The sequence below is a fragment of the Hephaestia caeni genome, from assembly GCF_003550065.1.
GTDB lineage: Bacteria > Pseudomonadota > Alphaproteobacteria > Sphingomonadales > Sphingomonadaceae > Sphingomonas > Sphingomonas caeni_A.
The window spans coordinates 229,311-677,186 of the sequence record NZ_QXDC01000004.1; the positions used below are offsets into that span (position 1 = coordinate 229,311).

Consider the following 447,876-nt stretch of genomic DNA (forward strand, 5'->3'; position numbering starts at 1 on the left):
ACGACCGATGACAATAAATGGATGGATACAGATCCTAGTCTTTCTCGGGATCGTCATCGCGCTGGTGAAGCCGCTCGGCGGCTACATCACGCGTGTCATGAACGGCGAGAGGACCTTCCTTTCGCCGGTTCTGGGACCCGTGGAACGCGGCCTCTATGGCATGGCCGGAACCAGTGAGAAGGAAGAGCAGCACTGGACGACCTACCTGGGCGCCATGCTGCTGTTCAACCTGGCCGGTTTCGCACTGCTTTATCTCTTGCAGCGCATCCAGGGCGGTTTGCCCTTCAATCCCGCCGGAATGGGCGCTGTAAGCGCGGATTCGTCGTTCAACACGGCGGTCAGCTTCATGACCAACACCAACTGGCAGGGCTATGGCGGCGAAACCACCATGAGCTATCTGACACAGATGGCCGGCATCACGGTGCAGAACTTCGTGTCGGCGGCTGTGGGCGTGGCCGGGGCCATGGCGATCATTCGCGGCTTCTCTCGCGCGTCCGCCAAGACCGTCGGCAATTTCTGGGTCGATCTGACGCGGGCGACGCTCTACATCCTGATGCCGATCTGCATCGTCGGCAGCCTGGTGCTGGTGTGGCAAGGCGTTCCGCAGAACCTGAACCCCTACACCGTCGCCACGACGGTTGAAGGCGCTCAGCAGACTATCGCGCAGGGCCCTGTCGCTTCGCAGATGATCATCAAGCATCTGGGAACGAATGGCGGCGGCTTCTTCAACGCCAACTCTTCCCATCCGTTCGAGAATCCGACGGCACTGACCAACTTGATCCACATTCTGGCGATCTACTCGATCTCCTTTGCGATGCTGAACGTGTTCGGCCGTATGATCGGTAACCAGAAGCAGGGTTGGGCACTGCTTGGCGCGGTCCTCACCATCGTTGTCGCCGGCATCAGCGTCATCTATTGGGCTGAATCCGCTGGAAACCCGCTGCTCCATGCGCTCGGCCTCGAGGGCGGCAACATGGAAGGCAAGGAGACGCGGTTCGGCATTGCGCTTTCCTCGCTCTTCGCCGTCGTAACGACGTCGGCCTCGACGGGCGCCGTCAACACTATGCATGACAGCCTCATGCCGCTTGGCGGCCTTGTGCCCCTGTTCAACATGCAGATCCCGCCGCTCGGTGGCATCGGCGCCGGTGTATACGGCACCTTGATCTTCGCGATCCTCGCCGTCTTCATCGCCGGTCTGATGGTCGGTCGCACGCCGGAATATATCGGCAAGAAGATCGAGGCCAAGGAAGTGAAGATGAGCATCCTCGCGATGCTTGGACCGTCGCTCGCCATCTTGGCCCTGACCGCGATCGCCGTCGTTCTTCCTGTTGGCTTGTCCAGCATCCAGGACGCTGGCCCGCATGGATTGAGCGAGGTGTTGTACGCCTTCACGTCCGGCGCCAACAACAACGGCAGCGCCTTTGCCGGTCTGAGCGCGAATACGCCCTTCTACAACATCACTATCGGTCTCGCGATGCTGATGGGGCGCTTCCTGCTCATCGTGCCGGTCCTGGCGATCGCGGGCTCGCTCGCGGCCAAGAAGAGCGTGCCGGCATCGACGGGAACACTGCCCACGACGGGACCGCTGTTCATCGGCCTTGTCGTTGGCGTGACGCTGATCGTCGGCGGCCTGACGTTCTTCCCGGTCCTGGCGCTGGGTCCGATCGTCGAGCACTTCGCCATGCTGGCGGGCCAGACGTTCTGAGGATCGCGATGACGGCCAAATGGCTGAGATCGATCCGATTTGTCGTGAACCCTCGCTCCTGGTTTCAGAAGCGAGGGGCGGCCAGACCGCCCAGGGCATCGACGATCATTCTCGGCATGACACTGACTTTGGGGGGCGTGGTGCTCCTCGCCAAACTTATCACTGAATTGCTCGCGGCGGCGTGACCGAGTGGTTGGCCCCCAAGAACAAACTCGCTGGAGTTTCTTATGAACCAGTCCAAATCCGCGAGCATGCTGGACGCTCGCATACTTGTACCGGCCATTGGCGATGCCTTCCGGAAACTGAATCCGAAGAGCCTCGCCAAAAACCCCGTAATGTTCGTCGTCGCGGTCGTCTCGGTGCTGACGACGGTGCTGCTGTTGAAGGACATCGCGACCGGGGCCGAAAATGTCGGCTTCTCGCTGCAGATCGTGCTGTGGCTCTGGTTCACAGTGCTTTTCGCCAACTTTGCCGAAGCCGTCGCCGAAGGGCGCGGCAAGGCGCAGGCGGAATCGCTTCGGCGCACGCGCAGCGAGACCCAGGCCAAGCTGCTTTCGAACGGCGGCTCCGACTACAAAATGGTGCCCGGGGCCACGCTGAAGGTTGGTGACGTTGTTCTCGTCGAGCCCGGCGACATCATCCCCTCTGACGGCGAAGTCATCGAGGGCGTCGCGTCGGTGAACGAAGCGGCTATCACCGGCGAATCGGCCCCTGTCATCCGCGAGTCTGGTGGCGACCGCTCCGCCGTCACTGGCGGCACGCAAGTGCTCTCCGACTGGATCAAGGTCCGGATCACGGCCGCGGCTGGCTCGACTTTCATCGACAAGATGATCGCTCTCGTTGAAGGCGCCGAGCGCCAGAAAACGCCGAACGAAATCGCGCTCAATATCCTGCTTGCGGGCATGACGCTGATCTTCGTTCTGGCGGTCGTGACCATTCCGAGCTTCGCGACCTATTCGGGCGGGTATGTTCCCATCATCGTTCTGGTCGCCCTGTTCGTCACGCTGATTCCGACCACCATTGGCGCACTGCTCTCGGCCATCGGCATTGCCGGTATGGACCGGCTGGTCCGCTTCAATGTTCTGGCCATGTCCGGCCGTGCCGTTGAAGCCGCTGGCGACGTCGACACGCTGCTGCTCGACAAGACCGGCACGATCACGCTCGGCAACCGTCAGGCGAGCGAGTTCCGGCCGATCCGGGGCGTCACCGAAAAGGAACTCGCCGATGCAGCGCAGCTTGCTTCGCTGGCCGACGAGACCCCCGAAGGCCGCTCGATCGTAGTGCTCGCCAAGGAAAAATACGGCATCCGCGCGCGCGACATGGCGAGCCTCAACGCCACCTTCGTCCCCTTCACGGCGCAGACCCGGATGAGCGGCGTCGACCTGGACGGTTCGACCATCCGCAAGGGCGCGGTCGATGCGGTTCTGAAGCACGTGGATCTCTCCACGGTCGCGACCGGCAGCCCGCGCGCGTCCGCCGAAAGCGTTCGTGAGCTTCAGGGCATCGCCGACCAGATCGCCAAGGCAGGCGGCACGCCGCTCGCCGTGGTGAAGGATGGCCGCCTGCTCGGCGTCATCTACCTCAAGGACATCGTCAAGGGCGGCATCAAGGAACGGTTCGCCGAGCTGCGCCGCATGGGTATCCGCACGGTGATGATCACCGGCGACAACCCGATGACCGCGGCGGCCATCGCCGCCGAAGCTGGCGTCGATGACTTCCTGGCGCAGGCGACGCCGGAGAACAAGCTGGCGCTGATCCGTGAGGAGCAGGCCAAGGGCAAGCTGGTCGCCATGTGTGGTGACGGCACCAATGACGCCCCGGCGCTCGCCCAGGCGGATGTCGGCGTCGCCATGAACACCGGCACGGTCGCCGCCCGCGAGGCCGGCAACATGGTGGATCTCGACAGCGACCCGACCAAGCTGATCGAGATCGTGGAAATCGGCAAGCAGTTGCTGATGACGCGCGGCGCGCTGACGACGTTCTCGATCGCCAACGATATCGCGAAGTATTTCGCGATCATCCCGGCGATGTTCCTCGTCTTCTATCCGCAGCTCGGCGCGCTCAACATCATGGGCCTCGCTTCGCCCGAGAGCGCGATCCTGTCGGCGATCATCTTCAACGCCCTCATCATCGTGGCGCTGATCCCGCTGTCGCTGAAAGGCGTCAAGTATCGCGCCATCGGAGCGGGTTCGCTGTTGTCCCGTAACCTCCTGATCTACGGCCTGGGCGGCATTCTCGTGCCCTTCGCCGGCATCAAACTCATCGACATGGCGATCACCGCCGTCGGTCTCGCCTAAGGCGGGACCGACGACCACGAAATCATTCCGCGTCCTTGCTGTTGTTCAGCGGCGGATCATTCGGGACAAACAAAGATGCTTAAGCAAATCCGACCTGCGATTTTCATGATCGTAGCCTTCACCATCATCACCGGGTTTCTCTATCCGCTCGGTATCACCGGGATCGCGCAGGCGATCCTTCCCTTCCAGGCCAATGGCAGCCTGATCGAGCGCAACGGCACGGTCGTCGGCTCCGAGCTGATCGGCCAGCGGTTCACCGGCGAGCGCTACTTCCACCCCCGCCCGTCGGCGGCCGGCTCCGACGGCTATGACGCGGGCGCTTCGGGTGGCTCCAACCTTGGCCCTACCAGCCAGGCGCTTCGCGACCGCGTCGCCGCCGATACAGAGGCTCTGCGCGCGGCGAACGGTGGCGATGCGACCGTTCCGATGAACCTCGTGACCGCCTCGGGCAGCGGACTTGACCCGCACATCACGCCCGAAGCCGCCTACTTCCAGGTGGGGCGTGTCGCCAAAGCGCGCGGTATCGACGAGGCTGTGGTGCGCGCATTGGTCGATCAGTATGTCGAGCCGCGCATGCTCGGCTTCATGGGTGAGCCCGTGGTCAACGTTCTCAAGCTGAACCTGGCGCTCGACGACGCCAATAGAAGCTGAATGAAGCTGTCAGGACGGCTATAATAGCCGTCCTGAACGTTGATCCGGAGTCAACTAAGTGTCTGACGACTCAATACGAGAGCAGAGCCGGCCATCGCCTGATGCATTGCTGGAAAGTGCGCAGCGGGAGACGCGGGGCCACCTCAAGATCTTTCTTGGGGCGGCGCCGGGTGTGGGCAAGACGTATGAGATGCTCATGTCGGGCCGGGCTCAGCGGGCCGATGGCGTCGACGTGGTCATCGGGGTGGTCGAGACCCACGGGCGGGCCGAGACCGAGGCTCTGGTCGACGGGTTCGAGATCGTTCCGCGCCGCACTGTGCCGTATCGAGGGCATGTGCTCGATGAGATGGATATCGACGCAATTCTGGCGCGCAAGCCGGCGCTGGTCCTGGTGGACGAGCTCGCCCATACCAACGCGCCGGGCAGTCGCCATCCGAAGCGCTATCTCGACGTCGAGGAACTGCTCGCCAACGGCATAGACGTCTACAGCACCCTTAACATCCAGCACGTCGAAAGCCTCAACGACGTGGTAGCGCAGATCACACGGATCCGGGTGCGCGAGACCGTTCCGGATTCGATCATTGACCGCGCCGACGATATCGAAATCATCGACATCACGCCGGGCGACCTGATCAAGCGCTTGAACGAGGGCAAGGTCTATCTGCCCAAAACAGCCAAGCGCGCGACGCAGAATTATTTTTCGCCCAGCAACCTGACAGCCCTTCGTGAGTTGGCGCTGCGGCGCACAGCGCAGCGGGTCGATGACCAGTTGGTCACGCATATGCAGGCGCATGCCATCGCCGGCCCCTGGTCGGCCGGCGAGCGCGTCCTGGTGTGCATCAACGAACGGCCCGGAGCGATGGCGCTTGTCCGCTACGGCCGCCGTCAGGCCGACCGGCTTCGTGCGCCATGGGCCGCGGTTCACGTCGAGACGAGCAAGGATGCCCGACTCTCAGAGCAGCAGAAGGACAAGATCGCCAGTGCATTGCGTCTTGCCGAGCAGCTCGGCGCCGAGGCTGTTACCCTTCCAGGCGAGAACGTTGCGCAAGAGATCCTGGCCTACGCATCGACCAACAACTATGCGCACGTCATCGTCGGCATGCCGACCTCGCCCAGGTGGCGGGAGATATTCGCGGGCTCCGTTTCGCATGATCTGATCCGCGCCAAGACGGATGTGAGCGTGCATGTCATCTCGCCGGGCAACGGCGAGGAAACGCGATCTCCAGCGACCGTCAGCGCGCGGCCCAAACGACGAATCGACTTCGGCCACTATCTGTGGAGTTCGCTCTACGTCGCCATGGCGCTAGGCATCGGAACGGCGCTCTCGCGCTTTCTGGACGTCCGCAACATCGCCCTCGTCTTTCTGATGGCCGTGCTGGCCTCGGCTATGGGCGGCGGCCTCTGGCCGGCGCTGTTCGCTTCCGTATTGGGCGCGCTAGTCTTCAACTTCTTTTTCCTCGAACCGCGCTACACGCTGGATATCGGCGATCCCGAGAGCGTCGTCGCCTTCGCGTTCTTTCTCGGCGTTGCGGTGATCGCCAGCAATCTTGCCGGGCGTGTTCAACGCCAGGCTGTGACAGCACGTCAGCGGGCCAAAACGACCGAGGGCCTTTATCTGTTCAGCAAGAAGCTCGCCGGCGCCGGGACCTTGGGCGACGTTCTTTGGGCGACGGTCTATCAGATCGCCTCGATGCTTCAGGTCAGGGTCGTCGCTCTACTGCCGGAGAATGGCCGCATCGCGGTCCAGGCGGGTTTCCCGCCCGACGATACGCTCGATGACGCCGACATTGCGGCGGCCCAATGGGCCTGGGAGCATGACAAGCCTGCAGGGCGTGGAGCGGACACGCTGCCGGGTGCGAAGCGCCTCTACCTTCCCCTGAAAACCGGTAGGACACGGGTGGGCGTCATTGGTCTGGACAATGACAAGCAAGGGCCGGTTCTGACGCCCTTGGAACAGCGGCTGTTCGACTCACTGGCAGATCAGGCCGCTCTGGCGATCGAGCGCATCCAGCTGGTCGCCGATGTCGACAATGCGCGTCTGGCCGCCGAGGCGGACAAGCTGCGCTCCGCGCTTTTGACGTCACTATCGCATGACCTCAAGACGCCTTTGGCGTCGATCCTCGGATCTGCGGGAGCGCTCAGAGACTATTCGACATCCCTGACCGATTCCGGTCGGGTCGAGTTGCTGACGACAATTGTCGAAGAGGCCGAGCGGCTGAACCGGTTCATCGCGAACCTTCTCGACATGACACGGCTGGAATCCGGCGCTGCGGCGGTGTCGCTGACGCCGCTGTTCATCGGCGACAGCGTCGGCAGCGCCCTGCGCCGTGCCCAGAAGATATTGGCTCTCCACAGGGTAGACCTTGCAGTGCCGCCCGATCTGCCGATGGTTCGGCTCGATCCGGTCCTGTTCGAACAGGTGCTGTTCAATCTGCTCGACAATGCCCGCAAATACGCACCGTCAGGGTCGCAGATCGCGCTTCGGGCGTGGGCGGACGAGAGCCACGTCACATTGCAGGTCGTCGATGAAGGGCCCGGCATTCCGCCCGACGATCTCACCAGGATTTTCGACAGTTTCTATCGCGTCCGGAAGAAGGACCACGTCCAGGCTGGAACCGGGCTTGGACTTTCCATCTGCAAGGGATTTGTCGAGGCGATGGGCGGAACGATTTTCGCGACCAACGGGGCCGACAGACCCGGCGCCATTTTCACGCTGCGGTTTCCGATCGGACCGGAGCCCTCGACTTTGGAAGGAAGGATATGAGTACGTCCGTAGTCAAGATTCTCGTCGTCGATGACGAACCGCCGATCAGGAAGCTCCTGCGTGTCGGGCTGACAGCAGAGGGCTATGCCATGGTCGAGGCTGCAAACGGCGAGGAGGCCGTCGCGCTCCTTACAGAGGAGAAGCCCGATCTCATTCTGCTCGATCTTGGGCTGCCCGATATCTCCGGCCATGAGCTGCTCGAAAGGTGGCGGGCCGAGCTTGTCGAGCTGCCGATCGTGATCCTCTCCAGCCGGACCGATGAAACGGGCATCGTCAAGGCGCTGGAACTGGGCGCCGACGATTATCTGACCAAACCATTCGGGATGCGCGAGCTAGCGGCGCGCATTCGGGTGGCGCTCAGGCACAAGCTCCAGCAGCAGGGCGAACGCCCGATATTCCAGGTCGGCGATCTCTCGGTCGACCTGGTGAAGCGGATCGTCAAGGTCGCAGACAAGGAGGTGAAGCTCTCACCCAAGGAATATGAAATCCTGCGCGTTCTCGTGCAGCACGCGGGCAAGGTCATTACGCACCAGCACATCCTCAAGCATGTGTGGGGCGGCGCGACCGATGTCCAATATCTGCGGGTCTATGTCCGCCAGTTGCGGCAGAAGATCGAGGCCACGCCCGATCAACCGCAATATATCCTGACTGAAACAGGTGTCGGTTACCGCCTCCGTGAGCCGGAGCAGTGACCGCGCGCGCTCGTCCACGGGCGGGCGACTTAACGTGAGTACTCTTATGAACCTGTCATCTGCAATTGCACCAGAGGACGTGATCCTTGATCTATCCATCTCGACAAAAGCCGTCCTGATCAAGAAGCTGGCCGCGCATGCGGCCGCCCGCACGGGGCTGACCGAGGAAGCGATCCACACAGCTTTGCTGGGCCGCGAACGTCTGGGTTCGACCGGCATCGGTCATGGCGTCGCCATGCCTCATGCACCGGTCCCCGGGCTGCAGACATCATTTGCGGCGCTGATGGTGCTGAAGAAGCCAATCGATTTCGAGTCGGTGGACGACCTTCCCGTCGATGTTGTCTTTCTGCTGCTGTCGTCCCCCGAAGGCAGCAACGAATACCTGAAGATTCTCGCGGCGGTCGCCCGTCGGACGCGCGATGAGCAGGTCATGAAAATGCTGCGCGGCGCGAAGACCGCGCCTGCCGCGTATTCTGTCCTGGTAGAACAGCCGGTATGAGGAGGTTCCGACGGCCGGATCGACAAGAGGTCGTCGAGGTCACCGGCGTCGCCCGAACGGCGGTGCCGGGGCTGACCGTGGTCGTCTTTTCCAAATGGGATTGTTGCTCAAGGCCGTTGGTCCTGAGGCATTTATCGCTTCCTCCGCCGATTGATTGAAGGGCGACCGGATGGAGGAGGAAAACCAGGACTCAGAGGGGCCTTCTTTTCCTCCCGTGTCCACGAAGATCCCGTTTGACCTGAGTTCGCTTCAGTATGTCGTGGCGGCGGCGGACTATCGCAGCTTTCGGCGCGCTGCGGAGGCGTTGGGGCAATATCCGGCGACGGTGAGCCGGGGCGTGCAACGCATTGAGGATGTGGTGGGCGTTTCTTTCTTCGAGCGATGCCCCTCCGGGATTCGCCTGACGCATGCCGGAGAGCAATTTGTCGCCGCCGTCCGTCCAGCGATTGAGCAGATCATGCGAGCGACCCAAACCGCCGGCGCGGCGGGCCGCGGCGAAAACGGAAGCCTTAGCATCGGCGTTCTGACGTCGCTTGCGGGCGGGTTTCTGAGGGAGCTCATCGAACAATATGCCTTGTTGCACCCGGAGGTATCCATCGAGATCAGGGATGGAGGAAGGGCCGAACACATAGCCGCACTGCGGTCCCGGCAACTGGATATCGCTTTCTTTACCGGGAATGGCGCGATCGCCGATTGTGAAACCGCCGAGCTCTGGCAAGAGCGGGTGCATGTTGCCTTCTCGGCGGATCATCATCTAGCCGAGCGTGAATCGATTGAATGGTCGTGGCTCCGCGACCAGAAATTCCTGGCGACGAAATGCGCGCCCGGACTTGAGGTCCACGATTACATCGTTCGTCGGTTGGCGGATTACAGCAACTATCCCGCCATCAAAATCATGCCATGCAACCAGGAGACCTTGATGAACATGGTCGCTATCGGCAGAGGCATAACTGTGGTGTCGGCCGGCTGGAGCTTTGTTTCCGTCCCCCGGCTCGTACTGCGACCTCTGGTCGAGGACGAAGACATAGTCCCGTTCAGCGCAGTCTGGGCGCCTGGCCGGGATAACCCGTCACTTCGGCGTTTTCTTTCGCTAGCCTCGAAACTAGCGTCCAAAGACTCTGGAGAGCGCCTGAGGCGGCTTATCTGATCTTGCCGGATCGGGGTCCGGGTCGCGATCACTCGCGATGTCGGCGCGCTTTGGCGAACCCCCGGTCCGTCGCCATAAACCGCTCAAGCATCGGAACAATGAGCTTTTTGGGGTCGATGACGGGTTGGCCGGATTCACGGCCAAGCGCGTCCGCATAGGCACTGAGGTCGCGGTGAAGAGCGCCGGGGAGATCCAGGGTTATCTTCACCGGCTTGTCCTCGGCGATCGGGCCGAGCTTCAGTTTGGTCATTGCGCTGCTCCATAGGGTTCGAGCACCAGGTCGCGGGTGACGATCACGCGGACCGGGAATCCCGGCCGGATTGTCAGGGTGGGCGCGACCTGCAACTGGCGGCGGATGATCTGCTGGCCAGCGTCATTGATGGTGTCCTGGGCGCCGTCGCGAATGGCGCGGATCAGACGGTCCTCATCGTCGACGGCGATCTCGGCGCCCACGGCGAGAAGGGTCGACAACCCGGCGGCTTTCGCAAGGTCCCACCAATGGTAGTCGACGCCGTCCTCAAGGCCGGCATAACCTTGCGTGTCGGCGCCGGGCTGGCGTTCCAGGACGATAGAGCGCCCGTTCGGCAAGATCAGCCGGTTCCAGACCAAGAGCACGCGGCGCTGTCCGAAACCGACATCGTTGCTGTATTCGCCGATGATACGGGTGCCCTGGGGGACGAGCAGGATGCGGCCGGTGGGACTGTCATAGATGTGCTCGGTCACCTGCGCGGTGATCTGGCCGGGAAGGTCGGAGCGGATGCCGGTTATGAGGGCGGCGGATATCACCGCGCCGGCCTGAAGCACATAGGGCGATGCCGGGGCCATGACGCGATCTGGCGAGACCGTGCGCCGATCGACAGCAGCGTTCAGGAAAGCGCTCTGCCGCTCCTGGGCTGTTGGTGTTCCCATCTGACCCGGCAGGCCGAGGCCCGCCAGCGACGGACTGCTCATGGCTGGGGTTGCAGGCGGTGCGCCCGTTCCAGGTCCTGTTTGGAAGAACACCCGGCTCGTTCGGGCTGCTTCCTCCTCGGCGAGACGGCGTTGCTCCTCGGGATCGACCTGGGGTGTCGCCATTGCTGGCGGCACGACGGGCTGGCCGCGGTTCTGGGCGTCGAGGATCGGACCGCCGAGATCGCCTGGCAAAGGTGGGCCGAGGACCGGTCCGGTATAGTCGCGCGGCAGTCCCGCAAGACCATCGGCAGTGGTTCTGTTCTCCGTGGAATAGAGCTCCTCGTTGCCCGGCCCGCCTTGGCGCGTCTGCAACGCATAAATCAGCGCGCTGCCGATGCCGATGCTGGCGATGAGGCCGACACCAGCCAATACCTTGCGGGACAGCCGGGTGACGCGCGGAGGCTCAGCGCGCAGCCGCATGGTCGAGGTTGACGCGACAGTGGGACCGGCGGGCGCCAGGCCGTCATCGCGGTTATCTTCCTTGTTGCTCATGACGCTGGCCTCCCGTCGGTGCGGACAATCCTGACGGTTTGCTGGCGGTCGCCGCTGCCGAGTCTCAGCTCGGCCGCGCCGAAGAGGCGATCGACGATCAGGATGTGCTGGAAAATGCGGCTGTTGACGATTTGCGCTTCGCCATCGGAGCCAATGACGAACAGCGGCGGCATCTCGCCTTGGACGATGCCGCGCGGGAACTCCACATAGACCCGCCGCCCGTCATCATAGACCGACACGGGCCGCCAGGGCGGTGAATCACCGGTCAAGCCGTAGCGATAGTTGCGCGCCGAGGCGACGGGGATGACGGGGGTCGCCGGGACGCTCTGCCTCTGACCTGCGGGCGGCTGCGGGTAGGCCCAAGCGACGGCGGGCATATAGGGCGCTTCCCCGGAGCGCAGTTCGATCATGTAAACCCGCCGATCGGTCGTGATAACGAGGTTGGTCGTGATGTCAGTGCGACTTGGTTTGACGAGGATATGGACGCGACGGGTCGCGCCGCTGCCGCTTTCGGTATCGCCGATGATCCATCGTGCCGTGTCGCCAGCGGCGATGGGGCCGGCTCCGGTCAGGCTCTCCCCTGGCTCCAGCGCGATATTGGTGATTTGGCCGGGCGCGGCATAGACCTGATAGAGCGCGCCTTCGCTCCAGGGATAGATCTGGATCGAGTTGAAATAGCCTTCGCGGCGAGGCTGAACGCGGGCGGCCGAGTTGGCGTTCTGGACGCGCCCCTCCGGGGTGTTGGCGGCTGTCCCCCCTCTTGCCGGCGTCCATGCCGGAGGGACATGCAATGGCCTCGGCGGCGCGTCCGTGACGACTGCCGGCACGGCGGGCAGCGGCGGCACGTCCGAATCGTAACTGATTTGCGGCGGCCGATTGGTCGCGCAACCGGCAAGCACGGTCGCGGAAAGCAGAACGATCGCGAGGCCAGATCTGGAAAAACCCTGAAACGCGGATTTGCTCATCGGAGGGCGGCTCATTGGCTCATCTCCCGCGACCAGTTGATGGCATTGACGTAGATGCCCAGAGGATTGGCGCGGAGGCGTTCTGCGTCGCGCGGCGTCTGGATGACGATGGTCAGGATGGCGGTCCAGCGTTCCGTTCGGGCGAGCTGGCCGTTTTCATAGTGACGCTCTGTCCAGGCGACACGGAAGCTATCGGGGGAAGCCCGGATCACACTTGAGACTTCTACGGCGACTTGCTGGCGGCCGACCCGTGTGAACGGGTCGTTGGAGCGGGCGTAGTCGTTCAGCGCTGCGGCGCCGCGATCAGTGGTCCATTCATAAGCGCGAAGCCAGTTCTGGCGCACGATGATGGCGTCAGACGGAATCGCGCGGGTCTGTTCGATGAAGCGAGCAAGGTGGAAAGCGATCTGAGGGTCGTTGGGCCGATAGTCCGCGGAGGCTGGCGCGACGGTTTGCGCCTGGCCGAGATTATCGACCTGCACGACCCAAGGCACGACGGTCCCGCGAGCTGACTGCCAGACCAGGGCTGCGGCAAACCCCGCTGTGAGAATCAGGCTGCCGAACGCCATGTAGCGCCAGTTCTTCGCCTGCACGCGGGCCGAGCCGATGCGTTCGTCCCAGACCTGAGCAGCCTTCTGATAGGGCGTTTCAGGCTCGGGTGTCTTGCCATAGTGGGTTGCGGGTCGTTTGAAGAGGCTCATGAGCGATCACTTTCAGAAAGGTTGACGGAAGAGCCGCCGCCATGGCTGTCGCCGGAGCGCACGGCGTGACCGGCCGCTGAGACGCCGTGGCTGAGGGCCTGGCTGCGTTTCATGCGCTTCGCCCAGTCAGGGGCTCCATCTCGCGGGGGGCTGGCGGAAGCGGCGGCAGCGTCGGCGCCGCCGATGGTCCCCATGGTCGAGGACCCGCCGGTGGCTCCGAAACCGGCCTTCGCGCCGTCGGCGAAGCTGGACTTGACGCTTTCGCCAGCTTTCGTTGCGGCGCGCTTGAGCGGCGATGCGGCAGCCGAACCTGCTGCGCGTGCGACGCCTCCGAGGCCCGAGGCCACGCCCGACGCGCCAGTCTGACCAAGAGAACCGAGACTGTAGGCCGAAGATGCGGCGCCGGCAGCGGCAGCGCCACCACGCACGGCGGCGGCTCCACCGGATATGGCGGCGGCGCCGCCTTTGACGGCCAGACCCGCTGCACCACCTGCGGCCAGCGCCGCGCCGCCGACGGCAAGCCCCGTGCCCACAGCGGCGCCGGCGCCGAGCTGCGGACCGCCTGAGACGAGGCCGCTGGCGATGCCAGGACCGAAGATTCCCAGGCCGAGCAGCGAAAGCGCAGCGAGGACCACTGCCATGGCCTCGTCAATCGTAGGGGTCTCGCCGCCGAAGCCAGCGGTAAACTGGGAGAAGAGGGTCGATCCGATGCCGATGATGACGGCAAGCACCAGAACCTTGATGCCGGATGACACGACATTGCCCAGCACGCGTTCGGCCATGAAGGCGGTCTTGCCGAACAGCCCGAAGGGTATCAGCACAAAGCCCGCAAGCGTCGTCAGCTTGAACTCGATCAGCGTTACGAAGAGCTGCACGGCCAGGATGAAGAAGGCGAGAAGCACCAGAGCCCATGCGAACAGCAGGCAGGCGATCTGGATGAAGTTCTCGAAGAAGGCGATCCACCCCATCAGATCGGAAATGGATTCGAGCAATGGACGGGCGGCATCGAGGCCGGTCTGCGCCACCTTGCCGGGGCGCAAAAGATCCTGAACGGTGAAGCTGGTGCCCGAACCCTTCAGACCGAGGCCGGCGAAACTGTCGAAGACGATGTTCGCCAGATTGTTCCAGTTGCCGATGATGTAGGCGAAGACGCCGACGAAAAGTGTCTTCTTTACAAGGCGCGCGATGATGTCGTCGTCGGCTCCCCAGGACCAGAAGAGCGCGGCCAGCGTCACGTCGATGACGATGAGGGTTGTGGCGATGAAGGCGACCTCGCCGCCTAGCAGGCCGAAGCCGGAATCGATGTAGCGGGTGAAGGTGCCCAGGAATGTGTCGATGACGCCGGTGCCGCCCATGGATCACTGTCCTTGATTCTGAGATGGGGCTGTGGGCGCCGGCGCACGGCCGAGGAAGCGGTCGCGGGTTTCGGCCCAGACGCGCATGCAGTCCGCATCGCTTGCGGCGCTCTGACCAAGCTGCTGGCACCGGCGTTGAGCCTCGCGCAGGGGATCTCGAACGGGCTCTGCGAGACGCGCGGGCTCCTCTGCGGGAGCTCCCTCCTTCCGGGTCATCTCGATCGCCGTCGCAGTGATCGCGATGGCGACGAAGACGACCGCGCCGAGCCGGGCCAGCAGCTTGCCATCCATGCTTGCGCCCTCAGTTGCCGTTGTTGAACATCTGGGCGTTGCCGGGCTGATAGCCGGAGCCAGGCGTCAGGAACCGGCGGCGTTGTTCGCGCCCCTGTTCGGCTGCGGCAGCCCTTTCTGCTTCGGTCAGCGCCCCGGCACGTCCATCGGCCGCGAGCAATGCGACAAGATCGGAGAGCTGCTGCGACTGGAGAGCGAGAAGCTGGTTGCCGGCCTGGGTCGCCTGGAGCGCGCCTGTCGCCCCCTGGCTTTGGCCGACCAGCGTCGAAACTTCGGCGCGGTTCGTGTCGATGTTGCCGACCACGCCGGCCTGGACGCGCATTGCGTCCTGCAGTCCGCCCACGGTGTTCTGCCAGCGTGAGCGTGCATCGGCGACGAGCTGTTGATCCGTCGTCGACAGTGAGACATTGCCGTATTGTTGCTGAAAGGCCCGATCGATGCTCTGAACATCGAACGCGATGTTCTGAGCCTGGCTCAAAAGCTGTTGCGTGCGCTGAAAGCCCTGTTGAAGCTGCTGGAGCGAGGAATGCGGCAGGCTCGCGAGATTGCGCGCCTGATTGATGAGCATCTGCGCTTCATTCTGGAGCTGTGTGATCTGGTTGTTGATCTGCTCCAGCGTGCGCGCGGCAGTGAGCACGTTCTGCGCGTAATTGGACGGATCATAGACGATCCGTCCGAAGCCAAATTGAGCATGCGCCGGAGAGATGAAGATCGGCGACAGGGCGACGGGCATCGCCAGCATTGTCGCGGCCGTGAATAGTGCGCGCGAGCGGGAACGATGGATGGTCATGACGTAGTCTCCTTGGGGGCTGGGGGAACGAGATTGGCGAGATCGGGGATAAGGTCGGCGGCCCAGTCGACGCCGCGCAGGCGCAGCCATGCGGGGAGGAACCCGTCTGGCCCATGCTCGGCGAAGATCCTGGCGATAGCCGTCTGATCGGTTTTGGAAGAAGCCGCAGTGAGCGCGAGGCCCACTTCGGAGAGGCCCAGGTCGAACAAGCGATTGCCGCGTCGCGACTGGCAGTAGTAGTCCCGCTTCGGGGTGGCCCGCGCGAGGATCTCGATCTGCCGATCATTCAATCCGAAGCGACGATAGATTGCGGTGATCTGGGGCTCGATCGCCCGCTCGTTAGGCAGCAGCAGCCGCGTCGGGCAGCTTTCGATGATGGCCGGGGCGATCGCCGAGCCATCAATGTCGCTGAGCGATTGGGTGGCGAAGATGACCGATGCGTTCTTCTTGCGAAGGGTCTTCAGCCATTCGCGGAGCTGACCTGCGAAGCCTTCGTCATCGAGGGCGAGCCAGCCTTCGTCGATGATCAGCAGTGTGGGCGATCCGTCGAGGCGGTCGCCGATGCGGTGAAAGAGATAGGCGAGAACGGCGGGCGCTGAGCCTGTGCCGACAAGGCCCTCGATCTCGAACGCCTGCACCGCTGCATGCCCGAGATGCTCGTTCTCGGCATCAAGAAGCCGACCATAAGGCCCGCCGACGCAATAGGACCGCAAGGCTTGCTTGAGATCGATCGATTGCAGCAGCACGCACAGGCCGGTGATGGTCCGTTCTTGGACAGGGGCGGAGGCGAGCGACGTTAAGGCGGACCAGAGGTGTTCCTTCACCTCTGGCGTGATCTGGATGCCTTCGCGCATGAGGATGGCGATGAGCCAGTCAGCGGCCCAGGCGCGTTCGGGCACGTCATGGACGCGCGCGAGAGGCTGAAGTGATACGGAAGACTCGGCGCCGTCCGTCAGATCACCGCCAAGGTCGTGCCAATCGCCGCCCATAGCCAATGCCGCGGCCCGAATGGAGCCGCCGAAGTCGAAGGCGAAAACCTGAGAATTTTCGTAGCGGCGGAATTGGAGCGCCATCAGCGCCAGCAGCACGGACTTGCCCGCACCAGTCGGACCGACGACGAGCGTATGGCCGACATCTCCGACATGAAGGGAAAACCGGAACGGGGTGCTTCCTTCGGTCTTGCCGAACAGCAAGGGGGGCGACCCGAAGTGCTCGTCCCGTTCCGGCCCCGCCCACACCGCTGAAAGCGGGATCATGTGGGCGAGATTGAGCGTGGAAATCGGCGGCTGCCGAACATTGGCGTAGACATTGCCCGGCAGCGAGCCGAGCCATGCGTCTACGGCGTTGATGGTCTCGGGCATTGCGGTGAAGTCGCGGCCCTGGACCACCTTCTCGACCAAACGCAGCTTTTCGTCAGCGATCCGCGGGTCTTTGTCCCAGACGGTGATGGTCGCCGTGACATAAGCCTGGCCGGCATAGTCGGCCCCTAGTTCCTGAAGTGCGAGATCGGCGTCTGCGGCCTTATTGGCTGCGTCGGTGTCAACGAGGGCGGACGCCTCGTTGGTCATGACCTCTTTCAGGATTGCGGCGATGGATTTGCGCTTGGCGAACCATTGCCGCCGGATCTTTGTCAGCAGCTTGGTGGCGTCGGTCTTGTCGAGCAGGATTGCCCGTGTCGACCAGCGATAGGGGAATGCAAGACGGTTCAGCTCGTCCAGGATTCCGGGTGTCGTCGCAGTGGGAAAGCCGACGATAGTGAGGATGCGCAGATCGGAATGTCCCAGACGCGGCTCAAGCCCGCCGGTAAGCGGCTGATCGGCGAGCAGCGCATCCAGATAGATCGGCGTTTCGGGGACCCGCACCCGATGATGGTTGGTTGAAACGCAGGAATGCAGATAGGTCAGTGTCTCGGCGTCATCGAGCCAGCCGCATTCCGGCATAAAGCCATCGAGCAGCGACAGCACCCGGTCGGTGCGATCGATGAAGCCGCGCAGAACCTCATGCGGATCGACGCCGCTTCGGTCGCGTCCCTCATAGAGCCATGCTTCAGTCCGCGCCGCATCTTCGGCCGGCGGGAGATAGGTGAAGGTGAGGAAGTAGCCGGAAATGAAATGGGCGCCGGCTTCCTCGAAGTCCGCCTTGCGCTCGGCATCGACCAAGGCCGACGCCGGATCGGGAAAACGGCTCTCGGGATAGGTCGAGGATTCGTGCCGTTGCGCTTCAACGAAGATCGCCCAGCCAGAGCCGAGCCGACGGAAGGCGTTGTTGAGGCGTCCCGCGACTGCAACCAATTCGGCCGCAACGGCACTGTCGAGGTCGGGGCCGCGGAAGCGTGCGGTACGCTGGAACGAACCGTCCTTGTTGAGGACGGCGCCCTGGCCCACCAGAGCCGCCCAAGGCAGGAAATCCGCCAGGCGGCTGGAAGTGCGGCGATATTCAGCGAGGTTCATCATGAGCGCTGCTCCTTCAGACCGACAGGTGGCCGGGGATGCGCAGATGCCTCCGGCCGACCTCGACGAAGAGCGGGTCGCGCTTGGCGGCCCAGACGGCGGCGAAGTGGCCGACAACCCAGATGGCCAGGCCGACAAGCCAGAGGCGCAGACCGAGGCCAACGGCTCCGGCCAAAGTGCCGTTCATGATGGCGATGGAGCGCGGTGCGCCGCCGAGTAGGATGTGCTCGGTTAGCGCCCGGTGGACCTGCACGGTGAAGCCCGGCACCTCGTCGAGCTGTTCCAGCCTCCCCGCCATCACACGAGCGCCCCGCCGCCGAACGAGAAGAAGGAGAGAAAGAAGCTGGATGCGGCGAACGCGATCGACAGACCGAACACGATCTGAATCAGACGGCGGAACCCGCCGGACGAGTCGCCGAAGGCCAGTGTGAGGCCGGTGACGATGATGATGATGACCGCGACGATCTTGGCGACCGGGCCCTCGATCGATTGCAGGATCGATTGAAGCGGCGCTTCCCAGGGCATGGACGAACCGGAAGCGTGAGCGGCGGGGGCGAGGATCAGGGTCGCATAGGTGACGGCTGCTACTGCCGTGACATGGCGGCGGATGCGCCGGGCGTGACGGATCATGAGGGATCTCCTGTTGGGCTTGAGGCTGAGGTTGCGGGAGTGACGCGGTAGTCGCCGTCCGGGCCGAGGCCATCGACGCACGCGAGTTCGGCGAGCCGGCGTTGCGAGCCGCGACCAGCGAGAACAGCGACGAGGTCGATGGTCTCCGCGATCAGCGCTCTTGGGACGGTGACGACGGCTTCCTGGATGAGTTGCTCGAGGCGGCGCAGCGCACCGATCCCTGTGCCGGCATGGATGGTGCCGATGCCGCCCGGATGACCCGTTCCCCAGGCCTTGAGCAGGTCGAGAGCTTCGGAGCCGCGGACCTCTCCGATCGGAATGCGGTCTGGTCGCAATCGCAGCGAGGACCGCACCAGATCCGACAAGGTGGCGACACCGTCTTTGGTGCGCATGGCGACGAGGTTGGGTGCGGAGCATTGCAGCTCGCGCGTGTCCTCGATGATGACGACGCGATCCGTGGTCTTGGAGACCTCGGCGAGCAACGCATTGGTGAGTGTGGTCTTGCCGGTCGAGGTGCCGCCGGCGACAAGGATGTTGGCCCGGGCGGCGACCGCCTCGCGCAGAGCCTCGGCCTGGTCCGCCGACATGATTCCGGCGGCCACATAGTCGTCGAGCGTGAAGACTGCGACGGCAGGTTTGCGGATCGCGAAAGCCGGCGCCGCAACAACTGGGGGCAACAGGCCCTCAAACCGCTCCCCCGTCTCGGGCAGTTCGGCCGACACCCGCGGATTGCCGGGATGGACCTCGGCGCCGACATGGTGCGCGACGAGTCGCACGATCCGTTCGCCATCTGCGGGCGCTAGCTGCTCGCCTGTGTCAGACAGGCCTTCGGACAGCCGGTCGATCCAGAGCCGGCCGTCAGGATTGAGCATCACCTCGACGATCGACGGGTCTTCCAGAAAGCGGGCGATCGCCGGCCCAAGGGCCGTGCGCAGCATGCGCGCGCCGCGCGTAATCGCTTCTGTTTTCTGGTGAGATGCCGCCATGTCGTCCCCTTGCGGCCAGGGACCGTTCAGCCGGCCCTGGATCGGGGACGATTAAAAGAGCCCGAAATTGGGCCAGTTCAACAAGTCTTTGTCGTAGTAGGGCTGTGGCGTGCAAATACAGGAAAACGGCGGCGGAACCTGGTCAGCAACACAATCTGATGGCCGGCGGTCGAAGGCGAAATTTCAAAAAACCGGACAACTGCTCCGGTTTTGCTCGCCATGCCAAGCGGCCTGAGTATGATAAGCGAATCATGGCGTGTGCTGCGTGCGCCAGGGTCTCACCCTAATACGGAGAAAAGAACAACTCTGTCCCAGAGGATGCAGCCCTATGGCCTCAACTCAGCCCGTCAGCCCTAATCAGGGCCGAATCAATTCCACGCTCCGGCAATTCCTCGACAATGAAGCCTCTGGCGGCATCCTTCTCATGGCCGTTGCAGTGCTCGCCATCCTCACAGCAAATTCGCCTGTCGCCGGGAGCTACTTCTCGGCGCTACATGCCTATATCGGCCCATTGAGCGTCCAACACTGGATAAATGACGCGCTAATGGCCTTGTTCTTTCTGTTGGTCGGGCTTGAGATCAAGCGCGAGATGTTGGACGGGCAATTGTCGAGCTGGAGTCGTCGGTTGCTACCGGGGGCCGCCGCTGCTGGCGGCATGGCCGTTCCGGCAGTGATCTACATAGCATTTAATCTCGGCGATCCTGCCGCCCTGCGTGGATGGGCAATTCCGTCAGCGACCGACATCGCCTTTGCGCTCGGTGTCCTGTCTTTGCTCGGGCCAAAAGTGCCGGCGTCGTTGAAAATCTTCCTCGCAGCACTGGCGATCATTGATGATCTGGGCGCGGTCATCGTGATCGCATTATTCTATACGACCGATTTGAACTTCGTTGCTCTCGGTGGCGCGGCTCTGGTTATTAGCGCTCTGGTCGTCCTGAACAGGTCGGGTGTCATGCGCCTTTGGCTCTATCTGGTTCTCGGAGCTGTGCTTTGGGTTCTGGTGTTGCGCTCCGGCGTTCATGCCACACTGGCCGGAGTCATTCTGGCGTTGACCATTCCTATTCGCCTCACGCCCGGAACGCCGGAAGCATCGCCCTCAGTTTCGCCGTTGCATCAGCTCGAACATGCCCTCCAAAAGCCTGTCGCCTTCCTAATTGTTCCTATTTTTGGCTTTGCCAATGCTGGCGTTTCCTTTTCAGGCGTTACCCCTGCTGTCTTGATCGAGCCACTGACGCTCGGTGTGGCGGCCGGTCTCGTAGTCGGTAAGCTGGTCGGCGTGTTCGGCACCGTAGCCGCTCTGGTGCGGCTAGGACTTGCCGATCTTCCCGCCGCAGCAAGCTGGGGGCAGACACTCGGCGTTGCGCTGCTGTGCGGAATTGGCTTCACAATGAGCCTGTTTATTGGCCTGCTGGCGTTTGACGAACCTGCGATGCAGGATCGAGTCAAGTTCGGGATTTTAGCCGGATCCCTAATCGCAGGGCTGGCTGGTTATACCGTCCTTCGTGTAACAGACCGTCGGAAGGCGGCGTCGACGATAGTTTCGTAAAGGGAATATAGCCACCGTCGGGAGCGCCTCGAGTTTAGCGCTGTGATAGTTAGGGCTTGCAATCTGTCATGGCGCTCACCGATCCGGACGAAAAACTTCATCTGACGATGTTGGCGATCGCCCGTCATCAACATCGTCAGGTATTTCGCGCAGGAAGCTTTGGCCTTGCTGCAGGCGCCGCCCGACGGTTTCGATGAATCCTTCGTACCGTTCGCGGCCCTTGGCCTGTGCAGCGGCATGAGCATCGCCGGTCAGTGGCGGCGTGACGGACAGCCAGAAGCGAACGAACAGAGCAAGCGTCTCGGCTGTGATGCCGAGGTCGCGCTCGATCCGCTGGATCTGCCTCGTCATTCGGTCGAGACGACGGGTCAGCGCAGCCTCGCGTTTGTCCGCTCCATCAGGTGAGAGAAAGGAGGCGACGGCAGCCTCTACGATCGCCGAGCGCGAGATTTTCTTGCGGTCGGCAAGATCGGCGATCTGGCGCAGCATGTCGGGCGGGAAATACACATTCATCCGGTCGCGCATGGCTCAAAGCTCCATATTGTCGTTGGGGTCCATCGAGACCTGACGGGCGATGCCGCTCATCCGGCGGCGAAGGGCCTGGCGCTGACGTGCAGCGTCCTCTGGCTCATCGTCGAGCAGCACAGAGAATTCCTCGGCCGGGTTCGGGTCGGTCGTTTCCTTGACGATGGCGACGTGGTCGGGAAGTTCTGGCTCGCGACGCAGGCCGCTATTGGCGGCGTCCTGTTCTGCCTTATGGATCTCAGCCAGCAAGACAGCGTCCGGGACCTGGGGCGCCAGTTCGGTCCAGGCGTCCTTCCGCTTGGTCAGGCTCGTCTGCGTGGGATTGGGCGGAGGCAGTACGCGCTCGACGAAGCGCTTGTCCTCGAAATAGCGCGCCTTGTTGGCCCGGATCGGCGGGGTAGCGGCCAGCATGACGATTTCGTCATTTGGCGGGAGCTGCATGATCTCGCCGGGCGTCAGCAGCGGTCGCGCGGTCTCGGAGCGCGAGACCATCAGATGGCCGAGCCAGGGCGAGAGACGATGTCCGGCATAGTTCTTCATCGCCTTCATCTCGGTGGCGGTGCCGAGCGCGTCGGAGACACGTTTGGCGGTGCGCTCGTCGTTCGTGGCGAAGCTCACCCGCACATGGCAATTGTCGAGGATGGAGTTGTTGGCGCCGTAGGCCTTCTCGATCTGGTTGAGCGACTGGGCGATGAGGAAGGCCTTCATGCCGTAGCCGGCCATGAAAGCGAGCGCGCTTTCGAAGAAGTCGAGACGGCCGAGCGCGGGAAACTCGTCGAGCATCATCAGCACGCGATGTCGACGCGCCTTGGTGTGCAGATCCTCTGTAAGGCGCCGGCCGATCTGGTTGAGCACAAGCCGGATCAGCGGCTTGGTGCGCGAAATGTCCGAAGGCGGCACGACGAGGTAGAGCGTCGCCGGTTGCTGGTCCTCAATCAGGTCGGCGATGCGCCAGTCGCAGCGCCGGGTCACCTCGGCGACGACGGGATCGCGATAGAGACCGAGGAACGACATGGCGGTCGAGAGCACGCCGGAGCGCTCGTTGTCTGATTTGTTCAAGAGCTCGCGCGCGGTCGATGCGATGACCGGATGAGGACCGGCTTCGCCCAGATGCGGCGTGGTCATCATCGCCGCCAGTGTCGTCTCGATCGGGCGCTTCGGATCGGACAGGAACCCGGCGACACCGGCGAGCGTCTTGTCTTTCTCCGCATAGAGGACGTGCAGGATCGCGCCGACCAGCAGGGAATGGCTGGTCTTCTCCCAGTGATTGCGCTTCTCCAACGAACCTTCGGGATCGACGAGCACATCGGCGACGTTCTGGACGTCGCGCACTTCCCATTCGCCGCGCCGTACCTCGAGCAGCGGATTGTAGGCGGCGGAGTTCCGGTTGGTCGGATCGAAGAGCAGCACGCGGCCGTGCTTCGAGCGGAAGCCTGCGGTGAGCTGCCAGTTCTCGCCCTTGATATCGTGAACGACGACGGAGCCGGGCCAGGTCAACAATGTCGGAACGACGAGCCCAACGCCCTTGCCGGATCGGGTCGGCGCAAAGCAGAGCACATGCTCCGGCCCATCGTGGCGAAGATAGTCCTGGTCGAGCTTGCCGAGCACCACGCCATCGGGATTGAGCAGGCCCGCGGCCTTGACCTCCTGTGGCTTTGCCCAGCGGGCTGACCCATAGGTCGCGATGTTCTTCGCTTCACGAGCTCGCCAGACCGACATGCCGATGGCGACGGCAATGGCGATGAAGCCGCCGGACGCTGCGATCATGCCGCCCTTGGCGAAGATCCCCGGCGCATAGGCGTCGAAGAAGTACCACCACCAGAAGATGGCTGGGGGATAGTAGATCGGCATGCCGCCAAGCACGAACCAAGGTGTGCCGAGCTGCGCCTGAAAGCCGAGGCTCCAGGCAACATACTGGGTCGCGCCCCATGTCGTGAACAGCACGATCAGGAAGACAACCAGGATTTGGCCCCAGAGGATTTTGGTCGCGGACATTAGCGGGGTCCTTTCTTGTTGCTTGTGGTGGTCACAGGCCGAGCCCCCGCTGTCGGCCGAGGCTCCATTCGATGCCGCCGTTACCCTTGGCGACGCCGGCAATGTGCTGGCCGAGTTTCTTTTCGAGCGGCGGGGACCAGGGCACGAGTTGGAAGCCGAGGCCGTTGTCGATCATGGCGAAGCGGCCAGAGGCCAGCGAGACGCGCTGGCGGTAGAGACCGGCGACGTGCTCGCCGGCCTGAGCCTTCTGGAAGGGCAAACCAGTCTCTGCCTGAAGCTTTGCGCCGACGGCATCGAGTTCGCGCTGTCGCAGGGTGTTGAGAAGATCGCGCTGCAGGATGATGCGCTGGCCCTGCCGCCGCGCGAGACCTTCTTCAGCCAGATGTTCGGCGCGCGCCTTCATGGCGTCACGCACCTCTGCGCCGAAGCCGCCGGTCGACATGGGCATGGCTTCACGCTCGACCAGACGATGATCGAGCCATGTCGCGCCGGGTGCCGTGACCTGCCGGTTGAGATCGAAGTCGGACCGGTTGGCGAGCACGAGTGTCGGGCGCTTGTCGTCCTCACCGCCGAACCGCCGCACCTCGACGATGCCGCCGATCGGCGGGGAATGCTCGAAGGTCTCTATCCCACGGAAGCGGACATGGTGGGCACGGCCGTCCGTGCCGTCGATCACGGCATAGGCTTCGCCGGTCAGTTCGTCGTGCAGGCCGCGATCGACAAGACGGCCGATGATGGGAGAGCCTGCGCCGCCGACATCGATCACATAGTCGGAGAAGCCGCGATCCTGTCCGCGTTCTGTGAAGGCGCGGTGCATGGTCTTGATGATGTCGCCGCGCGTGCCGAGATCGCGTAGCGTGCGTTCGGCCTGGAGCCCGACGGTCCATTTGCCGGGAGCGCCTTGTGCAGCCAGCTCCATTTTTTCGAGATGCTGGAGGCGGCCAACCATCAGGCGGCGGAGTGACGGATCGGACTTGCCGTTCGCCTCGGGCCGCAGGTCGATGAAGCCGGTTTCATCGGCGGCGATGCGGATCTCGACATCAAGGCGCGTCCAGCGTTCGGCCGTGACCTCCCTCTCCAGCGCGTTGCGGATTTCATGTTCGGGTTTGGGGCCGAGTTCGAGCGAGACCAGATCCTCGGCGCGGGAGCGCAGGCCTCGGCTGATGTAGTCGCGGGAGATCACCAGATCGGCACCGGTCTGATCAACGCCGCGCACCAGCAGATGAACATGGGGATTGTCGGTGTTCCAATGATCGACGGCCACCCAATCGAGCTTCGTGTCGAGATCCGATTCCATCTGACTGACAAGGTCGCGGGTGAATTCGCGCAGGTCGGTCATGTCGCCGGCGTCTTCGGGCGAGACGATGAAGCGGAAGTGGTGCCGATCGTCCTTGCAGTGATCGGAGAAGGCGAGATCGTCGGCGCGCTCGTTCGTGGCGTCGAACATCACGCCCTTCTCTCCATCCCGGCTGACACCCTCGCGCTTGAGATAGGAGAGATGGGCCGAGAGCGGCGCTGAGCGGAACGACTTGCCCTGGTGGCGGACGACACGCGCCTTGACCACGACGCGGCGCGAGGCGCTGAAGATGCGCGAGCGGCTGAAACTGACGCGGCCGCGGCCGAAGGTCGAGTGACCACGGCTGGCGCCGCCGCGCTTGGCGGTTCGCACCTCGCCGGAGCTATGCCCTGCCTTTTTCGAGGCCCGCAGCACCTGGTTGATGAAGCTCTTCGGCTTGGGGGCGCGGGTGGATTTGATGCGGCCAGGGCGGACGCGGAATTCGCTGTCGCCCTCGCTCATCGAACTGCCCTTTCCGAAGGGGCTAACGGGCACAGTGCCGGAAACACCATTGAAATCGCTGCATAAAGTAGCAATCGCGGCACGCGACCCGACCGACCGGCACGCCAAAAGCCAAGCCATGTCAATGGTTTGTGCGAATTTGGCGAGGCCCTTTTATCTCGCCGTCCTGCTGTCGTTGCTCTCTGCCCCTCCCACCCTTCCGCACAACGCTCTCTGGAACACGCCAAGGTGCGCCATGATGCGAACCGGCTCATTGCGGGTCTCCATCGTCGGCACGGGCAACGAAAATGCTGCCGCTTTGCACAGAATTGGTGGGACCTTCGCCCGATGACGGCGCAGTCCGGGCGTCGTTTTCTTGCGGTTCGGATATCGTTTTGCGCGCATCCAGACCGTGGGCTGACGGCGTGACGAAGAGCGGAGCTCGCCGCCAAGCGTGCGGATCGGCGGCGGCAACAGTGACGGTCCCCGGTGCGGGTGGCGACAGGTTAGCCCCGCCGATCAATGGCGCGAGCGTGGCGACATAGGCGCGGGTTTCTGCCGGAAGGGGGCGGCCCGCGAGGTATTCCTCATAGCGTCCGGGTCCAGCGTTATAGGCTGCAAGAAAGCCCGGCGATCCGAAGCGATCGTACATTTCGCGCAGATAGGCCGTACCAGCGATGATGTTGTCGCGCGGGTCGAACGGATCGCGTCCAAGGCCATAACGGACGCGCAATTCCGCCCAGGTGGCGGGCATGACCTGCATCAGGCCCATTGCGCCCGCCGATGAGACGGCGCCCACGTCATCGGCGCTTTCGACGCGGCGCACCGACCTGATCCAGTGTTCGGGAATGCCGAAACTCTGCGAGGCTTCGGTCACGAAGGCGGCGTGAGGATCGTGGATTGGCTGCGCGATCGACTGAGCGCTCTGCGCCAGAACAGCGAGCGGCGGCGCGGCGGAAACAGACAGGCCGGAAAGGAGGAAGAGGATGATGCACCGGGCAGCGCGAGGCCGCCCGGTTGACATCGGCGATGCGGGGTTCGTGCGAGCGATCCGCATGCGCTATTCCCGTTCGCCGCGCTTCTGAGGGCGGCTCCAGTGCAAAGACCAGGAGGTCGTATCAGCCCCGTTCTGGAACAGGCGGGCACGGATCGGCTGCGCAAAGCTGGGGTCGTCGATCAGCAGTGACAGATATTCGCCAGCCTTTTCGCTGGACTCCGTCCAGGCCGCGCCGATCTCCGGTGCGTTATCGTCCGCGCCGTGATGGACGCGGTGGCTCGGCGCGTTCTCGACGTCCGAAGGATCGACGGGAACGATGGTGATCTCGCGAAACAGGGTGAGCGTATGAATGCGGCCGGTGAAGCCAGATTCCTCGCGGGTGAATTCGCCGATTTGCGGCATGGCGGTTTCCTTTCAAGATGCGGTGGAGAAGGATTGGGCGAGCACCACGCCCGCCTCAGGCTGGGCGATCACCGCGTTGGCGCCCGCCATTCGAAGCGGCCGTGGCCGTCCTCGTCGGTCCACAAGGGAACCGCGCGGCCGATGACGGCGCTGGCCGGGATCGGGCCGAAATAGCGGCCGTCCAGACTGTCGGGAACGTCCCAGTTCATGAGGAAGATCTCGCCGTCCGCGACGATGCGGCAGCCCTGCCAATCGGGGAGCGGTCGGTCGATGCGGTCGCGTTGGAGTGCCGTTCCCATCGCGACGCCGTCGACACTAATCAGGACGCCGGAGCGGCAGACGGTCTGCCCGGGAAGGCCAAGGACCCGTTTCAGGAGCGGCGTGTCGCCCGGCAGGTATCCGCCATCGGCGAGGAAGCTCGCAATCGGTTCCGGCGCAGCAACGGCGACCAGATCGGTGACTTCGAGCCGCTTTGCAGGTTCGACCGAATAGAAACCGATCGGGGTGCTGGCCGAGGCATTCCAGATGAGTTTGGTGGGGGCGTCGATCCACGTCGTCACGGCGATCGCGCTGGACGCTACGAACGTCGCCATGGCCCATTTGAGGTCGGTCATGGCGCGATCCTCCGACGCTTAAGCCACGCCTGGTGCTGATCGCGCGAGTAGCGGCGTGCGTCCTGGCCGGCGCTCAGTCGGTTGTGTACATGCCGCCAATAGTCTGGCGCGGCTTCGGCCGGATCGAGCGAAAGGGCCTCGATCGCGTCGATGAGCTGCAGCACGCGTTCGACCTTCGGCCAGCTTTCGATCTTGAGCAGGATGTCGCCGCCGGGGCGTACAAAGGGCAGCGTCTGATAGGCTTCGCCGGGCGTGATGGCGCGCACGATATCGATGCGCGAGATGATCGTGCCGAAGTCGTTGGACGCCCATCGTACGAAGGCGAAAGTCGTGCCGGGCCTGAAGGAGAGGACGCGGCGGCGGCGATCAAGGATCGTCTCCTGCACGTCTTGACCGAACCTGATCCAGTATTCGATCTGCTTTTCCACCCATGTCAGCTCGACGTGGGTGAGACGGTCGGTTTGGAAAGACGACGGCATCGAGCCGCCGCGCATGCGGGGGGCCGCGATGCCGGTCATGACGGGTCTCCTGGCGATTGGGGGAATTCGCGCGCGAGCAATTCGCGAAGCATGTCGGCGACGGTGACGCCGCGTTGAAAGGCGGCGATCTTGATGCGACCGCGCACCTCCGGCGTGACGTCGATGGTCAGCCTTGCGGTGAAGCCCGTGCTGGAAGCTGGACCGGGCGACCCCGGTTCAGTGGACTTGATCCAGTCGTCTGGATTGGAAGGCCGGGCGACGAAGCCGCGCCGGGCGCTGGCTTTGGTCATGGCGCCAACCTCCCGACTTCCGCAGTCAGGGCGGCGATCTCGCGCGCGGCCGCGCTATTGTCGTCGGCCTCAAAAACGAGGCGTCCGGACTGCGCCAGGTCGGCGAAGGCGACACGCTGGCCGATCGTCGCCGACATCAGGGGCGGATCGTGATCGGCCAGTGTCTCGGCGGTCTCGCGGGCGATGACGGTGCGTGCAGCGCAGCGGTTGAGTACGAAGCGGGCGAGGAGTTGCGGCCGATAGATTCGGGCCTCTGCGAGCAGCGCCAGCATTTCGGCCGAGGCCCAGCCATCGAGAGGTGACGGCTGCACAGGGATCAGGACAAGATCGGCGGCGAGCAGCGCCGAACGCATACGACCTGCAACGCGCGGTGGTCCGTCGATGACGATGTGATCGGCGTCACGCGCGAGTTCGGGCGCCTCGCGATGAAGTGTGTCGCGCGCCAAGCCGATGACGCCGAACAGGCGAGGCAGGCCCTCGCGGGTGCGTTGCTGCGACCAGTCGAGCGCCGATCCCTGCGGGTCGGCATCGATCAGGGTGATGCGCTTGCCTTCACGCGCCCATTGACCGGAAAGATGCAGCGCGAGCGTCGTTTTGCCGACGCCGCCTTTCTGATTGAGAAGTGCGACGATCATTTCGCGCCTCCAGGCTCGTCGCCGAAGGTGAGATGCGCGTGGCCGGAAGAGCGGTCCGTACAGGCGGAGCTACGAAGAGCCTGATCGGTTACATGCGCTTGAAGTGATGGCTTTTTGGCCTGGTTCGGCCGCCTTCCGGCGATGTTTTCCACATCGCGCGCGCGCTCTTCAAAGTTAGATTCTTGGTTAGACTCTAAGTTAAGGGCGCGATTTCGCTTTTTGTTTCCAGAGCTTACACCCTGTTTCGGTTCCCGATAGCACGAGCCTCCGGTTCCCGATAGCACGATAGGTCGGGTTCCTGATAGCACGAGGCCGTCCACAGGTTGTCCACAGGCCGCCGATGGTTCAAAAGCAAGCAGCAACCGGCCGCCGACTTCGACCTCAAGGAACAGCGAGTAGCCGGGCAATGGCTGGCGGCGAATGATGTCGCGCAGCTCGAACGCGAAGCGCTTGAATGGCGAAAGACTGCCGGATTTCTGATGCAGGTGGCGGAAGTCGAAGCGCCAGCCATTGCGTTGTTTGCCGCCATGCTTGCGCACAATGCGGTAGAGCCAGCGGTCGAGGCCTCCAGTGAGACCGAAATAGTCCCGGTCGATGGTCAGGACGAGCGCATCGTCGAGAACGGCGCGGTAGAACCAGTCCGGCACGATCAGCTCGATGCCGGCGGGACGCCCCTGGCGATCGGTGCGCTCCTGCCATTCATTGATCCAGGAGAAACGGTGGCGGCGGCCTTCGGCCGCTTGCCGTATCGAGGTTGCGACCGTGGTCGACTGCAGCCGGTCGAGGGCAGCCTTGAGGCGCTGATAATCGCGCATCGATACGCCGCGGCCGATGAAATTGAGGATCTCGTAGGGGGTGGCGGCCATCAGGCGCGAAGTGCGAAGACCTTTGTCGCGCGCTTCGACGATCTGGCTCGCCGCCCAGATGAGGATGTCGGCATCCCAGATTGTGGCCATGCCATGATCGGGAACCGCCTCGACGCGGATGCTCACGTCGCCGGCGACGAAATCGATCGGCGCGGTGCGGTGTGACTTGGAGAGGGAGAAGAACGGATAGGCCATGAGGTCCTGCGCGTCGCGGGGCGCGAAATCGCCAGGGAGCGCGTGGAACAGATCGAGTTGTCCGCGCTCCGGAGATGGGCGATGCCGCGTCGTCATTGAAAAGACCGCGCGGATCAGCGGGCGTGACGGCCGGCATGGGATGCCGGTGCGGGCTCATGGCGTTTCGCGGGCAGCACGCTGCCCCGCGGATCGGAGGTGGACGTCACGGCGCCGCGTTCAGCCCATGCCTCAAGCTCATTGACGGAATAGACGACGCGCCCGCCAAGCTTGCGATAGGCCGGCCCGGTGCCGTAGGTCCGGTGCTTTTCGAGGGTACGGGCCGAGAGACTGAGGAATTCGGCGGCTTCCTTGGTGCGGAGGAAGCGCGGCGGCAGGGTCGCGAGATTGGCGTTCATGGTGGCCTCCGTGGCTTTCGCGGGAGCCGCTGGCGTTCAGCGGCGAACGAAGGCCACGGTGGCGAAGAAGAATAGCGAAGGGGGAGTGCGAACTTGGGGGGGCCTAATTCGCACACCTTGCCCTAGTAGCGCAGGTTACGAACGACGGCGGTGGCGAAGAAGCTTGCGGTAACCGCCGTCGATCATCGCGAAGCCGTCCTTGACCAGATCGAGGACAGCGTCCCGGAGCGCGGACGTTTTCCAGGGGTCGCTGGCAACGCGTTCAACGCCGAAAATCGCTTCGGCGATCTCGCGATAGTCGGCGTTGTGCAAACGGCCGTCAGCGGCGCGCAGCATGTTTTTGAGACGACGGCGCTGCTGCGCCGTCATCCGACTGTCCTGTGGCACAGGCAGGCCGTGAAGGCTTCGCCAGAGTCTGATCAGTGACTGGACACGATCCAGGCTGTGGGCGTCGAGCGGAATGATGGCGGCGATGGACTGCGTCGGCTCGAGACCCGCTCTCGCGACAAGGTGCAGGCGACCGCTTCCGGTGAGAACCGATATATGCAGTCCTTCCTCTGAACTGCGGCTGATTTCCGAGCGAATATCCTCGAAAATGCGAGGGCTGACCTGCTCAATTTCCGGGGCGGGTCCGATATGGACTACGCTGGTGTCAGCTTCCGGCGTCCAGAAAACAGGTTGTTCGAGTGCATTCAGGCTGGGCCTGGCGGGGAAATCGGAGACCCCAGCGATCGCCGATCGCTTCGGTCTCAGGCCCGAGTTCGGAGGCCATGCGGATGGAGTTTGCGTAGTCGCGCTGGTAATCGAGATTGCGCCGAAGGCACTCCCACGCCAGTGCATCTACATCTGCCCGATCGAGATAGTCGTATGTAGTTGATGATCGCCATTCTCTTGTATCGGGCGTCATTTAATCCTCCCCGTTCAGCGAATACGCGTACAGAGCGAATTGATTCCGGGGATTCTATTTCTTGGGAAGGTTGCAAGGCGCAACAGGCGTTGCACTTGAGACAACACGGGATCTAATGAGGCCGGCCGCGCCTGAGCTGCCGGTAGCCATGCTTGGTCATCCAGTGTGCGCGAGCCAGATGGCTGTCGTGGACGCGGCGAGCGCGGTCCGGCTCAGTCGTTGGACAGATGCCGAAAAGAACCTCGGCCGCTTCGCGCCAGTCTGCTCCATCTGCCTCTGCGTCCAGCAGACGAGCATAGAGCTTGATGTGCTGTCGGTCATACTCGGTGAGCGACAGCATGGAAGGGGCTTCGTCGAGGAAATCAATTGTGGTCATTAGTCGGCACGTGACACTCTGGGATGGCGGTTGCTATTCTTAAGCACCATTACAGCGCGACGATGACAAGCGGGAGGCGGTAGAAGGGTGGGAATTACCGGACTCTGCTGCGTTCGGCTGCTTCGTGCACATCGACAAGCATAACCCCTTCGTTGCGGCCCGATCTGATGAAGGCGATTCCTTCGGCCTCAAGCGCTCTGCGGACTTGGTCGCTGGTGCTTTCATACACACGCAGTTCAGCGGCCGACTCCATGCGCTTGAGCGCCGTCAGCGAAACCTTGGCCTTGTCAGCGAGCATCTCCTGTGTCCAACCCAGTAATGCGCGCGCGGCCCGTGTTTGTCGGGAAGTGATCATGCATGATCACCTCCCACCGTGCGTCAACGTCACGCCAGAACTACGGCTATTATAGACGGATTTGGAGTGGAAAGCGACCCAGAATCGGTGTTCCTAGAGATTTGACGTCTGGTCAGTGGCGGGGGCGATTCGGGCAGTGCTGGGTTCTCTCTCCAAGCCAAGGCGAGCAGGAGAGATTGTTCGAGGCTTATCGTGCTGCCGGAAGACGACGACTCATGCCAGGAACGCCAGATAATTAGGAAATCCCGGCGGCTTGCGCCGCCGGGCTCCCGGTATCCCGCTCAGAACGGGATGTCATCGTCGTCGATGAACTTGCCGTCTTCGTTCTGGGTCTGCTTTGCCCGGCTGAGGAAGTCCACCGTCTCGGCGATGATCTCGCAGCCGTAGCGCTCAACGCCCTGCTGATCGGTCCACTTGGTGTAGTGGATGCGGCCGCGAACCAGAACCTTCATGCCCTTCTCGCAATGCTGCTGGATCGTCTTACCGAGGCCGTTGAAGGCGGTGATCCGGTGCCATTCGGTGTCCTGGACGCGATAGCCGTCCTTGTCTCGGACAACCTTGCCTTCCGAGTAGCGGGGGCGCGAGGTGGCCAGCGTGAAGTGGGTGATCGAGGTGCCGCTCTGGGTGTTGCGGGTTTCGGGGTCCTGGCCGATGTTGCCGGCAAGAATGACGATGTTCTGCATTGTAAGTCTCCGTTGCTTCTCGAAGGGACCATCCCTCCGACGAGACCCGGCCAAGGCCGTCGGGAGACGCCAGCAAGTGCCGCCTTGGCGGCACCTCGCCCTTAAGGCCCGGAGTGGAGCGGGCAGCCGCGCTTGCGCGGCAACACGGTCCGGAGCCGCGGGGGTTGCGGTCGGAAACCGAACGGACTTAGGGGATCAGTCAGTCGGAGGGATTGGCGCCTCGGAAAGCTGACACCGGGGACGCACAGCAGAACCGTTCGTCCTTCCCGGCAACGAGGGCGCTACAGGCCCCGATATGAAACCCGCATCAGAGCGGGGTGCGCGCCGCCGGGATCGCCGTCACGAGCCGCAGCACGCCGCCAGTCGGAAGGCGAGCCGGGACCAGGACGAAACGGCTATTGGGCTCCAGGATGTATGGCGTTGTTCCACCCCGTCGGCCGAAGGTGCGATCCAGTGAATTGCAGGGCTGGAGAGCATGAAGGTGTTCGCGGACGCCACGACACGGAGGGGAACGAAGCAGAGAGTGGCGACCTTGCTAAGGCTGGGAGGGTATCAGCCGATGACCGACTTCCACAGCGGGGCCAATCGGAGCGAAGACCTTGGCCCTTACAGCGCCGGTGGCGCCATTCCTCAGAGCAGGATGCCGGAAGCCCAACAGTGCAAACCGGCGCAGATTTTTTGTGACGAGCGGCGATTCGCGATCGCATCAGCGAGACAGGACGCCTGTACCGAGCGCATTGAGATTGAGCATCGCCGCTATGCCGATGAAGAGACCGCCGGCGCCGCCGAGCAGGTTCAGCATAATCGTCGCGTCGACGAAATTCTTCGTGACGCCATGCACGAGCGCATAACCGGCGATCATCGCCGGCACCGCGAATACGGCGAGGGCGATAAGCCGCAAGGCCGGGTTCTTGGCAAAGCCTACGACGGCGATGACCAGCGCCACGGATAGCAGCGCCGACAGCAGGAAGCCGGCCTCCATTCCATAGACATATTGAAAGGCCGTCAGCCCGACCATGAACGGCAAGGCGTAGATGGCAAAGTTGTAGGCGATGACGCAAAGCGCGATCGTCAGGGAGATGGCAAGCAGGATGAGGGTCACGGCAGCCTCCGCATGAACGATTGAGGATCACCACAGGCTGCCGGATAATACGCTCCGCCTGCGACTATGCCAGTTCGCCGTTGCTGCAAATATTCTTCAAGAAAGCCATCAACCTCGTGTTCAGTCAAGTAGAGGCGGCTGGCAGGCCGCCGAGCGGCGGCGCTTTACGCGCCGCCGTCGAACTTCATGACTGGAATGCCGAGCTTGCGCGCCTTATCCGCAAGGTTCTCCTGAATCCCGGTGCCGGGGAAGACCAGGACGCCGACCGGCAGGACATCGAGCATGGCGTCGTTGCGCTTGAAGGGCGCGGCCTTGGCGTGCTTCGTCCAGTCGGGCTTGAAGGCGACCTGCGGCACCTTGCGACTGTCAGCCCAGCGGGAGGCGATCAGTTCGGCGCCCTTCGGCGAGCCGCCGTGCAGGAGCACCATGTCCGTGTGCTTGGCATGAACCTGATCGAGCTTCGTCCAGATCAGGTTGTGATCGTTGAAGTCCGCACCGCCCGTGATGGCGACTCTGGGACCGGCGGGCAGCAGCACATCGGTCTCGGCCCGGCGCTTAGCGGCGAGGAAATCGCGGCTGTCGATCATTGCCGAGGTGAGGTTGCGATGGTTGACCATCGAACCGCTGCGCGGCCGCCAGGGCGTGCCGGTGTGGTGCTCGAAGGCGTCCGCCGAGAGGTCGCGGAAGAGTTCCATGCTGTTGCGCCGTTCGACCAGGGTCTGTCCCTCCGCCGTGAGGCGTTCGAGTTCGACGCTCTTGACCTCGCTGCCATCCTGTTCCCGCTGAAGGCGGAGCTGCCCCTGCTCGTTGTCGTCGAGTTCGCGTTCGACCCGGTCGGCGGCGCGATGGAAGAGATTGACCGTCGACCAGAGGAGATCGTCGAGATCGGGTTCGAGGCGGGTGTCGCCGAGCGTCGAGACGAGGGCGTCGAAGATGTCTGCGACGGCTGCGGCGACGGTGTTGCCCTCCGGTAGCGGACGCGGATCGGGTTCGTCCTGGAAAGGGCGGTAGCCATAGAGCTGGAGTTCGGTGAGGACGTGATCGGTGGGGGATGAGGTGTGGAACGGCTCGAAGCCTGCGTCATCGTCTTCGTTCATCATCGGGAGCATCCTTCGTCTGGAGACCGCGCCCATCGCGGCCTTCGCAGGCGTCGAAGCTCACGGGCGGGACGGCCTGGCAGCCCTCGTGCTCCCGCGAGGGCCTTGATGGCCAAGCCGGCTATTTTGCTTCGCGATGCAAAGGCGGGGCTTGCCCCGCCGGCGGAAAATAGCCGAGAGCGCAGCGCCATTGCCCGGCTGGCCCGTTTGTGAGCCGATCGCCCCCTCAGAAGGCCGTGGGCGCCCTCTCCGACGCGGGAAGGGTGTTCCCGATGATGAGCGGAGACGGCAGGCGGAGCCATTCAGAGCTTTGCCCCATCCCCCCGCCGATCCTCTCACCCCTCCATGAACCGGCTGACGTCCACGGGATGAAGCTGATCCTTCAGGGCCGCCCGGAGGGCATCGACGCCGCGCCAGCGCAGATCCTCGTTGAAGTCCTCGCGCGCTGGCGACATCGCAACCGCTTCGATCCCGACGCTCGCAGCTCGGGCGATCAGGCTGTCTCTCGCGCCGTCCCCAGCCGGATCACGATCGCGAAGGACATAGAGCCTGCGTAGCGTCGCCGGGAACAGGATGGCGGCGAGGTGTGCGGCCGAGAGCGCCGCCAGCATCGGCATGTGCGGCAGAACCTGACGGGGCGACAGCACGGTCTCGATGCCCTCCCCGGCGACCAGCACATCGCCGGCAACGCCAAAGCGGACGCCGTGTCCGAGAAGGTCGCCCATCGCCCGCCTCGGCGTTTCGACAGGCGCCTTGCCCGAGCCGTCCGGGGCGAGCCAGGTGCGGTGCGCGCCGGTCTGTCGCCCGTCAAGGTCGGTGACGGACGCGATCATCGCCGGCCAGATCTCCGTGGGCGAATGCTCGTCGGGCCGGTAATAGCACCGGGGATGGTAGCGCAGTGCGGTGCCGCCGATGAGCGACGTGATTGCCCGCCCGCTGAGGTAGGTCGCCGCGAGCGTGCCGGGGATCGGCTGCGACATGGCGAACAGCCGCCGCGACGCTTCGGGCGAACCGACGGCAATGCTCGATGTCCTGCCGGTCGGTGTCCCTGTCTGTTCCGGCGAGGGATGCGGGAGACTGAGGAAACGGCGCGCTTCCTCGGCCACATCCTTGAAATCGACGAGGCCAAGCGCCTCGCGGATGATGTCGAGCAGATCGCCATGGTCGCCGGTGGCGGCGTCGGTCCATTTCCCGGCCGGACCTTTGGGGGTGTCCCTGAGCCGGACATAGAGGGAGCGGCCGGGGCTGTTCTGCGCGTCCCCGACCTGCCAGTAATTGCCTGCCCTCCGACCGGAGGACAGGTATTCGCGGCAGACCGCCTCGGCCTCGCGGCCGAGGCGATGCGCCAGTTCTGAGGCGTGACGCGAAGCCATTTATGCGGCCTCCCGTTCGCCGATGCGTTCGACCGGCCAGCGGTCGAAGAGCTTGCCGATGATTACCGGCCCCTGAGCATCCACCGGCACGAAGAAGCGCAGCTTCCACGAGATGATCTCGTGATAGAGGCCATAGGCCGTGAGGCGCTGGCGCATCGTGTCGGTGAAGCCGGTGAGTTCGATGCGCAGCGCGCCCATGACGCGGACCCGGCGAAGCTGAAGGCCCTCGGCGAGATCGAGGATCGTCTTTCCGTCCATAAGGGCGGTGAAGGCATCCTCCGGCGTGATCGACGTGACGCCGGTCGCGGTCGCGTGGGCGACCCAGGCAGGCGAAACGCGGCGGCCGATGATCCGCTCGCCAGCATCGGTCTGGAGCCGATAGACGCGGGTGGATTCGTTCGGCAACCGCTTCCAGATAGGCAACAGGAGACCTGTCACCATATGCAGGGTGCTGTCGGAAAACTCCGGCACCTCGGCAATCTCGGCATTCCAGGCAGAGGCGAAGGCGTCCCGGTCGGCTTCGACCCAATGGGTCTCGGGCATGGTCTTGACCGGGATGTTGTGCGCTTCCATCGGCCGGATCAGCCGGACACGGCGCTCGATCTCGCCATCGTCCAGCATGACGCTGGTGGTCGGAACCTGCACGGCGGCGCGGCCCGACCGCTCGTTGACCAACAGGACCGCGCGCGGATCGTCCAGGTTGCCTATGGCCTCCGCCAGCGTGACCGGATGGTTGCGCTTGCGCTCGGTGATGGTCAGCAGGCGGGTCTGGGCGCCGGTGCGCGGGTGCGTATAGATCGTCTGGCGGTCGGTGACGACAAAGCTCTCCGCTCGCAGCGTCTCCAGCCCGGCGTCATAGGTGCCCGACGCGATGGCGCCCTCGATGCGCGCCGTCAGAAGTTGCTCGAAGGCGGTAAACAGCACGCCCTGAAGCTCAATCGTCAAGGCCAGCAGCCGGTTCAGGAAGGTCGTGATGGCTGGGAGGTCATCCTTGATGCCGTTGGAGTCCATCAGTTTCAAGCCGGTGGCGCTCTCAAAGCGGTCGAGCGAGCATCCCTCGACCTTGCCGCGGACCAGCAGCAGGTAGAGCTGGCGCAGCGCGTCGCGGGCGTAATGCGATTCCAGATTGTCCTCGGGCCAAAACAGGCCCTGACCGCCGGTCTGGCGCTGGCCGCGCGTGATCGCGCCCAGGGTGTCGAGACGGCGGGCGATGGTCGAGAGGAAGCGCTTTTCGGCTTTGACGTTCGTGGTGATCGGCCGGAACAGGGGTGCTTGCTTCTGGTTGGTCCGGTGCGTTCGGCCAAGCCCCTGGATCGCAGTATCGGCCTTCCATCCGGCTTCGAGCAGGTAATGGACGCGCAGCCTCGTGTTCCGTGCCGACAGTTCGGCATGATAGCTGCGGCCGGTGCCGCCGGCGTCGGAGAACACCAGAACCTGCTTGCCGTCGTCCATGAACGCCTGGGTTTCGGCCAGGTTGGCCGAAGCTGCGCGGTTCTCGACGACAAGGCGATCAACAGTGACGCCCTTGCCAGCCTTGCGGATGATGCGCCGCGACCGGCCCGTCACTTCAGCCACGGTATCGGTGCCGAAATGCTGAATGAGCTGGTCCAGCGCACCGGGGACCGGCGGCAGGCTGGCGAGCTTTGCGATCAGCTCGTCGCGGCGGGCGACCGCTTCGCGGCTTTCGACGGGCTGGCCGTCGCGCATGACGGGCCGCGACGACATATTGCCCTCCGAGTCGGTGAACGGCTCGTAGAGCTGCACCGGGAAGGAATGGGCAAGGTAGTCCAGGACATATTCCCTCGGGGTGATGTCCACGCGGACGTCGTTCCATTCCTCGGTCGGCAGCTCGCCCAGCCGGCGTTCCATAAGCGCCTCGCCGGTCGAGACGATCTGGATCACGGCCGAATGGCCCGCCTCCAGATCGGATGCGATGGAGCGGAGCAGCGTCGGGGTTTTCATGCTGGTCAGGAGGTGGCCGAAAAACCGCTGCTTGGCCGACTCGAAGGCCGAGCGCGCGGCGGATTTCGCCTGCCGATTCAGGGTGCCCGTGCTGCCGGTAATATTGGCCGCTTCCATCGCAGCATCCAGATTGTTGTGAATGATGGCGAAGGCCCCGGCATAGGCATCGTAGATGCGGGTCTGTTCGGGGGTCAGCTCATGCTCGACCAGCTCGTATTCGACGCCGGCGAAGGACAGCGACCGGGCGGTGTAGAGGCCGAGGGCGCGCATGTCCCGGGCCAGAACCTCCATCGCCGCGACGCCGCCGCCCTCGATAGCCTCGACGAATTCGGCCCGCGTGGCGAAGGGGAAATCCTCGCCCCCCCAAAGGCCAAGGCGCTGGGCATAGGCGAGGTTGTGGACCGTAGTGGCGCCGGTCGCGGAGACATAGACGATGCGGGCATCCGGCAGGGCGTGCTGGAGGCGAAGCCCGGCTCGGCCCTGCTGGCTGGCAGCGACATCGCCCCGTTCTCCCTTGCCGCCTGCGGCGTTCTGCATCGAATGCGCCTCGTCGAAGACGATCACTCCATCGAAATCCTCGCCCAACCATTCGACGATCTGTTTGACGCGTGAAACCCTATCGCCGCGGTCGTCTGAGCGTAGCGTGGCATAGGTCGTGAAAAGGATGCCTTCGGGCAGCGTCACGGGCTTGCCCTGCGGGAAGCGCGACAGCGGCGTAACCAGGAGGCGCTCCATGCCGAGCGCCGACCAGTCACGCTGTGCGTCTTCCAGCAATTTGTCGGATTTGGAGATCCAGACGGCCTTGCGGCGGCCCTGCATCCAGTTGTCGAGGATGATGGCGGCGGATTCCCGCCCCTTGCCGACGCCGGTGCCGTCACCGACGAAGAAGCCTTGCCGGAAGCGGACGGCGTTCTTGGCGTCCTCGGCCGCCGCGCTGACCACATCGCAGGTCTCGTCGACGGTCCAGGCCCCGGCGAGATGGTCGGCATGGGCCTGGCCGGCATAGATGACGGTCTCAAGCTGCGCGTCGGACAGAAGACCGAGAATGGTCTTTGGCAGATGCGGCCGGTAGCTGGGCTTCGGCGGGGCGACGCTCGCCATCGCCGCCGACTGGACGAGCTGGGTTGGATGAGGCTGGGCGCCGGGAATACGGATGACCTGAAGCCCGTATTCCTCATAGATGGCGTCGGTGATGTGGCCTCCCTCGGCTGGCTGCCAATCGACGATCTCATAGTCGAGCGGTGCGGCTTCCGGTTCGGTCTGCGGCGCCGGGCGGGCGGCTTTCGCGGTGGCGGCGATATAGCCGCGCACGGTGCGAGGCGCAGGCGCTGCGGCAACCGGAACAACGACTGAAGGATCGACAGGCTGCCGCGCGGGCAGGCTCGCGCCGATCCAGGCCATCAGGGTGGCGGCATCCGGTGCGGCGCCGGGAGAGGTTGGGAAGACTGCCGGATCGTCGGCGGGCAGCTTGTCGATGACGGTGATCCGGGTATCGATCGTCGTGCCATGCTTGGCATAGACAGAACCATCGACTGCGGCAGAGAAGACCACGCGACCGCGCTCCTGCAGCCGGACGAAGGCCGGGGTCCAGGCAGGATTATCGGGGGCGAAGCTCGCGCCGGTGATCGTCACCAGCCGCCCGCCGGGCGCAAGGCGCGCAAGCGCCGAAGCGACGTGGCGGAAGGCGGCATCGGCGACGCGGCCCTGGACATTCGCCAGCGCCGAGAACGGCGGGTTCATCAGCACCACGGACGGGACCAGGGCAGGATCGAGGTGATCGTCGATCTGCGCCGCGTCGAAACGCGTGACGGACAAGGCGGGAAAGAGGGAGGAAAGTAGACCGGCGCGCATCTCGGCCAGCTCGTTGAGGACGAGGGCGCCGCCGGCGATCTCGGCCAGGATGGCGAGCAATCCGGTCCCGGCCGAGGGTTCCAGAACCCGGTCGGCGGGCGTGATGGCGGCGGCGGTCGCCGCTGCCAGCCCCAGTGGGATCGGGGTGGAGAATTGCTGGAAGGTCTGCGCCTCCTCCGAGCGGCGTGTATGGGTCGGCAGCAGCCCGGCGATCCGCGTCAGCAGCGGCAGGCTATCGGCTGGCGAACCGGCTTTACGGAAAAGCGCCTTTCCGTACTTGCGCAGGAACAGGACGATCGCGGCCTCGCAGGCGTCATAGGCGGTTTTCCAGTCCCAGGCGCCAGCGGTATCGGACGCGCCGAAGGCGGTTTCCATCGCGCTGCGAAGCGTGGCGGCGTCGATGCGCTGGCCGCGCTCGAGGTGGGGCAGAAGAAGAGCTGCCGCCGAAAAGACGGACGTGGCGGCATGGCTGTCGGGGACAAGCGGAAGCGGCCCGGCGACCGATGCCGCCGCAGATGCGGAAATCATGTTCATGGAGGAGACCTCGGGAGAGCAGGACAGGATCGAGCCGCGCAGCGCTCTCTCTCGACCGCACAGGCTCAAACCCGTCCCCGGCCTCCTCTGACTCTCGAAAGGTGGGCCGTGGCTGGCATGCAAAAAGCGCCCTGCCGAATGGCAGGACGCTTGCCGGGTTCAGCCGAAGCGACGGCCGGTTGCCGTGAACGTGTATTCGTTGGCGGTGATCGCCTCGTCGACGGCCTCGTCCGAGGTGAGACACTCGTATTCGCGTTCGAGCTGCCGATAGAGCCAACGGGCCAGGTCGCGCAGCGCCTCGGCCACGGTGTCTTCCGCATCGGCCGTCATATCCTGATAGGTTGGACTGTCGCGCTCTACCGAGATCGTCATGCAGTATTCGTGGTAGTAGTGACCGCGATGGTTCGCCTCGGCGCTAAGCTGGTAGAAATTACGCCGCTGGACCGCCTGAAGTGCATCGGCGATGCAGTGCAGTTCGGCGTCTTGCGGCGCGTGTTCCCTGATGCGGCGCGGGGCGTTTTTCCGGTAGGAATAGAAGGTCTCGAAGCAGGCGCCGTCGCCCTGGCTCCAGAACCCCCGAAACCAGATGCAGGGCTTCTGCCAGGAGCCGACGCCGTTGAGCCGCATGCTGCGGGTTTTCAGCCGAAGGCCGAGGATTTCCGCGATCTGTTGGAAATCCTCGTAAACGGCATCATACCAGTCGTAGTCGAAGCCGCCTTCGCGATACCAATCGCGGGCCTTCTCCTTGGCGGCGTCAGCAAGCTCGTCGAGCTGATAGACCGTGGTTTCGATGACCTTACTCATCTGAGCCGCCTCCATCGAGAACCTGGGCGAGCCAGCCATCGGTGTAGGTCCATGCCACCGTCTCGCCGGTGGCGAGGTCGAGGACATGAGCGCCGCCGCCGAAACCGTCGAGGCGCCGCCGCGAGCAGGTGTTGGCGTATTGGAAGCCCCAGAGACCACTGAGGCGGAACTCGGTCGCGCAGATCTTCACGAACTGGAGCAGACGCTCGGGATCGCCTGTCTGGTCATCGCGCATCCAGAGCCGGCCACCCCCGTGCTCCGGCTGGATCGATAGGAGAAACCCCTCGGACGGCGGTTCTTCGGAAGCGCCTTCCTCCGAAAGCTTGTTGTAGAGGTCGAGCGCTCGGGCGGCATTATCGGGCGTGCCGACGTCAAGAAGGCACGAGAAATGGGTAAAGTAGTTGGCCATGTCAGGCTCCTGAAACGAGAAAGCCCGGCGCGATGGCCGGGCGAGGTTCAAGGGATGGACGCGGTGCGGAAGCGTCAGAGGCGGAACTGCGCCACAAGCCGCTGGGCATCGGCATGGTGGCGCAGCATGTCGCGATAGAACCGCTTTCGCGCGCCCCGCAGTGCGGGATCGCGCCGGGCCGATAAAGCCAGCTTGCAGCGCGCGGCGCGGATTACGGCGCGCTCGCTGTCCCAGACCAGGATGTCGAGGCGCAGGTAGGTCTCATACATCGCCACCACCTAGACGTTGATGCGTTCGCACAGAGCGTCGATACGAGTCGGATCGAGGCCGGTATGCGCGCCGTCATTGGTGACGATGTTTTCGAGCGCAGGTTCGAGATCGCCGCGCCCCAGGGCGAGCTGGAGGAGGCGCAGCCCCGCCAGCAAGGCGTCGCGCTCTTGGGCGGTGACGCCGATGGTCAGGAAGGCCTCTACGGCTTCACCGTCTTCGAGGAGGCGAACGCCGCTATGCTCGTCGATCTCGTAATCGTCGAACTCCTGCACATAGCCGGTGGGGAGCCATGCGCCTTCGTAATGAACGCTCCGGACGAGACTTCGCGCCTCTTCGGGCGTGTCGGCCTCTAGGACGGTTTCGTAATAGACGAAGGCGTCGTGGCCTTTGCTGACTACGAATTTCGGCATGGGAAAACTCCATAGGTGAGAACCCGGCGAAGCGAAGCGCCGGGTCGGATGGGTGGAAATCGGGGGATGGGATCAGGCGGCCTGTGGCAGCCGGAGCAGATCGGCGGCGGCCTCGCGCCAGAAGGGGTCGACCAGGCGTGCTTCGAGCAGGCCGGCCTGGTGGCGATGATTGCGGGCCGCACGCTGCTCGCCCCGGCCGGAGGCGGCGAAAGCCAGTCCGCGCAGGCGGCTGGCTTCGGTCACGATCCGGCGGGCCTCGCCGTCGCTGGCGACGGGCTGTTGCCAGAGAATGATCCCGGCGCGGATTTCGCCGGCCAGAACCAGATTCTGATCGTTGTCCTGGATGACGGCGAAGCGTGGATGAAAGCGCAGCGTCTTATCTTGGCTCACGCCAATGCCGCCGCGCCTGACCGAAACGGCCGCGAAGCTGGTGGCGTTCTCCAGCGACGGGCGGTCGCCGAGAAAGACGCTGCGGTCGAAGCTGTCGGCCTCGTCGGTGCCGACATAGCGGGCCGTGCCGATGCAGGTGATGCGCAGCGGCAGCTTCGCGGCAAGGCGCAGCCGGGGCACGATCTGATGCGCGAGGATGTCGCCGATCGGGGCGAAGGTGGTTTGAGGTGCAAGGGCCATCGCAGGATGCTCCAGGACGGGCGCCGGGAGCTCTCTCTCCGGCAACCAACCCGTCACGGAAAACCCGTCCGCACTCTCACTCTCCCTTGCCGGGGCATGAGCCGGTGCCGCTGCCGGCGATGAGCGGTAGCGCAGCGCTGAAGGCCCGGACGCGATCTTGCGCTCCGAGCCGTCGGGGTGAGGCGCTGTCGCGCCTCAGCCGAAGGGATCAAGTTCCAGCCTGACCATTTCTTCGTCGCCATCGAATTCGTTGGCGGGCATGGCGCCGTGAGTGCCGTCCCCGGCCTGGAAGACGATGATCGAAACCATCAGCGTGGTGGCTAGGCTTGCGGCGAAAGCGGTGGCATCTGCATAGGACATGGTTCCGGCTCCTGTCTTGGGAGGCGGGGGACCATCCCCCGCGCGACAGGCGCCCGAAGTGTCTGACCGGCTCTGCAATCACCCTCGGGCGTTCGGACCTTTTCCGAATCCCCGAGGGCGGCACGCGCGCGTAAGCCGACCCCTTGCGGGTTGATTGATAAGGAGACGGATCGGACCAAGGTTTGCGAATGGAAGCGGGATGGTGTCCGGCATCAGACAGCAGCCGGATCATCAATCTAAAGGGATGCCATTGCCCCGCACTTCCCGCCTAATGGTGAAGCGAAGATGTTTGAGGGTCTGAGCTGTCCGGGCACGAGCTTGGCCCGCTATGGCGTTGCATGGCGCCGAGGTCCACCGGTCGAATTGATGAGAATACTATGAGCGGCCGGTTGCGTCAGGATGGAATTCATACGCGCTCGAAGCTTTGATGCGGCCTCTTGTTGAGGTGAAACCATGAGCAGAAATGCACTTTTGCGGGCAACGATGAAGACGAAAGAGAGCAGCCGATCATCCTGGCGTATGGCGATGACGGTTATCGGAGCGGCCTTCGGGATTTGGACGAAGCCCGACACACCGAACCAACAAGGCGATCGACGCTCATGATGAGTGGCTATTTGACGGGTAAGTCCGCCAATATCGGTGGCGAGCGACGGCGTTATACGGTCATTGAGAAGCCCGATGGGTGGTGCGTAAGCCTGAACGGGATGACAACAGGGGCGTTTCCGAACCGGGCCGCGGCTGCAACGGTGGCGAGGAGCCTCCAGCACCAAGCCGATAACCTCAATCACGTCTATGAGCGGAAATCCCACTGAGAGGGGAACCGGCTACCGCCATTTGACGGCCGGCTGGTAGATAAATGTCGGAGGTGGGAGCTCCCTGAAAATGAAAAAAGGCCCGACGACGGATCGCCGGGCCTTGAAGCTGAAAATGAAGACGGCGGGGCGGCTTCGACCGCCCGCCGGGGTTTGGCGTCATTCCGCGGCGATCATCGCTGGCGCCTCGGCTTCCGGGTCTTCGGGGGTTTCCTCGTCCTCGTCCTCACCGGCAAGGAAGGCTGGGAGCGCCGTCTCGGCCTCGCCTTCCGAGGTATCGGACGTGGTCGGCTCGTCATGGTCGATCAGGCGCAGCGGCTCCGGTAGCCAGCCACTGTCGGCCAGCAGGCGTTCGGCCTCCTTGGCCATGTCGCCCTTCTTCAAGTGGTCGATGAGCTGGGCCGCGCGTTCGCCCGCGCCTTCGCGGACGGCCGCAAGAATGCGGGGCTTGGTGACGCGGCCGAGATAGTTCTCGACCGTGGGTCGGAAGCCGACGTCCACCATTTCGAGGCCGGTGGCGCGGGCCAGTCGATCGGCCTCTGCCATACGCCGGTCGAGACCCGACTGCGACACGCCGCTGCCGCTGTAGGGGTTGGGCCGTTCATAGAGGGCGTTGATCCCATAGCTGACGCAATGCGCGAGCAGCGCCATGCGGCTGGCGTCGTCGAGCACGGCGAGCCAGTCCCACAGCGCATCCTCATCGGCTGGTAGGTCAGCCTTCCAGTCCTCATGCCGCTGGATGACGGACTTGGCATAGGCCGTCTCGGCGAGATCCTTGCCCTGTTCGCGGAAGAATACGTGATTGACGGACGCCTGCAGGCTGGCGCCGGAGGTGGCCGTCCGCTGGAAGGTGTCGCGCACGAGCTTGTGCAGCAAGGCGGTAAACGCGACCTGGGGATTGGCGCCCACGGCATCGCGGAGCGCCAGGGTGCGGTGCGCAGTCAGCTCGGTAACGAGCCGTTCGGGCAGCGGCTTGATGACGTCTTCCTCGTCGTCATCCTCCGGTTCGGCCGACTGGCCGCCGATGGTGATGACGGCGCGCTGAACGGTGCCGGATGCCGCGACTTCGGTACCGGTGGCTTCGGCCTCGCCGTCGGGGTCCTCGACGCCGACCGGCGTCTCGTCCTCCGGGCGCACATAGCCGCGATCGACGACGGGCTCGCCATTGCGGTCGACGCTGATGAAGACGCCGCCACGCGCGATGTCGGCCGGATCGTAGATGACCGGGCGCTTCTCGAAGGCTTCGAGCGCCGTCTCGATCTCGCCGAGACGCTGGTCGATCTCGTCCGGCAGCTCATCGGCTTCCGAGTATTCAGCCTCGATCCGTTCGTATTCCTCACGCAGGGCTTCTCGGGCCGCGCGCTCGTCATCGTTCAGATCGACGAGGGTGAAGTCGAGCGCCCGCAGCCCCTGATCGTAGCCATAGGGCAGATCGGTATCGACGGTGATCCACTTCCAGCCCTCGGCGGCGATTTCCTCGGCGAGGGTCTTGAGCTTCTCCGCGCCCAGGCGGTCGAGAAGCGCGGGGTCCTGAAGCCAGCCGCCTCCATCGGTCTGGAAGAGATCGCGCAGCACGCTGCCGCCCGCCTGCTCATAGGTTTCGATGCCGATGAACAGGGCGCGCTTGTCGGTGGCCGGCACCGTGGTTTCAGTGAGCAACTGGCGGATATACCAGGGCTGGCGATTGTGGGAGGTCTGGACCGCCCCCCAGACCTGCTCCTGGCGGGCATGGTCGGGATTGACGGTGAAGGCCATCAGCTCTTCGAGCTTCATGCCGTCCTCGGCATAGATGTCGAGGAGCGTGGGCGAGACAGAGGCCAGACGCAGGCGCTGCTTCACCACCTGCGCGGTCGTGAAGAAGGCCGCAGCGATCTCCTCCTCGCTCATGCCCTTGCGGCGCATGTCATAGAAGGCCCGGAACTGATCGAGAGGATGCAGCGGCACGCGCTGGGTGTTTTCGGCGAGGCTGTCGTCCTCGGCGAGAATCGACGTGGAGGGATCACGCACGACGCAGGGCACAGGCGCGTTCCTCGCGAGACGCTTCTGCTTCACGAGGATGGCGAGCGCCTGATAGCGGCGACCGCCGGCGGGAACTTCATACATGTCGGTCTCATCGCCCCTGGCGTCGAGGACCGGGCGGACATTGAGGCTCTGGAGGAGCGTGCCTCGGCGGGCGATGTCCTCGGCCAGTTCCTCGACCGAGACGCCGGCCTTGACGCGTCGGACATTCGATTGGCTGAGCACGAGCTTGTTGAAGGGGATGTCGCGGGAAGGCGACAGGATGATTTTCTGGGCGGCAGTAGCCATCGTGGTAGTCTCCGCGACGGGCGCCGAGAGCCTCTCTCTCGACCCGAACCCGTCACGAAAATCCCCACCTCCCTCTCACTCTGCTGGTCGGACCCTGTCGCCTGGCCAGGGGCGAGAACGGAACGGCGATGTTCAGGACTGTCTTCCTGTGCCATAGGGATTGCATCGCCTGCGGCTTGAACACCGCATCGATCGCATCAAGCGTTTGAACACTGGGTCACCGACTATGTCGGGCGGCCCACGGAATAGAATACCCATCGGCGTCGGGCTTGCCCGGCGTGGGAAATACGTGGGGCGCGGTTCCCAGTGTTCACGCGTGTTCAACCGTCCCGGCGCCAGTCGGGGCGGCGGGGAATTGTCTATGGACGCTATGATTTCTGGCTGGAGAAATCCGCCCTGGGCGGACTTGGCGCGTGTTCTGCGCCGATGGCTGGGGGCGTCGCCAGCCCGCCATGTCCGCTTTTCCGAGGCGGACCGGGCCGTCATCACCGCACAAGGCAAGGCACTGATGCTGTTGGCGACAATGCTTCACGCACGGGGCGTGATGGATATGGAGGAGTTCGCCGGCACGCTCGCCGTGTTCAGCGTGGTTGTCGCTGAGGACAACGCGGCCGAAGGCGATATTCTCGCTGTCTGGGCAGGGTTGATGAAGGACGGCCGGTAGGCTGAGCGTCGTGGCGCAAGGCTGCAAGCTGACGAACCGGAAACGCGGGAAAACGCAGAAGCGGACACCCGGAAAGCCGGAGAAGCGGCTTTGCGCCTTTGCGGCTTTCAGGGAATCAGACCCCGCACATGCCCTCGCACTCGTTCGGCCAGAGATCGAGCTGGCCGCGGTCGGCGGCCGTCGATAGGTCGGCATGGTCGAGCGGCACGGCGGAGCGGTGCAGATAGACTTCGGCGCGGATGCCGCGGAAACCGGTGCGGATGGCGGCGTCGACCGACACGGCGTCCGCCCAGGCTTCGGGATCATGGTCGCGCATCTGTCGCCAGTGATCGTCGGAATGAAACGGGCACCCGAGGCAGGCGCTTTTGGGCGGCAGAGGATAATCGTGCCGTTCCAGCCAGCGCAGGCAGTCCTGTCGGGTCAGGCCCCGCTCGATCAGGGGCCAGCGGTTGACCTGCCAGCTCTCGTAAGAGGGTTTCATGCGAAGCGCCTCGTCGAGCGAAATCCCGATCCATTGCTCGGTGACCGGCGACGTGGGCGAGCGCCGCCCGGCGATGCCGAGCAGCTCGCGCACTTTCCGCCTGATCGGCACGATCTTGTAGTCTCCGGTGCATTGGCGGCGGATCATGCCGATGCTGGCCCGCTCGGTAGCCACGATGCGAGAGCCGACAACGACGAGATCGCCGTTTTCGTCCTCGTCATAGACGGGAAGCTCGCTCCCGGCAGGCGTCACGGTGCGGGTGAAGGCTGGAATGGAGGCCCAGCGCTCGCCCTGTGCGCCGGCGATGAGGTCGGCGCGCAGATCCCCGGCCGAGACGATATGGACGGGAAACGGCAGGACATTGGGCGACCGCAGCCAGGCGAGATGGTCATAGACGGCCTGCGGCTCCCACCCGGTATCGGCGAAGATGGCGCAATCGGGCATGGGGCCGACTTCGCCATGCGCCGCCATCAGCGCCAGCGTCGTGGACTGGACGCCGGCGCCGAGGCTGAGGACGCGCAGGCGGATGTCGGCCGACTGCGCGGGGTCGGGTACGAAACCCGGAAAGGCGAGCGCGTTCATCACGCCGCCTCCCGCTCGTCGTCGTTCTGGTCGATGCTGCCGGAATCCGGCAGGAAGCTGAGAAGCCAGTCGGCCGCCTTGCTGGCTTGGGAGGCGGCTCGGACGATGGCGCGATTGTCCTCGCGCAGGACGTCGAGCCAGGAGCCGATATAGTCGGCATGGCGGACGGTCGGAGCGATGCCGAGCGAGGCGCAGCAGAAGGCCGCGTTGATCTCGGCGATCAGCTCTTCGAAGGCGTATTTCTTGGTGCCGAAGGAGCCGGAGAAATCACGGCCGAGGCGCAAGGGATGGCCCGTCGCGTGTCCGAGCTCATGCAGGGCCGTACGGTGCCAGTTGATTGGCTCGAAATACGCCTGCGGCGGCGGAACGACGACATAGTCATGCGCCGGGACATAGAAGGCGCGGTCTCCGCCGATGCGGAAGTCGATGCCGGTCGCCCGGATCAGGGCCTCGACGCGCGGCTCGATCAGGCCCGGTTCGGGCGGCGGTGCGACGACGGCGATTTCTTCAGGCAGGCCGTCGCATTGAGCGGCGTTGAAGACCGTGAAGCGCTTCAGGAACGGAATCGCCTGAGCGTCCTCGCCGGCCTCGCGGGCGCGGCGCTTTTCGTCCTCGGGGGTGAAACGATCGGCATAGACGACGGTGGTGCCGCGCTCGCCCTTCCTGACATTGCCGCCGAGGGAAAGCGCCTGGCGGAAGGTGAGCCAGCTCTGGCCGGGGAAACCATGCTCGATGACGGCGCCCCAGAGGATGAGGACGTTTATCCCCGAATAGCGCCGGCCTGTGGCGGCGTTCTGCGGCATGGCGAGCGGCGCCTTGACCGCGGCCGAGCCCCAGGGCTGAACCCAAGGGAAGCGGCCGGCCTCCAGTTCGCCGATGATCTTGTTTGTGATATCGTCGTAAAGGCTCGCCCGATCCGAGCCGGGGCGCGCGCTGCGATCCTGTCTGGACATCGCGGTTCTCCGCGACGGGCGCCGGAGACCTCTTCTCCAGCCCTCAACCCGTCACGGCAAACCCGGTCCGCACTCTCACTCTAAAGGGGGCGTTGCGGGGTCTCCCCGCAGAAGGGGGTGCGCCGGCAACGAAGTGCCGGCCAGGGGGAAGGCTTTCCCCCGCCAAAAATGCAGACAGTCGTGGAAATGATGGTTGCGAGCCCTGCCGGGCAAACCCGATCAACCGTCCTGATGCCGTGAGGCTGTTGGAGGCGACCGCGCCGCCATAGTGCCGTCAGCCGTCGTACTGCGCGAAATTGAGATCATAGAGGAGGCTGTCGATGGTGATGCCCGTCTTTTCGCAGAACTCCAGCATCTCTATCCAGGGATTGCCGCCGGGATCGCGGTCCCACAGCCGCACGAAATATTGCTGGTAGCCATGCCCTTCGGTGATATCGCCAAGCAGGTGATGCTCCAGCAAAGTCATATGCTGACACAGCCTGGTTTTTCCAAGGTTGAACGCGCCGACCACGTCTTCGGCCGGCAGGTCATCGACGTCCCGACGTCTCATGCGTTCGGCCAGCTTGATGGCGAATGCCCGCTCTTCGAGGGGAAGCTCCTTCAGCCTGTCGATGAAGGTGGTCAGCCCGGCGACTTCCTCGTCGAGATTCATCGAGTCGGTGACATCGAAGACCTCTCCGAACCGCTTCAGCGTTTCCGGATAGGTGGGCAGCCTGGCCTGGGTCGTGTCCGTGATCTGCGCGATGAGCTGTAGCTCCGCCCGTTTGAAACGATCTTCGTGATCGGCCTTGTATTTGCGCAGCACCTCGACCGTGTAGGTCGTCACATTGGGCTGATGGTCGATGATGTCATGGTGCTTGCCGCAAACCAGAAGCAGGTTTTCAAAGGCGCGGCGGTCTTCGTGGCTCATGTCAACGTCGAAGCGCGGCCCGCCTTTCTCGGCGGCGCAGATATGGGCGACCTTGCCCAGCATGGCGCCGCTTACGTCGACAAGCTGCTCCTGACAATCGGGGACGGCACACTGGTTTCCGCTATAGGCGAAGAGCTTCTTTACGGTAGAGGGTGTCGGATTAAGTCTTTCGACCGTTTTCTTGGCCATGTTCGCGGAAACATCCCTCTGAAATGAACTACAATTATATTCTATTACGATGCTGTTGCCTGCCCACCTGGTGAGCGCAAGGGGCACTGAGGAACAGCCTCGCATCGTAAATCCGTAAACCCGCAGAGCTGGAGAACCGGGTTTCAGCAAACCCGGAAAGCCGCCCTAGAGGTCGCTGACGTGGTTCTCGATCTGCGCCGCGAGCTTGACCAGCCTCTGGTCGCGCAGGATGCCGACGAAATCGGCGGCCGACACGCGCGTCCGGCTGAGATTGCTGCGCGCATTCGCCAGCGAGGCGAGCAGCATATCGGGAGCCTGCTCGTAGAGGCTGACGAGAAAGGCGTCCGGCGATTGCCGCGCCAGACCATGCTTCCTCAACTCGGCGACGGGGAAGTCACGCAGGTTCCAGGTGACGATCATCGACGCGCCAGCCTCGATCGCCGCCGCCGCGACGTGGCGGTCATCGGGATCGGGCAGGCTCACGGTGTGGATATGCCGATCATAGCCGGTAATGGTCGCCTCCGGCACGGCGACGTTCATGAGCTGCTTGGTGGCTTGCAGGTGCTCGGGCGGAAGACCCGGCGTATTGGCCAGTAGGTTGCGTATCCACTCGTCATGGATCGCCTCCGTCCAGTGCGCATCGACCAGACCGTCGACCGCCGCCTGCACAACGACATTCCTCAGATGGAAGGGGTAGAGGATGCAGGCATAGTAGATGGCGACGGCGGACTTAAACGCCATAGCGAAGATGGAGATCCTCGGCGTCGGCGGCGAGGTCCTGCATGGCCTTGCGCCGGACGTCGAGCTTGGCCTTCAGCGTCAGCACGTCCTTGAGCGAGGCGCGGCGGTGTTTGCCGACATAACGGAAGGGCAGATCGCCCCGGTCCATGCGCAGCACGACGAGCGGGCGCGAGATGCCGAGGATTTCGGACGCCTCGGTGGGGCTCAGCTCCTGATCCTCGGAAAGAACCGCCACGCGCTCGCCGCTGAGCAAGTGCGTGATCAGGGCCTCGACGGCGCTCGCCGCCGCGGGCGGCAGGGCCAGGGTCTCATCGTGACCGTCGCGGCGCCGGACGCGCAGCTCGACGCGGTCGCCCTCCGCCAGCTTGGGCAGAGGCGAGACCTTCTTGCGGTCGCGGTCCGAGAGACCGGCGAATTTGACGACTTGGCTGGCCATGATGGGTTCTCCTGACCAGCCAATATAGTCGTTGCGGGCTCCAACTGCAATAACTGAAACCCCCTGATGGTGTCGGTTACGCCGCAAGAGGCAGCTCCTCCTGCTCGTTGGCGGCCGCCGATTGGAGGAAACGCGCCAGCGCCGCCTTCCGGGAATCCCGATCGAGGGCATAGGCGGTCTGCTTGAAGGCGACGCCATCGAGAAGGCCCTTGATGTAGCCGGAGATGGTGTCTGCGGCCATGATGAGCGCAGTGTCGAGGCTATGGATGTATTTGCTCGTCACTGACCCCTTGGAGTGGCCGACCAGCGCCGCGATTGTGACCTCGGTGAAGCCGAGATCGTTGCCGATGCTGGCGAAGCTGTGGCGCAGGACGTGCGGCGTGACATCGGCCAGCGACGTGTCCTTGAAGATCTGCTCCCAGTGGTTCGGGAAGCTGCCGAAGGCGTTGTCCTCGCCCTGGCCGGGGAAGACATAGGTGCCGGTCAGGTCCTTGCAGCGTTCCTCGAGATATTCGACGACGGGAAGCCCGATGGGGCGGACGGAGGCGCCTTCCTTGCTGTCGACGAGGCGCAGGCAACTGCCCGCCGCGTCCACCTCGGTCCGCATGAGCCGGATCATCTCGGTGCGGCGGCAGCCGGTCATGGCGATCTGGCGGATGATGTCGACGGTCATCGCGTATTTCTCGGTCTCGGCCGCGTTTCGCAGAATGTCGCCCAGGATGTGATACTCGGCCTCCGTCAGACGGCGGTTGCGCACATTGTCCTTCGGTTTCTTCAAGCCGTGGGCGGGATTGCGGTCGATGATGCCGGCCTCGACGGCATAGGTGAGGATGCCGCCGAGCAGGCCGACAGTGCGGGTCGCCGTGCCCGCGCCGCCGCGCACGATGGCCTTGCCGCGCAGCTTCTTCGTCTTGACAGAGACTCGCGTCTTGCCGGCCATGATGTCCTTGAGGACTTTGTTGATGTCGGCCTTGACAAGATCCTTCACCCGCCGCGTGCCGATCAGCGGGATGATGTGCCGCTCAATGCGGCCGGCGTCGGTGACGATGGTCGACGGCTTCTTGGGACGACCGCCCTTGCCGAGGATCAGTCCCGCATTCAGGTCGGCGACATAGAGGGCGCATAGCTCCTTGACGGTGATGGCCTGATGGTCGAGCTGGCGTTCCTCGGACGGGTTCTCGCCCTTGGCGACGCGACCAAGCTGAACCTTAGCCTCCTGCCGGGCGGTCTCTGCCGTCCAGATACCATGCAGGCCGATGGTGAAGCGTCGCGTCCGGCCGGCCGCGCGATACTGGATGAGGTAGCTACGCTTGCCCGAGGCGAAAACGCGAAGGCCGAAGCCGGGCAGCTCGTCGTCCCAGATGAAGTAGTCCTTTTCACGGACGTCGGCGGCGTCCACTATGCGCTTGGTCAGTTTTGCCATGTGGCTTCTCCTCTGCTGGAGAGGGACTGTTTCCGCGGAAGCACTACGGAAGCAGCCGGATGAAGATCGGAGCGAAATTTTGGATAGACATTTCGGCGTAGAAAACCCCATAGTCCAGTGTTTTCAATGGGTTATCGTAGCCTAGCGTGCTCTATCGTGCATTTCGGATAGGCAGCCTAAATTGCTCCGAAGGCAGGGGTCACAGGTTCGAATCCTGTCGGGTGCACCAAAATCTCCAACAAAATCAAGCAGTTCAGACAAGCCGGCGGCCCCTCTTCGAGCAGTGATGTTGAGAAAACTCACCAGGGAATCACCAGATTCGGCGCAATCGCCTGAAATTCCTTCAGAAATTAGATGCTGCGTTCTCACCAGCCCATTGCAGGTGGTCGCGATCGGTAGTGCATGGCGTTTTCAGGGTGCTTTGGGCCATCCCGGCAGTCGGCGGCTATGCTGGGGGAAAGCCTTCCCCCTGACGCCCAGCCCTGTGAGTCTGGCCTATGAAAACCCGACCGGTCCCCCAGGGCGCGCGGCTGATCGGGGAATATGATCCCGAGGTGTCGTTCGTGCAGAACCGCGTCCTGCTCGCCTGGGACGGCTGATCCTACCGGGCGGCCGCTCGATCGTTCTCGAGCGCCAGCCCGGCGCCGTTGCAGCAGGTATCGCCGGCTTGCAGGGACAGAGCCGGCGAAGGCCGCGCTGATCTCGACCATGCTCGGGTTTGGTGCCGAGCTGGGCGCGGATGACGACGACGAGCTGACCCGCGCGCTGCGTCGGGCATTCAGGCCACCGTCAACCAGACCGGCCAGCAGATCGTGCGGCGGCAGTTGAACGTGCAGCCAACGCTCACCCCTCGGCCGGGCTATCCGCTTCGCGTCATCGTCATCCGCGATCTCGTGCTCGAACCACAGGGAGGCTCGCAATGAGCAAATTTCGCCTGCGACCAATCGTGGAGGACAAGCCGGTCAAGCTGACGGTGGAACTACCGGGAACATTGCTCAGGCATCTCGGGGACTATGCCAAGGCCATGCGAGCTAGAATGGTCTCACCCAGCCACTCCCCTTTGACCACCCATGCTGGCGCGGTTCATGGCAGCCGACAGGGGCTTTACGCGACATCGCCGCGCGCATGAAGATTGAAGGGGGTGCATTCCAGCCTTCAGTCGCCCGTGAATTTCTTGAATCGCTCCCTGCCGTCCGCTTCCTGAACAGCAGCGTCGGCGTTGGCGCATTCGTCTCCGCGCACCGAACCGTCCCGGCATTGCGCCACGATCTGTCGTGCTTCATCGAGATGCGCTGCGAAATACTGCGTGCCTCGCGGCTCGGCCTTCTCCGCCGGCCGGTCCGGGCTCGCGGCCACCACCGTTTGCCCGGCAGGCGCCATGATCGGGCGCAGGATGAAGCCCACTCCGAACCCTATTACCAGCGCGACAATTCCAACAATAACAACCATGCCCCTCGTCATGTGACGTCTCCTTATCAGTCGGTCCCGAAGGACAGGGAATAGCGACTACGCACGAAGGCGAGAAATCGGCGAAGGGCCAGCGGCGCCTTGCTGGAAGGTTTTGCCATAAGACGCCACTCGATCGCGACCATGGCAAGGCCGATGCCGGACCCGAGATAGAGCAGTCCGGCGAGCAGCCATGGATTGACGCCCTCGCCGAACAGCGCCGCTAAGGCGATGGCGAGTGGGGCGCCGGGCCACGTGACCCAGGACCGAATGGACATGATCAACCTCCTGTCACGGCGGGCTCGGCCTTTGGGGCACGCGCCGCTCGTCCATGCACGAGCCGATAGAGCGCCGGCAGCACCAACAGTGTCAACAAGGTCGAGGAGATGATCCCGCCGATAACCACCGTGGCAAGCGGCCGCTGAACCTCCGCGCCCGCACCGACATTGAACGCCATCGGCACGAACCCGAGGCTCGCCACCAGCGCGGTCATCAGCACCGGCCGCAATCGGGTCAGCGCGCCTTCGCGGATAGCGTCGTCGAGCGGGCGTCCTTCGGCGAGGAGCGACCGGATGAAGCTGACCATCACGACGCCGTTCAGCACCGCCACGCCGGACAGGGCGATGAACCCGACACCCGCCGAGATCGACAGCGGTAGGCCGCGGAGCAGCAGTGCCGCGACCCCGCCGGTCAATGCCAGCGGCACGCCTGAGAACACGATGGTAGCGTCCCTGACCGATCGGAACAGCCAGAACAACAGACCGAAGATCAACAGCAGCGTCGCGGGCACGACCAGCCGCAGCCGTTCCGCCGCCGAGATAAGTTGCTCGAATGTGCCGCCATAACTGATCCAATAGCCGGCCGGCACTTCGACCTCCGCGCCGACCTTCTCGCGCAGCTCAGTGACGAACGAGCCAAGATCGCGATCACGGACATTGGCGGTGACTACCACCCGGCGCTTGCCGTCCTCCCGGCTGATCTGGTTGGGGCCTATGGCGACCTCTACCTTCGCCACGTCTTCCAGCGGAACGAAGCCCCGTGGACCTTCGCCCGACGCGGGGAGCGGTATCCGCAGGCGGCCGATCTCGTCGACATTGCGCCGGATCTCTTCCGGCAGGCGCACGACGATGGCGAACCGCCGGTCGCCCTCGAAGATCTGCCCAACCTGTCGACCTCCGATCGACACCGCGAGAACATCCTGCACGTCACTGATATTGAGCCCGAGCCTGGCGAGCGCAGCGCGATTTGGGGTGATCTGAAGCACCGGGAGTCCCGTCACTTGCTCGACGCTGACATCGGCCGCACCGGGGATGCCGTTCGCGACACCCTCGATCGCCTTGCCCACCGTCAGTAATTCGTCGAGATCGTCGCCAAACACCTTGATGGCGACATCGGCGCGGACACCCGATAGCAGTTCGTTGAACCGCATCTGGATCGGCTGGGTGAACTCGTAGTTGTTGCCGGGGATGGTGAGCGCCGCCGCGTGCATCTCGGCGACGAGCTGGGTGCGCGGTTTTCGCGGATCGGGCCAGTCCTTGCGATCCTTGAGCATGATGAAGGTATCGGCGACCGAGGGCGGCATCGGATCGGTAGCCACCTCGGCGGTGCCGATCTTGGAAACGATCCGCTCGACCTCCGGGAAGCGCTTCAATCGGGCTTCGAGCGCCTTTTGCATCTGCACCGCCTGACTGAGGCTGGTGCCGGGGATGCGCAGCGCATGAAGCGCGATGTCGCCCTCGTCGAGATTGGGCACGAACTCCGATCCCATGCGGGTCGCGGCAAAGCCGGCGATGACAACCAGCACCACAGCCCCTGCGACAAATGCGACACGCAGCCGCAATGCCGCATTGAGCGCGGGCTCGTAGAGCTTGCGCGCCCAGGCCATCAGGCGGCTTTCCTTCTCCTCGACCTTACCCGAGACAAACAAGGCGACTGCCGCCGGCACAAAGGAGAGCGACAGGATCAGCGCGAAGGTCAGCGCCATGACAACCGTGATCGCCATCGGGTGAAACATCTTTCCCTCGACGCCCGTGAGCGCGAAGATCGGCACATAGACCAGCGCGATGATGAGCATGCCGAACATCGATGGACGGATCACTTCGGAGGTCGCCGAAGCAGCCAGCGCGAACCGTTCGTCCCGATCGAGCAGACGCCCAAGCCGGTGCTGCGCCTCGCCGAAGCGGCGCAGGCAGTTTTCGACGATGATGACCGCGCCATCCACGATCAAGCCGAAGTCGAGAGCGCCAAGGCTCATCAGATTGCCCGAAACGCCCGCCTGTACCATACCGGTGATAGTCATGAGCATGGTGATCGGAATGACCGCCGCCGTGATGAGCGCCGCGCGGATATTGCCGAGCAGCAGGAACAGCACGACGATCACGAGCAGCGCACCTTCGGCGAGGTTCTTCTCGACCGTCCAGATCGCCCGTTCGACGAGATCGGTGCGGTCGTAGATCGGCACTGCCTTCACGCCCGCCGGAAGCGCCTTTGCGGCTTCTTCAAGCCGCTCGGCTGCTGCCCGCGCGACGATCCGGCTATTCTCACCCGCGAGCATGAACACGGTGCCGAGCACCACTTCCTGCCCGTTTTCGGTCGCGGCACCGGTGCGCAGTTCCTCACCCATGCCGACATCAGCGACATCGGCGATGCGGATCGGCACCCCGCCGCGATTGGTGACGATGATGGATTTGAGATCGTCGATACCCGCCGCCTGGCCCGGCACGCGGACCAGATATTGCTCGCCATAGCGTTCGACATAGCCGGCGCCGACATTGGCGTTGTTGCGGTCGAGTGCCGACACCACATCGTTGAGGGTAAGGCCATAGGCCGAAAGCCGGTCGGGAAGCGGCGTCACATGATATTGCCGCTCATAGCCGCCGATACTGTTGACCTCGGTGACGCCCGGTGTGTTGCGGAGTTGCGGCCGGATCACCCAGTCCTGAAGCGTTCGCAGGTCTTCGGCCGTATAGGGCTTGCCGTCTGGCTTGCGCGCGCGCGGCTGGGCCTCCAGCGTATACATGAAAATCTCGCCGAGGCCGGTGGAGATCGGCCCCATTTCAGGCGCAACGCCTTCGGGAAGCTGGTTGCGCGCGGTCTGGAGCCGTTCGTTGATGAGCTGCCGGGCGAAATAGATGTTGGTGCCGTCGGCGAACACCGCCGTCACCTGAGACAGCCCATAGCGCGAGATGGAGCGGGTATATTGCAGTCCCGGCAGGCCCGCTATGGCGGTTTCCACGGGGAAGGTCACACGCTGTTCGGCTTCAAGCGGCGAGAAGCCCGCCGCTTCGCTGTTGATCTGCACCTGGACGTTGGTGATGTCGGGGGTGGCGTCGATCGGCAGGTGCTGGAAGGCCCAGACGCCGATCGCGCACAGCAGCGCAACAATGGTCAGCACCGCCCAGCGAAACCGGATGGCGCCGGCGACGATCCTTTCCAGTATAGGTGGGCGTTCGAGCAGCGCCGGGCGCGGAGGAGCGGATGTCTCAGTGGTCATGGCTGGCTCCCGATTTGTCGATGTCGGCACGGATCAGGAACGCGCCATCGGTCACATATTCGGTGCCGGCTTCGAGGCCACCGAGCACTTCGGTCCATTCGGGTGTGCGGCGGCCGATCTCCAGCATTCGCACCTCATAGCTATTGCCGACCTTGGCATAGACCACCTCGAAATCACGGAACCGCTGGATCGCCTTCGTCCTGACCGCTAGCGGCACATTGGCGGATGCAACCGCGAACGAGCCTTCGACGCCCATGCCGGGCCGGAACGTCCGCGCGGCGGATTCAGGCAGATGGACATGCGCCATCAATGTCTGACTGGCGACATCGGCTGTCGGCAGGATCGCCTCGACCTCCGCGTCCAGCCTGGCATCGCTCGACAGGCTGCGCAGCGCAACGCGCTGGCCGACGCGCACGCGCTCGACGTCCCGCGGATAGACAAAGAACTCGGCATGGAGCTTCGTCGGATCGGCAATCACGAACAGCGCGCGATCGCCGGTGTTGTCACCCACGTTGGCGTTCTTCTCCACGATGATGCCGCTGATCGGCGCCGTCACCGTATAGGTTTGGAGCGAGTGGCTGGATTCGACGCGGAGCAGCGCCTGCCCCTTGCGCATGGTCTGGCCAAGCTGGCCAGTCATCCAGACGATCTGCCCTGGCAGGCGAGCACGCACGTCGGCCTTACCCTCCGGCGTGATCTCGATGCGGCCAGCCATGTCGATCAGTTCGGCCACAGTCCCAGGACCGGCACGCTCAAAGCGCACTCCACCAATCTGGGCGGCCTGGGCCGAGATAATGGTCCGGCCCTCGTAGGAAGCGTAAGTCCAGTTGTGCGTGCGTCCGCTCTCGACCGCACGCACCTTCACGTCGAAGGAGTGCGGTTCGATGACCACGCCGCCGCCACGCAGATAATCCTCCTGCGGCGTAAAGGCGAAACGATCGACCTTACCGCCGAGGCGCGACAGCTCGATGGCAAGCTGCACTTCACCTGGCGCCACCGGCTTGTCGTTCCGGTAGGCATAGACATGGAACTCGGGGTCCGCGCCGTCCTCGAAGATGGTGATCTCGACAGCGAAATCACCATCGCGCAGCATCCGGCCGCGATGTGGGCCGCGTTCATAGTCGCCGGTAGCGGCAGCCGCCTCGGGCTCACCGGCTTCGGTGTCGGCGGTCGGGGACCCGCCGCATCCGGCGAGCAGGACAAGAGCGAGCACCGAGCCCGCAGACAATAGGAATCGTGTCATCGGCGGTTCTCCGCGCTGGAAAGATATGGGACGTGGCGGCCGGTCAGCCGGTCGAGCCGGGCGCCTGCGAGATGGAAGCGGCGCAGCAGCTCGACCCGGCGGGACCGCGCATCGACCTCAGCTTGCTGAGCCTGGTTGACTTCGAGGAAGGTGAAGGCGGTCCCACCACGCGCGAAGCCGTCGCGGACAAGCGTTACCGCGCGCGCCGCGCTTGGCAGCACTTCGCGTGCGATCCGGTCGATCTCGGTGGCAAGCGCCGCGCGTTCGGCAACGATCCGGTCGATTTCGCGCCCGATCTGTGCCCGCGCAACGGCAATTTCGGCTTCGGCCACCTGTGCTTCCGCATTGGCGCGCGCGACATTGCCACGGTTGGCGGCACGGTTGCCGAGCGGGATCGAACCTCCGACCATGATCGCCACGTCATTGCCTTGCCCGAAATGGCGTAGGCCCACCCGCGCGCTGGGGTCGCCGACATTGCTTGTCTCTGCAAGCCGGACCTTTGCCCCGGCGGCGTCCCGCTCGGCGGTGAGCAGCGCGAGTTCGGGGCCAACATCCGCCGGAGGCCGGGATCGTTCAACAATAGTGAAAGGCGTTGTGTCGAGGCTGTAATCGCCGCCCGTCGCTCCCCAATAAGAGGCGAGCGTGGTGCGGGCGATGCGGGCATTTTCGCGCGCCTGATCGAGCGCAATCCGGGCCTGCGTCGTGGTAGTCCGCGCCCGTTCGGCTGCGAATAGCGGATCGAGCGCGCGGCCCACGCGGCGGCCCACTTCGCCTTCCACCTGCTGGGCAGCGGCAAGGCGCTGTTCAGCTATGGAAATGACGGCCTCGGCCGCAAGCGCCTCAACCCACGTCGCTTGCACTTGCGCGAGCAGATCGAGCATCCGCAGGCGATTGCGCTCCGCAGTCACGCCAAGCTCGAAACGGGCCGCGCCGACACGCGCTTCACGCTTGCCGCCGCGCTCCCAGGTTCGTTCATACCAGGCGGTAGCCTGCGAACGTCCAAGGGAAGAATATGGGCCGGTGCCGGTGAAATCCTCTACATCGACGCCCACGACATCGCGTGGCCGCACATCGGCTTGAATGACGGCGGCATCAGCAGCCTGAAGCCGCGCAGCATTGACCGCCACTGATGGATCACCGGTGGCGACCCTGGAAAGCGCGTCGGATAGACTCAGGTCTTGCGCCGCCCCGACGGACGGAGCGGATAGAGCGGCGATGGCCGCGCCTATCGCAAGCGCGCGCCGCAAGCGCACCGGCTGGTGCGCAACGAAAATTGAAAACATGACAAATCGGCCTCACGAACAGGCGTGGCTACAGCCGCGCCTAATTCGACGCGACGGCTCTAGGTGCGATTTGCGATGGTCTTGGGGGGACGTTCAGGTCCGTGGGTCAGGAAGCCAGACATGCGATTATCGGCCGCCGGTCGGCCAGTTGAGGCCCTCAAGAAGATTCCCGGTGATCCACGTGACAGAGGAGCGAGCATCCCCGAGCCACTATCACCATGGTGGTGGTGCCCGGTTTCCGGCTGATGATCGGGAGCATCCCCCTTATCATCCAGAGCCGACGTATGAGGCTCGTGTTGATGGTCGCTGATTTCGGAAACGATTTTGCTGAACGGTAGATGGTTATGATCGCCCGATGCGTCTGATTGATGCTGAATGCGATCGACCACACTAGCCATGCTAGCGCTCGCGAAGACAAGCGTCAGCCCGATGCACAGCATCGAGAAAAATCGAAAAAACGATGGTCGCGACACCCTAATCACGACCATGAAACATAAGTTGCCGGCACGATAACGCAAGTGTCATGCGCGATGCTCACCCAGGCCGTTGTTATCCATTTCTCGTGATGATCCTCAATCATCCAAAGACCGTCGAAGAATAGATTGTCGTGCTCAACTGCCCTACCAGGCCAAGCCTGTGTGTCATCGACCACATTGACGACAGCACTAACGCACGGCCTCGCCGGTATTCCGCGATCGGCCAATCGTAGCGATCCCATCATTGGTCCGGCCTAATCGGCTTCGCCATCGGAGTGAGCTTGGCAAGGCGTCGTGGGAGGTCCGACTCGATCCGGCGTTGCTGATGCGGCTGGCTCTTCTTCCAGGCGCGAATTTCGTCCTTCGTTCGGCCGCAGCCCTTGCACCAGCCGGTTCGTCCATCGAAAACGCAGATGTCGATGCAGGGCGACTTCATGGCGACTGCATCTCGATGGTGAGATGGCGAAGCTCGTGGACCGGCTTGAGGCGCTTTTGCACCGTCGCGCGATCCACTGCACCGCCCGCCACTACGCTAACGATGCCGGCATGGGCGTCGGGTCCGACGCGCCAGACATGCAGGTCCGCGATCCGGGCGTCGCCGGGCGCTTCGACCAGTTCGCGGATTTCCTCGGCGACATGCTCATCGGTGCGGTCAAGCAGCACCCAGGCGGTCTCGCGCATCAGCGACCATGACCAGCGGGCGATCACGATGGCGCCGACCACCCCCATGACCGGATCGAGCCATACCCAGCCGAGGAAGCGTCCCGACAAGAGCGCGACGATCGCCAGCACCGACGTCAGCGCGTCGGCGAGGACATGGACATAGGCGGCGCGAAGGTTGTTGTCTTGGCTGCGCAGCCCAGCCACGGGATGGGCGTGGTCGTCATCATGCGCGTGTTCTTCGTGTCCGCGGCCATGTGGCTGCGCATGATGGCCGTGGGAATGGTCAGGCCCATGATCGTGCGAATGACTTCCCGCCAGCAGGAAGGCGCTGACAATGTTCACGGCGAGACCGATAGCGGCGACGATCGTCGCCTCGGTGAACGCCACCGTGGTTGGCTGGAACAGGCGGACTACCGATTCGACGCCGATGCCGATCGCAACCACTGCGAGCACTAGCGCGGAGGCGAACCCTGCCAGGTCGCCGACCTTGCCCGTCCCAAAGCTGAACCTTTGGTCCGAAGCATGCCGCTTGGCGTAGGAATAGGCGATCGCCGCGACACTGAGTGCTCCGGCATGCGTGGCCATGTGAAAGCCGTCCGCCAGAAGCGCCATCGATCCGGTCAGATAGCCGGCAATGATTTCGCCGACCATCATCGTCGCCGTCAGTGCCACCACCCACAGTGTGCGGCGCGCGTTCGCGTCGTGCGACGCCCCGAGGAAGACGTGATCGTGGGTGAAGCGATCGATGTGAGAAGCCGCGGTCATCATCGATCTTATTTCGAATAGCGACGAATAACGGTCTTCAATGCCTCTGACGCTCGGGAACGCTCGGCATCATCCAGGCCCGGCTTCGCAACATGCTGGTCCAGATGGTCCACGATGATTTCGTCGAGCAGACCGTTCACTGCGCCACGAACTGCCGCCACAAGGTGCAGAACTTCGTCACACGAAGCGCCGCGCTCCAGGCCGCGCTCGATAGCGCTGACCTGTCCTGCAATGCGCCGCACTCGTGCAATCAGTTCAGCGCTGTTCTCTTGGGTGTGAGCCATAGCATACCCCCCTAGCCTATACGGGCGCACAACGCCAGACCGCATTATTACGACGCGGCCGATATCGACGACCTCAGCCTAGATGCGCCAGCGCGCCGCCGATTATGGTGTAGCGCCGCAGCGCGCGTTACGACATTGAGGAGCGGGACGATGCGGTGACGGGCGATCCTGGAGTAGTAGGAACAGCGACACATATTCGTTATGTTTATCCGGCGCGGGGCACCCAATCCACCGTGCCTACTACGCTAGGCTACGCCAAATCCGTCCTGGGTCGCACAGAGCCGCCCGCTAAAAATAGCGGTTTCGTAGGCACGGCGGCGTGTCGCGGCAAAAGTTCGAATCGCTTCGGGTGATAGCCCATTGATCGACTGCTTCAGCCAACCTACTCTGCCGTAGTCGTGAAACGCATGTTCCCTTTCCTGCTCCTCCTTGGAGCCCTGATCGGCCTGTCCGGTCAGGAGATGGCGTTTGCCCGCGGACCGAGCATGATGAAGACGGTCGCGACCGATCACCAGATGGCCGACATGGAAGGCATGGACTGCGCCGAGATGATGGCACAGCCGCAGCCCCCGCAGGATAAGGGCTCAAAGCCCTGCAAGGGAATGACGCTCGACTGCATTGCCCAGATGGGCTGCGCGCTCCCCATCTTCGTGAAAGACGGTCCCGCGCCAGAGGCCGTCGCTCCGACTGTGCCGCTACCCTCCTTCTGGCCGTCCACGCCGCGTCTGGTCGGCCGCTCCTACGGCCCGGAACCCGAGCCACCCGCACGCCTGAGCTAATCGTCCACCGCGCGATAGCGTGCGCCGCAGCCTCAATGGGCTGACGCACCCGCTTTTCGCGCCCGATAGATTTCAGCTCAGGATAGTCATCATGAAGATGTTCACGCTTGCCGCCGCGACGATCACGGCCGCCACTGCCATGTTCGCGTCTCCCGCGTTCGCGCAGCATAGCCACTCCGCCAGTTGTGACTGCGCGATGATGCGCGGCGCAGCCAGCTAGGCGCGGACCCTGGCTGGTCCAGCGCATCTTGGTGACCAGGTCTGAGGAGCCGGCGGGGCGGTTATCCCGTCCCAACCGGTATCGCAGCACCGCTGTCGCAGGGACGAAGACCGGCCTGATCCTTTCCGATCAGGAGCTTTCCGATGAGGATATACATATTTGCGCCGCTACTGCTCGCGATCCCCGGCGTTGCCGTCGCCGACCCGTTGAGCTTCGATGATGCGATCGAACGTGCGCTCGCCGACGCACCTGGCATTCGCGCAACCGCGCTGGGCGTCGATGCCGCGCGTTCCGCCGCGCGCTCGGCCGATGCCTTGCCCGATCCGAAGCTGGCGCTCGGCCTCGACAATTTCCCGATCTCCGGCCCGCCGGCGGGGAGCTTCACGCGCGACGAGATGACGATGGCCCGGATCGGCGTGCAGCAGGACATGCCGAACCTCGCCAAGCGCCATGCCCGGCTTGGCCGGGCGCAGGCCGACATCACCGCAGCCGAGGCCGATGCACTGGTGCGGGCGCGCGACGTGCGGCTCGGCGCCGCGCTCGCTTGGACAGACCTCGCCTATGCCGGACGCCGGCTGAAGGCGATCGATAACCTGCTGGGGAGCCTGCGACCGCTGCTCGGAACCGCACCCGCCGGTGTCGCATCGGGCGCGAGCCGCCCCGCCGAGGCGCTGGAGAGCGAGCAGGCACTTGCGGCGCTGGAGGATCGGCGCAGCGAGATCATGGCCGATATCGGCAGGGCACGCGCCGAACTCAGCCGCTGGACCGGCGATCCCTCACCAGAGGCTGTGGGCGAGTTGCCCAGCTTCGCGGTCGATCCTGTCGCCCTTCGCACCGGCCTGGAGCAGAATCCAACCCTGACCGCCGCGCTGGCGCGAAGCGGTCAGGCCGATGCCGATGTCAGACTCGCACGCGCCGAAAAGCGGCCCGACTGGAGCTGGGACGTTGCCTATCAGCGCCGCGATTCGCGCTATGGCGACATGGTCTCGGCGGGCGTGACGATCAGCCTGCCGCTGTTCGCGAGCCGCCGCCAGGACCCGATGATTGCAGCACGGGCGGCGGAGGCCGGGAAGGCACGCGCCGAACAGGAGGATGCACGCCGCGGTCTTGCCGTCGAACTCGATACCGGCCTTGCCGATCATGTCATGCACCATGAACAATGGATGCGGGCCAACGCCACGCTTCTGCCGCTGGCCGAGCAGCAAGTGAGCCTGGAGCGCGCGAGCTATGCCGCCGGGCGTGCTGGTCTCAAGGACGTGCTCAGAGCGCATGTGGCTCTTGCCGATGTTCGGCTCATGACGCTCGACCGCGAGGCTGCGGTGGCCCGCGACGCCGCCCGCCTCAACCTCCTGTTCGGGAGTGACGATCAATGACTCACACCGCATCACCAAAAGCGCGCCTGGCCGCAGTCGGCGCGCTCATCGCCCTCATCGCCGGCATTGGTGGTTACGGCGTTGCGCAGCTAACCGGCAATTCAACCGAGACGCCACCTGCCGCTCAGGACGGGCGCAAGGTGCTTTACTGGTACGACCCGATGGCGCCCGCCCAGCATTTCGACAGGCCGGGCAAGTCGCCGTTCATGGATATGCAGCTCGTCCCCAAATATGCCGACGAGGCTGGCGGCGAGGCGCCCGGTGTCCGGATTGATCCCGCGGCCGCGCAAAGCCTCGGCCTACGCACCGTCGCGGTTCGCAGGGGCGAGCTGACAAGCAGTCTTACCGCCACGGGCTCGATCGACTTCAACCAGCGCGATGTCGCGATCGTCCAGGCGCGCGCGGCAGGTTTCGTGCAACGGGTTTATGGTCGGGCACCGGGCGACGTGGTCGGCCCGGGCGCGCCGCTTGCCGACATCCTCGTGCCCGAATGGGCCGGGGCGCAGGCCGAGTATCTTGCCGTGCGTCGCACCGGCAACGCGGCGTTGGCGCAGGCGGCCCGGCAGCGGCTCGCTTTGCTCGGTATGCCCGCCAGCACGATCGCGTCGGTTGAGCGCGGCGGACGGCCGCATGACGTGATTACCATCTCCACTCCGACGGGAGGTGTCATCAAAACGCTCGGTGTCCGTGCGGGCATGAGCGTGACGGCCGGCCAGACCCTGGCCGAGATCAACGGCCTTGGCACGGTCTGGCTCAACGCCGCCGTGCCCGAGGCCGTCGCCGGCCAGCTCAAGATCGGTCAATCGGCCCAAGCGACACTGGCGGCCTTCCCCGGCGAGACGCTCTTCGGGCGGGTGTCGGCGATCCTGCCAGAAACGCAAACCGACAGCCGAACACTGACCGTCAGGATCGAGTTGCTCAACAGGGGCGGCCGCCTGCGGCCGGGCATGTTCGCGTCCGTGTCATTCGGCGGCGGCGCGCAACCGGCCCTACTCGTGCCGTCCGAGGCCCTGATCCGCACAGGCAAGCGCACGCTTGTCATGCTCGCGCTCGACAAGGGCCGCTACCGGCCTGCCGAGGTGCAGACCGGGCGTGAATCCGGCGCGGACACCGAGATCCTCGCAGGCTTGAGCGAAGGCGAGAAGGTTGTCGCGTCGGGCCAGTTCCTGATCGATTCCGAGGCGAGCCTGTCGGGAGTGGATGCTCGCCCGATCGGTGGCGCCACGCCGACGGTAGCCGCCAAGCCATCATCAACCGAATCTCTCCATGAGACGACGGGCAAGATTGAGGAGATCACCACCAACACCGTGACGCTCAGCCACGAGCCGGTGCCGGCCATCGGCTGGCCCGCGATGACGATGACTTTCCAGCTCGGCAACCCTGCACTGGCGCGTGGCTTGAAGAAAGGCGATCGCGTTCGCTTCTCCTTCGATCAGCCGCCGGCCGGCCCGACGGTGCGGCGCATGGTGAAGGTGGCGGGTCAATGATCGCGGCCCTCATCCGCTGGTCGGTCCGCAACCGCTTCTTCGTCCTGCTCGGCGTGCTAGCGTTGGCGGCGGCCGGACTGTGGGCGGTGCGCTCGACCGCGATCGACGCGCTGCCGGATCTCTCCGACACGCAGGTCATCATCCGCACGAGCTATCCCGGCCAGGCACCGCAGATCGTCGAGAACCAGGTCACTTATCCGCTCACCACCACGATGCTGTCCGTGCCCGGCGCGAAGACGGTGCGCGGCTATTCCTTCTTCGGCGACAGCTTCGTCTATGTGATCTTCGAGGACGGCACCGACCTATATTGGGCGCGCAGCCGCGTGCTCGAATATCTCAATCAGGTGCAAGGCCGATTGCCGGAAACCGCCCGCAGCGCGCTCGGCCCGGATGCAACCGGGGTCGGCTGGGTCTATGAATATGCGCTGGTCGATCGCAGCGGTCGGCACGATCTGTCGCAGCTTCGATCCTTGCAGGACTGGTTCCTCCGCTACGAGCTGAAGACCGTGACCGGCGTCGCCGAGGTCGCGAGCATCGGCGGGATGGTGAAGCAGTATCAGGTCGTGCTCGATCCCGTGAAGCTCACCGCCTACGGTATTACCCACCAACAGGCCGTCGAGGCGATCCGCAACGCCAATCAGGAAGTCGGCGGATCGGTGCTGGAGCTGGCTGAGGCCGAATATATGGTTCGGGCGTCAGGCTATCTGAAGACGCTCGACGACTTCCGCGCCATTCCGCTCCGTACCGCAGCGGGCGGTGTGCCGGTGACGCTTGGCGAGGTCGCCACGATCCAGATCGGCCCCGAGATGCGGCGCGGCATCGCCGAGCTGAACGGCGAAGGCGAAGTGGCGGGCGGCGTGGCTATCCTGCGCTCGGGGAAGAACGCCCGCGAGACGATCGCGGCGGTCAAGGACAAGATCGCCACCTTGAAAGCGAGCCTGCCGCCCGGCGTCGAGATCGTCACCACCTATGATCGCTCCCAGCTCATCGACCGTGCAGTGGAGAATTTGACGCACAAGCTGATCGAGGAGTTCATCGTCGTAGCATTGGTCTGCGCATTGTTCCTCTGGCACGTTCGCTCGGCGCTGGTCGCGATCCTGACCTTGCCACTGGGCGTGCTCGCGGCGTTCGTCGTCATGCGGTTCCAGGGGGTTAATGCCAACATCATGTCGCTCGGCGGCATCGCCATCGCCATCGGCGCGATGGTCGACGCGGCGGTGGTGATGATCGAGAACGCGCACAAGAAGATCGAGCGCTGGGAGCATGATCATCCCGGCGAGACGCTGGCTGGCGAGACACGCTGGACGGTCATCACCGACGCCGCCGCCGAAGTTGGCCCGGCCCTGTTCTTCAGCCTCGTCATCATCACGCTCTCCTTCATCCCCGTGTTCACGCTGGAAGCGCAGGAGGGCCGGTTGTTCGCGCCGCTCGCCTTCACAAAGACCTATGCGATGGCGGGCGCGGCGATCCTGTCGGTGACTTTGGTGCCGGTGCTGATGGGCTGGCTGATCCGCGGCCGTATCCCGGCCGAGCAGGCAAATCCGATCAACCGCGCGCTCACCGCCCTCTATCGTCCCGCGCTCGATTGGACGATGCGGCGGCCAAAGACGGTGCTGCTGATCGCCGCTTTAGTCTTCACTACCACCGCCTTTCCGCTGTCGCGATTGGGGGGCGAATTCATGCCTAATCTTGACGAAGGCGACCTGCTCTACATGCCGTCGGCATTGCCGGGCCTCTCAGCGGCGAAGGCGTCCGAGCTGCTCCAGCAGACCGACCGGCTCATCAAGACCGTACCCGAGGTACAGAGCGTGTTCGGCAAGGCCGGCCGCGCGGAGAGCGCGACCGATCCGGCACCGCTGGAGATGTTCGAGACCACCATCCAGTTCAAGCCCCGCGACCAGTGGCGACCGGGCATGACCCCCGACAGGCTCGTCGAGGAGTTGGACCGCACGGTAAAGCTGCCCGGCCTCGTCAATGTCTGGGTGCCGCCGATCCGCAACCGCATCGATATGCTCGCGACCGGGATCAAGAGCCCGATCGGGGTCAAGGTCTCGGGCGCCGATCTCGCCCAGCTCGACCGCATCGCCCATGATGTCGAGACAGCGGCAAAAACGGTGCCGGGCGTCAGCTCGGCGCTGGCCGAGCGGCTGACCGGCGGACGCTATGTCGACGTCGACATCGATCGTGCAGTCGCTGCGCGTTACGGGCTCAACATCGCCGACGTGCAGGCGATCGTCTCGGGTGCGATCGGTGGCGAGACCATCGGCGAGACGGTTGAGGGCCTGGCGCGCTATCCGATCAGCGTGCGCTATCCGCGCGAGCTGCGCGACAGTCTCGAAGGGCTGCGCGCGCTACCGGTACTTACCCCTTCGGGCCAGCAGATCACTCTCGGCACTGTGGCGAACGTCTCGATCACCGAAGGGCCGCCGATGCTCAAGACCGAGAACGCCCGGCCCTCGACCTGGGTCTATGTCGATGTGCGCGACCGTGATTTGGCATCGGTCGTCGGCGATCTTCAGCGCGCCGTGGCGAAACAGGTGAGGCTCTCGCCGGGCGTCAGCATCGCTTACTCCGGCCAGTTCGAGTACCTCGAACGCGCGGTTGCCAAGCTGAAGCTGGTCGTTCCCGCGACACTGCTGATCATTTTCGTGCTGCTGTACTTGATCTTCCGGCGCTTCGATGAGGCGGCGTTGATCATGGGCACGCTGCCGTTCGCGCTGACCGGCGGCATCTGGACGCTTTGGCTGCTCGGCTTCAATCAATCGGTCGCGACCGGGGTTGGGTTCATCGCGCTCGCCGGGGTCTCAGCCGAGTTCGGCGTGGTGATGCTGATCTACCTCAAGCACGCCTATGAAGATCGCGGCCCGGACCCGGATGCGGCTCAGGTCGAAACAGCGGTGCGCGAGGGTGCGCTTCTGCGGGTCCGGCCCAAGGCGATGACGGTGGCGGTCATCCTTGCCGGCCTGCTGCCGATCCTCTTCGGATCGGGCGCGGGCTCGGAAGTGATGAGCCGGATCGCTGCCCCGATGATCGGCGGCATGCTGACCGCGCCGCTGCTCTCGATGTTCGTCCTTCCCGCCGCCTATCTGCTGCTGCGCCGGCCGAAGACCAAACCCATCCACCAGCCCGTTTAACCTGCAAGGAGAAGACCATGAAGTCTGTGCAATTGGCTATTGCCCTGGGACTCACCACCCTGACCGCCGCTTGCGGCCAGAAGGCCGAATCGCCGCCGTCACCGGAGGCGAACCAGTCATCCGCCATGAATGAGAGCGCAGCCAGCATGGGCAACATGGCGATGCCCACTGAGGCGAAAACCGCCAAGGGCAGCGGCACCGTGACCGCGATCGATAAGGCAGCGGGCAAGATCACGCTCGAGCATCAGGCTATTCCCGAAGCCGGCTGGCCGGCGATGACGATGGCGTTTGATGCCAAGCCTGCCGTCATCGACGGCGTCACGGTCGGCGACAAGGTGACGTTCGATCTGGCGCTCAAGGACGGCGGTGGCGAGGTGACGACGATCAGCAAGCAATAGGATCGGCCGGCCCCAGTGCTTCGATGATGCGGCACTGGGCGACGGTCCCGCCATCGCAGGACAAGATGACCGCGCTCAGCTCGCGCCTAAGCGCGGTCAAGCCGGCAATCTTGCGATCGACCTCGCGCAGATGCTCGGTCGCGATCCGATCGACCGTCGCGCAATCGCGCGTGCGATCATCGGACAGGTCAAGCAAGGCGCGAACCTGCTCGATCGGGAAGCCGAGATCGCGCGCGCGTCGGATGAAGGACAGCCGTGCTAGGTCGCCGGGCAAGTAGGCCCGGTAATTACCACCCGTGCGTGCAGGCGGCGCTATCAGCCCGACCTTCTCATACCAGCGAATCGTCTCGACCTTAGTGCCCGTTGCTTCCGCGAGCTTTCCGATCGTCAGTTTCTCGACCACGGCCCTTGACCCTCTAGCGACTACAGGGTGCATATAGGCTGTCATGTTGATTCGGTCGAGGTGACGATCATGGCCTGCACGAGCTGCCCATCGGACAAGGGCGGCACTCTCAACGACCCCAAGTGGCGGCGCGCGCTATGGATCGCGCTGGCGGTCAACGGGAGCATGTTCGCAATCGAGATGGTGGCGGGCATCGCCGGCGGATCGAAGGCGCTGCAAGCCGACGCGCTCGACTTTTTCGGTGATGCCGCCAACTACGCGATTAGCTTGGGCGTCGCTGGCATGGCGCTCGCATGGCGTGCGCGGGCCGCGTTGCTCAAGGGCGCGACGCTTGCCGTGCTCGGGCTCTACGTGCTTCTCGCCACAGCTTGGGGGATGTTGCACGGTGCCGCACCCCAGTCCGAAATCATGGGCGTGATCGGCGTCGCGGCACTGCTCGCGAACGGCGGGGTAGCGTTGATGCTTTACCGATTCCGAACGGGCGACGCGAACATGCGCTCGGTCTGGATTTGCTCGCGCAACGATGCGATCGGCAACGTCGCCGTTGTGCTTGCAGCGGCGGGCGTGTTCGGGACCGGCACGGCATGGCCCGACCTGATCGTGGCGGCGTTGATGGCATTTCTCGGATTGTGGGGCGGGTTTCAAATCATCGCTCAGGCCCGCGCGGAACTCCGCGCGACCGGCACGCCGCGGACGTCTGCCCTACAACCGTTACAGCAAAGTCGATAGCTGCTAGGAGGCTCGCGATGCACCGATTGTCCGCCCTGTTCCTCTGCCTGATGCTCGCCCTATCATTGGGGCTGGGATCGGCCGCGCGCGCCACGGAAGGCGACGCGTGCATTGAGGTCACGGCGGCGGCGGAGCTGGGACATGTTGCCGACGATGCCGATCAGGTTCCGGCGGACAGCGAAAAGGGCTACCCGCACCATCACGCGGGTTGCCACGGCCACTGTGTCGGATTGCCGATGACGACGGAGTCCGCTGCTTCTCATGCCGCGGCGAGCATGCCCCGTGAAGGCTTCGATGAAAGCCCCTTGGCGTGCGGCTTGGCTCACCCCGCGCTCCGACCACCAATAGCCTGACCGAGTCCTAGCACCCGCCGACATCACCGCGCGGGGTTCGAGGTTCGTCAGGAGTATTCCACCCATGCATCGTATCATTGCGGCCTTTTTGGCCGCTGCGTCGTGCGCGTCGCTCGCGCAGGCGCAGACGGCACCCATTGCCAGTCCGGTCGCGCAGCTCACTTTGGAGCGCGCACTGGAGCTGGCGGGGGCCGTCGCCCCATCCATAGAGGCCGCATCCGCCAGCGTGCGTGCGGCCGAGGCGGCGCGTACCGTCGCCGGCTATCGGCCGAACCCCACGATCGTTGCCGAAACCGAGAATGTCGTCGGCTCCGGTCAGTATCGGGGCTTACGCAGCGCCGAGACGACGGCCGGCCTAGAGCTCCCGATTGAACTCGGGGGCAAGCGCTCCGCCCGCGTGGCAGTCGCTGACGCAGTGAGCGACCGCGCCCGGATCGGCGCGGCGCTGGCGACGGCCGATCTACGACTTGCGATCACCCAAGCCTATATCGAGGCGGTCGCGGCCGAGCGGCGCGTTGTAACGGCGCGCGAGCAGGCCGAAATTGCCCGCGAGGCGTTACGCGCTGCGACGGTTCGCGTGCGGGCGGGCCGAGCCTCCCCAATCGAGCAGCAGCGCGCGGACGTGCTCCGCATCAATGCGGAAGCCACGGAGGAACGCGCCGAGCGGCTGACGATTGTCGCGCGCGACAATCTCGCGCGCCGCATCGGTCAGCCTGTATCGGGACCCCTCGACCTCGCATGGTTCGACCGGGTGGAGGGCTATGGCCCGGCGCTTCGCGTTGCGCCTGCTGGTACGCTCGCACTTGCCGCGGCGCAGGCCGACGTGGCGACTGCTACCGCCCAGGTGCGGCTCGCTCGCGCGCAGCGCGTCCCCGACGTGACGGTAAGCGCGAGCGCGCGCCGGCTGGAGGAGACCAACGACGTTGCCGCGGTATTTGGGGTCTCCGTGCCGTTCCCCGTGTTCAATCGGGGGGGCGCGGCCGTGACCCAGGCGAATGCCGAGCGCGACCAGGCCGAGGCGTTGCGCCGCGCGGCCGAGCTGGACACGGCGCAGGCGCTCGCGAACGCCGAGGCCGAAGTAGCGAACGCCGCCACGACCGCCCGCGCCGCAAGCGGCCCCGCGCTGGCGGCGGCGCAGGAGGCCGCGCGTATCGCGCGCATCGGCTATCGCGAGGGCAAGTTCGGCCAGCTCGACCTACTCGATGCTGAGCGCACGCTTTCCGAAACCCGCACGGCCGCGATCGACGCGCTCGCCGCCTACCGCGACGCCCAGGCTCATCGGAACCGTCTAGCGACGGCCGCGCCCGACCTTTCGAGGAACTGATTCCATGATGACCACTGCCAAGCGGGCGACATTGCCCGTCACCCTAGCCCTGTTGCTTACCGCGTGCGGCGGGGGCCAGGAGACCGGCAACGAGATTGCCGCCAACACAACCGAGGAAGTCGGCCACAACGAAGCAGAGGGCGCGCATGAGGGCGAGGCGGCGGCTCCCGAGGGTACGATCACGTTGACCTCCCGACAGATCGTCGCGGCCGGCATCCAGATCGAGCGGCCGAGCGTGGCGGGCGGCGGCGGGGTGCTGACGCTCCCCGCGACGATAGAGGGCGACCCGCAGGGGACGCAGGCCGTATCCGCCGCCATTGGCGGGCGGATCGTGTCGCTCACCCGCAACCTTGGACAGTCGATCGGCCGCGGTCAGACACTCGCCATCATCGAGAGCCGCGAGGCGGCATCCTTGAAGGCCGAAGTGGAGGCGGCGCGCGCGCGATCGGCGCTCGCGCAGTCCAACCTTCGCCGCGAGCAGCGACTGTTCGCCGAGCGCGTCTCCCCCGAGCAGGATCTGATCGCGGCGCGCACGGCCGCCACCGAGGCGAACATCGCGCTCCGTCTCGCGCAGCAGCAGGTAGCGGCGGCGGGCGGCGGCGGCGGCGCGCTCAATCGCATCGGCATCGCGTCGCCGATCGGCGGCCAGGTGATCGCGCGCCGCGTCGTGCTGGGGCAGACGGTCGCGGCCGACGCCGAGCTGTTCCGGGTCGCGAACCTGTCCCAGGTGGCGGTGACGGTCTCCCTATCCCCCGCCGATGCCGGCCTGGTCCGGCCGGGATCGCCAGTAGCGATCACCGCCGGGGGGCGTCGCTCGACCGCCCGCGTCAGCTTCGTATCGCCGGTGCTGGACGAAACCACGCGCCAGGTGCCCGTCATCGCGTTAGTCGACAACCGCGCAGGCCAATGGCGCGTCGGCGAGCCGGTTACGGCCGCGATCCAACTCCCCGGTGCCGGCAGCGGCACCGTGACCGTGCCGGCCGCGGCCGTGCAGTCGATCGAGAACCGATCGGTGGTCTTCGTGCGGACGCCCACGGGCTTCAAGGCGACCCCCGTCGTGGTCGGGCAGGCCAGCGGATCGAATGTCGTCATCACGTCCGGACTGACCGGCCGCGAGGAGATCGCAGGCACGGGCACCTTCACCCTCAAGGCCGAACTCGGAAAAGGTGAAGCGGAGCACGAGGACTAAGCCATGATCGACCGTATCGTCACCTTCTCAGTCGAGCGGCGCTGGTTCGTCCTGCTCGTCACAGCCATCGCCGCGATCATTGGGGGATGGGCACTCGCCCGCCTGCCCATCGACGCGGTTCCCGACATCACCAACAATCAGGTGCAGATCAACGTCCGCGCGCCTTCCCTCTCCCCCGAGCTGGTGGAGAAGCAGGTTGCGTTCCCGATCGAAACAGCGCTCGCCGGCGTGCCCGGCCTTGAGAATACCCGGTCGCTCAGCCGCAACGGTTTCGCCCAGGTGACGGCCGTGTTCAGCGAGGGCACCGATATCTACTTCGCCCGTCAGCAGGTAGCCGAGCGGCTACGCACCGCCGAGGAGAACTTGCCCTCCGGCGCGGTCCCCGAAATGGGGCCGATCGCGACCGGCTTGGGCGAGGTCTATATGTGGACCGTCCGCCTTGCGCATAGACCGGAGGACAAGCACAGGGCCGGGCAGCCCGGCATCCAGCCGGACGGCAGCTATATCACCCCCGAGGGCGAACGGCTGACCACCCAGGCCGAGCAGGCAACCTATCTCCGAACGGTTCAGGACTGGATCGTCACTCCGCTCCTGAAGAACACGGAAGGGCTCGCCGGCATCGATACGATTGGCGGCTATGTGAAGCAATATCAGGTCGTCCCCGACATGCAGCGGCTGGCGGCCCTCCGCTTGAGCTTGGACAACCTCGCGAACGCCTTGGAGCAGAACAACACGGGCGTCGGCGCCGGTGTCGTGGACCGCAACGGCGAGGGGCTGGCGGTGCGCTCGGATGCCCGCATCGCGGACGCGAGCGAACTGGCGCGCACCGTCGTTGCGACCCGCGAGGGCGTGCCCATCCTCTTGAATCAGGTCGCGACCGTGAAGATCGGTCAGGCGATCCGGATGGGTTCCGCTTCCGAGAACGGCCGCGAGGTGGTCGTCGGCACCGCGGTCATGCGGATCGGCGAGAATAGCCGCGCCGTGGCTTCGGCCGTCGCCGACCGCCTGGAGGAGATCAACGCCTCGCTTCCCACCGACGTGATCGTGCAGCCGGTCCTTGATCGTACCGCCCTCGTCAACTCGACGATCAAAACGGTTGCGAAGAACCTCTCCGAAGGCGCGCTCCTCGTCATTGTCGTGCTGTTCCTGTTACTCGGTAACTTCCGCGCGGCGATGATCGCGGCCTTGGTCATCCCAATCACCATGCTGCTGACCAGCTTCGGGATGCTTCGGGGCGGCGTGTCGGCGAACCTGATGAGCTTGGGCGCACTCGACTTCGGCCTGATCGTCGACGGCGCGGTCATCATTGTGGAGAACGCGCTACGGCGCATCGGCGAGCGCCAGCACCATAAGGGTCGGCTGCTCGACTTGGACGAGCGCCTGTCGGTGATTGCGAGCGCGGCGCGCGAGATGATCCGCCCGTCCGTGTACGGCCAGGCTATCATCATTCTCGTCTATGTGCCGCTGCTCACGCTTTCCGGGGTGGAGGGTAAGACGTTCACGCCGATGGCGCTGACCGTCATCATCGCGCTCGCCTTCGCGTTCGTCCTGTCGCTGACCTTCGTGCCCGCCATGCTCGCAATCTGGCTCAGCAAGCCGGTCGATGAAAAGGAAGGCCGGATCATGACGTGGCTAAAAGCGCGCTACGAGCCCGGCCTTACCCAAGCGATGCGCCGACCGACGATGACGGTGGGTGTCGCGATTGGCGCGTTCCTGCTCGCGATCGGGGCCTATAGCAGCTTGGGCCAGGAGTTCCTGCCGCAGCTCGATGAAGGCGACGTACTCGTCCAGGCGCTCCGCATTCCCGGCACGTCGGTTGAACAGGCTCAGACGATGCAGTTCCAGGTGGAAAAGGCCGTAGCAGCCGTGCCCGAGGTCCGGTTTGTGTTCTCGAAAACGGGCACGGCCGAGTTGGCGTCGGACCCCATGCCGCCCAACGTGTCGGACACCTTCATCATCATGAAGCCGCGTGACGCGTGGCCCGACCCGAAACTTGCCAAGGTCGAGCTGGTGGAGAAGATCGAGGCGGCGTTGTCGGTGCTTCCCGGCAATGCCTACGAGATCACCCAGCCGATCCAGATGCGGTTCAACGAGCTGATCGCGGGCGTCCGCAGCGATGTAGCGGTCAAGGTGTTCGGCGATGACTTCGCGCAGATGACCGCGACCGCCAATCAGATCGCGGGCATCCTCCGAGACGTGGAGGGAGCCGCCGACGTGAAGGTGGAGCAGACCGAAGGACTCCCCATGCTCGACATTCGGCCGAACCGAGACGCGATGGCGCGGTTGGGGATCACCGCGCGCGCGATGCAGGACACGGTCGCCGCCGCAATTGGCGGGCGCGACGCTGGCATGATCTTCGAGGGCGACCGGCGGTTCGCGGTGACGATCCGGTTGGGCGACGCGCAGCGGGCGAATTTCGAGACGCTAGGCCAAGTGCCGGTGCCGACCCCCGACGGCGCGTTCGTGCCGCTGGCGAGCGTCGCCGACATTGTGGTGACGGAAGGCCCGAACCAGATCAGCCGCGAGAACGGCAAGCGCCGCGTCGTGGTGCAGGCGAACGTGCGCGGACGCGACGTGACGAGCGTTGTCGCCGACGCGCAGGCGAAGATTAGCCAACAGGTCCGTTTGCCGGCCGGCACCTATCTCGAATGGGGCGGCGCGTTCGAAAACCTGGCGTCCGCGCGCGCGCGGCTGGCGCTGGTCGTGCCGGCCTGCTTCGCGCTTATCCTGCTCTTGCTCTACGGGGCGCTCGGCAGCGTCCGCGAGGCGGCGATCGTCTTCACGGGCGTGCCCTTGGCGCTGGTGGGCGGCGCGCTCGCGTTATTCCTGAGGGGGATGCCATTCTCCATATCGGCGGCGGTGGGGTTCATCGCCCTGTCGGGCATCGCGGTCCTGAACGGACTTGTGATGGTCACGTCGATTCAGGACTTGATGGCGCGGGGCATGGCGCGCGCCCAGGCGGCGCATGAAGGCGCGATCGCCCGGCTCAGGCCCGTGGTGATGACCGCGCTCGTCGCCTCGCTCGGCTTCGTACCGATGGCGCTTGCTACCGGCGCGGGAGCTGAAGTCCAGAAACCGCTCGCCACGGTGGTGATCGGCGGACTCATATCCGCCACCCTGCTCACCCTGTTCGTGCTGCCGACCCTCTATGCCCGGTTCGGCAGGCGCGAAGCTCCCGTACCCTCGGCCGACTACTCCTCTCCTTCCGCGTCTTTGGCATCGGAGTGACGGCATGAGCGAGGAAAGTTTCAAGCTCGACACGGCCGACAAGCGCCGGACGCTCTGGATCGTCCTTCTGCTCAATCTCGCCCTCGCGGCGGGGTTTGGCGTGACGGGCGTGCTAGCTGATTCGAGCGCGTTGATCGCCAACGGCCTCGACAACGCTTCCGATGCCATCGTCTATGTCATCAGCTTGCTCGCGCTGGCCCGTTCGCCCAAATGGAAGCGGGGAGCGGCGATCACGTCGGGAGTGCTGCTCCTGGTGTTCGCCGCGGGCGTGCTGTTCGACGCGGGCCGGCGCTACTTCACCGGCAGCGAGCCAATCGGCCCCACCATGATCGGCATGGCGATCGTCGCGGCAATCGTGAACGGTCTGTGCCTGTGGTTGTTGAAGCGGTTGCGCGAGCCGGACGTGAACCTTCGTGCGGCAACTACCTTCAGCTTCAACGATTTCATATCGAACGGGGGCATTGTGGTCGCCGGTGGGATCGTGATTTGGACGGGTCAAAACTGGCCGGATCTGGTGCTCGGCGTCGCGGTCGCCTGTATCGCTATCAAGGGCGGCATCACAATTCTGAAGGACGCCCGCTCCGATGCGATCGAAAGTAAGGAGCGCGCTCGGTTAACAAGTTGAGTTCATAGAGTTGCGATGGCGTAGCAAAGCTGACGAATATCGAACGACACAAAGACGACCTCAATCCGTATGCTCATGCCGGTGATGCAGGTCAGGATAGTGCGGATGGCCTTGGATCAGCCGGGCGGCATGGTGGTGGACGTGCAAATCGCCGGGTGGATCGTCCGTGCCTCCCTCCCTTTCTGGCTTCAATAACGTGCGAAGATTTTCTGTCCGCTCGGCCCAAAAGCAACAACGCTGTAGGGCTGGCCTTTCATTCCCGGCACTTCCATGCCCGGCGAGCCGATCGGCATCCCGCCAACAGCGAGACCTTTGACACCCGCCGGACGCGTCGCGAGCGCCCGTTTCATATCGGCAATGGGTACATGCCCCTCGAACGCCATGCCGTCGATGATTGCGGTGTGGCAGGATGACAGCGCGGCTGGGACGCCAAGTCGGGTCTTCAGCCGAGCGCGGTTCGAATCGTCGACCATTCGCAAGTCGCGTTTGAATTGCACTTTCACCTGCTTGGCCCATTCTTCGCAGCAGCCGCAGCCGGGATCGCGATGAACCACAATGGGTTCAGTCGCCATCGCCACTGCGGGCAGCGCAAGCGCCAACGCGGTAGCGACCATGCGGATTGTTCTCATCGGGCTTCTCCCATTTGAATTAAGCGCGAATTATCGGCGCGACAGCATTGCTTCCATCTGCGCGATTTCTTCGCGCTGCGACGTGATGATCTCATCGCATAACGAGATCAGGGTGGGGTCGGTGAGCGAGGCCTGCTCGCACATCAGGATCGCGCCCGAATGGTGCGGAATCATCGAGCGCAGGAACGCGGTATCATCGATCGTCGTCTGGGTGCGGATCAGCGCAAAGCTGCCGAAGAATGCGACGGCGGACCCGACAAGTAGCAGCGCATTGATTCGCTTCGACGGAAACATGTCGCGCATCGCGAGGGTCATGAGCACCACCATCGGCGCGACCATCATCAGCGTCATGTAGAACATGTTGAGGTTGTTGTAGAAGCTCGACAGCCGGTCGATCATCACGAACATCACCAGATACATGATGACCCCGCTGATCACGGTTTGCAGTGCGAGGCTGCGATAGGAACTCTTCATGGACACTCTCCTTGCCGTTCTCCCGGCTCGGACGCTTAGAACCAGGCTCTGATCCCCACGACGAAGCTGGTCGTCGATGGGTCCTCGCCCGCCGCGCGGGCGAAGTCGGCGGTGCGGCCGAACTTCGAGGAATGCGAGACGCCGATATAGGGCGCGAACTCGCGTGCGATTTCGTAGCGCAGGCGTAGACCGAACTCGGCATCGGAAAGCCCCGCGCCGACCCCGCTTTCGATCACATCCTGCGCCGCCAGGTTGAACTCGACGCGCGGCTGCAGGATCAGGCGCTGGGTGATGCGCTGATCGTAGCTTGCCGCGAGCCGCCCGAGCACATCGCCCTTGGTCGATACGAAGGCATGTGCCTCGACTTCGAACCAATAGGGCGCCAATCCCTCGATGCCGAAGGCGGCATAGGTGCGCGCCTTTGGTTCGAAATCATGGCGGATACCGCCCTGAAGATTGAAATACGGCCCGATCGCGCGGCTGTAGAGCGCCTGGGCCTCCGCATCCTCGACCGACTCGCCGAAACTGCCTTCGCCCTCGGTCTTTACGACCAGCCGATTGATGTCGCCGCCAAACCAGCCTTCTCCCTCCCAGCGATAGCCCTCGCGTCCCTGGCGAATCTGGAGTTCGGCGACATCGATCATCACCTGGCTGAAGGTGCCGCCGCCATGCCCGCGGCGCAGGTCGGCGCGCGCTCCGATCATTGCGTCGCGACCCCAAACCCGGTCGGCATAGCTCGGCTCGGGGGCTGCGGGGGCGGGAGCGTTCCCCGCGGACAGCGCGGTGCCGCCGGTCCCCATGTCGTGCGCCTCCGTCGTCATGCCGGGCATTGCCGACATGTCATGGCCGGCATGCGGATCGGCGCTGGTGGGCGGTGTCGCAGTCGAAGTCGCTGTCGAAGGGGTACAGTGCCCCATTTCGGCGTGTTCGGGGGGACAATCCGGATCGCCCGTTGTTGTTTGCGTCGCCGGCTTGGCAGAAACCGGGGCAGGATTGGTAGCAGGTCGCGCAGCCGGCTTTTCTGCCGGACGTGGCCTTGCCGCCGGCTTGGGCTTGGGGGCGGGCTTCGCCGGCATCTTCATGCCGGGCATGTTCGAATGGTCCATCGTCTGTGCGGCGGCGGGTGCCGCCAGCGCGATCGCGGAGGCGGCGGCGAGGAGCAGAAGCGTCTTCATGCGTCGTCTCCTCCGCGTGGCCGGACGGTGACGACCTGCATCATCCCCGCATGCATGTGGTAAAGCATATGGCAGTGGAAGGCCCAGTCGCCGACCGCGTCGGTGGTCACGTCAAATGTTACCGTCCCGCCTGGCTGGACCTGCACCGTGTGCTTTCGCGGTGCATATTCGCCGTGGCCGGTGACAAGCTCGAAGAAATGGCCGTGAAGATGGATCGGGTGGCCCATCATCGTGTCGTTGACGAGCGTTACGCGCACCCGTTCGTCCTTGAGAAACGGGATCGGCTCCTTGACCTCGTTCAATTTCTCGCCGTCGAACGCCCACATATAGCGTTCCATGTTGCCGGTGAGGTGGATCTGCATCGCCCGGTCGGGCGCGCGGAGATCCGGATTGCGGTCCACCGCCATCAAGTCGCGGTAGACCAACACCTTGTGCCCGACGTCCGCCAGCCCCTGACCGGGCTCGCCGGTCCGGTCCATCGGCATTGGCGAAATAGTCTGAACGGTCGGCGTCTTCTTGACCTCGGGGGCGACCGAGAAATCGCGCATCGAATGATTCATGCCGGCCATCGCACCGCCGGCAGCGTCTTGTACCGCGCTGGAATGATCCATACCGGCCATCGACCCCGCCGAGTTCGTGACAGGCGCAGGCGTGCAGTGCCCCATCGCGGCATGCTCGGGTGCGCAACCGCCGCTGGTCGCGGCGGCGCCCGCGCCACCGCCAGCCATCGCGCCGTGATCCATGCCGGACATGTCGCCCATTCCCATGTCCTTCATGTCGGCGAGCGGACGCGGCCTCAGCGGCGGCACCTCGGCGGCCATCCCCTCGCGCGGGGCAAGCGTCGCCCGGGCCATGCCCGATCGATCGACGCTCTCACCGACGAGCGTGTAGGCGCGGTCGTCGGCGGGTTCGACGATCACGTCATAGGTTTCGGCGACCGCGATCTGGAATTCATCGACCGTGACGGGCCGCACATTGAGCCCGTCAGACTGAACGACGGTGAGCTTCAACCCCGGAATGCGGACGTTGAAGGTCGTCATCGCCGACGCGTTGATCACCCGCAGCCGCACCCGTTCGCCGGGCGTGAACAGGCCGGTCCAATTGTCGCGCGGGCCATGGCCATTGACGAGAAAGGAATAGGTCGAGCCAGTCACGTCGGAAACGTCGGTCGGGTCCATCCGCATCTTGCCCCATTCGAGGCGTTCCTTGGCCGACTGGCCTTCACCGCGCAGCAGATCGGCCAGAGTCTGCTTTTGAAAATTGAAATAGCCGCCCTGCTGCTTGAGCTTCCTGAAGATGATGTGCGGGTGCATTTCGCTGTGATCGGACAGCACGATGACATGTTCACGGTCCGACCGGATCGGGTCTTCGCCTGCCGGGTCGATCACGATCGGGCCGTAATGGCCGAGTTGCTCCTGCAAGCCCGAATGGCTGTGATACCAGTAGGTGCCGGCCTGCTGGATCGGGAATTCATAGGTGAAGGTCGATCGCGGCTTGATGCCCGGAAAGCTGATGCCCGGCACGCCGTCCATGTGAAATGGCAGGATCAGACCATGCCAGTGGATCGAGCTGTCTTCATCGAGTGCGTTCTCGACGTGCAGCCGGACATTCTGTCCCTCGCGCAGGCGGACAAGCGGGGCAGGCACGGTCCCATTGATGCCGATCGCATGGCTTGTCCGCCCATCGATCGTCATCATCTGGTGCGCGATGCGCAGACGGATATCTTCCCCCGATACGATCGGCAACGGTCGCACGATACCGGCAGACACCGGCTGCGCCCAAGCCGGGAACCAAGGGGCCAGAGCGGCAGTGCCGCCCAAGGCGGCGGTGCCGCGCAAGAGCGCCCGGCGATCGATCAATGCGGTCATGTTACATCCCGAAGTGGCAGTCATGAGAGATACGCGCAGGATCGCCCCACCCCTCAATGACCCCGAATTTTCTCAGGAGGCGCAAATGGGGTCTGACACAGTGTCAAAGTCAAGCCTCACTTGCGCGCAGCCGTTCCGCCAGTTTTTGCCGGGCTCGATAGAGCCGGGTCTCGACCGCCTTCTCGCTGATTCCAAGCGTTTCTCCGGTTTCTGCCTGGCTCAGCCCTTCGATCGTCCGCAGCACCAAAGTCTCGCGCAGATTGCCCGGCAGCAGCGCGATGGCGGCCGCCACGCGCCGCAGCTCCTGCCGATCAGCGGTCAATGTCTCGATCGACGGCGTCACATCCGCAGCATCGGCGACATGGTCGATCGGGAGAACTACGGCGATCAGGCGGCGCACCGCCCGCCGCCGCCGCCAGTCTCGCGCCTTATTGATCGCGATGCGTGACAGCCATGCGCGCATTGGGCGTGCCATATCGTAGCTGCGTAGCGCCCGATGCGCCGCAACAAAGGTTTCCTGGACGATATCGAGCGCCTCGTCGTCGTCGCCGGTGATTCGGGCGACCAGCCGGTGCAGCGGTTCCTTGTGCCGACGCACGATCTCAGCAAACGCAAGCTGGTGTCCCGCAAGCGTCAATGCGGCAAGCTCGCCGTCCGTCCTGTCGGCAAGCGCGCCGGTCACCGCGCGTCTTCGGTCAGCGCCTTGGTCACAGCGGCGTCGAACTTCGCCGCCTGGTCGGGCCGCAGCAGCGACCGCATCGCAAAGATGTGGGTGAGTGTTTCCTTCTGGAGCTCGCCCATCGTGCGGTGCGACGCATCGACTGCGGCTGCGACGCGCGGGCCGTTGCCGTGTTCAGCGGTGATCGCTTCGGCCAGTCGGGCATTCTCCGCACGCATTTCGAGTTCGAGCGCGCGGCGGCGAACCGCAAACGCTTCCTCCAGCGTATGCAGCCGCTGCTCCTGGGCCGCGTCGAGTCTCAACTGGTCGTGAAGGACGGCATGCAGCTCGGCGCCCGGCTGGGGTGCGGGTTCGACAAAGTGCCGTCCGACGACGACGCCGATCATGGCGGCAAGGAAGGCCAGGACCGTGACGAGCGCGATGCGCCGTGCGGTCATCGCGTCCCGCCCAGCAGCGTCGATGGCGCAAGCGGACTCGGCGCGCCGAACGGTGACAGGGTCGGAGCGGCCTGCGCTTCCGTTGATGGAACGACATTACTGAAAACGCCGAGGGCCAACGCCAGCCCTACGGCCGCCAGCGTCGTTCCGGCGCCGATCGTGACGGCGGGCTGGTGCGCAATCGCCCCTAGGACGCGATCCTCCAGACCCGTAAGCCCCCGATGTGGGGATTGCGTTGCCAGGCGTGCGAGTGCGTCGTCAATGTTCGTGTGCATGACATGTCTCACTATGTGGCTGATCCTGATACGCATGAACGAGGATGATCCCTCACCGGTGCTAGTTGAGGGATAGACACCTTTGCTGCGTATCTCGGTATATTCCACAGGAGATCGAGATGAAGTTCAATCCGACCGCAGCGATCATCGCCACGCTGGCGACACTGCTAACACCGGCTGCCGCGTTCGCGCATCCCAAGCTCGTTGCCGCGATCCCCGCCGCCAATGCGACCGTTGCGCGCACGAATACCGTCCGGCTGACCTTCAGCGAGGGGCTGATGCCCAAGCTCTCGACCGCCACCCTGGTCATGACCGGCATGCCGGGGACGGCCAACCACCCCGAGATGAAAATGACCGGCGTCACCAGCGTGGTTGCCGCCGATGGCAAATCGATCGTGCTCACCTCGGCGAATCCGCTGCCGGCAGGCAGCTACCGCGCGGACTGGGTCATTGTCGGCGCGGACACGCATCGCATTACCGGTAAACACAGCTTCAGCGTCCGCTGATCATGGACGCCTGGGTGGTGATCGGGCTGCGTTTCGCTGCCTATGCCGATCTTATGCTGCTGGCTGGCCTGGCCTTGGGCGGCGGCCTCGGTCGTTACGCGCCTGTAATCGGTCGGCGCGTGATCGGCTGGGCGGCTGCGCTCGGCGTGGTCATCACCCTTGCGCAGTTTGGCGCGACCTGCCTGGCGATGACGGGCAATGACGTGTCGGCGCTCGACCGCGAGATACTCACATTCATGGCGTTCGAAACGCCCATGGGCATATCGCATATCGTTCGCGCGGCGGCGCTCGGCCTGGTGGCGGTGCTTTGGAGCACCGGGCGCGCGGGGCGACTGGTCATCGCCGCGCTGGCGGTGGTCGCGCTGGGTTCGCTTGCCTGGAGCGGGCACGCGGCTGCGTCCGAAGCCGCGCTCGGCTGGGTGCATCGCTCCAGCGACATCGGTCATCTTGTCGCCGGTGCGATCTGGATCGCGGCGCTGGTGATGTTCGCGCGCATCCTGCTGTTCGACTTCAAGACGCCGGAAGCGGTGGCGCCTGCACTCTCAGCGCTGGAGCGCTTTTCAGGCATTGGCGCGATCATCGTTGGCGTGATCGTCGTCACGGGATCTATAAATCTGCTCGCCATTGTTGGCGTCGATGGGCTCGCGGCGACGTTTGCGACCGCCTATGGGCGGCTGCTCCTGCTCAAGCTCGCCCTGTTCGGCGCGATGCTTGGTCTGGCGGGGCTCAACCGATGGCGGTTTGTGCCGGGTATCAGAGCGACACTTCACGGCGGGGAGCATGTGATCGCCGTGCGTCGGTTGCGGCGGGCGATCATCACCGAGACCACGCTGGCATTTCTCGTCCTCGCGGTCGTGGCGATCCTCGGCACATTGTCTCCGGTCGATTGATGGGCGAGGCCGACGCCGACTTCATGCGCCAGCTGAAGGGTCACCACGGGTCCGCGATGGCGGAGACTGAGCTTCGTCGCGGCGACGAACCGCGATAGCGCTAAGCGACCGCCCCCTGACAGGGACCGGGTTTACCTACCTCAAATTTGGTCTGCCTTGCCAGCACTCTCGTTCAGTTCCTTCGGATCGAAGCGAGACTGTCTCATTTGACACTGTGTTAAGGTCAGACGGCTATTGACTCTGACATGATGTCAAACTCCAGATTGCTCTCTGATTTAAGGAGACGGTTGATGACCGAGTCGAAACATAGTGCGCATTCCGGGAACCATGGGTGTTGCGGAAGCCATGGGGAGCACGGCAAGGAAGATTCTGCGGCCATGATTGTCGATCCGGTTTGCGGCATGACCGTCGATCCGCAACAGACAGCGCATCATGCAACCCATGCCGGTCATGAGCATCATTTTTGCAGCGCCGGCTGCCGCGACAAATTCGTCGCCGATCCGGAATATTATCTGATCCCAGCGGCCGACCGGGTGGTGGATGCCGCGCCGGGGGCGATCTGGACCTGCCCGATGCACCCCGAGATCCGGCAGGACCATCCCGGCGCATGCCCGATCTGCGGCATGGGGCTCGAGCCGGAACTGGTGACCGCCGACGCCGGACCGAGCGCTGAACTGATCGACATGTCGCGCCGCTTCTGGATCGCACTGGCGCTGGCTCTTCCGGTGTTCATCCTTGAAATGGGCAGTCACCTGTTTCCGGCGCTGCATCATCTCGTGCCGATGAAGCTGTCGACCTGGATTCAGTTCGCGCTGGCGACGCCGGTTGTGCTCTGGGCGGGCTGGCCCTTCTTCGAACGTGGCTGGGCCTCGCTGAAGACGCGCAACCTCAACATGTTCACGCTGATCGCGATGGGAACAGGCGTCGCCTGGGGCTATAGCGTCGTCGCGACACTGGCGCCCGATGTGTTTCCGGCGGCCTTCCGTGCGGCCGACGGGTCGGTCGCTATCTATTTCGAAGCGGCGGCTGTGATCACCGTGCTGGTGCTGCTCGGGCAGGTTCTCGAACTGCGCGCGCGCGAGCGGACCTCCGGCGCGATCAAGGCGCTGCTTAACCTGGCGCCGAAAACCGCGCGGCGTATCGCCGAGGATGGCAGCGAAGAGGAAGTCTCGCTCGACCTGATCGCGGTGGGCGACCGGCTGCGGGTGCGGCCGGGCGAAAAGGTTCCGGTCGATGGCGTGGTAGAGGAAGGCCGCTCGGCGCTCGATGAATCGATGGTGACGGGCGAATCCATGCCGGTCACCAAGACCGTCGCCGACACGGTGATCGGCGGGACGATGAACCAGAGCGGCGCGCTGGTGATCCGCGCCGACAAGATCGGACGGGACACCATGCTGGCGCGCATTGTCCAGATGGTCGCCGACGCGCAGCGCTCCCGCGCCCCGATCCAGCGCATGGCCGATCAGGTCGCCGGCTGGTTCGTGCCTGCCGTGCTGGCGGTCGCGGTTGTCGCCTTCGCCGCCTGGGGCATCTGGGGGCCGGAACCACGCCTGGCACACGGACTGGTCGCGGCGGTGGCGGTGCTGATCATCGCCTGTCCCTGTGCGCTGGGACTGGCGACGCCGATGTCGATCATGGTCGGCGTTGGCCGCGGCGCGGGACTTGGCGTTCTCATCAAGAACGCCGAGGCGCTGGAGCATATGGAAAAGGTCGACACGCTGGTTGTCGACAAGACCGGGACGCTGACCGAGGGGAAACCCGCCGTCACCCGGATTATCGCAGCGGACGGTTTCGAGGAGACGGAATTGCTGCGGATTGCCGCGGGTGTCGAACGTGCGTCGGAACATCCTCTGGCGCTGGCGATCGTCAACGCGGCGATGGACCGTGACATCGACATCCCACCCGTCAGCGACTTTGATTCGCCAACCGGCAAGGGCGCGTTGGGTGTGGTCGAAGGCAGGCGCGTTACGCTTGGCAATGCCCGTTTCCTGGGTGAGGCCGGGATCGACACCTCCTCCCTCGCCACACAGGCTGACCAGCTTCGCGAGGATGGCGCGACGGCGATTTTCATGGGGCTGGATAGCAAGGTTGCGGGCGTGTTCGCCATCGCCGATCCGATCAAGCAGACGACGGCCGAAGCGCTCGCCGCCTTGCGCGCCGATGGCATAAAGGTCGTGATGCTGACCGGCGACAATCGCACGACGGCGGAAGCGGTTGCGCGTCAGCTTGGTATCGATGCCGTCGAGGCCGACGTTTTGCCCGATCAGAAAGCCGCTGTCGTCGCGCGGCTGAAACAGGAAGGGCGGGTCGTCGCCATGGCGGGCGACGGGGTCAATGATGCGCCGGCGCTGGCGACAGCCGATGTCGGCATCGCGATGGGGCATGGCACCGACGTCGCCATGGAAAGCGCGGGCATAACCCTGTTGAAGGGTGATCTCAACGGGATCGTCCGCGCCCGCCAACTCAGCCAGGCGACGATGTCCAATATCCGGCAGAACCTGTTCTTCGCCTTCATCTACAATGCCGCTGGCGTGCCGATCGCGGCGGGGGTGCTTTATCCGGTCTTCGGCATCCTGCTCTCGCCGATGATCGCGGCGGCGGCGATGGCGCTGTCGTCGGTCAGCGTCGTCGCCAATGCGCTGCGTCTCAATCGGGTGAGCCTCAATGCGGTGAAAGCGTGAATATCGGCGCGGCCTCGAAGGCGAGCGGCGTCTCGCAGCGGATGATCCGCCATTATGAGAAGATTGGCCTGATCCCGGTGCCGCTACGCCGGGACAGCGGCTATCGTGATTATGCCGCCGCCGATGTCCACCGCCTGCGGTTCATCGCCAATGCCCGCGACCTTGGCTTCCCGATCGAGGAAATCAGGACGCTGTTGGGGTTGTGGAGCGATGACGCACGGTCATCTGCCGACGTAAAGTCGCTGGCGACCGCGCGCGCCGACGAACTGCACTGCAAGGCTGTAGCGCTCGAGGAAATGCGCCGTGCACTGCTTGACTTGGCAGCGCGTTGTCACGGAGACGATCGGCCCGACTGCCCGATCCTCGACACGCTCGAGCGACAGACCTGACTGTGCGGTCTGCCGTTACTTCACGTTGGCCGCGACCAGTGGATGTGTGCGATCCGCCATGCGCCGAATAAAATCAAGAAGTTCAGACGGTCTTGCGGACCCCCTTCGAACAGCGTCCTTTAAGAATACCCACCAGACAATCACCAGATTGTGCGTAATCGCCTGAAATTCCCTCAGAAATCAGATGCCGCATTCTCACCAGTCCTTTGCGACTGGTAGTGCCCCGCATTGCATGACGCATTCAGGACGTTTTAGACCTTTCCGGGAGTCGGCGGTTAAGCCGACGCTCATCTGGAATGGGGGGAAGGCTTTCCCCTGACGCCCCGCCCCCTTGGGTCTGGCCGTACCCCATCAGCGGGGACACCCCGCAACGCCCCGAGAGGGAGAGTGCGGCCGGATTGGCCGTGACGGGTTGAAAGGCAGAGGGAGTGGCTCGCTGCCGACCCGTCGCGGAGACTCGCGATGACACGTACCAACACCACCTCTCGCACCGACAGCGATCGGACAGACCTCTACCAGTCCATAACCGACAAGATCATCACCGAGCTGGAGGCCGGCCGCGTTCCCTGGGTCCAGCCGTGGGCCACGTCGAAGGCGTCGCTCGACATGCCGCGCAACGGCAAAACCGGCGACCGTTATTCCGGGATCAACATTCTGATTCTGTGGGACGCCGTGGTCGCCAACGGCTTCTCGACCAACAGCTTCCTCACTTTCCGGCAGGCGCTCGCGCTGGGCGGCAATGTGCGCAAGGGCGAGCGCGGGACGACCGTCGTCTATGCCCATCGCTTTACGCCGGACAGCGAACGCCGGCGCGCCAGCGAGGACGGCCGTGAACCGGGTTCGATCCCCTTCCTCAAACGCTACACCGTCTTCTCGACCAACCAGTGCGAAGGATTGCCTGAACGCATCGCGGCCCCGCCGCCGCCCGTACCCGAAGGGCTTATTCTGCCTGAAGCCGAGGCGCTGATCGTCGCGACCGGCGCCGACTTCCGCATCGGCGGCGACCGCGCCTTCTATGCTCCAGGTCAGGACTATGTGCAGGTGCCGCGACCGGACGCCTATTTCGATCCCATAAACTGGCACAGGACGGCATTTCACGAGCTATCGCACTGGGTCGGCGGCCGGAGCCGGCTCGACCGCGATCAGACCGGCGCGTTCGGTTCGAAAGAATATGGACGCGAGGAGCTGGTTGCCGAGATGGCCGGCGCCTTCGTCTGCGCCGCGCTCGGCATCGTGCCGACCGTCCGGCACGCCGATTACCTCGGCTCCTGGCTGGACATCATCCGCGAGGATAATCGCGCCATCGTCCGCGCCGCGAGCGCCGCCTCGAAAGCCGCAAACTTCCTGCTCGATTTCCGAGGCGAGGCCGCCACGGATCAGCCCGATACAGGCGATCCAGCGACGTGGCGGGCGGCGGCATGATGCGCTTGTCCCTCCAGCGCTGTTGCCTGGGGCCAGGCCGCAGGGAGAGTGAGGGGATGGCCTTCGGCTTTGTGACGGGCTTGCAGCCGAGAGAGAGTCTCCCGGCGGCCCGTCATGGAGTAACCGACATGGCAAAAACTGCCCCCAAGATCATCCTCAGCGGCGCGCGGGACATCCCGCTCGATCTGATCGACCTGTCCCAGTCCAATGTCCGGCGCGTGAAGGCCGGCGTCTCGATCGAGGCGCTTGCCGACGACATCGCCCGACGTGGCCTCCTGCAAAGCCTGAACCTGCGGCCGACCCTCGATGGCGAAGGCCAGGAGACCGGCCGGTTCCATCTGCCGGCCGGCGGCCGGCGCTTTCGCGCGCTGGAACTGTTGGTGAAGCGCAAGCGGCTGGCGAAGAACGCCCCGGTGCCCTGCATCGTCAAGGATGCCCACGATCCGATCTCGGAGGAGGAGGATTCGCTCGCCGAGAATACGCATCGCGAGCAGCTGCATCCGCTCGATCAGTTTCGCGGCATGAAGCGGCTCATCGACCAGGGCGACGATATCGAAACGATCGCCGCCACCTTCATGACCACGCCCGCCGTAGTGCGCCAGCGCCTGAAGCTGGCGTCGGTGTCGCCCGCGCTGCACGAGATCTATGCCGAGGACGGCATGACCCTCGATCAGCTCATGGCCTTCTCGGTCAGTGAGGACCATGCCCGCCAGGAACAGGTGTGGGAGTTGCTCGCCCATAGCTGGAACAAGGAACCCTCGTTCATCCGGTCCAAACTGACCGAGAACACGGTGCGCGTCTCCGACAAGCGGGCGCTGTTCGTGGGGATCGACGCCTATACCGAGGCGGGCGGGTGCGTGCTGCGTGACCTGTTCACGGCCGACGATGGCGGCTGGCTCCAGGACGCCGCGCTGCTCGACACGCTGGTCGCCGCGAAGCTTCAGGCCGAGGCCGAACGGATCGGCGGCGAAGGCTGGAAGTGGGTCACGGCGGCCGTGGACCTGCCTTATGGTCATCTCAACAGCCTGCGCGAGATCGACAGCGATCCGGCGGCGCTCACCGATGCGGAATCGGCGCGGGCCGAAGCGCTAACGGCCGAGGGCAACGCCATCGAGGCGGAATATGAGGACGTCGAGGAACTGCCGGAGGAAGTGGCGGCGCGGATCGAAGCGATCGATGTTGAACTGGCGGGCCTGATCGAGCGGCCGAGAACCTATGATCCACGGGAAATGGGCATCGCCGGCGCCTTCGTCAGCCTCGACACCGACGGGTCGCTCTATATCGAACGCGGCTGGGTCCGCGCCGAGGACGAACCACAGGTCGAGGCCGAACCGGGCCATGATGGGGCCGAAGGCGATCAGTCCGCCGATCCGATCGGTCCGCAGCAGCCGGCCGCATCGGCGCGATCCATCGTCGTCACCGTGGCTGGCGGCGCGGCGGACGAACCGGATGACGATGACGAACAGATCATCAAGCCGCTGCCCGATCGTTTGGTGTCGGAACTGACCGCGCATCGCACGCTTGCCTTGCAGGATGCGTTCGCCGCCAGTCCGTCGACGGCCTTCGCCGCCGTGCTGCACGCTATGGTGTTGTCCGCCTTCTATTCCGGGCGCACCGAATCCTGTCTCGGCGTCTCGGTGCAGCGCACCAGCTTCCCGAACCAGGCGCCAGGCATGAAGGACAGCCCTTCGGCCCGGTCGATCGCGGCGCGGCATGAGGCCTGGGAGAAGCGGCTGCCCGATTCCGACAAGGCCTTGTGGGACGCGCTGATGCTGCTCGACGGCGGCGATCAGGCGGCGCTGTTCGCGCATTGCGCCTCGTTCGGGGTCAACGCCCTATGGGAGCCAACCAGCCGCTATGACGGGCGCGTCTCGGCGCATGGCGTCGAACGGCGGCTTGCGCACAGTCATGTGCTGGCGCGTGCGGTCAGGCTCGACATGGTGGCGGCGGGCTGGAAGCCGACGGTCGAGAATTATCTCGGCCGGGTCGCCAAGCCGCGCATCCTGATGGCGGTCGCCGAAGCGAAGGACGACCAGACGGCGGGCCTGATCGACCATCTGAAGAAGGGTGACATGGCCCGCGAAGCCGAGCGCCTGTTGGCCGATGCGGACTGGCTGCCAGAGCCGCTTCGCACCCCGGCGATCGAGGATGCGTTCGATCCGGCGGCGGTCGATCAGGACGAAAGCGCCGAGGCCGATGCCGAGGCGCTGCCCGCGTTCCTCGGCGGGGACGACGACGAGGTGACGGCCGAGGACGATCTGTCCGACGCCTATGCGATCGCGGCGGAATAGCCGTCCGCGCCGGCGGGGCGGCCCCGGTCGCTCCGCCACCTTTTCCAACACCATTACCAGAAGCCCGGCCACGCGCCGGGCTTCTGCGTTTTTACGGAGATACGCAAAATGTCCGACGAAAGCTCCAAGCCTGTCATCGACCTCGACGCCGTTTTCACCGAATGGAACGCCTATGAAGCGCGCCGGGCGGAACTGCATCCGGCGAACAAGGCCAGCCTGTTCGCCGCGCTCGGCGCTGCCGGCATCACCCGCGTCGTCCTGACGTTCAACGGCGGCGGCGACTCGGGGCAGACCGAGAATATCGAAGCCTTTGCCGGCGACGATCTTCGCGACCTGCCAGATGTGGTCGTCGAACTGCGTGACCTCTTGTTCCGGGAGGGCGAACCCAGAGCACTCAACCAGCCGCTCGCCGACGCGATCGAGACGCTGGCCTATGCCTGTCTCGAACAGAAGCATTGCGGCTGGGAGAATAATGAAGGCGGCTACGGCGAGTTCGTGTTCGACGTCGCCAGGGGCACGATCGCGCTCGATTATAACGAGCGGATCGAGACCTCCCAAAACTACACTCATGCGTTTTGAGGAGGGCGCGATGGGACATTGCTATCATCACGCCCTGTCGTCGGTGAAGAAATGGGGCGGCTCGCCCGACGACTATCTGGCGCTGCACCAATGGTTCGACGAACCGTCGAAGCTGATCATCGCCGATTTCCGTCACCGGGCGCTCAGGCATCACGCCGAGGGTGTGTTTATGCTGGAACGCTTCTTCGGCCCAACCATCACGATCTCGACCGGACGAGCGGTGCCGGTCCGGCTGATCGGCGAGCAGCATATCGTCGAGGACCTGGGGTTCATCCCGAGCTTCGCCGATTGGGTGCGCTGCATTCGCCCCGAACCCTGGATGGGCCGCGCCCAGCCTATCCACAAACTGGTCGATCCGTTCGCGGCCGTTCCCGCCTGATCGACGCCATTACCCCATCAATCCCTTGAAGGCCCGGCCGTCGCGCCGGGCCTTCGCGTATCTGGAGACATCCCATGCCTGCAAAACGCATAGTCGGCGCCACCGCGCTGAGCGATTTCATCCGTACCGCGCCGCTCGGCGCGCTCCTGCGCTATTCCGACGGCCAGCCCAGACCGCCGGCCCGGTTCAACAAGAAGCTCGCCGCCTGGGAGCGGACCAATGGCGTCGGCCGTCTGATCAAGAAGACGCCGACGGTCGTGCGGCCGTCCTATACGATGCCCGAAGGCTTCACGCTCCATCATGGTGATTTCGGCAGCAGCGGCATCATCGTGACGGTGGTGACGATGACCTATCACGTCACCAGCCCGCTGCATTTCGAGATCGTCGAACAGCCTGCGCCGGGAATGGTGCGCGTGCTCACCCAGTGGGAGGGCGTGGACGAGCTTCGCCACCTCGCGCCCGACATGGCGACGGCGCAAAGCTGGTTCGCCAGCCATCGCTATTCGAACGCCCGGTTCGAGGTCGTTGGCGATGAGGCGAACCCCATCCTGCCAGAACTCGGGAGGGCGGCATGAGCGCGGATGATGTCATCGCCGCCGTCTTTGGACGCTCGGCCGACGGCCATCTCGCCGCTCGCGTCGAGGATATCGCCTTCATCGCCATCCCGGTGAAGGACGGGTTCAAGATCGCGACCGGCTGGCGCCTGACCAGGCCGATCGACCAATGGACCGCCGCAGACGCCTTTGGCGCCTCAGCGATTGTCGCCGATGAAGGGGGCTTTCGCGCTCATGTCGAGGAGAACGCCGAACATCGCCGCCAGCTTCGAACGCTTGGGCGCCGTGAGGTTCGCCAGCGGCTTTCCACGCCCTGGGGCATGGCACAGTCGAGCGAGATCTATGCCGATGGCGTGGTCTTCCATTCAACCGCCGGCCACGGCGGGATCAAACTCGACCGGGCGCGCAACGCGGCGATGCCCGTCGTGCTGCGCGTTGCGGGCGGGTGGTATGAGGAAGATTGCGAATGGGCCAAGGTCGCGGTCGGCTTTCCCGACCTGTTCACCGACTATGAGCGCCGCCACGCCGATCGCACGCTTCGCGATTATTATCCCGAATGCTGGGAGGCGGTGCATGGCCGCGCCCTGGAACCAGGAGAATCCTTCGCCAATGATCGGCGCCTGTTCCGCGAGGCCCACGCCCAGGATTGGGTGGTGATCTCGGCGATCACCTCTAAGGAGCGGCCGGGGTTCGTGGATTGTGTCGCGACCCTCGGGGGTGACGGCACGTCGTCGTCGCGTCGCCGGTTTCTCGTGCCCGACACCGAGTACCGTGCGGGGCCGCATGGGTTCGTGATGGATGAACGACGGCACCAGGCCTGGGATGGTCCCATCGCCAGCGCCGCCTGACCGTCAGCCAACAACCGGGCGATCCCCAGTGCGGGATCGCCCGGTTTTCTGTGTCAGGCGGCTTCGCCTTCATCGGCGTCGTCATCGTCTTCGGTTTCGACGATGTCCTCGCCGGCATCCTCATCGGCAGGGTCTTCCGGACCGTCTTCGACCTGCGTGGTCAGGTTCAGATCCTCGTTCTGCTGTTCGTCAATCTCGGGCATGGCGGTCTCCGCGGGCGAATCGACCGCGAAAGTGGGGATTGCACCCATGACGGCCGGCACCGGCTGACGCCGGGTCCAGAGTGAGAGGCAGGCCGGAAGGGAGCGAGCCGGGCGGATCGAGAGAGAGCGTCCGCTGGCTTGCTCCCTTCCGTCCTGCTCTCCTCGGACATTTCCCATGACCCCATCCGCATCCGCTGCCCGTTCGGCGGCGCCGCTTCCTGTCGCGCCCGGTTTCGCCGCGACCGGCCAGGCGATCCTCGTCGCCGCCCACCTCATCCTGCCTGACCTCGAACGCGGCCGCGCCATCGACGCCCGTGCGCTGCGCAGCGCGATGGAAACCGCATTCGGCGGCTCCGATGCGGGCGGCGCCTGGAACTGGAAGACCGCCTATGACGCCTGCGAGGCGGCGCAGGTCCTGTTCCTGCGTAAATACGGTTCTACGATTCTCCGTAAATCCGCTTCTCCGGTCGCCGCGCTGGCGATGATCGAGAAGATCGGCGCCTTGCTGCCGACCCATACCCGCCGATCCCAAACCTCCCAGGCGTTGCAGCAATTCTCGACGCCTGCCGGGCTCGGCGTCGTCGCCGCGATCGCCGCCGCCATCCGGCCCGGCGATGTGGTGCTGGAGCCATCGGCCGGCACCGGACTGCTCGCCGTCCATGCCGAGAACCGGGGCGCGCGCTTGCTCCTCAATGAACTGGCCGAGATCCGCGCCGAGGTGCTGGCCGGGCTGTTCGGCGACTGCGCCGTCACCCGCCACGACGCCGCGCACATCCATGACCATCTCGACGTGGGTCTGGTCCCCAGCGTGGTGCTGATGAACCCGCCATTCTCGGCGGTCGCCCATGTCGACCGGACGATGAAGGATGCGGCGCTGCGCCATATCGGCTCAGCGCTGGCGCGTCTGGCGCCTGGTGGCCGCCTGGTGACGATCACCGGCGCAAACTGCGCGCCCGACAATCCGGCCTGGAGGGAAGCCTTCGCCCGCTTGCAGGAGCGCGGCCGCGTCGTCTTCTCGGCGGCGATCGATGGCCGGGTCTATGCGAAACACGGCACCACCATCGACACGCGCCTGACCGTGATCGATCGCGTGCCCGCCGATGATCCCAATGCCTTTCCAGTCTCGCCGGGCATTGCCCCCGATACCGCGACACTGCTGGCCTGGGTGCTCGACCTGGTGCCGCCGCGCGCACCTTCGCCCGAAATGCCGCCGCCCGTCACACCGATCGCCATGCAGGCGATAGCCGCAAAGCCCGCCCGTCAGCGCGCCGCGCCGATCCTGGCCCCGGTTCCAGCGGTCGTGCCCGATGCGGTGGAACTGGCCTATGAAACCATCGACTGGACCCCGGCCGAGACCGGGCGCCTGACCGATGCGATCTACGAGCCCTATGCGCTCCAGTCGATCCGCATCCCCGGCGCGAAGCCGCATCCGACCCCGCTGGTCCAGTCGGCGGCGATGGCCTCGGTCGCGCCGCCCCGGCCGTCCTATCGCCCGATCCTGCCGGCCCGGCTGATCGCTGACGCCATCCTGTCCGACGCCCAGCTTGAATCCGTCATTCTCGCGGGCGAGGCCCATAGCGACCATCTCGCCGGTTCGTGGAGCGTCGATCCGACCTGGGACATCGTCAAGGCGGCCGCCGATGAGGCGGACGACGCTGTCCGGTTCCGACGCGGCTGGTTCCTCGGCGATGGCACGGGCGCCGGCAAGGGCCGCCAGGTCGCGGGCGTCATCCTCGACAACTGGCTCAAAGGCCGCCGCCGCGCGGTCTGGGTGAGCCGGTCAGACACTCTCCATCACGACGCGATGCGCGACTGGGCGGCGTTGGGGCAGGAACGGTTGCTGGTGACGCCGCTCTCCCGGTTCCGGCAGGGCACGCCGATCAAGCTCGATGCGGGCGTGTTGTTCACCACCTACGCGACGCTGCGTTCGCAGGAGCGCGGCGAGAAGGTCAGCCGCGTCCAGCAGATCGTCGATTGGCTGGGTCCGGACTTCGACGGCGTGATCATCTTCGACGAGGCGCACGCGATGGCCAACGCCGCCGGCGGCAAGGGCGAGCGCGGCGAGCAGGCGCCCTCGCAACAGGGCCGCGCCGGTCTGCGACTCCAGCACGCCTTGCCCGATGCCCGCATCGTCTATGTCTCGGCGACCGGCGCAACCACGGTGCAGAACCTAGCTTACGCCCAACGTCTCGGTCTGTGGGGCGGCGAGGATTTCCCGTTCTCGACGCGCTCGGAGTTCATCGCCGCGATCGAGGATGGCGGGGTCGCGGCCATGGAGGTGCTGGCGCGCGACCTGAAGGCGCTCGGCCTCTATGCGGCGCGGTCGCTGTCGTTCGACGGTGTCGAATATGAGATGCTCGAACATAGGCTGACGCCCGGACAGATCGGCATCTACGATGCCTATGCCGGCGCCTTCCAGATCATCCATAATAATCTCGACGCGGCGATGCAGGCCGCCAACATCACCGGCGCGACCGGCACCTTGAACGCCCAGGCCAAGTCGGCGGCGCGCAGTGCTTTCGAGTCCGCGAAGCAGCGCTTCTTCAACCATCTGATCACCGCCATGCAGACGCCGTCGCTGGTCGCCAGCATCGCGCGCGACCTGGAGGCCGGCCATGCGTGCGTCGTCCAGATCGTCTCAACCGGCGAGGCGCTGATGGAGCGTCGGCTCGCCGACATTCCGACCGACGAGTGGGATGACGTTCGGGTGGACGTGACCCCGCGCGAATATGTGCTGTCCTACCTTGAGCACAGCTTTCCGGTGCAGCTCTATGAGCCCTTCACCGACAGCGAGGGCAATCTCTCCTCCCGGCCGGTCTATCATGACGGCCAGCCCGTCCTATCCCGCGATGCCGTCGATCGTCGCGACCGACTGATCGAACATCTGGCGTCGCTGGCGCCGGTTCCCGCCGCGCTCGACCAGATCCTCCACCACTTCGGAACCGATCTGGTCGCCGAGGTGACGGGACGCTCTCGGCGTATCGTCCGCAAGCGCGGTTCCGACGGGATCGACCGCTATGTTGTAGAGACGCGACCCGGTTCGGCCAATCTCGGCGAGACCGATGCGTTCCAGGCTGATGCCAAGCGCGTGCTTGTCTTCTCGGACGCGGGCGGGACCGGTCGGAGCTACCATGCCGATCTCGGGGCCAGGAACCAGCGGCTGCGCGTCCATTATCTGCTGGAGGCCGGATGGAAGGCCGACAGCGCCATCCAGGGGTTCGGGCGGACGAACCGCACCAACCAGAAGCAGCCGCCGCTGTTCCGCCCGGTGACGACCGACGTGAAGGCGCAGAAGCGCTTCATCTCGACCATCGCGCGGCGCCTCGACACGCTGGGCGCGATCACCCGCGGCCAACGACAGACCGGCGGCCAGGGCCTGTTCCGGCCCGAGGACAACCTGGAATCCCACTATGCGCGCGACGCGCTGCGCCAGCTCTACCGCCTGCTTTACGGCGGCAAGATCGAGGGTTGTTCGCTCGGGGCTTTCGAGGCGGCGACGGGATTGTCGCTCGCCGACAGCAACGGCCTCAAGGACGAACTGCCGCCGATCACCACCTTCCTCAACCGGATGCTGGCGCTGACCATCGACCTCCAGAACATCCTGTTCACGGCGTTCGAGGATTTGCTGAGCGCGCGGATCGAGGGGGCGATCGCATCGGGAAGCTATGAGCTGGGGCTGGAGACGCTCCAGGCCGAGAGCTTCACCATCGTCGCTCGAACCACCATCTATACCCATCCGGGAACCACGGCGGAGACACGGTTGCTGACGATCGAACGCAAGGACCGCAACCAGCCGCTGACGCTGGACGGCGCGCGCGCCCATCTCGGCGATGGCGATGCGGCGTTGCTGGTCAACGCGCAGTCGGGCCGCGCCGCCGTGCAGATCCCGACGCGCGGCCTGCTGCTCGACGACGGCAGCGTCGAGCGCCGCGTGCGGCTCGTCCGGCCGATGGAATCGACACCGATGCCGCTGGCGGCGATGGGCGAGACACAATGGCGCGAAGCGGATCGTACTACCTTCGCCCGCGCCTGGGAGGCGGAGCTGGCCGAGGTGCCTCAGTTCGCGACCAGCACGATGCACATCGTCACCGGCCTGTTGTTGCCGATCTGGAAGCGGCTTCCCCAGGAATCCAGCCGCGTCTATCGGCTCCAGGCCGATGACGGCGAACGCATCGTCGGCCGCCGGGTCTCGCCCGCCTGGGTCGCGATGGCGACCGCTAACGACAATGGGCCGCACCTCGACCCGCAGGCGGCGTTCACCGCCCTGATGGACGGGCGCACGATTCTCGATCTGGCCGAAGGTCTCCAGCTTCGCCGCGCGCGCGTCATGGGGGTGAACCGGATCGAGCTATCGGGATTCACCGACGCCATGCGCGAGCGATTGACCGCCTATGGTCTGTTCCATGAGATCATCTCGTGGAAGCTACGGATGTTCGTCCCCGTCGATGCCAGCGGCGTCGCCGTGCTCGACCGGGTGCTGAAGCGCTGGCCGATCCAGCGCGTCGGCGACCGGGCGGCGGCATAATGGGACGTTTATCGGATCAGGCAGGTGAACTGGCGCAGCGTCTCGGTGATCAGGCCGAGGCGGTGTGCCGTCACTATCTGTCGAAGGGGCATCGTGAGGGCCGTTACTGGCTGGTCGGCGATGCCCGCAACACGCCGGGGCGCAGTCTCTATGTGCGACTTTCCGGCTCGGACGACGGACGCGGCGCGGCGGGCAAATGGACCGACGCATCCACTGGCGAACATGGCGACCTGCTCGACATCATCGCGATTTCCTGTGGCCATCACCGTCTGCGTGACTCGCTCGACGAGGCCCGGAGTTTCCTCAGCCTGCCACGCCCCGAGCCTGTCGACGAAGGTCCGCGATATCGCCGTGAGCCGAAGGCGCCGACCGGCACCCCGCAAGCCGCGCGGCGCCTGCTGGCGGCCTCGAAGCCGTTTCTGGCGACAGTCGTGGAAGCGTATTTACGGCAACGTGCGATTACGGATTTACGCAATGGCGATCCGCTCCGTTTCCATCCGCATTGCTATTACCGGCCATCGCAGGATGATCCGCCGGGGACACGTCCGGCCTGGCCCGCGATGATCGCCGCCGTCACCGATCTCGATGGCGGCGTGACCGGCGTTCATCGCACCTGGCTTACTTCTGGGCTCGACCCGGCCGCGATCGACAAAGCGCCTATATCCTCACCGAGACGCGCCATGGGACATCTTCTCGGGCACGGCGTCCGCTTCGGGGTCGCGGATAGCGTGATGGCGGCGGGCGAAGGGATCGAGACCCTCTTGTCGGTGCGACAGATCATGCCCGCCATGCCCATGATCGCCGCTCTATCCTCGCCCCACCTCGGCGCCATCCTGTTCCCGGCGGCGCTGCGACGCCTCTATGTCGTGCGCGACGACGATCCGGCCGGCGATGTGGCGGTGACGACGTTGAGCGAGCGAGCTTCCAGCGCCGGGATCGAGGTCGTGCCGTTGTCGCCGATGCTCGGCGATCACAACGAGGATCTGCGCCTGGTCGGGCCGGAGCGGATGCGGGCGGGGTTGCGCGTGCAACTCGTGCCCGCCGATGTCGGCCGGTTCCTGATGCCGTCCCGGTGAAGCCGGGAAGGCAGTGGGTTTGTGACGGGTCCGGTGCCGGGGAAGACCGCCGGGTGTCAGGGTGACGCAGAGATCGGAAAGGCCAGCGCCCTCGGCCTTCTCTAGAGGGCGATCGGAACGGCAAACGCCCCGGTCCGGCAACGGCGGGCTTCAACTTTCTTCCCCTGGCGGCAGAGCCGCCATTCCTCGCGAGACAAGAAAGCCTTGCCCGCCGTCCTCCGCTTCGCTGCGGCCCTTTCGCTATCGCTTGGGGTGCAGGCCCGGTTCGCCCGCCGTCTTTCGTCGCCTGCGAAGGCCGCGAAGGGCGCGGCCAACCGAAGAGGCGTCACCATGAAAACCGAAAGCCAGCTTCCTGAGCACGAACCCGAACACGCAGAATCCCCCACCGCCTATCTTCTCCAGGAAATGGCACTCTACGGATACCGGCCATACTCCGACGAACCCGATGACCGGCCGCTCCCTGATGCCCGCATCGCCGGCGGCGCCATCGTCGACATCTTCGACGCGATGGTCGTGACCTTCATCGACACCCGTCTCGAGCCCGACCTTGAAGACCTGCTCTGGAACCTCACCAACGTCTTCCACCGCGCCGGCGAACGGATCGAGCGCGAGCTTGACGACAATGAGGTCGCCCAGAAGCGCAGCCAGAAGGAACAGGACGGCTCCGAGGTGAAGTCGGTCGAGCTGGAAACACTTCTGCGCGAGGGCACGACGATGCTCGAGCGCCGCGACGCGATGGAGTTCTTCCGCGATGGCTGCGCCGACCAGTTCCGCATCCACATCCGCAAACCCTGGACGCCGCGCTCTGGCTCGAAGGTCAACCGCAAAGCGCTGACCTCGGCGGTCGTCTCCAGCCGGGATTTCGTCAATGCGCGGCAGCGGGCGGAAAAGCAGGTGCTGATCCCCGCCGGCACGCTGATCGCCTTCAGCTCAGGGCCGACCTTCAACGATCATCGGTTCATCTGGGACCTGCTCGACCGTGTCCACGCCAAACATCCCGAGATGGTCCTGGCGCACGGGGCAACGCCGACGGGCGGCGAGAAGATCGCCGCCCTCTGGGCCGATCATCGCAAGGTTCCGCAGATCCCCTTCAAGCCCGACTGGAACCGGCACAAGAAGGCCGCGCCGTTCAAGCGCAACGATGCGCTGCTGGAAGCCTTGCCCGCCGGCGTTATCATCCTGCCGGGCACCGGCATCCAGGACAATCTGCACGACAAGGCCAAAGCGATGGGCATCAAGCGCTGGGACTTCCGGCATCAGGGCGGCGCGTGAGCGCCGCCCGCCATACGAATCATGGTTGGCCGAGAACAATATATCTACTAGTCTGGATATATGGAAAACGAATCAGCCATCCTTGCGCTGGGCGCGCTGGCGCAGTCCACGCGGCTCGACACCTTTCGCCTGCTGGTGCGGCACGAACCGGACGGCCTCGCCGCCGGGGACATCGCCCGCGCGCTCGACGTGCCGCAGAACACCATGTCGGCGCACCTGGCGACGCTGGCGCGCGCCGGGCTGGTGACGTCGGAGCGGCATAGCCGCTCGATCGTCTACCGCGCCGATCTCGACACGCTGAAGGCGCTCACCCTGTTTCTGGTCAAGGATTGCTGCGGCGGGCGCGCGGAACTGTGCGAACCGCTGATCGCCGAACTGACGCCCTGCTGCTGAACGGACCCGACATGATCGCACCTAATATCACCATCTGGCACAACCCCGACTGCGGCACCTCGCGCAACACGCTGGCGATGATCCGCAACGCCGGGATCGAGCCGCGCATCGTCGAATATCTCAAGACGCCGCCGACGCGGGAAAAGCTGGCTGCGCTGATCACCGCAGCGGGTCTCGCGCCGCGCGACGTGCTGCGCGCCAAGGGCACACGCTACGAGGGACTGTCTCAGGACGATCCGGCCTTGGCCGATGAAGCCCTGCTCGATGCGATGATGACGCATCCGATCCTCATCAACCGGCCTTTGGTGGAAACGCCGCTCGGCGTGCGGCTGTGCCGCCCGTCCGAGGGGGTGCTGGACATCCTGCCCGCAGCCCAGCGCGGCGCCTTCGCCAAGGAAGATGGCGAACAGGTCATCGACGCGTCCGGCAAGCGGATCAGCTGAACCAATGGCCACTACTACATCGGCCGCGCCCCCGGCGATCGGCATCTTCGAACGCTATCTGTCGATCTGGGTCGCTCTGTGCATCGTCGCCGGTATCGGGCTGGGCTTTGCGCTGCCCGGCCTGTTCGCCGTAATCGCCGAGGCAGAAGTGGCCAACGTCAACCTCGTCGTCGCGGTGCTGATCTGGCTGATGATCGTGCCGATGCTGCTCAAGATCGATTTCGGCGCGCTCGGGAGCGTGCGCCAGCATTGGAAGGGTGTCGGCGTCACCCTGTTCATCAACTGGGCGGTCAAGCCCTTCTCGATGGCGCTGCTCGGCACCTTTTTCCTTGGATATCTGTTCGCGCCGCTGCTGCCTGAAGGCGAAATTTCTTCCTATATCGCCGGGCTTATTCTGCTGGCGGCGGCGCCCTGCACGGCGATGGTGTTCGTCTGGTCCAACCTGTGCGACGGTGACCCCGCCTATACGCTGAGCCAGGTCGCCTTGAACGACCTCATCATGGTGTTTGCGTTCGCGCCGCTGGTGGCGCTGCTGCTGGGCGTCGCCGCGATCACCGTGCCTTGGGACACGCTGCTGATCTCGGTCGCGCTCTATATCGTCGCCCCGGTAATCGCCGCGCAGATACTCCGCCGTGCGGTGCTGGCCTCGGGCGGGCAATCGGCACTCAATCGGCTGCTGTCCCGGCTCGGTCCGGTCTCGATGATCGCGCTGCTGGCGACGCTGGTGCTGCTGTTCGGGTTCCAGGGCAAGGCGATCATCGCCCAGCCGCTGGTGATCGCATTGCTCGCGGTGCCGATCCTGATCCAGGTCTATTTCAACGCCGGGCTCGCTTATTGGCTGAGCCGCCGTTTCGGCGTGGCGTGGTGCGTCGCCGCGCCATCGGCGTTGATCGGCGCTTCCAACTTCTTCGAGCTGGCGGTGGCCGCCGCGATCTCGCTGTTTGGGCTCACGTCCGGGGCGGCACTGGCGACCGTGGTCGGCGTATTGGTCGAGGTGCCGGTGATGCTGTCGGTGGTGGCGATCGTGAAGCGGTCGCGCGGCTGGTATGAGCGGGGTGCCGCCGCATGAGCCGTTTGCGAACCCTGTCCGATCCCGATCATCTGCCTGCGCTCGACCCGCGCTATGTCCATGCGCGGGCCGCGCTCGGCCTTGGCGCGGACGCTCCCCCACCCCGCATCCTGCTGCTCTACGGCAGTTTGCGCGAACGATCCTTCTCGCGCCTCGCGGTCGAGGAAGCGGCGCGGTTGCTGCAATTCTTCGGTGCGGAAACCCGCATCTTCGACCCGTCCGACCTGCCGCTGCCCGACCAGCACGCCGGCGACGATCATCCCGCCGTCCACGAGTTGCGCGAACTCTCGATGTGGTCGGAAGGGCATGTCTGGTGCAGCCCCGAACGCCACGGCCAGATCAGCGGCATCATGAAAACGCAGATCGACCATCTGCCGTTGGAGATGGGCGGGATGCGCCCAACACAGGGCCGCACGCTGGCGGTGATGCAGGTGTCAGGCGGCTCGCAGTCGTTCAACGCGGTCAACACCCTGCGCCTGCTTGGCCGCTGGATGCGGATGGTGACGATCCCCAACCAGTCGAGCGTGGCGACGGCCTACAAGGAGTTCGACGAGGACGGGCGCATGAAGCCGTCTAGCTATTATGACCGGATCGTCGATGTGATGGAGGAACTGGTGCGGTTCACGGTGTTGCTCCGACCTCATGCCGGCCAGCTCGTCGACCGCTATTCGGAGCGTAAGGCGGCGGGCGTGTCGGTCGATCCGGCGACGGACCTGTCGACGATCGCGATCGGGCAGACCGCTACGCCCGTTCAGCAGGCATAACGGGGATTTACGCTTCTAAGGATTTACGCCTTTACGCTTTTGCTGTTCGCCTCCTTTTGCCAGTGGAAAGAACCGACCTAGCGGGGACCAAGCTGCTCGTTGCGATCCTGGCTTCGGGCTACAGATTGAACCTCTCCAACAGCACGCGCCGTTGCGACACCGGATGCGCGTCGATCTCCAGAGCCACGAACCGACCCCGGTATTCGACGACCATGTCCGGGCAGTAGCGATTCCAGGCCTGCGCCATCATCGTCAGGCCGATGCGCTAACTCGGCCGTCAGGCATTTCCCATGGGTCGCGGTGCGTCAGACCGCCTGGACCGTGACGCCAGAATCGAGGGCGCGACGGCGCCAGTCACCGTCAGCCCGGTCAGATTGGAGGGGCCACAAACGTCGTTCCCCCAACGGCTGCTTTAGACCAACCCCTATTCATGCCGCCCTTGTAGGCAACCGCCCGCCTAGTGCCGCCAACCCCGCAAGGGGGTTCCCCTGCGCTTTGCTCCGGTGACGGCGGCGTTCGCCCGCCTCCTTCAGCGTCATCGGGGATGGTCCCCGAGCAACCGAAGGAACAGACATCATGGCCACCATCGCAAACCTCACCCAGAAGCAGGACGGCAGCCTGGAAGGCACGCTCGCCACCCTCAACGTCACCGCCCAGATCGCGGTGATCCAGAACACCCGCAAGACCAAGGAAAACGAGCCTGACTTCCGGATCATCAGCCGCAAGAACGGCTTCGAGCTGGGCGCCGGCTGGAACCGCTTCTCCCAGAACACGGGGGCGGAATACATCTCAGTCTCGCTCTCGGCTCCCGAGTTCGGAACCATCTACGGCAACGTCGCTCCGGCCCCCGGCGACGACCCTCTGAAGAAGGTCATCATCTGGAACCCGCCGAGCTGATCGCCACCCCGAGCCGGCCTCGCCCCCGCGAGGCCGGCTCTTTCCTTACCACTGGCAAAAGGGGCGATCATGAGCCGCCACGTCATCACCGTCAGCACCGAGACCGCGACCGACGATAACGCCGTCGTGGGCTACGACCCGCCGCTTCGCACCCACTTCATCCAAGGGTTCGAATATCCGAAGACTGAGCAGCCAGTCCTCTGGCTCGGCACGCGCCTTGAGCAATATCCGACCTTGCTGATGCTGCTCGCCGATCTCGATGCCCGCGGCTACCAGATCGACGGCCTCACCGTCGACACCATGGCCGACATGGGCGCGGAGGCGTCCCGCCCTTCGTCGCCAAGCCTTGTCGAGCGATACGGCTGGCCGCTCCGATAAGCCCGAACAGCGGCGGCGCCGATGCGTCGCCGCTGACTTCCCTGTGCGAACCGTCTCCTCCTCACGTCCCGTAGTTCGGCCTCTGGTCGACAACCGGGGTCGCCGCCCCATTCGGCAGCCGACGCATCAAACCTGAAAATGTCGGCTCAACGCTGGTTGGGAGCGCTCGCGCGTGCCCGAGAGGCCAGGGTCCGGCAACGGCGGTCAGGTGCGGCAGGTCAAGCAGCTCCTGACCGCCGGGGAGCCACCCCGCTCTTTGAGGCTCATTCCTTGGTCCGGCGCATGGCCTGACGCCATCAACCCGTAAAGGGTCCGCTTACGCTGCGCGTGCGGCCTTCAGGCTGCGCCTGTGCGGTGATCGCGGCCATGCGCCCGACACTTCGGGAGCCTGTCGAGCGGGGATGGTCCCCGCCTCTGAGACAGGAGCCGAAAATGTCCAACTCCCTGAAAACCGCCCAAGCCTATGCCTGGAGCCTCGCGCGCAGTCTCATGGTCTGCATTATCGTATTTCGCGCCGAGAACGGCATGTTCGGCGCCATGCCGGCTACCGAATGGGACGGCGATCCCGAGAGCGTCATCCGCGAGGTCGATCCTTTCGTCTGATGCGACAAATAATCTGCCTGGAGCTCAGTCGGCAAGGTTGGCGCCTCTGTCGGCGCCCGCTGCGATATTGGCCGATGTTCACGCCTGAAAGTTACAGCTAACCTTCCTCGATCTCGGCGACCAGATCGACAGGCTTTGCGCCAAGCGCCGACGCCAGATGAAAGAGCGTGACCACGGTTGGATTGCGCAGTCCGCGCTCCAGATCGCTCACATATTGCTGGGTGACGCCCGAAATCTCGGCATAACGCTCCTGGGTGAAACCTTTCTCCCGTCTCAGTCTCGCAAAGTTCAGGCCCACAAGCCGACGCATATCCATGCGTGCCACGCTGGACGATACACACTATCGGGTTTATCCCCTATAAGATGTATTCCGCGAGAGCGACGCGCAGCGTTTCACGATCGAACGCTAGGGAGCCGAGTCGTATTGTTGAGCGTATTGACTTTGGGGCTAGGGAGATGCCCATGAAAACACCACCGCTCGACCCCGATGTCATGGATACGGCCCCTGATTCCGCCGTTCTCACCCCCTATGACGAAGATCATCTCATCACCTATCTTCGCCTGCTGGATGCCGAGAGTGATGACGCGGACTGGACCGAAGTTGCTCGCGTCATCCTGCACATCGATCCCGACAAGGAGCCGGATCGCGCGCGCGCAGCATGGACCACGCATCTCGCACGCGCGCACTGGTTGGCCAAATCCGGCTACAAACACTTGCTGCGCGGGGGGCCGCCGAACTGAACCGGCTACCATTGCGCCGGTTCCGCCATCTCCTTTGGTGATAGCGTCATGACCGCTGCCCGGCTGGTCAAATACACGTCACACGCGAAGCTTCCGCCCTTGTGCCGCGACGCATGAAGCGCGGCCCTTTTGGGAGGTGGCGCAATGCACAAGACAGACTGGCGCTCTCCGGCGGAATATCGGCCCCTGCAACACTATGACCGCGCCGGTTTCGCCTGGGAGATTGTTCGACGTAATCAGGACTATTGCCGTGAATACCGGCGCATCCAGCGCATGAAACCGCCAGATCCCGTTGTGATCGAGCGGTTCGTCAAACGCTGGGGGTTACGATTTCGGTGCTGACCCGAAAATAGACTTCAAACGACAATTCATTTTCTGGACCCCGGAGGTTCTACCGACCGTATTGCATATCCAGGCTGTCCGGCCGGAGATGACGGTCTATCCGCTCGATCCGGACGAGCTGCTGGCTGCGGGGATCGTTCATCGCGGTGTGGCAAGTCAGGACGCCAGCATCATCGGGCCGAATGCGCTCCACCGGCTATGGCTCGACGGCTACGACACCGGCACGATGGCCGTGACCCTGCCGCTCGATCTTGTTTATGACGACCGGGCTGCCGCCGCGATGCGTCTCTGGCGGACCCTGAAGGGGCTGAAGCCTGGCTCGGAACCCATGCCGCTCAGCGACTATGCGCGCGGCCAGCTCATCCTCGCGATACGGCTGCTCGACGCCGAACATAGCGGCGCCACCGAGCGTGAGATGGCGCAGGCCATCCTTAAAACCAGCGCCCGTGATCGGCGGACATGGCTGGCGACCGAGCACCGCTCCAGACTGCGGCGTCTGCTCGCCAAGGCACGCGCATTGCTGGCTGGAGGCTATTTCCAGTTGTTGTCGCCGCCGCCGCGCCGGCCTCGGCGAAAGCCGTAATAATTATACCCCCTTAAAGTCGACACTCCCCTCACGCTGTCGCGCTTCGCCAACCTGTCCTCCGACCCGCTGACGGCCACCGCCGTCCGCCAAGATGCTCGGAAGGCTTGTTCATGCACCCGAATACCGACTTCGCCGCGCTCCCCCCATCGCAGTTTCTGCGCACGCCGGATGCCGGGAGGTTTCTCGGACTTTCGCCGCGCACCCTCGAAAAGCACCGGACCTACGGGACCGGCCCGACCTATCGCAAACTTGGCGGCCGCATCGTCTACCGTGTCGATGATCTGCGCAAATGGGCCGATCGCGGCCTGCGCAGCTCAACCTCTGATCCGGGCACCGGGACAGTCTTCGCCGCACGCCCCCTCACGCCCGAGGAAATGTCCTCGGCCAGCGGACGCTGACCCTCGACATGGCCGGTAATCGCCGCCCGCTGGGAATGAGTGAACGCGCGCGGCTCGATCCGTTCGAGGCGCTGGGTGAGAGTGTCCCGCCGCGCGACCAGCGCGACCTCATGGAGCGCCCCTTCTTCTCGCTCGCCAAGGCCCGCCGCATCGCGCCAATCCTCTACAAATCCGGCGAGACGGAGGTGCAGGTCTATGCCGTCCCCGAACATGGTCTGGCGACCATCTGGGACGCCGACATCCTGATCTGGGCGGCGAGCCAGCTTCTTGCCGCCGACGATCGCGGGGTGCCGACATCGCGCTTCTTCCGATTCACGCCCTATCAGCTCCTCATCGCAATCGGGCGCGGCACCGGCGCGCGTAATTATCTGCTGCTGAAAGGTGCGCTGAGCCGCCTGCAATCGACCGTTGTTCGCACCACCATCCGCCACGGCGAGCATTGGCGACGCCAGCAATTCTCCTGGATCAACGAGTGGGAGGAACTGACCACACGCACCGGGCGGATCGAAGGCATGGAATTCGTGCTGCCCGACTGGTTCTATCAGGGCGTTCTCGATCGCCGCCTCGTTCTCGCGATCGACCCCGGCTATTTCCGCCTGAGCGGCGGTATCGAACGCTGGCTCTACAGGATCGCGCGCAAACATGCCGGCCGCCAGCCCAATGGCTGGCGCTTCGAGCTGCGCCACCTCCACGCCAAGAGCGCCAGCCAGTCGCGCTTCTCCGATTTCGCACTTCATATTCGCGGCATCGTCCGGCGTCAGCCGCTCCCCGGCTACATCCTCGAACTGGAACCGGGGAGCGGTTCCAACGTGCTGCTGGTGATGCGTCCCAGCGTCATCGAGATCGGTTGGCGGCCTGTGGATAACTCGCCGCGCCGGAATTCTCGTATCGGTACTTCGGACGCAACCGCTATCGGCACTTCGAACGCAATATTATCGGTACTTCGAACGCACGGATCGCAGTTAAACCTTTGGTCTGGTTCCGAAATCCGTGACTCTAAAGACTCTAAATCAGAATCTAAAGATAAGGTAGAGGCGCGCGGCGCCGGGGATAAGTCAGCTTTTCGCTCGGTAGATCGTGGACCGGCGACGGGACCGCGAAACGGGCCGGAGCGCCGCTCATGATCGTCGCGCTCCTCAACCAGAAGGGCGGCGTCGGCAAGACGACGCTCGCGCTGCACCTCGCCGGACAATGGGCGAGCCAAGGGCGCCGCGTCCTGCTGATCGACGCCGACTCCCAAGGTTCTGCGCTCGACTGGTCGCAGCAACGCGCCGCCGAAGGGCTGCCCCGGCTGTTCGGCGTGATCGGCCTTGCCCGCGACACCCTGCACATCGAGGCGGCCGAGCTGGCGCGCGGCATGGATCATGTCGTTATCGACGGGCCGCCGCGTGTCGCCACCTTGCTGCGTTCGGCGCTGTTCGCCTGCGATCTCGCGCTGATCCCGGTGCAGCCATCGCCGCTCGACGGCTGGGCGTCGGCCGAGATGCTGAAGCTGATCGACCAGGCGCGCATCTTCAAGCCCGAGATTGACGCGCGCTTCCTGCTCAACCGCTACCCGGCGCGCACGCTGATCGCCCGCGCCACCGCCAACAGCCTCGCCGACCATGATCCGCCGCTGCTCACCCGTCATGTCGGCCAGCGCGTCGTCTTCGCCGACGCCATGCAGACCGGGCGGCTTGTGTCGGAGATCGATCCCGACAGCGCCGCAGCGCGTGAGATCGCCGCGCTGGCGGCCGAAATCGAGGCGATCAAATCATGACGGCGCGCACGCCCAGGACAGGCTTCGCGTCCCGGCCCGCTGCGGCCGAGGCGTGGATTGCGGGGCCAGAGGACGCCACACCACCAACCACCCCGTCGCCGCCCGTCAACAGCGCCAGACTGACGATCGACGTGACGCCCCATTTGCGGCGACGCCTCAAACTCGCGGCGCTCCAGCGCGGCGTTTCGGTCGCCGACATGCTGCGCGAATTGCTCCACCGCGAATATCCCGATGACAGGGAAACCACGTCATGAGCGCCGCCAACCGTGACGACCGCACGCGCGTCGATCTGCTGTGGATCGAGCGGCGCATCGAACGCTGGATACGTTTCGGCTGCCTAGTCGAGGATCAGATTCTCGACCGCCGGCGCCGCCGCATCGCCTTCGCGCCGGACAGCGTGTTCGCCTACGTCCGTTGGGCGTCCAACGACTTCGGCACGCTGGTGTCGCGCATCGACATCCTGCGCGCCGTCTCTCCGGGCGAACCCTATCAGACCGTGCCGGGCGTCACCCCCGGGGGCGAGGTTCTGTTGCGCGTCAATGGCTGGCCCAAGGTCCAGCGCGTGTTCGAGGCGATCGACGCCGTGGACGCGCTGGACATCGATCCCGCCGACGCCGCGCCCGACCATTGGCGACACGTCCACAATCGTCTCGCGGCGCAGGAAAGCCCGCGCCCCTACACGCTGGAGCGTCATCACGCCTGGCTCGCCCGCAAGGAAGCATTGCAATGAGATTGCGCTGGGGAACGCTGGTGACGATGGTCGTGGCCGTCAACGTCGTCGCGATATCGATGTGGATCAATCCGCCGCCGAAGCTGATCTGGAACGCCTCGGCCAGCGTGCCGATCGGCTTCTACACCGTCCGGCCGGCCCATGATCTGCGCGTCCGCGATCTCGCCGTCGTGACGCCGCCGGACGACGTCGCCAGGCTCCTGGCGGCGGGCGGTTATCTGCCGCTCGGCGTGCCGCTGATCAAGCCGGTCGCGGCGCTGCCGGGCCAGAATGTATGCCGCAGCGGCGTCGCCATCACCATCGACGGAAAGCCGTTCGGAACTGCGCGGGAACGGGATCGGCTGCATCGACCGCTGCCCGTCTGGGAAGGGTGCCGTGTCGTCGCGCTCGACGAGATTTTCTTCATGAACGCGGACCGCAGCGACAGCCTGGACGGCCGCTATTTCGGGCCGCTGCCCGCATCGTCCGTGATCGGTCGCGCGACGCCGCTGCGCACGCGGGCACCTTCCTGATCGCTTTCCCCCTGCCAGCACAAAGGAGATTGGCAATGTACGCAGGCACCTTCAAACCCACCGCGAACGGCTATTCGGGCCGCATTCGGATGTTCGGTATCGACGAAGCCGTTATCATCGTTCCCGCCGAACCGAACGACGCCGAGAACGCCCCAGACTACCGTGTCCATCTCGACGAAGAAGCCGGCCCGGAGATCGGCGCGGGATGGAAGCGAGTCGGCGAGAAGGCCGGCGACTATGTGTCGATCGAGATCGACAGTGCGATCTTCGCAGGCCCGCCTTTGCGCGCCAATCTGTTCCGCGCCGATAACGACGGCACGACATTCAATCTGTCGTGGAACCGCCCTCGACCGCGCGAAGACCGGAGCTGATCGGTTGCGCCCGCGTCGCCGTTCCATGCGCGGCCGGGCGCTGTCGCTGGCGTGGCTCGCCATCATAGCGAGCGCGCCGGCGATGGTCTTTCCCGATCCCGCCGCTGCGCAAACCAGCACTTCAGAATCCGTCGATCCTGTCGCCCGCCATGTCGCCGAGGCGTCACGGCGTTTCGGCATTCCGCAGGCGTGGATATGGGCGGTGATGCGCGCCGAAAGTGCGGGCGACGTGCGCGCCGTCTCCCGTGCCGGCGCGATGGGCCTGATGCAGATCATGCCCGACACCTGGACCTATCTGCGCGCCCGGCATGGTCTCGGCGACGACCCCTATTATGTCCGCGACAACATCATCGCGGGCACGGCCTACCTTCGCGAGCTACATGACCGCTTCGGCTCGCCCGGATTTCTCGCCGCCTATAATGCGGGACCGGGGCGCTATGAACAGCATCTCGCAACCGGCCGACCGCTCCCCCGAGAGACCCGCGCCTACCTCGCGATGCTCGCCCCGATGGTCGGCGGATCGCAGCCTGGGCGCGCAAATATCGCACCCTCCGATCCACTGGAGTGGACGCGCGCGCCGCTATTCGCCATGCGCGCGGCGGATACCCATGGCGCACCGCGAGCCACAACCGAGACGCCGCCGGATGACGAAACGGCCGCACAGGCTGTTGCGCCCGAAGAGCATCCCGACCGCTTGTTCATCCCTCTTTCCGGACGGGAACCGTCATGACGCGGGCTGGCGTGCCCTGTCGCATCATAGGGTGCAAACGGATACAGGCGGTCGGAAGCCGTTGGAATTTGGGGAGAAGCAGGGAGGCATGGCCAGATAAAAGGACCGCCGTCTACCGGGGTCCATGTGGTTGGTTCTGCGTGCTTTTCTTGTCGGCTCCCAAAATGAGCCTGCCAGCCGCGCTTTCAGAAAACGACCTAAAATCAATCCGCGCGCGTATGGCAGCCGCCATTCGACCCGGAATCCGCGTCCGATGAGCGCCCGCGACGACGATTTCAGGGTCCGCCCAGGACGGCCAGGCGACGGCGCCAGCCAAGGCAAGCAGGCCAAGTCGTTCGTCGGTCAGGTGATGCGCGCCGCCAAGAAGGCCGGACACACCGGACGCGGCTTTGGATCGGCCCGGAAAGGCGGCGGAGGATCGCGCTTCGGTCGCGGCAATGCCGCAGGGTCCAGTCGCGCCCGACGGCCCGACATGCGCCGCGTCATCGTCAAGATGCGCGTCGTGCGTCACGCCGGGACGAAGTTCCGGGCCGCGCCGATCGCCCGGCATGTGGCTTATCTGGAGCGCGAGGGCGTCACCTGCGATGGCGCGCCTGCCCAGATGTTTGATGCCGGCACTGACCGGGTCGATGGCGAAGCCTTCGCCGCGCGCTGCGAAGACGACCGGCACCATTTCCGGTTCATCGTCTCGCCCGAGGACGCCGGCGAAATGCAGGACCTGCGCGCCTTCACCCGCGAACTGATGACCGACGCCCAGCGCGATCTCGGCACATCGCTCGACTGGGTGGCCGTCGATCACTGGAACACCGACAATCCGCATATCCATGTGCTGGTGCGCGGCCGCGCCGATGACGGCGGTGATCTTGTCATCAGCCGCAACTATGTGCGCGAGGGATTCCGGGGGCGAGCCGAGGATCGCGTCACGCTCGAACTCGGCCCGCGCAGCGAGCGTGAGATCCAGGCGGCGTTGCGCAAGGACGTGGATGCGGAACGATGGACCGGCCTGGATCGGACCTTGCGCGGCATCGCCGACCATCATGGCGGCATCGTCGATCTTCGTCCCGAAAGCGGTTTGCACGATCCGGAAGAACGACGCCTGCTGGTTGGCCGGGTGCAGAAGCTCGAACGGCTCGGTCTCGCCGATCCTATCGGCCCCGCGTCATGGACGCTGAAGCCCGGCGGCGAAGAAACCTTGCGGGCACTGTCGATCCGTGGCGACATCATCAAGACCATGCACACGGCAATGTCGCGCGGCGTCGGCGCGCCCGATATCGCGTCCTTCGCCATCCATGACGAACAGGTCGCTGATCCCGTGCTGGGCCGCCTGGTCGAACGCGGCCTGCATGACGAACTGGCGGGCACGGCCTACGCCGTCGTCGAAGGCGTGGACGGGCGCACCCATCATCTGCGGTACAGCGATATCGATATGACGGGGGACGCGCGGCCCGGTGCGATCGTCGAACTGCGGTCCTGGGCGGACAACAAGGGCCAGCAACGGCATTCGCTCGCCACCCGCTCCGACCTCCCGCTGGATCGGCAGGTCACGGCCGAGGGCGCGACCTGGCTCGACCGCCATTTGATCGCGCGCGATCCGCCCCCGCTGGGCGGCGGGTTTGGTGCATCGGTGGCGACCGCACTCGCTGCCCGCGCCGATCATCTCGTTGATGAAGGATTGGCGCGGCGCCAGGGCCAGCGCTTCATCTTCGCTCGTAATCTGATCGACACGCTGAAGCAGCGCGAACTGGACGGCGCCACCGCCCGGATCGCCGCCGAGACCGGCCTTCCACACAGGCCGTCGGTTCCCGGCGATCATGTGACCGGCATCTACCGCCAGCGCCTCACGCTGGCGTCGGGCCGGTTTGCGATGATGGATGATGGGCTCGGCTTCCAGCTCGTGCCGTGGCGGCCGGCGCTCGATCCGCAGCTGGGCAAACACATCTCCGGAACGATGACGCCGAGCGGCGGGGTGGACTGGAGTTTTGGGAAACAGCGTGGGTTGGGGCTTTGATTGCCGACGATCAGACCCTTGCATGGCGATGCGGTCAAAATGCAGTGTTGGTGAATGCCAATGGGGTTGGTAACGACCCATTGTACGAATTCGCGTTACACGGCGAATCGCCGACGCTAGATTCTCGAAAAGTTCTCCGAACCTGAGGCTGGGATATTGAACTGACCTATGACGACCGCGCGCCACATCGTTGCACTGCTGCAAAGCCATATAGATGGAGACGAAGATCGCTTCCTCTCCGTGGCAACGCAGCTTGCCGCGCATGAGGCGAGGCAGGGTCATGGGAAGCTTGCCCAGGAGCTGCGCGAACTGGTCGACGCCGCCAAGGGCAAAAGCTCGACGGTGGCCCGGCGCGGGGCCGGCCCGGTGCCGATGGCGCAGCCGAAGGGCGAGCTCGTCGGCCTTCTCGAAGCCCGCTATTCCGACATCCGCCTGTCCAGTATGGTGCTTAAGCCCGAGTTACAGGATCGACTGGCCCGCGTGCTGCGCGAGCAGCGCCAGCAGGAGCGGCTGCGCGCGCGTGGCCTCTCTCCCCGCCGCAAGCTGTTGCTTGTGGGTCCGCCTGGCGCGGGCAAGACCATGACTGCGGCGGCCTTGGCGGGCGAGTTGAAGCTGCCCCTTTTCACCGTCCTCTATGACGGGTTGATCGGCAAACTCATGGGCGAGACCGCCACGCGGCTGCGTCTCGTCTTTGACGCCGTCGCGATGCAGCGCGGCGTCTATTTCTTCGATGAGTTCGACGCGATCGGCGCCCAACGCGCCGGGCCGAACGACGTGGGCGAAATCCGCCGGGTGCTCAATTCATTCCTCCAGTTTCTGGAGAATGATGATGGTCCGAGCCTGATCATCGCGGCCACCAACCACCCCGAGCTGCTCGATAAGGCGCTCTACCGCCGGTTCGACGATGTCATCACTTATGACTTGCCTGATCCGTCCGTTGTGCAGGGGATTATCGAAGCCCGGCTTGCGACGTTTGATCTCAAGTCGATTGAATGGACTTCCGTGCTCGATTCTGCCGCGCATCTCTCCCAGGCCGAAGTCGCCAGGGCGGCCGACGAGGCGGCCAAGGTCGCCGTTCTGGACGACCATGACGGTGTGACGACCGCAACGCTGCTGACCGCCCTGACGGAGCGGCGCGCGGCGATCCTCTAAGCATAGAGTCCCAATGGCTGTACCTCCCCGCGATCGCCCCCATTTCCATGTCGAAGGCGGCGGCCAAAACGAGGCTTACACGTCACCCCGTCTGGTGATTAGCGGCCTTCCCCCGGCGCGGGTCCGCGCCGCACACGCTGCACGTCTTGAACTCGCGATCGGAACGGCGCTCGCCGCTGGTCGTCAGCGTATCGCCGAACGGGAAGACGGCGTCGCCGAAGGCAAGCCGGGCTTCTATCTGGAATTCGATATCCCGATCGCGGAGCGCGGCGCGGTCGAAGCCCTGGAAAACAAACCCAAGGCCATCGAGCTTGTCGCCGTGCGGCCCACGGTCGAAGGCGACGAAATGGTCTCGGCTACGGTGTTCGTCCCCGAAACCGCTGCCGATTTCTTCGTCAAGAAGATCGAGGCCTATCGCGACGAGCAGACGCGGACCGGCAAGCCCAAGAACGAGGCCCTAATCGCGCGGATCGACGACATCCGGGTCGCCGTCGCCCGCTCCTTGTTCACCGATGACGCTCAGTATTTTCCCGCCGATGGTCGCCCAGTCTGGTGGGAAGTCTGGCTGCGGGATGGCGGCCTCGATATCTTCCAGTCCGTCGCCGCCAAGCTCGAAGTCGCGATCAAGGAGCACGTCATCAGTTTCCCAGAGCGCGATGTCGCGCTCGCCCTCGCGGATGAAGTGACGATGGATCGGCTGCTCCGCAATTCCGATGCCGTCGCCGAACTGCGCCTGGCCAAGGACACGCCATCGCTTTTTCTAGAAATGCGCACGGTCGATCAGGCCGATTGGGCGAACGATCTGGTTGACCGGATCACGCAACCGTCGCCCTTGGCGCCGGCGGTCTGCATTCTCGACAGCGGAGCGACGCAGGCCCACCCCCTCATCGCACCGGGGCTCGATGCGGCCGATCAACATAGCTACGAGAACGCTTGGGGTGTCGGCGACAGCGTCTATTGGAACGGCCACGGTACGTCGATGGCCGGCATCGCGCTCTATGGCGATCTTGAAACTGCCCTTTCCCACGGCGAGCCAGTGGCGCTCGGCCATCGCCTCGAAACGGTGAAAATCCTGCCGCCGACGGGACAGAACGAGCCTAGACTTTACGGCGCGATCACCGCGACCGGCATCGCCCGCGCAGAAGATCATGCCCCGCGTCGCCGCCGGGTATTCTGCATGGCCGTCACCAGCAACGTCGGCTTGGGCCGCGGACGGCCATCATCCTGGTCCTCGTCGGTGGACCAGCTTTGCTATGGCGGCGGTGACAGACGGCGGCTGATGGTCCTTGCTGCGGGCAACGTGCGCGGCGATATCCATCCGGCCGAGTATCCCGACCGCAACGACCTCGAAGAGGTAGAGAGCCCGGCGCAAGCCTGGAATCCGCTCGTGGTCGGAGCCAGCACCGACAAGATCACCATTACCCATCCCGACTATGACGGATGGACGCCTGTCGCTCCGGCCGGCGACCTCTCACCGGCGAGCCGGACATCTGCCATCTGGGATCGGCAATGGCCGATCCGCCCGGATGTCGTCTTCGAGGGCGGCAACTTCGCGCATGACGGCGCCAACCCGGCCTCGGCGATCGACGACCTTCAGCTCCTCACCACCCACTATCGCCCGAACATGCGCCTGTTTGAGGCGTTCGGCGACACCAGCGGCGCGGCTGCGCTCGGCGCAAACCTCGCCGCTGGCGTCATGACCGCGCGGCCGACGCTCTGGCCGGAGACGGTACGCGCGCTGATCGTGCATTCCGCCGAATGGACGCCCGCGATGCGCCAGCGGTTCGACGCGGCCGGCTCGCAGGCCCAAAAATTGGCGATGCTGCGCCGTTATGGTTGGGGCGTGCCCGATCTCGACCGGGCGCTGATGAGCGCGGCGAACGACGCGACGCTGATGGTCGAGGACGCCCTGTTGCCGTTCCGCAAGGACGGTTCGGCGATCAAGACGCGCGACATGAACCTGCATCGGCTTCCCTGGCCGCGCGCCGAACTGGCCGCGCTCGGCGATCTGGACGTCGAGCTGCGGATCACCCTGTCTTACTTCGTCGAGCCCAATCCCGGTGAGCGCGGCTGGACGCGGCGGCATCGCTACGCTTCGCACAATCTCCGCTTCGCGGTGAAACGATCGCTCGAAGGCTTGGAGGCGTTCCGGCAGCGCATCAACAAGGCCGCTCAGGACGAAGAGTCCGGCGCTGTTGGGGGCGGAGCCGGCGGCGACTCATGGGTGTTGGGTACGATCCGCGACCGCGGCTCGATCCATAGCGACATCTGGCGCGGTAGCGCCGCGGCCCTGGCGGAACGCGACGCGATCGGCGTCTTTCCGGTGAGCGGTTGGTGGAAGGAGAAACCCGCGCTCCAGCGGTGGGACCGATCAGCACGCTATGCGCTGTGCGTGTCGATCCGCGCACCCGAGGCCAACATCGACCTCTATACCGCCATCGCCAATCAGATTGCTGTCCCGATCCCAGCAGCCTAGCTGTTTCAGACTGCCGGGACTGACTACAGACCGCTCCGCCACTCCCTGTCTTTGCACGCCATAGCCGCCGTTCCTGCGACGCGTGCCCGAGACCCCTTGTAGAACCGGCCACCGGCTCCCGACCTTGAAGGCATTTGCCGGGAAGGAAGGGCCGTGTCCGCCACCAAAATCCTCTGGGGCCAGATCCTCGTGGTGTTCGCAATCGTGCTGGCGTCGGTCTGGTCCGCGACCCAATGGACCGCAGTGGCGCTGGGGCACCAACCCCAGCTCGGCCCGCCCTGGTTCACGGCGTTCGACGTGCCGATCTATCCACCGCTCGCCTTCTTCTGGTGGTGGTTCTCCTTCGACGCCTACGCGCCGGATATCTTCCAGCGCGGCGCCTATATCGCGGTATCGGGCGGCTTCCTGTCGATCATCGTCGCCATCGGCATGTCGGTGTGGCGCGCGAGAGAGATCCGCAACGCCGAGACCTTCGGCACCGCGCGCTGGGCGACCGTCAAGGAAATCCGCGGCGCCGGCCTGCTCGGCGATGACGGCGTGGTGCTGGGCCGGTTCGCGCGTGAATATCTGCGCCATGACGGTCCCGAACATGTGCTCTGCTTCGCGCCAACCCGCAGCGGCAAGGGCGTCGGCCTGGTGGTGCCCTCGCTGCTGACCTGGCCGGGATCGGCCATCGTTCACGACATCAAGGGCGAGAACTGGGGCCTGACCGCGGGCTTTCGCGCCCGGTTCGGCAAGGTGCTGCTGTTCGATCCGACCAATGCGGCTTCGGCCGCCTACAACCCGCTGCTCGAAGTCCGGCGCGGCGAATGGGAAGTGCGCGACGTCCAAAATGTCGCCGACGTCCTGGTCGACCCCGAAGGCAGCCTTGAGAAACGCAACCATTGGGAAAAAACCAGCCACGCGCTGTTGGTCGGCACGATCCTGCACGTCCTCTACGCCGAACCCGACAAGACGCTGGCCGGCGTCGCCAACTTCCTGTCGGACCCCAAGCGGCCGATGGAGACGACGCTGAAGGCGATGATGCTGACCCCGCATCTTGGCGAGGCCGGCGTCCATCCCGTTGTCGCCTCAGCCGCGCGCGAGCTGCTCAATAAATCGGAGAATGAACGGTCGGGCGTGCTATCGACCGCCATGTCCTTCCTTGGCCTCTATCGCGATCCCGTCGTCGCGGCCGTCACCCGGCAATGCGACTGGCGCATCGCCGATCTGGTCGACGGCGCCCATCCGGTCTCGCTCTATCTGGTGGTGCCGCCCAGCGACATCAGCCGAACCAAGCCGCTGATCCGCCTGATCCTCAACCAGATCGGCCGCAGGCTGACCGAAGACTTGAAGGCGAAGGACGGGCGGCACCGCATGCTACTGATGCTCGACGAGTTTCCGGCGCTGGGACGGCTCGACTTCTTCGAGAGCGCGCTGGCGTTCATGGCGGGCTACGGAATGAAGGCGTTCCTGATCGCCCAATCGCTCAACCAGATCGAGAAGGCCTACGGGCCGAACAACGCCATTCTCGACAATTGCCATGTGCGGGTGTCGTTCGCGACCAATGACGAACGCACCGCCAAACGGGTGTCCGACGCGCTGGGAACGGCCACCGAGATGCGGGCGATGAAGAACTATGCCGGGCACCGGCTTTCGCCCTGGCTCGGCCATCTGATGGTGTCGCGTTCGGAAACCGCTCGCCAGCTCATGACGCCGGGCGAGATCATGCAGCTTCCGCCCGACGATGAAATCGTCATGATCGCCGGCTTGCCGCCGGTGCGCGCAAAGAAGGCGCGCTACTTCACCGACCGGCGCTTCACCGCACGCCTGTTGCCCGCGCCCAAAACCCAGCGATCCACGACCGCACCCCGCCCGGACGATTGGACGGCATTGGCAGCGCCGCCCCGCCCCGTTCTCGCGGACCCGGCATCCGCCGACGGATCGAGCCGCAACCCCGGTAAACCGGCCAAGCCTACAGCCGCGAGCCAGAGCGACACCGCCAACGCCAATATCCGGCGCGAGCCAGGCCTGCCCGATCATGAGGAAGTGGTGCGCGAAAGCCCCGCGCCCACGCCGGAGTTCGCGTTCGACGATACGGAGGCGACCGACAACGACGCCGCGATCCAGCGCCGGATGCAGCGCCTCGCGCGGCAGGCCAGCCTCGACCCCGGCGACGGCATCCAGCTCTGAGACGAAGGAACCGCCATGCGCATCAAACACACATTTCGTCTGCCCGCCGATCTGTCCGGTCGGCTGGCCGATTATGCGGCGAGGAAGCGCGTTGCCCAGACCCAGATCGTAGAGGCGGCGCTGCTGTCGTTCCTCTCGCCCGATGGGTCCGAACGGCTGGAGGCAGCGATTGGCCGTCGTCTTGATCGGCTGTCGCGCCAGGCCGACCGGCTCGAACATCATGTCGGGATCTCGAACGAGGCGATGGCGCTGTTCGTCCGCTTCTGGCTGACCACGACCCCGCCCTTGCCGGATACCGCGTTCGCCGCCGCCCAGGCCAGCGGCCGGGAACGCTATCGCGGGTTCGTCGAGTCGCTCGGCCGGCGCATGGAGACCGGCGCGAGCCTGGCCCGTGAACTGTCCGAAGATATGAAAGCTACGCCAGAGCACGTTACTGAGAATTTCGACAAATAAGCCAAACCCGCCGATCGTTTCTATTTGCACGCCATCGCACGACGCCTTGATTTTAGTGTTGCGATTGCCGGCTTTGTGTCTCTCTTACTCGTCCCCGATCGCTGCGCGCGTCGCCCGGCGGTCTTTGCAGGGGACAAGTCGTGCAGCATCAACAGGTGGGATCGGAGGCGGATTCTCGCGGCGCGCGTATGCTGCGCACCGCGCTCGGCCCGTCGATCGCCGCCTGGCTCGCCGACCCGGCCATCGTCGAAGTCATGCTCAATCCCGACGGGCGCCTCTGGGTCGACCGGCTCGGTGAAGGCCTTGCCGACACGGGCGAGCGACTGTCTCCTGCCGACGGCGAGCGCATCATCCGTCTGGTCGCGCATCATGTCGGCGTCGACGTCCATGCGCGCAGCCCGCGCGTGTCGGCCGAACTGCCCGAGACCGGCGAGCGGTTCGAAGGACTGATCCCACCCGTCGTCGCTGCGCCCGCCTTTGCGATCCGCAAGCCCGCCGTCGCGATCTTCACCCTCGACGATTATGCTGAAGCGGGGATTATGTCCCGCCTCCAAGCGGCGGTGCTGCGCAAGGGCGTGGTCGATCGCTGCAATATCCTGGTGGCGGGCGGTACTTCGACCGGCAAGACCACGCTCACCAATGCGCTGCTGGCCGAAGTCGCCAAGACTTCGGATCGCGTCGTTCTGATCGAAGACACCCGCGAGCTGCAATGCGCCTCGCCCAATCTCGTGGCGCTCAGGACCAAAGACGGCGTCGCCTCGCTTTCGGATCTGGTGCGGTCCTCGCTGCGCCTGCGCCCCGACCGCATCCCCATCGGCGAGGTGCGCGGTGCCGAGGCGCTCGATCTCCTCAAAGCCTGGGGCACTGGCCATCCCGGCGGCGTCGGCACCATCCACGCTGGCTCCGCGCTGGGCGCGCTGCGCCGCATGGAACAGCTCATCCAAGAAGCGGTCGTGACCGTACCGCGTGCGCTGATTGGCGAGACGATCGACATGGTGGCGGTGCTGGCGGGACGCGGATCGGAACGCCGCCTGGCCGAACTGGCTCGCGTCGATGGCCTCGGTCCGAGCGGCGACTACGCGCTCACCCAGCTCCCATGCCCTTTGCCCGTTTCCGTGCCGGCCGTTCCGGTCGCATTCTCAGCAGGAGAAGCCTCATGATCGTTCCTATCCCGAGCTTGCGGCGGCCGATCGCCGCCGTCTCGCATATGCGCCAGCAGGTCGCCGCTGGCGCATTGGCGTGCGTCGTGGCTGTGACCCTGTCGGCCCCGGCGCGCGCCTCCGGTTCGTCGATGCCCTGGGAAGCCCCTCTCCAGTCCATCCTCGAATCGATCGAAGGGCCGGTGGCGAAGATCATCGCCGTGATTGTGATCATCGTCACCGGCCTGACGCTCGCCTTTGGCGATTCCGGCGGCGGCTTTCGCAAGCTGATCCAGATCGTGTTCGGTCTGTCGATCGCCTTCGCGGCGTCGAGCTTCTTCCTGTCGTTCTTCAGCTTCGGCGGCGGGGCGCTGATCTGATGCTGGAGGATGGCGAAGTCGCGGGCTTCTACGCCCCGGTGCACCGGGCGCTGACCGAGCCGATCCTGCTCGGCGGCGCCCCGCGCGCCGTCGCTATCGCCAACGGCACATTGGCCGCCGCGATCGGCGTCGGCCTCCAGCTCTGGATCGCCGGCGGCGTGCTGTGGCTGATCGGCCATCTGGCGGCGGTGTGGGCGGCCAAGCGCGACGCGCAGTTCCCCGACGTCGCCCGCCGCCACCTCCGCTATCCCGCCTATCTGCGCGTCTGAGGCTCGCCCCCATGATGAACCTCACCGAATATCGCAATCGCGCCAGCCATCTGGCCGACTTCCTGCCCTGGGCCGCGCTGGTCGCCGAAGGGATCGTCCTGAACAAGGACGGTAGTTTCCAACGGACGGCGAAGTTTCGCGGTCCCGATCTGGACTCGGCGACGCCCGCCGAACTGGTCGCCGTCACCTCGCGGCTGAACAACGCCCTGCGCCGGCTCGGATCGGGCTGGGCGATCTTCGTCGAGGCGCAGCGCGTGCCGGCGGGCGGCTATCCCGAGAGTGATTTTCCCGACGTCGCCTCCGCGCTCGTCGATCGCGAACGGCGCGCGCAGTTCGAGGAACAGGGCAGCCACTATGAGAGCGGCTATTACCTGACCCTGCTGTGGATGCCGCCCGCCGAAGACGCCGCGCGTGCGGAAAGTTGGCTCTACGAGGGCCGCGCCAAGAATGGCGTCGACCCCTGGGAGCTGGTCGGCGGCTTCGCCGATCGCACCGACCGGGTGCTGCAACTGGTCGACGGGTTCGTACCCGAGGTTCGCTGGCTCCAGTCGGACGAAACCCTGACCTATCTGCACTCGACGATCTCGACCCGCCGTCAGCGCGTCCGTGTGCCCGAGACCCCGATGCACCTCGACGCGCTGCTGGCCGATGAACCGCTGACCGGCGGTCTCGAACCACGCCTGGGCGATCATCATTTACGCACGCTGACCATCACCGGCTTTCCGTCGATGACCTGGCCGGGCCTGCTCGACGAACTGAACCGGCTGGCCTTTCCCTATCGCTGGGCGACGCGCGCGGTGATGCTCGACAAGACCGACGCCACCAAGCTGTTGACGAAGATCAGGCGGCAATGGTTCTCCAAGAGGAAGAGCGTCGCCGCGATCCTGCGCGAGGTGATGACCAATGAGGCATCGACGCTGCTGGACTCCGATGCGTCGAACAAGGCCGCCGATGCGGACGCGGCGTTGCAGGAACTGGGCGCTGACGATGTCGGACAAGCCTATGTCACCGCCACCGTGACCGTCTGGGATACCGATCCCGGCATTGCCGCCGAGAAGCTCCGGCTGGTCGAGAAGGTCATCCAGGGCCGGGATTTCACCTGCATCGCCGAGGGCGTCAACGCGATTGAAGCCTGGATGGGCAGCTTGCCCGGCCATGTTTACGCCAATGTCCGGCAGCCGCCGATCAGCACCTTGAACCTGGCGCATATGATCCCGCTGTCGGCAGTCTGGGCCGGGCCGGAGCACGATGAGCATTTCGACGCGCCGCCCCTGCTCTTCGCCAAGACCGAAGGATCGACGCCATTCCGGTTTTCGCTCCATGTCGGCGACGTCGGACACACCCTGATCGTCGGGCCGACCGGCGCCGGAAAATCGGTGCTGCTGGCCCTGATCGCCATGCAGTTCCGCCGCTATCAATCCGGCCAGGTGTTCGCCTTCGACTTTGGCGGTTCGATCCGCGTGGCGTCGCTGGCGATGGGCGGCGACTGGCAGGATCTCGGGGGAAGCTTGTTCGATGGGGCGGCGGGCAGTGTGTTCCTGCAACCGCTTGCCCGCATCGACGACCCTGCCGAACGTAACTGGGCGTCAGAATGGCTTGCCGCCATCCTGACCGCCGAGGGTGTGACGGTCGATCCCCAGGTGAAAGAGTATCTCTGGTCGGCGCTCGGATCGCTCGCCAGTGCGCCCGTTTCCGAACGCACGCTGACGGGCCTCGCCGTCCTCCTCCAGCAGCAGCAGTTGAAACAGGCGCTCGGCCCATACTGTGTCGGCGGGCCTTATGGCCAGTTGCTCGATGCGGAATCCGAACATCTGGGCGACGCCGATGTCCAGGCGTTCGAGACCGAAGGGCTGACCGGCACCGGCGCCGCGCCCGCCGTGCTCTCTTATCTGTTCCACCGGATCGAAGGCCGGCTCGACGGATCGCCGACCCTGATCATCATCGACGAAGGCTGGTTGGTGTTGGACTCGCCCGCCTTCGCCCAGCAGCTCAAGGAATGGCTGAAGACGCTCAGGAAGAAGAACGCCAGCGTCATCTTCGCCACCCAGAGCCTCGCCGATATCGAGACCAGCACGATCGCGCCGGCCATCGTCGAATCCTGCCCTACGCGCATCTTCCTGCCCAATGAACGCGCGGTCGAACCGCAGATCACCGGCATCTACCGGCGTTTCGGGCTGAACGACCGCCAGATCGAAATCCTCAGCCGCGCCACCCCCAAGCGGGATTATTACTGCCAGTCGCGGCGCGGCAACCGGCTGTTCGACCTGGGGCTGGGCGATGTGGCGCTCGCCTTCACCGCCGCCTCGTCGAAGACCGATCAGGCGCGCATCGCCGAACTGCTCGCCGAACATGGCCGCGACGGCTTCGCCGCCGCCTGGCTGCGCACCCGCGGCCTGGACTGGGCCGCCGATCTTCTTTCCCCCGCAGACCAGGAGAGTGAGCCATGACCCGTTTCCAATTGCGCCATGCGATGATCGCCGGCGTCGCCATGATCGCCATCGCCGGCGCATCGGCCCCTGCCAACGCCCAGTTCTTCGGCGGGATCGTCTATGATCCCACCAACTACGCCCAGAATGTGCTGACCGCCGCCCGCTCGCTCCAGCAGATCAACAACCAGATCCAGTCCCTCCAGAACGAGGCGTCGTCTCTGGTCAACGAGGCGAAAAACCTCGCCAGCCTGCCATTCTCCTCGCTCCAGCAACTACAGGCGCAGGTCGCCCAGACCCAGCAGCTTCTCGGCCAGGCGCAGCGCATCGCCTATGACGTCCAACAGATCGAACAGGCGTTCTCGACCCGCTATCGCAACATCGACCTCAATGCGTCCGACCAGGCGCTGATCGACGGCGCGCAGGACCGCTGGGAAACCAGCGTCGCCGGGTTCGAGGATGCGTTGAAGGTCCAGGCTGGCGTGGTCGGCAATATCGACGGCACGCGCACCGCCATGTCGAACATCGTCGGCGCCAGTCAATCGGCATCCGGGGCGTTGCAGGCGGCGCAGGCCGGCAACCAGCTTCTCGCCCTGCAATCCCAGCAGATCGCGGACCTCACGGCGCTTCTCGCGGCGCAGGGACGTGCCCAGTCGCTCGAATCCGCCCGCGACGCCGCCACCGAAGCGCAAGGGCGCGAGCAGTTCCGCCGCTTCATGACGCGCAGCGGCAACTGATCGGACGCGGCCAGGCATCGGCCGGAAAGGGAGAATGGGAATGAGCCGCAGCGCGAAGATCGCAGGCGTGGCGCTGGCCGCGGGCATATTGCTGGCCACCGCCATCGTCATCGCCGTCGATGACCGGCCGGCGGAGAAGGCCCCGCCGCGGATCGAGGCGATCGGCGCCGATCCGCTGCGCGCCGAGCTGGACCGCTGCCGCACCCTGACCATGCCCGACGCCGGTTGCGAGGCGGCGTGGGAAGATCATCGCCGCCGTTTCCTCGGCCGCGACCCTGCCGACCGACAGACCGATACCGCAACAGCCATGAGTGCGCCGGACAACGGGCTTGATGCCGAGCCTTCCAGCGAGCCGGTCACGGACCCCTTGACCGAAATACCCGCCATTGCCGCCGACAAGGCGGCCACGTCTGCATCCGAGTTGGGCCGCTGACATGAACGACGTCGGCGTCATCAACCGCTTCCTCGACACCTTCAACAGCTACATCGACAGCGGGTTCGGACTGCTTGGCGGCGAGATCGCCTTCCTCACCACCACCCTGATCGTCATCGACATCACGCTCGCCGGCCTGTTCTGGGCCTGGGGCGCCGACGAGGACGTCATGCACCGGCTGGTCAAGAAGGTGCTTTATGTCGGCTTCTTCGCCTTCGTCATCGGCAATTTCTCCGCGCTCGCCGGGATCGTGTTCGACAGCTTCGCCGGGCTGGGCCTGAAGGCCAGCGGCGCCAGCATCAGCCTCGCCGATTTCATGAAGCCCGGCAGCGTCGCCGCCACCGGGTTCGATGCGGGCGAACCGCTGCTCGACGCCATCGGCGATCTGATGGGGTTCCGCAGCTTCTTCGCCAACTTCATCCAGATCGCGGTGCTGCTGATCGCCTGGGTGATCATTCTCATCGCCTTCTTCATCCTGTCGGTGCAGCTCTTCGTCACCCTGATCGAGTTCAAGCTGGTGACGCTGGCCGGCTTCGTGCTGCTGCCGTTCGCCCTGTTCAACAAGACCGCCTTCCTCGCCGAAAAGGTGCTGGGCAATGTCGTGGCGTCCGGCGTCAAGGTTCTGGTGCTCGCGGTCATTGTCGGCATCGGCACCGGCCTGTTCGCCGAGTTCACGACCGCGTTCAGCGGAACACCCACCGCCGAGGAAGCCATGTCCGTCACGCTCGCGGCCCTGGCGTTGCTCGGTCTTGGCATCTTCGGCCCCGGCATCGCCACCGGGCTGGTTTCCGGCGCGCCCCAGCTCGGCGCGGGCGCGGCGGTTGGGACCGCACTCGCGGTCGGCGGCGCGGCGATGGCGGGCGGCATGGGCGCGCGTATGGCGATGGGCGGCGCGGCCTCCACCATCGGCGGCGGCGTCAAGGCCGGTGCGGCCGCCGCACGCGGTGGCGCTCATGCCTCGGGCGCGGCCGCCAGCGCCTACAGTCTCGGCTCGCTCGGCAAGAGCGGCGGCAGCGCGGTCGCGGGCGGTATGTCCGCCGTAGGCCAAGCGGCGGTCGGCGGGGCGGTCAATGCGGCCGCATCCCCGTTGAAGAAGGTCGCCGCCAAGGCCGGCGGCGCCATGAAATCCAGTTTCACGTCAGGCGCGCGCGCCGGGTTCACCGCGACCGGCGGCACGATCACCGGAGGGGCCGCGCCCGCGTCCGCTGATGCGAGCCTGGCCGCCGCAGGATCATCCGCTGCTGGCGGCCCGCCGGCCTGGGCGAAGGCGATGAAGCGTAGCCAAGCCATGAAGGCGGGCGTCTCGGCCACGACCCATGCCGTGCGCTCCGGCGACCGCGGCGGCGGCGGCGCCTCGGTCGATCTTAGCCAGAAGGATTAGCCCCATGTTCCGACGCCCCTCGACCCGCTATGGCAAGACCCCCGAACCCGAGACGCCCTACCAGCGCGCAGCCCAAGCCTGGGATGACCGTATAGGCTCGGCGCGCGTGCAAGCGAAGAACTGGCGGCTCGCCTTTTTGGGCACGCTCGTCCTCTCGGGCGGTCTCGCCGCCGGTCTGATCGTTCAGGGCGCGCGCGGCACGATCGTCCCCTGGGTTGTCGAGGTCGACAAACTTGGCGAAGCCCAGACCGTAGCGCCCGCCGAGGCCGGCTACCGGCCCAGCGACCCGCAAATCGCCTTCCATCTCGCGCGTTTCGTCGAGCAGGTCCGCAGTGTCCCGGCCGACCCGGTCGTCGTCCGTCAGAACTGGCTGCGCGCGTATGACTTCACCACGGATCGCGGCGCGCTGGCGCTCAACGACTATGCCCGCACCAACGACCCGTTCGCCAATGTCGGCAGGGTCCAGGTCGCGATCGACGTCTCCAGCGTGATCCGCGCGTCTCCGAACAGTTTCCGCATCGCCTGGACCGAGCGTCGCTATCAGGACGGCCAACTGGCCGGCACCGAACGCTGGTCGGCCATCCTCACCATCGCCATTCAGCCGCCGCGCAATCCCGAGCGGCTGCGCAAGAATCCGCTGGGCGTGTTCGTCACGGCGATCAACTGGTCGAAGGAGCTGGGCCAATGAACATGATCCAAAGGGCGTATTTCCGTAAATCCGTAATTCCGGCTTTGCTGATCTCCGCATCCACGCTGGCGGGCTGCGCCACTACATCGGCGAAGCCCTCCGCGATCAGCTATGATGATGCGCCAGCCATCGCGGCGACACTCACACCCGAGGCGCCGGCCTCGGTCGAGATCGTCACCCTAGCCGAACCGCTGCCGCTGCCCGGCCAGTTGATGCCGGTCGAGGAACGCCGCAGTCCGCCTGAACCGGCCGATCCCTCCGCCCGTGTCAGTCAGGCCAACGCCGCCGCGCGTGTGCAGCCGGTGCGCGACGGGTTCATCAACGCCATCCAGCTTTACCCCTGGACCGAGGGGGCGCTCTATCAGGTCTATACCGCCCCCGGACAGGTGACGGACATCGCCCTTCAGGAAGGCGAGCAACTCGTCGGTCCGGGTCCGGTCGCAGCCGGCGACACCGTGCGCTGGATCATCGGCGACACGATAAGTGGCGCAGGCGCGAGCAGCCGGGTGCATATCCTGGTCAAGCCGACCCGGCCCGACCTCACCACAAATCTCGTCATCAACACCGACCGGCGCACCTATCATCTTGAGCTACGCGGCACGCAGCGCACGTGGATGGCGTCGGTGTCGTGGCATTATCCGCAGGACCGGCTGATCGCATTGCGCGGCCAGAATACGACAGCGGCGGGATCGGCGCCGGTCGCCACCGGGGTTGATGTCGCGCGGCTCAACTTCCGCTACCGCATCGAAGGCGATAATGCGCCGTGGCGCCCGGTCCGCGCGTTCGACGACAGCGCCCAGGTGTTCATCGAGTTTCCGGCCGGGATCGGCCAGGGCGAAATGCCGCCCTTGTTCGTGATCGGTCCCAATGGCGGCGGCGAGCTGGTCAACTATCGGGTGCGCGAGCGCTATATCGTGGTCGACCGGCTGTTCGCCGCCGCCGAACTGCGTCTGGGTGAGCATCCCCAGCAGACCGTGCGCATCGTCCGCGACGATGCCCGTCAACGGGGTGGGAACCGGCGATGAGCGTGGAACCCGAAGCACCGGAACAGGGGCGCCCGTCCCTCGCGGCGTCGACACCCGCCGAACCAGCACCGCTTGCACCCGCAGATCCCGCCGGGTTTCGCCTGCGCGGCGAGGTGCCGCGCGTGATGCGCCTGTCGCGCAAAGTCATCACCGGCATCGGCGCGGTCGGCGCGCTCGCGGTCGGCGGCGCGCTGACGTTCGCGCTCCAGGGCCGCGACGGCGATGCGCCCGCCGAACTCTACAACACCGACAATCGCGCCGTGACCGAACGCGTGACGAGCGGACCGCAGGACTATGCCGCGCTTCCGGGCATCCCCCCTTTGGGCGCACCGCTCCCTGGCGACCTGGGGGGCCCGATCCTGTCGGCCCAGCAACGCGGGAAGAACGTGCCGATTCCCCCGGTCGGCGGAGGCGCTGGACAGCCGACCACCGGCCCGACACCTGAAGAACAGGCCCGCCAGCGCGCCGTGCAGGAACGCGAGGTGGCCATGGCGAGCCGGCTGTTCCTTGGCGGCCAGAGTGGCGCGGCGCCTGCTGGGCAGGGTTCGGCTGAGCCCGCACTTGCCGGCCTCAACCTCGCCGCGCTCAATGCCGCCGCCGTTCCGCCAGCGCCGGTCCCACCCGACGGCCCGAACATGCAGAGGTCCAAACAGGAGTTTGTCGAACGCGGGCCGGAGAGCCGCACGCTCAATGCCGGGCGTCTGACCGACCCGGTCTCGCCCCATGTCGTCCAGGCCGGCAACATCATCGCGGCCGCCCTCATCACCGGCATCAGTTCCGACCTGCCGGGGCAGGTCACGGCCCAGGTGACCCAGAATGTCTATGACAGCCCGACCGGACGGATATTGCTAATCCCGCAGGGATCTCGACTAATCGGCGACTATGACAGCCAGGTCGCCCATGGCCAGCGCCGCGTGCTGCTGGCCTGGAGCCGGCTAATCCTGCCCGATGGCCGCTCGATCACGCTCGACCGTCTGCCGGCGGGTGACGCAGCGGGCTATGCTGGCCTTGAAGACCGGGTGAACCAGCATTGGGGCGGGATCGCGCGCGCCGCCGCGCTCTCGACCCTGCTCAGCATCGGTGCGGAAATGGGATCGGACTCTGACGACGACATCGCCCGCGCCATCCGCGACGGTGGGCAGGATACGTTCAACCAGGCCGGGCAGGAGATTGTCCGCCGCCAGCTCAACATCCAGCCTACGCTCACCATCCGGCCCGGCTATCCGGTCCGTGTGCTCGTGTCTCGCGATTTGGTGCTCGCGCCGTGGAGGACAGCACGATGACGAAACTCAAGCTGGGCCTGCTGACCGAAGATCGTCCAGTGAAGATCACGGTCGAACTGCCCGCCGCCACCTTCAGGGATCTCACGCGATATGCCGAGATACTGGCGCACGAGAACGGGGAAAGCGCCGGATCGATCGAACCCGCAAAACTGGTGGCGCCGATGATCGCCCGGTTCATGGCCACAGACCGTGCGTTCCTCAAATTAAGGCGGGCGGCGGCTGAGTCGTAAAGGGAGAGCGAAGCCATCAGACCGATGAAATAGCGCGCCGCAGTAGTGTGTGCAGTGACGTCATACACGTCCGACAGTTCAAGAGGGCGCTTTCGGGGTCGCGTTAACCTCGTCCCCTGGCCCAAGACTGCCAATGCTTGCCCAATCTGATGTTCCGCGGCGCGCGCGACCCGCCATCACATGGGCCGCGCTGATAAAGCGCCGCAGCACCGGATTGTCGTTGCCCGGCGACCAGATTGCACTGAACGGCACAACATCGGCCTCCTCAGCGAGCGGCCGCATGACAACGCCGGGAATGCCAAGTGCTACCCACCCCTCTGACACCAGGCTGATCCCAAATCCCATGCCGACCATGCTCATCAGCATTTCCTGCTGAACACCGCGTCGCTCGATCACCGGATAATGGCTGTAATCAGCAATGCGCATCACGACATAGTCATGGATTTCCGGCCCAGGAGGGTATTCCGAAACCATGAACTGTTCATCGCGAATGTCTGACCAATGCAGTTCCAGACGCTCGGCAAGCGGATGATCCTGCGGCAACGCGACATGCACTCGTTCCTGCCAAAGCTCAGCAGTGTCGCAACCGATCACTTCGGCATTCCCGGTCGCTATCACCACATCGAGGGAATGGCGGCGAACCTCGCTGATATGCACACGGCGATCACCCTCGCGAACATCGATGCGCACCAGCGGATGAGCGTTTCGGAACTCAAGCACCAGATCGCGCAGAAAGCCGCCAGCCAATGAGGTGAACACGCCTATGCGCAACGTTCCCTGTTCGCCCCGTCCAGCCTGACGCGCAGAAGCAATTGCGCTATCAAATTGGAGCATCACACACCGGGCATGCATGAGAAAAGACTCGCCGGCGAGTGTCGTGCGCACGCCACGCGCACCACGCTCAAACAAGGTTACTCCAAGGTTTTCTTCCAGCAACCTGATGCGCTTGCTGACACCCGATTGCCGAACCCCGAGCGCGCTCGCCGCCGCGCTGAAGCTGAGATACTCCGCCACGACAAGCGCCTGGACGACCGAAACCAGATCTATTCCACGGGACAACAGCCGGCTGGCGAAGGCAAGATTTTCCTTATCCGCCAATGTTATGTGCCTGTCGGCCATTTCCAGTCATAACCTGGGAATCACCTGCCGGCATCTTAGCCTTGCCCGAGCGAGGACGTCGGAGTCAGCGCGAGAGCGGCAATCGGAAGAACAAAAGGCTTCATCATTTTCTCCGTCTTCCCTGCACAATGGCTATACGCACAGCGCGTGTGCATCCCTCACGATGAAACTTCCAAGGGGGTGTGAGCGCTCACGCAATGCCGTTCGTGCGGCAACTGGAAGAGCGCCGACGTCGGGGTCAGCAAACGGATCGAGGCCAAGGTCAAGGTGGGCGCGGCCAAGAAGCCCGCCGAGGGGATGGGCGAAGGTTGAACAACCGCGGCCACGGTGCTTGCAACGTCTTCGTGGCCGCAGAAAAGGAAAGCGCCAGATTTCGATAATTTCGATCTCAGGTTTCCGCCCTCGACCATACATGTTGTCGAGGGCGGGATGAGTTGCGGAACGACTATGAGTTATGCTGCAAGGCGCTCCTTGCCGACTTCCTTTTCCGGGACATCGGACCGGGGCGCAAGGAACCGGGCCAGCGCCGCCTTCCTGGAGCCGCGATCAAGGGCGTAGTGCGTGTGGGACAGTTCTGCCCCGTCCATCAGGGCCTGGATGTATCCCGAGACAGTGTCTGCCGCCATGACCAGTGCCGCATCGAGCGTATGCACGTATCGGCTGGTGATCGACCCCGATGCGTGGCCCAAAAGCGCGGCGATCGTGATCTCGGTAAATCCGAGGTCATTGGCTATGCTGGCGAAGCTATGGCGAAGGACATGGGCCGTGACGTCCTTCAGTTCGGTGTCCTGGAAGATCTTCTCCCAATGGCGGGGAAAGCTCCCGAATGCCTTCTCATCATCCCGGCCCGGAAACGCATAGAGGCTTTCACCCTCGGTGCCCTCTGACCGCCGTTCATCAAAATATTCCAGGACGGGGAGCCCGATTGGTCGGACAGACTGCCCTTCCTTGGTGTCGTCCAGCCGGAACGCGCTGCCTGCGCTATCAATTTCCGACCATCGGACCTCGATGATTTCGGCACGGCGGCAGCCTGTCAGGGCCAGCAACTGGATGATCTCCGTGGTCCGCGTATATCTATCATCGAGGGCCGCATCTTTCAGAATGCGTCCCAGCGCCCGATACTCATCCTCGTTCAGCCGGCGTGTCCTCACGGCATCCTTGGGCTTGCGCACCCCATGGGCCGGATTGATTTCGATGATCCCAAGTTCATCGCGCGCATAGCTGAGAATGCCACCCAGCAGCCCGACGGTGCGGCTCGCCGCGCCATATCCCCCACGAACGACGGACCTGCCGCGCAGCTTCGTGGTCTTTTCGCTGAGGCGCGTCTTCCCCGCCATGATGTCCTTCATCATGGCGGTCACATCCGCCTTGGTCAGGTGGGTAACCTGCACCTTGCCTATCAGCGGAATTATATGCCGGTTGATGCGACCGAGGTCAGTGACTTTGGTGCTGGCCTTCTTCGGACGGCCACCCTTACCGAGAATCCGGCCCTCCTCAAGTTCCTTGATATAATGCTCGCAAAGCTCCTTCACCGTTATCGCCTTGCGGGCGCTGTTGCGGTTCTCCAGCGGGTCGTTGCCTTTGGCGACTTCCGCCAACGCCTGGATTGCAAGCGTGCGGGCCTGTTCAGCGGTCACCGTGCCGTGACGACCGAGTTTCATGCGCCGGCGGACATTGTTGGCGTTTCGGTAGTCCACGAAGTATGTTCGCGTGCCCGACGGCAGGATGAAGGCGCCGAAGCCCTTCAGCTCACTGCACCAGATGGTGTATTGGCTTTCGCGCGGCAGCGACTTGTCGACGACGGATTTTGTTAGCTTTGGCATATTCACCTCGCCAGAGAGGTCCAAAAAAACTCACCAAAAACTCACCAACAAATCGAAAAGGTTGGCGTCCATTGGGGTATCTTGGCGGACCCTCGTTGTCAAGAAAACCGATAAGATACAACATCTTATCGGGCTTTGGCGAGGGTTGGCGCAGTCTGGAGTAGCGTTGCGTTTCTAGCTCCGAAGGCAGAGGCCACAGGTTCGAATCCTGTCGGGTGCGCCAAATTCTCTACTAAAATCAGTTCTTTGAAGCGATGCTGGCTTCCCCATTTCTGGCCTGGCCGATCGCGAAACTCACCAGCTCCGACAGTGACGCCCTGCTATTCCCCTGGATTTCTGCAGAAAATTCGTAGCGCGAATCTCACCAGCGACTGAACTCGGAGTGATCGGACATCCAACGAGGAAGCGCGATCAGCCGGCTCAAAGCGGTGCCGATCAAACAAGCGGCTCGCGCGATTCGGCCGTGCGTTCCGCAGGCAAAAAAGCCCCCCCAAGGTCGGATATTCAGCTCAGGATCGCCGGACGCAGGACCTGCTCGCAAAACGTCCGAAAGCTCGTCACACCCCGCTCGATGGCGGCATGCGATGCGGCATCGTCGATGCCTTCCTCCTTGGCCCGATACATATCGACATAGCCTTGCGCCAGGGATTCGCTCGCGCCGCGGTCGAGAAACTGCTGCCGGAACTGCGCGTAGCTGATCTGCCGGTAGCGAACCTCGCGGCCGAGCACGTCCGACATGATCGCCGCCTGGTCATTGAAGGACAATTCCTCCGGCCCAAGCACCGGGACATCCTCCTGTCCCGTCCAGTTCTCGTCGCCGAGCAGACGGGCGGCGACCGCGGCCATGTCACGGGTCGCGGTGAACGGCAACTTCTTGTCGGGATCGATAGGCCCGAAGAACAGGCCACTGTCTCTGATCGCACTGGCCTGCCGCGCGGTATTCTCCATGAACGACGGCATGGCGAGGCCGCGGAAGGCGGCGCCGCTCGCCATCAGCATGTCGTCGGCCCGGATCGATGCACTCACCGGGCCGGCCTTTTCCTGCCAGGGCGTCCCGCGCCCCAGCGCGGTGATGGAAACGACCCGCGGCACGGCGTGCCACCGCAATGCTTCCGCCGCGGGTCGCGTGAAGCCGAGCCAGGCTTCGTCAAGGCTCCTGGTCATATCGGGCGGGACGAGCCAGAACACGGCATCGGCGCGGCTGAAGGCCCGGTCCACGATCGCGGCGTCGCCATGCGACCCTTCGACGATTTCGGTTCGCTCGCGCACGTCGGCGGGCAGTCTGCCGGCATCGCGCACGATGAGACGCAAGCGGGCGCCGGCGGTGAGGAGATGGCTGACGACCTTGCTGCCGATCTGGCTGGTGGGGGCGGTAACGACGATCATGGTGTTTCCCTGTGACTCGGGGCTGTTCAAAGGCGGATCGTGAGTTCGATGTCCTCCGCGAACGGCACGGACCGATAGCCGCTATCCGGTGCGCGGACGCGTTCCACATAGGGCGGGCAGAAGTCGGCATTGTCCGCGACGATCAAAGCTCCCGACCGCAGGCGCGATGCGACAAGATCTAGGACATCCGGATAGAGCGCCTTCGCGCCGTCGAGCAGCAGCAGGTCCACGCTCTCGGGCAGATCGCTTGCGAGCGTTTCCAGCGCGTCGCCTTCCCGGAACTCGACGAGGTCGGCAAGACCCGCCTCGGCAAGATTGGCTTTGGCGCGGACGACCTTCGACGGTTCGAACTCGCTCGTGATGAGCCGTCCCCCGCCATTATCGCGCAGCGCGGCGGCGAGGCAGATCGTCGACAGGCCGAAGGAGGTGCCGAACTCGACGACGGATGTCGCCCGCATCGAGCGTGCCAGCATGTAGAGCAGGTCGCCCGTCTGGCGCGAGACGGCTAGCGGCACATCCTTCATCCGGCTGTAGAGGTCTCTGTAATCGGTGCGGCTGCGCACCAGCCGCGCCTTGTCCTCGGCGGTTAGGCCGTTCCAATAATCCGCGATCGAGGGCGTGGTCGCAGGATCGGAAGCATCGGCTTCGGTGAAGAGCCGGTCGAGCAATGGGGCAACCGGGCTCGCGGTCAGAGTGGTCATGGAAAGCTCCTTGAAAAAGCGTCTTGCGATGCATCGAAAAATACGAATAGTTCGTCAGGTTCGCTATTCGCATCCCGGAGGACGACCATCGCGCAGCGCCCAAGGCCGCAGCTTTCCTCGCGAAAACAACCCAGGCAGGCCCGCGCGAATGACCTCGTCGCGGCCGTGCTGGACGCGGCTGTTCAGGTTCTGCGCGCCGAAGGGGCGGCCCGATTCACCACGGCCCGCGTCGCGGAGCGGGCGGGTGTGAGTGTGGGATCGCTGTACCAGTATTTCCCGAACAAGGCGGCGATCCTGTTCCGGCTCCAGAGCGACGAGTGGCACCAGACGAGCGAATTGCTGCGCGAGATATTGGAGGACAGGCGCCAACCGCCCCTCGAGCGGCTGCGAACGCTTGTCCATGCGTTCCTTCGCTCGGAATGTGACGAGGCCGAAGTACGGATGGCGCTTGGCGACGCGGCGCCGCTCTACCGTGATGCGCCCGAAGCCGACGCCGCGCGCGAGGCTGGATCGCTCATCATCCTCGATTTCATGCGAGAAGCCCTGCCGGGACTCCCACAGGAGACGATCGCGCGCACCGCCGATCTCATCGAAACGACGCTGACGCAGGTCGGTAGCCGCTTCTCGGAAACGCAGAGAGCGGAGCAGGAGATCGCGGCCTATGCCGACGCCATGGCGGACATGTTCGGCGCATTCCTCACTCAGTTGGCAGGCAAAGTCGGATAGCCGCAGATATTGTGCAGCCGGCGGATTCGCCTGCTTCTCCAGGCATACGGGCTACTGTCCGCCACGCCGGGCCTTGGAGGCCAAATAATCCGCAAGCCGTCATCGAAGCGCAATGCTCAGGCGATTCCGAATTGCGCGATCAGCATATCGGTAAGCAGATCGGCCTGCCGGATGAGTTCAGCGCCCGCGGTTCCCTCGTCCGTCGTCCGCTCGGCGAAGCTCGTGGTTAGGAGCACGATGAACCGAACGATGAAGTCGAGGTCATTCGACGTACTGCTCTTGAGGGCCTCCGCAACGAAGCGCTGCGTCATCTCCTCACCCGCCGAGAGGAGCGCCCGAAATTCCTCGGTTTCCCGCAGGTCCACCGACGCTGCACGCAACGCGCGGCGCAGATCGACCTCCGCTGCTTCGATCAGAAAGAACTCGCGAACGAAATCGCGCAGCTTGACGCCATGTTCGTCGCCGGGACGCGTCAGGATGGGGGAAAGCCGCGCAAGTTGCCGATCCCATGTTTGCCGCACGATGTGGAAGACCAGCGCCTCCTTGTTCGGAAAATACTGGTAGAAGGAGGCAATATTCACGCCTGCCTTGTCGGCCACCTTGTTGGCCGTGAACCCGCCGAGTCCCTCGCGGGTCAGAATATAAGTAGCTGCCTCCACCAATGCCTCGACCGTCGCAATGGCACGGCGCTGCCTGGGCAGCTTCTTCGGGGCTATATCGATGCGGCGGGCCAATGGGGCGGCTTTCCAGCGGAATGTGATTAGTTAACGCAATCATTTACTTATATTTTGTCTGCCGAGACATCAAGCCGATGGAAGGCAGACTCATGCAGAATCGAGAAGAAGCCCCGATCGTCATCATCGGTGCGGGCGTTGCGGGACTAACCCTGGCGACGTTCCTACATACGGCCGGCATACGATGCGTCGTGCTGGAACGGCGGGACCGCGCCTATGTCGAGACGCGGCAGCGCGCGGGCGTGGTGGATGCGCAGAATGTGCGGATGTTTGAACGCTGGGACCTGGCGGATCGGCTGCTATCGGGGCCAGTGGCACAGACGATCGAATATCGCGTCAACGGCGTCGGCCGCGTGTTCGAAATCCTGGGTGACGAGGCGAGCGAGGGCCGGTTCTGCACACAGCAGATGCTGGTCACTAACCTGCTGCGCGTGCTGATCGACGAAATCGGCGGCGACGTGCGCTTCGGCGTAAGCGAGATCACCATCCGCAACGAGGACGCTGTTCGCCCGCAAGTGGGCTATCGCGATGCCGGCGGCGCGCACGCCATCGATTGCGACTATATCGCGGGTTGCGATGCCGACCGGGGCGTCAGCCGTGCCTCGATTCCCGATGGCGTACTGACCACGATCACGCACGAATTTGGTTATGCCTGGCTCGCCGCGCTGGTCGAGGCGCCGGTGACCGGCCACCCGATCATGGGTATCAGCGACCACGGTTTCGTCGCCCAACTCCCGCGCGGACCAAAGCGCAGCCGCTATTATCTCCAGTGCGCTCTCACAGACGGGCCGGAGGATTGGCCCGACGAGCGCATTTGGGACGAGATTCGTCTGCGGACCGGCGACAGCGCTCTCGAGAATGTGGAGATCCACGACAAGGACTTCGTGCCGCTGCGCTCCGTCATGCGTTTCCCGATGCAGCACAACCGCCTGTTTCTGGCTGGCGATGCAGCGCATCTCGTTCCGCCGACGGGTGCCAAGGGCATGAACCTTGCGCTGTTCGACGTGGATATGCTGGCCCAGGCGTTGGTCAGCGCCCTGTGCGATGGCGAGGTCGCTGCGCTGGCTGGCTACTCGGACACGGTGCTGCCACGGCTGTGGCGCTATCAGGAGTTCAGCGCCTGGATGACCGACACCATGCACGACGCCGGCAATCCGGCGCTCCATGGTCCATTCCGGCAAATGACGGCGCGTGCCCGGCTCGACGAACTGTTCAGCTCGCCGGTAGCGGGACGCCTCCACAGCGATTTCCAACGCGGTGTCGCCTAAAGTCATCGGTATCGTCGCACTGGCGACGATCGCCTTGGGACTCCGCAACGCCGCTATCCGTCAACGCGAAGTACAATAGCGCAATGCTCACCCCTCCTCGGGGCTCGCCGCGGCCAAGCTCAAGCGACCCTCACGGCTGATGGCTGTGCTGCTCGATGAACTCGCTGTAGCAAAGGTCGAAGACCTGCATCTTCCGATGCCCACCGACCCGCGCCTTCGCAAGACCATCGACCTGATGATGGCCTCGCCCGCAGATCGGGGAACGCTCGATGCCTGGGCCGACAAAGCGGGCCTGAGCGCGCGGACGTTGGGGCGCCTGATGAGCCGGGAGACGGGCATGAGCTTCGGGCGCTGGCGCCAGCAGCTCGGCGTGATCCTCGCAGTGGAACGGCTCACGGGCGGGGCCTCGATCCAGCAGGTCGCCACTAATCTCGGCTATGAGAGCGTGCCAAGCTTCGTGACCATGTTTCGCAATGAGCAGCGACAGCCGGCAGCAGGCCATCGGTCCGGATGCCGGAGGTGGGCTACGCCCTGGCGACGGCATCTTCGAGCGTGTGCCGGAAATAAACGCGCGGCGGCTTCATGCCGTGAACGAGAAGGGTGCGGCGGACGGTCGGCTTTGCGCCCGCGATATAGACGGCCGCACCGCGCTGGCTGGCCTTGCGCACAAAGCCCTCGATCGTCGCGGCGCCCGTCGAATCCAGCATCGAAACGGCCGACAGGTCGAAAATATACGCCTTTGGTCGATCGCCGATCCGATCCAGCGCCGCGCCGACGGCGGCCGCAGCGCCGAAGAAGAACGCACCGGAGACGCGCACGACAGCGACATCCGGATCGGTCGCAAGGCCCGCCTCATAAGGATGGCGTCCGTTCCCATTGACGGTGTCGGCCCTGTCTTCTTCGGCAATCGACACGACGTTTTCGACTTCGGCTGCCTGCGCCATGCGGTGCAGGAACAGCAGCGAGCTGAGCGCGAAGCCGACCAGGATCCCTTGCGTCAGATCGCGGAAGATCACGAGCAGGAACGTCACGAGCAGGACGACGGCGTCGCCCCGCGAGGCGCGGATCAGCGTCGCGAATTCATGCTTCTCTGCCATGTTCCAGGCGACCACGGCGAGCACGCCCGCCAATGCCGCCAGCGGAATGTAGGACGCGAGCGGCGCGGCGATCAGGATGAAAAGCAGCAGAAAGACCGAATGCAGCATCCCGGACACCGGGCCGTGCGCGCCGGCGCGCACGTTGGTCGCGGTGCGGGCGATATTGCCGGTGACGCAGATACCGCCGAAAAGCGGAGAGGCGATGTTGGCGATCCCCTGAGCCAGCAACTCGCAATTCGATCGGTGCCGGCGTCCGGTCATGGAATCGGCGACGACCGCCGAGAGCAGGCTCTCGATGCAGCCGAGTAGCGCGAACGACAGGGCGTTGGGCAACACCGCGATCACGCGTGCATAGCTGATGTCCGGCAGATGCGGCATCGGCAGCGCCTGCGGGATACCGCCGAAACGGGTGCCGATCGTCTCGACCGGCATGCCGCTCAATGCGGCAACGGCAGCGGCGATCGCCACCGCGATGATAAAGGACGGCCAATGCGGCCGAAAGCGCCGGACGCCCACGATGATCGCGATCGTGCCCAAGGCAACCAGCACCGCCGCCGGATTGATCGTCGGCAGCGCACCGCCGATCGCCACCAGCTTCGGCAGCAGCGGCCCCGGCTCTTTGGCCAGGCTCAGGCCCAGCAGGTCCCGGATCTGGCTTGCGAAGATGATCATGGCGATGCCGGCGGTGAAACCGACGGTGACCGGATAGGGAATATATTTGATGAAGGTGCCGAGCCGCAGCAGCCCGATCGCCGCCAGCATCAGCCCGGACAGGAACGCCGCCAGCAACAGGCCCTCGACACCGTGCTGCGCGACGGTCGCGGAAACCAGCACGATGAATGCGCCGGCCGGCCCGCCGATCTGAAAACGGCTGCCGCCGAACGCCGAGACGATGAAACCGCCGATGATGGAGGTGTAGAGCCCCCGATCCGGCGTCACGCCCGATGCGATTGCGATCGCCATCGAGAGCGGCAGCGCGACGATCGCGACCGTCAGGCCCGAAATCGTATCGGCCTTCAGGTTCGCCAGCCCATAGCCTTCCTTCAGGACCGTGAACAGCTTGGGCGTATAAAGGTCCAGAAAACTCGGCTTCGCTATCGTGGCGGCCATGACGATCCTTTCTTCTGCCACCTGTCGGGCGGGATCGTCGGCCGGATGATCGTGGTCGGCGCCGCGCGTTTGTTCGTTCGGAGGGCGAGGATCAGGAGGGTGATGCCTTCAACCGCACGCCGCGCCCGCCGCCCGCGCTCACGGCATTGTCGCCGATCAATTCGATCCCGGCCTTGTCGAGGGCCTCGATCAGCTTGATCAGCGTATCGATCACGCCGCGGACATTGCCCTCGCTCGCTTCCATGCGCTGGATGGTCGGCACCGACAGGCCGGCCATTTCCGCCAACTGGCGCTGGTCGATCCCAAGGAGCGCGCGCGCCGCGCGCATCTGTGCTGCCGTGATCATTATAGACTCATGCCTTAGAATGCTAAGTACATATATGAAACATGATCCCTGATGTCGAGCATATCAGCGCCGTGAGCGCGGACGGCGTGGCGAAAGCGGCAGAAACGGCGATTGGGCGTCCTCAAGGCACGTGAGCACCGGAAGCGCGAAAAGCCGCCGTTTTCAGGCCGCCAGAACGGAATATCGATCGACCCTAATATTCCGCGCCGGCGGCCCCTATCTTCGGCAGGTCCGTGCGCCCCCGCCGGGCGTCGTCGTCGAGGAGAGTCGCATGTCCACCAAAGCTTACGGCGCCCACGCCGCCGATCGCCCGCTCGAGCCGCTAACGATCACTCGCCGCGAGCCCGGCCCCCACGATGTCGTTATCCAGATCGCCTATTGCGGCGTCTGCCATTCGGACCTTCATCAGGTCCGCAGCGAGTGGGGCGGCACGCATTACCCGTGCGTCCCCGGCCATGAGATCGTCGGCCACGTCCGCGCGGTGGGCGACGAGGTGACCGATTTCGCGGTGGGGGAGACGGTCGGCGTCGGCTGCATGGTCGATAGCTGCCAGGCGTGCCCATCCTGCGAGGAGGGGCTCGAGCAATATTGCACCGGATCGGGCTTTGTCGGCACCTACAACGCCCCGACCCCCGACGCGCCCGGCCACACGCTGGGCGGCTATTCGCAAGCGATCGTGGTCCGCGATAAGTTCGTGCTCAAGATCCGCCACCCTGAGGAACAACTTGCCGCGGTGGCGCCGCTGCTGTGTGCGGGGATCACCACCTATTCGCCGCTCAGGCATTGGAAGGCGGGGCCGGGCAAGAAGATCGGGGTCGTCGGGATCGGCGGGCTCGGCCATATGGGGATCAAGATCGCACACGCGATGGGCGCGCATGTCGTCGCCTTCACCACCTCCGAGAGCAAGCGTGACAGCGCCCGCGCGCTCGGCGCCGACGAGGTCGTCAACTCGCGCACCGCCGAGGAGATGGCAGCGCACGCGGGCAGCTTCGACATGATCCTCGATACCGTCGCCGCCAACCACGATCTCGATGCCTTCGCCAAGTTGCTCACCCGTGACGGCACGCTCGTGCTGGTCGGCGTGCCCGAACATCCGCACCCCGCCCCCAATGTCGCATCGCTGATCTTCAAGCGCCGCGCGATCGCCGGGTCGCTGATCGGCGGCATCGCCGAGACGCAGGAAATGCTCGATTTCTGCGCCGAGCACGGCGTCGTCTCCGATATCGAGATGATCCGCATCGAACAGATCGACGAGGCTTATGATCGGATGCAGCGCAGCGACGTGAAATACCGCTTCGTCATCGACAATGCGACGCTGGCCGCCTGATGCGGGAACCTCTGGCGGCACCGCGCATCTGATCGTGCAGGGCAAGCGCTCGCGAGGACGGGCGCCAGACCCTATATGCTGATCTGACGCGGGGCCGCCGGCCACCAGGGCCGCCAACGACACTTGCCCGCGCCGCGCGCACGAGCAAGGAGACAGGCAATGGGGCAGGATTCTTCGCCACCGACCGGACCAGATTTCACGCAAGGCATCCCCCTCGCCGGGATCGCCGACGACGGCGTGCTGGCGGGCCATGTCGGCGACGAGGCCGCGCTGCTGGTGGCGCGGGACGGCGACTTGTTCGCGGTCGCTGCCACGTGCACGCATTATGGCGGGCCGCTGGCCGAAGGGCTGGTGGTCGGCGAGACGATCCGCTGCCCGTGGCACCACGCCTGTTTCAACCTGCGCACCGGCCGGCCCCATGCGCCGGCGCTCAACGACCTCAAACGCTGGCGGGTGGAGGTGCGCGACGGCCGCGCCTTCGCCCGCGAAGAATTGCCCGAACATCGCGCGCCCGAACTGGCGGCTCCCGCCCTGCCCGCTTCGATCGTCGTCGTCGGCGGCGGCGCGGCGGGCAATGCCGCCATCGAAACGCTGCGGCGCGAAGGCTATCAGGGACCGATCACCCTGATCAGCGCCGATGCCGCCTTGCCTTGCGATCGGCCCAATCTGTCGAAGGATTATCTCGCGGGGTCAGCGCCGCCCGAATGGATTCCGCTGCGCTCGGCCGATTTCTATGTCGATCGGCGGATCGACGTGCGGCTGCGCACCCGCGTCACCGTGATCGATCCGGCGCGGAAATCGCTCACGCTCGACGACGGCAGCCAGCTCGAATACGGCGCGCTGCTTCTCGCGACCGGGGCCAGCCCCGTCCGGCTCGCGATCCCCGGCACCGATCAGCCGCATGTCCACGTCCTGCGGACGCTGGCGGACGCCGACGCGCTGATCGCGCGGCTCGATACGGCGAAGCGCTGCGTCATCGTCGGCGCGAGTTTCATCGGCCTCGAAGCCGCGGCATCGCTCAGCACGCGCGGGATCGAGGTGCACGTCGTCGCCCCCGACAAGCGGCCGATGGAACGCGTGCTGGGCGCGGCAATCGGCGACGCGGTGAAGGCGCTCCATGAAGCGCATGGGGTGATCTTCCATCTCGAAACCACGCTCACCGCGATTCACCCCGATCGCGTGACCTTATCGACCGGCGCCGACCTGGCCGCCGACCTGGTTGTCACCGGAATCGGTGTCCGCCCCGATATCGCGCTTGCCGAGGCCGCCGGGCTCGCCACCGACCGCGGCGTGCTGGTCGACGCTTGCTTCGAAACGAGCGCGCCCGGCATCTTCGCGGCGGGCGATATCGCGCGCTGGCCCGACGCGCGGTCCGGCGACAATATCCGCGTCGAACATTGGGCAGTCGCCGAGCGACAGGGCACGGCGGCGGCACGCAACATGCTCGGCCGGCGGGAGCGCTTCGCCGCGATCCCGTTCTTCTGGAGCCAGCATTACGACGTCGTGATCAACTATGTCGGCCATGCCGAACGATGGGACCGGATCGAGATCGACGGCGATCCCGCCGCGCACGATTGCACCGTGACCTATTGGCGGCAGGATACGCGGCTTGCAGTGGCGACGATCGGGCGCGACCGCGCATCGCTCGACGCCGAGGCCGCGTTCGAAAGCGCGCTATCGGCATGATCCGCCTCAAACTCAAGCGTGCGTACGAACCCGCCACCCCCGAGGATGGCGTCCGCATCCTGATCGATCGACTGTGGCCACGCGGGGTGAGCAAGGCCAGCGCCGCGCTCGACGACTGGATGAAAGAGATCGCGCCGAGCACCGAATTGCGCAAATGGTTCGGCCACGATCCGGCGCGCTGGGACGAATTCCAACGCCGCTACCGCGCCGAACTCGCCACGCATCCCGCCGAACTCGAACGCCTGCGCGCGCTGGCCGAAAAGCACGTCGTCACCCTGGTCTATAGCGCGCATGACGAGGCGCATAATGATGCCGTCGTCCTGCACGAGGTTCTGACCGGCGGGGGCTGAGGCGCCAGCGTCCGATGATGCTACGCTGATCCGTTCGCCCCCGACTTCACGGTCTCGCTGACGCGAGACGGAGACAAAACGCGCCGTCTCTCTCCGCGTCTCCGCACCGCCGCGCGAACCATTCTTCACGCGCCACTGCGGTGATGCCCTCCTTCTCCCGCACCCAAGTTCTCCCGCGAAAGCGGGAGTCCAGGGTCATACCCGACCGACTCGAAAAAGAATGATTCACCCGGAGGCGCGGAGACGCGGAGATATATCGTTCGCGGCACCGTCGCCCGCGCCAGCGGCCCAATCACGTCCCGGCAGACACGGGCATCAAGGTCTCGCTGACGCGAGACGGAAGCAAAAGCACGCCGACTCTCCGCGCCTCCGCGCCTCCGCGCGAACCAATTCTTCTTTTTCGTGCCTTCGCCGGGGCAGGCTCTACCCCATCCCGCCGAGCGCATTCACCGCGAACGCCACGATGCCCATGTTGAACACGAACGCCGCCATCGACTGGATCAGTACGACGCGGCGAATGCGCGCGCCGGTAACTGCGATGTCCGAGGTCTGGAAGGTCATCCCCAGCGTGAAGCTGAAATAGAGGAAATCCCAATAATCGGGGGTCGGTGTTTTGGGCACCTCCAGCCCGCGACGATCACCGCCGCCCTCGGCCTCGAGATAATAAAGATGCGCATAGTGCAGCATGAACACGGTGTTGGCGAACAGCCAGGCCAGCGCCAGCGTGACCACGATCAGCGCGATCGCGGGCCAATCGAGCGTGGACTTGCCGGCAATGAGCGTGCCGACCGCGACCAGGATCACCAGCGAGAGCATCACCGTAAGCACGAGCAACCCGCCGCGCCGGGCGTCGTTGGCAGCAGCCGTGCGTCGCATCGTCGCGGCATCGTCGTTGAGCAACGGCGTCAGCGCGGCGAGAAAGACGATCGCGGCCAGATCGAACCCGATCAGCAACGCGATCCGCGGCGGCACCCCGATCATGACCGCCGCGACCGCCGCGACCACGAATACCGCCCCGAACACGAAGAATCGCGCAGGCGCGATCCGCTTGGCGATCACGATTTCCGATGCGGTGTCCGACGGCGCGGTCATCGCCTGCGCCTAGGCCGCTGTGACGAGGACCGGGATCGCCTTGGCGGCGGGCGTCCCGCTGGTCGGATCATAATGATCGAGCGGCAGCAGCGGGTTGAGTTCGGGGAAATATCCGGCAAGCGACCCGCGCGGCATCGGATAGTCGATCACCGTGAGCCCTTCGACGCGCCGCGAGACGCCGTCGCCGCTAATCGTTTCGACGGCTACCCGCGCCTGTGGCGCCAGCCCCCGCTCGGCACGGTCGTCGGCGTTCATGAACAGCACCATGCGATCGTTATACACCCCGCGATAGCGATCGCTGTAGCTGTAGATCGTGGTGTTGAACTGATCGTGCGAGCGCACCGTTGCCAGCCGAAGCATCGCGCGGTCGTCGACCGGCGGGTTCACTTCCAGCCCCGGCAAAACGAGGAAATTCGCCTTGCCGTTGGGGGTCGGCCAGACGCGGCGGCGCGGCGGAATATCGAGGTGGAACCCGCGCGGCGCTTTGATCCGTTCAGAAAAATCGCTGTATATCGCGGGATAGACCTCGGCGATCTGATCGCGGATCAAATCGTAATCGTCGATATAGCTTTCCCACCGCACGTTGCTGTCGGGCAAGGTCGCGCGCGCCATCCGGCAGACGATCTCGACCTCGGGCAGCAGATCGGGGCTGGCGGGCTCCAGCACCCCGCGCGAGGCCGACACGTTCGAGAACGAATCCTCGATCGTGATGAACTGTTCGCCCGCTGTGGTGCGGATTTCCTCGGAGCGCGCGATCACCGGCAGGATCAGCGCGTCGCGGCCGTGGACGACGTGCCCGCGGTTGAGCTTGGTGGTGATCGCCACCGTCAGCGCGAGCCCGCGCATCGCCGCATAGGCACGCTCGGTATCGGGCACCGCACGGACGAAATTGCCGCCGAGGCCAATGAAGACCTTCGCGGTCCCGTCGAGCATCGCCGCCACCGATTCCACCGTGTGATGGCCGTGCTCGCGCGGCGGCTCGAACCCGAACACGTCGCGCACGCGATCGAGATAGGCCGGGGTCGGCTTTTCATCGATGCCGACGGTGCGATCGCCCTGCACGTTCGAATGCCCACGGATCGGCGATATGCCCGCACCGGGCTTGCCGAAATTTCCTTTAAGCAACAGCAGATTGGCGATCTGCTGCACCAGTTGCGAGCTTTTGCGGTGCTGGGTGATCCCCATGCCGTAGCAGATCATCGTCGCGCGCGAGGCGTTATAGATATCCGCACAGCGGCGGATCTGGCCCTCGTCGACGCCCGATGCCACGACGATCTCGGCCCAACTCACGCCCATCACATCGGCGCGCAGCGCATCCAGCCCGGCGGTATGCTCGGCGATGAAATCGTGGTCGAGCACCTCCTCGCCCCCAGCCTCGCGCTCGAACAGCGCGCGCATCATGCCCTTGAGAAACGCGAGATCGCCGCCGATCCCGATATGGACGAATTCGCTCGCGATCGCGGTCGATCCGAAGATGGCCATCTGGACGACGTCCTGCGGCTCGGTGAAGCGCATCAGCGCGCGCTCGGGCATCGGGTTGACGACGACGATCGGCACGCCGCGTTTGCGTGCCTCGACCAGGTTGGTCATCATCCGCGGCGCGTTGGTGCCGGTGTTCTGGCCGATCACGAAGATCGCCTCGGCGTGCTCGAAATCCTCCATGACCACGGTGCCCTTGCCGACACCGATCGCATGGGGCAGCCCCCGGCTGGTCGGCTCGTGGCACATGTTCGAGCAATCGGGGAAGTTGTTGGTCCCGAATTCGCGCACGAAAATCGAATAGAGAAACGCCGCCTCGTTCGGGGTGCGGCCCGACGTATAAAATTCGGCCTGATGGGGGCTGTCGAGCGCGCGCAGATGTTTGGCGATCAGCGCGAACGCGCTATCCCAATCGCACGGCACATAACGGTCGGTCGCCGCATCATAGCGCATCGGCTCGGTCAGCCGACCCTGCATCTCCAGCCAGTAATCGGACTGTGCCATCAGCTCCGAGACGGTGTGCTGCGCGAAGAATTCGCGCGTGACGCGGAATTTGGTCGCCTCGTGCGCCAGCGCCTTGGCGCCGTTCTCGCAGAAATCGAGCGTCTTCTTGCAATCCGAATCGGGATAGGCGCAGCTCGGGCATTTGAAGCCGCCCGGCTGGTTCATCGACACCAGTGCGCGCGAGCCCTTGGTGACGACGCTTTGCTGGAGCAGCACCTTCGCCGTCGCCGCCGCCGCGCCCCAGCCGCCCGCTGGGCGATCATAGGTCTTATAGCGGGGCCGGTCCTCAGCCATGATTCAGACTCCGAAGCACTTGGCGACGTCGATGCCGGTAAAGCACGTTCCGCCGCGGTTGGCGACCCGCATCGGTCCGCGGCGCTACAGCCCGAGCGCGCGGAGTGTGGCGCGGACGCTCGGCAGCAATTCGGCCTCGAACCACGGATTCTTGGCGAACCACGGCTGGTTGCGCGGCGACGGATGCGGCAGCGGCAGGAAGCCCAGCGGCAGATACTCGCGCCACGCGGTCACCGTTTGGGTCAGCGTCGGCTTGCGCCGCGCGCCCAGATAATAGCTTTGCGCATATTGGCCGATGAGCAGCGACAGCGCGATATCGGGCAGTTGGGCAAGCAGCTTCGCATGCCAGAGCGGCGCACATTCGGGGCGCGGCGGATTGTCCCCCGACGCTGCCTTGCCGGGATAGCAAAACCCCATCGGCACGATCGCGACCTTGGCCGGATCGTAGAATTGCGTCGCGCTCAGCCCCAGCCAGCCGCGCAGCCGATCGCCCGACGCGTCGTTCCACGGCACCCCGGTTTCGTGCACCTTGCGCCCCGGCGCCTGGCTGATGATGCATAGCCGCGCGGTGCGCCCCGCCTGCACCACCGGCCGCGGGCCGTACGGTAATTGGGCGGCGCAAACGCGGCACGCGCGAATGTCGTCGAGCAATTGCGCCAGCGGATCGTGCATGGTCCGCGATTACGACCCGATGCCTGGAGAACGCAAGCAGAGGGTGGGCTTATCTCACCCGAGCGGATGGTCCGCCGCATAAGCACGCGACGACACCTCGTCGAGATGGTGCAGCAGATCAGCCGGATCGTCATAGACGCGCAGTGCCCAGCTCCGTTCGAGTTCCTCGCGGCCGTAACCGCCCGAGAGCAGCCCCACCCCAAGCGCACGGCACCGCGCCGCCGCCAGCATGTCCCACACGCTGTCGCCAACGACGATCGCATGATCGATCGGCACCCCGAGCCGCCGCGCCGCCTCGACGAACAGGTCGGGATCGGGCTTGGCGAACCGCACCTGATCGCGCGTCACCACCACATTCTGGTCGGGATCGACCCCAAGCGCACGCAGATTGACCCCCGCAGTCTCGATCCGCCCGCTGGTCGCGATCGCCCAGGGCACGCCCATCGTCGTCAGCGTCTCGAGCAGTTCGCGCGCGCCCGGCAGCGGAACGACATCATCGGCCAGTCGGTGATAAGCCTCGGCATGGCGCGCGCGCAGCCGCTGGATCATCGTCGCGTCGATCGGCCGGTCGATCTCGCGCAGCAATTGATCGGCGAACAGCCCGCCGCTCATCCCGATCTTGCGGTGGATGCGCCAGATCGAAAGCGCGATATCCTCCGATCGCAGCGCCTCGTGCCACGCGAGCACATGCTGGTACACGCTGTCGACCAGCGTCCCGTCGAGATCGAACAGGAACGAATTGCGTACCATCACATCGGCCCTCGTCACGCCACCCTTCGCATGCGTCGCGGTTGCTCAGCCGAGGTTGGCGACGAAATCCTTCGCCTGTCGGGCGACGGTGTCAACGCCGTCGCCGGCGCGGTAGAGCGCGGAGCCGAGGCCGAAGCCGTTGGCGCCCGCCTCGCGCCACGGCCGCATCGTGGTGGGCGTGACGCCGCCGACCGCGAGCATTGGCGTCTCCTTCGGCAGCACCGCGCGATGCGCCTTGAGCACCGCAGGCGATGCGCCCTCGGCGGGGAACAGCTTGAGCGCGGTGGCGCCGGCCTCGAGCGCGGCAAACGCTTCGCTGGGGGTGAAATAGCCCGGCAGCGAGGCCATGTCGGCGGCCACCGTCGCGCGGATCACCTGCGGGTTGGTGTTGGGCGAAACCACCATCCGCCCGCCCGCCGCCGCCACGCCGGCGACCGCATCGGTCGTCAGCACCGTGCCCGCGCCGATCATCGCGCGATCGCCGACCGTCCGCACCAGCCGCGCGATGCTCTCCAGCGGATCGGGCGAGTTTAGCGGCACCTCGATCAGCGTGAACCCGGCGTCGACCAGCGCCGCGCCGATCGGCTCGACCTCGTCGGGCCGCACCCCGCGCAGGATCGCGACCAGCGGGCAGCGCGCAAACGCGGCGGCGAAATCAACAACGGCGGTCATCCAAGCAACTCCTCGATTCGGGTAACGCCCGCGACGAACGCCGCATGGCTGTCGATCCTCTGCGTCGACGCGCCGACCATGCCGATCGCGCGGGCATAGAGAGCCCCCAGCGCCTCGTCGGCAAGCAGGTAAACCGTCTCACCCGGGCGCACATGCGCGCGCACGTCGGTGCCGATCAGCAGCCCGCTGACATAGGAAGCGGCCGTGCCTGCCACACGCAGCCCGAGCACGCTCGCCGCGCGCACCCCGAACAGCGCACCGAGCAGATCGTCCCGGCCGGCATCGGCAACGCCCTCGCCGAACGCGGTGTCATCGGCGACGGCGCCGGTCATCTCCTGCCCGATCAGTGCATGTGCCTTGAGCAGCGCGAACAATTCGCCCGTCATCGCGGTAACGAAATCGGCGAGCGCACCATCCTTCATCCACGCCCATTTGCAATGCGTGCCGGGTTGGCACAGCAGGCTGTCGGGCGGCACCATCCCCGCCGCCGCGGCACCCAGCAATTGCACTTCCTCACCGCGCATCACATCGCCGCGCCCGGCCACCGATCGGCTGACACCTGGCACGATCGCGACGCCGTCGATCGGCCGTACCGCCTTCGCCGCGAGGGCATCGATCGTCGCCGGCGCGGCCACATAGCCCGCATCGATCCAGCCGCGGTTCGATCCCACCATCCCGGCGAGCACGATCGGCACGTCGCTGTAGCGCGCGCGCAGCGAAGCGACCTCGGCGTCGAAGCCTCCGGGCTCGACGGCCAGGATGCCGCGGTCGTCGCGGGTCGTCGCGACGACCGCGCCGTCCTCGACCAGATAGGCGCGTCGATTGGTCGTGCCCCAGTCAACGGCGAGGAAGCGGCTCACCAGAAGGTCGCGTAGAGCGCGATGAGGATCGCGCAAACGATGAGCGCGGCGATGTTGAACCCGGTGGTCGTGCGGAAGGTCACGCCCTCCATGACGATCCGGTTGCTGCCGACCCGCGCCGGCCGCGCCAGCGAGACGATCACCGCCAGCGCCAGGCTGAGGAAGAAGACGATCGTCATCCGGTTGAGGAACGGCACCGCGTTGAGCGAGGCGATGCCGCCCCAATCGGCCGGGAACCAGAAGACGAAGCTGAGCACCACCGATGCGATGGCGCCGACCAGCGCCCCCGCCTCGGTCGCGCGCGGCCAGAACAGGCCGAGCAGGAAGATGATCGTGATCCCCGGCGTGACGAAGCCGGAGAATTCCTGGATGTACTGGAACGCCTGATCGAGACTGCCCAGCAGCGGGCGGGCGGTGAGGATCGCGAGGATGATCGCCACCACGGCGGCGCTGCGCCCGATCAGAACCAGCCTTTTCTCCTGCCCTTCCTCGCCCGCGGAGTCCTCGGCGCGCGTTTTGACGTGCTTGAACTTGGCATAGATATCGAGCGTGAAGATCGTCGCGATCGAATTGATCTTGGAGGCGGTCGAGGCGATGATCGCGGCGATCAGCGCGGCGAAGACGAGCCCGAGCAACCCGGTCGGCAGCAGCGCCATCATCGACGGATACGCTTCGTCGGGCCGGGAGAGGTCGGGCGCGAGAATGACCGCCGCGATGCCCGGCAGCACGATGATCACCGGCATCAGCAGCTTGAGGAAACCCGCGAACACCACCCCGCGCTGCGCCTCGGCCAGGCTCTTGGCGGCCAGTGCGCGCTGGATGATATATTGGTTGAACCCCCAATAAGAGAGGTTCGCGATCCACATGCCGCCGATCAGCACCGCGAGGCCAGGCAGTTCCTTGTAATGCGGATTATCGGGGGAAAGGATCATCTCGAAATGATCGGGCACGCGCCGCGTGAGTTCGGCGAAGCCCCCGATAACGCCGGCATCGCCACCGATCTTGCCCAGCGTCAGCCAGGCGATGACGAGCCCGCCGAACACCAGCAGCGTGACCTGGACGATATCGGTCAGCGCCACCGCCTTGAGTCCGCCCTTGAGCTGATAGAGCAGCGCGAAGGCGCCGAGCCCGATCAGCGCCACATCCTGATTGACCCCCGCGACCTGCGTCACCGCGATCGACCCGAGCCAGATGATCGATGTCAGGTTCACGAAGACGTAGAGCAGCAGCCAGAACACCGCCATCACGGTGCGGATGGTGGGGCCGAACCGCTGTTCGAGGAACTGCGGCATCGTGTAGATTTCGTTCTTCAGGAAGATCGGCAGGAAGAACTTGCCGACGATCAGCAGCGTCAGCGCCGCCATCCATTCGTACGAGGCGATCGCCAGGCCGATCGCATAGCCCGATCCCGACATGCCGACGATCTGTTCGGCCGAGATATTGGCCGCGATCAGCGACGCGCCGATCGCCCACCAAGGCAGGTTCTTCGAGGCGAGGAAATAATCGGATGTGTTCTTCTGGTGCCCCGCCTTTTCGCGCGACACCCATTGCGCTAGGCCGAAAATCGCAATCGCATAGACCACGACCACCACGATATCGATCGTTCCGAGTCCCATTCGGCCCATCCCATCCATCAACCTTGAGCGTCTTTTATATGATCGATCGCACTTGTCGAGACGCTTCTTATCTGCGAAACAATCCTTCTGGTCTGGGTGGGAGAGGCACGGTGGCAAGTTCGGTTCCGAATCCGCAGGGCGCGGGGCTGGCGCGCAATCAGCTCGGGCGGAACCTGACCTATGGCCTGCTCGAGGCGCTGGGGCGGGCGATCGTGGTCGGCGATTACAAGACCCGCCCCTTCCCCACCGAGGCGGAGCTTGCCAAGACGCACGACGTCAGCCGCTCGGTGACGCGCGAGGCGGTCAAGATGCTCACCGCCAAGGGGCTGCTCGGCGCGCGCCCCAAGCAGGGCACCTTCGTCCAGCCCGAAAGCAACTGGAACCTGTTCGACACCGACGTGCTGCGCTGGCTGCTCGAACGGCGCTCGTCGATCAGCCTGCTGCGCCAGTTCAACGAATTGCGCATCGCGGTCGAGCCGCAGGCCGCCAAGCTCGCCGCCACTCGCGCCACCCCGCCCGATGTCGCCGCGATCGGCGCCGGGCTGCACCGCATGCGCGAAGCCGAGGTTGGGCGCGACGACACGCTCGACGCCGACATCGCGTTCCACGTCGCGGTGCTCTACGCCTCGGGCAATCCGTTCTACGCGCAGTTCCGCGACGTGGTGGATACCGCGCTGCGCACCTCGATCCGCTTCACCAACCGCATCGCCGGCCGCTCGGCGAGCATCGACGATCACGCCGCCGTTCACGAAGCGATCGCCGCCGGCAAGCCCGACCAGGCCGAACATGCGATGCGCAACCTGATCGACGACGTCCTCGTCCTGATCGAACAGGTCGTCGCCGACGATCCCGCCTAGCCTCAACGACAGGAACCCAGATGTCTTCGACCCCCGTTCCGATCGCCATCGTCGGCATCGGCAAGATCGCCCGTGATCAACACATTCCGACCATCGCCGCCGATCCGAACTTCCGGCTTGCCGCGGTCGTCACGCGCAACCACCCGGTCGAGGGCGTCCCGGCGTTCGCGACGATCACCGACATGGCCACGGCGATGCCCGAGGTGAAGGCGATCTCGATCTGCACGCCGCCGCGCGGCCGGCTCGATCTCGTCCGCGAAGCGATCGCGGCGGGGCTCGACATCATGCTCGAAAAGCCCCCGGCGGCGACGATCGGCGAGGCCGAGGCGATCGCCGAGGCGGCGGCGGCGAGCGATGTCGTGCTCCACGCCACCTGGCACTCGCGCGAGGCCGCCGCGGTCGAGCCGGCGCTCGCCTGGCTCGCCGATCGCACGATCCGCAACGTCGCGATCGCGTGGAAGGAGGACGTGCGCGTCTGGCATCCGGGCCAGGAATGGATTTGGGAAAGCGGCATCGGGGTGTTCGATCCCGGCATCAATGCGCTGTCGGTGCTGACCAGGCTGATCGGCGACACCGTGCTGCTCGAGACCGCCGCGCTGCGTTTCCCGAGCAACCGCACCGCCCCGATCGCCGCCGACCTGACGCTATCCGCGGGCGCGATCCCGATCGAGGTCGCGTTCGATTTCGATCAGCGCGGGCCGCAAACATGGGATATCGTGATCGAGACCGACGGCGGCACGCTGACGCTGAGCGCGGGCGCCTCGAAGATGGCGGTCGACGGCACCCCCGTCCCCGTCGCCGACGACCCGGAATATGCGCGGCTCTACCGCCGTTTCCACCACCTCGTCACCACGCGGACGAGCGACGTCGACTTCTCGCCGTTCCGCCTCGTTGCCGACGCCTTCATGCTCGGCCGGCGCGAGACAGTGGATGCGTTCGACTGGGCATCGTGATCCAGCCAGACAGCAGCACTCACGCTCCTAGTCGTCCATGCTGATCGGTTCGATCGCCCCGTCTGCCGCGTAGCTGATCTTCTGGATCGCGATGCGGCGATGGCCGCGATACGGGCCGGGGCCATCCTGGCCTTCCCAGCGATGATAGGCGATCCGCCAGCCGCCGTCGCGCGGATCGCGGAAGAACGAATGGTGGCCCGGGCCTTTATACGCCGCGTCGGTCTTCAGGATCACGCCGCGATAGGTCCACGGACCGGTCGGGCTCGGCGCGGTCGCATAATGCACCGAATAGGTCGCGTCGTTCCAGCGCCCGTGGCTGTACGACAGGTAATAAATCCCGTCGCGCTCGTGCATGAACGCGCCCTCGGTGAAATGCGGCGGCTGCGCCACCGTCACCTCGTGGTCGATCCTCATCAGATCAGGCGTCAGCACGAAGACGCGCAACGTCGATCCCGCGCTACCGCCGGCATAGAGATAGGTCTTGCCCGATCTGGCGTCGGCGAACACCATCGGGTCGATCGCCTCGAACCCGTCGCCGCCGGTGAGGAGCGGTCGGCCGCTGTCGGTGCACGGCCCCGCCGGGCCCTCGCAGGTCGCGACGCCCAGCCGGCTCGGCGTCGGGTGCTGCGGGCCGACCGAATAATAGAAATAATAGCGCCCGTTCGCCGCGAGCATGTCGGGTGCCCAGAGACCGTGGCTCGGTGCGCCGTCGTCGTCGATCCACGTGATGTCGCTTTTGCGCAGCAGCGGGCCGTGGTTCCGCCAATGGACGAGATCGGTCGACGACCAGCCTTCCAGGCCCTTGCCTCCTGTGGGATAGATCCACACCGTATCGCCGTCGACGAGAACGAACGGATCGCCCCCGTCGAACACGGATTGAACGCGCTCCGCCCCTGCCCCGGCGGCGAGACAGAGCGCACCCGCCGCCAGCATAATCCCGATCGTCCGTCGCATCACGCCCGGGCTCAATAAGTGGGCGGCGGCACCACGCCCTTGGGCGCCGCGGTCAGCCGCTTGATCAGGTCGGTCTCCGCCTTGCGATAGGGGGTGCCGTCGGCGCGCAGCACTTCGTGGAACCAGATCGTCGGCTCGTCCATCGTGTACGGCTTCTTCCAGCTATCCCACGGCAGCCGCGTCTGCGACTTGCCGTCGACGAAACCCCAGTTGATCATCGCGATGTTCAGTTTCTTGCCGATCGGCAGTGATCCGTCGAAGGTCGATCCGTTACCGCGCGCCATATATTCGGTGCACAGCACCGGCCGGCCATAGCTCAGCATCTGGCGCGCCCGCTCGGCGAATTTTTCCGGCCAGTTGTAATCGTGGAAGCTCATCACGTCGGAACGCGCGACCTGGATGCGTTCGACCGCGTCGAGCGTCTCGGGCTTGTCCCAATGGTCGCCGATCCACAGGCCGCTCGTCAGCGGCTGTTCGGGATCGACCGATTGCGCCCAATCGAACACCTGCGTCAGCAGCCCGGCGACGAGTTCCTTCTTGTGCGGAGTCGGCGTGTAATTGCCGCCGCCACCGTTGTTGGGCTCGTTCCACACGTCCCAGCCGAGCACGCGCTTGTCATGCGCGAAGCTGCCGACCACGTCCTTCACATAGCCCTCGAGCTTGCCGTACTGGCTCTTGTCTGCAAGTCGCGCCGCGCCCGGTGCCTGCACCCAGCCCGAATTGTGGACACCGGGGATCGGCGGATGCTGGGGGCCGAGCTTCGGGTCCGGATCCCAGCAACTGTCGAACAACACGAACAGCGGCTTGATATGGTGCTTGGCGGCGATGTCGAGGAAGACGTTCATCCGCTTCTTGAGGCCCTCGGCGTCGTCCTCCCACAGCAGATTGTGCAGGTAGACGCGCATCGTCGTCATGCCGAGCTGTTCGGCCCAGCCGAGTTCCTTATCGATTCGGGCCGGGTCGAACGTGGCGGCCTGCCACATTTCGAGTTGGTTGATCGCGGTCGCGGGATTGTAGTTCGATCCCACCAGCCACGGCTGGGCGTCATACCATTGCTTGGCCTGGGCCTTGGTCCACTGGTCGCGGGCCTCGGCGGGCGTGCCGGCGAGCGCCGCACACGCGACCGCGGCGGCGAGAAGAACGCGCAATTTCATGTTGAGCCTCCGCTTATTTGGCGGCCTGACCGGTCGTCAGGCGGTAGGTCATCACGTTGTGATAGGTCTGGCCCGGCGCGAGCCGCGCCGAACCGAACGCGCTCTGGTTGGGCGTATCGGGGAATATCTGCGGTTCCATCACGATCGCGTCGCCCTCACGGTAGATGCGGTTCGACTTGCCGTGGCTGGTGCCGTCGAGGAAGTTGCCCGAATAGAATTGCAGACCGGGCTGGTTCGACCACAGCTCGAACCCGCGGCCCGAGACGGGATCGCTGACCTTGGCCATCAGATGCTCGTCCTTGGTCACCTTGCGGCCGATCACCCAATTGTGATCGTAGCCGCGGCCGAACACGATCTGCTGGTCGCTCGCATCGCGGACGCGCTCGCCGACCGCATGCGGCGTGCGGAAATCGAACACCGTGCCGGCGACCGGCTTGAATTCGCCGGTGGGGATCGCGGTCGCGTCGGTCGGCAGATAGGTCTCGGCGGGGATGGTGACCATGTGCCCCATCGCGCCCCCGGCCGATCCTTCGCCGCCCAGGTTCCAATAGGCATGGTTGGTGATGTTGGCGAGCGTCGGTGCGGTCGTCGTCGCGCGATAGTCGATCGTCAGGTTGTTCTTTTCATCGAGCGAATAGGTGGCGTCGACCGTCATTTTGCCGGGATAGCCCTGATCGCCGTCGGGGCTGACGTAGCGCAGCGTTACCGCCGCGGTCGGCCCGGACGAAACCTTGGTGACCGTCCACAGCACCTTGTCGAAACCCTGCTTGCCGCCGTGGAGCGAATTGGGGCCGTCGTTGACGGGCACCTGATACGCCTTGCCGTCGAGCGTGAACTGGCCCTTGGCGATGCGGTTGGCGAAGCGGCCCACCGTGCCGCCGAAATATTGCGGCTTGTCGAGATATTGCTGAAGGTTGTCATAGCCGAGCGCGACATCGGCCTTGTTGCCGTCCTTGTCGGGCAGGATCACCGATTGCAGCGTCGCGCCATAAGCGATCACGGTCGCCGAGACGCCGTTGGCGTTGCTCAGCGTCACCGCCGGCACCGCGCGGCCGTCGGGCAGGGTTCCAAAGGTCGATTGTGTCGCGTCGCTCGCCTGCGCCGGCGTCGCCGCGCTCGCCAGCAGCATCGCCACGCCGATCGGCGCCATCTTCCTGATCATTCCCCTGTTCCTCCTGCACCATGAGGGGGGGGCGATCGGGCGGCAGGCCGCGCGGTCATCCTCCCCCGATATCATTCGCCCTTCCGGGACGCGTCTTTCCTATCGGACGATCGGCCGGATTGGAAAGCGTTGCACGTTTTTAGTCAAGATAAATATGATATGTTCGCAGTGGACTTGCCCCTAATGCTGCCCTAGCGATCCTTGGAGTTTGATCCACTGGCGTGGAAGCGGTGCCGGCCCACTCCCCCACCCGGCCACCCAACGACAGTATGCTATGGGTGGCCGGGTGGGGGAGTGGGCCGGTGCCGCACCCGATTCAGCTCCGCTGAATCCGACTATGAGCGAGCAGGACGACTATCGGATGACGACGACCAGACCCGGCATGATCCTGATCCCCGGCGGAACCTTCCGGACGGGATCGGACAATTTCTACCCCGAGGAGCGTCCGCGCCGGAAAGCGCGTGTCGATGCGTTCTGGATCGACGATACCGCGGTCACCAACCGCGCCTTTGCGGCATTCGTCGCCGCGACGGGGCATGTCACGGTCGCCGAAATGCCCCCCGATCCCCGGCTCTATCCCGATCTTGATCCCGAATTCGCCGTGCCCGCGTCGCTCGTCTTCCAGCGCACCGCCACGCCGGTGCCGCTGGACGATTTCCGTCAATGGTGGGCGCTGGTGCCCGGCGCCGACTGGCGGCACCCGACCGGCCCGGGCAGCGGCATCGACGATCTGATGGATCACCCTGTCGTCCACATCGGCTTCGACGACGCACAGGCTTATGCCGAATGGGCGGGCAAGATGCTGCCCACCGAGGCGCAGTGGGAATTCGCCGCACGCGGCGGGCATGACGATCGCGACTATCAATGGGGCGACGAGTTGGAGCCCGAGGGCCGGATCATGGCCAATTATTGGCGCGGTCTCTTTCCCTTCGCGAGCCAGAAGCCCGACGGCAATTACCGCACCAGCGCCGTCGGCAGCTATCCGCCTAACGATTACGGCCTCTACGACATGGTCGGCAATGTCTGGGAATGGACGCGCGACTGGTATGCGATGCCCAAAGCGGCGGACAAGAGGCACAGCGGCGCCTGCTGCACGATCGACAATCCCCGCGGCGGCAAGATCGGCGAGAGTTACGAGACGCCGCACGGGCCGAAGATCGGCCGCAAGGTGCTGAAAGGCGGCTCGCATCTGTGCGCGGTCAATTATTGCCAGCGCTACCGCCCCGCCTCGCGTTCGCCCCAAGCGGTGGACAGCCCGACGAGCCATGTCGGCTTCCGCTGCATCGCGCCGGTGTGACCCGACCAACGTGCGGCGCGATCACTCTATTAGGGCCGGATGCAGCTACGCTGCGGCACCGGCCCACTCCCCCACCCGGCCACCCAATGCGATTATCCTATGGGTGGCCGGGTGGGGGTGTGGGCCGGTGCCGCTTCCACGCAAGTGGATCAAACTCTAGGCGCCGTTCTCCCGCGACAGCGGGAGTCCAGACTCCCAAGCGCTGCGCTACGCGACTCTGGGCTCCTGCTTCCGCAGGAGCACCGGTCGCCCCTAATGGCTGTCCCTTGGCAGTCCCTTGGTTTCGGCGATGCGCTGATATTTGACCGCGGGCTCGAGGGTGGCGCCGGTATCGAACTGGCCGGTGATGCCGCGCTGGATTTCCTGCCAGGGGGTTTGCGATTCGGGGGTGATGCGCTCCTCGATCTCGGCAAGGCCGGCACGGCGGCGGGCAAGCTCGGCCTCGTCGAGCAGCACGTCGGCACGGCGGCGCTTGAGGTCGATCCGTACCCGGTCGCCGGTCTCGAGCAGCGCCAGCCCGCCGCCCATCGCCGCCTCGGGCGCGGCATTGAGGATCGACGGCGAATAGCTCGTCCCCGATTGCCGCCCGTCGCCGATGCACGGCAGGTTATGCACGCCCGCGCGGATCAGCGCCGCCGGCGGACGCATGTTGACCACCTCCGCCCCGCCCGGATACCCCACCGGCCCGGCGCCGCGGATCACCAGGATCGTGCGCTCGTCGATACCCAGCGCCGGATCCTCGATCCGCGCGTGATAATCCTCCGGCCCGTCGAACACGACCACGCGGCCTTCGAACGCATCGGGATCGTCGGGGTCCGACAGGAACCGCGCCCGGAACGCCTCCGAGATCACCGACAGCTTCATCACCGCGCCGTCGAACAGATTGCCGCTCAGCACCGTCAGCCCGGCGTGCGGCCGGAGCGGCCGGGCGAACGGCCGGATGACGTCCTCGTCCTCGCTGCGCGCCTCGCCGACATTCTCGGCCACGCTGCGCCCGTTGGCGGTCAGCGCGCTGCCGTCGAGCAACCCGGCGCGCAGCAATTCGCCCATCACCGCCGGCACACCCCCGGCACGGTAATAATCCTCGCCCAGATATTCGCCCGCCGGTTGCAGGTTGACCAGCAGCGGCACGTCGGCGCCATGCTCCTCCCAGTCGGCCAGCGTCAGCTCGACCCCGATGTGGCGCGCCATCGCGTTCAGGTGGATCGGCGCGTTGGTCGACCCCCCGATCGCCGAGTTGACCCGGATCGCGTTCAGGAACGCCGCGCGCGTCATGATGTCCGACGGCCGCCGGTTGGCGCGCACCATCTCGACGATCCGCTTGCCCGTCTCCCACGCGCATTCCTGCCGGTCGCGATACGGCGCCGGGATCGCGGCCGAGCCCGGCAACGACATCCCCAGCGCCTCGGCCAGCGAGTTCATCGTCGTCGCCGTGCCCATCGTATTACAATACCCCGTCGACGGCGCCGACGACGCCACCAGACGGATGAATCCCTGATAGTCGATCTCGCCCGCCGCCAGCAGTTCGCGCGCCTTCCACACGATCGTCCCCGAGCCCGTCCGCGCGCCCTTGAACCAGCCGTTGAGCATCGGCCCCACCGACAAGGCGATCGCCGGTATGTCCACCGTCGCTGCCGCCATCAGCGCCGCCGGCGTCGTCTTGTCGCACCCGATCGTCAGCACCACCCCGTCGAGCGGATAGCCGTACAGCACCTCGACCAGCGCCATATACGCCAGGTTGCGGTCGAGCCCCGCGGTCGGCCGCTTGCCCGTCTCCTGGATCGGATGCGTCGGAAACTCGATCGCGATCCCGCCCGCGTCGCGGATCCCTTCGCGCACCCGGTCCGCCAGCACCAGATGATGCCGGTTGCACGGCACCAGGTCGCTCCCCGATTGCGCAATCCCGATGATCGGCCGGTCGCTCTGCAACTCCTCCAGGCTCAGCCCGTAATTGAGATACCGCTCGATATACAGCGCCGTCATGTCCGGATTGCCCGGATTGTCAAACCACCCCCGCGACCGCAGGCGCCGGTGATTCGTCCCGACGGGATTGGCGTCGGCTACGCGCGATTGCCCATCTTCACTATGATCCAATGTCGCCAAATCCCGCCCATGAACGCGGCATCGACGCCGACACCGCTTCTTTTATCGTATAAATCAAGCCCAAGTGGATCAAGGATGATTCCGCCCGTCTCTGTGCAACGCCTTCAATACGCCTCTTTCCGTATGATAAATATCTTTATATAAGTCACGAGCAAAATTCACACCCAGGGGAGGATCGACATGCAAGGCGTCCAGCGCAAACGACGGCAAGCGCGCATCGGCGCGGCGGCATTGGGGCTGGCATTCGCGGCGCTGCCCGCGCTCGCATCGTCGCCGGCGGCGCCTGCCGCTGCCCCCGTTCGATCTCCCGCGTCTGCGGAGCAAAGCCGGCCGAACTTCCTCGTCATCATGGGCGACGATATCGGTTATTCGGATATCGGCGCCTACGGCGGCAATATCGACACCCCCAATCTCGACGCGCTGGCGCAGCGTTCGATCCGCTTTTCCAACTTCTACAACATGTCGCGCTGCTGCCCGTCACGCGCGGCGCTGCTCACGGGGCGCTATCCGCATCGCGTGAACATGGCCGGCAACGGCACCAGCCTGTCGCTCGAAGTACCAACCGTCGCCGAGGAACTGCGCGACGCCGGCTATGCGACATCGATGGTGGGCAAATGGCACCTCACCGCCGCGGTGCCGATCAAGGATTCGGCCGAGCATCTCAAATGGCTCAACCACCAAGCCTATTTCGATCGCGATTTCGGCGACAAGCGCACCTACCCGGCGGCGCGCGGATTCGATTATCACTGGGGGATCATCTGGGGGATCGCCGATTATTACGACCCCTTCTCGCTGGTCGACAATTTCACGCCGGTGAAATCGGTCCCCAAGGGCTTCTACCTCACCGACGCGATCAGCGACCACGCGGTCGATCAGGTCCGGCAGCTCGGCAAGGGCAAGAAGCCCTTCATGATGTATCTCGCCTATACCGCGGCGCACTGGCCGCTGATGGCGCCCGAGGAGACGATCCAGAAATACATCCCGCGCTTCAGCAAGGGCTGGGACGCGCTGCGCAAGGAGCGCTACAAAAGACAAGTCGAACTCGGGCTGATCGCGCCCGGACCCGAACTGCCCGATCTGACCACGGGCTATGCCGGCAACGCCGACATCGCCTGGGACAAGCTGACCCCCGAACAGCGCACGATCCAGATCCGGAAGATGGCCACCCACGCCGCGATGATCGAGATCATGGACAAGGGCATCGGCCGCGTCATCCAGGCGCTCAAGGATAGCGGCCAGTACGAGAACACCGTCATCATCTATCTCAACGACAACGGCGCCTCGCCCGAGATCATGACCCAGCCCGGGTATGACCGCCCAAGCGAGACGCGCGATGGCCGCACAATCGAATATGGCGAGTACCCGCAAGGCATCGGCACCGAGACGACGATGGCCGGGATCGGCACGCACTGGGCGAGCGCGGCCAACACGCCGTGGCGCTGGTGGAAGCGCGAGCAATATCAGGGCGGCACGCACACGCCGTTCCTGATCAGTTGGCCCGGCCATATGGGCAACCGCGCGGGGACGATGAACACCGATGTCGCCGACATCGTCGACGTGACGCCGACGCTGCTCGATCTCGCGCACGTCACACCCGACACCAGCAAGCAGCCGATCGACGGCATCTCGATCGCCGGCGTGTTCAAGGGGCAGAAGATCGCGCGCGCCGCGCCGCTCTTCTTCGAGCATTACGGCGCGCGCGGCATCCTCGACGGGCGCTGGAAGCTCGTCTCGCTCGCGCCCGAGGGGCCGGAGCAAAAACGCAAGACCTATCGCCCGTGGCATCTCTATGACATCGCCGCCGACCGTACCGAGATGCACGATCTGGCCGACGCGCATCCCGAGATCGTCGCGCGGCTCGATCGCGAATGGAAAGACTGGGCAAAAGACGTCGGCGCGCCGCATTACGACGAACCCGCCGAGAGCTGACGGACAAAAAATGGGCGGTCGCTCGCGAGGGGCGGCCGCCCAGGCAATCAAGCCGCTGAGGAGAACATCGATTGCGGCTTGGGGGCTGGAATTCAGTCGTCGGCGGATTTTTCTCCGACGTGAAACGCGATCTGCTGCCGCAGTGAGGGCGTGATCTCGTCCATCGCCTCGGGGTGTTCGGGGATATTGCCGAAGCCCCAGTTCTGGCGCGGATTCTTGCCCAGATAGACGTCATAGGCCTCGACCCACGGATCGACGTAGCTCTTGGCGGCCCAATTATCCCACTCAGCCGCCATCTCGCGGACGCGCGCCGGGTTCGCCGCGGCGAGATCGCGGGTTTCGGATCGATCGCGCGACATATCGAAAAGCTGCCAGGGTCGGCTGTACCGGGCGACCAGTTTCCACTTGCCGTCGCGCACCGCGCGGTTGCCTTCATGCTCCCAGAAGATCGGCTTGTCGCGATGCAGCGCCTGCCCGCGAAAGGCGGGCGCGAAGCTGCGCCCCTGCATCGGAACGATCGCGTGGCCGTGGAAGGTCTTGGGATAGGTGGCCCCGCTGATCTCTACCAGCGTCGGCATCACGTCGATCAGATGGCCCGGCGCGCGCACGAAGCCGCCGTCGAGCTTCGGGTCGATCCCCTTGGGCCAATAGGCGATCAGCGGCGTCGAGATGCCGCCTTCCTCGGTATAGTGTTTGAAATACTGGAACGGCGTGTTCTGTAGCGTCGCCCAGTTCATGCCCACGAAAGTGGTCGATTTGGGGCCGCCCAGCACGCCTGCGTCCTTCAGCCGCCCGTCGGGGCCGCTCTCGGCATTGCCGCCATTGTCCGACATGAACAGGATGAGCGTGTTGTCGAGATCGCCCGACGCCTTCAGCCGGTCGATCAGCGTGCCGACCGCCTTGTCCATGCCGGTGATGTCGGCAGCATAGGTCGCCATGATCTTGTCGAAGCGATCGCGCTGCTCGGGCGTGAGCTTGTCCCAATTATAGGTGTTGGGAAGCCGTCCGGGCAGCGTCTCGTCCGGGCCGACGATCCCCATCTTCTTCTGCCGCTCGAACCGGGCCTTGCGCAGTGCGTCCCAGCCTTGCGCATATTTGCCGCGGAATCGCGCGATCTCATCCTTCGGCGCCATCACCGGGAAGTGGACGTTGACGAAGGGCAGATAGACGAAGAACGGCTTCTTCGCGTCGTCGGCCTGCTTGATGAACTTCGTCGTCCAATCGACGAACAGGTTGGAAGAATACCACTGCCCGGTGCCGACCTCGGGCGAATTGGCGCGCACCTTCTTGCCGTCGATGAAAAGATATTGGGCATTCTTCTGCACTTGGTTGGGCCAATAGATCTCCCCAACCGGCGAGGTGAGCGACCGGTCGAATCCGCGCTGCCACGGCCCCACGCCGTGCGACATGCCGAGGTGCCACTTGCCCGCCATCGCGGTAAAATAGCCCGCGCTGTGCATCACCTCGGGCAGCGTGACGACGCGATCGAGCAGCTTGCCGCGGATACCCATCGAGCCCGGCACCGAGATCGCCTCGAGATGGCCGAGCCCCGCCTGATGCGGATAGGTGCCGGTCAGCAGCGACGCGCGCGAACAGCTACAGCGTGCGGTGTTGTAGAATTGGGTGAAGCGCAGCCCGCCCGCGGCGAGCCGATCGAGGTTGGGCGTCGGGATTTCACTCCCGAAGCTCGAAATGTCCGAAAACCCCATGTCGTCGACGAGGATCACGATGACATTGGGGCGCGCCGGCGCGGTTGCCGGAGCGGGGGCGGGCCGCGGCGTGCGCGCGGTCGCCGGTACCTGTGGCACCGTCAGCGCGGTCGCGCAGGCGAGTGCGGCCAGCCGCGTGGCTCGCTTGATCATCGATGCCGCCATACGCCCCTCCCGATGCGCTCGCCGTGCGAGCGATGCTCATCCACGGTCCTTTGTCATTGCGATACGCCACGTATCGTCGAGGGTCAATGTTTATCATACAAATAGGATACATTGAGGCCGAGCTGATACCGCCTCGCAAATCCCTTCTACGATTGCCCAAACAGTCGCTAACGCCACTCGGAATAGAAATGCGTGCCGTAATGCGCGTCGTCTGGCATCGGCACGTCGGTCAGCTTTTCGCCTTGCGCGATCCGCCACTCATCGATCCGGTCGCTCAGCGTCTTGCGGATGGCGGCATAAGCGGGATCGTCGGCAAGGTTGTGCGCTTCGTAAGGGTCGGCCTCCAGATCGTAGAGTTCGACCGGCGGGCGATGCTGGTATCGGCGGACCAGTTCGGCCGCGCGCGCGTCGGTCTTCGCGCGCTCGACCCATGACGACCAGAAGCCGCGCTCGTCCCTGCCGTTGTTGGTCATCGCGTTGACGTACATCTGCGACGCGTTGAGATTGACGATCAGCTTCCAACGGTCGGTGCGGATCGCGCGCATCGGCGAGCGGTTGAAGTTCTTGTCGCCGGTATGTGATGCGAACACGACATCGCGGAAACTGTCCCGATCGCCCGTCAGCACGGGCAGGAAGCTCTTGCCGTCGATCCCCTGCGGGCTCGGTGCACCCGCGGCATCGAGCACGGTCGGCAGGAGGTCGGTCAGCGAGATCATCGCGTCGGTCGTGCGCCCTGCCGACACTCGCCCCGGCCACGCGGCGATGAACGGCACATGGATTCCCGGATCGTTGAGCGTCCATTTCGCGAACGGCAGTTGGGCACCGTGATCGACGGTGAAGACGAACAACGTGTCGTCCGCCTTGCCGTTGGTCGCGATCGAACGGCGCACCACTCCCACCTCGCGATCGAGGTCGCTCACATCGGTCAGATACGCCGCAAAGGCCGCGCGCATCTCGGGCGTATCGACGAAATTGGCGGGTAGCGTCAGCGTGGCCGGATCGTAGCTCGGCTCCTTCGCCCAGGGCACATGCGGCTGATACGACGCGACGAACAGCGCCAGCGGCACCTCGGGATCGCGCGTCGCGAACAGCGTCTCGACCGCCTCGAGATGGAGCCGGCTGAGGAGCGCCGCCTTCTTCTTGTCGGGATGGAAGGTCGACCCCGCCAGATATTCGAACGGGAAGTCGCGCGGCGGCCCGAAATCGGTCTTGCCCGCAACGACGACGCGATAGCCTTGCGCCTTCAGATAGGCGGGCAGCGTGCCGATATTGTCGAAGATACTGCTATGGTTGGAATGGGCGCCGTTGTGCATCGGGTAATCCCCGGTCAGCAGCGCCGAACGTGACGGCGTGCATGTGGGCGACGCGGCGAACGCACGCGTGAAGCGCGTGCCGTCGCTGGCGAGCCGATCGAGATGCGGCGTGCGCGCATCCTTGCTGCCGTTGGGGGCGATATCGGTCCAGCTCAGATCATCGGCGATGAAGATGACGATATCGGGCCGGTCGGCGCGCGCCGCTGTTCCGATCCCGGCCGCCACGGCGATGTCCGGAAGCATCCCGCCCGCATAGGCAACCGCTGCGCCCGCGCCGAGCAGCGCCTTGCGCAGCATCGCCCTGCGGGTATCGCCTGCGCTCGTCATCCCCGTCTCCCAATCGCCCGCGCGCCATCGCGGTGCACCGGCTACCGGCATAAGCCCGGCTCGCCGAGGTGAAAAGAGATTTATCATATAACACTGATGCGCACCCGACGTGCGATGCCCGCATCCGGCGGGGATTCTTCCAAAAGGGCGCGTTTCCGCTCAGCCGCCGCGCAGCATCTGCATCACGAAGGCGCGGATACGGCCGTAATTGCCCTTGGCGAGCGGCCCGAGGATACCGTGCCGCTCCTCGGGCAGATGCGCGAGCGGATGGCCGTCGGGGCGGAATACGTAATGATCGAAAAAGGCGCGCCACGCGGCGCGTTCGGCGGGCGGGCGCTCGGCGATCGCGATCATCGTCAGCATCATCGTCGTCGCGGGCGCGTCTGGGCCGCTCGCAAACGCGTCCCACCAATAATTGACGAGCACGTTGACGGCATCGCGCGCCTCGACCTGATGCCACCACAATTTGGGCAGGTAGAGCGCGTCGCCTGGATCGAGATCGATCGTCACTGCGCGACCCTGCGCCGCCTCGAAGCGGGGATAGCGCGGATCGCCGGCGTCCGCGCCCGGCGCCAGCGCCACCGGCTGCCCCGCCATCGTATGGTCGATCGGGCCGACATAGAGGTCGCCGATCGCATCGGGCGGGTAGAGCGTGAAGCGCCGCCGTCCCGCCACCACGCAGGCGACATTATCATAGGTGTCGTAATGGCAGGCAATCCGCGAGGCGGTCCCGAGCCAGATGCGCGGGCGGACCGCGGGTGGCAGAAAGCGAAGCCGGTTCTCGTCGGCAAATCCCGGCAGCAGCGTGTCGGTCGGCACCGAGCCCATATAGATCGACCGCCCCTCGGGATCGTCGCCCGCGTCTTCGATACGCGACAGCAAGCCGCCGAGCCCCAGCGTCTCGCGCGCGAAATTGAAGCCGTCCGCCCCCTCCCCGTAATGATAGCGGCCGGCGATACCGCGTTCGCCGACGAACGCCTGCCCGGTGGCGCCGCTATCGAAGCGCCGGAGATACGCGAACAACAAGGCCGTCGCGCCCTCCCCCGCACGCCGTGCGGGCCAGTCGCGGCAAGCCCCGCGCAGCACCACCGGTACGCAGGGTTCGGCGATCCGCGTTCTGAAGTCTCCCGCATCCGCGATTGTATCGGCAGCGATTTCGCGCAGCGCCTCAGCCATTGGACGGTCCGGCGGTCAGGCGCCGATTGCGGCGCTCGGCAAGCACCGGGATCTGCTTGAGCGACCCGATCATCGTATAGGCCAGTTGCAGGTGCCCCTGCCGAAACAGATCGAGCACCGCCGCGTCATCGAGATCGTGCAGCGCATCAAGCCCGATCGAATAGAGTCCCTCCAGTCGCAACGTCTCGCCATCGTCGAACCGCAGCGAAATATCGATCGGTTCGATCAGCTTGTGGGCGAGCAACGCCGCGATGAACGCGTCGCTCTCCTCGACACCCACCGTCAATTGCCCGAGCACGCGCTGGATATGTCGCAGCAATCGGGCGGGCTGGCCGTCGTCGTCGAACAGTGCCTCGCCCTCGTCGCCGAAGCGGGAATGATGTGAATTGATTGCGATACCATTTTGAGAAACGAAGAAACCCTGCCGCGCGAGATCAAGCGGCTCGAACCGATCGATCGCACCCGACTCGATCGCAACGTTTTCGCCCGGCCTGAAGCCGCTCATCGCCCCTGCATAGAAGCGTCCCGTCGCCTGGTCCTTAGTCAGAACGACGGGGCGTGAGGCCGCCGCCGCCGCAAATTCGGACGGAACGATCTGCACGAAATGCGGCGTCGAAAGCCTTTTTCCCGCGCGCAATCGCCCATGATCGCGCGGATTGAGCAATTCGAGATCGGCCATTCGCTTCCCCTCCTGCGCGCCCATCGATCGCGGCGCCTCTTCATTCGGCGCGGCGACGCCGCCGCACCCCGCCCGGCATAAGGGGTTCGGACGCGCGCGCCAAGCACCCTGCCGGGGCCGGATAACAGTGTCTACAAGTAGCCCTTGATAGCGCTACCGAAAATAGATACGGTCACCAAACTGGATTCGCGCCAGATGAATCGGGGAGGATGGCTGATGCCGTGTCGCGCCAGCGAAGGCCGCTCCATCATCGCCGCACGAATACCGCGCCGCCGAGGTGCGCAAAAATGCTGGCCGGCCCCGCCGGATCAGCGGTGATTTAAAAAGGGGTGGAGAGGATATGACCAACACCAATATCGACGGAGCCGTCGGCATCCGCCGGAAGATGCGCACGAAGCAGGTCATGCTGGCGGGCGCATCGAGCCTGCTCGCGCTTGCTTTTGCCGGTCAGGCAGCGGCGAAAGAACACCGCGCGCCGGCCCCCGCGGCCGACCAGCCCGCGCCCGCAACCCCCGTCGCCGCGTCGCCGCAAGACCAGGCGGCGCCGGACGCATCGCAGGAGACGATCGTCGTCACCGGCATCCGCGGTTCGCTGCAACGCAATCTCGACATCAAGCGCGACGCCGCCGGCGTCGTCGACGCGATCTCTTCGGAGGACATCGGCAAGTTCCCCGATTCGAACGTCGCCGCATCGCTGCAACGCCTGCCGGGCGTGTCGATCCAGCGCTCGGGATCGCGAGGCGAACCACAGGGCATCACCGTGCGCGGCTTCGGCGGCGATTTCAACGAGACGCTCTACGACGGCCGCCGTATCTCGACCGCGACGGGTGGCCGCTCGGTCGATTTCAGCACCGTCGGCGCCGATTTCGTCGGCACGCTCAGCGTGCTCAAGACCCCCGACGTGTCGCTGTCGGCAAGCTCGATCGGCGCGACCGTCAACGTCGAATTTCCCAAACCCTTCGATCATCCGGGAATGCGCGTCGCGGTCACCGGGTCGGGCTCGTTGCAGGACGGCGCGGACAAGATCGCGCCGTCGATCGGCGCCTTGTTCAGCGACACCTTCGCCAACGATACGGTCGGCATCCTCGTCGACGCCATCTACACGCGCCACGATACGCAGACCAACCGCGTCTATGTGAGCGGCTGGCCCGGCGGCTATTATGCGCCGTGCCAGATGACGCCGTCGTGCACCGACGCGGAGCTGGCGGATAAATCGATCCCCGGCTTCTTCGAACAGCAATATGGCGCGACGCAGATCTACACCAAGGATGAGCGCATTGACGGCCGCATCGCGCTGCAATGGCATCCGTCCGAAGACGTGATGCTGACGCTCGACGACAATTATTCGCGCCAGAAGATCCGGTCGGATAATTTCGGCTACGGTATCTGGTTCAATCAGGGCAGCCTGCGCAACGTCGATCTTGACGAGAACGGCACCGTGCTCGATTTCACCCAGGACGGCAGCCAGACCGATTTCACCGCTGGCACCGATCGCTCGTATCTCGAAACCAACCAGACCGGCCTCAACCTCAAATGGGATGCGACCGCGAACCTCAAGATCGAGGCCGATGCGAGCTACGCCAAGAGCTGGCTCAACCCCGATGGCCAACTCACCAGCGACAATGCCGATGTCGGCTATGGCTTCGGCATCGGCCCGGCGCTGGGCATCGCGATCAACGGCGACAGCTCCGACACGATTCCCGAATTGCACAATTACGGCGCCGGGGGTGACCCGGCGCGCTGGGCCGATACGTCGGTCATCGGATCGCACGTCACCGTTCGCCAGGCGCAGAAGAACACCGATGTCGTCAAGCAGGGTCGCCTGTCGGCCGAATGGAAACAGGACGATTTCGGCATCAAGTTCGGCGGCAGCTATCTGGAAGACCACTACAAGTTCCAGCAGCGCAACACCTTCGCCAACAATTTCTGGCAGGCTTATGCGGGCTATGGCCCCGCGTCGGGCAGCGCGACCGGCGTCCCGATCCCGCCCGATCTGTTCACCGATACGGTCAGCACCAACGATTTCATCCCCGGTTTCTCGGGCGCGCTGCCACCGGTGCTGCTCAAGTTCGACGCGCGCGCCTATCAGCAATATCTCGAAAGCCTCGGCAACCCGCAGACGCAGAATATTCCGGGCTTCAATTACACCGCGCCCGGTGTCGGCACGGCCTACACCGGCAGCTTCGATCTCGCGCTCGACAACGGTTCGATCCGCGACATCACCGAAAAGACCTGGGCCTTGTTCGTCCGCGCGAATTTCGAGACCGAGATCGCGGGCATGCCGTTCCACTTCAACGCCGGCCTGCGCGAGGAGAACACGCACCTCACCTCGGCCGGGTTCGGGCAGGTGCCGATCAACATCATCCAGAATGCCGGCGATCCGACGCTGCTGACGGTGGTGTTGAGCGATCCGCAATCGGTATCGACCAAAAGCAACTATTCGTATCTGTTGCCCAGCGTCGATATGAAGCTCGAGCTGACCGACAAGCTGCACCTGCGCTTCGATGCCTCGCGCACGCTCACCCGGCCGGGGCTCAACCTGCTGACACCGGTGGCGTCGGTGGGCACGGGCCAGCGCGTGGGGGCGCTGACCGCGAGCGGCGGCAGCCCGGCGCTCAAGCCCTATCTTTCGGACAATTTCGATATCGCGGCCGAATGGTATTACCAGCCGAACTCCTATGCCTCGATCGACTTTTTCCTGAAGAACGTCTCCAACTTCATCGTCGGCGGCACCCAGCGGCAGACGATCAACGGCGTGATCGATCCGACCACCGGCCAGCCGGCGGTGTTCAGCGTGACCCAGCAGGTCAATGGTCCCGAGGCGACCGTGCGCGGCGTCGAACTCGCCTGGCAGCATGTATTCGGCAACAGCGGCTTCGGCTTCAACGCCAACGCCACCTTCGTCGAAACCAACAAGCCGTTCGATCCGGAGAACATCTCGACCAGCGGCTTCGCGGTGACCGGCCTCGCCAATTCGGCCAACCTCGTCGCCTTCTACGACAAGAACGGCTTCGAGGCGCGTGTCGCGCTCAATCACCGCGAGGAATATCTGCGCCAGTTCGGGCAGAACCAGAATACCGGCGCGTTCGGTTCCGAACCGACCTTCGAGAACCCCAACCTGCAAATCGACTTCAGCACGAGCTATCAGCTCACCAGGCAGGTCAACGTGTTCTTCGAGGCGCTGAACCTGACCAATGAGGTCCAGAGCACGCACGGGCGATACAGCAACCAATTGCTCGACGTGTTCGCCTACGGGCGGCGCTTCACCGCCGGCGCGCGTTTCCGCTTCTGATCGTTTCCTTCTGCCGGGGGTGTTGCATTGACATCCCCGGCACCTTGTTATTGCCTTGGTCCATGACACACCCGGTCAAGAAAATCGTAATCGTCGGCGGCGGCACCGCCGGGTGGCTGACAGCGGGCGTCATCGCCGCGAAACATCGCAGCCGGATGCCCGGCGGCTTTTCGATCACGCTCGTCGAATCGCCCAATATTCCCACCGCCGGCGTCGGCGAGGGCACCTGGCCGACGCTGCGCGCGACGCTGGCGCGGATGGGTGTTTCGGAAACCGAGCTGTTCCGCACCGCCGACGCGGCGTTCAAGCAAGGCGCGCAATTCGCCCGCTGGACGACCGGCGCCGACGACGACGCTTATTACCACCCGCTGATGCTCCCGCAGAGCTTTTCGCAGCTCAATCTGGTGCCGCACTGGCTGACATCCGGCGAGGGTGAAAGTTTTTGCGATGCGGTCTGCCCGCAGGGGCGGTTGTGCGAGGACGGGCTCGCGCCCAAGACGATCGCGACGCCCGAATATGAAGCGCTGGCGAACTATGCCTATCACCTCGACGCGGGCAAGTTCGCCCCCTTCCTCCAGCGGCATTGCTGCGACGTTCTGGGCGTGCGCCATGTGCTCGCCGACGTCCGCCGCGTGGCGATGGCCGAGAACGGCGACATCCGCGCCATCGTCACCGAACAGGCCGGCGAGATCGAGGGTGATCTGTTCGTCGATTGCACGGGCTTTCGCTCGATCCTGCTCGGCGAGGCACTGGGCGTCGCGTTCAAGGACTGCAACGACGTCCTGTTCTGCGATCGCGCGCTGGCGGTGCAGATCCCCTACGCCAGCGAGATCAGCCCGATTGCGTCGCACACCATCTCCACCGCGCAATCGTGCGGCTGGATCTGGGATATCGGCCTGCCCGAGCGGCGCGGCACCGGCCACGCTTATTCGAGCAGCCACATTTCGGACGACGCGGCAGAGGCCGAACTGCGCGCCTATATCGGGCCGGCAGCCGACGGCCTGACGGTGCGGCGCATCAAATTCCGTTCGGGCCACCGCGAGACCTTCTGGAAGCGCAATTGTGTCGCGGTCGGGCTGGCGGCGGGCTTTCTCGAACCGCTCGAATCGTCGGCGATCGTGCTCACCGAATTGTCCGCCAAGATGATCGCCGAGCAATTGCCCGTCTGCCGCGAGGTGATGGACGTGATCGCCGCGCGCTTCAACGCCACGACGCACTATCGCTGGGGACGGATCATCGATTTCCTCAAGCTGCATTATGTCCTCACCCGGCGCGAGGACACCGCCTTCTGGCGCGACAATGTGCGCCCCGAGACGATCCCCGATCGGCTCAAGGAACTGCTGCTGCTGTGGCGCTATCAATCGCCCTGGTTCCACGACGAATTCGATCGTGTCGAAGAGGTGTTTCCCGCCGCGAGCTATCAATATGTCCTCTACGGCATGGGATACGGGACCGAGGTCGAACCCGACGCGGTTGCCGGCGATGCGCGCATGGCGGAACGCGCGATGCGTGAGAACATGCGCCAGACCGAGCGGTTGCGCGCCGGACTTCCCCGCCACCGCGACCTCATCCGAAAGATCCACGAACACGGCCTGCAACCGGTCTGAGAGTTTGATTCGAATTCGGTGCGCATAAGGGGGAAACGATGCGGCTGATGAGCACTCACTGGGCGATCGCGCTCGCTTGCCTCGCAGCATCGCCGGCCTTCGCCTCGCCGACGCTCGACGGCATCGTCGGCGATCACGCCGTGCTCCAGCGCGGCGAGCCGATCGTGCTCGCCGGCGCCGCCGCACCGGGCGAGGAAATCACGATCAGTCTCGCGGGCGAAACCGTCACCACCACCGCCGATGGGCGGGGCCGCTTCGCCGCCACGCTCGGCGCGTTGCCCGCGGGCGGCCCGTACGACCTGATCGTCGCTGCGAAGAGCGGCCTCGTCACTGTGCGCGACGTGCTGATCGGCGATGTCTATCTGTGCTCCGGCCAGAGCAATATGGAGATGTCGGTCGAACGCTCGCAGAACAGCGGCCAGGCGCTGGGCGCGGCGGACGACAAGCTCCGCCTGCTGACCGTGGGCAAAGCGACCGCGCTCACCCCGCAAGCCGCGTTCGCGACCAAGCCCGCGTGGACAGCCGCCGCCCCGGAAAGCGTCGCCCCCTTTTCGGCCGCCTGCTTTTATATGGTCCAGGCGCTGCGCGAGACCAGCAAGGTGCCGATCGGCGCGATCCATGCGAGTTGGGGCGGCTCGCGCATCTCGGCCTGGCTCACCCCCGAAGGCTTGCGCGAGGCCGGCATGGGCAAGGAACTGGAGACGCTGCGCCTCTACGCGCATGATACCACCGCCGCGACCGCGGCCGCGAGCAAGGCGTGGGAGCAATGGTGGCGCGGGCATTCGGGCGATGCCGTGGGGCACGAGCCCTGGCAGACGAATACCGCGATCGACTGGAAACCCGTGCCCAGAATCGCGCCGTTCAACGATTGGGGCGTCCCCGAACTCGTCGACTATATCGGCATGGTGTGGTTCCGTAAGGACGTGACGGTAAGCGCCGCCCAGGCGCGCCAGCAGGCGGTGCTCGCGATCGGCCCGGTCGACGATGCCGATCGCACCTGGGTCAACGGCGTCGCGGTGGGCGGCAACGGCAACCCCGGCGAACCGCGCACCTATTTCGTGCCCGCGGGAACGCTCGTCGCGGGGGCCAACACGATCACCGTCAACGCCGACAACGTCTATGCCAAGGGCGGGATGAGCGGCCCGGCAGCAGCGATGCGGCTGCTCTTCGCCGACGGCAGCATCGTCCCCCTCGGCAAGGGGTGGCGCTATGCGATCGGCGGGCGTCCGATGACCAACACCCCGCGCTCGCCCTGGGATGCGATCAACGGCGCCGGCACGCTCTACAATGCGATGATCGCGCCGCTGGGGCCGATCGGGCTCGCCGGCGTCGCGTGGTATCAAGGCGAATCGGATACCGGCCTGCCAGGCTATGGCGATCGGCTGCGCGCGCTGATGCAGGGATGGCGGCATCAGGCGGGGCGCCCCGCCCTGCCCTTCGCAATCGCCCAGATCTCGGCCTATGGCGCCACCGCCGCGCACCCCGTCGAGAGCGACTGGGCCAAGCTGCGCGACATTCAACGCCAAGCGGCTGAAGCCGACGGGCACGTCGCAATTGCGGTAACGATCGATCTCGGCGATCCGCTCGACATCCATCCGGGCGAGAAGCACGAGGTCGGGCAACGGCTCGCACGGGCAATGCGCGCGTTGGCATTGGGGGACGGCGACGCCCCTTCTGGCCCGCGCGTCACAACGGCGCACCGGGCGCCGGACGGCAATGTCATCCTCGGCTTCACCGACGTCACGGGCGCACTCGAAGCGCGCGGCAGCGACCGTCCGATCGGTTTCGAGCTATGCGGTAACATCCCGGGAAGCTGCCGCTATGCCACCGCTTCACTGACGGCAGCCCACGTAACCCTCGCAGCCGACGGCAGGCCGGCCACGCGCGTGCGCTACGCATGGGCGGACAGCCCGACGATCAACCTGTTCGATAAGGCGGGCCTCCCCGCCGGCCCGTTCGAGGTCGCTATCCAATAGGGATCGGCATTCGGTGGCCGCATCCGTCGAAGATGCGGCCACCGAATGCCGCTTGACAGACACGCGCAAACATAAGAATTCCGCCGCATTGCGGGTGTAGCTCAATGGTAGAGCAGAAGCTTCCCAAGCATGGTACGCCGCGCGATCTCTGCGGGTTACGCTGCAAAACGCACTGATTTTTTATCGTTTCTCGTCAAAGGCATAGGAAACGGGTGCAAAACAAATTCCCCCTCGATCATGCCGCCGTGGCGAGAGATCGCGAGCCGTCTCGATCAGCTTCGATCGGGCTCTACGTCGAGGCCGGGCTGATCGTGGGGCTGATGCTATTCGGCGCTTATTCGGCGCTCTGATCGACAATCACGATGATCCCCGGCCGCCGCCGCTTGGTCAAAGCCGGTCCATGCGCGAAACGCGCGGGCAATGCGGGATTGCTGTTTAAGGTCCATAATCAAGCCATAACCGCATCTTTTTTGCGGTTCAACCGCATTTTCTCTTGCAATGTCCGAAATACGGACATATACAGGTTTCATCGGCGGGCGATGATGCAAGCCGATCTCTGATGGAGACACGAAATGGCCAGGTTTCAAAAACTCAACGATGCACTCGCCCGCATGGAAGCCCGCCTCGACGAACTGGAGGCGCAAGGCGTTGACATCACGAAACTCCCAAAAACGAACAGCCCTCTCGCGCGTAAGATCAAAGCCGCCAGCCGCCGCGAGCGCGAACGCTTTGTTGTAAGGCAGGAGCGTGGCGTGGCTGCCGCGGCGACTGCGGCGACGGCGTTTTTCATCGGGCAGGCCGTCCGGTGCCGCCGCGGCGAAGGCAAGGTGGTCGAGGTCGCGCCGAACGCTATCAGCATCGATCTCAACGGCTCGGTCATCTGGATCACGCCGACGATGGTTCAGGCACTTTGAGGGAGGTCTGCACAATGATCGACTTCGCCAAAACCTATGATCTGCTTGCCGCGCATCGCAACAACATCGATGAAATGGACGTTCGCTTCGCCACCGCTGACCTTATGGCCGCGATCGCGCGCGATGTCCGCGATGGCGAGCTTCCTCACTTTTCGGAAGATGACCAAGACGATTTCAGCACCTCGTTCACCGGCTATGCGCGGCATCGCGGCCTGCTGGCCCTCGCCTGAATGAAGGGCAGCATCAACAGAACGCAGAACACCCGCCTCGGGGTCAAGCTCGCGGCGGGTGGAACCGGTTGGGCGCTTATCCTGCGTGAACGCCCACGGCGTGTCAGCACGAAAAATGGTGATCCGCTCGACCTGGCCAGAGCGGCGGCGATAGCCTGGAATGCGCGAGAGGACGGACCATTCACGATGTGGAGCTATCTCAACGACGACGCCTTCGCGCAATCAATCGCGGCGCGCGATGGAATGACCCGCGAAGCGCACATCGTCCAGGTCAACCGCATCGCCGCGCAGCTCGCCGGCGAAGGCTTTCACGTCACGATTTGCGAGGTAGAATGATGACGCCCGCCGAATTCGATACCCGCCGCCGCGCGCTCGGTCTCTCCATAGAGGAAGCGCGATTCGTCTGCGCGCACAACGGCAAGCCGGTCGATGTTCGGCAGGTGCGGCGTTGGGCGAATGGCGAATCGCCCGTGGCGCAAAACGCCATCGACGGCCTCAACGCGCTCGAATGGCGGATGGAGGCGATGGTCAACCAGCTCGTCGAGACGGTGACCAAGCGAACGATGGCCGGGCCGGTGCCGCTGCGGCGCTATCGCGATCAGGATGATCTCGATCGCAGCCCCGAGGGCGGCGACCTGCCGCTCGGCGCGCACGCGATCTATGTCGGCTGGGCCGCCGATGCGCTGGCGGCCGAAGGCGTCGGGGTCAACATCGTCTGGGCCGACGCGGTCGACTAGCCACGCTTGGGGTTACCCTTGCCAGCGGCTTTCAAGCCCCAATAGAACGCCTCGCCGGCCCGCCGCTGCTGTTCCTCGATCGTCGGCGTGGGCTCGGGCCACATCTCGCGCGGCAGGCCGATGGGGATGCCGTAGGGTTCATCGTCGTTGTCTGGCATGGCGGAACATCACCAGAACATCGCCAACACGTCAAGGGGTGAGGCACGTATCCAAAGCCGCTTCCGCCCTGTCCGCGTACATGCCGCTGCCCGCATATTCGATCAGCTTGGACAGGAGCACGGCGGCGAGCGCGTTGGCATCGGCCGGCAGTGGCCGGGCGAGCGGTGCGGGGCGCTCGGGACGCGTGGCCGGGCAAGGTTTCTGAACCTCCACCACCCGGTCGACCCACCTTATTTCCACGCCGGGCGGGGGCGTCTTGGTGGTCGAACAGGCCGCGAGCGCGGAAACCGCAACGAGTGCCAAAATTGCACGAGTTCGCATCACAGCCCCTCCGCTTGTTCGATAAGCCCGGCCGCCACGGGGCAATCACCGGCTGCCTCGGCATGCTGCCGGATGCCCTCAAGGATCTGGATGCGCCGGTCGCTGCCCTTGGCCAGCGCGTCGAGCTTGGCGATGGTCGATGCGTCGCGGGCTTTGGCGTCAGCATAGGCTTTCGCGCGCGCGTCCGCCTCCCCGTTCAACCGGCCGATCTCTTTGGTCGCGTCGTCGAGGCTCTTTCGGTTCGTTCGCGCCGCCGTGGCGAGGTACTGCACATCGGCAGCGATCCGTGATTTGGTGACCGGCTTGAACCCGGCCGTCTCAAGTTCGTGGACGACGGCGTCGACCGTTTCCTTGTGCTCAGCACGCAGATGGTTGACGCGTGTTGCCCATACGGCGGTAAACACCAGCGCAAACGCCATCGCTCCGCCGATGATGCCGGTGATCTTTTGCGAGAGGCCGAACATCAGGTGGTTTCCTTTCGAGGCGTGATGCTGATGTCGAGTTGCAGATTGAAGCTCGCGACCATCATAACGGCGGTTCGGCCATGCGGTTTTGGTGTGAACTCGCCAGCGCTGGGCAGATGACCCCACCCGGTTTGCGCCTTGGTTGCGTCGGCGATCGCGGCAATTAGAGCATCGGGCGATCCCGCCTCGTCAGTCCACGGCACGGCAATCAAATCGAGATCGCGGGCCAGCGAACCGTGAACGGCAAGGGCATAACCGAGGCTGCGGGCGGCTTCCCGGAGCGACGGCAACACGCGCTCGATAAACACCGCGATCTCCGCGCGCATCGCCTCGATGGCATAACCCTTGGCTGCGGCGGTGTAGTGCTCGGGGTGGTGCCATTCGCCCATCAGCACCTCCCCAAATCGACATTGCCGATGCGGTTGGCCGCCCAGCCGACCATGAAATCCTCGAAGCGCGAATTGCCGTGAGCGAGGCTGAGGTAATAGGCGCCCTGCTGAGCATCCATGAGCCGCACCACCAGGCGGCACGCGGTTGCATCGCCCCGGAGCCGCGCGAGGCTCTGATACGCGCGCACCGTGGCAGGCCCGACACGACCGTCGATGGCGATATCGGCATAATCGCGCTGGCGGCGGTTGAGACTGTTGAGCGCGGTCTGTAGCCAGCGCGAGGGATGCGCCGGGCCGGTGTTGACGCCGCTGTCGATCGCCTCGCGCGCCACCGGCTCCGAAACCCCGATCAGCCGATCGAAGCCGGGGCCAGCAATATAGTCCTGATAATAGACCGCCTGCGCGAAACCCTTCGGCAGCGCGCGCATGGCGCCCTCATAACCGTGCATGCGCGCCACCTTCTCGGTGATCCCATGCTTGGTTGCGCCGCCCGGATCGCTCGGGTGATCGACGTACCCGCCCTCAACGTTGAACAACGCCGCGATGATCGCGAGCGCGGCAACGGAGATGGCCCCGGCCGCACCGGCCTTCTGCTTATTGCTCGCCATCTTTCGCCCCCTGCTTGGTCAACCGCCCGAGCACGAACGACCCGAAAAGCACCCCTGAGACGGAAAGGTTGATCGCGGGCGGAATGCGCTCGCCCAAGGCGATCGGCAGCATGTTCCACGCGGCCAGCGCACCCGCCGCCCACATCGACCAGAACCGCCACGCAGCGCGCGCGTCGTCGATCAGTTCGAGCTTCATTCCCGCTCCTCCCGGTGATCGAGGTGGATTTCCGAGGTGACCGCCTGCATCGCCTGACGAAGCTGTTGCGGCCCGTGGAGCATCAGCATCACCTCAAGCTGCTCGATGCGACGTTGCAGCGCGTCGTTCTGGCCCTTCAATTCCTTGATCCGTGGCTCGAAAAACAGCCGCCAGATAAGGGCGCCCATCCCAAGCCACATGGCCGTCGCGATGGACCAACCCGCCGCGAACGCCATGCCGAGAAGGCCGCCCTGCGATCCGGTGTAATCAAGCTCTGGAGTCGCCATCACACTGCTCCGCTCACCGGTGAAACCGCCCGTAAATGCAATGCGCCATCTCATGGCCCAGCCATTGCGGCTCGTAGCGGACATGCGGATCGACGATGTGGATCGTGCACGCCGGTGAGGTTGCCGACAGCGTGGAGAATGCGGCAAGCTCGCGCCCTGAGCCGGGATCAGCCCCCGCATCGCCACCGGCGCGCTGGAGATCGGCGAGCGACGGGTGCGTCACGATCGTGACGCTGAGATGCGTGCGATTGAACTCCTGGCGCTCGAAGGCGTAGCCGTCATCGCCGCGCTGGTTGCAGGCGGTGAGCAGGATGACGGCGACGAGGATGACCGCGAGGCGGCGCATCACGACACTGCCAGACCTACACCGGTGACCAGGCACCTCAATTTGCCGTTGAAGCTCTCGGCCGCGTACCGATCGTCGAGCGCCTCTACGGCGGTCTTGACGGTTGCGAACGCGTCCGACGTGAGGATGTCGGTCAACGGCGCCAGAAAGGTCGCGCGCTCCGCTGCGGCGGCATCCGCCAGTGCCGACTGATATGCGCCGACCAGCGTCTGCCACTCGCCGATCGCGTCGGCGATCGCCGCGAGCTGCTCGGCGTCGAGCGCCACGATCTGGTCCGTCGTCATGCCGCCGACCTGCGCGCCGCTCAGTTCGCCGAGATCGGCCGCGGAGTAGGCCGCCAGCTCGGCGGGGGTGAGCGCCGCGATCTCCGCCGCTGTCATCGTCTTGATATCGTCCATCGTGTTTACTCCTAGGCAAGTCGTTCGAGGGTGGCGGTCAGCGTGCCGCTCAGGCTGAGGCCGGTCTGGCCCGATCGCGTCACGGTGATCTCGAATGTCGCCGATCCGCTGCCCGGATTGTTGATGACGCTCGCCGCCGCCGAGGCGAGAGCAGACAAGTCGACGGCGCCGTCGAGATTGGCGGTGATCTGCCCGCTCCAGATCGTCGTCGTCGTGCCGCCAAAGGTGATTTTGGCGCCCACCTGCATCACGACGAGATTGCCGGTGCCGCCCGTCGCGAACTCCGAGCCGCCGAGCGTCAGCCGCAACTTGCCGCCTGATGCGACGCTCGAAAGTGAGCCGCTGAGGACTGTGGAGGTGCTGGTGCCCGACGAGGCGACCGCCGCCGTGCCCGAGCCACTGTAGAGCAGCTTGTTCCCGCCGCCCGCGGTGGCATCCAGATCGGTGCCGCCGTAATAGACCTTGCCATCGGTCGCGATCGCCCACTTGCTGTTGGCGATGGTCTCGGCGCCGACCGCGACCGACTTGAGCCCGTACCACTGCACGAGATTGGCGGCCGACCCGAACTTAGGCCCCCATGCGAGCCGATACGATCCGGCAACCACCCGCCAGACACCGCCCGAAAAGCTGGTCCCATCGCCCGCGCCACCGTCGATTTCGAAGACGTCGGTCAGATAGGTGATTTTCGACGCCACCCCGTCATTGGTCGAAACTCTGCCGGAGACCTTGCCGTTGACGTCGAGCTTGAGGCCGACGACCGCTTTGGCGATGCCGTTCGCCTCGGCTGCAACGGCGTCGGTGGCGGTAATATTCGCCTCGGCCGTCCCCATTCGCGCGTTGAGCGCTGTGACGGTGGAGGCGTTGGCCTTGCCGGTCGTGAGCGACGAGATCGCCCCGGTGTTGGTCGCAACACTGGCCGACAGATCATCGATCTGCCCGGTCTTGATCTCCGCATCTGACGCGGGGCGAACATCGCACCGGAACCACGTGAGACGGTTCGCCACCGCCGTCGAACCGAGCGCGGACAAATGGCTCATCGGATACGCGCGCACCCTGCTCATCCCGGCAGGTGCGACGAACAGCACCATCTTGCGGAACCGATAGACCTTGCCGACCACGCCGGCACCGATCGCAGCGCCGGTGTTGTTTGCCGGGTCGGTCGCGAACGGAACGGAGAAGGACGCCGACGCGGTCAGGTCGTCATTATAGCCGCTCACCCTTGCGCCCGCGCCAGCGAGCGTACCGGCCTCAAGGCGGAAATCGGCTTCGATGACGTAATAGCCCAACTGAGCCGAACCGATGTCGGTCGTGATGTACGAATAGGCATCACCGCCTGCGGGGCCGGGCAGGGTCCAGCCCCAGCCGACCCCGTTTTCGCCGGCGGCGCGATAGCCAGCGCTCGTATTCGCCCCGCTGTTCCAACCGGTGGGGCGGGCGCCCACCGCCGCGCTGGGATAGTCGGCAAACACCGGATTGGCCGTGATCGCGCCGGTGCTGACATTCGCGGCGACCACAGCGCTCTGTTGCGCCGCCACCATCGCCCCGAGGGAGCCGTCGTGCAGAATGACGGTCTCGTCGCGCAGGCTCTGCGCCTGCCCACGCGCCGTCTGCGCGTCGAGCTTCGCCTGGTTGGACGCGGTCGCGGACACACCAGCCGCATCTTTCGACACCCCGGCGAGCATCTCACTCGTCGCTGCCGCGCTCGCGGAGCCCGCCGCCTTGCTGCTCTCGGTGATGTCCTCGGGGCGCCCGAGCACCCACCGGATCGAGTTGGCCGCGTTGTTATTGTTGAGCCTCAAGACGAGCCGCAGATAGACCGCGCCGTTCGCCATCGCCGTGTCGGCGGCCACGTCAACCGTCAGTTCGTACCAGGTGCCGGCGGTCGTCATGACAACCGTCGCCGAGGTCAGCGCGTCGACGACATAATTGTAATTGGCGTCGAGCCCCACCGCGAGCAGCGTCAGGCGTGGCGACGCGGCCGGTGTCGCGGTCGGCGCCCCTTGCGACGTAAACCTGTATTTGCGGCCCGCCTCCAGCCGGATCACGCCGATCTGGCCCACGTCGATAAACGATGTCGCCGCCGTTGAGGCGATGTCCAGCGACCTGCCCCGGCTCGACGTGCCGAACGAAAAGACGCCGCCGGCCACAATCGGCACCCGCGTCTTCGGGGCGCCCTCATAGCCGGCGAACCAATAGGCGCCGTCAGCGGTAAAGTCGCTCGGCAGCGTCGTCAGCGCCCCCAGCCGGGCCGTCACCGAGTCGCGCTGCGCCGCCACCGAATAAACAAGCGTCTCGTCGCGATATCCCTCAGCGACCGACGCGCTCCCCGAAGCGGCGCCTGCGTCATTGGCGGCGTCGCCGGCCGCTGCCTCGGCGTCTTCCTTGTACCCCAGCGCCAGCGCGGCGCTCGCCGCCGAACTGAGCGTATCGCCATAGGTCGTGATCAGACCCGCGATATCGCTCTGAGCGGTGTCGAGGCCGTCGAGCACATCGATCGCGGGGCGGCCGGCCACGTTGGTGGTGTCGTTCGCCGTGTTTTCGCTAGTCACGTCAGCGTTATCCGCCGGCTTGGTCCCGGTCGGGTCGGTCACCCCGTCCCACGGCACCGCCGCATCGCCGGAGGTGACCGGCCCGAGCACAAGCCGCGCGCCCGTCACGCCGCGCACCTGGTAGCTGACGGCGCCCTCGTAGGACACGCCGGGCGCCACGCTCGCCACCACCTTGCGCGTTGTGGCGGGCGGTTCGATACCGGCCGCGATCCAGTCGCCGCCGCCGTCCTCGGGCCGATATTCGAACACAACCGCGCTCGCGTTCGGATCCGCCACGACACCATCGAACACGATCGCAGGCACCGACCCGCCGTCCGACGCCACCGTCTCGCCCGCCAGTGTCCAATCGGTCGCCAATGGTGCGGGTACATCGCCCAGATCGGGCACGGAGAGCGAAGGCGTCGGCGGGGGCGTCCCCGTCCGCCCGAGCGCGTAATCGTGCTTGCCCGGCGTCTCGCTTTTCAGTTCGAGCGTCACCACGCCCGTCGCCGGATCGAGCGAGCGCCGCGTGATGATCGCCGGTTGGCTCGACAGGCCAAGCTCCGGGATATCGAGCGTCAGGCAGTCACCGGGGCGGTAGCCCATCCACCGCGTTTTGAGCGGCAGGGTGATCGGCCCGAACTCACGCGCATTGACGATATCATACGCCGCCAGCTCCGCTGCCTGATCGGCCTGCTGCACGAGCTGGTAATCGATCTCACGCGTACGGCGGCCCTTGTCGGCGGTGACGTACTCTTCGACCCGCACCGCATCGAGCGGCACCACTTCCCAGCCGTGGCTTTCCAGCCGGATGCGCGGCACCACGCCATTGATCCGCTCGCGCCGCGATTGGGTGGCGACAACCGATCCCTTGCCGACCAAGTCCTTGGAGGTGATCGTCGCAAGGCTGACGCGCGGCGCCGAGATCATTGCGGAGAGTTTCGCGCCCTGCCGGATCGGCTCGCCGCCGCCCGCCTGCGCGAGCATCTTGAGCACGTCCCATTTCGCGTCCGCCGAGGTGACGACGCCGCCCGCCTTCCAGCCATTGGCATCCGCGATGTTCGCGGCCTCGACGATCTGCGGCACGCTGATCGACGCCAGCGCCATGCCGACGCCGAACACGCGCACGCCGTTCTGCCAGCGGCCCAGCGCGACCGTCAGCAGGTGCAGCCACGGGTTCTCCGAATAGACATAAGTCGATTCGACACCGGCCCGACATGGCCCCGACCCACCCGGATAGGTGCTGTCGAGCCGCGGGTCATACGTTTTGACGCCCTTCAGGATCGCCTGTGGCGCCGGAAGGCCACCGGCGAACTTCTTCCCCTTCTTGTCGAATTTCAGCGTCCACAGCCCCGCCGCGAGGCCCGACAGCTTGTACGACGCGCCCCATTGCGGTGGCGTTGGGCTGAACGACAGCGCATTGCTCTCGGGGCACGCACCGAGCTGCTTGTCCAGCCACATGTAGCCCGCGTAGCTGCCGGTCGCAGCGGTGCCCGAAAACGGCACCGTGACGCGATCGACCTGGAATGCCTCGATCCCCTCGATCGGCCCGAGGCCCCAGACGATGCCGAAGCTCTGGTAGGGGTTGTGAACATCATCCAGCGTCGCGCCGAACGCCGCGCGGTGGACGATATAGCCGCCCGATGCGGTGCGGCCGATCGGATACGGCACCGGCGCCTGCGGATCGAGCTTGAAGTCCTCGGGGTTGCCGACCGCGAGCGCGCCGGGCGGCTTTGAGGTGAGTAGGGTCGCTCCTGCGCTAAGCGCTACCGCAGCGACGCCGGCGATTGTTCCGATGGCCGTGAAGGTCGCGGCCGAAATCCCCGCGACGGTCGTAACGCCGCCGACAGTAGCGCCGATTAGGCCGGCGCCCGCCGCGGCGCCGATTCCGGTCGCGACGAGGGCGACGGCGCCAACAACAATCGCGGCCGTTCTCAGCATTTTGGCCATGAATTTCCTCGGAACTTGTGCCAAAACACCCCGGCGCGAGATCAACACTCGCGCTGTGGGGGTTCTGATGAAGATGATCTGGCTTACGTGCGTCGCGCTGGCGGGATGCGCCGGGACCGTCTCCGACGTTCGATCGCATCCGGTATTTTTCGAGGCCGCCTCGGCCAAGAGCCTTGGCGCGCTGTCTCAGTGCCTCGCTGACAAATGGTCGAAGGGAGAGGTCAATTCAGTGCCGCGCGAGCGCGGTGTGACGATCACCGTCGGGTGGCATTTCCATAGCAGTCCCGTGACGGAGGCCGTTGTCGACATTGACGATTTGGGCGAGACTAGGCGCGTTACCTTGCGCGTCCGAAAGGAGCATAAGTCGTTGCGTGAGGACGTGAAAAGCTGCCTCTAAATCACACGCTTTATCAGCGCGTCTTGATTTCTAAAGGGCGGCGCAGGAGCAGCCGGAGACCGTAGGATGCTTGTTCGTTTCCGTCGCGGAAGCCTCCAACAATCTGCCCCTTGCAGATTGCGCCGTGACAATCTGGCGGGATGAGCGCCGCCAGTTCCTCCAACAAGGCATCTTTTTCGGCGCGCGGAATGAACCCACAACCGCGGCCATCGATCGTCAGCCCGATCGCCGATGGGTCCGTGGGGACATCGACAATGCCGATGCGAACCACGACGTCCCAATAAACACCTTCCTCGAATCGCCCTTCGACCTGATCAGCGAGCACGTTCTGATAGTGACTCTCTCCGACCACATCAGTGAATGGTGCGCGATCTGAGGCTGGCTTGAGCGCAACGAAGCCGTCAATTTTCCACCAGTCTCGCGGCAGACGGTTGCGCCCGTATCCAGGCTGGAAGGGATCGCCACTCAGTGCCCTTAACAGCTCCCTGAAAAATCCCATGGCCACCCCCGCAGGGAGGCTATCTCCAATTTCCTATGGTGGCGAATCCGGTGACGAACCAGACACGACCGGCACCCGCCACGCGGCCTCATATTCGACCGGCTGCGCTACGCAGGCGCCAAGCGCGTCCGGGTGAAAGCCAATGACCCTCCCGTTGCCAAGGTACACTGACAGAGCGCCAAGCTCTTCTCCGGGGACGGCGATAACGTCCCCCGGAAGCGCCGCGGCAGGCGGGATGCGCTCGAAATTTGCATCCATCAGTTCGATCAGGTTCGTGTGGCCGAGTTTCGCCAGCGCCTTCTTCGCGCCGAGCAGCGAATAATAGCGCGGGAGGCGCGCTGCCGGTTTGAACGGACAGCCGATCTTGCGGAGATGCCATTTAGCAAGCTGGCCGCAGTCTCGTTCTCCCCATTTGAACGGCTTGCCGTAAAACCGATCGCGCGTCGCCTGCGCGGCGGCAACGCGGCGTTGCATCACCGACGCCATCAGTAATCGAGCCTCGGCAGATAGTCGCTGCCGCCGGGCGCGTAGGGCGACTTCCCACCGTATCCACCGCCGCCGGAATAGACGATCGCCCCCGCTGGCGCCTCGACGCCCCAATAGACCGTCTTGATGATGCCCGAGACGTTGGCGAGCCCCAATTCGCCGGGCCATACCGATTGGTGCCAGCTATCGGCGAGCCGCAACCCTTCCTCGTTATCGAACAGCCGCTCGAACCCCGAGACGCATTCGAACTCCAATTCGCGCGAACCCTTGTCGACCGTCAGCGTCGGTTGATCCAGTTCGCCAGCGAACAGCAGCAGCGGGTCAGGAATCACCGCCCCCGTGGCGCGATCGACCGCCGCGAGCCACAGGCTCACCACCGATCCCTGCATGTCCGCGCCCGCCAACTCGGCCGCCGTCGCATCGCTCGCGGGGAGCAGCGTGAAATTCAGCGCGGGCGCCTCGTCGCCAACGCCATCCTCGATCGCCTCCACCGCCGCGAGCGATCCGAACACCGGATCGCGCCCCGTGTAGGTCTCGCCGTCGAACACGAGCTGGCCCGATCCGTCGAGCAGGCGGATCGTGGCGTCAGGCAATTCGATCTTAAGCAGGCCGACAACAAGCGGCGTTTCGGCCGCTAGCGCCGTTTCCATCGCGGGCGTGAATTGGGACATCTATTCCGCCTCCACGATCGAGAATGACAGGCCGACGATATGCGCGACGTCGATAGTCCAGGCGAACTCATCGCCCGAAAGCGCGCCTTCAATCATCGGGGTCGCCACCTCGGCAACCGCGCCGGCGGCGGGCACGCGCAGCATCGGCGAGACGCCGACCGTCGTGCCCGCCGCATTCGCCGAATAGAGATATCGTCGCCCGCTGATGATGAGCGAAAAGAACTGCCCTTCGACCAGCGCCTTGCCGATCCCGGTGAATGCCAGCGTTGACCCCGAACCGGTAGCGGTGCCGTTGGTGTAGCCCGTCAGGTCGAACCCCGGTTGCAAGAACGGCATCAACACGCGGTCCGTCTTCCCGCGCTTCAGTCGCTGTATCCACGCCAAGGCGCTCGGATAATCCATCGGCGGCATCTGCACGTCGACCGCGTGCCGCGAGCCCATCCGCGTGATCCGCTGCATCGGGCCGCCGAGCACCGGCGTCTGATCGGCGCCCCAATCGAGCAGGCGCGGCGTCATCGCGACCGGCGCGACATCGGTGGGAAGCGCGACAGCCATTATGCCAGCGCCCGCCGCCGCGCGCGGCGACCTTGCTGCCCTGCCAGCGCCGCCCCGCCCGTCGCGCCCCGGATCGCCGCGCCATCGGCCATCTGGCTCATCTGCCGGAGCAAGTCTTCGGTCATCACCGCGCCGCGCAGATCGAACACAAGCGGGCGGCCGCCGCCGATCTGGTTATTCGGAACGATCGATCCGCCGCGCCCACCCATCTGAAGGATTTCCGGCCCGCGCTCGCCGACCAGGTAATTTCCGTTCGGCATCACCGACCCGCCCGCAGCGCGCGCGCCATCGAGCGAGAAGGTCCGCACCGCGGGCGTGCCCGTGCCCTTGAGGATGCCGGCAACCTGCCCGACGATATCGAGCACCGATTGCAGCGCGCCCAGCCAATCGCCGGACTTGATGTTGTTCACCAGCCCGCGCAGCGATCCGGCAACGTCGCGCGCCATGTCGGCGAAACTCTTGATCATATTATCGTTCGCCGCCCGCACCTTCGACCAGCGATCGATCACCGCGTCGGCGGCCTCGCCCGCCTCTTTGGCGATGCCGGTTCCATTCGATCCGATATCGGGAATATCGTCGAACGGCGTCTTCGCCGGGCCGGGAAGCGACTTGAAATAATCGGTGCGCGCCTTGGTAATCGCCGCGTCGAGTTCCTGCGGCGACCATCCCGCCTTCTTTGCGTACGCGGTCAAGTCGTCGATATCGCGCTTGAGCTGGTTGAACGCCGCCTGTTTCGGGAACAAGTTGGCGAGGATGCCCGATACGCGCTGCTGGAGCGCCTCGAACGCCTGCGCCGTCTTGCTCGTCGCCGCCTGCGCTGGCGCCACCATCAGCGCATCGAGGCGCGCCATGTGCTGCCCGATCGCGTTCACCATGTCGGGGATATAGCTATGCCCGACCACGCGGTCCCAAAGGTTGTGGAACCAGTCGCCGACCGCATCGACCTTCGCTTTCACCGAATCCCACACAGCGTTCAGCTTGTCGAGCAGCCAGGTCTTGATCGCGCCATAAACGCGTTTCGCGATCGCGCTGATCTCGTCCCAATGACGCACGGCAAGCACGATCCCGACGATCGCCGCCGCCACCGCCGCCGCCGGCAGAAGGATCGGCGACATCGCCACCACGAACGCCACCAGTGCCGGAATCGCCGTGCCGGTGATAACAGCCGCCAGCGCGGCAAGCACCGGCAGCGCCGCGCCGATTCCCGACACGATCCCGCCCAGTCCGAGGATCACCGGCCCAAGCGCCGCCGCGATCGCCACCACGGCGATCGTCGTGTTCTGGACGGGCACCGGCAACTGCGTAAACCAGTTGAGCGCGCTCGCGATCTTTTCGATCAGCGGCGTGATCACCGGCAGCAATTTCGTGCCGACCATCACCCGCAGTTCTTCGAACGCCGCGTTCATCGCGCGGATTTGATTTTCCGTGCCGCTCGACGTCCGCGCGACATCGCCTTGCGCGTTTTTTGTGCTGTCGAGGATCACTGCATATCGAGCGAGAATCTTCTGCTGTTCAGTGAGCTTTCCACCCACGCCGACCAGCCCCATTTCCAGCCCCTTGGCGTCGACCGCCGCGCTGGAGAGGAACACGCCAAAGTCACGCAGCGGCTCAGCCTCTCCCGTCAGGCCGGAGCGCAGCTTGTCGATCGCGGTCTGCGTGTCGACGTTGTAGAAGCTGCCGAGGTCTTGCGCGAGGCCCGCAAACGTCTGTGACATTTCCGCCGCTTTATCCTGCGGCACCGCGGTATTGAAGAAAATGCCGAACGTGTTCGCCGCTTTCTGCATCTCCTGCGTCGATCGGCCCATCGCGTTGCCGGTGTCTTCGGCCCATTTATTCATCACCGCAGACATGTCGCCGAACGTCTGGTCAAACGCGCTCTGCAACTCAGCCGCGTCGCTCGCGGCACCGAACGACGCGACGCCGAAGGCCACTACCGGCGCGGTGATCCCGACCGACATGATCGCCCCGATCTTCCGCAGCCGCGCACCGACCTTCGCGAACGTCTTCTGAGTACTCTTCAACTCATTCTGCGCAGCCTTGATCCCGCTCATGAACGAGGCCGATTCCAGCGTCATGCTGGCGAACAGATTACCGAATGAGGGCATTCGTCAGTCCTCCAGAGCCGGGCCACCATTGTGGCCGATGCGTTTTTGCTGGCGCGCCACCCGCCGCGCGGCGGCAGCGGTGCGTTTTCGCAAGGTGTCGAGCATGGTATTGAGCAACTGCATCTGCATGCGCTCGAAGGTCGGACCAGCCCAGGGGCGCGGCGGCTGACGCACGGTCCCGCGCTCGCGGAACAACGCCCAGAACGCATTGCCAAAATGCACGACGTAGCGGATCGTATAAGACTTCCGCGCCTTTTCGCGTTTGGTGCGGATATTGTCCTTCAAATGGCCGAGATCGGTTCGCGTAACGGTGCCGCCCTTGCTCGTGCGAACCTTCGGTTTCCCCGGCCCGACCGGCGCCGTGCGTTTGAGTTCGTCCCTCAACTGGCGCGCTGCCGCCGACACGGCCGAACGGCCCGCCTTGTTCGCAAGCTCCTCACCCAATTCGCCCAGCGCGCGCTCCATTTCGGCGGCGCCTTCCAGCTTGAGCGTGGTCTTCATTGCTTACGCGTCCGATCCGATATCGCCTTAAGTCGGTCCAGCATCGTGACCTTCTTTCTTCCGCGCGGCCTCAGATAATGATCCAGCCGCTCCAGCTTCTTCGCACGGCTGAACGAGGCGATCGTGTGCGCGAGCGCGATATCGTTTTCGCCATCGATCCGCGCCCGTATCACCGCGCCCTGCATCGCCGATTGGAACGAGCGCGGCGTCTGTCGCCAAAAGGCGTCAGGATCAAAGCCCGCCGCGCACCATTGTTCGTGCAATACCCAGCAGCCTATTTCTTCTGCTGGGCCTTCGGAGGGCGGGCGGCACTCTTGCCCTTCTCGTCAGCCCCGGCAGCGGTGGCGAACTCCTCGGCCAGCGCCTTCATCGCCGTGCCAACCTGATCGGCATGGCGGACGGCGATCGCGAACGCCTCCTCCTCGGTCAGGTCGGGATGCGCAGGCGCCGCGAAGGCGCGCACGATCGTCGCCAGGTCGAACGCATCGAGTTCGTCGCTCGGCTTCATCCTGAAGAAGTCGAACCCTGCCTTCTTCGCGAGCGCGAGCGTGCGAAAATTCATCGCCAATTCGATAGTCTCGCCGGCTGCATCCAGCGAGACTTTGGCGTCGATCGGCGCCACCATTACGAGCCCGTCCGCTTCGTCAGCGTCATCGCCGAGGTCCACTTGGCGGTGATCGTGAACTGGCGCACATCGGCGCCGGGGTTCGACCGCCGCAAATTGTAGAAAAGCGCAGTGCCGATGGCATCGTAAACGTCAGCGCCCTGCTTGAGCACAATATTGTACGGCACCGACGCCGTCGAATCGTCGAGGGCCTCCAGCGTCGTCTCATTCGCCGATCCGAGTTCGTAATTGCCGGTGACATCGGTTTCGGTGCCTTCGCGGCGCGCGTTCTTCTTGAACTCCTTGAAGTCCCCCGAGCCCATATGCGTGGTCTCATAGGTCGTCTGATCGCCGCTGGGCAGATCGGTCAAGCCGTCGTCGTCGTCGAGTTCGGCGACCTCGGTCCAGGTCGTCCCGTCGAGCGAAACGTAGAATTTGGTGCCATCGCCGCTCGTCGCGGCCGATAGCGTGGCCGTGTCGGGCACGGTCGTGGTCGGCGTGTCAACCATTGTCGGTCTCCTGCATGTGGGGGATGATCGCGTCGATTTGATCGCGATGGATGAATTGCGTGTCGGCCTGTTCGGAAAGGTCGGTGATCGAGACATCGCGCGCCGGCCAGAAACGGGCATCGGCCGCCACGGCCTCGACGCCGATCAGCGCGAGGATGGCATCGCGCAGCGCGGCCTTCACCGGCGCGCTGGCCGCCATCACGTCGATATAGACGCGCGTCGGTATCCAGCCCTGCCAGCCGGTCATCGTCCGCCCGCGCGGATCATAGGCGACCGTCAACACGATCGCGGACGTGAACGCACCTTGCGGGCGCACGCTCCAATCGACACTCGACGCCGCCGAAACCACCTCCGGCAGCGCCTTGACCCGCGCCCGCAGCGCCGTCTCGAAACTCACGTCGGCCCCGCATCGGATGCAACGGCCACGATCTCAATCCCTTCGCGCCGACCGATCTCGTTCGTCTTCTTGATGTCGAACACGCGTCCGTCATCCTTGGCCGGGAAGCGCAGCCGGTAATCAGCCGGGCCGTTGTCGATCATGTCGGCAAGCGCCGACTGCCACCTGATGCGGAACGTCGCGGGCGTCGTCGCGGCGCGCCCGATCGCTTCGCGGGCCTCTTTTCCGCCGCCGGGGATGAACTGCGTCCACACTGTCGTCAGCGCCGCCCAGGTCTCGACCTCGTTATAACCGTCGTCGACCAGCGTTCGCTTTTCGATCCGCACGCGCCGATCGAGCTTCCCGGCCTGCAACACACCCATCAGAGCACCGGCATCCGATAACGGTCGCACAGCGCCGTAAAGCCGAGCGACAGCTCGCCCGAGGCTCCATTCGTCATCACTGCCTCGCGGTTGCTGTAGAGGTGCGCCAGAAACATCATCGCCGCCGCGATCAGCGCCGGCGGGCACCCGCCCTCGGGATAGCCGGCATCGAACGTCACCTCCACGTCCCTGCCCCCCACCGGCCACGCTGCGCCCGCCGCGGGGGTCAGCCCGCCCGCGCTATCGACCCGCCATGCGCCCGCCGTCATTGTCTGGGCGCCGCCCGCCGCGTCGATATAGGCGATCGCCGTCGCCGACAGCATCGCCGCCGGCCCGACGCCCACCCGCATCCGATCCCCGAACGCCGCGAACCGCGCCTTCATGCCCGCGACGGGCGCAAGCCGCACATTCGTATACTGCTCGACCATATCGATCGAAGCATCGCGCAGCGCGCTTATCAGAGCGTCCTCATCGTCCCCATCGACGCGCAGATGCGCCTTCACCGTCGCGATCGGCAGCAGCGCTTCGCCATACCCTTCGGCCCAGGCTGAAGGGAGCAGGGTGAAGAGCATGACGAAGCGCCCGCCGCCAGATCAGGCCTGGTCGGCTTCGGGCTGGCTATAGCCGTGCCCGAGGATCGCCAGCGCCGCGATCGGGGTGCCCGTTCCGTGCGTCCCGCTGAACTTGGCGAGCAGCTTCAGATACCGGCGCCCCCCCTTATAGCCGAACCGATGGACGGTCGGGTCCGCATGCGCACTGGTCAGCGCCTTGATGACCCCGCCTTCGCCGACGTCCACCGCACCGAGCACGTCCGACGCATCGACCGCGACATACGTGTCGTCGTCATCGCTGTGCGTCAACACGAACTCGATCTTGTTCGTGCCCGAAAACGTGATCCCGCCCGCCCCGACCGCAAGCACGATCTCGGCCGCGTTATAGCCTTGCAGGTCGATCGCTGCGGGCGTTGTGGAGGCCGAAACCACCGCCGCGCCGATGACGCTGACGAGCGCCATGCCCGAATGGATGTCCTTCATCTCAAATTCCTTCATTTCCAAATAGAAAGGGCGGCGAGGTCGCCCCCGCCGCCCCGTCAGGCCGCTATGCCGCGCCGATCAGGCCGCGCACTTGAGCAGCTTGAGCGCCTCGAAGTTGGTGATCCCACCGCCCACGCGCTTCGTCGTGTAGAAATGCACGAACGGCTTGTTGGTGTACGGATCGCGCAGCACCCGCGTACCGATCCGATCGAGCACCGTGTAGGCGCGCTGGAAATCGGCAAAGGCGACCGGGAACTTGCCCGCCTCCAACTTGTCCATATTGTCGTCCGTGTGGACCGGTTTACCCAGGATCGTGCCAACCGTGGCGCTCCCCGAGGGCGGCGACCACAGGTAATTGCCGTCCCCGTCCTTCCACTTGCGCATCGTCCCCATCACCGGGTCAGAAGTCAGAAATACCGCGCCGTTGCGATATCCCTGCTTGAGCCCGTAATAGAGGTCGATCAGCGCATCCGCCGGGTCGGCGGATGCGAAGCCCGCCGCACCGCCGGATTTGACGAACCCGATCTTGCCCCAGGCATACGAAGCATTCGCCACCGTATCATAGGCCAGGATGCCGCGCGGCTTGCCCACGCCACTGCCACGAATGAAGGCGGCGCCTTCCTGCTCGGCGAACTCGATCGCCACTTCGCCGGCAAGCCAGGCCGCAATATCGACCATCGCATCGTCGAGCAGCGTCTGCGTCGCCGCCGGGTTGGCATAGAGTTCCGCCGTCGTCAGCGCGATCTCGCGCAGCTTGGGTGTCTCGGTTTCCGGGCGCGCCTGCTCTTCGCTCACCCAGCCCGAGGTTGCCCCACCGACGCCGACGAGCTTCTTGTACGTATCGGTCCCGATCGAAACGACCCGCGAAAGGCCGCGCATCGCAGAGACGGTGCCCAGCACGCGATCGATCCCCTTTTCCATCTCCTCCGGCACCAGATAGCCGCCGTCCGGGTCCGATTGCGTCGTGAGCCCGGCTTTGACCTCAAGCTCGCGAACATCGGCGTCGATCGCGCGGTCACCCTTGCGGAACCAGGTGTTGAACACCTCGGCATGCTCCGCCGCTTCCGGGCTCACCCCCCCGGCGCCGCCCCCCAGCCGCAGCGCCGCGATCGTCGCCGCCTGAGCTTCATAGGACTTGGTCAGTTCGGTGATCGTGGCGTTGATGCGGTCGACATGCTCGGTCAGCACCGTGTCATCGACCTTCGCATTGAGCGACTCGTCGTGCTTGGCCTTGAACGTCTCGAACGAGGTGTTGATCTCGGCGAGGATTTCCTCGGGCGTCGAGGCCTTGGCTGCGGGCATCGCCGCCACCGAACGAGGCCGGGCCGCGCGCAGCGCATCCAGATCGATCGTCGGCGCGATAAGCGTCATGGTCGGGGCGGCCTTCCTGGCGAAGGGCGCGACAAGAACCCACGCTGCCGAAAGCAGCGCGCTCATGGACATCTTCTTCATTTTTTGTCTCCGTCAGACTTTCAGCGTGTCGAGCAGACCGGCAAGAGCGCCCGTCCACTTGGGATCGGCAGCGCCGGGCGTGCCGATCGGGGCAGCGCCGGGCGTGCCCTTGATCTTGTTGATGCGAGCCCGCGCATCGCGGCGGCTATGGCCGGCGCGCACAAGCGTCAGTTCCAGCGCGCGCAGTTCGTTTACCTCGCGGTCGCTCGCCTGCGTTTCTTCGTCGCGGACCATCTGATCAGCGGGCAGCAGCGCATCGGCAAAGCCGCGCTCGATCGCCGTCGATCCTGACATCCACGCTTCATCGTCCATCCACTTCGCGATCTGCGCTGCATCGGCACCGGTACGCAGCGCATACAGGTCCACCATCGCCTGATCGAACGGCGCCAGCCATTCGGCGACCTCCGCCATGTCATGCCGGTTTCCGATCGCCATCACCCAGCAATTGTGGATCATGATAAAGCTGGAAACGCCGATCTCAACGCGATCGCCCGCCATCGCGACCAGCGACGCGGCAGACGCCGCCATCCCCATCACCTTGACCGTGATATCCTGCGGATGCTCGCGCAGCACGTTGTAGATCGCGATCCCTTCGAACATATCGCCACCCGGCGAATTGATCTGCACCTCCACGGGCCGATCACCGATCGCGCGCAGTTGCGCCGCCACCTTCTTCGCGGTGATACCGCCACCGGTCCAGAAATCCTCGCCAATATCCTCGAACATCGTGATCACGTTGTCGCCGCGCTCCAGCGCGCGCACGCCCGCCGCATCCTCGCCCCACCGGTCATAGACGCTCGCCGGCGCGAACGCCGACACGCGACGATCCGCCGGCATCGGCAGCGCACCGGGGCGCGCCTTCGCCATCACGCGTGGAGGCATGCTAAGCATCGTCATCGTCCTCTTTTCCGGTGCCGCCACCGATTTTGACAGCGGCGTTCGAATTGAGCGGCGCGTCGTAATCGTCGCCACCCTCGATCGGGTTCATGTCCTCAAGTCCGCGAATGTCGTTCTTCGAAAGCCACCCGCCGTTGCGGCCGATCTGATAGGCGGTATAGCGGGTCTTGATGTCGCCCTTGATCAGCGCCCCGCGCTTGATCCGCATGTAAAGGCCGTCGTCGGCGGGGGCGTCGAGACAATCGACGGTGACGCCCTCTTCCCACATCGTGAAATCATCTTCGACGCCGAAGGTCACGAACCCCTGCGTTTGTTGCTCGATCCCCGTGCCCCAGCTCGTCGACTTCTCGGTGTCGCCGTACATATGCGGCGGCACACCATAGACCATGCCGATGTCACTTCGCGACAGCTTGCGTGCCTCGATCCACTGCGCGTCGACGGCGGTCATTCCCATGCGAACCCAGTCCATCCCCTCTTCGAGGATGATGGTTTCGCCATCGCGGGCGCCGCCGGTGCGGAACTCCTGCATGTCGGCGCGCAGCCGTGCATGCGCTTCTTCCGTCAGCTTTTTCGGGTGCTTCAGCGCCGAAGACACATTCGCGCCGTTTTTGAAGACGGTCGCCCCATGCCGTTCCATCGTCAGCGATGCGCCGATCGATTCCCGCGCATAGGTGATCGGCGTCACGCCACGGAACCCGTCGAACGTCAGCTTGAACAAGTGCAGGATGTCTTCCTGCGCGAATGCCGTCTGCCGCCCGTCCTTGCGCGTCCAGGTATAACGGAGGCTCAGATCGTCGAGCTGCTCCACCCGAACTCGATCGGGATGCAGCGGAATCAGCGCCATCACCCGGCCACGCACGTCACGCACCTTCAGCGCGTAGGCATTCCCGCGCAGCAAGACATGCGCCTGCATCATGCGCTTGAACTGCGCCGGCTTCTGCCAGCGGTTCGGCCGCCGATTGAGCACGCTCCACATCGGAACGTCAGTCGCATTCACGCGCGTCCGATCGTCCACCCGCCGTTTGATCTGCATCGGCAGCGTCGCGGCGACGCCCGAGATCAACGACACGCACCGAAAGACGACAGCGACCCGCATTGCCGTTTCAGGTGTCACCGCCGCGCCGCTCGCCGACAGATTGCCGTCCCGCAGCGCCGCTTCCAGGTCGGCGGGCGATGTGATCAACACACCCTCCCCCGGCGTCGCCGCCATTGCGCGCGGCGACGCGCTCGGCGGTGCGCCGAGAAGGAACGACATCAAACCCATCCGGCTCAGACCTTCTTCAGCCCGCGGTCGCCGCTATAGGCGGAAACGCCCGCGGCCTCGGGGTTGAGGCTCATCAGCATCGCGCCCGAAAACATCGCCGCCACCGGATCGATCTTTGCGCTCGGGGATTGCTTGGTGATCGCCACGCCGCTTGCTCCCCTTGGTTCCTGTTTCACATTACCGACACACCACGCCATCAGCGCGGTGCCGCCGTGCCGCACCGTCCGCGCGGCCGTCTTTCTCGCCAGTCCCTTGATGGCGCTGCTCAGGCGCCATCCCTGCGGGATCGCCTTCAGCGCATCATCCTCGAAATCACGCTGCGCCAGCTCGTCGACGAGCGCCGCGACGCCCGCGGGATCGAGCCCGATTGCTTCGGTTGCGGGGAACAGCCCCGCATCGCGCACCTTCACCAGCACATCGACAACGCCGCGGATATCCTCCGTCAGGTCCGATTCCGCATCACCATCGTCATCACCATCGGTCGCCGCCGCCAGCGCCTCGGGATCGTCATCATCGGGCAGTTCGCACCGCGTCAGCGTGCCTTCGGCGATGCACTCGTCCAGCTTGGTCACGATGTCCTGTCGCCGCTTCCACACGATCGACCATGCCCACGCATGCGCCCAGATCAGCCAGCGTTTCGATCCCTTCTCGCGCCCGATCAGGCACAGCCCCAACAGATCGTCGAGCCCGCCGCCATCGATCCCGGCAACGATCACCTCGCTGCGCCGGATCAGATCGTCCAGCGTCAGGCTCTTGTCCGCCGCGCGATCCCAGAACGCCGCCCCCGTCCACCGATCCCGCGACAACCGCGTCCCGATCTCGACATTCAGATGCTTCGCGAGAAATATCTGGAGCACGCCCGATTCGTCGCGCTCGGCCTCGATCAGCTTTTCAGCCAGCCATTCCGCATCAACCGATCGGCCGATGTTCGGGTTCGTCACGTAGAAATTAGCCGGGTTTCGATAAGCCCGACTGTCAATCATGGGCTGGGGATACTCGTAGAGCATCCCGAACTTGCGCTTGTCGACGATCGCGCCGTCGCGGATCGCCCGAAACAAATCGAGCTTGCTTTTCATCACGCCGCGCGGCGCTTCGTCACTATGCGTCGTCAGATAAACGCCGAACCCTTCGGGTCGGCTGATCATCCCGCCCATCGCCTCCATCAGCATCGCCGCGGCCTTCGGGTTTTTACCGAACAGCCAAAGCTCTTCGACCAGAATAAATCCGGCCTTCTTGCCACCGACGATCTCGCTGTCGGCCGCGACAACCTTCAACTCGGCGTTGGTCACCAGGTGCTTGATCGTGCGCAGATGCTCGATCGGCTTCATCAACAGTACCAGTTCGGGGTCCGCCCGAACCATCCCCATTGCGGGCACGAAGACGTTGTTCGCGATCTCCTTCGTCGGCGCCAACACCAGCAGCTCGTTGGCGTGCCGCGAATTGAGTACCGTCGCCGTCACCATGATCCCGGCGGCGATCGTCGATTTCGCGTTCTTCTTGCTGATCAACAACATGAACTCGTTGATCAACTGGCGACCCGCTTCGGGATCGTATGCCCCGAAGATCGCCGCGACGAAGTCGAACACGAACTGTTCGCACGCCTCGCCGAACGTCGGCTGCCCCGGCACATCGACGATACGCAGCCCTTTGAATATCTCCAGCGCGCGCGCCGCCTCGGCCGGAAACAGCGGCGCAAAAGGCACGAGGCTCTGGCGCGCCACAATCCGCTCCTGCCAGTCGGGGCAGGCAGTCGACCATTCAGGCGCGCCGCTCATTGGATCGTCGGCGTTGCCCGCGGGCTATACTTTCCGGCGATTTCGTGCGCGGCTACCTTGGCGGCCTCCTTCTTGCCGAGCTTTGGTGCCTTCTCGGCTTTGGTGCCGCGATCCCTCACCCGCTCGGACAGTTCGGCGAGCCCGGCCTTGTCGAGCCGCTTCGCCAGTTCCTTGTTCGCAGCCACGTTGCCCTTGTCGATCTCGCGCACGAGCCCGACGAGCAGCTTCCCTTCGACCTTCAGCTTCGCCGCGGCATGGTCGCGCAGCTCGCGGGAATAATGCTTGCGCAGCGTCTTCGCGGTGATCGACAGCGCCGCCGCGATCTCATCGGGCGACTTCCCCACCGCCGCAAGAAGCACGCATTTCTGCCGGCTTTCGATCGTCGGCTCGTGCGGCGGTCGCCCCCGCCCCCGATGCCCCTCAGGCACCGGATCGCCGAACAAGTCAAAATCCCAACCCGACAAGAAAAAAATCCCCACATGAGGACAGCAGCGGTCCGCGCCGCGCCGCCCTTCTGAACTTTCGACCACCCCCCCCTCAGCAGTCCGCGCGCTCCTCGCGCTGCTTCGCGCCTGAGTGGCACGAGGCGCAAAGCGTCCACAGATTGCTTTCATCCCAGAACAGCGCGGCATCGCCGCGATGCGGCGTGCGGTGATCCGCCACGAGCTTCGACGTGTCGCCCTCGATCCGCTGGCAGCGCTGGCAAGTGAAGTGATCGCGCACGAGCACGCTCCACCTGAGCGCCCGCCACCGCGCCGTCTTGTACCACTTGCGCCAGACGCGCCCGCCGCGCACCCGATCGACCGCCGCGCGATCGACAGGCGCCGACGCCAGCTTCGGCCGCACCGTCGTCAGCCGTGATCGGATCGACGTGAGCCTGGCCATGAGTTCTCAAAACGCGAACGACCGGCGAAGCCAGAGCCGCGCCGGTCGTTCGAGGGTAGGGAGAGATACAATGCAGAGCCGCACCCACAGGCCCAACTCAGCGTGACAAGAAATAGCCCCAAAACACCCCATTCGCGAACAGGTAAAATTTCACAAATCGCAAATTTCAGGGGTTGACACGCTCGCCAGTGGATTTCCGCCACTCAGCGCCACGCAAATCCGGTTGATCGCGCGCCCATACCGCATCCGCAACCCGTCCGCCCCACGTTTCACCCCCATCGGCGCCAGCAGATCGCGCCACGCCACCGCCCGCTCGCCCCGCGCGAGCCGCCCGATCGCGAGCCCCACCAGCTTGCGGTCGCGGTCGGGCACGAAGCGCATCCAGCCCAACGCCTCTTCCATCTCGCCGATCTCCTCGCGCGTCGCGGGCGGCACACGCGGCACGGCATCGGGGTCGGTGTCCGCATAGTCGCCAAAATGATTGTGCCGCCAGATATCGGGCCACAGCGACCGCACCCGCTGCCACCCGCGTTCGCGGTCAGGCATCCGCCACAGCATGATCATCGCCTCGATCAGCCGATCCTGCACCATATCGAACGTCCAGATGGCCGGAAGGAGGGCTCCTTCCAATGGAACCACGCTGCCATCCCCCTGTCCTTCCACTTTCGTCATCGCCGCACCTCGCATTTTTGGCGCTTTTCCGCCGTTCTTGTCGTTAGTGATCTGATCGAAAGATCAGTTTGGAAGGAGTGGAAGGATAATTGAGGGTATCTATCGTGCGCGCGCATGCGCGCGCACATGGCGGGGGTGGGTCGCAAACGGCTTCCAGTCCTTCCAATAGCGCAGGAAACAGCCATATTCGTCCTTCCAATCGTCCTTCCACGCGGAACCCGCCCTCCTTCCAAATCGGCATCATCAGGGCGGCAGATCGTCATAATCGGGTCCGGGATCGTCACGCGGCCCCGATCGCGATCGCCCATCGCCCTCCTCGTCGAAGTCGCTCGCGGCCCTGGTCATCGCGATATCGAGCCACTGCATCCCGTTCGACGCCTTCTTCTCGAACCCACGATCCTCCATCGCCTTGGAGAAGCCCTGCGGTTGCCACTCCGCCGCCCCCGTGGCCTTGCACCACGCCGTGAACAGCGCGAACAGCAGCGACGATTTCGATCGCGCGCCCGCCTCGGGGCGCGTGCAGGCGGCAAGGAACCGCCCGAGCTGATCGCTCTGCTCGCGGTACTTCGCGGTCGCCGCGATCACCTCGTCGGGCGCGATCAACCCGTTCATCTTCCAGTCGAGCAGCCCCGCCAGCAACCGGTTGAGCACGCCCGACGCTTCCTTGCGCAGCTTTTCGGGCAGCTTGGCGTCCACCGCGCTTTCCTCGATCTGCACCGCCCACGGCACCAGCATCATGCGCCGCCAGATGCCGTCGTCATGCCCGGTGATCTTGGGTTTGTGGTTTCCCTGGACCGACAATTTGAACGACGGCAGGAAGGTGAAGAACGATTTGTTGAGGTGGCGCGCGTCGATCGGCTCGCCGCCGGTGACGAGCTTGATCAGCGCCTCCGCCAGCTTCGCGCCCTTCTCGGGCTCGGAGGTGCGCAGGAACCGAACGCCGGGCAGGCGTGCCAGATCGGGCGTCGCCTCCCCGCCCTTACGCCCGCGCCCCTGGTCCAGAAACGTCTCGATCGCGACGCTCGCGCCGTAATCGCCAGCGATCGTCGCCCACAGGTCGTTCAGCGTCGACTTGCCGTTCCGCCCGCCGCCGTGATGGAACACCAGCTTCTGCTCGCCGATATCGCCCGTCAGGCTCAGCCCGCCCCACTGGTGGAGGAACCGCCGCATCGTCTCGGCCGGCTGCACCGTGGCAAGGAAATCGTCATAGGCCGGCGCCGCCGCGTCGGGATCATAGGCCACAGCGGCGATCTTGCTGATCAGGTCGTCCGGCCGATGCGCGTCCAGCCGGATCACCGGCTTGTTGCCGTCGAGCCCGATCCTGATCGTGCCGTTGAGCACGTTGATCGCCATCCGGTCCCGATCCATCGCATCGGCGGCGATCGCGATATCGGTGAAGGCCTTGGCCAGATTGGCGATGCACCCGATCCGGCTCGCCCCCTCGCTCGATTTGGCGTGCGCTGCCAGCTCCTCGCTATAATAGACCGGCACCTTGTTATCGCCCGCGCCCTTCCACCGCGTCACGAAATCCATCCGCGCCGGGTCGTCCTTATCATCCTCGCGCAGCCCGCTTGTCGCGACCAGTTTGGCCTCGTTGCGGATCGCGCGCACCGTCTCGAACACCGCCAGGCTCACTTGCCCCGGCACCTTGTCCTTTTCCTCGCTCAGCAGCGCCCACCGCCGCCTATCCCAAACGAACCATCCCAGTTCGTTGCAGAAACGGAACCGCCACCCGTGCCGCGCGCGGAACCGTTCGGCATTGCCGAGATCGGTCAGCGGAAACAGCGCGCAGCGCCGGTCCATCTCGGCATCGGGCTCGGCGACGATCCGCCCCCCGCGCGCCCCGACAACGAAAGCGCCGCTTTCCATTCCGTTCTGGAAGGAGGCGTCATCCACCCTGTCGGGTGCGGGTGCGGGGCCAGCCTGCGCCGCCAGATCGTCGGCATAAGCCTCGGTCGGCGGCGCGATCGCCGAAGGACCGGCAGAGCGGACGCTATCGCGTCCGCGCGCCATAGGACCGCCTACGGCGGTCAGGTCGCGGGGCTTCGCGATACCGTTGTTGAGTCCGTTTTCGATCGCCCCCTTGTGCGTCTCGAACGCCGCCGGATCGAACCCGCGCACCACGTCGAGCAGCGCCGCCCGCACGATCGATTCGGAAAGCGCGCCCGCGCCCACCAACTGGCCCAGGTTGAACGCCGCCCAATAGGCGCCCTGGTTGCGCCCGCCGTGCCGCCCGCCCCCGCGCGGCGTCCCCGCCAGCTCGCGCACCTCGGCATCGAGCGCATTGAGCGCATATTTGCGGTGCGCCTCGTCCAGATCGACCGTGACGCCCGCCGGCCGGGGCGGCGGCGCAGCCGCACGCGCGGCGTCGGCCGATCCCTTGCGCGGCGGCGGCGCGCGCAGCGCCTCGATCAGCGGCGCCGGCATCGCGCTGATCCCCGCCTCGGCATCGCCGCGCAGCCAGCGATACGGCCCCGCCGCGTTCCGGGCGTCGCCGTCGCACACGCTCGGCGGCACGATCACATAGCCGCCAAGTCCGCGCACATCGACATGTTCCGGCAGCGTGCCCTTGTTGCCGATCGGCGCGCCCTCGGGCTGCTGGAAATAGCAATGCACCCCGCCCGATGGCGTCCGCACCGCAAGGCTGGTCGGCAGCGCGCACCCGATCTGTGCTTCGACATCGACCTTCAGCCGGTCGAGCGTATAGGTCTCGGTCGTCACCTCGCCCGTCTCGGGATCGACGATCTCGTCGACGCGCGGATCGAAATCGACCACCAGCATCCCCGCGCGCCCCACCGACACGCCGATCATCGCGCGCGGCCAGCGCCGCCACCACGCGGCGATCAGATCCTCATCAATTGTCGCCTTGGTCACCCCGCCGCTGTTCGGAATCGGCTTGCCCGCCGCATCCTTGTCCCTGGGCAGCAGCGGACGTTTGTTTTTTGGGCTGCACGGAAACACCGGCCAGCCCCGGCGCGCATAAGCGAGCGCCGCATCGAGCAGCGCGGCGGGTTGGTCGGTCACAGGCAAGGATCATCCCCGGTAAATACGCAAAGCGGGTCGGCGCCAACCTGCACGGTCGGCCGGCGAACAGCGGCTAGAACGGCACGTCGTCATCCAGATCGTCACGGGCGCCCGCATCAGCCGCCGCCTCTGGCCCGCTGCCGGCATCGCCGCCGCCGCCCGCGCCGGGCGTGTCGCCATAACCCGAATAATCGTTCCGGCCGGGGCCGCCCTGCGCCTTGTCGAGCAGCACCAGCGATGCGTTGAACCCGCCCAGCACCACCTCGGTCGCGTAGCAATCCTGCCCCGCCTGATCCTGCCATTTGCGCGTGCGAAGCTGGCCTTCGAGATAGACCTTGCTGCCCTTGCGCAAATAGCGCTCGGCAACGGTCACCAGCCCCTCGCTCATGATGACGACGCGGTGCCATTCGGTGCGCTCGCGCTGCTCGCCCGACGTCCGATCCTTCCACCGCTCCGATGTCGCGAGCGACAGCGTCACCATCTTGCCGCCGGTCTGGAAGGTCCGGCTTTCGGGGTCGCGCCCCAGATTGCCGACCAGAATCACCTTGTTGACACTGCCACTCATCTATTGACCCTCCACCGCGGCGCCGTCCTTGCCAACGGTCACCCAAATTCCGCCCCGCGCCTCGGCGAACGGCGCGGCATCGATTTCGCCCGCGCCCATCGCCTCCTCATCCTCGGTCAGCATCCGCGCCTCGACGATCCAGAAGCACTCGCCGCGCTTGTATTCGAGCAAACCCTGCGCGATCGCCGCCTCGCGCGAGGCGCAGGCGCACATCTCGTCGTCATCCTCGTCCATGCCGAGATACCAGGTCCAATCGCCGAATTTGGTCACGACACCGCCTCCCCGCTCATGATCCGATCGTCGCGCCAGCATTCCAGCCCCATCTCGATCAGCGCGGTGACGAAGGTCGGCAGGTCGCGTCCGTCGATCCTGGCCGCGCGGATCACCGCCGCCGAAACGCGCGGTTTGCCCCCTGCTGCGGGTTCGGGCGGTGGCGGCGACGGTGGAGGGGCCGGCGCCGCCAGGCTCGGGTGCGACGGATAGCCGAGCCGGATCATCAGCGATCGGTGCCGCTCGGCCGTCCACGGCGCCCGCACCTGCGCCTCGCGCTTCAGCTTCGCCGCCAGCACCGCCGGCAACGCGGCGCGTGTCGGAAACGCCGCCATGAACGCGCGCACCCGCTCGGCCGTCGCCGCCTTCAGCGTCCCGCGCTTGCGCAGCAGCGGCACGAACCCGCCGTGGTTGAGCACCATCTGCCCCAATTGGCCCGACGTCGATCCCGACGCTTTGGTCCACGCGATAATCTCGCGCAACAGCGCTTCGGCGTCAGGAGTCCCCGCTGCCATCACGCCATCCCCATCGCTGTCAGGTAGAGATCGAGGATCGCCTGCTCTTCCTGATAGGCGTCCTTGTCCTTCTTGCGGATCGCGATGATCGCGCGGATCGCCTTGGCGTCGTATCCGCGCGATTTGGCCTCGGCCATCACGTCCTTGATGTCGTCGGCGATGCCCTTCTTCTCTTCCTCAAGCCGCTCGGCGCGCTCGATCAGCAGCCGCAGCTCGTCCGCAGCGATATTGCCGCCCGCACGGTCGCGCCGCGCCAACGGGTCGCTCGCGATCTGCGGCGCGCGATAAAGAATCGTGTCGTCGGCCCGTTTCAACGGGCGCCACCCAAGCCCCTTCAGCGCCCCGACGATCGCGCGCTTCGACGGCTGCGCATCGCGGATATGCGCCGGCATCCGCTCGATCAGCGCGAACAGCGTCAACGCCACCTCGCCCTCGATCGCCGCCGCCACCGCATCGGGCACCTGCTCGGCAAGGCTCTTCTTGGTCATCCGCCGGCCCCCACCATCTCGGCGGCCGTATCCTCGGCCAGCCGGCACAGCGTCGTCATCAGCGTACCGCCAGCGCCCGGCGCGATCATCTTGAGGTCGATCAGCGCCGCAACCATCGTCCCAAGCTGCATCGCCGCGCCCATCGTCGCCGCCATCACATCGGCCTCCTCGGGGTGACGGTCGCCATGATCCCGGCTCGCCGCCGTCATCGCCATCGCGTGGCGCCGCGCCGTCTCCGCCATGCCCCGATGATCACAGGTCACGCTGCATCCTCCCCGAACAATTCGGGCGGCCGGTCGTCGAGCGAGGTCAGGTTGCGCACTGCCTGCGCGAAATAGCTTGGCTTCAGCTCGATTCCGAGCCCGCGCCGTTTATGCTCGGCGGCGACATAGATCTCGCTGCCGATCCCCGCGAACGGGCTCAGCACCACGTCGCCGGGGTTGCTCCACAGGTCGACGCAACGCCGGATCACCTGGAGCTGGAGCGGCGCGATATGCCGCTCGTCGGCCCCGTCCCGGCCGCCGCGATATTGCAGCGTGTCACCGCTGGCGATGTCGTCCCACACCGGCGACGCGTAGCGCTGCCAGATCGCGATCGACCGCACGTCGATCGGGTTGGCGCGCGGGTTCGTCGAACCTGCCGCGGCATCGGCATCGACCGCCGCCGCACCCTCGCCATGATAATCGGTGAGCGGCCCCGCCACCGGCTCAGGGTTCACGCCGTCCTTGCGCAGCGTGACGACATAATCGGCGAACCCCTGCCGACTCATCGCACTGTCTTTCTTCACCTGCTTATGGAGCAGCCCCAGCGCCTTGGTCCGCTGCATCGCGGTCACCGGGTCTTTCCAGATGCACACCCGCGAATGGAATACGAAGCCGACAGCCTCCGCCGCGCGGATCAGGTCGCCGGGGAAATCCCACGCGCCGATCACGCCGTTGCGCGCCTTTGATCGCGGCATGTCCATGCAGTGCATCGACACCAGCCGCCCCGGCTTCAGCAATCGGAACAGCTCCGCCAGCACGAAGCCGAAATGCACGAAAAACTCGGCGTCGGTGCGGCAATTGCCGAGATCGCGATCGCTGTTCGAATAGGTGTAGAGCGAACTGAACGGCGGCGAGAATACCGAATAGCCGACGCTCTCGTCGGGCAATTGGCGCATCACCTCGATGCAATCGCCGTTATACAGCGCCCAGCCCTCGCCCTCGCGATAATCCAGCGCTTCGATCATGCCGCCACCAGAAAGCTCGGGGCCGCGACGGCCCGTGGATGATAGGGCGCGCGCTCGCGTGCCAGCGGCCGCGCATGAACGTCGGAAAAGCCCGCCATCGCGTCGACCATCGCCGCCATCATCGTCGCGGCCTGCGCTTCCTTGCGCCTGAGGTTCGCGACGACGGCGCCCTCGGCCTGCGCGGCGATCAGATGCGCATCGACGGCGCTCATCTGCCCGAACCGCCAGAACCGCCGGAGCGCCTGATAGAGCTGCTCGAAACTGTCGTTGAGCCCGACGAAGACGGTATCGTGGCAATGCTGCCAGTTCATCCCGAAACCGCAGATCGATGGCTTGGTCACCAGCACGCGCAGCCGCCCTTCGGCGAAATCGGCCAGCACCTCTTCCTTGCGCCCCTCGGGGTCGCTGCCGCGCACCTCGATCGCGCCGGGGATCGCCCGCGCCAGCGCGCTGCTTTCGTCGTTCAGGTTGCACCAGGCCACGCACGGCCGATCGTGCGCCACCGCCAGCGCCGCGCCAGCTTCGACGCGCGCACCGATCGACGCGCGCCGCGCCGCCAGCCGCTCCTGCATCGTCCGCGCCTCCAGCGGAAACAGCATCCCGCGCGCGCTATCGGCCGCAAACGGGCTGGCGACCGTCACCTGATGCGTCCTGAGCGGCGGCAGCACATAGCCCTCGTCCGAAAAGCCGAGGTCGGCGGGCGAGTTGAGCATCACCGCCCAGCTCGCCACCCACCGCCAGAAATCGCGCTCGGCATGGCGCTTCAGCCGCCATTTCGAGGTATCGCCGCCGTCGTGGATGAAGAACGTCGCCAGCATCTCGGCGTGCGTCATCACGCCGAGGAACTCGGCGTGATTGCCCAGCTCCATGAAGTCGTTGGGTGCCGGCGTCGCCGATGCCGCCAGTCTGAACGGCACCTGGGCACAACGCTCGATCAGCGCATTGCGCGTTTTGCCGTCGAATGCCTTCAGGATCGAACTCTCGTCGAGCCCGACGCCGCCGAACGCATCGATCTCGAACCGGTCGAGCTTGTCGTAATTGGTGACGTAAACGCCCGCACCGCCGATATCGTCGGCCGACGCGGCCCGCCGCACCTCAAGCCCGAACTTGTCGGCCTCCCTCACGAACTGCGGCGCCACTGCCAGCGGCGTCAGCAGCAGGACAGGGCGGTTCAGATGGCGCGCGACGGCATCCGCCCAGGCGATCTCCATCAGCGTCTTGCCCAGCCCCGTCCCCGCGAACAGCGCCGCGCGTCCACGCCGCAGCGCCCACGGCACGATCGCGCCCTGAAAATCAGCCAGCGATGATGGCAGGCCGGAAGGTTCGGCGATCCCCGTCATCGGGTCCAGCGCGGCTTTAGCCGCCAGAAAATCGGTATAGGAGGGCTGCGCGCTCACGACAGCGCCCGCTCGGCCGCGGGCAGGTCGCCATCCTCGAACACCCGCGCGAACATCGCCCGCGCCAGCCCCAGATCGCCCGCGCGAACATATCGGATGCCATCCTCGATCGCGCGCTCATTTGCGCCGTCGACCTTGCATTCCTCGGCGGCTTTGATGATCGCCTCATCACCTAACGCGTCGATCACCTCATCTTCGTCGACGACACAATCGAGCGCGATCTCATCATCCGCGCTATCGAAAATGCCGCTCTTGCCTGCCGCGATATTCTCCAGCCACGCGCGGCCGGAGAAACCTGCATCCATCAACGCCTTGGCCAGTTCGTCGGGCGAAAAGCTTTGTTCGAATGTAATCGTGCGCATCATCCTTCTCCCTCAAGCCCGCATCGGCATGATGACGGCGAGCACGTCGGGGTCTTTGTCCGACACGATCCGAACCGCCGCGCCCGGCCCGTCGATCGCCGCGCTCAGCACCGCCCCCTCGGCGAACACGCCGCACACCTGCGTCAAAAGCTGCGAATTCATGCCGAAGCGGATCGGCTCGCCCACATAGGTCGCGGCGAACGGCTCGCTCGCGCTCGATCCCGCCTGATCGCGCGCCGAAAGCTCGTGCTCTTCACCGGGCGCGAGATCGAACGCGATGCCGCGATGCTTGATCCTGTCGCCCTCGGCATTGACGACCGCCGTCACCGCCGCGGCGGCGTCCACCAGCGCATCGCGCACCACCGACAGCCGGTTTTTGCCCTCGGCGGGGATCACCCGCGTGTAATCGGGGAAGGCGCCGTCGACGAGCTTGCTCCACACCGCGATCCCCGGCAGGTCGATCGTCAGCAGCCCCTCGGCCACCGCGATCGCCACATCGGCCTCGACCTTGGCGAGCAGCTTGCACAGGTGCGTCACCGTCTTGGCGGGCACGATGATATCCGCCATCTTGCTCGCGCCCTTCGGCGCGGCACATTCGGCGCGGATCAGCCGCAGACCATCGGTCGCCGCCGCGCGCAGCTTGCGGTCGGCGATATGGAGGAGCACGCCGACCAGATAATACCGCGTTTCCTCGTTCGACATCGCGATCCGCGTCGTCTCGAACAGCCGCAACAGCCCCTTCGCAGGCATGGTGAAGCGCAACGCCGTCTCCGGCGCCGTCCGCTTGGGGAAATCGTCGGCGGGCAGCGTCGTGATCGTCCGCACGCCGCGCCCCTGCCTGATCGTCAGCGCCGACCGCCCGTCGACCGGCGCGATCGTCAGCGCGCCGGGCCTGAAGCTCGCCACCGCCGCCAGCACCTTGTCCTTCGGCGCCGTGGTGCGGATCGCGCCCGTCGCGGGCAGCGTGGCGCTCACTTCCACGTCCAGATCGGTGCCCGTCACCGTCATCACGCCGTCCTCGACGGCAAGCAGCAGGTTCGCCAGCACCGGGATCGTGTTGCGCGCCTCAACGACATCGCCCACCGCGCGCAGCGCCGCCAACAGCGCGTCGCGATCCACCTCGACGCTCACCGCATCCGGCGCGCCGTCCGCTTTCTTCTTCGCTGTCATCGGTCCTCCCTCACCAGCCCCGTCCGATGGCCGGTGGCGACGATCGTCACCTGGCGCAGCGTCGGCGCCTTCACCCGCTCGATCCGGATCCAGTTCATTTCCACCATCGCCGCCAGCACGCGCGCGATCTCGTCCACCGGCACGCGGGCACGGCTCGCGAGTTGCACGTCGGTCGGGCACGGCCGCCCCCAGCGCGCCGCGCGGCGCAGCGCCGGCATCACCGCGTTCATCACCGCCGCTTCACCGTCGATCGGCGCCTTGTCGGAAACCGGGGTCCGCGTGCCGCGCGTCGCCGCATCGATCGCGCGGCTCGATCGCTCCATCACGTAATTGCGCTGCGCCGTCCCGGCGATCGGCCGTTGCTTGAGGTGTACCAGCCCCATTTCGGCGAGCGAGCGCGCGCATGCCGCACCGGCCGCGCCCGGCGGCAGCCACGCCCGCGAGGCATAGATGAATTCATCGCCCGCGCGCGCCACCGCCAGCCACGTATCGATCATCCCGGCCGTCGCGATAACGCCCGCCGCCTCGTCGACCACCTCGGCCAGCGGCCCGATCGCATAGCGCGGCCGTTCGGCCTTTTCGCGAACACGCGCCATCATGCCGCCCGCCGCCCACATCGAGCAGAACCGTCGCGCGGCGCGACCGGATCGAACCAGCCGCCCGCCGCCGGCCGCCGCCAGTCGCGCCGGTCGATAAAATCGCTCGTCACCGCGCCGATCCGCTGCGCCAGATGCGCCGCCGGCACGATCTCGCCCGCCAAAATCCGGTCGACGAAGCTCACATGGCTGCCCATCGCCGCCGCAAACGCGTCATAGGCATCGGGGCCAAGCTGTCCGATCCACCACGCCAGCCGCCGCGCGCCCTCGTTGGGCACCGTCGCGATCAGGTGCATCCGGCTCATGCCTCCGCCTCGGCGATCGCTTCGAGCATCGCCTGCAACTGCACGCTCGCCTCGATCGCCTCGCGCGCTTCGCGCAGCAGATCGTGTTTCGAAATCTTGGCGGCGGTGATTTGCCCATTGCCCATCGCGTCGAACAGCCGCGCCGTCACTTCGCTCGCCTCCTTGGCGTGCCGCGCCGCGCAGGCGTTCAGATCGTCGCCGAGCCCCTGCGGGTCGGGCAGCGCGACGAACGCGCCGCCGTTGTTGCGGCACATCAGCCGCGTGATATGCGGCCACCCCGCGCGCTCGCGCGTCAGCGGCTCCAGGTCGAGCACCACGTCGAGCGCGACGAAGCTGTCGTCGTGGTTGACCGATTGGTTGTCGCCGAGCGTCGATTTGCCGACCCGGCACAGCCCCGCCGACGCCTCCAGCCCGCCGACGCCCTTGATCATCTCGGCGGTCGCCCGCTTGATGGCGAGCTTCTCGGGCGTCACGCCGCCACCTCGCTGGCGGAAACATGATCCGCCTTTCCGGCTGACGGCGGCACCGACTCGGCGGTATCGCTGTCGGCATGAAGAACATCGTCCGCCACGTCCGGCCGCCCGAGCGGAAAGACGACATCTTCGGCCGTAACGTCGAGGCCCAGCTCCTGCGCCTTTTCAAGCACGGCAGGCTGTCGCCCCGCCGGAACACGCCCGGAGGTCTTCCAGCTTTGCACGGTCGAAGGGGCCTCGCGTAGATGCTCGGCCATCGGCCTCACCCCACCAAATTTGTCGAACAGCGTCATCATGGGGTGAGCTTGTGCGATACATTCGCACAAGATGCAACGATTAATTCGCACATACAGCGTGCGAGTTTTTCGCCTAATGGGCAAATGACCGATCTAGGCCCCGTCACCGCCCGCCTGAAGGCATTGCGTGAACACGCGAAAATGACCGTGCGCGCCACCGCCGAAGCGTTGGACATGCCGTCATCCACCTATGCGGCATATGAAGACCCGAAAAAGTTCAAAAAGTCGCTGTTGCCCCTCCATCTCGCCGAGCGTCTCGCCGACATCTTCGAGCCACATGGCACCCCGCGCGATCTCATCATGGGACTTGCGGGGGTAACGGCCTCGGGAGCGCTCAAGGCTGCGCCCGAGGATTTGGCTGACCGCCTCGATGCCGTCCTGCTGCCCGAAATCGAGGTCGGCTATTCGATGGGCGGCGGCGCTGATATCAGTGATTACCCGGTTACGCAGATGGTGCCGTTCAGCCGGGCCTGGTTGAGCAACTTGACCCACTCGCCCGCATCGATGCTGTTCGTCGCACGCGGCGACGGCGACTCGATGATGCCAACCCTGCTCGATCAGGACATTGTGATCATCGATCGCTCGCAGCAGGTGATGAAGCAGCAGGATCGCATCTGGGCCGTCAGCTATGCCGGTTTCGGAATGATCAAGCGCCTGCGCCAACTCCCAGATGGCACGCTCCAGATCAACAGTGACAATCCTGCCGTGTCGCCCATCATCGCGAGCGACGGAGAAGCGTTTCTGATCGGCCGCGTCGTGGGCGTCATCAGGCGCATCTAGCGCGCAACCGCTTGTGCGATATTTTCGTTTGACTTTGTGCGACAGTTTCGCACATACGCGGTTCCGAAAGGAGCCGCACGCATGGCCACGCTTCCCAACCAAACCATCGATCCAGCCGACGATCATTCGATGCGCACCGCATGGGTCGATGACGATGGCACCTTCCACGCCGCGCCGGATTTCGACGCCACCCCGCTGACCAGCCCGGCGATCCTCGCCTCGCTCGATACGGCGGCGACCGAGGCCGCTTTCGATCCCGCGCTGCGCGACACGATCCGCGCCGACAGCCTCCCCGCCTATACCAACGACGCCGCCATCCCGACGCGCGCGCACCCGATGATGCGGCCTGCGCCCGACGACTGGCTGACAGACATCACCCGCTGGACGCTCGCCAATGGCGATCGCGTCAACCGCTGGATCGAAATCGCCGTTGTCGCCCTCGCGATCGCGATGATCGTCATGATGGCGTCCCGCGCGATCCCGGCCCTGCTGGCGGGGGCACTGTAATGAACGCCCCCTACGCCACCCTGCCCGAACTCCAGACATGGGCCACCGCGCAAATGCAACGGCGCCCCGATCTCATCATCGGCAAGCCGACGTATCTACGCCGCTGGTGGATCGTCCCGCGCAACGAGCAGCAGAACGTCTATCTGCATCAGGGCTTGCGCGACGATGACGATCGCGCGCTGCACGATCATCCGTGGGACAACGCGTCGTTCCTGCTGGTCGGCCGATACCGCGAGATCACGCCGCACGGCACCTTCGTGCGCGAGGCCGGTTCGCTGATCCATCGCAAGGCAACCGACGCGCACCGCCTCGAACTCGTCGATGGCCAGCCCTTCGTCTCGCTGTTCTTCACCGGCCCCAAGGTCCGCGAATGGGGTTTCCTGTGCCCGAAGGGCTGGGTCCACTGGCAGGATTTCACCGCGGGCGAGCACGGCGAACTGGTCGGTGCGGGGTGCGGCGAATGACCCCCCTCATCGTCGACAATTTCGCCGGTGGTGGTGGCGCATCGACCGGTATCGAGGCCGCGCTCGGTCGCGCCGTCGATATCGCCATCAACCACGACGAACAGGCGATCAGGATGCACGAGGTCAATCACCCCGGCACCCGCCATATCCGCAACAACATCTGGCAGATCGACCCGCGCGACGTGTGCGAGGGCCGATCTGTGCAACTCGCGTGGTTCTCGCCCGACTGCAAACATTTCAGCAAGGCGAAGGGTGGCAAGCCGCGCGAAAAGAGCATCCGCGATCTGGCATGGGTCGTCGTGCTGTGGGCCAAGCGCGTTAGGCCGACCGTCATCCTGCTCGAAAACGTCGAGGAATTCCGCACCTGGGGGCCGCTCGACGACGAAGGCCGGCCGATCAAGGCGCGCAGCGGCGAGACATTCGAGAAATGGTGCCGCGAACTGCGCAAAGCCGGATACAAGCTCCAGTTCCGTGAACTACGCGCCTGCGATTACGGCGCGCCGACGATCCGCAAGCGCTTCTTCATGATCGCGCGCGTCGACGGTCTGCCGATCGCTTGGCCCGCCCCGACGCACGGCAAGCCCGATTCCCCCGAGGTGCTGAGCGGCAAGCGCAAGCCGTGGCGCACGGCGGCCGAGATCATCGATTGGTCGATCCCATGCCCGTCCATCTTCGAGCGCAAAAAGCCCCTCGCGGACAAGACGCTGCGACGCATCGCGCACGGCATCATGAAGTTCGTGGTGAACAACCCGAAGCCCTTCATCGTGCCGCTGACACACCATCAACCCGGCGCACGCGGCGCCTCGATCGACGATCCAATGGCGACCGTCACCGGAGCAAACCGCGGCGAACACGCGGTTATCGTACCGCACGTCACCAAGTTCCGCACCAACGCGATCGGGCAGTCGGTCGAAGATCCTCTCGCGACGGTAACCGCCAATAGCTTCGTAAAGCGCCCCGGTGGTGCGGCACCGCTTGGGGTGGTTGAGGCGACGCTCAAGCATGCCGATTTCATCTGCGCCGCATGCGGTGACGAAAATGCCGGCACATGGTGGCCGACCTGCGAATGGTGTGGTCATGAGCAGGGTGAGGAGCTTGCCGCCACCTTCGTCTCCTATGCGCAGCAGGGCGGCGCGAACCGCTCAGCCGACGATCCGCTTCACACCGTCACCGCGTCTAAGAAGGACCACAACACGGCGGTCGCTGCGTTTCTCGCGCCTTACTACGGCGAGAAAGCTGACGGTCGCGTACGCGCTGGCAACCCGGCCGATGAACCACTTCGGACATCAACTGCCGAGAACCGCTTTGGCGTCGTCTGTGCGCACATCGAGCAGGCGAACGGCGGCCCGAACAACGATCACCTTGCCGGGCGGCCAGCCGATGCGCCCCTGTCGACCATCGCGACCAGCGGCAGTCAGCAGCGGGTGGTGACATCGAACCTGCTCAAGCTGCGCGGCACCTGCCGCGACGGCCAGCCGACCGACAAGCCGCTGCACACGATCAGCGCGGGCGGCACCCACATGGCCGAGGTCCGCGCATTCCTGATCAAATATTACGGCAACGAGAACGACGGCCACGGCCTCGACAGGCCGATCGGCACCGTCACGGTGCAGGATCGCTTCGGCCTCGTCACGGTGACGATCGAAGGCGAGGAATACGTTATCGTCGATATCGGGATGCGCATGCTCACCCCGCGCGAATTGTTCGCCGCGCAGGGCTTCCCGCCTGATTACATCATCGATCGCGATTCCGCCGGCCTGCCGATCACGAAGACGGCACAGGTCGCCAAATGCGGCAACAGCGTCTGCCCACCGATCGCCCAGGCGCTCGTCGCTGCGCAATTCCCGGTCGAGCGGCGCGACGCCGCGAGGAAAGTGGCATGAAAGCTCGCGCCATCACACTAGCCGCCGCGCTCTATGCGTGCATCGCGATCGTCACGTTCGGGCACGCCGCCGCCAACCACGCCTGCGATAGATCGCCCTATGCCCCCAACTGCGCGGGTCAGGCATCGATCAACGCGTTCGTGGCCGCGGCGGTATGGCCGCTCTATTGGTCGTGGGAGGCGTGGTCATGAACCGCGCCGATGCCCCACGCCTCGCCCACGAGATCGACGCGCTCGCCGATGCCGCGCGCTACCTGCTCCGCCAGCGCGAGGCGCAATATCCGCGCCTGATCGAGGCGGGCAAGCTCAAGCAGGCCGACGCCGTCGAAAAGCTCGAACGCGCCCGCGCGCTGGTCGCACAGTGGAATTGGGCCGCCGATCGCACCGCCGGCCCGATCGATTGGGAGGCGCACGATCCCAACCGCGGCGCCTTCGGCCCGTGGAATTACGAACTGCTCGACGAAATCACCACCGCCGCCGCGCGTCAGCGTATTGCCGCCGATCGTGTGCCCAACGATGCCGGCGCCGCCCGGCTCGCCGATCTCTATGCCGCGCTCGCTTGGTGGCAGGCCGAGTGCGCGGGCGTCGCCCGCATCGTCATGGAAACCGACGTGCGCCGCCGCGGCGCGCTACGCCAGCCCGATCGCCTGCGCGAGGCCGCGTGATGGGCGTGCAGGAAAGGATTAAACCGGCCTACGCCAACAAGGCGAAGATCAGAAACCTGGTCGAGACCGCGCGCGAGCTCGGCCTTGACGTGGCGGGGATCGAAGTCTCTCCTGACGGCTCTATCCGAGTCGTCGAGGCGCGCGCGATCCCGCGGCCGACCAGCCTCTTCGATCAGCTCGAGGATCAGCTTTGACCATGACCGACTGGCGACCAATTGATTCCGCGCCGCTCGACGGCAGCGAGGTCCACGTCAAGCGCGTGCACAGGGGGCGCCTGGTCGCCGAGGGCAAAGCCGTGTGGAATACGCCAGTTGCGGCCGCGCCGATGCTTGAACCAATTGGCCCTGATCCGTTGAACCGTCCAGTAGACTACGGTCGCGAACTGCGCGAGATCGAAGCAGCGGAGGTCACGCCACGCTGGATGAAGTCAGACCGCATGCACGCGTTTCCTAGTCCGACGCACTGGCGCCCATAAACCGATGGCCGTCCAGTTCATCAAAAGCGCCCGCCGCGGCAAGCCCGTCACCTGGTACATCTACGCCTTCCGCGGCGGCCCCCTCATCCGCAAGGTCGAGCAACCCCGCAAGCCGACGCTGACGAAGGCGGATCACACCGCAATCGCCGCCGCACTGGCCGATGATCGGTCGGTCAACCCGCAAACCTTTTGCTCGATCATCCGCAAGTGGTGCCCGGCCAACCCGCAGGACGATGACAACGAGGCCAAGGCGAGCCCCGAATGGCGCGCGCTCGCCCGGTCGACCCGCAGAAACTGGCGCGGCCATATCGATCTGATCGAGAATCGGTGGGGCAAGTTTCCAACGGCGATCTGGAACGACCCCAGGATGGTCGCCAAGGTGGTGAAGTGGCGGGATGAGCGCGCCAAGACGCCGCGATCCGCCGATGTCGGCGTGACGGTGCTGTCCGTCCTGCTCGAATTTGCGCGGCTGCGGGGCTATATCGCGATCAACGTCGCCCGCGAGATACCCAACCTCTACAAGGGCGGCGATCGCGGCGAGATCGTCTGGACCGCCGACGATATCGCCAAATTCGAGGCCAAGGCGCACTATCTCAAGCGGCCGCATCTGATCGATGCGCTCCGGCTTGCTGCGGTCACCGGCTTGCGCCGCGAGGATCTGGTGTCGCTCACCTGGGATCAGATCGGCGAGTTCGCCATCGTCAAAAAGGCACTCAAGCGCAGTCGGGGCAAGCGCCGCCGCGCCGTCATCCCGCTGACCCCGCAGCTCGAAACGGTGCTGGCGGACCTGCGCACCCGGCCACGCGCATCCGGCGTCAGCACGGTGCTGGTCAACACCCGCGGTCGACCGTGGACCGGCGACGGGCTTGGCGGCAGCTTCAACCGCATCCGCGACGCAGCCGACATCGTTCACATCGACGAGGATGGCAACCGCCGCCTCAAACATCTGCACGATGTTCGCGGCACATTCTGCACTATGTTGCTGACCGAATGGGAGCTAACCGATCAGGAAGCGGCCGACGTTATGAGCTGGTCGCCCGAACGCGTTGCGTCGATCCGCAAAGTCTATGTTGACCACAAGCGGGTGGTTGTGGCACTCGCCGAGCGCATCGCTGCAAAACAAGTTGCAAAACAGTCTGGCGCCACAGGCAGAAAATAAAGCGATTTCAATCCGATGCGGGTGTAGCTCAATGGCAGAGCAGAAGCTTCCCAAGCTTACGACGAGGGTTCGATTCCCTTCACCCGCTCCAAACCGGCCGATGCCCCGTTCGCCGCGGTGGCGGTCTTGATCGCAACATGCGGCGCCCCATCCGGCAATTCGATCCACCCGCGCTTGACACCGCACCGACCTTCCTTCGCAATGTGGCGTGGAGGAGAGGTCGATGGCGCAGTTCGGCGATTACCAGAATGAGATCTACGCCGCCGGGTTGCGCGGCGTGCTCCCCAAACTCCCGGTCGATGCCGCGACGCTCGAAGCGCGGGCCGAGGCGGCGATGCCGCCGCATGTGCTCAACTACGTCCAGGGCGGCTGCGGCGACGAGGCGACCCAGCGCCGCAACAGCACCGCCTTCGCCGATTGGGGGATGGTGCCGCGGATGATGGTCGACACGCGCGTCCGCGATCTGTCGATCGAGCTGTTCGGCCTCACGCTGCCGACCCCGATCTTCCTGAGCCCGATCGGCGTCACCGGCATCTGCACCGCTGACGGGCACGGTGATCTCGCCGCCGCGCGCGCCTCTGCGGCGACGGGCGTGCCGATGATGGTCTCGACGCTCGCCAACGATCCGCTCGAACGCGTGGCCGAGGCGCTGGGCGACACGCCGGGCTTTTTCCAGCTTTATACCCCCAGGCATGAGGGGCTGACCGAAAGTCTCGTCGCCCGCGCCGAGGCGGCGGGCTACAAGGGGATCGTCGTCACGCTCGATACCTGGGTGACCGGCTGGCGACCGCGCGATCTCAACACCGGCAATTTCCCGCAATTGCGCGGGGCTGTGCTGGCCAATTATTTCAGCGATCCGGTGTTCCGATCCCTGCTCGCACGGCCGCCCGAGGACGATCCCGCCGCCGCGGTGATGACCTGGGCGGCGACCTTCGGGCGCGTGCTGACGTGGGACGACATGGCGTGGCTGCGCTCGCTGACGTCGCTGCCGATCATCCTCAAGGGGCTCTGCCACCCCGACGACGCGCGCCGCGCGATCGATGCGGGCGCCGACGCGATCTTCTGTTCGAACCACGGCGGGCGGCAGGCCAACGGCGGGATCGCGGCGATCGACATGCTGCCCGATGTCGTCGCAGCGGCGGGCGATGTGCCGGTGCTGTTCGATTCGGGCGTGCGATCGGGGAGCGATGTCGTGAAGGCGCTCGCGCTCGGCGCCCGCGCGGTCGGGATCGGGCGGCCGTTCGTCTACGGCCTCGCGCTAGACGGCGCCGAGGGCGCGGCGCATGTCATCAAATGCCTGCTCGCCGAGGCCGATCTGCTGATGGCGGTCAACGGCTATCCGACGCTTGCCGACGTCCGCGCGGCAGGCGCGACCCGGCAGCGAAGGTGATGGAAAGGTGAGTCCAAACACTCCCGGACTGCGGGGATCATTTCTGTAACGTAACAATCATCACGCGATGATCGTCGTCGCGATCCCGGCAGTGCGTAGCGCGGTGCGGTAGATCATCTGATCGAGCGGTTCGAGGAACACGCAGCCCGAGGCATATTGATCGCTCCACACGACGCGCGCGAGCTGCGGCTCGCTGTCGGCAAGCTTAAGCCACACCGAGCTGCCCGGCGCCAGCCGTTCGGCGGCGACGCGGAAGCCGTAGCGCGAAATATCGAGCAGCCGCGTCTCGACGCGCTGCTTGCCGAGCGCGCGCACGCCGACGCGCGCGCCGGTCGTCCGCCGTCGCGCGCGGCGCTTTTCGGAAACCTCGATGATCGGCGCTTCGAGACCCATTCGCTTTCCCCGCGAGCATGTATGCCCGGACGACGCTAGATCGCTATAGCTAACGCGACGTTAAGAGCCTGATTCGAAATTCGGCGCCGGCCCGCTCCCCAAACCCGTTCGTCCCCGGACTTGATCCGGGGTTGTCGAAGCACCGTCCTTCGTGCCGCAAGTGATTAACGAGCCCATCGCAGAACGGCCCCCTTCGACTGCCTGCCAAGGCAGGCGCTCAGGACAGGCTTCGACAAGCTCAGGGCGAACGGTTCAACGTAAAGGCATCGCACTCTAGGCGCGTCAGATGCCGCCGTCGACCGGGGTGTACCCCGCTGTGACCAGCCGCGCGGCAAGATCGGCGAGGCAGGTATCGACCAGCGCGGCATCGGTCGCGCGGACGACGAAGTTGGCGCCGCCGGTGCCGTCGCGAAAGAAAGGATAGCTGCCGATCACGACGCCCGCATGATCATGCTCGGTCGAGCGCAGCAGATCGGCGACCTCGCTTTCGGCTACCCAGCAGCCGATCGTCCGGCTGATCAGCGGTGTCCCGCCCTCGAGCGTGCCGGTCAGCGCGTCGAGCATCCCGGCGGTGATGTGCGGCACCCCCGCCATCACGAAGATGTTGCCGATCCTGATCCCCGGCGCGCCCGACATGCGGTTCTCGATCAGCGCGGCGCCTTCGGGCACGCGCGCCATGCGCTTGCGCGCCTCGGTCAATTGCTCGCCGCGACGCGCATAATGGCGCTCGAGGATCGCCAGCGCTTGCGGATGATGGACGACCGGCACGCCAAGCGCGGCGGCGATCGCATCGACGGTGATGTCGTCGTGCGTCGGCCCGATCCCGCCGGTGGTGAAAACATAATCGTTGCGCGCGCGCAGATCGTTGACCGCCTCGACGATCGCCGCCGTCTGGTCGCCCACGATCCGCACCTCGACGAGGCGGATGCCCTGAACGTTCAGCCAGGCGGCGATCTGGGCGACGTTCCTGTCTTGCGTGCGGCCCGAGAGAATCTCGTCGCCGATCACCGCCAGGGCGGCGGTCCAGATACGCATGGGTGCCATCGCCCGCCCGCATAGCCGAACCCGCCCCCCTCGCAAAGCGCCGCCGTTGCCGCTATATCGCCGCTCATGACAGATTATGTGACCATCACCGCCGATGCCCCGATGGGCCGCACCGGCGCCATCAAGCTGTTCGACGAGCCCTCGTTCGAAGGCATGCGCCGCGCCGGGCGGCTCGCCGCCGAGGTGCTCGACATGCTCGTGCCGCACGTCGTGCCCGGCGTCGAGACGCAGGCGCTCGACGAGATGATCCGCAATCATATCGTCCGCGCGGGCGGCGTGCCCGCGACGCTCGGCTATCGCGGCTACACGCATTCGAGCTGCATCTCGATCAACCATGTCGTGTGCCACGGCATTCCGGGCAGCAAGACGCTCAAGAAGGGTGACATCGTCAATGTCGACGTGACGCCGATCCTCGACGGCTGGCACGGCGATTCGAGCCGGATGTATCTGGTCGGCGATGTCGGGGTGAAGGCGAAGCGGCTGGTCGACGTCACCTATGAATGCCTCATGATCGGCATCGATCAGGCGAAGCCCGGCAATCACCTCGGCGATATCGGCCACGCCATCCAGCAACATGCCGAGGCGCATCGTTACGGCGTGGTGCGCGATTTCTGCGGCCACGGCGTCGGCCGGCTGTTCCACGACGCACCCGAGGTCGTCCACGCCGGCCGCCCCGGCACCGGCCCCGAGTTGAAGCCCGGCATGATCTTCACGATCGAGCCGATGATCAACATCGGCCGCCCCGACGTGAAGATTCTCGACGACGGCTGGACCGCGGTGACCCGCGATCGTTCGCTCTCGGCGCAGTTCGAACATTCGATCGGCATCACCGAGACCGGCTGCGAAATCTTCACCACCAGCCCCAAGGGCCTCGACAAGCCGCCCTACGCCTGACGGGCGAAGGGCGGCGAGCACGGCAGTGCCAGCAGCCCCCGCCGCAAGCAAATCAGGCGATGCGCTTGAAGTGGAAGGTGCGCACGAACGGCGCGCCGTCCCCGTCGGTGTCCGCCGCGGATTCGGTCATCTCCTTGCCGTCCGCCGAGATCGTGTAGACGCGGACCGACGCCAAGCCCTTGTCCTTGGCCAGGCTCATGACCAAAACATCGGGCGCCGGCGAACTGAACGCGGCGCTGTCGGCTTCCGCCGTATCGCCCTCGGCCCGCACCGCCTTGCCGTCGCGCCGATATTCCGAGGCGGCCTGCCGGACGCTGCCGTTCGGCGCGGTGATCTCGATCACGGTCCGCCACCGGCCCGCGCCGACATCCTCGAACGCGAAGGTCACCCGCTTGGGGGCCGGGCCGTAGGTATCGGGCATCCGCGCGAGATCGAGTTCCCATTTGCCGAGGAAAGGCGATTGCCCGGCCGCCGCCGACGGCGCGAGCCCCTCCAATCGCGGGCCGGACGCCATCTCGTGGGCGGCGGCATAGCCCGATTGGGCGAGAGCGAGGCCCGCGATCAGGGCCGCGACGGCGATACGCCGGCTTGCTGCTTTGGGTTCTGGACGTTTGTGCATCATGAGACATCTCCAGTGGGTCGACGGTTGATTTGTGCGTCCGGCGCGCGCGAGTCCCCGCCGCGACACGGGCGGGCGTGCGCGAGAGGCAGGCGTTCGGGATGTTGCTCCGAAGAGAGGGGGCGCGGGAAAGCTGGTCGCTTACCCGGGATGTTCGTCCACGGCCGCGGGGAAAAGCTGGGCATGCCACCGGACAACGACCGCGATCGTGGCCAGCTCGATCGCCAGCACGCCGCCCTGCAACAGCGCTTGCGAACTATCGAGAAACAGCACGCCCATGAAGATGACGAGCGTCGCCGAGGCCGCCAGCGTGAGCGTCCCGATCCGCCTGACCCGGTCCCATTCGCGTTGCAGCATCGCTTGCGCGATCCCCAGATGCCCCACGCCAAGCAGCAGAAGGAGGAAGGCGAGCGGGGTAACGGCGGTCTGATAGACGCCGCGGATAAGCGCTTCGTGCTCGGCCCCCACCAGCAGCGCGCCGGAAAGCCCTTCGCGTCCGGGATACAGATAGGGCAGGCCGAACAGCGCGCACCCGATCTGAAGTGCAGCCATCGGAATCATCACGCCGAGCGCCAGCGCGTAATTGGTCAGCGTGTAGCGGCCCTCCTCACGCGTCAGCATCTCGCGCCAGGCCGCAACAAGGCATCCTGTCGCGAATGACAGCGATCTGCCTTCCGGGATCGCGGTGTCGAATTCCGCCCGCATCGCGGCCGACCATTCGTGGCGGCTCTCGTCCATGCAGCACATGGCCAGCGCCATGACGGCCCGAGACAGCGCGGCTTTCATGCGATCGCCGTCCTTGGATCGAGGCGTCCCCGATCCTCCGACTGTTCGAGCGCGAGCGCGAAGCCGGCGGCGGTCAACCGGTAGGCGTGCCGCGCGGGCCGCCCCGGCTGCGCCGGTTCGCGCCACTCGGCCTCGACGAGCCCCTGATCGGTCATGCGCATCAGCAAGGGGTAAAGCGTCCCCGATGACAGGCCCGTCTCTTTCATGAGATCATACCCGTGCCGCCATTCCCGGCGTCGCGCGGACAGCGCCTCAAGAAGGAGTCGCATCTGCTTCGACGGTTGTCGTTTGCGTGCCATGGCAGAAGTACAACATATGTAGATTTAAGAGTCAAGCGGTCGTTTGACGGGGGACGCTGCCTCATTTTCGGGCAGCAATCGCGGCGCTGCGCACGAATTGGGCAGGCGGCGGTGCGATTCGCCCATGACGGGCACGTTTTCTTGCCGATCACCGGCTGGCACGGTTATTGAAACCGCAGGCCGTGGGCGGGAGTAGAAGCACGCATGAAAAAGATCGAAGCGATCATCAAGCCGTTCAAGCTCGATGAGGTGAAGGAAGCGCTGCACGAAGTAGGCGTATCGGGGATCACCGTGACCGAGGCGAAGGGCTTCGGGCGCCAGAAGGGCCATACCGAACTCTATCGCGGCGCCGAATATGTCGTCGATTTCCTGCCCAAGGTGAAGCTCGAGGTCGTCGTTGAGGACGGCCTCGCGCCGCGCGTCGTCGAGGCGATCGCGGCGGCGGCGCAGACGGGCCGGATCGGCGACGGCAAGATCTTCGTCACCGCGATCGAGACCGCGCTGCGCATCCGCACCGGCGAGCGCGACGAGGAAGCGATCTGACCCCCCACACGCCCTCCCCTAACCCCTCCCGCGAGCGGGAGGGGAATTACGAAGGAAAGACGAGCATCATGGCGAACACGGCCGCGGACATTCTCGCGAAGATCAAGGACGAGGAGATCGAATGGGTCGATCTCCGTTTCACCGATCCCAAGGGCAAGTGGCAGCATCTGACGATGGTGGCCGGGCTGATCGGCGAGGATGAACTCACCGACGGTCTGATGTTCGACGGCTCGTCGATCGCCGGCTGGAAGGCGATCAACGAGAGCGACATGATCCTCATGCCCGATCTCGACGCGGTCTATACCGATCCGTTCTCGGCGACGCCGATGCTGATCGTGTTCTGCGACGTCGTCGAGCCCGCGACCGGCGAGGGCTATTCGCGCGATCCGCGCACCACCGCCAAGCGCGCCGAGGCGTATCTGGGCGCAACCGGGATCGGCGACACCGTCTATGTCGGCCCCGAGGCCGAATTCTTCATGTTCGACGACGTGCGCTTCGAGAACAGCTATTCGACCAGCTATTACAAGATCGACGATATCGAGCTGCCGGGCAATTCGGGCCGCGAATATGACGGCGGCAACATGGGCCACCGCCCGCGCGCCAAGGGCGGCTATTTCCCCGTCGCGCCGGTCGATTCGGCGGTCGACATCCGCGGCGAGATGGTCGCGACGATGATCGAGATGGGGCTGCCGTGCGACAAGCACCACCATGAGGTCGCCGCCGCGCAGCACGAACTGGGCCTCACCTTCGGCACGCTGACGCAGACCGCGGACCGGATGCAGGTCCACAAATATGTCGTCCACCAGGTCGCGCACGCCTACGGCAAGACCGCGACCTTCATGCCCAAGCCAATCAAGGACGACAACGGCTCCGGCATGCACACCCATTTCTCGATTTGGGAAAAGGGCCAGCCGCTGTTCGCGGGCAACGGCTATGCCGGGCTGAGCGACATGTGCCTCTATTTCATCGGCGGCGTCATCAAGCACGCCCGCGCGCTCAACGCCTTCACCAACCCGACCACCAACAGCTACAAGCGGCTGGTGCCGGGCTTCGAGGCACCGGTGCTGCTCGCCTATTCGAGCCGCAACCGTTCGGCATCGTGCCGCATCCCTTACGGCACCGGCGCCAAATCGAAGCGCGTCGAGTTCCGCTTCCCCGACGCGATGGCGAACCCGTATCTGTGCTACGCCGCGATCCTGATGGCGGGGCTCGACGGCATCCAGAACAAGATCCACCCCGGCGAGGCGATCGACAAGAACCTCTACGATCTGCCGCCGGCCGAACTGGTCAACGTGCCGACCGTTTCGGGGTCGCTCCGCGAGGCGCTGGTCGCGCTCCAGGAGGATCACGACTTCCTGCTGAAGGGCGACGTTTTCACCAAGGACCAGATCGATTCCTATGCGGACCTCAAGTGGGAGGAAGTGATCCGCTTCGAGACCACGCCGAGCCCGGTGGAATATGATATGTACTACAGCGCCTGAGGCCGGCGACGTCCGGCCGGTGCGCACCAGCGCACAGGCGCTGTCGGCCGGCCTCGCGCACGCGAGGACCGACGGCGCGGCTTCGCCGCGGCGGCATTGAAGATCATGAGGGGCGCCCGAAACGATCCGGGCGCCCCTTTTCGTTTCCGTCGAGCCGGACTGGTTCCGATCCAGAGAGCCGCGGATGCTGGCGCTGGTGGAGGGTTGGATGCCGGAACACGTCCGGCATGACGGTTGCGATGGGAGCGATCGGTCGATTTCAATGGCTTGCCCGCGACTCCCCACAAGGTGCGCCGCCTCGAGAATCGGCCGCCTTCCGGGTGACGCCCCGCCGGCTCCCCGATTGCGCCCTATTCTTGACACCTGCCCGCGCCACGCCATCCGCATGATGCTGCGTCTGTTCTGCTGCTCGCTCCTGCTCGGTCTCGCCGCCGCCCCTGCGCCCGCGCGCGCGGCCTCGTCGCCGTTCGATCTCGCCGGGCCGGGGCTTCAGGTCGCGGTGAGGCACGGCGGGCGGACGCTGCCGATCGCGCGCGTCCCCAATCTGGCCGAGAGCGACCGCATCTCGATCAAGCTCGACCTTCCCGAACGGCAGGGCGCGCGGATGCTGCTCGTCGCCGCCTTCTTGCGCGGCGCGACCAACCCGCCGCCCAAGGACTGGTTCTTCAAATCCAAGACCTGGAAGAAGGGCGGCACCGAATTGTCGCTCACGGTCCCCGCAGGCGCGCGGCAGCTCGTCCTGTTCCTCGCGCCCGACGACAACAGCGATTACGACGCGATCGTCGAGGCGGTACGCGACCGCCCCGGCACCTTCGTGCGCGCGTCGCAGGAACTCAACCAGGCATCGCTCGACCGCGGCCGGCTCGATACTTTCCTGCGCCATATCCACAGGCTCGAAGGCTCCGACCCCGATCGGATCGCGACGATCTCGCCGGTGCTGACGCAAAGCCTCTCGGTCAAGCTCAAGACCGAATGCCTCGATCAGCCCACCGATCTTCAGGCGGCGTGTCTGACGCAGGATCGCGAGGCGCTGCTGCTCGCCGACACGCACACCTCGGCGCTCGCCGAGACGCTGGCGGGCGCGCCGACCGATCTCGCCTATCGGATCAGTTCGACGCGCCAGGCCGGCTATGGCTATTACAGCCCCTATATCGGCGTGGTGCGCGATATCGCGCGGCTGTTCGGCGCGTTCCAATCGACCCAGCTCCAATATATCCCCGCGCTGTCGCGGATCGACGACGATCGCGTCACGCTGCTGCTCAACGCCGCGCCCAGTTTCGGCCGGCCGGCCTCGGTGATGGTGGTCGCGCTGCCCGCGATCGAGCCGCCGCGGGTGCCGCCGCTGCGCCATTCGGCGACGCAGGGCGCGCTGTGCGCGGCGCCGGGCACGGTGCTGCCCATCGAAGGCGCGCCGCTCGTCTACGCGACGCGCTATGCGCAGAACATGCGGCTGCGCGTGGTGCGCGAGAGCGGCGCGAGCCTCGATCTGCCCGTCACCGCCGATCCGACGCGCGGCGGTTACGTCCTCGCCGCGCCCGCCGCCACCTGGCGCGGTCTCGGCGATACCATCACCGGCACGCTCCACGGCGATTGGGGCTTCGTGCCGTTCGACGGCCCGACCTTCAGCCTCGCCAATCCCGAAGCGGCCGCGTGGCACACCGTCTCGCGCGACGCCGCCGTCCTGCCCGTCGGCCGCGATAACGCGCTCGACCTCGTCGGCGGCGCGCCCGCCTGCGTCGATCGCATCACGCTTGCCGACGGCCGGGTGCTGACGTGGAAACCGACGGGCGGCGATCGCCTCACCGTCACCGTGCCGGTACCCCCCGCCGCGCCCGATGCGCTGACGCTGCTCGTCCATCCCAAGGGCGGCGGCGAGGCCGTCAGCGTCGCGCTCGCCACCACCACCGAGCAACTACGCCTCGATCGACTGACGCTCCGCGCGCGCGACAGCGAGGCCGACCTCACCGGCATCGGGCTCGACAAGGTGACCGCGGTCACGCTCGGCGGCCTCGCCTTGCGCCCCGGCGCGATCGTGCGCGCCGACGGCACCGACCGCCTGACGCTGACCGCCGCCGATCCCGAAAAGCTGGCAGCGCTCGACCCCGGCCATCGCGAGACCGCCACCGTCACGCTCGCCGACGGGCGCAAGCGGCCCTTGCCGGTGGTCGTCGCCGCGCCGCGCCCGGCGGCGACGCTGCTGGGGCTCACCGCGACCCCCGCCGTCACCCAGCACCAATTGCAGATCGCGATCGCCGACAAGAAGGTGGTGCCGCTTGGCGCAGCGCTGACCTTCTCGTTCCGCGCCGCGCCCACGACCCGCCTCACCGGTCGCGAGACGATCGAGATCGCAACCGCCGACGGTCGCCTGTCGGCCCGGATCGCACCGGGCGCGGGCTATGCCGTCCAGAACGACACGATCGGCGTGGTCAAGGCCGATCTCGCCGCCACGCTCGGCGCGTCGGCCTATGGCCCGATCCGCTTCCGCATCCTCCAGGATGGCGTCGCCGGCGCCTGGGCGCCGCTCGCCACATTGGTCCGCCTGCCGACGCTCGACGCCCTCCAATGCGACGATCAGGCCTGCCACCTGACGGGAAGCGACCTCTATCTGCTCGCCGCGGTGGCCACGACTGCCGACTTTGCGGGTGCGGTTGCGGTGCCCGACGGCTTTACCGGCACGATGATCGCGGTGCCCAGGCCGGCGGACGGCCGCCTCTTCCTGCGGCTGCGCGACGATGCGGGCGCGATCGCGACCGTCACGATCCGGTAACGGCCCGCAATATCGCTTGACTTTTTGCAGCGCAGCATCCACATGGCCGCCATCGAGGCGTCATGCAGCGTGATTGAATCCCCTTGGGATTAAGGCTCCGCCTCGGTCGATTTTTCGGGCTTCCCATATCACGCGGGGTGTCATTTCTTCCCCCGCCTCTCGTGTGCCATCGGCGCGCGAGCCCGGCGATTATTGAAAGTTTTCCATGTCTTTTTCCACACTCGGCCTCGCCGAACCGCTCGTTCGCGCGATCGAGGCCAAGGGCTATGATACGCCCACGCCGATCCAGCAGCAGGCGATCCCGACGCTGCTCGAGGGTCGCGATCTGCTCGGCATCGCGCAGACCGGTACCGGCAAGACCGCGGCGTTCGTGCTGCCCTCGCTCCAGCGCCTCGACGAAGCCGGCAAGCGCCCGCTGCCCTATCATTGCCGGATGCTCGTGCTCACCCCGACGCGCGAACTGGCGACGCAGATCGCCGACAATGCGCGCGATTACGCCAAATTCTCGCGGCTTTCGGTCGCGACCGTGTTCGGCGGCACCAGCATCAACAAGAACCGACAGGATATGAGCCGCGGCGTCGATTTGCTCGTCGCCACGCCGGGCCGCCTGATCGATCTGATCGAGCAGCGCTACGTCAACCTCTCGATGCTCGAAATCCTCGTGCTCGACGAGGCCGATCAGATGCTCGATCTGGGCTTCATCCACGCGCTGCGCCGGATCGTGACGCTGCTGCCGAAACAGCGCCAGTCGCTGTTCTTTTCGGCGACGATGCCCAAGACGATCCGCACGCTCGCCGATCAGTTCCTCCGCGACCCCGCGACCGTCGCGATCAAGCCCGCAGCGACCACCGCCGAGCGTGTCGATCAGTTCGTCACCTTCGTCGGCCAGAAGGAAAAGCAGGCGCTGCTGACGATCAAGCTCGGCGATCCGGGAATCGAACGCGCGCTCGTCTTTACCCGCACCAAGCACGGTGCCGATCGGGTGGTGAAGCTGCTCGGCGGCAACGGCTTCGCCGCGCACGCGATCCACGGCAACAAGAGCCAGCCGCAGCGCGAGCGCGCGCTCGCCGCGTTCAAATCGGGGCAGGTGCGCATCCTCGTCGCGACCGATATCGCCGCGCGCGGCATCGACGTGTCGGGGGTCAGCCACGTCTTCAATTTCGAACTGCCCAACGTCGCCGAGCAATATGTCCACCGCATCGGCCGCACCGCGCGCGCCGGGGCAAGCGGCGTCGCGATCAGTTTCTGCGCCGATGACGAGCGCCCCTATCTGCGCGATATCGAGCGGGTGACCCGCCAGAAGGTGACGATCGAACCGCTGCCGGCCGATTTCGTCGCCCAGTCGCACGAGATTCAGGCGACCCGCAAAAAGGCGATCGGCGCCGATCCTGCCCCGCGCGAGGATCGCCAGCGCGGCCCGCGCCGCCCGCGCGCGACGCACAAGGCCATTCCCGCAGGGGGCGCACGCCGCCCGGGTGGCGGCAACCGTCAAGGCGAGGGACGCCGGCACGATGGCGAGCAGCAGCGCGGCGAGCGTCGCGAGGCGCAGGGCGATCGTCGCCCACACCGCGGCGGCGGCGATGCTCGCCCGAACCGCAACGGCGATGCCCGCGCCACGCATGATGGCCAGCGCACGCCGCAGCGTGCCGAGGGGCGCCCGGCCGGCACGCGAGAGGGGCAGCACAAGCCGCATCGCGGTGGCGACAACCGCCCACAGGGTAGCCAGCCCGCCGGCGACCGCCGCCGCCCCGGCGCGAACCACCATCGCCGCGGCCAGCGGCGCCCGCAGACGGTGTAGTTAGAGCATCGTGCGAAAAAGTGGGAACCGGTTTTTCGCGAACAACGGTGCGACAACAAAGATTTAGAGCAAGCGACCTGCATCAGGTCTTATGCAGCTCGCTCTAGAATCGAGCTTTGGCCGGATAGCGGCACCGGGTTATTCCTTGTCGGGAATGAGCCGGTGCCGTTTCCGTTTCAGGCCGCCACCAGCGCCGGGGTGCGCCGGCTCATCGTCACCGATACCAGCAGTACCGCCATCCCGCCGAGCGCAAGCCCGCAGCCGACCAGCCCCGTCGACGTCCAGCCCAGCCCCGCCGCGATCGCCATCCCGCCGATCCACGGCCCCAGCGCATTGGCAATATTGAACGCCGAGTGATTGAGCGCCGCGGCCAGCGCCTGCGCGTCTCCCGCCACGTCCATCAGCCGCGTCTGCAACACCGTACCGAGCGCACCGCCGATCCCGATCGCGCCGATATCGGCCAGCATCGTCCACCAATTGTGCGCGGCAAGCGGGAACAGCGCGAGCGCAACCGCGCTCCACGCCAGCAACGCGGCGGCGGTCGGCATCAGCGCGCGATCGGCGAAGCGCGGCGCGATCAGATTGCCCGCGGTCATGCCGATCCCGAACACCATCAGCGCGATCGGGATCATCATCGGCGTCACCCCGGTCACATTGAGCAGCGTATCGGCAAGATAGGTGTAGACCGCGAACAGCCCGCCAAAGCCGATCGCACCGATGCCGAGCGTCAACCACACCTGCCCGCGTCTGAGCGCACCCAGTTCGCGCAACGGGCTCGCGCCCTCGTGCGGCCGATCGCGCGGCGCGACCAGCGCGACCATCGTCGCCGCCATCGTCGCGAGCAATGCCACGATCCCGAACCCCCAGCGCCAGCCGAGCGTCTGCCCCAGCCAATTGGCGAGCGGCACCCCCGCGACGGTCGCCACCGTCAGCCCCAACAGCACGCGCGCCACCGCCCGCGTGCGCTGGCCCTGCGGCACGAGCGAGGCGGCGACCAGCGTCGCGATCCCGAAATAGGCCCCGTGTGGCAATCCACTCAGGAAGCGGAAGGCGAGCATCCAGCCATAGGTTGCCGCCAGCCCCGACAGGGCATTGGCAAGCGCGAACACCGCCATCAGCCCGATCAACAGCGTCCGCCGCGACAATTTCGCCGACAGCACGGCGATCGCGGGCGCCCCCACCACGACGCCAAGCGCATAGGCGCTGATCACATGCCCCGCGGTCGGCGCGTCGATGCCCAGATCAGCCGCCAGATCGGGCAGCAGGCTCATCGTCGCGAATTCGGTGGTGCCGATCGCGAACCCGCCCATCGCCAGCGCGAGATGGGTGAGCCCGACGTGCCTGTGTGGGCCGGCGGCGGATCGGGGAAGCGGTTCGGTCATCGCGCAGAGCTGGCGATGCTGCACCGCAGCGTCAATTGCGCAAAATGCTTCCGCAGTTGCGAAATGTGGATGCGCAACGTGGCGGCGCGGAGCCGCGCGCGCGCTCGCACGTTGATCGCGCAGGAGAAAGATGATGGACATCAGCACCCAGCCCGCCGCCGAACGGATCGCGCGCGTCCTCGCCGGCCAGCGGATCAGCGCCAATGCCGAAGGCGACGCGGAATCGGCGTCACGCGAGGTCGAGGAACGCTGGAGAGATTACCTGCCCGATGCCGCCGCTGTCCTGCGCACGCTGCGCGAGCCCGATTCCGCGATGGCCGACGCAGGCGATCCGGCGGTGTGGGAACGGATGATCCTCGCCGCGATCGAGCAAACCAAGCCGCAGACCGTGGTGCTGTAGGGTTGTTTTGTTTGCGTGGATTGCGGCACCGGCCCGCTCCCCCACCCCCCTCCCATTCAGTATACTGCCGTTGGGAGGTGGGGTGGGGGTAACCCCACAAAGTAATACTTAGTGGGGACCCCGTGGGGGAGCGGGCCGGTGCCGCCTCTGTTTCAGCATAACTGAAACAGTCCAAAAGCTATTCGACCGGCGGCACGCCCAGCCGCGGGATCTCGATCGCCGGGCAGCGATCCATCACCACCTTGAGCCCCGCCGCCTCGGCGCGCGCGGCGGCGGCGTCGTTGATCACGCCCAATTGCATCCACACCGCCTTCGCGCCCGCCGCGATCGCCTGATCGACAGCCTCACCCGCTGCCTGCGGCCGACGGAAGATATCGACCAGATCGATCGGTTCCCCGATCTGCGACAGCTCGCGCCAGACGAACTCGCCGTGGATATGCTCGCCGGTGATCTGCGGGTTGACCGGCAGCACGCGGTAACCGTGCTGCTGGAGGAACGCCATGACGTGGTTCGAATCGCGATCCGGGCGGTCCGAGGCGCCGATCATCGCGATCGTCCGCGTGCCCGCCAGCAACGCGCGGATGTCGTCGTCGTTGGTGATCGGCATCAGCGTTTCTCCTTCAGCCAGGCATCGATCGCATCGGCGATCCGGATGAACGCGGCGGCCTCGTCGCCGGTCCCCGTGACGGGGGGCGTGCCCGCATCGGAGGCCGCGCGGATCGCAAGATCGAGCGGCACCCGGCCGAGGAACGACACGCCCAGCTCGGCGGCGGCGGCCTCGGCGCCGCCGCGCCCGAACGGATCGGATATCTCGCCGCAATGCGGGCAGGCATAGCCCGCCATATTCTCGACCATCCCGATGATCGGCACGTCGGTGCGGCGGAACAGGTCGATCGCGCGCCGCGCATCGATCAGCGCGAGATCCTGCGGCGTCGAGACGATCACCGCACCCGCGGGCTTGTGCTTCTGGACCATCGATAATTGCACGTCGCCGGTTCCCGGCGGCAGATCGAGCACCAGCGTATCGGCATCGCCCCAATTGGCGTCGACGAGCTGGCCGAGCGCGCCGCTCACCATCGGCCCGCGCCACGCGATCGCCTTGTCGGCGTCGACGAGCTGCCCCATCGACAGCAGCGGCACGCCGTACGGGGTCGCCACCGGCTGGAGGACTTTGTCGCGCGCCTGCGGGCGGCTGCCCTCGACGCCCAGCAGCTTGGGCTGCGACGGGCCGTAGATATCGGCATCGACCAACCCCACCGCGCGTCCGGCCCGGTGGAGCGCGATCGCCAGATTGGCGGCGACGGTCGATTTGCCGACCCCGCCCTTGCCGCTCGCGATCGCGATTAGGCGGCGCGCGGTGCGTTCGACGGTCAGCGCGACGCGCACCTCGGTCACCCCCGGCACCGCCGCCGCGGCCGCGCGCACGTCTTGTTCGAAGGCGTCGTGCGTGCTCTTCGGCAACCCGGTGACGTTGAGAATGATGCTCGCGGTGCCGTTCGCTAGCCGCGCGGTCGCGCGGCCTGCGGCGACCGGCGCGAGCGCGGCGCTAAGGGCTTCGTTATCGGACATACTGGGCGAGATAGGCGCCTCATGCGCTCTTGCCACTGTTTTTCTCAGTTCGCCCACCTATAAAGGCGGGATGACGATCCTGACACGGTGGTGGCGGCGCCTTCCCATTCTGGCGAACGAGAGCAAGGGCCCCTGGGGCTCTGGCGGCAATGACGGCGGTGGCGATCGCGGCCCGCGTAATCCGTGGACGGTGCCGCCGGGCGCCCCGCGCGGCCGGTCCGCCCGGCCGACCGTGCTCGACGAATTTTTGAAGCGCGCGCGCGGCGGCGGCGGCGGCCCGGGCAGCGGCGGCGGTGGCGGCGGGCTTCCCGGCGGCGCCAACGGCCGCAGCCTCGCGATCATCGGCATCGTGCTGCTGCTCGGCGTGTGGGTGGTGTTCACCAGCTTCCACGTCATCGGCCCGCAGCAGCGCGGCGTCGTGACCTTGTTCGGCCGCTACACCAAGACGCTCGATCCCGGCTACAAGGTGACGCTGCCGGCGCCCTTCAATTCGGTGCAGAAGGTCGACGTCCAGGCGATCCGCACCGACGATTTCCCGGAAGGCGACGCCACCAACCTGATGCTGACCGGCGACCAGAATCTGATCGACCTCAATTATCAGGTGCGCTGGAACGTCAAGAATCCGCAGAATTACGTGTTCGAGATCAAGGATCCCGCCGCAACGCTGCGCGCGACCGCCGAAAGCGCGATGCGCGCGGTGATCGCGACCTCGACGCTCAACGACGCGATCGGCCCCGGCCAGAGCCGGATCACCCAGCGGGTGCAGGAATTGATGCAGCAGATTCTCGACAGCTACGGCTCGGGCCTCCAGGTGCAGGGCGTGGCGCTGCGCCGGGTCGATCCGCCCGCCGCGGTGATCGACGAATTCAAGGCGGTCTCCGCTGCGCAGCAGAGCGCGCAATCGGATATCAACCAGGCGCACACCTATGCCGAACAGATCATCGCGCGCGCGCAGGGCGAGGCGGCGCAGTTCGACAAGGTCTACGAACAATACAAGCTCGCGCCGGAGGTGACGCGGCGACGGATGTATTATGAGACGATGGAGAATGTGCTGGGCAAGGCGCACAAGACGGTGATCGAGGATACGCGCAGCGGCGTCGTGCCCTATCTGCCGCTCAACAACGCCGCCGGCGCGCGGCCGGCGCCTGCGGCACCCGCCGCCACGCCTGCCCCCGCGCAGGGAGGCGGCCAATGAGCCGGTCGCTGCGCAACCCCGTCGTCATCGGCATCGTCGCGCTGGTCGTGGTGATCCTGCTCGCGAGCACTTTCGCGATCGTTCCCGAGACGCGCCAGGCGGTGATCCTGCGGCTCGAAAAGCCGGTCGGGCTGGTCAACGCGTGGAAACCGGGCCAGCAATTCGGCAATACCGGCGCCGGGCTGGTCGCGCGCTGGCCGTTCATCGACAAGCTCGTCTGGGTCGACAAGCGCGTGCTCGACGTCGATCTCGACAACCAGCAGGTGCTGTCGACCGATCAGCTCCGGCTCGAGGTCGACGCTTATGCGCGGTTCCGCATCGTCGATCCGCTCAAGGCGGTGGTCGCGACCGGCAGTTCGTCGGCGACCGAGCAGCGCGTCGCCGAGCAGCTCCAGCCGATCCTCGGCTCGGCGCTGAGGAGCGAGTTGGGCAAGCGGCCGTTCGTGGCGCTGCTCAGCCCCGAACGCGGCGAGGTGATGGACAATATCCAGGCCGGGCTCCAGCGCGTCGCCAACCAATATGGCGTCGAGATCGTCGACGTGCGCATCCGCCACGCCGACCTGCCCGACGGCACGCCGCTCACCAGCGCGCTCCAGCGCATGGCGACCGCGCGCCAGCAGGAAGCCGCGACGATCCGCGCGCAGGGCCAGAAACAGGCGCAGATCATCCGCGCCGAGGCCGACGCGCAGGCGTCGCACGTCTATGCCGAGAGTTTCAGCAAGGATGCGTCCTTCTACGATTTCTATCGCGCTATGCAGTCGTACGAGCGGACCTTCGTCGATGACGGCGATCCCTCGACGCCCACCGATCAGACCGACATCATCCTCTCCCCCGACAGCGAGTATCTCCGCCAGTTCTCGGGCCGGGGACGCTGACGATCCGTTCATATTCAATCGAGGTTCAGCAAATAATCGGCAAAAGCCGCGCGACGCCTGAACCGAACAGAGAAGAGGAAATCCCTACGTGCGCTACGCCTTTGCGATAACCGGTGCCCTGTTGCTCGGCGGCGCGGCCGCCACGATGACCCTCCAGCAGCCGCTCGGCGCGCAGCAGGCGCAGAACGAGCCCGGCGCGATCAACGCCGTCGCCCCCAAGGCGGGCGCGCCGATGAGCTTCGCGGACATGGTGGCGAAACTCCAGCCGGCGGTGGTCAACATCTCGACCACGCAGCACATCAAGGTCCAGCAGCAGAATCCCTTCGCCGGCACGCCGTTCGAGGATTTCTTCCAGCAATTCGGCGGCGGTGGCGGCGGTGGCCCGATCACGCGCGAAGGCGAGTCGCTCGGCTCGGGCTTCCTGATCTCGCCCGACGGCTATGTCGTCACCAACAACCACGTCATCGCGCCCGGTGCGCAGGGCGCGACCGTCGATACGATCACGGTGACGCTTACCGATCGCAAAGAATACAAGGCCCGCGTCGTCGGCCGCGACGCCAAGTCCGACCTCGCGGTGCTCAAGATCGACGCCACCGACCTGCCCTACGTCAAGTTCGGCGACTCGGGGAATGCGCGCGTCGGCGACTGGGTGATCGCGATCGGCAACCCGTTCGGGATCGGCTCGTCGGTGACGGCGGGGATCATCTCGGCGGTCCACCGCACCACCGATCCCGGCGGCTACGATCACTTCATCCAGACCGACGCCTCGATCAACCGCGGCAATTCGGGCGGCCCGATGTTCGACATGCACGGCAATGTGATCGGCATCAATTCGCAGATCCTGTCGCCCACCGGCGGCAATGTCGGCATCGGTTTCGCGATTCCGGCCGAGGAAGCCAAGCCGATCGTCAACACGCTGATGAAGGGCGGCAAGATCGAGCGCGGCTATCTCGGCGTCGGCATCCAGCCGGTCACCGACGACATCGCCGCGGCGCTCGGCCTGCCCAAGAACCGCGGCGAGATCGTCGCCCGCGTCGAACCCGATGGTCCTGCTTCCAAGGCCGGGCTCAAGCAGGGCGACGTCATCGTCCGCGTCAACGGGCAGGAGGTCACTCCCGATCAGTCGCTCAGCTATCTGGTCGCCAACCTGTCGCCGGGCACGCGCGTGCCGATCGAACTGATCCGCGGCGGCAAGCACCAGACCGTCACCGCGACGATGGCGACGCGTCCCTCGGAGGAGGAACTCGCCGGCTTCAACCCCGACGGATCGTCACCCGCCCCCGACGAGGGCGACGAGACGACCAGCGAGTCGACCACCGAAGCGATCGGGCTCACCACCACGCCGCTGACGCCGACGATCGCGCGGCAGGTGGGTGTCGACGCTGCGACCCGCGGGCTCGTCATCACCGCGGTCGATCCGTCGAGCAATGCCGCGCAGAGCCTGCGCCGCGGCGACGTGATCGTCTCGGCGAACGGCGCGCAGGTCTCGACGCCGAAGGAACTGTCGGACGCCGTCGCCGCCGCCAAGCGCGGTGGCCGCGATCAGGTGCTGCTGTTCGTCCAGCGCGGGCGCGGCGGCAGCGGGTTCATCCCGGTCAAGATCAAGAACTGAGGCGCGCCGCGCCGTTACGTTTTTGGTTAGAGGCGGCGCCGGCCCGCTCCCCCTCCCCGCCTCCCATTCAGTATACTGCCGTTGGGAGGCGGGGAGGGGGAGCGGGCCAGCGCCGCCCGTCCACGCAAGTGGAACAAACTCCGGGCTTCCGTCGCGCGCCGCTTCGCGCGATAGCGGGGCGGTAACGGTCGGGAGAAACGCACATGGCGGACAGCATCTTTATCGGCACGACGGCAGCAGGTGAGCGGCAGGAGCTTCAGCTCAAGCGCGCCAACCGCCACGGCCTGATCGCGGGCGCCACCGGCACCGGCAAGACGGTGACGCTCCAGGGCATCATCGAAGGCCTGTCGGCCGAAGGCGTGCCGTGCTTCGTCGCCGACGTGAAGGGCGATCTCTCGGGCCTCGCGATGGCCGGCGCACCCACCGCCAAGACGCACGAGCCCTTCGCCAAGCGCGCCGCCGAGATCGGCTATTCGGATTGGTCCTATGCCGACAACCCCGTCCAGTTCTGGGATCTGTTCGGCGAACAGGGCCACCCCATCCGCACCACCATTTCCGAAATGGGGCCGCTGCTGCTCGCGCGGCTGATGGATTTGAACGAAGTGCAGGAAGGCGTGCTGACGATCGCCTTCACCGTCGCCGACAAGGAGGGGCTGTTGCTCCTCGATCTCGACGACCTGCAAGCGATGCTGGTCGCGTGCGGCGCGCGCGCTGACGAACTGACGACGACCTACGGCAACGTCTCGAAGCAATCGGTGGGCGCGATCCAGCGCTCGCTGCTCCAGCTTCGCAGCCAGGGCGGCGACCATTTCTTCGGCGAGCCCGCGCTGGCGATGAGCGACTTCATCGGACACGACGACGCAGGCCGCGGCATCGTCAACATCCTCGCCGCCGACAAATTGATGGCGAGCCCCAAGCTCTACGCAACCTTCCTGCTGTGGCTGCTGAGCGAATTGTTCGAACAGCTCCCCGAGGTCGGCGATCCCGACAAGCCCGTGCTCGCCTTCTTCTTCGATGAGGCGCACCTGCTGTTCGATGACGCGCCCGGCGCGTTGCTCGACAAGATCGAACAGGTCGTCCGGCTGATCCGGTCGAAAGGCGTCGGCGTCTATTTCATCACCCAGAACCCGATCGACGTGCCCGACAAGGTGGCGGGGCAGCTCGGCAACCGCGTCCAGCACGCGTTGCGCGCGTTCACGCCGCGCGATCAGGCGGCGGTCAAATCGGCGGCGCAGACCTTCCGCGCCAACCCCGATATCGACGTCGCCACCGCGATCACCGAATTGAAGGTCGGCGAGGCGCTGGTGTCGCTGCTCCAGCCTGACGGCGCGCCCGCGCCGGTGACGCGCACGCTGATCAAGCCGCCGCGCAGCCGGGTCGGCCCGGTGACGAAGGTCGAGCGCGGCGTGCTGATCCAGACCGACGCGATCGGCAGCAAATACGACACCGTCATCGATCGCGAATCGGCCGAGGAGCTGCTCAAGGCTAAAGCCGACGAGGCGAGCGCGGCGGCGGCCGAGGCCAAGGCGCAGGACGAGGCCGCAAAAGCCGCCGCCGCCAAGGCGAAGGAAGATGCCCGCGCCGCCAAGGAGGCCGAACGCGCGCGTATCGCCGCCGAGCGTGAGGCGAAGAATTCGCCGTGGAACCGCGCGGTCACCTCGGCGACGCGATCGGCCTCGTCGGCGGTCGGGCGGCAGGTCGCGACGCAGGTTTCCAAGGCGGTGTTCGGCAGCTCGCGCGGCGTCGGCGCCAGCATCGTGCGCGGTATCCTCGGCGGGCTGTTCCGGGGGCGGTAGGAAGCGATCCGTGGCCGACGCCGGCACCGGGCAGCCGCGCGCCGTCTGGCGGCCGATGGCCGTGCGCGACCTGCCGGCGGTGAACGCGATCGCCGCCACGAGCTATCCCGACCATATCGAAGATCCCGCAATCTTCCGCGAGCGCCTCGCGCTGTTCCCCGGCGGCTGCTTCGTTCTCGGCGACGGCGGCGCCGCGATCATGGGCTATATCATCAGCCATCCGGCGGTGTTCGGGCAGCCGCCGACGCTCAACCGCCTGCTCGGCGCCATCCCGGAGCAAGCGGATTGCTATTATATCCACGATCTCGCGCTCGCGCCGGCCGCGCGGGGCAGCGGCGCCACGCGGGATATCGTCGCCCGCATCGGCACGGTCGCGGCGCGGTTGGGCTATGCGCGCATCGGCCTCGTCGCGGTCAACGAATCGACGCCGTTCTGGGCACGCCGTGGCTTCACCCCCGAGCATTCACCCGATATCATCGCCCGGCTCGCGTCCTATGGGGCGGGCAGCGTTTATCTGAGCGCCCCGTCGGCGGCGTAAGACAGCGCCTTACTCCAGCGTGACGCTGGCGAGCAGGAGCATGCCGAGGCCACCGAGCACCGCCAGCGACAGCAGCACCGCCGCCGTGACGCGCGGCCCCGCAGCGCGCACGCTGCGCACATCGACGCCGAGCCCCAGCCCCGCCATCGCGACGATCGTCAACGGCCCCGCCCCCGCCGCGAGGCTCGATGCGAGATGCGCCGGCACCCAACCCAGCGCCCGCAGCGCGGCGAGCGCCAGGAATCCGAGAATGAACCACGGCACGAGGTGCGCGATCGGCGGCACACCCCGCCCCTGCGTCGTCGCCGTCCAGCCGAGCCGCCGCGCGACCACCGCCAGCACCGCGCAGACCGGCCCCAGCATCAGCACGCGCGTCAGCTTGACCAATGTACCCATCTGCACCGCCGCGGGCCCCATCGGCGCCGCGGCGGCGAGCACCTGGGGCACCGCATAAACCGTCAGCCCCGCCAGCGCGCCTGCCTTGGCGCCGCTAAAACCCGCCAGCGCCGCGATCCCCGGCATCGCCAGCACCACGACGACGCCGAGCACCGCGGTGAAGCCGATCGCGGCCGCGACATCGTCGGATTCGGCGTCGATCGCCGGCGCCACCGCCGCGATCGCCGAATTGCCGCAGATCGCGTTGCCGCACGCGATCAACATCGCCATCTTCGCGGGCAGCCCCAGCGCGCGCCCGATCGCCACCCCGGCGCCGATCGCCAGCGCCACCGTCGCCGCGATCGCCGCGACGAGCACCGGCCCCGATGCGAGCATCGCGTGGACGTCGAGCGAAGCACCGAGCAGCACGATCGCGACTTCGAGCACCGGCTTGGCGGCGACGTCGATCCCGCGATGCGCGCGCGCCGGCACCAGCCCCGCCGAGCGCGCGCCGGCGCCGAGCACGATCGCGATCACCAGCGCTTCGATCCATGCCTTGCCGGTCAGCGCGCGCTCGATCTCCTCAAGCGAATGCGCCGCGAGCGCGATCAGGATCGCGAGGCAAAGGCCGGGCACGACGGCGGCGGCGGTTTCCGACAAAGGCAAGCGAGGGGCGGCGAGTATTTTGGACATGCCGATTCCATGCGCGTGTGCGATCAATCATTCGAACGAAACATTCTTGTGGTTTCGTTCGATTTACCCGATTGATTGAGCATGACCCTCGACCAGCTTCGCATCTTCGTCGCCGTCGCCGAGCGCGAGCATGTGACCCAGGCGGCGCGCGCGCTGAACCTCACCCAGTCGGCGGTCTCGGCCGCCATCGCGACGCTCGAGGATCGGCACGGCGCGCACCTGTTCGATCGCGTCGGCCGGGGGATCGCGCTGACCGAGGCGGGCCGCGTTTTCCTTCCCGAGGCGCGCGCGGTGCTCGCCCGTGTCGAGACCGCGAGCACGGTGCTCGCCGACCTGTCCGGGCTCACGCACGGCAGCCTGCGGATCGCGGCGAGCCAGACGGTGGGCGGCTATTGGCTTCCCGTCCGCCTCGCCCGTTTCCACGCCGCCTATCCGGGGATCGGCTTGCAGGTGAGCATCGCGAACACCCAGGATGTCGCCGCCGCGGTCGTCGAAGGCGCCGCCGATCTGGGCGTGGTCGAAGGCGCGGTCGACGATCCCGCGCTCGCCGCGTGGCAGGTCGGTGAGGATCGGATGCGGATCGTCCGGGCCGCCGACGCGCCCGAGGTCTCCGGGGCGGCGGCGCTCGCCGATGCGCGCTGGGTGATGCGCGAGGCCGGATCGGGAACGCGCGCCGTGCTCGAAGCGGCGTTGCGCGCGCGCGGCCTCGATCCGGCGGCGCTCGGAATCGCACTCGAACTGCCCTCGAACGAAGCGGTGCGCTCGGCGGTGGCGGCGGGGGCGGGCGTCAGCGGGCTGTCGTCGCTCGTCGTCGAGGCGATGATCGACGCCGGCCGCCTCGTCGCGTTGCCGATCGATCTGGCGCCTCGCCCATTCCTCGCGCTACGCCACAAGGAACGCTATCGCAGCCGCGCCGCCGACGCCTTCACCGCGATGCTGGATCAAGATACGCACCTGCGAAATCGAGGAACGTCGGCCAGTTCGCCGCCTGGGTATGGCCGTAATGATGCTGGCGAAAGCCGATCCGCCCGCCGGTGATCGCAGTGCCGGTCGGTGGGTAGGTCTTCGACGACAGCCCCGTCGCCCCCAGCAATTCATACGCCGCGCTCGCGCCCGCCGCGGCCTCGAAGCTGCCGCGCGAATCGACCCAGCCGTCACCCGCCGCCTGCGTGCCCGCGCTGATGAACACCGGGCGCGGCGCGCATAAGGCGATCAGCGCGTCGGCATCGACCGGCAGATCATAGACGCTCAACGGATCGGCGCCGTAGCGCATGAAATTCCCGGCGAACCAGTAATATTCGTCGCTCGTCAGATTCTCGAGCTGCTCGCCGTAATCGCGCGTCAGCAGCTTGGCCCCGCCCGCCCCCGACGAACTGATATAGCCGATCGCGAACCGCGGATCGAACGCCTGCGCGACCAGCGCCGCCTTGCCGTAGCGCGAATGCCCGGCGACCCCCACGCGGTCACCCGCGACACGGGGATCGCGGTCGAGGTAATCGAGCACCCGGCTCGCGCCCCAGGCCCAGGCGCGCAGCACGCCCCAATCGTCCATCGACCGCGGCTGCCCCTTGTTGGCGAGCCCGATAATGCCCTGCGTCAGCCCGACGCCGTTATCGGGCTGGACGCTCAAGGGATCGTAGACGACATAGCCCCAGCCGCGCGCCAGGATCCGCGCCTTCCAGTCGGGGCCGGGCGGTTCGGGCGGCGGCGTGAACCCCTTGGGCAGCCGCGGCGGCATGATCCAGCTCAGATTGATCATCACCGGCACCTTGCCGCGACCCTGCGCCGGCAGCGTCAGCCGCGCGTCGATATCGACGCTGATCCCCGGCGCGGCGCGATTGTCGACATGGCCGATCAGATGCCGCGTCTCGGCCGCGACCCCGCCGATCGTCTCATGCTCGACCGAGGCGACACGCCACGTCACCGCCGGCAAATGCGCGGGCACGCGCCCGTACATCTCCTTCTCGAAGGTCGCCACCAGCGCGGGGCGGCGCGCATTCCACCACGCATCGGCGGTCGCGGCCCCGGCGAGCACATCGGAGGCGATCGGCCGCGGCTCGGCCCTGGCCTCGTCGTAATTGACTGCGTTGGGCGCGCTCATGTCCATGCCGTTGCGTCCCGGCCGCAGCGCGGTGATCCCCAGCAGCCCCATCTCGCGTCGTCGCTCGACGGCAGTGGCGTCGTTTACCACCGCGCGCTCGGCCGGCGTCAGCGCGAAGATCGACTTGCGCGCGAGCGCGTCGACATCGTCCCCCGCCTGCATGCCGCCGAGCAGCAGCGCGAAGACAATGCCCGCCTTCACTTGTCCGCCTTCACTGGCCCGCCAGCGCGAAGCGCGCCGATTGCGTCGCAGTCGAATCATCGCCGACCCACAGCTTGAAGCCGCCCGGTTCGGTCCCCCATGTCATGTCGCGGCGCACGAAGGCGAGGTCGTCGGGGGTCAGCGTGAAGGTCACGTCGCGCGCCTCGCCGGGCGCGAGATCGATCCGCCGGAACCCCTTCAACTGCCGCATCGGCCGGCTGACACTCGCCAGCTCGTCATGCACGTAGAGCTGCGGCACCGCCGCGCCCGCACGCGTACCCTCGTTGCGCACCGTCACCGTGATGGTGATCCTCCCCCCTTGCGTCAGCGTCGTCCGGTCGAGTCGCGGCGCGCCATAGCTGAAATGCGTATAACTCAGCCCATAGCCGAACGGAAACAGCGGCGTGTTCTCCTCGTCGACATAGCGGCTGGTATAGACGCCCGCCTTGGGCCGCCCGGTCGGCAGCGCGTCGTAGGAAAGCGGCACCTGCCCCAGCGATCGCGGCACCGTGATCGGCAGACGGCCGGAAAAATTCGCATCTCCGAACAGCAGGTCGCCCAGCGCGTTGCCCGCCTGATCGCCCGCCAGCCACGCAAAGACCAGCGCGTCGGCATGGGTTGCAAGCCACGGCACCGCCAGCGGCCGCCCGCTCACCACCACCGCGACCACGGGCGTGCCCGTCGCCGCCACCGCCTTGGCAAGGTCGAGCTGGCGCCCCGGCAGGTCGATCGAGGCGCGGCTGTTGCCCTCGCCGATCATGTCGATCGAATCGCCGAGCACCAGCACCGCGACGTCCGCCGCCTTCGCTGCCGCCACCGCCGCCGAGATCCCCGCTTCGTCGGTCTCGGCGCCCTTGACGCTGACGCCCGGCGCATAGCTGACCTGCGCCTTGCCGCCCGCGACGCCCCGGACACCCGCGAGCATCGTCACCACCTCGCCGGGCACGCCGAGCGCGGGCATCGGCCCCTGCACATCGCGCTGGAGATCGGCCATCGGCCCGATCACCGCGATCCGGCCCGCCTTCTTCAAGGGCAATACGCCGGTGTTCCTGAGCAACACCATCGCCTGCCGCGCTGCCTGCCGGGCCAATGCGCGATGTTCCTCCAGCACCGCCCCGGCCATGCCCGATCGGTCGCCGTAGCGATACGGATCGTCGAACAGCCCCAGTTTGTATTTGGCCTCGAGCACGCGCCGCACCGCCGCATCCACCTCGGCGATCGGCACCTTGCCGTCGCGCACCAGCGTCGGAAGCTGTTCCAGATACGTGCCGCTGTGCAGATCGATATCGATTCCCGCGCGCAGCGCCATCCGCGCCGCCTCGGCGGCATCGGCGGCGACCCCGTGGACGGACAGTTCCTTCACCGCGTCGTAATCCGACACGATCAGCCCATCCCATCCCCAGTCGTCACGCAATGTGCCGGTGAGCAAGGCGCGGCTCGAGGTCGCGGGCACGCCGTCGAGCGTGTTGAACGCCGCCATCACCGAGCCGATGCCGGCATCCGCGACCGCCTTGAACGGCGGCAGGTAGACGTCGCGGAACAATCGCGGCGGCAAGTCGACCGCATTGTAATCGCGCCCCGCCGTCACCGCGCCGTAACCCGCGAAATGCTTGGCGGTCGCGAGCATCGTGTCTTTCGCGGCAAGGTCGTCGCCCTGGAAACCCTTCATCTGCGCCACCGCCATCGCGCTGCCCAGATACGGGTCTTCGCCCGCGCCTTCGACGACGCGCCCCCAGCGCGGATCGCGCGCGATGTCGAGCATCGGGCTGAACGTCCAGTCGACCCCGTCCGAAGTCGCCTCGATCGCCGCCGCGCGATGGACGCGCTCGACCAGCGCGGTATCCCATGTCGCCGCCAGCGCCAGCGGCACCGGCATCACGATGCGATAGCCGTGCGCGACGTCGCCCATGAACCACACCGGGATCTTGAGCCGCGATTGCATCGCCATGTCCTGGATATGGCGCGTATAGGCGGCGACGTCGTGCCCCGGCATCACCCCGTTGGTGCCGCCCAGCAGCCCGCGCCGCGCGAGATCGTCCACGTCGCCGTAATCGCCGCCGAGGATCGAAAGCTGCCCCGCTTTCTCCTCCAGCGTCATCCGCGCGATCAACCGATCGACCGTGGCGCGCATCGCGGCATCGGGCGAAACAGCCTGCGCCAGCGCCGGCGCCCCGGCAAGCGGCAGCGGCGCGAACGACAGCGTGGCAAGCGATAGTGCGGCCGCGGCCGCGAACAGCATCCTCTTCATGAAGTAACCGGTTACATGGACGGCCGCGCAATTTCCAGTAGCGCTCGCGTGGATGTGGGCTAGGCTATGCCCCTCACTGCGGGCGGGCAGGCAGGAGAGACGCATGATCGACTTCACACGACGCGACATGATCGCCGCCGCCGGTGGAATCGCCGCGCTGGCGCTGCCCGGCGCCACCGCTTGCGCGCGCGCCGACAGTCGCACGCTCGGCTATGCCGTCGTCGGCCTCGGCGGCTACGGCCTCGGCCGCATCGTCCCCGAATTCGCGAACTGCGCCCACAGCCGCCTCACCGGCCTCGTCAGCGGCGATCGCGCCAAGGCCGAGCGCGTCGCGGCCGAGCACGGCGTCCCCACCCGCAACATCTACGATTACGCGAATTTCGATTCGATCGCCGACAATCCGAACATCGATATCGTCTACGTCTGCCTGCCCAATTCGATGCACGCCGAATACACGATCCGCGCCGCCAAGGCCGGCAAGCACGTGATGTGCGAAAAGCCGATGGCGATCTCGTCGGCCGAGTGCGAGGCGATGATCGCGGCGTGCAAGGCGGCCGACCGCAAGCTGATGATCGGCTATCGCTGCCATTTCGAGGCGACCAACCTCGAGGCGATGCGCCGCGCGCGCGCCGGCGAGATCGGCACGCCGCGTTATTTCCGGTCGGAGCACGGCTTCGTCCAGGGCGATCCCACCAAATGGCGCCTCAAGAAAGCGCTCGCGGGCGGCGGTTCGCTGATGGATATCGGCATCTACGCGCTCAACGCCGCCCGCTACATGACGGGCGAGGAACCGATCGCGGTCTACGCCCACGAACAGACCGACCGCAGCGATCCGCGCTTCCACGAAGTCGAGGACATGATCGAATTTCAGCTCGAATTCCCCTCGGGCGTGATCGGATCGTGCATGTCGATGTACAGCGCGAACCAGAGCCACATCCTGCTGATGGGCGACAAGGGCCGGATCGAACTGGAGCCCGCGACCGGCTATTCGGGCCACCGCCTGTGGGTAGGCCGCGGCCGCGAGACCGAGATCACCCCGCCCCCCGGCCCCGGCAAGACGCAATGGGCCGGCCAGCTCGACCACCTCGTCCAGTGCATCGTCGAGGACCGCGAACCGATCGTCAGCGGCACGGAAGGGCTGCGTGACTTGCGGATCATCGAGGCGATCTATCGCTCGGCGAAGGAGCGGGCGCGGGTGGGGCTGGCGTAGCCCGGACCAACCGGAAGCGCCCCATTGCGAGCCACCGGCGCGACATGGCAGCGCCCGCCCCCAACTTCCCGCTGTCCTACATACGTCGCTTTGTGCCACAACCGCGCTATGCACCTGCGCGCCCCTTTCGTGATCGTCCGCTGCCCGCGGGCGCGGCGGAAACGGAACTGCGCCACACTCTCCACTTCATCCACTTCGGGGGCCTCGCTTTGACCGACACCGCCACGCCGCGCGCCGCGCGCCCGCTCGCCGAACTCACGCTGCGCGGTATCCTGCTCGGCGGGATCATCACGCTGCTGTTCACCGCCGCCAACGTCTATCTCGGGCTCAAGGTCGGACTCACTTTCGCCACCTCGATTCCGGCCGCGGTCATCTCGATGGCGATCCTGCGCGGGTTCAAGGATTCGACGATCCTCGAAAACAACATCGTCCAGACCGTCGCCTCGGCGGCGGGGACGCTGGCGGCGATCATCTTCGTGCTGCCGGGCCTGATCATGATCGGCTGGTGGCAGGGCTTCCCCTATTGGACGACCGCCGCGATCACCGGCACCGGCGGTATCCTCGGCGTGCTGTTCTCGGTGCCGCTCCGCCGCGCGCTCGTCGTCGATACCCCACTGCCCTATCCCGAAGGCCGTGCGGCCGCCGAGGTGCTGCGCGTCGGCTCGGGCTCGCGCGAGGGCGCCGAGGAAAGCAGCAAGGGACTTACCATCCTGATCTGGAACGGCGTCGCCTCGACGCTGTTCGCGATTCTCACGCAGACGCGGCTGCTCGTCGGCGAGGCGTCGGTGTGGTTCCGCGCCGGGCCGGGCGCGACCGGGATCGCGGGCAGCCTGTCGCTCGCGCTGATGGGGGTCGGCCATCTGGTCGGCATTTCGGTGGGCGCGGCGATGTTCCTCGGGCTCGTCGTCGGCTGGTGGGTGCTGCTCCCGTTCCTGACCGCCGCGCATCCGATCGCCGGCGGTGCCGAGACCTGGGCGAGCACGATCTTCTCGGCCGACGTGCGCTTTTTCGGCGCGGGCGTGATCGGGGTCGCGGCGGTGTGGACGTTGGTCAAGATCGCCGGCCCCGTCATCGGCGGCGTCCGTTCGGCGATGGCCGCCAGCCGCGCGCGCGAGCACGGCGATACGCTCGCGCTCGAGGAACGCGATCTGCCGATCGGGATTGTGTTCGGCGGCTCGCTGTTCATGATGCTGCCGATCGGCTGGCTGCTGTGGACGGTGCTCCAGGGCGGCACGCTGACCGGGTCGGCCGCGGCGCTGATCGGCGGCGCGCTGCTGTTCGTGCTCGTGATCGGGCTGCTGATCGCGGCGGTGTGCGGCTATATGGCCGGGCTGATCGGCGCGTCGAACAGCCCCGTCTCGGGGATCGGCATCCTCTCGGTCGTCGCTGCCGCGCTGCTGCTGGTCGGGCTGTTCGGGCGCGACAACGACGTTTCGACGACGCAGGAACTGGTCGCCTATGCGCTGATCGTCACCGGCATCGTGTTCGGCGTCGCGACGATCTCGAACGACAACCTTCAGGATCTCAAGACCGGCCAGCTCGTCGGTGCGACGCCGTGGAAGCAACAGGTCGCGCTCGTCATCGGCGTGATCTTCGGGTCGCTGATCATCCCGCCGGTGCTCGATCTGCTCAACACCGCCTTTGGGTTCGCGGGCGTGCCCGGTGCGGGGCCGAATGCGCTGCCCGCCCCGCAGGCGGCGCTGATCTCGGCGCTTGCCAAGGGGGTGCTCGGCGGCAGCCTCAACGCCGCGATGATCGGCTGGGGCGCGCTTGCGGGCGTCGGCTTCATCATCCTCGACGAAGTGCTGGGGCTGCTCAAGAAGCTGCGCCTGCCGCCGCTCGCGGTGGGGATGGGCATCTATCTGCCGATGAGTCTGATCCTGCCGACGGTGATCGGCGCCGTCGTCGGGCGGTTTTATGAACGCTGGGCGGACAAGCGCCCCAACCCCGATTTCGCGCGGCGGATGGGCGTGCTCACCGCGACCGGGCTGATCGTCGGCGAGTCTTTATGGGGCGTGGTGTTCGCCGGGATCGTCGCGGGTTCGGGCAGCGACGCGCCGCTCGCGCTGGTGGGCGAAGGCTTCGCGCCGATCGCGCTCGTCGCCGGGGTATTGCTCTATTTCGCGCTGGCGTGGTTCCTTTACCGCCGCACGCGCGCGGCCGTCACATCGTCGCCAGCAACGCACTGACGGCGACGAAGGCGAACGCGATCGAGCTGTCGGCGACGCCGTAGGGGATGAAGATATTGTCCCCCTGGAGCAGCGCGCCACAGCTATAGACGACGTTGGGCACATAGCCCTCGCGATCCTCGTCGGCGGCGGCAAGGATCGGCTCGCGCGTGCGGCCGATCACCTTTGAGGGATCATGCTTGTCGAGCAGCACCGCGCCGATCGAATATTTGCGCATCGCGCCGACGCCGTGGGTCAGCAGCAGCCAGCCCTCGTCAAGCTCGATCGGCGGCCCGCAATTGCCGATCTGGACGAGTTCCCACGGATATTCGGGCTTGAGCAGCAAGCTGCCTTCGTCCCAATGCGTCAATTGATCGGAGGTGATCAGGAACAGATTCTCGCCGTCCTGCCGCCCGATCATCATATACTGGCCGCCGATCTTGCGCGGGAACAGCGCCATGCCCTTGTTGCGCGCCGCGCTGCCCGTCATCGGCACGAGATCGAACGCCCGGAAATCGCGCGTCCGCATCAGTTCGGACTGGATCACCGAGCCGTTATACGCGGTGTAGGTGCCGAGCCATTCGAAGCTGCCGTCGTCATGTTCGAAGCGCACCAGCCGCAGATCCTCCAGCCCTTTCGATTGCGCGTGGGTGATCGGGAAGATCACCGTGCCCGACAATGTCGAATCGCGGTGACGGTGGACGGTGACCGCCCCTTGCGGAAGTTCGCCTTCGTGGTCGGCGACGTCGGTCGCAGTGGCGAAGGGCGGCTCGGGCGCGAGCTTGAGCTTGCGATCGCCGGTGATGATACCCTCACGGAACGCGATCGACGAGATGTGCCCCTCACCCACCGCGCGCATCGACATCAGGATGCGCAGGCTGCCCGGCGGCATCCCCGACTGATCGAAATGCGGCACCGCGCTCGGGTTCATCAGCGCAGCGGCGGCATAGCTGTATTCGTGGCAGAAATAAGCGCCGATCAATTGGCGCTTCTCGTCGCCGATCGCGGCGCCGTCGAGGTCGAGCAACGCCTCGATCTCGTCGTAACGGGTCATGAACACGCGCCGCGTCTGCCAGTGGCGCGCCTCGAAATCCTTGAGCACCGCCTCAAGCTGCGCGCGCGCGTCCTCCGGCCGCATCGTCAGCACTGCGGAGACCATCCGCTCGACCCGCGCCGAGGCCGCCCCGTTTGCGCCCCAACCGATATGGAACGGCCGCACGACAACGCGCGATGGATCGGCGTGCAGGCGCAGCGCGTGGTTGAACAACTCGAGCAAAGGTGGCGCCCCCGCGACTGGCTTCGGTACGTACGGCGACGCGAACCAGCGTTACGCGACGGCGCGTTCCGGCTTTGCCACGGGTCCGGCTGCTTTTGAAAGAGCCGAAATCGCACATGAGGCGAGTTGAAGCGCGAGGATCGACTCGGCGCCCTGGTTGCGATTGACCCCACCGGGCATCAGTCCGTCGAAGCAGCCGCCGTCGCGCGGTGAGGCGAGCGGCGCGTCGAGATCGTTCGCGCCCAGGAACCAGTGATAGGCGCGCGTCGCCTCGTCGAGCCAGCGCCGATCGTCGGTCGCGGCATAAGCGACCGCACAGGCATCGATCGTCGCCTGCGCTTCGAGCGGCTGCTGGTCGAACGGCATCGGCTCGGCATATTCGCGGCCGAAGCTTTCGGTGCCGATGGCGCGGAAACGGCCGTCGGGCGAGGTCTGGCGCGCGATGATCCAGGCGAGCGTGTCGAGCCCGCACGCGACCAGATCGTCACGGCCGAGCGCCAGCCCTGCGCGCAGCATCGCCTCGGGCAGGCGGGCATTGTCGTACGCGAGCACGATCTCGAACCACTGCCATTCGGGTCGCCGCGCGCTGCCAAGCAGCGCCAGGAAACCGTTACCGAACTGCGCGAGCGTTCGCCTGGCGATCGCATGATCGGGGGAGATGTCGAGCATCGCGGCGGCACCGAGCATCGCAAACGCTTCGGCGCGCGGGCTGCCGAGATCGAACGCGAGTGCCGCGGTCTGATCGTAGAGCGCGCGCGCCCAATCGCGATGCTTGGCCATCTGCGCGTCGCGCGCGACGACGCCGAGCGCCCATAAGGTGCGGCCGTTCGAATCCTCCGATCCCGCGTCTTCACACCACGAGCGATCGAAATTCATGAAATTGCGAAACCGGCGCGCCTCCTCGTTCCACGCATGCTGGACGAACGACGCGTAGATCGTCGTCCAGCGATCGCGGACATCGTCGGCGAGATCCTCGATCTGCGTCATCAGGATCAGCGCGCGCGCATTATCGTCGATGCAATAGCCGTGGCGGCGATCGGGCACCGAATAGAGCGCATGCTGGAGCATCCCGGTCGCGTCGCTCATCCGCGCGACTGCTTCCAGGCTGGGGGCGAGCGGCGTCAGCGCATGGCGCGCCGGGGCGAGCCGGCGCGGCTTCGCAGCGATCGCGGCGTCGATCTGATCGAGCGCCGCCTCGGCGGCGCGCGGCCAGATCATCGTGCGTCCGCGCGCATAGGCACGCTCGGAAAGACGGCGGCGGTCGCCATCGTTCGACAACAGACGAACGATCTCGCGGGCGAACCCCGCACTGTCACCGAAGTCGACGAGCAGGCCGTGGCCGTCGGCGAGGATTTCGGTCGCGTGGATATAGGGCGTAGAGATCACCGCCTTGCCGACGCCGACCGCATAAGAGAGCGTGCCCGAGGTGATCTGCGCCGGGTTGGGATAGGGCGTGACGTAGAGATCGGCCGCCTGGAGATACTCGATCAGATCGCCCTGCTCGACGAACGCATCGATGAAGGCGATGTTGTTGCCGACCCCGAGATCGTGCGCCAGCGCCTTCAGCCGGTCGCGATACGCCTCGCCTTCGTGCGCGACGAGATTGGGGTGCGTGGCGCCGAGCACGACGTAGAGCAGATCGGGCACCTCGGCGACCGCGGCGGGCAGCGCCTCGATCATCGTCTCGATGCCCTTGCTCGGCCCGAGCAATCCGAAGGTCAGCACCACCTTGCGGCCATCCCAGCCGAAGCGCGCCTTGAAATCATCGGGATCGGCGAAGGGGCGATTGGGCACGCCGTGCGGGATCATCGCGATCGTCTTGGGCTCGGCATCGTAGACGCGCTCCAGGATCTCACGTCCGCGCTCGGCCATCACGATCACCCGCGACGCGCGACGCAGCAGCGCCTCCATCACCCGGCGCTCATCCTCGCCGGGATGGTCGAGCACGGTATGGAGCGTGACGACCAGCGGCAGCGAAACGCGTTCGAGCAGCGCCAGCAGATAATCGCCGGCGACACCCCCATAGATGCCGTATTCGTGCTGAACCCATAACACCTGCGCGCCGCTATCCTCGATCGCGCGCGCGGCTTCCGAATAGGCGAGCCGGTCGTCCTGGGGAATCGTGCGGGTAACCTCGGGCGGGAAATCATATGTCCCGCGATCATCCATCGCGTAGACATCAACCCGAACATCTGGAAAGCGATCGCGCAGCGCGTTGAACGTATCGGTGGTGAAGGTCGCGAGACCGCATTTGCGCGGCAGGAAATTGCCGATGAGCGCGATGTGATCGGCGCGCCGTTCATCATTCACAACCACCTGCATCGCCAATCCTTTCGCCTGCGCAACATGGGCCTTACGCCCGCACGATCACCTCATGCTCAACGGTTTCCGTTCAGCATGGTTGCATATATTGTGCAGTGCAGCAAGAAGATTCGCGTCGATCGGGACGGGAAATACGCCCGGCCGGTCACCCGCGCCCGCGATATCCCGGCACATCCTGCGCCGGAATCCAGACGTCGGCAGGCGGCGCCGCCGTCTGCCAGAACACGTCGATCGGGATGCCCCCGCGCGGATACCAATAACCGCCGATCCGGAGCCAATGCGGCTTCATCTCCGCAACCAGCCGCTCGGCGATGCCGACGGTGCAATCCTCGTGGAAGGCCGCGTGGTTGCGGAAGCTGGCGAGAAAGAGTTTGAGCGACTTCGATTCGACGATCGTTTCGTCAGGCACGTAATCGATCACCAGATGCGCGAAGTCGGGCTGCGCCGTGACGGGGCAAAGCGACGTGAATTCGGGCACGGTGAAGCGCACCAGATAGCGCTTGCCGGGGCGCGGGTTGGGCACATAATCGAGCCGGGCCGCCTCGGGCGAGGCGGGCATCGGGGTGGGCTTGCCGAGGTGGGTGGTTTCCATGATCGCCATATAGGCCGCCACCGCGCCGGTGAAAACGCCTCCGGCTCGACGCCCGTGTCGCGTCACGATAGGAGAAGCCAATGGACGCGCTTGTTTCCACCGAATGGCTCCAGGCCGAACTGGGCGCGCCCGATCTGCGTGTCGTCGACGCCTCTTATTTTCTTCCCGATCATCACCGCGACGCCCGCGCCGAATTCGAGGCCGCGCACATCCCCGGCGCGACGTTTCTCGACCTTGCGACGCTCGCCGATCCCGACAGCCCGCTGCCCTCTACCGTGCCCCCCACCATGCTCTTTGCGGCGCGGATGGGCGCGATGGGAATCGGCGACGCCAGCCGTGTCGTGCTTTATGACGATTCGCCGCTCCGCAGCGCGGCCCGCGCGTGGTGGCTAATACGCTTGTTCGGCAAACGCGAGGTCGCGATTCTCGACGGCGGGCTCGCCAAATGGCGCGCCGAGGAGCGCCCCCTCGACGCGGGCCGTTCACCGGTGGGCGATACGCGCTTCGTTCCGCGCGGGGACCGCGCCGACCTGCGCACGATCGATGCCATGCGCGCCAATCTCGATCACCCGGCAGAGCAGGTGATCGACGCGCGCGCGCCCAGCCGCTTCCGCGGCGACGAGCCCGAACATCGCCCCGGCGTCGAGCCGGGCCATATTCCGGGCTCGCGCAACCTCCCTTATGCCCGACTCTTTCATGACGTCGGCACCTGGAAGCGCGGCCCCGCGCTCGCGGCCGAATTCCGGGCCGCCGGGATCGATCTCGATCGGCCGATGACCGCGACCTGCGGCTCGGGCATCACCGCCGCCGTGCTTGTGTTCGGCGCGTATCTGCTCGGGCGCCGGGCGGCGCTCTACGACGGATCATGGACCGAATGGGGCGGTGATCCCACCACCCCGAAAGCGAAGGGAGACGCGTGAGCAAGCGCGACGGCATCGGGGCAGGCACGCGGCTCGTCGCTGCGGGGCGGCGCGAGGAATGGACTCAAGGCATCGTCAATCCGCCGGTGTGGCGGGCGTCGACGATCCTCTACGATTCGATCGCCGACATGCGCGCGACCGGGGGCGATACCCACCATCGGCTCTATTACGGCCGCCGCGGCACGCCGACGCAATGGGCGCTCGCCGACGCGCTGACCGAACTCGAACCGGGCGCCGAAGGCACGTTCCTCTATTGCTCGGGCGTCGCGGCGATCGCGGCCGCGCTGCTGTCGGTGCTCTCGCCGGGCGACGAACTGCTGCTCGTCGACAGCGCCTATGAGCCGACGCGCGCAATGGCCAGGGGGTTGCTCGCGCGCTTCGGCATCACGACGCGCTTCTACGATCCGCTGGTGGGCGCCGGCATCGCCGAGCTGATCGGCGACAAAACGCGCGCGATCCTGATGGAATCGCCGGGCAGCCTGACCTTCGAGGTGCAGGACGTGCCCGCGATCGTCGACGCGGCCAAGGCGCGCGGGGTGACGACGCTGATCGACAATACCTGGGCGACGCCGCTGTTCTTCCCCGCCATCGCCGCCGGGGTCGATCTCTCGATCCTCGCCTGCACCAAATATGTCGTCGGCCATTCGGACGTGATGATGGGCTCGGTCACCGCCGGGCCGGGCCATTTCGCGAAACTGCGCCAGACCAGCTTCGAGCTAGGCCAGGTCGCCGCGCCCGACGATTGCTGGCTGGGCTCGCGGGGCCTCAGGACGATGGCGGTGCGGCTCAAGCATCACGAACAGAGCGCGCTCGAGATTGCACGCTGGCTCGCCGACCGCAACGAGGTCGGCGCGGTGCTCCATCCCGCATTGCCGTCATGCCCCGGACACAAGATTTTCGTGCGCGATTTCAAGGGATCGTCGGGGCTGTTCGCCTTCGTTCTCAATGGCGCCGACGAGGCGAGCCGCGCCGCGTTCATCGACGCGCTCGATCTGTTCGGGATCGGCTATAGCTGGGGCGGCTTCGAAAGCCTGGCGACCCCCGCCGACCCGCATCGCGCGCTCGACACGCCCGATCATGGCGGTGCCATCGTGCGCCTCCAGATCGGGCTCGAGGATACCGCCGACCTGATCGCCGATATCGAACAGGCGCTGGACGCGTTCCGGGCCGTACGGGGATGAACGGGATCGACCGCTGGCTCGGCGCGAACGGCATCACCCTTCCCACGGGCGCGGTGCTGATCGAGGCAGCGGTTGCGCTCGGGCTCGCGCTCGCCTGCCTCGCCGCGGGCTATGCTGCGGGGCACCTGTTGGGGCCACGCACCGCCCGGTTCTGGACACGTCGGATCGGTGGCCATGTCGAAGGGCTCGGCCCGCGCATGGGGGTGATCATCCGTTACCTGTCCGCGTTCGTCCTCGTCTCGATCGTCTTCAGATCGCCGCACGCCTGGTATACCCCCGCGAGCATCGTGTTCGGCCTCGTGCTGGGGGGCACCGCCGCGCTCCTCGCCGTTCAGGTGCTGCGCGGGCTCAATCTCCCGCGCTGGATGGCGTGGCTGGTCGCGGCGGTGTTCTTCGTCGCGTTGCTGAGCAATGCCGTCGGCGGGCTCGACAAGATCACCGAGACGCTCGACATGATCGGGTTCAACCTCGGCAAGCATCGCTTCTCGCTGATGGCGCTGGTCACGATCCTGGTGACGTTCGTCGCGCTCTTCGCCGGTTTCCGCCTCGTCAACCGCGTGCTCAGCCATTCGATCGGCCAGTCGCATTCGCTCGACCCGACGCAGCGGCTGCTCGCGCAGAAGCTCGCCGCGATCGCGGTGATCGTCGTCGCCTTCTTCTTCGGGATCGACCTGCTCGGCATCGATCTCACCACCTTCGCGGTGTTTTCGGGGGCGTTCGGCCTCGCGGTGGGCTTCGGGTTGCAGAAGACGATCGGCAATCTGATCGCGGGCATCATCCTGCTGATGGATCGATCGATCAAACCCGGCGACGTGATCGTCGTCGGCGACAGTTTCGGCTGGGTCAACAAGATCGGCGTGCGTGCGGTCTCGGTGCTGACGCGCGACGGCAAGGAGCATCTGATCCCGAACGAGAATCTGATGACGCAGGAGGTCGAGAACTGGTCTTATTCGGATCGCAACGTCCGCGTGCGCATCCCGGTGCGGGTCTCGTACAAATCCGATCTGGAGCGCGCGCAGGCGCTGATGATGCGCGCCGCGGTCGAAAGCCCACGCACGCTCGACAGCCCCAAGCCCAATGTCCGCCTCACCGCCTTCGGCGACAGCGCCGTCGAGCACGAAATCCTGGTGTGGATATCCGATCCCGAAGGCGGCGTCGGCAGCGTGCAATCCGACGTGCTCATCCGGCTGTGGCAATTGTTCAAGCAGAATGGGATCGAAATCCCGCTCGCGCAGCGCGACATCCATCTTCATCGCGCGGACCCTGCTCTGGACGGCACCGCCTGATCCCGTGTTGCGTGCGCGCCACAGGCGCACGCCGAACCGACCGCCGGCGCAGGATTGCCTGTTGTGCGATGCAGCAAGATCAGGCAGATTCTCCGTTCCGGTCGAACGGGGCGCGATACGACGCCGCATCGGCGGGCGCAGGCGGAACATCGGCTTTCTTCAACCAAGGACAGAAAAACGATGCGCTTCACCATCTTCAGCTTCGGCGCGTTCGCGCTGCTCGCGGCGGTACCCGCGGCCGCGCAGGATACCGCCCCGCCGCCACCGGTCCGCGTTACGGGCAACGTCACGCTCGTGTCAGACTATCGCTTCCGCGGCCTCACGCAATCGGATGAGGCCGGCGCCGTCCAGGCGACGGTCAACCTCAATTCGGCCGCCGGATTCTATGTAGGGAGCTTCGTCTCGACGATCGACGACAAGGTATCATTGCCCGGTTATGGCGGCGCCGAGGTCGATCTCTACGGCGGCTACGCCAAGACGCTGTCGAACGGCATCGGGTTCGATGTCGGGATGCTTTATTATTACTATCCCGACGCGGTAAGCGGCCTCGATACCGACTTTTTCGAGCCTTATGCCTCGGTCAGCTACACGATCGGGCCAGTGTCGGCGAAACTCGGCGGCAACTATGCCTGGGGCGGCCAGAAGGGCCTGGATTTCACCACCGGCAACGACGACAACCTCTACCTCTATGGCGAGGCGGCGCTCGGTATCCCATCGACGCCGGTCACCCTCAAGGGGCATGTCGGCCACACCAACGGCGCGCTCGGGCTCTACAACCCGATTCCAGGCGACGACAAATATTGGGACTGGTCGGTTACCGCCTCGGCGACGGGCGGCCCGCTGACGGTCGGGGTGACCTATCTCGACACCGACATTTCCAACACCGGCGGCTTCGCGCAGCGGCTTGGCCGCGGATCGACGGTACTCGGCTCGGTCGGCTTCGCTTTCTGAGAGATCGATCCGTTCGTCGCCGGATCACGTCCGGGGACGAACGGATCAGTTAAAGACCGTCGTCAGGGCGTGGTCGCGCGCGCGCTCTGGCCGTCGCCTTCGGGCGCGGCGACGATGTCGCGCGTCGTGCTGCCCTTGTCGACAACGTTGGTCCCGGCGTCGCCCACCGCCGAGCGGATGCCCGGATCGGCCTGGTCGCGCCCGGCTTCGGTGAGCGTCGCGGTCTCGGAGGCGCTGCGCGCTGCCGGCCCGCCGAACATCGCGTCGAGCGCCTGCTGGCTGGGATTGTTGTCCTGCGGGCGCGGCGCGCCGGGTTGCGGCGGCACGAGCGAGAAACTGGGTGGAATGACGAGCGGCGCCTGGCGCGCGACCGCGAATTCGTTGGGCCCGCCGCCCAGACGGCGGCCGCCGCCGCAACTCGCGAGCAGCCCGGCCACCGCAAACGCGGCGGCAATCGGCACGATCTTACGCATTCACATTCTCCACAGAAGCTGGCGTTTTCGGCTTTTCGCGGACCAGGAGCGCCCGGACCAAGAGGATCAATACGCCTATCGTAATCGCCGCGTCGGCGACATTGAAGACCAAAAACGGGCTCCACTCGCCGAAGTGCAGATCGGCGAAATCGGTGACATAGCCCAGCCGCACGCGATCGAGGATGTTGCCGAGCGCGCCGCCCAGCACCATGCCGAGCGCGATCAGATCGGCGCGGTTGCGTTCTCGCAGCATCCACACCGCGACCCCGATCGCGATTCCGACCGTCAGGACGACCAGCGCCCAGCGCGCCGCCTCGCTGTTCGCGGGCAGCAGCCCCAGCGACACGCCGACATTGGGCACGAAACGCAGCCTGAAGATCGGCAGCACGTCCATCATGTCGCCGAGTTGGCGGATACCCAACCCCTGCGTGACGATGAGTTTGACCACCTGATCGATCACGAACACGATCGCCGCGACGATCGGCCCCCACCAGCGGATATTCTTCACGACACCACCTCCGCGCAGCGATCGCACAGCGCGCCGTCTTCAGCGACCTCGGGCAGCAGCCGCCAGCAGCGGCCGCATTTGTGATAATCGGTATGCGCCACCACCACATCATCGCCCTGCCGCACTGTCGCGACGATGAACACCTCGGCCAGGCTTTGGGCATCGAGCGGTAGATCGGGCACCGTCACTTTGGCTTCGAGGCTCGATCGGATCACCTTCTCGCGCCGCATCGGTTCGATCGCCTCGGTCACCTGCTCGCGCAAGGCCCGCACATCCTCCCAATTGGTGCCGATCGCATCGTCGCCCGGAAGCGCGGGCAATTCTGGCCATTCGAGGAAATGGACCGAACCGTCGTCGCTCGGAAAGCGCGCCTGCCACACTTCCTCGGCCGTAAAGACGAGGATCGGCGCGGCGTAGCGCACCAACGCATGGAACAGCACGTCGAACACCGTGCGCGCCCCCCGACGCTTCGGATCGTCGGCGGCGTCGCAATAGAGGCTGTCCTTGCGAATATCGAAATAGAAGGCCGACAGATCGTCCTGCGCGAAATCGGTGAGCAGGCGCAGATAGCGGTTGAACTCGTATTTCTCCGCCGCATCGCGCAGATCGGCGTCGAGCCGCCCGAGCAGATCGAGCACGTAACGCTCGAGTTCGGGCATCTGGCGCACGTCGATTTTCTCGGCATCGGTGTAGCCGTCGAGCGCGCCGAGCAGGTAGCGGAAGGTGTTGCGCAGCTTGCGATACGCGTCCGACGTGGTGCCGAGCACCTCCTTGCCGATCCGCACGTCCTCGAAATAATCGGTCTGCGCGACCCACATGCGCAGGATATCCGCCCCCGATTCGCCGATCACCTTCAGCGGGTCAACGACATTGCCGAGGCTCTTGGACATCTTGCGGCCCTGCCCATCGAGCGCGAAGCCGTGGGTGAGAACCGCATCATAAGGCGCGCGGCCGCGGGTGCCGCAGCTTTCGAGCAGGCTCGACTGGAACCAGCCGCGATGCTGATCCGAGCCTTCGAGATAGAGGTCCGCGCGCGTGCCTTCACCATAGCGCGCCTCGATGACGAAGGCGTGCGTGCTGCCCGAATCGAACCACACGTCGAGGATGTCGTTCTGCGGTTCGTAATCGGCGAGGTCGTATTCGGCGCCGAGCAGCGCCTGATGATCGCCGGTGAACCACGCATCGGCCCCGCCCTCACGAAAGGCCGCGACGATGCGGGCATTTACGGCTGGATCGTTCAGATACTCGCCGGTGGCACGATTAACGTAGAGCGCGATCGGCACGCCCCAGGCACGCTGGCGCGAGATCACCCAATCGGGCCGCCCCTCGACCATCGCGCGGATGCGGTTCTGCGAGCGCGCGGGAACCCACTGCGTCCGCTCGATCGCATCGAGCGCGGTGTCGCGGAGGGTGGGGCCGTTGGCCGACGGCTCGCTGCGCACAGCCCCGGGCTGTTCGCTGGGCGCGCTACGGTCCATCGGGATGAACCATTGCGGCGTGGCGCGGAAGATCACCTTGGCCTTCGAGCGCCACGAATGCGGATACGAATGCGCGAAATCGTCGGTCGCCGCGAGCAGCGCCCCGGCCGCGCGAAGGTCCGAACAGATCGGCCCGTCGGCAGCGACGAACTTCTTGTTGATGACGCTGCCCTGCCCGCCGAGCCACGCCCAATCCGCGCGGTACATGCCGCCCGCATCGACCGCGAACACCGGATCGATACCATGCGCCTTGCACAGCAGGAAATCGTCCTCGCCATGATCGGGCGCCATGTGGACGAGCCCGGTGCCCGCGTCGGTGGTGACGAAATCGCCGGGGAGGAACGGGCGCGGCTTGGCGAAGAAGGCGAGCGCAGCGTCCCCCTCCCCGTCATTCCCGCGAAGGCGGGAATCCAGATTGGCTGACGTTGAAGCTTCTGGATTCCCGCCTTCGCGGGAATGACGAAGGGCGTTGTAGATTGGGTGCCGAGCCTTGGCGCCGGCAAGCTGCGAGCCCTTAAAGCGACCGCGCTCGTGCAGAGTTCGGCCAATTCTCTCTTCAAATTGGTCCACCAGAGGAGCCGCTACAATGTAGAGTCCGCGCTCACGAATGAGCGGCATTTCTGATCGATCAGGCCCGATGAAGCCAGCTTCGCCCTCAAAGAGCAAGCCGACAATATACTCAATGTCTTCACCATAACTCAGCGCCTGGTTCACCGGGATCGTCCACGGCGTCGTCGTCCAGATCACCGCGTGGGCGCCGACTAACTCGGGCGCGTTGGGCGCCTCGACAATCTCGAACGCCACGTCGATCTGGGTCGAGACGATATCCTCATACTCGACCTCGGCCTCGGCCAGCGCGGTCTTTTCGACCGGGGACCACATCACCGGCTTGGCGCCGCGGTAGAGCTGGCCGCTCTCGGCGAACTTGAGGAGTTCCGAAACGATCGTCGCCTCGGCCTCGTAGTTCATCGTGAGGTACGGATCGTCCCAATCGCCCATCACGCCCAAGCGCTCGAACTGGGCGCGCTGCACGGCGACCCATTTTTCGGCATAAGCGCGGCATTCGGCGCGGAACTGCGCGACCGGCACCTCGTCCTTGTTCTGCTTCTTCGCGCGATAGGCTTCCTCGACCTTCCATTCGATCGGCAGGCCGTGGCAATCCCAACCGGGGACATAGGGCGCGTCGCGGCCCATCAGCGAGCGGCTGCGAACGATGATGTCCTTCAGCACCTTGTTCATCGCGTGGCCCATGTGGATGTCGCCATTGGCGTAGGGCGGGCCGTCGTGGAGGATGAAGCGCTTGGCGTTCGCGCGTTGCTCGCGCAGCCGCTGATAGACGCCGATCTTCTGCCAGCGCTCCAGAATCCCCGGCTCCTTGGCGGCGAGGCCAGCCTTCATCGGGAAATCGGTCTTCGGCAGGAAGACGGTGTCGCGCCAGTCGCGGGTGGTGGTGTCGGATGCGTCGGTCATGGAGTCGCGGCACTTAAGGCGCGGCGCGCCTCGGCGCAATCGGCCTCGATCTGGCGGACCAAGGCATCGAGATCGTCGAATTTCGCTTCGGGGCGGAGGAAGTCGATCAGCTCGACGTCGATCGTCTGGCCGTAGAGATCGCCCGAAAAGTCGAAGAAATAGGGTTCGAGCAATTCGCGGGGCGGATCGAAGGTCGGGCGGATACCGAGGTTCGCCGCGCCGCCCAGCACGCGGCCGTCGGGCAGTCGCCCGCGCACCGCGTAGATGCCATAGGCGGGGCGCACGTAATTGGCGAGCCCGAGGTTGGCGGTGGGATAGCCGAGATCACGCCCGCGCTTGTCGCCGTGTTCGACCACGCCCCGGATCGTGAACGGCCGCGTCAACAACCGCGCCGCGCCGCGCGGATCGCCGGCCTTGAGCAGCGCGCGGATGCGGCTGGAGGAAACCACCTCGCCATCCATCGTCACCGGCGCCACGGTATCGACCGAGAAGCCGTCGCGACGCCCCAGGTCGGCGAGTTGCGCCACGCTACCCGAGCGCCCCTTGCCGAAGGTGAAATCGTCGCCGGTGACGACGCCGCCGACGCCGATCTCGCCGAGCAGCCGCTCGGTCACGAACGCCTCGGCGCTCAGCCCGGCGAGCGCGGCGTCGAAGGTGAACACCAGCATCTCGTCGGCGCCCGCCGCCTTCACCAGCGCCTCGCGCTGATCGAGCGACGTCAGGCGGAACCATGCGCTTTCCGGACGAAAAAAGCGCATCGGATGCGGATCGAAGGTCGCGACCAGCGCCGGCCGCCCCTCGACGCGGGCACGCGCCACCGCGCGGCCCACCACCGCCTGGTGGCCGCTGTGAAACCCATCGAAATTGCCGAGCGCGACGATCCCGCCCCGCAAATGAGCGGGCACCGCCGAGCCGCCGTCCAGCCGCTCCATCGGCCGCGCTATAGGGGGGTGCGCCCGTCCATGCCAGCCCAGCGACAGCACTCAGCCGCGAACCAGCGTCACGAAGCTGTACGTAGGCCGGTCACCCTCGGCATCGTGGTCCTCGCGCATCGCCTCGCGCCAGTCGTCGCCGAAAGGCGGCACGACCGCATCGCCGTCGGGCGCGGCATGGACCTCGGTCAGCTCGATCCGTTCGGCGCGATCGAGGAACAGCGCGAACACCTGCGCGCCGCCGATCACCACCGCGTCGCCCCCCGTCAGCCGCAGCGCCTGCCCCGGCGTGTGCGCCGGCTCGGCGCCCGGCGCCGACCAATCGGGATCGCGCGTCAGGACGATGTGGCGGCGGCCGGGCAGCGGCGCGGGGAAGCTTTCGAAGGTCTTGCGGCCCATGATCATCGGCCGCCCCATCGTCAGCGCCTTGAAGCGCTTGAGATCGGCGGGCAGGTGCCACGGCAGCGTCCCATCGCGGCCGATCACGCCATTTACCGCGCGCGCAAGCACCAGCGTGATCATATCGCGACCGGCGCCTTGATATGCGCCTGCGCCTCATAGCCGACGAGACGGAAATCCTCGTAGTCATAGGCGTCGATCGCATCCGGACGACGCAGGATTTCCAGCCGCGGAAGCGGGCCGGGCGTGCGCGCCAGTTGCTCGCGCGCCTGCTCGACATGGTTCGAATAGAGGTGGCAATCGCCGCCGGTCCAGATGAATTCGCCGACCTCCAGATCGCATTGCTGCGCGAGCATGTGGGTGAGCAGCGCGTAGCTCGCGATGTTGAACGGCACGCCGAGGAAAATATCGGCCGAGCGCTGGTAGAGTTGCAAACTGAGCTTGCCGTTCGCGACATGCGTCTGGAACAGGCAATGGCACGGCGCGAGCGCCATCGCGTGGAGATCGCCCGGGTTCCACGCGCTGACGATCTGGCGGCGCGAGGCGGGGTTGGTGCGGATCTGCTGGATCAGCTCGGCGATCTGATCGAGGTGGCGGCCGTCGGCGGTCGCCCAATCGCGCCATTGCTTGCCGTAGACCGGGCCGAGATCACCGCTCTCGTCGGCCCATTCGTCCCAGATAGCCACCTTGCGATCCTGCAACCAGCGGACATTGGTGTCGCCGCGCAGGAACCAGAGCAATTCGACGATGATCGACCTGAGGTGCAGCTTCTTGGTGGTGAGAACGGGGAAACCCGCGGCAAGATCGAAGCGCATCTGCGCGCCGAACACCGACAGCGTACCGACCCCGGTGCGGTCGTCCTGCCGCGTGCCGGTATCGAGGATTCGCTGCATCAGATCGAGATATTGGCGCATCCGAAACGCCTAGCGGCTTGCCGCGCCCCCGCCAAGCCGGACGCTGACGATGCGCGAGGATCAACGAAAGAAGAAGGCCCTTCGACAAGCTCAGGGCGAACGGTTCGGGTTAAAGGCTCGTCGTTCCAGAGACGACCCGCATGCCGCATCGGCGACGCCTCTGCGCCTCCGCGTCTCTGCGCGAATCCGTGTTCTTCGTGCCCGACTGATCGCCCCAGCCCCCGATCACCCCGCACTCAGCTCGGCTGGCGATCGCCAGGTTCCAGCCGGCAGGGCTTGATCGCATCGGGCTCGGGACGTGGGCCGACGGCGCGGAAGGCGGCGAGATAACCACCCGCCGAAGGCATCTCGCGCATCTCGACCAGCTTGTAGCCGACCGCGGCGAATTCGCATTCGAGCAGCTTGGGCGGCATACCGTGGTTCTGTGGCACGCGATCGGCATCGACGACGATGACCTCGCCCGTCGCGGCCAGCGACGGCCGCAAACGCCAGAGGAATTCGTAGGGCTGCTGGATCTCGTGGTACATATGGACCATCAGTACGCGATCGAAGCTGTTGGGGGGCAGCTTGGGATCGGCGGGCTCGCCGAGCCGGACGCTGACATTGTCGAGCCGCTCGCGCGCGACGCGTTCGGCGAGCGCATCGCGGACCTGCGGCATGATGTCTTCGGCGAGCACGCGCCCCTCGGCGCCGACACGGTTCGCGAGGCGGACAGTGTAATAGCCCTGCCCCGCGCCGATATCGGCGACGGTCATGCCCGGCGCAATCCCGGCCTTGTCCATCACATCGGCCGCCTCGTTGAGCCGATCGCGCGCTTCCTCGGTCGACCAGCGGCTCGAGATGATCGTGGCGACGGGACGATCGGCATCGGGGAAAGTGCCGACATCCTCTTTCTGGTCATGCTTGATCAGCGGCGTCGAGCCGTCGCACGCCGACAGCACGAGCGCCAGGCCGGTCACCGCGGCCAGCCCTATTCCCGGCCTTCCCGGCCTCATTCGACGTCCTCGACCTCGACCGTCTCGCCCGTCACGCGCTGCGACAGCGCCGCGGCCATGAAGTCGTCGAGATCGCCGTCGAGCACGTCGGACGGCGTCGGCGAGGTGACGCCGGTGCGCAGATCCTTCACCATCTGGTACGGCTGGAGGACGTAGGACCGGATCTGGTGGCCCCAGCCGATATCGGTCTTGCTCGCGTTCTCCGCATTGGCCGCGGCCTCGCGCTCGGCAAGCTCGCGTTCGTAGAGCCGCGCGCGGAGCTGGTTGTACGCCTCGGCCTTGTTCTTGTGCTGCGAGCGCTGGTTCTGGCACTGGACGACGATGCCGGTGGGCAGATGCGTGATCCGCACCGCCGAATCGGTGGTGTTGATGTGCTGCCCGCCCGCGCCGGACGCGCGATAGGTGTCGATGCGCAGCTCGCTTTCGTTGATCTCGACCTCGATATTGTCGTCGATCACGGGATAGACCCAGACGCTGGCGAAGCTGGTGTGGCGGCGCGCGGCGCTGTCGTACGGGCTGATGCGGACGAGGCGATGGACGCCGCTTTCGGTCTTGGCATAGCCGTACGCATTCTCGCCCTTGAGCAACAGCGTCGCGGATTTGATCCCCGCCTGCTCGCCCGAATGCTGGTCGATCAGTTCGACCTTCATGCCGTGGCGCTCGGCCCAGCGCGTATACATGCGCTGGAGCATCCCGGCCCAATCCTGGCTCTCGGTGCCGCCGGCGCCGGCATTGACCTCGACATAGGTGTCGTTGGCGTCGGCCTCACCCGAGAGCAGCGCCTTGACCTTGCTTTCGTCGGCACGGCGCGCGAGCGCGGCGAGATTCTCGGTGCCTTCGGCCGCCATCTCCTCGTCGCCTTCGGCCTCGGCAAGCTCGATCAGCTCGGCGGTGTCGGCAAGTTCGGTCTCGATCGCGCGGGTCGCGGTGATCGCCTCGTCGAGCCGCTGGCGCTCGCGCATCACCGACTGGGCGAGCTTGGGATCGTCCCACAGCGACTGATCCTCGACGCGCGCGTTGAGTTCATCGAGACGGCGGAGCGCGCGATCCCAATCGAGGAAGCGGCGAAGCAACGCTAGCGCCTCGTTGATCGTATCGACATGGGCCTGCGCTTCGGCGCGCATGGGTAATTCCAATCAGTGCGTCATTCCGGCGAGCGCCGGAATCTCATTGTGGTGGCTCGGGCGCCGTCGCGCCAGACGGCAGGGATAGTCGGGCGCCGCGGCGCCGACTAGGGCCGATCGACATTCAGTTCTGAATGTCGATCGGCCCTAGTAAATCCCGCCCTCCCTTTGCAAGAAGTCGCTGTCGCGCGGCTGATCGACGGGCGCGGCCTCCTTGGGCTTTTCCGCCACGGTCTCGTCGCGCTTGATCGCCCGGCGCGGCTCGCTTTCGGGCTTGAACGCTTCCCAGATCACCGGCGACAGCGGATCGTTCGACGGCCATGTGCCGAACACGGGCTTGCCGCTGCGACGGTCGATGCGGACCATGCGGATGCCCGGCGGGGCGCGGAACGGCTCGATCGGCAGGCCCTTGTATGCCTTTTCCGCAAATTGCTTGAAGATCGGCGCCGCGATCGTGCCGCCCTGGGCGTAGCCGCCCAGCTTGCGCGGATTGTCATAGCCCAGATAGAGGCCGCCGATCATCTGCGGGGTGCCGCCGATGAACCACACGTCGGTGGGGCCGGTGGTGGTGCCCGTCTTGCCCATCATCGGCCGGCCGAGATCGCGCAGCGTCCGCGCGGTGCCCCGTTCGACGACGCCTTCGGTGATGAGGACCATCTGATAGGCGGTCAGCGGATCGACCGCCTGGCGCGTGCGAATCTGCGGCCGCGGCATCGGCTGGCCGTTCCAGTCGGGGGCGTTGCAGCCCGCGCAGGCGCGCCAGTTGGCCGGCCAGATGACCTTGCCGTGGCGATCCTGGACAAAATCGATCAGCGTCGGATCGTGCCACTTGCCCTGGTTGGCGAGCACCGAAAAGGCGTTGACCATGCGCTCTACCGTGGTTTCGCCCGCGCCCAGCGCCATCGAGAGATAGGGCGGATAATCGCCCACGCCCATCCGCTTGGCGAGATCAACGACATGCGTCATCCCCGTCTGCGCGGCCGCGCGCACCGTCATCAGGTTGCGCGACTGTTCGATCCCCCAGCGCATCGTGTGCGGGCCGGAGCCGCTGCCGCCGCCGAAATTGCGGAAGCATTTCTGCCCCAGCCGCGCGCCCTGATAGACGCAGAACGGCCCGTCGACGATGATCGAGGCGGGCGTCATCCCCTGTTCGAGCGCGGCCGAATAGACGATCGGCTTGATCGTCGATCCCGGCTGGCGCATCGCCTGCGTCGCGCGGTTGAACGACTGGATACGCGAATCGAAGCCGCCCTGCATCGCGATGATGCGCCCCGTATCGGGCTGCTCGACAATCATGCCGCCCGATACCGCGGGGATGCTGCGCAGCGACCAGGCCGATCCCGACGGGGCGACCGCGATGATGTCCCCGGGCTTCAACGCGGCGAACGCGGTGCCGCCCTTGCCGCGCACGGGCATCGTCGCATTGCCGCGCGGCAGATCACCGGTCTTGCCGCTGGCGAAGACGAGGCGCGCGGTGCCGCCGTCAACCCCCGCCACGATCGCCGCCTGCCAATCCTCGTAATCGAGGCCGATATTGCTCATCAGCAGCGCCGACTGCCAGCCGTCGCCGTCGACATCGACGTGGCGGATCGGCCCCGACCAGCCGCGCCCGCGATCGTAGCGGATCAGCCCGTCGCGCAGCGCCTTCTGCGCATATTCCTGGATCTGCGGATCGAGCGAGGTGCGCACCCACAGGCCGCCGGCATAGACGCTGTGCGGGCCGTCCTCGGGCTTTTCGCCGAAACGGTCGATCAGCTCGCGCCGTACGGCTTCGATGAAATAGCCGCCGACGCGATCGAACTTGCGCAGCCGCTGGCGCACCGTGCCGAGCGGCTCGGCATCGGCGGCGGCATATTGCGCCTGATCGATGAAGCTGTTGTCGAGCATCGCCTTGAGCACGTAATGCCGCCGCGCCAGCGCCGCATCCTTGTCGCGCACGGGATCGTAATTGGCCGGCCCCTTGGGCAGAATCGCGAGATAGGCGAATTGCGCGAGATCGAGCTGATCGAGCGGCTTGCCGTAATAAGCGTGCGCCGCGGCCTCGACCCCGTACGCGTTGCGGCCGAGGAAAATCTGATTGAGGTAAAGCTCGAGGATCTGCTGCTTGGTCAGCGCCTGTTCGATCTTCCAGGCGAGGATCGCTTCCTTGGCCTTGCGCGTGTAGCTGACCTCGTTACCCACGAGCAGGTTCTTGGCGACCTGCTGGGTGATCGTCGAGGCGCCGATCGGGCGGCCCGAATGGGTGAGGTTGGTCCACGCCGCGTTGGCGATGCCCGCGAGATCGACGCCGTGATGCTGGAAGAAGGTGCGATCCTCGGCCGCGAGGATCGCCTTCACCATCAGCGGCGGAAATTCGTCGTACGACAGTTCGACACGGCGCTCGCGCGCGTACGAATGGACCGGCTCGCCGTTGATGCCGCGCACATAGGTGGGCAGTGGCGGTTCATAGGCGCGCAGCTTGTCGACCGACGGCAGCCCGCGCGCGAACAGCAGCCAGATCAGGAAAATACCGAGCAGGCCCAGGCCGGCGAGAACCACGATCGCCTTGCCCCACCAGCGGCTCCAGACGCGCCTGAAGAAACCGCCGACGCCCGCGACCTCGCGGCGCAGCTTCAGCCGCATGTTCGTTTCGGTAGCTTCGGAACCCGCCATCGCGGTGGTGCTGTAGCAACTTTATCGACGCTTGCCAGCATAGATGCGGCGAGGCACCACTCCTCGCTGTCGCCCCCATCACCCCGGACCCGTTCCGGCGTGACGGAGGGGATTTCATTCACCGTGCCGCGAGTTGCTTGGCAAAATAGATGTTGATCGCGCGGCTCATCGCTTCGGCGATACGGTGGCGCCCGTTGGTCGAATTGAGGAAGGCCGCATCCGCCGTGTTCGAGATATAGCCGGTCTCGAACAGCACCGAGGGCATGTCGGGCGCCTTGAGCACCATCAGCGACGCCATGCGATGGAAGCTCGGCTTGAGCGGCACCAACGGCTGCGCCTCGCGGCCCAGCAGGCGGGCGAAATCGGCCGAGCTGTTCATCGCATCACGCTGCGACAGATCGATCAGGATCGACGAGATGTCGCTCGACGTCGCGGCGAGATTGACCCCGCCGAGGATATCGGCGCGGTTCTCGCGCGCGGCGAGCCGTGCGGCTTCCTTGTCCGAGGCGACTTCGGACAGGGTGTAGACGGTGGCGCCGGTCGCGTCGGGATTGTCGGCACTGTCGCAATGGACCGAGATGAACAGATCGGCCTTCAGCCGCCGCGCGATCTGGAAGCGCTCGCGCAGCACCAGATAGCGATCGTCGCTGCGCGTCAGCGCGACGCGTACGCGCCCCGATTTAACCAGCTCATCGCGGATCGCCTTGGCGATCTTGAGCGTGACGTCCTTTTCCTGCAACCCCGTATCGGGCGAGATCGCGCCGGGATCGTGTCCACCATGCCCGGCGTCGATCACCACCAGCGGGCGGCTTTCGTCGCCGCGCACGCGGGGCAGATCGAGCCGCCCGGCCGCGGCCGGCACCGGCATCGAGACGCTATAGCGTTTGGGGCTTTTCGTCGCCGCGCGCGCGAAATCGTCGCTGTCTACCGAGGCGATCGCAAGCGTGAGCGTGCGGCCGCCGTCCCCCAGCGTGCCGCCGGTGACGATCGCCGGGCGCACCAGATCGAACACGATCCGCGCGCCCGTGCCGTCGCGCACGCCCTGGCGGACGCGGCCGACGGCGCCCGCGGTTGCCACCGCGCCGCCCGGCGTCGCACCATCGATATCGACCGCGATCCGCCGCGGGCCATCGAGCACGAAGCTCGACGCCAACGACACGCCGCCGTCGAAATGGATCAGGATGCGGTCGCGCCCGACATCGATGCGATCGACGGTCGCCGCGAAGCCCGGCGCGCCAGCGATCCAACAGGCGAGAAGCGCAAGAACGAAGGACACGAACCGATACTGCCGCGCCCGGTACGCACCGGTCCAGCGAAAATACATGGGAGGGGGGTTCCCGCTGTTAACTCCATACTGCTCCCCCAGGTAGATGAGTGTGCCTCAAATCACGGTAAAAATAAAGGCTTAATCTGTCGTTCAGCATGAATCGGCCGTTCCGCCGCTTTGATGGAGCGCGACCGCCATTCAGGTTGCCGTGCCGCAAACGCGGTGCTAGGCACCTCGGTCTACCGGTCGGCATGGTTCGCCTGCCGGTCTATCCCGCCGCCCCGGCCTTACATTCGGGGCGCAGCTTCACCAGGTTGACACACTCGCATGGCGCATTTCCCCTCCCCCTCGATCCGTACGGCCGATGCCGGCGGAGATGCGGGTACGGGAGTCCCGAGCCTCTGGGCCGGACGTGCGCGGCGAGATCAGGAACAATCAACAACAGCCCGCGTGACCGGCGCCGGCGGCCTTCGCGCCGCCCTGCCGGCAACGCCCGTTCATCGCGCGCAGCCACGGCATTCCGTGCCACCGCCGCGCGCCCGGAGACACTTCAATGACCATGCGTATGCTGATCGACGCACGGCACCGGGAAGAAACCCGCGTCGCCGTCGTCAAAGGAACCCGAATCGAGGAGTTTGATTTCGAATCCGCCGAGCGCAAGCAGCTCAAAGGCAATATCTATCTCGCCAAGGTGACGCGCGTCGAGCCGTCGCTCCAGGCGGCGTTCGTCGATTACGGCGGCAATCGCCACGGATTCCTGGCGTTCAGCGAAATCCATCCCGATTATTATCAGATCCCCAAGGCGGATCGTGACGCGCTGCTGCGCGAGGAGGCCGAGCACGCCGCCGAGGAAGCCGCGTTGCGCGCCGAGAGCGACGATGATGCGGACGTGCTCGACGCCGACGAGGACGTGCTCGACCGGTTCGACGACGATGCCGCAGAGATCGACGATTCCGATGCCGGAGACGATACCGACGGGGACGACGACGGTGATTCTGGCGCCGAGGCCGACGAAGAAGACGGCGGCCGCCGACGCCGTGGCCGGCGCCGCGGGAGCAAGACCGACGCCGCCGCGGACGACCTGCGCGAACGCCGCCTCGCGTTGCGCCGCCGCTACAAGATCCAGGACGTCATCCGCCGGCGGCAGGTGCTGCTGGTGCAGGTCGTCAAGGAGGAGCGCGGCAACAAGGGCGCGGCGCTGACCACCTATCTCAGCCTCGCGGGCCGTTATTGCGTGCTGATGCCCAACACGTCGCACGGTGGCGGAATCAGCCGCAAGATCAACAACGCCAGCGATCGCAAGCGACTGAAGTCGATCATGGCGGATCTCAAACTGCCCTCGACGATGGGCTGCATCGTCCGCACCGCCGGGCTGTCGCGCACCAAGACCGAGATCAAGCGCGACTTCGATTATCTCGCGCGGCTGTGGGACGAGATCCGCGAGACCACGCTCGGCTCGTCGGCGCCCGCGCCGATCTACGGCGACAGCGACCTGATCAAGCGCGCGATCCGCGACATCTACAATCGCGACATCGACGAGGTGATCGTCGAGGGTGAGGAAGGCTATCGCCAGGCCAAGGACTTCATGAAGCTCCTGATGCCGAGCCATGCGAGGCGCGTGAAACATTATTCGGACGCGGTACCGCTGTTCCAGCGCCACCATGTCGAGGATCAGCTCGCGGCGATGTATCACCCGGTCGTCCAGCTCAAATCGGGCGGCTATCTGGTGATCAACCCGACCGAGGCGCTGGTGTCGATCGACATCAACTCCGGCCGGTCGACGCGCGAGCACAATATCGAGCAGACCGCGACCGCGACCAACCTCGAGGCCGCGCACGAGATCGCCCGCCAGCTTCGCCTGCGCGACATGGCCGGGCTGGTCGTCATCGACTTCATCGACATGGACCACGGCTCGAACGTGCGGAAGGTCGAGAAGGCGGTGAAGGAGGCGCTCAAGAACGATCGCGCGCGCATCCAGGTCGGCCGCATCTCGTCGTTCGGGCTGATGGAGATGAGCCGCCAGCGTCTGCGCACCGGCGTGCTCGAAGCTTCGACGCGGCAATGCCCGCATTGCGAGGGCACCGGGCTGGTGCGCACCGCCTCCTCGGCCGGGCTTTCCGCGCTGCGCATGATCGAGGACGAGGCCGCGCGCGGCCGCGGTTCGATCCTGACGCTACGCGCGAGCCAGGAAGCCGCCTTCTATGTGCTCAACAAGAAGCGCGGCGAACTCGCCGAGATCGAGGATCGCTACGGCGTCCATATCGACGTCGAGGCCGACGGCGAGCAGGAAGGCGCGCGCATGGCGGTCGAAGCGTCGGGCGGCCCGCCCGCGCACGCACCACGCTTCGAACCGGCGGTCGTCGAGGACGACCCCGAGATCGAGGAAGAGATTCTCGACGAGGACGAGGCCGAAACCGAGGAAGGCACCCGCGCGGGCGAGCAGGACGAGGATCGCGGCGATCGCAAGCGCCGCCGTCGCCGTCGCGGCCGTCGTGGCCGGGGCCGTGACGAGCAGGACGCGTCGTCCGAAACCGAGGATGGCGAGGCATCGGAGCAGGCGGAGGACGATCACGACGAGGCCGAGGACACCGCCGCCGTCGCCGCCACGAACGAGGACGGCGAGCCGCGTCGCCGCCGTGGCCGGCGCGGGCGTCGTGGCGGCCGTGGCCGCGGTGGCGCGGGCGACGAGCGCACGCCGCAGGCCGACGCGACCGACGCCGACGCCGCGGCGCCCGACGTCGCGGCTGCCGAGCCCGTCGAGCCTGCGGTGACGGACGAGGCTCCCGCCGCGCCGGCCAAGCGGACCCGTCGCCGCCCCCGCGCGCGCGCCGAGGAAGCCGTCGAGACGGCCGTGACGACCGCCGAAGAACCGGTCGAAGAACCGGCCGCCGAGCCTGTCATCGAGGCCAAGCCCGCCCGAAGCCGCCGCCGCAAGACGGCCGCCCCGGTCGCGGAAGCGGCACCGGCCGACGCGGCTCCTGTCACCGAGGCCGAGGAAGCGCCGGCCAAGCCCAAGCGCGCGCCGCGCCGCAAGAAGGCCGAGCCCGCGGTCGAGGCCGAACCCGCGCCGGTCGCGGCCGCCCCGGCCGATGCGGCGTCGGAACCGGAACCGGTCGCCGACGCGCCCAAGCCCAAGCGCGCACCGCGCCGCAAGAAGGCCGAGCCCGCCGCGGCCAATGACGCCGTCGCGGCCGAAACCGCGCCGCCGGCGGCGAGCAACGATGCCGCATCCGCCGGGGTAGCGGCCACCGATACGGCCGCCGGCGACGCCGAGGCGAACGATGGCGAACCACGTCGCGGCGGTTGGTGGCAGCGCACCTTCGGGGCCTGAGGCGACCTCTTCGGGCATATAGCTTACGCCCCCGACGACGGCCGGGGTCCAGTATCGGGATCGCTCGTAACTGGACCCCGGCCTTCGCCGGCAAAGCCTGAAAGGTGATTGAACGATCGCGCACGCCCCGGCGAGCGGCGGGCTTGTCGGCAGACGCGTACTTCACCCGAGGTTCAGCCCCCGCAACCTATCGGCGTCGCCATGACGTTGAAGCGCGCCGCGATGTGGGCGATAGGGGAAGCATGAAGCGGTTGCTCGCCCTCCTCGTGCTTGCCTTACTGCTCGTCGGCCGTCCGGCGGCGGCGCAGGAATTGCTCCGCGACGCCGAGACCGAGGCGATGTTCGCGCGCATGGCCGAGCCGCTGGTCCGCGCCGCCGGGCTGTCGCCCGCCAACGTCAAGATCCGCCTGATCCACGACGACAGCATCAACGCCTTCGTCGTCGGCGGGCAGACCGTCTACGTCCACTCGGGGCTGATCGCGGCGGCCGACAACGTCAACCAGGTGCAGGGCGTCGTCGCGCACGAACTCGGCCATATCGCCGACGCGCATGTCGTGACCTTCGACAACGGCGCCAAGCCGGCGATGGGCATCTCGTTGCTCAGCCTGGTGCTCGGCGTCGCCGCGATGGCGGCGGGCGCGGGCGAGGCCGGCGCGGGCATCCTTTCCGCCGGGCAGACCGCGGCGATGGGCAAGTTCCTCGCCTTCACGCGCGTCCAGGAAGCGACCGCCGACGCCACCGGCGCCAAGTTCCTCCAGACCGCGGGCATCAGCGGCAAGGGGATGCTTGCCTTCTTCAAGAAGCTCCAGAGCCAGGAGTTCCGCTACGGCTATACCGATGTCGATCCGTTCGCGCAGAGCCACCCGCTGAGCGGGCAGCGCGTCGCGACGCTGACGCATACGCTGCAAAGCTCGCCCGCCTGGGATGCGCCGACCGATCCCGCGCTCGAAGAAGCGTTCGAGCGCGTCAAGGCGAAGCTCGAAGGTTATGTCGACGATCCGCGCCAGACACTCATCGCCTATCCACTGAGCGACAAGAGCATCTACGGCCATTATGCGCGCGCCTATGCCTATCACAAGGGCGGTTACCCCGATAAGGCGAACGCGGAAGTCGCGGCGCTGATCGCGGCCGATCCGCACGATCCCTATTTCCTCGAGTTGAAGGGCCAGATCCTGCTCGAAGGAGGCAATCCGGCCGAGGCAATCGCGCCGCTGCGCGAGGCGACCACCAGAACCAATTACCAGCCGCTGATCGCCACCACCTTCGGCCACGCGCTGATCGCCACCGACGACAAGGCCAATTATCCCGAGGCGATCAAGGTGCTGCGTCAGGCAGTGGCGCGCGATGACGAGAACCCGTTCGCCTGGTACGAACTCGGCACCGTCTACGAACGGACCGGCGATTACGCGCGCGCCGCGCTCGCCACCGCCGAACGTTCGGTGATGACGGGGGAGACTGCGCTCGCGGTCCAGAGCGCGCGCACCGCGATGGCGGGCCTGCCGCCCAATACGACCGACTGGATTCATGCACAGGACATCGCCTTGACCGCCCAGAACGAACTCGACGACCAGCGCCGCCGCCGATGATCACGCGTCTCTCGCAAAGCCGCCTCGCGCTGACGGGGCTGTTCGTGCTTGCCGCGCTGATCGGCGCCGGCATCCTGTTCGCGATGCAGACGTGGCTGCCCGGTGCCTCAGGCGGCGACCGCGCCCGGATCGAGGCGGTGGTGCACGATTACGTGCTCGATCATCCCGAGTTGATCCCGCAGGCGATCCAGCGCTTGCAGGATCGCGAGACCGGGCGCGTGATCGCCGCGAACAAGGCGGCGATCCTCACCCCCGTCGCCAGCGCGTGGATGGGCAATCCCAAGGGCGACGTCACCGTGGTCGAATATTTCGACTATAATTGCGGTTTCTGCCGCGCGAGCCTGCCGACGATCGCCGCGCTGGTGAAGGCCGACCCCAACGTCAGAATCGTGTTCCGCGAACTGCCGGTGCTGAGCGAGGAAAGCGGCGTCGCCGCGCGCTGGAGCCTGGCGGCGGCCAAGGCGGGCAAGTTCAACGCCTTCCACGAAGCGCTCTACGCGGGCGGGCCGATCACCGAGGCGTCGATGGCGGCGGCGGCGCGCGTCGCGGGGCTCGATCCGGCGGCGATCGCCAAGGCGGCGCAGGCGCCCGCCATCGATGCCGAAATCCGCACCAATCTGGCGATGGCGGGGCAACTCGGCGTCAACGGCACCCCCGCCTGGGTGATCGGCAACCGGGTACTTTCGGGCGCGATGACGCTCGACCAGATGAGGGATGCGGTTGCCGACGCGCGCAAACAGAGCTGAACCTATGCCGTCATGCCGGACTTGTTCCGGCATCCAATCCTCCAGGAGTGCCGGCGTTGGAGGCACGTTGGACCCCGGAACAAGTCCGGGGTGACGAAACAGCCTTTGACAACTCGACGGACACCACTCATCCAGATTGAAAGTGTCGCGCGCCGCCCTACGTTGGCTCCCTTCCAAACAAGGGGGGCATATGGACCCGATCCTCTCGATCGCGGGCGTCAGCAAGACCTATGACGGCGGCTTCCGCGCGCTGGAGCCTGTCGATCTCGATATCGAACGCGGCGAGATTTTCGCGCTGCTCGGGCCCAACGGCGCGGGCAAGACGACGCTGATCAGCATCGTCTGCGGCATCGTGACGCCGTCATCGGGCACGATCACCGTCGACGGGCACGATGCGATCCGCGATTATCGCACCGCGCGCCGCCGCATCGGACTGGTGCCGCAGGAAGTGTCGGTCGATGCCTTCACCTCGGTGCTCGCCAGCGTCCGCTTCAGCCGCCGGCTGTTCGGCAAGGCGCCCGACGATGCCTATCTGGAGGAAGTGCTCCGGGACTTATCGCTCTGGGACAAGCGCAAGAGCCGGATCATGGAGCTTTCAGGCGGCATGAAGCGGCGCGTGCTGATCGCCAAGGCGCTCAGCCACGAACCCGATATCCTGTTCCTCGACGAACCCACCGCAGGCGTCGATGTCGAGCTGCGCCGCGACATGTGGAAGCTCGTCCACAAGCTGCGCGCCAAGGGCACCACGATCATCCTGACCACGCATTATATCGAGGAAGCCGAGGAGATGGCGGATCGCGTCGGTGTCATCAACAAGGGCCGGATCATCATCGTCGACGAGAAGGCGGCGCTGATGGCGAAGCTCGGCAAGCGCGAGATGACTATCCTGCTCCAGGAACCGATGGCGGCGATCCCGCCCGCGCTCGGCGAATGGGATCTGACGCTCGACGACGACGGCAAGAGGCTCGTCTACGTGTTCGACGCCAAGGCAGAACATACCGGCATTCCCTCGCTGCTCAGGAAGCTCGGCGATCTCGGGATCGGCTTCAACGATCTCGAAACCTCGAAAAGTTCGCTCGAAGACATTTTCGTCGATCTCGTCCACGAGCCCCAGGAGCAAGCCGCATGAGCGCCGCACCCGCGATCAACTGGCACGGCATCTGGGCGATCTATCGCTACGAGATGGCGCGAGCGCTGCGCACGCTGTGGCAATCGGTGGCGACGCCGGTGATCACCACCAGCCTTTATTTCGTCGTCTTCGGCGGCGCGATCGGCAGCCGGATGCAGAATGTCGGCGGGGTCGATTACGGCAGCTTCATCGTGCCCGGGCTCGTGATGCTCTCGTTGCTCACGCAGAGCATTTCGAACGCATCGATCGGCATCTACTTCCCCAAGTTCGTCGGCACCGTCTACGAACTGCTGTCGGCGCCGGTCTCGTCGATCGAGATGGTGGTGGGCTTCGTCGGCGCGGCGGCGACCAAATCGGTCGTGCTCGGACTGATCATCCTCGCCACCGCGACTTTGTTCGTGCCGCTGCATGTCGCGCATCCGGTGGCGATGGTCGCCTTCCTGCTGCTGACCGCGATCGCGTTCAGCCTGTTCGGCTTCATCATCGGCATCTGGGCCAAGGGATTCGAGCAATTGAGCCTGGTGCCTGCGCTGCTCGTCACCCCGCTCACCTTCCTCGGTGGCGCCTTTTATTCGATCGACATGCTGCCCCAGCCGTGGCGCACGGTGAGCCTGTTCAACCCGGTGGTGTATCTGATCAGCGGTTTCCGCTGGAGCTTCTTCGACAAGGGCGACGTGAGCATCGGCGTCAGCCTCGCCGCGATCGCGGGCTTCCTCATCCTGTGCCTCGCGCTGATCACCTGGATATTCAAGACCGGTTGGCGGTTGAAGAATTGAGCCTACGCGGGCCTAAACAAGCTCGGCCTTGACGACCTGCCTGCCCGGCGCCGAAATAAGGGTATGAACGTGGAACCCGTCTTATTGCTGGCGTCGAACCTGATCGGCGCCTTCGCGGGCGCGACGATTTATCAGCTAAGAGGCAGGAGCCGGGTTGCGGGTTTCGCAATTGCGTTCATCGGCGGACCGATTGGGCTCCTCATCGCGATCACCATGCCGCCCGCCGATCAAGAAACGGCGACTTCCGAATAGCCTCTTCTCGTCGCAAGACGCTGACGGACGATCAGCGCTCCACCGTCAGCCAGTGCAGCAGGATATTGCCGTCGGTGTAGCGCAGCAATTGGGCGCGCTGGTCGGTCGCATTCGGAACGGTGATCATATGGCCGCGTCCCTTATCGATCGAGGCGGATGATGCGCGCAGGGGCGCCTGCGCGCAAGGGAATCACACGCGTGGCAGCATCCCCCCGAGCCACGGCCGCAGCAACACGCCATTGAGGTCGACCAGCACATGGACGAGGATCGCGAGCCACAAGGCCCCGCTCGCGAGGTAGACGAAGGCGAGCACCGCGCCGACCGCGCTCGTGGCGAGAACGCCCCGCCAGCGCTGATAGCGGTGCGCGAGTCCGAACAGCAGCGTCGCGGCCACGAAGCCGATCAGCGCATTGCCGGTCACCAGCGCGATCGCGAGCGGCAGCAGCAGGCGGAAATAGAGTTCCTCGGTGATCCCGGCCGCCAACGCCGAGGCCGCGGCGTGGAGCATCTCGCCCCGCGCGCGCGGCAGCAGCAGCGAGAAATCGCCGAGCATCGCGGGCGCCTTGCCGCGCCGCCGCCGCCACAGCGCCCAGCCGCCGCCGAGCAAGGCGCCGACAAGGAGCCCCGCCAGCACTTCGAGCACGAGCCAGCCGATCGGCAGCGGATAGCCCGCCGCGACGGCGAGCGTTTCGAACTCTTCCGGCAGCATAGCGAGCGCATCGAGCCGCCCGAGCAGCGCCAGCCCGAGCAAGGCCGGCCCGGCGAACAGCACGAATGCCTTGGCGATCCAGAGCCGGTAACGCCGGCGCCGCCAGCCCGGCGGCCTCGCCGCGGTCAGCTCACGCAGCCGCCCGAAATTGCCCTTGAAGAAATAGACATAGGCCCCGAGCGCGAGCGCAAGGACGATCAGCGCCACGCGGCAATCCTCAGAGGCGGTGCTCGCCCTTGACCCAGCGTACCGTGCCCGAACTGGCGCGCATCACCACGCTTTCGGTCGTCATCCGTCCGCGCATCCGCTTGACGCCTTCGAGCAACGAGCCATCGGTGACGCCGGTGGCCGCGAAGATGCAATCGCCCGTGGCAAGATCGTGGAGCTGATAGATCTTGTCGAGATCCTCAATCCCCCATTTGCGTGCGCGCGCGCGCTCGTCGTCGTTGCGGAACACCAGCCGGCCCTGGAACTGCCCGCCGACGCAGCGCAGCGCCGCCGCGGCGAGCACGCCCTCAGGCGCGCCGCCCTGCCCCATATAGATGTCGATCGTGGTGTCGGGGTTGCTGGTCGCGATCACCCCCGCGACGTCGCCGTCGGGGATCAGCATGATCCCGCAGCCGATGCCGCGCAGTTCGGCGATCAGTTTTTCGTGGCGCGGCCGATCGAGCACGCAGGCGATGATCTCGGCGGGCTTGACGCCCTTGGCCTTGGCCAGCGCCTCGACATTCTCGGTCGCGCTTTTGGTCAGGTCGATCGTGCCGGCGGGATAGCCCGGCCCGATCGCGATCTTTTCCATATAGACGTCGGGCGCGTTGAGCAGCCCGCCCTTCTCCGCGATCGCCAGCACCGCAAGCGCGTTGGGGCCGGCCTTGGCGGTGATCGTGGTGCCTTCGAGCGGATCGAGCGCGATATCGATCTTCGGTCCCTTGCCCGGCGCCGAGCCGACCTTTTCGCCGATATAGAGCATCGGCGCCTCGTCGCGCTCGCCCTCGCCGATCACGACGGTGCCGTCCATGTAGAGCCCGTTGAACGCCTCGCGCATCGCCTGGACGGCGGCGGCGTCGGCGGCCTTTTCGTCGCCGCGCCCGACCAGCGCCGAGGCGGCGATCGCAGCCGCTTCGGTGACGCGCACCATCTCGAGCACGAGGACACGATCGAGCACATGGCTTGCTGTCGTCATTTTGGCGAAACTCTCCTGGATGGGGTGCGAGACCGATAGGCATCCGCGCGCGCGATGTCGAGCCGATCGCGGCGCCTTGCTGCGACAGGGCGCACGAGCGCGATACCTCCGATACGGAGCGATATTTTTCGGGCGGTCAGGACTTTGGTAACTTCGAATTCCTACGGCCACCGGCGAGCGCACCAAAAGAGAAGAGCTTGACCTCCACGTCGCATTCCACCGATCGCCGTCGACACGATCCGCTCGTCCGGCTGTTCGACTGGCTGACGACGCTGCCGCCCGACGAAGCCGCACGGCATCGCGGCGACATTCTGGCGACGGCGATGCTCAGCCCGTTCGCGCTGCTTACGTCGAGCCTCGGCATCCTGATGATGAGCCTGCTGGCGATGCTGTTCACCCAGGCCCCCTGGGCGACGGCGTGGTTCGTCGCCGACGTGCTGCTGCTCGGCGCCCGGTTCGCGCTGGCGTGGCGATACCAGATCCGCGGCGGTGCGATTCCCGACGCGATCGCGCGCCGGACGATCTGCCTCACCTGCCTCGTCTTCGTGCTGTTCAGCGCCGGGTGCAGCGCGAGCCTGATGACGGCGACCCCGCCGCTGCCGATGGTGGCGACGGCATCGATGATGGGGCTCGTCGCCGGCCTTGCGACGCGCTGGGCGGCGCTGCCGAGGCTCGCGTTGTTCACGATCGTGCTCTACACCATCCCCTTTTGCATCGCCGGCATGATCGCCGACGGCGGCAGCTTCGTCGCGGGCGCGATGCAATTCCTGATCGTCACCACCGGCACCGCCGCGCTGACGCTCCAGAACCACCGCACGCTGGTCGCGATGCTGCGCGCCGAGCGCAAGGCGCGCGCGCTGGCCGAAACCGACGTGTTGACCGGTCTTCCCAACCGCGCGGGGCTGCTGTCGCGGCTGCACCGCCGCGCCGAGCGGCCGCCCGAAGCGAATATATCGACGATCGCGCTGCTGTTCGTCGATCTCGATCGGTTCAAGGCCATCAACGACGCGCACGGCCATAGCGCGGGCGACGCGGTGCTGACGACGCTGGGCCAGCGGATCGCCCGCACCGCGGCGCCGCATTTCACCTGCCGGCTGGGCGGCGACGAGTTCGTGGTGATGGTCGAGGGCGGCGACGTTGCGCTCGCGCCGTCGATCGCGCGGCGGGTCGCCGATGCGCTCGCCGAGCCGATGCCTGACATCGCCGCGGATCCGATCATCGCCGGCGGCAGCGTCGGCATCGCCTTCGGCACACCGGGTCGCTTCGACGGCGAGCAATTGCTCGCCGAGGCCGACGCCGCACTCTACGTCGCCAAGCGCGCGGGCGACGGCAGCGAGGTCGCGGTCGCCCCCACGGGGATGGCGTCGGCGGCGTAGCGCCCGTTCACCCTAATCATCTGGACTGAAATTCGCCACCTGAACACCGTCATGCTGAACTTGGTTCAGCATCCATCGCGCCTCTGGGTGGGGCGGCGCATGAGAAGAAATGGACCCTGAAACAAGTTCAGGGTGACGGTTTCTGATATTACGAACTTCGGTATCACCAACTACGCCACTTCTGTGAATTGCAGGCTGGCAAGCCGCGCGTAGAGACCGCCACCGTCGCTGAGCGTTGCGTGGGTGCCCGATTCGACGATCCGTCCGCCGTCCATCACGATGATCCGTCCCGCCGCGCGCACGGTGGCGAGGCGGTGCGCGATCACCAGTGTCGTCCGGTCGCGCATCAACCGTTCGAGCGCTTCCTGCACCAGCCGCTCGCTCTCGGCGTCGAGCGCCGAGGTCGCTTCGTCGAGCAGCAGGATCGGCGCATCACGCAGCAGCGCGCGCGCGATCGCGATCCGCTGGCGCTGCCCGCCTGACAGCCGCGCCCCGCTTTCGCCGAGGAAGGTATCGAGCCCTTGCGGCAGCGCGCGCAGGAAATCGGCGGCATTGGCGGCCTCCGCCGCGTGCCAGATCGCCTCGTCGCCCGCATCCCAACGGCCGTAGCGCAGATTGTCGCGCGCCGAGGCGCCGAAGATGATCGTTTCCTGCGGCACCATCGCGATGCGATCGCGGATCGCCGCCGGATCGGCATCGGGCAGCGCGATGCCGTCGATCCGCACGGTGCCTGCCTGCGGATCGTAGAAGCGTTCGAGCAACTGGAACAGCGTCGACTTGCCCGCCCCCGACGGCCCGACCACCGCCACCGTCTCGCCCGGCGCGATCGCCAGCGAGAAATCGTGCAGCGCCGCGATCTCGGGCCGGGTCGGATAGTGGAAAGTGACATGCTCGAACGCCAACGCGCCGCGCGCCGGGCTCGGCAGCGCCACCGGATGCGCGGGCGCGGCAATCTCCGGCGATTCGGCGAGCAACTCGGAAAGCCGCCCCGCCGCGCCCGACGCGCGCAGCAGTTCGCCATAAACCTCGGTCAACGCCTGGAAGGCGCCCGCGACGATCCCCGCGGTAAAGACGAACGCCGCGAGGCTGCCGCCCGTCAGTTGCCCGCTGGCGACATCGTGGACGGCATCCCACATGATCAGCGTCATCGCGCTGAACAGCAACGCGATCACCATCGCCGTCAGCAGCGCGCGCATGCGGAAACGGCGCTTGGCTGCCGCGAAGCCGTTGCGCACCGCGGCCTCGAACCGGTCGCCCTCGCGGGTTTCCTGCCCGAACGCCTGGACGATCTTCATCGCGCCCAGCGTCTCGGTGGCGATCGCACCGATATCGGCGATCCGATCCTGGCTGGTGCGCGAATAGACGCGCACGCGCCTGCCCAGCAGCATCAACGGCAGGATGATGACCGGAATCCCGAGGATCAGCCACAAAGCGAGCTTGGGCGAGAGCGCGAACAGATAGATGACGCCGCCCACACCCACCAGCAGATTGCGCAGCGCGACCGAGAGCGTGGTGCCGACCACGATTTCGACCACCGCGGTATCGGCGGTGAGGCGCGAGGCGATTTCCGACGGGCGGTTCTCCTCGAACCAGCGCGGCGCGAGTCGCAGCAAATTGCGCTGGACGGCGATGCGGACGTCGGCAACCGTGCGCTCGCCCAGCCACGACACGAAATAGAAGCGCGCCGCCGAGGCCAGCGCGAGCGCGAGCACCACCCCGATCAACCCCTGGAAATAGGGCGCGATCGTGGTCGGGTCAGCGCCCGCCGCGAAACCGTTGTCGATCACTTTCTGGAAGGTGCGCGGAATCCACAGCGTCGCCACCGCCGCGACCACGAGCGCGATCAGCGCGGCGACGATCTGCAACGGATAGCGCGACGCATAGCGCCAGACCATCAGCAGGTTGCCAAGCTTGCGGCGCGGTTGCGGCGGCGGTGATGGTGGGATCGGGGTTTCGGGCATCGCCCAATCGCCTAGCAGCGGTACGGGCGCGCCTCAACGGCTCACCGCTCCCCTGTGTTGCCAGCACCGGCGCGCGCGCCTATGCGTTCCGCCTGCGAAACCGGTTCCGGCAGGTTCCGAGTATGAAGGATAGCGATGCTCTACGACGCGTACGAACTCCAGCGGTCGATGCTGGCCGGGGCCAGCGCGATGGCCGATTTCGGCGCTGAACTGCTCAACAATCCTGCCAATCCGTTCGCCTATTTCGGTGGCGGGCCGGCGCTCGGCTCGGCACTCGAAGTGTTCGCCCATGCCGCGGCGCCGCGCGGCAAGCCCGATTTCGGCCTCACCTCGACGGTGATCGACGGCAAGCGAATCGCGGTGCGCGAGGGCATCGAGTGCCGCAAACCGTTCGGTCAGCTCAAGCATTTCGTGCGCGAGGGCGTCGAAGATGGACCGAAGCTGCTGATCGTCGCGCCGATGTCCGGCCATTATGCGACGCTGCTGCGCGGCACGGTCGAGCGGATGCTGCCCTCGGCGGACGTGTTCATCACCGACTGGCGCGACGCCAAGCTGGTGCCGCTGGCCAACGGCGCCTTCGATCTCGACGATTATATCGACTATCTGATCGCGTTCCTCGACCATATCGGGCCGGGCACGCACATGCTCGCGGTCTGCCAGCCCTCGGTGCCGAGCCTCGCGGCCACCGCGCTGATGAGCGCCGACCGTAACCCGTGCCGCCCGCAGACGTTGACGATGATGGGCGGCCCGATCGACACGCGCGAGGCGCCGACCGCGGTCAACACGCTCGCGACGCAGCGCCCGCACGCCTGGTTCGAACAGAATGCGATCGCCACCGTGCCGATGGGCTATCCGGGCGCCGGGCGCGCAGTCTATCCGGGCTTTCTCCAGCTTGCCGGCTTCATGTCGATGAACCTCGGCAGCCACATGATCTCGCATTGGGAGATGTTCAAACACCTCGTCCAGGGCGACGACGAGAGCGCCGATGCGACCAAGCATTTCTATGACGAATATCGCGCGGTGTGCGACATGACCGCCGAATTCTACCTCCAGACGGTCGACGTCGTGTTCCAGCGCCACGCGCTTCCCAAGGGCAGGATGCGGCATCGCGGCCGCAAGGTCGATCTCGGCGCGATCACCGACGTGCCGATCCTCGCGATCGAAGGCGAGCGCGACGACATTTCAGGCATCGGCCAGACCAAGGCGGCGCTGACGCTGACGCCGCACCTCCCCGAGCTGATGAAAGCCTATCACCTCGCCAAGGGCGCGGGGCATTACGGCATCTTCAACGGTTCCAGATGGCGCACGAAGATCGCGCCGATCGTCGAGCAATGGATGGCGCGTTTCGACGGCGTGGAACGGAACACGGCAGCCAAGGCGGCGTAGATATCGCGGCTCTCCTGCCTTCGCAGGAGCACGCGACCCTAATCGTAGGCGAAGTCGAACACGCTCCACACCAGCCACGCGGCGAGCCCCCACAATGCCAGCACGATCAGCACCCCGCTCCATTGCACCGGGCGGCGCGCGGCGGCCTCGGCGGTGGCGCGATGTTCGGCCATCAGCGCCGGGCTGACCAACCGTTCGAACAGCCAGACCCCCGCCGGGATCAGCACCGCATCGTCGACCAATCCGAGCACGGGGATGAAATCGGGCACGAGGTCGATCGGCGACAGCGCGTACGCGGCGATCAGCAGCCCGACGATCCGCGCCGCCCACGGCGTACGCCGGTCGCGCGCCGCAAGCCACACCGCATGCGCCTCCACCCGCAACCGATGCGCGAGCGAGGGGCCGCGCGGGCGGCGGAAGCGACGGGTCATTTCTTCCGGCCCTGATGGCGGATATTGGCCGGGCGGCCGCGGCGTTTGATGCCGCGACCGGGCCGAGGCTTGCCGTTGCCGCCACGCGGTCCCCCGCTGCCGCCGTCCACCAGTTCGAAACGCAGCGCGCCCGACACCGGATTGGCCTCGGCCAGCCGCAGCTTCAGGCGTTGCCCGGCGGCATAGGTTTCGCCCGTTTCCTCGCCGACGAGTTGCTGCGCGGCCTCGTCATAGCGGAAATATTCGCGGCCGAGATCGCGCGCGGGGACGAGGCCATCGCCGCCGATCCCCTCGACGGTCGCGAAAAAGCCGAAATTGAGCACCCCAGTGATCCGTGCCTCGACGACCTCACCGACGCGTTCCGAGAGATAGGCCGCAACATAGCGATCGGTGGTATCGCGCTCGGCCTCCATCGCGCGGCGTTCGAGCATCGAAATCTGCTCGCCGATACGCTCCATCTGCGCCGCCTCGTCATCGGTCAGCCCGCCCGGCCCGAGCCCGAACGCCTGCACCAGCGCGCGGTGGACGACGAGATCGGCATAGCGCCGGATCGGCGAGGTGAAATGCGCGTAACTCCCGAGCGCGAGCCCGAAATGGCCGTGATTGGCGGGCGCGTAATAGGCCTGCGTCTGGCTGCGCAGCACCTGTTCCATCACCTGCGGCTTGAAGTCGGCATCGCCGACGCGCGCGAGGATATGGTTGAAGGTCGCGGGCTTGATCACCTGCCCCAGCGCAAACTCGAGATCGAAGGTCTTGAGATACTCCTTGAGCGCGACCAGCTTCTCGCGGCTCGGCGGCTCGTGGACGCGGTACATGACGGGCGCCTTCTTCGCCTCCAGCGCCTTCGCCGCGGCAACGTTGGCGGCGATCATATAATCCTCGATCAATTTGTGCGCGTCGAGCCGCTCGCGCGGGGCGACCGAGAGGATACGTCCCTTTTCGTCCAATTCGATCCGCCGTTCGGGCAGGTCGAGATCGAGCGGCTCGCGCTTCTCGCGCGCGGCATAGAGCGCGTGCCAACAGCCCCAGAGGGGAACGAGCGCGGCTTCCAGCATCACATATTTTTCACTTCCCCGGCGCAGGCCGGGGTCCAGCATCGAGCCGCCCGTAACTGGACCCCGGCCTTCGCCGGGGAGGGAATTTACGATGAATTGCGCATCCTCATACGCCACATTCGCGGCGATCCGCACCGTCGCGCGGGCGAAGCGCCAGCTTTTGAGCGCGCCGTTCTTCGCCACCTGCAAATGGCAGACGAGCGCGGCGCGATCGACGCCCTCCTTGAGCGAGCACATATCGGCCGAGAGCGTTTCGGGCAGCATCGGCACGACGCGATCGGGGAAATAGACGCTGTTGCCGCGCTTCCTCGCCTCGATATCGAGCGCCGAGCCGGGGCGGACGTAGAAGCTGACGTCGGCGATCGCGACGATCGCTTTCCAGCCGCCGTCGTTCTTCGGATCGTCGTCGGGCGCGGCCCACACCGCGTCGTCGTGATCGCGCGCGTCGGCGGGGTCGATCGCGACGATCGGCAGGTGTGTCAGATCCTCGCGCGGTGCGTCATCCAGCCGATATCCCGACACCCGCGTCGCCTCGTCGAGCACCGGTTCGGGAAACACGTCGGGGATGCCGAGCTTCTCGATCGCGATCAGCGAGAAGTTGCGCGCCTCGAACGGATCACCGAGCCGCTCGACCACCTTGGCGGTGATCCGTGGCCCGCGCCCCGTCTTCTCGGCGCGGACGAGATCGCCCGCCGCCGCGCCGCCGGTATCCGACACCGCGAACTCGCGCCGCTCCTTCTTCTCGATTCCCTGCAACCAGAAACGCTCGCCTTCCTGCCGCAGCACGCCGAGCATCGTCTCCTCGCCGCTCGCCAGCCGTTTCATCGGGTGCGCGATCAACCCCTTGCCCACCTCCTCGGTGCGCGCGAGAATGCGGTCGCCGACGCCGAGCGCGCCGCGTTTCGATCGCTCGCGTACCCTCAAGCGCGGCGGCGGCGTATCGGCGTGCCACGACGCGGGCACCGCCCACACATTGCCGCCATCGTCGACATCGACGACGCGCAGCACGGTCACCTTGGGCACCCCGCCCATCTTGTGGAATGCGCGGCCCGGCGCCGAATCGATCAGCCCTTCGTCCGCCATATCCTTGAGCAGCGCCTTGAGCGCGATCTTGTCCGCCCCGTGCAGCCCGAAGGCGCGCGCGATCTCGCGCTTGCCCGCGGGCGTATCGGTGCTCGTGATGAAATCGAGGATCTGCTGCCGCGTCGGCAGGCCGCGCTGTGGTTTGGGTCTCGCCATCGTTCGAGAGATACGGCCTCGCGCGGCCGGCGTCACCCGCGCAATCAGTACGCCCGGCCGATCAGGATCCGCTCGACCGCCGGCGCGCCGGTGAACACGCACGTCCCGTCGGCCGCCGCGGCATCGAGCGGCGCGTTGCGCACGGTGAGCTTGAGCGCCTTGAGCCGTTCCTCGACCTGTTTGAGCGCGTCGCCCGTGGGTTTCGACCACTGCACCTCGACCCAGCCGGGATATTTGCCGCTGTTGGTGAAATGCGCCTCCAGCGCGGCGAAATCGGCGACATCGCGATTGATGTTCGCCTCCAACCGCCGGCGTGCTTCGACGTAGAGCGACTGCTGGACCGATTCGAGCAAAGCGGCCACGCTGCCGATGAATTCATCACGCGGCTGCACGCTCGTATCGAGCTTCCCGTCGTCACGATACAGCCCGTCGCGGCGGAGCACCGAAACGTTGCCGCCCGCCATGTCACGCCCGCCGACCTCGACGATCACCGGCGCGCCCTTCTTGACCCAGCCCCAGCGCTTGGTCGCGGCCCTGACCGGCTTCACGTCAAGCAGCACGCGCACCGCCTCGCCCATCGCGGTCTGCCGCGCCAGGTCGTCCTGGAGCGCGCGGCAATAGTCGACGATCGTGCCATCCTCGGGCGTGTCGCGCAGCATCGGCACGATCACCACCTGCCAAGGCGCCACGCGCGGCGGCACGCGCACGCCATCGTCGTCGCCGTGGACCATGATCATCGCGCCGATCATCCGCGTCGTCATGCCCCAACTGATCGTATGCGCATGATCAAGCTCGCCCGCCTGATTCTGGAAGCGGATGTTCTGCGCCTCGGCGAAGCTGGTGCCGAGATAGTGGCTGGTGCCAGCCTGAAGCGCCTTGCCGTCCTGCATCATCGCCTCGATCGAGAAGGTCGAATCGGCACCCGGAAAGCGCTCGTGCTCGGGCTTCTCCCCGACGACCACCGGCAGCCCGACGCAATCCTCGGCGAAGGCGCGATAGAGTTCGAGCGCCTTCATCGCCTCGGCGCGTGCCTGATCGGCAGTGGCATAGGCCGCATGGCCTTCCTGCCACAGGAATTCGGTGGTGCGCAGGAACATGCGCGTGCGCATCTCCCAGCGCACGATGTTCGCCCATTGGTTGATCTGCACCGGCAGGTCACGCCACGATTGCACCCAGCGCGCGAACGCGGTGCCGATCACCGTCTCGCTGGTCGGGCGCACCACGAGTGGCTCTTCGAGCTTCGCTTCGGGATCAGGGACCAGCCCGCCCTTGCCGTTCGCCACCAGCCGATGATGCGTGACTACCGCCATTTCCTTGGCGAAGCCCTCGACGTGCTCGGCCTCCTTCTCGAAATAGGAAAGCGGGATGAAGAGCGGGAAATAGCAATTGTCGTAGCCGAGCGCCTTGATACGATCGTCGAGCAGCCGCTGCATCCGTTCCCAGATGCCATAGCCCCAGGGCCGCATCACCATGCAACCGCGCACCCCCGATTCCTCGGCCATGTCGGCCTCGGCGATGGCGGCCTGATACCAGGCGGCGAAATCCGCCTCGCGGGTGATGGAAAGAGCGTGCTTGATCATGGATGACCCTTGAGAATGTCGCGATCTGCTAGACTGCCCGGACGATGGCGTCCACTACCCACATGCGGGGCCCCTCGTCATCCCGGCAAAAGCTGGGATTCCATGCCATCGGGAGCGTCGCGCCGGGAGCAGGCCGGCGCCGCTTCCACCCACACGCATCACTCTCTAAGACCCCGCTCATGTCTTCCGCCGCGCCAGAGCGCATCTTCGCCGGGCTTGGCCTCAGGCTGCTTTCCGTGGGACTGCTCGCGTCGATGCAGGCGCTCGTCAAACTGGCCGAGGCGCGCGGCGCCAGCCTGCCCGAGACGATGTTCTTCCGCCAGGCGTGCGCGGTGCCGCTGGTGCTGGCGTGGATCGCCGCCGGGCCGGGATTGGCGAGCATCCGCACCCGACGGATCGGCGCGCACCTCACCCGCACCATCGTGGGGCTGATGGGGATGGTATGCACCTTCGGCGCGGTGCTGCTGCTGCCGCTCGCCGAGGCGATGACGTTGCAGTTCACCGTCCCGATCTTCGCCACGATCCTGAGCGCGCTGGTACTGCGCGAGCCGACCGGCAGGCATCGCTGGGCGGCGGTGGTTCTGGGTTTTGCCGGGGTGCTGATCGTGGCGCAGCCGGGCAGCGGCGCGTTTCCGCTCAGCGGCGCGCTGGTCGGGCTGCTGGCGGCGCTGCTGGTCGCGGTAATCGCGATCCTGCTGCGTCAGATCGGGCGGACCGAGCCCGCCGCGACGACGGTGTTCTGGTTCTCGCTGCTGTCGCTGCCGCCGCTCGGGATCGTCTATCTGTTCAACCTCCAGCCGCACGACCCTGCGACCTGGGCAATATTGGTCACCGTCGGGCTGGTCGGCGGGCTCGGGCAGCTCGCGATCACCGCATCGGTGCGATTCGCGCCGGTCGCGACGGTGGTGCCGATGGATTATTCGAGCCTGATCTGGGGCATCGCCTATGGCTGGCTGTTTTTCGGGACGCTGCCGGCCGAAGGAATCTGGATCGGCGCACCCGTAATCATCGCGAGCGGCCTCTATATCGTCTATCGCGAGCACGTCCTGCAACGCCGCGACACCGATCGCGCGATCGGCGATTGAAAGTCTTTTGTTTGGGGCACCGCACCGTCCCACCTCCCATTCAGTATACTGTCGTTGGGAGGTGAGGTGGGGGAGCGGGCCGGTGCGGTGCCCTAACTCAACGCCGCCTGAACACCAGCGAGATGTTGTTGGCGGGCATCTCGACCAGCCGGTCGAAGCCGAAACCGGCGTCCTTCGCCGCCGCGCAGACATCCTCGACGCGACGCAGCCCCCAGCGCGGATCGCGTGCCTTGAGCGAGGCATCGAACGCCTCGTTGCTCGCCGCGGTCGGCACCTTGTCGCGGCGATACGGGCCGTAGAGAACCAGTGCGTTCCCGCGCGGCAACGCCCGCGCCGCGCCCGCGAGCAGCCCGAGCGTCGCTTCCCACGGGCTGACATGGACCATGTTGATGCACACCACCGCGTCGGCGCGATCAATCGGCCAGTCGGGCCCGGCCGCATCGAGATCGAGCGGCGGACGGACGTTGGAGAGCCCCGCGCACCAATCGGCGATCGACGCGCGGGCATCGGCATCGGGATCGCTCGGCTGCCAGATCAGGCCGGGGAATTCGCGCGCGAAATGGGCGCAATGCTCGCCGCTGCCGCTCGCCACTTCGAGCACGACGCCGGTGACCGGCAAGGCGTTCATCAACACCTCGGCGATCGCCTCGCGGTTGCGGCGTGTCGCCGGCGCATGGCGGCGCGGGCCATCGGCAGCGGCGTCGGAGTCGAACCAGGGGCGTTCGGTCATCACGCGCGCTCCGCCCGCGCCTCGGCGAGCAATTGCTTCGCGCGGAGATACATTTCGAGCCGCTGCATCGCGAACATGCCGAGCGCGAGCGCCGCCAGCGTGTCAGTGATCAACCCGACATTCATGTGGATCGCCCCGCCGGCCGTCTGCGCGCCCATCTTCACCGCGATCAGCACGACGAGGAACAGCATCCCGGCCGGCGACGCCCGCTGGTTGAGCGCGTGCGTCTCGGGATCGACATGGATGTGCATGAACCGGCCCCGCTGCCAGCCGAGCGCGGCACCGACCACGAGCCCGATCGCGACCACCGCCCAGCCCGATCCCTGCGGCGGGTGCTGCGCCAGCAGCATGACGACGCCGCCGAGGTAGAGCGCCGGCACGATCCAGAGCTGTTCGAGCTTCAAGGGCCGCATCCGGTTCATCCTGCGCATCCGGAAGAACAGCACCAGCCCGACGATCGCAGCGGTGATGAGATAGCTCACCCAGGCGTGCGGCTGGACGGTTTGTGCGTGCATCGGCAATCCCTTGATCGGTTCGCCGACAACCTAGAACCTGTTCGCAACCTTTGGAAGCAGCACACCCGCGCAGGCGGGAGCACTACGGCCGAGATGAAGCATCATCGTGCTCCTGCGAAAGCAGGAGGCCAGGGTCGCAAGCGATATCAGCGGTGAAGCTGGACTCTCGCTTTCGCGGGAGAACGGCCCCGGCCTATTCCGCCGCCTGCGCCAGCGCGGGATCGCTCCACACCAGCACCGGCTTGCGCGCGGCAAGCGTTTCGTCGAGACGGCGGCGCGGCGCGAAATGCGGCGCGGTCTTGAGGCTTTCATCACCCGTCTTGGCGCGCGCGGCAACGCTGCGCAGCGCGCCGATGAACTGATCGAGCGCCGCCTTCGATTCGGTCTCGGTCGGCTCGACCAGCATCGCGCCGTGGACGACGAGCGGGAAATACATCGTCATCGGATGATAGCCTTCGTCGATCAGCGCCTTGGCGACGTCGAGCGTGGTGAAGCCTTCGGCGAAACCCTCGTCCGAGAACAGCGCCTCGTGCATGCACGGCCCGCTGGGGCCGAACGGCGCGTCGAGCACGTCGTCGAGGCTCCTGAGCATGTAATTGGCGTTGAGCACCGCATCCTCGGCGACCTGCTTCAGCCCGTCGGCGCCGTGGCTGAGGATATAAGCGAGCGCGCGGGTAAACATGCCCATCTGGCCGTGGAACGCGGTCATCCGGCCGAAGCTGTCGGGATGATCCTCGCCGGCCGTCTCCTCCTCGATCAGGCGGATATGGCCATCTTCGTAGCGTGCGGTAAACGGGAGCGGGCCGAAGGGCGCCAGCGCCTCGGAGAGCACCACCGGCCCCGAGCCCGGCCCGCCGCCGCCGTGCGGGGTCGAGAAGGTCTTGTGGAGGTTGATGTGCATCGCATCGACGCCGAGATCCCCCGGCCGCACGCGCCCGACGATCGCGTTGAAATTGGCGCCGTCGCAATAGACATAGCCGCCGACGGCATGCACCGCGTCCGAAATCGCCTTCATGTCGCGCTCGAACAGCCCGCAGGTGTTGGGGTTGGTGATCATCACCGCCGCCACATCCTGCCCGAGCCGCGCCTTCAGCGCCGCCAGATCGACCCGGCCCTCGGCAGTGGCGGGGATATCCTCGACGGTGAAGCCGGCGAAGGCGGCGGTGGCGGGGTTGGTGCCGTGTGCGCTTTCGGGGACGAGGACGACCTTGCGATGCCCCTCGCCGCGCTTCTCGAGCGCCGCCTTGATGCACAATATGCCGCACAATTCGCCATGCGCGCCCGCCTTGGGGCTCATCGCGACGCCGTACATGCCGGTGAGGCCGATCAACCAGAAGGCGAGTTCGTTGATCACGCCGAGCGCGCCCTGCACCGTATCGACCGGGGCGAGCGGATGGATGTCCGCGAACCCCGGCAGCCGCGCGACCTTCTCGTTGAGGCGCGGATTGTGCTTCATCGTGCACGAACCGAGCGGAAACAGCCCAAGGTCGATCGCGTAATTCTGGCGCGACAGGCGGGTGTAATGCCGCACCGCCTCAGGCTCGGAGAGGCCGGGCAGGCCGATCGGCGCCGTGCGGACAAGGTTGCCGAGCTTGTGCCCCTGCGCAGGCGCGCCGGAGTCATCGAAATCGACTCCCGTCGTTTCGGTCGAGCCGATCTCGAAGATCAGCGGTTCTTCGAGCATCAGCGCGCGGTTGCCGGTGAAGGTGGGCGCGTCGGCATTGCCCGTCTGCGGCGCTTCGGGGCGCCAGCCGCTTTGATTGATGCTCATGCCAGCACCTCCTCAAGCTCGGTGGCAAAGGTTTCGACATCCTCCGCCGTGGTCGTCTCGGTGACTGCGACGACGAGGCCGTTCGCAAGGCTCTCCTCGTTCGGATAGAGCCGCCCGAGCGACACGCCCGCCAGCACGCCGCGATCGGCAAGCGCGCGCACCACGGGGCGCGCCTCCTTCGAAAGCTCCAGCGTGAACTCGTTGAAGAACGCATCGTTGACGAGCGTCACGCCCGGCACCCGCGCCAGCCGCTCGGCCGCCGCCACGGCGCCCGCATGGTTGATGGCCGCCAGATCGCGCAGCCCCGCCTCACCCAGCAGCGTCATGTGGATCGAGAAGGCGAGCGCGCACAGGCCGCTGTTGGTGCAGATGTTGCTCGTCGCCTTTTCGCGCCGGATATGCTGCTCGCGCGTCGAGAGCGTCAGCACGAAGCCGCGCTTGCCGTCGGCATCGACGGTCTCGCCGCACAGCCGCCCCGGCATCTGGCGGACATATTTCTGCTTGCACCCGAACAGGCCGACATAAGGGCCGCCGAATTGCAGCCCGACGCCGATCGACTGGCCTTCGCCGACGACAATATCGGCATCCATCTCGCCGGGCGATTTGAGCGCGCCGAGCGCCACCGGCTCGGTCACGACCGCAATCAGCAGCGCCTTCTTCGCGTGGCACGCCGCCGCGAGGTCGGAGAGATCGCCGATCCGGCCGAGAATGTCGGGATATTGCACCACGACGCACGAGGTGTCATCGTCGATCCGGTCGATCAGCGATGCGGTGTCCGGCCCGGCATCGAGGCACGGCGCAGTGGCCTCGATCGCGTCACCGGTGAAGGTCGCCATCGTCCGCGCGACCGATACGTAATGCGGATGCAGCCCGCTCGACAGGATCGCCTTGCCGCGCCGCGTGATCCGCCGCGCCATCACGATCGCTTCCCAGCACGCGGTCGAGCCGTCGTACATCGACGCGTTGGCGACATCGGTGCCGAGCAGCCGCGCGACCTGCGTCTGGAATTCGAACAGCATCTGCAACGTGCCCTGTGCGATTTCGGGCTGATACGGCGTGTATGCGGTCAGGAACTCGCCGCGCTGGATCAAATGATCGACCGAGGCCGGCACATGATGCCGATACGCCCCCGCGCCGAGGAAGAAGGGCACGTCGCCTGCCGCCACATTCTGCCGCGCGAGCGCTGCCATGTGCCGCTCGACCGCCAGTTCGCTGGCATGGTTTGGCAGGCCGTCGATCGGCCCGGAAAGCCGCGCATGTTCGGGCACGTCGACGAACAGATCGTCGATCGACGCCGCGCCGATCGTCGCCAGCATCGCCCGGCGATCATCAGGGGTAAGGGGCAGGTAGCGCATCGTTTCTTCTCCCCCTCCCTTTCAAGGGAGGGGCTAGGGGTGGGTGAGCAGCGTCGGGGCTCGATGCCGCGGCGATGCTTCGGAGGCAGGCGCCGAAGGCTCGCTTGCGCTCGCCACCCACCCCCGGCCCCTCCCCTTGAAAGGGAGGGGAGAATCGGATCACAATTTCGCGACGAACGCTTCGTAGGCAGCCTCGTCCATCAATCCGTCGAGTTCGCCCGGATCGCTCAGCGTCAGCCTGAACATCCAGCCTTCGCCCTCGGCATCTTCGTTGACGAGCCCCGGCGTGTCGCCGAGCGCGGCGTTGCCCTCGATCACGCTGCCCGAGACCGGCGCATAGATATCCGACGCGGCCTTGACCGATTCGACCACGGCGGCGTCGTCGCCCTTGGCGAAGGTCTTGCCCTCGTCAGGCACGTCGACGAACACGATGTCGCCCAACTGGCCCTGCGCGTAATCGGTGATGCCGACGGTGCCGGTGTCGCCATCGACATCGACCCATTCGTGATCTTCGGTGAAATAACGGCTCATCACTTGCCTCCTGAGCGGACGTAGCGGTGGGGAACGAACGGCATTTGCGTGACGGTCGCTTCATGGACCTTGCCGCGCTGGGTAAGCTGGATGCGGGTGCCGTGCGCGGCGAGCGCGAGCGGCACATAGGCCATCGCGATCGGCGTCCCCAGCGTCGGCGCGAACCCGCCCGAGGTGACCTTGCCGACCTCCGATCCGTCAGCGTCGAGAACCGCCGCGCCTTCGCGCACCGGCTGGCGGCCGTCGACGCGCAACCCGACGCGCTTGACGATCGCGCCCTGTTCGCGCTCGATCAGGATGCGCGCGGCACCGGGGAAATTTGCTTCTTCGCGCCGCCGCTTGCTCGCGACCGCAAAGCCGAGATCGGCCATCACCGGCGTCGTTTCCTCGTCGAGGTCGTGGCCGTAGAGTGGCAACCCCGCCTCCAGCCGCAACGAATCGCGCGCGCCCAGCCCGATCGGCTTGACATCGGGTTCGGCGACCAGCGCGTCGGCGAAGGCCTGCGCGTGTTCGGCGGGAAGCGAAATCTCGAACCCGTCCTCGCCGGTATAGCCCGATCGGCTGATCCACAGCGGCACGCCGTTCCATTCGAACCGCCCGCCGGTCATGAACACCAGCGCCTCGATGCCGGGCACCAGCCGCGCGAGCACGGCGGCCGCCTTCGGCCCTTGCAGCGCCAGCAACGCGTGGTCGTCCATCTGGTTGAGCGTGATCGCGTCGGGCAGATGATCGCGCAAATGCCCGATATCATCATATTTCACCGCGCCGTTGACGACCATATAGAGGCCGTCCTCCCAACGCGTGATCATCAGATCGTCGAGGATGCCGCCATTCTCGGCAAGCAGCAACGAATACTTCTGGGCGAAGGGTTTGACGCCCCTGACGTCGGCGGGGACCAGCGCCTCGAGCGCGTCGTCGAGCCCATCGCCCGACAGGAACAACTGCCCCATATGGCTGACGTCGAACAGCCCGGCCGATTCGCGCACCCACAGATGCTCGGCCATGATGCCGTCTTCATACTGGACGGGCATCGTATAACCCGCGAACGGCACCATCCGCGCACCCTTCGCGCGGTGCCACGCATCGAGCGGCAGAATCTGCGGCTCGGTGGGATCGAGGTCGGTTTCGTCGCTCACGCACGGCCTCCGTTATCTGAAAAGACGACGCATCGGCCGGTATCCCGGTTCCCGCTACGCCGCCCCCTCTGTCACGGAACCTGAGAGCTTTCACCGTTTCACTGAAACGGCTTACCCCTTCGGTGGCCTCGGACCAGGTCCGAAGGCGCTTTCCAGAGTGTCGAAGCCACGCGCGGTCTCTTGTGCCTGAGAGATTCCGGGGCGGTTGCTCCTTCGGCGGACCGGCCGAAACCGAGTCACTCTCCCGCGCGGGCCCATGCCGGTCAAACCGCCATCGACGACGCAAGCTCTGGCGAAGTGCAAAAGCCGAGTCAATCCGTCGTTTAGGGGGGCTTATCCCGAAACGACAGCCTGCCGCTTTTCGCGCGGCGCAACGATCGATCGCAACAAGGCGGCACCGGCGATCGATTGCGAGATGAGACAGGGCTCATCCCAGTCGTTCATGGCGATGAACCGCATCCCCGCAACCGAGATGACATCATGGGTCGCGGCCTTGGTCACCCGCAACCGACCCGCTTCGCCAAGGCGACGCTTGACGACCGCCGCGTCTTCGGGGCGATATTCCAGGCTGACGTTGCCGGCATCGAGTTCGATCAACTTCATCGCGATCTCCTGCCCCCAATGTAGTGCGCCCGCACAAAGCGCTCAAGACGGCGCGATTCGGGCCGGGCGGCACGCCGCGGCGATCACCGCTTCCCAACTGCGGTATTTGCGGAACAGCCAATCGGCATCCGGCCCGATCGGATCGCCGTATTTCAGACGATTGCGCTGTTCCATCAGCGCCACGACGCCGGGATCATCGTCGGCCCGAAAGCGCTGCTTGAGCGCGTTGCGCCGCCGGACGAGATCGCGCGCGATCGCTTCAGGCGATTCGCCCTCGGCCTCGCGGCGACGCGCCTCGCCCGCCAGCGCCCGCACATCCTGCTCATAAGCGATCCGTGCGGGCACCCAGCGCGGATCGGCCATGATCGCGTCAGCGCGTCAGATTATACTTGAGCTGATCCTCGGTGAGCTGGAAGCCGACCAGTGCCTCGAAGCTCGCGCGCAGCACCGCTTCGCGGACGTTGGGCTGCGACAGCGGATCGATCGCGGCATCGACGTCGCCGGGCTTGCGCTTGCGGGTGATCTCGTCGCGGATATCCTCGGGCAGCGTCGCCGCCGCGCGATTGACGATCGCGGTGGCCTGGCCCCGCGTCTGCGCGCGAGCCGCGCCGGCATCGAAATGAACCGAGACGTTGCCGAGTCGCTTGGCGACGACGGCGGTGCCCCCGTTCACCACGGTGATGAAGAACGGCAGCGTCACGTCGCGCGCCGCCGATGTGTCGCGGCGCTGGGCGAAGACGTCGAAGGTGATCGTGGTGACGACATCCGCGGTCGCGTCGGCGCAGGTCGAGCGCACGTTGGTCATCACCGCCGACACGTCGAGCGCGCTTTCGTCGCGCGAGGTCGCGGGGTTGAACAAGGTGATGTCGCCGGTGCCGGCGGGCACGCCGACGGCGGGGCACGCGGTTCTGACGGCGGTGATGCCGCCCGCGGTGATGTCGCCCGACCGGGCACAGCCGGCGGCGAGCAGGATCAGGGCGATCGGGGCGATCTGGCTCAGTTTCACGGGTACGCGGACCTTCTCAACAGACGAAGGGCGGCCGTTCGCTTGGGGCCAACCCGGTGGGACGCTTCATAGGAAGCGGCTTTCGCGCGCGCAAGCAATCGCGTAGAGGCTGGCCCGCCATGAGCGATGCCACCAAACCCGTGCTCGAATTGATGATCGCCGCCCCGCGCGGTTTCTGCGCGGGCGTCGATCGCGCGATCAAGATCGTCGAGCTGGCGATCGAGAAGCACGGCGCGCCCGTCTATGTCCGCCACGAAATCGTCCACAACAAGTTCGTGGTCGATCGCCTGAAGGCCAAGGGCGCGGTGTTCGTCGAGGAACTCGACGAGGTGCCCGACGGCGCCCCGGTGGTGTTTTCGGCGCACGGCGTGCCCAAATCGGTGCCCGCCGACGCGCAAGTGCGCGGGCTCGATTATCTCGACGCCACCTGTCCGCTGGTCTCCAAGGTCCATCGCCAGGCCGAGCGGCTCGTCGCGGCAGGCCGGCACATCGTCTTCATCGGCCATCGCGGCCATCCCGAGGTGATCGGCACATTCGGCCAGGTGCCGCCGGGATCGATGACGCTGGTCGAGACGGTCGCCGACGCCGAGGCGCTGGTGCCCGCCGATCCCGGCAACCTCGCCTTTCTCACCCAGACGACGCTGTCGGTCGACGATACCGCCGAGATCGTCGCGACGCTCGAACGCCGCTTTCCCGCGATCGAGCCGCCGCGCGGCGAGGATATTTGCTACGCGACCTCGAACCGCCAGGCCGCGACCAAGGTGATCGCCGCCTCGTGCGACGCGGTGATCGTGCTTGGCGCGCCCAATTCGTCCAATTCGCTGCGGCTGGTCGAGGTCGCCGAGCGGCAGGGCCGGCCCGCGATCCTGCTCCAGCGCGCCGCCGATCTCGATCTCGGCTGGCTCGCGGGCGTCCGCACGCTCGGCGTCACGGCGGGCGCGTCGGCCCCCGAACTGCTCGTGCGCGAGCTGGTCGAGCGGCTCGGCGATCATTACGAGGTGGTCGAGCGCGAAGTGGAAACGACGCGCGAAAACGTCGCTTTCAAACTGCCGCGCGGGCTTGCCGCGGCGTAGAATTTTCGGACCATTCGGGCAAACTGCCCGCTGATCGACTAAGGGGCAGGGCTTGGCCGTCTACACGCATGTTTCCGCCGAAGCGCTGGCGGCGTTCCTGGCGCGCTACGACGTCGGCGAGCTGGTCTCGGCCAAGGGCATCGCCGAGGGCGTCGAGAACAGCAATTACCTGGTCGATACCACCGGCGGCCGCTTCATCCTGACGCTCTACGAAAAGCGCGTCGCGGCGGACGATCTGCCCTTCTTCATGGCGCTGCTCGATCATCTCGCCGATCGCGGCAACCCGGTGCCGCCGGCGATTCCCGATCGCGAGGGCCGCGAGATCCAGGAGCTTGAAGGGCGCCCGGCGTGCCTGATCAAGTTCCTGCCCGGCGTTTCCGTGACGCATCCCACGCCCGCACAGGCGCAGGCGGCGGGCGCGGCACTGGCCCAATTGCACCGCTCGCTGGCCGATTTCACGCTCGAACGCCCCAACGGCCTCGGCCCCGACGAATGGCCGCGGCTGCTCGCGCGCTGCGGCGACGATCTCGATTCGATCGCACCGGGGCTCAAGGCCAGCCTCGATACCGCGCTGGCGGACGTGCTCGGCCACTGGCCAAAGGGGCTGGCGCGTTCGGCGATCCACGCCGATCTGTTTCCCGACAACGTGCTGATGCGCGGCGATCAGGTGACGGGACTGATCGACTTCTATTTCGCCTGCACCGATATCCGCGCCTACGATCTCGCGGTGACGCATTCGGCCTGGGCGTTCGAGACCGACGGCACGCCCGCCGATCCGGCGGTGGGCCGCGCGCTGGTCGCGGGCTATGAAAGCGTGCTGCCCCTGACCGATCCCGAGCGCGCGGCGCTGCCAGTGCTCGCGCGCGGCGCATGCATCCGCTTCGCGCTGACGCGCGCGTGGGACTGGCTCAACACGCCCGCCGACGCACTCGTCACGCGCAAGGACCCGCTCGCTTATGTCCGGCGCATCGATTGGTATGCGGCGCATCCGCACGCATTCGCATGACCGAACTCACCCTTGTCGAGATCGCCACCGACGGCGCGTGCAAGGGCAATCCCGGCCCCGGCGGCTGGGGCGCAGTGATCCGCGCGGGCGCCCGCGAGAAGGAGATGTCCGGCGGCGCGGCAGAAACGACCAACAACCGCATGGAACTGACCGCGGTGATCGAGGCGTTGAACGCGCTCAAACGGCCGTGCCGCGTCACGCTCTCCACCGACAGCCGCTACGTGATGGACGGGCTCACCAGGTGGATCCACGGCTGGCGCAAGAACGGCTGGAAGACCGCGGCAAAGAAGCCGGTGAAGAACGCCGATCTCTGGCAGGCGCTCGTCGCCGCCGCCGAGCGCCACCGGATCGAGTGGGTGTGGGTAAAAGGCCATGCCGGCCACCCCGACAACGAACGCGCCGACACCCTTGCGAGCGACGCCGCGATCGCTGCGGGGCGGGAAGCCCGGCAGAGCTGACGGGTTCAGGCTTCTTCGACGGGCGCGCCGGGGCCGTTCTTGAGCACCGATTCGATGGCGTTCTTGGCGGACGCCTTCGAGCTATAGCCCTCGGTCCACCAGATCAGCTCGCTGTTATATTTGAACTTGGCGACATATTCGCCCTTCTTGTTTTGCTCGATCACGAACTTGTGCGCCATCGGGGGAGGCCTTCCGTGGTTGTCGATCAACCCAGATTAGCAACGAAGCGTCCGGGTGCATAGATGTCAGGATCGACACCCGGCACGTCGGGCACCCGGCCCAGCAGCAGCGCCGCGGCGAGCCGCGCGGCGGCGGGCGCGGTCTGGATGCCGAAGCCGCCCTGCCCCGCGCACCAGAAGAAGCCGGGCGCGTCGGGCGCGAAGCCGTAGACCGGCCGCCGGTCGGGCGCGAAGCTGCGCAGCCCCGCCCATTTCCGTTCGAGCGCGGCGACGCGCCAGTCGACGACATGCTCGAAGCGATCGATCGCGATCGCGACGTCGATCTCCTCGGGCTGCGCGTCGCACGGATCGGTCACGATCTCGTCGTGCGGGCTCAACCATAATCGACCGCCGGCTTCCGGCTTGAAATAGAAGCTGCCGTCGATGCCCCAGACGTGCGACAGCGCGGACGGCGGCGCGGGGTCGGTCGCGATCTGGAGCATCGTCCGGCGGTACGGCTGGATACCGATCGGCGCCACGCCCGCGCGCGCCGCGACCTCGTCCGCCCACGCGCCCGCCGCGTCCACCAGAATGTCCGCCTCATGGGTGCCGCCGCGCGTTGCGATCCGCCAATGCCCCTCATACGTCGCCGATTCGAGTGCGGCCCTCGTCGCCAGCACCGTCCCGTGACGCCGCGCGGTGGCGAGAACGGCCGCGTGGAGCCCGGCGACGTCGATATAGGTGCAGCTCGGTTCCCACACCGCGCGGGTCCATTCGTCGCGCAGCCCCGGAATAATCGCGCGTGGATCGCGCACTTCGAGGGCGACTCCCGTCCCCTCGAACGCGGCGAGGAAAGCATCGAGCGCGGGGGCGTCCCGCTCGCGCGCGATCGCCAGCGACCCGAGCGGTTCGAGGAAGCCGCCCGCGCGCAACGCCGCGCCCGACGCGGTGGTGAGCGGCTGGATATGCGGCCCGCCATAGGTCTCCGACCAGAATGCCGCCGATCGCCCCGTCGCGTGATAGCCGGGCGTATCCTCTGCCTCGATCAGCAGCACAGAGGCGTGCGGCGCGACCTCGGCCGCGAGGCTCGCGCCGGCGATCCCGGCGCCGACAATGACGACGTCGTAGCGCATCAGGCCGGCGCGCGATCGTCGAGGAAAGCGTCGATCGCGGCGATCGCGCGGTCGCGCACGGGATCGGCCTCGCGCAATATCTCATGCGCCGATTCGGCCCCGAAACCCATGATCGCGCAATCGGGCAGCCGCGCCGCCACACGCCGCGCCACGCGCGGATCGACCAGCTTGTCGGCATCGGCGACGAGCATCAACAGGGGTATGTCGAGGCGCGCGAGCCGCGGATCGGCCGCCAGCGCCGTGGTCGAGCCGAACGCCTGAGCGAGCCACTGCCAGCTCGGCGGGCCGGTGACGAGATCGGGCTGTTGCGCCTTCCACCACATTTCGTCGTCGTAGCGATCCTCGTCATGGGTCAGCAGCACCTGGCGCGGCGACGGCGAAATCGGCCGCTCGTTGGTCTTCCACGCCGCGCGCGCGGGATCGCCGATTCGTGCCATGATCCGCGCGAGCCAGCCGCCGCCGCGCGCGCCCAGTGGGCTGCCGAGCCCCAGCATCGGCGCGACGAGCACGGCGGCATCGGGGTGCGCCGCGCCTTCCGCAAGCGCGCGCAGCACCAGATGCCCGCCCATCGAATGCCCCATCAGCACGCGCGGCCCCGCCGCTGCGGCCGTCCAGCCCTGCCAGAAATCGCGGAAATCGGCGATGAAGGTGGCGAAGTCTGCGACATGGCCGACATGAGGATCGGCCGACAGCCGCCCCGATCCGCCCTGCCCGCGCCAGTCGAACGACGTGATCGACCAGCCCCGGTTGTGCCAATGGACGAAGGTTTCGAGATATTTCTCGAAAATGTCGCCGCGCCCGCCCTGAAACAGGATGCTGCCGCGCGGGGTTGGCGAGTCGGCAGGCCAGTCGAACCGGCGCAGCGGCCAGCCATCGGCCGCCGTCCAGTGATCGACGATCGCGCCATCGGGAAGCCGGCGCCTGAAATCCACGGGAACGAGCATTTGCCCGTGGTTACTTTTTAGCAAGCCATCCCGTCTACAGCCTTGTGCGATGGGTTGGGGGAATCTGCCTTTGCTGCTGCTCGGCACGCTTGTGCTGCTGCTCGTTTCCGCGGGCATCGAGGACGTGCGGACGCGCGAGATCGCCAATTGGAAGAATGCGGCGATCGCGCTCATCGCGCCCTTGTGGTGGGTATCGAGCGGCCTTGCCCCCTGGCCCGACATGGCGATCCAGATCAGCCTCGCCGTATCGGTGTTCGCGGTGTTCGCGCTTGTCTTCGCGATGGGCTGGATGGGCGGCGGCGACGTCAAGCTGATCGGCGCGCTCGCCTTGTGGTTCTCGTTCCAGCCGCTGTTGTGGGTGCTGATCGTCATGTCGCTTGCCGGCGGCGCGATCACGCTGGCGCTCGCGATCGAGCATCGCGTGCGGCGCGCAACGGCCCCGCTCGAAATTCCGTACGGCGTCGCGATCGCGATCGCCGGGCTGCTCGCACTTCGCGAACCGCTTTTTAACCAGTTGCATGCTTAATGCCGGCTCAACCGGCTCTCGTCCGAAAGGCCTGATGCGTCATGGATGGTAGGAAAGTCATTTTGTTGGTCGGCGCGCTGATCGTCGCGGCGGTCACGGCCTTCATGGCGCGTAGCCTGATCTACGGCGCCTCGGCCCCCAACGCCTCGGCCGCGGTCGAAACGCCCAAGATCGACGGGCCGGAAGTGCTCGTGGCAACGCGCGCGCTGCCCGTCGGCACGATCCTCGACGCGACCGCGCTCAAATTCCAGCCCTGGCCCAAGGAACTGGTCGAGAACGCCTATTACCTGAAGGCGTCGACCGATCTGAAGTCGTTGCAGGGCACCGTCGTGCGCAACCCGATCACGGCCGGCCAGCCGGTGACGCAGGGCGCGCTGGTCAAGCCCGGCGATCGCGGCTTCCTCGCCGCCGCGCTCGGCCCCGGCATGCGCGCCGTCACCTTCCCGGTTTCCGCCAAGACGGCGGTCGCGGGCTTCGTCTTTCCGGGCGACCGCGTCGATCTGGTGCTGACGCAGGACGTCGCCGGTGGCGGCGACGGCCCGCCGCTCAAGGTTTCCGAAACGGTGATGCGCAACCTGCGCGTGCTGGCGACCGACCAGCGCACCGACAACACCACCGACGAGAACGGCAAGACGGTCGTCAAGACCTTCTCGACCGTGACCGTCGAGGCGACGCCCAAGATCGCCGAGCAAGTCGCGGTCGCGCAGACGGTCGGCGAGTTGTCGCTGTCGCTGCGCTCGATCGCCGACAACAAGACCCAGCTCGAAGAGGCGATCGCCTCGGGCGATGTCAGCGTGCCCGATGGCGATCCCAAGGCCGAACAGGCGATGCTGCTCAAGATCGCGAGCCAGCCGGTATCGGGCGAATCCACCTATTCGACGGGCGCCGACGTGTCGCGCTTCCAGCGCAGCAGCGTGCCCGGCAAGGCCGAAAGCGGGGCGCAGTCGATGGCTGATGCCACGGGGGGCATCCCGGTCGGCAAGGCAGTGATTACGGGCCCGGTCGTCCGGGTCGCACGCGGCACCTCGGTCACCGAGGTTCCGGTTGGGGGGAAGAACTGAGATGCGGATCACGTCCAAGCCGATCGGCTGGCCGCTCGCCGTGGCGCTTGCCGCGGGGATGCTCGGCACCGCCCCGGCACCGTCCGCCGCGCAGACCGTGGCGGCAAGCCCGAACGCGGTCGTCCAGATCAACACCGGCCGCGGCCGGCTGGTGACGCTGCCCGCGCCGATGAGCGACCTGTTCGTCGCTGATCCCGGCATCGCCGACGTCCAGGTGCGTTCGCCGACGCAGCTCTACGTGTTCGGCAAGGCGCCGGGTGAGACCACGGTCTACGCCACCACCAAGGCCGGCAAGATCGTCTATTCGTCGACCGTCCGGGTGGGCAACAACATCGATTCGGTGCAGCAGATGCTCTCGCTTGCGATGCCCGAGGCCCGGGTCGTCGCGACGTCGATGAACGGCATGATGCTGTTGACCGGCACCGTCGCCGCGCCCGACGACGCCGCCGAGGCCGAACGCCTCGTCCAGGCGTTCGTCGGCGACAAGACGCAGGTGTTGAGCCGGCTGCGCACCGCGACGCCGCTTCAGGTCAACCTCCAGGTCCGCATCGCCGAGGTGAGCAAGACCTTCATCAAGAATTTCAACGCCAACCTGCTGACGCGCGACACCACCGGCGGGTTCAGCTTCGGGATCGGCTCGGGCCGGTCGCCGGGGACGATCGGCGCCATCGACGTCTCCAAATATCCGACCATCCCCTACCCGCTGCCGGGTGGCGGGACGACGCAGGTTCCCTATGATCTCGCGACCGGCAAGATCATCAATCCGATCAACCCCGGCACCGCGTATGATTTCTCGCGCGGCTCGCAGCAGACGATGCTCGGCTTCGCGGGCAAACTGCTCGGGCTCGACGTGCTCTCGTCGCTCGATCTCGGCGAAACCAACGGCCAGGTGACGACGCTCGCCAACCCCAATCTGACCGCGCTGTCGGGTGAGACCGCGACCTTCCTTGCCGGCGGTGAGATCCCGATCCCGCTCAGCCAGGGGCTCGGCACCACCTCGGTCGAATACAAGCAATATGGCGTCAGCCTGGCCTATACCCCGACGGTATTGTCGGACGGCCGCATCTCGCTGCGCGTGCGCCCCGAGGTCTCCGAACTCGATTATGCCAACGCGGTCCAGGTCGGCGGCACCACCGTTCCGGGGCTGACGACGCGGCGTACCGAAACGACGGTCGAACTCGGCTCGGGCCAGAGCTTCGTCATCGCCGGCCTGCTCAGCAACAGCCGCGCGAACACGATCGAAAAGGCGCCGGGGCTCGGCGACGTGCCGGTGCTCGGCGCACTGTTCCGGTCGAACGGGTGGAAGCGCAACGAGACCGAACTGGTGATCGTGATCACGCCGTATCTGGTGAAGCCGGTCAACGCCAACCAGGTCGTGCTGCCCACCGACGGCTATCAGGAACCGACCGATCTTGAGCATATCCTGCTCGGCAAGGTCGGCGGCGGCGTCAGCGGCGGCGATCGCCCCAAGCCCACCGTGGCGATGCCCGGCGGCGCCCCGGCGATCGGCGCGATCGCGCCGGTATCGCCCGGCACACCGCAATCGCCCGCGCCGGTGCCTGCGGACCGCAAGGCCGTGCTGGCGGCCGGACCCAACAAAAGCGAAGCCGCGCCCGGCTTCAGCCTCAATTGACCGCGCCTGTGGAGACGATGATGTCGAAGCGTTCACTTTCTCTCGCGCTGGCGCTGCCGGCGCTGTTGCTCGCCGGTTGCGGGGGCACGGTCAATCGCGGCCTCGAATCGGTGCATCAGCCGGTCGTCAGCCGCGCCGATTACGCCTTCGACCTGAGCACCGCCAACGGCCATCTGGCGCCCGGCGAGGCCCAGCGGCTCGACGGCTGGCTCGTCTCGCTCAACGTCGGCTATGGCGACAATGTCGGGATCGACGATCCGTCGCCTTACGCCACCCCGGCGCGCGCCGAAGTGGCGCAGCAGGTCGCACGCTACGGCCTGTTGCTCGCCGACACCGCCCCGATCACCGCGCAGCCGCTGACGCCCGACACGCTGCGCGTCGTCGTCACCCGGATGTCGGCGTCGGTGCCGAACTGCCCCGATTTCAGCCGTGAGGGCAATCACGAATTCCAGGGCAGCATGACCTCCAACTTCGGCTGTGCGGTCAACAGCAATCTCGCCGCGATGGTCGCACGGCCGCAGGATCTGGTGCGCGGTCAGCCCGGCGCGCCCTCGGTCGATCCGGCCACCGCCACCAAGGCGATCCAGACCTTCCGCGCCGCCAAGCCGACCGGCGCCGGCGGGCTGCAATCCGAGACGACCGGAGGCAAGTAATGAACGCACCCTGGAATCCCGCCCGCGCCGGCAATCGCGAACCGTTCGTCGCTTTCGTGTGCGACGAGACGACCGCCGAGGCGATCCGCCCGATCGCCGCCGAGGTCGGCTGGTCGGTGGAAAAGATCAACAAGGGCGGCCTGCGCAACGCGGTGCAATCGCTGTCGGTATCGGCGAGCCCGCAGGTGCTGTTCGTCGACCTTTCCGAATCGGGCGATCCGCTGAACGATATCAACGCGCTCGCCGAGGTGTGCGAACCGGGCACCGTCGTGATCGCGGCGGGGCAGGTCAACGACGTCCGCCTCTATCGCGATCTCGTCGCCAGCGGCATCCAGGATTACCTGCTCAAACCGCTCAATCCCGATATGCTGCGGGAGGCGTTCGCGCACGCGCAGGCGATGCTCAACGCCCCCAAGGCGGTCGAAGCGTCGGTCGAACGGCCGCACTGCGCGACCGCGGTGATCGGCGCGCGCGGCGGCGTCGGCGCGTCGACGATCGCGACCTCGCTCGCCTGGCTGCTCAGCGAGCGCGGCAAGCGCGCGACCGCGCTGCTCGATCTCGACGTCCATTTCGGCACCGGCGCGCTCGCGCTCGATCTCGAGCCGGGTCGCGGCCTCACCGACGCGATCGAGAACCCCAGCCGCATCGACGGGCTGTTCATCGAACGCGCGATGGTCAAGGCCAGCGAGAAGCTCGCCGTGCTCTCCGCCGAGGCGCCGATGAGTTCGCCGGTGATCACCGACGGCTCGGCCTTCTATCAGCTCCAGGAGGAGATGCGCACGGCGTTCGAATGCACCGTCGTCGATCTGCCGCGCGCGATGCTCGTCCAGCACCCGCACCTCACCAGCGAGGTTCAGATCGCGGTCCTCGTCACCGAACTAACGCTGGCGGCGGCGCGTGACACGATCCGCATCCTGTCATGGTTCAAATCCAACGCCGCGCACGTCCAGATCGTCGTGGTCGCCAACCGTGTTGCGGCGGGAAGCGTGCTCGAGATCAGCCGTAAGGATTTCGAAGGCTCGATCGAACGCGCGATCGATTACGTCATTCCCTTCGATCAGAAGATCGCCGCGCAATCGGCGAAGCTGGGCAAGCCGCTGGCCGAGGCGGGCAAGGGTAGTAAGACGATCGCCCCGATCGTCACGCTGGCCGAGCGCCTGATGAGCGCGAGCGAGGGTGTCGACGACGCCGGCGACACGAAGGCCAAGGCCAAGGCCAAGGCCAAGGCGAAGACTGGGGCAACCTCGCTGATCGGCAAGTTCAGCGATCTCAAATCGATGATGCCCAAGCGCGGCGAGAAGAACTGAAGCGAGCGGGCTGAACGGCGGACCGGAGAACGGAAACGAACATGGCGATCTTGCCGCTGATCCTGATGGCCCTGGGGGCCTTTGCCGTGCTGGCGTTGATCGCGTTCGCCTTCGCCGGCCCGTCGCCCGCGCGTGCCGGCGCCCGCCGGCTCCAGCTCGTGCGCGAACGCCATTCGAGTTCCGCCGCCGCGGTGGTCGAGGCGCGGCTGCGCAAGATCACCGCCAGCCGCTCGACGCGAATGGACGACGCGGTGACGCGCCTGCTGCCGCGTCCGGCGTTGCTCAAGAAGCGGCTCGCGATGACGGGCAAGACCTGGACGGTCGGCCAGTACGGCATGGTGTCGCTGGGCATCACGCTGATCGTCGGGTTGCTGCTGTGGCTCAAGGGGATGCCGCTGCTGCTGGGGTTGTTCCTCGGCCTGTTCCTCGGGCTTGGCCTGCCGCATTTCGTGGTCGGCTTCGTCATCAAGCGCCGCATCGGCAAGTTCACCGCCAAGTTTCCCGATGCGATCGAACTGCTCGTGCGCGGCCTGCGGTCGGGCCTGCCGATTTCGGAAACGATGACGGTCGTCGGCAACGAGGTCGAAGGCCCGGTGGGCGAGGAATTCCGCGCGGTATCTGACAAGATGAAGATCGGCAGGACGATGGATGTCGCGCTCCAGGAAACCGCGGACCGACTCGACACCCCCGAATTCCAGTTCTTCGTCATTTCGATCGCGATCCAGCGCGAGACCGGCGGCAACCTCGCCGAGACGCTCGCCAACCTCGCGACGGTGCTGCGCCAGCGCGGGCAGATGAAGCTCAAGATCCGGGCGATGTCGTCCGAATCGAAAGCCTCGGCCTATATCGTCGGCTCGCTGCCGTTCATCGTGTTCATCCTGATCTGGATGATCAACGGCGAATATATGCAGAATTTCTTCATCGACGAGCGGCTGATGGTCGCGGGCATCGGCGGCCTGATCTGGATGGGCCTCGGCGCCTTGATCATGGCCAAGATGGTCAGTTTCGAGATCTGACGGGGAGCGGCGCGACTCATGGCTGAAACCGGCGGACCAACCATTCTCGGCGTCGATGTCCTGTGGGTCGCGACGCTCCTGTCGGGCGTCGCCGCGTTCGCGGTGCTGCTCGCGATCTACGCCGCGACGACCGCGCGCGATCCGATGGCGAAGCGCGTCAAGGCGCTCAACGACCGCCGCGAGCAGTTGAAGGCGGGCATCACCGCCTCGACCTCGAAGCGGCGCGCCAAGCTCGTCCGCCACAACCAGACCACCGATCGCATCCGCACCTTCCTGTCGTCATTGAAGGTGCTTCAGGACAGCCAGGTCAAGGCCGCGCAGACCAAGTTGATGCAGGCCGGCATCCGCAAGAAGGAATATGCGGTCGCGGTGATCTTCGGCCGGCTCGTGCTGCCGATCGTGATCGGCGGCGGCATGGCCTTGTGGGTCTACGGCATGGGCGGGCTTGCCGAATGGAGCGCACTCAAGCGTTACGGGATCGTCGCGACCGCGTTCATCCTCGCCTACAAGGCGCCCGACCTCTATCTCAAGAACAAGATCAGCAAACGCACCGACGCGATCCGCAAAGGGCTGCCCGATGCGCTCGACCTGCTCGTCATCTGCGCTGAGGCGGGGCTGACGGTCGACGCCGCGTTCCACCGCGTCGCGCGCGAACTGGGCCGCGCCTATCCCGAACTGGGCGACGAATTCACGCTGACCGCGATCGAGCTGGGTTTCCTGTCGGATCGCCGGCAGGCGTTCGAGAACCTCGCCCAGCGCGTCGATCTCGACGCGGTCAAGGGCGTCGTGACGACGATGATCCAGACCGAGAAATACGGCACCCCGCTCGCCTCGGCGCTGCGCGTGCTCTCGGCCGAATTCCGCAACGAACGGATGATGCGCGCCGAGGAAAAGGCCGCGCGGCTGCCCGCGATCATGACGATACCGCTGATCCTGTTCATCCTGCCGACGCTGTTCGTCGTCATCCTCGGCCCGGCCGCCTGCTCGATCAAGGACGCGCTGCTCACGCACTGATTTGTGGGGCGGCACCGGCCCGCTCCCCCACCCGACCACCCATAGGATACTGGCGTTGGGGTGGCCGGGTGGGGGAGCGGGCCGGTGCCGCAACCGATTCAGCCACGCCGCCTCCGCCAAAAACCCGCCACGGGAACGCGAGACCCGTCAGCATCGTTGGTGCGCCGTAACATCCGGAGTATCGGACGATGCTGTTCACGACCCCTACCCAATATGCGGTGCTCGCCCTGCTCTTGATCGCGGGCTGGCTGTTCGGGCTTGCGAGCCATCCCGGCGGGCGCAAATGGCGCGCGCGCTACGAGGCCGAGCGCGAGGCGCACGCCGCCTATCGCGAACAGACCGAGGCGCGGATCGACGCGCTCCAGCGCGAGAATGCGGCGTTGGGGCACGATCGTGTCGCGGTGCCCGCCGATCCGCGCCCGATCGACGCGCCCGCCCGCGGCCCCTGGCTGGGTGCGCGCGAGAGCGACGACCTGACGCGCATCCGCGGCATCGACGCGACGCTTGCGGACCGGCTGCGCGTCGCCGGAATCCGCACCTTCGCCGATATCGAGGCGATCCCGGCCAACGCCGAGACCGCGCTCGAACGCGAGATCGGCGTCCCCGACGGCACCATCGCCGAGCAACGCTGGCGCGAACTCGCACGGATGCTCCGCGAAGGCCGCGAGGAGGGGTAGAGTCGGATTCGGTTAGGCGCGGTGCCGGCCCACTCCCCCACCCGGCCACCCATAGGATAATCGCATTGGGTGGCCGGGTGGGGGAGTGGGCCGGCACCGCTTCCACGCAAATGGAATTCCGTCACCCCAGCGCAGGCTGGGGTCCACGTCTGTTTCGATCAAGCGCCACGACAGCGCCTTCTCACTGACAGGCATGGATGCCAGCCTGCGCTGGCATGACGGCTATTTCTTCAACGCCGCCTGCGCCGCCGCCAGCCGCGCGATCGGCACGCGGTACGGCGACGCGCTGACGTAATCGAGTCCCAGCCCCTCGCAGAAGCGGATCGACGCCGGGTCGCCGCCATGCTCGCCGCAAATGCCGAGCTTGATGCCCGGCCGGGTTGCGCGCCCGCGGGTCGCCGCGATCTCGATCAGTTCGCCGACGCCCTCGACATCGATGCTGACGAACGGATCGGTCGCGTAGATGCCCTTGTCGACATAGGTCGTCAGGAAGCGCCCGGCATCGTCGCGGCTCACCCCGAGCGTGGTCTGCGTCAGATCGTTGGTGCCGAACGAGAAGAACGCGGCGGCATCGGCGATCTCGCCCGCCTTCAACGCCGCGCGCGGCAGCTCGATCATCGTGCCGACGAGGTAATCGAGGCGCCGGTCCTTCTCGGCGAACACCGCCTCGGCGGCCTTGTCGACCACCGCCTTCATCAACTCCAGCTCGCGCTTGGTCGCGACCAGCGGGATCATCACCTCCGGCACTACCGCCGCGCCCGATTTCGCCGCGACGTCGCATGCCGCCTCGAAGATCGCGCGCGCCTGCATCTCGTAGATCTCGGGATAGGTGACGCCCAGCCGGCACCCGCGATGCCCGAGCATCGGGTTGAATTCGTGCAGTTCGGCCGCGCGGCGCTTCAGCGTCTCGACATCGACCCCGGCCGCCGCGGCAACCTCGGCGAACTCATCCTCCTCGTGCGGCAGGAATTCGTGCAGCGGCGGATCGAGCAACCGGATCGTCACCGGCAACCCTGCCATCACCTCGAAAATCTCGGTGAAGTCGGCGCGCTGTTCGGGGAGCAATTTGTCGAGCGCGGCGCGCCTGCCCTTCTCGTCGGCGGCGAGGATCATCTGACGCACCGCGGTGATCCGCGCGGCATCGAAGAACATATGCTCGGTGCGGCACAGTCCCACGCCCTCGGCGCCGAAGTCGCGTGCGGTGCGGCAATCGGCCGGGGTCTCGGCATTGGCGCGGATCCTGAGCCGCCGCACCTTGTCCGCCCAGACCATCAGCGTGCCGAAATCGCCGGCCAGCTCGGGCTGCACGGTCGGGACGGCGCCCGCCATCACCTCGCCGGTCGCGCCGTCGATCGTGACCGTCTCGCCTTCCGCGATCTCGCGGCTGCCGATCCGCATCACGCGCGCCTTCATGTCGATCGAGAGCATCCCCGCGCCCGAAACGCACGGCCGCCCCATGCCGCGCGCCACCACCGCGGCGTGGCTCGTCATCCCGCCGCGCGCGGTCAGGATCCCCCTGGCGGCGTGCATCCCGTGGATGTCCTCAGGCGACGTTTCGATCCGCACCAGGATCACCGCCTCGCCGTCGTTGGCGCGGCGCTCGGCGGTGTCGCTGTCGAACACCGCCGCGCCGCTGGCGGCACCGGGGCTTGCGGGCAGCCCCTTGGTGAGCACGTCGCGTTGCGCATCCGGGTCGAGCGTCGGGTGCAGCAACTGATCGAGCGCCGCCGGATCGACGCGCGCGACCGCTTCTTCCTCGGCGATCAGCCCTTCGCTCGCCATATCGACCGCGATCTTGAGCGCGGCCTTGGCGGTGCGCTTGCCGGTGCGCGTCTGGAGCATCCAGAGCTTGCCGCGCTCGACGGTGAACTCGATGTCCTGCATGTCGCGATAATGATCTTCGAGCAGCCGGAAGACCTTGGCCAGCTCGGCAAAGGTTTCGGGCATCGCCTCTTCCATCGACGCGGCCTTGGCGCCCGCCGTCTCGCGCGCGGCACGGGTCAGATATTGCGGCGTGCGGATGCCCGCGACCACGTCCTCGCCCTGCGCATTGATCAGAAACTCGCCGTAATGCGCATTGTCGCCGGTCGAAGGATCGCGGGTGAACGCCACCCCGGTCGCCGAGGTGTCGCCCATGTTGCCGAACACCATCGCCTGGACGTTGACCGCGGTGCCCCAGTCGCCCGAAATGTGGTTGAGTCGGCGATAGACCCTGGCGCGCTCCGAATGCCACGATCCGAACACCGCGGCCGTCGCCCCCCAGAGTTGATCATGGACATCCTGCGGGAACGGCTTGTTCCATTCGCGTTCGACGACCGCCTTGTATTCGGCAACGAGCCCCTTCCAGTCATCGGCGCTCATCTCGGTATCGAGCGTGTAGCCGCGATCTTCCTTGGCGATCTCGAGCGCTTCCTCGAACGCGCCGTGATCGAGCCCGAGCACGACATCCGAATACATCTGGATGAAGCGGCGATAGCTGTCCCACGCGAAACGCTCGTCGCCTGCTTTCGCCGCCAGCCCCACGACCGTTTCGTCGTTAAGGCCGAGGTTGAGGACGGTATCCATCATCCCCGGCATCGACACGCGCGCACCCGACCGGACCGAGACGAGCAATGGATCGGCCGCATCGCCGAAGCGCTTGCCGGTGACGCCCTCGATATGCGCGATGCCGGCGGCGACTTCCACGCGCACGCTGTCGGGGAAGGTCTCGCCCTCGTCGTAATAGCGCGTGCACATCTCGGTGGTGATGGTGAAGCCGGGCGGGACCGGCAGGCCGATCCCCGCCATCTCCGCGAGGTTCGCGCCCTTGCCGCCGAGCAGGTTCCTGTCGCCTGCGCCGCCATCCGAAACACCGCCGCCGAAGCGGTACACATACTGCGCCATTATTGCCTTCCCCAAGGTTGGTGCGCCGGCCGTTTTGCCCGGTCGTGCGCGTCTGATGGTCTCGTTCGAACTCCGGTGAAGTAGAGGAAGTGGAGAGTGTCGCGCGGGTGCGCTCAGCCCTCGATTCTGGAGAAATCGGCGACCCCGTGCACCGCATCGCGCACCCGCGCCAGCAGTGCGAGCCGTGCGTCGCGCTTGTCGGGATCGGCGTCGTTCACGGTCACCTTGTCAAAGAACGCATCGATCGGCGCACGCAGGCTGGCAAGGGCGGCCATAGCGGCTTCGAAATCCTCCCGTTCGACCGCGCTCGCCGCAGCGGGGGCGGCCGAATCGAGCGTGGCAATCAGGGCAGCTTCCTCTTTTTCGGGCGTGTAGGACAGGGCAAATTCACCGTGCTCCCGCGCTTTCGCAAGCGCACCGGCGGGCTCCCACGCTTCCTTCTTGAGGATATTCGCCGCGCGCTTGTAGCCCGCGAGCAGGTTGGCGCCGTCCTCGGTGCCGACGAACGCCTGCAACGCATGAACCCGCGCGAGCAGGCGGACGAGATCGTCCTCACCGCCGAGCGCAAACACTGCGTCGATCAGATCGTGGCGAACACCGGCTTCGCGTTGTTGGACCTTGAGGCGGTCCGCGAAGAAGTCGAGAAGGAGTCCGCTGGAAAATTCGCCCTCAAGATTGATTCGATCGTCGTAGCTCGAACCCGCCGGCCACAGACTTACATCAACAATGGTATCGCCGTAATATAAGACACGCTTGCCATTTTTATTTTCTATATGGAAATTACGATCCTCCGCTTGGAGTCCAAGGTCTTTATTTTTACCAGCATAATCCAGCAACGCAGCCATAACCCAGCCGCGTATATAGAACTCAGAAATGCCGTCGGCGATATTGAATCGAAGTTTTTTCGCAATGATCAGGCGGATTACTGCCAGTGCCGCACGACGCAGAGCGAAAGGATCTTTCGATCCGGTTGGAAACGCCTCGATCGCAAAAAATCCGACCAACGTATCCAGCTTATCCGCCAGCGACACCGCCACCGTCACCGGCGCGGTGGGCACGTCGTCGCCCTGCCCGACCGGTTTGTAGTGATCGCGGATCGCCTCGGCGACCGCCGCATCCTCGCCCTGCGCGGCGGCGTAATAGCCGCCCATCAGCCCCTGCAATTCGGGGAACTCGCCGACCATCCCGGTGACGAGATCGGCCTTGGCCAGTCGCGCCGCACGCTCGGCCAAAGCGGGATCGGCGCCCTTGACCACGCCTTCTTCCACCAGCCACCGCGCCAGCTTCGCCACGCGCTCCACCTTGTCGGCGACCGTCCCGAGCTTGTCGTGAAACACGATCTGCCCGAGTTTTCCCGCCTGTTCGTCGAGCGGCACCTTGAGATCGGTCTCGTAGAAGAATTTGGCGTCCGAAAGCCGTGCGGCGAGCACCTTGCGGTTGCCGTCGACGATCTTCGCGCCACCGTCGGCCGCGTCGATATTGGCGGTGCAGACGAAGGCGTTCGCGAGCGTGCCGTCCTTGCCCCGGCACACGAAATATTTCTGGTTGACGCGCGCGGTGAGCTGGATGACCTCGGGCGGCACGCCGAGATACGCTGCGTCGAAGCGCCCGAGCAGCGGCACCGGCCATTCGGTGAGCCCGGCATTCTCCGCGACCAGCCCTTCGTCCTCGATCAGTTCGAGCCCCGCATCGGCCGCGAGTTTCGTCGCCCCGTCGCGGATCACGCGCGCGCGTTCGTCGTGATCGACGATGACATGGGCGTCGCGCAGCTTCTCGGCATAATCCGCCGCCGAGCGAATCGTGATGCTGCCGGGATGGTGAAAGCGGTGGCCAAGCGTCGTCGCCCCGCTGGCGATTCCGGCAATCTCGAACGGCACTTGCGTCTCGCCGAACAGCGCGACGATCCCTTGCAGCGGGCGCACCCAGCGCAGGCTTTCGGTCGAGGCCGAGGCGGCGCCCCAGCGCATCGATTTGGGCCACGGGAAGGCGCGCACGATCGCGGGGATCGCCTCGGCAAGCACGTCCGCCGTCTTGCGGCCGGGCTTCTCGACAACCGCGAACCACACGCCCTCGCGATCCTCGAGCTGATCCTGGCGGAGCCCGGTCTTGCGCAGGAACCCTTCGAGCGCCTGTGGCGGCGCCGAGGTGCGCGGCCCCTTGGTTTCTTCCGAAACGGCGGCAGTCTCGACCGGCAGATCGCGCGCGATCAGCACCAGCCGGCGCGGCGTGGCATAGGTGACGAGATCGCCCGCCGCGATTCCCGCGTGCGCCAGTTCGGCCGCGAACAACCGCGCCAGATCGGCCCGTGCCTTCGCCTGCATCCGCGCCGGAATTTCCTCCGAGCGCAGTTCGAGAAGGAAATCGGTCATCATTCCTCCCCGTTTCGGGGAGGATTTGCCACCGCCATCACGCCGCCCACCCGTTCTTTTCCATCCACGCCTGGCAACTTCCCTTGGCGAGATCGCGCACCCGGCCGATATACGCCTGCCGCTCGGCGACCGAGATCACCCCGCGCGCTTGCAGCAGGTTGAAGACATGGCTCGCCTTGATCGCCTGTTCGTAAGCGGGGATCGGCAGCTTCTCCTTCAGGCAGCGCTCGCATTCCGCCGCCGCTTTCCTGAACAGGTCGAACAGCGCCTCGGTATTCGCCACCTCGAAATTCCACTTGCTCATCTCGCGTTCGTTTTCGAGGAACACGTCGCCGTATGTCACGCCCGCGTCGTTATACGCGAGGTCGTACACATTATCCTTGTTCTGGATGTACATCGCGAGCCGTTCGAGCCCGTAGGTCAGTTCGCCCGCGACGGGCAGGCAATCGAATCCGCCCATCTGCTGGAAATAGGTGAATTGCGTCACCTCCATCCCGTCGCACCAGACTTCCCAGCCCAGCCCCCAGGCGCCCAGCGTCGGGCTTTCCCAATCATCCTCGACGAAGCGGATGTCGTGCGTGCCGAAATCGATCCCGATCGCGGCGAGGCTGCCCAGATAGATATCCTGAATGTCCGCCGGGCTGGGTTTGAGCACCACCTGATATTGGTAATAATGCTGGAGCCGGTTGGGATTCTCGCCGTAGCGGCCGTCGGTGGGGCGGCGGCACGGCTGGACGAAGGCGGCGTTCCACGGCGTCGGGCCGAGCGCGCGCAGCGTCGTCGCGGGGTGAAAGGTGCCCGCGCCCATCTCCATGTCATACGGCTGGAGGACCAGACAGCCGCGATCGCTCCAGTAATCATGGAGCGTCAAAATCATGCGCTGGAAGCTCAACGGCTCGGTCACTCGGGCAGGCGCCTGTTGCAGTGCGATAGGATGCGCGTGCCTTGCCGTAACGCGGGTGCGGAATCAAGCGGACGGCTGGACCCGCGCCGTCGACGCCCCTAAGCGACAGACGATCCGATGGAGTTCGCCGCCTGTGAAGCTATTCCCGTTCGTCGCGACCGCCGCCTTCTTCCTGCTGCCGACCGCCGCGTGCGGCCAGGCGGCCGATGCCCCCGCCGCCGTGGCCTCTGCAACCGCCGATGCCGATCCCGCGCTATGGGTGGTCAAGGACGACGACACCACGATCTATCTGTTCGGCACGATCCATGTCCTCAAGCCGGGGCTGTCGTGGTTCGACGAGGCAGTGAAAAGCGCGTTCGATGCTTCCGACGAACTGGTGATGGAGATCGTCCAACCCGACGATCCGTCGAGCGTCCAGGCGCTGATTCTCCGCAAGGGCATGTCGGCCGACGGGCCGACCCTCACCGAGCGGCTGCCCGAGGACAAGCGCGCCGATTATGCGGCGGTGATGACCGCAAACGGCCTGCCGCCGGCCGCGTTCGACCGGATGGACCCCTGGCTCGCGGCGATGTCGCTGACGATGACCTCGCTCACACGCCTCGGCTACCAGCCCGCCAACGGCCCCGAGGAAGTGTTGACCGCGGCGGCGAAGGCGGCGGGCAAGCCGATCACCGGGCTGGAGACGGTCGAGCAGCAGTTCGACTATCTCGACGGCCTTTCGGCGCCCGCGCAGATGGCGATGCTCGAAAGCACGATCGACGAGACCGGCGAGGCGGGCAAGCTGTTCGCCGACATGGTCACCGATTGGTCGAAGGGCGACGATCAGGGCATCGCCGCGCTGATGAACGACGGGCTCGGCGACTCGCCCGAACTCGAACGCGTGATGCTCACCGATCGCAACGCCCGCTGGGCCGGCTGGATCGCCGAGCGGATGAAGCAGCCCGGCACGGTGTTCGTCGCGGTCGGCGCCGGCCACCTCGCGGGCGAGAACAGCGTGCGCGCCGATCTCGCGAAGCGCCACCTCACGGCGACGCGCATCGATTATTGATATTGAGGCCGCACCGGCCCGCTCCCCCACCCCGCCCCCCAAGTCATTATACTTGCATGGGAGGCGGGGTGGGGGAGTGGGCCGGTGCGGCGACCAACAAAAACTACCGGCAAACACCTCCGCTTGCCTGCCGCCACCGCTTCGCCTATAGGCGCGCGGTTCCGGTCATGGTCATCCCTGGAGGCGTGATCGGGAAGACATATCATTCGTATTTCGGAGAATTAGCATGAGCGACCAGTTGACGCTCGCTGCCGAGACGCGTGATCGGGTTGGCAAGGGAGCCTCCCGTTCGCTTCGTCGTGACGGCCGCGTGCCCGCCGTGATCTATGGCGACAATCAGGACCCCACCCCGATCCATGTCGAGGAAAAGGCGCTTAACAAGCTCCTGATGACCGGCTTCTTCATGAACTCGGTCGTCATGGTCGAGGTCGACGGCAAGCCGCAGCGCACGCTGCCCAAGGACGTGACGCTCGATGTCGTCACCGAACGGCCGGTCCATGTCGATTTCCTGCGTATCTCCAAGAACGCCAAGGTCACCGTCAGCATCCCCGTGCGCTTCGTCGACGAGGAGAAGGCGCCCGGCATCAAGCGCGGCGGCGTGCTCAACATCGTTCGCCACGAGCTGGAGCTGATCCTCGATGCGGCCAACATTCCCGACGAGATCGACATCTCGCTCGAGGGCCTCGAGGTCGGCGACGCGATCCACGTCAGCAAGGTGGCGCTGCCCGAGGGCGCGACGCCGGTAATTGACGATCGCGATTTCACCATCGCTACCGTGGTCGCGCCGTCCGCGCTCAAGTCGAGCGACGGCGATAACGAGACCGAAGGCGCCGAAGGCGAGGCTGCCGAAGCCACCGCCGAGGAAGCGGGCGGCGAAGAAGCCTGATCCTGTCGGCCCCTGGCGCGCCGCGCCGGGGGCCTTTCACGGCACGGGGAGGTGCGGCCATGCAGCTCTGGGCGGGGCTAGGCAATCCCGGGGCCAAATATGCGATGAACCGGCACAATGTCGGCTTCATGGCGATCGATGCCATTGCCGAGGTCCACGGGTTCGAAGCTCCCCGGAAGCGCTTCGCCGGCTGGGCGATCGAGGCGCGACTGGGGCCTGAGAAGCTCCTTCTCCTCAAGCCTGCGACCTTCATGAACGAAAGCGGCCAGGCGATCGGCGAGGCGATGCGCTTCTACCGGCTCGAGCCGGCCGATGTCACCGTCTTCCACGACGAACTCGATCTGGCCCCTTTCAAGGTCAAGGTGAAGCATGGCGGCGGCACCGCCGGGCACAATGGCCTGCGCTCGACCGAGGCGCATATCGGCCCCGATTTCCGCCGCGTGCGCATCGGCATCGGCCACCCCGGCCACAAGGGCCGCGTCCACAATTACGTTCTCGGCAATTACGCCAAGGCCGATATCGACCCGCTCGCCGACATGCTCGGCGCGATCGCCGCCGAAGCCGACTGGCTGGCGAAAAGCGACGACGCTCGCTTCATGAACGACGTGGCGCTCCGCTTGCAGGGATGACCGGCGCGAAGCCGGGTTCCTCTACGCCTGCAAGGGCTCACCCCGCGAACGCCGCGATGATCGGGCATGGTCCCTCATCCGACGCGGCACATTCGCGCGCCAGCTTCTGAAGCGCGCCCCGCGCCGCCGCCAGTTCCGCGATCTTCGCATCGAGCGCGCCGATCTTCTCGCGCGCCAATTCTCGCGCTCGCGCCCGATCGCGGCCGGCGTCGAGCGCGATCAGCTCGGCGATCTCGTCGAGCGAGAACCCCGCCGCCTGCGCCTGCCGGATGAAGCGCAGCCGGCGCACGTCCTCCATGCCGTAGCGGCGCACGCCCGATCCGCGCGCAGGCGTCTCCATCAGCCCGCGACGCTGGTAATAGCGCACTGTCTCCACCCCGACCCCGCCGGCCTCCGCCAGCCCGCCGATCGTTGTCATCATTCACCTCTTGAACCGTACCTTGGTACGGACCCTAGATAGGCGATGTCGCCTTGGCGGCCAAGACCCGGAGACTGAAATGACGAGCCCCAAGACCGCGACGCTCTATCGCATGGTGATGCCCGACCATGTCTGCCCTTATGGGCTCAAATCCAAGGACATGCTCGAACGCCGCGGCTATCGGGTCGACGATCGCTGGCTTACGACGCGCGAAGAAACCGATGCCTTCAAGGCCGAACACGGCGTCAAGACCACACCGCAGACCTTCATCGAGGGCAAGCGGATCGGCGGCAACGACGATCTGCGCCGCTTCTTCGGCAAGGCCGTGCCCGAGCCGGGTGCGACCTCGTACACGCCCGTGATCGCGGTGTTCGCGATGACCGCGCTGATGGCGCTGGCGACGAGCGCGACCGTGTTCGGCACGCCCTTCACGGTCCGCGCGGGCGAATGGTTCATCGCGTTCAGCATGTGCGTGCTCGCGCTGCTCAAGCTCCAGGACGTCGAGCGTTTCTCGTCGATGTTCCTCAATTACGATCTGCTCGCGCGGCGCTGGGTGCCCTATTCCTACGTCTATCCCTTCGCCGAGGCCGCGGCGGGCGTGCTGATGATCACCCATGCCTTCGGCTGGCTGTCGATCCCGATCGCGCTGTTCATCGGCGGCATCGGCGCGGTCTCGGTGTTCAAGGCAGTCTATATCGACAAGCGCGACATCAAATGCGCGTGCGTCGGCGGCAACAGCAACGTCCCGCTGGGCTTTGTCTCGCTGACCGAGAACGTGATGATGGTGGCGATGGCGCTGTGGATGCTCGCGCGGGCGATGGGGTGAGGATTTGATCGCAGACGTCCATGCGTCGGTGCGCTATAGACCCTGTATCACCACCTCCCGTTCGCCCTGAGCTTGTCGAAGGGCCGTTCTTCCCTTCCGGTGAAAGAAAGAGCGGTGCTTCGACAAGCTCAGCACGAACGGGGAGTCAGGACCATTGCCTTTTCATGCCCACCCGCTCGCTCTTCGCCACGCGCTTCTACGAAGCCGACCTTGCCGACGACGCGCTGCTCGCCGAGCTGGCGGACGCCTGCATCGACCTCGCCGAACAGGATATCGCCGGGCAGGACTGGTCCGAGGCGCACCTCTATCGCGGCTATACCAGCTACGCCTCGCTCGACGATCTGCCGCAGCGCGATCCGCGAATCGGCGATCTGGTGCGCCACCTCAACCGCCACGTCGCCGCCTTCGCGAAGGACTGCGCATTCGATCTCGGCGGCAAGCGGCTCAAGCTCGATAGCCTTTGGGTTAATGTGCTCGAACCCAGCGGCACGCATTCGGGGCATATCCATCCGCACAGCGTGGTGTCGGGGACGATCTACATCGCGGTGCCGCCCGGATCAGGCGCGCTCAAGCTCGAAGATCCCCGCCTGGCAATGCTGATGGCCGCCCCCGGCCGGCGCGACGACGCGCCAGAGGATCTGAAGCCCTTCATCTATGCCGAACCCGCCCCCGGCACCATCTTCCTGTGGGAAAGCTGGCTGCGCCACGAAGTCATGCCCAACATGGCCGCAGAAGAACGGATCAGCATCAGCTTCAACTATCGCTGGTAAGGAGACGGCGCATGACGCAGCAGCAGATCGCGGTGGTGACGCTCGGCATCGCCGATCTCGCCCGATCGAAGCGCTTCTACGCCGAAGGCTTCGGCTGGGCGCCGGTGTTCGAGAATGACGAGATCGCCTTTTACCAGATGAACGGCTTCGTGTTCGCAACCTGGCTGTCCCCCGCGCTCGAAGCCGATATGGACCGCCCCGCGCGCGGCACCTCGGCGGTCGCGCTGGCGCACAATGTGGCGCACGAGGCCGAGGTCGCGCCGCTGATCGCACAATTGGCGACGGCCGGCGGCACCGTTCTGCGCGAGGCCGACGCCCCGCCGCATGGCGGATATCGTGGCTATATTGCCGATCCCGACGGCCATGCGTGGGAAATCGCGTGGAACCCGGCGTGGCCGATCGACGATCAGGGGCACGTACATTTCGCAGCCTGAGCGCGCATCATCGTCCCGCACCGGCCTGGCCGGGCTGGCATCGCGCGGCGAAACGCCTTATCCGCGCGAACAATCAATCGAAGGACGTATCAATGGGATTCCGCTGCGGCATCGTGGGCTTGCCCAATGTCGGCAAATCGACGCTTTTCAACGCGCTGACCGAGACCGCGGCGGCGCAGGCCGCGAACTATCCGTTCTGCACGATCGAGCCCAATGTCGGCAACGTCGCGGTGCCCGATCCGCGGCTCGACAAGCTTGCCGCGATCGCCGGCTCGGGCAAGATCATCGAGACCCAGCTCGGCTTCGTCGACATCGCCGGGCTGGTGCGCGGCGCGAGCAAGGGCGAGGGGCTGGGCAACCAGTTCCTCGGCAACATCCGTGAGGTCGACGCGATCGTCCACGTGCTGCGCTGCTTCGAGAATGACGATATCCAGCATGTCGACAACCATGTCGATCCGATCGCCGATGCCGAGACGGTCGAGACCGAGCTGATGCTCGCCGATCTCGAAAGCCTCGAAAAGCGCGTCCCCAACCTCGTCAAAAAGGGCCAGCAGGGCGACAAGGAGGCCAAAGCGGCCGCAAGCGTGCTCGGGCAGGCGCTCGATCTGCTGCGCGAGGGCAAGCCCGCGCGCCTCGTCGAACCCAAGGACCCCGAGGAGGAACGGCTGTTCGCGCAGGCGCAGCTCCTCACCGCCAAGCCCGTGCTCTACGTCTGCAACGTCAACGAAGACGATGCGGCGAACGGCAACGCCTATTCGGCGCGCGTGTTCGACAAGGCCCGGGCCGAGGGCGCCGAGGCGGTCGTCGTCTCCGCCGCGATCGAGGCCGAGATCGCGACCATGCCCGCCGACGAACGCGGCGACTTCCTCGCCGAGCTGGGGCTGACCGAAACCGGCCTCGCGCGCGTGATCCGCGCCGGCTACGCGCTTCTTCACCTCCAGACCTTCTTCACCGTTGGCCCCAAGGAAGCCCGCGCCTGGACGGTCCCGACCGGCGCCAAGGCACCGCAGGCAGCCGGCGAGATCCACACCGATTTCGAACGCGGCTTCATCCGCGCCGAAACGATCGCCTACGACGATTATGTCACGCTGGGCGGCGAGGCGGGTGCGCGCGAAGCCGGCAAGCTGCGCCAGGAAGGCAAGGAATATGTCGTCCACGACGGCGACGTGATGCTGTTCCGGTTCAACGTGTGAGATGATCGCGCGGCTGCTCCTCGTCCTGCTGCTCGCCGGGCTTGCGCTGCCCGCGACCGCGACGATGCCGTGCCACGACGGCGCGCCGCCCCCGATGGCGGGCATGACGCATCACGCGCCCGCGACCTCCGATGTGCCCACTACCCCCGCCAAGGCGATGCCCGCGCACCTCTGCATCGGCTGCGTGCCGCCGTCGAGCTGGCGCGCGGGCACGATCGCGGCGCCGCTGCTACCGCCGATGACGCTTGGCGGTCGGCCGCTCCGCGCGCTGATCGCAGGGCCACCCCTCGCGCCCGAGCCGCCACCGCCACGTCTCGCCTGATCGCCCCGGGGGGTCACCCCCCGATCCGATCATGACGAGACATGGAGATTTACGATGAACAAGACCCTGCTGGCAGCGCTCGCTGCCGCGGCGCTGTGGCCCGTGGTGGCGGCGGCGCAAACGATGAGTCACGACCATGACATGGCGATGCCCGAGAGGGACAGCGATGCGCAGACCGACGAGTCGATGCCCGAAACGACGATGCCCGACTCCGGCTACACCCCCGGCTCGGGCACCGCGCGCCTGCCTGCCGACGAAGGCATGATGCAAGGCGTGATGACCGATGCCGGCGACTGGATGGTGATGGCGCACGGCTATCTCTGGGGCGCCTATACCGATCAGGGCGGCCCGCGCGGCGACACACAAGCGTTCGTGCAATCGATGGCGATGCTGACCGGCGACCGTGATCTCGGCGGCGGCGCGCACCTGCAATTGCGCTCGATGCTGAGCCTCGATCCACTGATGCGCGCGCGCGGCTATCCCAATCTGTTCGCGACCGGCGAGACGGCGGGCGGCGTGCCGCTGGTCGATCGCCAGCATCCGCACGACCTGTTCATGGAACTGGCGGCGCGGGTCGACATCGATACCGGCACCGATTCGAGCGTGTTCCTCTACGGCGGCCCGGTCGGCGAACCCGCGCTCGGCCCCTCGGCCTTCATGCACCGCCGCTCGGATCGCTACGCGCCGCTCGCGCCGATCACGCACCATTGGTTCGACAGCACGCACATCACCTATGGCGTCGTCACCGCGGGCTGGGGAAATCGCACACTCCAGCTCGAAGCCTCGGCGTTTCGCGGCCGCGAGCCCGACGAGGAGCGCTGGGGGATCGAAACCCCGAAGCTCGATTCATGGAGCGTGCGCGCAAGCTGGACGCCCTCCCCCCATTGGGCCGCGCAGGTGAGCCACGGCCGGCTCGAAAGCCCCGAGACGACGCACCAGCAAGAGGATGAGGCACGCACCACCGCGAGCATCCATTATGCAAACGGCGGGCTGGCGACGATGCTGGCCTTCTCCGCCAAGAACCGGCTTCCCGGCCGCACGCTGACCGCGTGGCTCGCCGAGGCCAATTGGGACATCGACCGGCACCACACATTGTTCGGCCGCATCGAGAATGTCGCCAATGACGAGCTGTTCGGCGAAGGCGATCCGTTGCACGATCGCGCTTTCAGGGTGACGCGCTTCGAGGCCGGCTATGCCTATCGGCTGCCGCTGGGGCCGTTCGATCTCGCGCTCGGCGGGGCGCTCGCCGCTTATGCCAAGCCCGCCGCGCTCGATGCCGCTTATGGCGACGCGCCGATCGGCACCACCCTGTTCGCCAAGCTGTCGCTGGGGCAATAGGGAGCGGCAGCGTTGTTCCTTGCGCTCCTGCTTTCGTAAGAGCGCAAGGGCCGCCACGAAGGAGATTTGGATGATTCGATTGCGTGCCATGCTCGCCGCCCTGCTCGCGATCGGGCTGTCGGGCTGTATCGTCGCCGCGCCGCCTCCGCCGCTGCCCGCGCTGCTCGCCTCGGCCGAGGCGACGCCCAAGCCGCCGGTGACGATCCTCGTCTCGATCGATGGCTTCCGCGCCGATTATATGGCGCGCGGGGTGACGCCACGGCTCGCCGCGCTTGCGGCCGCCGGCGTCACCGCGCCGATGGCACCGTCCTTCCCATCGAAGACCTTCCCCAACCACTGGACGCTGGTGACGGGCGAGGTGCCCGATCGGCACGGCATCGTCGCCAACAAGATGGAAGACCCCGCGCGGCCCGGCGAAACCTTCACGATGGCGAGCGACGATCCCTTCTGGTGGAACGCCGCCTCGCCGATCTGGGTCGATGCGGAGAAAGCGGGCATCCGCACCGCGACGATGTTCTGGCCGGGTGCCAACGTCGCCTGGGGCGGCACGCGCGCGGCGGATTGGCCGCACGCCATCACCGGCGGCACCCGCCCCGAGGACTGGCAGCAGTTCAACCAGGTCGTCTCGGGCGAACAGCGCGTCAACGCGGTGCTCGATTGGCTGCGGCGGCCGGCGGCGATCCGGCCGAAATTCGTCACGCTCTATTTCGATACGGTCGACACCGCCGGCCACCTCTACGGGCCGGACGACGCGCGCACGAACGCGGCGATCGCCGATGTCGACGCCAGGATCGGGATGCTCGTCGACGGGCTGAAGGCGCTGCGCCAGCCCGCCAACCTCGTCATCGTCGCCGATCACGGCATGGCGGCGACCTCGAGCGACCGCGTCGTCGCGCTCGACAAATTGGCCGATCCCAAACTCTATCGCGTCGTCGAGAGCGGTCCCTATGCCTCGTTCGAGCCGACGGAAGGGAATGATGCGGCGCTGGCCAAGGCGCTGCTCAGGCCCCACGATCACATGCAATGCTGGCCCAAGGCCGAGATTCCGGCGCGCTTCCACTACGGCGCCAACCGCCGCGTTCCGCCCTGGCTCTGCCTCGCCGAGACCGGATGGCTGATCCAGCCGACCGCGCCGACCGCGCCCTTCACCGGCGGCAATCACGGCTATGACAACGCCGCGCCGGAGATGGCGGCGCTGTTCCTCGCCCACGGCCCCGCGTTCGCGCGTGGGCGAACGCTGCCGGGCTTTGCCAATGTCGATGTCGAACCGCTGCTGCGCGACCTGCTCGGGATGCCGCTCGATCCTGAGGTCGACGGCACCGACGCCCCCTTCAAGCCTATCCTGATCCCGGTCGAGGAACGCTGAACTCATGCAATATTTCGAGGATATCGAGATCGGCCACAAAGCGCGCTTCGGCGCCTATGAGGTGACGCGCGACGAAGTGGTGGCGTTCGCGGGCAAATACGACCCGCAACCTTTTCACCTTTCCGACGAAGCCGCCGCCGAGACGCATTTCGGACGGCTGTCGGCAAGCGGGTGGCACACCTGCGCGATGACGATGGCGATGGTGGTCGGGAATCTGAAAGCCAACCGGCAGGCCGGGCTCGGTTCACCGGGAATCGACGAACTGCGCTGGCTCAAGCCCGTCTATCCGGGCGACACGCTGACCTGCGAAACCGAGATCCTCGACAAGCGCGTGTCGCGCAGCCGCCCCGAAATGGGCAGTTACCGCAGCCGCATGACCGTGCTCAACCAGCATGGTGAGCGCGTGATGACCTTCATCTCGATCGCGCTCATCCGCACGCGGCCGCTCGACTGAACCGGGCTTTGCCCTAACGCCGCTGGCGATCGTTATGGCCGCGCGACGGCGTGGTGCCGCGCTGGCCGCTCACCCGAGGCGCGTGCGCCCGCGGCGTGTAGGTGCGCGGGGTTTGAGCGCGCGGAGTCTGGGTACGCGGAGTCTGCGCACGCGGCGTCCGGGTGCGCGGCGTCTCGGCACCGGGCGCACGCCCTTGCCAGCGGCCCGGCGAGCCCCTGCCGCCACGATTCCAGTTCCGGTCGCCGCGATTGTGGTCGCCGCGATTCCAATCATGGTCGCCCCGATCGCGATCGCCGCGGTTCCAGCCGCCCCAATTGCCCTTGTTGTCGCCGCGCCAGTCGCGATGCTGGCGCCGATAATGCTCGCCGCGCCGGCTCCAATAGCGCTGCTGGCTGCTCGACCAGCGATGCGGGCGGCGATAGCGATCGTACACATAGACGCCGGTGCCCGGATAATAATAATCGCCGTACCAGCCGTAATAGGACGGCGCGTACCCATAACCGTAGCCGCCGTAATAATCGTCGTAATAGGGGTCGCCGTAATAGCCGCCGTAGCCAAGCGACGCGCCGCCATAATAGCCGTCGGAAGCGCAGGCCGAGAGGCCGAGGCCGGCCGCGAGCACGAGCCCGACGATGCCGAAGCGGGAAAGAGACATGGGAATACTCTCCTGATACGCGGAAAACTGCCGTTGCTGATCGCTATAGCACGCGGACGATGACCCGGGCATGAACCGCGACGAGCGGAAGATGCGAGCGATTTCCGCACGATTTCAACGGCGGCGTCAAGTCCGCGGTTCCGCCGGCGGCATCGAGCCGCGATGCGTCAATCGCCCGCGAAGGCGACCAGCGAGCGCACCTCGACGCCATCGGCGCGCAGCGCGTCCGCGCCGCCCAGGTCGGGAAGATCGACCACGAAATGCGCCTGGGTGACGACCGCGCCCGCCTTGCGCAGCAACCGCACCGCCGCGCGCGCGGTGCCGCCGGTCGCGATCAGATCGTCGATCAACAACACCCGCGCGCCGGGCGCACAGGCGTCGGCGTGCATCGCGATCCGATCATGGCCGTATTCGAGCGCATATTCCTCGGCGATCGTCGCGCCGGGCAGCTTACCGTCCTTGCGGATCAGCAGCACGCCTGCATTCAGCGGCACCGCCAACGCCGCGGCGAACAGGAAACCGCGCGCCTCGATCCCCGCGACCAGATCGACCGGCCCGTCGACCGCGGCGACCATGCGATCGATCGTCGTCTTCAGCCCGTGCGCGTCGAGCAGCAACGTGGTGATGTCGCGGAACATGATCCCGGGCTTGGGGAAATCCGGGATCGTGCGGATGCGCGCCTTGAGGTCGTCGTTGTTCACCGAACCACTCCCGTCATCCCCGCGCAGGCGGGGGTCCATGTCTCTCTCGGGTGCCCCAAGCTCCAGTCATGGACCCCAGCTTTCGCCGGGGTGACGGCAAGGCGATCAATGCTCCACGTTGCGCCAGACGTTCTTGTAGGCGCCCCAGGTCAGGAAGCAGAAGATCAGCAGGAAGATCACCGCCGCCATGCCCGCCGCGTGGCGCGCTTCGAGCTTGGGCTCCGCCGTCCAGACGAGGAACGCGGTTACGTCGGTCGACATCTGGTCGATCGTCGGCTTGGTGCCGTCGACATACTGGACCTGGCCGTCGCTGTTGATCTGCTGCGCCATCGCGATCGCCAGCGACGGGAAATACGGGTTGTAGTGCAGCCCTTCGAGCACCTCGAAATCGGGGTACTTCTTGGCGATCTCGGGATCGGGCTTCTCGTATCCGGTCAGGATCGAATGGATGTACGCCGCCCCGCCCTCGCGCGCCTTGACGATCAGCGACAGATCGGGCGGCAGCGCGTTGTTGTTCGCCGCGCGCGCCGCGACATCGTTCGCGAACGGCCTGGGGAACGGATCGGACGGCAGGTTCTTGCGCGTCGAGGCTTCGCCGGTGTCGGGGTTGATCGTCGGCTGCTCGATCACCCACTGGTCGGCGATCGCCTTCACCTCGGCCTTGTTATAGCCGATGCCCTCGAGATCGCGGAAATGCACGAGGTCGATCGAGTGGCACGCCGCGCAGACTTCCTTGTACACCTGGAAGCCGCGCTGGAGCTGCTGGTTGTCATACTTGCCGAACGGGCCGTCGGAGGCCAGCGAGAGCGGCTTGGGCTCCTTGTGGAATTCCTCGGTGACGGTCGGCTGCGGCGGCTCGGTGATGAGGCCGCTGATGCTGCTCACCAACGCGAACAGCAGCGCCCCCACGAAGCCTGCGCCGACGAGCCAGGAAAAGAAACGAACCATTGTTCTCGTTGCCCCTTATTCGGCTGCCAGCGTGGAATCGGCCGGGCTGCCGCCCTTCTTCGCGAGCACGGCCTCGGTGATCGAGTTCGGCAGCGGCCGCGGCCGCTCGGTGCGCGAGATGATCGGCAGGATGATGAGGAAGTGCGCGAAATAATAGATCGCGGCGATCTGACCGGTGATGACATAGCCCGGCGTCGCGGGCGAACCGCCGCACCAGCCCAGCACCAGGATATCGAGGATCAGGATGCCGAAGAAGATGCGGAAGGTCGGGCGGTATTTGCCCGAGCGCACCGGCGAGCTGTCGATCCACGGCAGGAAGAACAGCAGCAGGATCGAGGCGAACATCGCCAGCACGCCCCACAGCTTCGCCGGGATCCACAGGAAGTTGAAGGTGAAGGCGCGCAGGATCGCGTAGAACGGCCAGAAATACCATTCGGGCACGATATGCGCCGGGGTCGAAAGCGGGTTCGCCGGGATGTAATTGTCCGAATGGCCCAGATAATTGGGCGCGAAGAACAGGATCACCGCGAACACCAGCAGGAACACGCCGACGCCGACGCCGTCCTTGGCGGTGTAATAGGGATGGAACGGCACCGTATCCTGCTCGCCCTTCACGTCGACGCCCGTCGGGTTCGACGATCCCGGAATATGCAGCGCCCAGATGTGGAGGATGATCACCCCCGCGATCACGAACGGCAGCAGGTAATGGAGCGAGAAGAAGCGGTTGAGCGACGCATCGCCGGGCGCGAAGCCGCCGAGCAGCCACACGCGCACCGATTCGCCGACGACGGGAATCGCCGAGAAGAAGCCGGTGATCACCTGCGCGCCCCAGAAGCTCATCTGCCCCCAGGGCAGCACATAACCCATGAACGCGGTCGCCATCATCAGCAGGAAGATGACGACGCCCAGCAGCCACACCATCTCGCGCGGCGCCTTGTACGATCCGTAATACAGCCCGCGGAAGATGTGGATATAGACCACGATGAAGAACATCGACGCGCCGGTGGCGTGCGCATAGCGCAGCAGCCAGCCCGCGTTGACGTCGCGCATGATGTGCTCGACAGACAGGAAAGCGATGTCCGCATTGGCGGCATAATGCATCGCGAGCACGATGCCGGTGACGATCTGGATCGTCAGCGCGACGCCGGCGAGAACACCGAAATTCCAGAAATAGTTGAGGTTGCGTGGCACCGGATAGCCCGCGCCGACCGCGTTGTAGACGAGCCGCGGGAGCGGCAGCCGCTCGTCGACCCAGCGCATGACCGGGTTTTTCGGCTGATACTGGTTTGCCCAGGGAAAGCTCATCTTACGACCCCACCTTTACGATCGTATCGGACGTGAATGCATATTCGGGCACCGGCAGGTTGGTTGGCGCCGGGCCTTTGCGGATTCGCGCGGCGGTATCGTATTGCGAGCCGTGACAGGGGCAGAAATAGCCGCCGTATTCGCCGCGCGGCTCGCCTTCCTTGTTGCCCAGCGGCACGCAACCCAGGTGCGTGCAGACGCCGATCGTGATCAGCCAGTTCTTGTGGCCTTCCTTGGTGCGCTGCTCGAGCGTCTCGGGATCGCGCAGGTCGGACATCGGCACCGCATCGGCCTCGGCGATCTCCTTGGCCGTCAGATAGCGCACGAACAGCGGCTGCGAGCGGAAAGTCGTCGTCACCGCCTGGCCCTCGGCGATCTTGGACAGATCGACCTCGGTCGTCGACAGCGCGAGCACGTCGGCCGACGGGCTCATCTGGTTGACCAGCGGCAGCACCACCACGCCCGCGCCGACGCCGGCAAAGGCGACCGCGGCGACATTGATGAAATCACGGCGGCGGGGATCGTGCGCTTCCTCAAGATACGGTTCGGGCGATTCGCCCGGCGGAATCGCATTGTCAGCACTAGCCATTCACTTGCCCTTGCACTTCGATTTGCCCACGCGGCTGCGTCGTGAAACGCGACCGCGACGAACCGGCAGAACGCCACGCGGATTATCCCCGTCCCCACGGGGGTCGGCGGCCTGATAGCGCCCGAGACGCGGCTTTGCCAATGGCTTTTCTGGACTCTTGCGACCGTAACGACCGCGGCGCTAGGCGAGGCGACATGCGATTGGCACTCTACCAACCCGATATCGCGGGCAATGTCGGCACGATCCTGCGGCTCGCGGCGTGCCTCGGAGTCGGCGTCGACCTGATCGAACCGATGGGATTCGCCTTCTCGGATCGGGCGCTCCAGCGCGCCGGAATGGATTACGCCGCGCAGGCCGAGGTGACGCGCCATGCCGATTGGGCGGCGTTCGAAGCAAGCGCGACGCGGATCGTCCTGCTGACGACCGAGGGCGGCGTGCGGCTCGATCGGGCGCGATTCGCGGGCGCCGACACGCTTCTCCTCGGCAGCGAGAGCGCGGGCGTGCCGCGCCACGTCCACGATCGCGCCGACGTGCGCGTGCGAATCCCGATGCGTGCGGGCTTCCGCTCGCTCAACATTGCGGTCGCCGGCGCGATGGCGCTCGGCGAGGCGCTGCGCCAGACGGGCGGATGGCCCCTTCCCTAGCGCGGCGCGCAGCGGATAAGGGAGCCCGCATGGAACTCGACCCTCAACAGCACGCCGCCCGCACCTGGTTCGAGGCGCTGCGGAATCGCATCTGCGCCGCCTTCGAAAGAATCGAGGCCGAGGCCGGATCGGACGCGACCTTCGCCTACACTCCCTGGGATCGCACCGATCCCTCGGGCGACCCCGGCGGCGGCGGGGTGCGCGGGGTGATGAAGGGCAAGGTGTTCGAAAAGGTCGGCGTCAACGTCTCGACCGTCGGCGGCAGGTTCGACGGCGATTTCGCCAAATCGATCCACGGCGCGGGCGAGGATCCCCGCTTCTTCGCGACCGGGATCAGCCTCGTCGCGCACATGGCCAACCCGCACGTTCCCGCGGTCCACATGAACACGCGCTTCCTCGTCACGACCAAGCGCTGGTTCGGCGGCGGCGCCGATCTCAACCCGCCGATCCCCTATGCGGAGGATACCGCCGATTTCCACGCCGCGATGAAGGCCGCGTGCGACGCGCACGATTCCGATCATTATCCGCGCTTCAAAAAGTGGGCGGACGAGTATTTCTACATCCCCCACCGCAAGGTGCATCGCGGCGTCGGCGGCATTTTCTACGATCATCTCGAAGGCGATTTCGACGCCAATTTCGCCTTCACCAAAGACGTGGGGCTAGCATTCCTCGATATCTTCCCCGCGATCGTGCGCCGCCGCATGGGGCTGGCGTGGACCGACGCGGACAAGGCGCGCCAGCTCGAATGGCGCGGCCGCTACGCCGAATTCAACCTCGTCTATGATCGCGGCACCTTGTTCGGGCTCAAGACCGGCGGCAATATCGACGCGATCCTGATGAGCCTGCCCCCACACGCGACATGGGAATAGCCCAACCCTATTGCCCACGCTATTTGTTTCTGATATGTTCCAGACCTTGAATGGAAGCAGAGGTGACGGAATGGATATTGTCGCTGGGGATGTCGTGCAGCTCAAATCTGGCGGACCGACAATGACTGTTGAGTGGGTCGAGGATAGCGCAGCCTATTGTGTGTGGTTCGATGGCAAGAAGCAGTCAGGCGAGCGATTCTACACCACCTCTCTCAACAAGGTTTGAGAACATCTGAGTCGGCCAGGTGGGTTTAACCCCCATCCCCGACGACCAGTTGGCGACGATCGTCACCACGCTGGAAATGACGGCCCGGCCCGCGCTTCGGCCGATCCCCGAATCGCCGTTGCACCTGGTGCGCTGGGAACGCCCCGAGCCGGAGAAATATCGCACGCTGTTCCGCCGCGTCGGCGGGCCGTGGCTGTGGTTCTCGCGGCTGGTGATGGCCGAGGCCGATCTGCTCGCGATCATCCGCGATCCCGATGTCGCCGTCTTCGCGGTCGTCGACGGCCGGCGAATCGAGGTCGGGATGCTCGAACTCGATTTCCGCCACCCCGGCCAATGCGAGCTTTCCTATGTCGGCCTCGTCCCCGACCTCGCCGGGCAGGGCCACGGCCGCTGGCTGATGGCGCACGCGCTGGCGCTCGCCTGGCGCAAGCAGGTCGCGCGCGTCTGGGTGCATACGTGCACGCTCGACCATCCCGCGGCGCTCGGCTTCTACCGCGCGAGCGGCTTCACGCCCGTCCGTCGCACGATCGAGACCTTCACCGATCCGCGCGCGCTGGGCGTGCTGCCCCCCGACGCCGCGCCGCAAATCCCTTATTTGGCGGCCGGCCCGGCCGACAGGCGCCGGTAGAATTCGACCTGGATCAGCACGAGCAGCACCGCGGCGCCCGACTGGACGGCGGCCGCGAGCCCGTCGACCACCGCCATCGCGATCGGGTTGACCGCGTTCGCCGAGGTCATCAGCGTGCCCGCGCCGACGAATATCTGCGCGACCAGTTCGGCGGCGAAGGTGACGAGCGCGATCAGCGCCGCCAGTACGAGCCCGTTCCCCCGCGTCAGCGCGACGCTGCGCTTCACCGCGCGCACCGCGCCTAGCGGCCGTTCGGCGACGATCGCGGCGCCGGTCAGCATCGTCCGCACGATCCAGTAGAAGGCGGGGACGAGCAGGATGACGATCGCGCCGCCCAACAGCGGCCCCAGCAGCCCGATGCCGGCCACCACCGGCAGCCCGATCAGCACCGCCGACAGCAGGTATCGCGGCAGCAGCCGCAGCGCCTGGCCGAGCGCGGTCTTGAGATCGGGCCGGCGCCGGTCGAGATAGAGCGACAGGATCACGAGCACGCCGTAAAACGCACACAGATAGGCGGCGAGATACCAGCCGCTGTTGCGCACCATCCAGTCGAGCAGCGCCTGCGTCTGCGCGGTGGTCGCCGCCGTCGAGCCGTCGCCCTTTTCCAGCACCGGCGCATCGAGCAGCAGCAGCAGCGCAAGCTGCGGCAGGAACAGCGTCAGCCCCGCCACCGGCAACAGCACGGCGTGATCGGCGCGCAGCCGCGCCCAGGCGCTGCGCAGGGTTCCAACGAGATCGAGTTTCATTCGGCCTCTGCGGGAAGATCCCGTGCCGCACGCGTGGCGAGATACAGTTCGGCTGCGAACGCCGCGGCGAGCACGGTGAACACCGTCGTCACCGCGCCGCCCACGATCGCGGTAAGCACGGTCGCGAGCGTGATCGCGCCCTCGCCGCCGAAGGCAAGCTGGAAGATCGACCCCAGCACCGTCGTCGCCGCCATCGCGCTGACGCCCCAGACGACGAAGAACAGGATGACGACGCCGACGATCCTGAGCGCCAGCCCGCGGGTGAGCCCGAAGGCGCGCCGGATCGCGCCGACGCCGCGCCGCTCGGCGACGACCACCGAATTGAGCGGCAGCAGCCGCGCCATGCCCCACAGCACCACGATCACCAGCGCGAGCGAATAGAGCCCGACGAACAGCTTGAGCCCCGCCGGCAGCGGCCCCGCCGGGTGCCACTGCCCGGGCACGGTCGACACCCAATCCACGCCCGAGGCGAGGAACGCGATGCCCAGCGGCGCTCCAAGCAAGGCGACGATCAGCGCGACGAGCAGGCCAATGCCGATCGCGGGCAGCAACCGCCGCGCCCCGGTGCGCATCGCCGCCGGCGCGACCGCGCCGGGCTCGACCGCGAGCGCGACCACCGAAAGCTGGCCCCACGCCATCACCACGGCGAGCACGATCGCGACCAGCCCGAAGACCGCGCCTGTCCCCGTGCCCGTCATCGCCGGCCGCAGAATTTCCTGAAAGCAGGTGGGCAGGAAGATCAGCAGCCCCGCAATCGGCAGCACCGCCGCCGAGCGGTCGCCGAGAAACGCCGTCGTCCGGTCCCAGACCGTGCCCATCCTGACCATGATCGCCGCTCCCGTGTCGTGCCGCCTCGATGCTCTAGCGGTTGATCCATTCCTGTGGAAGCGGCAAGGAGCAGCGCGTGGACTCGCCCCTTCCCGACATCGAATGGCGGATCGCCGACGCGCCGGTGCCTTACGAGGAAGCCGTCGCGACGATGGAGGCGCGCGCCGCCGCGGTGCTCGCGGGCGAGGCGCACGAGCTGGTCTGGCTGCTCGAACACCCGCCGATCTACACCGCGGGCACCAGTGCCGACCCCGCCGACCTGCTCGATCCGCGCTTTCCGGTGCACAAGACGGGGCGCGGCGGCAAATACACCTATCACGGCCCCGGCCAGCGGATCGGCTATGTCGTGCTCGATCTGGGACGAAGGGGGCGCGACGTGCGCACCTACGTCCATGCGCTGGAAAACTGGGTGATCGCCGCTTTGTCCCGGATCGGGATCGCGGCCTATCCGGTGCCCGATCGGATCGGCATCTGGACGCGCGACGGCGGCGAAGAGGCCAAGATCGGCGCGATCGGCGTGCGCGTGCGCAAATGGGTGACGCTGCACGGCTTTTCGGTGAATATCGCCCCGGATCTGGCGCATTTCGGCGGCATCGTGCCGTGCGGATTGCCCGATTATCCGGTCACCAGCGTCGCGAAACTCGGGAAAACGGCCGATTTTGCAACTTTCGACGCCGCTCTGGCGTTGCACACCGGCCCGTTCATCGAGTCCCTCGGACAAGCGCGATAAAACGAGACTTGAGGGGCGCCCCATATCCGACTAATGTCCACGCCGGTTTGGGTATTAAGGGCCGCCACGGCCGTCCAAATCCACCAATTAGGGAGCTACAAATGCGTGCAATCCTTTCCAAGCTGGTTATCGGTACGATGGTCGCCGGTGCCGCTCTCGCGGTGTCGGCCTGCGGCGACAAGACCGAGACGACCACCGACAACACCCTCGTCACCGACATGAACATGACGGACGACATGGGCACCATGACCGACAACATGACCGCGGTTGACGGCACGTTGGGCAACGACACCGCGCTCGCCAACGACGCGGCCCTCGTCAACGAAGCGGCGGCCACCGACGCAGCGGCGAATGCGGCCGACGCCACCGCCAACGCGATGTAATCATCGCGATCGCACCGGCCGCTGCCACGGCAGCGCCACGCGATTGAGGGGCCGTCCGAGCGATCGGGCGGCCCTTTCGATTCGGATGCGAAAGAAGGCACGGCGCGCCGCCGGATGCGATCGCCGTTTCGAATTGGGGCAGAAAGAGCTTGGGCCGCGTGCCCGATTCTTCTAGATTCGGCCGCAACGGCCAGGACGAGGAACGATGAGCATGTTACGGATACTGACCGCGGCGGCTGCGGCGATCATGATCTTTTCGGCCACGCCGGCTTCGGCGCAGTTCTTCTTCCAGTCGCGCGACCTGAGCGGCCCGCGCGTGGTGGGCGACGAGCCGGGGATCGGCCAGGCATTGCCGGGCGCGACGCCGGCCGAATTGCGCGCCGAAATGGTGTGGACGTTGCGCGCGGCGATGAACGTCGCAGCGCTCCAGTGCGAGTTCGAACCGACGCTGCTGACGCGAACGAACTACAATGCGATGCTCAAGGATCACAAGGCCGAGCTGGCGGCGTCGCTCGATACGCTGCTCGCCTATTTCGTCCGCACCAACGGCAAGAACAAGCGCCAGGGGCAATTGGCGCTCGATCATTTCAGCACCGTCATCTATTCGAGCTTCTCGACCGTCTCGGCGCAATATATCTTCTGCCAGACGATGTCGTCGATCGGCCGCGACGTGATCTATGCGCCGCGCGGGGCGATGGGCGACGTCGCGCTCGATCGCATGCGGGAACTGCACAACAGCCTCGTGCCCTGGGGCGAGCAACGCTTCCCCAGCCGGATTTTCGTCGGCCCGCCGCGACTGCCGCGCTTCGACGAGAATTGCTGGACCAAGAAGGATCTGTGGAACACCAAACGATGCGGGCTCCCCTATCCCGCCCCCGGCGCCAGAACCTCGCTGGCGCAGCGGTAGACCACTCCGATGCCGTCACCCCGGACTTGTTCCGGGGTGACGGTTTTCGCTATCGCAGCCCCAGCACCTTGTGCGTCTGCGTCGACAGCCGCCAGCGTGGGCGATCGAGCACCAGCGCGATCGCCGCCTGGCGATTGGCGACGGCGTGGGGATCGTCCTTGGGCTGGATCAGGAAATGGCGGAAATCCCATCCCTCCAGCGCAGCCGGATCGATCCCGTCCTGCGGCCAGACCAGCTTCAATTCGTCGCCCACGCGCTGAACGACGTCGCTGCCCGCCTTGGGGCTGACGCACACCCAGTCGATCGCGGGATGCACGGGCAGCGTGCCGTTGGTCTCGATCGCGATCGCGAAACCGCGCGCGTGGAGCGCCGCGACCAGCGCGTCGTCGACCTGCAACATCGGCTCGCCCCCGGTGAGCACGACGAAACGATGCGCGTCCGCCGCGCCCCAGAAACCCTCGACGGCGGCAGCGAGGCCGGCCGCCTCAGCGAATTTGCCGCCACCCGCGCCGTCCGTCCCCACGAAATCGGTGTCGCAGAAGCGGCACACCGCGGTCGCGCGGTCCTGTTCGCGCCCTGACCACAAATTGCACCCGGCGAAGCGCACGAACACCGCCCGACGCCCGCACTGCACGCCCTCACCCTGGAGCGTCAGGAACATTTCCTTGACGGCATAGGTCATCGGCCGTCGCCTCAGGGCACGGCCGCGTAGACGGTCGGATCGGGCAATCCGGCCTCCGCGAAGCCCTTGGCGCGCAGCCGGCAGCTATCACACAGCCCGCAGTGCCGGTTCCCCAGCGCCGGATCGTAGCACGACCAGCTCAGCCCCGCGTCGAGCCCCAGCCGCGCGGCCTCGCGGACGATATCCGCCTTGCTCAGGTGCTGAAGCGGGGTGTGGACCACGAAGCGATCGCCCTCGACCCCCGCCTTGGTCGCCAGCGCCGCCATCTCCTCGAACGCGGTGATGAATTCGGCCCGGCAATCGGGATAGCCCGAATAATCGAGCGCGTTGACGCCGATATAGAGGTCGCGCGCACCCGCCGCCTCGGCCCAGCCGAGCGCGAGGCTGAGGAAGATCGTGTTGCGCGCGGGCACGTAAGTGATCGGGATGTCGGCGCCCACGCCCCCCTTGGGCACCGCGATGTCGGCGGTGAGCGCCGACCCGCCGAACGCCGACAGGTCGAGCGTCAGCACGACGTGCCGTTCGGCCCCGAGCATCCCCGCGATCCGGTGCGCCGCGGCAAGCTCGACCTGGTGGCGCTGGTTATAGTCGATCGACAGCGCGAGCAGGCGATACCCGTCCTCTTTGGCGCGGGCGGCGGCGACCATCGAATCGAGCCCGCCCGAGACGAGCGCGACGGCAAATGGGGAATCTGTTGGCATGGTCCGTTTCGCTAAAGCCTTGTGCCGACAATCGGCCTCACCACCCACAACCCGTTCGTCCCCGGACTTGATCCGGGGTTGTCGAAGCACCGTTCTTCTTTGCCCCAGTGCGGAAGCAAGAACGGCCCTTCGACAAGCTCAGGGCGAACGGGTCAGGTTGAACGCTCCGTGCCCTAGGAGCCGGACGCGCGAAGCGCAATCTCGATGCGGTGCGCCCTCGCGCCACCCCATACAAAAAGAGGGCCGCCTTTGAGAGCGGCCCAGTCCAGTCCTCGCGGACCATCTAGGGAGAAAAGCGTGCCCACAAATGACACGCGAACACCTCTAGCACCACCAGGGTAAACCCACGGTTAACAAGCCCGGCTCAGGCGGCGGCCGCCGCAACCGGGAAACTCCGCGCGCAGAACGCGCAATCGACGCTGATGACGCCGTTCTCATCGGCCATCTCGCGCTGTTCCGCGGGCGGGAATTTGGCGAGCACCTGCGCGATATAGTCGGGCGTGCAGCGGCACCCGCGCACCAGCGGCGTCGCGCCGAGCAGGCGCACCTCGTCCTCCTCGTTGAACAGCCGCCACACCAGCGTCTCCAGCGGCACGCCCGCATCGGCAAGCTCGTCGATCCCCATCGTCTGCGCCAGCACCGCGACATGCTCCCATTCGGGATGGTCGAGCCGGGTATGGAGCCGCTCGCGCCCTTCCTCACCCTCGGGCAGATGCTGGAGGAATAGCCCGCCCGCGCGGCACCCGCCAGCCCCGCGCTCCATGCCGAGGCGCACCAGCGTCGGGATCTGTTCGGACTGGATGAAATAGCGCTCGACGGCATCGGCCAGCGTGTCGCCGTCGAGCGGCACGATCCCCTGATAGCGCTCGCCGGTCAGCGCCTGATCGAACGTGACGGCGAGATAGCCCGTGCCGAACAGCGCGAACAGCGTCGGATCGGCCGGCATCTCGGCCAGCCGCTCGGCATCGAACTGGACATAGCCGCGCACCTCGCCGCCGCGATAGTCGCACACCAGCAATTGCACCGGGCCGCTGTCGGACTGCGCCTGCATCGTCAATTGCCCGCCCGCATCCTTGAGCGTCGAGCCGATCAGCGCGGCCAGCGTCAACGCCTCAGCGAGTAGCGCCTCGATCGCCGGCGGATAGGCGTGCGCCGCCAGTACCTCGTCGAGCACCGGCCCGAGCCGCACCAGCCGCCCGCGCGCATGCTTGCCCGGAATCGCGAAGCCGAGCGCGCGGTCGAGATCGGGAGTTGTCGTGCTCTCATACATCAGGAAACACCGTTCGGGCTGAGCTTGTCGAAGCCCCGCTCTGTCTTCGCCGGCCGGAAGAAGAACGGCCCTTCGACAAGCTCAGGGCGAACGGGGTTATGGGGCAAGGCCGGGAGATAGGAGCGCGCGTCTCGCGCCGCAACTCACCCCAATTGCCCGAAGCACCAGCGCAGCACCGATTTCTGCGCGTGGAGCCGGTTCTCTGCCTCTCTCCAGATCAGCGATCGCGGCCCGTCGATCACCTCGGCGGTCACTTCCTCGCCGCGATGCGCGGGCAGGCAATGGAGGAACGCCGCGTCCTGCTTCGCTCCCGCCATCAGGTCCGCCGTCACCTGAAACGGCATCATCGCCGCAAGCTTGGTGTCGGCGTGATCCTGCCCCATCGAGATCCAGGTATCGGTGACGATCACATCGGCGCCATCCACCGCCTCGCGCGCATTGCCGACGCAGCGCGCGCGGCCCTGCCCCAGCGCGAGATCGGCCTCGGACGGCTGATAGCCTTGCGGGCACGCCGCGACGACGTCGAACTGCATCAGGCCCGCCGCTTCCATGATCGAGGCGAGCACGTTGTTGCCGTCGCCCAGCCACGCGACCTTGAGGCCGGGAAGCTGCTTGCCGCTTTCGATGATCGTCAGCAGATCGGCCATGATCTGGCACGGATGCGATGCGTCGGTCAGGCCGTTGATCACCGGCACCGAGGCGTATTCGGCCATTTCCTCGATCTTCGCGTGATCGTCGGTGCGCACCATGATCGCGTCGCAATAGCCCGAGAGCACGCGCGCGGTATCGGCCACGGTCTCGCCGCGCCCGAGCTGGCTGGTCGCGGCGTCGAGCACCAGCGCCGAGCCGCCCAATTGGCGCATCGCCATGTCGAAGCTGACACGGGTGCGCGTCGAATTCTTCTCGAACACCATCGCGAGCACATGCCCGGCAAGCGGCGCATCCGCATCGGCCTTGCCCTTGGGCCAGGCGACTCGCGCCGCCTTGCGATCGATCGCATCGGCCAGCATCGCGGCGACACCATCCGGCCCGGCATCCGAAAGCGAGAGGAAATGGCGCATCAGTTCCTCCCCAAGCTCGCCTCGGGGAGGGGGACCGACGGCCGCAGGCCGTTGGTGGAGGGGCGAGCGCGCCCTCTGTCAAACCCCTCCACCAGCTTCGCTGGTCCCCCTCCCCGAGCAAGCTCGGGGAGGATCAGGTTGGCCTCAATCATCGCTGGGCGGCACATAGGTCCGTGCCCCTTCCGACAGCTTCTCGATCGCCTCGGCGATATGCGCTTCCTCGATCACGTAGGGCGGCAGCAGCCGTACCGTGTTGTCACCCGCCGCGACCGTCAGCAGCCCGTGATGATCGCGCAAATGGGCCACGAAATCGCGGCTCGGGTGCTTGAGCTTCAATCCCTGCATCAGCCCGCGCCCGCGCACGCTCTCGAACAGCGCGTCGTGATTGGGGATGAGCTGTTCCAGGCTCGCGCGCAGCCGCTCGCCCATCGCCGCGACATGATCGAGGAAACCGGGTTCGAGGATCACGTCGAGCACCGCCTCGCCCGCCGCCATCGCCAGCGGATTGCCGCCATAGGTCGAGCCGTGCGTGCCGAACACCATGCCCTTGGCCGCATCCTCGGTCGCAAGGCACGCGCCGAGCGGAAAGCCGCCGCCGATCCCCTTGGCGACCGCCATGATATCGGGGGTGATCCCGTAGAGTTCGTGCGCGAAGAACTTGCCGGTGCGGCCATAGCCGCATTGCACCTCGTCGAGCACCAGCAGCAGCCCGTGGTCGTCGCACGCCTTGCGCAAGCCTTTCAGGAAGGCGTCAGTCGCGGGGCGGATCCCGCCCTCGCCCTGTATCGGCTCGACGAGGAAACCGGCGGTATGCTCGTCGATCAGCGCCAGCGCGCCCTCAAGATCGTTGAACTCGGCATATTTGAAGCCCGGCAGCAGCGGATCGAAACCGTCGCGCAGCTTGGCCTGATTGGTCGCCGAGATCGTCCCGATCGTGCGGCCGTGGAACGCCATGTTGAAGGTGATCAGGTCGTGCCGCTCGGGATTGCCGTTGGCATAGTGATACCGCCGCGCGGTCTTGATCGCGCATTCGACCGCCTCGGCCCCCGAATTGGTGAAGAACACCGTATCGGCAAACGTGGTGTCGACGAGCCGCTGCGCCAGATGCTCGCCTTGTGGGCTGCCGTACATGTTCGAGACGTGCATCAGCGTCTCGGCCTGTTTCTGGATCGCGCCGATCAGATGCGGATGGCTGTGGCCGAGCGCGTTGACCGCGATCCCGCTCGCGAAATCGAGAAAGCGGCGGCCGTCGTCGGCAATCAGATAGACACCCTCGCCTCGCACCGGCCGCACGTCGCACCGCGGGTAGACGGGCATGAGCGGCGTGATGGTCATCGCAAGGGCCTCCTGATTCAAAAAGCAAAGGACGGCCCGGACGGCCGCCCTGCCGCGCTTCTAGGACTGGCGAGAGGACGGCGCAACACCATCAAAGAACCCGTCACCCCGGACCTGTTCCGGGGTCCAACCCTCCGCGAACGCTATCGCTCGAGGCTCGTTGGATGCCGGAACCAGCCCGGCATGACGATCGGGTTCAGCTCTTGAGCTTCCAGCCCCTTCTCAGCAGCATGTAGCACAGCAAACCGAGCGCGACGTTGATCGCGAGCACGAGCGCCGATCCGATCGCGATCGGCGAATCCGCCACCCCCAGGAAGCCATACCGGAAGCCCGAGATGATGTAGAAGAACGGATTGAGATGGCTGATCGCGCGGAAGGCGGGCGCCAGCCGATCGACCGAATAGAAGGTGCCCGACAGCAAGGCGAGCGGCGCGACAACGAAATTGGTCACCGCGGCGGCATGATCGAACTTCTCCGCCCAGATCGAGGTCAGCACCCCGAGGAACGACAGGAACAGCGACCCGAGGAAGCCGAACCACAGGATCGCCCACAGATGATGCGGCGTCACGTCGATGCCCGGCCACAGCGCCATCGCCAGCCACACCGCGCCGCCGACGCAGAACGCGCGCGTCACCGCGCCGCCCGCGATTCCCGCCAGCAATTCCGATGTCGACAGCGGCGGCTGGAGGTAATCGACGATCGTCCCCTGGATCTTGCCGACCAGCAGCGAGAAGCTCGCATTGGCGAATGCGTTCTGGAGCATCCCCATCACGATCAGCCCCGGCGCGATGAAGTCGCCGAACGGCACGCCCATCACCTGCGCCCGCCCGCGTCCGCCCAAAGCGACGGTAAAAATGATGAGATAAAGGAGCGTCGTGATCGCCGGCGCCCAGATCGTCTGGAGCTGGACCTTGAAGAACCGCCGCACCTCCTTCACATAGAGCGTGCGAAGCCCGCCCCAATTGACGTTCCTGATCACGGGCACGCCGGGGGCATTCGCCACCGCCGACTGGATTTCGCCGAAAGGGGGCTGGCTGCTCATGCTGCGATCGCGTAATCGCTGCCGCCGCCGCCCGCAACCCGGCAAAGGATTTTAAAGGACCGACATGGCCTGGACCGACGAACGCATCGATACGCTCAAGGCGATGTGGGAAAAGGGAATGACCGCGAGCCAGATCGCCGAGGCGCTCGGCGGGGTCAGCCGCAACGCCGTCATCGGCAAGGCGCACCGGCTGGGGCTTCAATCGCGCCCGTCGCCGGTCAAGCCCAATGACGACGATACCCCCAAGGCGGCGCCGAAGCCCGCGCCCAGGCCGCCGGTCGAATCGAAACCCGTCAAGGCAGCGCCTCCCCCCCCACCTGCGCCTGCCCCGGCACCCAGCCCTGCGCCTGCCGCCGCCCCCGCGCCGGCCGCGACCGCCGAGCTCAGGGTCGTGCTGCGCTCGATCGGTCCCGGCGGCTTCGTCCGCCAGTCGCCGGGCGAGCAGCAGCCCCCCGCCACGCCCGCGCCGCCGCGCCGGCTGGTGCCCGCGCGCCCGAGCCCCGAGATCGCGGGCAAGACGACTCTGCTCGATCTGAACGACCGCATCTGCAAATGGCCGATCGGCCATCCCGGCGAGCCCGATTTCCACTTTTGCGGCCAGCCGGTGAACCCGGGCTTCCCGTATTGCGTCGCGCATTGCGGCCACGCCTATCAGGCGCAGCTCCCGCGCCGCGATCGCCGTCCGCCGCCCCCGCTCCCCTTCGGCGGCCCGCGCTCGCGCTGAACCACGCAAATTGCGCGGGACGGCCCCGCCCGGCGGCAATCCGGCCGGCGGCGGCGCGATAACGACCGCGCACATTACGTAATTCGGCGATTCGCCGGCTTCGCGCGGCCCTAAGCGCGCGCTTGCGATGATGTGATCCCTCGGGAGGCATGTCATGCACCACCACAAGCGATCGCCGGCGTTTGAGCCACTGACGTGGCGACCTCACCCGCTGCCCGTTCGTCCCCGGACCGGATCCGGGGCTGTCGAGACCCCGCTCTTTCTGCGGCGTCGATCGACTCTGGCAAATCGGGATCGCTCCCGCCCCGTTCGTGCTGAGCCTGTCGAAGCACCGTTTTTCTTCGACCCGGCTCGAAAGGCAGAACGGCCCTTCGACAAGCTCAGAGCCTGCCCCGGACATGATCCGGGGGCGAACGGTTCATGTTCAACACCCGTCGTCCTGAAAACCGACAGCCGCGGCGCGGTGATCGTCGAGATGGCGCTGGTGCTGCCGCTGCTCGTCACATTGCTGCTCGGGCTGGTCTGCTACGGCCAGTATTTCCTCATCGCGCACAGCGTTCAGCAGATCGCCAACGACGCCGCGCGCGCGACGATCGGCGGGCTGACCTCCGACGAACGCAGCCGGCTCGCGGTTGACGCCGCGGATGCCGCCGCCGCGATCAATCCCGAGATCGATGTCGAGGCGATGCAGGTCGCCGTCCACGAACAGGGCGCGACGATCGCGGTCAGCGTCACCGTCGATGCCGGGGCGCGGCTGATCCGGTTTCCGCTGGTGCCGATGCCGTCGTCGCAGATCGCGCGCACCGCCGCGGTGCTGGCGCCGGGGGCCGGGGCATGACGCGGGTGCTTGTCCGGGATACGCGCGCCGGGGTCGGCATGATCGTCGCGCTGGCGATGCCGGTCGCGATCGGCGCCGCCGCGCTTGCCGTCGATGTCGGCAGCGCCACGCTCGCGACGCGCAAGCTGCAAGGGGTGGCGGACGCCGCCGCGCTCGCCGCCGCCACCGATCCCGCGCACGCCCATGCTGCCGCCGAGCGCGCGGTCGCCGCCGCCGGGCTCGCCGTCACGGTCGATATCGCCGCCGTCCCCGGCCGCTATCGTGCCGATGCGACGGTGCCCGTGGCCGAACGCTACACCGCCGGGGCGATGCCCGCCGACGCTGCCCGGGTGACACTCACCGCCGCCACACCGACCTATTTCGGCAGGATCTTCGGTGCCCACGCGATCACGATCCGACGTTCGGCAACCGCCGCACAGACGCGCATGGCGAGCTTCGCGATCGGCAGCCGGCTGGCGTCGATCGACGGCGGCGTGCTCAACGCGCTGCTCTCGGGACTCACCGGATCGAGCATCTCGCTCAAGGTGCTCGATTATCGCGCGCTCGCCGACGCCGATGTCGATCTGTTCGCCTGGCTCGATGCGCTGCGCACGCAGGCGCATGTCTCGGCGGGCAGCTATGACGAACTGCTCGGCACTTCGGTCTCGGTTGGCGACGCGCTTGCCGCCGCCGCGAGCGTGACTCGCGATTCGGCCGCCGCCGAGGCGCTGCGCACGCTCGCGACACAGGTCGGCGATGCGACGATGCCGCTCGATCGCCTGATCGATCTCGGTCCGCTCGGCGGCGCGAATGCGGGGCCGGAGGGCTTCGCGCGCATCAACGCGCTGTCCCTCATCTCGACGCTGCTCGAACGGTCGAGCGCCGAGCGCCGCATCCGGCTCGATCTCGGCGGCGCGGTCGCGGGGCTCGCGACCACCCGCGTGACGATCGCGCTCGGCGAGCCCGAGAAGCAATCGCCGTGGATCGCGATCGGCGATACCGGCGCCCCGGTCGTGCGCACCGCCCAAGCGCGCCTCTATGTCGAGGCAGCCGCGGGCACTGCCGCGCTGCCCGGTCTCGGCGGCCTCGCCAGCATCCGCCTGCCGCTGTTCGTCGAACTGGCGAGCGCCGAGGCGCGGCTCGACGCGATCGATTGCCCCGCGCCCGACGCACGCACCGTCACGCTGGGCGCGCGCACCAACCCCGGCCACGCCGCGATCGCGCAGATCGATCCTGCGCAGCTCGACGATTTCACCACGCCCGTCGCGCTCCATCCGGCGAAGGTGCTCGATACGCTGCTGCTCGACATCGAGGCACGCGCCGACATCGATCTCGGCGCCGCCGAGCAATGGCAATCGGTGCGCTTCGAGGAAGCCGACATCGCCGGCGGCACGCCCAAATCGGTCGAAAGCGGCAGCGCGGTCGGCGGCGTCGCGCAATCGCTCGCGCATAACGTGACGCTGACGCCGGTATTGGCCGGCCTCCCGCTGCCGGTGGGGCCGGTGCTCGGCGCGGTCGGGGGGCAGCTCAACCTGCTCGCCCCGACGGTCGACGGCCTCGTCAACCTCGTCACCGGCGCGGCGGGCGTGCACTACGGCGAAGCCGACCTGCGCGTGACCGGCGCAAAATGCGGCATCGCACGCCTGGTGGCGTGAGACCGCTTATGCTTCGGCGAGGTCGAGACGACGCTTGATGCGCGACACATCGTCGCGAATCGCGTCCAGTTCGACATTGATCCGGCCGATATCGCCGACCACGGTGGCGAGTTGTTGCTCGACCGAACCCAGCCGCATCTTGATCGACGCAAGGTCGCGCCGGAAGTCGCCGAATTCGGCGTGCATCCGCTTGAGCAGCTCGTAGGTCAGATCGGACGTATCCGCCATTACGCGAATGTATGCGCGCCGCGTTGATAAATCCATACCCCACCCCCGCTTGCGCGCCCGACTCCCCCGCCCGTATAGCGTCGGCATGTCCGACGACCTGTTCGCTTCCCCGCCCCCCGCCACCGGTGATTACGACGCCTCGTCGATCGAGGTATTGGAAGGGCTCGAGCCGGTCCGGCGCCGCCCCGGCATGTACGTCGGCGGCACCGACGAACGCGCGCTGCACCACCTCGCCGCCGAGGTGCTCGACAATGCGATGGACGAAGCGGTCGCAGGCCACGCCAGCCGGATCGAAGTGACGCTCGAGCCCAGCAACCGCCTCACGATCGTCGATAACGGCCGCGGGATGCCCGTCGATCCGCACCCCAAATTCCCCGACAAGTCCGCGCTCGAAGTCATCATGTCGATGCTCCATTCGGGCGGCAAGTTCGCCGGCAAGGCCTATGCGACCTCGGGCGGGCTCCACGGCGTCGGCGTCAGCGTCGTCAACGCGCTGTCGTCGGAAACCGTGGTCGAGGTCGCGCGCAACCGCGAGCTGTATCGCCAGTCCTTCTCGCGCGGGGTGACGCTGGGCTCGCTCGAAAAGCTCGGCCCCACCCCCAACCGGCGCGGCACCTCGGTTAGCTTCGTCCCCGATGTCGAGATTTTCGGCCCCAACCTCCAGTTCAAGCCCGCGCGGCTCTATCGGCTCGCGCGTTCGAAGGCGTATCTGTTCGCGGGCGTCGAGATCCGCTGGAAATGCGCGCCCGAACTGATCGTCGAGGACATCCCGGCCGAGGCGGTATTCCAGTTTCCCGGCGGCCTCGCCGACTACCTCAAGGAACAGGTCGGCGACCGCCCGTGCGCGACCGCGGACTTCTTTTCGGGCGCGCAGGATTTCCCCGACGAACAGGGCCGCGTCGAATGGGCGATCGGCTGGCCGCTTTATTCGGACGGCAGTTATTCGTGGTATTGCAACACGATCCCCACCCCCGATGGCGGCACGCACGAGGCGGGGCTGCGCGCCGCACTGGTGCGGGCGCTGCGCGCCTTCGGCGATCTGACGGGGCAGAAAAAGGCCAAGGATCTGTCCGCCGACGATGTGATGACGGGATCGGAGCTGATGCTCTCGGTGTTCATCCGCGATCCGCAATTCCAGAGCCAGACCAAGGACCGGCTGACCTCGCCCGAGGCGACAGGCCTCGTCGAAAAGGCCGTGCGCGATCATTTCGACCATTTCCTCACCGATAATATGGATCGCGGCCGCGCGCTGCTCGGCTATGTGCTCGAGCGCATGGAGGAGCGCCTGCGCCGCAAGCAGGAACGCGAGGTCAAGCGCAAGACCGCGACCTCGTCGCGCAAGCTGCGTCTCCCCGGCAAGCTCACCGATTGCTCGGCCGACGATCCCGCCGATACCGAGATCTTCATCGTCGAGGGCGATTCGGCGGGCGGCTCGGCCAAGCAGGCGCGCGACCGCAAACGCCAGGCGATCCTCCCCATCCGCGGCAAGATCCTCAACGTCGCCAGCGCCACCGCCGCCAAGATCCTTGCCAATCAGGAGATCGCCGATCTGATCCAGGCGCTCGGTTGCGGCACGCGCAAGGATTGCGTGCCCGACAACCTGCGCTACGAACGCATCGTCATCATGACCGACGCCGATGTCGACGGCGCGCATATCGCGACGCTGCTGATGACCTTCTTTTTCCAGGAAATGCCCGAACTGGTGCGCCAGGGGCATCTCTATCTCGCGCAACCGCCGCTCTATCGGCTGACGGCGGGCGGCAAGAGCCTTTACGCGCGCGACGACGCGCACCGCGCGCAAATCGAAGCGGGGCCGTTCAAGGGCAGGAAGGTCGAGGTCGCGCGCTTCAAGGGGCTCGGCGAGATGAACCCCGGCCAACTCAAGGAAACCACGATGGACCCGGCGACACGCAGCCTGATCCGCATCACGCTGCCGCAGGAATATGAGGAGCGCGCGGGCGTCAAGGATCTGGTCGATCGCCTGATGGGCAACAACCCCGCGCACCGCTTCGCCTTCATCCAGGAAAACGCCGCACGGCTCGACGAGGAGGCGATCGACGCCTGATTAGCGGGGCGCGGTGCACAGAAGGAGGAGAGGATGCGCCGGATAACGCGCGGTCACCACCCACACCCCGTTCGTGCTGAGCCTGTCGAAGCACCGTTCTTCCTTGCTCCGGCACGGAAGCAAGGGCGGCCCTTCGACAAGCTCAGGGTGAACGGCTCTCCTTTAAGGCGCGTCGTTCTGGCAGCCACCCTCGCCGCCATGCTCATGCCCGTCGCCGCGACCGCGCAACAGGCCGCACAGCCGCCCGCCGCCGCCGCCGAAGACACCGCCACCCTCGACCAGCGCGCCGCCGATCTCATCCCGCTGCTCAACGGCGGCGGCGACGTGCCCGCGGCGTTCGCGCCCGAATTTCTGGCGCAGGTGAGCGAGCCGCAATTGCGCGCAACGCTCGCGCAGGTGACGCAGATGCTCGGCCGCGCGGAAAAGGTCGCGACGCTGAGCCCGATCGCCGCGCACGCCGCCGATGCCACGGTCGCCTACGAAAAAGGCACGCTCACGCTCAAGTTCGCGGTTCAGCCCGAGGCGCCGCACCGCTTTATCGGCCTGCGCCTCACGGGCACGCAGACCGGCGAACAATCGATCGACGAGGTCGCGGCCGCGATCCGCGCGCTGCCGGGCAAGACCGGCTTCATCCTCACCCGGCTCGACACCCCCGATGCGCCCCCGATCGCCGCGATCGAGCCCGATCGGCCGCTCGCGATCGGCTCGGCGTTCAAGCTCGTGATCCTTGCCGAACTGGTGCGCGAGATCGCAGGCGGAAAGCGCCATTGGGACGATCCGATCACGCTCGACGGCGGCGATCTGCCCGGCGGCTTCTACGCCGACAAGGCCAAGGGCACGATCGCCACGCTGCGCGATCTCGCGACGAAGATGATCTCGGTCAGCGACAACAGCGCCACCGATATCCTCCTCCACACGCTCGGGCGCGACAAGGTGGAGGCGATGCTGCCCGTGGTCGGGATCAAGGACCAGTCGGGGATGCGCCCGTTCCTCTCGACGCTCGATATGTTCAAACTGAAGGGCGTCGACGGCGGCAAACTCGGCGACCAATGGCTGACGCTCGACGACAAGGGCCGCCGCAAACTGCTCGCGGAGAAAGTCGCCCCGGCGCCGATCGCGGCGATCCCCGCCGGCCTGTTCCAGGACAACAAGCCCAATCGGCTGGGTATCGAATGGTACGCCAGCCCCGCCGATCTCGCGCGCGTGATGGATTGGCTGCGGCGCCACACCGAAACCGGCCCGGCGGCCGAGGCGCGCCGCATCCTTGGGCTCAACCCCGGCATCCCCGCCGACACCGCTGCGCATTGGGCCTATGTCGGTTACAAGGGCGGTTCGGAGCCCGGCGTGCTCGACATGACGCTCTTGCTCCACGCCAAAAGCGGCGGCTGGTACGCCCTCAGCGGCACGTGGAACAACCCCGACGCCGCGCTCGCCGAAGGCCGCCTGATCGGTCTCATATCGCGCGCGGCGATGCTGGCGGCGGAACGGTAATCCGTCATGCCGGACTTGTTCCGGCATCCAACCCTCCACGAGCGGTAGCGTTTGAGGCACGTTGGACCCCGGAACAAGTCCGGGGTGACGGAAGAAAATTGGCGCACCCCCCGCCCTCAATAATCCTTCGACACCCGCACGTTGGCACTCTGCCGCCCCAGCGTCGAGATGCTCGACAAGAGCGACAGCCAGCGCGTCACCTGGAACTCGACCTGCGTCGCCGAATAGCCCTGCCCGTCGGTGATGATCTCGGCGAACAGCCGCCGGGTGATATATTTGCCCGCCGCGATCGAGGTGCCCTGACCGGTCTGCGGGTCGGCGGGCAGGATGCGCAGCCGGTCGAGCCCCACCGCACGGCGGAAGGCGTTGATCGGGTTGATCCCGCTGCCGCCGTCCTGCAACGCCGCCACCGCGGCGGCGAGCTGGAGCGCCTCGGGCGCCGACAGATTGGTGATCGAGGTGCCGAACAGCAATCGTGACATCAATTCGTCCTCGGGCAGCGCCGGAATCGAGGTGAACGAGATTTCGGGCTTCTGCGCGTTGCCGGTGACGTGGATCGTCGCGTTGAGCCCGGTCTCGCTGGCGTTGGCGGAGATATCGAGCGCCGGGTTGGCGGGCGCTTCGCCGGCAAAGCGGATGATCCCGCGATCCAGCTCGAACTCGCGGCCCGCGAATTCGTAATCGCCGCGGATCAGGTCGGCCCGGCCCGTGATCGCGGGATTGTCGGGGGCGCCGCCGATCTGGAGGTCGGCGGACCATTCGCTGTCGAGCCCCAGCCCCGTCACCATCAGGCGGTTCTTCATTTTCGCATGGACATCGAGCGTCCACGGTTTGGTCGGCGCTTCGTCCTCCTCGCCACCGCCGGGCAGGTTGATCTCCTTGATGTTGAGCTGCGGCACCGCGGTCGCCGCGGTCGCGCGGCCGAGCCGATAGCGGCTCTCATTGACCGCGACATCGCCCGAGATCGTCCCGCCCGATCCGTTCGAGACGAAGCGCAGCGGCCCGGTGACGGTGGCGCCGATATCGTCACGGTCGATCAGCACCGCATGGTCCGCCGCCAGCTTGACGTCGATGCCGAAGCCGTTGGCGGCGGCGAAATCGAACGCGCCCGAGCCTGAGACGCTGCCCTTGCCCGCCGTCCCCGTGAACTGGTTCAGCACCAGCCGCGAGCCGTTGAACGCGCCGTGCGCGCGCAGATTGGTGACGACGGTGCCGGTGGTGCCGCTTTCGAGCCGCGCGCCATTGGCATCGACCACGCCCTGGATGCGCGGATCGGCGAGCCGCCCGGTCGCGTCGGCGGCGATCGAGACCGGGCCGGAAAGATCGAACAGTTCCACCCCCGTCAGCCGCCACAAGGTATCGGCCGGCCCGGCATAGCGAAGCTGCGCGAACAGCGGCGCATTCATCAGCCGATCGGCCAGCCCCCCGCTCGCCAGCGGCGACAGCCGCATCTGCGCGCGCCCGATCGTCCGCCCGCCGCTTGCCACCACCGCGCGCGCGGCGGCCTTGTCGGCGTCGAGCACGGCGGCGATGCCGAGATCGACCGGCCGCGAGGTGAGCACCAGCCCCGATCGGCTCAGTCCGCGCACCGTCAGGTCCATCTTGCCCGTCGGTGCCCCGCCGCCGCGCACCGCGTAGCTCACCGTGCCCGAGGCGCTGCCGCCGAGCCCGAGCCCGGGGAACCCGATGTCGAGGATCGACAGCGGCAACCGTGCGAGCTTGGCGTCGATCGCCACCGCATCGCCGCCGACATGCCCGCCGACCTCCGCCTCGCCGCCCGCGAACGAAAGCCGCGTCTTCGCCAGCCGCCAGCCCTCGCCCTCGCGCGTCACCACCGCCGGCGTCAGCAGCGTGAGATCGCGCCGATCGACCGTCCCCTCGGCGCGGATCGTGTAGCGATCGGGGGTCACCTGCGTCACCGTCTGGATCGCGAACGCGCGGCCTCGCGATCCAGAGATCGACGCGCGCACCTCGCCGGTGCCGCCCTTGAGCGACGCCTTTGCGGCGAATCGCCCGATCGTCAGCGGCCCCTGCCGCAGCCCGATCCCGGTCGCATTCGCCTGGATCGTGGTGCCGGCCGGATCGAGCACGGTCACGAAATCGAGCTTGCCGCGCCTGAGCGTCGCCGCGCCGAGCCGCGCGCGCGCGAAATCGAGATGCCCCTCGATCCGCTGGTCGTCGCCCTCGGGCCGGAAACGCAGCGCGCCGGTGAAGCCCCCGCCCGCCACGTCGAGCGCGCCGGCGAACCCGCCCGTCACGATATCGAGCGCGCCCGACGCGTGCGTGCCGCTGACGTCGAGCGCGGCGATCGCGATCCGGCCCTGCCCGCCCGGCGGCAGCAGGATCGCGCCGTGGCTCGTGAACGGCCCCAGTCGCGATTGCCCCCTGGCGGTATAATCGAACCCCTGCGCGGTGGGGTCGAGATGCGCGGTCACGTCCTTCAGCCCCAGCGTCGCGTTGGGTGCGTCGAAATGGAGGTCGAGCGTCGGGTGATCGATCTGCCCGTCGAGCACAATCGTGAACGGCCCATAGGTGCGCTGCACCCCGCGTCCCTCGAAATGGAAACTGCCGTCGCGCCGCCGGATACCGCTCCCGGTAATACGGATATCGGGCGCGGTCAGCACCAGATCGGTGAAATGGAGCACCAGATCCGGCCCACGTTCGAGCCGCGTGACGATCTTCGGCAGCCCGCCGGCGAGGCTCGCGAAGAACGCATTGTCGAGCCGCACCATCTGCGCGGTCCCCGTCCCTACCAGCCGCGTCCCGTGCCCGCCCGGCCCCGGCACCGCCTGCAACCGCGACGTCACATCGACCACGCCCAGTCCGGGGATCAGGTATCGCCGCATACCGCCGTTGAGATTGACCTGATACCGCCCGGTCCTGAGATCGAGCAGCAGATCGATCCGCCCGTTGAGCTTGTCCGAGGCGAGCTTGAGGTCGTTTCCGGTCAAAAAGGCGCTCGTCACCTTGAGCGCGCCCGACAGCGACAGGTTGCGCAGGATGCCGCCCGCGACATCGCCCACCCCCGTCACCCGCGCGGCGCTGAACGCCACCGGCACCGTGATCGGCGCCTTGGAAAGCCGCCCCTTGCCCGCCGCGCGCGCGCCTTCGAACCCGGTATTGTCGAACGCGAAGCGATCGGCGGTCAGGCGATAGTCGAAGCTCGCGGTGCCGAACGCGCCGTCGAGGATCGCGCGAAGCTCCATGTTGCGCGCGGTCATGTTGGGAAACAGCGCCGGCGGCTTGAGCAGCCGCGCGCGGATGCGCACGTTGCGATACGCGCTGCGGGCGAGGTCGATCACGCCGGTCGTATCCACCGCCAGCGCCGACGAGCGCAGCGACAGCGCGCCTTCCACCCGGCGGTTGGCGTAGGTCGCGTCGCCATTCACCTCGACGCGCGGATCGGTGAGCCGTTGCAGCTTGCCGTGGGTGATCAGATGCGGCGCAAGCGTGCCCGACAGCGTATAATGCCCGCTGCGGTTGGTGAGCGCGAGATCGATCACGCGCGTATCGCTCGCGGTCGCCACCGCGCTGCCGCGCCACATCGCCCAGCGCCCGTCGCCCGCCACCGTCAGCGCGAGCGGATGCCGGATGCCACTCAGCCGCGCGAGCACGCCGTCCTTGCTCCCTCTCGCCTGCACGTCGAGATCGAAACGGTCGCGGCTGGGCTCAGCGTCGAGCGTCATGCGCAAGTGATCGCTGCCCTCGATCACCGCGGCGAGCGCCACGCGTGCGCGGCCCGAGGCGATGTCGGCGCGCGCCTCCACTCGCCCCGATCGCGCGATCCCGGTCACCGCCGGCGCCACCGCCAGCCGGTCGATCCGCAATTCGCCGATATGCACGTCGAACCCCGGCAGGATCGGCTTGTTCTCGCCCGAGGGCCGCGTCTTGGGCAATTTGGCGAGCGTCGCCCTCGGCACGACCAGCCGGTTGATGACCAGCTTGTTCGAAAACCACGCGAACGGCCGCCAGTCGAGCTCAGCGCGCGGCGCCGCGAACACCAGCCCTTCCGGGTCGTAGACGCGCACGTCGACCAATGTCGCCTTGGTATAGATCGATCCGTCGATCCGCCCGATCGTGAACCTCAGCCCGCTCTTGGGCCGCAATTCGCCCACCTTGTCGGTGATCAGCCGGTGCCCGACATCGGTGTCGATCATCCAGGCGACCGCGCCGACGAGCACCAGCAGCGCCGCGAACGCCGCCGCCAGCCACCGCCCCCAGCGCCGCCGCGGCCGCGCGGTCGGCGCCTCCTGTTCGGGCGCAAGATCGTCGTCGTCGCTCAAAACGCCTGCCCCAGCGAGACGTAGACGGCGATGCGCGGATCGCCTTTCTGCGGGTTGATCGGCGTCCCGACATCGACGCGGATCGGCCCGAAGCTCGAATAATAGCGCACGCCCAGTCCGGTGCCGAAGCGCAGATGCGAGAATTTGGGCAGCGGCGAGGTGTAGATATTGCCCGCGTCGAGGAACGGCACCACGCCGAAATTGCCGAACGCCTTCACCCGCGCCTCGATCGAGAATTCGGTCAGGCTGCGCCCGCCGATCGGATCGTTATTGGGGTCGCGCGGGCCGATGTCCTGATAGCCGTAGCCGCGTACCGATCCGCCGCCACCGGCATAGAAGCGCCGCGACGGCGCGATCGCGTCGCGCGGCGCGCCCACGATCGTCCCCAGCCGCACCCGTCCGGCGAGCACCACGCCGTCCGAAACCGGCTGATACGCGCTCGCGTCCACCTGCGTGCGCGCATAGCCGAACGCCTGCCCCGACAGCGACAGTTCGGGCGACAGCCGCCCCGAAACGCGAAAGCCCCGCGTCGGATTGAGCAGGTCGTCCGACCCGTCATAGCCCAGCGTCCCCGGCAGCGCGCCGATGAAATAGGTCCGCCGCCGCGGCGCGCCGGTCGAGAGGATCACGTCGCGCTCGTCGGTCGCGACCAGTTCGGCACCGACCGACCAGGTCCATGCCTTCTGGTAGAAGATCGTGCTCTGCCGCTCGAGCGTGCCCGACAGCGAGAAGGTGCGCGCGTCGTAGGCATTGCGCTCGGTATGCGCGAGCGCGACCTGCGCGGTGAGCACGCGGTCGCGCGCGTGGAAATTGTTGCGGCGCAAGACGATATTGCCGAGCTGTTCGCGCGTGCCGAGCACCCCGCGCAGCGTCAGCGCGCCCTCGGGCGGGAACAGGTTGCGGTGCGTCCAGCTCGCCTCTGCGCGCACGCCTTCGCCGGTGCCGTAGCCCAGCTCGCCCGCGATCGTGCGCGGCGGCGCGGGCGCCATCGTGATCGCGAGATCGACCGTGTCGGGCGTGCTCCCCTGCACGGGCTTGATATCGGCCGACGACACCAGCCCGGTCTGGATCAGCGCGCGGTGGAGGTCGTCGACGTCGGTCGCGTCATAGCGATCGCCGGGGTCGAAGCGCGCGATATCCTGGATATGCCGGCCGTCGAAGATACTGCCCTCGGGCGTGGTGATGACGCCGAAGCGCCGCGCGCCGCCGGGGATGACCGACAGGTCGAGCGTCGCCGTCCGTGTCGCGTGATCGACGACGATTGCGGGTTCGTCGACCTGCGCGAAGGGAAAGCCTTCATGCCCGATCGCGGTGCGCAAGTCCGCGGTGCCGGTCGCGATCGCGTCGGCATCGACCGCATCGCCCGTTTTCACCCCGAAGGCATAACGCAGCGCGTCGGCCTTGCCGCCGGCCGCGAGCACGCCGTCGAGCGTCACGTCCGCGAAATGATAGAGCGCGCCCGGATCGGCGGTGAGCGTGACGAGCAGCTTGCCGTCGCGGCGGCCGATTCCCGTCGTCACCTGCGCATCATAATAGCCCTGCCCGCGCAGCAGCGTGGTGAGCAATTCGGCATCCTCGCGCGCGCGCCGGTCGAGCTGCGCGGCGTTGGCGGGATCGCCGTCATGCGCCTTCAGCGTCGAGAGTTCGTCGAAGCGCTGGCGCAGCAGCGGCGTTGCGGCAGCGTCGAGCCCCTCGATCGCGAAGCCGTAGCGCATCTCGCTGGCGATCTCGCTGGTCTGGCCGGTGTCGGCAGTCACTTCCTCGGGCGCGAGCGAGAGGTCGGGCCAGTCGACGCCGAGCCCCGGCAACGGCGCGAGCGGCGCGTCGGGATCGAGCGGCACCGGTTGCGGCGCCCCGCTGCCGGGAGGGATTGCCGTTTCGGCCTGCGGCTCGGGCGTGCTCTGGGCGCGCGCCGGCGACGCCAGGACGACGCACAAGGAAGCGGCGCCCAACACCGCGCCGTGTCGCCCGAACCCGCACTTCATTGGCGGTTCCTAGCCCGGCGTCGCGCCGAGTGACAGGGCTTTGGGCGCCGCGCGCGCAACTTCCGGCGCGGCGTTGCCTCAATGCACCGTGCCGACCGCCTCCTCGACGCCCATCAGCGCGATCAGCCGCCCGATCTGCCGCCAGCGGCAGAAATGGATCGCGTTGCCCAGCGTCCGGCTCCGGTCGGCACGCAACGCCGCCTCGCTCGCGGCGGTGGCGCCGAACCGGGTGACAAGCTCGACGGCATCGTCCACGTCGGCGGGGCTGGTGAGATAGACCGGCATCGAAACTCCATCCACGGATCGACCGGCGGGGTACAAGCCCCGTGCCAGCCCACGCGCTTTGCCCGCCCGCCGCGCCGCGCGGTGGTCAATGCGCGTTCACCATCCCCCCGATCGCTGTCCCCAGCATCCCGCAACGGAACGCTGGCGTACCGCTGCGGGACATGGCAGGGCGGAACGCATGGCAGGTTCCTCCAAATCCCCCGTCGCCGGCGGCGCCCTGATCGCGCTCGCCGTCATCATCGGCGTCACCGTCGGCCTCGTCGTCGGCCAGCCGACGCAGGGCTTCCTGGTCGGCACCGCCATCGGCATCGGCATGGCGGTCGCCGTCTGGCTCATCGACCGCCGGCGGTGATTCTCCCACCCTTCATCCGTCATCCCCGCGAAAGCGGGGACCCATCTCCTCCGTTCTCCTCTTGGATAGCGTTGGGTGATGGGTTCCCGCTTCCGCGGGAATGACGGGAGGGAAGCAGCGCTCTCCTTGTGTCCCCCTCCCTCTCAGGGAAAGGAGGGTTTTCACCGCAGCGCCCGCCCCAGCCACACCACCCGCCCGATCACCTCGGCGCCGCGCGCCGCCTCGCCTTCGATTCCTGGCCAGGCCGGGTTGTCGCTGCGGATCGAAAGCCCCAGCCCGGCACGCGCGACGCGCTTGACCATCAGCGCGCCGTCGACCCGCACGACGAAGATGCCCCCGCGCGAGGTCACTCGCCGGTCACCGGTATCGACCATGATCTCGTCGCCGTCGGCGATCGTCGGCAGCATCGATTCGCCCTGCGCGCGGATCAGCGACAGCCGCGCCGCATCGACGCCGAGCGCCCGGATCAGCGCCGGATCGAAGCGTGTCCCCGCCAGCGCCCGTTCGTCGTCGACGATCCCGCCCGGCCCCGCCGAGGCGGCGACGTCGAGCCGCGGCACCATCACCGTCGCCGCCGCGCGCTCGGGTGCGCCCAGCACCGCCTCGTCGACGCGGAACCACGCGGCAAGCGTCGCCCGGTCGCGTTCGGCCAGCGCGCGCGGCGATCCGCGCGTTACATATTGCTGGAGATAGGCCGGGTTGCGCCCGAGCCGCTGCGACAGCGCCGCATAGCTCTCGCCGTGCAGCGCCACCAGCCGCGCTAGCGCAGCGCGCGGATCGCCCCGTTCCATGCCGCCATCATAGCAATAGGATTTTTCCTAGACAAGTTGGAAATTGAGGAACATTTAAAGAACATCAACCGAGTCGAAACGGGGTTTGGAGATGACGGTGCTGGGCAAGATCGAACGGTTTCTGCGGCAATCGGACATGCCGCCCACCAAGTTCGGGCGGATCGCGGTCAACGATCCCCGGCTGGTCGGCGATCTGCGGCGCGGCCGCGAGCCCGGCACACGCACCGTCGCCCGCATCGAAGCCGCGCTCGAAGCGCTCGTGGGGGGCGACCGATGAGCCGCGGCCCCGATGCGGGAACGCTGCTCACCCGCGCGCTGGTCGCGGCGGCCGCCGCCGACGGCGTCGCTTGCGCGATCACCGATGCGGACTGGATCCGCTGGGCAAGCGCGACCTTCACCGGCGCGCAGCATCGCCTGACGCTGTCGGGCGCCTTCACGCCCGCGCTCGACGACTGGCTGACCGCGCTGCCCGACCGCGAGTTCGCGCTGCCCGGCCATCTCGTCGCCGATCTCACGATCCTGGCGATGCGCGCTTCCCCCGATCGGATCGAGGCCGAGCTTCAGGCGCTCACGGTCGAGGATCGGTGAGTCTGTGGCATCGTTTTGGCCTCACCTTCGCCTAACCTTTCGCGTCCCAGCCACCCTGCGGAACCCTCAATCTTCTGGCACCTCCCCGGCGCAGGCCGGGGCCCAGCATCGGGCCGCTCGTAACTGAACCCCGGCCTTCGCTGGGGAGGTACGCGAGCATTGAACTTCAACCGTTCGCCCTGAGCTTGTCGAAGCGCCGTTCTTCTTTCAGCACCAACAGAGGATTAGGCGATCCCGATTGAACGCAACCAGCCCTAACGCGCCGCGAGGCTGCGCAGCGCGCCGAGCGCCTCGTCGACGCGATTACCCGTCGTGGCGGCACACAGCACGGGCAGCGGCTGGTCGCGTCGCGCCACGCGTTGTTCGAGCCGGTCGAGCAGCGCGTGGATCGTCGCCTCGGGGCGACGCGCGGGCGGCTCGGGCGCGACGATCGGCGCGAGCGCGAACGTCTCCAGCCGGTCACCGGGGTCGAACACCTGCGGGCGCTCGATCCGCGCGAGCGCGGTCACCGGGCGCACCGGCTCGGCGGGCACCGGCAGGATCGCGCCGGGGTCGAATGCCGCGAGCGGCTGGTCGAGATCGTCGGGAAGGTCGCGTTCGACGGGGTCGAGGTCGATCACCGGCTCGCCCAGATCGCGTGCGGCCGAGATCGGCCGGCGCGCGGGCGCATCGGGATGCGCGTCGGCACGGCGGAGCACCGGGACGGCGTCGGGCTCGGCGCGATCGCCGCCGAAGGTCAGCGCCAGCGCGCGCGTGCCGACGGCGAGGTACAACCCCGCCCACAGCAGCGCGGTGACGCCCGCGCCGCCGGCGAGGATCAGCCCCATCCGCGCGGTGATGCCGAGCGGCGGCGCCGCGGCGGGCAGCACGCCGGCCAGCCCGCTCGCCACCGCCGCCTGCTCGATTCCCGCGATCGGCAGCAGCGCGAAAGCGAGCGCGGTGAGGAGGCCCACGGCCCCCGACACCACCGGCGCGATCGGCAGGATCAGGCGTTGACGACGGAAGGTGGCGACCATGTTCTACTCGGGGCTGCGGCTTCGACGAGCCTTCGGTACACCGGCTCGTACCGGCAAATGTTTGACGACCAGTTACGCTCGCGCTCGACGAAGCCGCGCGCGCGCGCCTTGCGGTCGTCCCAGCCAGCACGATCGCCGAACAGCCCCGCCAGCGCGGCGGCGATCGCCGGCGGCGAATCGGCGGCGAACAGCGTCCCGGTCTCGCCGTCGCGGATCAGTTCGCGGTGCCCGCCGACGTCGGAGGCCGCGACCAGCTTGCCCTGCGCCATCGCCTCGAGCGGCTTCAGCGGCGTCACGAGATCGGTGAGCCGCATCGCCTTGCGCGGATAGGCGAGCACGTCGACGAGGCTGTAATAGCGCTCGACCTCGGTATGCGGCACGCGGCCCACGAAGCTGATCGCCCCGGCCACCGGCGAGGCCGCGGCCTGCGCGCGCAACGCCGTCTCCATCGGCCCGCCGCCGACCAGCAGCAGCCGCGCCTTGGGCCGTGCCGCGACCAGCGCAGGCATCGCCGCGATCAGATCGTCGAGCCCTTCATAATCGTAGAAGCTGCCGATGAAGCCGATCACCTCCGCCCCATCGAGCCCCAGGTCGGCCGCAAGCGCGGCGTCGCGCGGCGGCGGATCGCCGAACAGCGTCAGGTCGACGCCGTTGGGGGACACCAGGATCTTGCCCGGATCGATCCCGCGCCCGATCAGGTCGTCGCGCAAGCCGTCGCAGATCACCGCGACCGCATCGGCGCGCCGCACCGCCCAGGTCTCGAGCGCCTTGGTCGCCCGATAGCGCAGCGAGCCTTCGCGGCCGGTGCCGTTGCCCACCGCCGCATCCTCCCAAAAGGCGCGGATCTCATAGAGCAAGGGCAGCCCTCGCCGCCGCGCCACGCGGAGCGCGGCCAACGCATCGAGCACCGGCGAATGGGCGTGGAGCAGATCGGGCTTGAAGTCGTCGATCGCCGCGTCGATCCGCGCCGCAAAGGCGCCGATCTCGCGCAGCTCGCCGATCGGGCTCATCGTTCTGGGCGGCGGCACGGTGCGGAAGAAATCGAGCCCGTCGACGGTCTCGCGCGGCGCCGGCGCGGCGCCGTGGCGAGGCCCCGTGACGGCCGCGACCGTCCAGCCCTTGGCTTCTTCAGCCTTCAGGATCGCGCGGGTGCGAAAGGTGTAGCCGCTCTGGAGCGGCAGGCCGTGGTCGAGGACGTGGAGGATGCGCATCCCCGCCTTCATGCCCGCCAAGGTTTAACGGCGCGTCAACCCCGTCACGCTAGACCGTCTCGCGTTCGCCTTTTCGAGCTTGGAACCTGCACGGCCGATGATCGACAATTTCGCGCTCGCCGTGTCGCACGGGCTGATGATCCTCATCTTCTGGCGCCTGCTCAAGCGTCCCGATCTCGATCGCGAGGACGCGGCCCCCAAGCCGCCGCGGCGCCGCGATGCATGATCTCGCCTTTGTCGGCTTCCTCGTCGCGCTGATCGCGGCGGGCTTCCGCAAGCCGTTCCTGTTCATTCTCGTCTATGTCTATATCGACGTCGTCTCGCCCCAGCGGCTGAGCTATTTCCTGCTCAACGCGGTGCCGATCTCGTTGATCGCGGTGGTGCTCGCGGTCGCCGGCTGGGCGATCGCCGACGACAAACGGGACGTCCGCGTGGCGCCGCGCCAGTTCCTGATCCTGTTGCTGCTCATCTATTGCTGGCTGACCACGCTCGGCGCCGACTTCCCCAAGGAAGCGCTCGATAAATGGGATTGGGTGTGGAAGGCGCTGGCGTTCGCGATCTTCCTGCCGCTCACCTTGCGCACCAAACTCAGGATCGAGGCGCTGCTCGCCTTCATGATCGTGGCGGCATCGACGATCATCATCGTCGGCGGAATCAAAACGCTGGCCTCGGGCGGCGGCTACGGCGAACTCAACCTGATGGTGACCAACAACAGCGGCCTTTACGAAGGCAGCACGATCTCCGCGGTCGCGATCGCGATCATCCCGATCATCCTGTGGTTTCCGCGATTCGGCACGATCTTCGCGCCCGACTGGCGCGTGAAGACCTTCTGCTACGCACTCGCCTTCGCGTGCCTGCTGATCCCGATCGGCACCTCGACGCGCACCGGCCTGCTGTGCATCGCCCTGCTCGCGCTTCTGACGCTGCGCGACGTCAAGCGCCGCCTGCTCTACGTGACCGCACTCGGCGTCATCGGCCTCGCCGCCGTGCCACTCTTGCCGAACACCTTCACCGACCGGATGAGCACGATCAAAACCTATCAGGCCGACGAATCGGCCTCGACCCGTCTTGCAGTGTGGAAGTGGACGATCGATTTCGCGAAGCAGAACCCCTTCGGCGGTGGGTTCGAGGCGTACCGCCAGAACCACATCCGCTACGACACCGTGAAGATCGAGGGCCAGGGCCCGCAGCAGACCGTCGACAAGACGCTCGAGGTCGATTCGGCGCGCGCCTATCACAGTGCCTATTTCGAGATGCTCGGCGAACAGGGCTATCCCGGCCTCGCGCTCTGGCTGGCGATCAACCTGATCGGCATCTTCCGCATGGAGGTGCTACGCCGCCGCTACGGTCGCGCCGAGGGCGACGAGGCATGGATCGCCCCGCTCGCCAGCGCGCTCCAGCACGGCCATATCATCTACCTGCTCGGCGCCGCGTTCATCGCGATCGCGTTCCAGCCGTTCGTCTACATGCTGATCGGCGCGCAGATCGGGCTCGACACCTATCTCGCGAGGAAGCGCCGCGAATCGGCCTGGCGCCCGATCACGCCCCGTCTTAAATCAGGCCGTCTCAAATCGGGCCGGCTCAAGTCGGGCAAACCGGCGGCGGCGGCATGACCGCGCGGCCGGAGCTTCGCGCGCTCACCAGCGTGCGCGGCCTCGCCGCGTGGATGGTGGTGCTCTACCATATCCGCCTGTCGATCGCCGGGCTGCCGCAGGCGTGGGTGGACGTGTTCGCCAAGGGCTATCTTGCGGTCGATTTCTTCTTCCTGCTCTCGGGCTTCGTCATCTGGCTGACCTATGGCGCGCGGTTGCGCGAGCGCAACGCGAGCGTGGTCGCCTTCTGGCAGCGGCGGATCGCGCGCATCTATCCGCTCCACCTGGTCATGCTCGCCTCGGCGACCCTGCTTGCACTCGCGCTGGCAGCGACCGGACGGCACGATCCGGCCGAATTCCCCTTCGCCGCGCTGCCGCTCCACCTGCTGCTCGTGCAGGATTGGGGGCTCACCGACGCACTCGCCTGGAACGACCCCGCCTGGTCGATCAGCGCCGAATTCGCCGCCTATCTGCTGTTCCCGCTGCTCGCGCGCGCGATCGACTGGCGCCGCGTGCCGACGCTTGCGCTGATCGCGGCGATCGCAGCCTTCCTCGCGATCCTCGGCGGCGTGATGGCGCGCGCCGACGCGCCGGGGCTCGGTTGGGAAATCTCGACCTTCGGTGTGCTCAGGTGCCTCACCGAATTCAGCGCGGGCACCGCCTTGTGTGCGCTCTGGCTGCGCTGGGCCGAGCGGCCGCTGCTGCCCGCGGTCGGCGCCGCGATCGTCGCGACGGCGCTACTCGGCGGCTGGGCGGCAGGGGTGCTGCCCGAATTGTTCGCCGTGCCCATCGGGATGGCGGCGCTGCTGCTGCTCCTCGCGCTCACCGCCGGTCGCGCGCGCAATCCGCTCGAATGGGGGCCGCTGCATCGCCTCGGCGAGATCAGCTACGCGACCTACCTCTCGCATTTCCTGCTGTTCGTGGTCTTCAAGCTGCTGATGGTCAGCGACGCGAGCGCGATCCCGCCGGTGCTGATCGCGCTCTACCTTCTGCTCGTGCTCGCCGCCTCGATCGCGCTCTACCATCTCGTCGAGCGTCCGGCGCAGAAATGGGTCAACGCGATCAGGCTTTCCGGCCGGCTCCCCGGAACGAAGCAATCGACTGCGCATTGGAAGAAGCCACAGCCACGAGAGGAACCCCTTGGCGAGGATCGTCTATTCCGATGACAGCGCCCCCGGCATCACCCGCGCGAAGGGGCGCCACGGCTGGGCCTATCGGGATGCGGACGGCGCGCGCATCACCGATCGCGACGAGATCGACCGGCTGAACGCGATCGCCTTGCCGCCCGCTTATACCGACGCCTGGTTCTGCCCCAGGCCCAACGGCCACATCCAGGCGGTCGGCCGGGACGAAAAGGGCCGCAAGCAATATCGCTATCACCCCGATTTCCGCGAGGCGCGCGAGGCCGAAAAGTACGAATTGTGCGCCGAATTCGGCGCCGCCCTGCCCCGACTGCGAAAGCGTGTCACGCAGGATCTCCGCCACCGCGGGATGGATAAGGCGCGCGCCGTCGCCGCGGTGGTGCGGCTGCTCGATCTCGGCTTCGTGCGCGTTGGCAGCGAATGCTATGTCACCGCGAACAAGAGCTATGGCGCGACCACGCTCAGGAAGCGCCACGCCGACGTGGACGGGCGCGTGCTCAAGCTCGAATACAAGGCCAAATCGGGCAAGACGCGGCAGCTCGCGATCGCCGACGGCTCGCTGATCCGCTTCGTGCGCAACTGCGACGATCTGCCGGGCCAGCACCTGTTCGCCTGGCTCGACAAGGCGAGCGAGGCGCATCCGGTCAGCTCGTCCGACGTCAACGATTATATCCGCGACGCGACGGGCCGGGATTTCACCGCCAAGCATTTCCGCACCTGGGGCGCGAGCGTGCTCGCGTTCGACGCGCTTGCCTCGGCCGGGCACGACATCAGCCTCAAAACGATGCTCGAACCCGTCACGCGAGCGCTCGGCAACACACCGGCGATCGCGCGCCAATCCTACGTTCACCCTCGGCTGGTCGATCTTGTCAGGGAAGGGCAGGCGACATTCCGCGCGGGGCTTCGCCTGCCGCGCAAGACCCGATATCTATCGCGTGCCGAACGCGGGCTGATCGCCTTCCTGACCGACGAGTCGGCCGCCCGGCCCAAAGCAGCCTGAGAGGGATCGATGATCGCCCAGAACGCCACCGCCATTTCGGTCCCGATTCCCGATATCCGCACGCGAACGCATGAATTCATGGGCTATACGGTGGACTGGATTCAGACGAACTGGTTCCAGATCCTGATCGCGGCGGGCGTCGCCGCCGCCATCGTCGCCGCGCTCTATGCGCTACGCGGGCTCGGCGGCAAATTGTGCAATCCCGATCGCCCCACCGGAAGCTGGATCTCGATCATCGGCAAGGCGGTTTCGAGGACGACCGGCTTCTTTATCGTCATGGCCGCGGTACGGCTGGTCGACGGTTATGCGCGGACGCCGCCGATGCTCGATCAGCTCGTCGTCTTCCTGTTCACGATCGCCGCCGTTTTCCAGGGCGCGATCTGGGCGCGCGAGATCATCCTCGGCTTCATCGAGCACCGCACCTCGGCCGAGCATTATCGCGGCGAGGCGATCGTCAACGCGATGGGGCTGATCCGCCTGCTGGTCAGCGTGGTCGTGTTCGCGATCGCGATCGTCGTGCTGCTCGACAATCTCGGCGTCAACGTAACCGGCCTCGTCGCCGGGCTCGGCGTCGGCGGCATCGCGATCGGCCTCGCCGCGCAAGGCATCTTCGCCGATCTGTTCGCCGCATTGGCGATCATCTTCGATCGGCCGTTCAGCAAGGGCGATCAGGTCAGCTACGGCGACAGTTCGGGGACGATCGAATCGATCGGCCTCAAATCGACCCGCATCCGCGCCTATACCGGCGAGCTTCGGATCATCGCCAACAAGAACCTGCTCGACAAGGAAATCCTCAACGTCTCCGGGCGCGATCATATCCGCCTGCCGTTCACGATCGGCGTCGCCTACGAAACTCCGCCCGAAACGCTCGCCCGCCTGCCCGCGATCCTGACCGAACTGGTCGAAGCGGAAGGTGCCAAGGCGGCGCGGGCGGGGTTCGAATCGTTCGGGGCGAGTTCGCTCGATTTCGCGCTGCTGGTCGATGTGCCGGGACGCGACTGGTCGGTCGCGCATCCGATCCGCGATCGCCTGCTGGTCGCGATCATCAAGCGCTTCGCCGCCGAGGGCATCGCGATTCCCTATCCGACGCAGACGGCCTTCACGGCGGCGCCCGACGGCACGATGATCATGCCCTATCCCGAGGTGCAGCCGGTCAAGCGGGTCGATCTCAAGGACGACGAGCGCCCGGCCAAGCCGGCGGGCTGAGGCGGGCGGCTTGCTGGACGGCAACGCCATGCCCACATTCGCGTGATGGCCGTTGCCGAGCCCAGTACGCGCACCCGGCTGTCGTCCGCGGGCCTTTCCGCCGCGATCGTGGCGTTGGCGGGTTATGCGCTGGTCACCGGGCTGAACGTCCCCTTTCCCCGCGTCGTCGATTCGACGCTCAAGGTGTTCGGCGTGGCGCCACCACCACCTCCTCCACCGCCGCCGCCGCCCGAGAAAGTAACAATTCAGCCCAGGCTCAGCCCCAAGGCGGAGGGCAAGGCCGCGCCGCCCAACATCACCTCGCGCGCAACGCCGGTGGCAGCCCCCACGCCGATCATCCCGCTACCGGTCCCGCCGGTGGTCGTCACCTCGATCAAGCCGTTCGAAGGGCCCGATCCGACGCAGGGCAATGCCGACATCCGCGGCCCCGGCACCGGTGCGGGCGGGATCGGCGACGGCACCGGCAGCGGCGGGCGCGGCGACGGCGGCGGTGCGGGCGGCAATTCGCCTCCGCGCCACACCGGCGGGCGCATCCGCAATTCGGATTACCCCGCCTCGGCGGGTGCCGCCGGCGCGGGCGGCGTGGTCTCGGTCGAATATTACGTCCTGCCCAGCGGCCGCGTCTCGAATTGCCACATCACGCACTCGAGCGGCAATCAGGCGCTCGACGAGACGACGTGCCGGCTGATCACCGAACGCTATCGCTACGAGCCGTCGCGCACCGCCGACGGCACCCCCGTCCGCTCGATCATCGTCGCCGACCACGAATGGATCATCGACGATTCGATGCTCAAGGCGCTGCGCAAGGAGGCAGATCGCTAGAGCAAAGCACGGCTCAGATCCCGCCCTCGTCGAGGCTGAGCAGGCTCGCATTGCCCCCCGCGCTGGTGGTGTCGATCGAGACCGCGCGTTCGGCGACGAAGCGGAACAGGTAATGCGGTCCGCCCGCCTTCGGCCCCGTTCCCGACAGCCGCTCGCCGCCGAAGGGTTGCGATCCCACTACCGCGCCGATCATCGCGCGGTTGACGTAGAGGTTGCCGATATGCGCGTGCGCCTCGGTCACCTCGGCGGCGCGCGCGATGCGGCTGTGGAGCCCCATCGTCAGGCCGAAGCCCTTCTCGTTGACGCGCCCGATCGTCTCGATCAGCTTGCCCGACGGCCAGGTGGCGTAATGGAGGATCGGGCCGAACCATTCCTGTTTCAGCTCCTCGATCGCGTCGATTTCGATCAGCGTCGGCGGCACAAACAGCCCTTCGTCGGGCACTGGCACCGTCTTGAGCCATTTGTCGTGCACCGCATCGCGATACGACATCAATTTGTCGTACGCCGCCCGATCGATTACCGGCCCCACATCGGTCGCGGGATCGCCGGGATCGCCCACCGTGAGCAAATCCATCGCGCCCTTGAGCATCTCGATCATGCCCGGTGCGACATCTTCCTGGATCAGCAGCAACCGCAGCGCCGAGCACCGCTGCCCGGCTGAGCGGAACGCAGAGGTGATGACGTCCTGCACCACTTGTTCGGGCAGCGCGGTCGAATCGACGATCATCGCATTGATCCCGCCCGTCTCGGCGATCAGCGGCAGGATCGCGCGCTCCTCGTCGGCGAGCAGCGATTGCGCGATGCGCCGCGCCGTGCCGGTCGAACCGGTGAACGCGACCCCCTGAATGCGCAGGTCGGCCGTGATCGCCGCGCCCACTTCAGGGCCGCCGGGCACCAAGATCAGCACATCCTCGGGTACGCCCGCCTGGTGCGCCAGCTCGACCGCGCGCGCGGCGATGCGCGGCGTCTGCGGCGCGGGCTTGGCGATCACCGTATTGCCCGTGACGAGCGCCGCCACCGTCTGCCCGAGGAAGATCGCAAGTGGGAAATTCCACGGCGCGATCGTCGCCCACACCCCGCGCCCGTCGAGGTGCATCATGTTCCTCTCGCCGGTCGGGCCGGGCAGCTCGACCGATTGCAGATCGGCACGCGCACGGGCGGCATAATAACGGCAGAAATCGACCGCCTCGCGTACCTCGGCGATTGCGTCGGGGATCGATTTGAAGGCTTCCTGGATGCACAGCGCCATCAGCTCGTCGCGATGCTCCTCGAGGCTGTCGCCCAGCCTTTCGAGCATTCCCGCGCGCTCGTCGACCTCGCGCGCGGTCCAGGCCGGGAACGCCGCGTGCGCGCGGTCGATCGCCTCCACAACGCTGACCGCATCGTACGCCGCCATCGCGCCCTCGGCCATCAGCGGATGCGGCGTGTTGACCGCCGCCTGCACGGCCTCCAGCACCACCCGATTACCGAGATCGAGCCCCGCGCTGTTGATCCGCTCGGGCTGGTAGAGATCGCGCGGCAACGCGATCGACGGATGCCGCGTGCCGCCCACCGCCTTCACCTTCTCGACCGGATCGGCGAGCAGTTCCTCGTCCGATTTATGCTCGTCGGCGAGTTGGTGGACGAAGCTCGAATTGGCGCCGTTCTCGAGCAGCCGCCGCACGAGATAGGCAAGCAGATCCTTGTGCCCGCCCACCGGCGCGTAGATACGGCAACGGTAATCGTGCTCGCGAACCAACCGTTCGTACAGCCCGTCACCCATGCCGTGCAGGCGCTGGAACTCGAACTCGCGCGTGTTGCCCGCCCATTCGACGATCGTCGCGACCGTCAGCGCGTTGTGGCTGGCGAAGGCGGGGCGGATGTTCTCGGCGTCGAGCATGTCACGCGCGCAGGCGAGATAGCAGACGTCGGTCGCCGCCTTGCGCGTGAAAAGCGAATAATTCTCCAGCCCTTCCACCTGATCGCGCTTGATCTCGGTATCCCAATAGGCGCCCTTCACGAGCCGCACGTTCATTACCCGATCGAGCGCGTTTGCCCAGGCGATCACCGGCCGCGCGCGCTTGCCGTATGCCTGCACCGCCATGCCGAACCCGTCCCATCCATCGAGCGCGGGCAGCCCCGCGATCGCGCCGATGATGTCGAGGCTCATGTCGAGCCGGTCCTGCTCTTCAGCATCGACGGTGAGCGCGATGCCGCGCCCCGCCGCCTGCACCGCGAGCGCTTCCAGCATCTCGGTCAGCGCCGGCACGCATCGATCGTATTGCGCGACCTCGTAGCGCGGATGCAGTGCCGACAATTTGACCGAGATCGAATGCCCCGCCCCCGCCACGCGGCCCACGGCATCGATCGCCTTGGTATAGGCCGCGAAATAGCGGGCGGCGTCCGCTTGCGTGCGCGCCGCTTCACCGAGCATGTCGAAGCTTGCGGTGAAGCCTTGATGCTCGGGCTTCTTCATCCGCTTAAGGGCTTCGTCAATGGTGCGGCCCATCACGAAGATCTCGCCCATCATCCGCATCGCGGCGCCCACCGCCTGTCGCACGAAGGGTTCGCCCGCGCGCGCGATCAGGCGACGCAGCGGCCCTGCCTGCCCCTCGCCCACCAGCGCGCGGCCGACGACCAGCCCCCAGGTCGCCGAATTGACGAGCCGCGAGTTCGATTTGCCGGTATGCGCGCGCCAGTCGGCATCGCCCAGTTTGTCGGCGATCAGGAAATCGGCGGTCGCGGGATCGGGGACGCGCAGGAACGCTTCGGCAAGGCTTAGAAGCGCGAGACCTTCGGACGAATTGAGCTGATATTGCTGGAGGAACTGGTTCACCCAGCCCTTGTTCTGCGCCGCGCGCAGATCGGCGAGCAGTCCGCTCGCCTCGCCCATGATCTTGTAGCGCGTCGCCGAATCACTGTCGGCGCGCTGGATCAGCGGTTTTAGAATGTCGGGTTCGGGCGCGCGGCGCAACTTTGCCATGCTTTTGCGGGCAGCGGACATAGCGTCAGCGGTCATCTTCGTGGCTCCGGTTCGGGAACACTTGCCCATTGCGGGGGTCTGAGACTATCTCTCGGCCCGCGCTACGACGAAGTGAGCCCGAAAGGAAAGCCGTGCCGGAAGTTTCGCCGCAGGAAATGGCCCGGAGGGTGGGAACAACGACCCTTTCGGAATGGGTCGAGGTCTCCCAGAAGATGATCGACACGTTCGCCGACGCGACCGGCGATCACCAGTTTATCCATGTCGACCCCGAACGCGCGAAGCTGACCCCGTTCGGCGGCACGATCGCGCATGGGTTCCTCACGCTCTCGCTGATGCCGATGCTCGCCGCGAAGGTGCCCGACGCGCCTAGGGTCGCGGGCACGAAGATGGGCGTCAATTACGGTGGCAACCGGGTGCGCTTCCTCCAGCCCGTCCGCTCGGGCAAGCGCGTGCGCGGCCGCTTCACGCTACTCGCGTTCGAGGAAAAGCGCCCCGGCCAATGGCAGCAGACCACCGAATTCACCGTCGAGATCGAGGGCGAAGACAAGCCCGCGATGATCGCCGAATGGATCAGCCAGATATTCGTTTGAACCAGTAACCGTCATGCCGGCGAAGGCTGGCATCTCATGCCGCTTGAGACCCCGGCTGTCGCTGGGGTGACGATCCGCAGAAAGGAAAAGCCATGCGTTCCGCCGTCATCGTCTCCACCGCCCGCACCCCCATCGGCCGCGCCTATCGGGGCGCGTTCAACGCTCTGCCGTCGCCGACGCTCGCCGCCAGATCGATCGAGGCCGCGGTGCAGCGCGCCGGGATCGACGGCGCCGAGGTGCAGGACGTCGTGTTCGGTGCCGCGCTCCAGCAGGGCTATCAGGCGACCAACATCGCCCGCCAGTCGCTACTGCGCGCGGGGTTACCAGTGACAGTCGCGGGCATGTCGGTCGATCGCCAGTGCGCGTCGGGGCTGATGGCGATCGCCACCGCCGCCAAGGAGATCATCGACGATCGCATGGACGTGACGATCGGCGGCGGCGTCGAATCGATCAGCCTCGTCCAAACCCCGCAGATGCGCGTCGCACCCGATCCCGAGCTGCTGGCGATGCACGACGATATCTACATGCCGATGCTGCAAACCGCCGAGGTCGTCGCCAAGCGCTACAATATCAGTCGCGAGGCGATGGACGAATACGCCCTCCAGTCGCAGCAGCGCACCGCCGCCGCGCAGGCCGCGGGCAAGTTCGACGGCGAGATCGTCCCCGTCACCGCGACGATGAACGTGACCAACAAGGAGACCAAGGAGGTCTCCCAAAAGCAGGTCACGCTCAGCAAGGACGAGGGCAATCGCCCCGAGACCAATATCGAGGGACTGCGCGCGCTCCAGCCGGTGCTCGGCCCCGACATGACGATCACCGCGGGCAACGCCAGCCAATTGTCCGACGGCTCATCGGCAGCGGTGCTGATGGAAGAAAAGCTCGCCGAAAAGCGCGGCCTCCAGCCGCTCGGCCGCTATGTCGGCATCGCGGTCGCGGGCACCAAGCCCGACGAGATGGGGATCGGCCCGGTGTTCGCGATTCCCAAATTGCTCGAACGCTTCGATCTCAAGATGGACGATATCGGGCTGTGGGAGCTAAACGAGGCGTTCGCGGTGCAGGTGCTCTATTGCCGCGACAAGCTCGGCATCCCCAACGATCTGCTCAACGTCAACGGCGGTGCAATCTCGATCGGCCATCCGTACGGCATGTCGGGCGCCCGGATGACGGGCCACGCGCTGATCGAGGGCAAGAGGCGCGGCGCAAAATACGTCGTCGTCACGATGTGCATCGGCGGCGGCCAGGGCGCGGCGGGATTGTTCGAGGTATTGTAGGCCGATCCTGCCCCTCCCTCGCGCGGGAGGGGCGATCGTTCGGACACGATCTTTCCCAGAACAAAGGGATTTTGTTGTTAACTTCCGCGTGGTAGCGATCCCTTTCGCGAGAGCCGACGACGACAGGCGGCCTCGAACAAGGAGGGAGGCCGGATGGGGGCCGACGAAACGGGGCTGGTGGCCGATATCGGCCGCCAATCGGTGCGCTTTGGGCTGAGCGGCGGCAAGCAGGGGCTGGTGCCGCGCGACGTGCACCATTTCAACACCGCCGATCATCCCACCTTCACCAGCGCGCTCGTCGCCTATCTGCACCGGATGGGGCTGGAGAACCGCACACTGCCGAGCGCGCTGGCAATCGCGGGCGCGGTCCGCGGCGATGTCGTCAACATGACGGGCAGCCGCTGGTACATCTCGCTCTCCGGCGTAGAGGCGGTGCTGCGGACGCGCCCCACCGCGCTCAACGAATGCGCGGCGGTCGCCCTCGCGCTCAGCCAGCTTCCCGACAGCGCGTTCATGCCGCTCCCCGGCCCCGCGATGCGGCGCGTGCGACCGGGCGGCACCTTCCTGCTCGTCGGCCCCGGCACCGGCCTGGGCGTGTCCGCACTCATCACCGCCGGCGACCGGTTCGTGCCGGTGCAGAGCGAAGCCGCTCACATGACCTTCGCCGCACGCACGCCGGAGGAAACGCGCGTCGTCGCGCACCTCGCACGCCAGGCGCGGCGGACGAGCAACGAGGCACTGCTCAGCGGCCCCGGCCTCGTCACCGCTTATGCCGCGCTGGGCGGCACCACTACGCCCGCGCCCGAGGAGATCACGCGCAACGCCGCGCGCGATCCCGTCGCGCAGGCCGCGCTCACGACCTTCATCGGCGCGCTTGGGTCGGTGATCGGCAACCTCGTGCTCGCGTTCGGCGCGTGGGACGGCGTGTTTCTGACCGGCGCAATCGCCCGCGCGCTCCACCACAAGCTCGCCGATCCCGTCCTTCGACACCGGATGACCGAGAAGGAAGCGTTCGGGCGGCAGCTCGCCGACGTGCCGATCGCGGTCGTCAACCGCAACGATCTCGAACTCCTCGGCGCCGCCGCCGCGCTCGGGGGGTAGGACGGCGGAGTCCGCGGCGCCGACTCGGCGCCGCCGATCGCGCGCCGCACAAAAAAGGCCGGCGACTCGCGCCGCCGGCCTCCCTTGCTCGCGATGGTGGCGATCAGAATTGCGCGATAAGGCCCGCCATCGGGCGGAAGCTGTGCGCGTCACCATAAGTGTCGACTTCGAGCCGGACGCGGACGTCGTTCATCTTCTTGCCCGCCGGCGCGAATTCGGTGCCGACGCCGTAGACCATTTCGCCGTAATCGCCGCTGTTCGGGCCGAGAGCGTCGAAATTGACCCAGCGATAACCGACCTTGCCGTAGAACAGGCCGGTATCGCCCGCGCGAACACCGAAGCGCCCGGCGGCACCATATTCCCAATCGATGTCGCCGGTGAATCCCTTGGCGACGCTGCCCTCGACGCCCGCGAAGACCGGGCCGAGCGGCACGTTCACACCGGCGACGCCCTCGATGAGGCCGCCCTTGTAATTCTGGCCCGCGGGAACCGGGATGCCCGAATGGGTCACCTCGTCGTCGAACCGCTCATAGCCGCCGATGATGCCGACATAGGGCTCGATGCCGAAGGCCCGCGTGCCGTCGGCGGTTTCGACCGCACCGGTATCGGTGCTGGCGTCCTGCGCGAACGCGGGGACGGCGACGAAGACGGCCGCGCTGGCGACCGTCCAGAAAAACTTGCGCATGTGGGAATTCCTCTTGCTGTACCTGTTACATCAGCCGGCGCCCGAGAGGGTCGCGGGTCGGTCGCGGCTGCAAGAGATCAAACCACGCGATGCTTGAATTGTTGCAATGCGGTGACAAAAGATGCGCCGATTCCGGCGACTGTTGCTATCAGGCCACGCTTTCTTTCGCTGCGATGAACAAATAATGCTGCATCGCACATGAGCCCCGGTTCAGGGACGGGGCGCGACGTCGCTCTTGACGATGTGCCAGCTTTTGTCCTCAGCCGTGGCGCCGGGAATCTCGGCGGTGCGGTGGAGCGTCACCGATCCGCGCCTGTTGAAAGGCTGCTCGCCGTCTTTGAGCGTGCCGTAGACCTGCACGGGCACCTCGACATAGCGTTGCCCGGCGCCGGCATCGACGCGGCCCGGCGCGCCGATATTGGCGTGATAGTCCTTGTACTTGCCGAATGCCGCCGCGAACGCCTCGGCGCTCATTCCCGAGGCCTTGCCGCCCTCGCTCCAGAGCTGCCACGCCTCACGATACTTCCCCTGCTCGAGCAGCGCGTAATAGGTCTGGACGACGTTGGCCGCCCCTTGCGCGCTTTCGGGCGTGAACGGCGCCTCGGATACGGGCGTGCGATCGTCGGGCAGGCCGCCGGGTTCGCCCGGTGCCGGCGGATTGGCGGCGGGGCTCGGTGCCGGCACCGGTGCGGGCGTCGGCACAGACGTCGGCTGGTTCTCAAGCGCGTTCGCGGCATAGGTATCGATATCACCCTGCGCTTCGGTCGCTGCCACGTTGATGTCGATCGCGTTGAGCGATTCGCGTGCGCCGTTGCCCACGGTCGTGGGGTCGCCCCCGCCGCACGCCGCCAGTGCCAACGTCAAGGTCACGATACCCGATCTCAGATGCACGATTCCTGTCCCGGTCCATGATGCGAGAGAGAGCCAACGCGGGCATCGCCGCGCACGTTCCACGTCCGCGTGGCGCTCAAGGCTCTAGCGCGTCCTCATCGTCGTCGTCGAGACCGTCCTCGTCGTCGGTTGCGTCATCGACATCGGCCTGGTCGTCGTCCTCATCCATGTCGGCATCGGACTCGCGATAATCGTCGCTTTCCTCGCCGAGTTCGTCGTCCCCCATCAGCAGGTCGTCTTCCTCGTCGATGTCGTCGTCATCGCCCAGATCGGGATCGAGATCGACCATGATCGTGCCGTCGCTCGGGCCGGTGCGCGTCGTCTCCAGAATTTCGGCGCGCTGGCTCTCGTCATAGCCTTCCTCGTCATAGCCGTCGTCGCCCGGGCCGTGCCCGGAAACCTGATAACCGCCCATCGTCCGTCTCCACCGGCCGCGCCTCGCGGCCATCACCCGAATCGCGAACGGCGCAGACGCCCTGCCGGTTCCCGCGCGGTGCGGTGAAATGACGGTCAAGTGGGGCGGAACAGCCGTCCGCGTTCGACCAGCGCGACGATCGCCAGCGCGATCAGCCCCGCCACGAAGAAGCCGAGGAACAGCGGCACCGTCGTCCCGTCGAATGCCTGGCCGATCCCTGCGCCGATCAGCGCGCCGACGGTGACGGTGGTGAAGCCCTGAACGCTCGATGCGGTGCCCGCGATCGCCCCCATATTCTCCATCGCCATCGCCGAGAAATTGGAGGTTGCGAGCCCGAAGCACCCCATCGTCAGCGCCTGGATGACCGCGAAGGTGGCAAGCGTCTCCCAGCCCGCCAACGCGACGACGAGATGCAGCCCCGACAGCAGGATGAGGCCGACCAGCGCCGAATGCGAGATCCGCCGCGTGCCGACCACCATCACGATGCGCGAGTTGAGGAAATTGGCGACCGCCATCGTCGAGGCGGTGATCGCGAACACAAGGACGAGCAGCTTGGGGGCATCGAACACGTCGAACACGATCTGCTGAACCGAATTGATGAAGCCGTAGAGCGCCCCCATCAGCGCGGTCGAGGCAAGTGTGTAGCCCAACGACCAGCGGTCGGTGATCGTCATCCGCCAGCCGCCCGCGAGCCGCCTGAACGAGAGTGGCATCCGGTCGATCGGATGCAGCGTCTCGGGCATCCGCATCCAGAACCACAGCAGCACCCCGGCCGAGATCACGCCGATCATCGCGAAGATCAGCCGCCACGATCCGAACAGCAGGATCGTCTGCCCCACGGTCGGCGCGAGCACCGGCGCGGCCATGAAGACGATGAAGGCCAGACTCATCACGCGCGCCATCGCCCGGCCCGAATAGCAGTCGCGCACCAACGCCACCGTCACCACGCGCGAGGCGGCGATCGCGGTGCCGCCGATGAAGCGTGCGATCAGCAGCAACTCGAAGCTCGCCGAGAAGGCCGCAACGAAATTGGCGATCACATAGGCCGCGAGCGCGACCCCGAGCACCGGCTTGCGCCCGAAGCGATCGGCGAGTGGCCCATGCGCGAGCTGCGCGACGCCGAAGCCGATCAGGAAGGCGGTGATGACGAGTTGGCGCTCATTGGCGGTCTTGACCCCCAACGCGTCGCCGATCGCGGGCAGCGCGGGCAACATCGAATCGATCCCGAGCGCGGTCAGCGCCATCAGCGCGGCGACGAGCGCGACGAACTCGCGAAAGCCGAGCGGCGGCGCGTCGGGCGCGATCCTGGCGGGCTGGGTACTCATGTTGCGGTGCGTCATGCCTCAAAGCCGGCCCCGCGTCACCCCGTCTTGACGCACAACGGGCGTGATCATAGTGTATTGCTATAACAATACACGAAAGGAGCCGCGCGATGTGGCGTTCGCTGATCCTTCTCACTGCCGTCGTGCCGGTTGCTGCCTGCGGGTCGAACGGCGATTCCGGCACGACGATCACGATCAACAGCACCGACAGCGATGGCAATGTCGTCGCCCGCGCCGACGGTGCATCGGGGAAGGTATCGGTCGATCTGCCGGGCTTTTCGGGCGAACTGAAGCTGCCCAAAATCCATCTCGATGCCGAGGATTTCGATCTGAACGGGGTCCATCTCTATCCCGGATCGCAGATCGCCAACATGGCGGTCGACGCCAAGGGCGATAAGGGTGGCGTGGTCACGGTCGATTTCGACAGCCCTGCCGATCCCGCGACGGTTCGCGACTGGTTCAACGGAAAACTCGGTGCGGCCGGCTTTTCGCTGACGACGAAGGGCGACGGCCTGGTCGGCACGACCGACGAAGGCAAACCTTTCCGGCTCGACATCACCCCGGCGGCAGGCGGCCATGCGACCGGAAAGATCGTCGTCAGCGGCTGACCGGCTGTTCGCGGCGGCGGCGGCCATCTATAACGATTCGTTTCCCGCACACGGATCCGATGACCATGCTCGATACCCCCGCCGCTCATGTTCCCACGCTCAGCCTCGCCGATCAGGCGCGCGACCCGGATGGGTTCGCCGCAGCGTTCGGCGGCTCGTTCGAGCGCTTCGGCTTCGCGATCGTCGCCGATCACGGCATCGATCAACACCTGATCGACCGCGCCTGGGCGCTCACCGAGGCGCTGTTCGCGCTGCCCGAGGACGAAAAGCGCGGCTATCATATTGCCGGTGGCGGCGGCGCGCGCGGCTACACGCCGTTCAAGACCGAGATCGCCAAGGGCGCCGAGGCGGTCGATCTCAAGGAATTCTGGCACGTCGGCCGCGACCTGCCCGAAGGGCACAAATACGCGCGCGACATGGCGCCCAATGTCTGGCCCGATCGGCCCGAAGGTTTCCGCGACGCCTTCATCGAATTGTTCGCCGCGTTCGACGCCGCCGGAGATCGATTGCTGTCCGCCATCGCGCGCCATCTGGGATTGGTGCCCGACTGGTTCGACCGCGCGGTCAAGGACGGCAACAGCGTGCTGCGCCTGCTCCATTATCCGCCCATCCCCGCCGATGCCGAGGGCGTCCGCGCCGGCGCGCACGAAGACATCAACCTCATCACGCTCCTGCTCGGCGCCGAGGAAGCGGGGCTCGAACTGCTCGACAAGGATGGCCGCTGGCTCGCGATCCGGCCGCCCGAAGGCGCGATGGTCGTCAATGTGGGCGATATGTTGCAGCGGCTGACCAACCACGTCCTTCCCTCGACCACGCACCGCGTCGTCAACCCACCGCCCGAACGCCGCGGGCATTCGCGCTATTCGATGCCCTTCTTCCTGCACCCGGCGCCCGATTTCCTGATCGAGACGCTGCCCGGCTGCGTCAGCGCCGCCAATCCCGATCGCCATCCCGAGCCGATCACCGCACACGATTATCTGCACGAGCGGCTGGTCGAGATCGGGCTGGTGAAGAAATAGGCCGCACTCAGGAAATTACCGTCACCCTGAACTTGTTTCAGGGCCCATCCAGCCGCTAGAGAGCCGATCCCGGCGCTTGCCGCCTGATAGATGCTGAAACGAGTTCGGCATGACGGTTGAAGAGGGACTTGCATGACCGAACCGTTGCGTGTTGCGATCGCCGGCCTGGGCACGGTCGGCGCCGGCGTGATCAAGCTGCTCGACGCGAACGGCGCGCTGATCGCACGGCGCGCCGGACGGAAAATCGAGATCGTCGCGGTATCCGCGCGCGATCGCGCCAAGGATCGCGGCGTCGACATCACGCGCTTCGATTGGGTCGACGACACCGGCGGACTCGCCCGGCACGAACGTGCCGATGTGGTGGTCGAACTGATCGGCGGATCGGACGGCCCGGCGCTCACGCTGGCGCGCGAGACGCTGAAGCAGGGTCGCCATTTCGTCACCGCCAACAAGGCGATGATCGCGCATCACGGGCTCGAACTCGCCCGCGCCGCTGAAACCACCAACGCCGCACTCAAGTTCGAGGCGGCGGTCGCGGGCGGCATTCCGGTCATCAAGGGCCTGCGCGAAGGCGCCGCCGCCAACGAGATCGGCCGCGTCTACGGCGTGCTCAACGGCACCTGCAATTTCATCCTGTCCAAGATGGAAAGCGAAGGCCGCGATTTCGGTGACGTGCTCGCCGAGGCGCAGGCGCTGGGCTATGCCGAGGCTGATCCGGGCTTCGACATCGACGGCGTCGATGCCGCGCACAAGCTCGCGATCCTCGCCAGTCTCGCGTTCGGCACGCGGCCTGCCTTCGATCAGGTCGCGATCACCGGCATCCGCGAGGTGATCGCCGCCGATATCGCCGAGGCCGCGTCGCTCGGCTATCGCCTCCGCCTGGTCGGCGTCGCCGAGGCGAACGGCACGGGCCTGTTCCAGCGCGTCCATCCGCACCTCGTCCCGCTCGATCATCCGCTCGCGCATGTCGCGGGCTCACTCAATGCGGTCGTCGCCGAGGGCAATTTCGTCGGGCGGCTGTTCTTCGAAGGCGCGGGCGCCGGCGATGGCCCGACCGCGAGCGCCGTGGTCGCCGACCTGATCGACATCGCGCGCGGCGAATTCGGCCCCGCCTTCGCGATGCCCGCCGACGCGCTCGCCGCCGAAGCCGGGGCCGACACCGGCGATCGACGCGGTCGGGCCTATCTGCGCTTCGCGGTTGCCGATAAACTGGGCGTGCTCGCCGAAATCGCCGCCGCGATGCGCGATGCCGGCGTCTCGATCGAAAGCCTGATCCAGCGCGGAGCGATGCCCGACGGCAGCGTGATCGTCGCGATCGTCACCCACGAAGGCCCCGAGCGCAGCGTTGCCGCGGCGCTCGACAAGCTGCGCGGCTCACCGAGCCTCGCGGGCGAGCCGATGTGGATGCCGATCCTCGGCTAAACCCAGCTCGCGAACCACGTCCAACGGCGGAACGCATCGGGCCCGTCAAGCGGCATCGCGACGATGATCGGGTAGAAATAAACGAACAACGCCGCTGCAAGGATGACGAATGCCGACTGCGCGCGCTTGCTCACGTAGCGATCGAGCGCCGCCGCAAGCGCGGGGCAGAGAAACAGGCTCGACAGGAAATAATAATAGAAGAAGCCCAGCGATTTCGGGATCACGATCCACGGCAGATAGGCGCCGAGCCACAACGCCACGATCGCCAATAGCGCCGCTGATCGGTCGCGCACGCTCGCCCACAGGCTCGCCGCCACCGCGACCAGCCCGCCCCACAGGATCGCTGGGTTGCCGATCATCAGGATGCCACGCATCGCGCCGTCGGCGCGCTCGTACAGATACCAGATCGGCCGCAGCATCAGCGGCCAGCTCCACCAACTCGACTGGTAAGTGTGTGGGGCAAGAATCTGCGTCTGCTCGGCGTAGATGGTAAGCTGGAACGGCAGCAGCGTCGCCAGCGTCAGCGGGTCGTTCGCGTAGAAGAAGGCGGGCAGGAAGGTAAGCAGATACGCCGCCCCTGCGCCGACCACGAGCACCAGCAGCAGTGCGGGCGTCACCACGCCCCGCCAATACGCCCGATCGCTCACCTCTCGAAGGCGGAGGACGAGGATCGCGAGCCCGGCATAGCCAAGGAACGGCACCGCCGCCCATTTGCAGCCGATCGCGAGCCCGATCAACGCGCCGCCCAGCGCTACCCGCGTCAACGCGCGCGCGCCCGAGGCACGCCGCGACGCCAGCAGCACCGCGACAGCGCTGACCACGAACGCCGCCATGAAGCCATCGAGCATCGCGATCCGCGCCTGAACGAACAGTGTCATGCTCAGCATCGCAAACAGCCCCGCGAGCACCGCCGGGCGCATCCGGCCGAGCAATTGCCAGGTGATCGCGAACAGCGCGGCGACGGTGACCGCGCCCGCCACCGTCGAGAAGAACCGCCAGCCCAGGCTATTATCGCCGAACAGCGCGATTCCAGCGGCGATGATCGCCTTGCCGAGCAGCGGATGTTCGGTGTTCACAGGCGCCGCCAGCGCCAGCATCGTGCGCGCGGCGGGCACGTAATGCACTTCGTCGAACACGAGCGTGTGGGGCACGGATACGCGGATCAGGAACAGCGTCTCGGCGACGAGGCCGAGCAGCACCGCCACCAGTATCGGACGAGGGTGAGACGGCGCCGCGGTCATCATCGAGCGGCATAGCGCGGCGCCGATCGCGCAGGAAGGCTTGGCAGCCCCCAAAAGGAAAGGACGTTGACGGGCGGGTATCGTCGCTTGCAAAGCGAGGTTCATGAAGAAAAGCACCGGCCAGAACCGCGAGATCACCCGCAATTGGCGCCCCGCCACCCAGGCGATCCGCGGCGGCACCGCGCGTTCCGAATGGGGCGAAACCTCCGAAGCGATCTTCCTCACCTCGGGCTATTCGTACGATTGCGCGGGCGATGCGGCCGCGCGCTTCGCGCGCACCCAGGACGGCATGACCTATTCGCGCCTCCAGAATCCGACCGTGCAGATGCTCGAGGAACGGATCGCACTGCTCGAAGGCGCCGAGGCGTGCCGGACGATGGCGTCGGGGATGGCCGCGATGACGGCGGCGCTGCTGTGCCAGCTCAGCCAGGGCGACCACGTCGTCGCGGGCCGCGCGGCGTTCGGATCGTGCCGTTGGCTGGTCGATACGCTGTTGCCGCGCTTCGGGATCGAGACGACCACGGTCGATGCCCGCGATCCGCAGACCTTCGCCGACGCGCTCAAGCCCAATACCAAGGTGTTCTTCTTCGAAACCCCGGCCAACCCGACGATGGACGTCGTCGACCTCGAAGCGGTGTGCGGCATCGCCCGCGCCAACAACGTGGTGTCGGTGGTCGACAATGCCTTCGCGACCCCCGCGCTCCAGCGGCCGCTCGATTTCGGCGCCGATGTCGTCGCCTATTCGGCGACCAAGCTGATGGACGGCCAGGGCCGCGTGCTCGCCGGCGCCGTGACGGGAAGCAAAGCCTTTATCGAGGAGACGCTGCTTTCCTTCACGCGCAACACCGGGCCGACGCTGAGCGCGTTCAACGCCTGGGTGGTGCTGAAGGGCATGGAAACGCTCGATCTGCGCGCGCATCGCCAGAGCGAGGCCGCGATCGAGGTCGCGCGCTTCCTCGAAGGCCGCGTGCCGCGCGTGCTCCACCCCGGGCTGCCGAGCCACCCGCAACACGCGCTGGCGATGAAGCAGATGGACGCAGCCGGCCCGATCTTCGCGTTCGAGATCGAGGGTCGCGCGCAGGCGCACGGGCTGCTCGATGCGCTCACGCTGATCGATATCTCGAACAATATCGGCGACGCGCGCTCGCTGATGACGCACCCCGCGTCGACGACGCACGCCGGCGTCAGCGAGGACGTTCGCCGCGACATGGGGGTCAGCGAAGGCATGTTGCGGCTCAATGTCGGACTGGAGGACGTCCGCGACCTGATCGACGATCTCGATCAGGCGCTGCGTCAGGTCGGGCTATGAGGGCGCTGTTCCCCAATGTCGCCGAGACGCACGGCGTCGTCGTCCGCGTATCGGTGAGCTATCTGCCCGAGCAATCGGAGCCGGCACGGGGGCGCTGGTTCTGGGCCTATCATGTGCGGATCGAGAATGAGGGCACGCAGACGGTGCAGTTGCTGACGCGGCACTGGATCATCACCGACGGCCGCGGCGCGCGCCACTCGGTGGAGGGCGAAGGCGTGGTCGGCGAACAACCCATGATCGAGCCCGGCGGCAGTTTCGATTACGTCTCGGGCTGCCCGCTCGCGACGCCGACCGGGGCGATGCAGGGCAGTTATCGTATGACCGCCGAAGACGGATCGAGCTTCGATGTCGAGATCCCCCGCTTCGCGCTGATCGCGCCGGCGGTGGCGCAATGAGGGATTGTCCATGAAGCGCACGCATCTTCCGCTCAACGGGCTGCGCGTGCTCGATGCGGCCGCACGCCATCTTTCCTTCACGCGCGCCGCCGACGAACTTGCCGTCACGCCCGCCGCGGTCGGCCAGCAGGTCCGCGCGCTCGAGGATACATTGGGCGTCGTGCTGTTCCGCCGCACCACGCGCGGGCTCGAACTGACGCCCGAAGGCGCGGCGGGGCTCGACGCGCTGCGGCAGGGCTTCCTCCAGTTCGAGGAAGCGGTGCGCGCGATGCAGGCGGGGCAATCGTCGCGATCGCTGACGGTCGCGGCGCCGCGCGCGGTGATCGTCAAGTGGCTGATGCCGCGCCTCGCCGAGATCGCGGGCGGCGGCGACCAGCGGATCGTGCTCGTCACCGCCGACGACGACGTCGATTTCACCGAGGCCAATCTCGATCTCGCGATCCGCTGGGGCACCGGCCCGGGCGAGCATGAAGGCGAAGCGATCGAATCGGACGGTATGGTGACGATCGAACGGGCCGGCGGCGGCGGCGACGGCGCGATCGCCTGGCCCGGCTGCTGCGCCGAGGACAGCAATGCGGCGGTGCAGGTCGGCGACGCGGGGCTTGCGATCGATGCCGCCGCGCAGGGGCTGGGCCGCGCGACCGTGCCCGAACTGCTCGCCGCGCGCGATATCGCCGCGGGGCGGGTCGCGATGGTGGGCGATCCGCAACCCTCGACGCTCGGCTATTGGCTGGTCGCGCCGCTGCCGCAATGGCGCCAGCAGAAGGTGCGCGCGCTGGTCGACGCGCTCGTCCTATGACCGCGGTGCCGCCGCTCGCGACGGCACGGTTGCGGATGCGCGCGCTGACGGTCGACGATGCCGAGGCGATGTTCCCCACGCTGTCGGATTCGGCGCTGATGACGTGGTGGTCGCGAGCGCCTTTCGCCAGCATCGAGGAAGTGCGCGACTATTTCGCGCCGCGCCCCGACATGGAGGGTTGGCGTTGCTGGGCGATCACGCTGGCCGGCGAGGATCGGGCGATCGGCTGGGTCGCAGCGGGCGAGAAGCGACAGGGCGGCGTTACCGAGATCGGCTACATCCTCGCCCGCGATCATTGGGGCGGCGGCATCGCCCGCGAGGCGGTGTCGGCGGTGATCACCCGGCTGTTCGCCGAAGGCCAGCGCCGCGTCTTCGCCGATACCGATCCCGACAACACCGCCTCGAACGCGCTGCTCGATCGCCTCGGATTCCGGCGCGAAGGACTGTTGCGGGCGGAATGGAACACCCATATCGGCGTGCGCGACAGCGTGATCTGGGGGCTGCTGGCCGATGAGTGGAAAGGCTGACATGACGGCACCCGATCTCCGCGATCCCGCCCAGCGCCGCGCCTATCGCCGCGAGTTGATGGGGGTCGCCCGCACCGAGCGCTATTGGGGCATCTTCCTGGCGATGATCGGGATCGCTTTGCTGTGGATGCGCCGATCGGGCTGGGCGACCGTCCCCGAATGGCTGGCGCCGGTGGCGATCGGCCTCGGCATCGTGCTGATGCTGATCGGCATCATCCATCGGATGCGCCACCACCGCCGCCGGATGCGCGGCGAATAGGGCCGATCGACATCCAGCCCATGTCGGCCTGCAAATGCCGGTTCCCCGCGCTTCCGGTGCTCACGTACTGAAAGTACGCTGCGCTCCGGATCACGAGAAACCACCATTTTCGGCTCGACCTGACCTAAATGTCGAACGGCCCTTAGGGCAATTTCGAGCCGAAGCCTGCCTTCAACATCCCGCCGAAGGTAAGGCGAAGGTGAGGCCAACGACCCCAGGATTTGCGTGCGTGTAAAGCAACCTTGACGTAAAGTACGCTTGTCTGTAAAGCTACCTTTACTGATTCGAAAGGGAGCTTTACATGAACAAGCACTCGCAAGCCGGGCGGCGCTATCTGCGGCGCTTTTATCCGACGATGACGGCCTATGTCGTCGCGCTGATCGGCGCGAACTGGGCGATCAATGCGTGGCACCCGAGCGGGGCGGCGCTCGTCGCGCTCGCGATCCTGCCCGCGCTGCCGATCATCGCCGTCATCGGGGTGATGGGCCTCTATCTCGTCGAGGAAACCGACGAATATGTGCGCCAGCGCGCCGTTACCGCGATGATGGTGGGGCTGGCGGTCATGCTGTCGATCGCCACCGCCTGGGGCTTTCTGGAGGAAGGCGGCGTCTTGCCGCATGTTCCCGCTTACTGGGCGTTCATCGTCTGGTGCGCCGCCTGGGGGCTCGCGCAATGCGTGCGCGGTCTGGTCGAACGATTCACCCGAGATGCGGCATGAACAACCGCCTCAAGGTGCTGCGCGCCGAGCGCGACTGGAGCCAGCAGGATCTGGCCGAGCGGCTCGCGGTGTCGCGCCAGAGCGTCAACGCGATCGAGACCGGGCGCTACGATCCCTCGCTTCCGCTCGCGTTCAGGATCGCCGACCTGTTCGGGCTGACGATCGAACAGATTTTCATCAATCCCGCCAAGGAAACCGACCAATGATCACGCATTTCAAACTTCGCATCCTCGCGTCCGCCGTCACGATGATGGCGGTGCTGCATCCCGCCGCCGGCCATAGCGCGCCCGCCGCGGCGGGCGATACGACGCAGGCCGATACGACGCAGATGGACCATATCTCGGTTCAGGCGACCGGCAGCGGCGCGCCGGTGATCCTGATCCCCGGCCTTGCCAGCCCGCGCGCCGTCTATGACGGCATCGTGCCCGCGATCGACGCGACGCACCGCGTCTATACGGTGCAGGTCAACGGCTTCGGCGGCGGCGATCCGGGCAAGAACCTCGCGCCCGGAATCCTCGACGGGATCGTCGCCGATCTCGACGCGTTCATGGCGGCGAACAAGCTTTCAGGCGCGGCGGTGGTCGGCCATTCGATGGGCGGGCTCGTCGGGCTGATGCTCGCCAAGGCGCACCCGGACGACGTCGGCAAGCTGATGGTGGTCGATGCGCTGCCCTATGTCGGCGACATCTTCGTCCCCGGCGCGACGGTGGCGCAGATCGAGCCGCAGGCGAAGGCGATCCGCGACCGGATGGTGGCGAGCTATCCCACGCCCGATGCCGCGCAGGCCAAGGCGACCGCCGCCGGCATGGCGCTGACCCCGGCGGCGCAGGCGAAGGTCGCGGCCTGGGTGACGGCGGCCGACGCCCGCGTCTCGGGCCAGGCGATGTACGAAGACATGACGACCGACCTGCGCCCCGACATGGCCGCGATCGCGACCCCGATCACGCTCGTCTATCCGTTCTCGGCACAATTGCCCAAGGAGCGCGCGGACGCATTCTATCGGGCGGAATATGCGACAGCGCCGAACGTGACCTTCGTGCCCGTCGCCGACAGCGCGCACTTCGTGATGCTCGATCAGCCGGCCGCGTTCGCCGAGGCAGTCGAGACGTTTCTGAAGTAGAGCCCCAGCAACCCAACCGTCATGCCGGACGGGTTCCGATCCGGCATGACGGACGAAAGCTCGATAGGGCGGTGCCTGACTGCGCCCGGCTCGGGAGCCGGCGCGGCGCATCGCTTCCAATGCACCCCGCGCGCCCTTAGACATCCCCCATGTCCGATGCCGATACCAATACCCAGCCCCGCCCTGCCCTCGCTTACCATCTGACCGAGGGCACCGGCCCGACGGTGATCTTCCTGCCCGGCTATGCCTCCGACATGGCGGGCAGCAAGGCACTCGCGCTGGAGGCGTGGGCGAAAGCGCGCGGGCAGGCGTATCTGCGCTTCGATTATGCCGGTTGCGGCCGCAGCGAGGGGGCGTTCGCCGACCAGACGCTGGCCGGCTGGCGCGACGACGCGCTGACGATGATCGACCGGGCGGTGACCGGCCCCGTGGTGCTGGTGGGATCGTCGATGGGCGGCTGGATCATGCTGCTCGCAGCCCTCGCGCGGCCCGATCGGGTGGCGGGGCTGATCGGCATCGCCGCCGCGCCCGATTTCACCGACTGGGGCTTCACGATCGACGAGAAGATGACGATCCTGAATACCGGCAAGCTCGAACAGCCGAGCGCCTATTCGGATCAGCCGACGCTCACGACGCGCGCCTTCTGGTCGTCGGGCGAGGCCAACCGGCTGATGCACGGCGAGATCGCGATCGACGTGCCGGTGCGGCTGATCCACGGCCAGGCCGATAGCGACGTGCCGTTCGAGATCGCGCTCCGGCTCGCCAAAAGGCTGCGTTCAGCCGATGTGCAGACGTGGATGATAAAGGACGGCGAACACCGCCTGTCGCGCGACCCCGATATCGCGCTGATCCTTCGGGCGGTCGAGGATGTGATCGCAACCTGATGCTGCCGCTTTTCATCGCCGCCGCCGCATTGCAGGCCGTTTCCGGCCCGCCGGTCTCGGCCGCCGACCGCTATCATCGCTGCCTCGATGCCGCGACCCGGCGCCCCGCCGAGGGCGAGACCGAGGCGATCCGCTGGAAAGCCGCGGGCGGCGGCGTCCGTGCGCGCCAATGCCTGGGCGTTGCGCTCGCCAACCAGCAGCGCTGGATCGGCGCCGCCGACGAATTCGAGGGCGCGGCCAAGGATGCGCAGACCGCGCGCGATCCCGACGCGGGTAGCTATTGGGCGCAGGCGGGCAATGCGTGGCTCGCCGCGGGCGAAGCGGTGAACGCGCAGCACGCACTCGACGCCGCGATCGCCGGCGGCACGCTGACCGGGCTGCATCTGGGCGAGGCGCATCTCGATCGCGCGCGCGCGCTGGTCGCGGCCGGGGCGCTGGCCGCGGCGCGTGACGATATCGACGCCGCGCTCGTCGATGCGGGCGACGATCCGCTCGCCTGGTTGCTGTCGGCGACGCTCGCGCGGCGGATGAACGACTGGGCGCGCGCCAAGAAGGACATCGCCGAGGCGTTGACGCGCGCGGGAGATGACGCCTCGGTACAACTCGAAGCGGGCAATATCGCCGCAGCGACCGGCGACGAGGAAGCCGCGAAAGCGGCGTGGGACCAGGCGATGCGGCTTGGCCCCGAAACCGCCGCCGGTCGTGCGGCGGGCATCGCGCTCCAGCAGTTCACGCCGACGCCGGGGCGTTGAGCGGGTAGCGCGGCGGCGCCCGCGCGCCTATCTCGATCGGCGCCACGCAACGGGAGCCGCCGATGAACTATCTCCACACCATGATCCGCGTCACCGACCCCGACGCGACGATCCGCTTCTTCGAACTGTTGGGCCTGAAGGAAGTCCGCCGGATGGAAAGCGAGCAAGGGCGCTTCACGCTGATCTTCCTCGCCGCGCCCGGCGATATGAACGCGCCCGGAGAACGAGCGAACGCCGAGGTCGAGCTGACCTACAACTGGCCTGCTGACGACGGCAGCGCCCCCGAAGCCTATTCGGGCGGGCGCAATTTCGGGCATCTCGCCTATCGCGTCGACAATATCTACGCGACCTGCCAGCGGTTGATGGATGGCGGGGTGACGATCAACCGCCCGCCGCGCGACGGCCATATGGCCTTCGTCAGAACGCCCGACGGCATCTCGATCGAACTGCTCCAAGCTGGGGACATCCTTGCCCCCGCCGAACCCTGGGCGTCGATGCCCAACACCGGCAGTTGGTGAGATGAGCGCGCTGGATATCGTCTGCATCCCCGCGCTCAGCGACAATTATATCTGGCTGGTCCACGACGCGGGCAGCGGCGAGACGATCGTGGTCGATCCCGCCGAGGCCGAACCGGTGCTCGCCGCTGCCGAGGCGCGCGGGTGGCGCATCGATGCGATCTGGAACACGCACTGGCACCCCGATCACACCGGTGGCAACCAGGCGATCAAGGACGCGACCGGCGCCCAGGTCTATGGCCCCGCGGCCGAGGCGGGCAAAATCCCGACGCTCGATCACGGCCTGCGTGAAGGCGATACCGTGCGGCTCGGCGATCACGTCGCGATCGTGATCGACACCCCTGCGCACACCGCGGGGCACATCAGCTTCCACCTCGCGGGCGACCATATTATCTTCGTCGGCGACACGTTGTTCGCGATGGGATGCGGCCGGCTGTTCGAGGGCGATGCCGACCAGATGTTCGCCAACATGCAGCGCTTCAAGGCGCTTTCCGACGACACGATCGTCTATTGTGCGCACGAATATACGCAATCGAACGGGCGATTTGCGCTCGCGGCGGAACCGGACAACGTTTCGATCGTCGAACGGATGAAACGCGTCGATGCGGCGCGTGCGCGCGGTGAACCGACCGTGCCGACGACGATCGCGGCGGAGAAGGCCACCAACCCCTTCCTCCGCGCGGCCTCGGCATCGGAATTGAAGGCCCGTCGCACGGCGAAGGATGGTTTTCGCGGCTGACTCCGTCATAGCAATGGAAGCGTTACCGCGAAGGGCCGACATGGAGGTTTTTATGATCCGCACTTCCCTGATCGCACTGATGCTGCTCGGCGGGTGCGCCACCGCGCAGAACCAGTCCGCCGAGGCCGACCGCCGCGCCAAGGCCGAAATCCAGATCGCCGATGCGCTCAAGGGCCTGACTCCCGGCGAGCCCAAGAGCTGTATCGACCAGACCCGTGTCCAGAACGTCCGCAAGTTCGCGGGCACGATCATCTACGAATATTCGCCGCGCGAGAAATATCGCAACAACGTCTCCGACGGCTGCTTCGGGCTGAGCCGGGGCGATATCCTCGTCACCAAGACACCGACCGCGCAGCTCTGCCGTGGTGAGATCATCACCACCGTATCGCCCGGATCGCGGATTCCGAGCGGAACGTGCGGGCTGGGCGATTTCATCCCCTACAAGAAATGAGGCCCGCGATGCGCATCACCTTCCCGCTCCTGATCGCCGTGGCCGCGCTGTCGGGCTGCGCCAACGGCCAGTATGAGGAACAGGCCCGCGCCGAGGCGCAGAAGGATCTCGCCCAGGCACTCGACGGCTATGCCGCGACCGGCAAGACGAGCGACTGCGTCAACCCCCGCAACGTGAGCGGGCCGCAGATCATCGGCAACACCACCTTGCTCTATCGCGAGACGGGCAGCCGCATCTGGCGCAACGACGTGATCGGCAGTTGCCCGTCGCTGCGCGAGGGCCAGACGGTGATCACCGAGATCAAGAGCGGCCAATTGTGCCGGAACGACATGTTCCGCACGATCGAGCCGGGCACGAGCATCCCCTCGGCATATTGCCGGCTGGGCAGCTTCACCGAATACAAGCGGGCGAAGCGTTAGGGGGGCGCTCGAAACGTTCCTAGTGTTCCTGCGAAAGCAGGAGCGCTACAGCACGAAGCGGCTCAGATCGGTGTTGCGGGCGATGCTCGCGAGCTGCTTGTCGACATAGGCGGCGTCGATCGTCAGCGTGGTGCCGGCGCGGTTCTCGGCCTCGAAGCTGATTTCCTCGAGCAGCTTTTCGAGCACCGTCTGGAGACGCCGGGCGCCGATATTTTCGACCTGCGCGTTCACCTCGGCCGCGATCCGCGCGATCGCCTTGATACCGTCCTCGGCGAAATCCACGTCCACGCCCTCGGTGCCGATCAGCGCCTTGTATTGCTGCGGCAACGACGCCTTGGTGTCCGAGAGGATGGCGACGAAATCGTCCTCGGTCAGCGCGGCCAGCTCGACACGGATCGGCAGGCGCCCCTGAAGCTCGGGCAGCAGATCGCTGGGCTTGGCGATGTGGAAAGCGCCCGACGCGATGAACAGGATGTGGTCGGTCTTCATCGGGCCGTATTTGGTCGAGACGGTGGTGCCCTCGATCAGCGGCAGCAGATCGCGCTGGACGCCCTCGCGGCTGACTGAGCCGCCACGCACGTCGGAGACCGCGATCTTGTCGATCTCGTCGAGGAAGACGATGCCGTTCTCCTCGGCGTCGGCCAGCGCGACGCGGCTGACCTCGTCTTGGTCGAGCCGGGCGTCAGCCTCTTCCTCGACCAGCTTCTCCCACGCCGACGCGACGGTGAGCTTGCGGCGCTTCTTCTGCCCGCCACCGAACGCCTTGCCCATCATATCCGACAGGTTGATCATCCCGACCGAGCCGCCGCCGGGGATTTCGAACGGCATCTGCGGCTGGACGTCCAGCTCCAGCTCGATCTCCTTGTCGTTGAGATGACCATCGAAGAAGCGCTGGCGGAACGCTTCGCGCGTCGCGGCGGAGGCGTCCTTGCCCGTCAGCGCGTCGAGCAGGCGGTTCACCGCCGCATCTTCGGCCTTGTCCTTGACTGCGGCGCGGCGGCGTTCCTTCTCGAGCCGGATGGCTTCTTCGACCAGATCGCGCGCGATCTGTTCGACGTCGCGGCCGACATAGCCCACCTCGGTGAACTTGGTCGCCTCGACCTTGACGAAGGGCGCGTCGGCGAGCTTGGCCAGCCGCCGCGAAATCTCGGTCTTGCCGCAGCCGGTGGGGCCGATCATCAGGATGTTCTTGGGCGTCACCTCGTCGCGCAGATCGGCGTCGAGCTGCTGTCGGCGCCAGCGGTTGCGCAGCGCAACGGCGACCGCGCGCTTGGCGTCCTGCTGGCCGATGATATGCTCGTCCAATGCGGCGACGATGGTCTTGGGCGTAAGCTTGTCGTTCATTCTTCTCTCAAGGGAAAGGGGTTGTCCGGCATATCGGATGCGCGCCGGCGTGGATCAACCGCAGCGGATACCGGCGGCGATATCGGCGTGGAGCGACAGCAGCGCATCGGTCGTCGCGGGATCGACCTCGGTCGACCAATTGCCATAGCCGGCGGTGCCGCCGAGGATGATCCCGTCGCTGCGCGAGAACATGTACATGCCCCGGCTGGTCTCGAGCGCGTAATCGACCTCGGGCTGGGGCAGCAGCACCGCGAGTTGACCGCGCATCGGCTGCAACTCGGTATCGCCGAACAGCCGGTTCGAGCCCAGGCCGGTGCAGTTGAAGACCAGTGCCTCGGGAAGCGCCAGGATATCGGCGGGCGTGTGGAAATCGCGCACCACGATGCGTCCGCCCGCCAGCCGGATGTCGCGCAGCAACGCGCGCAGCAGGCGCGGCGGCTCGATCATCATGCCGGTGAAGCGGCTGACATAGGGGCTGCTGAAACCATAAGTGCCGGGCGGCAGCAGCGTCGATTCGGGCAGCATCCCGGCGATCAGGCGATCGGTTCGGCTGGCGCTGGGGGGCGAGGACGAAAGCTGGTAGTTGGTCATCCAGCGCACGCCGTAATCGTCGCCGATCATGATCTGGTAGCGCTGGTAGGCATAGGAGGCGGCGGCGGTGAGTTGCGCCTCGAACGCGGGGGTGATCGCGTCGCCATCGTAAAGCAGCGACGGATACCATTGCCCGCCGGCGATGTTCGAGGTCGTCTGCGGCGGCAATTTGGCGGCGTAGATCGTGACGGGAAACCCCGCCTCCTGCACCAGCCGCGCGGTAGTGAGCCCGACCACGCCCGCACCGATCACCGCGACCGGGCCGGCATGGCCCTGCAACCCCAGATCGGTGGCGAGGCGTGAGGTGCCCCAGCCCAGCGTGATGCCCGCGCCGCCGTGGCCGTAATTATGGACGAGGCGCTTGGGCCCAAGCACCTCGGCGCGGACGACGAAGCCCGACGGACGATAGGGGCGCAGGCCCACGAGCGTGCGGATCAGGCGATCGCGGGAAACCTTGACGCGCGGCAGGCAGGCGGGGCGCGGCGTGAGCGGTTGGGCGACGGTGGCGGCGCAACCGGGCAGCGCGAGCGTGGCCCCGGCGGCGAGGAGGGTGCGCCTCTCCCAGATATTCCTTCCCCGGCGCAGGCCGGGGTCCAGATGGGAGACGATTGCCGATCGGGCGGTTCGCTCCATTATTGCCGCCTTCCCAACGGGGCCCCGGCCTGCGCCGGGGAGGTGGGTTGGGAAGGGGATTGTCGAACACGCTCACGCATCGCTGGCGAGCGTCTCGATGGTGAGGTTCTCGTTGGTGTAGACGCAGATTTCGGCGGCGATCTTCATTGCCCGCCTGGCAAGCGTTTCGGCATCGGGTTCATATTCGGCGAGCGCGCGCGCCGCGGCGAGCGCGTAATTGCCGCCCGATCCGATCGCGGCGATCCCCGCTTCGGGTTCGAGCACGTCACCGTTGCCGGTGAGGATCAGGGTGGTGTCCTTGTCCGCGACGATCATCAGCGCTTCCAAATTGCGCAGATATTTGTCGGTGCGCCAATCCTTCGCGAGTTCGACCGCCGCGCGCATCAGATGGCCCTGATGGCGTTCGAGCTTGGTCTCCAGCCGTTCGAGAAGCGTGAAGGCGTCGGCGGTGGCGCCGGCGAACCCCGCGATCACCTTGCCGTCGCCGAGCTGGCGGACCTTGCGGGCGTTGGGCTTCATCACCGTCTGCCCCATCGAGACCTGCCCGTCGCCGGCGATCACGACCTTGCCGCCCTTGCGTACCGACACGATCGTCGTACCGTGCCACTTCATGTCATTCGCAGTCATGGCATGGTATATGGGCGAGAGCGCCGCGTGCCGCAATCGCGGGGGCGCTGTCGAGTTCGTCCAATCCTCATCCGCCGCAAGCGGGCACGCTGGAGACAGCATCGAAACGACGAGAGGGGCATCATGGCGACAAATCCGGAAAATCTGCAACCGATCGGCGACAGCCGGGGCATGGCCGACCGCATCAAGCGCATCCTGCTGCAACCCAAGGCCGAATGGCCCATCATCGATACCGAGGCGACGACGACGGGCGCGCTGCTCAAGGGCTGGGTGGCACCGCTCGCCGCGATCGGACCGGTCGCCGGGCTGATCGGCGCGCTGACCTTCGGCTATGGCGGGCTCGGATTCCACTATCGCCCGAGCATCGGCGGCGCGATCACCACCGCGATCATCGCCTATATCATGGCGTTCGTCGGCGTGTGGGTGCTCGCGTGGATCATCAACGCGCTCGCCCCCACGTTCGAGGCGACCAAAAACCCCATCCAGGCGATGAAGGTCGCGGCCTATTCGGCGACCGCGGCATGGGTCGCGGGCGTCTTCCAGATCGTGCCGAACCTCGGCTGGATCGGCGCGATCCTGGGGCTCTACAGCCTCTACCTGCTCTACCTCGGCCTGCCGATCCTGATGAAGGCGCCCGCGGCCAAGGCGATGGCGTACACGCTGGCGACGATCGTCGCGGCGATCGTGCTGTTCGTCGTCATCGGCGCGATCACCGCCGCGCTCACCACGCGGATCATTCCGCCGGCGGTGCCCACCCTGGGGTCGACCGGCGGCACCGTGACCGTGCCCGGGGGCGGCACGCTCGATCTCGGCAAGCTCGACGCCGCCGCCAAGAAGATGGAGGAGACGACGAAGAAGATGCAATCGGGCGAGGTCAAGCCGATCGCGCCCGACGCGCTCCAGGCGATGCTGCCCGCCAGCATCGCCGGGTGGACCCGCACCGAAATATCGAGCCGGGGCGGTGCCGCAGGCGGCATCGGCGGCAGCAATGCCGAGGCGCATTACAGCGCGGGCGACCAGGCGTTCACGCTCTCGATCACCGATGCCGGCGCGCTGGGCGCGTTGGCGACGATGGGCGGCGCGCTTTCCGGCCAATCGAGCCGCCAGACCGAGACCGGCTACGAAAAGAGTGCGATCGAGAACGGCAATGCAGTGAGCGAGAAATGGGACAATGCCGACAAGAGCGGCAGCTATTCGACCGTGATCGCCAGCCGGTTCGCGGTATCGGCCGAGGGCGACGCACCGTCGATCGATACCTTGAAACAGGCGGTGGCGGCGGTCGACGCGGGCAAGCTCGCCGCGCTGGCGCAATAGGGGCGCGGATATTCATCGTCACGGTCGCCCTCACCCTTCCCACTCGGCTGCGCCGAGCGGGCCCCTTCCCTCTCCCGGCGGGAGAGGGAGGGAGGCGCGAAGCGCCGGAAGGGGGAGGGCGAACCCCGGCCGCTATTATTTGTCGATACCCTTCGCCTTACCCCACTGGCGCGCGGCGGTGTAACCGAGATAACCGGTGCCGAAGAGCGCGTAGAGCGGTTCCGGGATGCCGGCGAGATAGGCGTTCATACCCTCTGCGATCGCGCGCGCCATTTCCGGCCGGACCGCGGCGATCAGCCCCATCGGGATCGACCAGAGCAACAGCGCGTACATGACGTAAAGGAAGCTCGGGCGCGCGCGGCTGGTCCACGGATCGGCCGCCTGTGCTTCGGCGATGATCGCGGAGAGCTGCGCCTTGACGCCTTCAAGCTCCTGCGCGCCTTGCAGCTCGATCAGCTTGAGCTTGGCCTCGTCGCGCGCCTTGGGATCGGGGATGATCTTGTCGATGAGCCCTGCGATCGGGCCGATGATGCCGTCCAAAATGCTCATGATCGTTCCTATGGTTGCAAGTGAAGTGGAGAAAGTGGAGAGCGTCGCGCGCTATGAACCGATCCGGTTCGCGAGCCAGCCGTAGAGGAATACCTCGTTCGCGGGACGGGTTTCGGCGAGATCGAGATAGCGCGCGCCCTGGAGCGCCTCGACGGCCTTGACGAGCACCGCCTCGCCCGCCGCCCCGCGCCGTGCGAGGAAACCGTCGAGGGCGGCGAGCGTCGCCGGGCCGATCGCGCCGTCGCGCGCGATGTCGGGATAATCGCGCGCGCCGCGATTGAGCGCGTTGAGCGCGCGCTGGAGGAAGCCGCCGGCAACCGCAGGCCCCATGTTGACGCCGGTATCGAACAATTCCGCCGCAAGCGCAGGTGCACGTGCCGCCACTGCGTCGAAACGCGGCCGCAGCCAATAAAGCCGTCGGTAGATCGCCACCGCCTCATCGCGCGGGAACGTGCGCATCGCGCCCGCATAACCGCGCTGGCGCGCCACCTTTTCGGTGATGCCCCAGCGCGTTGCACCGCCGCGATCGGCGGGATCGTCGACATAGCCGCCTTCACGCGCGATCACCGCCTCGATCAGATCATCGATCGTCATGCCCGTCTCCCCAAATAGGCACACATAACCTATTTGGTTCTTGTAGGACAGCGCGATGCCCGCAACCGTCGGCCCATTGGTGCGTTCCCCAATCCAAGGAGACATTATGGGCAACACACGGTGCGTCGTGGTGACCGGCGCGGAATCGGGGATCGGGGCGGCCTGCGCGGCCGCGTTCGGCGCGGCGGGCGACGATGTCGCCGTCTTTTATTACCGGGACGAGGGCAAGGCGCAGGCGACCGCCGACGCGGTGACCGCCGCGGGCGGGCGCGCCAGAACGGTGCAATGCGCGGTCGATGACGAAGCGTCGGTCGAGGCGGCCTTCACCGCGGCCGAGGCGGCGTTCGGGCCGGCATCGGTCGTGGTCAATTCGGCTGGGGTCAACATGGCGGGCGTGCCGCTCCGCGAGATGACCGCCGACCGCTGGCGGGCAACGATCGCCACCGACCTGACCGGCGCGTTCCTAGTTTCGCGGCGCTTCCTGAAAGGACGCGGCGAATCGCCCCCGCCGGCAGCGCTGATCCACATCTCATCGATCCATGCCGAGGTGGTGCGCGCCGGCGGCGCCGATTATTGCGCGGCTAAGGGTGGGCTCACCAAACTGGTGCAGACGCTGGCGATCGAGGAGGCGGCGCGCGGCATCCGCGTCAACGCGATCCGGCCAGGCATGATCCTGACGCCGATGAACGCGCGCGCGGTGGCGGATGCCGACTATCGGGCGAGCCTGGAGAAGAACATCCCGATGCGGCGCGCCGGGCGCCCCGAGGAGGTGGCGGCGATGGCGCGCTGGCTGGCCTCGGACGAGGCGGCCTATGTGACCGGCGCGTCGTTCACGATCGACGGCGGGCTCTCGCTGCTGCTGGGACAGGGCGCATGAAGCGCACCGGCATCAACTTCGCGGTCGAGGCGCTCGAGCCGGTGACGCTCCACGGGCCGCCGCTGCTCGCCGAGCGCGACCTGATGAGCCCCTATGTGTGGCAGGAATCGACCGGGCGGCTCGGCATCATGGTGCGCGCGGTGCCGACGTTGCAGGGCGACCGTAGCGATACCGGGGTGATCTGGGCGGGCTGGAGCGACGACGGCTGCACCTTCGAGATGGACGACGCGCCCGCGATCGTGCCGGGGCCGGACGCGATCGACATTGGCGGGGTCGAGGACCCCACGGTGGTGCGGACCGACGACGGCTATGTCGTCTATTATACCGGCGTCCAGGCGGACTTTGCCCGCGGCAACATGCTCTATGCGACGGGGCCGAGCCTCGACGCGCTCGAAAAGCAGGGCGTCGCGCTCGCCTCGTCCAAGACGATGGGCAACACCAAGGAAGCCACCGTCGGGCGGACCGCCGACGGGCATTGGCGGCTGTGGTACGAATATGCCGCCGAGAACGCCTCGCGCGTCGGGCTGGCGATCGGGCCGGGGGTCGCGGGGCCGTGGGACGAGCAGCCGACGCCGTTCCTGCCGCGCCCCAATTCCTGGGACAACTGGCACCTGTCGACCGGGCCGATGCTGATGAACGTCCCCGATTCGCCGGTGATGTTCTATAACGGCGCGACGCGCGACGCGCGCTGGCGGATCGGCTGGGTGGCATTCGACCGCGATTGCCGCCGCGTCATCGACCGCGGGATCGAACCGCTGATCATCCCGCCCCCGGTCGACGACCGCACCGCGACCGACATCGCCTTCGCCGCTTCGGTGATCGTGCGCGACCGGGCGATCTGGCTGTATTACTCGCTCGAGGACCGGCGGCTCGCGCGCGCGGCGATCGTGCGCTATGGGTAACGCCTGCCAGCCGGGAGATGCCCGATGCGACTCCGCCTGTTCGCCCTGCCCGTCCTGATCCTCGCCGCGAGCGCCGCGTCGGCCGCGACCCAGCACCGGCCGCCGCGCTGGAGCTGGGGCAAGGCCGGGGTGGACATGGCGCAGTATCGCGCCGATTCGATCGCCTGTGCGCAGCAGACGGTGGCGCACGATATTTCAGGCAGCGACCCCGCGCGGGCGTTCCAGCTCGCGACCCGGCTGACCGACGACGAGACCGATCCGCTGGAATATCAGCGCGCAGGGCAGATGATCGGCGTCGATCGCCAGATCGCGAAGGTCAAGGACATGCAATATGCGATGCTCGAACACTGCCTGACCGCGCTCGGCTATCGCCCCTTCAAGCTGACCGACGCGCAGCGCGACCGGCTGAACGACCTTGCGCCGGGTAGCGACGCGCGACGCGAATATCTGCACGGGCTCGCTGCCGACCCCGAAGTGCTGGCGGCGCAGGGCGACTGAGCTATTCGCGCGCCAGCGCCTGCAACCGATAGAGCGCGTCGAGCGCGTCACGCGGGGTCATCGCATCGATATCGAGCGCGATGAGGTCGTCGCGCAGGGCATCGGTGTGCGCTTCCTCGGCCTCGACCGCGGCGGCGAACAGCGGCAGATCGTCGAGACCCGCCGCGAGACCGCCGGTCTTCGCGCGGCCCGCTTCGAGCTTGTCGAGGACCGCCTTGGCGCGAGCGACGGTGGCGGGCGGCATCCCCGCGAGCCGCGCCACCGCGATCCCGTAGCTGCGATCGGCGGGGCCGTCGGCGACTTCGTGGAGGAGGACGAGATCGCCCTTCCATTCGCGCGCGCGGACATGGTGGAGCGATAGCGCGTCGCAGCGTTCGGCGAGCCGGGTCAGCTCGTGATAATGTGTCGCGAACAGGCAGCGGCAGCGATTGTCCTCGTGGATCGCCTCGACCACCGCCCAGGCGATCGCGAGGCCGTCATAGGTCGAGGTGCCGCGCCCGACCTCGTCGAGGATGACGAACGAGTGCGGCGTCGCTTGCGCGAGGATCGCGGCGGTCTCCACCATCTCGACCATGAAGGTCGAGCGGCCGCGCGCGAGATTGTCCGACGCGCCGACGCGGCTGAACAGCCGATCGACGAGGCCGAGGCGCGCGGCGGTCGCGGGGACGTAGCCGCCCCCCTGCGCGAGCACCGCGATCAGCGCGTTCTGGCGCAGGAAGGTCGATTTGCCGCCCATATTGGGGCCGGTGACGAGCCACAGCCGCGAGTCTTCCGACAGCCGGCAATCGTTGGCGACGAAGCGCTCACCGCGTACCGCCAACGCCGCCTCGACCACCGGGTGGCGGCCGCCCTCGACCTCGAAGCACGGATGATCGACGAGGTCGGGGCGCGTCCAGCCACCTTCGACCGCGCGTTCGGCAAGCGCGGCGGCAACATCGAGCCGGGCGAGCGCGTCGGCGGTGGCGGCGATCGCCTCGCGGGCCTGCAATGCGGCCTCGATCAGGTCTTCGAGGTGCGCGGCCTCGGCGGCGAGCGCGTGGGCGCCGGCCTGCCCGACCTTGAGCGCAGCCTCGTGCAGATCGGCGGCGTTGAAGCGCACTACGCCCGCGAGCGTCTGGCGGTGGGTGAAGCCGCTGTCGGGCTTCATCAGCGCGTCGGCGTGACGCGCGGGCACCTCGATATGATAGCCGAGGACGTTGTTGTGGCGAACCTTGAGCGCGGCGATGCCCGTGCGCGCGCGATAATCCGCCTCGAGGCCCGCGATCGCCCGCCTGCCACCGGCGCCGGTCGCGCGCAGATCGTCGAGCGCGGCATCGTAGCCTTCGGCGATATAGCCGCCGTCGCCGGCATCGATCGGTGGCGCGGGAACGAGCGCGCGTGCGTAGAGATCGATGAGCGCGCCGTGGCCGCGTAACCGGGGGGCAAGATGCGCGAGCAAGGCCGGCGCGGGATCGATCCGCTCAAGCCGCTCGCCCAGCCGCCACGCGCCGTCGAGCCCGTCGCGCAACTGGCCGAGATCGCGCGGGCTCCCCCGCCCCGCCGCAATCCGCCCGAGCGCGCGGCCGATATCGGGGAGCGCGCGCAGCGCCGCGCGCAGCGTCTCACGCAGCGGGGCGTCGTCGTGGAACAAGGCGACCAGATCGAGCCGCTCGTCGATCGCCGCCCGATCCATCAGCGGCGCGGCGATATCCTGCCCCAGGAGGCGCGCGCCCGCGCCGGTGACGGTGCGATCGACCGCGTCGAGCAGGCTGCCCTTGCGCTGGCCGGCGGCGGTGAGCGTGAGTTCGAGGCTTTCGCGCGTCGCGCGGTCGATCGCCATCGTCTCGGCGGCGCGCATCAGCCGCGGCGGGCGCAGGAAGGGCAGGCTGCCGCGCGCGGTGTGATCGAGATAATGGACCAGCCCGCCCGCCGCGGCGAGCGCGGCGCGCGAGAACGACCCGAAGCCGTCGAGCGTTGCGACGCCGAACAGCGCCTTCAATCGTGCCTCGCCGCGCGCGCTGTCGAAATCGGCTTTGGGCCGCGCGACGGTCGCCTGCGCCGAGCCCTCGGCAGCGATCGTCTCGGCGGGGGCGAGGCGCGCCAGATCGGCGGCGAGGCCGGCAGCGCTCGAATCGATGATCTCGAAGCGGCCGGTCGAGATATCGGCGGCGGCGATCGCGACCTCGCCCGCTGCCTCGCCCACGCTCGCGCACCAATTGGCGGTGCGCGAATCGAGCAGCGCCTCCTCGGTCAGCGTGCCCGCGGTGACGACACGAACGATGCCGCGCGCGACCAGCGCCTTCGATCCGCCGCGCTTCTTCGCCTCGGCCGGGGTCTCGGTCTGGTCGGCGATCGCGACGCGGTGCCCGGCCTTGATCAGCCGCGCGAGATAGCTTTCGGCCGCGTGCGCGGGCACGCCGCACATCGGGATCTTCTCGCCTTCGTGCGCCCCGCGCGCGGTGAGCGCGATATCGAGGCACGCCGCCGCGACATGCGCATCGTCGAAGAACAATTCGAAGAAATCCCCCATCCGGTAGAACAGCAGGCAATCCTCGGCCTCGGCCTTGAGCGCGAGATACTGGGCCATCATCGGGGTGGGTGCGGACATCGCGTCGGGACGTAGCGGGATTCGCAGGTCGCCTCCAGTGGGCAGGAAAGTGGTTAGTCAAATCTCAAGCCTTGCGCCCTAGTCCTCTCGCGCAGGACTTTCGCGAGGATGAGCACGGCATGAGCGCTTTCGGACGACGCAATGGACCAACGGGCGCGCGGCCCGCCTTCGGCGTCGCGCGGCCGATGCACGGCGGCGCGCCGGCCAAGCCCGCGGAACCGCAGGGCGGCGAGCAGTTTCCGCCGCTGCCCGTACCCGAATCGTTCGACGATGCGGGCGGCGTCGCCGACCTGTCGAGCCAGAGCGCGCCCGCCCAGCCCGACGCGCTGGCCCGGCTCGCCGAACGGCAGGCCGCGTCGGGCGAAGCGGGATCGAGCCGCAGCGAGGGCTTCGAGGCCTCGGTCCACCGGATCAAGGAACAGGTGCTGCCGCGCCTGCTCGAACGCGTCGATCCCGAAGCCGCCGCCACGCTCAACAAGGACGAGCTGGCCGAGGAATTCCGCCCGATCATCGGCGAAGTGCTCGCCGAGCTGAAGCTGACGCTCAACCGGCGCGAGCAGTTCGCGCTCGAAAAGGTGCTCGTCGACGAATTGCTGGGCCTCGGGCCGCTCGAGGAACTGCTCGCCGATCCCGACATCTCGGACATCATGGTCAACGGCCCCGACCAGACCTTCATCGAACGCAAGGGCAAGCTCGAGATCGCGCAGATCCAGTTCCGCGACGAGGAGCATCTGTTCCAGATCGCGCAGCGGATCTGCAACTCGGTCGGCAGGCGTGTCGACCAGACCACACCGCTCGCCGACGCGCGGTTGAAGGACGGCAGTCGCGTCAACGTGATCGTGCCGCCGCTCTCCTTGCGCGGCACTGCGATCTCGATTCGTAAATTCTCCGCCAAGCCGATCACGCTCGATATGATGGCCAAGTTCGGATCGATGTCCGAGAAGATGGCGACCGCCTTGAAGATCGCGGGCGCGTGCCGGTTCAACATCGTCATTTCGGGCGGCACCGGCTCGGGCAAGACGACGATGCTCAACGCGCTCTCCAAGATGATCGACCCCGGCGAGCGTGTGCTGACGATCGAGGACGCGGCGGAATTGCGGCTTCAGCAGCCGCACTGGCTGCCGCTCGAGACGCGACCCGCCAACCTCGAAGGCCAGGGCGAGATCACGATCCGCGACCTTGTGAAGAATGCTCTGCGTATGCGCCCCGACCGTATTATCCTGGGCGAAATTCGCGGCGCCGAATGTTTCGACCTACTGTCGGCGATGAACACCGGCCACGACGGCTCGATGGCGACGCTCCACTCCAACTCCCCGCGCGAATGCCTCGCGCGCATGGAGAACATGGTGATGATGAGCGACATCAAGGTGCCCAAGGAAGCGATCAGCCGCCAGATCGCCGATTCGGTCGATCTCATCGTCCAGGTCAAGCGCCTGCGTGACGGCAGCCGCCGCGTCACCAACGTCACCGAGGTGATCGGGATGGAAGGCCCGGTGATCGTGACGCAGGAATTGTTCAAGTTCGAATATCACGACGAAAGCGCCGACGGGAAGATCGTGGGCGAATACCAGTCGATGGGGCTGCGCCCCTATACGCTGGAAAAGGCGCGGCAGTTCGGGTTCGACCAGGCGTATCTCGAAGCGACGCTGTAAATGCTCCCTTCCGTCATTCCCGCGAAAGCGGGAACCCATCTCCCAACCGCCGTTCTTGAGGCTAGCGCGGGAGTTGGATCCCCGCTTTCGCGGGGATGACGTGTGAAATTTTATGCGCCGGCGGGGGCCTGACAACGCCGCTGGCGCGCCGAAGCGTTCCATAGTATCGACGGATCGATGCGTCGCCTCGCCGCCCCGCTGATGTTGCTCGCGCTGTTGGGCGCGGCCGAGCCGCCGCTCAGGACGGTGCCGCCGGTGAGCATCCTCGCGACCGACGCCGAAGCGCGCTGGGTGCCGTTCGACCTGACCGAGGGCAACCAGATTCGTTTCACGATGACGGTCGACGGCCATCCGGCGACCGCGATCCTCGATACCGGGGTTTCCTATTCGGTGATGTCGCGCCGCTATGCCGCGGCGACCGGCGAACGAATCGTCGAGCACGGCACCGCCGACGCGATCGGCGGTGCCGTGCCGCTTGCCTGGGCGGCGACGCGCAAGCTCGTGCTCGGCGGGGTGACGCGAACGGGCGGGCGGATCGCGGTGGTCGAGCTACCCGCGATCGCGACCGGCGAATCGATGCCGGTCGATCTGCTCGTCGGCCGCGACCTGATCGGCCGCTACGCGCTCGACATTGATTACGACGCGCATCGTTTCCGCCTGCTGGCATCGGGCCGGCTGCCGTTCACCGGCGTCACCGCGCCGCTCGCCATCTCGGCGACCCGGCAGGTGTACGAGAGCGAAGTGACGCTGGGCGGACGGCGCATCCGGCCGATGATCGTCGATACCGGCGACGGATCGTCGATCACCTTTTCGGCCGACGCGTGGAAAGGGCTGGCGGCCGCCGACCGGACGATGACGACGGCGATCTCGTTCGGGCTCGGCGGGCCGATCGTCACCGATCTCGCGGTCGTGCCCCAACTACGGCTCGGCCAGTTGACCGCGCCCGACGTCGAGGTGCGCGTCGAGCGGGGCGGCGGCTTTTCGCAAGGTGTGGGGGCGGCCGGGCGGATCGGCGCGAGCTTCCTGCAACGCTACCGCGTGCTGCTCGATCCCGGCGCGGGGCGGATGGTGCTGGCGCCGGGGCGCACCGCCACCGCGCCGCCGCTCAAATCGACCAGCGGCCTGCTGGTGCGCGCCGACGGCCGCCGGCTCGACGTGCTGCACGTCATGCGCGGATCACCCGCGGCGGCGACCGGCTGGCAGGGCGGCGAGGCGATTTGCAGCATCGACGGCAAGGCGATTCCGCAGGATTACCGCCGCAGCGCGATCGCGAGCTGGTCGGTGGGGCAGCCGGGGCGCATCGTCGCACTCGGCCTGTGCAACGGCGACACACGCGATCTGACGCTGGCGAGCTTTTATTGAGCGAAGCGCTCGTGATCCTGGGTTCCTGCCTTCGCAGGAACACAAGGGTTACGAATTGAGCCCCATGCTTGCCAGGATCGCGGCGGCGATCAGCGCGAGCACCTGCACGGTCGGCCAATAGACGATACCGACGCGATCAGCATTCTTCCGCCGCGCGCGACGGCGATCGGCGACGCCCGCGCCGACCGCAAGCGCAAGCAGCAGCCCGGCGGCGGCGAAACACCAGTCGCGTGTCGTCATCGTCATGCTCATCGTCAGCGGCCGCGCCTATTTCGCGAGCTTCTCGATCTTGTCCTGCAACCGCGCCATCTCGGCCTTGAGCGCGGCAATCTCATCGTCCTTGCTCGCTTCGGAGGCGGGCGCGGGATGACCCGACTTGAACGCCTCGGTCGCGGCCTCGAACATCTCGATGTTGCGCTTGGTGATCTCGGCGAAGGGCGAATTGGCGAACGCGCCTTCGACCGCCGACTTGAACTGTTCCTGGTTGCGGCGGAAGCTGTCCATCGACGCGTCGAGATAGCCGGGCACCATCGCCTGCATCGAATCGCCGTACATCGCGATCAACTGGCGCAGGAAATTGACCGGCAGCATCGACGTGCCGCGCGCTTCCTCCTCCATGATGATCTGGGTGAGCACATTGTGCGTGATATCGGCATCGGTCTTGGCGTCGACGACCTTGAAATCGCGGCCTTCGCGCGTCATCGCTGCGAGATGCTCGAGCGTGATGTAGGAGGACGTCTCGGTGTTGTAGAGCCGCCGGTTGGCGTACTTCTTGATGATCACCGTGTCGTCGCTGTTCCGCTTCTTCATCAAAGGACCCCCACGTGACTCGGCCCGGTCTACCATCGTTCGATACCGCACCGCAACACGGACCGCGCCCGCTGCCGCTTTTCCTCGACATGCTGCGCAGCGAGACCGCAGCATCGCCCGAACGGCGGGCCGCCGCGCTGGCCGGGCTGCGCGCGTTCCAGGCCGCGCCGCGCCGCGCAGCATGGGCGCCGCCTGCCGCGCTGCACCGTGAAGACCGCGCGAGCCTGCGCGATTATGGCGGCGACGGCGCGCCGGTGGTGGTGGTGCCGTCGCTGATCAACCCGCCGTTCGTGCTCGATCTCGGCGCGCGGTCATTGCTGCGCTGGCTGGCGGGGCGCGGACACCGCGTGCTGCTGGTCGATTGGGGCGCCCCCTCCCCCGACGAGCGCGACCTGGACGTGGCGGGGCATGTCGAGCGACTGCTGCTGCCGTTGCTCGCGCGACTCGACGCGCCGCCGATCCTCGCGGGCTATTGTCTCGGCGGGACGATGGCACTGGCGGCGGCGTGCGCGATGCCGGTGGCGGGGCTGGCGATGATCGCGGCGCCGTGGCGGTTTGCGGGCTTCTCGCCGCGCGCGCGGCGCGACATCGCGTCGCTGTGGCAAAGCGCCGAGCCGGCCTGCGCGGCGCTGGGGCTGGTGCCGATGGAGGTGCTCCAGACGGGCTTCTGGCGGCTAGACCCCGGCCGCACGATCGCCAAATACGAGCGATTCGCGCGGCTGGACCCCGACGGCGAGGCGGCGCGCAGCTTCGTCGAGCTGGAGGATTGGGCCAATGCCGGCGCGCCGCTGCCCTATGCCGCGGGGGTCGAGATATTCGACTTCATCGCCCACGACGTGCCCGGCAGCGGTCAGTGGCGGGTTGCGGGCAAGGCGGTCGACCCGGCCGCGCTCGCCTGCCCGGCGGTGGATTTCGTGTCGCTGACCGACCGGATCGTGCCCGCGGCGAGCGCCGCCGACCTGCCCGATCGCCGCGACCTTTCGGCGGGCCATGTCGGGATGATCGTCGGCAGCCGCGCGCGCGCGCAATTGTGGGAACCGCTCGACGCCTGGCTCACGGGCGTGCGGAACCCCGACTGAGCAGGAACCGTTGGTCGGTACGGAAGGAGGTTCCATGAGCCACGATTTCAAGGTCGGCGATCACGTTCGCTGGAATTCGGAGGCCGGGCACGTTTCGGGCACAATCCGCAAGGTCCACACGGCCGATTTCGATTACAAGGGCCATCGCCACCGCGCGTCGGCGGACGATCCGCAATATGAGATCAAAAGCGACAAGACCGATCACATCGCCGCGCACAAGGGCGGCGCGCTGACGCGGATCGACTGACGCGGGCGTGGCGCTGCCCTTCTACACGATCGGCCATTCGACGCTGACGATCGACGCGTTCGCCGAAGCGCTGCAAGCCGCCGGGGTGACGATGGTCGCCGACATCCGCACGGTGCCGCGATCGCGCACCAATCCGCAATTCAACGCCGATCGCCTGCCCGATAGCCTCGCCGCGTCCCAGATCGGCCATGCGCTGCTGCCCGCGCTGGGGGGATTGCGCGGCAAATCGCGCGACGTGCCGCCGGAGACCGACGCACTGTGGCGCAACGCGAGCTTCCGCAATTATGCCGATTACGCACAAGGGCGGGCGTTTGCCGAAGGGCTCGACCAACTGATCGCGCTGGGGCGCGAACGGCGCACCGCGATGATGTGCGCCGAGGCGGTGTGGTGGCGCTGCCACCGCCGGATCGTCGCCGACCATCTGATCGCGCGCGGCGAATCGGTGTTCCACATCATCGGCGGCCGGATCGAGCCCGCGACGCTGACCCCGGGCGCGCGCGTGGCGGCGAATCGCGTCACTTATCCGGCCGCTGCTTGAACCTACCAATTCGTCCGCGCTCGCCGTAAGGGAGGCGCAAATCACGCCAGTCGGAGACCACCCATGTCGGATATCGTCATCACCGCCGCCAAGCGCACCCCCGTCGGCAGCTTCCTCGGCGCGTTCGCGAGCGTGCCCGCGCACGAACTGGGCCGCGCCGCGATCGAAGCCGCGCTGGCGCAGGCGGTGGTTGCGGGCGACGAGGTGTCAGAGGTTATCCTCGGGCAGGTGCTCACCGCCGGGCAGGGGCAGAACCCCGCGCGGCAGGCGTCGATGGCCGCCGGCGTGCCCAAGGAAGTCCCCGCCTGGGGCGTCAACCAGGTGTGCGGCAGCGGGCTGCGCGCGGTCGCGCTGGCGGCGCAGGCGGTGGCGACCGGCGACGCCAGGATCGTGGTTGCCGGCGGGCAGGAGTCGATGTCGCTTTCGATGCACGCGCAGAATCTGCGCGGCGGCACCAAGATGGGCAATCTGAGCCTGGTCGACACGATGATCAGCGACGGGCTGACCGACGTGTTCAACGGCTATCACATGGGCATCACCGCCGAGAATCTGGCCGAGAAATATCAGATCACGCGCGGCGAGCAGGATGAATTCTCGGTAGCGTCGCAGAACAAGGCGGAGAAAGCCCGCGCCGACGGCCGCTTCAAGGACGAGATCGCGGCGGTGACGGTCAAGGGCCGCAAGGGCGACACGATCGTCGAGGATGACGAATATATCCGCAGCGGCGTGACGATCGACAGCGTCTCGGGCGTGCGCCCGGCGTTCAAGAAGGACGGCACCGTCACCGCCGCCAATGCCTCCGGCCTCAACGACGGCGCGGCAGCATTGGTGGTGATGACGCGCGCGGAAGCCGAGAAGCGCGGGAGCCCCATCCTCGCCACGATCAAAAGCTGGGCCTCGGCCGGCGTCGATCCGTCGATCATGGGGATCGGCCCGGTGCCCGCGAGCCGCCGCGCGCTCGAAAAGGCGGGCTGGGACATCGCCGATCTCGACCTGATCGAGGCCAATGAGGCGTTCGCCGCGCAGGCACTGTCGGTCAACAAGGAAATGGGCTGGGACGCGGACAAGATCAACGTCAACGGCGGCGCGATCGCGATCGGCCACCCGATCGGCGCGTCGGGCGCCCGCGTGCTGATCACCTTGCTCTACGAGATGCAGAAGCGCGACGCGAAGAAGGGCCTTGCGACCCTGTGCATCGGCGGCGGCATGGGCATCGCGATGTGCGTCGAGCGGTGAGCCGCGCGGTGACGAACGCGAGCCCGACGCGAGCGGAAGGTTGAGAGAACGGCGATCAGCGGGGCTCGGCGCCGGCCTGTTCACCGATCGGGCGCTGTCGCGCAACGTTTTGCTCTGGGCGTCGCCGGCGCTGACGATCGTGGTGCTGGCGCTGGCGGGCGCGAGGCATCGCTGGGTGTTGTGGGCGCTCGTCGTCACCCTCCCCGTCCTGCTGGTCGCGCTGGTCGATCTGTTCCAGCACGGCCATTCGCTGCGGCGCAACTATCCCGCCTCGGCGCGTTTCCGTTGGTTTTTCGAATGGCTGCGACCGTTCCTGCGCTCGTACATCGTCGAGAGCGATCTCGACGGGCGTCCCTACAGCCATGACGAGCGCGCGCTCGTCTACGCGCGCGCCAAGGGGCAGGAGGACGCGCATCCCTTCGGCACCGAACTCGACGTCTATTCGGGCGAATATGAGTGGCTGGCGCATTCGATTGCGCCCAATGCCGCCGCGCCCGCCGACAGCCGCGTGCTTGTCGGCAGCGACCAGTGCGACAAGCCCTATGCGGCGTCGCGGCTCAACATCTCGGCGATGAGCTTCGGCGCGCTCGGCGCCAACGCGATCGAGGCGCTCAACAAGGGGGCGAAGATCGGCGGCTTCTACCACGATACCGGCGAGGGCGGGCTGTCGCCCTATCATCTCAAGCACGGCGGCGATCTCGTGTGGGAGCTGGGCTCGGGCTATTTCGGCTGTCGCACGCTGGAGGGACGTTTCGATCCCGATCAGTTCGCGGACAAAGCCGCGATCGAGCAGGTCAGGATGACAGAGATCAAGCTGAGCCAGGGCGCCAAGCCGGGGCATGGCGGGCTGCTGCCGGGCGCCAAGGTCTCGGCTGAGATCGCTGCGACGCGCTGTGTGCCGCAGGGCGTGGATTGCCTGTCGCCGCCGGGCCATTCGGCCTTCTCCACCCCGATCGAATTGATCGAATTCGCCGCCAGGATGCGCGTGCTTTCGGGCGGCAAGCCGGTGGGGATCAAGCTGTGCGTCGGCTATCCGCACGAAGTGTTCGCGGTGATGAAGGCGATGCTGGAAACCGGCATCACCATCGATTTCATCGTCATCGACGGCGCCGAAGGCGGCACCGGCGCCGCGCCGACCGAGCTTTCGGATCGCGTCGGCATGCCGCTGCGCGAAGGGCTGATCATTGCGCGCAACGCGCTGGTGGGCGCGGGGCTGAAGGGCAAGGTCAGGCTCGCCGCCGCGGGCAAGGTCTCCTCGGGCGCGGCGATCGCGATGAACGCCGCGCTGGGCGCCGACTGGTGCAATGCCGCGCGCGCCTTCATGTTCTCGCTGGGCTGCGTGCAATCGATGCGGTGCCATACCGACACCTGCCCCACCGGGATCGCCACGCAATCGCCGGCGCGCCAGCGCGGGCTGGTGATCCCCGACAAGGCGGAACGCGTGGCGCGCTATCATCGGGCAACGGTGAACGCGCTCCACGAGATCGTCGTCGCGGCCGGGCTCGACAGCCCCGAACAACTCGATCCCGCGCATCTGCGCCAGCGCGTCAACGTCGCCGAGATGCGCGCGATGACCGACATCTATCCCTTCGTCGCGCCGGGCGAGCTGATCGACGGCGCGCGTGATGACCGGCTCGCTTTCTGGTGGAAGCAGGCGCAGGCCGACAGCTTCCGCCCGCGCGCAGTTGGTTAACGCTTTGGTTACCGTGATCGGAGGATAGCTATCCCCCTGAAACCGCCAGGGGGCCGGCCACCATGAAGATTTCCGTTCGCGCGCACGAAATTGCGACCCTGCTCGATCGCGCGCCCGCAGGCGTCACGATGCTGTCGCTCGATTGCTTCGACACGCTGTTGTGGCGCAACGTCCACGCGCCCAAGGACATCTTCACCGAGATCGCGATTCCCGGCGGCGGCGTCGAGCCCCGCGCCTGGGCGCAGGGCGGCTCACAGCGGCTCTCCTTCACGCACAACAAGACCTACGAAGTCTCGATCGAAGACATTTATCGCCGGCTGTACCGCTATGCCGACGACGAGCAGGTCGCGGCCGCCGTGGCGCACGAACTGTCGATCGAAGCGCGCCATTGCTATCCTTTCGCGCCCGTCGTCGCGCTGATGAAGGACGCCAAGGCGCGCGGCCTTCCGATCATCCTGGTGAGCGACACCTATCTTTCCGAAGCGCAGCTCCGCCAGTTGATCGAGGAAGCGGCCGGGCGCGAGATCATCGACATGGTCGACCGGGTGTTCGTCTCCTCCGAATATGGCCGGCCCAAGGTCGCCGGGTTGTTCGAGGATGTGATCGCTGCGCTCGGCGTGGCGCCCGAAACGATCCTGCATCTGGGCGATAACCGCGCCGCGGACCAGGACGGGCCGGCCAAGCTCGGCGTTGCCACCGCCCATTTCCGCCAGTTCGACGCCGATGCCGAGCAGCGCCTGCGGCTCGAGGCAGCCGCGGGCACGATGATCGATCCCGCCGTGCGACTGACGGTGCCCGCCTATCAGCCGCACCGCCCGCAGATCGCCTTGCGCCGTGACGACGATCCCGTCGTCGCGTTCGGCCACGATGTGATCGGGCCGGTGATGCACAGTTTCGCGACCTGGCTGAAGGCCGAGATCGACGAGATGTCGGCGCGGCTGGGCAAGCCCGTGCGGCCGCTGTTCATGATGCGCGACGGCTTCCTGCCGCTCAGGGTGTTCGAGGCGCTCTATCCCGATGCGGGTGCGCGCCCGATCGAACTCAGCCGCTTCGTCGCGGCGCGCGCGAGCCTGATGAATCAGGACGCGTTCGACCGCTTCATGACCGAACAGCTCGGCTGGATTCCGGTGAAAGCGCTCGCGCGCCAGCTCATGCTGTTCGAATCGGAAGTCGCCGGGCTGGTCAAGGACGTGCCCGGCCGCAACACCAAGCGCCATTTCAACAGGACCGTGCGCACCCCGCAATTTGTGCCCAAGATCCTCAAGCGTTCGGCCAAGGTGGCCGATCGGATGATGGCGCATCTCGCCGCCGCCGGGGTGAAGCATGGCGACGCGATCATGCTGGTCGATATCGGCTATAACGGCACCGTCCAGAACATGCTCGAGCCGTTGTTCGCGGCACGGATGAACCTCACCGTCGCCGGGCGTTACCTGTTCCTGCGCGAAGAATCGCTGAGCGGACGCGACAAGCGCGGCTTCATCGACGTGCGTCATTACGATTGCCGCACCGTGCACGCGCTGTCGAACTGCGTCGCGGTGATCGAGCAAGTGTGCAACGTCGCGCAGGGCTCGACGATCGACTATTCGGCCGACGGCACGCCGATCCGTGAGGATTCGGGGTTCAAGAGCCTTCAGAACGGGCTGCGCGACCAGATCCAGGACGCCTGCCTCGATTATGCGCGCGCGCCGCTGGCCGGTTTCCATCGCCAGCCGCAATCCGACGACGCCGAATCGCGCCGCCGCATGGCCGCGGCGATCCTCGCGCGGCTGATGTTCATGCCGATCGAATCCGAAGTCGCGCTGTTCGAACGCTTCGATCAGGACGTCAATCTCGGCACCAGCCAGATGATCAAGCTGCTCGATACCAACGAGGCGGCCGAAGGCCTGCGCCGCCGCGGACTCTCCTACGTCAACGAGACCGGCCGGATGTACGTGCCCGGCGAGATCCAGCGGCACGGGCTGCCGCTCAATATGTGCCTGTTCAGCGCGAGCCGTTTCGGGCTCGACATCCGCAGCAAGGATTTCGACGTCGGCGCGATCAAACTCCCTGTGATCCTCGCCGATGCGCGCGGCGAGACGGTGATGGATTTCGATGCCTTTCCCACCGCCGAGGGCTTCTATCGCATCCAGGTGCCGATCGGCGCGGGCAAATATACCGCCGCGATCCAGTTCGGCGCGCTGTGCGAATGGGTGCAGGTGCAGGATGCAAGCCTCCACAAGCTCGCCGAACTCGACCGCGATTGCCCGACGCCCGGCGCCACCGTCCCGACGGTGGCCGAGGGGATGCGCGCCGCCGCCGCCGGCCTGTACGAAGCCGAACCGCACGGTGTGCTGATCGCGCCGCCGCCGCGCGCGACCGAACCGCTCGTGCTCTGCGTCGTCTTCCGCCCGCTCAAGTGGCGTGAACAACGAGCAGCCGAGCGCGCCGCGGCGTAACGGCTTCTTAGGCGATGCGCGGATAGACCGGCGGAAACCATCTGCCGGACATCCGCATGACGCATTATCCCCTGATCGCCCCGCGCCCGCCCAAATTGAGCGAGCATCTCGACGCGCTGCGCCGCGTCGAACAATCGGGCATCTATTCGAACAACGGCCCCGAGGTGCGCGGCTTCGAGGCCGACGTGACCGAGCGGCTGTTCGGCGGCGCAGGCGCGAGCCTTGCGGTCGCCAACGCCACGCTGGGGCTGATGATCGCGATTCGCGAGGCGGCGACGCCGCGATTCGCGCCCGGCGCGCTCGCGCTGATGCCGGCGCTGACCTTCGCCGCGACCGCGCAGGCCGCCGAATGGGCGGGGCTGACACCGCTCATCGCCGATATCGATCCCGAAACCTGGAGCATCGATCCCGATATCGAGGAACGCCTGCTCGCGCTGCACGGGCGCAGGATCGCAGTGGTGGTGCCCTATGCCACCTTCGGCAACGCGATCGATCTCGACCGCTATGCATGGCTCCAGCGCCGCTACGAGGTCGGCGTGGTGATCGACGCCGCCTCGTCGCTGGGGACGATCGATGCAGCGGGCAAGGGCTTCGGCGCCGACGCGCCGTTCGCGACGGTATTTTCCATGCACGCGACCAAGACCTTCGCGGTCGCCGAGGGCGGGCTCGTCCATAGCGGCGACACGGGGCTGATCGACCGGCTGCGCGCGATGATCAATTTCGGGTTTCAGGGACAGCGCAGCGCGACGCTGCCGGGGCTCAACGCCAAGCTGCCCGAAGTGCTGGCGGTGATGGCACGCGCCAAGCTGGAGGAGATCGAGGCGGTGTGCGCGGGCCGCGCGGCGGTGGAAGCCGCGTATCGCGACGCGCTGGGCGACCGCTTCATGCTCCAGACGCCGCTGGGCACGCGCCGCGCGATCCAGTTCATGCCGGTGCTGCTGCCGGAGGCATTGGCGGGCAAGCGCGCCGCGATCGTCGACACGCTCGCGGCCGAGGGCGTGGGCTGCGGCCAGTATTTCAGCCCGCATCTGGGCGAGCAGCCGTGGTTCCGCGACACCGCGCTGATCGAGCCGACGCCAGTCAGCGATGCGGTCGCCGGGCGGATGCTGTCGCTGCCGGTCACCGACGCGATGACTGCCGACGACGCGCGGAGAATCGCGGCCACGCTGGCGCGCGCGTGCGATGCGCAGGCCGGCACCGCGCCGACCGCCGCGTATCCCACAGCACCCGCCATCGCCTCGCTGCTGGTGATCGGCGGCGGCCCGGCGGGCACCGCGTTGCTCGATGCGGCGACCAAACGCGGGCTGCTGCCCGATCTCGCCGCCTCGGGGCTGGTGATGGTCGAGCGCGACACCATGCTCGGCGGCGGGCGGCTGGGCCGTTACGGCATCAATTCGGACAGCACGGCGGAAACCTTCCTGTCGGCGATCAAGGACAATGTGCATCCCGAACTGGCCGATCTGATCGATCATCCGGCGGCGCGCGATGTCGCGCGCTATTCGGGCGCGCTCGGGGTGCCGCTGACGGTCGCCGGGCCGCTGATCCGCGCGATGGGCGAGCGGCTGGGCAGCCTCGTCGAGCGCCACGGCGGCACGCTGCTGACCGGGCATGAAGCGATCGAGGCGCGCCAGACCGGCGACGGCTTGTGGAATGTGCGGCTGCGGCGGCTGGCCGACGGCGCCGAGATCGAACAGCGCGCGCGCCATATCGCGATCGCGACCGGCGGACACCAGCCGCTCGATCGTCTCGCGCAGCAACAGGTGGCGGGCGCGCCGCTCGTCGCCAGCGCCGGCGACCGGCTGATCCAGTCGGACGAAGTGCTCGGCGTCGACGGTTACGCCCGCATCGCCGATCTGCTCGGCGGCAAGCGCGATCCCCGCGTCGTCGTGATCGGCGGCTCGACCAGCGCGATCGCGACGATCGCCCTGCTGCTCAAGAGCAGCCCCGCGATTCCCTGGGGCCCGCAGGCAATCACCCTGCTCCACCGCCGCGCCTTGCGCCCCTTTTACCCGACCCCCGAGGCGGCGCATGAGGAAGGCTTCACCGATTTCGGCCCCGATGACATCTGCCCGGTCTCGGGCTTCGTCTATCGTCTCGCAGGCTTTCGGCTCGAAGCGCGCGAACTGGTACTCAGGATGATGCGGGTCGACGGCCGCACCCCCGAGCCGCGCGTGCGCTTCCACCGGATCGCGGGCGACGATGCCGAGGCGCGGGGCCATCTCGCCGAGGCCGATCTGGTGATCGCCGCGATGGGCTATCGCCCGCGCGTGCTGCCGCTCAGCGACGCGAACGGCGATCCGATCGATCTTGCCGCGCATCATGACGCCGCGATGGTCGACAAGCATTGCCGCATCGTCGGCGCCGACGGGCAGCCGATCGCGAACGCCTTCGGGATCGGGCTCGCCGCCGGGTTCGTGCCCTGGGGGCCGATGGGCGGCGAAAAGAGCTTCGTCGGCCAGGCCAACGGGCTGTGGCAATGGCAGAACGACGTCGGGCTGATGATCGTCGATCAGGTGCTTGGGCAGAGCGCCCGCGCGGTGGCATGAACACGCCCACCGTCAGCGTGATCATGGCGGCGTATAACGGCGCCGCGCTGTTGCCCGAAACGCTCGCCAGCCTGCAGGCGCAGACCTTCGGCGATTTCGAACTGATCGTCGTCGACGATCGCTCGCCCGACGCCACGCTGGCCTTGCTCCACGGCTGGTCCGATCACCGCATCCGCGTGATCGCGGCCGCGGAGAATCAGGGACCGGTCAAGACGCGCAACCGCGCCTTCGCCGAGGCGCGCGGGCGCTATATCGCCGCGCTCGACCAGGACGATATCTGCCTGCCCGATCGGTTCGCGCGGCAGGTCGCCTATCTCGACGCCAACCCCGACGTGGTGCTGGTGGGCAGTGCGGCAGGCACCTTGTGCGACGGCGTGACGCGGCCTTCGACGCACGAACCCGTCACCACGCCGCTGCTCGTCGAATGGATGATGCGGATCCGCAATCCTCTGGTCTGGTCGTCGGTGATGCTGCGCGGCGACGCGGCGCGGCGGCTCGATCCGTTCACCCGGCCCGAGATTCTCTATGCCGAGGATTTCGATCTCTATCACCGCCTCGCCCCGTTCGGCCGGATCGCGCGGATCGACGAGGAATTGCTGCTCTATCGCGTCCACGAGGGCGGCGCCTCGCAGCGGTATCATGATACGATGATCGCCAGCGCGACGCGCGTGCTTGCCGAGGCGCATCGCCCCGCGCTGGGCGACGCGGCGGCCGGGGTCGCCGATCTGCTCGCGCGGCATGTAATGGCGGGCGATCCGGTGCCCGACCGCGCGACGCTGATCACGCTCGGGCAAACGATCCGGTCGCTCCAAGAAAGCTTCATCACCGAACGCGGCGCGCACGCCGACGATCTCGCGCTGATCCGCTGGGAAACCGCGCGGTTGTGGGGCCGGATCGGGCGCGCGGCGCTGCGATCGGGGGCGATTCGTATCGGCGACGCGATCGCGGCGCGGCCCGACCATATGGGGCTGGGCTATGCGCGCGCCGACGAGATCGTCCTCTCCCGCCTCATCGGCGGCGCTCGGGGGCTGCGGCGCGCCGGTTGACCGATACGAGGTAGCGCAACCATAACGGCTTGCACCCGACCCTCGCGCTGGCGCACAACGGGCAGCGAGGGAGGCATGAATGACCGAGCGCGCGACGCGGGTCGTGATTCTGGGGGGTGGCACCGCGGGCTGGATGACGGCCGCCGCGATCGCGCGCCTGTTGCCGCAGGTCGAGCTGCGGCTGATCGAATCGGCGGACATCGGCATCGTCGGCGTCGGCGAGGCGACGCTGCCGCATTTGCGCGCCTTCGTCGAAACGCTCGGCATCGACGAGGCCGAGTTCATGCGCACCACCAGCGCGACCTACAAATTGGGGATCGCGTTCGAGGGGTTCGGGCGGATCGGCGCCACCTATACGCACCCCTTCGGCGGCTTCGGCAGCGACCTCGCCGGCGTCGGCTTCCATCATTACTGGCGGCGGATGCACGCCGCGGGGCGCGCGCGCGACATCGGCGCCTATTCGTATCCGGTCGTGCTCGCCGCCGCGCGCAAGTTCGCGCGGCCGACCCCCGACGGCGATCCGATCACCTCGACCTATGGCTATGCCTATCAGTTCGATGCGACGCGCTTCGCCCCCTATCTGCGCGATTATGCGATCGCGCGCGGCGCGGTGCGCACCGAGGGCAAGGTGGTGCGTGTCGAGCAGCATCCCGAAACCGGCGACGTCACCGCGCTCCACCTCGAATCGGGCGAGGCGGTGACCGGCGATCTGTTCATCGATTGCTCGGGGTTTCGCAGCCTGCTGCTCGGCGACACGCTCAAAACGCCGTGGGAGGATTGGTCCCACTGGCTGCCGTGCGACCGCGCCGCCGCGCTGCCGTGCGAATCGCCCGAAGGCGACATCGAGCCGCTGACGCGCGCGATCGCGATGCCCTTCGGCTGGCGCTGGCGGATCCCGCTCCAGCACCGCGTCGGCAACGGCTATGTCTATTCGAGCGCCCACCTGTCCGACGACGACGCGTGCGCGGCGATCGTCGGCGCGGTCGAGGGCAAGCCGATCGCGTCCCCACGCGTGCTGCGCTTCCGCGCCGGGCGGCGGCGGCTGGGCTGGGTCAAGAATGTGGTCGCGATCGGGCTGTCGTCGGGGTTTCTCGAACCGCTCGAATCGACCAGCCTCTATCTCGCGCAAGCCGCGATCACGCAGTTGATCGAATTGTTCCCGGAAGACGGCCGTTCGACCGATGCCGATCGCGACGAATTCAACCGCGTGATCGACCTCGAACACGACCGCATCCGCGATTTCCTGATCCTCCATTATCACGCCACCACGCGCGACGATTCGGATTTCTGGAACCACGTCCGCACGATGCGCGTGCCCTACAGCCTGCACGAGAAGATCGCGATGTTCCGCGCCTCGGGCCGCGTCGCCAGATATACCAAGGGACTGTTCCTCGAACCGAGCTGGGTCGCGGTCTATCTGGGGCAAGGCATCATCCCCGAGCGCTGGGACCAGCGCGCCGATCTCGCCGACGAAGCACAGCTCGATCGTGCGCTGGCCGGGCTCGACCGCGCGCTCGGCGCGGCGGCGGCGCGCACCCCGGGCCACCGTGAGGCGCTTGCCGCGCACCATGCCGGAGCGCCTGCATGAGCGATGGAGCGATTCGCGGCATCGCGATCCTCGGCGGCGGGATCGTCGGGCTGTCGGCGGCATGTGCCTTCGCGCGCGCGCTGCCGGCGACGCGTGTGACGCTGATCGCGACCCCGCCCGATCCGGCGTCGCTCGCCGATCGCGCGCTGGCGACATGGCCCGGCATCGCGCGTTTCCACGAGGCGATCGGGCTCGATGAGCCGGGGTTGCTGCGTCACGCGGGCGCCACCCACCGGCTGGGCATCGCGTTCACCGGCTGGTCGGCCGACGGCACCGGCTGGCTCGCTTGCTTCGGCGCGCATGGTCCGCGCGACCAGGCGGGATTCCACCAGCATTGGCTGATCGCGCGGCGCGCGGGCGATACGACGCCCTTCCACGCCTATGCGCCTGCTGCCGCGCTGGCGGCCGCAGGGCGGATGGCGCCGCCGAGCGACGACCCCGCCTCACCGCTCGCCGATATCGATCATGCGTTGCGGTTCGACCCCGCCGCTTATACCGCGCAGCTCGCCGGGCTCGCACGGCACCTGCGCGTCGAAACCGTCGCCGGCGTACCGGGCGATATCGAGCGGCGCGCGGACGGCGGCGTCGCCGCGCTCGTCCTCGACGACGGCCGCCGGATCGAGGCCGATCTGTTCGTCGATGCCGGCGGCCCGGCCGCGCCACTCCTGTCGATGCTCGACGACGCGTTCGAGGACTGGCGCGACACATTGCCGTGCGACCGGCTGCTGATCGCCGAGCCGCAACCGCCCGCGCTCGGCCTCGTCGACGAACGGCACGCGACCGATTGCGGCTGGTGGTGGCTCGCCCCCGGACGCGCGCGAACCGATGTCGGGCTTGCCTATTGCGCGGCGCTGACCACGGACGACGCGGCGGCCCGCGTGCTCGAGGCCGAGGCGCACGCCCGCCCGCAGGCGCGCCTCACGCTCCGCCCCGGCCGCCGCCCGCGAAGCTGGATCGGCAACGTGGTCGCGATCGGCGACGCGGCGGCGGTGCTCGATCCGCTTGCGGGCGCCAGCCTCACGCTGGCACACGAAGCGATCCTGCGCGCGATCGATCTGCTTCCCGATCGTTCGATGCCGCCCGCGCTGATCGCCGAGTTCAACCGCCGCACCGCCGACCACCATGCGCGCGCACGCGATTTCACCGCCGCGCATTATGTCGCGAGCGGGCGGCGATCGGGGGATTTCTGGCGGGCGATCGAGGGCCGCGCGCGGCCCGAAAGCCTTGCGATCACGCTTGATCAGTTCGCGGGGCGAGGCCACCTCCCCCATTTCGAGGAAGAACTCGCCACCGCCGACGATTGGCGGGCGTTGCTGCTCGGCCTGGGGATGAACCCCGCGCACGGCGACCCCGCCGCGCAGGCGATGCCCGCCGACCGGCGTACCGCGATGCTGCGCGCCGCGCGCGACCGCGCGGCATCGGCGCCGGGGCTCGCGCTGCCCTATCGTGAATTCTATGCACGCACGATTGATGCACGGCCGGGGTGACGCGACGAAAAACGGTGCGTAAAGACCGACGATAGACCAGATGAGCGACGTACCCGATACCCGCTCGAGGAAGAGGATTTAGATGGCCGACGATTCGAACGTCCAGTTTTCCGAGCGCGAGGCGCTGCTGTTCCATTCGGAAGGGCGGCCCGGCAAGATCGAGATCATCGCCTCCAAGCCGATGGCGACCCAGCGCGATCTCGCGCTCGCCTATTCGCCCGGCGTCGCGGTGCCGGTGCAGGCGATCGCCGACGATCCCGCCAAGGCCTACGATTATACCGCCAAGGGCAATCTGGTCGCGGTGATCTCGAACGGCACCGCGATCCTGGGCATGGGCAATCTCGGCGCGCTCGCCTCCAAGCCGGTGATGGAAGGCAAGGCGGTGCTGTTCAAGCGCTTCGCCGACGTCGACGCGATCGACCTCGAACTCAAGACCGAGGATGTCGATCGCTTCATCGACGCGGTCGAATTGCTCGAACCGAGCTTCGGCGGGATCAACCTCGAAGACATCAAGAGCCCCGAATGCTTCATCATCGAGCAGACGCTTCGGGAACGCATGAACATCCCGGTGTTCCATGACGACCAGCACGGCACCGCGATCATCGCCGCCGCCGGGCTGATCAACGCGCTCCACCTGACAGGCCGCAGCATCAAGGACACCAACGTCGTGATGAACGGCGCGGGTGCCGCCGCGATCGCGTGCGCCGAGTTGATCAAGGCGATGGGGCTGCCCAGCGACCGGCTCCTGATGTGCGACCGCACCGGCGTGGTCTACGAAGGCCGCGAAGACGACATGAACCAGTGGAAGTCCGCGCACGCCGTGCGGACCGAAAAGCGCAGCCTCGCCGACGCGCTCGACGGCGCCGACGTGTTCATGGGGCTGTCCGCCGCCGGCGCGCTGCCCGCCGACCTGCTCAAGACGATGGCGCCCAAGCCGATCGTGTTCGCGATGGCCAATCCCGATCCCGAGATCAGCCCGCCCGAGGCCAAGCGTGCGCGGCCCGACGTCATCATCGCCACCGGCCGGTCGGATTATCCCAACCAGGTCAACAATGTGCTCGGCTTCCCGTTCATCTTCCGCGGCGCGCTCGACGTGCGCGCGACGGGGATCAACGATGCGATGAAGATCGCCGCGGCCGAAGCGCTCGCCGCGCTGGCACGCCAGCAGGTGCCCGAGGAAGTCGCGCTCGCTTACGGCACGCAGCACAGCTTCGGGCCCGAATATATCATCCCCGCGCCGTTCGATCCGCGGCTGATGGAGGAAATCCCGGTCGCGGTCGCGCAGGCGGCGATGGATTCGGGCGTCGCGACCAAGCCGATCACCGACATGGAGGCCTATCGCGAGACGCTGCGCGGGCGGCTGAACCCCACCACCGCGGTGCTCAGCCTCGCCTATGAAGGCGCGCGGGCAAAGCCCAAGCGCGTCGTCTTCGCCGAAGCCGAAGAAGAAGTGGTGCTGCGCGCGGCGATCGCGTTCCGCGAGGGCGGCTACGGCACGCCGGTGCTGGTCGGGCGCGACGACGTCTACCAGCGGCTGGCGGCGCTGGGGGTCGACGACCCCCACAGCTACGAACTGCACAACAGCCGCCATTCGCCGCTGGTGCCCCGGATGGTCGATTTCCTCTACGACCGGCTCCATCGCCGCGGCTATCTGCGCCGCGATTGCGAGCGGATGGTCAACCAGGACCGCAACATCTTCGGCAGCCTGCTGCTCCAGCTTGGCGAGGGCGATGCGATGATCACCGGCATCACGCGCACCTTCGCGCGCACGATGCGCGAGCTGAAGCGCGTGATCGATCCCGCGCCGGGGCGCACCCCGTTCGGCATCCACATCCTGGTCGGCCAGAGCCACACCGTCTTCATCGCCGACACGACGATCAACGAGCGCCCATCGGCGAACGAACTGGCCGACATCGCCGAGCAGACCGCGCAGGTCGCGCGGCGGATGGGCCACGAGCCACGCGTCGGCTTCCTGAGCTATTCGACCTTCGGCAACCCCGAGGGCAAATGGCTCGAGAATCTGCGCCAGGCGGTGCATGTGCTCGAAGAACGCAAGGTGAGCTTCGAGTTCGAGGGCGAAATGGCGCCCGACGTGGCACTCAACCCGCGCCAGCTTGCCAATTATCCGTTCGCGCGGCTTTCCGGCCCGGCCAACGTGCTGATCATGCCGGGGCTGCAATCGGCCAACATCTCGGCCAAGCTGCTGCGCGAACTGGGCGGCGATTCGATGATCGGGCCGATGTTGATCGGCATGGAAAAGTCGATCCAGATCGCCCCGATGACGTCGAGCGCGAGCGAACTGGTGACGCTGGCGGTGCTCGCCGCAGGGGGCATGGCGGGCTGAGGGCGCCCCATCCTCAGCGCTCGGGCCGGTATGTCACTCGCACGTCGCCGCTGACGCGAACGGGGAGGTACAGCCCCGCGCCATGCGCCTGGATAACGCCGGTCTCGACAGTGCCGAGATCGGCGTGGATGACGAAATCGCCGACGCGCTTGGCATCGATCGCGCGACCGATCTTGCCGAGCAGCTCCTGATAATCGCCGGTGAAGTTCTGGCCGAGCGCCTCGGCGATCAAGGCGGCAACGCCGGGGCTGTTGCCCAGCCGCACCAACAGATCGCCCGCCATCCCGTCGGTATCGCCAGTCACCACGAGATCGCTGAAGCGCACCTTCGCCGAACCGGGCGCGTTGACCGGCCGGGCGGCGAGCCAGATCACGCCGCGGGTCTCGCCGATATCGCCCGAGACGGGGCGTGCAGCAAGCGCCAGCCCCACCGCGATGCGGCCGCTGGTGGTGCCGTAAGCGGTCACCTTGTCGAACCGCGCCGTCACCGGGCCGATCCCGGGCACCTCGAAAGGCCGCGCGGCGCGCCTGGTGAGCGCGCGCAGGATCACCGGCTCGAGCTGGGCGTAATCGGCGACGACGGGGATGAAGAACCGTAGCCGCCCCGCGTCGCTCGAGCGCGTCATCGGCGGCAGCGGGGTCGCGGCCGGATCGGCGGGGCGCGGGCCGACGAAGGTTTCGGTCGCCGCTTCGAGCGTGACGTTGAGCCGCAGCCGTTTGCCGTCGAGCGTATAGCCCGCATAGGACAAGGCGCGCGGCGTGATGCGCGCCCAGACGGGCGGGTTCTCAGCATTGAGATCGATCGAGGTGAACGCCTGCCGCCACAGATGATCGAGCTTGCTGCGCACGTCGAGCCTGGCAAGGTCGCGCGGCAGCGATCGTTCGAGATCGCGCACCACCGGGCGCAGCTTTTCGTCCGCCTGATCGGTGAAGGTGATGCGCTGGCCGAGGAAATCGATGCCGGGCGGGCGCGTCCAGTCATAGGACAGGTCAACGGTCGCGCGCGGCTGCCAATCGGCGGTGAGATCGAGCGTGATCCGCGCGTGCGCCATCGCCGCGCCGGTCGCGGTCTCGCCCTTGAGCACGCCGCCGACGTCGCGCGCGCTGATTTGGGCACGGATCGGCAGATCGGCGACGATCACTTTCCCCTTGCCGTGCAGCCGCACCGGCCCGCGCGTTACCGTGCCGACGATCGTGCAGCCGATCTCGGGCGTCACCTTCACCCGCTTGCCGAACAGCTTGACGCGCTGGGGGGCGATGCAGCGATCGACATGGCGGTTGATCGTCCACAAGGTTTTGGGCACCGCGCGTTCGATCGCGCGCGTCAGCATCGCCGCATCAGCGTCGATCGGCACCGCGATGATCGAGCTTTCAGGCGGGATCGCGGGCGCGTCATGCGCGCGCGGCGGCGGCTCGACCGGGGCGGGTCGTGAGCAGCCCGCCAGCGCGGCCGCGAGCGCCATCGCGAACGCCCGCCTTCCTTCCACGCCGCATCGCGCCCCGTTCATCCGGCTCGTCCCCGATTCGGACATGCGCCTTTCCGATAACGCCGCCGATTCAACGCCTAGGCGTCGATCGACGTTCCCAGCGCGGCGTTGACCAGCCCGCCATCGACCGTGATCGTGGTGCCGACGACGTAATCGCCGGCGCGGGCCGCGAGGTAGATCGCGGCACCCGCCATATCCTCCGCGATGCCGATCCGACCGGCGGGAATCCGGCGCGCCACCTCGTCGCCATGATCGCGCGCGGCGCGGTTCATCTCGCTCGCGAACGCGCCGGGTGCGATCGAGGTAACGTGGATGCCGTCCCCCGCGAGCCGCGCCGCCATCCGCTTGGTGAGCTGGATCAGCGCCGCCTTCGACGCCTGATAGCTATAGGTTTCCCACGGATTGAGCCGGATTCCGTCGATCGAGCTGATGTTGATGACCTTGGCCGGGCGATCCGCGCGCGCGGCCGCCTTCAACGCCGTATGGAGCGCCTGCGTCAGGAAGAAAGGCGATTTGACGTTGAGGTCCATCACCTTGTCCCACCCTTTTTCGGGGAAATCCTCGAACGGTTCTCCCCAGGCGGCGCCGGCATTGTTGACGAGCACGTCGAGCTTGTTCTCATGCTCGGCGAGTTGCGCGGCGAGCGCCTTGCACCCCGCAACGGTCGACACGTCCTGCGGCAGCGCGACGCACTTCCCGCCCAGTTCCTTCGCCGCCGCGATACAGGCATCGGCCTTGCGCGACGAGATGTAGACCGTCGCGCCTTGCGCGAGAAACCCCGCCGCGATCATCCGGCCGATGCCGCGACTGCCCCCGGTGACGAGCGCGACGCGGCCGTCGAGGCGAAACAGGCTGGTGGTATCCATCAATACTCTCTCCCAAAATCGTCACCCCGGCGCAGGCCGGGGTCTTTCCGTTGCTGGAGATGCCAGCCTTCGCCGGCATGACAACACTGCCTAGTATGGTGGAACTGAAGTTCGTGGTATCATGGCCGTCATGCTGAACTTGTTTCAGCATCCATTCCTCCCCGTTCGGCGTCGTCGCTTGCGGCACGATGGACCCTGAAACAAGTTCAGGGTGACGGCTCTGGATTGTGGCGAACTTCAGTTCCAGGTGACTAGCTCCCGCGTTTCATCGTCTCGCGCGCGATGACGAGCTGCTGGATCTGGCTGGTGCCTTCGTAGATGCGGAACAGCCGCACGTCGCGATACAGCCGCTCGATGCCGTGATCGGCGATATAGCCCGCGCCGCCGAACACCTGCACGGCGCGATCGGCGACGCGGCCGACCATCTCGCTCGCGAAATATTTGGCCGCCGCCGATTCGAGCACGACGTCCGCACCCTCGTCCTTCTTCGCCGCGGTTTCGAGCACCAATGCCCGCGCGGCCAGCGCCTCGGTCTTCGAATCGGCCACCATCGCCTGAATCAACTGATGCTCGGCGATCGGCTTGGCGAACTGCTTGCGCTCGCCCGCATAGGCAACGCAATCGGCGATCAGCCGCTCGGCCACGCCGACGCATACCGCCGCGATGTGCAGCCGCCCGCGATCGAGCACGCGCATCGCGATCCTGAACCCCTCGCCCTCCGCCCCCAGCCGATTAGCGGCGGGCACGGGCACGTCGTCGAACAGCACATCGGCGACCTTGGCGCCGCGCTGGCCCATCTTCTTTTCGGGCGCGCCGATCGACACGCCCGGCAGGTCACGCGGCACGAGGAAGGCAGAGACGCCGCGCGCGCCGGGATCGTCGCCGGTGCGCGCCATCACGGTGAACAGATCGGCCTTGTCGGCATTGGTGATGAAGCGCTTGGTGCCGGTGAGGCGATAGACCTCGCCATCCCGCACCGCGCGCGTCTTTACCGCGCCCGAATCGCTGCCGACATCGGGTTCGGTGAGCGCGAAGCTGGTGATGATCTCGCCGCGCGCGATGCCGGGCAGCCACGCAGCCTTCTGCGCGTCGGTCCCCGCCATCACGAGCCCCTGGCTGCCGATCCCGACATTGGTGCCGAAGGTCGATCGGAAAGCGGGCGTGGTGCGGCCGAATTCGATTCCGACGCGCGCCTCCTCGGCCATCGTCAGCCCCAGCCCGCCATAATCCTCGGCGATCGACAGCCCGAACAGGCCGAGCCCGCGCATCTCCGCGACGATCGCCTCGGGCACCGCGTCATCGGCCTCGACCTGCGCCTCGAGCGGCCGCAACCGCTCGGCGACGAACCGCCGCACGGTATCGATCAGCGCATCGAAGGTTTCGGGATCGAGCGGCATGTATCTCTCCGACGTCATGCCGGACTTGTTCCGGCATCCAATTCTCCACTTGCCCCGACCTCATCGAGTCGCGGCTCCTTGGACCCCGGAACAAGTCCGGCGTGACGGTTAAAGATCAGGCGCCACCAGAGCAAGCCCCGAAAACCTACCCGAAATTCCAAAGTGCGCAATTGACGCCCCTCTCATGCGGCTTATGCTGCGCACAAAATGAGGATGGAGAGCGGGATGCGCTTTGCGGGCAAACGAGCGGTCGTAACCGGCGGCGCATCGGGAATAGGCCGTGCGACCGCGCTTCGTCTGGCCGAGGAAGGCGCCGAAGTGCTGATCGGCGACGTCGATGAAGCAGGCGGCGGCGCGCTCGCGCAAGGCTCGGGCGGGCGCATCGCCTTCCAGCGTACCGATGTCACGAAAGTCGACGACATCGCCGCCCTGGTCGCCGCGGCCGATGCCGCGGGCGGGCTCGACATCATGGTCAACAATGCCGGCGCGGGCGGCGCGCGCGATCCGATCGACACGATCAGCGCCGACGATTGGGATCGCACGCAGGCACTGCTGCTGCGCTCGGTGGCGATGGGCATCCGCCACGCCGCACCGTTGATGGCGGCGCGCGGGGGTGGCGCGATCGTCAACACCTCGAGCGTGTCGGCGCTGGGCAGCGGCTATGCCCCCACCGCTTATTCGACCGCCAAGGCAGGCGTGCTCCACCTCACCAAGATGGCTGCCGCCGATCTCGCGCAGCACCATATCCGCGTCAACGCGGTGGTGCCCGGCTTCATCGCGACCAACATCTTCACCGCTTCGCTCGGCATCGCGGGCGCGGCGCAGCAACAGGCCAATGCGATGATCGCCGCGGGCGCCGCCAAGGCGCAGCCGATCCAGCGCACCGGTACGCCCGAAGACGTGGCCGCCGCGATCGCCTTTCTCGCCAGCGACGATGCGTCGTTCATCACCGGCACCTCGATCCTCGTCGACGGCGGGCTGACGATCGGCCCGCGCCATAGCTGGGATCCCGACACGCCCTCGCTGTTCGCCGCGCTGGAAGCCTTCGCCAAATGAGCGCCGCCAGCGCGACCCCCGCGCCGCGCCGGGTCAGCAATTCGACGACCTTCGCTTATGCCGTCGGCGCCGCTGCCTACGGGATCAAGGATTCGGGCTTCGGCACCTTCCTGCTGCTGTTCTACAATCAGGTGGTCGGGGTGGCGCCGGGGACGGTGGGCTTCATCATCATGTGCGCGCTGGTGTTCGATGCGTTCATCGATCCCGCGGTGGGCGCGCTATCCGATCGCACGCGCAGCCGCTGGGGGCGGCGCCATCCGTGGATGTATGCCGCCGCGCTGCCGATCGCGATCGGCTGGCTGCTGCTGTGGAACCCGCCCGAAATGTCAGATGGGCTCACCTATGTCTGGCTGTTCGTCACCGCGGTGCTCGTGCGCTCGGCGGTGTCGTGCTACGAAGTGCCGTCGCAGGCGCTGACCCCCGAGCTGACCTCGGATTACGACGAGCGCACGCGGATCACCGCATGGCGCTATCTGCTCGGCTGGGCGGGTGGCCTCATCATGCTGCTGCTCGCCTATCAGGTGTTCCTCACCCCGCGCCCCGGTTACGAGAACGGCCTGCTGCGCGCGGGCGGCTATCACGAAATGGCGCTGGTCGCCGCGGCGCTGATGGTGGTCGCGATCCTGTTTTCGGCGATCGGCACGCATCGCGAGATCAAGCGGCTGCCGCGCCCGGTGATCGAGCGCCAGAGCTTCACCGGCCATTTCCGCGAGCTGGCGCAGACGATGAAGAACCGCGCCTTCCTCGTCCTGATTCTCGCCGGCATGTGCGTCTACACCAACCAGGGCATCGGCTACGCGCTGTCCAACTATCTCTACAGCTTCGTCTGGGAATTCAGCGGCCGGACGTTCGCGATGCTGCCCTTCGCGCTGTTCGGCGGGGTGATCTGCGCGTTCGTGATCGCCCCCCTGATCGGCCGCCGGACGAGCAAGCCCAAGGCCGCCGTCTGGCTGGTGGCGGCCAATGTCGTATTCCTGACGATCCCTTATTGGCTACGGCTGGCGGGCGCCTTCCCCGAGGTCGGCTCGCCCCTGCTGGTGCCGCTGCTGTTCGCCCTGATCGTCGTCCACACCGCGTGCAGCGTCTCGGCGTTCATCCTCGGCGCGTCGATGATGGCCGATGTCGTCGAGGAATCGGAAGCGCGCACCGGGCGGCGCAGCGAGGGCGTGTTCTTCGCCGGATCGTTCTTCGTCCAGAAATGCACCTCGGGGATCGGCATTTTCTGCGCCGGGCTGATGCTGCAATTCGCGCACTTCCCGCAGGGGGCGCATCCGGGCCAGGTGCCGGTGGCGACGCTCGATCGGCTGACGTTGATCTATGCCGGCGCCTATGTCGTGCTCGGGCTGGCGGCGGCGTATCTGTTCACGCGCTTCCCCTTCGGCCGCGCCGAACACGAAGCCCGCCTCGCCCGCATGGCCGCGAGCGCGGAAGCCGAGGGCGCACCGCACGCGGGGGCGTGAGCGCCTAACCGAACCGGCCGACGTTCAGGTCAACGCCTTCCCGAAGACGTGCGAGATTTCGTGGAAAGCCTGACGTTCGAAGAAGGCATGCGCGCGACAATTGTCCTTGCCGCTTTCGAGGAAAATCCATTGCATGCCGCGGCGGCGGGCTTCGCGGTCGATTTCCGCCACCATCCGCGCGCCCAGCCCGGACGATCGCTGCGCCGGCTCGATCGAGAGATCGGCCAGCGTCGCGAAGCGCGTGCGGCGGCCGATGGTCCATTCGACGATCGCGGCGCCGACCAGCGTGCCGTCGGCCCCGCGCGCCACGAGCAAGCCGGTTTCATCGCCCGGGTCGCGCAGATCCTCGACGAAACGGCTTTCCAGATCGCGGCGCCAGGTGACGCCGTCGTCGCTCAGCCCGCCCTGGATTTCGCCGTGGCTTATGTATCGGGCGTCCCCGCCGATCGTGTGGGCGAAGAAACGGGCAACCGCTTCGGCGGTGGCGGGGCTACGATCCCAAAGGAGATCAACGCGCGCATCAGCGGGCCGCGCAGCACCGGCGCCTCGACCGCCCTTTCGCTCGTCTTGCTCAGCCATCGTCCGATCTCCGTACATTGCATGTGGCCGGCCACGGCCTCGTAAAAGGCCTGCTTGCGGGCGCGGTCGCGTTCTTCCTCGTCCGCCGCACGGGCGGGCGCGCTTTCTCCATGGGCGGCGAAGATCGCGCTGCCAAGGTCGAAGATGTCGCGCACGTCATCGGTATAGTTGCAGCGGAAATCCTCCCACATCTCGCGGAAATACCAATCGTCGAGCGTATCGTAGAACCACGCGACCCAACTGGCGAAAACCTGGTGCTCGATGATGTTCTGGCGGCGAAAGCGGGCACAGATTTCGAACAGGTTGAGCGTCTGGAAATAGAGATTGTAGGCGATCTTGGCATCCGGCATCGCGGCCAGCCGCGCGCGCTCGGCGGGCGCGGCATAGACGGTGCGATAGGGGTGAAGACGCGCCTCCATCTCCGCTTCGTATTTGAACACCTCGCTCGATGCGATTTCGAGGTTGAGATAGGCGTTGGATTTTTCGATCCGCGCCCCATCCGCCCGCGCGCCGCGGTTGAACCAGAAGGCGACAAGGAACGCGGCCAGTGCGATCGCCCCAGCCGCGATCGAGATCAGATCGGGCGTGGTCAGCGGCTTAAGGTCGAAACCCGGCCCGCGCGTGACAACCAGCCAGCGTATCACCGCCATCGTCGCCAGCACGCACAGCGCCGCGATCGTCAGCCGCGCTGCCGAAAACAGCCAGCGCCAGAATGAGGTGTCCTGCATGCCCGCCCCCCTTCGCGAACCGAAAGCGTGCCGAACATGCAGGTAATCGGCCGCGCCAGCAAACTAAACGACTGCCGCGCCCGCCGGGGGGCGATCAGGTGCTATTCCGCTAACGGCGAGCCTCCGGCCGCGCCGATGGCCCATGCGCACCCGGCATCAACGGCGATCGCGAGTTACGACTAGCGCGTCGTCGATTACCCATCCGCCATCCTTCTTCTGCAAGCGGGCAACCTGATAGGAATTTCTGGTCCCGTAGCGAATCGTGAACCGGCACGTCACCATCGGTGAATCACCCGGAAGCGCGTCGCCGCAGATCACGTCCGAAACCCCGTCGATCAGCATGGTGTGAATCATGGTGATCTCGTCGGGATGGTCGACGGAAGCCTGGGCGGACAGAGCGTAGACGAGATCATCATCCCACGCTTTCACTGCGGCCATAATCTCCTGATCGCTCGGACATAGCTGAGGGGAGGCGCATCTTGTGACAGCGGCCATTATCAGAAGGAAGGGCACGGTTTCTCTCCACGCTCATGTCGAGCGTAGCAGCGAGGGCGCTCCCATGCCAACATTCCCACCTTCCCTCGCGATCCCGCGTGCGGCGACCCTCGGCTTCCGCGCGCGCTGCCATCCGGGCTCCTCGCTCAATCCACCCGTTTGAGCGTCCCCTTCTCCTGCTCGGGCGCCTTTTGCCCTGTCGTCGGGATCGGCGGCAGCGGCAGGTTCGCCTCGGCATAGCGCGCGAGGTGGAGCGCGCCACTGGTGTCGGGCAGGCCCGGCGGGGGCGCGGGGCGGTCGCCGAAGCGGAAGGCGCGCGTCATGTCGCCGAAGGTCCGGCGCCGCCAGCCGGTGATGTTGGGCTCGCGCACCCCGGTAAACGCCTCGAGGAAGCGCAGGATCGAGCTATGGTCGAACGGCTCGCTGCACACCCAGCCGCCCGCCGTCCACGGCGAGATCACGATGCACGGCACGCGAAAACCGCCGCCGATCGGCAGGCCGCCGACGAACTCGCCCGGCGTGCCCGCGGGCGGCACCGGCGGCGGCACGTGATCGAACAGCCCGTCATTCTCGTCGTAGCACAGGATGAACGCGGTCTTGGCCCACACGTCGGGATTGGCCGCGATCGCATCGAGCTTGCTCGCGATGAACTCGGCACCGGCGGCGGGCGAGTATTTGGGATGTTCCGAACCTTCGTTGGTCGGGCATAGCCACGAGACCGCGGGCAGCCGGTCGTTGATCGCGTCATATTCGAACTGCCCGTCGGACACGATCTGCATCGCCTTGCGGTAGAGCGGCGAGGTCACGGGCGCGTCCGCGAACTGGCGGAAACCGCGCAACATGTTGAACGCGAAGCCTTCGGTCGCGTGCTGATAGACTTTCCAGCTCACCCCGGCCTGTTCCAGCCGCTCGGGATAGGTGGTCCAGCTTAGCGACCCCGGCGTCATCTGCGAATTCTTGGTGATCGGCCCGCCGTGTCGCCCCTCGGGATCGATCATCCCCGTCATCCAGTAGAGGCGGTTGGGGCGCGTCGGCCCCATCACCGAGCAGTGATACGCGTCGCAGACCGTGAACGCCTCGGCGAGCGCATAATGGAAGGGGATATCCGCGCGGCCGAAATAACCCATCGTATAGGGGCCGTTGACGCCGTCCGCGCCGCGATGCGCGGGCAGCCACTGGTCCATCTTACCGCCGTTCCACGCCTGATGCTGCACCGACCATTCGTGGCTGGTCGACGGGATCGCCTGCGCGGCCGTCGTGAAGCTGTCGAGGTGGAAGGGCAACAGATAGCCGTCGGGGCTCGCGGAATCGGGCTGGTGGAAGACGCTTCTGCCCGTCGACAGCGTCAGCGCGTCCCGGTCACCGAACCCGCGCACGCCGGGCAGCATGCCGAAATAATGGTCGAACGAGCGGTTTTCCTGCATCAGCAGCACGACGTGCTTGATGTCGTGGAGCGACGGCGCACGCTTGACCCCGGCGGCGAGCAATTTCTGCACATTGGGCGGCATCAGCGCGGTCGCCGCCGCCACCGCGGCCGCCTGCGCGCTGCCTTTCAGCAGCCGACGGCGCGTGAACATGGATCCCTGGTTCTGCCTCGGCACGCGCGCCTCCCTGTTTCGTGCGGGCATCGCCGCATCTCTGTTTGATACGAAAACAGAATAAATCGTATTTATCGTCTGGTAAAGCCGCCTTCCGGCCCCGCTCTGGACCCCCGGTGTCGCACGCGCCTATGACGGTTCGGAGAAGCAAAACGGGGGATATATGAAGCGGCATATTCTGGCGGGGACGGTCCTCGCGCTGATGGCGGGGACGGCACAAGCGCAGGCTCCCGCACGCGATCCGGGGCCGAACGCCCCCATCCGCTACGACGTCCGCTTCGATAATGCCGCGCATCACGAGGCGCGGATCAGCGTCACCTATCGCGATCTCAAGCCCGGCCCGGTCACCTTCCGCATGGCCCGCTCATCGCCGGGGCGCTACGCCGTCCACGAATTCGCCAAGAACGTCTATTCGGTCACCGCGACCGACAGCGCGGGCAAGGCGGTGCCGATCACCCGCCGCGATCCGTATAGCTGGACGGTCGCCGATCACGACGGCACCGTGACGATTCGATACACGCTCTACGGCGATCGCGGCGACGGCACCTATGCCCAGATCGACCTCACCCACGCGCATCTCAACATGCCGGCGACCTTCATGTGGGCGGTGGGCTATGACGATCGCCCGATCCGCGTGACCTTCCATCCCTTGCACCCCGACTGGAAGATCGCGACCCAAATGCCCGCAGCGACCGGCGCCGCCAACACCTTCTGGGCGCCCAATTTCCAGTATTTCATGGACAGCCCCACCGAGCTTTCGGATTTCGCGCTGCGCACCTGGCAGGTGCCCGGCCCGGGCGGCAAGGATTACACCTTCCGCCTCGCGATCCACAGCCAGGACGACGACGCCGATATCGATCGCTTCGTCGGCATGGCCAAGGCAGTCGTCGCCGAGCACAACAAGGTATTCGGCGGCCCGCCCCCACTCGATTTCGGCACCTACACTTTCATCGCCGATTACATGCCGCAGATTTCGGGCGACGGGATGGAGCATCGCAACTCGACGATGATCAGCCAGCCGCGCTCCTTGAAGGCGGCGGATTTCGGCCAGATCGACACGCTGAGCCACGAATATATCCACGCCTGGAACGTCGAGCGGCTGCGCCCCGCAGGGCTAGAGCCGTTCGATTATACGCAGGCCGATTCGACGCGCTCGCTGTGGTTCGCCGAAGGCTTCACCCAATATTACGGCCCGCTCCTCATCCACCGCGCGGGCGAAAGCAGCCTCGACGACTATCTCAAGACGCTCGGCGCCACGCTCAACTACGTCGTCAACGCACCCGGCCGGGCCTATGGCTCGCCGCAGGAAATGAGCCTGCGCGCGCCCTTCGTCGACGCCGCGACCGCGATCGATCCGGTCAACGGCAATATCTTCACATCCTATTATCCGTATGGCGCGATCATCGGCCTCGCGCTCGATCTGACGCTGCGTGAACGCTACAAGCTCAGCCTCGACGATTACATGCGCCATATGTGGCAGCGCAACGGCGCGGCGCAGGTCGATTACGCCCCCGCCAAGCCCTACACGCCCGAGGATCTGCAAGCCGGGCTCGCCGAACTGACCGGCGACCCCGCGTTCGCCAAAACCTTTTTCGACGCCTCGATCCGGGGCAGCGCGCTACCGGATTTCGCACCGCTGCTCGCGCAAGCGGGGCTGGTGCTGCGCGCCGCCAACCCGCAACACGGTTGGCTGGGCGCGAGCCGGGCCACGATGGCGGGAGACACGCTGACGCTCGATCAAATCCCGCTCCCCGACAGCCCGCTCTACAAGGCAGGGATAGACAAAGGCGACATGCTCGTCAGCCTCGACGGCGCCGCGCTCGCGAGCGCCGACGCGTGGAACAAGGCGCTTGCCGCGCTCAAGCCGGGACAGGAGGCGAGGCTCGTCTATCGCAACCGCACCGGCGAACGCACCGCGACGCTCAAGGCCGTCGCCGATCCGACGCTGGAGGTAGTGGCCACCGAAGCGGTCGGCGGTACGCTGACGGCGGCACAGAAGACGTTTCGCGAGGCGTGGCTGGGCAAACAATAGCGCCCGGTCGCCCTCACCCTTCCGCATCTTCGATTCTCCCTCCCTCTCCCACTGGGAGAGGGAAGGGGCCCGCTCGGCGCAGCCGAGTGGGAAGGGTGAGGGCGACCGACCTCCACTTTTCTCACCCTCACGATGCGCCTAGGCTCGCATCATCCCAGCCGATATCAGGATGATGATGATGGCCTTGCGTTCGATCGCCTTTCTCACCGCCGCCGCGATGCTCGCCGCGTGCGGCCCCGCCAACGACAGCGCGACCAAGGCCGCCACCGCGGCCGCGCCGGCGATCCTCGCCACGCCCGAGGGCAAGGACGTCAACAGCTACGCCAATCCGCTCGAAGCGCGCGTCACCCACGTCGCGCTCGATCTCGCCGCCGATTTCGACGCCCATGTGCTGTCGGGCACCGCGACGCTCGACATCGCCACCGCGAGGGACGCGCAGAAGATCGTGCTCGACGATAACGGGCTGGTCATCAAGGGCATCACCGATGCGAACGGCAAGGCGCTCGCCTATCAGGTCGGCGCGCGCGATCCGATCCACGGCGCGCCGCTCACCATCCAGCTCGGCGGCGCGCGGCGGATCGTCATCGCCTACGAAAGCGCGCCCGATGCCACCGCTTTGCAATGGATGGCGCCCGAACAGACGCTCGGCAAGAAGAAGCCCTATCTGTTCACGCAAGGCGAAGCGATCCTCAACCGCACCTGGATTCCAACGCAGGATTCACCCGGCATCCGCCAGACCTGGGAGGCACGGATCACCGTTCCCGACGGGCTGACCGCGGTGATGAGCGGCGAATCGCAATCGACGCTAGGCGAAACCGCGCCCGGCAATCGCCGCACCTTCAGCTTCGGGATGGACAAGCCCGTCGCGCCCTATCTGATCGCGATGGCGATCGGCGATCTGCGCTTCAAGGCGATCGACGACACGATGGGGGTGTGGTCCGAACCCGCGATGGTCGACAAGGCCGCGGCCGAATTCGCCGATCTCGGCAAGTTCATGGAAGCCGCCGAGGAATTGTACGGCCCCTATCGCTGGGGCCGCTACGACGTGCTCGTGCTGCCGCCCAGCTTCCCTTACGGGGGCATGGAAAACCCCACGCTGACCTTCGCGACGCCGACGATCATCGCGGGCGACAAGAGCCTCGTCAGCGTGATCGCGCACGAACTCGCGCATAGCTGGTCGGGCAACCTCGTCACCAACGCGACCTGGGACGATTTCTGGCTCAACGAGGGCTTCACCACTTATGCCGAGAACCGCATCATCGAGCGCGTCTACGGCCCCGAGCGCGCGGCGATGGAGGCCGATCTGCTGTGGACCGACATGGAACAGGCGGTCGACGAGGCCGGCGGCCCCACCTCCAAGCTCACCCAGCTCCATCTCGACCTGACCCCCGACATGGACCCCGACACCGCGACCGGCCAGATTGCCTATGACAAGGGCGCGACCTTCCTGCGCACGATCGAGCAGGCGGTCGGCCGCGAGAAATGGGACGCCTATCTGAAGGCCTATTTCGATCGCCACGCCTTCCAGCCGCAGACCAGCGCGGGCTTCCTCGCCGACCTGCGCGCCAACCTGTTCAAGAACGACGCCGCGACCGCGCAGAAGATCGGGCTCGATCAATGGGTCTACCAGCCGGGCATTCCGGCCAATGCGGTGCATGTGAAATCGACCGCGTTCGTGCCCATCGACAAGGCCGCGGCGACCTTCGCGGCGACGGGCGACATCGCGCAGGCGCCGCGCGGCGTCTCGACGCAGGAGATTCTGCGCTTCATCAACCAGCTCCCGCGCGACATCGGCAACGCGAAGCTCGCGACGCTGGACGCCGCCTTCCACTGGTCGACCACCGGCAACAGCGAGATTCGCTTCGCGTGGCTCGAACTGGCGATCGCCAACCATTATCCGCCCGCCGGGGCGTCGGCCGAGGATTTCCTCACCAGCCAGGGCCGCCGCAAGTTCGTCGCGCCGCTGTTCGCCGATCTGATGGATCAGCCCGGCTGGGGGCCGGCGGTGGCGCGGCGACTCTATGCCAAGGCCCGGCCCGGCTATCATCCGCTCACGGTGGGAACCATCGACAAGATCGTGGGGTGGAAGGGCGCCGACGCAACTAAATGAGGTTTGGGCTTCCGATCACCGGCCGCGCAACACGGTTCGTCGGAAAAGGTTCCCAATGAGTAAATGCGGGGGTTTTCCCCCGCCCCGCGACCTGCTTAGCAGGCTTCCACAACGAAGCCGGGGCCAGCGGGGGTCGCATGACATTCGGAAAATTCGCAGCGCGTTTTGCGCTCGTCACCGCGTGCAGCCTGATGACCGCAACGCCCGCCTTCGCGCAATTCTGGCAGTGCGTCACCTACGCCCGCAAGATTTCCGGCATCGACATCCACGGCAACGCCAACACCTGGTGGGGCAAGGCCAAGGGCCATTACGAGCGCGGGCATGAGCCCAGGGAAGGCGCCGTCCTCGCCTTCGCCTCGCACGGCAAGATGCGGCTTGGCCATGTCGCGATGGTCTCGAAGATCGTCAGCGACCGCGAAGTCCTGCTCACCCACGCCAATTGGTCGCGCCCCGGCCGCGTCGAAACCGACGTCCGCGCGGTCGACGTCTCGCCGGCGGGCGACTGGAGCGAGGTCAAGGTCTGGTACGGCCCGATCGGCGATCTCGGCACCAGCGTCTATCCCACCAAGGGCTTCATCTACGCGAACGCCGCATCGGCGGACGACGGCGACACGCTCGACGCCGCGGTGACGATCGCACAGCAGGACGCCAAATCGGCCAATCTCGTCGCGCTGGCAGCAACGCAGCGCTTCTAGGCGCGCACTACGTCGCCTGTTACCGTCACCCCGGACTTGTTCCGGGGTCCAACGCGCCTCAAGCGCTACCGTTCGTGGAAAGTTGGATGCCGGAACAAGTCCGGCATGACGAGGCCGCGCTACGCCTTGCCCGGCCGGAACACCATCGCCACGCCGTTCATGCAATAGCGCTTGCCGGTAGGCTTCGGCCCGTCGTTGAAGACGTGCCCGAGATGCCCGCCGCAGCGTGCGCAATGCACCTCGGTCCGCGCCAGCATCAGCGTGTGGTCTGTCTTGGTGCCGATCGCCTGCGGCAGCGGCGCCCAGAAACTCGGCCAGCCGGTGCCGCTGTCGAACTTGGTCGTCGACGAATAAAGGGGCTGCCCGCACCCCTTGCACGCAAAGATGCCGGCACGATGCTCGTCGTCGAGCGGGCTCGAAAACGCCCGCTCGGTCGCCGCGTGGCGCAGCACCGCATAAGCTTGGCTGCCAAGCTGCCGCTTCCACTCGGCATCGGATTTGGTGACCGGAAAGCCGGCGGCAGCCTCCGCCGCCCGGCTGCACGCACCGAGCGCGGCGCCCAGCGTGCCGAGCCCGGCCAGCGTCAGGAAAGTGCGACGGTTCTGCATGGCGTCCCTCGTTCACGAGTACGTCCAATTTAGGAATGGACGCCCCTTTCGTCACCCCGGACTGGTTCCGGGGTCCAACGCTCAACGAACGCCAGCGCCTGAGGCGGGTTAGACCCCGGAACCAGTCCGGGGTGACGACTTAAGGTCGACCGCCTCAATACCGGCTCAATTCTACCGGCAGCTTGCGATAGCCGTGAACGAAGCACGCCGACACACGCGTCGGCGCCCCGATCACGTTCACGCGCAGCCGGCGCTTGGCCATTTCCTCAAGCAGAATGGTAACCTGCAATTCGGCCAGCCGCGCGCCGACGCAGCGGTGGATGCCGTGCCCGAATGCCAGATGCCGCCGTGCGTTAGGCCGATCGACCACGATCCAGTCGGCATCCTCGAACATGGTCTCGTCGCGATTGGCCGAGAGATACCACAGCGCGAGCTTGTCGCCCTCGCGGATCGTCTGGCCTTCAAGCTCGTAATCCTGCGTCGCGGTGCGGCGCATGTGCGCGAGCGGCGTCTGCCAGCGGATGATCTCCTGCGTCGCGTTCGGGATCAGTTCGGGATTGCTCTCCAGCTTCGCGCGTTCGTCGGGAAACTGGCTCAATCCATAGGCATAAGCCGACATCGTGTTGCGCGTCGTATCGTTGCCGCCGACGATCAGCAGGATCAGGTTCCCGATGAATTCATATTGATCCATATGGCTCATCGCGTCCGAATGGATCATCATCGAGATCAGGTCGGGGGTCGGCTCCTTGCCGACTTTCTGGTTCCACAGATTCTGGAAATAGGCGCCGCATTCGAACATATATTGCAGCCGCTGCTGGCGCAGGTCCTCGTTCTTGACCAGTTCGATATCGCCCGCCCAATCGGACCAGAAGGTCAGCTTGCGGCGATCCTCCCACGGAAAATCGAACAGGATCGCGAGCATCTGCGTGGTGAGTTCGATCGAGACCGTATCGACCCAGTCGAACGCCTCGCCCACGGACAAGGTATCGAGCACCTCGGCGGTGCGGCGGCGGATATCGTCCGACATGCGGACCATTTCCGACGGGGTGAAGGCAGGCGCCACCGATCGGCGCTGCGCGGTGTGCACCGGCCGGTCGCGCGCGATGAACATCGGCATCTTGACGTCCGATTCGGGCAGGAAATCGGCGAGCGTGATGCCGCCCACCTCGGACGAGAAAATCTCGGGCAGCGATTCGACATGGACGATCGGCTTGTAGGTCGAGACCGACCAATAGGCGCCGTAATCCGACTGTTCGGTATAATGGACCGGCGCGGTCGCGCGCAGCGTCCTGAACGGTTCCTGCCAGGTGTCGTCGCGATAAAGTTCGGACCGGCTCACGTCGAGCGGATCGACCGGGTGAAGCTGGTCTTTCGCCAGAGTCGCCATGCTGCCTCTCCTTGTTGCGCCAGCACAATCCTAATTGACATCAATGTCAATAGCTAGGGAGTGGGAATGTTACTGACGGCATCGGCGATGCGTCCGGCGGTGCGGCTTTTAAACAACCCGCGCTTGCCGCCGCCCGATTGCAGCACCCCGCGCCGGAACCAGCCCGCGCTCAGCCAGATCACGATCGATACCCACAAAAGCTGCCATGCCAGCGCCAGCGCATGCGGCCACAGGTCGGGCGAATTCGCCGCGTGCGCCGCCATCGCGAACGGCGAGGAAAGCGGGAAAATCTCCGCCGCGGTCGCCACCCAGGTGCCGGGGCTCGACGCCGCCGCCGAGGCCCAGCCGAACATCGCGACTTGCAGGATCGTGATCGGCAGCGACAGCATCTGGATCTCGCGGATCGTCGAGGCCTGCGCCCCCACCCCCAGGAACACCGCGCCCAGCAGCATGTACGCCATCGTGAAATAAGCGAAAAACAGGACGAGGAAGACCGGAAAGCCCACCGCGGGGCCGATCTGGCTGAATGCCTGCACCGCCTCGGGCGGCAGGAAGGTGCCGATCTGCGTCGCGATCGTCCCCCAGAAGGCGATGAACACCATCGCCACGCCGAACATGCCGATCAATTTGCCGACGAACACCGATTCGAGCGGCACCGCGGCGGCAAGCACCTCGATCACCTTGTTGGCGCGCTCCTCGGCCATCGTGCCCACCGCCTGCCCGGCGAGCAGCACCGTCAGCAGGAAGATGCCGAACACCGTGAAGAACGCCGCCTGATGCTGCCCCGATACCGAGGTGCTGGTGCGCACGATCTGCGTCCGCGTCGCCTTGCTCAGCGCGACGCCGCCGGCCCGGTCGGCGCGCAGCGTCTGTTCGGCGAGTTCGGCCATGTAATCGGCGGTGCGCTCGCCTTGGGCGCCGTAGAGGATCGTCGGATGGTCGAGCGGGCCGTAGAGCACCGCCGACGCCTCGATATCGCGCGCATCGAACAGCGCATGCGCCTGCGACGCCGGGTCCGCGGCCGGCGTATCGATGCGCAATTCGGGCGGCGCTTCGGGCTCGCGGAAGACGGTGCGCAACGTCGCGTCCACCGCGTGCAGCCGCGCGGCCTGATCCGCCGGCACGATCGCGACGATCCGGCTGCGATCCGCCGAGCCCTCGGCCATCGACATCGCACCGAAGCTACCCGCCGCGCCGAACGACGCCATGATCAGCGGCGCGAACAGGAAGATCAGGAACGTGGGGGTGAACACGGTGGCGATGAAATCGCGTCGCGCGATCGTCAGCGTCTGGCGAATATTGCGCTTCATGCCGCGTCCTCCAGCGCGTCGCGCCCGACGATGCGGACGAAGGCGTCGTGCAGGCTCGGCCGCTCGATCGACAGCCCCGATATGCCGTGTCCGGCGTCGATCAGCCGCGACAGCAATGTCTCGATTCCTCCGCCCGGCATCGTGAACCGCCAGCCGTCACCTTCGGATATGGCGTCACCGGGCAGCAGCGCGTGCAGCCCCTCGCCGGGATGGTGCGGCACGTAGCGGACCTGGAGCGGCAGCGTCCCGCGCGCGTCGGCGACCGTGCCCTCGAAGCGCCGTTTGCCGCGCGCGATGATCGCCAGCCGATCACACAGCCGCTCGGCATGGGCCATGACGTGCGTTGAAAACAGGATCGTCACCCCGCGATCGCGCTCGGCGAGGATCAGCTTTTCGAGCTTCTCCTGATTGACCGGATCGAGCCCCGAAAAGGGTTCGTCGAGCACCAGCAATTCGGGCCGATGCACCACCGAGCCGAGCAACTGGACGAGCTGCGCCATCCCCTTGGAGAGCTTGCGGATCTTCTCGTCGGCGGCCTCCGCCAGCCCGGCATCGGCAAGCATCTCGCGTGCCCGCTTGCGCCCGGTGCGCCAGTCGAGCCCGCGCAGCGCGCCCATGAAGGCGATCGCCTCGGCCGCCTTCATCGCCGGGTAGAGCCCGCGTTCCTCGGGCAGATAGCCGACCCGGTCGCTCGCCTGGCGCGGGCGGCGGCAGCCGAGCAGCTCGCGCTCGCCGTCGTCGGGCTCGATGATGCCGAGCAGCATCCTGAGCGTCGTCGTCTTGCCCGCGCCGTTGGGGCCGAGCACGCCGTAGATCACGCCCTTCGGCACCGCGATGTCGACTCCGTCGACCACGCGCCGCCCGCCGAATTTCTTGACGAGCCCGGTGGCGCTCAGCGCCAGATCATGTGACAGAAAGCGCCTCCATTGCCGTTCGCCCGCGAGGATGAATTCGCCGGCCGAACGAGCTAGAGAATCCGAGAACCGAACCCATTGCGAACTGGTAGCTGTTAGACGTGTCCCAAGACAACCCGTTCGAATCGCGCTTGAAGGAACACGCCCGCGCCGAAGGCTTCGTCGCCTGCGGGATCGCGCGCGCCGATGCCGCGCCTGCCGCGGGCGAGCGGCTGCGCCAATGGCTCGACGACGGCCGCCACGGCGACATGATCTGGATGGAGGAGCGCGCGCACCACCGCGCCGCGCCCGAAGGGCTGTGGCCCGAGGTCCGCTCGGTGATCGCGCTCGGGATGAGCTACGCCCCCGCCACCGATCCGCTCGCGCTCGCCGGCGCGCCCGACATCGGCCGCATCTCGGTCTATGCGCAAGGCGGCGACTATCACGACCTGATCAAGCGCAAGCTGAAGGCGCTCGCGCGGTGGATGGTGGCGGAGGCGCCGGGCACCGATCTCAAGGTGTTCGTCGATACCGCACCGGTGATGGAAAAGCCGCTCTCCGAAGCCGCCGGGCTCGGCTGGCAGGGCAAGCACACCAATCTCGTCAGCCGCGAGCACGGAAGCTGGCTGTTCCTCGGCGCGATCTATACCACGCTCGCGCTGACGCCCGACGCGCCGGGGCACGACACTTGCGGCTCGTGCGACGCCTGCCAGCGCGCCTGCCCCACCGATGCGTTCCCCGCGCCCTATCAGCTCGATGCGCGGCGCTGCATTTCGTATCTGACGATCGAACTCAAAGGCCCCATTCCGCCCGAATTCCGGGAAAATATCGGCAACCGCATCTACGGCTGCGACGATTGCCTCGCGGTCTGCCCGTGGAACAAGTTCGCGGCGGCGGCGCACGCCAACCTCGCCTTCGCCCCGCGCGCCGAACTGACGGCGCCGCGTCTCGCCGATCTGCTCGCGCTCGACGATGCCGCTTTCCGCCAGGTGTTCGCCGGCTCGCCGATCAAGCGCATCGGCCGCGACCGGATGGTGCGCAACGCGCTGATCGCGGCGGGCAATAGCGGCGATGCGGCGTTCGTCGCACGGATCGCGGCGCTGCTCGACGATGACGCGCCCGTCGTGCGCGGTGCGGCGGTATGGGCGCTGGCGCGCCTCGATCGCGCGCGCAGCCTCACCGAACGCGCGGCCCATGCGGCCGAGACCGACCCCGATGTCATCGCCGAATGGGCTGCGATCAGCCCCGATCGAGCATTTCCCTGATCCGCTGCCCCAGCACCTCCATCGTGAACGGCTTGGTGACGAGCCCCATTCCGGCCTCGAGCGGATCGTTGCCGGCCACCGCATCGGCATAGCCGGTGATGAACAGGATCGGCAGATCAGGCCGGCTGGCGCGCGCCTCGTCGGCGACCTGGCGCCCATTCATGCCGCCCGACAACCCGATGTCGGTGACGAGCAGATCGATGCGCACATCCGATCGCAGCAAATCGACCGCCGCCGCGCCGTCGGACGCCTCGATCGCGCCATAGCCCAGCTCGCCGAGCAGTTCGCCGACGAACAGCCGCACGATCGGATCGTCGTCGACCAGCAGCACCGTTTCGCCTGCGCCCGCCGCCGGCGCCGGCGGCTCGACAACGGGCACCGGATCGACCAGCGGGCCATCGTGGCGCGGCAGGTACATCCAGATCGTCGTTCCTTCGCCCACAATGCTGTCGATCGAAAGCTGCCCGTGCGATTGGCGCACGAAGCCGTAGATCATCGATAGCCCCAGCCCGGTGCCCGCGCCTTGCGCCTTGGTCGTGAAGAAAGGCTCGAACACATGATCGAGCACCTCGGCGGTCATCCCCGTGCCGGTATCGGACACGCTCACCGCCAGATAATCCCCCGGTTCGAGCGCGCGATCGGCCGCTTCCTTGCCGTCGAAATGCACGCATGCGGTGCGGATCGTGAGTTGCCCGCCCGACGGCATCGCATCGCGCGCGTTGATCACGAGGTTGAGCAGCGCGTTCTCGAGCTGGTTGCCGTCCGCCAGAATCGGCCAGAGATTGCCCGGATGGACGATCTCGACCAGGATCGACGGCCCCACCGTCCGGCGCACCAGATCCTCCATATCGGCGATCAGACGCGCGATGTTGATCGGGTGCGGATCGAGCGGCTGGCGGCGCGAAAAGGCCAACAACCGGTGGGTGAGCGCGGCCGCGCGTGCGGTCGCCGTCTGCGCGACCCCGATATAGCGCGCCAGATCGTCCGCGCGCCCTTGCGACAGCCGCAATTCGAGCATCTCCAACGCGCCTGAAATGCCGGTGAGAAGATTGTTGAAATCATGCGCGATGCCGCCGGTAAGCTGCCCCACCGCCTCCATCTTCTGCGCCTGGCGCAATTGCTCGCCCAGTTCGCGCTCGGCGGTCACGTCGCGCGCGGTGGTATAGAGCCGGCCGTCGGCGAGCACGGCCTTCCAGGAAAGCGTGCGATACCCGTCCGTCTTGGATCGGAAGCGGTTCTCGAACGCGACCGTCTCGGCGCCCTGCCCGAGCCGCGCCACCTCGTCGCGCGTGCGATCGCGATCGTCGGGATGTTCGAGCCATTCGGAGGTCCGCCCGATGATCTCGTCGGGCGTCCAGCCGAGCATCCGCTCCCACGCGGGGTTGACGCTCAGCCAGATGCCGTCCGCGCCGGCGATCCCCAGCATGTCCTGGCTCACGTCCCAGATGCGGTCGCGCTCGGCGGTGCGCTCCTCGATCTCCCCGGCAAGCGCCCGGTTGAGATCGCGCAGCGATGCCAGCGCATCGGCGCGCGCAACCGCATCCCAGCTCAGGATCGCGACTTCCTCGATCAGCGCGATCTCGCCCGGCGTCCACACGCGCGGGCTTGCCTGCGTGACGTAGAAGCCGCCATCGAACCGGCCCTCGCGCAGCAGCGGCACCCCGACCCCCGAGATGATGCCCAATGCGGGGATCGTCGTGCCCGCGAACCGCGCGCTGGCACGCGAATCGCGGAACTTGAGCGTCGCGCCCGCGATCGCGCCGCGGCGCAGGTCGCCGCCGAGCACGTCGAGCGGCGCCCGGCCCTCCAGCGGCGCAATGCTGCCGTCGCTCCAGCCGATGCCGAAGGCGATCTGGTCGCCGTCGACGATGCGCAGGAACCCCGCTCGATCGGCCCCCAGCCGCCGCCCCAGCGCCTCGGCGCCGAGCGCCATGATCGCCCCGGCATCGCTCTCGATGCGCTGGCGCTCGGCGAGGTGCAGGATGAATTCGCGCTCCTCCTTGGCCGCCACCAGCGCGGCTTCGTTGGCCTTGCGTTCGGTGATGTCGATCGCGACCCCGGCAAAACGCTGCGGCGTGCCGTCGCTGCCGAAGGCGCAGCGGCCGCGGGCATGAATCCAGCGCCGGGGGCCACCCTCGACGCGGACGCGATATTCGATCGAATATTCGCGGCCGGTCGCGAAGACCTCGCGAATCTCCGCGCGCACCCGATCGAGATCGTCGGGATGGAGCAGCCGCATCACCTCGGTTACCGCCACCCCCGCTGCCGCCGCCGCGGGATCGAGCCCGCACAGCCGCGCGAACCGTTCGTCGCTGCGGATACGCGCGGCGGGCACATCCCAATCCCAGACCCCGATCATTCGCGACGATTCGAGCGCGAGCTTGAGCCGTTCCTCGCTCTCGCGCAGTGCCGCCTCGGCGCGGGCGCGCTCGGTCGAATCGGTGGCCTCGACGAAGATGCCAGACACCTCGCCGCGCGCGTCGCGGGTCGGCTGATAGACGAAATCGAGCAGCCGCTCCTCACCGCCGTCGCGGGCGAGCCGGACGGGAACCGAATGGCCGCGATAGGCTTCTCCGGTCGCAAACACGCGATCGAGCAGCGCGACGAAGCCCTGTTCGGCCACCTCGGGCAGCACCTCGGCGACCGAGCGCCCGACGATGTCGTCACGCCCGATCAGCTCGAGATAGGCGCGGTTGGCGAAGTCGAACACATGGGTCGGCCCGTGCAGTAGCGCGATCGCACCCGGCGCCTGTTCGAGCATCGTCGAAAGCTGCGCCAGCTCGGCGCGGTGTGATCGCTCGGCGAGCACCTTCGCGGTGGTCTCGGTGCCCTGGTTGAAGACCCCCAGCACGGCGCCGTCGTCGCCGCGAATCGGGCTGAAGCTGTAGTTCCAGTAGGTTTCGCACGGCATTCCGCCGCGCTCCATCATCAGCAACTGATCGAGCGTGGCGAAGCCCTCGCCGGTGCGGATCACGCCCTCGAACTGCGGTGCGATCACGTCCCAGATATCGCGCCACACCTCGCGCGCGGGCCGGCCGAGCGCCCAGGGGTGGCGCTCGGCCGGGATCGGCGCCCAGGCGTCGTTGTAGATCAGGCGCAGTTCCGGCCCCCAATAGATCGCGGTCGGCAGGCTCGAATGCAGGCAGATGTTGACCGCGACACGCAATGCGGTGGGCCAGCGTTCGGGTGGGCCGATCGAGGTCGCCGCCCAGTCGAAGCCACGGATGCGCGCGCCCATGTCGCCACCGCCGGCGAGAAAGGCGGGCGATGCCGTCACGGCACGACGAGGAGCGGATCGGTGGGCATCGACGCTGCCGACCGTGGCGGCGAGAGCGGCCGTCTGTCAATGAGATGCGTCAATCATGCGACAGACGGTTGGCAGCCCCCCTGCCGTCGCGATAGACGCGCGGCTACACTTAGTTGCAAATGATAGGATATGGCATCGATGGCGATCGAGGATCTCGCGCATTATGGCCTCGCGGCCGATCGGGGCTTCCTGTCGCAGCACGAGATCGACGAGGTCGCGCTGCCCGCCGATTTCGCCGAGGTCGAAGCCGCGGGGCTGTTGCTGCCCGATCTGCTCACCACCGGGCGCGTCCGCCACTGGCTCGATCGGCTGCCGACGCCCGATATCGACGCCTTTCTCGCGCGCGCCGGCGAGCCCGAGCTGATCGCGGCGATGGTGCGCTATTCGTTCCTGACCCAGGCCTATGTCTGGGGCGAGGGCGCGCCGTCGCGCCGCCTGCCCGCCAATCTCGCGGTGCCGTTCGTCGGCATCGCCGACGCGCTCGGGGTGCCGCCGGTGATGAATTATGCGGGCTATGTGCTCGATAACTGGGTGCGGATCGACAAGCGCCAACCGATCGTGTTCGAAAATATCGCGATGCACCAGCATTTTGCAGGCGGATCGGACGAGGCGGGGTTCGTGCTCACGCATGTCGCGATCGAGGCGGCCGCCGGCCCGGCGCTCGATCTCGCGGTCGAGCTGACGCACGCCGCCGACGCGCGCGATGCGCTTGCCGCCGAAGCGATGCTCCACGACCTCGCGACCGTGTGGCGCGCGATCTGCGGCATTTTCGATCGTATGACCGAGCGGTGCGATCCCACCTTCTATTTCACGCGCATCCGCCCCTATCTCAACGGCTGGCACGACAATCCGGCGCTGCCGCAGGGAATGGTCTACGAAGGCGTCGGCCGTTTCGCCGACCGGCCGATCGCGATGCGCGGGCAGACGGGGTCGCAAAGCTCGATCGTGCCGGCGATGGACGCGCTGTTCGGCGTCACCCACGAGCGCGACGAGCTGCGCACCTTCCTCGAAGACCTCCATCGCTACCGGCTGCCGCGCCACCGCGCCTTCATCGAGGATCTCGCGGCCGCGAGCACATTACGCGCCTTCGCCCGCGAAGCGGGCGGTTCGCTCAAGGATGCGTTCAACGCCGCAATCCAGGCCGTCGCCGAGTTCCGCACGATGCACCTGCGCTTCGCCGCGACCTATATCGCCAACCAGACGCCGGCGGGCGCGGGCAACGACCCCAATATCGGCACCGGCGGCACGCCGTTCATGAAATACCTGAAAAAGCACCGCAACGAGACCGAACGCCAGATGCTGTAGGCGCCCGTTTGAGAATGCGCCTTCGGGCGCATTGCGGCACCGGCCCGCTCCCCCACCCGGCCACCCATAGAATACTGCCGTTGGGTGGCCGGGTGGGGGAGCGGGCCGGCACCACCTCGGAAATCGCTCTTCCGCGATTTCTCAAACAGACTCTAAGCACCCGAAACCCGTCACCCCGGACTTGTTCCGGCATCCAACGCGCCCCACGCGCTAGCGCCCGTGGAGGGTTGGATGCCGGAACAAGTCCGGCATGACGATATAGAACGCGCGCTCGTCCAAACCCCTCCGAACTCCACCTCAGTCGGGCTTCTTGGCAACCCCCACCAGCGCCGGCCGCAACAGCCGGTCGCGGATCATGTAGCCGGTCTGGATTTCCTGCACGATCGTCCCCGGCGCAGCATCGGCGGTGGGCACTTCGAGCATCGCCTGATGGCGGTTGGGATCGAGCGTTTCGCCCAGCGCGACGATCTTGCTGATGCCGTGGCGCTGGAACACCGAGTCGAGTTCGCGCGCGGTCGCCTCCAGCCCCGCGACCAGGCTCTTGATCTTGTCGTCGCTGCGCAGATCATCGGGGATGGCGGCAAGCCCGCGCATCAGATTGTCCGACACCGACAGGATGTCGCGCGCGAAGCCGGTCGCGGCATAGGTGCGCGCGTCGGCCGTCTCCTTCTCCGCGCGGCGGCGCACGTTGAGCACCTCGGCCTGCGCGTAAAGCACGGCCTGCTTGGCCTCGGCCAATTCATCCTCGAGCGCGGCAAAGCCGTCCGCGGCGGCGGCGGGCTCGGCATCGGCTGGGGTCTCGGCGATATCCTCGGCGTCGGCCACCGGGGTCTTGTCGTCTTCGATCATTGCTCTTTCTCTTCGTTATTCGGGCACCGGCCCGCCCCCAAGGGAAGCGGGCCGGTGCCGTCTTCAAGCATTACGTCATCAATCTCGCGAGCGTCGCCGCCGTGAAATCCACCATTGGCACAACCCGCGCATAGTTCAACCGCGTCGGCCCGATCACCCCGACCACGCCCACCACATGCCCATCGACGCCGCGGAAGGGCTTGGCGATCACCGACGATCCCGAGAGCGCGAACAGCTTGTTTTCGGCACCGATGAAGATACGCGTCGCATCGCCCTCGCGCGCGCTGTCAAGCAGCCGGGCGATCTCCTGCTTGCCCTCGAGATCGTCGAGCAGATCGCGCACGCGCTCCAGATCGGCGGCGGCGGCATCGTCGATCAGCCGCGCCTGCCCGCGCACGATCAGCACCGGGCGGCGGTCGCCATCCTCGCTCCACACCGCGAGCCCCTGTTCGATCAGCGCGCGCGCCGCATCGTCGAGCGCGGCGCGTTCGGCGTCGATCTGGCGGCCGATCCGCGCCCGCGCCTCGCCCAGCGTCAGCCCGGAAAGCATCGCGCTCATGTAATTGCCCGCCTGGGTGAGCGCGGCGGCGCTGATGCCGGGTGGCAGATTGATGACGCGGTTCTCCACCGAACCGTCCTCACTGACGATCACCGCCATCGCCTGCTCGGGCGATAGCGCCACGAACGCGAACTGGCGCACCACTAGCTCGCGCTTGGGGACGAACACCAGCCCCGCGCACGCCGACAGCCCCGAAAGCGCCGCCGTCGTTGCCGCCAGCGCATCCTCGATCGGCCCGCTGCCGCGCTCGATCCGCGCCTCGATCGCGGCGCGCTCGTCAGCCGAGGGTTCGAGCGCCTGCATCATTCCGTCGACGAACAGCCGCAATCCCGTATCGGTCGGCATCCGGCCCGCGCTGGTATAAGGCGCCGCGAGCAGCCCCAGCTCCTCCAGCTCCTGCATCACGCCGCGGATCGACGCGGGCGACAGATGAAGCCCCGACAATTGCGAGATCGTCCGCGAGCCCACCGGCGCGCCCGAATCGATATAGCTCTCGACCACGGCCCGGAAGACGTCGCGCGCACGATCGTTGAGTTCGGTGATGGGCGAGGCCGGCATCCCGTTCATCTAGGGGCTATGAGTAGTGGATGGAAGAAGCGCTCCTGCGCCTCATCCGTCATCCCCGCGAACGCGGGGACCCAACTCCTCAGGTTTCGACGTGCGCAACGGTTGGAAGATGGGTTCCCGCGTTCGCGGGAATGACGCGTATGATCGGCTCAACGCTTGCCGATCATCTCGCCGATCGGCAGCAGATCGGGCGCCGATCGCAACGCGCCGGCCAGATCGGGGTTCTCCCGCGCGCACCCGTAATAGAAATGCAGCTTGCCGTTCGCCCCGGTCACGCTCGTCCAGGTGACGTCCGCGCTTGGCTGGTCGGTCGGCGCCATGCCGCAATTGTCCGATCCCATCTCATAGCGCACCTCGCCGTTCTCGGGGCGATAGGGCGCAAGCGCGGCGGCGAAGCGATCGTATGCGTCGCGCGGCACCGTGAACGTCCGCTCGCCGGTCACCGCGGTGAAGCGCTTGCCGGTGAACACCCCCTGCCCATCGGGCGACACCGCCACCGTATAGACTGGGCAGGCGCCGAAGCACGGCTGCGTCGCATAGGTGATCGTCGCGCTGTCCCCCGGCGTGGGCGCGGGACTGCCGCCGGCGACGCAGCCCGCGAGCGCGATCAGCGGGGCAAGCAACAATATCGAACGCATATGATCCTCCTTGCGGGTTTCGTGCGTTACGAACGCCCGAGACTGGCGTGTCGGGCTCGGCACGTCTAGGTGGCAGACGAGACACAATAAGGAGACCCGTATGCGTCCTTCCGGCCGCGCGCCCGACCAGATGCGCCCCGTGACGATCGAACCGCACTTCACCCGCCATGCCGAAGGGTCGGTGCTGATCGGCTTCGGCGACACGCGCGTGCTGGTGACCGCGAGCATCGAGGAACGCCTGCCGCCGTGGCTGCGCGGCAAGGGCGAGGGCTGGGTGACGGCCGAATATGGGATGCTTCCGCGCGCCACGCACACCCGCGGCAGCCGCGAGGCGGCCAAGGGCAAGCAATCGGGCCGCACGCAGGAAATCCAGCGGCTGATCGGCCGCTCGCTGCGCGCCGTCACCGATTTGAAGCTGCTCGGTGAGCGCCAGATCACGCTCGATTGCGACGTCATCCAGGCCGATGGCGGCACGCGCACCGCCTCGATCTCGGGGGCGTGGGTGGCCTTGCGGCTCGCCGTCAACGGCCTGCTCAAGGAAGGCAAGCTGACCGTCGACCCGATCCGGCAAAAGGTCGCGGCGGTTTCGTGCGGCATCTATAAGGGCGATCCGGTGCTCGACCTCGATTACGACGAGGATTCGAACGCCGATGCCGACGCCAATTTCGTCCTGCTCGAAAACGGCCACATCGCCGAGGCGCAGGCCACCGCCGAGGGCGCGACCTATGACGAGGAAAGCCTGCTGCGCCTGCTGAGGCTCGCGCGGATGGGCTGCACCGAAATCTTCCGCGCGCAGGACAAGGCGCTCTCGGCATGAGCGGCGAGGGCGCCCAACCGCAGGCGATCCGCAAGCTCGCCCCCGGCAAGCTCGTCATCGCCAGCCACAACGAAGGCAAGGTGCGCGAGATCGGCGCCCTGCTCGCCCCCCACGGCATCGAGACGGTCTCGGCCAAGGCGCTCGGCCTGCCCGAACCCGACGAAACCGGCACGACCTTCGTCGCCAATGCGGAATTGAAGGCGCGCCAGGCGTCCGATCTCTCTGGTCTGCCCGCGCTCGCCGACGATAGCGGGCTCGCCGTCGACGCGCTCGATGGCGAACCCGGCATCTTCTCGGCGCGCTGGGCCGAAACCGAGACCGGACGCGACTTCAACGAAGCGATGCGCCGCGTCGAGACGCGGCTCGGCGACGCCGGCCCCAACGCCAGCCGCAACGCGCATTTCGTCTGCGCGCTCGCGCTCGCCTGGCCCGACGGCCATGTCGAATGGTTCGAAGGCCGGGTCGACGGCGCGCTCGTCTGGCCGCCGCGCGGTGACAAGGGGTTCGGCTACGATCCCGTCTTCCTGCCCAACGGCGGCGGCCAGACCTTCGGCGAAATGGACCCCGACGCCAAACACGCGATCAGCCACCGCGCCGACGCCTTCCGCCAGATGGCAGCGGCGGTGCTGTAGAAGCCCGTCATGCCGGACTTGTTCCGGCATCCAACCCTCCACCAGCGCTAGCGCCTGAGACGCGTTGGACCCCGGAACAAGTCCGGGGTGACGGCAATTTCCGAGAGGGCACGGCGCCGACGCCTTTCGCCAGATGGCAGCGGCGGTGCTGTAGAAGCCCGTCATGCCGGACTTGTTCCGGCATCCAACCCTCCACGAGCGCTAGCGCCTGAGGCGCGTTGGACCCCGGAACAAGTCCGGGGTGACGGCAATTTCCGAGAGGGCGCGGCGCCACCAACGCCGGCGGGCCTCAGGCCACCGGCGTCCGCACCGCAATCCCCGCCGCCGCCAGCGCAGCGTGCGCGTCGGCGATGCTCGCCTCGCCGAAGTGGAAGATCGACGCCGCCAGCACCGCGCTGGCATGGCCGTCGCGAATCCCCGCGACCAGATCGTCGAGCCCGCCGACGCCCCCGCTCGCGATCACCGGCACCGATACCGAATCGGCGATCGTGCGGATCAGCTCGAGGTCATAGCCGTCGCGCGTCCCGTCGCGGTCCATCGAGGTGACGAGCAATTCGCCCGCCCCCAGCTCGGCCAGCCGCCGCGCGTGCGCAACCGCGTCGATCCCCGTCGCGCGCCGCCCGCCGTGCGTGAACACCTCCCAGCCCGCACCCACGCGCCGCGCATCAACGCTCGCGACGCAGCACTGGCTGCCGAATCGATCGGCGATCTCGGCGACCACCTCGGGCCGCGCCACGGCGGCCGAATTGACCGCCACCTTGTCCGCCCCCGCCAGCAGCAGCGCGCGCGCGTCCTCGGCGCTGCGTACCCCACCGCCGACGGTCAGCGGCATGAAGCACACCTCGGCGGTGCGCCGCACCACATCGATGATCGTCCCGCGCGCCTCGTGCGTGGCGGTGATGTCGAGGAAGCACAATTCGTCCGCGCCCGCCGCGTCATAGGCGCGCGCCTGCTCAACCGGATCGCCCGCATCCTTGAGATCGACGAAATTGACGCCCTTGACGACGCGGCCATCGGCAACGTCAAGACACGGGATCACGCGCGCGCGGACGGTCATTTCAGGATATCAGCAAGGAAAAGATAAGTCCCAAAGATTGTCCATGCCAACAGAGCGCTACCGGACAACCAAAACAGGATTGGCTGGGTCACCCGAGAGACCGACAGTCCCCCAAGCGGCATTTTCCCGGTCTTCAAGCCAAAGAAAAGCGACCCGCCGAACACGGCCGCCAATATGATGCCCAACACGGCTATGGCGACGCGGGCAGTCACGCCGCCTCCGCCACGCTCAGCGCCGCCGCCAGATCGAGTCGGCCGTCGTAGAGTGCCCGGCCCGTGATCACGCCTTCGATCCCGGCGCGCGCGTGGAGCGCGAGCATATGGATGTCCGAAATCCCCGCCACCCCGCCGCTCGCGATCACCGGCAGGTCCGTCGCGCGCGCCAGATCGACCGTCGCCTCGATATTGACGCCCTTGAGCAGTCCGTCGCGCCCGACATCGGTGAACAGCAGGCTCGCGACGCCCGCATCCTCGAACCGGCGCGCCATATCGACCACCGACACGTCCGACACATCGGCCCAGCCCGCGGTCGCGACCATGCCGTCGCGCGCATCGACCGCGACCACGATCCCGCCCGGAAAATCGCGCGCGGCAGCGCGCACCAGTTCAGGGTCCTTGAGCGCCGCGGTGCCGATCACCACCCGCGAAACGCCGAGATCGAACCAGCGCTCGATCGCGGCGCGGCTGCGGATGCCGCCGCCGAGCTGGACATGCCCCGGAAACCCCGCGACCACCGCGGCAACCACCTCGCCATTGACCGATCCGCCCGCGAACGCTCCGTCGAGATCGACGACGTGCAGATACCCCGCCCCGGCTCGCGCAAAGGCCAGCGCCTGCGCCACCGGATCGTCGCCATAGACGGTCGCCCGATCCATATCCCCCTCGGCCAGCCGCACCACCTTGCCCTGCTTGAGGTCGATCGCGGGAAAGACAATCAGGCTCATGGCAGAAGCCCTTTCGCCCTCACCCTTCCGGCGCTGCGCGCCTCCTTCCCTCTCCCGATAGGAGAGGGAAGGGGCCCGCTCGCGGAGCGAGTGGGAAGGGTGAGGGTGAGAGCCGTCACGGCCGCCATGCCAAAAACCTTTCCAACAACGCGATCCCGTAACGCTGGCTCTTTTCGGGATGGAATTGCACCCCCAGCATATTGTCGCGCCCGATCGCGGCGGTCACCGGCCCGTCATGGTCGGTCACCGCGAGCACGCTCTCGCCCGCGAAGGCGTAGCCGTGCAGGAAATAGGCCTCGCCAGGCACGATCAGCGGGTGATCGGCCACCGGCACCACGTCGTTCCAACCCATATGCGGCACCTTGGCGCGTCGGTCGGCAGGGGCAAGCGCGCGTACCGTCCCCGCGATCCAGCCGAGCCCGTCGTGGCGGCCCTGCTCTTCGCCGCGCTCCGCCATCAACTGCATCCCGACGCACACCCCCAGGAACGGCACGCCCTCGCCCCGCACGCGGGTGTCGAGCGCCTCGATCATGCCGGGAATCGCGCGCAAGGCATCCGCGCACGCCCCGAACGCGCCGACGCCGGGCAGCACGATCCGCCCGGCGCGCGCCACCGCATCGGGATCGGCGGTGACGATCAGGTCGGCGGCGCCCGCGGCGTGCAGCGCGTTGGCGACCGAATGGAGATTGCCCGCGCCGTAATCGACGAGCGCGATCGTCATGCCAGCAGCCCGACGATCTCCGGCGCGGCAAGGGTGGCGTTGAACGGCACCACCTCGACCGTCGCGACCCCGCTGGTCACGAACGGATCGGTCCCGGCGACTTCGGCCACCTTGTCGGCGGCCCCGTGCGCGACGATGACGCCGCCGACGCGCGGATCGCGCCGCCCCGCGATCAGGAACACACCGTCGTCGAACCGGGCCCGAAGCCAGGCGACATGCGCCTTCAACTGCGCGTCCACCGCGTCGAGCGGCGCGATATAGGTCAGCACGATGATCGAAAGCGGCCCGTCGGTCCGATACGCGTCCGCCATCACAGCATCCCCTTGGTCGAGGGAATCGAGTCGGCCTTGCGCGGATCGATCTCGATCGCGGTCCGCAACGCGCGCGCCAGCCCCTTGAACGCCGATTCGGCGATATGATGGTTATTCTTGCCGTGGAGCGTCTCAACGTGGAGCGTCAGCCCCGCGGCCTGCGCGAAGCTGTGGAAGAAATGCTCGAACATCTCGGTATCCATCTCGCCGAGTCGTTTTTGCGAGAACGCGCATTTCCAGACGAGATACGGCCGCCCCGAAATATCGAGCGCGACGCGCGTCAGCGTCTCGTCCATCGGGCTCAGCGCGTCGCCGTAACGGCGGATGCCGCGCTTGTCGCCCAGTGCCTCGGCGATCGCCTCGCCCACCGCGATGCCGGTATCCTCGACGGTATGATGCTGGTCGATATGGAGATCGCCCACCGTCTTCACGTCGAGATCGATCAGCGAATGGCGCGAAAGCTGTTCGAGCATATGATCGAAAAAGCCGATTCCGGTCGAGACGGCGTAGCGGCCGGTGCCGTCGAGGTTGACGGCCACGTCGATCGAGGTTTCGCTCGTCTTGCGGGCGATGGTCGCGGTGCGCATGGCCGCGTCCATAGCGTGTTGGCCGCACCATGCAATCTTGACCGCGTGCCAAAGCGCGTTACTCCATGCGCGCATGAACGATGGCCTGCCCGATAGCCTGATTCCCTATGACGAGATCGTCCAGGAGGCGCTGCGCGCGGTCGTCGGCCGGGTGCTGGGCTCGGTCGCCGAAAACGGCGGCGCGGCGCCGGGCGAGCATCATTTCTACATCACCTTCAAAACGCAGGCCCCCGGCGTCGACATCCCGCCGCGGCTGATCGAGCGTTTCCCCGACGAAATGACGATCGTGCTCCAGAACCGATTCTGGGATCTGACGGTCGATGAGGAACGCTTTTCGGTCGGGCTCAGCTTCAACCAGATCCCGTCCAAGCTCGTGATTCCCTATGCGGCGATCACGGGCTTCCACGATCCCGCGGTCAATTTCGAGCTGCGCTTCCAGGCGCAGGAAGCCGACGAGGAGGAAATCGTCGGTGAAGCCGAAAACGACGGTCCCGTCGCCGAACCGATCGAAGACGGCTCGAACGTCGTCGCGGTGGATTTCAAAAGAAAAAAATAGCGGAAATGCGTCACCCCGGACTTGTTCCGGGGTCCGCCGTCCCGCATAGGCAGCGCCCGAGGGGCTTGCGGCGCCGTGGATGCCGGGACGAGCCCGGCATGACGGAGGCTTTGTGAGCACGACCACTCGTACCGAAACCGATTCGCTGGGCGCGATTGCGGTTCCCGCCGACGCTTATTGGGGTGCGCAGACGCAGCGCTCGATCGAGAATTTCCCCTTCGGCGCCACCGAACGCATGCCGATCGGCATCGTCCATGCCCAGGCGATCGTGAAACAGGCCGCCGC

443 protein-coding genes, 1 tRNA gene, 4 pseudogenes and 1 riboswitch (1 of these 449 cut by a window edge) are annotated in these 447,876 nt (G+C 66.4%); of the genes and pseudogenes, 219 read left to right on the top strand and 229 right to left on the bottom strand.

Translation table 11 applies throughout. The features are described from left to right. Positions 1 to 7: 7 nt before the first annotated feature. The 7 genes from kdpA (at position 8) to DFR49_RS15630 (ending at position 9,755) form a co-directional block, all read left to right on the top strand. Complete coding sequence (kdpA, locus tag DFR49_RS15600; protein ID WP_119036640.1) at positions 8 to 1,705, top strand: potassium-transporting ATPase subunit KdpA; 1,698 nt, start codon at positions 8 to 10, stop codon at positions 1,703 to 1,705. Positions 1,706 to 1,932: 227 nt separating this feature from the next. Then, positions 1,933 to 4,002 (top strand): potassium-transporting ATPase subunit KdpB, encoded by a 2,070-nt coding sequence (kdpB, locus tag DFR49_RS15605; RefSeq protein ID WP_119036641.1) that lies wholly within the window; start codon positions 1,933 to 1,935, stop codon positions 4,000 to 4,002. A gap of 75 nt (positions 4,003 to 4,077) precedes the next feature. After that, positions 4,078 to 4,653 (top strand): potassium-transporting ATPase subunit KdpC, encoded by a 576-nt coding sequence (gene kdpC / locus DFR49_RS15610; RefSeq protein ID WP_119036642.1) that lies wholly within the window; start codon positions 4,078 to 4,080, stop codon positions 4,651 to 4,653. A gap of 58 nt (positions 4,654 to 4,711) precedes the next feature. Continuing rightward, positions 4,712 to 7,417, top strand: a complete 2,706-nt coding sequence (locus DFR49_RS15615; RefSeq protein WP_211325916.1) for a sensor histidine kinase — start codon at positions 4,712 to 4,714, stop codon at positions 7,415 to 7,417. Beyond that, positions 7,414 to 8,109 carry a response regulator transcription factor gene (locus DFR49_RS15620; protein WP_119036644.1) on the top strand — a complete coding sequence of 232 codons (696 nt, stop codon included), beginning with the start codon at positions 7,414 to 7,416 and terminating at the stop codon, positions 8,107 to 8,109. Before DFR49_RS15615 ends, DFR49_RS15620 begins: the two co-directional genes overlap by 4 nt. 46 nt (positions 8,110 to 8,155) lie before the next feature. Continuing rightward, positions 8,156 to 8,608 (top strand): PTS sugar transporter subunit IIA, encoded by a 453-nt coding sequence (locus DFR49_RS15625; protein WP_114076017.1) that lies wholly within the window; start codon positions 8,156 to 8,158, stop codon positions 8,606 to 8,608. A gap of 169 nt (positions 8,609 to 8,777) precedes the next feature. After that, positions 8,778 to 9,755 carry a LysR family transcriptional regulator gene (locus tag DFR49_RS15630; protein WP_114076018.1) on the top strand — a complete coding sequence of 326 codons (978 nt, stop codon included), beginning with the start codon at positions 8,778 to 8,780 and terminating at the stop codon, positions 9,753 to 9,755. A gap of 28 nt (positions 9,756 to 9,783) precedes the next feature. On the opposite strand, the gene DFR49_RS15635 is transcribed toward DFR49_RS15630, so the two are convergent. The 11 genes from DFR49_RS15635 to trbB (DFR49_RS15685) all read right to left on the bottom strand — a co-directional run bounded on the left by DFR49_RS15635 (position 9,784) and on the right by trbB (DFR49_RS15685) (position 19,366). Next, entirely contained in the window at positions 9,784 to 10,005 is a 222-nt protein-coding gene (locus DFR49_RS15635) for a DUF2274 domain-containing protein (protein ID WP_114076019.1), read from the bottom strand. Next, positions 10,002 to 11,126 (bottom strand): TraB/TrbI/VirB10 family type IV secretion system protein, encoded by a 1,125-nt coding sequence (locus DFR49_RS15640; RefSeq protein WP_199286205.1) that lies wholly within the window; start codon positions 11,124 to 11,126, stop codon positions 10,002 to 10,004. Before DFR49_RS15640 ends, DFR49_RS15635 begins: the two co-directional genes overlap by 4 nt. 68 nt (positions 11,127 to 11,194) lie before the next feature. Next, complete coding sequence (gene trbG, locus DFR49_RS15645; RefSeq protein WP_119036645.1) at positions 11,195 to 12,178, bottom strand: P-type conjugative transfer protein TrbG; 984 nt, start codon at positions 12,176 to 12,178, stop codon at positions 11,195 to 11,197. After that, complete coding sequence (gene trbF / locus DFR49_RS15650) at positions 12,175 to 12,864, bottom strand: conjugal transfer protein TrbF (protein WP_010395139.1); 690 nt, start codon at positions 12,862 to 12,864, stop codon at positions 12,175 to 12,177. The genes trbG (DFR49_RS15645) and trbF (DFR49_RS15650) overlap by 4 nt, the downstream gene beginning before the upstream one ends. After that, a complete protein-coding gene (gene trbL, locus DFR49_RS15655; protein ID WP_114076022.1) occupies positions 12,861 to 14,219 on the bottom strand; it encodes a P-type conjugative transfer protein TrbL in 1,359 nt (452 codons plus the stop codon). The genes trbF (DFR49_RS15650) and trbL (DFR49_RS15655) overlap by 4 nt, the downstream gene beginning before the upstream one ends. Positions 14,220 to 14,222: 3 nt before the next feature. Next, on the bottom strand, positions 14,223 to 14,510 hold the full coding sequence (gene trbK-alt, locus DFR49_RS15660; RefSeq protein ID WP_119036646.1) for a putative entry exclusion protein TrbK-alt: 288 nt from the start codon (positions 14,508 to 14,510) through the stop codon (positions 14,223 to 14,225). Positions 14,511 to 14,520: 10 nt separating this feature from the next. Beyond that, positions 14,521 to 15,300: a P-type conjugative transfer protein TrbJ gene (gene trbJ / locus DFR49_RS15665; RefSeq protein ID WP_119036647.1), complete on the bottom strand. Its 780-nt coding sequence runs from the start codon at positions 15,298 to 15,300 to the stop codon at positions 14,521 to 14,523. Next, positions 15,297 to 17,753, bottom strand: coding sequence for a conjugal transfer protein TrbE (trbE, locus tag DFR49_RS15670; protein ID WP_119036648.1), 2,457 nt, complete (start codon positions 17,751 to 17,753; stop codon positions 15,297 to 15,299). Before trbE (DFR49_RS15670) ends, trbJ (DFR49_RS15665) begins: the two co-directional genes overlap by 4 nt. Before the next feature lie 13 nt (positions 17,754 to 17,766). Beyond that, positions 17,767 to 18,048, bottom strand: a complete 282-nt coding sequence (locus tag DFR49_RS15675) for a VirB3 family type IV secretion system protein (protein ID WP_003170524.1) — start codon at positions 18,046 to 18,048, stop codon at positions 17,767 to 17,769. Next, a complete protein-coding gene (locus DFR49_RS15680) occupies positions 18,048 to 18,380 on the bottom strand; it encodes a TrbC/VirB2 family type IV secretion system protein (RefSeq protein ID WP_114076026.1) in 333 nt (110 codons plus the stop codon). The genes DFR49_RS15675 and DFR49_RS15680 overlap by 1 nt, the downstream gene beginning before the upstream one ends. After that, on the bottom strand, positions 18,377 to 19,366 hold the full coding sequence (gene trbB, locus DFR49_RS15685) for a P-type conjugative transfer ATPase TrbB (RefSeq protein ID WP_119036649.1): 990 nt from the start codon (positions 19,364 to 19,366) through the stop codon (positions 18,377 to 18,379). The genes DFR49_RS15680 and trbB (DFR49_RS15685) overlap by 4 nt, the downstream gene beginning before the upstream one ends. Before the next feature lie 328 nt (positions 19,367 to 19,694). Here trbB (DFR49_RS15685) and nhaA point away from each other — a divergent pair, with 328 nt between their 5' ends. After that, entirely contained in the window at positions 19,695 to 20,909 is a 1,215-nt protein-coding gene (nhaA, locus tag DFR49_RS15690) for a Na+/H+ antiporter NhaA (protein WP_119036650.1), read from the top strand. A 75-nt stretch (positions 20,910 to 20,984) separates the two neighbouring features. Here the strand turns inward: nhaA and DFR49_RS15695 are convergent, their stop codons facing one another. From DFR49_RS15695 to DFR49_RS15825, 27 genes and pseudogenes are all read right to left on the bottom strand, one after another. After that, positions 20,985 to 21,434 carry a CopG family transcriptional regulator gene (locus tag DFR49_RS15695; protein WP_119036651.1) on the bottom strand — a complete coding sequence of 150 codons (450 nt, stop codon included), beginning with the start codon at positions 21,432 to 21,434 and terminating at the stop codon, positions 20,985 to 20,987. A 3-nt stretch (positions 21,435 to 21,437) separates the two neighbouring features. Then, positions 21,438 to 23,429: a conjugal transfer protein TraG gene (locus DFR49_RS15700; protein WP_119036652.1), complete on the bottom strand. Its 1,992-nt coding sequence runs from the start codon at positions 23,427 to 23,429 to the stop codon at positions 21,438 to 21,440. Between the two features lie 31 nt (positions 23,430 to 23,460). Further along, positions 23,461 to 25,227: a relaxase/mobilization nuclease domain-containing protein gene (locus DFR49_RS15705; RefSeq protein WP_119036653.1), complete on the bottom strand. Its 1,767-nt coding sequence runs from the start codon at positions 25,225 to 25,227 to the stop codon at positions 23,461 to 23,463. A gap of 250 nt (positions 25,228 to 25,477) precedes the next feature. After that, positions 25,478 to 26,230 carry a lytic transglycosylase domain-containing protein gene (locus DFR49_RS15710; RefSeq protein WP_211325939.1) on the bottom strand — a complete coding sequence of 251 codons (753 nt, stop codon included), beginning with the start codon at positions 26,228 to 26,230 and terminating at the stop codon, positions 25,478 to 25,480. 36 nt (positions 26,231 to 26,266) lie between these two features. Next, a complete protein-coding gene (locus DFR49_RS15715) occupies positions 26,267 to 26,605 on the bottom strand; it encodes a DUF736 domain-containing protein (RefSeq protein ID WP_119036655.1) in 339 nt (112 codons plus the stop codon). Positions 26,606 to 26,673: 68 nt separating this feature from the next. Further along, positions 26,674 to 27,219 (bottom strand): S26 family signal peptidase, encoded by a 546-nt coding sequence (locus DFR49_RS15720; RefSeq protein ID WP_119036656.1) that lies wholly within the window; start codon positions 27,217 to 27,219, stop codon positions 26,674 to 26,676. After that, positions 27,216 to 27,737, bottom strand: coding sequence for a DUF2840 domain-containing protein (locus DFR49_RS15725; RefSeq protein WP_003167735.1), 522 nt, complete (start codon positions 27,735 to 27,737; stop codon positions 27,216 to 27,218). Before DFR49_RS15725 ends, DFR49_RS15720 begins: the two co-directional genes overlap by 4 nt. Further along, positions 27,734 to 27,988, bottom strand: coding sequence for a hypothetical protein (locus DFR49_RS15730; protein WP_119036657.1), 255 nt, complete (start codon positions 27,986 to 27,988; stop codon positions 27,734 to 27,736). The genes DFR49_RS15725 and DFR49_RS15730 overlap by 4 nt, the downstream gene beginning before the upstream one ends. Next, the gene (gene parA, locus DFR49_RS15735; RefSeq protein ID WP_010395094.1) at positions 27,985 to 28,623 is read right to left on the bottom strand and encodes a ParA family partition ATPase; all 639 of its coding nucleotides are present in this window, start codon (positions 28,621 to 28,623) and stop codon (positions 27,985 to 27,987) included. Before parA (DFR49_RS15735) ends, DFR49_RS15730 begins: the two co-directional genes overlap by 4 nt. A gap of 341 nt (positions 28,624 to 28,964) precedes the next feature. After that, a pseudogene (locus DFR49_RS15740) lies at positions 28,965 to 29,780 on the bottom strand (replication initiator protein A); the annotation flags it as partial. A 17-nt stretch (positions 29,781 to 29,797) separates the two neighbouring features. Next, positions 29,798 to 30,079 (bottom strand): helix-turn-helix transcriptional regulator, encoded by a 282-nt coding sequence (locus DFR49_RS15745; protein WP_003167739.1) that lies wholly within the window; start codon positions 30,077 to 30,079, stop codon positions 29,798 to 29,800. A 135-nt stretch (positions 30,080 to 30,214) separates the two neighbouring features. Beyond that, positions 30,215 to 30,832, bottom strand: coding sequence for a DUF2285 domain-containing protein (locus tag DFR49_RS22270; protein WP_240578647.1), 618 nt, complete (start codon positions 30,830 to 30,832; stop codon positions 30,215 to 30,217). Then, positions 30,732 to 30,986 (bottom strand): transcriptional regulator domain-containing protein, encoded by a 255-nt coding sequence (locus DFR49_RS22570; RefSeq protein ID WP_083825825.1) that lies wholly within the window; start codon positions 30,984 to 30,986, stop codon positions 30,732 to 30,734. The genes DFR49_RS22270 and DFR49_RS22570 overlap by 101 nt, the downstream gene beginning before the upstream one ends. 112 nt (positions 30,987 to 31,098) lie before the next feature. Then, positions 31,099 to 31,362, bottom strand: a complete 264-nt coding sequence (locus DFR49_RS15760; RefSeq protein ID WP_211325917.1) for a DNA -binding domain-containing protein — start codon at positions 31,360 to 31,362, stop codon at positions 31,099 to 31,101. Positions 31,363 to 31,456: 94 nt separating this feature from the next. Then, positions 31,457 to 31,717, bottom strand: coding sequence for a helix-turn-helix domain-containing protein (locus tag DFR49_RS15765; protein WP_029371814.1), 261 nt, complete (start codon positions 31,715 to 31,717; stop codon positions 31,457 to 31,459). A gap of 281 nt (positions 31,718 to 31,998) precedes the next feature. Then, the gene (locus DFR49_RS15770) at positions 31,999 to 32,400 is read right to left on the bottom strand and encodes a single-stranded DNA-binding protein (RefSeq protein WP_003167746.1); all 402 of its coding nucleotides are present in this window, start codon (positions 32,398 to 32,400) and stop codon (positions 31,999 to 32,001) included. Between the two features lie 706 nt (positions 32,401 to 33,106). Further along, positions 33,107 to 33,502 carry a hypothetical protein gene (locus DFR49_RS15780; RefSeq protein ID WP_119036659.1) on the bottom strand — a complete coding sequence of 132 codons (396 nt, stop codon included), beginning with the start codon at positions 33,500 to 33,502 and terminating at the stop codon, positions 33,107 to 33,109. 164 nt (positions 33,503 to 33,666) lie between these two features. Continuing rightward, complete coding sequence (locus DFR49_RS15785) at positions 33,667 to 34,599, bottom strand: DUF2493 domain-containing protein (protein ID WP_211325940.1); 933 nt, start codon at positions 34,597 to 34,599, stop codon at positions 33,667 to 33,669. A gap of 335 nt (positions 34,600 to 34,934) precedes the next feature. Beyond that, a complete protein-coding gene (locus DFR49_RS15790; RefSeq protein ID WP_119036660.1) occupies positions 34,935 to 35,972 on the bottom strand; it encodes a DUF7146 domain-containing protein in 1,038 nt (345 codons plus the stop codon). Further along, positions 35,973 to 40,319: a bifunctional class I SAM-dependent methyltransferase/DEAD/DEAH box helicase gene (locus tag DFR49_RS15795; RefSeq protein ID WP_119036661.1), complete on the bottom strand. Its 4,347-nt coding sequence runs from the start codon at positions 40,317 to 40,319 to the stop codon at positions 35,973 to 35,975. A 159-nt stretch (positions 40,320 to 40,478) separates the two neighbouring features. Continuing rightward, entirely contained in the window at positions 40,479 to 41,123 is a 645-nt protein-coding gene (locus DFR49_RS15800) for an antitoxin of toxin-antitoxin stability system (protein ID WP_119036662.1), read from the bottom strand. After that, positions 41,116 to 41,532 (bottom strand): hypothetical protein, encoded by a 417-nt coding sequence (locus tag DFR49_RS15805; RefSeq protein ID WP_119036663.1) that lies wholly within the window; start codon positions 41,530 to 41,532, stop codon positions 41,116 to 41,118. Before DFR49_RS15805 ends, DFR49_RS15800 begins: the two co-directional genes overlap by 8 nt. Before the next feature lie 74 nt (positions 41,533 to 41,606). Further along, on the bottom strand, positions 41,607 to 41,801 hold the full coding sequence (locus DFR49_RS15810) for a hypothetical protein (protein WP_010398885.1): 195 nt from the start codon (positions 41,799 to 41,801) through the stop codon (positions 41,607 to 41,609). 9 nt (positions 41,802 to 41,810) lie between these two features. Then, positions 41,811 to 42,212, bottom strand: coding sequence for a hypothetical protein (locus DFR49_RS15815; RefSeq protein ID WP_010398883.1), 402 nt, complete (start codon positions 42,210 to 42,212; stop codon positions 41,811 to 41,813). 72 nt (positions 42,213 to 42,284) lie between these two features. Then, complete coding sequence (locus DFR49_RS15820; RefSeq protein WP_119036664.1) at positions 42,285 to 42,842, bottom strand: hypothetical protein; 558 nt, start codon at positions 42,840 to 42,842, stop codon at positions 42,285 to 42,287. Between the two features lie 195 nt (positions 42,843 to 43,037). Further along, the gene (locus tag DFR49_RS22035; RefSeq protein WP_010398879.1) at positions 43,038 to 43,202 is read right to left on the bottom strand and encodes a hypothetical protein; all 165 of its coding nucleotides are present in this window, start codon (positions 43,200 to 43,202) and stop codon (positions 43,038 to 43,040) included. Positions 43,203 to 44,173: 971 nt separating this feature from the next. Beyond that, entirely contained in the window at positions 44,174 to 46,321 is a 2,148-nt protein-coding gene (locus DFR49_RS15825; RefSeq protein WP_119036665.1) for a ParB/RepB/Spo0J family partition protein, read from the bottom strand. Between the two features lie 361 nt (positions 46,322 to 46,682). Between DFR49_RS15825 and DFR49_RS15830 the strand changes: the two genes are divergently transcribed. Further along, positions 46,683 to 46,985 (top strand): hypothetical protein, encoded by a 303-nt coding sequence (locus DFR49_RS15830; protein ID WP_010398874.1) that lies wholly within the window; start codon positions 46,683 to 46,685, stop codon positions 46,983 to 46,985. Between the two features lie 115 nt (positions 46,986 to 47,100). Here DFR49_RS15830 and DFR49_RS15835 read toward each other — a convergent pair whose 3' ends face one another. The 6 genes from DFR49_RS15835 to DFR49_RS15860 form a co-directional block, all read right to left on the bottom strand. After that, on the bottom strand, positions 47,101 to 48,048 hold the full coding sequence (locus DFR49_RS15835; RefSeq protein WP_119036666.1) for a hypothetical protein: 948 nt from the start codon (positions 48,046 to 48,048) through the stop codon (positions 47,101 to 47,103). Further along, positions 48,048 to 49,001: an ArdC family protein gene (locus tag DFR49_RS15840; RefSeq protein ID WP_119036667.1), complete on the bottom strand. Its 954-nt coding sequence runs from the start codon at positions 48,999 to 49,001 to the stop codon at positions 48,048 to 48,050. Before DFR49_RS15840 ends, DFR49_RS15835 begins: the two co-directional genes overlap by 1 nt. Positions 49,002 to 49,275: 274 nt before the next feature. Beyond that, positions 49,276 to 50,100, bottom strand: coding sequence for a hypothetical protein (locus DFR49_RS15845; protein ID WP_147373715.1), 825 nt, complete (start codon positions 50,098 to 50,100; stop codon positions 49,276 to 49,278). A 165-nt stretch (positions 50,101 to 50,265) separates the two neighbouring features. Further along, positions 50,266 to 50,841 carry a PIN domain-containing protein gene (locus tag DFR49_RS15850; RefSeq protein ID WP_119036669.1) on the bottom strand — a complete coding sequence of 192 codons (576 nt, stop codon included), beginning with the start codon at positions 50,839 to 50,841 and terminating at the stop codon, positions 50,266 to 50,268. Beyond that, on the bottom strand, positions 50,831 to 51,277 hold the full coding sequence (locus DFR49_RS15855) for a MerR family transcriptional regulator (RefSeq protein ID WP_010398842.1): 447 nt from the start codon (positions 51,275 to 51,277) through the stop codon (positions 50,831 to 50,833). The genes DFR49_RS15850 and DFR49_RS15855 overlap by 11 nt, the downstream gene beginning before the upstream one ends. Before the next feature lie 76 nt (positions 51,278 to 51,353). Beyond that, a complete protein-coding gene (locus tag DFR49_RS15860) occupies positions 51,354 to 52,700 on the bottom strand; it encodes a tyrosine-type recombinase/integrase (protein WP_119036670.1) in 1,347 nt (448 codons plus the stop codon). Between the two features lie 512 nt (positions 52,701 to 53,212). Here DFR49_RS15860 and DFR49_RS15865 point away from each other — a divergent pair. The 3 genes and pseudogenes from DFR49_RS15865 to DFR49_RS22405 all read left to right on the top strand — a co-directional run. Further along, positions 53,213 to 53,623 (top strand): annotated as a pseudogene (locus DFR49_RS15865) (TraB/TrbI/VirB10 family type IV secretion system protein); the annotation flags it as partial. Then, positions 53,620 to 53,685 (top strand): annotated as a pseudogene (locus tag DFR49_RS22400) (DUF2274 domain-containing protein); the annotation flags it as partial. The pseudogenes DFR49_RS15865 and DFR49_RS22400, both read left to right, overlap by 4 nt. Positions 53,686 to 53,785: 100 nt before the next feature. Beyond that, positions 53,786 to 53,836, top strand: a complete 51-nt coding sequence (locus DFR49_RS22405; RefSeq protein ID WP_281271802.1) for a hypothetical protein — start codon at positions 53,786 to 53,788, stop codon at positions 53,834 to 53,836. Between the two features lie 19 nt (positions 53,837 to 53,855). Here the strand turns inward: DFR49_RS22405 and DFR49_RS15875 are convergent, their stop codons facing one another. The 8 genes from DFR49_RS15875 to DFR49_RS15910 all read right to left on the bottom strand — a co-directional run bounded on the left by DFR49_RS15875 (position 53,856) and on the right by DFR49_RS15910 (position 62,353). Beyond that, positions 53,856 to 54,161, bottom strand: a complete 306-nt coding sequence (locus tag DFR49_RS15875) for a hypothetical protein (RefSeq protein WP_119036671.1) — start codon at positions 54,159 to 54,161, stop codon at positions 53,856 to 53,858. Positions 54,162 to 54,175: 14 nt separating this feature from the next. After that, positions 54,176 to 54,424: a hypothetical protein gene (locus DFR49_RS15880; protein ID WP_119036672.1), complete on the bottom strand. Its 249-nt coding sequence runs from the start codon at positions 54,422 to 54,424 to the stop codon at positions 54,176 to 54,178. A 2-nt stretch (positions 54,425 to 54,426) separates the two neighbouring features. Further along, positions 54,427 to 57,639 carry an efflux RND transporter permease subunit gene (locus tag DFR49_RS15885; protein WP_119036673.1) on the bottom strand — a complete coding sequence of 1,071 codons (3,213 nt, stop codon included), beginning with the start codon at positions 57,637 to 57,639 and terminating at the stop codon, positions 54,427 to 54,429. Further along, the gene (locus tag DFR49_RS15890; protein ID WP_119036674.1) at positions 57,629 to 58,882 is read right to left on the bottom strand and encodes an efflux RND transporter periplasmic adaptor subunit; all 1,254 of its coding nucleotides are present in this window, start codon (positions 58,880 to 58,882) and stop codon (positions 57,629 to 57,631) included. Before DFR49_RS15890 ends, DFR49_RS15885 begins: the two co-directional genes overlap by 11 nt. Further along, a complete protein-coding gene (locus DFR49_RS15895; protein WP_119036675.1) occupies positions 58,879 to 60,165 on the bottom strand; it encodes a TolC family protein in 1,287 nt (428 codons plus the stop codon). The genes DFR49_RS15890 and DFR49_RS15895 overlap by 4 nt, the downstream gene beginning before the upstream one ends. 717 nt (positions 60,166 to 60,882) lie before the next feature. After that, positions 60,883 to 61,077 (bottom strand): DUF1289 domain-containing protein, encoded by a 195-nt coding sequence (locus tag DFR49_RS15900; protein WP_119036676.1) that lies wholly within the window; start codon positions 61,075 to 61,077, stop codon positions 60,883 to 60,885. After that, the gene (gene dmeF / locus DFR49_RS15905; RefSeq protein ID WP_119037243.1) at positions 61,074 to 62,069 is read right to left on the bottom strand and encodes a CDF family Co(II)/Ni(II) efflux transporter DmeF; all 996 of its coding nucleotides are present in this window, start codon (positions 62,067 to 62,069) and stop codon (positions 61,074 to 61,076) included. The genes DFR49_RS15900 and dmeF overlap by 4 nt, the downstream gene beginning before the upstream one ends. Before the next feature lie 8 nt (positions 62,070 to 62,077). Beyond that, positions 62,078 to 62,353 carry a metal/formaldehyde-sensitive transcriptional repressor gene (locus DFR49_RS15910; protein ID WP_119037244.1) on the bottom strand — a complete coding sequence of 92 codons (276 nt, stop codon included), beginning with the start codon at positions 62,351 to 62,353 and terminating at the stop codon, positions 62,078 to 62,080. A 407-nt stretch (positions 62,354 to 62,760) separates the two neighbouring features. Between DFR49_RS15910 and DFR49_RS15915 the strand changes: the two genes are divergently transcribed. The 6 genes from DFR49_RS15915 to DFR49_RS15940 all read left to right on the top strand — a co-directional run bounded on the left by DFR49_RS15915 (position 62,761) and on the right by DFR49_RS15940 (position 69,744). Beyond that, positions 62,761 to 63,132, top strand: coding sequence for a hypothetical protein (locus DFR49_RS15915; protein WP_211325918.1), 372 nt, complete (start codon positions 62,761 to 62,763; stop codon positions 63,130 to 63,132). Positions 63,133 to 63,223: 91 nt separating this feature from the next. Beyond that, the gene (locus DFR49_RS22410; RefSeq protein WP_281271785.1) at positions 63,224 to 63,352 is read left to right on the top strand and encodes a hypothetical protein; all 129 of its coding nucleotides are present in this window, start codon (positions 63,224 to 63,226) and stop codon (positions 63,350 to 63,352) included. 143 nt (positions 63,353 to 63,495) lie between these two features. Continuing rightward, positions 63,496 to 64,725 carry a TolC family protein gene (locus DFR49_RS15925; protein ID WP_119036679.1) on the top strand — a complete coding sequence of 410 codons (1,230 nt, stop codon included), beginning with the start codon at positions 63,496 to 63,498 and terminating at the stop codon, positions 64,723 to 64,725. Beyond that, positions 64,722 to 66,212 (top strand): efflux RND transporter periplasmic adaptor subunit, encoded by a 1,491-nt coding sequence (locus DFR49_RS15930; protein ID WP_119036680.1) that lies wholly within the window; start codon positions 64,722 to 64,724, stop codon positions 66,210 to 66,212. Before DFR49_RS15925 ends, DFR49_RS15930 begins: the two co-directional genes overlap by 4 nt. Then, on the top strand, positions 66,209 to 69,346 hold the full coding sequence (locus DFR49_RS15935; protein WP_119036681.1) for an efflux RND transporter permease subunit: 3,138 nt from the start codon (positions 66,209 to 66,211) through the stop codon (positions 69,344 to 69,346). Before DFR49_RS15930 ends, DFR49_RS15935 begins: the two co-directional genes overlap by 4 nt. Before the next feature lie 17 nt (positions 69,347 to 69,363). After that, positions 69,364 to 69,744, top strand: a complete 381-nt coding sequence (locus DFR49_RS15940; protein WP_119036682.1) for a copper-binding protein — start codon at positions 69,364 to 69,366, stop codon at positions 69,742 to 69,744. On the opposite strand, the gene DFR49_RS15945 is transcribed toward DFR49_RS15940, so the two are convergent. Continuing rightward, a complete protein-coding gene (locus DFR49_RS15945; RefSeq protein ID WP_245968600.1) occupies positions 69,731 to 70,147 on the bottom strand; it encodes a MerR family transcriptional regulator in 417 nt (138 codons plus the stop codon). The genes DFR49_RS15940 and DFR49_RS15945 overlap by 14 nt on opposite strands. A 69-nt stretch (positions 70,148 to 70,216) precedes the next feature. Between DFR49_RS15945 and DFR49_RS15950 the strand changes: the two genes are divergently transcribed. The 6 genes from DFR49_RS15950 (at position 70,217) to DFR49_RS15975 (ending at position 77,595) form a co-directional block, all read left to right on the top strand. Next, positions 70,217 to 70,876, top strand: coding sequence for a cation efflux transmembrane domain-containing protein (locus DFR49_RS15950; RefSeq protein WP_119037246.1), 660 nt, complete (start codon positions 70,217 to 70,219; stop codon positions 70,874 to 70,876). A gap of 17 nt (positions 70,877 to 70,893) precedes the next feature. Further along, positions 70,894 to 71,229, top strand: coding sequence for a hypothetical protein (locus DFR49_RS15955; protein WP_147373716.1), 336 nt, complete (start codon positions 70,894 to 70,896; stop codon positions 71,227 to 71,229). A gap of 64 nt (positions 71,230 to 71,293) precedes the next feature. Then, positions 71,294 to 72,553: a TolC family protein gene (locus tag DFR49_RS15960; protein ID WP_119036684.1), complete on the top strand. Its 1,260-nt coding sequence runs from the start codon at positions 71,294 to 71,296 to the stop codon at positions 72,551 to 72,553. Positions 72,554 to 72,560: 7 nt separating this feature from the next. Next, the gene (locus DFR49_RS15965; protein WP_119037247.1) at positions 72,561 to 73,742 is read left to right on the top strand and encodes an efflux RND transporter periplasmic adaptor subunit; all 1,182 of its coding nucleotides are present in this window, start codon (positions 72,561 to 72,563) and stop codon (positions 73,740 to 73,742) included. 3 nt (positions 73,743 to 73,745) lie between these two features. After that, complete coding sequence (locus tag DFR49_RS15970) at positions 73,746 to 76,970, top strand: efflux RND transporter permease subunit (protein WP_119036685.1); 3,225 nt, start codon at positions 73,746 to 73,748, stop codon at positions 76,968 to 76,970. Between the two features lie 4 nt (positions 76,971 to 76,974). Then, the gene (locus DFR49_RS15975) at positions 76,975 to 77,595 is read left to right on the top strand and encodes a cation diffusion facilitator family transporter (RefSeq protein WP_119036686.1); all 621 of its coding nucleotides are present in this window, start codon (positions 76,975 to 76,977) and stop codon (positions 77,593 to 77,595) included. 188 nt (positions 77,596 to 77,783) lie between these two features. Here the strand turns inward: DFR49_RS15975 and DFR49_RS15980 are convergent, their stop codons facing one another. The 6 genes from DFR49_RS15980 to DFR49_RS16005 all read right to left on the bottom strand — a co-directional run bounded on the left by DFR49_RS15980 (position 77,784) and on the right by DFR49_RS16005 (position 82,857). Then, a complete protein-coding gene (locus DFR49_RS15980) occupies positions 77,784 to 78,224 on the bottom strand; it encodes a DUF411 domain-containing protein (RefSeq protein ID WP_119036687.1) in 441 nt (146 codons plus the stop codon). A 30-nt stretch (positions 78,225 to 78,254) separates the two neighbouring features. Next, positions 78,255 to 78,698: a DUF305 domain-containing protein gene (locus DFR49_RS15985; protein WP_119037248.1), complete on the bottom strand. Its 444-nt coding sequence runs from the start codon at positions 78,696 to 78,698 to the stop codon at positions 78,255 to 78,257. Positions 78,699 to 78,733: 35 nt separating this feature from the next. Beyond that, positions 78,734 to 79,873: a copper resistance protein B gene (locus DFR49_RS15990; RefSeq protein WP_119036688.1), complete on the bottom strand. Its 1,140-nt coding sequence runs from the start codon at positions 79,871 to 79,873 to the stop codon at positions 78,734 to 78,736. Beyond that, entirely contained in the window at positions 79,870 to 81,741 is a 1,872-nt protein-coding gene (locus DFR49_RS15995) for a copper resistance system multicopper oxidase (protein ID WP_119036689.1), read from the bottom strand. The genes DFR49_RS15990 and DFR49_RS15995 overlap by 4 nt, the downstream gene beginning before the upstream one ends. A 109-nt stretch (positions 81,742 to 81,850) precedes the next feature. Further along, positions 81,851 to 82,423, bottom strand: coding sequence for an RNA polymerase sigma factor (locus DFR49_RS16000; protein WP_119036690.1), 573 nt, complete (start codon positions 82,421 to 82,423; stop codon positions 81,851 to 81,853). Next, positions 82,420 to 82,857 (bottom strand): periplasmic heavy metal sensor, encoded by a 438-nt coding sequence (locus DFR49_RS16005; protein ID WP_119036691.1) that lies wholly within the window; start codon positions 82,855 to 82,857, stop codon positions 82,420 to 82,422. Before DFR49_RS16005 ends, DFR49_RS16000 begins: the two co-directional genes overlap by 4 nt. Before the next feature lie 394 nt (positions 82,858 to 83,251). On the opposite strand from DFR49_RS16005, the gene copC reads away from it, so the two are divergent. The 10 genes from copC (at position 83,252) to DFR49_RS16060 (ending at position 93,671) form a co-directional block, all read left to right on the top strand. Further along, positions 83,252 to 83,638 (top strand): copper homeostasis periplasmic binding protein CopC, encoded by a 387-nt coding sequence (copC, locus tag DFR49_RS16015; RefSeq protein WP_119036692.1) that lies wholly within the window; start codon positions 83,252 to 83,254, stop codon positions 83,636 to 83,638. Positions 83,639 to 83,640: 2 nt separating this feature from the next. After that, the gene (gene copD / locus DFR49_RS16020) at positions 83,641 to 84,528 is read left to right on the top strand and encodes a copper homeostasis membrane protein CopD (RefSeq protein ID WP_119036693.1); all 888 of its coding nucleotides are present in this window, start codon (positions 83,641 to 83,643) and stop codon (positions 84,526 to 84,528) included. A 290-nt stretch (positions 84,529 to 84,818) separates the two neighbouring features. After that, positions 84,819 to 87,209: a heavy metal translocating P-type ATPase gene (locus tag DFR49_RS16025; protein ID WP_119036694.1), complete on the top strand. Its 2,391-nt coding sequence runs from the start codon at positions 84,819 to 84,821 to the stop codon at positions 87,207 to 87,209. After that, a complete protein-coding gene (gene cueR / locus DFR49_RS16030; protein WP_119036695.1) occupies positions 87,206 to 87,598 on the top strand; it encodes a Cu(I)-responsive transcriptional regulator in 393 nt (130 codons plus the stop codon). Before DFR49_RS16025 ends, cueR begins: the two co-directional genes overlap by 4 nt. Before the next feature lie 462 nt (positions 87,599 to 88,060). Beyond that, complete coding sequence (locus tag DFR49_RS16035; protein ID WP_119036696.1) at positions 88,061 to 89,020, top strand: ArdC family protein; 960 nt, start codon at positions 88,061 to 88,063, stop codon at positions 89,018 to 89,020. A gap of 128 nt (positions 89,021 to 89,148) precedes the next feature. Then, the gene (locus DFR49_RS16040; RefSeq protein WP_119036697.1) at positions 89,149 to 91,311 is read left to right on the top strand and encodes a ParB/RepB/Spo0J family partition protein; all 2,163 of its coding nucleotides are present in this window, start codon (positions 89,149 to 89,151) and stop codon (positions 91,309 to 91,311) included. A 108-nt stretch (positions 91,312 to 91,419) separates the two neighbouring features. Further along, on the top strand, positions 91,420 to 91,890 hold the full coding sequence (locus DFR49_RS16045) for a DUF6878 family protein (protein ID WP_119036698.1): 471 nt from the start codon (positions 91,420 to 91,422) through the stop codon (positions 91,888 to 91,890). 10 nt (positions 91,891 to 91,900) lie between these two features. After that, positions 91,901 to 92,269 (top strand): DUF6915 family protein, encoded by a 369-nt coding sequence (locus DFR49_RS16050; protein ID WP_119037250.1) that lies wholly within the window; start codon positions 91,901 to 91,903, stop codon positions 92,267 to 92,269. Between the two features lie 74 nt (positions 92,270 to 92,343). Continuing rightward, the gene (locus DFR49_RS16055) at positions 92,344 to 92,844 is read left to right on the top strand and encodes a hypothetical protein (RefSeq protein WP_119036699.1); all 501 of its coding nucleotides are present in this window, start codon (positions 92,344 to 92,346) and stop codon (positions 92,842 to 92,844) included. After that, positions 92,841 to 93,671 (top strand): DUF7007 domain-containing protein, encoded by an 831-nt coding sequence (locus DFR49_RS16060; protein ID WP_119036700.1) that lies wholly within the window; start codon positions 92,841 to 92,843, stop codon positions 93,669 to 93,671. Before DFR49_RS16055 ends, DFR49_RS16060 begins: the two co-directional genes overlap by 4 nt. A 53-nt stretch (positions 93,672 to 93,724) precedes the next feature. On the opposite strand, the gene DFR49_RS22040 is transcribed toward DFR49_RS16060, so the two are convergent. Next, positions 93,725 to 93,874, bottom strand: a complete 150-nt coding sequence (locus tag DFR49_RS22040; protein ID WP_170151035.1) for a hypothetical protein — start codon at positions 93,872 to 93,874, stop codon at positions 93,725 to 93,727. Positions 93,875 to 94,049: 175 nt separating this feature from the next. Between DFR49_RS22040 and DFR49_RS16070 the strand changes: the two genes are divergently transcribed. The 7 genes from DFR49_RS16070 (at position 94,050) to arsH (ending at position 103,416) form a co-directional block, all read left to right on the top strand. Beyond that, on the top strand, positions 94,050 to 98,399 hold the full coding sequence (locus DFR49_RS16070) for a strawberry notch-like NTP hydrolase domain-containing protein (RefSeq protein ID WP_119036702.1): 4,350 nt from the start codon (positions 94,050 to 94,052) through the stop codon (positions 98,397 to 98,399). Continuing rightward, on the top strand, positions 98,399 to 99,475 hold the full coding sequence (locus tag DFR49_RS16075) for a DUF7146 domain-containing protein (protein ID WP_119036703.1): 1,077 nt from the start codon (positions 98,399 to 98,401) through the stop codon (positions 99,473 to 99,475). Before DFR49_RS16070 ends, DFR49_RS16075 begins: the two co-directional genes overlap by 1 nt. A 330-nt stretch (positions 99,476 to 99,805) precedes the next feature. Beyond that, complete coding sequence (locus tag DFR49_RS16080) at positions 99,806 to 100,747, top strand: DUF2493 domain-containing protein (RefSeq protein WP_119037251.1); 942 nt, start codon at positions 99,806 to 99,808, stop codon at positions 100,745 to 100,747. A gap of 60 nt (positions 100,748 to 100,807) precedes the next feature. Next, positions 100,808 to 101,140: an ArsR/SmtB family transcription factor gene (locus DFR49_RS16085; protein WP_119036704.1), complete on the top strand. Its 333-nt coding sequence runs from the start codon at positions 100,808 to 100,810 to the stop codon at positions 101,138 to 101,140. An 11-nt stretch (positions 101,141 to 101,151) separates the two neighbouring features. Then, a complete protein-coding gene (gene arsC, locus DFR49_RS16090; protein ID WP_119036705.1) occupies positions 101,152 to 101,583 on the top strand; it encodes an arsenate reductase (glutaredoxin) in 432 nt (143 codons plus the stop codon). 4 nt (positions 101,584 to 101,587) lie between these two features. Beyond that, the gene (arsB, locus tag DFR49_RS16095) at positions 101,588 to 102,652 is read left to right on the top strand and encodes an ACR3 family arsenite efflux transporter (protein WP_119036706.1); all 1,065 of its coding nucleotides are present in this window, start codon (positions 101,588 to 101,590) and stop codon (positions 102,650 to 102,652) included. Continuing rightward, entirely contained in the window at positions 102,649 to 103,416 is a 768-nt protein-coding gene (arsH, locus tag DFR49_RS16100) for an arsenical resistance protein ArsH (RefSeq protein ID WP_119036707.1), read from the top strand. The genes arsB and arsH overlap by 4 nt, the downstream gene beginning before the upstream one ends. A 118-nt stretch (positions 103,417 to 103,534) precedes the next feature. Here arsH and DFR49_RS22415 read toward each other — a convergent pair whose 3' ends face one another. Continuing rightward, positions 103,535 to 103,666: a hypothetical protein gene (locus tag DFR49_RS22415; RefSeq protein WP_281271786.1), complete on the bottom strand. Its 132-nt coding sequence runs from the start codon at positions 103,664 to 103,666 to the stop codon at positions 103,535 to 103,537. Between the two features lie 326 nt (positions 103,667 to 103,992). Here DFR49_RS22415 and DFR49_RS16105 point away from each other — a divergent pair, with 326 nt between their 5' ends. The 3 genes from DFR49_RS16105 (at position 103,993) to DFR49_RS22045 (ending at position 105,294) form a co-directional block, all read left to right on the top strand. Continuing rightward, positions 103,993 to 104,313 carry a DUF736 domain-containing protein gene (locus DFR49_RS16105; RefSeq protein WP_119036708.1) on the top strand — a complete coding sequence of 107 codons (321 nt, stop codon included), beginning with the start codon at positions 103,993 to 103,995 and terminating at the stop codon, positions 104,311 to 104,313. Positions 104,314 to 104,382: 69 nt separating this feature from the next. Next, entirely contained in the window at positions 104,383 to 104,691 is a 309-nt protein-coding gene (locus tag DFR49_RS16110) for a hypothetical protein (RefSeq protein WP_119036709.1), read from the top strand. Between the two features lie 432 nt (positions 104,692 to 105,123). Then, entirely contained in the window at positions 105,124 to 105,294 is a 171-nt protein-coding gene (locus DFR49_RS22045) for a hypothetical protein (protein ID WP_170151036.1), read from the top strand. 97 nt (positions 105,295 to 105,391) lie between these two features. Here the strand turns inward: DFR49_RS22045 and DFR49_RS16115 are convergent, their stop codons facing one another. Next, positions 105,392 to 105,610, bottom strand: coding sequence for a helix-turn-helix domain-containing protein (locus DFR49_RS16115; protein WP_119036710.1), 219 nt, complete (start codon positions 105,608 to 105,610; stop codon positions 105,392 to 105,394). A gap of 146 nt (positions 105,611 to 105,756) precedes the next feature. Between DFR49_RS16115 and DFR49_RS16120 the strand changes: the two genes are divergently transcribed. The 27 genes from DFR49_RS16120 (at position 105,757) to DFR49_RS16250 (ending at position 129,715) form a co-directional block, all read left to right on the top strand. Next, the gene (locus DFR49_RS16120) at positions 105,757 to 106,035 is read left to right on the top strand and encodes a DNA -binding domain-containing protein (RefSeq protein ID WP_119036711.1); all 279 of its coding nucleotides are present in this window, start codon (positions 105,757 to 105,759) and stop codon (positions 106,033 to 106,035) included. Positions 106,036 to 106,179: 144 nt separating this feature from the next. Continuing rightward, a complete protein-coding gene (locus DFR49_RS16125; protein ID WP_119036712.1) occupies positions 106,180 to 106,377 on the top strand; it encodes a transcriptional regulator domain-containing protein in 198 nt (65 codons plus the stop codon). 88 nt (positions 106,378 to 106,465) lie between these two features. After that, a complete protein-coding gene (locus DFR49_RS16130) occupies positions 106,466 to 106,960 on the top strand; it encodes a DNA -binding domain-containing protein (protein WP_119036713.1) in 495 nt (164 codons plus the stop codon). Positions 106,961 to 107,073: 113 nt separating this feature from the next. After that, complete coding sequence (locus DFR49_RS16135; RefSeq protein WP_119036714.1) at positions 107,074 to 107,361, top strand: helix-turn-helix transcriptional regulator; 288 nt, start codon at positions 107,074 to 107,076, stop codon at positions 107,359 to 107,361. Between the two features lie 8 nt (positions 107,362 to 107,369). Beyond that, the gene (locus DFR49_RS16140) at positions 107,370 to 108,485 is read left to right on the top strand and encodes a replication initiator protein A (RefSeq protein ID WP_119036715.1); all 1,116 of its coding nucleotides are present in this window, start codon (positions 107,370 to 107,372) and stop codon (positions 108,483 to 108,485) included. Continuing rightward, positions 108,482 to 109,120: a ParA family partition ATPase gene (gene parA / locus DFR49_RS16145; protein WP_119036716.1), complete on the top strand. Its 639-nt coding sequence runs from the start codon at positions 108,482 to 108,484 to the stop codon at positions 109,118 to 109,120. The genes DFR49_RS16140 and parA (DFR49_RS16145) overlap by 4 nt, the downstream gene beginning before the upstream one ends. Further along, positions 109,117 to 109,374, top strand: coding sequence for a ribbon-helix-helix protein (locus tag DFR49_RS16150; RefSeq protein WP_119036717.1), 258 nt, complete (start codon positions 109,117 to 109,119; stop codon positions 109,372 to 109,374). The genes parA (DFR49_RS16145) and DFR49_RS16150 overlap by 4 nt, the downstream gene beginning before the upstream one ends. Continuing rightward, a complete protein-coding gene (locus DFR49_RS16155; RefSeq protein ID WP_119036718.1) occupies positions 109,371 to 109,850 on the top strand; it encodes a DUF2840 domain-containing protein in 480 nt (159 codons plus the stop codon). Before DFR49_RS16150 ends, DFR49_RS16155 begins: the two co-directional genes overlap by 4 nt. Further along, positions 109,847 to 110,362 carry a S26 family signal peptidase gene (locus tag DFR49_RS16160; protein WP_119036719.1) on the top strand — a complete coding sequence of 172 codons (516 nt, stop codon included), beginning with the start codon at positions 109,847 to 109,849 and terminating at the stop codon, positions 110,360 to 110,362. The genes DFR49_RS16155 and DFR49_RS16160 overlap by 4 nt, the downstream gene beginning before the upstream one ends. Before the next feature lie 35 nt (positions 110,363 to 110,397). Further along, positions 110,398 to 110,733 carry a DUF736 domain-containing protein gene (locus DFR49_RS16165; protein WP_119036720.1) on the top strand — a complete coding sequence of 112 codons (336 nt, stop codon included), beginning with the start codon at positions 110,398 to 110,400 and terminating at the stop codon, positions 110,731 to 110,733. Between the two features lie 205 nt (positions 110,734 to 110,938). Beyond that, the gene (locus DFR49_RS16170; protein ID WP_425454965.1) at positions 110,939 to 111,463 is read left to right on the top strand and encodes a lytic transglycosylase domain-containing protein; all 525 of its coding nucleotides are present in this window, start codon (positions 110,939 to 110,941) and stop codon (positions 111,461 to 111,463) included. A 253-nt stretch (positions 111,464 to 111,716) separates the two neighbouring features. After that, the gene (locus DFR49_RS16175) at positions 111,717 to 113,471 is read left to right on the top strand and encodes a relaxase/mobilization nuclease domain-containing protein (protein ID WP_119036722.1); all 1,755 of its coding nucleotides are present in this window, start codon (positions 111,717 to 111,719) and stop codon (positions 113,469 to 113,471) included. Positions 113,472 to 113,639: 168 nt separating this feature from the next. Further along, complete coding sequence (locus tag DFR49_RS16180; protein WP_119036723.1) at positions 113,640 to 114,623, top strand: AAA family ATPase; 984 nt, start codon at positions 113,640 to 113,642, stop codon at positions 114,621 to 114,623. 13 nt (positions 114,624 to 114,636) lie between these two features. Next, positions 114,637 to 117,099 (top strand): S8 family peptidase, encoded by a 2,463-nt coding sequence (locus tag DFR49_RS16185; protein WP_119036724.1) that lies wholly within the window; start codon positions 114,637 to 114,639, stop codon positions 117,097 to 117,099. 153 nt (positions 117,100 to 117,252) lie between these two features. Next, positions 117,253 to 119,271, top strand: a complete 2,019-nt coding sequence (locus tag DFR49_RS16190; protein WP_119036725.1) for a conjugal transfer protein TraG — start codon at positions 117,253 to 117,255, stop codon at positions 119,269 to 119,271. 15 nt (positions 119,272 to 119,286) lie between these two features. Further along, a complete protein-coding gene (locus tag DFR49_RS16195) occupies positions 119,287 to 119,724 on the top strand; it encodes a CopG family transcriptional regulator (RefSeq protein WP_119036726.1) in 438 nt (145 codons plus the stop codon). A 188-nt stretch (positions 119,725 to 119,912) separates the two neighbouring features. Continuing rightward, positions 119,913 to 120,884 (top strand): P-type conjugative transfer ATPase TrbB, encoded by a 972-nt coding sequence (gene trbB / locus DFR49_RS16200; protein WP_119036727.1) that lies wholly within the window; start codon positions 119,913 to 119,915, stop codon positions 120,882 to 120,884. Between the two features lie 47 nt (positions 120,885 to 120,931). Then, positions 120,932 to 121,243 (top strand): TrbC/VirB2 family type IV secretion system protein, encoded by a 312-nt coding sequence (locus DFR49_RS16205; RefSeq protein WP_119037252.1) that lies wholly within the window; start codon positions 120,932 to 120,934, stop codon positions 121,241 to 121,243. After that, on the top strand, positions 121,243 to 121,512 hold the full coding sequence (locus DFR49_RS16210; RefSeq protein ID WP_119036728.1) for a VirB3 family type IV secretion system protein: 270 nt from the start codon (positions 121,243 to 121,245) through the stop codon (positions 121,510 to 121,512). Before DFR49_RS16205 ends, DFR49_RS16210 begins: the two co-directional genes overlap by 1 nt. Positions 121,513 to 121,523: 11 nt before the next feature. Further along, positions 121,524 to 123,959, top strand: coding sequence for a conjugal transfer protein TrbE (gene trbE, locus DFR49_RS16215; RefSeq protein ID WP_119036729.1), 2,436 nt, complete (start codon positions 121,524 to 121,526; stop codon positions 123,957 to 123,959). Next, the gene (gene trbJ, locus DFR49_RS16220) at positions 123,956 to 124,675 is read left to right on the top strand and encodes a P-type conjugative transfer protein TrbJ (RefSeq protein ID WP_119036730.1); all 720 of its coding nucleotides are present in this window, start codon (positions 123,956 to 123,958) and stop codon (positions 124,673 to 124,675) included. Before trbE (DFR49_RS16215) ends, trbJ (DFR49_RS16220) begins: the two co-directional genes overlap by 4 nt. A gap of 40 nt (positions 124,676 to 124,715) precedes the next feature. Continuing rightward, a complete protein-coding gene (gene trbK-alt, locus DFR49_RS16225; RefSeq protein ID WP_119036731.1) occupies positions 124,716 to 125,108 on the top strand; it encodes a putative entry exclusion protein TrbK-alt in 393 nt (130 codons plus the stop codon). 1 nt (position 125,109) lies between these two features. Further along, the gene (gene trbL / locus DFR49_RS16230) at positions 125,110 to 126,489 is read left to right on the top strand and encodes a P-type conjugative transfer protein TrbL (protein ID WP_119036732.1); all 1,380 of its coding nucleotides are present in this window, start codon (positions 125,110 to 125,112) and stop codon (positions 126,487 to 126,489) included. 4 nt (positions 126,490 to 126,493) lie between these two features. Continuing rightward, positions 126,494 to 127,177: a conjugal transfer protein TrbF gene (trbF, locus tag DFR49_RS16235; protein WP_119036733.1), complete on the top strand. Its 684-nt coding sequence runs from the start codon at positions 126,494 to 126,496 to the stop codon at positions 127,175 to 127,177. 2 nt (positions 127,178 to 127,179) lie between these two features. Next, complete coding sequence (trbG, locus tag DFR49_RS16240; protein ID WP_119037253.1) at positions 127,180 to 128,202, top strand: P-type conjugative transfer protein TrbG; 1,023 nt, start codon at positions 127,180 to 127,182, stop codon at positions 128,200 to 128,202. Next, complete coding sequence (locus DFR49_RS16245) at positions 128,199 to 129,485, top strand: TraB/TrbI/VirB10 family type IV secretion system protein (protein WP_119036734.1); 1,287 nt, start codon at positions 128,199 to 128,201, stop codon at positions 129,483 to 129,485. The genes trbG (DFR49_RS16240) and DFR49_RS16245 overlap by 4 nt, the downstream gene beginning before the upstream one ends. Next, entirely contained in the window at positions 129,482 to 129,715 is a 234-nt protein-coding gene (locus DFR49_RS16250; RefSeq protein ID WP_119036735.1) for a DUF2274 domain-containing protein, read from the top strand. The genes DFR49_RS16245 and DFR49_RS16250 overlap by 4 nt, the downstream gene beginning before the upstream one ends. 78 nt (positions 129,716 to 129,793) lie before the next feature. Here DFR49_RS16250 and DFR49_RS16255 read toward each other — a convergent pair whose 3' ends face one another. The 4 genes from DFR49_RS16255 to DFR49_RS16270 form a co-directional block, all read right to left on the bottom strand. Then, positions 129,794 to 130,813: a LysR family transcriptional regulator gene (locus tag DFR49_RS16255; protein ID WP_170151037.1), complete on the bottom strand. Its 1,020-nt coding sequence runs from the start codon at positions 130,811 to 130,813 to the stop codon at positions 129,794 to 129,796. A gap of 473 nt (positions 130,814 to 131,286) precedes the next feature. Next, on the bottom strand, positions 131,287 to 132,657 hold the full coding sequence (locus DFR49_RS16260; protein ID WP_119037254.1) for a tyrosine-type recombinase/integrase: 1,371 nt from the start codon (positions 132,655 to 132,657) through the stop codon (positions 131,287 to 131,289). Positions 132,658 to 133,161: 504 nt separating this feature from the next. Next, positions 133,162 to 134,043, bottom strand: a complete 882-nt coding sequence (locus DFR49_RS16265; RefSeq protein WP_119036737.1) for an NmrA family NAD(P)-binding protein — start codon at positions 134,041 to 134,043, stop codon at positions 133,162 to 133,164. A gap of 26 nt (positions 134,044 to 134,069) precedes the next feature. Further along, entirely contained in the window at positions 134,070 to 134,744 is a 675-nt protein-coding gene (locus tag DFR49_RS16270; protein ID WP_119036738.1) for an O-methyltransferase, read from the bottom strand. A gap of 165 nt (positions 134,745 to 134,909) precedes the next feature. Here DFR49_RS16270 and DFR49_RS16275 point away from each other — a divergent pair, with 165 nt between their 5' ends. Further along, the gene (locus DFR49_RS16275; RefSeq protein WP_245968603.1) at positions 134,910 to 135,470 is read left to right on the top strand and encodes a TetR/AcrR family transcriptional regulator; all 561 of its coding nucleotides are present in this window, start codon (positions 134,910 to 134,912) and stop codon (positions 135,468 to 135,470) included. 116 nt (positions 135,471 to 135,586) lie between these two features. On the opposite strand, the gene DFR49_RS16280 is transcribed toward DFR49_RS16275, so the two are convergent. Continuing rightward, positions 135,587 to 136,204 carry a TetR/AcrR family transcriptional regulator gene (locus tag DFR49_RS16280; protein ID WP_119036740.1) on the bottom strand — a complete coding sequence of 206 codons (618 nt, stop codon included), beginning with the start codon at positions 136,202 to 136,204 and terminating at the stop codon, positions 135,587 to 135,589. A gap of 92 nt (positions 136,205 to 136,296) precedes the next feature. Here DFR49_RS16280 and DFR49_RS16285 point away from each other — a divergent pair, with 92 nt between their 5' ends. Both DFR49_RS16285 and DFR49_RS22575 read left to right on the top strand, forming a co-directional pair. Beyond that, entirely contained in the window at positions 136,297 to 137,472 is a 1,176-nt protein-coding gene (locus tag DFR49_RS16285) for a 4-hydroxybenzoate 3-monooxygenase (RefSeq protein ID WP_211325919.1), read from the top strand. 238 nt (positions 137,473 to 137,710) lie between these two features. After that, positions 137,711 to 137,938 (top strand): annotated as a pseudogene (locus DFR49_RS22575) (helix-turn-helix domain-containing protein); the annotation flags it as partial. Between the two features lie 58 nt (positions 137,939 to 137,996). Here the strand turns inward: DFR49_RS22575 and DFR49_RS16295 are convergent. Together DFR49_RS16295 and DFR49_RS16300 are read right to left on the bottom strand one after the other, a co-directional pair. After that, positions 137,997 to 139,679: a SulP family inorganic anion transporter gene (locus DFR49_RS16295; protein ID WP_119036742.1), complete on the bottom strand. Its 1,683-nt coding sequence runs from the start codon at positions 139,677 to 139,679 to the stop codon at positions 137,997 to 137,999. Between the two features lie 91 nt (positions 139,680 to 139,770). After that, the gene (locus DFR49_RS16300; RefSeq protein ID WP_119036743.1) at positions 139,771 to 140,025 is read right to left on the bottom strand and encodes a helix-turn-helix domain-containing protein; all 255 of its coding nucleotides are present in this window, start codon (positions 140,023 to 140,025) and stop codon (positions 139,771 to 139,773) included. Positions 140,026 to 140,296: 271 nt separating this feature from the next. Between DFR49_RS16300 and DFR49_RS16305 the strand changes: the two genes are divergently transcribed. The 3 genes from DFR49_RS16305 to DFR49_RS16315 all read left to right on the top strand — a co-directional run bounded on the left by DFR49_RS16305 (position 140,297) and on the right by DFR49_RS16315 (position 143,388). Then, positions 140,297 to 141,352 (top strand): NAD(P)-dependent alcohol dehydrogenase, encoded by a 1,056-nt coding sequence (locus tag DFR49_RS16305; protein WP_119037255.1) that lies wholly within the window; start codon positions 140,297 to 140,299, stop codon positions 141,350 to 141,352. A gap of 159 nt (positions 141,353 to 141,511) precedes the next feature. Then, positions 141,512 to 143,038 (top strand): FAD-dependent oxidoreductase, encoded by a 1,527-nt coding sequence (locus DFR49_RS16310; protein ID WP_119036744.1) that lies wholly within the window; start codon positions 141,512 to 141,514, stop codon positions 143,036 to 143,038. Beyond that, positions 143,035 to 143,388, top strand: a complete 354-nt coding sequence (locus DFR49_RS16315; protein ID WP_119036745.1) for a DUF488 domain-containing protein — start codon at positions 143,035 to 143,037, stop codon at positions 143,386 to 143,388. The genes DFR49_RS16310 and DFR49_RS16315 overlap by 4 nt, the downstream gene beginning before the upstream one ends. A gap of 423 nt (positions 143,389 to 143,811) precedes the next feature. Here the strand turns inward: DFR49_RS16315 and DFR49_RS16320 are convergent, their stop codons facing one another. The 7 genes from DFR49_RS16320 to DFR49_RS16350 all read right to left on the bottom strand — a co-directional run bounded on the left by DFR49_RS16320 (position 143,812) and on the right by DFR49_RS16350 (position 151,327). Beyond that, positions 143,812 to 144,480 (bottom strand): DUF1345 domain-containing protein, encoded by a 669-nt coding sequence (locus DFR49_RS16320; protein WP_119036746.1) that lies wholly within the window; start codon positions 144,478 to 144,480, stop codon positions 143,812 to 143,814. A 9-nt stretch (positions 144,481 to 144,489) separates the two neighbouring features. Beyond that, positions 144,490 to 146,757: an FdhF/YdeP family oxidoreductase gene (locus DFR49_RS16325; protein ID WP_119036747.1), complete on the bottom strand. Its 2,268-nt coding sequence runs from the start codon at positions 146,755 to 146,757 to the stop codon at positions 144,490 to 144,492. An 84-nt stretch (positions 146,758 to 146,841) separates the two neighbouring features. Beyond that, positions 146,842 to 147,429, bottom strand: a complete 588-nt coding sequence (locus tag DFR49_RS16330) for a uracil-DNA glycosylase family protein (RefSeq protein WP_119036748.1) — start codon at positions 147,427 to 147,429, stop codon at positions 146,842 to 146,844. A gap of 54 nt (positions 147,430 to 147,483) precedes the next feature. After that, positions 147,484 to 148,197, bottom strand: a complete 714-nt coding sequence (locus DFR49_RS16335; protein WP_211325920.1) for an HAD family hydrolase — start codon at positions 148,195 to 148,197, stop codon at positions 147,484 to 147,486. Between the two features lie 27 nt (positions 148,198 to 148,224). Then, the gene (locus DFR49_RS16340; RefSeq protein ID WP_119036750.1) at positions 148,225 to 148,851 is read right to left on the bottom strand and encodes a 2-dehydro-3-deoxy-6-phosphogalactonate aldolase; all 627 of its coding nucleotides are present in this window, start codon (positions 148,849 to 148,851) and stop codon (positions 148,225 to 148,227) included. Next, positions 148,848 to 149,714 (bottom strand): 2-dehydro-3-deoxygalactonokinase, encoded by an 867-nt coding sequence (locus DFR49_RS16345; protein ID WP_119037257.1) that lies wholly within the window; start codon positions 149,712 to 149,714, stop codon positions 148,848 to 148,850. Before DFR49_RS16345 ends, DFR49_RS16340 begins: the two co-directional genes overlap by 4 nt. Beyond that, the gene (locus DFR49_RS16350; RefSeq protein WP_119037256.1) at positions 149,708 to 151,327 is read right to left on the bottom strand and encodes a sodium/sugar symporter; all 1,620 of its coding nucleotides are present in this window, start codon (positions 151,325 to 151,327) and stop codon (positions 149,708 to 149,710) included. Before DFR49_RS16350 ends, DFR49_RS16345 begins: the two co-directional genes overlap by 7 nt. 110 nt (positions 151,328 to 151,437) lie before the next feature. Between DFR49_RS16350 and DFR49_RS16355 the strand changes: the two genes are divergently transcribed. Together DFR49_RS16355 and DFR49_RS16360 are read left to right on the top strand one after the other, a co-directional pair. Continuing rightward, positions 151,438 to 152,184 carry a FadR/GntR family transcriptional regulator gene (locus DFR49_RS16355; RefSeq protein ID WP_245968604.1) on the top strand — a complete coding sequence of 249 codons (747 nt, stop codon included), beginning with the start codon at positions 151,438 to 151,440 and terminating at the stop codon, positions 152,182 to 152,184. Between the two features lie 20 nt (positions 152,185 to 152,204). Continuing rightward, on the top strand, positions 152,205 to 153,137 hold the full coding sequence (locus DFR49_RS16360; protein WP_119036752.1) for a Gfo/Idh/MocA family protein: 933 nt from the start codon (positions 152,205 to 152,207) through the stop codon (positions 153,135 to 153,137). A 27-nt stretch (positions 153,138 to 153,164) separates the two neighbouring features. Here DFR49_RS16360 and DFR49_RS16365 read toward each other — a convergent pair whose 3' ends face one another. The 3 genes from DFR49_RS16365 to DFR49_RS16375 are packed head-to-tail and all read right to left on the bottom strand — an operon-like array spanning position 153,165 to position 156,407. After that, complete coding sequence (locus DFR49_RS16365) at positions 153,165 to 154,091, bottom strand: family 43 glycosylhydrolase (protein ID WP_119036753.1); 927 nt, start codon at positions 154,089 to 154,091, stop codon at positions 153,165 to 153,167. A gap of 11 nt (positions 154,092 to 154,102) precedes the next feature. Continuing rightward, positions 154,103 to 155,245 (bottom strand): glycoside hydrolase 5 family protein, encoded by a 1,143-nt coding sequence (locus tag DFR49_RS16370; protein WP_119036754.1) that lies wholly within the window; start codon positions 155,243 to 155,245, stop codon positions 154,103 to 154,105. A 13-nt stretch (positions 155,246 to 155,258) separates the two neighbouring features. After that, positions 155,259 to 156,407: an aldose epimerase family protein gene (locus DFR49_RS16375; RefSeq protein WP_170151038.1), complete on the bottom strand. Its 1,149-nt coding sequence runs from the start codon at positions 156,405 to 156,407 to the stop codon at positions 155,259 to 155,261. Between the two features lie 382 nt (positions 156,408 to 156,789). Here DFR49_RS16375 and DFR49_RS16380 point away from each other — a divergent pair, with 382 nt between their 5' ends. Continuing rightward, the gene (locus tag DFR49_RS16380) at positions 156,790 to 157,704 is read left to right on the top strand and encodes a formylglycine-generating enzyme family protein (RefSeq protein ID WP_119037259.1); all 915 of its coding nucleotides are present in this window, start codon (positions 156,790 to 156,792) and stop codon (positions 157,702 to 157,704) included. A gap of 252 nt (positions 157,705 to 157,956) precedes the next feature. Here the strand turns inward: DFR49_RS16380 and DFR49_RS16385 are convergent, their stop codons facing one another. Then, positions 157,957 to 159,687, bottom strand: coding sequence for an IlvD/Edd family dehydratase (locus tag DFR49_RS16385; RefSeq protein WP_245968605.1), 1,731 nt, complete (start codon positions 159,685 to 159,687; stop codon positions 157,957 to 157,959). Positions 159,688 to 159,987: 300 nt separating this feature from the next. On the opposite strand from DFR49_RS16385, the gene DFR49_RS16390 reads away from it, so the two are divergent. Further along, on the top strand, positions 159,988 to 161,736 hold the full coding sequence (locus tag DFR49_RS16390; protein WP_119036755.1) for an arylsulfatase: 1,749 nt from the start codon (positions 159,988 to 159,990) through the stop codon (positions 161,734 to 161,736). Positions 161,737 to 161,828: 92 nt separating this feature from the next. Here DFR49_RS16390 and DFR49_RS16395 read toward each other — a convergent pair whose 3' ends face one another. From DFR49_RS16395 to DFR49_RS16410, 4 genes are all read right to left on the bottom strand, one after another. Beyond that, a complete protein-coding gene (locus DFR49_RS16395) occupies positions 161,829 to 163,598 on the bottom strand; it encodes an arylsulfatase (protein ID WP_170151039.1) in 1,770 nt (589 codons plus the stop codon). Between the two features lie 179 nt (positions 163,599 to 163,777). Beyond that, positions 163,778 to 165,250 (bottom strand): sulfatase family protein, encoded by a 1,473-nt coding sequence (locus DFR49_RS16400; protein ID WP_170151040.1) that lies wholly within the window; start codon positions 165,248 to 165,250, stop codon positions 163,778 to 163,780. Positions 165,251 to 165,409: 159 nt separating this feature from the next. Continuing rightward, positions 165,410 to 166,426, bottom strand: coding sequence for a cupin-like domain-containing protein (locus tag DFR49_RS16405; RefSeq protein ID WP_119036758.1), 1,017 nt, complete (start codon positions 166,424 to 166,426; stop codon positions 165,410 to 165,412). Beyond that, on the bottom strand, positions 166,419 to 167,105 hold the full coding sequence (locus tag DFR49_RS16410) for a SapC family protein (protein WP_119036759.1): 687 nt from the start codon (positions 167,103 to 167,105) through the stop codon (positions 166,419 to 166,421). The genes DFR49_RS16405 and DFR49_RS16410 overlap by 8 nt, the downstream gene beginning before the upstream one ends. 340 nt (positions 167,106 to 167,445) lie before the next feature. On the opposite strand from DFR49_RS16410, the gene DFR49_RS16415 reads away from it, so the two are divergent. From DFR49_RS16415 to DFR49_RS16445, 8 genes are all read left to right on the top strand, one after another. Continuing rightward, positions 167,446 to 170,397 carry a TonB-dependent receptor gene (locus tag DFR49_RS16415; protein WP_245968606.1) on the top strand — a complete coding sequence of 984 codons (2,952 nt, stop codon included), beginning with the start codon at positions 167,446 to 167,448 and terminating at the stop codon, positions 170,395 to 170,397. A gap of 62 nt (positions 170,398 to 170,459) precedes the next feature. After that, positions 170,460 to 172,004 carry a tryptophan halogenase family protein gene (locus tag DFR49_RS16420; protein ID WP_119036760.1) on the top strand — a complete coding sequence of 515 codons (1,545 nt, stop codon included), beginning with the start codon at positions 170,460 to 170,462 and terminating at the stop codon, positions 172,002 to 172,004. 47 nt (positions 172,005 to 172,051) lie between these two features. Continuing rightward, entirely contained in the window at positions 172,052 to 173,980 is a 1,929-nt protein-coding gene (locus tag DFR49_RS16425; protein ID WP_119037262.1) for a sialate O-acetylesterase, read from the top strand. A 212-nt stretch (positions 173,981 to 174,192) separates the two neighbouring features. After that, positions 174,193 to 174,330, top strand: coding sequence for a hypothetical protein (locus tag DFR49_RS22050; protein WP_170151041.1), 138 nt, complete (start codon positions 174,193 to 174,195; stop codon positions 174,328 to 174,330). A gap of 222 nt (positions 174,331 to 174,552) precedes the next feature. Next, positions 174,553 to 174,894 (top strand): hypothetical protein, encoded by a 342-nt coding sequence (locus tag DFR49_RS16430; protein WP_119036761.1) that lies wholly within the window; start codon positions 174,553 to 174,555, stop codon positions 174,892 to 174,894. A gap of 14 nt (positions 174,895 to 174,908) precedes the next feature. Next, the gene (locus DFR49_RS16435; protein WP_119036762.1) at positions 174,909 to 175,124 is read left to right on the top strand and encodes a hypothetical protein; all 216 of its coding nucleotides are present in this window, start codon (positions 174,909 to 174,911) and stop codon (positions 175,122 to 175,124) included. Next, a complete protein-coding gene (locus tag DFR49_RS16440; RefSeq protein WP_119036763.1) occupies positions 175,125 to 175,460 on the top strand; it encodes a hypothetical protein in 336 nt (111 codons plus the stop codon). After that, positions 175,457 to 175,861 (top strand): DUF1870 family protein, encoded by a 405-nt coding sequence (locus DFR49_RS16445; RefSeq protein WP_147373717.1) that lies wholly within the window; start codon positions 175,457 to 175,459, stop codon positions 175,859 to 175,861. The genes DFR49_RS16440 and DFR49_RS16445 overlap by 4 nt, the downstream gene beginning before the upstream one ends. Here the strand turns inward: DFR49_RS16445 and DFR49_RS22055 are convergent. Genes DFR49_RS22055 through DFR49_RS16490 form a run of 10 tightly spaced genes read right to left on the bottom strand, consistent with a single transcriptional unit; the run spans position 175,858 to position 183,507 of the window. Further along, a complete protein-coding gene (locus tag DFR49_RS22055; protein WP_170151042.1) occupies positions 175,858 to 176,019 on the bottom strand; it encodes a hypothetical protein in 162 nt (53 codons plus the stop codon). The two genes, DFR49_RS16445 and DFR49_RS22055, sit on opposite strands and share 4 nt — an antisense overlap. 31 nt (positions 176,020 to 176,050) lie before the next feature. Beyond that, positions 176,051 to 176,341 (bottom strand): hypothetical protein, encoded by a 291-nt coding sequence (locus DFR49_RS16450; RefSeq protein WP_119036765.1) that lies wholly within the window; start codon positions 176,339 to 176,341, stop codon positions 176,051 to 176,053. After that, positions 176,341 to 176,805, bottom strand: a complete 465-nt coding sequence (locus DFR49_RS16455) for a hypothetical protein (RefSeq protein ID WP_119036766.1) — start codon at positions 176,803 to 176,805, stop codon at positions 176,341 to 176,343. The genes DFR49_RS16450 and DFR49_RS16455 overlap by 1 nt, the downstream gene beginning before the upstream one ends. Then, complete coding sequence (locus tag DFR49_RS16460) at positions 176,805 to 177,194, bottom strand: hypothetical protein (RefSeq protein WP_119036767.1); 390 nt, start codon at positions 177,192 to 177,194, stop codon at positions 176,805 to 176,807. Before DFR49_RS16460 ends, DFR49_RS16455 begins: the two co-directional genes overlap by 1 nt. After that, a complete protein-coding gene (locus DFR49_RS16465) occupies positions 177,194 to 177,802 on the bottom strand; it encodes a glycoside hydrolase family 108 protein (protein ID WP_119036768.1) in 609 nt (202 codons plus the stop codon). The genes DFR49_RS16460 and DFR49_RS16465 overlap by 1 nt, the downstream gene beginning before the upstream one ends. Beyond that, entirely contained in the window at positions 177,789 to 177,998 is a 210-nt protein-coding gene (locus tag DFR49_RS16470; RefSeq protein ID WP_119036769.1) for a DUF7940 domain-containing protein, read from the bottom strand. The genes DFR49_RS16465 and DFR49_RS16470 overlap by 14 nt, the downstream gene beginning before the upstream one ends. Beyond that, positions 177,995 to 178,285 (bottom strand): hypothetical protein, encoded by a 291-nt coding sequence (locus DFR49_RS16475; protein ID WP_119036770.1) that lies wholly within the window; start codon positions 178,283 to 178,285, stop codon positions 177,995 to 177,997. Before DFR49_RS16475 ends, DFR49_RS16470 begins: the two co-directional genes overlap by 4 nt. Before the next feature lie 13 nt (positions 178,286 to 178,298). Further along, the gene (locus DFR49_RS16480) at positions 178,299 to 178,631 is read right to left on the bottom strand and encodes a hypothetical protein (RefSeq protein WP_147373718.1); all 333 of its coding nucleotides are present in this window, start codon (positions 178,629 to 178,631) and stop codon (positions 178,299 to 178,301) included. After that, a complete protein-coding gene (locus DFR49_RS16485; protein ID WP_119036772.1) occupies positions 178,631 to 179,029 on the bottom strand; it encodes a hypothetical protein in 399 nt (132 codons plus the stop codon). Before DFR49_RS16485 ends, DFR49_RS16480 begins: the two co-directional genes overlap by 1 nt. Positions 179,030 to 179,040: 11 nt before the next feature. Beyond that, positions 179,041 to 183,507 (bottom strand): hypothetical protein, encoded by a 4,467-nt coding sequence (locus DFR49_RS16490; RefSeq protein WP_119036773.1) that lies wholly within the window; start codon positions 183,505 to 183,507, stop codon positions 179,041 to 179,043. 67 nt (positions 183,508 to 183,574) lie between these two features. Here DFR49_RS16490 and DFR49_RS16495 point away from each other — a divergent pair, with 67 nt between their 5' ends. Next, the gene (locus DFR49_RS16495) at positions 183,575 to 183,904 is read left to right on the top strand and encodes a hypothetical protein (protein ID WP_119036774.1); all 330 of its coding nucleotides are present in this window, start codon (positions 183,575 to 183,577) and stop codon (positions 183,902 to 183,904) included. A 13-nt stretch (positions 183,905 to 183,917) separates the two neighbouring features. Here DFR49_RS16495 and DFR49_RS21755 read toward each other — a convergent pair whose 3' ends face one another. The 34 genes from DFR49_RS21755 to DFR49_RS16665 form a co-directional block, all read right to left on the bottom strand. Then, positions 183,918 to 184,403 carry a hypothetical protein gene (locus DFR49_RS21755; RefSeq protein WP_147373719.1) on the bottom strand — a complete coding sequence of 162 codons (486 nt, stop codon included), beginning with the start codon at positions 184,401 to 184,403 and terminating at the stop codon, positions 183,918 to 183,920. 33 nt (positions 184,404 to 184,436) lie between these two features. Then, the gene (locus tag DFR49_RS16505; protein WP_119036776.1) at positions 184,437 to 184,889 is read right to left on the bottom strand and encodes a DUF6950 family protein; all 453 of its coding nucleotides are present in this window, start codon (positions 184,887 to 184,889) and stop codon (positions 184,437 to 184,439) included. Beyond that, positions 184,889 to 185,560: a DUF2163 domain-containing protein gene (locus DFR49_RS16510; RefSeq protein ID WP_119036777.1), complete on the bottom strand. Its 672-nt coding sequence runs from the start codon at positions 185,558 to 185,560 to the stop codon at positions 184,889 to 184,891. Before DFR49_RS16510 ends, DFR49_RS16505 begins: the two co-directional genes overlap by 1 nt. Beyond that, positions 185,561 to 186,115: a hypothetical protein gene (locus DFR49_RS16515; protein ID WP_119036778.1), complete on the bottom strand. Its 555-nt coding sequence runs from the start codon at positions 186,113 to 186,115 to the stop codon at positions 185,561 to 185,563. Continuing rightward, positions 186,115 to 188,220 carry a phage tail tape measure protein gene (locus DFR49_RS16520; RefSeq protein WP_119036779.1) on the bottom strand — a complete coding sequence of 702 codons (2,106 nt, stop codon included), beginning with the start codon at positions 188,218 to 188,220 and terminating at the stop codon, positions 186,115 to 186,117. The genes DFR49_RS16515 and DFR49_RS16520 overlap by 1 nt, the downstream gene beginning before the upstream one ends. Before the next feature lie 3 nt (positions 188,221 to 188,223). After that, positions 188,224 to 188,721 carry an HK97-gp10 family putative phage morphogenesis protein gene (locus DFR49_RS16525; protein ID WP_119036780.1) on the bottom strand — a complete coding sequence of 166 codons (498 nt, stop codon included), beginning with the start codon at positions 188,719 to 188,721 and terminating at the stop codon, positions 188,224 to 188,226. Continuing rightward, positions 188,718 to 188,906, bottom strand: a complete 189-nt coding sequence (locus DFR49_RS16530; protein ID WP_119036781.1) for a hypothetical protein — start codon at positions 188,904 to 188,906, stop codon at positions 188,718 to 188,720. Before DFR49_RS16530 ends, DFR49_RS16525 begins: the two co-directional genes overlap by 4 nt. An 89-nt stretch (positions 188,907 to 188,995) precedes the next feature. Further along, positions 188,996 to 189,346, bottom strand: a complete 351-nt coding sequence (locus DFR49_RS16535) for a hypothetical protein (protein ID WP_119036782.1) — start codon at positions 189,344 to 189,346, stop codon at positions 188,996 to 188,998. Beyond that, a complete protein-coding gene (locus DFR49_RS16540; protein WP_119036783.1) occupies positions 189,346 to 189,834 on the bottom strand; it encodes a hypothetical protein in 489 nt (162 codons plus the stop codon). Before DFR49_RS16540 ends, DFR49_RS16535 begins: the two co-directional genes overlap by 1 nt. Beyond that, positions 189,827 to 190,231: a hypothetical protein gene (locus DFR49_RS16545; RefSeq protein ID WP_119036784.1), complete on the bottom strand. Its 405-nt coding sequence runs from the start codon at positions 190,229 to 190,231 to the stop codon at positions 189,827 to 189,829. The genes DFR49_RS16540 and DFR49_RS16545 overlap by 8 nt, the downstream gene beginning before the upstream one ends. Beyond that, entirely contained in the window at positions 190,228 to 190,593 is a 366-nt protein-coding gene (locus DFR49_RS16550; protein WP_119036785.1) for a head-tail adaptor protein, read from the bottom strand. The genes DFR49_RS16545 and DFR49_RS16550 overlap by 4 nt, the downstream gene beginning before the upstream one ends. Next, on the bottom strand, positions 190,593 to 191,165 hold the full coding sequence (locus DFR49_RS16555; RefSeq protein WP_119036786.1) for a head-tail connector protein: 573 nt from the start codon (positions 191,163 to 191,165) through the stop codon (positions 190,593 to 190,595). Before DFR49_RS16555 ends, DFR49_RS16550 begins: the two co-directional genes overlap by 1 nt. Positions 191,166 to 191,186: 21 nt before the next feature. Continuing rightward, positions 191,187 to 191,627 carry a hypothetical protein gene (locus DFR49_RS16560; RefSeq protein ID WP_119037263.1) on the bottom strand — a complete coding sequence of 147 codons (441 nt, stop codon included), beginning with the start codon at positions 191,625 to 191,627 and terminating at the stop codon, positions 191,187 to 191,189. A gap of 78 nt (positions 191,628 to 191,705) precedes the next feature. Continuing rightward, positions 191,706 to 193,079, bottom strand: a complete 1,374-nt coding sequence (locus DFR49_RS16565) for a phage major capsid protein (RefSeq protein ID WP_211325922.1) — start codon at positions 193,077 to 193,079, stop codon at positions 191,706 to 191,708. A gap of 12 nt (positions 193,080 to 193,091) precedes the next feature. Continuing rightward, positions 193,092 to 193,976 carry a head maturation protease, ClpP-related gene (locus DFR49_RS16570; RefSeq protein WP_211325923.1) on the bottom strand — a complete coding sequence of 295 codons (885 nt, stop codon included), beginning with the start codon at positions 193,974 to 193,976 and terminating at the stop codon, positions 193,092 to 193,094. Continuing rightward, positions 193,963 to 195,231 carry a phage portal protein gene (locus tag DFR49_RS16575; RefSeq protein ID WP_211325924.1) on the bottom strand — a complete coding sequence of 423 codons (1,269 nt, stop codon included), beginning with the start codon at positions 195,229 to 195,231 and terminating at the stop codon, positions 193,963 to 193,965. Before DFR49_RS16575 ends, DFR49_RS16570 begins: the two co-directional genes overlap by 14 nt. A gap of 14 nt (positions 195,232 to 195,245) precedes the next feature. Further along, positions 195,246 to 197,015 carry a terminase TerL endonuclease subunit gene (locus tag DFR49_RS16580; RefSeq protein WP_119036789.1) on the bottom strand — a complete coding sequence of 590 codons (1,770 nt, stop codon included), beginning with the start codon at positions 197,013 to 197,015 and terminating at the stop codon, positions 195,246 to 195,248. Further along, positions 197,012 to 197,458, bottom strand: coding sequence for a helix-turn-helix domain-containing protein (locus DFR49_RS16585; protein ID WP_119036790.1), 447 nt, complete (start codon positions 197,456 to 197,458; stop codon positions 197,012 to 197,014). Before DFR49_RS16585 ends, DFR49_RS16580 begins: the two co-directional genes overlap by 4 nt. Positions 197,459 to 197,552: 94 nt before the next feature. Beyond that, a complete protein-coding gene (locus DFR49_RS16590) occupies positions 197,553 to 197,900 on the bottom strand; it encodes an HNH endonuclease (RefSeq protein WP_119036791.1) in 348 nt (115 codons plus the stop codon). A 150-nt stretch (positions 197,901 to 198,050) separates the two neighbouring features. Continuing rightward, positions 198,051 to 198,572 (bottom strand): DUF6362 family protein, encoded by a 522-nt coding sequence (locus DFR49_RS16595; protein ID WP_245968607.1) that lies wholly within the window; start codon positions 198,570 to 198,572, stop codon positions 198,051 to 198,053. Positions 198,573 to 198,815: 243 nt separating this feature from the next. Then, positions 198,816 to 201,596: a phage/plasmid primase, P4 family gene (locus DFR49_RS16600; protein WP_119036793.1), complete on the bottom strand. Its 2,781-nt coding sequence runs from the start codon at positions 201,594 to 201,596 to the stop codon at positions 198,816 to 198,818. Between the two features lie 73 nt (positions 201,597 to 201,669). Beyond that, positions 201,670 to 202,161, bottom strand: coding sequence for a single-stranded DNA-binding protein (gene ssb / locus DFR49_RS16605; protein ID WP_119036794.1), 492 nt, complete (start codon positions 202,159 to 202,161; stop codon positions 201,670 to 201,672). Beyond that, a complete protein-coding gene (locus tag DFR49_RS16610) occupies positions 202,162 to 202,431 on the bottom strand; it encodes a hypothetical protein (protein ID WP_119036795.1) in 270 nt (89 codons plus the stop codon). Beyond that, on the bottom strand, positions 202,428 to 202,946 hold the full coding sequence (locus DFR49_RS16615) for a hypothetical protein (protein ID WP_119036796.1): 519 nt from the start codon (positions 202,944 to 202,946) through the stop codon (positions 202,428 to 202,430). Before DFR49_RS16615 ends, DFR49_RS16610 begins: the two co-directional genes overlap by 4 nt. Beyond that, on the bottom strand, positions 202,946 to 203,203 hold the full coding sequence (locus tag DFR49_RS16620) for a DUF2312 domain-containing protein (protein ID WP_245968643.1): 258 nt from the start codon (positions 203,201 to 203,203) through the stop codon (positions 202,946 to 202,948). Before DFR49_RS16620 ends, DFR49_RS16615 begins: the two co-directional genes overlap by 1 nt. Before the next feature lie 227 nt (positions 203,204 to 203,430). Continuing rightward, positions 203,431 to 203,697, bottom strand: a complete 267-nt coding sequence (locus DFR49_RS16625) for a hypothetical protein (RefSeq protein WP_147373720.1) — start codon at positions 203,695 to 203,697, stop codon at positions 203,431 to 203,433. After that, entirely contained in the window at positions 203,694 to 204,662 is a 969-nt protein-coding gene (locus tag DFR49_RS16630) for a DNA-methyltransferase (RefSeq protein WP_119036798.1), read from the bottom strand. The genes DFR49_RS16625 and DFR49_RS16630 overlap by 4 nt, the downstream gene beginning before the upstream one ends. Then, positions 204,659 to 206,059, bottom strand: coding sequence for a DEAD/DEAH box helicase (locus DFR49_RS16635; RefSeq protein WP_211325925.1), 1,401 nt, complete (start codon positions 206,057 to 206,059; stop codon positions 204,659 to 204,661). Before DFR49_RS16635 ends, DFR49_RS16630 begins: the two co-directional genes overlap by 4 nt. Further along, positions 206,056 to 206,421, bottom strand: a complete 366-nt coding sequence (locus DFR49_RS16640) for a hypothetical protein (RefSeq protein WP_170151043.1) — start codon at positions 206,419 to 206,421, stop codon at positions 206,056 to 206,058. Before DFR49_RS16640 ends, DFR49_RS16635 begins: the two co-directional genes overlap by 4 nt. A gap of 12 nt (positions 206,422 to 206,433) precedes the next feature. Further along, a complete protein-coding gene (gene dnaN, locus DFR49_RS16645; RefSeq protein ID WP_119036800.1) occupies positions 206,434 to 207,591 on the bottom strand; it encodes a DNA polymerase III subunit beta in 1,158 nt (385 codons plus the stop codon). Further along, complete coding sequence (locus DFR49_RS16650) at positions 207,588 to 208,190, bottom strand: hypothetical protein (RefSeq protein ID WP_147373721.1); 603 nt, start codon at positions 208,188 to 208,190, stop codon at positions 207,588 to 207,590. Before DFR49_RS16650 ends, dnaN begins: the two co-directional genes overlap by 4 nt. Then, positions 208,187 to 208,492: a hypothetical protein gene (locus tag DFR49_RS16655; RefSeq protein ID WP_119036802.1), complete on the bottom strand. Its 306-nt coding sequence runs from the start codon at positions 208,490 to 208,492 to the stop codon at positions 208,187 to 208,189. The genes DFR49_RS16650 and DFR49_RS16655 overlap by 4 nt, the downstream gene beginning before the upstream one ends. After that, positions 208,489 to 208,965: a hypothetical protein gene (locus tag DFR49_RS16660; protein WP_119036803.1), complete on the bottom strand. Its 477-nt coding sequence runs from the start codon at positions 208,963 to 208,965 to the stop codon at positions 208,489 to 208,491. The genes DFR49_RS16655 and DFR49_RS16660 overlap by 4 nt, the downstream gene beginning before the upstream one ends. Next, a complete protein-coding gene (locus tag DFR49_RS16665; RefSeq protein WP_147373722.1) occupies positions 208,962 to 209,261 on the bottom strand; it encodes a carph-isopro domain-containing protein in 300 nt (99 codons plus the stop codon). Before DFR49_RS16665 ends, DFR49_RS16660 begins: the two co-directional genes overlap by 4 nt. An 84-nt stretch (positions 209,262 to 209,345) precedes the next feature. On the opposite strand from DFR49_RS16665, the gene DFR49_RS16670 reads away from it, so the two are divergent. The 11 genes from DFR49_RS16670 (at position 209,346) to DFR49_RS16715 (ending at position 216,583) form a co-directional block, all read left to right on the top strand. Further along, positions 209,346 to 210,041, top strand: coding sequence for a S24 family peptidase (locus tag DFR49_RS16670; RefSeq protein WP_170151044.1), 696 nt, complete (start codon positions 209,346 to 209,348; stop codon positions 210,039 to 210,041). An 81-nt stretch (positions 210,042 to 210,122) separates the two neighbouring features. Then, positions 210,123 to 210,548, top strand: coding sequence for a hypothetical protein (locus DFR49_RS16675; protein ID WP_119036806.1), 426 nt, complete (start codon positions 210,123 to 210,125; stop codon positions 210,546 to 210,548). Continuing rightward, a complete protein-coding gene (locus DFR49_RS16680; RefSeq protein WP_119036807.1) occupies positions 210,548 to 211,012 on the top strand; it encodes a hypothetical protein in 465 nt (154 codons plus the stop codon). Before DFR49_RS16675 ends, DFR49_RS16680 begins: the two co-directional genes overlap by 1 nt. Next, the gene (locus DFR49_RS16685; RefSeq protein WP_119037267.1) at positions 211,009 to 212,895 is read left to right on the top strand and encodes a DNA cytosine methyltransferase; all 1,887 of its coding nucleotides are present in this window, start codon (positions 211,009 to 211,011) and stop codon (positions 212,893 to 212,895) included. The genes DFR49_RS16680 and DFR49_RS16685 overlap by 4 nt, the downstream gene beginning before the upstream one ends. Continuing rightward, entirely contained in the window at positions 212,892 to 213,086 is a 195-nt protein-coding gene (locus DFR49_RS16690) for a hypothetical protein (RefSeq protein ID WP_119036808.1), read from the top strand. The genes DFR49_RS16685 and DFR49_RS16690 overlap by 4 nt, the downstream gene beginning before the upstream one ends. Next, entirely contained in the window at positions 213,083 to 213,559 is a 477-nt protein-coding gene (locus tag DFR49_RS16695; RefSeq protein WP_119036809.1) for a hypothetical protein, read from the top strand. Before DFR49_RS16690 ends, DFR49_RS16695 begins: the two co-directional genes overlap by 4 nt. Next, positions 213,559 to 213,753, top strand: a complete 195-nt coding sequence (locus DFR49_RS16700; protein ID WP_119036810.1) for a hypothetical protein — start codon at positions 213,559 to 213,561, stop codon at positions 213,751 to 213,753. The genes DFR49_RS16695 and DFR49_RS16700 overlap by 1 nt, the downstream gene beginning before the upstream one ends. After that, positions 213,750 to 214,034, top strand: a complete 285-nt coding sequence (locus tag DFR49_RS21760; RefSeq protein WP_147373723.1) for a hypothetical protein — start codon at positions 213,750 to 213,752, stop codon at positions 214,032 to 214,034. The genes DFR49_RS16700 and DFR49_RS21760 overlap by 4 nt, the downstream gene beginning before the upstream one ends. Before the next feature lie 4 nt (positions 214,035 to 214,038). Then, positions 214,039 to 215,193 (top strand): tyrosine-type recombinase/integrase, encoded by a 1,155-nt coding sequence (locus tag DFR49_RS16705; protein ID WP_119036811.1) that lies wholly within the window; start codon positions 214,039 to 214,041, stop codon positions 215,191 to 215,193. Positions 215,194 to 215,210: 17 nt separating this feature from the next. Further along, positions 215,211 to 215,284: transfer RNA gene (locus DFR49_RS16710), tRNA-Gly, on the top strand. Positions 215,285 to 215,416: 132 nt separating this feature from the next. After that, positions 215,417 to 216,583: an alpha-hydroxy-acid oxidizing protein gene (locus DFR49_RS16715; protein WP_119036812.1), complete on the top strand. Its 1,167-nt coding sequence runs from the start codon at positions 215,417 to 215,419 to the stop codon at positions 216,581 to 216,583. Positions 216,584 to 216,643: 60 nt separating this feature from the next. Here DFR49_RS16715 and DFR49_RS16720 read toward each other — a convergent pair whose 3' ends face one another. Next, positions 216,644 to 216,976 (bottom strand): PilZ domain-containing protein, encoded by a 333-nt coding sequence (locus tag DFR49_RS16720; protein WP_119036813.1) that lies wholly within the window; start codon positions 216,974 to 216,976, stop codon positions 216,644 to 216,646. Between the two features lie 282 nt (positions 216,977 to 217,258). After that, positions 217,259 to 218,020, bottom strand: a complete 762-nt coding sequence (locus DFR49_RS16725) for a competence/damage-inducible protein A (RefSeq protein WP_119036814.1) — start codon at positions 218,018 to 218,020, stop codon at positions 217,259 to 217,261. Positions 218,021 to 218,086: 66 nt separating this feature from the next. Between DFR49_RS16725 and map the strand changes: the two genes are divergently transcribed. Continuing rightward, the gene (gene map / locus DFR49_RS16730) at positions 218,087 to 218,914 is read left to right on the top strand and encodes a type I methionyl aminopeptidase (RefSeq protein ID WP_119036815.1); all 828 of its coding nucleotides are present in this window, start codon (positions 218,087 to 218,089) and stop codon (positions 218,912 to 218,914) included. A 52-nt stretch (positions 218,915 to 218,966) separates the two neighbouring features. On the opposite strand, the gene DFR49_RS22275 is transcribed toward map, so the two are convergent. The 3 genes from DFR49_RS22275 to DFR49_RS16745 form a co-directional block, all read right to left on the bottom strand. After that, on the bottom strand, positions 218,967 to 219,536 hold the full coding sequence (locus tag DFR49_RS22275; RefSeq protein WP_245968608.1) for a hypothetical protein: 570 nt from the start codon (positions 219,534 to 219,536) through the stop codon (positions 218,967 to 218,969). A gap of 138 nt (positions 219,537 to 219,674) precedes the next feature. Continuing rightward, positions 219,675 to 220,319, bottom strand: a complete 645-nt coding sequence (locus tag DFR49_RS16740) for a hypothetical protein (protein ID WP_119036816.1) — start codon at positions 220,317 to 220,319, stop codon at positions 219,675 to 219,677. Further along, a complete protein-coding gene (locus tag DFR49_RS16745) occupies positions 220,316 to 220,618 on the bottom strand; it encodes a PadR family transcriptional regulator (protein ID WP_342768478.1) in 303 nt (100 codons plus the stop codon). Before DFR49_RS16745 ends, DFR49_RS16740 begins: the two co-directional genes overlap by 4 nt. Before the next feature lie 204 nt (positions 220,619 to 220,822). Between DFR49_RS16745 and DFR49_RS16750 the strand changes: the two genes are divergently transcribed. From DFR49_RS16750 to DFR49_RS16765, 4 genes are all read left to right on the top strand, one after another. After that, on the top strand, positions 220,823 to 221,161 hold the full coding sequence (locus DFR49_RS16750) for a P-II family nitrogen regulator (RefSeq protein ID WP_119036817.1): 339 nt from the start codon (positions 220,823 to 220,825) through the stop codon (positions 221,159 to 221,161). Positions 221,162 to 221,229: 68 nt separating this feature from the next. Next, positions 221,230 to 222,642, top strand: a complete 1,413-nt coding sequence (glnA, locus tag DFR49_RS16755) for a type I glutamate--ammonia ligase (RefSeq protein ID WP_119036818.1) — start codon at positions 221,230 to 221,232, stop codon at positions 222,640 to 222,642. 385 nt (positions 222,643 to 223,027) lie between these two features. Further along, positions 223,028 to 225,409 carry a hypothetical protein gene (locus DFR49_RS16760; protein WP_119036819.1) on the top strand — a complete coding sequence of 794 codons (2,382 nt, stop codon included), beginning with the start codon at positions 223,028 to 223,030 and terminating at the stop codon, positions 225,407 to 225,409. A 205-nt stretch (positions 225,410 to 225,614) separates the two neighbouring features. After that, on the top strand, positions 225,615 to 227,207 hold the full coding sequence (locus DFR49_RS16765; protein WP_119036820.1) for a DEAD/DEAH box helicase: 1,593 nt from the start codon (positions 225,615 to 225,617) through the stop codon (positions 227,205 to 227,207). A gap of 176 nt (positions 227,208 to 227,383) precedes the next feature. On the opposite strand, the gene DFR49_RS16770 is transcribed toward DFR49_RS16765, so the two are convergent. Continuing rightward, positions 227,384 to 228,589: an MFS transporter gene (locus tag DFR49_RS16770; RefSeq protein ID WP_119037270.1), complete on the bottom strand. Its 1,206-nt coding sequence runs from the start codon at positions 228,587 to 228,589 to the stop codon at positions 227,384 to 227,386. Positions 228,590 to 228,722: 133 nt separating this feature from the next. On the opposite strand from DFR49_RS16770, the gene DFR49_RS16775 reads away from it, so the two are divergent. Then, on the top strand, positions 228,723 to 228,989 hold the full coding sequence (locus tag DFR49_RS16775) for a hypothetical protein (RefSeq protein ID WP_119036821.1): 267 nt from the start codon (positions 228,723 to 228,725) through the stop codon (positions 228,987 to 228,989). 178 nt (positions 228,990 to 229,167) lie between these two features. Here DFR49_RS16775 and DFR49_RS16780 read toward each other — a convergent pair whose 3' ends face one another. Both DFR49_RS16780 and DFR49_RS16785 read right to left on the bottom strand, forming a co-directional pair. Beyond that, a complete protein-coding gene (locus tag DFR49_RS16780) occupies positions 229,168 to 229,596 on the bottom strand; it encodes a CoA-binding protein (RefSeq protein WP_119036822.1) in 429 nt (142 codons plus the stop codon). Beyond that, complete coding sequence (locus DFR49_RS16785; RefSeq protein WP_119036823.1) at positions 229,596 to 230,558, bottom strand: Mrp/NBP35 family ATP-binding protein; 963 nt, start codon at positions 230,556 to 230,558, stop codon at positions 229,596 to 229,598. The genes DFR49_RS16780 and DFR49_RS16785 overlap by 1 nt, the downstream gene beginning before the upstream one ends. 70 nt (positions 230,559 to 230,628) lie before the next feature. Between DFR49_RS16785 and hflK the strand changes: the two genes are divergently transcribed. The 5 genes from hflK (at position 230,629) to DFR49_RS16810 (ending at position 236,574) form a co-directional block, all read left to right on the top strand. Continuing rightward, positions 230,629 to 231,753 carry a protease modulator HflK gene (gene hflK, locus DFR49_RS16790; RefSeq protein WP_119036824.1) on the top strand — a complete coding sequence of 375 codons (1,125 nt, stop codon included), beginning with the start codon at positions 230,629 to 230,631 and terminating at the stop codon, positions 231,751 to 231,753. Then, complete coding sequence (gene hflC / locus DFR49_RS16795) at positions 231,750 to 232,628, top strand: protease modulator HflC (RefSeq protein ID WP_119036825.1); 879 nt, start codon at positions 231,750 to 231,752, stop codon at positions 232,626 to 232,628. The genes hflK and hflC overlap by 4 nt, the downstream gene beginning before the upstream one ends. Positions 232,629 to 232,716: 88 nt before the next feature. Further along, positions 232,717 to 234,240, top strand: a complete 1,524-nt coding sequence (locus DFR49_RS16800) for a Do family serine endopeptidase (protein WP_119036826.1) — start codon at positions 232,717 to 232,719, stop codon at positions 234,238 to 234,240. A 203-nt stretch (positions 234,241 to 234,443) separates the two neighbouring features. After that, the gene (locus DFR49_RS16805) at positions 234,444 to 236,036 is read left to right on the top strand and encodes a helicase HerA-like domain-containing protein (RefSeq protein WP_119036827.1); all 1,593 of its coding nucleotides are present in this window, start codon (positions 234,444 to 234,446) and stop codon (positions 236,034 to 236,036) included. A gap of 10 nt (positions 236,037 to 236,046) precedes the next feature. Further along, the gene (locus tag DFR49_RS16810; RefSeq protein ID WP_211325926.1) at positions 236,047 to 236,574 is read left to right on the top strand and encodes a GNAT family N-acetyltransferase; all 528 of its coding nucleotides are present in this window, start codon (positions 236,047 to 236,049) and stop codon (positions 236,572 to 236,574) included. A 9-nt stretch (positions 236,575 to 236,583) separates the two neighbouring features. Here DFR49_RS16810 and DFR49_RS16815 read toward each other — a convergent pair whose 3' ends face one another. Beyond that, positions 236,584 to 237,642 carry a YeiH family protein gene (locus DFR49_RS16815; RefSeq protein ID WP_119036828.1) on the bottom strand — a complete coding sequence of 353 codons (1,059 nt, stop codon included), beginning with the start codon at positions 237,640 to 237,642 and terminating at the stop codon, positions 236,584 to 236,586. An 81-nt stretch (positions 237,643 to 237,723) separates the two neighbouring features. On the opposite strand from DFR49_RS16815, the gene DFR49_RS16820 reads away from it, so the two are divergent. Further along, positions 237,724 to 238,680: a LysR family transcriptional regulator gene (locus DFR49_RS16820; RefSeq protein ID WP_119036829.1), complete on the top strand. Its 957-nt coding sequence runs from the start codon at positions 237,724 to 237,726 to the stop codon at positions 238,678 to 238,680. Here the strand turns inward: DFR49_RS16820 and DFR49_RS16825 are convergent. Next, positions 238,568 to 239,944 carry an alpha/beta hydrolase family protein gene (locus DFR49_RS16825; protein ID WP_119036830.1) on the bottom strand — a complete coding sequence of 459 codons (1,377 nt, stop codon included), beginning with the start codon at positions 239,942 to 239,944 and terminating at the stop codon, positions 238,568 to 238,570. The genes DFR49_RS16820 and DFR49_RS16825 overlap by 113 nt on opposite strands. Before the next feature lie 10 nt (positions 239,945 to 239,954). Further along, the gene (gene bglX, locus DFR49_RS16830) at positions 239,955 to 242,192 is read right to left on the bottom strand and encodes a beta-glucosidase BglX (protein WP_119036831.1); all 2,238 of its coding nucleotides are present in this window, start codon (positions 242,190 to 242,192) and stop codon (positions 239,955 to 239,957) included. A gap of 103 nt (positions 242,193 to 242,295) precedes the next feature. Between bglX and DFR49_RS16835 the strand changes: the two genes are divergently transcribed. Both DFR49_RS16835 and DFR49_RS16840 read left to right on the top strand, forming a co-directional pair. Continuing rightward, positions 242,296 to 243,402 carry a Gfo/Idh/MocA family protein gene (locus DFR49_RS16835; protein WP_119036832.1) on the top strand — a complete coding sequence of 369 codons (1,107 nt, stop codon included), beginning with the start codon at positions 242,296 to 242,298 and terminating at the stop codon, positions 243,400 to 243,402. A gap of 209 nt (positions 243,403 to 243,611) precedes the next feature. After that, entirely contained in the window at positions 243,612 to 245,591 is a 1,980-nt protein-coding gene (locus DFR49_RS16840) for an OPT family oligopeptide transporter (protein WP_119037272.1), read from the top strand. On the opposite strand, the gene DFR49_RS16845 is transcribed toward DFR49_RS16840, so the two are convergent. The 3 genes from DFR49_RS16845 to queF form a co-directional block, all read right to left on the bottom strand. Next, entirely contained in the window at positions 245,566 to 246,846 is a 1,281-nt protein-coding gene (locus DFR49_RS16845; protein WP_119036833.1) for a glycoside hydrolase family 130 protein, read from the bottom strand. The two genes, DFR49_RS16840 and DFR49_RS16845, sit on opposite strands and share 26 nt — an antisense overlap. A 51-nt stretch (positions 246,847 to 246,897) precedes the next feature. After that, the gene (locus tag DFR49_RS16850; protein ID WP_119036834.1) at positions 246,898 to 249,168 is read right to left on the bottom strand and encodes a glycosyltransferase family 4 protein; all 2,271 of its coding nucleotides are present in this window, start codon (positions 249,166 to 249,168) and stop codon (positions 246,898 to 246,900) included. Positions 249,169 to 249,313: 145 nt separating this feature from the next. Next, positions 249,314 to 249,760: a preQ(1) synthase gene (queF, locus tag DFR49_RS16855; protein ID WP_119037273.1), complete on the bottom strand. Its 447-nt coding sequence runs from the start codon at positions 249,758 to 249,760 to the stop codon at positions 249,314 to 249,316. A gap of 80 nt (positions 249,761 to 249,840) precedes the next feature. Between queF and DFR49_RS16860 the strand changes: the two genes are divergently transcribed. From DFR49_RS16860 to DFR49_RS16875, 4 genes are all read left to right on the top strand, one after another. Beyond that, complete coding sequence (locus DFR49_RS16860) at positions 249,841 to 250,680, top strand: sulfurtransferase (protein ID WP_119036835.1); 840 nt, start codon at positions 249,841 to 249,843, stop codon at positions 250,678 to 250,680. Further along, entirely contained in the window at positions 250,677 to 251,861 is a 1,185-nt protein-coding gene (gene metC, locus DFR49_RS16865; protein WP_119036836.1) for a cystathionine beta-lyase, read from the top strand. Before DFR49_RS16860 ends, metC begins: the two co-directional genes overlap by 4 nt. Next, complete coding sequence (locus tag DFR49_RS16870; RefSeq protein ID WP_119036837.1) at positions 251,858 to 253,147, top strand: mechanosensitive ion channel family protein; 1,290 nt, start codon at positions 251,858 to 251,860, stop codon at positions 253,145 to 253,147. Before metC ends, DFR49_RS16870 begins: the two co-directional genes overlap by 4 nt. 180 nt (positions 253,148 to 253,327) lie before the next feature. Continuing rightward, positions 253,328 to 254,098, top strand: coding sequence for a TorF family putative porin (locus tag DFR49_RS16875; protein ID WP_119036838.1), 771 nt, complete (start codon positions 253,328 to 253,330; stop codon positions 254,096 to 254,098). 62 nt (positions 254,099 to 254,160) lie between these two features. On the opposite strand, the gene DFR49_RS16880 is transcribed toward DFR49_RS16875, so the two are convergent. The 10 genes from DFR49_RS16880 to DFR49_RS16925 all read right to left on the bottom strand — a co-directional run bounded on the left by DFR49_RS16880 (position 254,161) and on the right by DFR49_RS16925 (position 266,367). Beyond that, entirely contained in the window at positions 254,161 to 254,571 is a 411-nt protein-coding gene (locus tag DFR49_RS16880) for a DUF3035 domain-containing protein (protein WP_119036839.1), read from the bottom strand. Then, on the bottom strand, positions 254,564 to 255,079 hold the full coding sequence (gene lspA, locus DFR49_RS16885; RefSeq protein WP_119036840.1) for a signal peptidase II: 516 nt from the start codon (positions 255,077 to 255,079) through the stop codon (positions 254,564 to 254,566). The genes DFR49_RS16880 and lspA overlap by 8 nt, the downstream gene beginning before the upstream one ends. Beyond that, positions 255,076 to 258,027 (bottom strand): isoleucine--tRNA ligase, encoded by a 2,952-nt coding sequence (gene ileS / locus DFR49_RS16890; RefSeq protein ID WP_119036841.1) that lies wholly within the window; start codon positions 258,025 to 258,027, stop codon positions 255,076 to 255,078. The genes lspA and ileS overlap by 4 nt, the downstream gene beginning before the upstream one ends. Then, positions 258,024 to 258,959: a bifunctional riboflavin kinase/FAD synthetase gene (locus DFR49_RS16895; protein ID WP_119036842.1), complete on the bottom strand. Its 936-nt coding sequence runs from the start codon at positions 258,957 to 258,959 to the stop codon at positions 258,024 to 258,026. The genes ileS and DFR49_RS16895 overlap by 4 nt, the downstream gene beginning before the upstream one ends. Before the next feature lie 51 nt (positions 258,960 to 259,010). Next, positions 259,011 to 259,481, bottom strand: coding sequence for a dihydrofolate reductase (locus DFR49_RS16900; protein WP_119036843.1), 471 nt, complete (start codon positions 259,479 to 259,481; stop codon positions 259,011 to 259,013). After that, positions 259,478 to 260,272 (bottom strand): thymidylate synthase, encoded by a 795-nt coding sequence (locus DFR49_RS16905; RefSeq protein ID WP_119036844.1) that lies wholly within the window; start codon positions 260,270 to 260,272, stop codon positions 259,478 to 259,480. Before DFR49_RS16905 ends, DFR49_RS16900 begins: the two co-directional genes overlap by 4 nt. Positions 260,273 to 260,508: 236 nt before the next feature. Then, positions 260,509 to 261,267 (bottom strand): class I SAM-dependent methyltransferase, encoded by a 759-nt coding sequence (locus tag DFR49_RS16910; RefSeq protein WP_119036845.1) that lies wholly within the window; start codon positions 261,265 to 261,267, stop codon positions 260,509 to 260,511. Continuing rightward, positions 261,264 to 262,391: a peptide chain release factor 2 gene (gene prfB / locus DFR49_RS16915; RefSeq protein WP_119036846.1), complete on the bottom strand. Its 1,128-nt coding sequence runs from the start codon at positions 262,389 to 262,391 to the stop codon at positions 261,264 to 261,266. Before prfB ends, DFR49_RS16910 begins: the two co-directional genes overlap by 4 nt. Positions 262,392 to 262,538: 147 nt before the next feature. After that, positions 262,539 to 265,043: a penicillin-binding protein 1A gene (locus DFR49_RS16920; protein ID WP_119036847.1), complete on the bottom strand. Its 2,505-nt coding sequence runs from the start codon at positions 265,041 to 265,043 to the stop codon at positions 262,539 to 262,541. A gap of 118 nt (positions 265,044 to 265,161) precedes the next feature. Next, positions 265,162 to 266,367, bottom strand: coding sequence for an N-acetylmuramoyl-L-alanine amidase (locus tag DFR49_RS16925; RefSeq protein ID WP_119036848.1), 1,206 nt, complete (start codon positions 266,365 to 266,367; stop codon positions 265,162 to 265,164). 496 nt (positions 266,368 to 266,863) lie between these two features. Between DFR49_RS16925 and DFR49_RS16930 the strand changes: the two genes are divergently transcribed. From DFR49_RS16930 to DFR49_RS16955, 6 genes are all read left to right on the top strand, one after another. After that, positions 266,864 to 269,641, top strand: coding sequence for an Rne/Rng family ribonuclease (locus DFR49_RS16930; RefSeq protein WP_245968610.1), 2,778 nt, complete (start codon positions 266,864 to 266,866; stop codon positions 269,639 to 269,641). Positions 269,642 to 269,883: 242 nt separating this feature from the next. Further along, positions 269,884 to 271,227, top strand: a complete 1,344-nt coding sequence (locus DFR49_RS16935) for a M48 family metalloprotease (RefSeq protein ID WP_119036849.1) — start codon at positions 269,884 to 269,886, stop codon at positions 271,225 to 271,227. Continuing rightward, positions 271,224 to 271,973, top strand: coding sequence for a DsbA family protein (locus DFR49_RS16940; protein ID WP_119036850.1), 750 nt, complete (start codon positions 271,224 to 271,226; stop codon positions 271,971 to 271,973). The genes DFR49_RS16935 and DFR49_RS16940 overlap by 4 nt, the downstream gene beginning before the upstream one ends. Positions 271,974 to 272,163: 190 nt before the next feature. Next, positions 272,164 to 273,102 carry an ABC transporter ATP-binding protein gene (locus DFR49_RS16945; protein ID WP_119036851.1) on the top strand — a complete coding sequence of 313 codons (939 nt, stop codon included), beginning with the start codon at positions 272,164 to 272,166 and terminating at the stop codon, positions 273,100 to 273,102. Further along, the gene (locus tag DFR49_RS16950; protein ID WP_119036852.1) at positions 273,099 to 273,878 is read left to right on the top strand and encodes an ABC transporter permease; all 780 of its coding nucleotides are present in this window, start codon (positions 273,099 to 273,101) and stop codon (positions 273,876 to 273,878) included. The genes DFR49_RS16945 and DFR49_RS16950 overlap by 4 nt, the downstream gene beginning before the upstream one ends. Positions 273,879 to 273,941: 63 nt before the next feature. Continuing rightward, positions 273,942 to 274,130 carry a hypothetical protein gene (locus DFR49_RS16955; protein ID WP_119036853.1) on the top strand — a complete coding sequence of 63 codons (189 nt, stop codon included), beginning with the start codon at positions 273,942 to 273,944 and terminating at the stop codon, positions 274,128 to 274,130. 190 nt (positions 274,131 to 274,320) lie between these two features. On the opposite strand, the gene DFR49_RS16960 is transcribed toward DFR49_RS16955, so the two are convergent. Further along, entirely contained in the window at positions 274,321 to 275,046 is a 726-nt protein-coding gene (locus DFR49_RS16960; protein WP_119036854.1) for a CPBP family intramembrane glutamic endopeptidase, read from the bottom strand. Between the two features lie 10 nt (positions 275,047 to 275,056). Continuing rightward, positions 275,057 to 276,022, bottom strand: a complete 966-nt coding sequence (gene glpX, locus DFR49_RS16965; protein ID WP_119036855.1) for a class II fructose-bisphosphatase — start codon at positions 276,020 to 276,022, stop codon at positions 275,057 to 275,059. Between the two features lie 197 nt (positions 276,023 to 276,219). On the opposite strand from glpX, the gene DFR49_RS16970 reads away from it, so the two are divergent. After that, entirely contained in the window at positions 276,220 to 277,398 is a 1,179-nt protein-coding gene (locus DFR49_RS16970; protein ID WP_119036856.1) for a GGDEF domain-containing protein, read from the top strand. 170 nt (positions 277,399 to 277,568) lie between these two features. Here DFR49_RS16970 and DFR49_RS16975 read toward each other — a convergent pair whose 3' ends face one another. Beyond that, positions 277,569 to 279,359: an ABC transporter transmembrane domain-containing protein gene (locus tag DFR49_RS16975; RefSeq protein ID WP_119036857.1), complete on the bottom strand. Its 1,791-nt coding sequence runs from the start codon at positions 279,357 to 279,359 to the stop codon at positions 277,569 to 277,571. A 135-nt stretch (positions 279,360 to 279,494) separates the two neighbouring features. On the opposite strand from DFR49_RS16975, the gene DFR49_RS16980 reads away from it, so the two are divergent. Continuing rightward, positions 279,495 to 280,745 carry a polyhydroxyalkanoate depolymerase gene (locus tag DFR49_RS16980; protein ID WP_119036858.1) on the top strand — a complete coding sequence of 417 codons (1,251 nt, stop codon included), beginning with the start codon at positions 279,495 to 279,497 and terminating at the stop codon, positions 280,743 to 280,745. A 38-nt stretch (positions 280,746 to 280,783) separates the two neighbouring features. On the opposite strand, the gene DFR49_RS16985 is transcribed toward DFR49_RS16980, so the two are convergent. From DFR49_RS16985 to DFR49_RS16995, 3 genes are read right to left on the bottom strand one after another with little or no spacing between them, the layout of a single operon-like run. After that, positions 280,784 to 281,176, bottom strand: coding sequence for a YkvA family protein (locus DFR49_RS16985; RefSeq protein ID WP_119036859.1), 393 nt, complete (start codon positions 281,174 to 281,176; stop codon positions 280,784 to 280,786). Continuing rightward, positions 281,173 to 283,470: a ribonuclease R family protein gene (locus DFR49_RS16990; protein WP_119036860.1), complete on the bottom strand. Its 2,298-nt coding sequence runs from the start codon at positions 283,468 to 283,470 to the stop codon at positions 281,173 to 281,175. The genes DFR49_RS16985 and DFR49_RS16990 overlap by 4 nt, the downstream gene beginning before the upstream one ends. 44 nt (positions 283,471 to 283,514) lie before the next feature. Further along, positions 283,515 to 285,050 (bottom strand): aminoacyl--tRNA ligase-related protein, encoded by a 1,536-nt coding sequence (locus tag DFR49_RS16995; protein ID WP_119036861.1) that lies wholly within the window; start codon positions 285,048 to 285,050, stop codon positions 283,515 to 283,517. Positions 285,051 to 285,229: 179 nt separating this feature from the next. On the opposite strand from DFR49_RS16995, the gene DFR49_RS17000 reads away from it, so the two are divergent. Beyond that, on the top strand, positions 285,230 to 286,135 hold the full coding sequence (locus tag DFR49_RS17000) for a DMT family transporter (protein WP_119036862.1): 906 nt from the start codon (positions 285,230 to 285,232) through the stop codon (positions 286,133 to 286,135). A gap of 97 nt (positions 286,136 to 286,232) precedes the next feature. On the opposite strand, the gene DFR49_RS17005 is transcribed toward DFR49_RS17000, so the two are convergent. From DFR49_RS17005 to DFR49_RS17045, 9 genes are all read right to left on the bottom strand, one after another. Next, a complete protein-coding gene (locus tag DFR49_RS17005; protein ID WP_119036863.1) occupies positions 286,233 to 286,865 on the bottom strand; it encodes a DUF938 domain-containing protein in 633 nt (210 codons plus the stop codon). Then, positions 286,865 to 287,380 (bottom strand): CcdC protein domain-containing protein, encoded by a 516-nt coding sequence (locus tag DFR49_RS17010; RefSeq protein ID WP_119036864.1) that lies wholly within the window; start codon positions 287,378 to 287,380, stop codon positions 286,865 to 286,867. Before DFR49_RS17010 ends, DFR49_RS17005 begins: the two co-directional genes overlap by 1 nt. Before the next feature lie 193 nt (positions 287,381 to 287,573). Next, positions 287,574 to 289,151 (bottom strand): aminomethyl-transferring glycine dehydrogenase subunit GcvPB, encoded by a 1,578-nt coding sequence (gene gcvPB / locus DFR49_RS17015; protein ID WP_119036865.1) that lies wholly within the window; start codon positions 289,149 to 289,151, stop codon positions 287,574 to 287,576. After that, on the bottom strand, positions 289,148 to 290,506 hold the full coding sequence (gene gcvPA / locus DFR49_RS17020; RefSeq protein WP_119036866.1) for an aminomethyl-transferring glycine dehydrogenase subunit GcvPA: 1,359 nt from the start codon (positions 290,504 to 290,506) through the stop codon (positions 289,148 to 289,150). The genes gcvPB and gcvPA overlap by 4 nt, the downstream gene beginning before the upstream one ends. 159 nt (positions 290,507 to 290,665) lie before the next feature. Beyond that, positions 290,666 to 291,037 (bottom strand): glycine cleavage system protein GcvH, encoded by a 372-nt coding sequence (gene gcvH / locus DFR49_RS17025; protein ID WP_119036867.1) that lies wholly within the window; start codon positions 291,035 to 291,037, stop codon positions 290,666 to 290,668. After that, the gene (gene gcvT, locus DFR49_RS17030) at positions 291,037 to 292,173 is read right to left on the bottom strand and encodes a glycine cleavage system aminomethyltransferase GcvT (RefSeq protein WP_119036868.1); all 1,137 of its coding nucleotides are present in this window, start codon (positions 292,171 to 292,173) and stop codon (positions 291,037 to 291,039) included. The genes gcvH and gcvT overlap by 1 nt, the downstream gene beginning before the upstream one ends. A gap of 163 nt (positions 292,174 to 292,336) precedes the next feature. Next, a riboswitch (glycine riboswitch) is annotated at positions 292,337 to 292,430 on the bottom strand. Positions 292,431 to 292,506: 76 nt separating this feature from the next. After that, positions 292,507 to 292,776, bottom strand: coding sequence for a hypothetical protein (locus DFR49_RS17035; RefSeq protein WP_119036869.1), 270 nt, complete (start codon positions 292,774 to 292,776; stop codon positions 292,507 to 292,509). Positions 292,777 to 292,818: 42 nt separating this feature from the next. Beyond that, positions 292,819 to 293,139, bottom strand: a complete 321-nt coding sequence (locus DFR49_RS17040; protein WP_119036870.1) for a hemagglutinin — start codon at positions 293,137 to 293,139, stop codon at positions 292,819 to 292,821. Between the two features lie 7 nt (positions 293,140 to 293,146). After that, complete coding sequence (locus DFR49_RS17045) at positions 293,147 to 293,782, bottom strand: hypothetical protein (protein WP_245968611.1); 636 nt, start codon at positions 293,780 to 293,782, stop codon at positions 293,147 to 293,149. A gap of 119 nt (positions 293,783 to 293,901) precedes the next feature. Here DFR49_RS17045 and ispH point away from each other — a divergent pair, with 119 nt between their 5' ends. The 3 genes from ispH to rnhA are packed head-to-tail and all read left to right on the top strand — an operon-like array spanning position 293,902 to position 296,319. Then, positions 293,902 to 294,855 (top strand): 4-hydroxy-3-methylbut-2-enyl diphosphate reductase, encoded by a 954-nt coding sequence (gene ispH / locus DFR49_RS17050; protein ID WP_119036871.1) that lies wholly within the window; start codon positions 293,902 to 293,904, stop codon positions 294,853 to 294,855. A gap of 52 nt (positions 294,856 to 294,907) precedes the next feature. Beyond that, positions 294,908 to 295,861: a homoserine kinase gene (thrB, locus tag DFR49_RS17055; protein ID WP_119036872.1), complete on the top strand. Its 954-nt coding sequence runs from the start codon at positions 294,908 to 294,910 to the stop codon at positions 295,859 to 295,861. After that, positions 295,858 to 296,319, top strand: a complete 462-nt coding sequence (rnhA, locus tag DFR49_RS17060) for a ribonuclease HI (RefSeq protein ID WP_119036873.1) — start codon at positions 295,858 to 295,860, stop codon at positions 296,317 to 296,319. Before thrB ends, rnhA begins: the two co-directional genes overlap by 4 nt. A gap of 5 nt (positions 296,320 to 296,324) precedes the next feature. Here the strand turns inward: rnhA and DFR49_RS17065 are convergent, their stop codons facing one another. From DFR49_RS17065 to DFR49_RS17075, 3 genes are read right to left on the bottom strand one after another with little or no spacing between them, the layout of a single operon-like run. Further along, the gene (locus DFR49_RS17065) at positions 296,325 to 296,498 is read right to left on the bottom strand and encodes a YegP family protein (RefSeq protein ID WP_119036874.1); all 174 of its coding nucleotides are present in this window, start codon (positions 296,496 to 296,498) and stop codon (positions 296,325 to 296,327) included. A 26-nt stretch (positions 296,499 to 296,524) separates the two neighbouring features. Further along, positions 296,525 to 297,610, bottom strand: a complete 1,086-nt coding sequence (locus DFR49_RS17070) for an NAD(P)/FAD-dependent oxidoreductase (RefSeq protein ID WP_119036875.1) — start codon at positions 297,608 to 297,610, stop codon at positions 296,525 to 296,527. Continuing rightward, positions 297,610 to 298,554 (bottom strand): alpha/beta fold hydrolase, encoded by a 945-nt coding sequence (locus DFR49_RS17075; RefSeq protein WP_119036876.1) that lies wholly within the window; start codon positions 298,552 to 298,554, stop codon positions 297,610 to 297,612. Before DFR49_RS17075 ends, DFR49_RS17070 begins: the two co-directional genes overlap by 1 nt. A 49-nt stretch (positions 298,555 to 298,603) precedes the next feature. Here DFR49_RS17075 and DFR49_RS17080 point away from each other — a divergent pair, with 49 nt between their 5' ends. The 8 genes from DFR49_RS17080 (at position 298,604) to DFR49_RS17115 (ending at position 306,441) form a co-directional block, all read left to right on the top strand. Next, on the top strand, positions 298,604 to 299,080 hold the full coding sequence (locus tag DFR49_RS17080; RefSeq protein ID WP_211325927.1) for an A24 family peptidase: 477 nt from the start codon (positions 298,604 to 298,606) through the stop codon (positions 299,078 to 299,080). 41 nt (positions 299,081 to 299,121) lie between these two features. Further along, positions 299,122 to 300,141: a Flp pilus assembly protein CpaB gene (gene cpaB, locus DFR49_RS17085; RefSeq protein ID WP_119036877.1), complete on the top strand. Its 1,020-nt coding sequence runs from the start codon at positions 299,122 to 299,124 to the stop codon at positions 300,139 to 300,141. 1 nt (position 300,142) lies between these two features. Beyond that, on the top strand, positions 300,143 to 301,774 hold the full coding sequence (locus tag DFR49_RS17090; RefSeq protein ID WP_119036878.1) for a type II and III secretion system protein family protein: 1,632 nt from the start codon (positions 300,143 to 300,145) through the stop codon (positions 301,772 to 301,774). Between the two features lie 20 nt (positions 301,775 to 301,794). Then, positions 301,795 to 302,427: a CpaD family pilus assembly protein gene (locus tag DFR49_RS17095; protein WP_119037277.1), complete on the top strand. Its 633-nt coding sequence runs from the start codon at positions 301,795 to 301,797 to the stop codon at positions 302,425 to 302,427. Continuing rightward, positions 302,427 to 303,734, top strand: coding sequence for a CpaE/TadZ family protein (locus DFR49_RS17100; protein WP_119036879.1), 1,308 nt, complete (start codon positions 302,427 to 302,429; stop codon positions 303,732 to 303,734). Before DFR49_RS17095 ends, DFR49_RS17100 begins: the two co-directional genes overlap by 1 nt. A gap of 41 nt (positions 303,735 to 303,775) precedes the next feature. Then, positions 303,776 to 304,750, top strand: a complete 975-nt coding sequence (locus tag DFR49_RS17105; RefSeq protein ID WP_119036880.1) for a type II secretion system F family protein — start codon at positions 303,776 to 303,778, stop codon at positions 304,748 to 304,750. 18 nt (positions 304,751 to 304,768) lie between these two features. Beyond that, positions 304,769 to 305,764, top strand: coding sequence for a type II secretion system F family protein (locus DFR49_RS17110; RefSeq protein ID WP_119036881.1), 996 nt, complete (start codon positions 304,769 to 304,771; stop codon positions 305,762 to 305,764). Between the two features lie 188 nt (positions 305,765 to 305,952). Beyond that, positions 305,953 to 306,441: a hypothetical protein gene (locus DFR49_RS17115; RefSeq protein WP_119036882.1), complete on the top strand. Its 489-nt coding sequence runs from the start codon at positions 305,953 to 305,955 to the stop codon at positions 306,439 to 306,441. Positions 306,442 to 306,663: 222 nt separating this feature from the next. Here the strand turns inward: DFR49_RS17115 and ppdK are convergent, their stop codons facing one another. The 3 genes from ppdK to DFR49_RS17130 form a co-directional block, all read right to left on the bottom strand. After that, the gene (gene ppdK / locus DFR49_RS17120) at positions 306,664 to 309,324 is read right to left on the bottom strand and encodes a pyruvate, phosphate dikinase (protein ID WP_119036883.1); all 2,661 of its coding nucleotides are present in this window, start codon (positions 309,322 to 309,324) and stop codon (positions 306,664 to 306,666) included. Between the two features lie 113 nt (positions 309,325 to 309,437). Further along, complete coding sequence (gene glyS, locus DFR49_RS17125) at positions 309,438 to 311,693, bottom strand: glycine--tRNA ligase subunit beta (RefSeq protein WP_119037278.1); 2,256 nt, start codon at positions 311,691 to 311,693, stop codon at positions 309,438 to 309,440. A gap of 37 nt (positions 311,694 to 311,730) precedes the next feature. Continuing rightward, the gene (locus tag DFR49_RS17130) at positions 311,731 to 312,570 is read right to left on the bottom strand and encodes a glycine--tRNA ligase subunit alpha (protein WP_119037279.1); all 840 of its coding nucleotides are present in this window, start codon (positions 312,568 to 312,570) and stop codon (positions 311,731 to 311,733) included. A 160-nt stretch (positions 312,571 to 312,730) separates the two neighbouring features. On the opposite strand from DFR49_RS17130, the gene DFR49_RS17135 reads away from it, so the two are divergent. The 3 genes from DFR49_RS17135 (at position 312,731) to pth (ending at position 315,160) form a co-directional block, all read left to right on the top strand. Then, the gene (locus DFR49_RS17135; protein WP_245968612.1) at positions 312,731 to 313,645 is read left to right on the top strand and encodes a TraB/GumN family protein; all 915 of its coding nucleotides are present in this window, start codon (positions 312,731 to 312,733) and stop codon (positions 313,643 to 313,645) included. A 226-nt stretch (positions 313,646 to 313,871) separates the two neighbouring features. Further along, a complete protein-coding gene (locus tag DFR49_RS17140; protein WP_119036885.1) occupies positions 313,872 to 314,531 on the top strand; it encodes a 50S ribosomal protein L25/general stress protein Ctc in 660 nt (219 codons plus the stop codon). A 59-nt stretch (positions 314,532 to 314,590) separates the two neighbouring features. Then, a complete protein-coding gene (pth, locus tag DFR49_RS17145) occupies positions 314,591 to 315,160 on the top strand; it encodes an aminoacyl-tRNA hydrolase (RefSeq protein WP_119036886.1) in 570 nt (189 codons plus the stop codon). Positions 315,161 to 315,197: 37 nt separating this feature from the next. On the opposite strand, the gene DFR49_RS17150 is transcribed toward pth, so the two are convergent. After that, the gene (locus tag DFR49_RS17150) at positions 315,198 to 315,581 is read right to left on the bottom strand and encodes a MerR family transcriptional regulator (RefSeq protein WP_119036887.1); all 384 of its coding nucleotides are present in this window, start codon (positions 315,579 to 315,581) and stop codon (positions 315,198 to 315,200) included. A gap of 76 nt (positions 315,582 to 315,657) precedes the next feature. On the opposite strand from DFR49_RS17150, the gene DFR49_RS17155 reads away from it, so the two are divergent. From DFR49_RS17155 to DFR49_RS17190, 8 genes are all read left to right on the top strand, one after another. Next, the gene (locus tag DFR49_RS17155) at positions 315,658 to 316,404 is read left to right on the top strand and encodes a MauE/DoxX family redox-associated membrane protein (RefSeq protein WP_119036888.1); all 747 of its coding nucleotides are present in this window, start codon (positions 315,658 to 315,660) and stop codon (positions 316,402 to 316,404) included. Positions 316,405 to 316,568: 164 nt separating this feature from the next. Next, the gene (locus DFR49_RS17160; protein WP_119036889.1) at positions 316,569 to 317,174 is read left to right on the top strand and encodes a TIGR02466 family protein; all 606 of its coding nucleotides are present in this window, start codon (positions 316,569 to 316,571) and stop codon (positions 317,172 to 317,174) included. 11 nt (positions 317,175 to 317,185) lie between these two features. Then, entirely contained in the window at positions 317,186 to 317,608 is a 423-nt protein-coding gene (locus DFR49_RS17165) for a VOC family protein (RefSeq protein WP_119036890.1), read from the top strand. Between the two features lie 92 nt (positions 317,609 to 317,700). Continuing rightward, on the top strand, positions 317,701 to 318,801 hold the full coding sequence (ychF, locus tag DFR49_RS17170; protein ID WP_119036891.1) for a redox-regulated ATPase YchF: 1,101 nt from the start codon (positions 317,701 to 317,703) through the stop codon (positions 318,799 to 318,801). A gap of 1 nt (position 318,802) precedes the next feature. Continuing rightward, complete coding sequence (locus tag DFR49_RS17175; RefSeq protein ID WP_119036892.1) at positions 318,803 to 319,123, top strand: hypothetical protein; 321 nt, start codon at positions 318,803 to 318,805, stop codon at positions 319,121 to 319,123. Positions 319,124 to 319,177: 54 nt separating this feature from the next. Beyond that, positions 319,178 to 320,461 carry a hypothetical protein gene (locus tag DFR49_RS17180; RefSeq protein ID WP_245968613.1) on the top strand — a complete coding sequence of 428 codons (1,284 nt, stop codon included), beginning with the start codon at positions 319,178 to 319,180 and terminating at the stop codon, positions 320,459 to 320,461. 70 nt (positions 320,462 to 320,531) lie between these two features. After that, on the top strand, positions 320,532 to 321,827 hold the full coding sequence (locus DFR49_RS17185; protein ID WP_119036893.1) for an alkaline phosphatase family protein: 1,296 nt from the start codon (positions 320,532 to 320,534) through the stop codon (positions 321,825 to 321,827). 4 nt (positions 321,828 to 321,831) lie between these two features. Next, positions 321,832 to 322,281 carry a MaoC family dehydratase gene (locus DFR49_RS17190; RefSeq protein WP_119036894.1) on the top strand — a complete coding sequence of 150 codons (450 nt, stop codon included), beginning with the start codon at positions 321,832 to 321,834 and terminating at the stop codon, positions 322,279 to 322,281. A gap of 13 nt (positions 322,282 to 322,294) precedes the next feature. Here the strand turns inward: DFR49_RS17190 and DFR49_RS17195 are convergent, their stop codons facing one another. The 5 genes from DFR49_RS17195 to petA form a co-directional block, all read right to left on the bottom strand. After that, positions 322,295 to 322,936: a hypothetical protein gene (locus tag DFR49_RS17195; protein WP_119036895.1), complete on the bottom strand. Its 642-nt coding sequence runs from the start codon at positions 322,934 to 322,936 to the stop codon at positions 322,295 to 322,297. 167 nt (positions 322,937 to 323,103) lie between these two features. Beyond that, on the bottom strand, positions 323,104 to 323,637 hold the full coding sequence (locus DFR49_RS17200; RefSeq protein WP_281271790.1) for an adenine phosphoribosyltransferase: 534 nt from the start codon (positions 323,635 to 323,637) through the stop codon (positions 323,104 to 323,106). Positions 323,638 to 323,742: 105 nt separating this feature from the next. Beyond that, entirely contained in the window at positions 323,743 to 324,585 is an 843-nt protein-coding gene (locus DFR49_RS17205; protein ID WP_119036897.1) for a cytochrome c1, read from the bottom strand. A 15-nt stretch (positions 324,586 to 324,600) separates the two neighbouring features. Next, positions 324,601 to 325,890 (bottom strand): cytochrome b, encoded by a 1,290-nt coding sequence (locus DFR49_RS17210; RefSeq protein WP_119036898.1) that lies wholly within the window; start codon positions 325,888 to 325,890, stop codon positions 324,601 to 324,603. A 1-nt stretch (position 325,891) separates the two neighbouring features. Continuing rightward, positions 325,892 to 326,479, bottom strand: a complete 588-nt coding sequence (petA, locus tag DFR49_RS17215) for a ubiquinol-cytochrome c reductase iron-sulfur subunit (protein ID WP_119036899.1) — start codon at positions 326,477 to 326,479, stop codon at positions 325,892 to 325,894. Positions 326,480 to 326,673: 194 nt separating this feature from the next. On the opposite strand from petA, the gene DFR49_RS17220 reads away from it, so the two are divergent. The 4 genes from DFR49_RS17220 (at position 326,674) to DFR49_RS17235 (ending at position 328,846) form a co-directional block, all read left to right on the top strand. Continuing rightward, positions 326,674 to 327,123 carry a tRNA (cytidine(34)-2'-O)-methyltransferase gene (locus tag DFR49_RS17220; protein ID WP_119036900.1) on the top strand — a complete coding sequence of 150 codons (450 nt, stop codon included), beginning with the start codon at positions 326,674 to 326,676 and terminating at the stop codon, positions 327,121 to 327,123. A 29-nt stretch (positions 327,124 to 327,152) separates the two neighbouring features. Continuing rightward, on the top strand, positions 327,153 to 327,992 hold the full coding sequence (gene hemF, locus DFR49_RS17225; protein ID WP_119036901.1) for an oxygen-dependent coproporphyrinogen oxidase: 840 nt from the start codon (positions 327,153 to 327,155) through the stop codon (positions 327,990 to 327,992). Between the two features lie 70 nt (positions 327,993 to 328,062). Further along, entirely contained in the window at positions 328,063 to 328,218 is a 156-nt protein-coding gene (locus tag DFR49_RS17230) for a YodC family protein (RefSeq protein WP_119037281.1), read from the top strand. A gap of 19 nt (positions 328,219 to 328,237) precedes the next feature. Next, complete coding sequence (locus tag DFR49_RS17235) at positions 328,238 to 328,846, top strand: GNAT family N-acetyltransferase (RefSeq protein WP_119036902.1); 609 nt, start codon at positions 328,238 to 328,240, stop codon at positions 328,844 to 328,846. Here the strand turns inward: DFR49_RS17235 and DFR49_RS17240 are convergent. Both DFR49_RS17240 and DFR49_RS17245 read right to left on the bottom strand, forming a co-directional pair. Next, positions 328,810 to 329,592 carry a hypothetical protein gene (locus DFR49_RS17240; protein WP_119036903.1) on the bottom strand — a complete coding sequence of 261 codons (783 nt, stop codon included), beginning with the start codon at positions 329,590 to 329,592 and terminating at the stop codon, positions 328,810 to 328,812. The two genes, DFR49_RS17235 and DFR49_RS17240, sit on opposite strands and share 37 nt — an antisense overlap. Next, positions 329,589 to 330,419: a hypothetical protein gene (locus DFR49_RS17245; RefSeq protein ID WP_119036904.1), complete on the bottom strand. Its 831-nt coding sequence runs from the start codon at positions 330,417 to 330,419 to the stop codon at positions 329,589 to 329,591. The genes DFR49_RS17240 and DFR49_RS17245 overlap by 4 nt, the downstream gene beginning before the upstream one ends. A gap of 77 nt (positions 330,420 to 330,496) precedes the next feature. On the opposite strand from DFR49_RS17245, the gene lipB reads away from it, so the two are divergent. The 3 genes from lipB (at position 330,497) to DFR49_RS17260 (ending at position 332,440) form a co-directional block, all read left to right on the top strand. Further along, a complete protein-coding gene (lipB, locus tag DFR49_RS17250; protein ID WP_119036905.1) occupies positions 330,497 to 331,150 on the top strand; it encodes a lipoyl(octanoyl) transferase LipB in 654 nt (217 codons plus the stop codon). 101 nt (positions 331,151 to 331,251) lie between these two features. Continuing rightward, the gene (locus tag DFR49_RS17255; protein ID WP_245968614.1) at positions 331,252 to 331,533 is read left to right on the top strand and encodes a hypothetical protein; all 282 of its coding nucleotides are present in this window, start codon (positions 331,252 to 331,254) and stop codon (positions 331,531 to 331,533) included. A 205-nt stretch (positions 331,534 to 331,738) separates the two neighbouring features. Further along, positions 331,739 to 332,440, top strand: coding sequence for a hypothetical protein (locus DFR49_RS17260; RefSeq protein WP_119036906.1), 702 nt, complete (start codon positions 331,739 to 331,741; stop codon positions 332,438 to 332,440). Between the two features lie 49 nt (positions 332,441 to 332,489). Here the strand turns inward: DFR49_RS17260 and queE are convergent, their stop codons facing one another. The 6 genes from queE to DFR49_RS17290 all read right to left on the bottom strand — a co-directional run bounded on the left by queE (position 332,490) and on the right by DFR49_RS17290 (position 338,531). Continuing rightward, positions 332,490 to 333,122 (bottom strand): 7-carboxy-7-deazaguanine synthase, encoded by a 633-nt coding sequence (gene queE, locus DFR49_RS17265; RefSeq protein WP_119036907.1) that lies wholly within the window; start codon positions 333,120 to 333,122, stop codon positions 332,490 to 332,492. A gap of 11 nt (positions 333,123 to 333,133) precedes the next feature. Beyond that, positions 333,134 to 333,823 (bottom strand): 7-cyano-7-deazaguanine synthase QueC, encoded by a 690-nt coding sequence (gene queC, locus DFR49_RS17270; protein ID WP_119036908.1) that lies wholly within the window; start codon positions 333,821 to 333,823, stop codon positions 333,134 to 333,136. 364 nt (positions 333,824 to 334,187) lie between these two features. Further along, complete coding sequence (hslO, locus tag DFR49_RS17275; RefSeq protein ID WP_119036909.1) at positions 334,188 to 335,093, bottom strand: Hsp33 family molecular chaperone HslO; 906 nt, start codon at positions 335,091 to 335,093, stop codon at positions 334,188 to 334,190. Between the two features lie 143 nt (positions 335,094 to 335,236). Further along, complete coding sequence (argF, locus tag DFR49_RS17280; RefSeq protein WP_119036910.1) at positions 335,237 to 336,154, bottom strand: ornithine carbamoyltransferase; 918 nt, start codon at positions 336,152 to 336,154, stop codon at positions 335,237 to 335,239. Between the two features lie 144 nt (positions 336,155 to 336,298). Beyond that, positions 336,299 to 337,489, bottom strand: a complete 1,191-nt coding sequence (locus DFR49_RS17285; RefSeq protein WP_119036911.1) for an aspartate aminotransferase family protein — start codon at positions 337,487 to 337,489, stop codon at positions 336,299 to 336,301. 196 nt (positions 337,490 to 337,685) lie between these two features. Further along, positions 337,686 to 338,531: an ABC transporter permease gene (locus DFR49_RS17290; RefSeq protein ID WP_119036912.1), complete on the bottom strand. Its 846-nt coding sequence runs from the start codon at positions 338,529 to 338,531 to the stop codon at positions 337,686 to 337,688. A 64-nt stretch (positions 338,532 to 338,595) separates the two neighbouring features. Here DFR49_RS17290 and DFR49_RS17295 point away from each other — a divergent pair, with 64 nt between their 5' ends. The 3 genes from DFR49_RS17295 to DFR49_RS17305 all read left to right on the top strand — a co-directional run bounded on the left by DFR49_RS17295 (position 338,596) and on the right by DFR49_RS17305 (position 341,727). Next, positions 338,596 to 339,255, top strand: coding sequence for a GcrA family cell cycle regulator (locus DFR49_RS17295; protein WP_119036913.1), 660 nt, complete (start codon positions 338,596 to 338,598; stop codon positions 339,253 to 339,255). A gap of 463 nt (positions 339,256 to 339,718) precedes the next feature. Continuing rightward, the gene (locus tag DFR49_RS22280) at positions 339,719 to 340,093 is read left to right on the top strand and encodes a TadE/TadG family type IV pilus assembly protein (protein WP_245968615.1); all 375 of its coding nucleotides are present in this window, start codon (positions 339,719 to 339,721) and stop codon (positions 340,091 to 340,093) included. Next, complete coding sequence (locus DFR49_RS17305) at positions 340,090 to 341,727, top strand: pilus assembly protein TadG-related protein (protein ID WP_119036915.1); 1,638 nt, start codon at positions 340,090 to 340,092, stop codon at positions 341,725 to 341,727. Before DFR49_RS22280 ends, DFR49_RS17305 begins: the two co-directional genes overlap by 4 nt. A 6-nt stretch (positions 341,728 to 341,733) precedes the next feature. Here DFR49_RS17305 and DFR49_RS17310 read toward each other — a convergent pair whose 3' ends face one another. Further along, a complete protein-coding gene (locus DFR49_RS17310) occupies positions 341,734 to 341,955 on the bottom strand; it encodes a hypothetical protein (RefSeq protein ID WP_119036916.1) in 222 nt (73 codons plus the stop codon). A gap of 85 nt (positions 341,956 to 342,040) precedes the next feature. On the opposite strand from DFR49_RS17310, the gene parE reads away from it, so the two are divergent. After that, complete coding sequence (parE, locus tag DFR49_RS17315; RefSeq protein ID WP_119036917.1) at positions 342,041 to 344,020, top strand: DNA topoisomerase IV subunit B; 1,980 nt, start codon at positions 342,041 to 342,043, stop codon at positions 344,018 to 344,020. A 198-nt stretch (positions 344,021 to 344,218) separates the two neighbouring features. Continuing rightward, the gene (locus tag DFR49_RS17320) at positions 344,219 to 345,511 is read left to right on the top strand and encodes a serine hydrolase (RefSeq protein ID WP_170151045.1); all 1,293 of its coding nucleotides are present in this window, start codon (positions 344,219 to 344,221) and stop codon (positions 345,509 to 345,511) included. 116 nt (positions 345,512 to 345,627) lie between these two features. On the opposite strand, the gene DFR49_RS17325 is transcribed toward DFR49_RS17320, so the two are convergent. From DFR49_RS17325 to DFR49_RS17335, 3 genes are all read right to left on the bottom strand, one after another. Next, positions 345,628 to 349,794, bottom strand: a complete 4,167-nt coding sequence (locus tag DFR49_RS17325; RefSeq protein ID WP_425454956.1) for a translocation/assembly module TamB domain-containing protein — start codon at positions 349,792 to 349,794, stop codon at positions 345,628 to 345,630. Further along, positions 349,791 to 351,779: an autotransporter assembly complex protein TamA gene (locus DFR49_RS17330; RefSeq protein WP_119036919.1), complete on the bottom strand. Its 1,989-nt coding sequence runs from the start codon at positions 351,777 to 351,779 to the stop codon at positions 349,791 to 349,793. The genes DFR49_RS17325 and DFR49_RS17330 overlap by 4 nt, the downstream gene beginning before the upstream one ends. Positions 351,780 to 351,857: 78 nt before the next feature. Continuing rightward, positions 351,858 to 352,064, bottom strand: coding sequence for a hypothetical protein (locus tag DFR49_RS17335; protein WP_119036920.1), 207 nt, complete (start codon positions 352,062 to 352,064; stop codon positions 351,858 to 351,860). 178 nt (positions 352,065 to 352,242) lie between these two features. Here DFR49_RS17335 and DFR49_RS22060 point away from each other — a divergent pair, with 178 nt between their 5' ends. Beyond that, positions 352,243 to 352,416 carry a hypothetical protein gene (locus DFR49_RS22060; RefSeq protein WP_170151046.1) on the top strand — a complete coding sequence of 58 codons (174 nt, stop codon included), beginning with the start codon at positions 352,243 to 352,245 and terminating at the stop codon, positions 352,414 to 352,416. A 161-nt stretch (positions 352,417 to 352,577) separates the two neighbouring features. On the opposite strand, the gene DFR49_RS17340 is transcribed toward DFR49_RS22060, so the two are convergent. Beyond that, positions 352,578 to 353,207: a S24 family peptidase gene (locus DFR49_RS17340; RefSeq protein ID WP_119036921.1), complete on the bottom strand. Its 630-nt coding sequence runs from the start codon at positions 353,205 to 353,207 to the stop codon at positions 352,578 to 352,580. A 91-nt stretch (positions 353,208 to 353,298) separates the two neighbouring features. On the opposite strand from DFR49_RS17340, the gene DFR49_RS17345 reads away from it, so the two are divergent. Beyond that, the gene (locus DFR49_RS17345; RefSeq protein ID WP_119036922.1) at positions 353,299 to 353,484 is read left to right on the top strand and encodes a hypothetical protein; all 186 of its coding nucleotides are present in this window, start codon (positions 353,299 to 353,301) and stop codon (positions 353,482 to 353,484) included. Further along, positions 353,481 to 353,795 carry a hypothetical protein gene (locus DFR49_RS17350; protein ID WP_170151047.1) on the top strand — a complete coding sequence of 105 codons (315 nt, stop codon included), beginning with the start codon at positions 353,481 to 353,483 and terminating at the stop codon, positions 353,793 to 353,795. The genes DFR49_RS17345 and DFR49_RS17350 overlap by 4 nt, the downstream gene beginning before the upstream one ends. A gap of 254 nt (positions 353,796 to 354,049) precedes the next feature. Here the strand turns inward: DFR49_RS17350 and DFR49_RS17355 are convergent, their stop codons facing one another. After that, positions 354,050 to 354,811, bottom strand: a complete 762-nt coding sequence (locus tag DFR49_RS17355; RefSeq protein WP_119036923.1) for a hypothetical protein — start codon at positions 354,809 to 354,811, stop codon at positions 354,050 to 354,052. Continuing rightward, entirely contained in the window at positions 354,781 to 356,022 is a 1,242-nt protein-coding gene (locus DFR49_RS17360) for a TIGR04063 family PEP-CTERM/XrtA system glycosyltransferase (RefSeq protein ID WP_119037284.1), read from the bottom strand. Before DFR49_RS17360 ends, DFR49_RS17355 begins: the two co-directional genes overlap by 31 nt. Positions 356,023 to 356,119: 97 nt before the next feature. Between DFR49_RS17360 and DFR49_RS22420 the strand changes: the two genes are divergently transcribed. From DFR49_RS22420 to DFR49_RS22425, 6 genes are read left to right on the top strand one after another with little or no spacing between them, the layout of a single operon-like run. Continuing rightward, positions 356,120 to 356,248 (top strand): hypothetical protein, encoded by a 129-nt coding sequence (locus DFR49_RS22420; protein ID WP_281271792.1) that lies wholly within the window; start codon positions 356,120 to 356,122, stop codon positions 356,246 to 356,248. Then, positions 356,241 to 357,635 (top strand): putative O-glycosylation ligase, exosortase A system-associated, encoded by a 1,395-nt coding sequence (locus DFR49_RS17365; RefSeq protein WP_119036924.1) that lies wholly within the window; start codon positions 356,241 to 356,243, stop codon positions 357,633 to 357,635. The genes DFR49_RS22420 and DFR49_RS17365 overlap by 8 nt, the downstream gene beginning before the upstream one ends. Next, complete coding sequence (locus DFR49_RS17370; protein WP_119036925.1) at positions 357,632 to 358,780, top strand: acyltransferase family protein; 1,149 nt, start codon at positions 357,632 to 357,634, stop codon at positions 358,778 to 358,780. The genes DFR49_RS17365 and DFR49_RS17370 overlap by 4 nt, the downstream gene beginning before the upstream one ends. Beyond that, the gene (locus tag DFR49_RS17375; protein ID WP_119036926.1) at positions 358,755 to 359,756 is read left to right on the top strand and encodes a DNA topoisomerase IB; all 1,002 of its coding nucleotides are present in this window, start codon (positions 358,755 to 358,757) and stop codon (positions 359,754 to 359,756) included. Before DFR49_RS17370 ends, DFR49_RS17375 begins: the two co-directional genes overlap by 26 nt. Positions 359,757 to 359,765: 9 nt before the next feature. Further along, on the top strand, positions 359,766 to 360,962 hold the full coding sequence (locus tag DFR49_RS17380) for a mechanosensitive ion channel family protein (RefSeq protein WP_170151048.1): 1,197 nt from the start codon (positions 359,766 to 359,768) through the stop codon (positions 360,960 to 360,962). Between the two features lie 45 nt (positions 360,963 to 361,007). After that, positions 361,008 to 361,784 (top strand): TonB family protein, encoded by a 777-nt coding sequence (locus DFR49_RS22425; RefSeq protein ID WP_119036927.1) that lies wholly within the window; start codon positions 361,008 to 361,010, stop codon positions 361,782 to 361,784. Positions 361,785 to 361,797: 13 nt separating this feature from the next. On the opposite strand, the gene DFR49_RS17390 is transcribed toward DFR49_RS22425, so the two are convergent. Beyond that, positions 361,798 to 364,782: an L-glutamate gamma-semialdehyde dehydrogenase gene (locus DFR49_RS17390; RefSeq protein WP_119036928.1), complete on the bottom strand. Its 2,985-nt coding sequence runs from the start codon at positions 364,780 to 364,782 to the stop codon at positions 361,798 to 361,800. A gap of 119 nt (positions 364,783 to 364,901) precedes the next feature. On the opposite strand from DFR49_RS17390, the gene DFR49_RS17395 reads away from it, so the two are divergent. From DFR49_RS17395 to DFR49_RS17405, 3 genes are all read left to right on the top strand, one after another. Beyond that, positions 364,902 to 365,336, top strand: a complete 435-nt coding sequence (locus DFR49_RS17395; protein WP_119036929.1) for a MaoC family dehydratase — start codon at positions 364,902 to 364,904, stop codon at positions 365,334 to 365,336. 92 nt (positions 365,337 to 365,428) lie between these two features. Beyond that, the gene (locus DFR49_RS17400; protein WP_119036930.1) at positions 365,429 to 366,607 is read left to right on the top strand and encodes an acetyl-CoA C-acyltransferase; all 1,179 of its coding nucleotides are present in this window, start codon (positions 365,429 to 365,431) and stop codon (positions 366,605 to 366,607) included. Positions 366,608 to 366,760: 153 nt separating this feature from the next. After that, positions 366,761 to 367,708 carry a glucokinase gene (locus DFR49_RS17405; RefSeq protein ID WP_119036931.1) on the top strand — a complete coding sequence of 316 codons (948 nt, stop codon included), beginning with the start codon at positions 366,761 to 366,763 and terminating at the stop codon, positions 367,706 to 367,708. Positions 367,709 to 367,811: 103 nt separating this feature from the next. On the opposite strand, the gene DFR49_RS17410 is transcribed toward DFR49_RS17405, so the two are convergent. From DFR49_RS17410 to DFR49_RS17425, 4 genes are all read right to left on the bottom strand, one after another. Next, positions 367,812 to 368,393, bottom strand: a complete 582-nt coding sequence (locus tag DFR49_RS17410; RefSeq protein ID WP_119036932.1) for an opacity protein — start codon at positions 368,391 to 368,393, stop codon at positions 367,812 to 367,814. A 210-nt stretch (positions 368,394 to 368,603) separates the two neighbouring features. Next, positions 368,604 to 369,263, bottom strand: coding sequence for a hypothetical protein (locus DFR49_RS17415; RefSeq protein WP_245968616.1), 660 nt, complete (start codon positions 369,261 to 369,263; stop codon positions 368,604 to 368,606). 97 nt (positions 369,264 to 369,360) lie between these two features. After that, positions 369,361 to 369,699: a DNA primase gene (locus DFR49_RS17420; protein ID WP_119036933.1), complete on the bottom strand. Its 339-nt coding sequence runs from the start codon at positions 369,697 to 369,699 to the stop codon at positions 369,361 to 369,363. Between the two features lie 95 nt (positions 369,700 to 369,794). Further along, positions 369,795 to 371,039 carry a multidrug effflux MFS transporter gene (locus DFR49_RS17425; protein ID WP_119036934.1) on the bottom strand — a complete coding sequence of 415 codons (1,245 nt, stop codon included), beginning with the start codon at positions 371,037 to 371,039 and terminating at the stop codon, positions 369,795 to 369,797. A 92-nt stretch (positions 371,040 to 371,131) separates the two neighbouring features. Here DFR49_RS17425 and DFR49_RS17430 point away from each other — a divergent pair, with 92 nt between their 5' ends. The 3 genes from DFR49_RS17430 (at position 371,132) to DFR49_RS17440 (ending at position 374,070) form a co-directional block, all read left to right on the top strand. Beyond that, on the top strand, positions 371,132 to 371,629 hold the full coding sequence (locus DFR49_RS17430) for a hypothetical protein (RefSeq protein ID WP_119036935.1): 498 nt from the start codon (positions 371,132 to 371,134) through the stop codon (positions 371,627 to 371,629). Between the two features lie 65 nt (positions 371,630 to 371,694). Next, on the top strand, positions 371,695 to 372,648 hold the full coding sequence (locus DFR49_RS17435) for an isopenicillin N synthase family dioxygenase (protein ID WP_119037287.1): 954 nt from the start codon (positions 371,695 to 371,697) through the stop codon (positions 372,646 to 372,648). Between the two features lie 132 nt (positions 372,649 to 372,780). Then, complete coding sequence (locus DFR49_RS17440; protein ID WP_119036936.1) at positions 372,781 to 374,070, top strand: homoserine dehydrogenase; 1,290 nt, start codon at positions 372,781 to 372,783, stop codon at positions 374,068 to 374,070. On the opposite strand, the gene DFR49_RS17445 is transcribed toward DFR49_RS17440, so the two are convergent. Beyond that, complete coding sequence (locus tag DFR49_RS17445) at positions 374,067 to 375,311, bottom strand: glycosyltransferase family 39 protein (protein ID WP_119037288.1); 1,245 nt, start codon at positions 375,309 to 375,311, stop codon at positions 374,067 to 374,069. The genes DFR49_RS17440 and DFR49_RS17445 overlap by 4 nt on opposite strands. Before the next feature lie 103 nt (positions 375,312 to 375,414). On the opposite strand from DFR49_RS17445, the gene DFR49_RS17450 reads away from it, so the two are divergent. From DFR49_RS17450 to DFR49_RS17515, 14 genes are all read left to right on the top strand, one after another. Then, positions 375,415 to 376,620 (top strand): trans-sulfuration enzyme family protein, encoded by a 1,206-nt coding sequence (locus tag DFR49_RS17450; protein WP_119036937.1) that lies wholly within the window; start codon positions 375,415 to 375,417, stop codon positions 376,618 to 376,620. After that, positions 376,617 to 377,015, top strand: coding sequence for a Co2+/Mg2+ efflux protein ApaG (gene apaG, locus DFR49_RS17455; protein ID WP_119036938.1), 399 nt, complete (start codon positions 376,617 to 376,619; stop codon positions 377,013 to 377,015). Before DFR49_RS17450 ends, apaG begins: the two co-directional genes overlap by 4 nt. 10 nt (positions 377,016 to 377,025) lie before the next feature. Then, positions 377,026 to 377,814, top strand: a complete 789-nt coding sequence (locus tag DFR49_RS17460) for a LysR family transcriptional regulator (RefSeq protein WP_119036939.1) — start codon at positions 377,026 to 377,028, stop codon at positions 377,812 to 377,814. Next, a complete protein-coding gene (locus DFR49_RS17465) occupies positions 377,811 to 378,341 on the top strand; it encodes a GNAT family N-acetyltransferase (RefSeq protein WP_119036940.1) in 531 nt (176 codons plus the stop codon). Before DFR49_RS17460 ends, DFR49_RS17465 begins: the two co-directional genes overlap by 4 nt. A 1-nt stretch (position 378,342) precedes the next feature. Beyond that, positions 378,343 to 378,600, top strand: coding sequence for a hypothetical protein (locus DFR49_RS17470; protein WP_119036941.1), 258 nt, complete (start codon positions 378,343 to 378,345; stop codon positions 378,598 to 378,600). 301 nt (positions 378,601 to 378,901) lie between these two features. Continuing rightward, positions 378,902 to 379,318 carry a hypothetical protein gene (locus DFR49_RS17475; RefSeq protein WP_119036942.1) on the top strand — a complete coding sequence of 139 codons (417 nt, stop codon included), beginning with the start codon at positions 378,902 to 378,904 and terminating at the stop codon, positions 379,316 to 379,318. Further along, positions 379,315 to 379,524 carry a helix-turn-helix transcriptional regulator gene (locus DFR49_RS17480; protein ID WP_119036943.1) on the top strand — a complete coding sequence of 70 codons (210 nt, stop codon included), beginning with the start codon at positions 379,315 to 379,317 and terminating at the stop codon, positions 379,522 to 379,524. The genes DFR49_RS17475 and DFR49_RS17480 overlap by 4 nt, the downstream gene beginning before the upstream one ends. Then, complete coding sequence (locus DFR49_RS17485) at positions 379,521 to 380,438, top strand: alpha/beta fold hydrolase (protein ID WP_119036944.1); 918 nt, start codon at positions 379,521 to 379,523, stop codon at positions 380,436 to 380,438. The genes DFR49_RS17480 and DFR49_RS17485 overlap by 4 nt, the downstream gene beginning before the upstream one ends. Positions 380,439 to 380,587: 149 nt before the next feature. Then, positions 380,588 to 381,322: an alpha/beta hydrolase gene (locus DFR49_RS17490; RefSeq protein ID WP_119036945.1), complete on the top strand. Its 735-nt coding sequence runs from the start codon at positions 380,588 to 380,590 to the stop codon at positions 381,320 to 381,322. After that, the gene (locus tag DFR49_RS17495) at positions 381,322 to 382,074 is read left to right on the top strand and encodes a tetratricopeptide repeat protein (RefSeq protein ID WP_119036946.1); all 753 of its coding nucleotides are present in this window, start codon (positions 381,322 to 381,324) and stop codon (positions 382,072 to 382,074) included. The genes DFR49_RS17490 and DFR49_RS17495 overlap by 1 nt, the downstream gene beginning before the upstream one ends. 62 nt (positions 382,075 to 382,136) lie before the next feature. Further along, positions 382,137 to 382,592 carry a VOC family protein gene (locus DFR49_RS17500; protein WP_119036947.1) on the top strand — a complete coding sequence of 152 codons (456 nt, stop codon included), beginning with the start codon at positions 382,137 to 382,139 and terminating at the stop codon, positions 382,590 to 382,592. Between the two features lies 1 nt (position 382,593). Then, positions 382,594 to 383,328 (top strand): hydroxyacylglutathione hydrolase, encoded by a 735-nt coding sequence (gloB, locus tag DFR49_RS17505; RefSeq protein WP_119036948.1) that lies wholly within the window; start codon positions 382,594 to 382,596, stop codon positions 383,326 to 383,328. A gap of 52 nt (positions 383,329 to 383,380) precedes the next feature. Continuing rightward, complete coding sequence (locus tag DFR49_RS17510; protein WP_147373724.1) at positions 383,381 to 383,779, top strand: hypothetical protein; 399 nt, start codon at positions 383,381 to 383,383, stop codon at positions 383,777 to 383,779. Between the two features lie 8 nt (positions 383,780 to 383,787). Next, positions 383,788 to 384,198: a DUF6491 family protein gene (locus DFR49_RS17515; protein WP_119037289.1), complete on the top strand. Its 411-nt coding sequence runs from the start codon at positions 383,788 to 383,790 to the stop codon at positions 384,196 to 384,198. Positions 384,199 to 384,243: 45 nt separating this feature from the next. Here the strand turns inward: DFR49_RS17515 and hslU are convergent, their stop codons facing one another. The 3 genes from hslU to hslV all read right to left on the bottom strand — a co-directional run bounded on the left by hslU (position 384,244) and on the right by hslV (position 387,378). Then, on the bottom strand, positions 384,244 to 385,542 hold the full coding sequence (gene hslU, locus DFR49_RS17520) for an ATP-dependent protease ATPase subunit HslU (RefSeq protein WP_119036950.1): 1,299 nt from the start codon (positions 385,540 to 385,542) through the stop codon (positions 384,244 to 384,246). A 54-nt stretch (positions 385,543 to 385,596) separates the two neighbouring features. Then, the gene (locus tag DFR49_RS17525) at positions 385,597 to 386,766 is read right to left on the bottom strand and encodes an FAD-dependent oxidoreductase (RefSeq protein WP_119036951.1); all 1,170 of its coding nucleotides are present in this window, start codon (positions 386,764 to 386,766) and stop codon (positions 385,597 to 385,599) included. 72 nt (positions 386,767 to 386,838) lie between these two features. Beyond that, positions 386,839 to 387,378, bottom strand: a complete 540-nt coding sequence (gene hslV / locus DFR49_RS17530; RefSeq protein ID WP_425454957.1) for an ATP-dependent protease subunit HslV — start codon at positions 387,376 to 387,378, stop codon at positions 386,839 to 386,841. 138 nt (positions 387,379 to 387,516) lie between these two features. Here hslV and DFR49_RS17535 point away from each other — a divergent pair, with 138 nt between their 5' ends. Beyond that, positions 387,517 to 388,707: a Yip1 family protein gene (locus DFR49_RS17535; RefSeq protein ID WP_170151049.1), complete on the top strand. Its 1,191-nt coding sequence runs from the start codon at positions 387,517 to 387,519 to the stop codon at positions 388,705 to 388,707. A gap of 135 nt (positions 388,708 to 388,842) precedes the next feature. On the opposite strand, the gene DFR49_RS17540 is transcribed toward DFR49_RS17535, so the two are convergent. Together DFR49_RS17540 and DFR49_RS17545 are read right to left on the bottom strand one after the other, a co-directional pair. After that, positions 388,843 to 389,256: a holin family protein gene (locus DFR49_RS17540; RefSeq protein ID WP_119036954.1), complete on the bottom strand. Its 414-nt coding sequence runs from the start codon at positions 389,254 to 389,256 to the stop codon at positions 388,843 to 388,845. Positions 389,257 to 389,307: 51 nt separating this feature from the next. After that, positions 389,308 to 389,850, bottom strand: a complete 543-nt coding sequence (locus tag DFR49_RS17545) for a glycoside hydrolase family 108 protein (protein ID WP_119036955.1) — start codon at positions 389,848 to 389,850, stop codon at positions 389,308 to 389,310. A 106-nt stretch (positions 389,851 to 389,956) separates the two neighbouring features. Here DFR49_RS17545 and DFR49_RS17550 point away from each other — a divergent pair, with 106 nt between their 5' ends. Genes DFR49_RS17550 through DFR49_RS17560 form a run of 3 tightly spaced genes read left to right on the top strand, consistent with a single transcriptional unit; the run spans position 389,957 to position 392,127 of the window. Continuing rightward, complete coding sequence (locus DFR49_RS17550; protein ID WP_211325928.1) at positions 389,957 to 390,727, top strand: SDR family oxidoreductase; 771 nt, start codon at positions 389,957 to 389,959, stop codon at positions 390,725 to 390,727. Beyond that, positions 390,724 to 391,629, top strand: a complete 906-nt coding sequence (locus tag DFR49_RS17555) for a glycoside hydrolase family 130 protein (RefSeq protein ID WP_119036956.1) — start codon at positions 390,724 to 390,726, stop codon at positions 391,627 to 391,629. Before DFR49_RS17550 ends, DFR49_RS17555 begins: the two co-directional genes overlap by 4 nt. 24 nt (positions 391,630 to 391,653) lie before the next feature. After that, positions 391,654 to 392,127, top strand: a complete 474-nt coding sequence (locus DFR49_RS17560; RefSeq protein WP_119036957.1) for a hypothetical protein — start codon at positions 391,654 to 391,656, stop codon at positions 392,125 to 392,127. Between the two features lies 1 nt (position 392,128). On the opposite strand, the gene mutS is transcribed toward DFR49_RS17560, so the two are convergent. Further along, a complete protein-coding gene (gene mutS / locus DFR49_RS17565; RefSeq protein ID WP_119036958.1) occupies positions 392,129 to 394,696 on the bottom strand; it encodes a DNA mismatch repair protein MutS in 2,568 nt (855 codons plus the stop codon). Positions 394,697 to 394,833: 137 nt separating this feature from the next. Between mutS and DFR49_RS17570 the strand changes: the two genes are divergently transcribed. Both DFR49_RS17570 and DFR49_RS17575 read left to right on the top strand, forming a co-directional pair. Beyond that, on the top strand, positions 394,834 to 396,366 hold the full coding sequence (locus tag DFR49_RS17570; protein WP_119036959.1) for a TadA family conjugal transfer-associated ATPase: 1,533 nt from the start codon (positions 394,834 to 394,836) through the stop codon (positions 396,364 to 396,366). Positions 396,367 to 396,543: 177 nt separating this feature from the next. Then, on the top strand, positions 396,544 to 397,728 hold the full coding sequence (locus DFR49_RS17575; protein WP_119036960.1) for an aspartyl protease family protein: 1,185 nt from the start codon (positions 396,544 to 396,546) through the stop codon (positions 397,726 to 397,728). Positions 397,729 to 397,776: 48 nt separating this feature from the next. Here DFR49_RS17575 and DFR49_RS17580 read toward each other — a convergent pair whose 3' ends face one another. Both DFR49_RS17580 and phaR read right to left on the bottom strand, forming a co-directional pair. Next, on the bottom strand, positions 397,777 to 397,968 hold the full coding sequence (locus DFR49_RS17580; RefSeq protein WP_147373725.1) for a hypothetical protein: 192 nt from the start codon (positions 397,966 to 397,968) through the stop codon (positions 397,777 to 397,779). Positions 397,969 to 397,995: 27 nt separating this feature from the next. Continuing rightward, positions 397,996 to 398,538 carry a polyhydroxyalkanoate synthesis repressor PhaR gene (phaR, locus tag DFR49_RS17585; protein WP_119036962.1) on the bottom strand — a complete coding sequence of 181 codons (543 nt, stop codon included), beginning with the start codon at positions 398,536 to 398,538 and terminating at the stop codon, positions 397,996 to 397,998. Between the two features lie 89 nt (positions 398,539 to 398,627). Here phaR and DFR49_RS17590 point away from each other — a divergent pair, with 89 nt between their 5' ends. From DFR49_RS17590 to DFR49_RS17640, 11 genes are all read left to right on the top strand, one after another. Then, the gene (locus tag DFR49_RS17590) at positions 398,628 to 399,617 is read left to right on the top strand and encodes an alpha/beta fold hydrolase (RefSeq protein ID WP_119036963.1); all 990 of its coding nucleotides are present in this window, start codon (positions 398,628 to 398,630) and stop codon (positions 399,615 to 399,617) included. Between the two features lie 34 nt (positions 399,618 to 399,651). Next, the gene (locus DFR49_RS17595) at positions 399,652 to 399,864 is read left to right on the top strand and encodes a hypervirulence associated TUDOR domain-containing protein (protein ID WP_119036964.1); all 213 of its coding nucleotides are present in this window, start codon (positions 399,652 to 399,654) and stop codon (positions 399,862 to 399,864) included. A gap of 7 nt (positions 399,865 to 399,871) precedes the next feature. After that, positions 399,872 to 400,402 carry a DUF488 domain-containing protein gene (locus DFR49_RS17600; protein WP_119036965.1) on the top strand — a complete coding sequence of 177 codons (531 nt, stop codon included), beginning with the start codon at positions 399,872 to 399,874 and terminating at the stop codon, positions 400,400 to 400,402. A gap of 63 nt (positions 400,403 to 400,465) precedes the next feature. Further along, entirely contained in the window at positions 400,466 to 401,638 is a 1,173-nt protein-coding gene (locus tag DFR49_RS17605; RefSeq protein ID WP_119036966.1) for an acetyl-CoA C-acetyltransferase, read from the top strand. Positions 401,639 to 401,678: 40 nt separating this feature from the next. Beyond that, positions 401,679 to 403,331 carry an FMN-binding glutamate synthase family protein gene (locus DFR49_RS17610; RefSeq protein ID WP_119036967.1) on the top strand — a complete coding sequence of 551 codons (1,653 nt, stop codon included), beginning with the start codon at positions 401,679 to 401,681 and terminating at the stop codon, positions 403,329 to 403,331. A gap of 62 nt (positions 403,332 to 403,393) precedes the next feature. After that, entirely contained in the window at positions 403,394 to 405,766 is a 2,373-nt protein-coding gene (locus tag DFR49_RS17615) for an HAD family hydrolase (RefSeq protein WP_119036968.1), read from the top strand. Positions 405,767 to 405,822: 56 nt separating this feature from the next. Continuing rightward, entirely contained in the window at positions 405,823 to 408,312 is a 2,490-nt protein-coding gene (locus DFR49_RS17620; RefSeq protein ID WP_119036969.1) for a DegT/DnrJ/EryC1/StrS family aminotransferase, read from the top strand. After that, on the top strand, positions 408,309 to 409,358 hold the full coding sequence (locus DFR49_RS17625; RefSeq protein WP_119036970.1) for a glycosyltransferase family 2 protein: 1,050 nt from the start codon (positions 408,309 to 408,311) through the stop codon (positions 409,356 to 409,358). The genes DFR49_RS17620 and DFR49_RS17625 overlap by 4 nt, the downstream gene beginning before the upstream one ends. 79 nt (positions 409,359 to 409,437) lie before the next feature. Continuing rightward, on the top strand, positions 409,438 to 410,946 hold the full coding sequence (locus tag DFR49_RS17630) for a tryptophan halogenase family protein (protein WP_119036971.1): 1,509 nt from the start codon (positions 409,438 to 409,440) through the stop codon (positions 410,944 to 410,946). Beyond that, on the top strand, positions 410,943 to 412,433 hold the full coding sequence (locus DFR49_RS17635; protein ID WP_119036972.1) for an FAD-dependent oxidoreductase: 1,491 nt from the start codon (positions 410,943 to 410,945) through the stop codon (positions 412,431 to 412,433). The genes DFR49_RS17630 and DFR49_RS17635 overlap by 4 nt, the downstream gene beginning before the upstream one ends. 82 nt (positions 412,434 to 412,515) lie before the next feature. Next, positions 412,516 to 414,777: an NADP-dependent malic enzyme gene (locus DFR49_RS17640; RefSeq protein WP_119036973.1), complete on the top strand. Its 2,262-nt coding sequence runs from the start codon at positions 412,516 to 412,518 to the stop codon at positions 414,775 to 414,777. 13 nt (positions 414,778 to 414,790) lie between these two features. Here the strand turns inward: DFR49_RS17640 and DFR49_RS17645 are convergent, their stop codons facing one another. The 3 genes from DFR49_RS17645 to DFR49_RS17655 all read right to left on the bottom strand — a co-directional run bounded on the left by DFR49_RS17645 (position 414,791) and on the right by DFR49_RS17655 (position 418,526). Further along, positions 414,791 to 416,239 carry a DUF4403 family protein gene (locus DFR49_RS17645; RefSeq protein WP_245968617.1) on the bottom strand — a complete coding sequence of 483 codons (1,449 nt, stop codon included), beginning with the start codon at positions 416,237 to 416,239 and terminating at the stop codon, positions 414,791 to 414,793. Between the two features lie 101 nt (positions 416,240 to 416,340). Continuing rightward, positions 416,341 to 417,129: an SDR family oxidoreductase gene (locus DFR49_RS17650; RefSeq protein WP_119036975.1), complete on the bottom strand. Its 789-nt coding sequence runs from the start codon at positions 417,127 to 417,129 to the stop codon at positions 416,341 to 416,343. 251 nt (positions 417,130 to 417,380) lie between these two features. Next, positions 417,381 to 418,526, bottom strand: coding sequence for an acyl-CoA dehydrogenase family protein (locus DFR49_RS17655; RefSeq protein WP_119036976.1), 1,146 nt, complete (start codon positions 418,524 to 418,526; stop codon positions 417,381 to 417,383). A gap of 225 nt (positions 418,527 to 418,751) precedes the next feature. On the opposite strand from DFR49_RS17655, the gene DFR49_RS17660 reads away from it, so the two are divergent. Together DFR49_RS17660 and DFR49_RS17665 are read left to right on the top strand one after the other, a co-directional pair. Further along, positions 418,752 to 419,582 carry an SDR family NAD(P)-dependent oxidoreductase gene (locus DFR49_RS17660; RefSeq protein WP_119036977.1) on the top strand — a complete coding sequence of 277 codons (831 nt, stop codon included), beginning with the start codon at positions 418,752 to 418,754 and terminating at the stop codon, positions 419,580 to 419,582. Continuing rightward, complete coding sequence (locus DFR49_RS17665; RefSeq protein ID WP_119036978.1) at positions 419,579 to 421,042, top strand: MFS transporter; 1,464 nt, start codon at positions 419,579 to 419,581, stop codon at positions 421,040 to 421,042. Before DFR49_RS17660 ends, DFR49_RS17665 begins: the two co-directional genes overlap by 4 nt. A gap of 24 nt (positions 421,043 to 421,066) precedes the next feature. On the opposite strand, the gene DFR49_RS17670 is transcribed toward DFR49_RS17665, so the two are convergent. The 4 genes from DFR49_RS17670 to DFR49_RS17680 form a co-directional block, all read right to left on the bottom strand. Beyond that, positions 421,067 to 421,489: a GNAT family N-acetyltransferase gene (locus DFR49_RS17670; RefSeq protein ID WP_245968647.1), complete on the bottom strand. Its 423-nt coding sequence runs from the start codon at positions 421,487 to 421,489 to the stop codon at positions 421,067 to 421,069. Beyond that, the gene (locus tag DFR49_RS22295) at positions 421,465 to 422,349 is read right to left on the bottom strand and encodes a hypothetical protein (RefSeq protein WP_245968618.1); all 885 of its coding nucleotides are present in this window, start codon (positions 422,347 to 422,349) and stop codon (positions 421,465 to 421,467) included. The genes DFR49_RS17670 and DFR49_RS22295 overlap by 25 nt, the downstream gene beginning before the upstream one ends. A gap of 156 nt (positions 422,350 to 422,505) precedes the next feature. Further along, the gene (locus DFR49_RS17675) at positions 422,506 to 422,787 is read right to left on the bottom strand and encodes a hypothetical protein (protein ID WP_119036980.1); all 282 of its coding nucleotides are present in this window, start codon (positions 422,785 to 422,787) and stop codon (positions 422,506 to 422,508) included. Positions 422,788 to 422,990: 203 nt separating this feature from the next. Next, complete coding sequence (locus DFR49_RS17680; protein WP_119037291.1) at positions 422,991 to 424,421, bottom strand: alkaline phosphatase family protein; 1,431 nt, start codon at positions 424,419 to 424,421, stop codon at positions 422,991 to 422,993. A 184-nt stretch (positions 424,422 to 424,605) separates the two neighbouring features. Between DFR49_RS17680 and DFR49_RS17685 the strand changes: the two genes are divergently transcribed. The 3 genes from DFR49_RS17685 (at position 424,606) to DFR49_RS17695 (ending at position 429,279) form a co-directional block, all read left to right on the top strand. Beyond that, positions 424,606 to 426,474: a M61 family metallopeptidase gene (locus DFR49_RS17685; RefSeq protein ID WP_119036981.1), complete on the top strand. Its 1,869-nt coding sequence runs from the start codon at positions 424,606 to 424,608 to the stop codon at positions 426,472 to 426,474. A 178-nt stretch (positions 426,475 to 426,652) separates the two neighbouring features. Further along, the gene (locus DFR49_RS17690) at positions 426,653 to 428,584 is read left to right on the top strand and encodes a M1 family metallopeptidase (RefSeq protein ID WP_245968619.1); all 1,932 of its coding nucleotides are present in this window, start codon (positions 426,653 to 426,655) and stop codon (positions 428,582 to 428,584) included. 137 nt (positions 428,585 to 428,721) lie between these two features. Beyond that, complete coding sequence (locus DFR49_RS17695; RefSeq protein WP_119036982.1) at positions 428,722 to 429,279, top strand: CHAP domain-containing protein; 558 nt, start codon at positions 428,722 to 428,724, stop codon at positions 429,277 to 429,279. Between the two features lie 119 nt (positions 429,280 to 429,398). Here the strand turns inward: DFR49_RS17695 and msrB are convergent, their stop codons facing one another. From msrB to DFR49_RS17715, 4 genes are all read right to left on the bottom strand, one after another. Continuing rightward, positions 429,399 to 429,887 (bottom strand): peptide-methionine (R)-S-oxide reductase MsrB, encoded by a 489-nt coding sequence (gene msrB / locus DFR49_RS17700; protein WP_119036983.1) that lies wholly within the window; start codon positions 429,885 to 429,887, stop codon positions 429,399 to 429,401. Between the two features lie 154 nt (positions 429,888 to 430,041). Further along, positions 430,042 to 431,274 (bottom strand): cytochrome P450, encoded by a 1,233-nt coding sequence (locus tag DFR49_RS17705; RefSeq protein ID WP_119036984.1) that lies wholly within the window; start codon positions 431,272 to 431,274, stop codon positions 430,042 to 430,044. A 53-nt stretch (positions 431,275 to 431,327) separates the two neighbouring features. Beyond that, entirely contained in the window at positions 431,328 to 432,584 is a 1,257-nt protein-coding gene (locus DFR49_RS17710; RefSeq protein WP_119036985.1) for an ABC transporter permease, read from the bottom strand. Then, positions 432,581 to 433,438 carry an ABC transporter ATP-binding protein gene (locus DFR49_RS17715; protein ID WP_425454958.1) on the bottom strand — a complete coding sequence of 286 codons (858 nt, stop codon included), beginning with the start codon at positions 433,436 to 433,438 and terminating at the stop codon, positions 432,581 to 432,583. Before DFR49_RS17715 ends, DFR49_RS17710 begins: the two co-directional genes overlap by 4 nt. Before the next feature lie 161 nt (positions 433,439 to 433,599). Between DFR49_RS17715 and queG the strand changes: the two genes are divergently transcribed. Beyond that, complete coding sequence (gene queG / locus DFR49_RS17720) at positions 433,600 to 434,742, top strand: tRNA epoxyqueuosine(34) reductase QueG (RefSeq protein ID WP_119036987.1); 1,143 nt, start codon at positions 433,600 to 433,602, stop codon at positions 434,740 to 434,742. Here queG and DFR49_RS17725 read toward each other — a convergent pair. Next, positions 434,717 to 438,019, bottom strand: coding sequence for a PAS domain S-box protein (locus DFR49_RS17725; protein WP_147373726.1), 3,303 nt, complete (start codon positions 438,017 to 438,019; stop codon positions 434,717 to 434,719). The genes queG and DFR49_RS17725 overlap by 26 nt on opposite strands. 159 nt (positions 438,020 to 438,178) lie before the next feature. Here DFR49_RS17725 and DFR49_RS17730 point away from each other — a divergent pair, with 159 nt between their 5' ends. Then, entirely contained in the window at positions 438,179 to 439,354 is a 1,176-nt protein-coding gene (locus DFR49_RS17730) for an indoleamine 2,3-dioxygenase (protein ID WP_245968620.1), read from the top strand. A 297-nt stretch (positions 439,355 to 439,651) separates the two neighbouring features. Here DFR49_RS17730 and grpE read toward each other — a convergent pair whose 3' ends face one another. The 3 genes from grpE to DFR49_RS17745 all read right to left on the bottom strand — a co-directional run bounded on the left by grpE (position 439,652) and on the right by DFR49_RS17745 (position 441,967). Then, positions 439,652 to 440,203, bottom strand: coding sequence for a nucleotide exchange factor GrpE (gene grpE / locus DFR49_RS17735; protein WP_119036989.1), 552 nt, complete (start codon positions 440,201 to 440,203; stop codon positions 439,652 to 439,654). A 70-nt stretch (positions 440,204 to 440,273) separates the two neighbouring features. Then, complete coding sequence (gene hrcA, locus DFR49_RS17740) at positions 440,274 to 441,320, bottom strand: heat-inducible transcriptional repressor HrcA (RefSeq protein ID WP_119037294.1); 1,047 nt, start codon at positions 441,318 to 441,320, stop codon at positions 440,274 to 440,276. Positions 441,321 to 441,478: 158 nt separating this feature from the next. Continuing rightward, positions 441,479 to 441,967, bottom strand: coding sequence for a DUF6438 domain-containing protein (locus DFR49_RS17745; protein ID WP_119036990.1), 489 nt, complete (start codon positions 441,965 to 441,967; stop codon positions 441,479 to 441,481). Between the two features lie 100 nt (positions 441,968 to 442,067). On the opposite strand from DFR49_RS17745, the gene rph reads away from it, so the two are divergent. Together rph and rdgB are read left to right on the top strand one after the other, a co-directional pair. Then, positions 442,068 to 442,784, top strand: coding sequence for a ribonuclease PH (rph, locus tag DFR49_RS17750; RefSeq protein WP_119036991.1), 717 nt, complete (start codon positions 442,068 to 442,070; stop codon positions 442,782 to 442,784). Further along, the gene (rdgB, locus tag DFR49_RS17755; RefSeq protein WP_119036992.1) at positions 442,781 to 443,416 is read left to right on the top strand and encodes an RdgB/HAM1 family non-canonical purine NTP pyrophosphatase; all 636 of its coding nucleotides are present in this window, start codon (positions 442,781 to 442,783) and stop codon (positions 443,414 to 443,416) included. Before rph ends, rdgB begins: the two co-directional genes overlap by 4 nt. 289 nt (positions 443,417 to 443,705) lie before the next feature. Here the strand turns inward: rdgB and hisF are convergent, their stop codons facing one another. From hisF to hisB, 6 genes are all read right to left on the bottom strand, one after another. Further along, positions 443,706 to 444,473, bottom strand: a complete 768-nt coding sequence (gene hisF, locus DFR49_RS17760; protein ID WP_119036993.1) for an imidazole glycerol phosphate synthase subunit HisF — start codon at positions 444,471 to 444,473, stop codon at positions 443,706 to 443,708. Beyond that, complete coding sequence (locus DFR49_RS17765) at positions 444,470 to 444,685, bottom strand: hypothetical protein (protein ID WP_119036994.1); 216 nt, start codon at positions 444,683 to 444,685, stop codon at positions 444,470 to 444,472. Before DFR49_RS17765 ends, hisF begins: the two co-directional genes overlap by 4 nt. Further along, positions 444,682 to 445,416, bottom strand: a complete 735-nt coding sequence (hisA, locus tag DFR49_RS17770) for a 1-(5-phosphoribosyl)-5-[(5-phosphoribosylamino)methylideneamino]imidazole-4-carboxamide isomerase (protein WP_119036995.1) — start codon at positions 445,414 to 445,416, stop codon at positions 444,682 to 444,684. Before hisA ends, DFR49_RS17765 begins: the two co-directional genes overlap by 4 nt. A gap of 115 nt (positions 445,417 to 445,531) precedes the next feature. Then, positions 445,532 to 446,137 (bottom strand): imidazole glycerol phosphate synthase subunit HisH, encoded by a 606-nt coding sequence (gene hisH / locus DFR49_RS17775; protein ID WP_119036996.1) that lies wholly within the window; start codon positions 446,135 to 446,137, stop codon positions 445,532 to 445,534. Next, complete coding sequence (locus tag DFR49_RS17780; RefSeq protein WP_119036997.1) at positions 446,134 to 446,448, bottom strand: YciI family protein; 315 nt, start codon at positions 446,446 to 446,448, stop codon at positions 446,134 to 446,136. The genes hisH and DFR49_RS17780 overlap by 4 nt, the downstream gene beginning before the upstream one ends. Then, positions 446,448 to 447,035 (bottom strand): imidazoleglycerol-phosphate dehydratase HisB, encoded by a 588-nt coding sequence (gene hisB, locus DFR49_RS17785; protein WP_119037295.1) that lies wholly within the window; start codon positions 447,033 to 447,035, stop codon positions 446,448 to 446,450. The genes DFR49_RS17780 and hisB overlap by 1 nt, the downstream gene beginning before the upstream one ends. A gap of 73 nt (positions 447,036 to 447,108) precedes the next feature. On the opposite strand from hisB, the gene DFR49_RS17790 reads away from it, so the two are divergent. Then, on the top strand, positions 447,109 to 447,591 hold the full coding sequence (locus DFR49_RS17790) for an SspB family protein (protein WP_119036998.1): 483 nt from the start codon (positions 447,109 to 447,111) through the stop codon (positions 447,589 to 447,591). A 79-nt stretch (positions 447,592 to 447,670) separates the two neighbouring features. Then, positions 447,671 to 447,876, top strand: partial view of a class II fumarate hydratase gene (fumC, locus tag DFR49_RS17795; RefSeq protein WP_119036999.1) — the 5' end (the start) only. It continues 1,222 nt past the right edge of the window; 206 of the gene's 1,428 nt are visible here — the first part of the coding sequence; its start codon is at positions 447,671 to 447,673; its stop codon lies beyond the right edge, outside the window.

Excerpts from the sequence above, each read along its gene's own strand:
- copC (WP_119036692.1), top strand. The coding sequence starts at position 83,252 with ATGAAGTTCAATCCGACCGCAGCGATCATCGCCACGCTGGCGACACTG.
- hflC (WP_119036825.1), top strand. The coding sequence starts at position 231,750 with ATGAGCCGGTCGCTGCGCAACCCCGTCGTCATCGGCATCGTCGCGCTG.
- DFR49_RS16720 (WP_119036813.1), bottom strand. The coding sequence starts at position 216,976 with ATGGGTCTCGAAGCGCCGATCATCGAGGTTTCCGAAAAGCGCCGCGCG.
- DFR49_RS17500 (WP_119036947.1), top strand. The coding sequence starts at position 382,137 with ATGAACTATCTCCACACCATGATCCGCGTCACCGACCCCGACGCGACG.
- DFR49_RS16765 (WP_119036820.1), top strand. The coding sequence starts at position 225,615 with ATGTCTTTTTCCACACTCGGCCTCGCCGAACCGCTCGTTCGCGCGATC.
- parA (WP_119036716.1), top strand. The coding sequence starts at position 108,482 with ATGATCGTCGCGCTCCTCAACCAGAAGGGCGGCGTCGGCAAGACGACG.
- DFR49_RS16510 (WP_119036777.1), bottom strand. The coding sequence starts at position 185,560 with ATGTCCCAATTCACGCCCGCGATGGAAACGGCGCTAGCGGCCGAAACG.
- DFR49_RS22040 (WP_170151035.1), bottom strand. The coding sequence starts at position 93,874 with ATGCCCGAGATTGACGAACAGCAGAACGAGGATCTGAACCTGACCACG.
- hslU (WP_119036950.1), bottom strand. The coding sequence starts at position 385,542 with ATGAACGACAAGCTTACGCCCAAGACCATCGTCGCCGCATTGGACGAG.
- hrcA (WP_119037294.1), bottom strand. The coding sequence starts at position 441,320 with ATGCCGGCCTCGCCCATCACCGAACTCAACGATCGTGCGCGCGACGTC.
- DFR49_RS16695 (WP_119036809.1), top strand. The coding sequence starts at position 213,083 with ATGAACCGCGCCGATGCCCCACGCCTCGCCCACGAGATCGACGCGCTC.
- DFR49_RS16670 (WP_170151044.1), top strand. The coding sequence starts at position 209,346 with ATGACCGATCTAGGCCCCGTCACCGCCCGCCTGAAGGCATTGCGTGAA.
- rnhA (WP_119036873.1), top strand. The coding sequence starts at position 295,858 with ATGACCGAACTCACCCTTGTCGAGATCGCCACCGACGGCGCGTGCAAG.
- DFR49_RS17390 (WP_119036928.1), bottom strand. The coding sequence starts at position 364,782 with ATGACCGCTGACGCTATGTCCGCTGCCCGCAAAAGCATGGCAAAGTTG.
- DFR49_RS17410 (WP_119036932.1), bottom strand. The coding sequence starts at position 368,393 with ATGCGCAAGTTTTTCTGGACGGTCGCCAGCGCGGCCGTCTTCGTCGCC.
- DFR49_RS16170 (WP_425454965.1), top strand. The coding sequence starts at position 110,939 with ATGCGCGCCGAAAGTGCGGGCGACGTGCGCGCCGTCTCCCGTGCCGGC.
- DFR49_RS17180 (WP_245968613.1), top strand. The coding sequence starts at position 319,178 with ATGAACAAGACCCTGCTGGCAGCGCTCGCTGCCGCGGCGCTGTGGCCC.
- DFR49_RS16385 (WP_245968605.1), bottom strand. The coding sequence starts at position 159,687 with ATGACGGCGCTGTATATCGAGCGGTATCTCAATTACGGGCTGAGCCTG.
- arsH (WP_119036707.1), top strand. The coding sequence starts at position 102,649 with ATGAGCCGTTTGCGAACCCTGTCCGATCCCGATCATCTGCCTGCGCTC.
- DFR49_RS16565 (WP_211325922.1), bottom strand. The coding sequence starts at position 193,079 with ATGAAGAAGATGTCCATGAGCGCGCTGCTTTCGGCAGCGTGGGTTCTT.
- DFR49_RS17465 (WP_119036940.1), top strand. The coding sequence starts at position 377,811 with ATGACCGCGGTGCCGCCGCTCGCGACGGCACGGTTGCGGATGCGCGCG.
- DFR49_RS16700 (WP_119036810.1), top strand. The coding sequence starts at position 213,559 with ATGGGCGTGCAGGAAAGGATTAAACCGGCCTACGCCAACAAGGCGAAG.
- DFR49_RS16910 (WP_119036845.1), bottom strand. The coding sequence starts at position 261,267 with ATGAGGCCGGGAAGGCCGGGAATAGGGCTGGCCGCGGTGACCGGCCTG.
- DFR49_RS16035 (WP_119036696.1), top strand. The coding sequence starts at position 88,061 with ATGACACGTACCAACACCACCTCTCGCACCGACAGCGATCGGACAGAC.
- DFR49_RS15640 (WP_199286205.1), bottom strand. The coding sequence starts at position 11,126 with ATGCGGCTGCGCGCTGAGCCTCCGCGCGTCACCCGGCTGTCCCGCAAG.
- DFR49_RS15880 (WP_119036672.1), bottom strand. The coding sequence starts at position 54,424 with ATGTCCATTCGGTCCTGGGTCACGTGGCCCGGCGCCCCACTCGCCATC.
- DFR49_RS17640 (WP_119036973.1), top strand. The coding sequence starts at position 412,516 with ATGGCCGACGATTCGAACGTCCAGTTTTCCGAGCGCGAGGCGCTGCTG.
- hslV (WP_425454957.1), bottom strand. The coding sequence starts at position 387,378 with ATGAAGTGGCACGGTACGACGATCGTGTCGGTACGCAAGGGCGGCAAG.
- DFR49_RS15970 (WP_119036685.1), top strand. The coding sequence starts at position 73,746 with ATGATCGACCGTATCGTCACCTTCTCAGTCGAGCGGCGCTGGTTCGTC.
- DFR49_RS17040 (WP_119036870.1), bottom strand. The coding sequence starts at position 293,139 with ATGGCCGATCCGCGCTGGGTGCCCGCACGGATCGCTTATGAGCAGGAT.
- DFR49_RS22275 (WP_245968608.1), bottom strand. The coding sequence starts at position 219,536 with ATGATGCACAAACGTCCAGAACCCAAAGCAGCAAGCCGGCGTATCGCC.
- DFR49_RS17430 (WP_119036935.1), top strand. The coding sequence starts at position 371,132 with ATGTGGCGTTCGCTGATCCTTCTCACTGCCGTCGTGCCGGTTGCTGCC.
- DFR49_RS16835 (WP_119036832.1), top strand. The coding sequence starts at position 242,296 with ATGATCGACTTCACACGACGCGACATGATCGCCGCCGCCGGTGGAATC.
- DFR49_RS17160 (WP_119036889.1), top strand. The coding sequence starts at position 316,569 with ATGCCCACCCGCTCGCTCTTCGCCACGCGCTTCTACGAAGCCGACCTT.
- hisB (WP_119037295.1), bottom strand. The coding sequence starts at position 447,035 with ATGCGCACCGCGACCATCGCCCGCAAGACGAGCGAAACCTCGATCGAC.
- DFR49_RS15810 (WP_010398885.1), bottom strand. The coding sequence starts at position 41,801 with ATGTATGAGACCTACCTGCGCCTCGACATCCTGGTCTGGGACAGCGAG.
- DFR49_RS16525 (WP_119036780.1), bottom strand. The coding sequence starts at position 188,721 with ATGAAGACCACGCTCAAGCTGGAAGGCGCCGCCGAAATGGAGCGCGCG.
- DFR49_RS16640 (WP_170151043.1), bottom strand. The coding sequence starts at position 206,421 with ATGCGCACGATTACATTCGAACAAAGCTTTTCGCCCGACGAACTGGCC.
- DFR49_RS16380 (WP_119037259.1), top strand. The coding sequence starts at position 156,790 with ATGATCCTGATCCCCGGCGGAACCTTCCGGACGGGATCGGACAATTTC.
- trbF (WP_119036733.1), top strand. The coding sequence starts at position 126,494 with ATGTTCCGACGCCCCTCGACCCGCTATGGCAAGACCCCCGAACCCGAG.
- queE (WP_119036907.1), bottom strand. The coding sequence starts at position 333,122 with ATGACCTATGCCGTCAAGGAAATGTTCCTGACGCTCCAGGGTGAGGGC.
- DFR49_RS16155 (WP_119036718.1), top strand. The coding sequence starts at position 109,371 with ATGAGCGCCGCCAACCGTGACGACCGCACGCGCGTCGATCTGCTGTGG.
- DFR49_RS17730 (WP_245968620.1), top strand. The coding sequence starts at position 438,179 with ATGGCATCGATGGCGATCGAGGATCTCGCGCATTATGGCCTCGCGGCC.
- DFR49_RS16490 (WP_119036773.1), bottom strand. The coding sequence starts at position 183,507 with ATGGCCAAAATGCTGAGAACGGCCGCGATTGTTGTTGGCGCCGTCGCC.
- DFR49_RS15885 (WP_119036673.1), bottom strand. The coding sequence starts at position 57,639 with ATGACCACTGAGACATCCGCTCCTCCGCGCCCGGCGCTGCTCGAACGC.
- DFR49_RS17295 (WP_119036913.1), top strand. The coding sequence starts at position 338,596 with ATGGCCTGGACCGACGAACGCATCGATACGCTCAAGGCGATGTGGGAA.
- DFR49_RS16570 (WP_211325923.1), bottom strand. The coding sequence starts at position 193,976 with ATGACGATGCTTAGCATGCCTCCACGCGTGATGGCGAAGGCGCGCCCC.
- DFR49_RS15815 (WP_010398883.1), bottom strand. The coding sequence starts at position 42,212 with ATGCCGAAATTCGTAGTCAGCAAAGGCCACGACGCCTTCGTCTATTAC.
- queC (WP_119036908.1), bottom strand. The coding sequence starts at position 333,823 with ATGCCAACAGATTCCCCATTTGCCGTCGCGCTCGTCTCGGGCGGGCTC.
- DFR49_RS16455 (WP_119036766.1), bottom strand. The coding sequence starts at position 176,805 with ATGTTCGGCCTCTCGCAAAAGATCACCGGCATCATCGGCGGAGCGATG.
- map (WP_119036815.1), top strand. The coding sequence starts at position 218,087 with ATGACAGATTATGTGACCATCACCGCCGATGCCCCGATGGGCCGCACC.
- DFR49_RS16900 (WP_119036843.1), bottom strand. The coding sequence starts at position 259,481 with ATGATCACGCTGGTGCTTGCGCGCGCGGTAAATGGCGTGATCGGCCGC.
- kdpA (WP_119036640.1), top strand. The coding sequence starts at position 8 with ATGACAATAAATGGATGGATACAGATCCTAGTCTTTCTCGGGATCGTC.
- DFR49_RS16990 (WP_119036860.1), bottom strand. The coding sequence starts at position 283,470 with ATGGCGAGACCCAAACCACAGCGCGGCCTGCCGACGCGGCAGCAGATC.
- DFR49_RS16875 (WP_119036838.1), top strand. The coding sequence starts at position 253,328 with ATGCGCTTCACCATCTTCAGCTTCGGCGCGTTCGCGCTGCTCGCGGCG.
- DFR49_RS16285 (WP_211325919.1), top strand. The coding sequence starts at position 136,297 with ATGCAGAATCGAGAAGAAGCCCCGATCGTCATCATCGGTGCGGGCGTT.
- DFR49_RS16590 (WP_119036791.1), bottom strand. The coding sequence starts at position 197,900 with ATGGCCAGGCTCACGTCGATCCGATCACGGCTGACGACGGTGCGGCCG.
- DFR49_RS17675 (WP_119036980.1), bottom strand. The coding sequence starts at position 422,787 with ATGGCCGCAGTGAAAGCGTGGGATGATGATCTCGTCTACGCTCTGTCC.
- mutS (WP_119036958.1), bottom strand. The coding sequence starts at position 394,696 with ATGATGGCCCAGTATCTCGCGCTCAAGGCCGAGGCCGAGGATTGCCTG.
- DFR49_RS16715 (WP_119036812.1), top strand. The coding sequence starts at position 215,417 with ATGGCGCAGTTCGGCGATTACCAGAATGAGATCTACGCCGCCGGGTTG.
- trbF (WP_010395139.1), bottom strand. The coding sequence starts at position 12,864 with ATGAGCCTCTTCAAACGACCCGCAACCCACTATGGCAAGACACCCGAG.
- arsB (WP_119036706.1), top strand. The coding sequence starts at position 101,588 with ATGGCCACTACTACATCGGCCGCGCCCCCGGCGATCGGCATCTTCGAA.
- copD (WP_119036693.1), top strand. The coding sequence starts at position 83,641 with ATGGACGCCTGGGTGGTGATCGGGCTGCGTTTCGCTGCCTATGCCGAT.
- trbG (WP_119036645.1), bottom strand. The coding sequence starts at position 12,178 with ATGAGCCGCCCTCCGATGAGCAAATCCGCGTTTCAGGGTTTTTCCAGA.
- DFR49_RS16060 (WP_119036700.1), top strand. The coding sequence starts at position 92,841 with ATGAGCGCGGATGATGTCATCGCCGCCGTCTTTGGACGCTCGGCCGAC.
- DFR49_RS17680 (WP_119037291.1), bottom strand. The coding sequence starts at position 424,421 with ATGTTCACGCGCCGTCGGCTGCTGAAAGGCAGCGCGCAGGCGGCCGCG.
- DFR49_RS15975 (WP_119036686.1), top strand. The coding sequence starts at position 76,975 with ATGAGCGAGGAAAGTTTCAAGCTCGACACGGCCGACAAGCGCCGGACG.
- DFR49_RS16870 (WP_119036837.1), top strand. The coding sequence starts at position 251,858 with ATGAACGGGATCGACCGCTGGCTCGGCGCGAACGGCATCACCCTTCCC.
- kdpB (WP_119036641.1), top strand. The coding sequence starts at position 1,933 with ATGAACCAGTCCAAATCCGCGAGCATGCTGGACGCTCGCATACTTGTA.
- DFR49_RS15850 (WP_119036669.1), bottom strand. The coding sequence starts at position 50,841 with ATGGCGTTTAAGTCCGCCGTCGCCATCTACTATGCCTGCATCCTCTAC.
- DFR49_RS17590 (WP_119036963.1), top strand. The coding sequence starts at position 398,628 with ATGCTGCGCAGCGAGACCGCAGCATCGCCCGAACGGCGGGCCGCCGCG.
- DFR49_RS17495 (WP_119036946.1), top strand. The coding sequence starts at position 381,322 with ATGCTGCCGCTTTTCATCGCCGCCGCCGCATTGCAGGCCGTTTCCGGC.
- DFR49_RS17575 (WP_119036960.1), top strand. The coding sequence starts at position 396,544 with ATGCGTCGCCTCGCCGCCCCGCTGATGTTGCTCGCGCTGTTGGGCGCG.
- DFR49_RS15910 (WP_119037244.1), bottom strand. The coding sequence starts at position 62,353 with ATGGCTCACACCCAAGAGAACAGCGCTGAACTGATTGCACGAGTGCGG.
- glnA (WP_119036818.1), top strand. The coding sequence starts at position 221,230 with ATGGCGAACACGGCCGCGGACATTCTCGCGAAGATCAAGGACGAGGAG.
- DFR49_RS16675 (WP_119036806.1), top strand. The coding sequence starts at position 210,123 with ATGGCCACGCTTCCCAACCAAACCATCGATCCAGCCGACGATCATTCG.
- DFR49_RS17205 (WP_119036897.1), bottom strand. The coding sequence starts at position 324,585 with ATGGTTCGTTTCTTTTCCTGGCTCGTCGGCGCAGGCTTCGTGGGGGCG.
- DFR49_RS17330 (WP_119036919.1), bottom strand. The coding sequence starts at position 351,779 with ATGAAGTGCGGGTTCGGGCGACACGGCGCGGTGTTGGGCGCCGCTTCC.
- DFR49_RS15705 (WP_119036653.1), bottom strand. The coding sequence starts at position 25,227 with ATGAGCGAGGGCGACAGCGAATTCCGCGTCCGCCCTGGCCGCATCAAA.
- DFR49_RS17695 (WP_119036982.1), top strand. The coding sequence starts at position 428,722 with ATGACATTCGGAAAATTCGCAGCGCGTTTTGCGCTCGTCACCGCGTGC.
- DFR49_RS16370 (WP_119036754.1), bottom strand. The coding sequence starts at position 155,245 with ATGAAATTGCGCGTTCTTCTCGCCGCCGCGGTCGCGTGTGCGGCGCTC.
- DFR49_RS15930 (WP_119036680.1), top strand. The coding sequence starts at position 64,722 with ATGACTCACACCGCATCACCAAAAGCGCGCCTGGCCGCAGTCGGCGCG.
- DFR49_RS16340 (WP_119036750.1), bottom strand. The coding sequence starts at position 148,851 with ATGACCGCCGTTGTTGATTTCGCCGCCGCGTTTGCGCGCTGCCCGCTG.
- DFR49_RS17240 (WP_119036903.1), bottom strand. The coding sequence starts at position 329,592 with ATGAAACTCGATCTCGTTGGAACCCTGCGCAGCGCCTGGGCGCGGCTG.
- DFR49_RS16165 (WP_119036720.1), top strand. The coding sequence starts at position 110,398 with ATGTACGCAGGCACCTTCAAACCCACCGCGAACGGCTATTCGGGCCGC.
- DFR49_RS17245 (WP_119036904.1), bottom strand. The coding sequence starts at position 330,419 with ATGGTCAGGATGGGCACGGTCTGGGACCGGACGACGGCGTTTCTCGGC.
- DFR49_RS17545 (WP_119036955.1), bottom strand. The coding sequence starts at position 389,850 with ATGACGATCGATGATCTGATCGAGGCGGTGATCGCGCGTGAAGGCGGC.
- DFR49_RS16055 (WP_119036699.1), top strand. The coding sequence starts at position 92,344 with ATGCCTGCAAAACGCATAGTCGGCGCCACCGCGCTGAGCGATTTCATC.
- ssb (WP_119036794.1), bottom strand. The coding sequence starts at position 202,161 with ATGAGTGGCAGTGTCAACAAGGTGATTCTGGTCGGCAATCTGGGGCGC.
- argF (WP_119036910.1), bottom strand. The coding sequence starts at position 336,154 with ATGCGCCATTTCCTCTCGCTTTCGGATGCCGGGCCGGATGGTGTCGCC.
- DFR49_RS15680 (WP_114076026.1), bottom strand. The coding sequence starts at position 18,380 with ATGATCCGTCACGCCCGGCGCATCCGCCGCCATGTCACGGCAGTAGCA.
- DFR49_RS17370 (WP_119036925.1), top strand. The coding sequence starts at position 357,632 with ATGACCGCGCGGCCGGAGCTTCGCGCGCTCACCAGCGTGCGCGGCCTC.
- DFR49_RS17140 (WP_119036885.1), top strand. The coding sequence starts at position 313,872 with ATGAGCGACCAGTTGACGCTCGCTGCCGAGACGCGTGATCGGGTTGGC.
- DFR49_RS16655 (WP_119036802.1), bottom strand. The coding sequence starts at position 208,492 with ATGAGCCGGATGCACCTGATCGCGACGGTGCCCAACGAGGGCGCGCGG.
- hemF (WP_119036901.1), top strand. The coding sequence starts at position 327,153 with ATGGAACTCGACCCTCAACAGCACGCCGCCCGCACCTGGTTCGAGGCG.
- DFR49_RS15820 (WP_119036664.1), bottom strand. The coding sequence starts at position 42,842 with ATGGCCCTTGCACCTCAAACCACCTTCGCCCCGATCGGCGACATCCTC.
- bglX (WP_119036831.1), bottom strand. The coding sequence starts at position 242,192 with ATGAAGAGGATGCTGTTCGCGGCCGCGGCCGCACTATCGCTTGCCACG.
- DFR49_RS16505 (WP_119036776.1), bottom strand. The coding sequence starts at position 184,889 with ATGGCGTCGGTGATGCAACGCCGCGTTGCCGCCGCGCAGGCGACGCGC.
- ppdK (WP_119036883.1), bottom strand. The coding sequence starts at position 309,324 with ATGGCGCAGTATGTGTACCGCTTCGGCGGCGGTGTTTCGGATGGCGGC.
- DFR49_RS16310 (WP_119036744.1), top strand. The coding sequence starts at position 141,512 with ATGGGGCAGGATTCTTCGCCACCGACCGGACCAGATTTCACGCAAGGC.
- DFR49_RS16550 (WP_119036785.1), bottom strand. The coding sequence starts at position 190,593 with ATGGGTGTGTTGCAGGCCGGGAAGCTCGATCGGCGCGTGCGGATCGAA.
- DFR49_RS22055 (WP_170151042.1), bottom strand. The coding sequence starts at position 176,019 with ATGCCAGACAACGACGATGAACCCTACGGCATCCCCATCGGCCTGCCG.
- DFR49_RS15925 (WP_119036679.1), top strand. The coding sequence starts at position 63,496 with ATGAGGATATACATATTTGCGCCGCTACTGCTCGCGATCCCCGGCGTT.
- trbK-alt (WP_119036646.1), bottom strand. The coding sequence starts at position 14,510 with ATGGATGGCAAGCTGCTGGCCCGGCTCGGCGCGGTCGTCTTCGTCGCC.
- DFR49_RS16260 (WP_119037254.1), bottom strand. The coding sequence starts at position 132,657 with ATGCCAAAGCTAACAAAATCCGTCGTCGACAAGTCGCTGCCGCGCGAA.
- DFR49_RS16110 (WP_119036709.1), top strand. The coding sequence starts at position 104,383 with ATGAGCCGCCACGTCATCACCGTCAGCACCGAGACCGCGACCGACGAT.
- DFR49_RS17080 (WP_211325927.1), top strand. The coding sequence starts at position 298,604 with ATGGGTTGGGGGAATCTGCCTTTGCTGCTGCTCGGCACGCTTGTGCTG.
- DFR49_RS16125 (WP_119036712.1), top strand. The coding sequence starts at position 106,180 with ATGCACAAGACAGACTGGCGCTCTCCGGCGGAATATCGGCCCCTGCAA.
- DFR49_RS16250 (WP_119036735.1), top strand. The coding sequence starts at position 129,482 with ATGACGAAACTCAAGCTGGGCCTGCTGACCGAAGATCGTCCAGTGAAG.
- DFR49_RS17665 (WP_119036978.1), top strand. The coding sequence starts at position 419,579 with ATGAGCGCCGCCAGCGCGACCCCCGCGCCGCGCCGGGTCAGCAATTCG.
- DFR49_RS16305 (WP_119037255.1), top strand. The coding sequence starts at position 140,297 with ATGTCCACCAAAGCTTACGGCGCCCACGCCGCCGATCGCCCGCTCGAG.
- glpX (WP_119036855.1), bottom strand. The coding sequence starts at position 276,022 with ATGACGACAGCAAGCCATGTGCTCGATCGTGTCCTCGTGCTCGAGATG.
- DFR49_RS16750 (WP_119036817.1), top strand. The coding sequence starts at position 220,823 with ATGAAAAAGATCGAAGCGATCATCAAGCCGTTCAAGCTCGATGAGGTG.
- DFR49_RS16080 (WP_119037251.1), top strand. The coding sequence starts at position 99,806 with ATGAAAACCGAAAGCCAGCTTCCTGAGCACGAACCCGAACACGCAGAA.
- hisA (WP_119036995.1), bottom strand. The coding sequence starts at position 445,416 with ATGAGCCTGATTGTCTTTCCCGCGATCGACCTCAAGCAGGGCAAGGTG.
- DFR49_RS16185 (WP_119036724.1), top strand. The coding sequence starts at position 114,637 with ATGGCTGTACCTCCCCGCGATCGCCCCCATTTCCATGTCGAAGGCGGC.
- trbE (WP_119036648.1), bottom strand. The coding sequence starts at position 17,753 with ATGATGAACCTCGCTGAATATCGCCGCACTTCCAGCCGCCTGGCGGAT.
- arsC (WP_119036705.1), top strand. The coding sequence starts at position 101,152 with ATGATCGCACCTAATATCACCATCTGGCACAACCCCGACTGCGGCACC.
- DFR49_RS17190 (WP_119036894.1), top strand. The coding sequence starts at position 321,832 with ATGCAATATTTCGAGGATATCGAGATCGGCCACAAAGCGCGCTTCGGC.
- DFR49_RS16025 (WP_119036694.1), top strand. The coding sequence starts at position 84,819 with ATGACCGAGTCGAAACATAGTGCGCATTCCGGGAACCATGGGTGTTGC.
- DFR49_RS16390 (WP_119036755.1), top strand. The coding sequence starts at position 159,988 with ATGCAAGGCGTCCAGCGCAAACGACGGCAAGCGCGCATCGGCGCGGCG.
- DFR49_RS15720 (WP_119036656.1), bottom strand. The coding sequence starts at position 27,219 with ATGACCGACCTCAAATGGGCCATGGCGACGTTCGTAGCGTCCAGCGCG.
- DFR49_RS17615 (WP_119036968.1), top strand. The coding sequence starts at position 403,394 with ATGAAGATTTCCGTTCGCGCGCACGAAATTGCGACCCTGCTCGATCGC.
- DFR49_RS16160 (WP_119036719.1), top strand. The coding sequence starts at position 109,847 with ATGAGATTGCGCTGGGGAACGCTGGTGACGATGGTCGTGGCCGTCAAC.
- DFR49_RS17625 (WP_119036970.1), top strand. The coding sequence starts at position 408,309 with ATGAACACGCCCACCGTCAGCGTGATCATGGCGGCGTATAACGGCGCC.
- DFR49_RS15985 (WP_119037248.1), bottom strand. The coding sequence starts at position 78,698 with ATGAAGAGTTCCTATCGCAGCCTCGCACTGCAAACCGTGATCAGCGGG.
- DFR49_RS17435 (WP_119037287.1), top strand. The coding sequence starts at position 371,695 with ATGCTCGATACCCCCGCCGCTCATGTTCCCACGCTCAGCCTCGCCGAT.
- DFR49_RS15875 (WP_119036671.1), bottom strand. The coding sequence starts at position 54,161 with ATGACGAGGGGCATGGTTGTTATTGTTGGAATTGTCGCGCTGGTAATA.
- DFR49_RS17630 (WP_119036971.1), top strand. The coding sequence starts at position 409,438 with ATGACCGAGCGCGCGACGCGGGTCGTGATTCTGGGGGGTGGCACCGCG.
- DFR49_RS17650 (WP_119036975.1), bottom strand. The coding sequence starts at position 417,129 with ATGGATACCACCAGCCTGTTTCGCCTCGACGGCCGCGTCGCGCTCGTC.
- DFR49_RS17645 (WP_245968617.1), bottom strand. The coding sequence starts at position 416,239 with ATGGCGCTCGCGGCCGCGCTGGCGGGCTGCTCACGACCCGCCCCGGTC.
- DFR49_RS16895 (WP_119036842.1), bottom strand. The coding sequence starts at position 258,959 with ATGGAGCGGCTGGACGGCGGCTCGGCGGTGCCCGCTCATTTGCGGGGC.
- DFR49_RS16760 (WP_119036819.1), top strand. The coding sequence starts at position 223,028 with ATGATGCTGCGTCTGTTCTGCTGCTCGCTCCTGCTCGGTCTCGCCGCC.
- DFR49_RS16085 (WP_119036704.1), top strand. The coding sequence starts at position 100,808 with ATGGAAAACGAATCAGCCATCCTTGCGCTGGGCGCGCTGGCGCAGTCC.
- dnaN (WP_119036800.1), bottom strand. The coding sequence starts at position 207,591 with ATGACAGCGAAGAAGAAAGCGGACGGCGCGCCGGATGCGGTGAGCGTC.
- prfB (WP_119036846.1), bottom strand. The coding sequence starts at position 262,391 with ATGCGCGCCGAAGCGCAGGCCCATGTCGATACGATCAACGAGGCGCTA.
- DFR49_RS15995 (WP_119036689.1), bottom strand. The coding sequence starts at position 81,741 with ATGACCGCATTGATCGATCGCCGGGCGCTCTTGCGCGGCACCGCCGCC.
- DFR49_RS16980 (WP_119036858.1), top strand. The coding sequence starts at position 279,495 with ATGCTCTACGACGCGTACGAACTCCAGCGGTCGATGCTGGCCGGGGCC.
- DFR49_RS16820 (WP_119036829.1), top strand. The coding sequence starts at position 237,724 with ATGACCCTCGACCAGCTTCGCATCTTCGTCGCCGTCGCCGAGCGCGAG.
- queF (WP_119037273.1), bottom strand. The coding sequence starts at position 249,760 with ATGGAAACCACCCACCTCGGCAAGCCCACCCCGATGCCCGCCTCGCCC.
- DFR49_RS17260 (WP_119036906.1), top strand. The coding sequence starts at position 331,739 with ATGAGCATGTTACGGATACTGACCGCGGCGGCTGCGGCGATCATGATC.
- DFR49_RS15965 (WP_119037247.1), top strand. The coding sequence starts at position 72,561 with ATGACCACTGCCAAGCGGGCGACATTGCCCGTCACCCTAGCCCTGTTG.
- DFR49_RS16515 (WP_119036778.1), bottom strand. The coding sequence starts at position 186,115 with ATGGCTGTCGCGCTTCCCACCGATGTCGCGCCGGTCGCGATGACGCCG.
- DFR49_RS16940 (WP_119036850.1), top strand. The coding sequence starts at position 271,224 with ATGATCACGCGTCTCTCGCAAAGCCGCCTCGCGCTGACGGGGCTGTTC.
- DFR49_RS15620 (WP_119036644.1), top strand. The coding sequence starts at position 7,414 with ATGAGTACGTCCGTAGTCAAGATTCTCGTCGTCGATGACGAACCGCCG.
- DFR49_RS16555 (WP_119036786.1), bottom strand. The coding sequence starts at position 191,165 with ATGCTCTTCACCCTGCTCCCTTCAGCCTGGGCCGAAGGGTATGGCGAA.
- DFR49_RS15950 (WP_119037246.1), top strand. The coding sequence starts at position 70,217 with ATGGCCTGCACGAGCTGCCCATCGGACAAGGGCGGCACTCTCAACGAC.
- DFR49_RS22060 (WP_170151046.1), top strand. The coding sequence starts at position 352,243 with ATGGCAGGTTCCTCCAAATCCCCCGTCGCCGGCGGCGCCCTGATCGCG.
- DFR49_RS17710 (WP_119036985.1), bottom strand. The coding sequence starts at position 432,584 with ATGAAGCGCAATATTCGCCAGACGCTGACGATCGCGCGACGCGATTTC.
- DFR49_RS17340 (WP_119036921.1), bottom strand. The coding sequence starts at position 353,207 with ATGGAACGGGGCGATCCGCGCGCTGCGCTAGCGCGGCTGGTGGCGCTG.
- DFR49_RS17380 (WP_170151048.1), top strand. The coding sequence starts at position 359,766 with ATGATCGCCCAGAACGCCACCGCCATTTCGGTCCCGATTCCCGATATC.
- DFR49_RS16685 (WP_119037267.1), top strand. The coding sequence starts at position 211,009 with ATGACCCCCCTCATCGTCGACAATTTCGCCGGTGGTGGTGGCGCATCG.
- trbJ (WP_119036730.1), top strand. The coding sequence starts at position 123,956 with ATGACCCGTTTCCAATTGCGCCATGCGATGATCGCCGGCGTCGCCATG.
- DFR49_RS16925 (WP_119036848.1), bottom strand. The coding sequence starts at position 266,367 with ATGTATTTTCGCTGGACCGGTGCGTACCGGGCGCGGCAGTATCGGTTC.
- DFR49_RS16745 (WP_342768478.1), bottom strand. The coding sequence starts at position 220,618 with ATGGCACGCAAACGACAACCGTCGAAGCAGATGCGACTCCTTCTTGAG.
- DFR49_RS17635 (WP_119036972.1), top strand. The coding sequence starts at position 410,943 with ATGAGCGATGGAGCGATTCGCGGCATCGCGATCCTCGGCGGCGGGATC.
- DFR49_RS16450 (WP_119036765.1), bottom strand. The coding sequence starts at position 176,341 with ATGCGAACTCGTGCAATTTTGGCACTCGTTGCGGTTTCCGCGCTCGCG.
- DFR49_RS17090 (WP_119036878.1), top strand. The coding sequence starts at position 300,143 with ATGCGGATCACGTCCAAGCCGATCGGCTGGCCGCTCGCCGTGGCGCTT.
- DFR49_RS16880 (WP_119036839.1), bottom strand. The coding sequence starts at position 254,571 with ATGCGTAAGATCGTGCCGATTGCCGCCGCGTTTGCGGTGGCCGGGCTG.
- DFR49_RS16120 (WP_119036711.1), top strand. The coding sequence starts at position 105,757 with ATGAAAACACCACCGCTCGACCCCGATGTCATGGATACGGCCCCTGAT.
- DFR49_RS16630 (WP_119036798.1), bottom strand. The coding sequence starts at position 204,662 with ATGATCGAAGCGCTGGATTATCGCGAGGGCGAGGGCTGGGCGCTGTAT.
- DFR49_RS17485 (WP_119036944.1), top strand. The coding sequence starts at position 379,521 with ATGATCACGCATTTCAAACTTCGCATCCTCGCGTCCGCCGTCACGATG.
- DFR49_RS16780 (WP_119036822.1), bottom strand. The coding sequence starts at position 229,596 with ATGCCGATCACCAACGACGACGACATCCGCGCGTTGCTGGCGGGCACG.
- DFR49_RS17535 (WP_170151049.1), top strand. The coding sequence starts at position 387,517 with ATGGCGACAAATCCGGAAAATCTGCAACCGATCGGCGACAGCCGGGGC.
- DFR49_RS16430 (WP_119036761.1), top strand. The coding sequence starts at position 174,553 with ATGGCCAGGTTTCAAAAACTCAACGATGCACTCGCCCGCATGGAAGCC.
- rdgB (WP_119036992.1), top strand. The coding sequence starts at position 442,781 with ATGAGCGGCGAGGGCGCCCAACCGCAGGCGATCCGCAAGCTCGCCCCC.
- DFR49_RS17460 (WP_119036939.1), top strand. The coding sequence starts at position 377,026 with ATGAAGCGCACGCATCTTCCGCTCAACGGGCTGCGCGTGCTCGATGCG.
- DFR49_RS16400 (WP_170151040.1), bottom strand. The coding sequence starts at position 165,250 with ATGACGAGCGCAGGCGATACCCGCAGGGCGATGCTGCGCAAGGCGCTG.
- DFR49_RS16140 (WP_119036715.1), top strand. The coding sequence starts at position 107,370 with ATGGCCGGTAATCGCCGCCCGCTGGGAATGAGTGAACGCGCGCGGCTC.
- DFR49_RS16075 (WP_119036703.1), top strand. The coding sequence starts at position 98,399 with ATGGGACGTTTATCGGATCAGGCAGGTGAACTGGCGCAGCGTCTCGGT.
- DFR49_RS17790 (WP_119036998.1), top strand. The coding sequence starts at position 447,109 with ATGAACGATGGCCTGCCCGATAGCCTGATTCCCTATGACGAGATCGTC.
- DFR49_RS17210 (WP_119036898.1), bottom strand. The coding sequence starts at position 325,890 with ATGAGCTTTCCCTGGGCAAACCAGTATCAGCCGAAAAACCCGGTCATG.
- DFR49_RS15765 (WP_029371814.1), bottom strand. The coding sequence starts at position 31,717 with ATGATCACTTCCCGACAAACACGGGCCGCGCGCGCATTACTGGGTTGG.
- DFR49_RS17580 (WP_147373725.1), bottom strand. The coding sequence starts at position 397,968 with ATGACGACACGCGACTGGTGTTTCGCCGCCGCCGGGCTGCTGCTTGCG.
- DFR49_RS16785 (WP_119036823.1), bottom strand. The coding sequence starts at position 230,558 with ATGTCCGATAACGAAGCCCTTAGCGCCGCGCTCGCGCCGGTCGCCGCA.
- DFR49_RS15940 (WP_119036682.1), top strand. The coding sequence starts at position 69,364 with ATGAAGTCTGTGCAATTGGCTATTGCCCTGGGACTCACCACCCTGACC.
- DFR49_RS17010 (WP_119036864.1), bottom strand. The coding sequence starts at position 287,380 with ATGCACGCACAAACCGTCCAGCCGCACGCCTGGGTGAGCTATCTCATC.
- DFR49_RS16530 (WP_119036781.1), bottom strand. The coding sequence starts at position 188,906 with ATGCAGGGCGCGGTGATACGGGCGCGGATCGATGGCGAAAACGATATC.
- DFR49_RS15835 (WP_119036666.1), bottom strand. The coding sequence starts at position 48,048 with ATGAACGCGCTCGCCTTTCCGGGTTTCGTACCCGACCCCGCGCAGTCG.
- DFR49_RS16045 (WP_119036698.1), top strand. The coding sequence starts at position 91,420 with ATGTCCGACGAAAGCTCCAAGCCTGTCATCGACCTCGACGCCGTTTTC.
- DFR49_RS16270 (WP_119036738.1), bottom strand. The coding sequence starts at position 134,744 with ATGACCACTCTGACCGCGAGCCCGGTTGCCCCATTGCTCGACCGGCTC.
- DFR49_RS17555 (WP_119036956.1), top strand. The coding sequence starts at position 390,724 with ATGAAGCGCACCGGCATCAACTTCGCGGTCGAGGCGCTCGAGCCGGTG.
- DFR49_RS16205 (WP_119037252.1), top strand. The coding sequence starts at position 120,932 with ATGCGCCAGCAGGTCGCCGCTGGCGCATTGGCGTGCGTCGTGGCTGTG.
- petA (WP_119036899.1), bottom strand. The coding sequence starts at position 326,479 with ATGGCTAGTGCTGACAATGCGATTCCGCCGGGCGAATCGCCCGAACCG.
- DFR49_RS15915 (WP_211325918.1), top strand. The coding sequence starts at position 62,761 with ATGTTCCCTTTCCTGCTCCTCCTTGGAGCCCTGATCGGCCTGTCCGGT.
- DFR49_RS17450 (WP_119036937.1), top strand. The coding sequence starts at position 375,415 with ATGAAGAAAAGCACCGGCCAGAACCGCGAGATCACCCGCAATTGGCGC.
- DFR49_RS16725 (WP_119036814.1), bottom strand. The coding sequence starts at position 218,020 with ATGGCACCCATGCGTATCTGGACCGCCGCCCTGGCGGTGATCGGCGAC.
- DFR49_RS17780 (WP_119036997.1), bottom strand. The coding sequence starts at position 446,448 with ATGGCGGACGCGTATCGGACCGACGGGCCGCTTTCGATCATCGTGCTG.
- DFR49_RS16415 (WP_245968606.1), top strand. The coding sequence starts at position 167,446 with ATGACCAACACCAATATCGACGGAGCCGTCGGCATCCGCCGGAAGATG.
- DFR49_RS16005 (WP_119036691.1), bottom strand. The coding sequence starts at position 82,857 with ATGACCGCACGGCGCATCGCGCTCGTCACGGTCCTGGCCTTCCTTGCC.
- DFR49_RS17155 (WP_119036888.1), top strand. The coding sequence starts at position 315,658 with ATGACGAGCCCCAAGACCGCGACGCTCTATCGCATGGTGATGCCCGAC.
- gcvPB (WP_119036865.1), bottom strand. The coding sequence starts at position 289,151 with ATGAGCATCAATCAAAGCGGCTGGCGCCCCGAAGCGCCGCAGACGGGC.
- DFR49_RS16905 (WP_119036844.1), bottom strand. The coding sequence starts at position 260,272 with ATGCGCCAATATCTCGATCTGATGCAGCGAATCCTCGATACCGGCACG.
- DFR49_RS16050 (WP_119037250.1), top strand. The coding sequence starts at position 91,901 with ATGGGACATTGCTATCATCACGCCCTGTCGTCGGTGAAGAAATGGGGC.
- DFR49_RS17230 (WP_119037281.1), top strand. The coding sequence starts at position 328,063 with ATGGATATTGTCGCTGGGGATGTCGTGCAGCTCAAATCTGGCGGACCG.
- DFR49_RS16680 (WP_119036807.1), top strand. The coding sequence starts at position 210,548 with ATGAACGCCCCCTACGCCACCCTGCCCGAACTCCAGACATGGGCCACC.
- DFR49_RS16920 (WP_119036847.1), bottom strand. The coding sequence starts at position 265,043 with ATGGCGGGTTCCGAAGCTACCGAAACGAACATGCGGCTGAAGCTGCGC.
- DFR49_RS15795 (WP_119036661.1), bottom strand. The coding sequence starts at position 40,319 with ATGAACATGATTTCCGCATCTGCGGCGGCATCGGTCGCCGGGCCGCTT.
- DFR49_RS16150 (WP_119036717.1), top strand. The coding sequence starts at position 109,117 with ATGACGGCGCGCACGCCCAGGACAGGCTTCGCGTCCCGGCCCGCTGCG.
- DFR49_RS17440 (WP_119036936.1), top strand. The coding sequence starts at position 372,781 with ATGACCGAACCGTTGCGTGTTGCGATCGCCGGCCTGGGCACGGTCGGC.
- DFR49_RS16330 (WP_119036748.1), bottom strand. The coding sequence starts at position 147,429 with ATGCACGATCCGCTGGCGCAATTGCTCGACGACATTCGCGCGTGCCGC.
- DFR49_RS17345 (WP_119036922.1), top strand. The coding sequence starts at position 353,299 with ATGACGGTGCTGGGCAAGATCGAACGGTTTCTGCGGCAATCGGACATG.
- DFR49_RS15725 (WP_003167735.1), bottom strand. The coding sequence starts at position 27,737 with ATGACCGGCATCGCGGCCCCCCGCATGCGCGGCGGCTCGATGCCGTCG.
- DFR49_RS17605 (WP_119036966.1), top strand. The coding sequence starts at position 400,466 with ATGTCGGATATCGTCATCACCGCCGCCAAGCGCACCCCCGTCGGCAGC.
- DFR49_RS17285 (WP_119036911.1), bottom strand. The coding sequence starts at position 337,489 with ATGACCATCACGCCGCTCATGCCCGTCTACCCGCGGTGCGACGTGCGG.
- DFR49_RS16520 (WP_119036779.1), bottom strand. The coding sequence starts at position 188,220 with ATGCCCTCATTCGGTAATCTGTTCGCCAGCATGACGCTGGAATCGGCC.
- DFR49_RS17690 (WP_245968619.1), top strand. The coding sequence starts at position 426,653 with ATGGCCTTGCGTTCGATCGCCTTTCTCACCGCCGCCGCGATGCTCGCC.
- DFR49_RS16815 (WP_119036828.1), bottom strand. The coding sequence starts at position 237,642 with ATGTCCAAAATACTCGCCGCCCCTCGCTTGCCTTTGTCGGAAACCGCC.
- DFR49_RS15800 (WP_119036662.1), bottom strand. The coding sequence starts at position 41,123 with ATGAGTAAGGTCATCGAAACCACGGTCTATCAGCTCGACGAGCTTGCT.
- DFR49_RS16435 (WP_119036762.1), top strand. The coding sequence starts at position 174,909 with ATGATCGACTTCGCCAAAACCTATGATCTGCTTGCCGCGCATCGCAAC.
- DFR49_RS15760 (WP_211325917.1), bottom strand. The coding sequence starts at position 31,362 with ATGACCACAATTGATTTCCTCGACGAAGCCCCTTCCATGCTGTCGCTC.
- DFR49_RS17420 (WP_119036933.1), bottom strand. The coding sequence starts at position 369,699 with ATGGGCGGTTATCAGGTTTCCGGGCACGGCCCGGGCGACGACGGCTAT.
- DFR49_RS16955 (WP_119036853.1), top strand. The coding sequence starts at position 273,942 with ATGAACGTGGAACCCGTCTTATTGCTGGCGTCGAACCTGATCGGCGCC.
- DFR49_RS17685 (WP_119036981.1), top strand. The coding sequence starts at position 424,606 with ATGAAGCGGCATATTCTGGCGGGGACGGTCCTCGCGCTGATGGCGGGG.
- DFR49_RS16535 (WP_119036782.1), bottom strand. The coding sequence starts at position 189,346 with ATGGTGGCGCCGATCGACGCCAAAGTCTCGCTGGATGCAGCCGGCGAG.
- DFR49_RS17655 (WP_119036976.1), bottom strand. The coding sequence starts at position 418,526 with ATGCCGCTCGATCCCGAAACCTTCGATGCGCTGATCGATACCGTGCGG.
- phaR (WP_119036962.1), bottom strand. The coding sequence starts at position 398,538 with ATGAAGAAGCGGAACAGCGACGACACGGTGATCATCAAGAAGTACGCC.
- DFR49_RS17290 (WP_119036912.1), bottom strand. The coding sequence starts at position 338,531 with ATGAGCAGCCAGCCCCCTTTCGGCGAAATCCAGTCGGCGGTGGCGAAT.
- DFR49_RS16105 (WP_119036708.1), top strand. The coding sequence starts at position 103,993 with ATGGCCACCATCGCAAACCTCACCCAGAAGCAGGACGGCAGCCTGGAA.
- trbE (WP_119036729.1), top strand. The coding sequence starts at position 121,524 with ATGATGAACCTCACCGAATATCGCAATCGCGCCAGCCATCTGGCCGAC.
- DFR49_RS17540 (WP_119036954.1), bottom strand. The coding sequence starts at position 389,256 with ATGAGCATTTTGGACGGCATCATCGGCCCGATCGCAGGGCTCATCGAC.
- DFR49_RS17255 (WP_245968614.1), top strand. The coding sequence starts at position 331,252 with ATGCGTGCAATCCTTTCCAAGCTGGTTATCGGTACGATGGTCGCCGGT.
- DFR49_RS16740 (WP_119036816.1), bottom strand. The coding sequence starts at position 220,319 with ATGAAAGCCGCGCTGTCTCGGGCCGTCATGGCGCTGGCCATGTGCTGC.
- DFR49_RS15790 (WP_119036660.1), bottom strand. The coding sequence starts at position 35,972 with ATGGCTTCGCGTCACGCCTCAGAACTGGCGCATCGCCTCGGCCGCGAG.
- DFR49_RS17000 (WP_119036862.1), top strand. The coding sequence starts at position 285,230 with ATGTCTTCCGCCGCGCCAGAGCGCATCTTCGCCGGGCTTGGCCTCAGG.
- grpE (WP_119036989.1), bottom strand. The coding sequence starts at position 440,203 with ATGATCGAAGACGACAAGACCCCGGTGGCCGACGCCGAGGATATCGCC.
- DFR49_RS21755 (WP_147373719.1), bottom strand. The coding sequence starts at position 184,403 with ATGGGATTTTTCAGGGAGCTGTTAAGGGCACTGAGTGGCGATCCCTTC.
- DFR49_RS16595 (WP_245968607.1), bottom strand. The coding sequence starts at position 198,572 with ATGACGAAAGTGGAAGGACAGGGGGATGGCAGCGTGGTTCCATTGGAA.
- hisH (WP_119036996.1), bottom strand. The coding sequence starts at position 446,137 with ATGACGATCGCGCTCGTCGATTACGGCGCGGGCAATCTCCATTCGGTC.
- DFR49_RS16975 (WP_119036857.1), bottom strand. The coding sequence starts at position 279,359 with ATGCCCGAAACCCCGATCCCACCATCACCGCCGCCGCAACCGCGCCGC.
- gcvH (WP_119036867.1), bottom strand. The coding sequence starts at position 291,037 with ATGAGCCGTTATTTCACCGAAGATCACGAATGGGTCGATGTCGATGGC.
- DFR49_RS16175 (WP_119036722.1), top strand. The coding sequence starts at position 111,717 with ATGAGCGCCCGCGACGACGATTTCAGGGTCCGCCCAGGACGGCCAGGC.
- DFR49_RS15630 (WP_114076018.1), top strand. The coding sequence starts at position 8,778 with ATGGAGGAGGAAAACCAGGACTCAGAGGGGCCTTCTTTTCCTCCCGTG.
- DFR49_RS16440 (WP_119036763.1), top strand. The coding sequence starts at position 175,125 with ATGAAGGGCAGCATCAACAGAACGCAGAACACCCGCCTCGGGGTCAAG.
- DFR49_RS16775 (WP_119036821.1), top strand. The coding sequence starts at position 228,723 with ATGGACATCAGCACCCAGCCCGCCGCCGAACGGATCGCGCGCGTCCTC.
- DFR49_RS17110 (WP_119036881.1), top strand. The coding sequence starts at position 304,769 with ATGGCTGAAACCGGCGGACCAACCATTCTCGGCGTCGATGTCCTGTGG.
- DFR49_RS16070 (WP_119036702.1), top strand. The coding sequence starts at position 94,050 with ATGACCCCATCCGCATCCGCTGCCCGTTCGGCGGCGCCGCTTCCTGTC.
- DFR49_RS16665 (WP_147373722.1), bottom strand. The coding sequence starts at position 209,261 with ATGATGACGCTGTTCGACAAATTTGGTGGGGTGAGGCCGATGGCCGAG.
- DFR49_RS16470 (WP_119036769.1), bottom strand. The coding sequence starts at position 177,998 with ATGAAGCTCGAACTGATCGACGACGCGCGCGCTGCGTGGCGGTTCTGG.
- DFR49_RS15730 (WP_119036657.1), bottom strand. The coding sequence starts at position 27,988 with ATGACCAAAGCCAGCGCCCGGCGCGGCTTCGTCGCCCGGCCTTCCAAT.
- DFR49_RS15895 (WP_119036675.1), bottom strand. The coding sequence starts at position 60,165 with ATGTTTTCAATTTTCGTTGCGCACCAGCCGGTGCGCTTGCGGCGCGCG.
- DFR49_RS17165 (WP_119036890.1), top strand. The coding sequence starts at position 317,186 with ATGACGCAGCAGCAGATCGCGGTGGTGACGCTCGGCATCGCCGATCTC.
- DFR49_RS16300 (WP_119036743.1), bottom strand. The coding sequence starts at position 140,025 with ATGATCACGGCAGCACAGATGCGCGCGGCGCGCGCGCTCCTTGGGATC.
- DFR49_RS16350 (WP_119037256.1), bottom strand. The coding sequence starts at position 151,327 with ATGGGACTCGGAACGATCGATATCGTGGTGGTCGTGGTCTATGCGATT.
- DFR49_RS16465 (WP_119036768.1), bottom strand. The coding sequence starts at position 177,802 with ATGGCGAGCAATAAGCAGAAGGCCGGTGCGGCCGGGGCCATCTCCGTT.
- DFR49_RS17100 (WP_119036879.1), top strand. The coding sequence starts at position 302,427 with ATGAACGCACCCTGGAATCCCGCCCGCGCCGGCAATCGCGAACCGTTC.
- DFR49_RS15935 (WP_119036681.1), top strand. The coding sequence starts at position 66,209 with ATGATCGCGGCCCTCATCCGCTGGTCGGTCCGCAACCGCTTCTTCGTC.
- DFR49_RS16480 (WP_147373718.1), bottom strand. The coding sequence starts at position 178,631 with ATGCGCCGCCTCGCGGTCATCCTCGTCGCCGTCATCCTGCTCACCGCC.
- DFR49_RS16485 (WP_119036772.1), bottom strand. The coding sequence starts at position 179,029 with ATGGACGATATCAAGACGATGACAGCGGCGGAGATCGCGGCGCTCACC.
- DFR49_RS16985 (WP_119036859.1), bottom strand. The coding sequence starts at position 281,176 with ATGACCCGTCGCTTCCGCCGCCCGCGCGGCCCCTCGCTCGCGCATCGG.
- DFR49_RS17185 (WP_119036893.1), top strand. The coding sequence starts at position 320,532 with ATGATTCGATTGCGTGCCATGCTCGCCGCCCTGCTCGCGATCGGGCTG.
- DFR49_RS22570 (WP_083825825.1), bottom strand. The coding sequence starts at position 30,986 with ATGACGCCCGATACAAGAGAATGGCGATCATCAACTACATACGACTAT.
- DFR49_RS16410 (WP_119036759.1), bottom strand. The coding sequence starts at position 167,105 with ATGGCCGATCTCGAATTGCTCAATCCGCGCGATCATGGGCGATTGCGC.
- DFR49_RS16365 (WP_119036753.1), bottom strand. The coding sequence starts at position 154,091 with ATGCGACGGACGATCGGGATTATGCTGGCGGCGGGTGCGCTCTGTCTC.
- DFR49_RS16265 (WP_119036737.1), bottom strand. The coding sequence starts at position 134,043 with ATGATCGTCGTTACCGCCCCCACCAGCCAGATCGGCAGCAAGGTCGTC.
- DFR49_RS16930 (WP_245968610.1), top strand. The coding sequence starts at position 266,864 with ATGACCATGCGTATGCTGATCGACGCACGGCACCGGGAAGAAACCCGC.
- DFR49_RS16245 (WP_119036734.1), top strand. The coding sequence starts at position 128,199 with ATGAGCGTGGAACCCGAAGCACCGGAACAGGGGCGCCCGTCCCTCGCG.
- DFR49_RS16805 (WP_119036827.1), top strand. The coding sequence starts at position 234,444 with ATGGCGGACAGCATCTTTATCGGCACGACGGCAGCAGGTGAGCGGCAG.
- DFR49_RS16650 (WP_147373721.1), bottom strand. The coding sequence starts at position 208,190 with ATGATGGCGCGTGTTCGCGAAAAGGCCGAACGGCCGCGCTATGCGATC.
- DFR49_RS17355 (WP_119036923.1), bottom strand. The coding sequence starts at position 354,811 with ATGGTCGCCACCTTCCGTCGTCAACGCCTGATCCTGCCGATCGCGCCG.
- DFR49_RS16210 (WP_119036728.1), top strand. The coding sequence starts at position 121,243 with ATGCTGGAGGATGGCGAAGTCGCGGGCTTCTACGCCCCGGTGCACCGG.
- DFR49_RS17195 (WP_119036895.1), bottom strand. The coding sequence starts at position 322,936 with ATGTCTCTTTCCCGCTTCGGCATCGTCGGGCTCGTGCTCGCGGCCGGC.
- ileS (WP_119036841.1), bottom strand. The coding sequence starts at position 258,027 with ATGACCGACGCATCCGACACCACCACCCGCGACTGGCGCGACACCGTC.
- DFR49_RS16425 (WP_119037262.1), top strand. The coding sequence starts at position 172,052 with ATGAGCACTCACTGGGCGATCGCGCTCGCTTGCCTCGCAGCATCGCCG.
- DFR49_RS15635 (WP_114076019.1), bottom strand. The coding sequence starts at position 10,005 with ATGACCAAACTGAAGCTCGGCCCGATCGCCGAGGACAAGCCGGTGAAG.
- DFR49_RS17065 (WP_119036874.1), bottom strand. The coding sequence starts at position 296,498 with ATGGCGCACAAGTTCGTGATCGAGCAAAACAAGAAGGGCGAATATGTC.
- DFR49_RS16705 (WP_119036811.1), top strand. The coding sequence starts at position 214,039 with ATGGCCGTCCAGTTCATCAAAAGCGCCCGCCGCGGCAAGCCCGTCACC.
- DFR49_RS15830 (WP_010398874.1), top strand. The coding sequence starts at position 46,683 with ATGGACGCTATGATTTCTGGCTGGAGAAATCCGCCCTGGGCGGACTTG.
- DFR49_RS17470 (WP_119036941.1), top strand. The coding sequence starts at position 378,343 with ATGACGGCACCCGATCTCCGCGATCCCGCCCAGCGCCGCGCCTATCGC.
- DFR49_RS16320 (WP_119036746.1), bottom strand. The coding sequence starts at position 144,480 with ATGACCGCGCCGTCGGACACCGCATCGGAAATCGTGATCGCCAAGCGG.
- DFR49_RS17705 (WP_119036984.1), bottom strand. The coding sequence starts at position 431,274 with ATGGCGACTCTGGCGAAAGACCAGCTTCACCCGGTCGATCCGCTCGAC.
- DFR49_RS16295 (WP_119036742.1), bottom strand. The coding sequence starts at position 139,679 with ATGGCCGCCACGATAGCGAAGCCGAGTTTTCTGGACCTTTATACGCCC.
- DFR49_RS17745 (WP_119036990.1), bottom strand. The coding sequence starts at position 441,967 with ATGCGTTCGATATTGTTGCTTGCCCCGCTGATCGCGCTCGCGGGCTGC.
- kdpC (WP_119036642.1), top strand. The coding sequence starts at position 4,078 with ATGCTTAAGCAAATCCGACCTGCGATTTTCATGATCGTAGCCTTCACC.
- DFR49_RS16560 (WP_119037263.1), bottom strand. The coding sequence starts at position 191,627 with ATGAAGGACATCCATTCGGGCATGGCGCTCGTCAGCGTCATCGGCGCG.
- gcvPA (WP_119036866.1), bottom strand. The coding sequence starts at position 290,506 with ATGCGCTACCTGCCCCTTACCCCTGATGATCGCCGGGCGATGCTGGCG.
- DFR49_RS17445 (WP_119037288.1), bottom strand. The coding sequence starts at position 375,311 with ATGACCGCGGCGCCGTCTCACCCTCGTCCGATACTGGTGGCGGTGCTG.
- DFR49_RS16375 (WP_170151038.1), bottom strand. The coding sequence starts at position 156,407 with ATGATCAGGAAGATGGCGCCGATCGGCGTGGCGATGCTGCTGGCGAGC.
- DFR49_RS15770 (WP_003167746.1), bottom strand. The coding sequence starts at position 32,400 with ATGCAGAACATCGTCATTCTTGCCGGCAACATCGGCCAGGACCCCGAA.
- DFR49_RS17350 (WP_170151047.1), top strand. The coding sequence starts at position 353,481 with ATGAGCCGCGGCCCCGATGCGGGAACGCTGCTCACCCGCGCGCTGGTC.
- DFR49_RS15715 (WP_119036655.1), bottom strand. The coding sequence starts at position 26,605 with ATGCCGCAAATCGGCGAATTCACCCGCGAGGAATCTGGCTTCACCGGC.
- rph (WP_119036991.1), top strand. The coding sequence starts at position 442,068 with ATGCGTCCTTCCGGCCGCGCGCCCGACCAGATGCGCCCCGTGACGATC.
- DFR49_RS17150 (WP_119036887.1), bottom strand. The coding sequence starts at position 315,581 with ATGATGACAACGATCGGCGGGCTGGCGGAGGCCGGCGGGGTCGGGGTG.
- DFR49_RS17480 (WP_119036943.1), top strand. The coding sequence starts at position 379,315 with ATGAACAACCGCCTCAAGGTGCTGCGCGCCGAGCGCGACTGGAGCCAG.
- DFR49_RS16115 (WP_119036710.1), bottom strand. The coding sequence starts at position 105,610 with ATGGATATGCGTCGGCTTGTGGGCCTGAACTTTGCGAGACTGAGACGG.
- DFR49_RS17525 (WP_119036951.1), bottom strand. The coding sequence starts at position 386,766 with ATGGAGCGAACCGCCCGATCGGCAATCGTCTCCCATCTGGACCCCGGC.
- DFR49_RS17130 (WP_119037279.1), bottom strand. The coding sequence starts at position 312,570 with ATGATTTTGACGCTCCATGATTACTGGAGCGATCGCGGCTGTCTGGTC.
- DFR49_RS17220 (WP_119036900.1), top strand. The coding sequence starts at position 326,674 with ATGCGATTGGCACTCTACCAACCCGATATCGCGGGCAATGTCGGCACG.
- DFR49_RS17405 (WP_119036931.1), top strand. The coding sequence starts at position 366,761 with ATGGGGGCCGACGAAACGGGGCTGGTGGCCGATATCGGCCGCCAATCG.
- apaG (WP_119036938.1), top strand. The coding sequence starts at position 376,617 with ATGAGGGCGCTGTTCCCCAATGTCGCCGAGACGCACGGCGTCGTCGTC.
- DFR49_RS16945 (WP_119036851.1), top strand. The coding sequence starts at position 272,164 with ATGGACCCGATCCTCTCGATCGCGGGCGTCAGCAAGACCTATGACGGC.
- DFR49_RS15785 (WP_211325940.1), bottom strand. The coding sequence starts at position 34,599 with ATGAACGAAGACGATGACGCAGGCTTCGAGCCGTTCCACACCTCATCC.
- DFR49_RS15845 (WP_147373715.1), bottom strand. The coding sequence starts at position 50,100 with ATGGCCAAGAAAACGGTCGAAAGACTTAATCCGACACCCTCTACCGTA.
- DFR49_RS17305 (WP_119036915.1), top strand. The coding sequence starts at position 340,090 with ATGACGCGGGTGCTTGTCCGGGATACGCGCGCCGGGGTCGGCATGATC.
- DFR49_RS17105 (WP_119036880.1), top strand. The coding sequence starts at position 303,776 with ATGGCGATCTTGCCGCTGATCCTGATGGCCCTGGGGGCCTTTGCCGTG.
- DFR49_RS22045 (WP_170151036.1), top strand. The coding sequence starts at position 105,124 with ATGTCCAACTCCCTGAAAACCGCCCAAGCCTATGCCTGGAGCCTCGCG.
- DFR49_RS15700 (WP_119036652.1), bottom strand. The coding sequence starts at position 23,429 with ATGTCCGCGACCAAAATCCTCTGGGGCCAAATCCTGGTTGTCTTCCTG.
- trbL (WP_114076022.1), bottom strand. The coding sequence starts at position 14,219 with ATGGGCGGCACCGGCGTCATCGACACATTCCTGGGCACCTTCACCCGC.
- parA (WP_010395094.1), bottom strand. The coding sequence starts at position 28,623 with ATGATCGTCGCACTTCTCAATCAGAAAGGCGGCGTCGGCAAAACGACG.
- DFR49_RS17515 (WP_119037289.1), top strand. The coding sequence starts at position 383,788 with ATGCGCATCACCTTCCCGCTCCTGATCGCCGTGGCCGCGCTGTCGGGC.
- gloB (WP_119036948.1), top strand. The coding sequence starts at position 382,594 with ATGAGCGCGCTGGATATCGTCTGCATCCCCGCGCTCAGCGACAATTAT.
- DFR49_RS17095 (WP_119037277.1), top strand. The coding sequence starts at position 301,795 with ATGTCGAAGCGTTCACTTTCTCTCGCGCTGGCGCTGCCGGCGCTGTTG.
- DFR49_RS16325 (WP_119036747.1), bottom strand. The coding sequence starts at position 146,757 with ATGGCTGAGGACCGGCCCCGCTATAAGACCTATGATCGCCCAGCGGGC.
- DFR49_RS16460 (WP_119036767.1), bottom strand. The coding sequence starts at position 177,194 with ATGGGCGAATGGCACCACCCCGAGCACTACACCGCCGCAGCCAAGGGT.
- DFR49_RS17035 (WP_119036869.1), bottom strand. The coding sequence starts at position 292,776 with ATGAAGTTGATCGAACTCGATGCCGGCAACGTCAGCCTGGAATATCGC.
- DFR49_RS22295 (WP_245968618.1), bottom strand. The coding sequence starts at position 422,349 with ATGCAGGACACCTCATTCTGGCGCTGGCTGTTTTCGGCAGCGCGGCTG.
- DFR49_RS17005 (WP_119036863.1), bottom strand. The coding sequence starts at position 286,865 with ATGACCGAACGCCCCTGGTTCGACTCCGACGCCGCTGCCGATGGCCCG.
- trbB (WP_119036727.1), top strand. The coding sequence starts at position 119,913 with ATGCTGCGCACCGCGCTCGGCCCGTCGATCGCCGCCTGGCTCGCCGAC.
- DFR49_RS17660 (WP_119036977.1), top strand. The coding sequence starts at position 418,752 with ATGCGCTTTGCGGGCAAACGAGCGGTCGTAACCGGCGGCGCATCGGGA.
- DFR49_RS16180 (WP_119036723.1), top strand. The coding sequence starts at position 113,640 with ATGACGACCGCGCGCCACATCGTTGCACTGCTGCAAAGCCATATAGAT.
- DFR49_RS22420 (WP_281271792.1), top strand. The coding sequence starts at position 356,120 with ATGATCGACAATTTCGCGCTCGCCGTGTCGCACGGGCTGATGATCCTC.
- trbG (WP_119037253.1), top strand. The coding sequence starts at position 127,180 with ATGATCCAAAGGGCGTATTTCCGTAAATCCGTAATTCCGGCTTTGCTG.
- DFR49_RS16580 (WP_119036789.1), bottom strand. The coding sequence starts at position 197,015 with ATGAGCGGCGCGCCTGAATGGTCGACTGCCTGCCCCGACTGGCAGGAG.
- DFR49_RS17400 (WP_119036930.1), top strand. The coding sequence starts at position 365,429 with ATGCGTTCCGCCGTCATCGTCTCCACCGCCCGCACCCCCATCGGCCGC.
- ychF (WP_119036891.1), top strand. The coding sequence starts at position 317,701 with ATGGGATTCCGCTGCGGCATCGTGGGCTTGCCCAATGTCGGCAAATCG.
- DFR49_RS15695 (WP_119036651.1), bottom strand. The coding sequence starts at position 21,434 with ATGCGCGACCGGATGAATGTGTATTTCCCGCCCGACATGCTGCGCCAG.
- DFR49_RS22410 (WP_281271785.1), top strand. The coding sequence starts at position 63,224 with ATGAAGATGTTCACGCTTGCCGCCGCGACGATCACGGCCGCCACTGCC.
- DFR49_RS15710 (WP_211325939.1), bottom strand. The coding sequence starts at position 26,230 with ATGTCAACCGGGCGGCCTCGCGCTGCCCGGTGCATCATCCTCTTCCTC.
- DFR49_RS15745 (WP_003167739.1), bottom strand. The coding sequence starts at position 30,079 with ATGAACGCCAATCTCGCGACCCTGCCGCCGCGCTTCCTCCGCACCAAG.
- DFR49_RS22425 (WP_119036927.1), top strand. The coding sequence starts at position 361,008 with ATGGCCGTTGCCGAGCCCAGTACGCGCACCCGGCTGTCGTCCGCGGGC.
- DFR49_RS22415 (WP_281271786.1), bottom strand. The coding sequence starts at position 103,666 with ATGATGGCGCAGGCCTGGAATCGCTACTGCCCGGACATGGTCGTCGAA.
- cpaB (WP_119036877.1), top strand. The coding sequence starts at position 299,122 with ATGGATGGTAGGAAAGTCATTTTGTTGGTCGGCGCGCTGATCGTCGCG.
- DFR49_RS16405 (WP_119036758.1), bottom strand. The coding sequence starts at position 166,426 with ATGGCTGAGGCGCTGCGCGAAATCGCTGCCGATACAATCGCGGATGCG.
- trbB (WP_119036649.1), bottom strand. The coding sequence starts at position 19,366 with ATGGCGGCATCTCACCAGAAAACAGAAGCGATTACGCGCGGCGCGCGC.
- DFR49_RS16995 (WP_119036861.1), bottom strand. The coding sequence starts at position 285,050 with ATGATCAAGCACGCTCTTTCCATCACCCGCGAGGCGGATTTCGCCGCC.
- DFR49_RS15890 (WP_119036674.1), bottom strand. The coding sequence starts at position 58,882 with ATGACACGATTCCTATTGTCTGCGGGCTCGGTGCTCGCTCTTGTCCTG.
- DFR49_RS16315 (WP_119036745.1), top strand. The coding sequence starts at position 143,035 with ATGATCCGCCTCAAACTCAAGCGTGCGTACGAACCCGCCACCCCCGAG.
- DFR49_RS15625 (WP_114076017.1), top strand. The coding sequence starts at position 8,156 with ATGAACCTGTCATCTGCAATTGCACCAGAGGACGTGATCCTTGATCTA.
- DFR49_RS16195 (WP_119036726.1), top strand. The coding sequence starts at position 119,287 with ATGCGCATCAAACACACATTTCGTCTGCCCGCCGATCTGTCCGGTCGG.
- DFR49_RS17365 (WP_119036924.1), top strand. The coding sequence starts at position 356,241 with ATGCATGATCTCGCCTTTGTCGGCTTCCTCGTCGCGCTGATCGCGGCG.
- DFR49_RS17425 (WP_119036934.1), bottom strand. The coding sequence starts at position 371,039 with ATGACGCACCGCAACATGAGTACCCAGCCCGCCAGGATCGCGCCCGAC.
- DFR49_RS16950 (WP_119036852.1), top strand. The coding sequence starts at position 273,099 with ATGAGCGCCGCACCCGCGATCAACTGGCACGGCATCTGGGCGATCTAT.
- pth (WP_119036886.1), top strand. The coding sequence starts at position 314,591 with ATGCAGCTCTGGGCGGGGCTAGGCAATCCCGGGGCCAAATATGCGATG.
- DFR49_RS15855 (WP_010398842.1), bottom strand. The coding sequence starts at position 51,277 with ATGGCCAGCCAAGTCGTCAAATTCGCCGGTCTCTCGGACCGCGACCGC.
- DFR49_RS17335 (WP_119036920.1), bottom strand. The coding sequence starts at position 352,064 with ATGCCGGTCTATCTCACCAGCCCCGCCGACGTGGACGATGCCGTCGAG.
- DFR49_RS17570 (WP_119036959.1), top strand. The coding sequence starts at position 394,834 with ATGAGCGCTTTCGGACGACGCAATGGACCAACGGGCGCGCGGCCCGCC.
- DFR49_RS16850 (WP_119036834.1), bottom strand. The coding sequence starts at position 249,168 with ATGCAGGTGGTTGTGAATGATGAACGGCGCGCCGATCACATCGCGCTC.
- DFR49_RS17490 (WP_119036945.1), top strand. The coding sequence starts at position 380,588 with ATGTCCGATGCCGATACCAATACCCAGCCCCGCCCTGCCCTCGCTTAC.
- DFR49_RS16445 (WP_147373717.1), top strand. The coding sequence starts at position 175,457 with ATGATGACGCCCGCCGAATTCGATACCCGCCGCCGCGCGCTCGGTCTC.
- DFR49_RS16135 (WP_119036714.1), top strand. The coding sequence starts at position 107,074 with ATGCACCCGAATACCGACTTCGCCGCGCTCCCCCCATCGCAGTTTCTG.
- DFR49_RS17310 (WP_119036916.1), bottom strand. The coding sequence starts at position 341,955 with ATGGCGGATACGTCCGATCTGACCTACGAGCTGCTCAAGCGGATGCAC.
- DFR49_RS16495 (WP_119036774.1), top strand. The coding sequence starts at position 183,575 with ATGAAGATGATCTGGCTTACGTGCGTCGCGCTGGCGGGATGCGCCGGG.
- trbJ (WP_119036647.1), bottom strand. The coding sequence starts at position 15,300 with ATGACCATCCATCGTTCCCGCTCGCGCGCACTATTCACGGCCGCGACA.
- DFR49_RS15825 (WP_119036665.1), bottom strand. The coding sequence starts at position 46,321 with ATGGCTACTGCCGCCCAGAAAATCATCCTGTCGCCTTCCCGCGACATC.
- parE (WP_119036917.1), top strand. The coding sequence starts at position 342,041 with ATGTCCGACGACCTGTTCGCTTCCCCGCCCCCCGCCACCGGTGATTAC.
- DFR49_RS16770 (WP_119037270.1), bottom strand. The coding sequence starts at position 228,589 with ATGACCGAACCGCTTCCCCGATCCGCCGCCGGCCCACACAGGCACGTC.
- DFR49_RS16690 (WP_119036808.1), top strand. The coding sequence starts at position 212,892 with ATGAAAGCTCGCGCCATCACACTAGCCGCCGCGCTCTATGCGTGCATC.
- ispH (WP_119036871.1), top strand. The coding sequence starts at position 293,902 with ATGAGCGATGCCACCAAACCCGTGCTCGAATTGATGATCGCCGCCCCG.
- DFR49_RS17550 (WP_211325928.1), top strand. The coding sequence starts at position 389,957 with ATGGGCAACACACGGTGCGTCGTGGTGACCGGCGCGGAATCGGGGATC.
- hisF (WP_119036993.1), bottom strand. The coding sequence starts at position 444,473 with ATGACCGTCCGCGCGCGCGTGATCCCGTGTCTTGACGTTGCCGATGGC.
- DFR49_RS15840 (WP_119036667.1), bottom strand. The coding sequence starts at position 49,001 with ATGTCCAGACAGGATCGCAGCGCGCGCCCCGGCTCGGATCGGGCGAGC.
- DFR49_RS15960 (WP_119036684.1), top strand. The coding sequence starts at position 71,294 with ATGCATCGTATCATTGCGGCCTTTTTGGCCGCTGCGTCGTGCGCGTCG.
- DFR49_RS22035 (WP_010398879.1), bottom strand. The coding sequence starts at position 43,202 with ATGTCCTATGCAGATGCCACCGCTTTCGCCGCAAGCCTAGCCACCACG.
- DFR49_RS15860 (WP_119036670.1), bottom strand. The coding sequence starts at position 52,700 with ATGGCAAAACTGACCAAGCGCATAGTGGACGCCGCCGACGTCCGTGAA.
- DFR49_RS17360 (WP_119037284.1), bottom strand. The coding sequence starts at position 356,022 with ATGCGCATCCTCCACGTCCTCGACCACGGCCTGCCGCTCCAGAGCGGC.
- DFR49_RS17115 (WP_119036882.1), top strand. The coding sequence starts at position 305,953 with ATGCTGTTCACGACCCCTACCCAATATGCGGTGCTCGCCCTGCTCTTG.
- DFR49_RS17475 (WP_119036942.1), top strand. The coding sequence starts at position 378,902 with ATGAACAAGCACTCGCAAGCCGGGCGGCGCTATCTGCGGCGCTTTTAT.
- DFR49_RS17510 (WP_147373724.1), top strand. The coding sequence starts at position 383,381 with ATGATCCGCACTTCCCTGATCGCACTGATGCTGCTCGGCGGGTGCGCC.
- DFR49_RS17075 (WP_119036876.1), bottom strand. The coding sequence starts at position 298,554 with ATGCTCGTTCCCGTGGATTTCAGGCGCCGGCTTCCCGATGGCGCGATC.
- DFR49_RS17595 (WP_119036964.1), top strand. The coding sequence starts at position 399,652 with ATGAGCCACGATTTCAAGGTCGGCGATCACGTTCGCTGGAATTCGGAG.
- DFR49_RS16860 (WP_119036835.1), top strand. The coding sequence starts at position 249,841 with ATGGACGCGCTTGTTTCCACCGAATGGCTCCAGGCCGAACTGGGCGCG.
- DFR49_RS16040 (WP_119036697.1), top strand. The coding sequence starts at position 89,149 with ATGGCAAAAACTGCCCCCAAGATCATCCTCAGCGGCGCGCGGGACATC.
- DFR49_RS15675 (WP_003170524.1), bottom strand. The coding sequence starts at position 18,048 with ATGGCGGGGAGGCTGGAACAGCTCGACGAGGTGCCGGGCTTCACCGTG.
- DFR49_RS16420 (WP_119036760.1), top strand. The coding sequence starts at position 170,460 with ATGACACACCCGGTCAAGAAAATCGTAATCGTCGGCGGCGGCACCGCC.
- DFR49_RS16615 (WP_119036796.1), bottom strand. The coding sequence starts at position 202,946 with ATGGCAGCGGGGACTCCTGACGCCGAAGCGCTGTTGCGCGAGATTATC.
- DFR49_RS17175 (WP_119036892.1), top strand. The coding sequence starts at position 318,803 with ATGATCGCGCGGCTGCTCCTCGTCCTGCTGCTCGCCGGGCTTGCGCTG.
- DFR49_RS15955 (WP_147373716.1), top strand. The coding sequence starts at position 70,894 with ATGCACCGATTGTCCGCCCTGTTCCTCTGCCTGATGCTCGCCCTATCA.
- hslO (WP_119036909.1), bottom strand. The coding sequence starts at position 335,093 with ATGTATGAGAGCACGACAACTCCCGATCTCGACCGCGCGCTCGGCTTC.
- DFR49_RS16130 (WP_119036713.1), top strand. The coding sequence starts at position 106,466 with ATGACGGTCTATCCGCTCGATCCGGACGAGCTGCTGGCTGCGGGGATC.
- DFR49_RS16575 (WP_211325924.1), bottom strand. The coding sequence starts at position 195,231 with ATGTCGTTCCTTCTCGGCGCACCGCCGAGCGCGTCGCCGCGCGCAATG.
- DFR49_RS16475 (WP_119036770.1), bottom strand. The coding sequence starts at position 178,285 with ATGGCGACTCCAGAGCTTGATTACACCGGATCGCAGGGCGGCCTTCTC.
- hflK (WP_119036824.1), top strand. The coding sequence starts at position 230,629 with ATGACGATCCTGACACGGTGGTGGCGGCGCCTTCCCATTCTGGCGAAC.
- msrB (WP_119036983.1), bottom strand. The coding sequence starts at position 429,887 with ATGCAGAACCGTCGCACTTTCCTGACGCTGGCCGGGCTCGGCACGCTG.
- dmeF (WP_119037243.1), bottom strand. The coding sequence starts at position 62,069 with ATGACCGCGGCTTCTCACATCGATCGCTTCACCCACGATCACGTCTTC.
- DFR49_RS17320 (WP_170151045.1), top strand. The coding sequence starts at position 344,219 with ATGCTCATGCCCGTCGCCGCGACCGCGCAACAGGCCGCACAGCCGCCC.
- DFR49_RS17560 (WP_119036957.1), top strand. The coding sequence starts at position 391,654 with ATGCGACTCCGCCTGTTCGCCCTGCCCGTCCTGATCCTCGCCGCGAGC.
- DFR49_RS16395 (WP_170151039.1), bottom strand. The coding sequence starts at position 163,598 with ATGATCAAGCGAGCCACGCGGCTGGCCGCACTCGCCTGCGCGACCGCG.
- trbL (WP_119036732.1), top strand. The coding sequence starts at position 125,110 with ATGAACGACGTCGGCGTCATCAACCGCTTCCTCGACACCTTCAACAGC.
- DFR49_RS17620 (WP_119036969.1), top strand. The coding sequence starts at position 405,823 with ATGACGCATTATCCCCTGATCGCCCCGCGCCCGCCCAAATTGAGCGAG.
- DFR49_RS15805 (WP_119036663.1), bottom strand. The coding sequence starts at position 41,532 with ATGGCCAACTACTTTACCCATTTCTCGTGCCTTCTTGACGTCGGCACG.
- DFR49_RS16935 (WP_119036849.1), top strand. The coding sequence starts at position 269,884 with ATGAAGCGGTTGCTCGCCCTCCTCGTGCTTGCCTTACTGCTCGTCGGC.
- trbK-alt (WP_119036731.1), top strand. The coding sequence starts at position 124,716 with ATGAGCCGCAGCGCGAAGATCGCAGGCGTGGCGCTGGCCGCGGGCATA.
- DFR49_RS16360 (WP_119036752.1), top strand. The coding sequence starts at position 152,205 with ATGTCTTCGACCCCCGTTCCGATCGCCATCGTCGGCATCGGCAAGATC.
- DFR49_RS17395 (WP_119036929.1), top strand. The coding sequence starts at position 364,902 with ATGGCCCGGAGGGTGGGAACAACGACCCTTTCGGAATGGGTCGAGGTC.
- DFR49_RS16540 (WP_119036783.1), bottom strand. The coding sequence starts at position 189,834 with ATGGTTGACACGCCGACCACGACCGTGCCCGACACGGCCACGCTATCG.
- glyS (WP_119037278.1), bottom strand. The coding sequence starts at position 311,693 with ATGACCGATTTCCTTCTCGAACTGCGCTCGGAGGAAATTCCGGCGCGG.
- DFR49_RS15990 (WP_119036688.1), bottom strand. The coding sequence starts at position 79,873 with ATGAAGACGCTTCTGCTCCTCGCCGCCGCCTCCGCGATCGCGCTGGCG.
- nhaA (WP_119036650.1), top strand. The coding sequence starts at position 19,695 with ATGGCCTCAACTCAGCCCGTCAGCCCTAATCAGGGCCGAATCAATTCC.
- DFR49_RS15900 (WP_119036676.1), bottom strand. The coding sequence starts at position 61,077 with ATGAAGTCGCCCTGCATCGACATCTGCGTTTTCGATGGACGAACCGGC.
- DFR49_RS17070 (WP_119036875.1), bottom strand. The coding sequence starts at position 297,610 with ATGCGCTACGACGTCGTCATTGTCGGCGCCGGGATCGCCGGCGCGAGC.
- DFR49_RS15980 (WP_119036687.1), bottom strand. The coding sequence starts at position 78,224 with ATGAGAACAATCCGCATGGTCGCTACCGCGTTGGCGCTTGCGCTGCCC.